Below are 461,373 nucleotides of genomic sequence, written 5' to 3'. Positions count from 1 at the left end.
CCGGCCGAGCGCCGGACCCGGCTCGCCGACGCGGTCGCCACCCTGGTCGCCGAGACCCTCGGCACCGAGGAAGACAGCCCGATCGACCCCCGGCAGGGCTTCTTCGACCTCGGCATGACCTCGTTGATGGCGGTCGACCTCCAGAACCGGTTGCAGCGGGCGCTCGGCGACGCGTACCGGCTGCCGCTGACCCTGGTCTTCCAGTACTCGTCGGTCGCCGCCCTGACCGACCATCTCGCCCGCGAGGTGTTCGGGCTGGACACCCCCGCGCCGGCCCGCAGCCTGCCGGCCGCCCCCGCCCTCACCGCCGACGCGCTCGCCGCCCTCTCCGAGGACGAGGCACTGTCGCTGCTGCGCCGACACCTGACCGATGCCGACACCGACCTCTCCCCGGTCAAGCAGGCACTGCTGGCCCTCGGCCGGGACACCGCCGCCCGTCCTCCGCTCGGGGAGCCGATCGCGGTGGTGGGTGTGGGCTGCCGGTTCCCCGGTGGGGTGGACTCACCGGCGGCGTTCTGGGACGTGTTGACGCAGGGCGTGGAGACGGTCGGCGTGGTGCCGGCGGACCGGTGGGACGTGGACGGATTCTTCGATCCGGACCCGGACGCGCCGGGGAAGTCGTACACGCGTGCCGGTCACTTCCTGGCCGGGGTGGACGGGTTCGACGCCGGGTTCTTCGGGGTGTCGCCGCGTGAGGCGGTGAGTCTGGATCCGCAGCAGCGACTGCTGCTGGAGGTGGCCTGGGAGGCCCTTGAGCACGCCGGCCAGGTCCCCGACCAGCTCGCCGGCACCCGTACCGGGGTGTTCGTCGGCCTGATCAGCAACGAGTACATGCAGCTCCAGCTCAAGCTCGGCGATCCCACGATCATCGACACCTACTACGGCACGGGCGGCATCGGCAGCGCCGTCGCCGGACGGCTGTCGTACCTGCTCGGTCTGCACGGGCCCAGCCTGATGGTCGACACGGCGTGTTCGTCGTCCCTGGTCTCGGTGCACCTGGCGTGCCGGAGCCTGCGGTCCGGCGAGTCGGACCTCGCGCTCGCCGCCGGCGTCAACCTCATGATCATTCCGGAGTCGCACATCTTCCTCTCCCGTGCCCGGGCGCTGTCGCCGGACGGCCGGTGCAAGACGTTCGACGCCTCGGCCGACGGTTACGGCCGGGGCGAGGGTTGCGGTGTCGTGGTGTTGAAGCGGTTGTCGGACGCCCAGCGGGACGGGGACCGGGTTCTCGCCGTGATCCGTGGGTCGGCGGTGAACCACGACGGTCCGAGCAGTGGTCTGACGGTGCCGAACGGTCTGGCGCAGCAGGAGCTGATCCGGGCGGCGCTCGCCGACGCCGGGGTCGCGCCCGCCGACGTCGACTACGTCGAGGCCCACGGCACCGGTACGCCCCTCGGCGACCCGATCGAGGTCGCGGCGCTCGGCGCGGTGCTCGGCGAACGCCGTACGCCCGACCGGCCGCTGCGGCTCGGCTCGGTGAAGGCCAACATCGGGCACCTGGAGGCCGCCGCCGGGGTGGCCGGTCTGATCAAGTCGGTGCTGGCACTGCGGCACGGGCACCTGCCACCTCAGCTCAACGTCACCACCGTCAACCCGCGCATCGCGCTCACCGAGATCCCGGCCGAGATCCCCGTCACTGGCACGCCCTGGCCCCGGGGCGACCGGCCCCGGCTCGCCGGCGTGAGCTCCTTCGGGATGAGCGGGACGAACGCCCACCTCATCGTGGGGGAGTCACCTGAGCCGTTCGACCTGGCCGATTCGGTGGTGGAGTCCCGCCGCTCGGTGCACGTGTTGCCGTTGTCGGCGCGGGACGAGGCCGTGTTGCGGGTGGTGGCGCAGCGGTACGTGGACCTGCTGGACAGCGTCGACGCCCCGGATCTCGGGTTGGTGTGCGCGGCGGCTGCGGTGACGCGGAGTCACCTCCCGCACCGTCTCGCCGTGGTGGCTCCGGATTCGGCTACCGCTGTCACCCGGTTGCGGGGCTGGCTCGCGGGCGAGGAGCACCCCTCCGTGACCCACGGGGTGGCACCCACGGGTCGCCGGCCGAGGGTGGGCTGGTTGTTCACGGGTCAGGGTGCGCAGTCGGTGGGGATGGCGCGTGTCCTGTATGAGTCGGAGCCGGTGTTCCGCGCCGAACTGGACCGGTGCGCGGAGTTGCTCGACGGCGAGCTTGAGCGGCCACTGCTGGAGGTTCTTTTTCCGTCCGACGGTACGGATGTGCTCGGTCAGACGGGTTTTACGCAGCCGGTGTTGTTCGCGGTGGAGTGGGCGTTGGCCCGGCTGTGGCGGCACTGGGGTGTCGAGCCGGACGTGGTGCTGGGTCACAGCGTCGGCGAGTTGGTCGCCGCGTGTGTGGCGGGGGTGTTCTCGCTGGAGGACGGGCTGCGCCTGATGGCGTCACGCGGCCGTTTGATGCAGGCGTTGCCGGCGGGTGGGTCGATGGTGGCGGTGTCGCTGTCGGAGGAGAAGGTCCGTCCGTTCCTGGAGAACACCGGTCTGGTCGTGGCGGCGGTGAACGGTCCGGTGGAGACGGTGATCGCCGGCCCGGTGGAGACGTTGGATGCGATCCGGGAGAAGTTCACGGCCGACGGGGTGAAGACGTCCGTCCTGCATGTGTCGCACGCTTTCCACTCACCGTTGATGGCGCCGATGCTTCCCGCCTTTGAAAAGGTCGCCGGGTCGGTGGTGTTCCAGGTCCCGCAGCGGACGTTGGTGTCGAACGTGACCGGTGCGGTGGCCGGGGAGCATGTCGCGTCTGCGGCCTACTGGGTGGAGCACGTGCTGGCTCCGGTGCGGTTCGCCGACGGGATGCGGGCGGTCGTCGCACTGGGTTGTGACGTGGTGCAGGAGGTCGGTCCGCATCCGGTGTTGTTGGCGGCGGGCCGGCAGTGTGTGGACGACGACAGCGCCATGAGCTGGTTGCCGTCGTTGCGGCGGGGCCGGGACGACTGGCAGCAACTGCTGACCGCCGTCGCGGGCCTGTACGCGCAGGGTGTGAACCTGGACTGGAAGGCGATCACCGACGGGATTCCGTCCCGGGCGGTGGACCTGCCCACGTACCCCTTCCAACGCCGACGCTACTGGGTCGACACGTCCCGCCTGCCCCAGCTGCGGGGCAGCGACGACAGCGACTGGCTCTACCAGGTGGACTGGCGGCCTCAGGACATCACGGCTACGCAGGACGAAAGCGGTCCCGGCCAGTGGTTGGTCTTCGCGGACGCCGGTGGGGTCGCCGGGTCCGTCGTCGCTGCGCTCCGGGCCCGGGGCGACCGATGTCACCTGGTCCACGCCGGTGACCGGTACGCGGCCCTGGGCGACGACGTCTGGCAGGTCGCACCCGGACAGCCGGACCACTTCCGCCAGCTCCTCGGGGACACCGGCGCGATCACCGGCGTCGTCCACCTCTGGAGCCTCGACCACGTGTCCGCCGTACCCGAGGACCTGGCCGTGGCCCACGAGCGGATCTGCGCCAGCCTGCTGCACCTGGTGCAGGCCGTCGCCCCGCTCGACCTGGCGGTGTCCCCACGGATCTGGGTCGTCACCAGTGGCGCCCAGGCCGTGGCCGGGGGGCCCGGCCACGGCGCGCCGTACCAGGCGCCGGCCTGGGGGCTGGGCACCGTGATCGGACTCGAACATCCCACCCTGTGGGGCGGGCTGATCGACCTGGATCCCGACGCCGACGATCCGGCTGCCGCCGTGGTCGCCAGCCTCCGGTCGTCCGCAGGTGAGAACCAGATCGCCTGGCGGGGAGGGCGCAGCCACGTCGCCCGGGTCGTCCGTGCCGGCTCCGCGCCGTCGGACGCCCGCCCGACCGTCAGCGCCGACGGCACCCACCTGGTCACCGGTGGTCTGGGCGCTCTCGGGCTGCTGGTCGCCCGGTGGCTGGTCGACCGGGGCGCGCGGCACGTCGTCCTGGTGGGACGGCGGGGGCCGTCGGAGGCGGCCGAGGAGACGCTCCGCGCTCTCACCGGGCAGGGCGTGCGGGTACGCGTGCTGCGGGGGGACGTCGGCCGGGCGGACGACGTACGGGCGATCCTCACCGAGATCGAGACGTCGATGCCGCCGCTGCGGAGCGTCTTCCACGCGGCCGGCGTCCTCGACGACGGGGTCCTGCACCAGCAGAGCTGGGACCGGTTCGAGCGGGTCCTCGCGCCGAAGGTGACCGGTGCCTGGCACCTGCACCAGCTCACCCGCGAGCTTCCGCTGGACCACTTCGTGCTGTTCTCGTCGATCGCCTCCCTGCTCGGCGCACCGGGCCAGGGCAACTACGCGGCGGCGAACGCGTTCCTGGACGCGCTGGCCCACCACCGGCACGCGCTGGGGCTGCCGGCGCTGAGCGTCAACTGGGGCGCGTGGGGCGACTCCGGCATGGCCGCCGCGCTGACCGACCGTGACCAGCAGCGCTGGACCGCCCGGGGCATCGGCGTCATCCCGCCGGAGCGGGGGATCCGGACGCTGGAACGGATCATGGCGTGGCCGGTGCCGCAGGTCGGGGTCGTACCGGTCGACTGGGTCCGCTACGCCGAGCAGTACCCGCTCGGCGCGACCCGCCCCCTGCTGGCCGAACTGGTCCGGCAGGAGCCCACCGCCGACCGGTCGCCGACAGCGTCGGCCGAAGGACCCCGGCTGCGCGAGCGGTACGCGGCCATGCCGGACGCGAAACGCCGTACGGCGCTCACCGAGCACGTGACCGGTGAGCTGGCCCGGATCCTCATGCTCGACGAGGCGTCCCTCGACCCGCAGAAGGGGTTGTTCGACCTCGGGCTGGACTCGCTGATGGCGTTGGAGTTCAAGAACCGGGTGCAGGCCGCCTTCGACCACGAGATGCCCACCACGCTGCTGTTCAACTACCCGACGGTCGACGCGGTCGTCGGCTACCTCGACACGGTGCTCTTCGGACAGCGGCAACCCGAACCCGAGGGCCCGCCCCCGACAGAGCCGGGCGACGACCTCGAAGCGCTGCTGGACAACCTCGAGCAGATGTCGGACGACGAGATCGACCGGCTGTTCACGAACGGATCGACTGCGGAAGGGCAGGCGTAGATGAGCGAGCTACAGGAGAGGCTGGCCAACCTGCCGCCCAAGCGCCTCGCGCTGCTCGTCCTCGACCTGCAGAAGCGCCTCGACGCCCAGAAGCGGTCCGCGCCCGAGCCGATCGCCGTGGTCGGTGTGGGGTGCCGGTTCCCCGGTGGGGTTGACTCGCCGGCGGCGTACTGGGACGTGTTGACGCAGGGCGTGGATACGGTCGGTGAGGTGCCGGCGGACCGGTGGGACGTGGACGCGTTCTTCGACGCCGACCCGGACGCCCCCGGGAAGATGTACACGCGTGCCGGTCACTTCCTGGCCGGTGTCGACGGGTTCGACGCCGGGTTCTTCGGGGTGTCGCCGCGTGAGGCGGTGAGTCTGGATCCGCAGCAGCGGTTGCTGCTGGAAGTCGCCTGGGCGGCCCTGGAGGACGCCGGGCAGGTGCCGGCCCGGTTGGCGGGCAGCCGTACCGGGGTGTTCGTCGGCATCGGCACCGACGACTACTCGCTGCTGCTGCGCTCCGCCGATCCGGCCGGCATGGACGCGTACACCGGCACCGGTAACGCCTTCAGCGTCGCCGCGGGGCGGCTGTCGTACCTGCTGGGGTTGCAGGGACCGAGCATGGCCGTGGACACGGCGTGCTCGTCGTCGCTGGTGGCGGTGCACCTGGCGTGTCGGAGCCTGCGGTCCGGCGAGTCGGATCTCGCGCTCGCCGCCGGGGTCCACCTGGTCCTGACCCCCGAGGGCACCATCTACCTCTCCCGGACGAAGGCGCTGTCGCCGGACGGCCGGTGCAAGACGTTCGACGCCTCGGCCGACGGTTACGGCCGGGGTGAGGGTTGCGGTGTGGTGGTGTTGAAGCGGTTGTCGGACGCCCAGCGGGATGGGGACCGGGTTCTCGCGGTGATCCGTGGGTCGGCGGTGAACCACGACGGTCCGAGCAGTGGTCTGACGGTGCCGAACGGGTTGGCGCAGCAGGAGTTGATCCGGGCGGCGCTCGCCGATGCCGGAGTCGCGCCGGGTGACGTCGACTACGTCGAGGCACACGGCACCGGCACCTCGCTCGGCGACCCGATCGAGGTCGACGCGTTGGCTGCCGCCCTCGGCAGGGACCGGCCAGCGGATGGTCCGCTGCTGGTGGGTTCGGTCAAGACGAACATCGGGCACCTGGAGGCCGCCGCCGGGATCGCCGGCCTGATCAAGGTGGTGCTGGCGTTGCGGCACGAACAGGTGCCGTCGCACCTGCACCTCCGTACGCCGAACCCGCACATCCCCTGGGACCGGATCCCGATCGAGGTCGCCACCGGCACCCGGACGTGGCCGAGAGGCGGGAAGCCCCGGGTCGCGGGCGTGAGTTCGTTCGGGATGAGCGGGACCAACGCCCATCTCGTCGTGGCCGAGGCACCCGCCGTGCCGGAGACCACCGAAGCACGGACCCCGAACCGTTCGGCGTACGTGCTGCCGTTGTCGGCGCGCGACGACGCCGCGCTGCGGGTGGTGGCGCAGCGGTACGCCGACCTGTTGGACGGTGCCGACGCTCCCGATCTCGCCTCGGTGTGCGCGGCGGCTGCGGTGACGCGCAGTCACTTCCCGCACCGTCTGGCGGTGGTGGCCCCGGACTCGACGACGGCGGTGTCCCGGCTGCGGGGTTGGCTGGCCGGTGCCGAGGACCGGTCGGTGGTGCACGGTGTGGTGCCGGTGGGTCGCCGCCCCCGGGTGGGCTGGTTGTTCACCGGTCAGGGCGCGCAGTTTGTCGGGATGGCGCGTGCCCTGTACGACTCCGAGCCGGTGTTCCGCGCCGAGCTGGACCGGTGCGCGGAGCTGCTGGCGGCTGACCTCGAACGGCCGTTGCTGGACGTCCTCTTCCCGGCCGACGGCACCGACGTGCTCGATCGGACGGGGTTCACGCAGCCGGTGTTGTTCGCCCTGGAGTGGGCGCTCGCCCGCCTGTGGCGGCACTGGGGTGTCGAGCCGGACGTGGTCCTGGGTCACAGCGTCGGCGAGCTGGTGGCCGCGTGTGTGGCCGGCGTGCTGACGCTGGAGGACGGGCTGCGGTTGGTGGCGGCTCGGGGCCGGTTGATGCAGGCGTTGCCGGCGGGTGGGTCGATGGCGGCGGTGCCGTTGCCGGAGAACGAGGTCCGTCCGCTGCTGGACGGTACCGGTCTGGTCGTGGCGGCGGTGAACGGTCCGGTGGAGACGGTGATCGCCGGCCCCGCCGACGTGCTGGACGCGGTCCGGGCGAAGTTCACGGCCGACGGGGTGAAGACCACGGCGTTGCATGTCTCGCACGCGTTCCACTCACCGCTGATGGCGCCGATGATCCCGGCGTTCCGGGCGACGGTCCAGGGGATCAGCCCCCAGGGTCCGCGGTGCACGGTCGTGTCGAACGTGACCGGCGAGGTGGCCGACACCGGGTACGGCTCGGCGGACTACTGGATCGAGCACGTGTCGGCTCCGGTGCGGTTCGCCGACGGGATGCGGGCGGTCCTCGCACAGGGTTGTGACGTCGTGCAGGAGGTCGGTCCGCATCCGGTGTTGTTGGCGGCGGGTCGGCAGTGTGTGGACGACGACGGGTCGGTGCGGTGGTTGCCGTCGTTGCGGCGCGGCCGGGACGACCGGCAGCAACTGCTGACCGCCGTCGCGGGCCTGTACGCGCAGGGCGTCGACCTGGACTGGAAAGCGATCACCGATGGCATCCCCACCCGGACGGTGGAGCTGCCCCTGTATCCCTTCCAACGCCAGCGCTACTGGTCGCCGGCTGCTTCCCGTCGGCCCCGGAACCTGCCCGTCGGGGACGGCGGCCACCCGCTGCTCGGGCGGAACCTCTCGTCGCCCGCGCTCACCGGCACGGTCTACGAGACGGTGCTCAACCCGCTGTCCCACCCGCTGCTCACCGAGCACCGGATCTACGACCAGATCGTGGTGCCCGGTGCCCACCACCTGGTGATGCTGGCCGCCGCCGTCGAAGGCCGGAACGCCGCCCCGGCCCTGACCGACGTCGTCTTCCCGCAGCCGATGCTGCTCGGCGCGGAGGAGGACCGGATCGTCCAGGTCGTCCTCGCCCCTTCCGCCGAGCAGGACGGGCCGATCCAGTTGGTCAGTCGGAGCGCCGACGAGCAGACCTGGACGACCCATGCCACCGGCACCCTGGGCGAGGCGCCGCCGGCCGACGACGAAGCGCACGAGACGCCGACGGCGATCCGGGAGCGGTGCGCACCCGACCCGGACTACGTCGACTGGTTCTACGACACCGGCTGGCGGGACGGCCTCGAACTGGAGTCGGGTTTCCGGTGGCAGAGCCGGATCTGGCGACGCGACGGCGAGGCCCTGTGCCAGATGCGCGCCGTGTGGGACACCGACCGCCACGAGCGGTACGCCCTCCACCCGGGCCTGGTCGACGCCAGCTTCCAGATCGTCGGCGCGACCCTGCCGACCGCCGGCCGCGAGTTCCGCGTGTACGTGCCGCTCGGCGTGGACCGGTTCCGGCTGCACCGCGCCGTCGAGGGGCAGCTCTGGGGCCACGCCCGACTGCGACCCGGCAGCGACCCGAACGACGAGACGCTCACCGCTGACGTCCGGCTGGTCGACGACGAGGGTCGCCTCGTCGCCGAGTCGTACGGCCTGCACCTGAAGCGGGCCGAACGGTCGGCGCTGCTGCGCGCCGGTCAGTCCCGCGACACCGGGATGTTCCACGAGGTGGCCTGGCGGCCCGAGCCGTTGCCGACCCCCACAGCGGACACCCCTGGGCGCTGGCTGGTCTACGCCGACCGGCCCGGTGTCGGTACGGCGCTGGCGGAGCGACTCCGCAGCCGTGGGCAGCAGGTCGTCCTCGCCCAGCCGGGTCCGTCCCCGGCGCCCCTGGACGACGGGACCTGGCAGCTCGACCCGACCGACCCGGCCCGGCTCACGGCGCTGCTCGGCACGGTCACCGCCGATCGGACCGTCCCGTTCCGGGGCGCGGTGCTGCTGTGCGGGGCCGCTACGGGCGGGGACGAGCCGCAGCTGTCCGACCTCACCGCCGACCAGGCGTCGACGCTGCGTACCGCGCTGCACCTCCTGCGAGGGCTGGCGACCATCGAGGGTGGGGGTGCGCCGCCGAAGCTCCACCTGGTCACCCGGGGCGCGTGTGCGACCACCGTCGGCTCGCCCGTGACGGTGGCGCAGACACCGCTCTGGGGTCTGGGCAACGTCGTCGAACTGGAACACCCCGAACTGTGGGGCGGACAGGTCGACCTGGACCCCGCCGCCACCGACGCGGACGCGGCAACCGCCCTGCTCGGCGAACTTCTCGCCCCGTCGACCGGGGACCGGGTCGCCGTACGGGGGCCGGAGCGGCTGGTCGCCCGACTCGTACCGCAGCAGGTCACGCCCGCGCCGGAGGCGGCGGCCGTCCACGCCGACGCGACGTACCTGGTGACGGGTGGTCTCGGCGCGCTCGGCCTGACCGTCGCGCGGTGGCTGGTGGCACGTGGCGCCCGGCACCTGGTCCTCGTCGGCCGACGCGAGCCCACCGGCGAGGTCGTGACCGCGCTCGACGTGCTGCGGGAGTCGGGCGCCGAGGTCACCGTCGCCTCGGCGGACGTCGCCCGACCGGACGACGTGGCGCGACTCGTCGCGGCGGTCCCGGCCGACCGGCCGCTGCGCGGCGTGGTGCACGCGGCCGGTGTCCTGGCCGACGGCGTGCTGCTCCAGCAGCCCTGGGAGGAGTTCGTCCGGGTGCTGGTGCCCAAGGTCGACGGTGGGTGGAACCTGCACCGGGCGACCCGGGACCTGCCGCTCGACTTCTTCGTGCTGTTCTCGTCGGCGGCGTCCCTGCTCGGCACCACCGGTCAGGCCAACTACGCGGCAGCCAACGCCTTCCTCGACGGGCTGGCCCACCACCGCCGGTCACAGGGCCTACCGGCGACCAGCGTCAACTGGGGACCGTGGACCGAGGCCGGCATGGCGGCCCGCGCCGGCCAGGCGGCGGGACGGTGGGCCGCCCAGGGCATCGGCGGGATCACCCCCGAGCAGGGCATCGAGGCGCTGGATGAGATCCTGCGCGCCGACCCGGTCCAGGTGGGTGTCCTGCCGGTGACCTGGTCGACGTACCTGCGTCGGTTCACGCCCGACGGCACACCGGCACTGCTGCGGGAACTGGCCCGCACGTCACGCGGCCCCGAGCCTCGTACGGCCGCGTCGCGGCCGGCGGACCGGCTGCCCGAACGGCTCGCCGCGGCCCCGCCGCAGGACCGCCTCGACCTGCTGCGCGGGCACGTACGTGACCAGGTGGTGGCGGTGCTCGGCCTGCCGGCGACGTACCACCTGGAACCCCGGCAGAAGTTCTTCGAGATCGGCCTCGACTCGTTGATGGCGATCGAACTGAAGAACACGTTGCAGGGTCAGCTCGGGCGGACGCTGCCCTCGACGGTCGTCTTCGAGTACCCGACCGTCGAGGCCCTCACCGAATACCTGGCCCGCGACGTCCTCGCCCTGGAACTGGACGTGACGGAGGAACCGGCGCCGGAGCCGTCCGCCCGGTCCTCGGAGACCGTCGAGCGTCTCAAGGACCTCTCCGAGGACGCCCTGGAAGACCTGTTGGCGAAGAAGCTCGCATCTCTTGCGGAGCGGAGAAGGAAATGACCGAAGACCCGACGCGCGGCGAGCAGTCCGCGCTCCTGCGTGCGTTCGTCGCCATCGAGGAACTGGAAGCCGAGCTGGACGAGGTCCGGCGGGCCCAGCACGAACCGATCGCCATCATCGGCGCGAGCTGCCGCTTTCCCGGCGGCGGTGACGGCCTGGCCGCCTTCTGGCGGGTGCTGCGCGACGGCGTGGACGCGGCCGGCGAGGTGCCCCCGGACCGCTGGAACCTGGCGGACTTCTACCACCCGGACCCGGACCGGCCCGGCCGCATGTACACCCGGGAGGGGCACTTCGTCGACGGGGTCGACCAGTTCGACCCGGCCTTCTTCGGCATCGCCCCGCGGGAGGCCGCCAGCCTCGACCCGCAGCAGCGGATGCTGCTGGAGGTGTCCTGGGAGGCCCTGGAGCACGCCGGTCAGGTGCCGGACCGTCTCGTCGGAACGCCGACCGGGGTCTTCGTCGGCATCATGACCAACGACTACCTCCAGTTGCAGACCGGCGCGGGCGACCCCACCCAGCTCGACCTGTACGCCGGCACTGGCAACGACCTGAGCTTCCCGGCCGGGCGGCTGTCGTACCTGCTCGGGTTGCAGGGGCCGAGCATGGCCGTCACCACCGCGTGCTCGTCGTCGCTGGTGGCGCTGCACCTGGCGACCCGGAGCCTGCGCGCGGGCGAAACCGACCTGGCCCTGGTCGGCGGGGTCAACGCGATGCTCGCGCCGGACGCGTTCGTCACGCTGTCGAAGATGAAGGCCCTCGCCGTGGACGGCCGGTGCAAGACCTTCGACGCCTCCGCCGACGGTTACGGCCGGGGCGAGGGCTGTGGCGTGGTGGTGCTGAAGCGGTTGTCGGACGCCCAGCGCGACGGTGACCGGGTGCTCGCGGTCGTGCGGGGCACCGCCGTGAACCACGACGGCCCGAGCGGCGGCCTGACCGTCCCGAACGGCCTGGCGCAACAGGACCTGATCCGGGCAGCCCTCGCCGACGCCGGCGTCGAGCCGGGCGACGTCGACTACGTGGAGGCGCACGGCACCGGCACCTCGCTGGGCGACCCGATCGAGGTGCGCGCCCTCGCCTCGGTGCTCGGCAAGGGCCGGCCGACTGACCGCCCGCTGCTGGTGGGCTCGGTCAAGACCAACATCGGGCACCTGGAGGCCGCCGCCGGGGTGGCCGGTCTGATCAAGCTGGTGTTGGCGTTGCGGCACGAACAGATGCCGTCGCACCTGCACTTCCGTACGCCGAACCCGCACATCGACTGGGACGGCCTCCCGGTCCGGGTCCCGGTCGCCCCGACCCCCTGGCCCCGAAGCGAGCGCCCCCGCGTCGCCGGCCTCAGCTCCTTCGGCATGAGCGGGACCAACGCCCACGTCGTCGTCGGCGAGGCACCGGAGCCGGCGGCTTCGTCGGAGGTGCCCGGTCGTTCGGCGTACGTGTTGCCGTTGTCGGCGCGGGACGAGGCCGCGTTGCGGGTGGTGGCGCAGCGGTACGTGGATCTGCTGGACGGTGTCGACGCCCCTGACCTCGGGTTGGTGTGTGCGGCGGCTGCGGTGACTCGTAGTCACTTCCCGCACCGTCTGGCGGTGGTGGCTCGGGATTCGGCCACCGCTGTCGTCCGGTTGCGGGGTTGGTTGGCGGGTGAGGAGGACCGGTCGGTCGTCCATGGCGTGGTGCCTGCCGGTCGCCGGCCGAGGGTGGGCTGGTTGTTCACGGGTCAGGGTGCGCAGTCGGTGGGGATGGCGCGTGTCCTGTACGAGTCGGAGCCGGTGTTCCGCGCCGAGTTGGACCGGTGCGCGGAGTTGCTGGCGGGGGAGCTCGAACGGCCGCTGTTGGAGGTGCTCTTCCCGTCCGACGGCACGGATGTGCTGGATCAGACGGGGTTCACGCAGCCGGTGTTGTTCGCGGTGGAGTGGGCGTTGGCCCGGCTGTGGCGGCACTGGGGTGTCGAGCCGGACGTGGTGCTGGGTCACAGCGTCGGTGAGCTTGTCGCGGCGTGTGTGGCGGGGGTGTTCTCGCTGGAGGGCGGGCTGCGTCTGGTGGCGTCACGTGGCCGTTTGATGCAGGGTTTGCCGGCGGGTGGGTCGATGGTGGCGGTGTCGCTGCCGGAGGAGAGGGTCCGTCCGTTCCTGGACGGCACCGGTCTGGTCGTGGCGGCGGTGAACGGTCCGGTGGAGACGGTGATCGCCGGCCCGGTGGAGGCGCTGGATGCGATCCGGGAGAAGTTCACGGCCGACGGGGTGAAGACCACGGCGTTGCACGTCTCGCACGCCTTCCATTCGCCGTTGATGGCGCCGATGATCCCGGCGTTCCAGGAGGTCGCCGGGTCGGTGGGGTTCCGGTCGCCGCAGCGGACGCTGGTGTCGAACGTGACCGGCCGGACCGCCGACGATCGGGTCGCGTCTGCGGCCTACTGGGTGGAGCACGTGTCGGCTCCGGTGCGGTTCGCCGACGGGATGCGGGCGGTCGTCGCACTGGGTTGTGACGTGGTGCAGGAGGTCGGTCCGCATCCGGTGTTGTTGGCGGCGGGCCGGCAGTGTGTGGACGACGACAGCGCCATGAGCTGGTTGCCGTCGTTGCGGCGGGGCCGGGACGACTGGCAGCAACTGCTGACCGCCGTCGCGGGCCTGTACGCGCAGGGTGTGAACCTGGACTGGAAGGCGATCACCGGCGGAATCCCGTCCCGGGCGGTGGACCTGCCCACGTACCCCTTCCAACGCCAACGCTACTGGTCGGCGCCCGCGCCGGGCAGCCAGACCCGCCGTCGGGCGGGCGACCACCCGCTGCTCGGTCAACGGCTGCGGACGCCCTCGCTGCGGGACACGGTCTTCGAGGCGTCCCTGAGCGCGGCGACCTACCCGCTCCTGGCCGAGCACAAGCTGCACGACCAGCTCGTGGTGCCAGGCGCGCATCACGTCGCCATGCTCCTGGCGGCGGGAACCGAAAGCGGCACCCCGGCCCCTGCCCTGCGGGACGTCCTGTTCGCCCAACCGTTGGTGCTGCCGGACCGGGGTGAGCGTCCGGTGCAGACGGTCGTCACGGCGGCGGACGGCACCGCGCGACTGGTGACCTTCGACGACCCGGACTGGACGGAGTACGTCACGGCCCGGCTCGACCCGGACGGCGAACCGGGACCGACGCCACCGGACCTGGACGGGATCGCCGCACGCTGCGACCGGTCCCTCGACGACCTCGACACCTTCTACCGCCGGGTCACCGACGCCGGGCTGGACCTCGGGCCGAGCTTCCGTTGGCTGGACCGGGTCCACGCCGGTGACGGAGTGGCGGTGAGCGACATCCGGCTGCCTGGCCAGCTCGACCCGACCGTGCCCTACCCGGTGCATCCCGGGCTGCTGGACGCCTGCTTCCAACTGCTGGGCCTGACCCGGCCACAACCGGAGGACGGCCTGTCGATCCACGTCCCGTTCCGGGTGGAGCGGCTGCGGGCCGTCCCGTCCACCGATGCGGAGCTGCGGGCGTACGCCTGGAGCAGCGGGTCCACCACCGGGGAGGTCGTCGGGGACGTCGTGGTGGTGGACCGCGCCGGCCGGCTGGTCGTGGAGCTGCGCGGCCTGCGGCTGCGGCACGTCGACCCGGCGGCGCTACGCCGCGCCCCGGCCCGGACCGACGACCTGCGCTACGAGATCACGTGGCCGGTCGCCGGCCCGGCCGAGCCCGCCGAGGCCCCCGCCGGACCGGGTGCCTGGCTGGTCTTCGGCGACGCGGACGGGCTCGGCCGGGAACTGGCGGCCCGGCTGACCGCCGAGGGGCACACCTGCACCCTCGTCCGGCCCGGTACGGCGTTCGCCCAGGACGACGCGCAGTCGTACCGGATCGACCCGGCCCGCCCGGAGGACGTCACCCGGCTGCTCGACGCGGTCGGCGCCGTCGACTGGCGGGGCGTGCTGCACCTGTGGGCGCTGGACACGCCCGCCGACCCCGACGTCGACCTGGCGACCCTCCAGGACGCCCAGTCGACCACGCTGCGCAGCACCCTGCACCTGGTCCGGGCCCTGGCGACCCGCAGCCGGTCGCCCCGGACGTACCTGGTGACCCGGGGCGCGCAGGCGGTCGGCGAGCCGGCCGGACCGCTGGCGCTGGCGCAGGCCCCGCTGTGGGGGCTGGCCGGCGCGGTTGCCCTGGAACACCCCGAGCTGCGCTGCACCAGGATCGACCTCGACCCGACCGGCGATCCGGCCGCCGACCTCGCGTTCCTGACCGCCGAGCTGCGGGCCGACGGCCGGGACGACCAGGTCGTCCGGCGCGGCGACCAGCGGCACGTGGCCCGCCTGGCCCGCTGCGCGGCGGACGACGGCGACCGGCCGCTGGCGTTGCCCAGCGTCGAGTCGTTCCGGCTCGACGTGGCGACCCCCGGGGTGCTGGACCAGCTGGTGTTCCGGCCGGTGGCCCGGCAGGCACCGGCGGCCGGCCAGGTGGAGCTGCGGGTCCGGGCGACCGGCCTGAACTTCCGCGACGTGCTCAACGCGCTCGGCATGTACCCGGGTGAGGCGGGACCGCTCGGCCTGGAGTGCGTCGGCGAGGTGGTGGCGCTCGGCGCGGACGTGCGCGGGCTCGCGGTGGGGGACCGGGTGGTGGCCCTGGCCCCGGCGAGCTTCGGCAGCTTCGTGACCGTCGACGCCGACCTGGTGGCCCCGCTGCCGGCGGTGGTCGGGGACGCCGACGGGGCGACCATCCCGGTGACCTTCCTGACCGCCCTGTACGCGCTGGAGCACATCGCCCGGCTCGGCCCGGGGCAGCGGGTGCTGGTCCACGCGGCGGCCGGCGGGGTGGGCCTGGCCGCAGTGCAGCTCGCCCAGGCGGTCGGCGCCGAGGTATACGCGACGGCGAGCCCCGCCAAGTGGCCGGTGCTGCAACGACTGGGCGTCCGGCACCTGTCGAACTCGCGGACCCTGACGTTCGCCGACGAGATCCGCGCATGGACCGGCGGTGCTGGCGTCGACGTGGTCCTCAACTCGCTGACCGGGGACTTCATCGTCGAGAGCCTGCGCCTGCTGCGCCCCGGCGGGCGGTTCGTCGAGATCGGCAAGCGGGAGATCTGGTCGGCCGACCAGGTGACCCGGCTCCGGGACGACGTCACCTACACCGCGTTCGACCTGGTGGAGCTCTCCCGGGACGAGCCGGCGACGGTGCGTGCCCTGCTGGGCGAGCTGATGCGGCGGTTCGCCGCCGGCACGCTCCAGCCGCTGCCGTGCCGGGTGTTCGGGCTGACCCGGGCGGTCGACGCGTTCCGGTACATGGCGCAGGCCCGGCACGTCGGCAAGATCGTCGTCAGCCACGACGACGCCACCGTGCCGCCGGAGGCCGACGACCTGGTCCGCGCCGACGGGGCGTACCTGATCACGGGTGGTCTGGGCGGGCTTGGCCTGCACGTGGCGCGCTGGCTGGTCGACCGGGGTGCCCGCGCCCTGGTGCTGGTGGGCCGCAGCGGCGTCACCGACGCCAACCGGGCGGACGTGGCGGCGCTGCGCGACGCCGGCGCCCGGGTCGAGGTGGTCCGCGCCGACATCGCCCGCCCGGACGAGGTGACCCGGCTGGTCGACGAGGTCACCGCGACCCTGCCGCCGCTGCGCGGGGTCGTCCACGCGGCCGGCGTGCTGGACGACGGCATCCTGCTCCAGCAGGAGTGGCCGCGCTTCGAGCGGGTGCTCGGGCCGAAGCTCGCCGGGGCGTGGAACCTGCACCACGCCACCCGCGGCCTCGACCTGGACTTCTTCGTGCTGTTCTCGTCGGTCGCCTCGATGCTCGGTTCCGCCGGGCAGGGCAACTACGCGGCCGGAAACGCCTTCCTCGACCTGCTGGCCGCCGAACGGCGGCGGCAGGGGCTGCCGGGGCTGAGCGTCAACTGGGGTCCGTGGCGGGGCGCGGGCATGGCCGCCCGCGTCGACGACGACCGGCAGTGGGCGCTGCGCGGCATGGGACTGATCGACCCGGAGCGGGGGGTCGCCGAGTTGGCGGCGGCGCTCGGCCAGCCCCGCGCGCAGGTGGGTGTCGTCGCCATCGAGTGGGGCGCCTACCTGCGGCAGTACCCGACCGGGCTGCGGCCCCCGCTGCTGGACGACATGGCCGCGACCACGGCGGACGCGGGGGCTCCGGCGGCGGGTGGCGCCGACCACCGGGCGCTGCTGACCCTGCTGGCCGACGCGGCCCCCGACGACCGGCCCGACCTGATCGTGGGGCACGTGCGGGACCTGGCGGCCCGGGTGCTCGGCCTGACCGCCGCGCACACCCTGGACACCCGGCGTCCGCTCAACGAACTCGGCCTGGACTCGCTGATGGCGGTGGAGTTGCGCAACGCGCTCAGCCTCAGCGTCGACCGGTCGCTGCCCGCGACGGTGCTCTTCGACTACCCGACCGTCGAGGCGCTGGCCGGATTCGTCGCCGGGGAACTCCAGCCCGCCGAACCGGCCGAACCGACCGGCCCGCCCCCGACCCGGACGGCGGCGGCGGTCGTCGACACGGATCGGGACGCCTGGCTCGCGGAGATCGAACAGCTCTCCGACGCCGAGGTCGAAGCCCTCCTGGAGCAGGAACTCTCCCAGCCACGGAACAGGAACCACCATGAGTGACAGCGCCGCCCGTACGGACCATCTGACCCCGCTGCAACGGGCGCTGCTCGGCATCCGCGAGCTGCGCGCCCAACTCGCCGAGGTGGAGCGCGCCAGGACCGAGCCGATCGCGGTGATCGGCATGGGCTGCCGGCTGCCCGGCGGCGCGAACGACCCGGAGTCGTTCTGGCGGTTGCTGCGTGACGGCCGGGACGTGATCCGGGAGATGCCCACCGACCGCTGGGACACCGACGCGTACTTCGACCCGGACCCGGAGGCGCCCGGGAAGATGAGCACCCGCTGGGGTGGCTTCCTCGACGGGATCGACGGCTTCGACCCGGGGTTCTTCGGCATCTCGCCGTGGGAGGCGGCGAACATGGACCCCCAGCAGCGGCTGATGCTGGAGGTGGCGCAGGAGGCGTTCGACGACGCCGGCCAGCTGCGTGACCAGTTGCAGGGCAGCCGCACCGGCGTGTTCGTCGGTCTGGCGCACAGCGAGTACGGCTGGCTGAACTTCAACAACCCCGACCTGGCGAACGTCTACACCGCGACCGGCTCGTTCGGCTCGATCGTGGCGAACCGGTTGTCGTACGTCTACGACCTGCGCGGCCCCAGCTACACCATGGACGCGGTCTGCTCGTCGTCGCTGCTGGCCGTGCACCAGGCGTGCGAGAGCCTGCGCAGCGGCGACTGCACGATGGCCCTGGCCGGCGGGGCGGGGCTGTTCCTCAAGCCGGAGGGCTTCGTCTGGTTCACCAAGCTCGGCGTGATGTCACCGGACGGCCGGTGCAAGGCGTTCGACGCCCGGGGCGACGGCATCGTGCTCGGCGAGGGCGTGGCGGCGGTGGTGCTCAAGACGCTGTCCCGGGCGATCGAGGACGGTGACCCGATCTACGCGGTGCTGCGCGGCAGCGCGGTCGTGCAGGACGGCCGCAGCAACGGCCTGACCGCGCCGAGCCGGCTGTCGCAGGAGGCGATGCTGCGCGAGGCGTACGAGCGGGCCGGCGTGGACCCGGCGGCGGTGCAGTACGTCGAGGCGCACGGCACCGGCACCATCCTCGGCGACCCGATCGAGGCGCAGGCGCTCGGCACGGTCCTCGGGTCCCGCCGGGACGCCGACCGGCCGCTGATGATCGGCTCGGTCAAGACCAACATCGGGCACCTCCAGATGGTCGGCGGCCTGGCCGGGCTGATCAAGGTGGTGCTGGCGATGAAGCACCGGCAGCTGCCGGCCAGCCTGCACTACACCGAGGGCAACCCGCACATCCCCTTCGACGACTACCGCCTGCGGGTGCAGGCCGCCCCGGGCCCGTGGCCGTACGACGGGCCGCTGCTGGCCGGGGTCACCTCGCTCAGCTTCGGCGGCACCAACGTGCACGTGATCGTCGAGGAGCCGCCCCCGCCGGCCGCCGCCCCGACGTCCGGGGACGACGACCGGGCCCGGCTGCTGCCGCTGTCGGCCCACGACCCGGCCGCGTTGCGTGACCTGGCCGGCGCGGTGGGGAAGTTCGTCGCCGACCCGACCGTCGACCTCGACGACCTCTGCCACACCGCGAGCCTGCGTCGCACCCCGTACGACGAGCGGCTGGCGGTCAGCTTCACCTCCCGTACCGACCTTCAGGGCAAGCTGGCCGCGTTCTCCGACGGCGCGGTGCGGCCCGGCCTCTCCACCGGCGACAAGTCGCAGCACGTCCGGCGGCGGCTGGTCTTCGTCTTCCCCGGGCAGGGCGGCCAGTGGGTCGGCATGGGTCGGCGGCTGCTGGACACCGAGCCGGTCTTTCGGCAGGCCATCGAGGAGTGCGCCGCCGCGCTGGCGTCGTACGTGTCGTGGTCGCTGCTCGACGAGCTGCGCGCCGACGAGGGGACCTCGCAGCTCGACCAGATCGACGTGGTGCAGCCGATGACCTGGGCGGTCCAGGTGGGCCTGGCCGCGCTCTGGCGGTCCTGGGGGATCGTCCCGGACGCGGTGGTCGGGCACTCGATGGGCGAGGTCGCGGCGGCGCACGTCGCGGGCACGCTCAGCCTCGACGACGCGGCCCGGGTGATCTGCCGGCGTAGTTGGCTGGTTCGGCGGATCCGGGGCCGGGGCACGATGGCCGTGGTGGAGCTGCCGCTGGCCGAGGCGCGGGCCGCCATCGCCGGCCTGGAGGACCAGCTCGCCATCGCGGTCAGCAACAGCCCCACCTCCACCGTCCTCTCCGGCGACACCACCGCCGTCGAGACGGTGCTGAAGACGCTCACCGAGCGGGACGTGTTCTGCCGGCAGGTGAAGGTGGACTTCGCCTCGCACAGCCCGCAGGTGGACGAACTCCGTGCCGACCTGCTCGCCGAGCTGCGCGACGTCCGGCCCCGCGAGTCGACGGTGCCGATCCACTCCACGGTCACCGGCCGGCCCACCGACGGGCGGGAGTTCACCGCCGACTACTGGGCCGACAACCTGCGCGAGCCGGTGCTCTTCTCCACCGTGCTTGGCCAGTTGCTGGAGAGCGCGCCGACGGCGGTCATCGAGATCAGCCCGCACCCGATCCTGCTGCCCTCGGTCGAGCAGTGCGCGCGGCACGCCGACCGGCCGGTGGCGGCGCTGCCCTCGTTGCGCCGGGACGAGGACGAGCGGTCCGTGCTGCTCGGTACCCTCGGCGCGCTCTGGACGCTCGGTCACCGGGTGGACTGGCGTCGCCAGCACCCGACCGACCGGCCGGTGCTGCGCCTGCCGTACTACCCGTGGCAGCGGCAACGCTGCTGGCTGGAGTTCGGGTCGACCGGAGCGACGTCGACCGGCCCGGCGGTGGCCGCCGTACCGTCGTCGACCGAGCGGTACTTCCGGGCCGCCGCGCCCGGTGGTGAGCACTTCTGGGAGCTGCCCGTCGACCGGTCCGCCTGGCCGGACCTCGACGACCGACCGGCCGTGCCCGAGGCCGTCCACCTGGACCTGGCGCTCACCGCGGCGGCCTCCCTGGCCGGTACGGCGGCCTGCGCGCTGACCGACGTGACGTTCGAGGCGGCCCAGGGCCCGGGGAGCGTCGCCCAGGTGGCGGTCACCGGCCCACGCGACGGCACCGCCGGGTGGGAGGTGTTCGGCCGACCCGCCGGGGTGGACGGGCCGTGGACCCGGCACGCCCGGGGCGCCCTGCGCACCGTCACCGCCGCCGGGCGGCCGTACCTGCTGCCGCAGGAGACCCCGGACGCGATCCGGCAGCGGTGCGGCACCGAGGTGCCGGGCGACGCGTACCGGAACAGCCGGATCGCGGCGGGGCTGCCCGACAGCGCGGGCGCGCGTACCGTGCGGCGGCTGTGGCGGCGCGACGGCGAACTGCTGGCGCTGCTCGCCGCCCCGGCGGCCGACGGTGGGTCGCCGCTGGACTGGCGGCTGCTGGACGGCGTGTTCGACCTGCTTCCGGTCGTCGCGCCGGACCCGGCCGCCGCCACCGCCGGGTACCGGCCCATGGCCGTCGAGCGGCTGCGGGCGCACCGGCGGGCGACCGGCGAGCTGTGGGCGCACGTCCAGCTCCGCGAGGTCGGCGACGACACGCTCACCGGCGACGTGCGGCTCCTCGACGCCGAGCTGCGTCCGGTCGCCGAGGTGACCGGACTGCGGTCCACGCTCGGCGTCCGCGCGGCCACCCCGGCGGGCGCGCGCACGGTCGCCCCGGCCGCCGTGCCCCGGCTCCGCGCCGCCGGTTCCGGCGGGCCGGTCGACGACCGCGCCACGGCCGGCGCGGCCGACCACGAGGTTGTCACGGCCCCGCCGACCAGTCGGGCCGTGCTGCTGACCGTCGCCCCCGACCGCCGCAAGACGGTCCTCACCGGCTACCTGCGGGAGCAGATCGCGGCGGTGCTGGGACTCCAGCCGCAGCAGCTCGAGGTGGACCAGCCCCTGCTGGGGCTCGGCCTGAACTCGCTGATGGTCTTCGAGCTGCGCAACCGCCTCCGGGTCATGTACGGCACGCAGATCGCCGCCCAGGACTTCCTCTCCGGGATCACCGTCGACCAGATCGTCGGTCACGTCCTGGCCCAGGTGGACGGCCCGGCTCCCGCCCCCGACGGGTCGCCGGCCCCTCCCGACGGGTCGCCGGATCCGGCCGTCGGGGCGGCGGTGCCGCAGTCGGCGTCGGTGCCCCGGACGGTGGTGGCGCGTCGGTCGACCGGTCTGGCCCGGCCGAACGCCGTGGAGGTCAGCACCGACCCCGCCGACTGGCTGGTCCGGGGCGCCCCGGACCTGGACGCCCGACTCCGGCTGTTCTGCCTGCCGTACGCGGGCGGCAACGCGGCGCTGTTCCGCACCTGGCCCGGCGAGCTGCCCGACGGGGTGCAGGTGTGCCCGATCCAGCTCCCCGGCCGGGAGCAGCGGCACCGGGAACCGGCGTTCACCCAGATGTCCGCGCTGGTGCAGACCCTCGGCGCGGTGCTGCGGCCGTACCTCGACCGGCCGTTCGCGCTGTTCGGGCACAGCATGGGCGGACTGGTCGCGTACGAGCTGACCCGGCACCTGCGCCGTCGGGAGCTGCCCGCCCCCGCCCACCTGTACGTCTCGGCGGCCCGTGCCCCGCACCTGCCCGACCTGGAACCGCCGCTGCACCGGCTGCCGGAGGCCCGGCTGATCGAGAAGCTGCGGGCGATGGACGGCACGCCCGAGGAGATGCTCGGCGACCCGGAGACGATCGCGTTGTACCTGCCGGTGCTGCGCGCCGACTTCGCCCTGGTGGAGACCCGCATCCACCAGACCGAGCCGCCGCTGGACGTTCCGCTGACCGTCTTCGGCGGCGAGCGGGACGACAAGGTCACCGAGGAGCAACTCGCCGCCTGGCGGGACCAGACCACCTCCGGGTTCGCCCTGGAGATGCTCCCCGGCGACCACTTCTTCGTCCAGCGGGAGCGCGCCGGACTGCTGGCCGCGCTCTCCGGACGACTCACGCACGACCTGGCGCGGCTCGACGCGCCGCACGTCGCAGTTCCCACCGACAACCGCGTTTCCTAGAAGGAGGACCGGTGCCGTACATCGTCGCCACCGAGACCAGCCTGCCCACCTACTACTACGATCAGCAGACCCTCGCCACGACGCTGCGGAAGTACTGCCAGGCGATCGGGCTCGACATCGACCTGGACATCATCGACAGTCTCTTCCACAACACCCAGATCGACGGTCGCTACTTCGCGATGCCGCTGGACACCTTCTTCGACCCGCCGCCGTTCAGCACCGTCGCCGCCCGCTGCGTCGAGGAGGCCGCGGACCTCTGCGAGAAGACCGTCCGCAAGCTGCTGGCCACCGCCGGCATCGCCTCGACCGAGATCCACCAGTTCACCTCCATGCTCAGCACGGTGGTGTCGGTGCCCACCGTGGACGCGATCCTGATCAACCGGATCGAGTTCGCGCCCACCATGAAGCGGGTCCCGATCAACGGCCTGGGCTGCATGGCCGGCGTGGCCGGGCTGAGCCGGGTGGCCGACTACCTCAAGGGCCACCCGACCGAGGCGGTCATCCTGCTCACCTGCGAGCTGGGCGGCACCGCGTTCTGGCAGGGCGGGGTGCAGGGCTACCTCCAGGAGGCGCTGGACCGCGACCTGACCGAGAGCTCCTTCTACACCGACCTGGTGTCGCAGATCGTCACGGTCGCCCTGTTCGGCGACGGCGTGGCGGCGACCCTGATGGTCGGCGACGAGCACCCGCTGGCGAAGCCGGGGCTGCCCCGGGTGGTGGACACCCGCTCCGGCTTCCTGCCGGACACCCTGCACGTCGCCGGGGTGGACGTGCTGGACAACGGGTTCCGCAACCGGCTGAGCGTGGACGTGCCCGGCCTGGCGAAGACCGGTCTCCGGCCGGTGCTCGACCCGCTGCTGGCCGACCACGACCTCACCGTCGACCAGATCGGGCACTGGCTGATCCACCCCGGCGGCCCGAAGGTGCTGACCGCGACGGCGGAGGAGTTCGGCCTGACCGCCGAGAACCTCAAGCTCAGCCAGCACGTCCTGCGCACCGTCGGCAACGTGTCCGGGCCGACCGTGCTCTACATGATGGACGAGACCTTCTCGTCGTACGACCTGGAGCCCGGCACCTACGGGCTGGTCGTCGGGATGGGGCCGGGCTTCTCGCAAGAGGCGGTCCTGCTCCAGTGGTGACCGCGAACCCGTCCGCACCGCGCCTGGCTCCCGGGCCGCGCGGCACGTTCCTGCTCGGCAGCCTGCTCGACCTACGGCGTGACCTGATCGGCTTCCTCGGTCAGGTCAGCGCCGAGTACGGCGACATCGTGCGGTTCACCGTCGCCGGGTTCACCGTGCACCTGATCACCCACCCCGACCACCTGCGCCACGTGTTGCAGGTGAACAGCAAGAACTACGACAAGCAGTCGCACGAGTACCGGCCCCTGAAGCTTGCCTTCGGTGCGGGGCTCTTCACCAACGACGGCGACTCGTGGCTGCGGCAGCGGCGGTTGATGCAGCCGGCCTTCCACCGGCAGCGGATCCTCAAGCTCGGCGAGTTCATCGTCGCCGACGTGGTGGAGCGGATCGCCCGGTGGGAGTCGTACGCGGAGCGCGGCGAGTCCCTGGACGTCGCCGCGGAGATGGTCAACCTGTCCATGAACGTGGCTACGAAGTCGCTGTTCAGCACGGGACTGCGCGGGGACGGCGAGGTGACGGCGATCGCCCGCAGCCTGGACACGGTGATCAACTACTGCCTCTACCGGACGATGGTGCCCTTCGCGCCGCCGCCGAAGGTGCCCACCCGGCGCAACCGGGAGTTCACCACGGCCATGGCCGAACTGGACGGCATCATCTACCGGATCATGGGGGAGCGCCGCGCGCAGGACGAGCAGCCGTACGACCTGCTGTCGATGCTGTTGGAGGCGCGGGACGAGGACACCGGCGAGGGCATGTCGGACCGGCAGGTACGCGACGAGATCGCCACCCTGCTGCTCGGCGGCTACGAGACGACCTCCAACCAGCTCAGCTGGGCCTGGTACGAGCTGTCCCGCAACCCGGAGATCGAGGCGAGGCTGCACGAGGAACTCGACCGGGTGCTCGGCGACCGGCTGCCCACCGTGGCGGACGTGCCGCAGCTCGAGTACACCAACCGGGTGCTGGAGGAGACGCTGCGGCTCTACCCGGTGCCCTGGTTGGAGCGGCGGGCGGCCGGCGCGGACACCCTCGGCGGGTACCACGTCAAGGCCGGTTCGCTGATCTACATCAGCCCGTATCTGACCCACCGGCACCCCGACTTCTGGGAGGACCCGGAGCGGTTCGACCCCGACCGGTTCACCCCGGAGCGGTCGGCCGACCGGCCCCGGTTCGCGTACTTCCCGTTCGGCGGTGGCCCCCGGTTGTGCATCGGCAACCGGCTCGCCCAACTGGAGGCGCAGCTCACCCTGGCGACGATCGCTCAGCGGTACCGGCTGCGCATGGTGCCGGGGCACCCGGTCGAACCCAAGATGCAGGTCACCACCAGCCCTCGGTACGGGCTGCGGATGACCCTCGAACCACGCCGCCCGTCGGCCTGACGGCGGCACGAGGAGATGTCCCCTATGCACGACAACCGGTTGAACAGACTCGGCGGCACCTGCGCGATCCTGGTGGGTGTCTCCTACGTCGTGGTCACCACCTTCTTCGTGCTCGACCCGACGCAGCTCATCCACGACGACAAACACCGGCTCTGGACGGAGCTGGCCGAGAACGGCACCCCCCGGATCCTCTACTACTGGGGGTACGCCCTCGGCGCGGTCTTCGCGTTCGGGGCGATCCCGGCCATCGCCGACCTGGTCCGCGACAAGCACGAAGGGTGGGTGCGCTGGACCACCGGTCTGGCGTACCTCTCCTTCGGGGTGACCGCGGTCGAGACGTTCCGCCTGGTCACCGCGACCCCGCTCTGGACGGCCGACTACGCCGGCGGGGACGAGACGGTGCGGACCGCGATCGTCACCACCGACCTGCTGCTGCGGCTGGACCCGGCGACCTGGCTGCGGTTCGGCGCGCTCGGCCCGTTCTTCCTGGTGGTGAACATCCTCGCGCTGCGGCACGGCCTGCTGAGTCGGCCGCTGACCTACGTGGGCATCGCGCTGGGCGTGCTGACCAGCACGGCGGCGCTCGGGGTGGCCTTCGGGATCGGCCCGATGGTGCTGGTCTCGGCGATCCTCGGCGGGGCCCTGGCCGCGCCGATCTGGTTCGTCTGGATCGGGGTGACGCTGCGCCGGGGCGTACCCGGGGCGGGTGCGGTGGAGCCGGCGCGGGCCGGCGGGGGCGTGAAGGAGACGAGCAATGGCTGACCGTCACCCACCGGGGCCGAAGGGCGTTCCGGTGCTCGGCAACCTGCCCGGCCTCGGCCGGGGCATGGTGGAGTTCATGACCGAGACGGCGACGCACGGCGACATCGCGTCGTTCACCATCGGGCCGACCCGCAACTACCTGCTGAGTAGTCCGGAGCACATCCACGACGTGCTGGTGCTGCGCCGGGACAAGTTCACCAAGGACCCGCACGACCTGCGGACGCTGGGCCGCTGGATGGGTCGGGGCCTGCTCACCAGCGAGGGCGCGCACCACCGCCGGCAGCGCAAGCTGGTGCAGCCGGCGTTCCGCCACCGGCGGATGACCGGGTACGGCGAGATCGCGGTGGACAGCTCGCTGCGCCAGATCGAGGGCTGGCGGTCGGGCGAGGTGCACGACATGCACCACGAGATGATGAAGCTGACGCTGAACGTGGTGTCCCGGGCGATGTTCGGCAGCGGGGTCTCCGACGACGAGGCGCTGAAGGTCCAGCGGGCGGTCGCCGGCCTCCAGGACGTCGCCATCAACATCAGCAAGTTCGGCATGCTGGTGTCGCCGTGGCTGCTGCTGCCGCTGCACCAGCTCCTCAAGCGCGGCACCCGGGTGCTCGACCGGGCGGTCATGCGGATCATCGCCGAGCGGCGGGCCAGCGGTGCGGAGGACCAGGGTGACCTGTTGTCGATGTTCCTGACCGCCCAGGACGAGGACGACGGCAGCGGCATGACCGACCAGCAGGTCCGCGACGAGACGGTGACCATCTTCGTCGCGGGTCAGGAGACCACCGCCAACGGGCTGACCTGGGCCTGGTACCTGCTATCCCAGCACCCGGAGGTGGCCGAGAAGCTCGGCGCGGAGCTGGACGAGGTGCTGGGGGACCGGCCCCCGACGGCGGAGGACCTGCCCCGGCTGCGGTACACCGGGATGGTCTTCAAGGAGGCGCTGCGCTTCTGCCCGCCCGCCTGGACGCTGAACAAGCGCACCCCGGTGGAGGACGTCGAGCTGGGTGGTTATCGGATCCGCCGGGGCAGCGGGATCTTCATCATGCCGTACGTGATGCACCACCTGGAGCGGTACTTCCCGGACCCGGAGCGGTTCGACCCGGAGCGGTTCGCCCCCGAGCGGGAGGCGCAGATCCCCCGGTACGCGTTCATGCCGTTCGGCGGCGGGGAGCGGATGTGTGTCGGGGCCGGCTTCGCCGAGATGGAGGCGAAGCTGATCCTGGCCACTCTCGCCCAGCGGTTCCGGTTCACCCTCGAACCGGACCAGAAGGTGGCGCTGAAGCCACTGGTCACCCTCGCGCCGAAGCACGGCATGCGGATGCGGGTGGCCGCCCGGTCGGGCTGACCGCGAACCCCCGGCAAGGGCCGATCCACCACCGGTGGGTCGGCCCTTGTGCTGTCCGCGCCCGTCCTCGACGGGAGGGACGGCGGGCCGTCCCGGCTGTACGCGCTCGTCCGGTCCGTCCCGCTCTGCCGGCGTGGCATCCCGGCCGGAAGGAGGCTGGCCAGCGAAAATCGCTTCGTCAACCGTTGACCGTGCAGGTAACGCGGTGTTAACTGTCAACAGTTTCCAGGAGGTTTCCGGTGTTGAACGTCAGGCCCATCCGGGTGGAGTCGCTCGGCGAGAAGCTCGCCGGCGAGCTGCGTCGCCGCATCATCGTGGGCGACGTCCCGGCCGGCACCCGGCTCGTGGAAGAGGAACTGGCAGAGTCGTTCCGGGTCAGTCGTGGCCCGGTCCGGGACGCCATCAGGATCCTTCGCGCCGAAGGGCTGGTCACCGGGACCGGTCGCAACGTGGTGACGCTCTCGCTCAGCGTGGCGGACATCGACGAGCTGATGGCCCTGCGGGAGTCCTTCGAGCTGCTCGCCCTCGAACGTGCCATGGACACCAACCGGGACGACCTCACCAGCCGGCTGGCCGCCGCCCTGGTCGAGATGGACGCGGCGGCGGACGCCCGGGACGCCACCGCGTTCACCACCGCCGACATCCGCTTCCACAGTTCCTTCTTCGAGGCCGCCGGCCTGACCCGGCTCGACGTCCTCTGGAACCAGTTCCGCCCCACCATCGAGGGCCTGCTGCACGCCTCCGGCAAGCGCATGGACGACCTCGCCCCGTCGGCGAGGGAGCACCACGACCTTTCGGCGCTCATCGCCGCCGGCAAGGTCGCCGACGTCAAGAACGAACTGCACCGACACCTGCGGAAGACCCGCGCGCGGCTCCAGGCCGCGGTTTCCCCACCCCCGTCCCAGAGGAAATCAGACCTATGAAGTCACGGATGTTCCGGATCGCCACCATGGCGGTCGTCGGCACACTCGCGCTCGGCGCGTGCGCCAACCGCGGCGGCACCGAGGAGGCGTCGTCGGAGAACTACCCCGAGAAGAGCCTGACCATGGTGGTCCACGCGGGGGCGGGCGGTGGTTCCGACCTCACCGCCCGTACCCTCGCCAAGGAGTTGGAGGCCGACCTCGGTCAGTCCATCGTCGTGGAGAACCGCACCGGCGGCGGTGGCCGGGTCGGCCTGACCTACCTCAAGGACCGCCCGGCCGACGGCTACTCCATCGGTTTCGTGCCGGTCGAGGTGGCGATGCTCGGCCACCAGGGCGCGGACATCAAGCCCGACCAGTACACCCTCCTCGGCCAGGTGATGAACGCCCCGGCGACGCTGTCGGTGCCGGCGAACAGCCCGTACCAGACGCTTCAGCAGCTCCTGGACGCCGCCAAGGCCAAGCCGGGCACCATCACCGTCGCCAACTCCGGCGCGGGCGCGATCTGGGAGGCCGCCACCCTCGCCCTCGGCGAGGCGGCCGGCGTGACCTTCAAGCCCGTCCCGTACGACGGCGGTGCCCCGGCTGTCGCGGCCGGTGTCTCCGGTGAGGTCCAGGCGGTCATGGCCGGTGTCAGCGAGTCCGCCACCGCCGCCAAGGACGGCCGGATGCGGGTCCTCGCGGTGCTCGCCCCCGAGCGGGTCAGCTCGCTGCCCGACGCGCCGACCGCCAAGGAACTCGGCCACGACATCGTCATCGGTGGTTGGGGCCTGATCGGTGCTCCGGCGGGCCTGCCCGCCGAGGTCAAGGAGAAGCTTGCCGCCGCCGTGCAGAAGGCCGCCTCGACGACCACGTTCAAGGACGTCATGACCAAGGCCGGCAACACCCCGATGGCCACCTCGCCCGACGAGGCGACCACCTTCGCCCAGTCCGAGTACGACCGGTTCGGCGAGATCTACTAGTCATGTCCGCCGACCAACCGGCCCCCGTCGCGGGTGACCGCAGCGCTGCCTCGCCGTTGCGCGAGGCAGCGCTGGGCGGGGTCTTCCTGCTGCTGGGCGTCGTCTTTCTTGTGCTGGCCCGCTCGATCGAGTTGCCGCAGCGGGCCATGGCGGTCAGTCCGCGGATCTGGCCCGAGGCCCTGGCCTTCGGGATCATCGGCCTGTCGGTGATCCAGATCGTCGCCAGTTTCGTCCGTACCCCCCGCGACGAGGAGCAGCCGGAGCCGGCCACCCGGATCGGGGTCCTGCGGGTCGCCGGGTTCGTCCTGGCCACCTTCGCCTTCGGCGTCCTCTGGTACTACGTCCACTTCCTGGTCTCCGCGATGATCTTTATCGCCGGGTTGACCTGGATCGCGGGCGGCCGGGGGATCAAGGACCTCGTCCTCTTCCCGGCCGGCATCACGGTGGTGCTCTACGCCCTCTTCGCACTCCTGTTGAAGGTGCCCGTATGAGCGCAATGGTCGAGGGCTTCGGTGCCCTCTTCACTCTCGAGATCGCGTTCTGCGTCCTGATCGGGGCCGCCATCGGCATGCTGGTCGGCGCGTTCCCCGGGATCAGCGCCACCATGGCGGTCGCCCTGGCCAGCGCCTTCACGCTGACCATGGACCCGGTGCCCGGCCTGGCCGTGCTGCTGACCATTCTCGTCGCGGCGCAGTTCGGCGACCGGGTGCCGGCGATCCTGATCAACACACCCGGCACCCCCGCCTCCATCGCGACCACCTTCGACGGGTACGCGTTGGCCCGGCAGGGTAAGGCGGGCATCGCGCTGACCGCCTCGGCGTACGCGTCGGCGATCGGCGGGTTCATCGGCATCGCGGTGCTGATGTTCGCCGCTGTCCCGCTGAGCAACCTCGCCGTCGAGTTCGGCTCGCCGGAGATGTTCGCCCTGGTCGTCTTCGGTCTGACCATGATGATCGAGGTGTCCGGCGGCAAGATCGTCAAGGGGCTGATCGCCGGCCTGCTCGGCCTGGCCCTGGGCGCCATCGGCCGTGACCCGCTGGACGGCTCGGACCGGTTCACCTTCGGCATCCCGCAGCTGGTCGAGGGCATCCCGTTCATCGCGGTGATCATCGGCCTCTTCGGCATCGCCGAGGTCTTCGGCCAGATGCTCGAACGCGGCCACGCCCGGGACAAGGCCATACAGACCTTCGGCCGCTGGTGGCCCAACCGGGCGGAACTGCGCGGCATGGTCAAGCCGGTCGCGGTGGGCTCGGCTGTCGGCACGGTGGTGGGCGTGCTGCCCGCGGCTGGCGGCGACATCGGCGGCATCGTCGCCTGGAACCAGGCGAAGAAGGTCTCCAAGGAGCCGGAGCGGTTTGGCAAGGGCTCCCTGGAGGGGCTGACCGCCGCCGACTCGTCGTCCAACGCCGGGGTGGGCGGATCGGTGCTCACCACGCTCGCCCTGGGTGTGCCCGGCGACTCGGTGATGGCCGTGATGCTCGGTTCCATGATCATCTGGGGCATCCAGCCCGGCCCGATGCTCTTCTCGCAGCAGCCCGACCTGGTCTACTCGATCGCCGGCATCATGCTCTTCGCGACCGTGCTGACCCTGGGGATCAGCCTGCTGCGCATGCGTGGCGTGGCCAAGCTGCTGGAACTGCCCAACCGCTTCCTCTGGGTGGTCATCCTGACCTTCTGCGTGGTCGGCACGTACGCGGTCAACAACAGCGTCTTCGACGTCGGCCTGATGATCCTCTTCGGGATCGTCGGACTGCTGTTCCGCCGGTTCGGCTTCCCGGCCGGCCCGGTGGTGCTCGGCCTGATTCTCGGTCCGCTGGCCGAGCGGAACTTCCGCCGGTCGATGGAGATCGGCGGCCTGGAGACCATCTACACCAGCCCGATCGCCGTCTTCCTCATCGTCGTCGCGGTGCTGGCCATCGTGGTGCCCCGCGTGCGGGCCCGACTCAAGGCCCGCCGGGGGGAGCCGGCCGAGCACACCCCGGCGGACGAGCAGGTCCACACCGGAGTGAACGGCTGATGCGCCGACACTTCGTCGTGCGGGACGTGCCGGGCCAGTGCCACGGCAGCACGGTCTGCGCGGTGGACGGCCGCTTCGTGGTCGCCTGGTTCGAGGGCGACCACGAGGGGGCCGCCAACTCCCGGATCCGGCTGACCACCGGGACCGGCGACGAGTGGTCCGCCCCGGCCGTGGTCAGCGGCGACCTCGCCCCCTGCTGGAACCCGGTGCTGCACCCACGGGTCGACGGGGACCTGCTGCTCTACTTCAAGGTCGGGGCGACCATCGGTGCCTGGCGGACCTGGCTGGTCCGCTCCGCTGACGGGGGCCGAACCTGGTCGGCCCCGCGTCCGCTGGTCGACGGCGGCGAAGGAGGGCGCGGACCGGTCCGCGTCCCGCCGCTGCGGCTGCCCTCCGGCCGGCTGCTCGCCGGGGCCTCCACCGAGACGTGGGGGGAACGGCCCCGCTGGGACGCCTTCGTCGACATCAGCGACGACGACGGCCTGACCTGGCGGCGCACCCCGGACGTGCCGCTCGACCACGACACGTTCCCCGGCGCCGGCATCATCCAGCCCACCCTCTGGGCGACCCCGGACGGCGATCTGCGCCTGTTGGCCCGCAGCACCTCCGGTCGACTGGTCGCCTCGGCCAGCACCGACGAGGGCGAGACCTGGTCACCGGGGGTGCCCAGCGCGGTGCCGAACAACAACTCCGGGGTCAGCGCGTGCGCCGACGGACGCACGGTCCACCTCGCGCACAACCCGACCACCGGCGACTGGGCCTCCCGGGCCCCGCTGGTCGTCTCGGTCTCCACCGACGACGGGGACACCTGGCAGCCCTGGCTGACCCTTGAGGAGTCCACCGGCGCGGCCGACCGGGAGGGCTACCAGCCCGCCGACTCGGGCGTACTGACCACCGGCGTGAACGAGTTCTCCTACCCCTGTCTGGTCCGCACCCCCGACGGGCTCGCGGTCACCTACACCTGGCAGCGGCGCGGCATCGTCCTCGCCCTGCTCCACCCCTGATCCCCGGAGCCGACCCATGACGGCGTACCCCGCCAGCAACCTGATCAGCGCCCTGCCCACCCTCTTCGACTCGCACGGCGAGGTCGACCTCGGCGCCGCCAAGGCCGCGTACGCGCAACTGGCCGAGACGCCCCTGGACGGGGTGTTCGTCGCCGGCACCACCGGCGAGTTCACCACCCTCACCGACGACGAGCGGCTCGCCGTCTGCGCGGTGGCCGCCGACGCGTTCGGCCCGGACCGGACGTACTGGCACGTCGGCGCGGCCTCGACCCACCAGGCCGTCCGGCTCACCCGGGCCGCCGTCGACCTGGGCGCCCGGCAGGTGGCGGTGCTGACCCCGTACTACTACCCGGCCAGCGAGTCGGCGCTGGTCACGTACTACGAGGACGTGGTCGCGGCGGCGGCCGGGGCGTCCGTCTACGGGTACCTCTTCGCGGCCCGGACCACCGTGCCGGTGCCCCCGGCGCTGCTCGCCCGGCTCGCCGCGACCGGTCTCGCCGGGGTGAAGATCAGCGGCGAGAGCACCGCCGACGTCGGCGGGTACGTCGACGCGCTCGCCGGCACCGGACTGCCGGTCTACTCCGGGGCGGACGCCGAGTTCACCGAGGTCGTCGCCGTGGGCGGAGCCGGAGTGGTCTCCGGGGTCAGTTCCGCCCTGCCGAAGCCCTTCCTGGAGGTCCGTGACGCGCTGCGCGCCGGCGACGCCGACGCGCTCGCCGTGGCCCGCGAGCGCGCCCACCGGGCCGTCGCCGTCACCCGGCAGGGCAACCTCGCCCACCTCAAGGCGGTGCTCGAACTGCGCGGCGTGCCGGCCAGCGGGCTGCGCGCCCCGCTCGACCCGATCTCGCCGGAGGACCGGCGCGTGCTCGAAGCCGACGTCGCCGACCTTCTCTGACCACCGCACCTGTCCGTTCCGAAGCCTCGGGAGCCCGTCATGAGCAGCAGCTACGCCTTCCCCGTCCTGGCCGATGAGGCCACCGCCGAACCCGGCGTCGTCTACACCGTCGCCAGCGGCGACCTGCGGCTGAGCGCCAACCAGACCTGCTGGCCCACCCAGGAGGCGTTCGAGGCCGACCTGGAGCGGGCGGTCACCGCCCTGGGCCGGCGGATCCGCCGCGCCCACCCGGTGGACACCGAGGCGGGACACGGTTTCATCGCCAGCCAGCGTCAGGGCATCGAGGTCTTCAAGACCATCCCGCCGGAGGCCCCGGTGATCGTCGCCGAGGCGGTCTGGCAGTACAGCCACCACGTGCTCGCCGGGCTGCGCACCCACCGGGGGCCGATCCTGGTGGTGGCCAACTGGAACGGTCAGTTCCCCGGCCTGGTCGGCCTGCTCGGGCTGACCGCCAGCCTCACCAAGGCCGGCGTTGCGCACTCCATCCTGTGGAGCAAGGACTTCACCGACGACTGGGCCGTGGCGGGGCTGCGCACCTGGCTGGAGACCGGCACGCTGACCCACGACCAGAGCCACGTCCGCGACCTGCCCGCCCTGCCGGACACCGAGGAGGTGGCGCTCGGCCGGGCCCTGGCCGCCCAGCTCCAGCGGGAGAAGGCGATCATCGGGGTCTTCGACGAGGGCTGCATGGGCATGTACAACGCCATCATCGACGACGAGCTGCTCAACCCGCTCGGCATCTACAAGGAGCGGCTCTCGCAGAGCGCGCTGGTCGCCGAGATGAACCGGGTGCCGGAGGAGGAGGCGCAGGCCGTCCGGGACTGGCTCGACAAGGCGGGGATGACCTTCCACACCGGCACCGACGAGGCCACCGAGCTGACCGACGCCCAGCTGCTCAGCCAGTTCAAGATGTACGTCGCGGCGCTGCGGATCGCCGACGACTTCGGCCTGGACGCGGTGGGCATCCAGTACCAGCAGGGCCTGAAGGACACCGTCCCGGCCAGTGACCTGGCCGAGGGGCTGCTCAACAACGCCGAGCGTCCGCCGGTGCGCAGCCGCGACGGCGCGCGGGAGCTCTACGCCGGCCAGCCGCTGCCGCACTTCAACGAGGTGGACGAGGGCGTCGCGGTGGACTCCCTGGTCACCAACCGGATCTGGACCGCGATGGGCTTCGACCCGGCCACCACCCTGCACGACATCCGGTGGGGCGAGGAGTACGACGGCCGCTTCGTCTGGGTCATGGAGATCTCCGGCTCGGTGCCCGCCTCGCACCACGGCGGGTACGACAAGAGCTACAGCATGCGGCAGCCCCCGATGTTCTTCCCGCTCGGTGGCGGCACGCTCAGTGGTGTCTCCAAGCCGGGGGAGATCGTCTGGTCCCGGGTGTTCATCATGGACGGCGTCCTGCACGTCGACCTCGGTCGCGGCACCGCCGTGGAACTGCCCGAGGAGGAGACCCGCCGCCGGTTGGACGCCACCAACCCGGAGTGGCCGATCATGCACGCCGTCCTGCACGGTGTCGACCGGGACCAGCTCATGGCCCGGCACAAGGCCAACCACCTCAACGTCGCGTACACCCCGGACGCCGACACGGCCGACCGGGCGTTGCAGGCCAAGGCGGCGATGTTCGAGTCCCTCGGAGTGGTCGTCCACCTCTGCGGGGACGTGCGGATCTGATGGGACCGCTCCTGCTCGGCATCGACCTGGGCACCGGCAGCAGCAAGGGTGTCCTCACCGACCCCGGCGGCCGGGTGGTGGCCACCGCCGTCCGCCCCCGGCCCCGGTCGATGTCCATGCCCCGGCCCGGCTGGGCCGAGGTGGACGCCGAGGCGGTCTGGTGGGGCGACGTGGTCGCCATCGCCCGGGAGCTGGTCGAATCGGCCGGCGGGGCGCCGATCGCCGGGGTCTGTGTCAGTGGCGTCGGCCCCTGCCTGGTGCTCTGCGACGCCGACGACGTGCCGGTCCGGCCGGCCATCCTCTACGGCGTCGACATGCGGGCCACCGCCGAGATCGACGAGCTGACCGAGCGGTACGGCGCGGCGGCGGTGCTCGACCGCTGCGCCACGCCGATCACCACCCAGGCGGTCGGCCCGAAGGCGCTCTGGGTGCGCCGCCGGGAGCCGGAGGTGTGGGCACGCGCCACCCGCTGGTACAACTCCAGCTCGTACGTGGTCCGGAAGCTGACCGGCGAGTACGTCCTCGACCACCACACCGCCAGCCAGTCGGTGCCGCTGTACGACATCGAGGCCCGGCAGTGGCACCAGCCCTGGTACGACGACGTCATGGGCGACCTGCCCGCGCCCCGGCTGGCCTGGTCGTCCGAGGTGGTCGGCGCGATCACGGCGGCGGCGGCCGAGGCGACCGGCCTGCCGGTGGGCACCCCGGTCTGCGCCGGCACGGTGGACGCCTGGGCCGAGTCGGTCAGCGTCGGGGTGCGCCGCCCCGGCGACCTGATGCTCATGTACGGCTCGACGATGTTCTTCGTGCAGGTGCTGCGCGACCTGGCCCGGCACCCGCAGCTGTGGAACACCGCCGGGGTGGACGCCGAGGCGTACTGCCTGGCCGCCGGCATGGCCACCTCGGGCAGCCTCACCGGCTGGGTCCAGGAACTGGTGGGCGACGTGCCGTTCGAGACGCTGGTGGCGGAGGCGGCGCGGGTGCCGGCCGGCGCCGACGGGTTGCTGCTGCTGCCGTACTTCGCGGGGGAGCGGACCCCGATCTTCGATCCGCACGCGCGGGGCGTGGTCGCCGGGCTCACCCTGCGGCACGGGCGTGGGCACCTGTTCCGCGCGGTGTACGAGGGCATCGCCTTCGGTATCCGGCAGATCCTGGAACTGCTCGACACCGAGGCGAACCCGGTGCGCCGGCTGGTCGCCGTGGGTGGCGGCACGCAGGGCGGGCTCTGGACCCGGATCGTCAGCGACGTCACCGGCCGGACGCAGGAGGTGCCGAAGGTGACCATCGGGGCCAGCTACGGCGACGCGCTGCTGGCGGGGGTCGGCGTGGGCCTGGTGCCGGCGGGGACGGACTGGACGGTGCCCGGTGTCACGGTCGAGCCGGACCCGACGGTGCGGGACACCTACGACCTGCTGTTCGCGCAGTACACCTCGCTCTACCGGGACACTCGGGACCAGGTGCACACTCTGGCCCGGCTCCAGTCCGACCCCGGCTCCGGGTAGGGCCCGGTGACCTCCCGCACCGGGCCGGACCAGGCCCGGTGCGGGACCCCGCACCCACCACGGCGACCCCGTTTCCGGTCCGCCGCACGACCGCGACCCGCCGCCCGTTCCGTCCGGGGCGGGTGGACCCACGACCGGTGCCCGGCCGCCCGCCGGGCACCGGTTCGTCGTGTCACTCGAAGCGCGTCGGGTCCCCGGCGCCCCGGCGGACGATCTCGGCCGTGCCCTCCGAGAAGTCGATCACCGTGGTCGGCTCGGTGCCGCACTCGCCGGAGTCGACCACCGCGTCGACGGCGTGGTCGAGCGTCTCCTTGATCGTCCAGCCCTGGGTCATCGGCTCGTCCTCGCCGGGCAGCAGCAGGGTGCTGGAGACCAGCGGCTCACCCAGCTCGGTGAGCAGCGCCTGCGCCACGGTGTGCCGGGGGATGCGGACCCCGACGGTCTTGCGTTTCGGGTGCAGCAGTCGGCGTGGCACCTCCCGGGTCGCCGGCAGGATGAACGTGTAGCTGCCCGGGGTCGCGGCCTTGATCGAGCGGAACAGCGCGTTGTTGATCTGCACGAGCTGACCGAGCTGGGCGAAGTCCCGGCAGACCAGGGTGAAGTGGTGGTCGTCGTCGAGGTGGCGGATCTGGCGGATCCGGTCGATGCCGGCCTTGTTGCCGAGCTGGCAGCCGAGCGCGAAGCACGAGTCGGTCGGGTAGGCGATCAGTCCGCCGTCGCGGACGATCCCGACCACCTGCCCGATGCTGCGGGGTTGCGGGTTGTCCGGGTGCACGTCGAAGTACCTCGCCATGCGCCGGAGCATAGAAGCGCACGTCGCCGTCCCGCCAACCAGCCTCGGTGCGAACCGCCGGTCGGACGACGGCGACGCGGTGAGAAAGTCGACGGTGGGCGGTGAAGAAACCGGCGTCCGGCGGGCTCTACCTGATGACCGGCGCGACCGCGCCCGGTCATCGGAGAGCGAGGTGACCGATGGACAGGACGACGGTCGTCCTGGAGGTGGCCACCGGGGCGGTGGGACTGGCCCTGGCCGTCACCAGGCTGGTGACGGAGACGGTGGACTGGTGGTCCGGCCGCCGTCGGGTCGCCGCTGTCGAGGAGACGACAACCCGGTCCGGCACGGTCGGCGATGCTGGACGGATCCTCTCCGGCGCGGAGCGGACCGGTGCCTGGGAGGACGACGGTGCATGAGTACGCCGACTTCGACGACTTCGTCGCCCGGACCCGGTCGGCGACGCTCGCCCGGGCGGTCATGTACTGCGGTCGCCGCCCCGACGCCGAGGACGCGGTGCAGGAGGCCTACCTGGCGGCGTACCTGCACTGGTCGGAGCTGCGCGAGCCACGGGCCTGGGTGGAGACGACGGTGAGGCGGCGTTTCGCCCGGGAGGCCGGACGCTGGTGGTCGCGGTGGCGGCGCACGGAGCTGGAGGTGCCGGTCTCCGCCACGTCCACGCCGGACGAGGAGGCCGCCGCCGTGGCCGTGCTGCGCAGCGTCGGGCTGCTGCCGCCCCGGCAGCGTCAGGTGCTGATCATGATCTGCCTGGAGGGCCTGACCTACCGGCAGGTCGCCGACGAGGTGGGGATCAGCGTCGGTGCGGTCGGCGCCAACCTCGCCAAGGCCCGGGAGCGGCTGGCCGTCCTGCTCGGTCTCGCCGCCGAACCGCACCGGGCCGGCGATCCGCTGGTCGCCGGCGTGCTGACCCGGTCCGGTCCGGAGGGCATGTCGGGGTACGGCGAGGACGCGCTGGCGGCGGCGCTGCGCCGGACCGAACGGTGGCTGGCCCGGGGTTTCGACGCCGACCGGGCTTCGGCGCAGCGGCTGCGGGCGGCCCTGGACCGGCAGCGGGACGAGCACCGGTGACCGCCTCGTTGCGGGCCCTGCTCGCGCTGACCCTGCTGGCCGGCGTCTACCTGCTCACCGGTCTGCTGGTGCTGCTCTGGATCGGGTTCGCGGTCGGCGCGGTCTGGGTGGTCGGCAGCCGGGAGGCCAGCCCGCAGTTCAACACCGTCCCGTTGCTGGTGGCCTCGGCGACCTTCGTCCCGCTGGCGCTGACCGTGCGGGAGCTGGTCCGGGTCAGCCGGCCGGCCGGCCCCCGGCCGGACTCCGTGCTGTTGACGCGGGGCCAGGGAGCGGCGTTGTGGGATCTGGTGGAGACGTTGGCGGAGCGGGTCGGCACGGACCCGCCGCTGGAGATCCGCCTCACCGGCGAGGCAAACGCGGCGGTCACCGACGACGCCTGGCTGCTCGCTCCCACCGGCCGGCGTCGGCTCTACGTCGGGGTGCCGCTCCTGGTCGGCCTGCGCCCGGACGAGCTGCGGGCGGTGCTCGCCCACGAACTCGGCCACTACGCGCGCCGGCACGCGCGGTTCACCGAGCCCGCCCACCGCGCGTACGCCGGCATGGTCATGGGCCGGCAGCGCATCCGCGAGGCGATGGTCGCCAACCACCTGGTGCGTCTCTACGCGGGGCCCCTCCGGCTCACCGTCACCGCCTGCGCGGCGCTGACCTACCGGCTGGTGCGGCCGGTCCGGCGACGACAGGAACTGGAGGCCGACCGGATCGCCGCCGAGGTCGCCGGGGCCGGCGCGCTGGCCGACGGACTGCGCTCCGTGCCGGCGGTCGCCGCCGCGTGGGCCCGGTTCGAGGCGGACCTTGTCGGGCCGGTGCGCCACGCCACCGGTACGGTCCCCGACGAGCCGCACCGGGCGTTCGCCCACCTGTTGGTGGACCCGGAGTTCCCACCCGAACTGGCGGCGCTGCGCCGGGCCGCCGAGCGGCTCCCGGCCGACGGGTTCCACCCCGCCATGCGGCGTCGCCTCGACCGGTTGGCGGGGCTCCCCGACGACCCCCGGTTGCCGCCCGCGCCGGAGGTCGCCGCCACGCTCGCGCCCGGTCCGCTGCGCCGGGCGACCCGGTACGCGGGGCGGAGGCGGCCGTGGCGGGAGTGGCTCGAGACGCTCGCCGCGTACCGCGCCGGTGTGGCCGTGGAGGCGGTGACCGCCGTGCTGCATCCCGACCCGGGGCCCTCGACCGTCGCGGAGGTGCTCCGCCGGGTCGGCTCCGGCCGGGCCGACCGGATCGCCCGAGCCCTCGGCCCGGATCCGCAGGTGGGTCGCCGACGGCTGGTCGAGGGGGTGTCCGCGCTGGTGGGGCTCTGTCTGCTCCGGGCGGGCCGGGTCCGGGTGACGGTCGGTTGGACGGGTTACGGCCGGTTCACCGGTCCGGCCGTCGACCACGACGACATCACGGACTGGGTCACGGCGGCCCTCGACGAACCGGACGGGGTGCCCCGACTGCTGGCGGAGCTGACCGCGCTGGGGGCAGATCCCGACGACCAGGCGGGTGCCGAGCCGGCCGGAGCCGCCCGGACGCTGACCATCACGCCCGCGCTGGACGAGACCACCCGACGCCGACACCAGGACGTCGCCTACGTGTCGCTGGCCGTGCTGCTGCTTCTGGCGCTGCTGGGTTTCGCCCACTGGCTCGGCGACGAGCCGGAGACACCGTACCGGCCCGGGGTCACCCTCACCCGGCCGGCGCTGCCGGATCTGCTGGACCAGGGTCCCCTGCCGGGTCTCGACCCGGTGCCGGGACTCCCGCTCCGGCCCACCCGGATCGTGCCGTCGTGGTCGCCGCCGCCGTTGCCGGACCTGGTGCCCCGGTCCACTGCCGGCGGGTGACCCGGTTGTCCGGGCGGAGCGTTCCGCCCGGGAAGCGCCGCACCCGCCTCGGCGCGGATGCGGCGCACCGTGCGGCGTCAGACCCGGGTGACCCGGATCGCGTCGGCGATGACCAGGCCGCTGGCGGTGGTCCACCGGCTGACCCCGACGCGGTTCGCGTCGCCGGCCGGCAGGGTGAACGTGCCGAGGCTGCGCCACGTGCCGCCGGTCCGCTGGTCGACCACGACCGTCTTGTTGCCGGTCGTCGTCGAGACGATGTACGGCGTGGCGCTGTTGTAGCCGGAGACGCCCGGCCACCAGGCGTCCACCCGGTAGTTCGCGGTCGCCGGGATGTTGACCTTGTACCAGGCGACGTCGCTGGCCAGGACCGGGTTGGCGTACCGGTAGTCGGCGCCGTAGCGCTGGCCGGAGTACGTCGAGACGCCCCAGTTGGCGCTGGCGGTGAACCGACCGGCGGTGGTGTTGTCGACGATGGTGCTCCAGGCGGGGGGAGTGCCACCGCCCATCTTGGCGGCCACGTCGGCGCGCATGACGTTCAGGTCGATGAAGGACGGGTCGATCTTGCCGCTGGTGCTCGTCTCCCGGTGCCCCCGGGCGTAGCTGGAGTCCCGGCCCAGCCGCTTGAGGACGGCGGCGGTCGCGGCCACCGAGGCGTTGTACTGCGCCGCGGTCATCTCCTGGCTCACGCCGTTGTAGTCGATCTCCCAGCCGATCAGCATCGTGTTGCCGTCCCCGGCGGGGATCGGCCCGCTGGCCCGGGCCGTGCCCGCGTGGTTGCAGCGGCCGGCGGAGATGACGTGGAAGACGCCGTGGTAGTCGACCAGCGCCTGGCAGAGCGGGCCGGGCAGGTCGGACCGGCCGTTGATGCAGACGTTCAGCGCGGGGTGCGGGTTGCTGGCGCTGGAGGTGGCGGCGGTGTGGTGCCAGAGCACGCCGATCGGGTTGAAGTCACCCGGCCGCATCCGGTTCAGCCAGTCCCCGTGGACCACCACCTGCACACCGGCGGAGCGCAGCACGTCCACGAGCCAGGGGATGGTGGCCATCAGACCTCCCCGAGCAGGTCGGCCAGGCACTCCACGCGCTTGGCGGTGGGAGCCGGGGCGGCGCTGGCCGAGGCGGGTGCGGCAGCGACGGCGGCGGATGCGGCGACCACGAGGGCCGGGACGCCGAGCAGACGTCGGCGCCGCAGTCGGAGGGATCGTGAGGTGGCCACGGCGCTCCTTAAGGAACGAGGATCCAAGGGGGTTTCACCAGGTCGACGACCAGGTTGATCGGCACGCTATATCCTCACGCCCATCTATGTCGATAGTCTTCGTGTCTGTTTATCGACGTGAAACTCTTCGACGATCACCGGGTGGTCGAGGTGACGGCCGACACGCGGACGTGTGACGGTTCCATGACGAAGCGCCCCGCCGGCCGCGAACCGCGTTTGCGCAGCCCGGAGCAGTGGGGATGGGTACGTTGACGACAGACCCGCCAAGGGGAGGTATCCCATGGAAGTGACCGGCTTCTTCACGGCCCTCGTGATCGGCCTGATCATCGGTGCGCTCGGCCGGCTGGTCGTGCCGGGCCGGCAGTCCATCCCGATCTGGCTCACCCTGCTCATCGGCGTGATCGCCGCCGTCCTCGGCACGCTGGTCGCCGGGGCCCTCAATGTCGACGACACCCCGGGCGTCGACTGGATCGAACTCGGCCTCCAGGTCGCCTTCGCCGCGATCGGCGTGTCCATCGTCGCCGGCACCTACGGCCGACGCCGGCACTGAGCGGACTCGGCCCCGCCCGGTCACTCCGGTGACGGGGCGGGGCCGGTGCTGCCGCGTACCGTCAGCCGGGGTGCCAGCAGGGTGGCGTCCGGCACCGGCTCACCGGTGAGCTTGCGCATCAGCAGCGACACCGCCTCCCGGCCGGTCTCCTCCGCCGGCACCGGCACCGAGGTCAGCGCCGGGCTGGCCCGCTCGGCGAACTGGTCCGGGCAGACCGCCACCACCGAGACGTCCTCCGGCACCCGTCGCCCGAGGGTGGGCAGCGTGGCCAGGACCGGCCCGACCGCCGCCTCGTTCTGCACCACCAGCCCGGAGAGGTCGGGGGAGCGGGTCAGCAGGTCGACCAGCTCGTCCCGGACGGCGGCCACCTCCTCCGGGCAGGGCCGGATCTCGGCCGTGACGCCGAGCCGGATCGCAGCATCGGTGAACCCGGCCCGGGTCCGGTGCGCGAACCCGGTGCCCCGGTCGTAGACCGCCGTCGGCGCGCCGAGCAGGGCGACCCGGCGGTGCCCGAGCGCGGCCAGGTGCTCGACACAGACCTCCCCGGCCCGACGGAAGTCCAGGTCGACGCAGGTCAGGTCGGTCGGGTCGGCGGGAAAGCCGATCAGGACACTCGGCCGGGTCAGCTCCCGCAGCAGCGGAACCCGGCTGTCGTGCATCTCGACGTCCATCAGCACGATTCCGTCGACCATCGCGCTGGCCGCGATCCGTCGCAGCCCGGCCGCCCCCTCGTCGGCGGTGAGCAGCAGCACGTCGTGGTCGTAGCGCCGGGCGGTGGTCACCACCGCGGTGGCGTACTGCATCAGCACCGGCACCTGTGCCCCGGTGCGCAGCGGCAGCACCAGCGCGATGACGTTGGCCCGACGGCTGGCCAACGCCCGCGCCCCGGCGTTCGGGTGGTAGTCGAGCAGGCGGATGCTGGCCAGCACCCGGTCGCGGGTGCCCGCCGAGATGGCCCGCTTGCCGCTGAGCACGTACGACACGGTGCTGACCGCGACCCCGGCGTGCCGGGCCACGTCCGCGATCGTGACCAGGTCGGCCGACTTCACCGCGCGGGTCGGGGAGCCGCCGGCCCGGTCACCGGGTGGCGCCGACATCGAAGGATTCCCGCTCGGGCCGCCACCCGGCCGTCCCGCCGGTCACGGCCAGCACGCCGACCAGCCGGATGTCCCGCGCCGAGCGCCCCACCAGCACGCTGTGCCGGGCGTCCTCCACCACGGGCCGGCCCCGGGACTCGTCCCAGTAGGCCAGGTCGGCGACGCGCAGCCGCAGCGTGACGACCCGCCGTTCGCCCGGGGCGAGGGTGATCCGGGCGGCGTCGCGCAGCTGGCGCAGCGGCTGCTTGACCCGGGAGCGGCGCTGACGGGTGTAGAGCTGCACCACCTCCTCGCCGGGGCGGTCGCCGCTGTTGGTCACCGTCACGCTCACCCCGACCTCCTCGTCGGCGGTCGCCGACCCCGCGCTCAGCTCCAGGTCAGCGTAGTCGAACCGGGTGTAGCCGAGCCCGTGCCCGAACGGGTAGAGCGGATCGCCCCGGTAATAGAGGTAGGTGGCGTCCGACCCGATCACGTCGTAGTCGAGCAGGTCGGGCAGCTCGGCGCCGTCCCGGTACCAGGTCTGCGGCAGCCGGCCGCCCGGCTCGGCGTCGCCGGTCAGCGTCGCGGCCAGCGCCGCGCCGTACTCCTGGCCGCCGTGCGCGGACCAGAGCACCGCCGGCAGGTGCGCGTCGGCCCACCCGATCGCGTACGGGTAGCTGCTGCTCAGCACCAGCACGGTCCGGGGGTTGGCGGCGTGCACCGCCTCCAGCAGCCGCTGCCCTCCGGCGGGCAGGGCCAGGTCCACCCGGTCCTCGGTCTCGCGTCCGTTGACCATCGGGTGGTTGCCCAGCACCACCACGGCCACGTCGGCGGCGGCGGCGCGGGCGGCGGCTTCGGCCGCCCCGTCGGCGACCAGCTCGACCCGGAACGCGGTGGCTCCGGCGGCGTCGACCGCGTCGGCCCGCAGCAGCCCGTCCGGGCCGACGGTGACGTACCGGTCGGTGGCGACGTGGTGCAGCAGCACGGTGCCGTCCGGACCGGGGCGGCACCGGAAGGTCTCCCGGACCACCCACTCACCCGGTCCGGGCCGGTCGTTGACGAGCAGTCCGTCCTCGTCCGCGCGGACGTGCCGCCCGTTGGCGACCGCGCGCAGCGCCGACAGGTCGGCCCCCCAGTCGAAGAGGTCCAGGTGGGTGTCCTCGGCCGCGTCGGTGGCGTCGGCGGTGAGCGCCGCGCCGTTGGGCGTGCCGGCGCAGCGGACGTACCGGTCGCCGACCCGCAACGCGACCCGGTCCACCCCCTCGTGGGTGGTCACGGTGGTGTACCGCTCGGCCAGCGCCCCGTACGCGGTGACCGCGTACGGCAGCGTGCCGCTGTACCAGTCGGTGAAGAGGGTGTCGGCCAGCGGGCCGAGCACCGCCACCCGCAGCCCCGGGTCGGCGGCCAGCGGCAGCAGCCCGTCGTTGCGCAGCAGGACGAGCGACTGCCGGGCGGCCTCCCGGGCCAGCGCCCGGTGCGCGGGGCAGTTGACCACGTCCGGCGACACCTCGGCGTACGGGTCCTCGTCGCGCGGGTCCAGTTCGCCGAGACGGACCCGGACGGTGAGGATCCGCCGTACCGCCGTGTCCACGTCGGCCTCGGTGATCAGCCCGCGCCGCAGCGCCTCGGTGAGCCGCTCGACGGTCGGCGTGCGGTCCTCGCCGTCCTCGGTGAAGTTGTCGATCCCGGCGCGCAGCGCGGCGGCGAAGCCCTGCACGTGGTCGGGAAGGTAGCCCTGCGCGCCGGCGATGTTGGTCACCGCCCCGGCGTCGCCGACCACCATGACCTCGCCCGGCGCGTACCGGCGCAACTCCTCGGCGATCAGTGGGCTCAGGTGCGCCGGCACCCCGTTGACCAGGTTGTACGAGGCCATCACGGCGACCGCCGCGTCGGCGGCGAGCGGGGCCCGGAAGGCGGGCAGTTCGTACTCGTGCAGCACCCGGGGCGGCAGGTTGCTGGAGGTGGTGGCCCGGTCGGTCTCGTTGTTGTAGCCGAGGAAGTGCTTCAGGGTGGGGGCCGTGCGCAGCCGCCACGGGTGGTCCCCGCGCAGTCCCCACGCGTACGCGGTGGCCAGGTGTCCGGTCAGCCAGGGGTCCTCGGCGAAGCCCTCCTCGTTGCGTCCCCAGCGTGGGTCGCGCAGCGGGTTGACCACCGGCGCCCAGACGTTCAGCCCGACCCGCTCCGGGGCGGCCCGGTGCATGGCGCGGACCTCCGCGCCGACGGCCGCGCCGACCGCCCGCAGCAGCTCCGGGTTCCAGCTGCTGCCGAGTCCGACCGCCTGCGGGAAGACGGTGGCTGGCCCGAGCCACGCCACCCCGTGCAGCGCCTCGGTGCCGGTCCGGAACGGCCGCAGGCCCAGCCGGGGCACGGCGGCCTGGTACTGGTGCAACAGCCCGATCTTCTCCGGGAGGGTGAGCTGGCCCAGGAGGTGCTCGACGCGGGCGCTGGGGAAGTCGCCGGATACGGGATCGGTGCTGTTCGTCATGGTCGGTCCGTTACCTTTCCTGGCCTGCCTCGGCCCGCTCCGGTTCGTCGAAGCGCTTCGACGACCGGCCGGCGCGGGGCGTGCGGCATCGGGGTGAGGGGTAGCCGTCAGCCCGGTCGGCGCGAAGCGCTTCGACGGCATGCGCGAGTGACCCGCCCCTGTTGCCCACGTGTTACGGGGCGGCTGTCTGAGGCTTGCACCGGCTCCGTCCTCCGGTCAAGAGGTTCGTGGGATCGCTTCCACGCAGATGCGTCGATGCGCTTCCGTCGGTGCGGGTGGCGGGTCGGTCGCGCCGGTCGACCGGCGTCCGGCCACCCGGTGCCGCACGCGGGTCAGGAGAGGGCGACCGCCGGAGGGGGCAGCCGGCCGGCCTCGACCGCCGCCAGTGCGGCGGTCGCGCCGCCCAGCGCCGCCGCCTCCGCGCCGAGCGTGGAGGCCTCCAGCCGGCAGCCACCGGCGTCCGGGGCGAGCGTCCGTCGGGTCAGCTCGGTCCGGGCCGCCGGCAGCAGCCAGGGCGCCAGCGCCGCGAAGTGCCCGCCCACCAGGACGGCCTCGGGATTGAGCAGGTCGGCCAGGACGGCCGCGCCGTGCCCGAGGTGCCGGCCGAGGTCGGCCAGACCGGCGAGGGTGGACCGGTCCTCGGCGCGGGCCAGGGCCTGGATCCGTTCGATCTCCGGGGCGAAGTCGGTGACCGCGCCGTCGGACTCGACGTCGGGCAGCAGCCGGCGGACCACCGCCGGCAGGCCGACCAGCGCCTCCAGGCAGCCCCGCCGGCCGCACCGGCACGCCGGGCCGGCCGGATCCAGCGGCAGGTGCCCGACCTGGCCGGCGAAGCCCCGCCCGCCGCGCAGCAGCCGCCCGTCCACCAGGACGCCCGCGCCGATGCCGACGCCGCCGGTGAGGTGTACGAGGTTGGCCGTCCCGGCCCGGTCCCCGTGTCGCTGCTCGGCCAGGACGGCCAGGCTGGCCACGTTCTCCACGGCCACCGGGAATCCCGGGTCACGTAGGGCGGCCCGCAGTTCGGCGGCGACCGGCGCGTCCCGCCAGTTCAGGGTGGCGGCCAACGGCACCGTGCCGGTGGTGTCCACCAGCCCCGGCACCCCGAGGGTGAGCCCCAGCACGGCACGGCCCCCGGCGGTGAGGCGTCCGACGGCCCGGCGAGCCAGCTTCGCCACGGCGGCGACGGTCTCGGCGGGGGAGGCGTCCAACGTGCCGAAGGCCCGCCGCCAGGTGAGCAGCCGGTTCCCGCCCAGGTCGACCGCGACCACCACCAACTCGTCGGCGTCGACCTGCATGCCCAGTGCCGCGTACGGCTCGCCGTCGAGGACCAGCATGGTCGCCGGGCGGCCGACCCGGTTCTCGGTGAGCCCCGTTTCGCGCAGCAGCCGGCGTTCGATCAGTTCGGTCACCAGGCTGGAGACGGTCGCCTTGTTCAGCCCGGTGCGGGCCGCGATGTCGGCCCGGGAGCAGGGGGAGTGGGTGCGGACGTAACGCAGCACCACGGCCCGGTTGGTGGCCCGGACGTCGCTCAGGTCGGTCGGCTGCGGCCCGGTCTGGATGGTGATCAACGTTCTCCGCTCCCTGCGCCGACGTGCCCCGACCGGTGCTGTCGTGGGCGGTGATCGCGTCCTCATCATGCCGCACCCGCGCCGTCGACCCCGACCGGCGCGCCCCCGGTGGCCCGGTGGCTGCCCACCCGGACCCGCTCCCTTGTGGGACCGGTGGCGGTCGTTTAGTTTGTTCGGCTAGAAGACTAACTAATCCTAACGGGGTCGGGCCGCTTTGCAACCGTGATCACCAGGATCCGGCCCGGTTTCGCCATGAAGGGAGTGCGCCGTGCAGCCGTCCCTGCCGGACGTGTCCACCGATCGTCGGACCCTGCTCCGCCTCGCCGGGGTCGGTGCCGCCGCGACCGTGGCCGGCGGAACCCTGGCCGGGTGCAGCAAGGAGGCGGGTAGCCAGGGCAGCGCCACCAAGGCTGACGCGATCCGTGCCGTCCTGCCCACCCACAAGCCCGCCGAACTGCTCAAGCCGGACATCCCGGGGGAGGGGCCGATCCCGGACGGCTACCTCACCTATCCGCGTGAGCTGGTGGACGCGGTCACCGAGCAGCCCGGCCGGGGCGGTGCCCCGATCGGCACCATGAGCCCGTGGTGGGGCCCGGCCCCGCCGACGCTCGGCCGCAACTCGTACCTGGCCGCGGTGAACGGCAAGCTCGGCGTGGACGTCAACCCCAGCCTCCAGGACGGCGGCACCTACGCCGACAAGCTCAACGCGATGCTCGGCGCGCGCGACGTGCCGGAGCTGCTCAGCGTGCCGAACTGGGAGGTGGACAAGGTCGCCCGGTTCTCCGACGCGGTCAAGGCGCTCTTCGAGGACCTCACCGACCATCTCAAGGGCGATGCCGCCGCCACCTATCCGTACCTCGCCGCGTTGCCGACCGGCGCGTGGGAGTACTCGGTCTGGGGCGGGCGGCTGCACGCGGTGCCGTTCCCGACCGACGGCCCGTTCGCCTACGCGCTGTTCTACCGCAAGGACCTGGTGGCCGGAGCTGGTCTGGGCGCCCCGACCAGCCCGGAGGAGCTGTACGAGTTCGGCAAGAAGGCCACGAACCCCGGCAAGGGGGTCTGGGCCTTCGGCAGCGTCTTCGACATGGTCCAACAGTTCTTCGGCTGCCAGCAGATCTGGCGGAAGAAGCCCGACGGTGGGCTGGAGCACAAGTTCGAGACCGCCGAGTTCCGGGCCGCGCTGGAGTTCACCGCCCGGCTCTTCGCCGAGGGCATGGTGCACCCGGACACGGTGGCCAGCAAGGGCGCCGACGAGAAGCAGCTCTTCAAGGGCGGCAAGATCCTGATGTACCAGGACGGCCTCGGCGCCTGGCAGGGCATGCAGGGCGAGCAGTCCAAGGTGCTGGCCAGCTTCGACATGCAGCCGCTGCCGGTCTTCGGCGCGAACGGGAAGCCGGCGGTGATCTGGGGGAGCGAGAAGCCGGTCTTCTTCACCTTCGTCAAGAAGGGCCTCGGCGAGGAGCGCACCCGGGAGCTGCTGCGGGTGCTGAACTGGTGCGCGGCGCCGTTCGGCAGCCGCGAGTTCGAGCTGCGTGAGTACGGTGTGGAGGGCAAGCACTTCACCCGCGGTGCCGACGGTAGTCCGGTCCCCACCGAGCTGGGCCGTAAGGAACTCGGCGCGCAGTACACCCACATCGGTGGCCGGGTGCCGGTCAAGGTGCGCAGCGGGGACACCCCGAACTACGTGCGGGACTACCTCGGGTACTACCAGAAGCACATCGGGCTGATGGAGAAGGACCTCTTCGCCGGGATCAAGCTGGAGCTGCCGGCCAACTGGTCGAAAATCATCAACCCGACCGAGGACAAGATCCGGGACATCCTCCGGGGCCGCCGGCCGATCGACGACCTCGACCAGGTGCGCAAGGAGTTCCTCTCCACCGGCGGCGAAGAGGGGCGCGCGTTCTTCGAGAAGGCGCTCGCCGACAACGGCCGATGAGCCGGGCGGGCGCGGCCGGGGCGGTGGACGCCCCGGCCACCGACCGGGAGCCGCCCCCCGCCGGTCGTACGCCGAAGCGGGGTCGCCGACGCGGTGACCGGCCCCGCCCCCGGCGCAACCTGCGGGCCCGGCTGCGCCGGGACTGGCCGCTGCTGGCGATGACCGCGCCGGCCGCGCTCCTGCTGCTGGTCTTCCACTACCTGCCGACCCTCGGCAACGTGATCGCCTTCCAGGACTACAACCCGTTCGTCGGCGACGACCCGCTCGAGGCGTTCCTGTACAGCGAGTGGATCGGCTTCGGCAACTTCGAGGCGCTCTTCCGCGACCCGCTGTTCTGGGACGCCGTCGGCAACACCCTCACCATCACCGCGTTCCAACTGGTCTTCTTCTTCCCACTGCCGATCCTGCTGGCGATCCTGCTCAACAGCCTGGTCTCCGGCCGGGTGCGCGGCTTCGTGCAGAGCGTGGTCTACCTGCCGCACTTCTTCAGCTGGGTACTGGTGATCACGTTCTTCGTGCAGATGCTCGGCGGCGCCGGTCTGCTGGCCCAGGAGATGCGCCAGGCCGGGCTGGAACCATGGAACGTGATGACCAACCCGGACACGTTCATCGTGCTGGTCACCGCCGAGGCGGTCTGGAAGGACATCGGCTGGGGCGCGATCGTCTTCCTGGCCGCCCTGGCCGCCATCGACCCCAACCTGTACGAGGCCGCGGCGGCCGACGGCGCGGGCCGGTGGCGACGGCTCTGGCACATCACCCTGCCCGGCCTGCGCCCGGTGATCGTCCTACTGCTCATCATGCGGCTGGGCGACGCGCTCTCGGTCGGCTTCGAGCAGTTCATCCTCCAGCGCGACGCGGTCGGCCGGGAGGCCGCCGAGGTGCTGGACACCTTCGTCTACTACCAGGCGATCGCCACCCAGCAGTGGGGCCTGGGCGCCGCCGCCGGCCTGTTCAAGGCGGTTGTCGGTCTGCTGCTCATCGTCACCGCCAACCACCTGGCACACCGGATGGGCGAACAGGGGGTGTATTCGAGATCATGACCGCACAACTCAGTGGGGCCGGACCGGTGCCGGTGGCGCCGCCGCCGGACGGCGGGCCCCGGAAGCGGCGTGCCCGGCCGGATCGTTCGGTCTGGGAGGGCCCGCCCTCGCCGGCCGGCCAGCTCGGCAAGGGCGTCGTGCTCACGCTGTTGGTGCTCGCCGTGCTCTTTCCGATGTGGTCGGTGGTGGTGACCAGCCTCGCCTCCCGGGAGACGATCAGCGAGACCGGTGGCATGGTCGTGGTGCCGCGCGAGTTCGACCCGAGCGCGTACGTCACGATCTTCAACGGCGGACAGATCACCCAGGCGGTCTGGATCAGCACCCTGGTCACCGTCCTCGGCACGGCGGTCAGCCTGGTGCTCACCGTGCTCGCCGCGTACGGGCTCTCCCGGCCGGGCTCGGTGGCGCACCGGGGACTGCTCTTCTTCTTCCTGCTGACCTTCCTGATCTTTCCTGGCCTGGTGCCCAGCTACCTGGTGGTCACCGGCCTGGGCCTGAAGGACAGCATCTGGTCGCTGATCCTGCCCAGCGCGATCAGCGTCTTCAACCTGGTGGTGATCCGGGCGTTCTTCATGAACGTCCCCGGCGAGCTGGTGGACAGCGCCCGGATCGACGGGGCGGGGGAGTTCCGCATCCTCTGGACGATCATGTTGCCGCTGTCGAAGGCGGTCGTCGCGGTGGTCGGGCTCTTCTACGCCGTCGGGTACTGGAACGCGTACTTCAACTCGGTGCTCTACATCGACGACAACGACAAGTTCCCGATCCAGCGGGTGTTGCAGACCTACATCCTGGGTGGACAGTCACCGGCCGTCTCCGGGGCGTCGTTCAACATTCCCGGGGTGACCGCGTACCCGCCCACGCTGGCGGTCAAGATGGCGGTGGTGGTGGTCACCGTGCTGCCCGCCGTGATCGTCTATCCGTTCGTGCAACGGCACTTCACCAAGGGTGTGATCACCGGCGCGGTCAAGGGCTGACCGCTCCCGGTGTCGCGTCCGGCGGTCCCGGCCCCCACCGACAGTCTCCTGGCCGCGCGCTCCGGCGCCCCGACCCTCTCCGGCCGGGGCGCCGTTCGCGGGTCAGGCGCCTGCGTCGAACAGCCCGTCGAGCGGTGCCGCCGGCACCTCGACGTCGTCGAGCAGCACCCGGGTCGGTGCGTCGGCCCCGGCCACCGGCGCGAGGGCCACCCCGCGCAGCCGCAGCGGTCCGTCGGTGGTGACCCGCAGGGTGTCGCCGTCGCGGACCGCCGTGACGACCGTGTCGCCGTCGGAGTCGTGCACGACCGTACGACCGTCCACGCCACCCCAGCTCACCAGCGTGACGTCGGTGAACGGGCCGTCGGCGATCCGGTCGGCCGGGGGGCCGACCGGCAACAGCGCGCCGTGCCGGACGAAGAGCGGGGTCCGCTCCAGCGGCACGTCGACGCGCAGGTGCCGCCCGCCGGTGTGCACCTCGCCGGTGTGCGCGTCGACCCACCGGTCGCCGTCGGGAAGGTAGACGGTGCGCCGGCCGGTCGGGTCGTACATCGGGGCGACCAGCAGGTCCCGGCCGAGCCGGTACTCCAGGTCGCGGGTCCACGCGGTCGGGTCGTCCGGAGTGTCCACCAGCAGGGCCCGCATCATCGGCGCCCCGGTGCGGGCCGCCTCGGCCGCGGCGGAGTAGAGGTACGGCAGGAACCGGTAGCGCAACCGCAGCGCCGCCACCGCGTGCCGTTCGGTCTCGGCCGGGAAGTCCCAGGGCAGCCGGCTGGTGGTGCCGTGCAGCCGGACCAGCGGCGAGAACGCCCCGAACTGGGTCCAGCGGACGTACAGGTCGGGCTCGGGGGTGCCGTGGAAGCCGCCGGTGTCGTGGCTCCAGAACGGGATGCCGGAGAGCCCGTGCGAGAGGCCGCCGCGCATCGTGCTGGCCAGGGCCGGCCAGGTGGCGTTGACGTCGCCGCTCCACTGGGCGGCGTGCCGCTGGCCGCCGAGGAAGGACGACCGGGCCCAGACGGTGTCGTGCCCGGCCACCTCCCGGGTCACCTCCGAGACCGCGTCGTTGAACAGCAGCGCGTACACGTTGTGCAGTTCCACGCCGGTCATGCCGTTGGCGGCCACCGCGTCGGCCGGCACCCCCTCGGCGAAGTCCGTCTTGAACACCGCCGCGCCCTGTTCCAGCAGCGGGCGCAGCAGCCCGGTGAACCAGTCGGTCGCCTCCGGGTCGGTGAAGTCGACGATCGCGCTGGCCGCGTGGCTGCCGTGCCAGACGTCGGCCACGTAGGTGCGCCCGTCGGCGTGGGTCAGGAAGTAGCCGGCCTCGGCCGCCTCGGCGTAGAGCGGGCTGTCGGCCGAGACGTACGGGTTGATCCAGAGGCAGACCCGGAACCCCTGCTCGGCGAGGGTGGCCATCATGCCGGCCGGGTCGGGGAACTGTTCGGTGTCCCACTGGAGGTCCGACCAGCGCCCGTCGACCTGCCAGTAGCAGTCCAGGTGCAGCACGTCGCAGGGGATGCCCCGCTCGCGGATGCGGCGGGCCCGCTCCAGCACCCGTTCCTGGCTGTCGGGGTAGAAGCCGGAGGAGATCCAGGACCCGAACGCCCACTTCGGCGGCAGGTACGGCCGGCCGGTGAGCCGGTCGAACCGGTCGAGGACCTCGGTCGGGGTCGGCCCGGCCAGGACGTAGTAGTCGAGCACGTCGTCCGGAACCAGGATCTGCACGCTGCTGTGGGTGGACTGGCAGACGTCGAACTCGACCGGCAGGCCACTGTCGACCAGCACCCCGTAGCCCCGGTTCGACAGGTAGAACGGCACGCACTTGTGCGCCCGGTCCGACTCGCTGCCGAAGGCGTCGAAGTTCCACATCAGGGCACGCTGGCCGCGCTTGTCCAGCGGGGTGAACTTCTCCCCGAAGCCGACGAAGCGCTCGTCGCCGGGGGCCACGAAGCTCTCGTGGTACGCCACCGGCTGCCCGCCGGAGCCGGAGCGGCCGAACGGCAGGGTGCGCCGCCGGCCGGAGATGTCCAGGGTGCCGCCGTCCTGCTGGAGCAGGACCCGCCCGTCCGGGGCGAGGAAGCGCAGGTGCCACGGGTCGAGCCGGATCTCGGCGACGACCGCCCCGGCGTCGAGCCGGACCACCCCGTCGTCGACGGTGACCCGGGCGGGCCGGGGCTCGGCGGTGACCAGCGGCAGGATCCGGGCGGACCGGCTGCGGGCCTGCGGATCCTCGGCGAGCCGCACCCGGACCACGCCGTCGCCGGCGGCCTCCACCCGGACGACCAGGGAGCCGCCGTCGGAGGTGGCGCTCTTGAGGGTCAACCCGTGGTCGTCGGTCTCCACCACCTCGGCCCGGGCGACCACGGCGGGGCCGTCGTCCCCGGCGCGGCGGACCGGCAGGTCGGGCGGGTCGGCCACGAAGGTCTCGAACGGCACCAGTGGCGGGCGGTACGGCATGGACGTCTCCTCGGTCCCCGGATCGGCAACCCCACCAGTTTCTTTGGATACCCAACAAAGTGTCAACGGACATCGGGCGTCGATCGATGGGTGAACCACGTTGACAAGGGATTACGGCAGCCCTAATTTAGCTGGACACCAAACAAAGGCGTGGGAGTGCGGCATGGTGCTGGACGGTCGGCTCTGCTACGGCGGCGACTACAACCCGGAGCAGTGGCCGGCGGAGGTCTGGAAGCAGGACGTCGAGCTGATGCGGCAGGCCCGGGTCACCCTGGTCACCGTCGGCGTCTTCGCCTGGTCCCGCCTCGAACCCGCCCCCGGCCGGTACACCTTCGACTGGCTCGACCAGGTGCTCGACCTGCTGCACGCTGGTGGCATCCGGGTCGCCCTGGCCACCCCCACCGCCTCGCCCCCGCCCTGGTTCTCCCTGGCCCACCCGGACGCGCTGCCGGTCACCGCCGACGGCGTCCGGCTGCACCACGGCAGCCGGGACACCTACTGCGCCGCCGCGCCGGCCTACCGCGCCGCCGCCCGCCGGATCACCGGCCTGCTGGCCGAGCGGTACGCCGACCATCCGGCGCTCGCGCTCTGGCACGTGCACAACGAGTACGGCACCACCTGCCACTGCCACCACGCCGAGGCCGGCTTCCGACGCTGGCTCCGGGACCGCTACCGGGACCTCGACGCGCTCAACGACGCCTGGACCACCAGCTTCTGGAGCCAGCACCACTCCGACTGGGCGCAGGTGAGCACCCCCCGGGCCACCCAGTACCTGCCCAACCCGGGCCAGGTGCTCGACTTCCGGCGCTACTGGTCCGACGAACTGCTCGCCGCGTACGTCGAGCAGCGGAACCTGCTCCGCGCGGCGACCCCGGGGGTGCCGGTCACCACCAACTACGTGCTCGGCGACTGGGTGCCGGTCGACCACGCCCGTTGGGCCGCCGAGGTCGACCTGGTCGCGATCGACCACTACCCGTCCGACGCCGGGCCGGCCGCCGAGGAGCAGATCGCCCTCGCCGCCGACCTGGCCCGGGGCTGGGCCCGGCACGGCGCCCGCCACCACGCCCGCGCCACCGACGGCGACCTGCCCGGCGCGCGCGGCTCCTGGCTGCTGATGGAGAGTGCCCCCAACCTGATCTACACGCCGGGGCGGATGCACACCCGGGAGCCCGGCCGGATGGCCCGGCACAGCCTGGCGTACGTCGCCCGGGGCTCCCGGGGGGCGATGTTCTTCCAGTGGCGCGCGCCGCGCGGCGGCGCGGAACTCTTCCACTCCGCCCTGGTGCCGCACGCCGGACCGGACAGCCGGATCTTCCGGGAGGCCGTCGAGCTGGGCGGCATGCTGGACCGGCTCGCCGAGGTCGACGCCGGGGTCGTCGAGGCCCCGGTGGCCATCGCCTGGGACGCCGCCAGCGGCTGGGCGTTGCAGCAGCGTGCCCTGCCGTCCGACCGGATCCACCACCACACCGAGGTGGCCGTCGCGCACCGGGCGCTCCGGCGGGCCGGATACGCCTGCGACCCGGTGCTCCCCGGCGACCCGCTGACCGGGTACGCGTTGCTCGTCCTGCCCGCCCTCTACCTCGCCGACGACGACACCGCCGCCTGGGTGCGCGACCACGTCCACGGCGGCGGGCACGTGGTGATCGGCTACCTCAGTGGGGTCGCCGACGAGCACGCCCGGATCCGGCTCGGCGGCTACCCGGGGGCGTACCGGGACGTCCTCGGCGTCCGGGTGGAGGAGTTCCACCTGCTCGCCGACGGCGAGGAGGTCCCGCTGACCGGCGGCGGCACCGGCCGGTTCTGGGCGGAGACCGTCCGGGTCGCCGGGGCGGAACCGGTCGACGCGTACGCGGCCGGGGTGCTCGCCGGGCAGCCGGCCGTAACCCGCCACCGGTACGGCGACGGCGTCGCCTGGTACGTCTCCACCCGCCCCGACGAGGGCACGTACCAGCGACTGCTCGACGAGGCGGCCCGCGCCGCCGGTGCGTCACCGACCTGCCCGGACGCGCCGCCCGGCGTCGAGGCGGTGCGGCGCCGCAGCCCGGAGGCGAGCTGGCTGTTCCTGCTCAACCACACCGCTTCGGCGCAGCGGGTGCCGACCGCCGGGATCGACCTGCTCACCGGCGCGGTGGTCGAGGACGCGGTGACCCTGCCCGCCGGGGGCGTCGCGGTGGTCCGGGAGCGGGCCGGTGCCTGACCCGACGACCACCCGGCCCGGTCCCCGGATCCGCTTCCACCACCCCGCCACGAGCTGGATGGACGCGCTGCCGCTGGGCAACGGCCGGCTCGGCGCGATGGTGCACGCCGGTCGCACCCGGGACCGGATCGCCCTCAACGCCGACACCCTCTGGTCCGGCGGACCCCGCACGCACGGCGTGACGGGCGGCCCCGCCACCCTCGCCGAGGTCCGCCGCCTCCTGCTCGACGAGGGCGACCCGGCCGCCGCCGGCGTCGCCTCGAAGCGGTTGCAGGGTCCGAACAGCGAGGCCTACCAGCCCCTCGGCGACCTGCTCGTCGACCTCGTCGCCCCGACCGGCGGTGACTGCCGGCGGGAACTGGACCTCACCCGGGCGGTGGCTACCGCGCGCACCGGCGCGACGGTCCGCACCGCGTTCTGCTCCGCCCCGGACGACGTCCTGGTGGTCCGGCTGCGCGGCGACCATCCGCTCGACGTCACCGTCACCCTGCGCCACCCGCACCGCGAGGGTTGGACCACGCGTCCCGACCCGGTGACCGTCGCCGCCGGGGGCCGGGTCCCCGCCCACGTGCCCCCACCTCATCCCGACCGGTCCGAGCCGGTCGTCTACACCCCCGGCGAGGGCATGTGCTTCGGGTACGCGGTGCGGGTGCTCGCCCGGCCGGGAACGGTCACCGCCGACGGCGACACCCTCCGGGTCACCGGCACCCGGGAGGCGACCCTGCTGGTGGCGGCGGAGACGGCGTACCGGGGCTGGGACCGGGTGCCGCACGACGACCGGCGGCGGTTGCTCGACGCGGTCACCGCGACCCTGGACGCGGCCACCGCCGTCGGCCCGGACCGGCTCGCCGCCCGGCACGAGGCCGACCACCGGGCGCTGTTCGACCGGGTCCACCTCGACCTGCCGGGTGACCCGGCCCTGGACGCCGTGCCCACCGACGAACGTCTCGCCCGGGTCCGGGCCGGGCACGCCGACCCCGGGCTGGCCGCCACGCTCTTCGCCTACGGCCGCTACCTGCTGATCGCCGCGTCGCGACCGGGTAGCCAGCCGGCCACCCTTCAGGGCGTCTGGTGCGAGGACGTGCAGCCGGCGTGGAGCAGCAACCACACCGTCAACATCAACCTCCAGATGACCTACTGGGCGGCGGAGACGACCAACCTGCCGGAGTGCCACCGGCCCCTGTTCGACATGGTGGACGAGTTGGCCGTCTCCGGGGCACGCACCGCCCGCTCGCTCTACGACTGCGCCGGCTGGACCGCCCACCACAACGTCGACCTGTGGCGGACGAGCTGGCCGGTGGGGGAGGGCCGGGACGACCCGATGTGGGCGATGTGGCCGATGGGCGGGGTGTGGCTGACCCTGCACCTGGTCGACCACGCCGAATTCGCCGGGGACGACGAGTTCCTCGCCGGCCGGGTTTGGCCGCTGCTGCGCGGCCTGGCCGCGTTCTTCCTCGACTTCCTCACCCCGGAGGGGACCGGCCGGCTGGTGAGCTGCCCGTCGACCTCGCCGGAGAACACCTACCGGGACCCCGCCGGCCGCGAGGTGTCGGTGGACGTGATGACCACGATGGACGTCTGGCTGCTGCGGGACCTGTTCCGGGCCACCCTCACCGCCGCCGACCGGGTCGCCCGCGCCGGCGGCGACCCGACCGCCCGTGCCGACGGCGACCTGGTCCGGCGCGTCCGTGCCGCCCGGGGCCGGCTGCCCGAGCCGGTGGTCGGCCCGGACGGACGGCTGTGTGAGTGGTCCGCGCCGGTGACCGAGGTCGACCCCGGCCACCGGCACCTGTCCCACCTCTACGGCCTCTGTCCGGGCACCGCCGTGGACCCGGTCGACACCCCGGCGTGGTCGGCGGCGGCCCGCCGCTCCCTGCGGGCCCGGCTGGACGCCGGTGGTGGCAGCACCGGCTGGAGCCGGGCCTGGACCATCGGCCTCTGGGCCCGCCTCGGGGACGGCGTCGCCGCCGCCGAGGGCCTGCGCGAGCTGTTCACCCACTACACGGCCCCGAACCTGCTCAACCTCCAACCACCGACGACCTTCCAGATCGACGGCACCCTCGGGGCCACCGCCGCCATCGCCGAGCTGCTGGTGCAGAGCCACAACGGCCGGCTACGGCTCCTGCCCGCCCTGCCACCGGCCTGGCCGGACGGGACGGTCCGAGGGCTGCGCGCCCGGGGACCGGTGCTGGTCGACCTCGCCTGGCGGGACGGTCGACCCACCTCGGCCACCTTCACCGCCGCCCACGACCGCACCATCCTGCTGGCCCTTCCGCCGGGGGTCCCCGGTCCGTCGAGCGTGCAGGTGCGCGCGCACGTCCCGACCACCCTGACCTTCCCCGGCTGACCGGACCCCGTCGGCCGCCCACACGGTCGGAGGGGCGTCGCCGTCGGATCGCCGACCGAATACTGTGGCGTCACGTCCGGGACGACCAGCATGGACCGCTGACGACGGCGGCGCCGCGCGGGGCCGGTGGTGGTCGCTGGCGCCGGCAGGGCACGATGCCGGGGAAAGGGAGGTGCGGCGTGGGAGATGTCATCGTCGTCGGGGGCGGCATCGTCGGGTTGACGACCGCGGTCCGGTTGCAGGAGCGGGGCGCGCGGGTCACGGTGTTCACCGCCGATCCGCCGGAGCGGTTGGTCTCGACGGTCGCGGCGGCGGTCTGGTATCCGACCCACACCGACGCCGATCCGCGCGTGCTGCGCTGGGCGGCCACCACCTACGAGGAGTTCCGCCGGCAGGCCGCCGACGGGGTGCCCGGCGTGCTGCTGCGCCGGACCCGGATGTTCCAGCGCCAGGCCGCAGACGGCCTGCCCTGGTGGGCGGAGGCGGCCGGGGACGTGCAGGCCGTCGACGCGCCCGCGCCGTACGTGCGCGAGTTGCGCTTCGTGGCCCCGCTGGCCGAGACGGCCACGTACCTCGACTGGCTGGGCGACCGGCTGGTGGCCGGCGGCGGCCAGGTGGTGCGACGCCGGGTGGAGTCGCTCGACGCCCTCTTCGCCGAGGCGCCGGTGGTGGTCAACGCCGCCGGCCTGGCCGCCGGCGCGCTCTGCGGCGACCCGACCGTGCTCCCGGTACGCGGCCAGGTCGTGCTGGTCGCCAACCCCGGCCTGGACGTGTCGGTCCGCGACGAGGACGATCCCGAGGGCATCACCTACGTGCATCCGCGCAGCCGGGACGTGGTGCTCGGCGGCACCTTCGAACCCGGTCGGGCGGACCTCGACCCCGACCCGGCGGCCCGGGCGGGCATTCTCCGCCGGGCGGTCGCGCTGGTGCCCGAACTCGCCGTCGCGCCGGTGCTCGGCGAGCGGATCGGCCTGCGGCCGGCCCGGCAGGGCGGCCCCCGGGTGGAGGCGGAACGCCGCGACGGGGGGCTGCTGGTGCACGCCTACGGACACGCGGGCGCGGGGATGACCCTCTCCTGGGGCAGCGCCGACGAGGTCTGCGACCTGGTCGCCGGCGGGTGAGGGGACCCGGTTCCCGCCGCGTCGTGGCGGGAGCCGGTCCGCAGGCGAGGACCGGGGGCGGCGCCGAGCGCCGGCACCTCGGGTGGGTCAGCTCGGGCCGAGGTGTACGGGCAGGGTCCGGTGTCCGTTGGAGATGAAGGACTCCACCGGCTCGACCTGCCCGGGCGGCACGGCCAGGGTGAGTCCGGGGAACCGGGCGAAGAGCGCCGGCAGCGCCACCCGCGCCTCCAGGCGACCCAGCGGGGCACCGAGGCAGTGGTGCGCGCCGTGACCGAAGGACAGGTGCTCCTTGTCGGTCCGGGTGACGTCGAAGCGGTCGGCGTCCGCGCCGTACCGCTCCGGATCGCGGCCGGCGGCGGCGTACGCGACCAGGATGGCCTCGCCCCGGCGGATGAGCGTGCCGGCGAGTTCGATGTCCTGGACCGCGTACCGCAGCGGCAGGTTGGCCACCGGCGCGTCCTGCCGCAGCGTCTCCTCGATCACATCGTCCCAGGAGGCGCGGCCCGACATCACGTGGGCGCGTTGTTCGGAATGGGTGAGCAGGGCGTGGACGGCGTTTTCGATCAGGTTGACGGTGGTCTCGTGACCCGCGCTGATCATGAGCAGCAGGGTGTCGAGCAGTTCCTGTTCGCTGAGCCGGGTGCCGCCCTCGTCCTCGCGGGCGGCGATCAGCGCGCTGGTCATGTCGTCGCCGGGTGACCGCCGCTTCGCGGCGACGAGGTCACCCAGGACGGCGTAGAGCCGGGCGTACGTGGCGGTGACCTCCTCCGGGCCGGCGGAGGTGTGGAAGACACTGTCGACGATGGACCGCAGTTCCGCCCGCCGTTCTCCGGGCAGGCCGAACAGCTCGCTGATCACCTGGATGGGCAGCGGGTAGGCGAACGTCTCCCGCAGGTCGACCACGTTCCCGTGTCGCCCTGCCTCGGCGACGCGGTCCAGCAGGTTCGTGGTGATCTCCTCGACGCGCGGTCGCAGGGCGGCGGTCCGGCGCGCCGTGAAGGCCCGGGCGACCAGCGTCCGCAGCCGCCGGTGCTCGTCGCCGTAGGCGGTGAACATGTTCCGCACGGCGACCCAGGAGTACAGCGGCCACTCGGGGGAGATCCGCCCGTCGATCCAGGTCGGCCAGTGCCGACGCGGATCCTTGGAGACCCGGGGGTCGGTGAGCAGCCGCCGCAGCAGGTCGGGACTGCTGACCGCCCAAGCCTCGACCCCACCGGGGAGTTCGACGCGGGCCACCGGCCCCCGTCGCCGGAGCCGGGCGCCCTCCCCGTGGATGTCGCGGCCCGTCGGATCCACCACCAGCGGCCTCTGCCCGTCCATCGACACCTCCGTGACGTACCGGATCCAGTACGACACGATCCGTCGTGCTCTGGCAAGGGTGGGGTCGCCACGACGACCGGACGTCGGGGGCGGCGCGCGGTCGCGGCGCTGGCGCGGCGGCGCGCCGGAGCCGTCGTCGGGTCGGACGTCAGCGGTCCGGGCTGTCGGCGGGGGCCATCACCCGCAGCGCGTTGGCGGCCAGGCCGAGTCGGATCGGGGTCTGCCCGCACAGTTCCCCGTCGACCTCGACCCGCGCCGGGCGGTCGGTCTCCAGCCAGAGTTCGTGTACCGCGAGGAACGGCTCGTCGCCGAGCGTGCGGCGGTGCCCGGTGGCCGCGTTGCGGGCCGTGTCGCGCAGCAGGCCGCGCCGGGTCGGCCCACCCACCGGGTAGGCGACCAGCAGCCGGTCGTCGGCGTCGGCGTCGGCGGTGATCGGCCGCCCGGCGTGGAAGCCGCCGTTGGCCACGTACAGCTGGTGGGTGACGAACCCGTGCTCCGCCCCGGCAGACCGGAGGGTGGCCCGCATCGGCCGGTGCCGGGCAAGCAGCGCCAGCGCGGTCAGCGGGTACGCGAGCCGGCCGGTGATCCGCTTCAGCCGGGGTGGGGTCCGGAGCATGATGTCGGCGGAGAGCCCGATCCCGACGTGGTTGGCGAACGGCACGTCCCCGGCCAGGCCGAGGTCGACGTCGATGACCTTGCCGTCGGTGAGGACCGCGACGGCCCCGTCGAGGTCGAGCGGCACGCCGACCGTCCGGGCGAAGTTGTTGGTGGTGCCCAGCGGCAGCAGGCCGAGGGCCATGTCCCGGTGGGCGAGCAGCCGGGCGGCGGCGCTGAGCGTGCCGTCCCCGCCGCCGGCCACGAGCAGGTCCGGTGCCAGGGCGGCGGCGGCCGTGAGGCTCTTCTCCAACTGGCCGGGACGGTCCACCGGGTACGTGCCGAGCAGGTCGAATCCGGCTGCCCGAAGTCGGGACCGCGCGTGGTCGTAGCGGCGACGACCCCGGCGGGAACGGGCGTTGATCACCAGCACGGCGCGACGGTGTCGCCGGATGGCCTCGCCCAGTTCCTGCTTGCTCCGCATGGGGACCGACCCTATCGCCCGCCCGGGGACCCGACGTGGTCGGTGCCGCGCGGTCGTCCGGCGCCGGCACCGGGCCGGCGACTCCGGATGCCGCCGGAATCATGAATCGTCAAGACCGATATCTGCTTCCGGTGTTCCACCGTCGCGGCCACTCGGACATCGACTCAGTGCCACTCCCAATCGTTGCGGTAGGAGGTGGACTGCGCCATGAATTCCTGCATCGTGACTTCCTCTCGCGTTCTGGTGTCATCGACGTTAGTCCACGCGAGGAAGGGTGTCTGCACTAATGGGAACTGTTGACCGGTTCCGGCCACCGGTCGCCGATTCGAGATCCGCCAGGGCGCGACGGATGGTTCCCTCCAGCAGCGTGGGGCGCGGCTGCCGGCAGAGCACGAGGGCGGTGTGCAGGGTCGTCCGGGCGCGTTCCACCTGGCCACGCCCCTGGTAGCAGAGGCTGAGCCCGTGCAGGGCCTGACCTTCCCCGGTGAGGTCGCCGAGCTGTCGGCTAGCCGACAGAACCCGGGAGAACAGCGGTTCGGCTTCGGTGAAACGCTCCTGACGTACCCGGAGCATGCCCTGCCAGAACAGCACCTGCGCTTCCAGCCTTGTCGATCCGCCGAGGCGGCACATGTCCAGTGCCTGACCGAAATAGTGGTCGGCGGTCGAATGGTCCTGCTGGTTCAGATGTATTTGTCCGATGCCCCGGAGTGCGAGCGCGGCGGAACTCCAGTCCCGGGCGTCCACCAATTCCGGCAGTACCTCCTTGTATCGGACGAGTGCCTCGCGTTCGTGGCCCTTGATACGGCTCAGCGACGCGGCAAAGGCATTCACGAGCGCCCGCCCGTGCAGGCTGCCGGTGGTGGCGAAGAGCTCCAGCGACCGGGCGATGTACTCCTCGGCCCGGCCGAACTCACGGCGGTCGGTACTGTGCATGGCGAGGCGGTACAGCATCGTCGCCTCGCCCAGCCGGTCGCCGGCCGCCTGCGCCGCGTCGAGAGCCAGGACGATCAGCTCGTGCCACTCGGTGAAGTAGCGTCGCATCTGGAACAACGGCGAGGTGATGTTGACCAGTTCCCAGCACGCCGCCGCGTGGCCCTCCTGCGCGGCCCGGCGGGCGACCACGGCCAGCGCGGCCCGTTCGCTCTCGAACCAGGTGACCGGCTCCTCGGCGGGCCGGATCCGCTGGGCGTCGTCGACCGCGTACCGCTCGACGGAGACCCGGACCGTCTGGTACGGCCCACCGTGTATCGCCCGGTAGGCACCGTCCGCCATGGACAGCCAGGCGCCGAACACCCGGATGCGGGCCGCCGTCAGCTCGTCGCTGTCGTCCTCGGCGTCGGCGCGCTCGCGGGCGAAGAGGCGGACGAGGTGGTGCAGGCGGAACCGGGAGCCGCTCACCGGGTCGGCCTCGGCGACGTCGACCAGTTGCCCGTCGAACAACTCCTCCAGCAACGACTCGCCCTGGGCGGCGCTGACGTCCAGCAGCGCCGCCGCGATCCAGGAGTCGGTGTAGGCCAGGTCGACGTGACCGGTCAGGCGCAGCAGCCGTTGCGCGGCCGGCGAGAGCCCGGCGTAACTGATCGCCAGGCTCGCCCGGACGTCCAGCTCGTGGTAGCTGAACTGGTCGAGGCGCCCGCTCTCGTCGCGCAGCATCCCGCTCAGCTTCGCCACGCTCCAGTGTGGCTTCGCCGCGAGCCGGGCGCCGAGCACGCGCAGCGCCAACGGGAGGAACCCGCACTGGCGGCAGAGCTCCGCGGCGGCGTCGGGCTCGGCCCGCAGCCGGGCGGGGCCGGCGACGTGCCCCAGCAGTTCCACCGCCTGCCCCGGCTCGAAGATCTCCAGTCGTAGGGCGGGCGCGCCGAAGGTGGAACCGAGGTGGGTGCGACCGTTGATGATGACCGCGCATCGGCGTCCGGCCGGCACGAGCGGGGCGATCTGGTCGTCGGAGGCCGCGTTGTCGAGCACCACCAGCACCCGGCGCTCGGCGAGCAGGTCACGGTAGAGGTCGGCCCGTTCCTCGATGGTCTCCGGCACGGCTGCGCCGTCGACCCCGAGCGCCCGCAGGAAACGACCGAGCACCTCGGCGGGGTCGATCGGGGTGCGGTGGTCCGGTCCGCGCAGGTTGGCGTACATCTGCCCGTCGGGGAAGTCCTCCTGGAGCGTGTGCGCGACGTGTACCGACAGCGCCGTCTTGCCGACCCCGCCGGGGCCGGTCACGGCGACCACCGCCACGCCGGTACGGGTCGGCGCGGTGAGCAACCGGCGGATCCGGTCGATTTCCGTCGTGCGTCCGGTGAAGTCGCTCACGTCCGGCGGCAGCAGTCGGGGCACCCCGCCCCGGAAGGCCACCCCCGACTGGTCGGCGACCCCCACCGGCAGGGCGTCGTCCGGGGCGTCGACCGGCGGCTCGCCCTCCCCCTCGCGCAGGATGGACAGGTGCAGCCGCTGGACGTCCGGCTGCGGGTCGACACCGAACTCGTCGGCGAGCCACCGGCGCCACTCGTCGTAGTAGCTGAGCGCCTCGGCGCTGCGGCCGACCCGGGTCAGGGCCAGCATGAGCTGGCCGACGAGCCGTTCGCGGGCGGGGTTGACCCGTGCGGTGGCGAGGAGCTCGTCCACGATGCGCTGCTGGTTGCCGAGCCCCAGTTCCAGGTCGAAGAGTTCCTCGGTGGCGGTCAGACGCGCGGACTCCAGTCCCTGGCAGAGGGTCGCGCAGAGTTCGTTGGGGACGTCTCCGCCCAACACCGGCCCCCGCCACAGGTCGAGGGCCCGGCGCAGGGTCCGGATGGCGGCGTTGCCGTCCCGCTCGGCGCGGGAGGCCCGGACCAGGGTGAGGAAGTGCTGCGCGTCGATCGCCTCCGGCGCGGACTCGAGCAGGTAGCCGCCGCCCCGCGTGCGCAGGCGCACCGCCGCGTCGGCGGAGCCATTGAGGACGGCGCGCAGTTCACTGACCCGGGTCTGCACGACGGCCCGCGCCTGACGGGGTGGCGAGTCGCCCCAGAGCAGGTCGATCAGCTGGTTGGACGAGACCAGCTCGTTGGCGCGGAGCGCGAAGATGCCGAGGATCAGCCGCTGCTGGCGCCGGGCGAGACGCACGGGGGCGCCGGCGTGCCACACCTCCACCGGTCCCAGTATGCGAACTTCCACCCCTCACCCCCCCGGGTCGCAGTTTCCGCGACGATACTCCTCGCGACGGCGTCCCCGCCCTACGTGTCGGGACTTCCGCCGTAACGAAGTGGCACCACAAGCAATGTTACGGTCGTCGATGGAACCGGACGGGAAGCGTTTGGGAAGGCAGGGCTTGCGACACTGGGGCGGGCCGGCCGTGGCGTGGCTGGTCCAGCGAACTCAGGAGGAACGACCCATGCCCGTCCACAACGGACTCGCTGCCGCCCCGCTCGCTGGCGAATCCCTGCCCACTTTAGAGGTCAGCAAGCTGGACCGGGACATCCTGCGCCAACTGGCCGCCGGACACACCGACGAGGCGACGGCGCTGCGGCTGAACGTCAGCCCGCGCACCGTCCGCCGTCGGGTGGCGCTGATCGGGGAGCAGTTGGGCGTGCAGGGTCGGTTCGGTCTCGGTGTCGCCGCCGCGCAGCTCGGACTTGTGTCGGTCCGCTGGCGCTGACCGCTACCGCGACTCGTCCGGCCACCGGGCCTCGCGGATCCGCCGGTCGGTGAGGGCCCACCCGACGGCGAGGGCCAGGACACCGGCCAGGGTGAGGATCGCGTACGCGGCGGGGAGCCGCTCCAGCAGCTGGCCGGAGGCGAAGAGGCCGAGCGAGGCACCGGCCCCGAGCACCGTCATGAACGCCGTGAACGTCCGACCGCGCTGCTCGTCGGGCACCTGCCGGAAGATCAGGATGTCGACGAGCACCCGCATCGACGGGCCGCCGAGGCCGAGCAGGAACAGCGCGGTCGCCAGCCACCAGGCTCCCAGCGGCAGGGCCAGCGCGCTGATGAACGCCACCGCTGTGCCGCCGAGGACCAGCATCAGCGTCCCCGGCGAGAACGCGCGGTGCAGCGGACGGACCAGCAGGGTGCCGGCGAGCCCGCCGACCGCCAGCCCGGCCGAGGTCAACCCGATCATGGTGGGGGAGGCCCCGGCGCGGTCCAGCATCACCAGCACGATGAGGAAGAGCGGCGCCGTGACCCCGTTCAGCGCGGTGGCGAAGATGGTGCTGTGTCGCAGGGTCGGCACCCGCCAGAGCAGGGCGAGTCCGGCGAGGGCCCGGCGGACCGTCCCGCCCTCCTCGACCGGCGCGGCCGGGGCGTCGTCGCGACGGGGAACGCGGACGAAGAGAGCGCAGATCAACGACACCGTGAACGACACCGCGGTCGCGACGAAGGGCAGCAGGGTGGCGAGGCCGTAGAGCAGACCGCCCAGCGGAGGCCCGCCGAGAGCCGCCGCGTGCGTGCGCACCTCCTCCTGGGTCAGCGCGGCGGTGAGCTGCCGGGGTGGTACGACCGCCCGGACCAGGAGCATCCGCGCCGAGCCGCCGAGCGGTCCGACCGTGCCCACCACGACGGCCACGCCCAGCAGGTGCGGCAGGGTGACGGCATCGAGGAGCACCGCCACCAGGACACTCGCCGAGGCGGTCGCCCGGGCGGTCTCCATCACGATGAGCAGCTTCCGCCGGTCGTAGGTGTCGGCGACGCTGCCGGCCGGGATGCCGACCAGCAGGGCCATGAACAGTTGCACGCCGCCGAACGCGCCCGCCCAGGCGGGGGACCCGGTGATGGCCAGGACCATCAGGGGGTAGACGAGGTCGGTGATCTCCCGGCCGAGGAAGGCGAAGGCCGAGCCGCTCCACAGCAGCTGGAAGTCGCGGTTGCGCCGGAGCGGCTTCTCGGCGACCACCTCCGTGTCGCGCACGGCCGTGCCGCCGGGCTGGGCACTCATCGCGGGCTCTCCTGTCAGGGGTCGGGTCGGTCGGGGACGGGCTCAGGAGCCGGCGGGCGTGTCGTCGTCGGCGAGGATGCGGTACAGGTCGCGTCGGGCCGCGTCCAGCACCCGCCCGGCCCGGGTCAGCTGCTCGTCGTTGCCGGTCGCGGTCACCTGGGTCACCGCCGAGGCCAGCCCGTCGAGGGCACGGCGTACCTCGGTGACCCGGTCGGGCAGCAGCCGGTCGACCGCCTGCCACGGCTCGTTGACGCGGTCCTCGTGCGCCGCGACGAAGGCGTGCCCGGCCTCGGTGAGGTGGCAGCGCCGGTCCGTCCCGGTGCCGGTCACCCCCACCAGGCCCTCCTCCTCCAACTGGGCCAGTGCCGGGTAGACCGAGCCGGGGCTGGGCCGCCACCGGCCGCCGCTGCGCTCGGCGACTGCCTGGATGAGCTGGTAGCCGTTGCGGGGCTGCTCGTGCAGCAGCGCCAGCAGCGCGGCCCGGACGTCGCCTCGGCGCATCCGGCCCGCCCGTCCCCCGCCAGGCGGCGGTGGCGGGGGTGGAGGCGGGGGCGGAAGCGGGGGAGCCGGCTTGGCCGGCAGGGGCGGGAACGGGGGCAGGGCACCCGGGTCCCCGTCCGGCCCGATGTGGACGTGCCGGGGAACCCCGGAGCGGTGCTCGGACATCGGTCGACCTCCGTCGGGTGTGGACACAGTAACGATATATCGCGATAGCTCGTTACGGTAGTCCTTCCGACGGACCGGTCACCTGCCCTCCCAGACCGGATCGCGCTTCTCCACGAACGCCCGGGGGCCCTCCACCGCGTCCCGGCTGGTCGACCGCCGCTGCTCCCACTCGTAGTGGGCGGTGAACGCCTGCTCCAGCGGCATGTCCACCGACCGCATCGCGGCCTGCTTGATCGCCCGGACCGCCAGGGGAGCGCTGCGCAGCAGGTCGGCCACCCAACCCGCGACGCAGTCGTCGAGCTCGTCGGCGGGCACCACGTCGTTGACCAGCCCGAGCTGCCACGCCCGCCGCGCGTCCAGGCGACGACCGGTCAGCAGGTGACCCATCGCCGTCTTCAACGGCAGCTGCCGGGCCAGCCGGAAGACCCCGCCCGCGCCGGCGACCAGGCCGAGCCGGGCCTCCGGCAGCGCGAACACCGCGTCCTCGGAGGCCACGACGACGTCGCAGGCCAGCGCCAGCTCGAAGCCGCCGCCCAGGGCGTAACCGCGCACCCGGGCCACGACCGGCTTGGACAACTCGAACCGTTCGGTCAGTCGGGGCCAGCCGGGCTGCCCCCGACTGCCGAACGTGGTCGGACCGGACCCGGCGCGGTCCCGGTCGGCCCGCTCCTTGAGGTCCTGTCCGGTGGAGAACGCGCGGTCACCGGCGCCGGTCAGCACCGCCACCCACAGCTCGTCGTCGGCCTCGAAGTCGTCCCACACCCGCCCGAGTTCCTCGTGCGTCCGCAGGTCCATGGCGTTGAGCACGTGCGGCCGGTTCAGCGTCACGTACGCGACCCGGCCCCGCTTCTCGTACCGGACCCGGGGCTCGTCGACGTCCTGCGTCACCGTTGCGCGCTCCTTCTCCGTCTCAGGTCAGTCCGTCACCGCCGCCGCCCGGGGGGCCGCGGCGAAACGGGTGACCTTGTGCATGACGTCCTCGCTGTAGAGCCGGCGGGCCTGCTGGACGGCGAACTCGGCCAGGTAGGCCCGGAACCACTCCTGCGGCTCCTCGGCGAGGTTGAGCATCCGCCGGTTCGCCACCACCGCCGGGGCGTCCATCCGGGCGACCTCCGCCGCGACCGCCGCGTCCATCTCCTCGGCCGGGACGACCTCGTCGAAGAACAGCTTCCCGTCCGGCTCGCTCGCCGAGATGCGCCGCCCGGCGAGGATGACCTGCCGGGACAGCCGGCCGTTGGCGACCCGTCCGAGGCGCAGGTTACCCACCCCCGGCACGATGCCCTCCTGGGCCGCCGGCAGGCTGAAGAAGGCGTCCCGTTCGGCCACCACCCGGTCGCAGGCCAGCACGAGCTGCGCGCCACCACCGATGGCGAAGGAGTCCACCGCCGCGATCCACGGCTTCTGCACCACGTCGCCGTCCCAGGCCCGGTCGCGCTCACCGGTCAGCCCGTGGACGATCTTGGCAATGTAGCCCAGCTCCCGACGGAGCAGGAAGTCCACGTAGGAGATCTGCCCGGCCTGGAGACACCGCAGGTTGATGCCGGCGCTGAACACCCGGCGCCCGGCGTACCGGGGATGGGTCATCACCCCACCGCGCAGCACACCCACCCGCACCGACGGAGCCAGCAGGGCCAGGTCGACGGCGGTCTCCATGTCCTCGACCTGCGCGTTGTCCTCGGCGTTGAGACAGTCGTCCCGCTGCATGGTCAGGTGGGCCGCGCCGTCCCGGACCTCCACGCGCACCGAGTCCAGCCGTGCGACGCCGGTGCGCGCGAACTCGGGCAGCAGGGCCAGCGCCCGCGCGGTGGGCCGGCGCATGGCCTCCAGCAGGTGCGGCCCGGCGAGGTCCGACCGGAGCAGGTGACTGACCAGGATGCTCTGGTCGGTATCCAGCCCCTCCTTCTCCGCCGGCGGCAGCCGCAGCTCGGCGGCGACCTGCGCGCGGGTCGGCACGAGACCGGGCACCGCCTCGGCGACCGCCGCGCAGACCTCGTCCAGCCGCAGGTGGCGGGAACGCTCCCCGGTCACCTCGTCGTAGAGCCGGTCCACGTGGCCGCGCAGGAACGCGTCGGCCAGGTCCCGGGCCTGCCGGCGGGCCTCGGTGACGGCCGCCCGCTGCTCCGGCGACCGCTCGGCCGGTCCGGGCAGGGTGGCGAGCAGGTCGTCGACCCGTGCCGCGGCGGCGGTGACCGCGCGGGCGGCGGGCAGGGTCCCGACCGGTTCAGACGAGAGCCGCGACATCGTGCGCCCCCTCCGATCGGGGCCGCCGCAGCAGCCGGTCGCAGGCGGCGAGGTGGCGGCCGAGAGCCTCCTCGAACGGGATGGTCGTCGCGTCGAGCATGAGCTGGCGGCGGACCGCGACGTCGGGGCCGGCGGTGGCGGCGAGCGCGGCGACGGTCTCCGCGACGGCCGTCGCGACGTCGTCGGTGACCTCGTCGACGAGGTCCAGGGTGAGCGCCCGGGCGGCGGGGATCGCCTCGGCGAAGAGCACCGAGCGCCGCAGCCGGGCGTACCCGACCTGGTTCGCCAGCCGGTAGAGGCCCATCCCGGGCCAGGCGCCCCCGTCGGTGACCGGCAGGTGCAGCCGGGCGTCGGTGGTGGCGACCCGCAGGTCGGTGGCGAGCAGGGCCTCGACGGCGGTGCCGCCGCAGTCCCCGCGGACCACGGCGACGGTCGTCGTGCCGACCCGCTCCAGGCGGCGCAGGACCCGCTCCCACCGGTTCACCACGGCCAGCGGCGGCCGGTCGGTGGCGGTCGGCGCGGGGACGCCGGTGAGGTCGAGCAGCGCGACGGCACCGGCGGGCGCGTCCTCGACGGTGTCGATGAAGGCGTCGAGCGCCGCGACGATCGCCGGAGCGAGCGGCTCGCTCCCGTCGATGGAGTGCTGGAGCTGCATGTCTTCTCCCGTGTGGGGTGGCAGGGATGGAAGGTGCGCCGGGCGGTTCACCAGCGGACCAGGCAGGTCTCGATGGTGGAACCGGGCCCCATCGTCATGAGGACGCCGTACTCGCCGGGACGGACGGTGCCCTCCTGGATCAGGCGTTCGTAGGAGAAGAGGAACGACCCGCTCGACAGGTTGCCGTAGTCGCGCAGGACACCGGTGGTGTGCCGCAGGTCGTAACGGGTCAGGCCGAGGTTGACGCCGACGGCGTCGATGACCTTCTTGCCCCCGGAGTGCACGAGCCAGTGCGCGATGTCGGACTGGCGCAGGCCGGCCCGACCGAGCAGCCGGTCCACGGTCAGCCGGGCGTGCGCGCCCACGACGTACGGGATGTCCGGGTCGAGGTAGAAGCTGAACCCGTTCTGCGCGCTGTCCCAGTCGTAGCGCATCGCGTCCACCGCCTCGGGGATGATGCAGCTGGTGAAGTCGACGATGCGCGGGGTGAGCGGCTGGTCGGTGGCCGGGTCGGGCTCGGTCCCGGCGACCACCGCGATGGCCGCCGACCCGTCGCCGAAGAGGCTGTTCACCACCGAGGTACGCATGGTGCCGTCGAAGACGTACGCGGCCGAGCAGGCCTCGATGCAGACCATCAGGGCCAGCTCGCCGGGGTGGGCACGGGCCCAGCCGGCGACCGCGTTGAGGCTGTTCAGCCCCGCGTTGCAGCCCATGCCGACGATGTCGGCGCGGCTGGTGTGCCGGTCGAGCCCGAGTTCCCGGATCAGCAGGGCGCTGAAGCCCGGGGTGAGGAACCCGGTGGAGGTGACGCAGAGCAGGTAGTGGACGTCGGAGAGGTCCGCGCCGATCTGCTTCAGGCACTCCTGCACCGCGCGACTGCCCATCGCGATGCCCTGTGCCTTGTGCTTGGCCAGCAGTTGGCCGGTGGTCTCCATCGCGCGCACACCGTCGGCGTCCGGCTCCGGCAGGGTTAGGAACCGCCGGTCGATGGCGCTGTTCAGGTAGACCGAGCGGATCCTGGCATCCCGGATGTCGAAGATGTCGAGGAGTTCCCGCTGGGAGTAGGCCGTCTCCGGGGTCGCCGTGCCGACGGCCAGGATCCGGGCCATGGCCGTCGACTCGAGCGCCGGAGGCGGCGTGGCGCGGATCAGGCCCGGGTGGGGCAGCAGTGCGGTGGGCATCATCGGTATGTCCAACCCCACATCCGCTTCCGGCTCCTGGTCAGCTGTTTGACCGTTCGCTCAGTCAAGGTCGCTCATCCTTTCCGCGATGATCGGGCCGATTCGGGACATGGCGTCCGTCCGGACGATGTCGAGGTGGCCGCAGTCCAGGTCGTGGAACTCCGCCCCGCCGGTGAGGAACGGCTGCCAGAGCAGGTCGGAGTCCTTGTTGTGCCGGGTCGCGACGAAGCCGAGGACCGGACCGTCGAACCGGACGGGCGAGTTGACGGACATCGCCCGGATGTTCGCCGCCGTCACCGCGACCAGCCGGTCCAGCGTCGCGTCGTCCAACGAGGCCAGCGGGCTCTGCGCGGCCACGAGCTGCTCCCGCCGGGTCCGACCCGCGTCGGTGTTCACCCCGTCCAGGGCGACGTAGTGGGCCTCCTCCTCGGTCGGCTCGTACGGACCCTCGCCACCCGGCCGGGCGTCGAACAGGACGAGCAACGCCACCTGGGCGCCACCGGCCCGGAGCTCCACCGCCACCCGGTGGGCCAGGGTGCCCCCGAACGACCATCCGGCGAGCACGTACGGACCGGCGGGCTGGATCGCGGTGATCCGGTCGCGGTATCCGGCGGCCAGCTCGGCCACGCTAAGGTCGTCGACCGTCCCGCCGGCGAGCCTCGGGTCCTGGAGCGCGTGGATCGGGTGCCCCGGTGGAACGTGCCGGGGCAGGGCCGAGTAGCCCCAGCCGAGCCCGTTCGCGGGCGGCAGCACGAAGACCGGGGTCCGCTCGCCCGAACGGCGGTAGGTCAGCACCGGTTCCAGCCCGGTCGCCTGACCGTGGTCGAGGAGACGGTCGAGCTGCGCGACGGTCGGCGCGGCGAACACCGTCCGGACCCCGACGTCGACACCGAGCACCGCCCGGATCCGGTTCACCAGGCGGGGCGTGAGCAGCGAGTGTCCACCCAGGTCGAAGAAGCTCTCGTCTACCCCCGGGTTCGGCACGCCCAGCACCTCGGCGAACAGGTCGACGAGGATCTGCTGGCGGGGGGTGGCCGGCGGTCGTCCGCCCGTCCGCCGCTGCGGCTCCGGCAGCGCCGCCCGGTCCACCTTGCCGTTGGCGTTGAGCGGCAGTGCGTCCAGCACGACCAACGACGGGGGCACCATGTAGTCGGGCAGCCGGGCGGCCAGGTGCGCCCGGACACCGTCCAGGTCCGGTTCGGTCCCGGGCCGTCGGGCGAGGTAGCCGACCAGGGAGCGGTCGCCGTTGCCGCCGGTGTGGACGGTGACCACCGAGGCGGCCACGTCCGGGTGCGCGTCGAGCGCCGCGACGATCTCGCCCAGCTCGATCCGGAACCCGCGGATCTTCACCTGGTCGTCGGTGCGGCCCAGGTACTCCAGGTGACCGTCGCGCGCCCAGCGGACCAGGTCACCGGTGTGGTACATCCGCGCGCCGGGCTCGCCGTACGGGTCGGCGACGAACCGGCTGGCGGTCAACCCCGGCCGCCCCAGGTAGCCCCGGGTCACGCAGGTGCCACCGACGTACAGGTCGCCTGCCGTGCCCTCCGGCACCGGACGCAGGCGCTCGTCCAGGACGTACGCCCGGGTGTTGGCGACGGGATGCCCGATCGACGGCGGTCCGGGCCGGTCGTCGATCACCGCGTCCGTGCAGCTGACGGTCGTCTCGGTCGGGCCGTATCCGTTGATCACCCGGCGGCCGACAGCGCGCATCCGGTCGGCGAGCTGACGGGACAGGGCCTCGCCCCCGGTGATCAACATGAGGCCCCGCATCGGCTCCGGCACGGTCGCCAGGAGCACCTGCCACAGGCTCGGCGTGGTCTGCATGACGGTGACACCCTGGTCGCGGACCACCTGCGCCAGCGCGGTCGGGTCGTGCACCGTCTCCCGGCGGACCAGCACCACCGTGGCCCCGGCGACCAGCGGGGCGAACAGGTCGAGAACCGACATGTCGAACGCCGCCGTCGTGATCGCGGCGAGCCGGTCCCGTTCGGTCAGGCACAGGAACTCGCCGATGGCGACCTGGTAGTTGACCAGGTTGGCATGGGTCACGACGACCCCCTTGGGGCGTCCCGTCGACCCCGACGTGTAGATCACGTAGGCGGCGTTGGCGGGTGCCACCACCGGGCGGACGGCGTCGGCGGCCTGCGGCAGCAGCCCGGTCGCCACCGCCTCGTCCAGCACGATGCGCGGACACCCGTCGACGTCGGGCAGCGCGTCCGCGGACTCCCGGTCGGTCAGCATCAGCACCGGCCGGGCATCGTCGAGCATGAAGGAGATCCGCTCCGCCGGGTGATCGGTGTCGATCGGCAGGTACGCCCCACCGGCCTTCCACACCGCCAGGATCGCCACGAGCAGACGCTCCGACCGGTCCAGGGGAAGGGCGACGAACCGCTCCGGACCCACCCCGCACCGGCGGAGGATGCCGGCCAGCCGGTCGGCCTGCTCGTCGAGTTCCCGGTAGGTCAGCTCCCGGTCCCCGGCGACCACCGCGACCGCGTCCGGCCGCCGTGCCACCTGCTCGGCGATCATGTCCAGGATCGAACCGTCCGGCAGCGGACGGGCGGTGGCGCTGGCGGTGTCGAGCAGCCGGTTCCGGGTGGCCTCGTCCAACAGGTCGATCCCGCTGATCGGCTGTCGCGGCGTGGCCGCCACCGTCGCCAGGACCCGGACCAACTGCGCGGCGACGGCCTGCGCCGAGTCGGGGTGGAACAGGTCCTGGGCGTACTCGACCAGGCCCTTGATCCCCGCCGGTTCGCCGGCCTCGTCCCGCTGCTCGGCGAGGACGAAGGAGAGGTCGAACTTGGCCACGTCGTGGGCGGAGCGTTGCGGCGTCCCGGCCAGCCCGAGCAGCGGTACGTCCTCGGTACCGCCGCTGGCCACCATGAAGAAGACCTGGAACAGCGGGTGCCGGGACAGGGAACGGGTCGGCTGGAGCTCCTCGATGAGACGTTCGAACGGCAGGTCCTGGTGGTCGAAGGCGGCCAGGTCCAGCGCCCGGATCCGGTGCAGCAGCTCGACGAAGGTCGGATCACCGGAGGTGTCGGTGCGCAGCACCAGCGAGTTGACGAAGAACCCGACCAGGTCGTCCAGTGCCTCGTCCGACCGGCCCGACACCGCGGTGCCCAACGGGACGTCGGTGCCGGCGCCGAGGCGGGTGAGCAGGGTGGCGACGGCCGCCTGGACGACCATGTACACGGTCACCTGCTCCGCCTGGGCCAGGCCCCGCAGTCGCCGGTGGGTCTCCGCGTCGACGGTGAACTCGACCGTGCCGCCCCGATGGGACGACTGGACCGGCCGGGGGAAGTCGGTGGGGAGCGTCAGTTCCTCCGGCAGCCCCCGCAGGGTGCGCCGCCAGAAGTCCAACTGCCGGTTGAGCTCGCTGGCCGGGTCGTCGTCGGTGCCGAGCAGGTCCCGCTGCCAGAGCGTGTAGTCGCCGTACTGCACCGGTAGCGGCTCCCATGTCGGGGCCGTGCCGGCCAGTCGGGCCGCGTACGCCTGGGACAGGTCCCGGCCCAGCGGCCCCATCGACGCGCCGTCGGCCGCGATGTGGTGCAGGACCAGCACCAGCACGTGGTCGTCGTCGGCGACCGTGAACAGCCGTACCGCCAGCGGAAGTTCGGTGGACAGGTCGAACGCGCGCGTGCAGAGCTGGGCCACCCGCGCGTCCACCTCGTCGGCGGCGACCGTCTCGTGCGCGGTGTCGATCCGCGCCTCGGCCGGGGGCAGGACGCGCTGCGCCGGCTCACCGTCGATCTCGACGTAGACCGTCCGCAACACCTCGTGCCGGGTGACCACGTCGGCCACCGCCGCCCACAGCGCGTCCGGGTCGACCCGGACGCTGAAGCGGTTGATCAGCGGAACGTTGTACGTCGCCGACGGGCCGTCCAGCTTGTACATGAACCACAGCCGGCGCTGGGCGTACGACAGCGGGAGCACCGCCTCATCCCCCATGGTCAACGATCCGGTCACCGCTTGCGCCAGACGGTGACGTGTGAGTCGAACCAGTCGTACTCGCGGGGGTTCTGCCGCAGCACACCGGGCTCGTCGACCTCGGCGACCAGCTCGAAGCCGTCCCGCAGCAGGGCGCGGAGGGCCTCCTCGCTCGGCGTGGCGGTCGCGGCCGAGCCCAGCCACTCGCTCGGGGCGCTGTACTCGGCATACCACGACCAGGGACAGGCGACCATCATCAGGCCACCGCTGCGGAGGATGTCCGCCGAGGCGGAGAACTGCTCCAGACAGGCCGCCGGCTGCTGCACCCGGTCCAGGACGTTGGAGAGCACGACCGCGTCGTACGCCTTCTCCGGGGTCCGCAGCGCGTTCGCGTCGCCGACCTCGAAGGTCACCCCGGAACGACGGCCGGGCTCGTCGATCCGGATCACGATCTCGCGGTAGAAGGGGCCCTGCTCGATGACGCAGAACGTGCCGCCGCCGTGCTCGGTCAGTGTCTGGGCGATCTCGATCGAGCGGTGGCTGACGTCGACGCCGACCACCTCGTCGCGTACCCAGCCGCTGAGCGCGTGTGTCACACCGCCCACGCTGCACCCGATGTCGAGCGCGCGCGCCACCGTCGTCCCGGTGCGCTCCGCGCACGAACGCATCAGGTCGGAGAGGCGCTGGCAGTAGCCGTGGGCCGCGGCCAGCGGATGCTGGCCCCGGTTGAACAGGTCCTCCAGGCTGCCGTAGTGCATCAGCAGGTACTTGGAGAGGTCACGGGAGGCGTCGTAGGGAGCACTGGCGTCGTGCTCGAACAGTTCGTCGCCCTTGAGCAGGGCCGGAGGCAGCGTCATGGGAGGGTTCCTTCCGCTTGTGGCTCAGCGGCTGCCCGTCGACCGCGCACGAAGCGTGGGACGGGCGGGCCGGGCCGAGGTCAGGTGGGGTTCGAGAGCGACGACGGTGGGGTTCTCGAAGAGTTGGCGGACGCCGAGTTCGACGCCGAGGGTGGTGCGGATGCGGTTGACCAGGCGGGTGGCGAGGAGGGAGTGTCCGCCGAGGTCGAAGAAGTTGTCGCCGGTGCCGACGTCGGGCAGGCCGAGGACGTCGGCGAAGAGTCGGCAGAGCACGTCCTGCCGGGCGGTGCGGGGGGTGTCCTCGACGGTGGTGTGTCGTTCCGGAGCGGGCAGGGCGTTGCGGTCGAGCTTGCCGTTGGCGGTGATCGGCAGGGCGGTCATGGTCACGTAGGCGCTGGGGACCATGTAGTCGGGCAGTTTCGCGCCGAGGTCGCGGCGGAGCTGGGCCAGGTCGATCGGGTTGCCGTCGTCGGTGGGGACGAGGTAGGCGACGAGGCGTTTGTCGCCGGGTTGGTCTTCGCGGGCGATGACGGCGGCGTGGCGGATGTCGTCGCGCGCGGTGAGGGCGGCCTCGATCTCACCGAGTTCGATGCGGAAGCCGCGGATCTTGACTTGGTCGTCGGTGCGGCCGAGGAAGTGCAGGTTCCCGTGGGTGTCCCAGCGGGCGAGGTCGCCGGTGCGGTACATGCGGGCGCCGGGGGGTCCGTAGGGGTTGGCGACGAAGCGGGTGGCGGTGAGGTCGGGGCGGTTGACGTAGCCGCGGGCGGTGCCGGCTCCGGCGAGGTAGAGCTCTCCGGGGACACCCACGGGGACGGGTTGGAGGTGCTGGTCGAGGACGTGGAGGTGGGTGCCCTGGAGGGGGTGTCCGAGGGGGACGGTGGCGCCGGCTTGTTCTCCGTGTCGCCAGGGGTACTGGGTGACGCAGAGGGTCATTTCGGTGGGGCCGTACGTGGTGCGGACGATGGTGGTGGGGCAGTGGGCCAGGGTGTGGTTGACGGCTTGGGCGGAGATCACGTCGCCGCCGGTGGTGACCTCGGTCAGCCCGGCGAAGGCGTCCACCAGTTCGTCGGCGACGACGCGGAACAGGCCGGCGGTGAGGCTGAGCCGGGTGATCTGGTGCTCGCGGAGCAGGTTCTGCAGGGCTGCGGCGTCCAGGTTGCCGGGTGGGGCGACGACGACTTGTCCGCCGGCGAGGAGGGGTCCCCAGAGTTCCCAGGTGGAGGCGTCGAAGGCGTGGGGGGAGTGGAGGAGGGTGCGGTCGTTGGTGTGCATGGCCCAGCTGGGGTCGCGGACGAGGTCGACGACGCCTTGGTGGGTGATCTGGATGCCCTTCGGCTCGCCGGTGGAGCCGGACGTGTACATCACGTAGCAGAGCTGGTCGGGATGGACGTCCGGAAGGTCGGTGACGTCGACGGACGGGTCCGGCTCGCAGGTCAGCACCTGCCGGCCCGTGGCGCGCTCCCCGGCGACCAGCTCGTGGTCGCGGAACGCGGCATCCACCAGGAGAACCGGTGACGTGCTGTCCGCAGCCACCGCCCGCATCCGTTCCAGCGGGTACGCGGTGTGGATGGGCAGGTAGGCGCCGCCGGCCTTGAGGACGGCGAGGATGCCCACCACGAGGTCGACCGAGCGTTGCATGAGCATCGGTACGGGCGTCTCGGCGACCACCCCTGCGGCCTGGAGCGTGGCCGCGAGTGCCTCGGACCGTCGCCGCAGGTCGGTGTAGGTGAGCGTGGTGTGGCCGTCGGTGACGGCGACCAGGTCGGGGGTGCGGTCGGCCTGCTCGTCGAAGGCCCGCACGACGCTGCACGCCACGGACGGGGTGGCGGTGCTGGCAGCCTCGGCCCGCATCTGCTGCCGCTCGGCGGCGGTGAGGATGTCGAGCCGGCTGATCGGGGTGGCGGGTTGCCGGGCGACTTGGCGCAGGATCGCGTCGAGGCGCTGCCCGAGCAGTTCGACGGTCTCCTGGACGAAGAGGTCCGTGGCGTAGGTGATGGTGATGTCCAGGTCGGCGTCGACCGGTTCGTCCGCCACGGTGATGTCGAGGTCGAACTTGGCGATGGCGAGCCGGGTCGGTTCCGGCGTGCAGTCCAGCCCCGGTAGGGGAGTGGTGGTGGGGGTGCGGTCGGCGCGCGACAGGGCGATCTGGAACAGCGGGTGCCGGGCGAGCGAGCGCGTGGGCTGGAGGTGTTCGACGAGGCGTTGGAAGGGGAGGTCTTGGTGGTCGTAGGCGGTGAGGTCGGTGTCGCGGACCCGGCTGATCAGGTCGGTGAAGGTGGGGTCGCCGGTGGTGTCGGTGCGGAGGACGAGGGTGTTGACGAAGAAGCCGATGAGGTGGTCGAGGGTGTCGTCGGTGCGTCCGGCGACGACGGTGCCGAGGGGGATGTCGGTGCCGGCGCCGAGTCGGGTGAGGAGGGTGGCGATGGCGGCTTGGACGACCATGAAGAGGGTGGCGTCGTGCTGGCGGGCGACGGCGCGCAGTGCGGTGTGGGTGGTGGGGTCGATGGTGAGGTCGACGCGTCCGGCCCGGTAGGTGGCCTGCGGTGGGCGGGGGTGGTCGGCGGGCAGCGCCAGTTCGTCGGGCAGTCCGGCCAACGTGGTGCCCCAGTAGCGCAGTTGGCGGCTGATCTCGCTGTCCGGGTCGTCGTCGGCACCGAGTAGTGCCTGCTGCCAGAGGGTGTAGTCGGCGTACTGGACGGGGAGGGGTTCCCAGTCGGGGGCGTGGCCCGCGAGTCGGGCGGTGTAGGCGGTGGCGAGGTCGCGGGCGAGGGGTGTCATGGAGGCGCCGTCGCCGGCGATGTGGTGCAGGTTCACCAGCAGGAGGTGGTCCTGTTCGCCGGTGGTGATGAGGTGGACGGCGAGCGGTGCCTCGCGGGTGAGGTCGAAGGGGTGTGCCGAGGCGGTGGCGAGGAGCTGTTCGGCCTGCTCGGCGGGAGTCTGGTGGTGGGCGAACGTGGCGATCCCGGGGGCGGGGTCGAGGATCCGCTGGACCGACTCGCCGTCGGTTTCGGTGTAGAGGGTGCGGAGGATTTCGTGTCGGTTGACCAGGTCGTCGACGGCGGCGCGGAGGGCGTCGACGTCCACGGTGCCGTGCAGGCGGGTGGTGACCGGCACGTTGTACGTCGCCGACGGACCCTCCACCCCGTGCAGGAACCACAACCGGCGCTGGGCGAACGAGAGCGGCAGCGGGTCCGGACGACTCTCCACCGCGCTGACCGGGGGACGCGACGAGCCCGTGGTCAGGTGTGGTTCGAGGGTGGCGACGGTGGGGTTTTCGAAGAGGTGGCGGACGCTGAGTTCGACGCCGAGGGTGCCGCGGATGCGGTTGACGAGGCGGGTGGCGAGGAGGGAGTGGCCGCCGAGGTCGAAGAAGTTGTCGGTGGTGCCGATTTCGGGTTGGCCGAGGACGGCGGCGAAGAGTTGGCAGAGCACGGTTTGTCGGGCGTTGCGGGGCGCGGCGTGGGTGCTGGTGGTGGTGTGGGTGGGGGCGGGTAGGACCGCGCGGTCGAGTTTCCCGTTCGCGGTCATGGGGAGGGCGTTCATGGTCACGTAGGCGGTGGGGACCATGTAGTCCGGTAGCTGTGCGCCGAGATCCCGACGGAGGGCGGCCAGGTTCACGGTGGTGTCGTTGTCGGTGGGGACGAGGTAGGCGACGAGGCGTTTGTCGCCGGGTTGGTCTTCGCGGACGATGACGGCGGCGTGGTGGATGTCGTGGCGTGCGGTGAGGGTGGTTTCGATTTCGCCGAGTTCGATGCGGAAGCCGCGGATCTTGACTTGGTCGTCGGTGCGGCCGAGGAAGTGGAGGTGGCCGGTGGTGTCCCATTGGACTAGGTCGCCGGTGCGGTACATGCGGGTGCCGGCCGGGCCGTACGGATCGGCGACGAACCGGGCAGCGGTCAGGGCGGCCCGTTTCACGTACCCCCGGGCCAGACCCGGGCCGGCGACGTAGAGCTCGCCCGGCACGCCCACCGGCACGGGCTGCAACGATCCGTCGAGGACGTAGAGGTCGGTGTTGGCGACCGGGACGCCGATGGTGACGGGTTGCCCGGCGGGTAGGGGTCCGCCGCTGGCGCAGACGGTGACCTCGGTGGGGCCGTAGGAGTTGACCAGGCGGTAGTCGACGGACCAGGTGTCGACCAGCCACTGCGGACACGCCTCGCTCGCGGTGATCACCATCGCCCCGGCGGGGATCGTGCCGGCTGGCAGGGACGCCAGCAGGGACGGGGTGACGGTGACGTGGGTGGTCCGGCGGACCAGGTCGTGGCCGGTACCGGCGGTGAGGAGCTGTTCCGGGGCGAAGGGGACGACGGCGCCGCCGGCGAGCAGGGCCATGAGCATCTCCCAGACCGAGCCGTCGAAGCCGATCGAGGCGATCTGGAGGACGTGACTGCCGGGGCGGACCTCGAAGTCCCGCTGGTAGCGGTGGGCCAGCCGGCTGATGCCCCGGTGCGTGACCGTCACACCCTTCGGCGCACCCGTCGACCCCGACGTGTAGATCACATATGCCGCGTTGTCCAGGTGCAGCGGCGGCTGCGGGTCGGTGTCGGGCAGGGTGGCCACCTCGCGCCACAGGTCCTCGCCCACGACCAGGAGCTTCGCCGCCGTGACCTCGGGCAGGAGGCCGGGGTCGTCGACGAGGACCACCGGCGGTGCCGTGTCCCGCAGCACGTACTCCTTGCGGGCGGTCGGGTACGCCGGGTCCAGCGGTACGTAGCAGCCACCCGCCTTGCTGATCGCCACCAGGACCGTGACCAGGTCCAGTGACCGGCTCATCGACACCGTCACCGGGACGTCCGGTCCGACCCCCTGACCCATCAGGTGGTGGGCGAGCCGGTTGGCCCGCACATCGAGCTCCCGGTACGTGATCTCCACGCCACCATGGACCACCGCGACGGCGTCCGGGTGCTGCCGGACCTGCCGGCCGAAGAGCGCCGGAAGGGTCTCGCACGGCACCCGGGGCGTGGCCCGCTGGAAACCCTCCAGAACCTGGCGGCGTTCCTCGGCGGCCAGGATGTCCGTGGACCCCAGTCGTCGTCCCGGGTCGGCGGCGACCTGCTCCAGCACCGCCACCAGTCGCCGCCCCAGCGCCTCCGCGCCGGCCCGGGTGAAGAGGTCCTTCGCGTACGTGACGGTCAGCTCCAGCTCACTGGTCCCGTCCCGCGAGACGAACCCGAAGAACACGTCGAACTTCGCCGTCTCGAACGGCGCCTTCTCCGCCACCACGTCCAGCCCGTCCATCTCCAGGACGAGCCCCCGGTCCACCGCGAAGGCGATCTGGAACAGCGGGTGCCGGGCGAGCGAGCGCGCGGGCTGGAGGTGTTCGACGAGGCGTTGGAAGGGGAGGTCCTGGTGGTCGTAGGCGCTGAGGTCGGTGTCGCGGACCCGGCTGATCAGGTCGGTGAAGGTGGGGTCGCCGGTGGTGTCGGTGCGCAGGACGAGGGTGTTGACGAAGAAGCCGATGAGGTGGTCGAGGGTGTCGTCGGTGCGTCCGGCGACGACGGTGCCCAGCGGGATGTCGGTGCCGCAACCCAGTCGGGTGAGGAGGGTGGCGATGGCGGCTTGGACGACCATGAAGAGGGTGGCGTCGTGCTGGCGGGCGACGGCGCGCAGCGCGTCGTGGGTGGCCGGGTCGATGGTGAGGTCGACGCGTCCGGCCCGGTAGGACGCCTGCGGTGGGCGGGGGTGGTCGGCGGGCAGCGGCAACTCCTCGGGCAGCCCCGCCAACGCCGTACCCCAGTAGTCGAGCTGACGGCTGATCTTGCTGTCCGGGTCGTCCTCGGAGCCCAGCAGGGCCCGCTGCCACTGGCTGTAGTCGGCGTACTGCACGGGGAGCGGCTCCCACTCGGGAGCGCGGCCGGCGGTACGCGCGGCGTAGGCGGTCGAGAGGTCCTGGCTCAGCGGCCCCATCGACGTCCCGTCCCCGGCGATGTGGTGCAACGAGATCACGAGCAGGTGGTCCCGCTCGGCGACGGTGAACAGCCGCACCCGCAGCGGCAACTCGGCGGCCAGATCGAACGGACGCGCGCACGTCCGGGTCACGGCGGCGTCGGCCTCGTCCGCCGACAGCACCGCGTGGGCGAAGTCCACCCGCGCCTCGGTCACCGGCAGGACCCGCTGGACCGGCTCCCCGTCGACCTCCACGTAGACCGTCCGCAGGATGTCGTGGCGGCCCACCACGTCGGTCACGGCGGCCTCCAACGCCGTGGCGTCGATCCGGTCCCGCACGCGGGTCACCACCGGGATGTTGTACGTCGCCGACGGTCCCTCCAACCGGTCCAGGAACCACAACCGACGCTGCGCGAACGACAACGGGACCATCAGACTGCTCTCTTTCGGGTGTGCGGGGGTGCGGGGAGACGCGACGGGCTGCGGAAGGCTGCGGGGGACGCCGCAGGTCAGGACCGGACGAAGCCGGCGAGGCGGCGCAGGCCCTCGTCGATCTCGGCCGGGCTCAGGTGGCTGAAGGACAACCGGATCTGCCGGCGCGGCCGACCGTCGCCGTGGAAGTGGTGGATCGGGGTCCACAGCACCCCGTGCTCCCGCGCGGACCGTTCCAGGACGTCGTCACCGGCCTCGAAGGGCACGTTCAGCAGCAGGAAGAACCCGCCGTCCGGGGAGTTCCAGGTGACCTCCGGCCGGCTGCCGGCCGGGAAGTGGCCGGCGAGACCGTCCAGGATTTGCCGGAGGTTGCGCTGGTAGACGTCGATCTCCCGCTTGTTGGCGGCGCGCATGCTGAACCCGTTCTCCAGCAGCTTCCCGCCGATCACGGCCTGCCCGATCGGGGAGGTGTTGACCGTCAACATGCTCTTCAGCCGGGCGAGCTGGTCGGCGAGCGACTCCTGGCGTCCGTCCCGGTCGACCCGCTGGTCGGCGACGACGTACCCGACCCGCGCGCCGGGGAAGCCGGACTTGGCGAACGAGCCCACGTACACCACCCGGCGCGAGCGGTCCAGCGCCTTCAACGTCGGCGGGCCCGCCCGGTCCGGGCCGAAGATGCCGTACGGGTTGTCCTCGATCAGGAGGATGCCCTCGTCCTCGGCGGTGCGCAGCAGCTCCTCGCGGGCCGTCCGGCTCATGCTGCTGCCGGTCGGGTTGGCGAAGTCGGTGTTCAGGTACAACGCCCGGGGGGTCAGCCCCTCGGCCCGCGCCGCACGCAGCGTGCCGCCCAGGTCGGTCAGGTCCACGCCCTCGGGGCCGCCGCGCACCGGCCGTACCGGCATGTCCACCAGCTCCGCCGCGCCGGTGAGCCCGACGTAACCGGGCTGGACCGCCAGGACCACGTCCCCGGGCGTGCGGCGCAGGGCCCGCAGCACCAGGTAGAGCCCCTCCTGCGCGCCCACGGTCACCACGATCGACTCGGGGTCGACCTCGATGCCCTCGTCGACGGAGAGACTCCGGGCGACCAGGTCGTGGATGAGGCCCTTGGTCCGGCCGTACTGGAGCAGGTCCTGGCACACCCGTACCTCGTCCCCGTCGTACGCGCGCAGCAGGTGCTCGGTGTACGTGTCGAGGTACCGTCGGATCAGGTCGACGCTGAAGAAGCCCTCGTGCGGCCGGCCGGCGGCGAACGAGACGGCGTCGGGGAACCGCAGCGCGATCTCGTTGAGGAAGTTCATGGTGTCGGCCTGCGGTGAGCTGAGGAACGCGAAGAGCTCGCCGCCGCGCAGATCGACGTCGGCGGCCGTGGGGCTCACCGTCACCGCGCGTCGCCCGCCCGCATCGCCTCGACCAGGCTGCGGGGCCGCATGTCGACCCAGTTCGCCTCGACGTAGGCCAGGCACTCGCTGCGGGGGGAGTCGGTCAGGCACACCGTCCACCCGGCGGGCACCTCCGCGAACGCCGGCCAGACGGAGTACTGGCCCTCGTCGTTCACCAGGACCTTGAACTGGGCGTTCTCGTCGTCGAAGGGGTTCACCGGGAGCGCTCCTCGTGTCGTCCGACCCATGTGCAGCCGCCTCCGCGAGGCGCTGGCACACAAGACTGACGGTCGCCACTCACCGGGCGCTTCCCGCATTCTTCCCGTCACCGCTCCGCCGGGCTCCCAGGCCGGTGGCGACCGGTCAGCGGTCGAACGACGCCCAGATGTGCTTGGTGGTGTCGGTGGCGTACCAGCCGACGTCCAGAGACAGGGCGAGCGCGAGTTGGAGGCCCCGACCGCCCGAGCCGGTCGGCTGGAAGTCGACCAACTCCGGAACCGTGCTCAGGTCGTGGTCGGCCACGTCCAGGTAGAAACACCCCTCCGAGGCCGAAAGAGTGACGATCGTCGGCGGCAGCCCGTGCCGCAGCGCGTTGGTCGCCAGTTCGGTGGCGACCAGCACGACCAGCTCCGGCACCTCGTCGAGACGTGCCCCGTCGACCAGGTCGTCACCGGTCAGCGCCTCGTGCAGCGACGCCCGGAGGGCACGCAGGTCCTGCGGGTGGCACAGCATCCAGCGCCGCAGCTCCACCGCCCGGGGCGGTGGTGGCGACGTCCGCAACGTTCCCATACCCCAGGTCTACCCAGGCCGGGCCGGTCCGAAGCGGATCACGGCCGGTGTGCTGCCCCACCTGCGGCTCCGGTGCCCGGGTGGGCGGACACGGCGGGCGGTGACCCGCCGCCCGCCGTGTCCGCTCAGGCGCCCGCGCCGACCTTGCCGCCGGTCGGATCGGTGGCCGGGTGGGCGCCGTTGGCCGCCGCGCGGGGCGCGACCTGCGGGTACTCGCTGGTCGGGGCGCCGCCAGCGGCGGCGGCCATCACGGCCGCCGCAGCCAGGTCGGCGACCCGCTTCGCCTCGCGCTGCACCCGGGCCCGCACGTCCTTGGCGTGGCGTTCGGCGGATTCGGCCGCCTGCCGCACCTCGTCCAGCCGGCCCAACTCACCGGCGAGCTCCTGACGGGTCTCGGTGAGCCGCTGCTGGAGCTGGACCACCTCGCGTTCCACCCCGCCCGCCTCCTGGCGCGACTGCGCCAGGTGCTGCTGGGCGGCGTCCAGCTCGCTCTGGAGCTGGGCCAGGGCCTGTCGCCGCTCACGGATCTCCTGCTGCACGGCGGTGACCTGCTGCTGGTGGACGGCGGCCTGCTCGTCGGCGTGCTGGCGCAGTTTGGTCGCGTACTGCTGGGCCTCGGTGACGAGCGTGGCGATCTTCTGCTCGGCCGTGGTCCGCTGTCGGGTCAGCTCCTGCTCGGCCGCCGCGCGGTGCTCGGTGAGTTCCTGCTCCGCGGCGGCACGCCGTTCCTCGATCTCCCGCTCCACCCCGGCCTGCCACTGGGCCAGTTCCTGCTGGGTCTGCGCGCGGGCCGCGTGCACCTCCTGCTGGATCTGCGTACGGGCGGCCTCCAGCAGCGCCTCGGCCTCGGCCCGGGTCCGTTCGACCTGCTGTGCGGTCTGCTCGTTGATTCGCTGCGCGTCCTGCTGGGCGCGTTCGTGCGCGGCCTCGCCCTCGGCACGCAACCGCTGCGCCAACTCGCGGATCTCGGCGAGTTCGGCCTGGGCGGCGGCCGCCCTCTCCTCGTGGGCCTTCTCCTGCTCCGCCCGCCGGCTGGACAGCTCCTCCTCGAGGTCGTGCAGCCGCTGGTTCGCCTGTTCCCGGGCCTCGGTGAGGACCCGCTCCGCCTCCGCCTCCAACCCGGACACCCGCGCGGTGGCCGCCTCGGTGATCGCCTCGGCCTGCTTCTCCGCCAAGGCCAGGATCTGGTCGACCATCGGGCCCAGGTCACGGAAGGAGGCACGGTCCACCTGGGCCGGTCGCTGGCGCAGCTCGACCAGCTCCGTCTGCATGTGCTGGAGCTGCGCCGCCAGGGACTGGAGCTGGCCGGAGGCGCGGTCGCGGGCACCCGCCAGTGCCGCGATCTCGGCGTCGACCTGTTCGACGTACCGGTCCACCTGTCGTTTGTCGTAGCCGCGCAGCGCGAGTTCGAAACTCGGCCGCGAGATCATGACATCGCGTAGTGCGAACGGCTCCTCGCCGTGAGACATGCGCCACCCTCCGTACGATCGCGGGCGTCACGCCAACGGATGTCCCACGGCATGACGCGGCGCAAGGCTACCGCCGCCCTGTCCCCGGTCGTCACCGAGCCCCGTCCCGCTGCCCCGGGGCGTCGTGGCGGCGACCGGTCGGGCCGCGCGGCCGGGTCCGTCAGTCGTCCGTCGACGCTCCGATGTGGGCGGCCACGTCGGCGGGCAGCGGGTACGGACGTTCGTCGGGCAGCAACGACCGCGCCCCCGCCCGGTCCCCCTCGACCAGCCTGGCCCGTACGGCATGGGCGGTGGGGGTGACGTCGCGGATGTCCACGATCCAGTCGTCGACGTACCGGTCGACGGCCACACCGGAGAGGCCGACCTGGAGCGAACGGTGGGGCAGCGGACGCAGGTCCAGGTCACGTTCCGGGTCCCACTGCACCCGGACGGGGCTGCGCCGGAGCCGATGGGACCAGGCCGCGCGGTCGGGGTACCGGTCGGGGTCGTGGTGGCTCAGGCACGAGTTGGCCAACGCCCACTCGAACCCGGCCCGGCTGATGTCGATGGCGAGCACGCACTCCTGGTCCGGCTTGGCGCCCCAGCCGCAGCGGTACATCATCCAGCGGAACGACGGCTTGATCCATGTCATCCGCTCGCGTTTGAACGGTGCGACGAAGCGGCCGTGCCGCAGCGCGGGTCCGGCGACCGCCGGGGCGTACGCCTGGTAGACGGTGATCGTCTCCGGGCCGTACCCGGCCCGGATCTCGCGGTACGGGCGGTCCATGGTGCTGATCATGACCGCTCTCCGGACCCGGGGCGACCGGTTTACCCGCCGCCGGCCCCCGGCACCGGTCGTCCTCGCGGTGACCACCGGCCACCGCCGACCCGCCAGCCGGACTACTCCACGTACGCGAGCTGCACCAGGACGGGCCGCCGGTTGCGCCGGACCAGCCGGCCCCGGCCCGGCGGCTGGACGGAGAGGTAGCTCTGCGGCCACAACTGCCCCTCCTGTCGTTCCCCGGAGAGCAGCAGACCCGCGCAGCCCACCTCCCTCATCCGCTGCGGCACCGGCTCGTGGACCGCCCGGCCGGCGCCCCCGCTGTGCCGCGCGACCACCAGGTGGAAGCCGAGGTCCCTCGACTGCGGCAGGAACTCCAGGAACGGCGCGAGCAGCCCGGCGCCCGCCCCGCCGAGCAGGTCGTAGTCGTCGCAGAGTACGACGATCTCCGGCCCCTGCCACCACGAGCGGCTCCGCAGCTGGGCGACGGTCAGGTCGTCCGGCGGCAGCCGTCTGCGGACCTCCCCGGCGACTCCGTGCACCAGGCCCTGGGCGGCGGTCGCCGTCCCCGCGTACGCGCCGAGGTACGGCTCGGGGACCGCGTCGAGCAGGGTGCGGCGCAGGTCGACGACGGCGAAGACCACCTGGTCGTCGGTGAACTGCGCGGTCAGGTCCCGTACCAGCAGCCGCAGCAACGAGGTCTTGCCGCTGGCCGAGTCCCCGAAGACGAGCAGGTGCGGGTCGGTGCCGAGGAGGTCCAGCAGGGTGGGGCGCAGCTCCGCCTCGTCCAGACCCAACCGGATCCGGCCGTCGCCCGGCGCGGCGTCGGTCACCTCGGCGTAGTCCACCCGGGCCGGGAGCATCCGGATCGCCGGGGCGGGCGGTCCGGTCCAGGCCGTCGCCACCTGGGAGACCAGGTCGTCCAGTCCCTTCTGGAGGGTGGCCACGTCGTCGCTGCCGTCGACGCGGGGCAGCGCGACGTGCGCCATCAGGGCGTCCTGGGTCAGGCACCGGCCGGGGGTGTCCGACCGGAGGTTCTCCGCCGCCTTCCGTTTGATCGTCGAGTCCAGCGGGTCGTTCAGCCGGAACTCGATTTTCGATCCGATGACGGCCTGCAACTGCATCCGCAGGTCCGCCCAGCGCCCGGCGGTCAGCACCAGGTGCACCGCGTAACCCAGGCCCCGCGCGCCGATGTCCTGCACGACGTCGGCGAGGTCCTCGAACTCGCTCTTGAGAACCGGGTAGTTGTCGACGACCAGGACGATGTCGGCGGCGGCCAGCTCCGGCAGCCGGCCTTCCCGGTGCATCTGCCGCATGGTGTCGGTCGAGTCGATGCCCCGGGCGGCGAAGAGTTCCTCACGTTCGGCCATCAGCATGCTGACCTCCGTGACCGTGCGGCGGACCCGGTCGGGGTCCAGCCGCCCGGCCACCCCAGCCACGTGCGGCAGATGCGTCAGCGCCGCCAGCGCCCCGCCGCCGAAGTCCACGCAGTAGAAGGCGACGTCCTGCGGGGTGTGGGTCAGCGCCGCGCCGGCGACCAACGTCCGGAGCAGGGTGGACTTGCCGGTCTGCGGCGCCCCGAGCACGCAGACGTGCCCGCCGCCGCCGGAGATGTCCAGCACGAACGGCTCCTGCCGCTGCTCGGTGGGCCGGTCCACCAGGCCGAGCGGGATCCGCAGCCGGCCCCGCTGCTCCACCGGCACCACCAGCCCGTACGCCGGGTCCGCGGTCAGGGGCCCGGTCACCCGGTCCAGCGGCAGCGAGGCGGGCAGCGGGGGCAGCCAGATGCGGTGCGCCTGCGAGCCGTTGTCGCGGAGCCGGCCGACCACCACGTCCAGGGTGGTCGGCGCGGTCGGCGGCGCGGCCGGCTCCACCGGGGCCGGCCCGCCGGGCCGCCGGTCGAGGTTGTAGAGCAGGAAGACCGCCGGGTCCGGCGGCGCGTCGACCACCTCCTCACCGGCCGGCGGACGGTACGGCCCCGAGACGTACGCGGCCTTGAACCGCTCGAAGACCGTGGTGTCCACCTTCAGGTAGCCGGAGCCCGGCAGCGGCGGCAGCCGGTACGCGTCCGGCACCCCGAGCACCGTCCGGCTCTCCTGCTCGTTGAAGGTCCGCAACCCCAGCCGGTACGACAGGAACGACTCCAGCCCGCGCAGCCGTCCCTCCTCGAGGCGTTGCGAGGCGAGCAGTTGGTGGACGCCGATCGACCGACCGATCCGGCCGATGGCGATGAACAACTCGATGAAGTCCGGTTTGGCGGTGAGCAGCTCGCTGAACTCGTCGATGATCACCAGCAGGTTCGGCAGCGGATCCAGCGGCGCTCCGGCGTCCCGCCGCCGGTTGTACTCGGTGATGTTGGCCAACTGGCCCGCGTCGAGCAGGATCTGCTGGCGGCGCTTCATCTCGCCCTGCACGGCATCGCCGAGCCGGTCGACCAGCCCGGCGTCGTCGGAGAGGTTGGAGATCATCGCCGAGGTGTGCGGCAGGTGTTCCAGCCCGGCGAAGGTGGCCCCACCCTTGTAGTCGACCAGCACCAGGCTCAGCCGCTCCGGAGGGTGGGTCGTCGCCAGCGTGAGCACCAACGTCCGCAGCACCTCCGACTTGCCGGATCCGGTGGCCCCGACGCAGAGCCCGTGCGGCCCCATCCCGCCCAGCGCCGACTCCTTGAGGTCCAGGTGCACCGGGTTGCCCGCCGGCCCGACCCCGAAGGGAACCTTGAGGAAGTCCGGCAGCAGCCGGGGCGCCCACTGGGCGTGCACGTCGAAGCTGGCCTCGTCGCCGACGCCGAGCAGCCCCCGCAGGTCGACGGTGGCCTCCAGCGGCGCGTCCTCGACCGACTCGGCCACCAGCCGCAACGGGGAGACCTGCCGGGCCAGCGCCTCGATCTCCGCCAGGCCCACCCGGTCGGCGGTGCCGGTGGCGGCACCCCGTAGCCGGTCCCGGTGGGCCCGCACCTCGTCGGCCCGGCTGTCCGGCAGCGGTCGCAGGTCCTCCACGGTGACCCGGCCGTCGGCACAGCTCACCCGTACGTCCACCCGGGACGGCTCGTACTGCCGGTCGGTCACCAGCACCACCGTGGCGATGCCCAGGTCCGCCGGGGAGAGGTCGGGGTCGAGATGACCGAGCGGGTCGACCGGTCCCGCCGAGACCTGGTCGGTCACCACCACCAGCCGGCTGCCCCGGAACCGGTGGTTCGGGTCCCCGAGCCGACGGGCCCGGTTGACCTCCGCCATCCGGCGACCCAGTTCCTCGCCGAGCAGACCGGCCAGCACGGCCGGGTCGGCGGCCACCAGGCGGCGGGGCGCCGGCCCGTCGAAGGCGCCCGGGTCCAGGCAGTGCGGCAGCCACTTCACCCAGTCGAACTCCGGGCCGGCGGTGCCGCCGAGCAGCCACGCCAGCCGTACGTCGTCGGGGGCGTGCAGGACCGCGAGCTGGGCGACCAGCGCGCGCACCACGTTGCGGGTCTCGCCGGGGCGGCCGACGACGGAGACCACGCCGGTCACCGGCACCGCCACCGGCAGGTCGTCCAGCAGCCGGTCCCGGTCGACCACCAACCGGGCGGCGGCCAGGGTCACCGGATCCAACTCGACCATCGGGTTGTCCTCGTCGGCGAGCAGGTTGACCCGACGCCACAGCCGGTCCTGTCCGTGCCCGACCCGCAGCACCAGGAAGTCCGGATCGGCGAGCCGGCGCTCCCACCGCCGGTGCGGGTCGCGGAGCAGGTCGGGCAGGACCTCCGGCGAGGGGTGCCGGTGCCGGGCGGCGGCCCGCTGGGTGGCCGCGTCCGCCCGGATCTGGTCCCGTACCCGGTCGACGTATTCCAGGTACCGGCGACGCTGGACGGCGAACCGGCGGGCCGACCCGGTGCGCTGGGCGACGAACGCGGCGATCCCGCCGAGGACCGTGGCGGCCAGCATGCCGAACCCGGCGATCATCATGACCGGGTTCTGGTTGGCCATCATCATCAACAGCATGCCCGCGCCGCCCATGATGGGCAGCAGGACCTGCATGATGCCGGCGAAGCCGCCCGACCCCTCGGGCACCGCGGGCGGCGCGACCACGTCGAGCACGGTCAGCTCCGGCTCCGGTGGCGGCACCCGGGCCGGTCGGTGGACCACCCGCTGCGTCATCGCGACCCCTTCCGGCCGGGCCCGACGGACCCGACGGCCAGGTGACCGTAGTGCTCCGAACTCATAGAGTAGTACCGCTGGACACTCTGAGCCGACCGCATCGGGACGGAGGGTGATGGCCAACCGATTCACGCGGGTCACGGTGGTCGCCGACGGGCGTAGCCTCGACGTCAGCCTGCCGGCGGCCCGGCCGCTGGTGGAGGTGCTGCCCCAGCTCTGCGACCTGCTCTCCCTCGCGCCACAGGCGACCGGTCGATGGACCCTGTCCACTCCGGCCTCCGGCGGCCTGGATCCCCGGCGCTCCCTGGACGAGGCGGGCGTCGTCGACGCCCAGACCCTCTACCTCACCCCACCCGAGCAGGCCGCGCTCCCGCCGTTCGTGGACGACGTGGTCGACGAGGTCCAGAGCACGGTCGACGGTGACGGCAGCGAGTGGTCCGGTGCCGCCCGGGCCGCTGGATGCGCGGCCCTGGCCGGTGTCGTGGTGCTGGTCCTCACCTACGTCCTCGCCACCACGACCGCCCCGCAGACCGGCACCACGACCGCCCCGCAGACCGCCGTCGCGCTCGCCGTGGTCGCCGTCGCGGCGGCCCTGATCGGCCGGCTCCTGCGGGACTCCGGCGGGCACCTGCTGGTCGCCGCCGCCGTCCCCGCGTGGGCGCTCGCGCTCACCACCGCCGCCCGGCTGGCCGGGTGGGACACCCCGGCACAGGTCACGGTCGGTGTCGTCGGCGCGGGCGCCGGCACCGCGCTGCTCGCGCTGACCGGCGACCGCTGGTACGGCGTCGCCGCCGGAGGCGTCACCCTGGCCTCGTTCGGCGTGGCCGGCACCGCCCTGCTGACCGCCGGCCTCGACCCGGCGCGCGCGGCGGCGGTCGGCGCGGTCCTGGCCGTCTTCGCGGTGGGGCTGGCACCGCAACTCGCCCTCGACTCGTCCCGCCTCGTCGAACTGCTGCGCATGCAGGAGGAGAGCCGATGGGTCGGTCGGCACCTGGTCGAGGCCGCCGTCCGTCGTGGTGAGGCGGTCCTGCGCGGGACGGTCACCGGCATCGCCGGAGCGGCGGCCGGGACGGCTCTGGTGCTGCTCACCGGGGACGTGCCGTCCGGGGTGCTCCTCGGCGGCGTCCTGGGCCTGGTGTTCGCCCTGCGGTCGAGGATCTTCACCCGCCGGGGCCAGGTGGTGCCGATGCTCGTCGTGCCGGTGGTCGTGGCCACCGTCCTGCTGGTCGACGGCGTCGGGCTCCTCACGTCGGCGGGACCGGGCCGGGTCTGGCTGCTCGTGGCCGGCGGTGCGGCGGCCGTGGCGGTGCTGCTCCGGGCCGGCCGACCCCGCCTCGACGACGTGGCGGCCGCCCGGACGAGACAGCTCCTCGACCTGGTCGAGGTGGTCGCGGTGGTGAGCCTGGTGCCGTTGGTGATCGCGGTCTTCGGCGGATTCGCCTGGGCGGCCGGCTGAGGCGGACCCGCTCAGAGCGGACGCTGTGGTGCGTACCCCGTCGGCCCGGGCGCGGGAACCCGTACGACCGGCACCGCCGTCACCCGGTCGGCCCGGGCCCGCTCGCGACGCTGTTCGGCCAGTAGTTCCCCGATCGTGCTGATCGCCCAGACCGCGACCATCAGCAGCGCGCCGACGACCAGGCTGGCGACCACCGCCGCGTACGGGCGGCGCAGTTGGCGGGGACCCCGGCGCGAGCCGTGCAGCAACGCGGCCGTGGCGGTGGCCGTCCGCAGCGCGTGGGCCTCGACGACGGCCCGGTCCCGGGCGTCAGCCACCTTCGGCGTCCCCGGGGTCGCCGGTTCCGTCCGCCCCGGCCCTGGGCTCGACGGCGTCCGTGGGGTCGGTGGCGTCCGTCGGCTCGGCGGCGTTCGTGGGGTCGGCGGGGGAGATGGCGTGGGCCACCGCGACGATCGCGTCGGCGAGCATGCGTTCCAACTCCGGGTGGGGCGTCGCCGCGCTCAGCACGGCCGTCCACGTCGTGCCCGGCAGGGGCAGGTAGAGCTGGAGGACGGTGGATCGCACCCGGGTCAGCGCTCCCGGCGGCACGGTGAACGCCACGTCCCGGTGGAGCAGGCCGGGGCCGCGTGGGGTCTCCACCTCCTCGACCGTCCCCGTCCGGGACAGGCTCTGCCGGACCAGCGCGAGCCCGGCGGGTTGCGGGGTCGAGTCGAACCAGCCCAGGTGCAACCCCGCGCTGCCGACCGCGCCGGTCGACATCCGACCCAGCTGCACCATGCTGAGTGCGGCACCGGCCCGCTGACAGTCGGCGACCAGTTGTTCGAGGAAGTCGAGCACCGCCCGTCGCTCGGCGGCCCGTAGTCGGCGTCCGTGGAACCGGTCGTCGACGATGCGTTCCGCGTTGCGCTGCCAGGACTCCGGATTGGTGTCCAGCAGGACCCAGTCCGACGGAATCGCGGCCGTCCAGGGAAACGGCGGATGCGGCGCGTGGGAATTGATCTTCAGGTCCGAGGCGGGAAGTGGATCGAGAATGTCGGTCACCCGCACTCCTACGCTTCCTTCGGCCGCAGCGCCGCTGCGGTCTGGGTGTCGAAGTCCGAGACCATCTTGCCGATCGCGGCGGATATCTCACCCCAGGTGCCGATGTTGTTCGTCAACTCCAGCAGGCTGGTCTTCCACTCGCCCCGGAAGTCCGAGATCGCATTCTGGATGTCGCCGTGGTCGTCAGCCAGCCCGCCGCAGTCGACCGCGCCCCGTTGGTCGGACTCCAGCTTGTCGCTCAGGGTGGTGAGATTCCTTCCCAGGCTCACCAGCGTCGCGTATGGATACTGGACGTAGGTCATCACGCCTCCCGTCACCGAAGCCAGGCTAGCAACCAACGTCAATGCGGAGAAGTCGATGACCGAGTACCGACAAAAGCCCCTCCCGGTGTCGGCCGGGCCGCTGCTCCGGGCGGCCGGTCGGGCGGCGTGGCGCGCCCTGGATCCCCGCGTCGCCGCGCGGCTGCGGGCCGAGTGGACCCATTCGGCGACCCTGTCCGCACCGCTCGCGCCGGGTGTCATCGCCGTGGTCGGCCCGGATCGGGGAGCCGGCCGGTCGACCGTGGCCGCCCTGCTCGCTCTGGCCCTGGCCCGTCACCAGAGCTCCCGGGTGCTCGCGGTGGAGACCGGCCACGGCGGGGGCCTGCACCGTCGGTTGGCCACCCGGCCCGGCGGGTCGACCACTGCCGTGTTGACCGCCCTTGGTGTACGGGGTGACGCGGGTGCGCGCCCGGGCGCGGTCGGGCGCCGCTGGCTGCGGGAACAGCTCACCCTCGGCGAGGGGCCGATGCTGCTGGCCGCCGACCCGGCCGGCACGGACCGGCCGCTGACCGACGTCGAGTACGCCCCGGCGACGACTGCCCTGGCCCGGTGGTTCCCGACCCGCGTGGTCGACACCCCGCCGCTGACCTCCGACCCGGTCGTGCCCGCCGTGCTGACCCGGGCCGATCAGGTGGTGATCGTGCTGCCCGACGGTCCCGGGCACGCCCAGAAGTCGGCCCGGTGCCGCTCCTGGATCGCCCCGCTGCTACCCCGCCCGGTCGAGGAGGTGGCGGTCGACGTGCGGGTCCGGCGGGACGGGGCCACCGCCCCCGGTGGTCGCCCGGCCGCTCCCGTCGACGACGGCGCTCTCGTGCTCCCCGACGACCCGGCGTTGCGCGGCGGCGGAGTGCTGCGCTGGCCGCTCCTCGCCGCCGACACCCGTTACATGATCCTTACCCTGGCTTGCCGATTGGTGCAGAAGATTGACTAAGTCAGTGACATTGGCCAATCGATGTGCTGTGTTGGGTCGAGGGAATGTCGCACAGCAGGGGAGGCCTCTGTGGGCACCAAGTTTTCGATCACGGACAACTCCGTCAACCAGCACTCGTCCAACCTCGACACGTCGGTCGCGGCGCTCAACAGCCAGGCAAGATCATTCATCAGCGCCATTGAACCACTGCCGGCGGTGTGGAAGGGTTCGGCGTTCCAGAGCTGGGACCAACTCACCCAGCGGTGGAACGCGGCGATGGCCGACCTGAACAAGGCGCTCAACGACATCAAGAGTCGGGTGGGATCCGCCGGCCAGCTCTACGACACGTACCACTCCGAGCAGACCAGCCAGTTGCAGTCGACCATGGGGTCGGCCAACTGGGACGGCGCGAAGTTCCGCGGCTAGCTGAAGGAGTCAGACATGGCCGACGTGTTCAGCTACGACGAGTCGACCGCCGGATCGGCCCAGGGCGACATCGCCGCCGTCGCCAACGGCGTCCAGGCAAGTCTCGATGATCTCACCAATTTCGTCACCCGGGTCAAGGCCAATTGGGAAGGCGACGAAATGGAGATCTACAACGGCATTCAGACGCAGTGGAACACCTCGGCTGACACCGTCAAGCAGATCCTCGACTCGGTGCGGCAGGCCCTCGGGCAGACCACCACCTCCGTGCAGGAGATGCGCGGCCAGGTGCGCGGCGCCCTTCAGGGCTGACCCGGTACGTCGAAGGCGCAACAGCGCCGGGCGGGCCGTCTCCGGTGACCCGACCCCGCCCGGCACGTGATGGAGCGTGACCAGCAGGCAGACGGACGTACGGGGAAGGTCCGGGCGCGATGGCGGAGTTTCCGGCGCACCTGTTCCGCATCGAGGGAGACCCGTCGGCGATCCGCTCGTCGGCGGGCAAGTGGCACGACTTCGGCACGGCGGCGACCCAGGCCGCCAGCGAGATCACCAGGCTCGACACCAGCCAGTTCGTCGGGCCCGAAGGTGACCAGTTCCGTAAGGGCCTCAACGCCAGCATGCCGGGGAACCTGCGGATCACCGGCGACGCGTTCGGCAAGGTGTCCACCAGTCTACGGACGTTCGCCGACACCCTGAGTGGTCTCCAGGACGAGATGCGCCCGCTCGCCCAGCGGGCACCCGGACTGTGGGCGGCGTTGCAGGCCGCCCGGGGCCGGGCGGAGCGGGCCCGCGACGCCGACGCCCGCCACGAGCGGGAGGCCGCCGCCCGGCCGCCGGAGGACACCGAACCGGACACCTACCAGTCCGACAGCGGTGCGGCCGGAGCGGCCCTGTCCCAGGCCCAGCGGGAGTGGGACGCCTGCGTCGCCGCCGCCAACGGGCTGCGCACCAGGCAGACCAACGCCGTCCGGGACTGCGTCCGGGTCATCAACGAAGCCAAGGACCTGCGCTTTCGGGAAAATCCGAAGTGGTGGAACCTCAAAGGGCAATTCACCAATTTCGTCCGGGACAACCAGGAACTGCTCCAGAAGCTCTCCGGCGCGCTCAAGATCGTGTCCCTGGTCGCCGGTCTGCTCTCGTTCATTCCGATCCTCGCGCCCGTCATGGGACCGATCGCCATCGCGGCCGGTGCCACCGCGCTGCTGATCGACGCGTCGGTCTACGCGGCCACCGGGAAGGGCAGCCTCACCCAGATCCTGATCGACGGGGTGCTCACCGTCGTACCCATCGGCCGCTTGGCGATGCTGGGCAGACCGGTCGCGGCCCTGGCCGGGCGCGGGCTGTCCGCACTCGGCAACGGATTCGGCAGGGCACGCCAGGCGCTGGCGAACATGCCCCGCCCGAGCATTCCCCTGGGGGCACGTCGGTGCGCGGCCGACCCGATCGACATCGCCAGCGGTGAGGTCGTCCTCACCCAGACCGACGTCGAGCTGCCCGGCCTACTGCCGCTCGTCCTCAGCCGCAGCCACCTGTCGTCCTACCGGGTCGGCCGGTGGTTCGGCACCTCCTGGGCGTCCACCCTCGACCAGCGGCTCGAACTCGACGACGCCGGTGCCTGCCTCGTGGCCGAGGACGGCATGCTCCTCACCTATTCGCAGCCCGGTGCCGTCGACGTGCGCACCCTGCCCGAGTCGGGGCCACGGTGGCCGCTCACCCCGACCGCCGACGGGTACCGCGTCGATCAATCCGAGAGTGGCCGGACCCTGCACTTCCGCGAGGTGCCCGGCCACCCGGGACCGGAGGACGGCGAACCGGTCCGGGTGCTGCCACTGGTTGCCGTGACGGACCGGAACGGCCACCGGATCGACCTCGACTGGCGGGACGGCGAGATCGCGGAGATCCGGCACAGCGGCGGGTACCGGATCGCGGTCGACACCCTTGGGGGCCGGGTGGCGGCCCTGAGCCTGCTCGACGCGGACGCCTCCGGCGACGCGCGGGTCCTCGTCCGGTTCGGCTACGACGAGCGGGGCCACCTCGCCGAGGTCGTCAACGAGTCGGGCCGTCCGCTGCGGTTCGGGTACGACGACGAGGGCCGCCTGCTCCGTTGGCAGGACCGGAACGAACAGGAGTACGCGTACGCCTACGACGAGCACGGGCGGTGCGTGACCGCCACCGGGACCGGGGGATACCTGGCCGCCCGGCTGCACTACGACCCGGACGCCCGGACGACCACGGTGGTCGACTCGCTCGGCCACGCCACCGTCTACGAGCTGAACGAACGTGGGCAGAGTCAACGAGTCACCGACCCGCTCGGAAACGCCAGCACCTGCATCTGGGATCGATACGACCGAAAGTCGACAGAGACGGACGCCCTCGGGCGAATCCTCCGTTATCACTACGATGACGACGGAAACCTGGTCGAGGTCGTGCGCCCGGACGGGAGCCGGGCGACCGCGTCGTACAACGGCCTCCGCCAACCGGTGGTTGTCACCGACTTCGACGGTGCGACCTGGCGGCGCGCGTACGACGAACGCGGCAACCTGACCATGGTCACCGACCCGACCGGGGCGGTCACCCACTACCACTACGACGACGCAGGCCACCTCGCCGAGGTGGTGGACGCGCTCGGCAACGCCCTACGGGTGGAGACCGACGCCGCCGGCCTGTTCAGCCGGATCACCGACGCGACCGGTGCGGTGACCAGCTGTCAGCGGGACACGGCCGGGCGGGTCACCGAGATGACCGACCCGGTGGGCGGCACCACCTACCTCGGCTGGACGTCGGACGGACACCTGGCCTGGCGGCGTACCCCGGACGGCGCGCACGAGGAGTGGACGTACGACGCCGAAGGCAACCTGGTCACCCACACCGACCCGACCGGGGCCACCACCGAGTTCGCGATCGGCCCCTTCGACCTGCCGGTGTCCCGCACCGGCCCGGACGGCGGCCGGCTGACCTTCGCCTACGACACCGAACTGCGCCTCACCACGGTCACCAACCCGCAGGGCCTGACCTGGCGGTACGACTACGACCCGGCCGGCCGCCTGGTCGCCGAGACCGACTTCAACGGCCGGAGGCAGACCTACACCCTGGACGCCGCCGGTCAGCTCGTGGCCCGCACCAACGGTGCCGACCAGCAGGTCGAGCTGGTCCGCGACGAGCTGGGCAACATCGTCGAGAGGCGTACCGCCGAGGGCGTCACCATCCTCCGGTACGACCCGGTCGGGCGGCTGTCGCACGCCGCCTCGCCGGACGTCGACCTCCAGTTCGAGCGGGATCCGCTCGGCCGGGTGCTCGCCGAGATCTGCGATGGGCACCGGGTCACCTCGACCTACGACGCCCTCGGCCGACGCACCCACCGGCGTACTCCCTCCGGACTGGAGAGCACCTGGGACTACGACGCCGGCCACCGCCCGGTGGCTCTGCACACCGGCGGGCAGACGATCCGGTTCACGCACGACGCCGCCGGCCGGGAGACCCGGCGCAGCGTCGGTGCGCTCGTCCTCACCCAGACCTGGGACCCGAACCACCGCCTGCTCTCCCAGGCTCTCACCGCGAACCCGACTGCCGGGTCGGATGTCCTGGCCGGCGTGCCGGAACTGGTAGCCCACCGGGCCTACCGGTACCGCGCCGACGGCTACCTGGTCGACATCACCGACCAGGTGACCGGTGAACGTCGGCTGGAACTGGACCGGGCGGGCCGGATCACCGCCGTCCGGGCGGCCAACTGGACCGAGCGTTACGCCTACGACGACGCCGGCAACCTGACCAGCGCGGCCTGGCCCGACGCAGGAGACGACGGGGCCGCACAGGGCGACCGCGAGTACACCGGCACCCTGATCCGCCGGGCCGGGAACATCCGGTACGAGCACGACGACGCCGGGCGGGTCGTGCTGCGGCAACGCAAGGAGCGCTCGACCAAGCCGTCGACCTGGCGGTACACGTGGGACAGCGACGACCGACTGGTCGGGGTGACCACACCGGATGGCACCCGCTGGCGCTACCGCTACGACGCCCTCGGCCGGCGGGTCGCCAAGCAGCGTCTCGACGCCGGCGGGGAAGTGGTCGAGCAGGTCGACTTCGCCTGGGACGGACCGCGCCTGATCGAGCAGACCCACCGGGACGAAACCGGCGACCTCACCAGCACCTGGGAGTACGCCCCGGACTCGTTCACCCCGATCAGCCAGACCGACGGCTCGGCGCTCGACCAGTCCGAGGTGGACCGCCGCTTCTACGCGATCGTCGCCGACCTGACCGGGACGCCCACCGAACTGGTCGACCCCGATGGCCGAGTGGCCTGGCAGCAGCGAACGACCATCTGGGGAATTCCCACCCACGTCAGTGCCGACGGGACCGACTGCCCGCTGCGCTTCCCGGGTCAGCTCCGTGACCCGGAAACCGGCGCGTCATACAACTACCACCGCTACTACGACCCCGAGACGGCGCGATATGCCTGCGCAGATCCGCTAGGTCTCGATGCGGGACCGGACCCGCACGCATATGTTGCCAACCCAACCTTCGAGATCGATCCGCTCGGGTTGGTGCCATGCCCTCTGAATGCGCTGAAGCGTTTAGGGCACAAGATAGCCAGAGGGAATAACTACATCCGCATCGGTCGCGTTACTGATGGCACGCCGGTCAGAGTGTCTATTGGGCCGGCCCCGAAGCATTACAAAAATCTCGGCCCAATTGGAAAGGCGCTTTCGCCTGTTCACCTACATCTGGAGTTGCGCAAGGTCGGAGTCGATTTCAACTGGTTCGGTAAATCGTTCTACAAGAAGTGGTAGACAGTGGCGGAAGCGATAGGTGAGAAGATCGCCCGCGCGGTGGGCGGGTTGGCCGAACATGGTCTTGCGGTCAATGTTGAGGGGAAGGGCGAGGGTCGTGTCTACCGGATTCGGGGAAAGGGTTGTCGTCTGACAGTGGAGGTCGGCAGAAGGGGGTTGTCGCTCGGGTTCACCCTCGACCGCCAGGAGGCTTCACCGGAGTTGACCTACCATGTGGATACCGACCTGTACGACATATCAGATCAGAAGCAGCAATGGTTCGCCGTGGAGATCGAAGACGAGATCGCATCTTTCCTCGGGGCTTTGGAGGGTGGGCAGGTTCGGGTCAGTAGGCGACCTGGCAAAGCGGTGATCGTCTTTCCGCGGGGGGGCGGGTACGCCCGGGTGGAGCGTGGGCGGATTCTGACAAGCGAGAAGCACTACGAGCGGCTGGAGGACGCGGAGAGAGGCGATTCTTTCCTGCCGCTCCTGGCGTGAACGCGCCCGGATGTGAATCGGTCAGAAGGAAGTGTTTCCGGCTGATGCCCGCTTCGATAGCATGACGGCATGTCCCCTCGATCCTCTGGCGATGCTGATACGGGTGTGGATTCCGGAGAGTCGTCGCCTACTGCCAAGTCTCTTGGTTACGTCGCCAGAGGCAAGAGAGCCTTGACCGTCGGTGTGCTGGTTACGCTGGTGCTGACCCTGGCTGTCGTGCTCGGGGCGTCGTGTACCTCACGTCGGTGGAGTCGGACGTCGGGCGGGTGGACGTGTTCACCGCCGTGCCCGAGGCGTCCCGGCCGGCGAAGGCACCCGAGGCGCGCGACGCCCGTAACCTGCTGATCCTCGGCTCCGACTCCCGCGACCCGGAGAACACCGGCGGCTCCCGCAGCGACACGATCATCCTCGCGCACATCCCCAGGGGCGGCGGCAGCGCCCAACTCGTCTCCATCCCCCGGGACACCTGGGTGCACGTTCCCGCCTCGAAGGACGGCCGGCACGGCGAGCGGGACGCGAAGATCAACGCGGCGTTCGCCTGGGGCGGGGTGCCGCTGCTGGTGCAGACCGTGGAGGAGTTCACCGGCGTCCGCGTCGACCACGTCGTGATGGTCGACTTCGCCGGCTTCAAGGAGATCGTCGACGCCCTGGGCGGCGTGGAGATCGACGTGGCGGAGAGCTTCACCTCCACCCACGCCCTCACCCCGGACGGCCGCCGGCACTTCACGACGGGTCGGCAGACCATGGACGGCGCCACCACCCTGGACTACGCCCGCGAGCGGTACGCCTTCCCGGACGGCGACTTCACCCGCATCCGGCACCAGCAGCAGGTGATCCGGGCGATCCTCGACAAGGCCGCCTCCGGGGGGCTGCTGACCAACCCGGTCCGGCTCGACGACTTCCTGCGCGCCACCGCCGACGCCGTCTCGGTCGACGAGACGCTCTCCCTGGTCGACCTGGCCATGGACCTGCGGCACCTGCGGGGCGGGAACCTGACCTTCCTCACCAGCCCCAGCCGGGGCACCGGCCGGATCGGCACGGAGAGCGTCGTCCTCGCCGACGAGGCGAAGGCCCGTGCCCTCTACACCGCCGTCCGCCGGGACCAGGTGGGCAAGATCCTCGCCGCTGCCCGGTAGTGGCTCAGTCTCGCCGGAACAGGGGCAGCGGTCGCCCCCGGTAGCCGTCGAGATGCTGTTCCGGGTCGGCGTCGAGCACCGAGGCGAGGACCGCGCCGAAGACGTCCCGGAAGTCGGTGGTCGCCTTCAGGTCACCGCCGTCCAGGTCGGTCAGGCTGGGCGGTGCGCCGTGGAAGCCGCCGGCCACCCGCGCGCCGGCCACCAGCACCGGTCCGGCCGTGCCGTGGTCGGTGCCGTCGGAGGCGTTGGCGCGTACCCGCCGGCCGAACTCGCTGTAGACGACCACCGCGACCCGCTGGCCGGCCGCGCTGCCGGCCATCCGGGTGACGAAACCGGCCACCGCCGCGTCGAGCTGGCCGAGCAGCACCTCGTGCGCGGCGAGCTCCCCGGCGTGGGTGTCGAAGCCACCGAGACTCACCGAGTACACCCGCGTCGGCACGCCGGCCTCGACACAGCGGGCGACCAGCGCGAGCTGCGCGGCGAGGGCCCCACCACCGCCGGTGCCGGTCGCCGGCACGGTGCCCTCGGCAGCGGCGGTCGGGCTGGCGACCGGATCGGCCGCCTCGCGGACCAGCCGGCCCATCTCCACCAGGTCGGCGTACGCCGCCGCCGCGCGCGCCTGCGCGTCCGGCTCGCCCGGTTGGACGCGGCCCAGTGCCGCGATCATCGTCGGCGCCACCCAGTCCGGCAGTTCCAGTCCCTGATAGCTGACACAGGCGCCGACCCGGGTCCGTCCGACCAGCAGCGGCGGCAGTACCGGCTCGAAACTGACCGCCGCCTCCACCGGCGCGCGGGTGCTGTCCAACCACCGGCCCACCCAGCCGGTGTCGGCCGGGGCGTCGGGCGTACCGCTCTGCCAGATGTCCATCGACCGGAAGTGGCTGCGGTCCGGCCGGGGGTAGCCCACCCCGTGCACGATCGCCAACCGCCCGTCGTCCCAGAGTCCCTTCAGCCCGGTCAGCGCCGGGTGGAGCCCGTGCCGGTCGTCCAGGGCCAGCACCCGCTCCGGCGGGTACGCCAGCTCGGGGCGGGCCGAGTGGTAGGCCGGATCGGCGTACGGGACGACGGTGTTCAAGCCGTCGTTGCCGCCGTACAGGGTGACCAGGACGACGGTGTCCACTCGGCGGGTGGCCGGCCGCTCCCCGCCGGTGCCCAGCAGCCGGACCAGGGAGATCCCGCCGACCCCGGCGGCCAGCGCCCCGCCACCGACCACACCGGAGGCGAGCAGGAACCGTCGTCGGGTCGGCCGGTCCACGTCAGGTCACCGCGTACTCGGGGCTGACCAGGCCGAGGGTGAGCATCAACCGGGAGTTCCCGGCGGCTCGGAGCACCGCGTACGTCCGGTCGGTCCACCGGTCCACGCACAGCAGGTGGGCCACCTCCTCCGGGGTCAACCCTTCGGGGCTGCGCAGCGCGGCGAGCTTGCCGGCGAGGTGCAGCTTCAGCCGGGCGGCGGCGCTGGTCAGCCAGGCGGCACCGGCCGGCCAGCCGCCCACGCTGGGCGGGGCGAACGGACGCTGGCCGAGCCCGCCGAGTCCGTCGAGCAACGCGACCACGGTCTCCGTCGGCATGGTGGCCGGCCGCAGCGCCAACTGGCGCATCGCCCCGACCAGCCACTCGACCGGTTGCTTGACCATCGTGGACCGGGTGGCGGGGAACGCCTCGTCGGCGAGGAGCGCGCGCAGCATCGCCATCGGGTCGGGGTACGCGGCGACCATCGCCGCCAGGGTCGGCTCGGGGACCGGACGGTGGGACGACGCGTACCGGTGCCAGAGCCGGGTGGCGACGAACCGTGGACAGGCCGGCTGCCGCAGCAGCAGATCGGCGAGGCCGTGCGCGGTGAAGGCCCCGGTCTCGCCGAGGATTGTCTTCTCGCCGTCGTCGTGTCGGCGCGGGTCGAGGGTGGTCCGCTCACCGGCCAGGTCGATCCGCCAGCCGGTCAGCGCCCGCCCCGCGTCCCGGACGTCCGCCTCGGTGTACCGGCCGATGCCGACGGTGAACAGTTCCAGCAGTTCCCGGGCGAGATTCTCATTCGGTGCCTCCCTGCTGTTGAACTGCCCGTCCAGCCAGTACACCAGCGCGGGGTCCACGACCATCCGGTGCACCATGTCGACGAAGTCCCGCGCCGCGCGCAGCGCGCCGTGCTGGGCCAGCATCAGTTGCGCGCTCTTCACCTTGACGATCGACGTCGCCCAGTGGCCGTGCCAGAAGAACAGCAGCTTCTCCGTCGCCTGGTGGTCGGCGACGGTCATCCGGTCCAGCCACCAGCGACTGATCAGTGTCGTCTCGCTGCGCCGCTGGTCGTCGGCGCGGATCCGCTGTTCCGGGCTCGGCGTCGGGGTGCGTGCGTACGGGTCCGGGCCGAGGCGGGGCAGCGGTGCCCGGGTGGCGCCGATGTCCGGCCCCGGCGGGCTGGTCAGGGCGGTCAGCGTGGCGGCGTGGCCGGCCCGCCGCGCCGCCGTGAGTTCGGCGGCGGTCGGACCGAAGCCGGCCCGCCGCAGCAGCAGCGCGACATCGTCGGTCATGGCGGCACCGTAGGTGGGATTCCCATAATCGTGGCTGTCCGGGGCGGGGTATTTCCCCCGGGTGACGGTCCGCCTCGGACATTGCCGGTGGGACCGCGCCCCGGCCCTACTGACATAGAGACTAATAGATCAACTTTTCGGTGGTAACCGATGTCGGCATGTCGATTTTCCCGCTTTCCGGGAGCGCATTCCGATCACGACTCGCGGTATTATCCGGCTGCGCCTCGTCGACCGTCCATCACGTCCCGACACCACGTCGCGGGGGTACGAGCTGATGATTCCGCCCGTTCCACTCGACCACCAGGACACGTCACCGCCGGTTTCCGGCGACGTGCCGGTGGCGCGGCCGACGCAGCCGCCAGCGGAGCGCTCGATCGCGCTGGTCCACGAGTGGTTCACCGCCACCGGCGGCGCCGAGCAGGTCTTCCGTCAGCTCGCCGAGGTCTTCCCGGCCGCGGCACGCTTCGCGCTCTGGCGCGATCCGGGTGTCGACGCGCCGGAGCTGCGCGAGTCCTGGCTGGCCCGGACCCCGCTGCGGCTCAGCAAGGCGCTGGCCCTGCCGGTCATGCCGCTGGTCTGGCGCACCCTCACCCGGGAGCGTTTCGACGTGGTCATCACCTCCAGCCACGCCTTCGCGCACACCGCCCGACTCGGTCCACCGGAGCGCACCCGTTACCTCAGCTACGTCCACGCCCCGGCCCGTTACCTCTGGACCCCGGGAGTCGACGACCGGGCCGGCGGCCGGCTGTTGGCCGTGCCCCGCCGGGTGATGCGCGCCCTCGACGTACGGCTGAGCCGGCACGTGCACAGTTACGCCGCCAACTCCCGCGAGGTCCGCGACCGGATCCGCCGGCACTGGCGGCGCGACGCCCGGGTGATCCACCCGCCGGTCGACGTGGAGTTCTTCGCCAGCGCGCGCGGCGTCGAGCGGATTGCGCCCCGCGACTACCTCCTCGGCGTCGGCCGCTGGGTCCGGTACAAGAACTTCGACCTGGTCATCGCCATCGCCGAGGCGGCCCGGCTGCCCCTGGTGATCGCCGGGTCCGGCCCGGAGGAGACCCGGCTGCGCCGGCTGGCGGCCCGCGCCACCGTGCCGGTCACCTTCGAGGTCCAGCCGGACCGGACACGGCTGCGGCAGCTCTACTGGGGAGCTCGGGCGCTGCTGTTCCCGGTGCACGAGGACTTCGGCATGGTTCCGGTGGAGGCACAGGCGTGCCGGACGCCGGTGCTCGGACTGCGCCGGGGCGGTCTGCTGGAGACGGTCGTGGACGGGGAGACCGGCGTCCTCCTCGACTCCACCGACCCCCGCGACTACGCCAACGCCCTCGGTCGCCTCGACGAGCTGGACCGGACCCGGATACCCGCCCAGGCGGCCCGGTTCTCCGGCCGTGAGTTCGCCAGCCGGGTGACCGAGTGGGTCGCGCATGAGTGCGACTGAACCGCCACGGGTGCTGCACGTCAGCCACACCTCCCAACCCGGTGGGGCGGAACTGGCCCTGGCCCGCCTGGTCGGGCGGGACCGGCCCTGGCGGGCGGCGCTGCACGCCCCACCGGGCGGCGGCGCGTTCGACCACCTGCGGGGCACCGACGTCACGGTCGCCGAGGACCTGCCCGCGCTGCCCACCGGAGGCACCCGCAGCCGGGCCCCGCTGCTGGCGGCGCGCTACCTGGCGGCGTTACGGGCCGGGGCCGGTGTCCTGCGCCGCAGCCCACTGTTCCGCGACGCCGACCTCGTGCACGCCAACACGGCCGCCGCCGCGATCATTTGCGCCCTCGCCGACCGTCGCCACCGTCGCCCCCTCGTCGTGCACCTCCGGGGGCCGGTGAACGCCGAGACCCTGGGACCGCTCGGGTTGCCGGCGTTCACCCGGCTCGCCCTGCGGCACGCCGACGGGCTCGTCGCGAACTCCCGGTTCACCCTCGCCAGCGTGATGGGGCGGCCCCGCGTGCCGGCCCACCGGGTGGTGTTGCAGAGCCCGATCGGCATCGGGGAGCGGGTGCTCCGGCCCCGGGTCCGACCGGTGGTCCGGGCGGTGGGCATGGTGGGCCGGCTGCAACCCTGGAAAGGCCAGCACGTCTTCCTCCAGGCGTTCGCCGCCGCGCTGCCCGACTCCGACGTGCAGGCGTACCTCTGCGGGGCCCCGCTGTTCGGTGAGGCGGCGTACGAGGCGGAGCTGCGGGCGCTGGCCACCCGGCTGGGTGTCGCCGACCGGGTGCACTTCCTCGGGCACGTCGACGACGTCTCCGCCGTCCTCGACTCGATCGACATCCTGGTCCACGCCTCGCTCGGCCCCGAGGCGCTGGGGCAGACCGTGTTGCAGGGACTGGCCCGGGCCAAGCCGGTGATCGCCACCGAGGGGGGCGGGCCGGGGGAGTGGATCCGCTCCGGCGTCAACGGCCTGCTGGTCCCACCCGGCCGACCCGAGGCGCTCGCCGGGGCCCTGCGCCGCCTGGTCGCCTCGCACCGGCTCCGGATCGAGCTGGCCGCCGCTGCCGCCGGTACCCCCGGGCTGCTCTCCGACCCGGAGTGCGTCGCCCGGCACGGCGAGTTCTTCGACGCCGTACGGCGGGCACACCGGCCGGGGCCGGCCCGGTGAACGGGCGTCGCCTGCGGGTCGCGTACGTGCTCGCCCATCCGCCCGGCCCCAGCGAGACCTTCGTCCCCGCCGAGGTGCGGGCGGTCCGGGCGACCGGAGCGACCGTCGAGGTCTTCCCGGTCGGGCCGGGCGGCGGCCGGGTCGCCGACCTGCGGCGGGCCGCCGGCCGGCTGCTACGCCGACCCGGTGGTCTCCCGGCCGACCTGCGCGTCCTCGGCGCCCGTTCCCTGCCGCGCGGGGTGCTCGCCTGCGCCGGCGCGGCCGGCCTGGCCGGGCCGGTGGCGCGGTTCCGTCCGGACGTGCTGCACGCGCACTTCGTCAACCTGCCCACCGCGGTCGCCCTGCTGCTCGCCCGTCGGCTGGACCGGCCGGTCACCGCCACCGCCCACGCGGCCGACTTCCTCCGGGAACCGAACCCGGCGGCGCTGCGCCGCCGGCTGTCCCGGCTCGACCACCTCTTCGTCGTCTCCGCCGCCTCGGTGGCGCAGCTGGCCGCCGGGGGAGTGCCGATGGCGACGGTCCCGCACCGGATCGTGCGGGCCGCCCACGACGGCCGGACCGTCGACCCCGACCGGGAGCGCCCACCCCCGGCTCCCGGCCCGGCGCGGCTGGTCACCGTCGCCCGCCTGGTGGCCAAGAAGGGCGTCCCGACCGCCGTCGACGCGGTCGCCCGCCTCGTCGCCGCCGGTCACGACCTCCGCTACGACGTCTACGGCGACGGGCCGCTGCGCGCCGAGGTACGCCGGCAGGTGCGGCGGTACGGCCTGGCCGGGACCGTCCACCTGCACGGCGCGGTGCCGCACGAGGTGGCGATGGCCGCCCTGCTCGACGCGGAGGTCGCGGTGCTGCCCTGCCGGGCGGGGCCGGACGGCGACCTCGACGGCATCCCGGTGTTCCTGATGGAGGCGGCCGGCCGGGGCGTGCCGGTGGTGACCACGGCGCTCTCCGGCATCCCGGAACTCGTCGGCCCGGACGCCGGTTGGCGGGTGCCGCCCGACGACCCGGCCGCGGTGGCCGACGCGGTCCGGGACGTGCTCGCCGATCCGACGGAGGCGCGGCGGCGTAGCCGTGTCCTCCAGGCCCGTCTCCGTGCGGAGTTCGCCCCGGCCACGCAGGCCGACCGGCTGGTCGACACCTGGACCCGGCTCGTCGACCGGCGGGTGGGAGGGGCCGGGTGACACTGACCGTGGTCTGTTCGTACTTCCCGCTGCCGCAGGACCGGGGTGACCCCGTCCGGGTGCTCATGGCGCTGCGGGCGCTGGCGTCGGTCCGCGACCACACCCTGCTAGTGGTGCGCCGCCCGGACACCCGACCGGAGCAGGTCGACCAGCTCCGTCGGATGCTCCCCGGGGTCGAGGTACGGGTCTTCGACGCCACCGCCTTCCGGTGCGACCGGTTCGGCCCGGCCGGCCGCTACCCGGAGTCCCTCGCCGCCGGGCTGCCACCGTGGGTCCGCAGCCGCTGGAGCGCCGACCTGCATGGGGAGCTGCGGCGGCGCACGGGGGTCGGCATCGCGCTCGGCGAGGCGGCCGGGGCCTACGTGCGGGACACCCCGTTGCGCTGGCACTGGGACAAGGCCAACGTGCTCGCCGCCAGCCTCCGGCAGGAGGTCGAGGCGGCGGCGGGCCCGGTCCGCCGGCTCCGCGCCCGCTACCTCACCCGGATCTCCACCCGCTTCGAGGCCACCGTGCTGTCGCGCTGCGCCACCGTCTCGGTGACCAGCGCGGAGGAGGCCGCCCGGCTGCGGCGTCACCACGGTCGGACGGCGGACGTCGTCCTGCCCAGCGCGGTGGCCCTGCCGGTCGGGCACCGGCCCCACCCGCACGAGCGGGAGCTGGTCTGGCTGGGGAGTTTCGCGTACGAGCCGAACCTGGTCGGGCTGCGCCGGTTCCTCTCCGAAGGGTGGCCCCGCCTGGCGGCGGCCGGACACACCCTGGACCTGGTCGGTTCCGGGCTCACCGGGCCGGTCCGGGCCACCCTCGCGCGGCACCCCGGGGTGCGGGTCCTCGGCTACGTCGACGACCTCCGGCCGGTGCTCGCCCGCAGTCGGGCCGCCGTGGTGCCACTGTGGAGCGGGGCGGGCGTCAAGCTGAAGACCCTCACCCTGCTCGCCCACGCCGTACCGGTGTTCGCCACCCCGGTCGGCGCCGAGGGTGTCCCGCCGAGCGCCGCCGTGCGCCTCGCCGGGACGCCCGCCGCGCTGGCCGAGCGGATCCTGGGCACCGCCCCGGCCGATCTCGACGCCATGGCCGCCGAGGCGGTCCGGCTGGTCCGGGACCGGTTTTCCGCCGACCGGTTCGCCACGGACCTGGTCGACTCCCTCACCGCGTGCGGCGCCCTCGACCTGTCCGAGCCTCCTCCGGGTCCTGCCGCCGGCCGTGACCGTTCCGCTGTCGCCGACCGCCGTCCGGGTTCCACCGTTGGTCGTGACCGTTCCGCTCCCGCCGACCGCCACACCCGTCCGGAGCGGTGATGTCGACCCGACGCCTGGTCTCCGCCACCACCGCCAACCTGGTCGTCCCGCTCAGCGGGCTCCTGGTCGGCCCGGTCCTGTCCCGGGAGCTGGGGCCGGAGGGGCGGGGGCTCTACGCCGCGCTGACCCTGCCCGTCGTGGTCTACGGCTGGCTCGGCACGTACGGCCTCCAGGACGCGCTCACCTTCCACCTCCGGCACCGCCGGATCTCCCGCCGGGACGCCGCCCGGGTCGCCCTGCTCGCCACGGTGCCGCTCGGCCTGCTCGGCGTGCTGCTCCTGGCGGTGCTCGGGCTCGTCCTCGCCGGGGAGACGGGTGAGCGCCACCAGTTCCTCGTCCTGGCCCTGCTCGCTCCGCTGCACATCCTGGCGAACCTGCTCGTCGGCGCGCTGACCGGCGCCGCCGACGTCGGCGGCGTCAACCTGGTGAAGGTCGTGCCGGCGGTGATCCGGACGGTCCTGCTCGTGGGCGTCTGCCTCGCGTTCGACCTGAGCGCCTTCGTCGCCGGCCTGCTCTTCCTCGCCTCGATGGCCGGGGGGACGGCGGTCGGGCTGCGCCGGCTGCGTCGTGCGCCGGTCGGCGAGGTGCCGTCCGGGCCGCTGCCCCTGCGGTCACTGACCCGGTACGCGGCGGTCTGCCTGCCCGGGGTGCTGGCGGCTGTCGCCACCGCCCGGCTCGACCAGATGATCGGGCTGCCCCTGCTCGGTGCCCGGGAGCTCGGCTTCTACGCGGTCGCGGTGAGCGTGGCCGAACTGCCGATGGTCGTGGCGACCGCCGCCCGGACCGTCCTCATGGGCCGCGCCGACGGCGACGACGCCGCCGCCGCGCTGCGCGTGGCCCGGCTGGCGCTGCCGCTCACGCTGGCGGCGTGCGTCGTCCTGGCCGCCGTCGCGGGACCGCTGGTCCCCCTGGTCTTCGGGGCGGTGTTCGCGCCGGCGGTGCCGCCCACCGTCGTCCTCTGCGCGGCGACCGTCCTCTACACCGGCGGGCAGATCCTCGGCGCGGTGCTGCTCGCCCACGGTCGGGCGGGACGCTCCTCGGCCGCCCTGGTCGCCGGTGCGCTCACCGGTGTGGTGGCGCTCGTCGTGCTGGCCCCGCTGGGCGCGGTCGGCGCGGCCGTGGCCAGCCTTCTCGGGTACGCGGTGGCGGTGCTGTCGGCGGCCCGGTCGGTCGTCGGCCTGCCCGGGGTGCCGTCGCTGCGCGCGGTCACCGTCCCGTACGCCGACGACCTCCGCTTCCTGCGCGCCCGGTTCCGTGCCCGACGACGGCCCGGCGTCCCGGCGCCGGTCGACACCGGAAGCGGTGCGCGGTGACCACGCTGCGGGACCGGATCACCGGTGGGCTGGGGCGGGCGACGTTCCGGCAGCCGGGGCGACAGACCGAGGCGGGGATCGCGCTGCTGGTCGTTCTGGCCTGGCTGCGGGGGGTGGCGCCGCCGCTCGTCCAACTGCTCGACAGCGGCCGACCCGGCTTCAACACCCGTACCGACCTGATGCCGGTCACCGGTCGGCTCCTCGGCGACGCGCTCACCCTGGCCGTCGTCGGGCTCGCGGCGGTCCTCGCCGGGTACGGCCTGCGGCGTGGCCGTCCCGACCGCTGGTGGGGGCTCCTGGTGGCGCTCGCCCCGTTGGCGGTGGTCGCGTCCGCCGGCTGGGCCAACCACCAGCGGCCCGGCCCGGTGACGCTGGCCCTGCCGCTGGTCGCGGTCGCGGTGTGGGTGTGTCGCCCCGGCCGCCGGGTCCTCGCCACCATCGGCGCGTGCGGGGCGCTCACCGCGCTGGGGTCGATGCTGCTGGCGGCGGCGAGACCGGAACTGGCCCTGCTGACCGGCGCGGCGGCCGGCGCCAAGACCGTCCCCGGTGGCCTGCTGGCCGGCCCGTACGCGCACTCCAACGTCCTCGGCATCGTGCTGGCCCTGAGCCTGCCGTTCGTGTTCGCGTTGCGGACCGCGTCGTCACGCTGGACGGCGCTGGCGGTGATGCTCGTCGCGGTGGCCTGGACCGGTTCCCGCACCAGCCAGGTCGCGGTCCTGGCGGTCCTGGCGACCCGGGCGATGCTGGCCGTGGCCGCGCGACGTGGGTGGCGGCCACGCCGGCCGTGGGTGGCGCTGGTGTCGCTGCCGGTGGCGGCCGGGCTCGCGCTCACCGTGGTCACCCCGCTGGTCACCACCGATCCGGCCGGTTTCACCGAGCGGGGCCGGATCTGGCGCGAACTGCTGGCCCACTGGCGGGATCGACCCCTGCTCGGCCACGGTCCGGAGTTCTTCGACCGGGAGCCCGGCCTGGCCGAGGCGCTCGGCGGCGCGTTCAACCACGGGCACAACCTGCTGGTCCACCTGCTGGTGGTGGGCGGCCTGCTCGTCGTCGCGGCGGTGGTGGCGCTGCTCGGTCTCTGCTGGCGGCGGGCGGTGTCGGTGGCCCGCCGGGGCCGCGTCGTGCCGATGCTCTACCTGGTCGCGTTCGCCTGGGTCTCCTGGTTGGAGGCGTCCCACGTGCCGACCACCCTGGCCGGCCACCTGAGCTGGTTGCCGCTCTGCCTGGTCCTGCGCGGCGAGCCGGACCGGGACTCAGAAGACCAGGGTGTCCCGGAGGTAGTTGACGACCCGGCGTAGCTGGTTGGCGCCGTCCAGCGGAGCGGTCATCCGCAGGACCAGCTGACGGTCGACGTCGCCCTCGCCGCCGCGCCAGTAGGCGACCACCACCAGCACGTACCGGGGCGTGCCGTCGATCAGCAGGCCGCTGCGTTCGGCGTAGACCGCGCTCTGCCCACCGCGTGTCCAGCGCAGACCCCACGCCTCCTCGGCGGTGCGCATCGCCACCTGGCGGGAGCCGGTGCACGGCACCGGGCAGTCCCGCACGATCAGCTCACCGCCGATGGGCGGACCGTCGTCGGTGGAGGCGCCGCACTGGTGGCGGGTGTAACCCTCGGCCCGGCCCGCCGGCGTGCACTGCCACCCGAGCGGCACCTTGACCGGGAAGGCGAGGCCGTCCAGGCCGGTCAGGGTGCGGACCCGGTCGGTGGCGGCGAAGCGTGGCCACTGCGCCGGCCAGTTGCCCGGTGCCGGCGGCTCCAGGCCGGGGTTCAGCGGGGCGGAGGTCGGTACCGCCGCGGACGACGGCCCGGCGCCGGCCCGGGGGGACGGACCGGGATCGTCGTCGCCGGAGCGGGTCACCGTGAAGAGGATGCCGGCACCGACCAGGACGAGCAGGACGACCGCCGCGATCACCAGGGTCGGGCGGGTGGTGGGCGGCGTCTGGCCGGGAACGGTCACGGGTGGCCCGGTCTCGACCGGTTCCCCGGTCGCGGACCCGGTGGCGGGCGGATCGGGCACGGCTGGACCGGTGTCCCGGACGTGCGGGGCGGGCGGTTCCTCGGGGCCCTCCTCCGCCGCCGGGCGGTAGTCCATACCGAGCGCCGAGAACGTCCGGGTGGCCAGGGACAGTTCCCCTTCGGGGTACGCGACCCAGGGGGTGGTGGCCGCGAAGTCGGCGGCGACGAAGCGCTGACCACCGGACTCGGCGTGGCCGAGGGCGCTGGTGGTGGCGGCGAAGGCGTTGCGCCAGCGGGGTTCCGCGGCGATGCCCGGATCGAGCACGGCCACCGCGAGCGGTCCGTGCTCCTCGTCGAGCGCGGACCAGACGCTGCCGATCTGGCAGGAACCCAGCCTCTGGTCGAGCCGGTACGGAACCGATGGTGTCATCGACGACCTCTTCCGCTCTCCCCTCTGCGGATCCTAACCACTGACCGGGGTTCGTGGGTGGCCCTGCGTGACGGGCTCCCGTGGACTCAGGTTCACCCGGACGGACCGGGCCGGGCCACCGACCGGCCCGGCCGGGTCAAGACGAAGTGGCCCGGGGCCGCCACCGGCTGCGGGCGTCCGGACCGGGCCGTCGGCCGACCCTCTGCTCCGGCTGCTGGCGGGCGGCGAGGTGCCGGTCGCCCCACTGGGTCACGGCCAGTACCACCGGGAGCAGTTCCCGGCCCCGGTCGGTGAGGTGGTACTCGTGCCTGGTCGGGCGGTCCTGGTAGGGCACCCGGTCGAGCACGCCGACGCCGATGAGCGTGTTCAGCCGGTCGGTCAGGATGTTGCGGGAGATGCCCAGGCTGCGGAGGAAGCCGTCGAAGCGGGTGGTGCCCTGCAGCGCGTCCCGGACGATGAGCAGCGTCCATCGGTCACCGATGACGTCCAGGGCGCGGGCGAGCGAGCACGCCTGGACCGAACTGAGGCGGTAGTGCATCGGGCCAGTCTAGGCACTACAACGTTGGAAATCGACACTTGTCGAACGTTCGGTGGCTCTCCGGTGTCCGTTTCGGATCGGGCCGTCACGCCGGGCTGTCGCCCGCCCCGTCGGCCCGGTCCGGTGTGGACGCGCCCGTGCCCGGTCGGCGCCGACCCTGTTGGGGTCGACACCGGCCGGGCCGGGGTGGCCGGCGGGGGCGCCGCCGGCCGGTCGGGGTGGTCAGTTCACGAACACCGTGCCGCCCGGTCCGGTGACCGGGGCGTAGGTGACGGTGAAGTAGCCGGTGGGGAAGCAGGTGCCGGGTCCGGAGACCTTGGTGAACGGCTGGTTGACCATGGTGATGGACATGTCGGCGTTGTTCGCCGTGCCGACCAGGCGGTTGCCGTTTGCCTGGTATACGCAGGTGATGGTGCCGAGCAGGGTGCTGAGTACGGCGGTCGTCTGGATCGGTCCGGCCGCGCCGCCGGTGATGGTGAGGACCTTGCCGCTGGTCACCGAGGCGGTGAACGGCAGGTTGTTCACGGTGATGCTCCGGACGCCGATCACCCCGATGACGTTGCTCGTGCAGTTGCTGACGGTCTGCGTGCCGACGTTCTCGGTCGCGGTGCCCGGGGCGGTCGGGTTGCTGGTGACCGTGGCCCCGAACGTGGACTGGGCGCACTTCACGCCGGTGCTGCCGGTCGTGGAGTTGTAGAGGTTGGCCGTGGTGCCGGCCTTCAGGTTCGCGGTCAGCGTCTGACCGACGCCGACCGAGGCCCCGCTCGCGCTGCCGTAGGTGAGCACGTTGCCCGCCGCGGCGGCCGGGCCGGCGGTGGCGAGCACGGCCAGCAGCGCCGAGGTCGCGGCGAGGGTGAGGTACGCGTACCTGCGCATGACTTCTCCCTGGGTGTGGTGGTGGGTGAGGGCGGGGTGGGGTGGAACGGGCGGGGTGGTCCGTGCCTCCTTCCTCGGGCGGCACCCGTCGACCGGCCGGCACGGGGCCGGGGCGGGGCGGTGGGCGGTGGAGGCGCGACGTGACCGTCCACGGGCCGATCCGGGACGGGATCGGCGGGCGGGGGGCGTCGCGTCGGTGTGCGTCGGACGGATCGCAGAAGGCGACGTCTCGACCGGAAGCAATGAATTCTGCCGATGTTATATGCCTCCGACCGTGGCGTCGTCAAGAAACAATTCCGTCGTCATGTGATCGAGGTTTTTGACTTTTTTTGCCATGGTGAAGACGCAGCTCGCGGACGCCTTGACCCCGTACCGTACTCGGCGGTAACTTGTGCCATCCCTGCCGTCGACAGCTCGCCACGACACCATTCGATCAAGGGAGTCGGTCATGTCGTCCGTCGATATCGCGCATGCCTCCGCAACCGTCCCCGAAGAAGGCGCCGTCCGCTGGCGGCGGTTCTTTCCGATGCTTCTCGGCACCGGTGTGCTCAGTGCCGCCATGGTGCTGCTCACCGCTCAGGGCGTTCTGGCGGCGCAGTTCTCCATCTCCGGCCTGCCCTTCACGGTGACCGCCGACCGGCTCGACGGCACCGGCTTCGAGCAGTTCGCCGCGCTGGACCACATGGTCGAGGGCAGCCCCAACGAGGGGGACACCGGGGGGCAGGTCGTGGTGATCGTCTCGGCCATCGACCGGGCTGAGCTGACCAACCTCTGCCAGAGCGTCAACATGGGTGGGATGGTCCTGAAGATCACCGCTGGGAACGCCGGGAAGCCGGTCAAGGCCCGCACGCTCGTCGTCGACTCGGACAGCATCGCCGGTGACGCCGACTTCTCCAACATCGACATCGGACAGGACGCCAGCACCCTCGACAAGGTGCCCGGGGTCAAGGGCGGCATCGGGGTCTTCGCCCAGCAGGCCGACAGGGTCGTCATCGACGATCTCCGGCAGAACAACTGGGCCACCACGGCCGCCGCCTTCACCCTGCCCCATCTGCGGATGAGCTTCGCGTCGGAGGGTTGCTGACGATGGCCGGTGCGGTCCCCGGGCCCGCCGCGACGTCCCGCCGGAGCCGGTCAGGTCGGTTCCGGCGTTGGCGTCGGACCCGTCCGTTCTGGGGTGCGTTCCTGGTGATCCTCGGCGGGGCCGAGATCCTCGCCTCGGTGCGCGCCCCCCTGCCGGTCATCCTGCACATCGGACTCCAGGGGATGGCCGGCTACCTCGTTCCCCTGCTGCTGTTGACCTGTGGCGTGCTCCTGCTCGTCACGCCCGCCCAGCGGGCCTTCTACGCCATCGTCTCGATCATCCTGGCCCTGGCCTCCTGGCTGACCTCGAACCTCGGCGGCTTCCTGATCGGCATGCTGCTCGCCCTGGTCGGCGGCTGTCTCGCGTTGGCCTGGACACCGCGACGCCACCTTCCGGCCGAGACCGCACTGCCCACCGTCACGACCGACACCGTGGTTCCCTCCGGGGCCGAGCCGTCGTCCGACGCGGAGCGCGCCCGCTGAGCACCGTGCGTCCCCGGTCAGGGCCCGATGGTCCGGCCCACCGGCAGCCCGCCTGCCGACAGCCGCCGGGCGGCGTGGCGCAGCCGCTCGGACAGGTCGGGCGTGGCCGGGTCGAACAGCAGGCCGGCCACGTTGCCGGTGTGCGCGACCTGGACGCCGGCCGCTCCGGTCCGTGCCGCGACCCGTTCCAGGAACTCCAACTCCGGCTTGGGAAGCAGGGACTGGTTGCGGCGGGCACTCTCGCTGCTGACCCGGCCCAGCAGCCCGACGTCGGCGGTGGCGACCGCCTGCCGCACCGCGGCCCGGAGTTCCTCGTACGCCGGCACCTCCCGGGCGGACGGCGCGGGCAGGGTCAGGGTGTCCACCGGGCGTCCCGCGCCGGTGGTGCAGGAGAGGACGACGGCGGCGGGCAGGGGGCGGCCGAAGTCCTCCAGCACCCGGGCCTCCCGGGAGGCGAACAGTGCCGCGCTGCCGTCCAGCATCAGCGGGTCGGACGCCCGCTCGGCCCGGACGGCGATCCGGGCCACCGTCTCCGCCGGCAGCCGGACGCCGAAGCTGGCCGCCACCGCGCGTACCGCGGCGATGACGTCGCTGGTGGACGAGCCCATTCCGATCCCGACCGGAACCTGGCCGCGCAGGCCGAGTCGTCCACCGCAGGCACGTTCCCCGGTCAGCCGTGCGCACTCGGCCACCGCCAGGGCGGCGGCGCGCCGGGCCTTGCGCCGGTCGGCGGGACGGACCGTCAGGTGGCCGGCGGGGCTTCCAAGTCGCCGGACGAAGGTGGCGGTGGTGCCCGTACCGGGAACGGGGAGGGTGACGAGTCCCCGGCACGGACGCCCGTCGGCGTCGAGGAAGACGCCCTGGAGGATCTCGCCGTGGTGGCACGGGGCGTGCCCGGCCCCGACCTGCCACCGCTCGGCGACCTGCGGGGAGAGGTCGGCCGGCAGCGGGGCGGGCTCGTGGGCGACGTCGGGCTCGTCGCGGACGACCTGGCCGAGGGTGGGCGGGGTGCGGGTCACGACAGTGAGTCTGACTCCTGCCGGGACGCCGCCGAACGGGCCGTCACCGCGAGCCGGTCGGCGTTCCGTGTCACCGTCCTGACCAGGGGAAAGTCCAACTTGGCGCAATAGGCCGTTTGGCTGGTTGCTTGTCGCACTGATGTCGGTAACGTACGTTTCGTGGCGAAGAAACCATCAGCTCCCCCTATGGTGTTGGTCGACGCGGTCCGCGCGGTCGGCTCCGCCCTCAGTGGCACGTCGCGTCGCCTGGCACCGCCGCCCGCGAGCCTGCTCGACGCCGCGTCCGGCTTCTGGCGTACGCACGCGCTCGGCGCGGTGGCCCGGCTCGGGGTGGCCGACCAGCTCACCGACGGTCCCCGCGACGTGGCGGCACTCGCCGCCGCCACCGACGCCGACGAGGACAGCCTGTTCCGGGTGCTGCGGGCGCTGGCCGCCGACGGCATCTTCCGCCGGACAGGGCCCCGCACCTTCGCGTTGAACACGCTCGCCGAACCGCTGCGCAGCGACCATCCGCGCTCGGTCCGGCACACGCTGATCCAGATCAGCTCCGGCTGGAACCAGCGGATCTGGTCCGACCTGACCGCCACGGTCACCGAGGGCCGCCCGGCCTTCCCCCGGCAGTACGGCGGCTTCCTCTGGGACTACTTCGCCGAGCACCCGGACGAGGGCGAGCACTTCCACCGTTCGATGCGGGAACTGAGCCGGCTCGACATGCCGCAGATCCTGGCCGCGCACGACTTCGGCCGGTACGAACGGATCGCCGACGTCGGCGGCGGATCGGGGCAGCTGCTGGCCGGCATCCTGAGCGGGCATCCACACCTGCGCGGGGTGCTCTACGACCTGCCGGCCGCCACCGCCGACGCGCCGACGGTGCTCGACGCGGCCGGGGTGGCCGACCGGGTGGAGGTGGTCAACGGCAGCTTCTACGACCACGTGCCGCCCGGCTGCGACGCCTACCTGATGCGCAACATCGTGCACGGGCTCACCGACGAGCAGGCCCGCCCCGTCCTCGACCGGCTGCGTCCGGCGTTCGGGCCGCGTACCCGGCTGCTGGTGCTGGACTGCCTGGTGCCCGAGGGATCCGGCGGCAGCCATCCCGGCTTCCTCGACCTCCAGATGATGGTCGGCAGCGGTGGCCGGGAGCGCAGCGCCGCGGAGATGGCGTCGCTGTTCGCCGCGAACGGGTTCCACCTGGTCGACGTGCGCCGCACCCCCGGGCCGACCGCGATCTTCGTCGGCCGTCTCGCCGATCCGTCCCGCTGACCCACCCGCGCCCCTACCGGGCGCGTGGTCGTTTCGCGTCCTCGACCAGCCGGTACGTCACTCTGGGTCCTCAGTCAGTGAGCAGCTCACGCATCCGGGCGGCGAGGGTGACGGCGGCGTCGATCTCGACCTTGCGGATCGACACGCTCTCCACGTGGAAGCCGAACGGCACCCCGAGCCGTCGGCAGAAGCCGGCCAGCTCGCGAGCGTTGGCCAGGCACTGCTCGTACGACTCGGCGAGCGGGTCCTCGGCGTGCCGCAGCGCGTTCTCCAGCCACCACGGAACGGCGACGCCCAGCCACTTCAGGAACGACAGGGTCTTCAACGAGCCGCAGACCGACAGGGTGAACACGATCGGCTGGGGCGCGACGCCCCGCTCCCGGCAGGCGTAGCGGTAGTCCGAGACCAGGCTCTTGGTCGCGTCGACGTCGTAGATCACCTGCGAGACGAAGAACGCGCAGCCGTGCTCCTGCTTGGCCAGCATCCGTAGGTGCTCGTCCCGTCCCCGGCTGTGCCGCTCGGGGATGGCGACCCCGCCCACGGCCAGGTCGGGCCGGACCTCCCGCCGCAGGGCGTGGGCCCGGGGCAGCGGTGTGTGCACCTCCTTGGTGCTGGAGGACGCGCCGACGAAGACGGCCGCCACCCGGTCCGGGTCCGTCGACTCCAGCCAGTCGCGCAGCTCCGGCTCGGGATACTTGCCGACGCAGCGGTAGACGATCGTGGGCCGGTGCCAGTTGCCCAGGTGGGTGGCGTGGAAGACGGCCGGGTCCATCGTCGGCAGGTAGGGGAAGGGGCGCTCGTCCGGGTTGCGGTCGCTCTCGTCGTCGATGTCGTAGAGCAGCAACGCGTCCACGTCCAGCGGCGCCAGCCGGGCCAGCGTGACCCGGGCGATCTCCGCGGCCTGCTCGGGGGTGGCGCTGCGCCGGGGTGGCGTGAGCCCGAACAGCAACAGGGGACGCTGCCGGGCGGTGGCGAGGACGTCGGGCACGGTGCCTCCGGGCGGTGCGGCGGGAGGCTGCGGGTCGAGGCGGTCCGCGCGATCCGACATGCCGCCACAGTAGCCGTGCCACCACCCGGCATCAACGCGCGGCTGGGCCCTCGGGACCGCTGCTGGCCGGCCGCCCCTCGCCGAGGGGCAGCCTGCCGACGGCCGCGGCGGCGGTGGCGCTGCGTCACCTGCCGGAGACTGTGGAGCTGCCCCGGCTGTGCGCCCACGTTGACCGCCCGCGCGCGCCCCGGCGGTCGGAGGGCGCGCTCACGGCACCAAACCGGAGCCGGCTCAGTGCCCCAGTCGGGTTTCGGGGTCGATACTGGCCCTGGAAGCGTGCGGCCACCGTGCCGTACCTGGTGGAAGGGGCGGTGGCGGCTGAGGTGACGGCGGGGAATCATGAGCGGCAACTTGTGGGTCCCGTGTTGGGGCTGGAGATGGCGCAGATCGCGGCCCTGATCGGCCAGGGCGGGCGGTCAGAGCGGCCGACGCTGGTCGGCGTGGAAGGGTTCGGCGGTGCCGGCAAGACCGTCTTCGCTCGGCGGCTTGGTCAGTTGCTGGGCAGTTTCCATCTGGTGCACCTGGACGACTTCCTGATCCGCGGCGTGGTCAGCAACGAGGACAAGACTGACTTCGACCGCGGGGAACTCGCGCGTCGGGTGCTTGAGCCGGCCCGGCGTGGTGAGCTCACGGATTACCAGACTCTGACCGACAGCGACGGTGGGCCGGGTAGGTGGGTGAGGGTGCCTGCGGTCCGGTATCTCATCGTGGAGGGAGTGTCCGCCTACCACCCCGAGCTGCGGCAGTACTACCACCACCGGATCTGGGTCGATGCGCCGATGGAGACCGCTCGGGAGAGGGCCAGGCAGCGGGACATCCGGCGGGGTATCTACGACCGGGATCTGTGGGACGCCTGGGAACGCTCAGAGATCAGCTACAAGGCCAAGTACGTCCCGCACCTGACGTGCGACATCGTTTACGACAACGCTGGCGAGGCCGCCGACATCCGATGCGGAGACGAGTAACAACTCCTTACCCCGGGCGCAAGCCCCTGGATGACCGCAGGGTGCTGTGCGGGATCCTGTTCGTGCTCTACACCGCGATCCCGTGGGAGTACCTGCCCCAAGAGCTGGGCTTGAGCTCAGGAGTGACCTGCTGGCGCAGATTGCGAGACTGGAACGACGCCGGCGTCTGGCAACACCTGCACGAGATCCTGCTCGGCAAGCTCCGCGCCAGCGGTCAGTTGGACATGTCCCAGGCGGTGATCGACGGCTCCCACGTCCGGGCGCTCAAGGGCGGCCCGAAACCGGCCCGAGCCCGGTCGACCGCCGCAAGCCGGGCTCGAAACACCACGTCATCACCGACGCGGGCGGCATCCCCCTCGCCGCGACCCTGACCTCAGGTCACCGCCACGACGTCACCCAGCTCATGCCCCTGGTCGACAAGATCCCGCAGATCAAGGGCATCCGCGGTCGGCCCCGGCAGCGGCCCGAGCGGCTCCACGCCGACCGCGGCTACGACTACGACTGCTACCGCCGCCAGCTGCGGGCCAAGGGCATCACCCCGGTCATCGCCCGACGCGGCGTCGGCCACGGCTCCGGACTCGGCACCCGACGGTGGGTCGTCGAGCAGACCATCGCCCTGCTGCACTGGTTCCGCCGCCTGCGCATCCGCTGGGAGATCCGCGACGACATCCACGAAGCCCTCCTCACCCTCGCCTACGCCATCATCTGCTGGCGCAGACTCCAACGCTCAAAGAGTCAGGAGTTGTAAAGGCCGGTAGCGACCGTGTTTCGCCGCCCAGACCGTCGAGGTGACAAGCGGCTGACTCGCCCAGCTCCTACCGAACCGCGAGCAGGCAAAGGGCTGGCGGGTGGGCGGCGGTGATCCGGCGCGGCCGACGTACCCGACGGGGCGGGGCCGGCGTGCGTCGGGCGGCAAAACCGGTGGGGCGGGGCACCGTCCTCCGGCCACAATGCGAACGTGAATCATCGCGACGTGGTACGGCTGAGCAAGCGGATGTCCCTGGCCCTCCGGCACGAACCCGGACGCTTCGGCCTCACGCCGGACCGGGGCGGATGGGTGCCGGTCGCCGACCTCCTGCGCGGGATGCGGATGACCCGGGCCGAACTCGACGCGGTGGTGGCGGGCAACGACAAGCAGCGCTTCGCCGTCGACCTCGGCCCGGACGGGGTGGAGCGGATCCGGGCCAGTCAGGGGCACTCCATCCCGGTCGACCTCGGACTCGTCCCGCAGGCACCCCCGGAGCACCTCTACCACGGCACGGGGCGGGAGGCGGCGGAGTCCATCCGGGCCACCGGACTGCACCGGGGCGGGCGGCACCACGTGCACCTGTCGTCCGACGTGGAGACCGCCCGCCGGGTCGGTAGCCGTCGGGGCGGACCGGTGGTGGTGCTCACGGTGGATGCCGCGGCGATGGCCCGCGACGGGCACCTCTTCTATTGCAGCGCCAACGGCGTCTGGCTGACCGACGCCGTGCCGGTGGGCTACCTGACCGGCTGAGCGGACATCGGTCGGGACCACCCGGGACCGCCCGCACCCATAGCCAGCGCGGTCTGCGGCCCGGTCGGTCTGCGCCCCGGTCGGGTCGAGGCGGGCTGCCGGGCCCGGACGTGAGCCCGGCCGAGGTGGGCTCCCGGCCCGGGGGAGTCCGTGCGCGGCACCCGCTCAGGCGGAGGCGACCGCCGGGGCTGGGGCGAGCAGCAGGGAGTCCAGCGCATGCCGCTGACGCGGCGTCCGTTCCCGCTCGGCGAGCGGGGCGGGCAGCCGCTCCGGCGCGTCCACCCGGCCCAGGGCGACGACGACGACCGGGGTGAGCGTCGCGTCGAGCCCGAAGGCGTCCCGTACCGCGGCGGCGTCGAAACCGCCCATCTGGTGCAGGGCCAGACCGTGGGCCTGGGCCTGCACGGCCAGGTGCGCGACGGCCTGACCGGTGTCGTAGAGCGCGTATGGCCGGGGCCGACCGGCCTCGTCGACCGTGTGGGCGGCCACCAGCAGCAGTGCGCTCGCCGCGCCGGCCCAGGCCTGGTTACCCGGGTTCAGGGCGGCGTGCAGCCGGGTGAAGTCGTCGCCGCCCCGCCGGGTGACGAGAAACCGCCACGGCTGGCTGTTGTTCGCCGACGGTGCCCAGCGCGCCGCCTCCAGGAGAGGGTGCAGGTCGGAGTCGTCGAGCTGGTGGGACGGGTCGAAACTGCGGGGGCTCCACCGCTCGGCGAGCAGCGGGTGCAGCGGCGCGGACGTGTCGGCCCGCTTGGGGTGGGTCATGGTGCGTTCCTTGCTGTCGACGCCCCCTGACCCGGCCAGGGGCTGGCCGGGTCAGGGGGCGTGGGTCGGGCCGGGGTCAGCCGGCGATGGTGGCGTGCATCTCCCAGACCAGGATCTCGGCGGGCTCGGTGGCGGTGACCCAGTGGCCGCCGCCGGCCGTGAAGCGTACGGCGTCGCCGGTGCCCAACCGGCCGGAGCCCTCCAGCTCCACCGCGCCCCGGGCCACGAACAGGTGCAGGAAGGGCGCGTCGGGCAGCGGCACGCTGCCGCCGGGCTCCAGTCGGGCCGCGTAGAGGGCGGCGTACCGGTTGCGGATCCGGATGGCGGCCTCCCCGTCGTGCCGCTCCATCCCGGACGCGACCGGGACCAGACCGCCGCCGAGCAGTTCGCCGTCGATCTCGAGCTGCTCGTAACCGGGGGTCAGGCCGGTCTCGTCGGGCACCACCCACATCTGGACGAAGTGCACCGGCTCGGTGTGCCGTTCGCCCTGGAGGCGCCACGAGTCGTTCTTCTCCGAGTGCAGGATGCCGCGCCCGGCGGTCATCCGCTGGGCCAGCCCCGGGTAGATCACCCCGGAGTGGCCGGTGGAGTCCTGGTGGACCAGGGAGCCCCGCAGCACCCAGGTGACGATCTCCATGTCCCGGTGCGGGTGGGTGTCGAAGCCGGTGCCCGGCGTGACGATGTCGTCGTTGTTGACCAGGAGCAGCCCGTGGTGGGTGTTCGCCGGGTCGCGGTGGTGGCCGAACGAGAACGAGTGCTTCGAGTCGAGCCAGCCGGTTTCGGTGACGAACCGCTCCTCGGCCCGGCGGATGTCGACGCGGGGGGTCAGCAGGGTGCTCACGGGAGGTCCTCTCCACTGGGAGTCGGTCGGTGGGGAAGCGGGGGGCGCACCGCCGGTGCGGCACGCCGTACGGGTCAGGACTGCTTGATCGCGGAGACCTCGAACTCGAGGACGATCTTCTCGCTGACCAGGACACCGCCGGTCTCCAGGGCGGCGTTCCAGGTCACCCCGTAGTCGCGACGGTTGATGGTCACCGAGCCCTCGAAGCCGACCCGCAGGTTGCCGAACGGGTCGGTGGCCGCGCCCTCGTAGGTGAAGGGAACGGTCACCGGGTGGGTGACGCCCCGGACGGTGAGGTCGCCGGTCAGGTCGAAGGTGTCCGGGCCGGTCTGCCGGAACGCGGTGGAGACGAAGGTGATCTCCGGGTGGGTCTCCATGGCGAGGAAGTCGTTGCTGCGCAGGTGCTCGTCGCGCTGCGCGTTACGGGTGTCGATGCTGGCTGCCTGGATGGTGACGGTCACCTCGGTCGCGCTCGGGTCGTCGCCGTCGAAGGCCACCCGGCCCTCGAAGTCGTTGAACGAACCCCGGACCTTGGTCACCATCGCGTGGCGGGCGACGAAGCCGATCCGGCTGTGGCTCGGGTCGATCGCGTAGACGCCGGTGAGCTGGGCGAGTGCGGCGGTCGGAGCGGTCATGACGTCCTCCTGAGGAGCTTGATGATGTGTCATTTACGTCTGCCTCAACCTACATGACCCGTCATGCATTCCCTTCATGATGTGTCATCGATCACTGGTAGGGTGGAGTCATGACCCGATGGCTCGACGACGACGAACAGCGCGCCTGGCGGGCCTACCTGCAGATGCAGAACCGACTCACCGCCCGCCTGGGACGGCAGTTGCAGCAGGACTCCGGCCTCTCCCTCGCCGACTACGAGGTGCTCGTGGCGCTCACCGACGCCGCCGAGGGGCGGCTGCGTCCCTTCGCGCTCCAGCGGCAGTTGGAGTGGGAGCAGAGCCGCCTCTCCCACCACCTCAGCCGGATGCAGCGGCGGGGCCTGGTCGACCGCGAGGGCTGCCCCGGCGACCGGCGGGGGGCGTTCGTGGTGCTCACCCCCGCCGGGCGGGAGGCCATCGAGGCCGCCGCCCCCGGTCACGTCGCGGCGGTCCGGGAGTTCTTCCTCGACCAGGTCGGCCAGGACGAGGTGGCCACCCTGGAGCGCCTCGCCACCCGGGTGCTGCGCCGGCTGGACGCCGACGAGCAGGGCTGACCCGCCGGGACGGGCCCGGGTGCCCCGGCGGTGTCGCGAGCCGCGCCGGTCGGACCGCTAGCCGGTGATCCGGTGGGTGAGCGCGGTGTGCCGGCGGCCGGTGCCCGCCGTCCGCACGGCGATCGCCAGGGCCCGGCGGGAGCCCGCCAGCACGACCAGCTTCCGCGCCCGGGTGACGGCGGTGTAGAGCAGGTTGCGCTGCAACATCATGTACGACCCCATGGTCACCGGCACCACCACGGCCGGGTACTCGCTGCCCTGCGAGCGGTGCACGGTGATCGCGTACGCGTGCTGCAACTCGTCCAGCTCGTGGAAGTCGTACCCGACGTCCTCGTCCTCGTCGGTACGGACGGTCAGGGTCTGCTCGTCCACGTCGATCGCGGTGACCATCCCGACCGTGCCGTTGAAGACGCCGGCCGCCCCCTTCTCGTAGTTGTTGCGGATCTGGATGACCTTGTCACCGACCCGGAACACCCGCGACCCGTGCCGCCGCTCCGGCGCGCCCTCGCGGTGCGGCGCGAGCGCCTGTTGCAGCAGGGCGTTCAGGTTGCCCGCACCGGCCGGGCCCCGGTGCATCGGGGTGAGCACCTGGATGTCGCGGGAGTGCAGGCCGAACCGACGGGGGATGCGTCGGGCCACGATCTCCACCACCTGCTCGGCGGTGACCTCGGGCTCGTCGCTGGGAAAGAGGAAGAAGTCCGCGTACCCGTCGAAGACCGGGGCCTGGCCCGCGTTGATCCGGTGCGCGTTGACCACCACGCCGGACTCCTGCGCCTGGCGGAAGATCCGGGTCAGCCGGACCCGGGGGACGGTCTCCGCCGCCAGGACGTCCCGCAGCACCTCGCCCGCGCCGACCGAGGGCAACTGGTCGACGTCGCCCACCAGCAGCAGGTGCGCTCCCGGCGGCACCGCCTTGACCAGCTTGTTGGCCAGGATCAGGTCGAGCATCGACGCCTCGTCGACCACCACCAGGTCGGCGTCGAGTGGATTGTCCCGGTCGTGGGCGGCGTCCCCGCCCGGCCGGAGCTGGAGCAGCCGGTGGACCGTGGTGGCCGCCTGCCCGGTCAGCTCGGTCAACCGCTTCGCGGCCCGTCCGGTCGGCGCGGCCAGGACGATCTTCGCCTGCTTCGCGGTGGCCAGTTCGATCACCGACCGGACGGTGAAGGACTTGCCGCAGCCCGGACCGCCGGTGAGCACGGCGACCTTCGAGGTGAGCGCCAGCCGCACCGCCTGCTCCTGCTCCGGGGCCAGCTCCGCGCCGGTCCGGGCCCGCAGCCAGGCCAGCGCCCGGCCCCAGTCCACGCCCGCGAACGCCGGCATCCGGTCGACCGGTTCGCGCAGCAGCCGGAGCAGGCTCGCCGCGAGCGCCGACTCGGCCCGGTGGAACGGGACCAGGTACACCGCCGGGATGGTGCCGCCGTCGCCGCTCGGATTCGGCACCGCCTCCCGGACCACGCCCTCCTCGGCCGCGAGGGCAGTCAGGGCCTCGCCGACCAGGGGCGCGGGCACCCCCAGGATCCCGGCGGCGTCGGCGAGCAGGTTCGGCTCCGGGAGGTAGCAGTGCCCGTTGTCGGCGGCCTCGGAGAGGGTGTACCGGATGCCGGCCTGCACCCGCTGCGGGCTGTCGTGCGGAATGCCGACCGCCTGGGCGATGCTGTCGGCGGTCTTGAAGCCGATGCCCCACACGTCGGCGGCCAGCCGGTACGGCTCGTTGCGCACCACCGAGATCGCGTTGTCGGCGTACTCCTTGTAGATCCGCACGGCGTGCGAGGTGGAGACGCCGACGCCCTGGAGGAAGACCATCACCTCCTTGATGGCCTTCTGCTCCTGCCAGGCGGTGCCGATCGCCGCGGTGCGCTTGCGGCCGAGGCCGTGCACCTCGATCAGCCGGCCCGGTTCGTTCTCGATGACGTCCAGGGTCTGCGCGCCGAACGCGGCGACGATCCGGGCGGCCATCTTCGGCCCGATTCCCTTGATCAGCCCCGAGCCGAGGTAGCGCTCGATGCCCTGCACGGTGGCGGGCAGCACGCTGGTGCAGCTGTGTACCTCGAACTGGCGGCCGTACTTCGGGTGCGAACCCCAGCGGCCGACCATCCGCAGCCGTTCCCCGGGCTGCACGCCGGGCAGGGCTCCGATCACGGTGAGCAGGTCGGTGCCGGAGCGGTCGGTGGCGACCCGGGCGATCGTGTAGCCGGTCTCCTCGTTGACGTAGGTGATCCGCTCCAGCACCGCCTCCAGCGTCGCGCCCCGCACGGGTGCGGCGGTCGGGGTGGGTGGTACGGCGGTCATCGCACACGATGATGGCAGACCCGTCCGACACCCCGGCGGTGGGAGCGCGTGGTTCCCGGCCGGGGATCAGCCGCCCGGGCAGCGCGTGTCGCCGCCGCTGTGCTCCTGACAACCACCGGGCCCGGAGGGAACCGGCGGCGGTGGGACCAGGTCCCGGGCGGCGGCCTCCCCGAACGGCATCCCGAACGCGCCGAGGAGGAGCGCCAGCGCCAGGTAGACCGCGCCCGTGCGCACCAACCGCCCGGCGAACGCGACGACGGCGATCACGACCGGGCCACCGGCGGCCGTCAGGTAGAGCGCCAGCAGCACCCAGCTGCCCCGTCGGCTGGCCCCCGCCGGGTCGGCGCCGCCGCTGCCGTGCTGGTCGGCCCAGCCCTGGATGCCGATGGCGAAGGTCCAACCCAGCAGCACCAGCGCCGCGAGCAGCCAGAGCACGGTCAGTAGCGCCACGGTGCCGGCCCGGCGGTGGGTCGCGGGCGACGGTTCCATACGGCCAGTCCACCCGACGCCAACCGGCGGCGCGTGAGTACGCAAGCTCAGCGCCGCCGGCCGTCAGCGGCGGCTGAGCAGGGAGGTGACCCGCATCCGCTCGCTGTGGATCCACACGTCGGAGTACTCGATGGCGCGGCCGTCGTACAGGTAGGTGATCTGTTCGAGATAGAGCAGGGGGAAGCCCTCCGGCACGCCGAGCGCGTCGGCGACGCGGCCGGTGGCGGCGGTGGCGCTGAACGTCCGTCGGCCAGTGGTGATCTTCAGGCCGTGGTCGTTCTCCAGCAGGCCGAACAGCGAGCGGTCGGCGAGGTCCGCCCGGTCCAGGCCGGGGGCGAGGTCGGTCCGGACGTAGTTGACCAGCCACGCGACCGGACCGGTGGTGGTCGAGCGGAGCCGTTCCAGGTGCAGCACCGACTGGCCGGGATCCAGGTCGAGCAGGGTGGCCAGCGGCGGCGGAGCGGCGATCACCCGCTGGGAGAGCACCTCAGTGGTGTACGAGACGCCCTGCCGGGCGAAGTCCTCGGAGAGGGTGTTCAGCTTCTGCGCGATGGACGGCTCGATGGCGGTGGACGTGACGAAGGTGCCCCGCCCACGTACCTGCACCAGCAGGCCGTCGCGGATCAGGGTCGCGAGGGCCCGACGCAGCGTGCCCCGGGAGATGCCCAGGTCGGCGGCGAGTTCCGGCTCGCTGCGCAGCCGGTAGTGCGGTGGCCAGTCGCCCGACACGATCCGGGTCCGGATCTGCTCCGACACCTGCGCGTGCAAAGGTGCCGGTGCGTCGCGGTCCAGTCGCTCGGTGGTCCCGTCGGGGAGTTCTCGCTCGGACATGGCACCTTTCCTGGGGCCGTCGCCCCCCGACCGTCGCCGGGCACCGGCCGGGCTCGGGTCGAGGGGCGAGGAGACGGTCAGTAGCTCGTCGTGTGCTCGTTCACGTCGTCAGTGACGATAGCCACCCCGGCGCTGGTGCCCAGCAGCACCGCTCCGGCCCGGAGCAGGGAGACCGCCTGCTCGAAGGACTTGATTCCGCCCGATGCCTTGACCTGCACGCCCTCCGGGGCGCGGGCCACCAGGTAGGCGACACTGTCCGGGTTGGCCACCTCGACGGAGCCGCTGCTGGCGTTCTTCAGGAAGGCCGCACCGGCCTCGATGGACAGTGCCACGGCGGCCTCCCGCTCGGCGGGGGTGAGCAGCGGCAGTTCGAGCATCACCTTGACCGGTACGCCGGAGGCCTTGACCACACCGGCGATGTCGTCGCGGAACGCGTCGTGGCGACCGCTCTTGAGCCAGCCGATCTGCACGCCGATGTCGATCTGGGTGGCGCCGGCCCGGACCAGGCTCTCCGCCTCGGCGGCCTTGCCGGCGCTGGTGGTCACGCCGACGGTGGGGAAGTCCAGGGCCGAGGCGACGCCGACGCCGGTGCCGCGCAGCACCTCGGCCACCTCGGCGACCCAGGAGCCGGGCACCATCGCCGCGTTGAAGCCGAACCGGACGGTCTCCTCGGCGTGGGCGACGATCCGGTCCCGGGTGACGCCGACGTCGATCAGCGTGTGCTGGATGTAGGGCGCCAACGTCGCGGGGGTCAGGTCGACGTCGGTCAGGAAGGCAGTGCTCACGTTTCTCTCCAAATCGGGGTACGTCGTGGTGCGGCGGCGCCGCTACATCCGGTCCCGGTAGTAGTCGGGCACGATCACGCCGGGCTCGTCGAACCAGCGCGGCACGTCCACGCCGCAGACCAGCCCGACGTTGCCCCACGGGTTGAACGCGCCCGTGCGGACGATCGCCTTGGCCTGGTGGGCCAGCTCGCCGAGCATCTCGGCGTGCGGTCGGGTGGTCAGCGGCACGCCCGGGAAGCGCTGCCCCAGCCACTGAGCCAGCGGTGTGTTGTGCGTGGTCACGTCCTCGGCGACCACCACGCCCTCGACGACGATCTCGTCGGCGACGAGCCCCAGCACGGTGGTCAGGTCGGGCAGGTCCTCCGCGATCGCCAGGTCGATCCGGTGGGCCGTCCGGGGGACGGGGAACCCGGCGTCGACGACGAGCAGCAGGTCGGTGTGGCCGAGGGTGGCGAGCACCCCGGACAGCTCGGCGTGGAGCAGACCTCGGCGTTTCATACGTTCTCCTTCATGGTGTGTGCGCCGGTGGCCAGGGCCATCACCGTCTCCTCGGTGGCCTCGGCCGCGTCCAGCACACCGACCAGCCGGCCGGCGGCCATCACGGCGATCCGGTCGCTGACGGTGAGCAGCTCGGGCAGGTCCGACGAGGAGACGACGATGGACACACCGGCGTCGGTGAGGCTGCGGAACAGCCGGTAGATCTCCGCCTTGGCGCCGACGTCGACGCCACGGGTGGGTTCGTCGAGCAGCATCAGCCGGGGCTCGATCGACAGCCAGCGGGCCAACAGGGCCTTCTGTTGGTTGCCACCGGAGAGCTGGGTGATGCCCTGGGCGGTGGTGGCGGTCTTCACCCGCAGCTCGCGGGCGCGCTCCTCGGCGTCCCGGCGCAGGGCCCGCCGCCGCAGCACCCCGAACCGCTGCCGCCGGCCGAGGGTCAGCACGGTGACGTTGTCGGCGACGCTCATCGTCGGCAGGATGCCCTGCTGCCGGCGTTCCCCGGGCAGGTAGGCGACCCGGGAGCGGATGGCGTCGCGCGGCGACCGCGCGGCGAACCTCTCCCCGTCGAGCGCCAGCTCGCCACCGTGGACCGGGTCCGCGCCGAAGACGCCGCGCAGCAGCTCGATCCGGCCGCTGTCGGGCAGTCCGGCCACGCCGACCACCTCGCCCGGAGCGACGTCGAGGTCGACGTCGGTGAACCCGGTGCCGGAGACGCCGCGCAGCCGCAGCCGGGGAGTGGCGGTCGCGGCCGGCGGGGGAGTGTCGTGCCGGGCGAACTCGGCGGCGAGTTCCCGCCCGACCATCGCCGCGACCACCTGGTCCGGGGTGACCTGCGCGGTGGGCCAGTGCCCGACGTGCCGGCCGTCCCGCAGCACGTGGATGTGCTGGGACAGGGCGAAGACCTCGGGCATCCGGTGCGAGACGTAGAGGAGTGTGACGCCGTCGGCCTGCAACGAGCGGATCACCCCGAACAACCGTTCGGACTCCGCCGGGGAGAGGATCGAGGTCGGCTCGTCGAGGATGACCACCCGGGCCCGGCGGGCCAGCGAGCGGGCGATGACCACCAGCTGCTGGGACGCCGCGTCGAGGTGGCGTACCGCGCGACGCGGGTCGACCCGCAGGCCGAGCCGGTCCAGCAGGTGGGCCGCCTGCTCCTCCATCCGCCGCCGGTGCGGGAAGGGCCGGGAGCCGGGTTCGGCGCCGAGCAGGATGTTCTCGGCGACGCTGCGGTCCTGGGCGAGGGAGAGCTCCTGCGGCACCAGCGCGACCTGGTGCCGACTGAGCAGGGTGGCCGGGTGGAAGCGGCGGACCTCCTCGCCGGCCACCCGTACGGTGCCGGTGGTGGGCGTGTCCAGCCCGGCCAGGATCTTCATCAGCGTCGACTTGCCGGCGCCGTTCTCCCCCATGACGGCGGTGAGACTGCCGGCGGGGACGCTCAGGGTGACGTCCTGCAACGCGCGGACGGCACCGAAGTGCTTCGACAGGCCGGACACCTCGACGGCGGCCGTGGCGGGAGCGAGGATCGTGGCCGGGCCGGTCATCGGATCAGCCCTCCACCGGCACGGTGGCCACGTTGTCGCGGGTGACCACGAGCGCGCCCGTGTCCACGTCCTTGATCTCGGTGCCGTTCTTCAGGTAGTCGGCGAGCAGCTTGACCGCCTGGTAGCCCTGCTCGGCCGGGCCCTGGCTGATGGTCAGGTCGACCACGCCGCCCTTGAGGTAGTCGACGGTCTGCGGCTGCACGTCGAAGCCCACCGAGTGGATCTTTCCGGCCTTGCCGGACTGCTGGAGCCACTTCGCCCCGGCGGTGAAACTGCAGCAGTCGAGGGAGACCAGGGCGATCGCGTCGCTCTGCGCGGCCATCGTCGACTCGATGGTGTTGTACGCCGCGCTCGGCTCGTTGCCGGTGTTCACCGGGCCGACGACCTGGAGGCCGGAGTCCTTCAGCCCGGTCTGGAAGCCGGTGAAGCGGTCGTTGGACCAGCCGGCGCCGGAGTCGACGGATACGACGACGACCTTGCCCTTCTTGCCCTTCAACACCCCGAGCAGCTCCTTGGCCAGCGACTCGCCGGAGGCGACGAGGTCCTGACCGACGAAGCCCATCTGCTTGGACTCGGGGTTGTTGGTGTTGAACGAGATGATCGGGATGCCAGCGTCGTACGCCTGCGCGATGACCGGCTTGAGCGCGTCGTTGCTGGCCGAGGAGACCGCGAGGCCGTGGATCTGCTTCTGGTTGATCAGCGTCTGCAACTCGGCCACCTGGTCGGCGGCGTTGCCGCCGGTCGGGCCGATCATCTGCGCCTCGACCCCGAGTTCCTTCGCGCCGCGCTCCATGCCCTGCCGGATCGGGACGGCGAAGGCCAGCGACGGGTCGTGGTAGCTGAGCCGGATCTTGAGCGGTTCGCCCTTCTCGACGGCGTCCTTGATGTAGTCGGCGAGCTGGAATCCGCCGTCGCCGCCGGAGGCGGTGCTGGCCGGGGTGACCGCGCCGCAGGCGCTGCCGGCCAGCAGCGCGAGGCCGAGGGTGGCGGCGACCGCGAGCCGGCGCCGGAGGGTGAGCTTCATCGGGGTTGCTCCCTGTGTGTGGGGGATGGGGGTGTGGTGGTGTGGGCTGGTCAGCGTCGCCCGGAGCGACGGCGTAGCCAGGTGTCGGCGGCGACGGCGAGGATGATCACGGCGCCGGTCGCCACGGTCTGCCAGAACGAGGAGATGCCGCGCAGGTTCAGGATGTTCTGGAGGACGCCGATGAAGGCGACACCGATGACGGTGCCGAGCATGGTGCCGGAGCCGCCGAACAGCGCCGCGCCACCGATGATCACGGCGGAGATGGCGGTCAGCTCCATCCCGGTGCCGGTGACGCCCTGCACGTAGGACAGGAAGGAGAGGCCGAGCACGCCGGCCAGGCCGGCGAGCGTGCCGGAGAGGGTGAACGCGGCGACCTTGACCCGGCCGGTGTTGATGCCGCACAGGCGGGCGGCCTCGGCGCTGCCGCCGACCGCGTAGGTGTTGAAGCCGTACCGGGACCGGGACAGCACGACCATGCCGAGGACGGCGACGAGCGTGAAGATGACCAGCTGCATCGGCAGGAGACCGAACAGCTTGCCCTGCCCGAGCAGGTTGAACTCGGCCACGTTCGGCTCGTTGGCCGACAGCGAGATCGGCGAGCCACCGCTGAGCAGCAGCGTGACTCCCCGGTAGACGCTCAGCGTGCCGAGGGTGACGATGAATGAGGGGATGCCGAAGCCCACCGTCATCAGGCCGTTGAGCAGGCCGGCGACCGCACCGGCGGCGATCCCGCCGAGGGCGGCGAGCGGCCAGGCGACGTCGGAGGTCATCAGCAGTCCACAGACGACCGCGCCGAGGCCGTAGATCGAGCCGACCGAGAGGTCGATCTCGGCGTTGATGATGACGAAGGTGACGCCGACGGCCATGATGCCGATCTGGGCGATCTGCTGGCCGACGGTGAGGAAGTTGTCGGTGCCGACGAAACCCGGAGCGATCAGGGTGCCCAGGCTGAAGAGCACGACGAGGGCGAGGAACGTGCTGGCCTCGCGGGCGTGCAGGAAACGCTGGAACGGGGAGCGCGCACGGGGGACGGCGGTCTTCTGTACCGGCGGTGCCGCCGGGGCGGTGGTCATCTGGGCCATCGGTGTCATCTCCTCAGCAGGGCCGCGACGTCGTCCGGGTGGGGCAGAGCGGGGATCACCTCGGCGATGCCGACGGTGTGGGCGCCGGCCGCGGCGGCGAAGCGGACCGCGTCGGTGAGGGCGTCGCCCCGGGCGAGGGCCACGGCAAGCGCGCCGGTGAAGGCGTCGCCGGCCCCGGTGGTGTCGACCACGCGCGGCACGGTGACCGGGTCGACCCGGGTCCGCTGCCCGTCGTGGTCGACCAGGGCACCCTCGGCGCCGAGGGTGAGCACGATCGTGCCGGCGTGGCGGGCGCGGATCAGGTCGACCAGTTCGTCGCCGGTGGCCGGGTCTTCCGGGCCGAGGCCGGTGAGCACCCGGGCCTCGCTGGCGTTCGGCGTCACGACGTCGATCCAGCGCCACGCCTCGTCCGGCAGCCGGACGGCCGGCGCGGGGTTGAGCAGCGTTCGAACGCCGCGCTCGTGGGCGGCGCGCAGCGCCGCGACGGCGACCGGGAGGGGGATCTCCAGGGAGACCACCACCAGGTCGGCGGCGGCGATGCGGTCGGCGAAGCCCTCGACGTCGGCCGGCGTCAGGTCGTCCAGCGCGCCGGGGGCGATGACGATCCGGTTCTCGCCCTGCTCGTCGACGAGGATGACACCGACCATGGTGGCGGCGCCGGTCGTCCGGACCCCGGTGGCGTCGATCCCCTCCTCGGCCCAGAGCTGTCGGGCGGCGGTGCCGAACTGGTCCGCGCCGACGGCGGTCAGCAGGCTGACCTCGGCACCGAGCCGGGCGGCGGCCACCGCCTGGTTCGAGCCCTTGCCGCCGTGTCCGGAGGCGAAACGACCCCCGGAGAGGGTCTCTCCGGCGACCGGCAACCGGGGCACCCGCATGGTGAGCCCGGCGCCGTAGCTGCCGATCACTGCAATCTTCATCCTGGCCTCATGTTCATGGACAACCATGTACAACTCAGGGGACCATAGGGAGCCCGTCTCGGCGGTGTCAATAGCGGCGGGGTGATCGCCGGAAACATTCCGGAAACCGCGCGGTCATCGTCCCGTCACCCGGTGTGCCGGCGGGCGGCGGCGACGCGGCACCCCGCGCGACTGCCGCCACCCCGGTCCGGCAGGCGGGAATCGACGCAGGTCAGACGCGATTGGGGAAGGGGAATCGACGCGGGTCGGACGCGGGCGCGGACGAGGAATCGAGCCGGATCGGCATGGGCGTCGGACGGGAATCGACTCGGGTCAGGCCGGGACGGTGCCCGGTGGACACAGTGGTCGGACAGCTCGGAAAGCCGGATACGGTGGCCGGCAACGGCTGCCACCACTCGTCGACGCACTGTGGACGCCGGTGCCCGCCCGGGCAACCGGGGCCGGTCGCCGGAGCCGGTGGTCGGAGGCGGGCCCCGGACCGGGGTCAGGCCACCCGGACGGTCGCGTCGGCGGGGGCGGGCGGCACGGCGTCCGGGTGCAGGACCGCGGCGATCGCCTCGACGCCGTCCACCAGCCGGGGCCCGGGGCGCACCACGAGGGCGTCGGCGTCCACGGCCCACACCGCCGTGCCGGGGAACCGGGCCGCGACCTGCTCCGCCTGCCCGGTCGCACCGGCCAGGTCGAAGCCGCACGGGGCGACCAGCACGACCTCCGGCGCGGCGTCGGTCAGCGCCGCCCAGGTCGTCGGCGCCGACCGGGCGCCCGGGTGGGCGGCCACCGGCGTGCCCCCGGCGGCGGAGACCAGGTCGGGAATCCAGTGCCCGGCGGCGAAGGGCGGGTCGACCCACTCCACCACCGCGACCCGGGGCCGGCGCCGTCCGCCGACCGCCGCCGCGACCGCCGCGAGCCGGTCGCGCAGCGCGGCCACCAGGGCTTCCGCCCGCTCGGGTACGCCCGCGCGATGCCCCACCGCGAGGATCGTGCCGAGCACCTCGTCCAGGGTGTACGGGTCCAGTGACAGCACGTCGGCGCGGCAGCCCAGATGGTCCAGCGCCTCGGTGAGCTGCCCCGCCGGGAGCGCGCAGACCCGACACAGGTCCTGGGTGAGGAGGAGGTCCGGCTCCAGTCCGGCCAGCGCGTCGGCGTGCAGGGTGTACAGGTCCGCCCCGGCGGCCCGCTGCGACCGGACGTACGCGTCGATCTCGCCCGGGCTCATCCCGCGGGTGTCCCGGCCGCCCACCACCACGAGCTTGCCGGCCCGGTCGGCCGGGGGCACGTCGCACTCGAAGGTCACGCCGACCAGGTCGTCGCCGAGGCCGAGCGCGTAGACGATGTCCGTGGCCGAGGGGAGCAGGGAGACCAGGCGCATGACCGCCATCATGCCGGGTGCGGGGCGTCGCCTCCAGACCCGTCATGTCCTCCGGTTCGGCGCCTCAGCCGTCGACGTGCGCGTTCCCACCGGTCAGGCGGACCGTGAACCCGTCCGGACCCCGGTGCATCGCCACGTGGTTGCAGGACTGGTGGGTGATCCAGAGGCCGAGGCCGCCGTTCGTGCCGTCGCCTGCGGGCAGCAGACCGGCGAACGGGTCCTTCGGGCCCTCGCCGCCGTCGTGCACGCTGACCACGATGCGGTCCGGCCCGCTCCAGAGCCGCAGGGTCACCGGCTCCCGTCCGTGGCGCAGCGCGTTGGTCACCGTCTCGCTCACCGCCACGACCAGGTTCTCGACGTCGTCGGGTGGCAGGTGCCCACGGTCGGCGTCGTACACCGCCGCGCGGGCGCGCGCCGGGGTCGGGCCGACCAGCTCCACCAGCGGCGGGGTGTACTGGATCGGGTCGGGCCGCGCCGGTCGGGGCTCGGTGAGGTAGACCAGCGGATCGGTGTACGTTCCGCTCGTCAGGCGCCGGCCGTCGGGCAGCGCGACCCGGGGGTGGGTCCGCAGTACGTCGGCCAGCACCGGCGCGGGCGTGACCCGGCGGTCGTAGACGCACATGCTCCACAGCGGGAACTCGTCGTAGGCGTGGTTGATCGCCGACTCGTACCGGGCCCACCAGTCCCAGGTGGAGTTGAGGCCGGCGGCGGGCACCTCACCGACGATCCGGATCTGCCCGGCCCCGGCGGCGACGTGATCGGCCAGCATCTGCCGGTACGAGCGGATCGCGGCCGCCGGCCGGGAGTAGATGTCGCCGCCGTCGAGGAACCGCACCGCCGAGTCCGCCGGCAACGCCGACCGGACCAGCTCCGAGCGGCGCTCGTTCAGGGAGACCAGGGTCGGCTCGCCCGCCGCGATCCCGCTCAGCAGGAAGGGCAGCACCACGGCGACCAGGTCCTCGTCGGAGTCGTAGCAGACGGCCTCGTGGAAGTAGCCGAGGTGCCCGGCGGCGGCGCCGGTCCTCACCGGGCCACCTCCACGTCCAGGCCGGGAAGGTCGAGCAGCTCGGCGACCCGGGTCGCGGCGGACCGGGAGGCGCGCAGGACGGCCACCGCGCCGCGCGCGCGGGCGTGGTCCCGTAGGTGGATCAGGTTGCGGTGGTCGATGAAGCGCAGGTCGCTCGCCTCCACCACCAACCGGCCGCCGGCCGGACGCGGGTCGGCGCGGTCCAGCGCGGCGCGGAACAGCTCGTGGTTCGAGGCGTCCAGTTCGCCGACGAGCGCCGCGTGGCCGTCGCCCGGCGTGTCGGCGTAGAGCCGGAAGAGGACGTCGTCGGCGTTGGAGTCCGGGTGCAGGCAGGCCAGTTCCGCGATGGCCTCGTCGCCCAGGAGCCGTCGGTCGTAGGCGCACATCGCCGACATCGGCCGGACGCGCATGTACCGGTCGATGAGGTGTTCGTACCGGGCGAAGGCGTCCCGCTGCGCCGGGGTGCGGACCAGCGCGGTGGCGTCGGCGGCCACCCGCAGTCCGGTGTGGCCGGCGGCCAGGGCGTCCGCTGTCGCGGTGGCGTAGGCGCGCACCTGGTCGTCGGGGTCGACGACGTGGTCGTGGGCGTAGGCCGAGCCCAACGGGACGATCCGGGCGGCCCCCCGGCGCAGGGCGTCCCGGATCAGGGGCTCCTCCCGTAGCCGGTCGGCGACCGGGTCCGGCTCCGCCGTGACATACCAGATGCGCTCCCCGAGGGCGAGGCCCTCCAGGAGGAAGGTCCGGACCCGGTCGTGCAGGGCCGGCCGGTCGTCGTACCGCCAGCACACATGGCGGTACGCAGCCTGCCGTGATCCGTCGCTCACCCCGGACACCCCATGGCGCCAGTCTAGGCCGTTCCGGTGGCGGGTCATCCCGTCGGGCGGATGCTGCCGGCAGCATCTCCGCCGGACCGGGGCCGGGCCCGACCGGACCGCCGATTGACCCATTAATCGACAGATGTCATTGTCTTGACACATTCCCACCCAGGAGGCTCCATGAGAGGCAGAACGCTGACCGCGGCCCTGGTGCTCGCCGTCGCGACCGCGCTGACGGTGCCCATCACGCCGTCGGCCTCCGCGTCCGCGCCGTCGCGGACGGTCACCCCGGCTCCCCTCGCCGCCCCGGACATCGCGGTGGCCAACGTCCAGGCCCACCTGACCCAGTTCCAGGCCATCGCCCAACAGAACGGCGGCCACCGCCGGGCTGGGTCCGCCGGCTACACCGCCTCGGTCGCCTACGTCAAGGGCAGACTCCAGGCTGCCGGCTACACGGTCACCGAGCAGGTCTGCACGAGCTGTGTGTACCGCTCCAACAACCTGATCGCCGAGTGGCCGGCCGGCCCCACCGACCAGGTGGTCATGTTCGGCGCGCACCTCGACGGGGTGTCGTCAGGTCCCGGCATCAACGACAACGCCTCCGGCTCGGCGGTCCTGCTGGAGAACGCGCTGGTCCTGGCCCAGCAGCGACCGACCATGACCAAGCGGGTCCGGTTCGCCTGGTGGACCGACGAGGAGCAGGGCCTCAACGGCTCGGAGTTCTACGTCAGGTCGCTCAGCGCCGCCCAGCGCGGGTACGTCAAGGGCTACTACAACTTCGACATGGTCGGCTCCACCAACGCCGGCTACTTCATCAACCGGATCACCTCCACCACGGCCGCGCCGCTGAAGGCGTACTGGGACTCGCTCGGCCTCCAGCCGGAGGAGAACCGCGAGGGGCAGGGACGCTCCGATGACTACCCCTTCCAGCAGGCCGGCATCCCCACCTCCGGCTACGCCGCCGGAGCGAGCGCCCGCAAGACCAGCACCCAGGCCGCCAAGTGGGGCGGCACGTCCGGCGCGTCGTACGACCCCTGCTACCACCGTTCCTGCGACACCACCAGCAACGTCAGCGCGACGGTGCTGAACCGCAACGCCGACGGGATCGCGTACGCGATCTGGCAGCTCGCGGTGAGCGGTGGCACGTCCGTCCCCGCCTCGTCGACGACGTGACGTTGCGGGCGAGCGGAGGGAGGTGGTCTCCCGCCGTCACCGCAGGAGACCACCTTCCCGCCGTGTCCCCTTGATGTAGCGGTCAGCGCTGCGCGGTCGCCGACGGCGGGGCGCTGCCGCCCTGCGGCACCTCCGCCGTCATCAACCGGACGATCTCCGCGCGGTCGGCCGCCGACGGTAGCCCCCACTCCGGCCGGTAGCCGTGGACCTCGGCCAGTGGGGTGGAGGCGGTGCGGCCGTCGAGCATCTCCACCGCGTCGGTGGCGATCAGCCCCGGATGCTCGACCCCGCACGCCTCCGCCACCTTCATCAGGTCGCGGCGCAGCGTCCGGACGTAGTTCACCGCCCGGACGGACTTGAGCGCGGGATCCAGGCCCCGCGCCAGCCAGCGGTTCTGGGTGGCGACACCGGTCGGGCAGGTGTCGGTGTGGCACTTCTGGGCCTGGATGCAGCCGATCGCCAGCATCGCCTCCCGCCCGACGTTGACCAGGTCGCAGCCGAGCGCGAAGGCCACGATGGCGTTGTCGGGCAGTCCCAGCTTCCCCGCCCCGGCGAAGACGACCTGCTCGTGCAGGCCGCGCTCGGCGAACGTCCGGTAGACCCGGGCGAAGCCCTGCTGGAACGGGAGCGAGACCGAGTCGGTGAAGATCAGGGGCGCGGCCCCGGTCCCGGCCTCTCCGCCGTCGATGGTGACGAAGTCGACGCCCCGTCCGGTGTCCCGCATCAGGTCGGCCAACTCCGTCCAGAAGGTGAGGTCACCGACGGCGGACTTGATCCCCACCGGCAGACCGGTCTCGGCGGCGAGCAACTCGACCCAGTCGAGCAGGCTGTCGCAGTCGGAGAACTCGGCGTGCCGGGACGGGCTGACGCAGTCGCGGCCCTGGGGGATCCCCCGGGTGTCGGCGATCTCCGCCGACACCTTCGCGCCCGGCAGCAGCCCGCCGAGGCTCGGCTTCGCGCCCTGGCTGAGCTTGATCTCCAGCGCCCGCACCGGCGCCCCCGCCACCTGGTCCCGGAGGCGCTCCAGGCTGAACCGTCCGTGCTCGTCCCGGCAGCCGAAGTAGGCGGTGCCGATCTGGAAGACCAACTCCCCACCCCGGCGGTGGTACGGCGACAGACCACCCTCGCCGGTGTTCTGGAGGCAGCCGGCCAGCGCGGCCCCCCGGTTCAGCGCCTCGACGGCGTTGCCGGAGAGCGAGCCGAAGCTCATCCCCGATATGTTGACCACCGAATCGGGCCGGAACGCCTTCGGTCGTCCCCGGGCCGCGCCGAGCACCTTCGCGCACGGCAACCACACGTCGTGCCCGGCCGCCGGGGACGACGGTGGCACGGCCCGGCCGAAGGTCCGGTGCTTGATGATCGGATATCCGGGGGTGTACTCGATGTCGTTGTCGGTGCCGAAACCGAAGTAGTTGTTCTGCATCTTCGCCGACGCGTACACCCAGCGACGCTGGTCGCGGGTGAAGGGCCGTTCCTCGTTGTTGCCCGCCACGATGTACTGGCGCAGTTCCGGCCCGATCGATTCGAGCAGGTACCGGGCGCGGCCCAGCACCGGGAAGTTGCGCAGCAGGGCGTGATGGCGTTGGAGGAGGTCGTGTGCGGCGAGGGCCGCCACCGCTGCGGCAGCGGCGGGTACGGCTCGACGTGCCCAGGTCATGCGGGTCAGTCTTTCCGCGATCGGTCACGCTCAAACGGCACGCGGATTCCGTACGGTCGTCCCGGTGTCGGGGGAAGTCACCGCGTTAAATGTCATACCCCGGTTGCAGCATGTCCCCATGGCTGTTCCCGCTCTGGCACATGGCCACGACCGGCCCCGCTCACTGCCGCTGCGCGAGGTCCGTACCCGGCTGACCCAGCTGGTCGCGATGGCCGAACTGACCGACACGGTCACCCTGGTCACCCGCGACGGTGACCCCCGACCCATCGCCGCGATCGTGCCGGCGCCCGCCGCTCGCAACGCCGCCCAGGCCCGGGCCGACGCCGACCGGGTCGCCGCGGTCACCGCCGGCTGGGCTCGTCGTCTCGACGAGACGCACCGGCAGAGTGCCCGTCGGCACGCGGCCGAGTTGCGGGCCGTCACCGACGCGCTCGCCGAGGCCTGGGCCGAACTCGACCGCCGGGCCGCCCCGGGCGGTGACCCGGCGCTCGCCCGGTTGCGCGCCGCGCACGCCGACCTCCTGCGCGACTGACCGGCCGTTCCACCCGGGGGCACGGCCGGCGGTACATCGTGTCCGGCGTGTCCGGCGAGGGCGGCGAGGCGTTGTGGCGGCTGGGCCGGCAGCAGCGACGCGCGTCCGAAGCGTGCCCTGGGTGGAGTGCGCTGACCGACCCCGGAGTGTGTTGACCGCCTGGAGTGCTGACCGACCTGGAGTGTGGCCGGTCGGTCCGGTCGAAGGTCCGACCCGGTGGGACGGGGTGGGGTGAGGTTGTCCCGATCCCTGTGGAGCTGCCCCGTCTGTGCTATCGCCCGACGGCGGCGCGGCGTGTGAGCACGTGGGCGCATGGGTGTGCATTCCGTTGGTGCTTGGTGCTTGGTGCTTGGTGCCGTGGTGCCGTGGTGCCGTGGTGCCGTGGCGCATGGGCGCGTGGGCGGGGCAGCTCCACAGCGTTCCGCCAGCGAGATCGGTCCGCGGACCGATTTGTCCGCCGGATCGGGCGGTCACCGGCCCACCGGTGACCCGGTCCGCTGCGCCGTTCCGCTGGGCTGCCGGGTTCGGTGCCGGCGTCCCGTCGCGAGTCCACGGCCCTGCCCGTCCCGGGTGTGGTGCCGGACACGGCGACCCGGGCGGGACGGCCGACGCGGGGAAGAAGCCGCCTTCTCGTCCATCGCCCCGACGTGCATTGGGGCGAATCGCCGGGCGACCATGGGTGAAGTATTCATATCGGACTTAATGATCGACAAATCGATTGACGTTCTTGCGCAGCGATCTATTGCTCGGTAAGTTGTCTCGTCGTTGGTGTCCGGGGTTCCGTGCCGCGATTTTTTCCGGTTTGCGGATGCCCCGGGTCCCCGACCCGGTCGGGACGTGTCCCCTGTCACAGAAAGTGGGATCTGTGAAGAGGAAACACTCGGTCCCCGTGCTGCCCGGCGACCCCCATCACAGTCGTGCCCGGTCGCGCCCGGATCTCCTGACCGGCAAGGAATACGGCTGCTCGGCCGGGCCACCCGGGCCGGGATCCCTGACGGGTGGGGAGGCATTCCCGCCCTATTGATCGGTGACCGCTTCTCCGGTCGGTGATCGCGTCTCCGCCGATTCGTTGACAGCCGCCTGTTCGGCCCGTCGAAACTGACCCGGCCGGCGACGGCGGCCGGTACCGCGTGTCGTTAGACGCCCGGTCGGGGTTCCGGTCCCGCCGTCCGACTCTCCCTGTCGACTGCTGAGGTGACGTTCGTGCGCGACGTGGAATGCTGGTTGTCCGCCGGGGCCGATCCGGCCGAATTCCCCTATCCGACGGTTACCACCGAATATCTGCGGGTCGGTAAACACTTCGTCGACCGGGACGTCCTGCTCTGCCTCGACCGCGCCCGGGCGGCGCTACCCCCCGACCCGCGTCCCGGCGCGATCCGGTTACGCCGCTTCCTCGACTGCGCGCTCGACAAGTGGGACGGACGGTACGACTACCACTCCTACCTGGCCCTCCCCGTACTGTCGATGGCGACCGAGGGGACCGGCGAGGTCACCCCGGACCGGGCCCGACGGCACCGCGACCGGCGGTACCTGCACCTGTTGGCGGACCTGCTCCGTTTCGAACTGGACGTCGAGGCGGGCCGCACCGACCTGCTGCCCGGGCAACGCCCCGACCGCGACCGGCTGACCAAGCGGTTGCGGCTGACGGTCCGGGCCGCCCAGCCCGCCCTGGCCCGGCTCAGTCCGCTCACCACCATCACCGCGAACGACCCACTGGCCGCCGCCGCCGAGTTCTGCGCCGGTGTGGAGGCCACCACCGCCGAGCGGCGGGACCTGCGACTGTCCATGCTGCCGGTGTACGTGGTCCACGACGAGTACCTCTTCATCCGGGTGCTCCAGTCGTACGAGACCACCTTCGCCCTGCTCGTCGTGCTGCTGCGGGCCGCGCGGGACGCGCTGGTCCGAGGTGCCGCCGGGCCCGCCGCCGCGCACCTCGCCACGGCGACCGAGGCGCTGGCCGGCTCGGCGCCGCTGTTCTCCCTGCTGGCCACCATGCAGCCCGAGTCGTTCCGGACGTTCCGGGCGTACACCGAGGGGGCCAGCGCCATCCAGTCGCACAGCTACAAACTGGTCGAGTCGCTCTGCCGCACGCCCGACCAGGAACGGCTGGACAGCGCGGCCTACCGCTCCACCCCGGAGGTCCGGCAGCGCGTCCTGGCCGGGCAGCCGACCATCGACCAGGCGTACCGCAGCGCGGCGCAGCGGGGCCTGCTCGACCCTGCTGGACGCGCACAGGTCGCCGACGGGATGCGGGCCTTCGCCGGGGCGCTGCTCACCTGGCGGCGCACGCACCACCGACTGGCGATGCGGATGCTCGGCGAACGGTCGGGAACGGGCTACACCGAGGGGACGCCCTACCTCGCCGCGGTCCGGTCGGTGCCGGTCTTCCGCACGGTGGACGGCGGGCCGGTCGACGCGGCGGTCACCGCACCGGCCGTCCCGCCGTCCAGGTCACCGGTCGGCGAACCGCTCGGCGAAGGCCACCAGGTCACGACGTTCGATGGCGGCGGCCATCAGGTCGGGAAAGGCGTCCGGCGTGCAGGCGAAGGCCGGCACCCCGAGGGCGGCCAGCGCGGCGGCGTTCGCCCGGTCGTAGGCCGGGGCACCCTCGTCGGAGAGCGCCAGCAGGACGACCACCTGGACCCCGGCGGCGGTCATCTCCGCCACCCGGCGCAGCATCTGCTCCCGTACCCCGCCCTCGTAGAGGTCGCTGATCAGGACGAAGATGCTGTCCCGGGGACGGGTGATCAGCTGCTGGCTGTAGCCGATCGCCCGGTTGATGTCGGTGCCGCCGCCCAGTTGCGTGCCGAACAGCACCTCCACCGGGTCGCTGAGCTGGTCGGTGAGGTCCACGACCGCGGTGTCGAAGACCACCAGTGAGGTCCGCAGCGACCGCATCGAGGCGAGCACCGCGGCGAACACTCCGGAGTAGACCACCGAGGCCGCCATCGAGCCGGACTGGTCGACGCAGAGCACCACGTCCCGTTGCACCGCCGTGGTGCGCCGCCCGTAACCCACCAGCCGTTCGGGGATCACCGTGCGGTGCTCCTGCTGGTAGTGCTTGAGGTTCGCCCGGATGGTGCGGTCCCAGTCGATGTCGGCGTGCCGGGGGCGGTTGATCCGGGTGGCCCGGTTCAACGCCCCGGTCACCGCCGCCCTGGTCTGCTGCGCGATCCGCCGTTCCAGCTCCTCGACCACCCGCCGGACCACCTGCCGGGCCGCCTCCTTGGTCTGGTCCGGCATGACCCGGTTCAGGGAGAGCAGCGTGCCGACCAGGTGCACGTCCGGCTCGACCGCGGCGAGCATCTCCGGTTCCAGCAGCAGGCGGGTGAGGTTGAGCCGTTCGATCGCGTCGGCCTGCATCACCTGCACGACGGTCGACGGGAAGTACTGGCGGATGTCGCCGAGCCAACGGGCCACCCGGGGGGCGGAGCCGCCGAGCCCGGCCGAGCGCCGGGACGAGCCGCCGGTGCCGTCGCCGTCGCCGTCGTAGAGGGCGGCCAGCGCCCCGTCCATCGCGGCGTCGCCGCCGGAGAGACGGCCGCAGGCGTCCTCGGCCGGCCCGCCGAGCACCATCCGCCAGCGGCGTAGCCGCTCCCGGTCCGCGTCCCCGCCGGCCCGGGGGGACGTCGCGCCACCCTCCGGGAAGGCGTCGGTGGAGGCGGTCATGAGATCTCCCGTCCGAGCAGGATGCCGAGCGTGGGCAGGACCGCCGTCGCCCGGTCGTGGTCGAGGTCGGCCACCGGGGCCCGGTGCACCGGCCGGCCACGGTGGGCCACCCGGTCGCCGATGGCCCGGCGTTCCCCGGCGGCGAAGCTGCCGAAGGTCCGGCGCAGCAGCGGCAGGACCTCGGTGAACGAGTCGGCGGGAACACCGGCCAGCCACTCGTCCACCAGGGACAGCAACGCGTCGTCGTGCACCAGCAGGAGCCCGCCGCCGCCGAGGAAACCTTCCACCCAGGCGGCCCCGTCGGCGGGGGCGACCCCGGCGGTCAACGGCAGGCCCATCCGTCGGCGCACCTCGGCGCGCTCCAGCCGGCCCGCGTCGTGCAGCAGCCGGACCAGCCGGCCGGCGAGCAGGCCGTGCAGGTCGTCCCGGTCGGCGAGCGAGGCGAGGGTGTCCAGCCACGGCTCCCGTGCCGCCTCGTCGAGGAGGTTGACCGCGGCGTGCACCTCGTCCAGGTGCCCGCGCAGGTCCCGGGCCGCCTGGTCGGCCAGGCCGACGACCGCGGCGGGCAGGCCGGCGCGGACCCGGGCCAGCAGCCCGGTGGTCACCTCGGCCAACCCGCCGAGTTCGCTGCGCCGGACGTCGCCGTAGCGCAGCGTGCGGACCAGCGGCGGGATGGCCGCCATCAGGTGCGCCACGTCGGCGTCCAGAGCGGCCCGGGTGTCCAACGCCCGCAGGACCGGGGGGTAGGCGTCGGCGAGGTCGGCGAGCAGGCAGACCTCGACCAGCGCGGTGACCTCGGCGAGGCTGTCGGCGGCACGGGCGGTGGCGGCCACCGCGGCGGTGGCGGCGGAGACGACGGTGGTGCCGTGCGCGCTCGCCTCGACCAGCCGTACCGAGAACTCCGGCTGCCACCGCAGCCGCCACTGCTCCCGGAACGTGCCGGTGCCCCGCCGCCGCTGGTCCGACTCGCCCCACGGCACGCCGAGCACCCGCAGGCGGTGCAGCAGCCGGCTCCGGGACAGGTCGTTGTCGCGGCGCAGGTCGAGGTCCAGCTCCCGTTCCAGGGCCTCCGGCTTGAGCCGCAGGCTGCGCTGCTGGGTGGCCAGGTCGCGGGCCAGCGGCACCGCCGGCATGTCGTCCGGTACGCCGCCGAGCCGCTCGCCCACCACCAGCCGTCGGCCGATCAGCTCCAGCCGCAGCGGGTCGCCCTCGCAGAGCACCGCCGCGCTGGCGTCGGTGAGCTCGGTGAGCCCGGCCAGCGGCCGGCCGCGCAGCGTGGCGAGCGTCTCGGCCAGCCGGGCCGCCTCGATGACGTGGGCGGACGAGGCGGGCACCCCCTCGTCGCGGAGCACCCCGGCGGCGGCGACCAGCCACCGGGCGACCACCTCGTTCTCGGAGGTGAACAGGTGGTGGTACCAGCCGGGGGAGCGGACCCCCGCCGCGTAGCCCTGCCAGGACGCCAGCCGGCCGTACGTCCAGGGCACCCAGGTGAAGGTGACCTTCGTCTTCCGGCGTCCCCGGAGCAGGGCGGTGTCGGCGCTGGCCGGCACCTTCCGGGTCAGCGCCGGCACGTGCCAGGCGCCGCAGACCACCGCGATGTTGTCGTGGCTGCGCCGGACCTGCCGCAGCACGGTGCGCATGTGCGCCTCGCGGAGCAGGTCGTCGGGGTCGTCCGGCACGCCGTCGCGGATCGCGGCCATCGCCTCGGCGATCGCCGGGAACGCCGGGGCGCCCCGGTGCTCGACCACGTCCTCCCACCAGCGTTCCGGGTCGTCGTACCCGGCCGCGGCGGCGAGTTCCCCGATCGGGTCGACCGGACGGCGGGGCGTCGGGTCGTCGGTGCCGGCCCCGGCCTCCGGTCCGGCCGTCGCCTCCGGCCGGTCCCCGTTCGCGGTCTCCGGCCGGTCTCCGTTCTCCGCCTCCGGCCGGTCCCCGGTCTCCGGCTCCCGGGCGTCGTCCGGCTCGCCGAGGCGGTAGGCGTACGGCAGGTCGAAGAAGCGCACCGGCACGTCGTGCGCGACCGCCCACCGGATCGCCTGCCACTCGGGCGAGAAGACCGCGAACGGCCAGAACCCGGCCCGGCGCGGGTCGTCGGTGGCGTACCCGAGCAGGGCGACCGGCGGCTCCAGCCGCTCGTCGGTCATCCAGCGCAGCAGCTCGTCCGCCTCCGGCGGGCCCTCCACCAGCAGGATGTCGGGGCGTTGCTCGGCCAGGGCCGCCACCACCGCCCGAGCCGACCCCGGACCGTGGTGGCGGATGCCGTAGAGCTGCTCAGGCATCGCGGGCGGCGCGGTAGAAGGGGCGCCATTCCTCGCGCTCGCGGACCACGGTCTCCAGGTACTCCCGCCACACCACCGCGTCGGAGACCGGGTCCTTGATGACCGCGCCGACGATGCCGGCCGCGACGTCACCCGGCCGCAGCACGCCGTCGCCGAAGTGCGCGGCCAGGGCCAGGCCGTTGGTGAGCACCGAGATCGCCTCGGCGGTGGAGAGGGTGCCGGTGGGGGACTTCAGCTTGGTACGGCCGTCCTCGGTGAGGCCGGTCCGGAGCTCCCGGAAGATCGTCACGACCCGGCGGATCTCCTCGACAGCGGCCGGCACCTCCGGCAGGTCGAGCGAGCGGCCGAGCTGCGCCACCCGCCGGGTGACGATGTCGACCTCCTCCTCGGCGGAGGCGGGCACCGGCAGCACCACCGTGTTGAACCGGCGGCGCAGCGCACTGGACAGCTCGTTGACGCCCCGGTCCCGGTCGTTGGCGGTCGCGATGATGTTGAATCCGCGCTGGGCCTGCACCTCGCTGGTCAGTTCCGGCACCGGCAGGGTCTTCTCGGACAGGATGGTGATGAGGGTGTCCTGCACGTCGGACGGGACCCGGGTCAGCTCCTCGACCCGGGCGATCGCGCCGGTCTCCATCGCCCGCATCACCGGGCTCGGCACCAGGGCGGCCGGCGACGGGCCCTCGGAGAGCAGCCGGGCGTAGTTCCAGCCGTACCGGATGGCCTCCTCGGCGGTGCCCGCGGTGCCCTGCACCAGCAGCGTGGAGTCACCGCTGATCGCCGCGGCCAGGTGCTCGGAGACCCAGGTCTTCGCGGTGCCGGGCACGCCGAGCAGCAGCAGCGCCCGGTCGGTGGCCAGCGTCGACACCGCGATCTCCATCAACCGGCGCGGCCCGACGTACTTCGGGGTGATGTTGGCGCCGTCGCCGAGCAGGTAGGTCACCACCGCCTGCGGCGAGAGCCGCCAGCCCGGCGGGCGGGGCCGGTCGTCGGTGGCGGCCAGCTCGGCCAGCTCGTCGGCGTACTGCTGCTCGGCGTGCGGACGCAGCGCGGTCATGAGAACTCCTTGTGCATCTCGGAACGGAAGGCGAGGACGGCGGCCAGTTGCCCGACGGCGCGGACCCGGCTCGGGTCGACACCCTCGCCGGTGAGCTCCTCGGTGAGGCGGTGGAACCGGTCGGTCAGGCCGGGCGTCGCGGAGGTGCCGGCGATCCGGCAGACCTCGGCCAGGTACCAGCTGTTCCGGCCCTCGGTGCGGGCCCAGACCCCGATGGCGTCGGCCACCGCGCCGGAGAGCTCGGGGGACCAGTCCTGGGAGAGCATGCCCAGCAGGCGGTTGGCCCGGCCCGGGTCGGTGCGCAGGGCGTCGGCGACCATGGTGCCGAGCCGCTCGGCGGGCAGCACCTCGTAGAGCTGCCACAGCAGGGTCTCCGGCAGCGCGTTCCGGCTCTGCCGACCGGTGGGACGGGCACCGGCGACCAGGGCGTCGGCCCAGTCGCCGGCCCGCTCCTCGACGGCGGCCCGGGCCCAGCCCCGGCGCAGCGCCGGACCCCAGTCGTCGGCGGCGGTCAGCGCCACCACCTCGGCTGGCGTCCGGGCGAACGCGGCGGTCCAGGTGGCCAGGGGGGTGCCGGCGAGCACCTCCTCCAGCAGCCACGCCGCCGCGCCCGTCCCCCGGGGCGGCTGCGGGTCCACCCCGTCCCGCCGCATGGCCGGGTCGCACTCGCGTGGCGGGTCGACCGTCAACGTCCTGCCGGACGCGTCCAGGCGGACGGCGGCGGTGGCCCGTTCGGTCATCCGGCGGCGCAGCCCGGACTCGGTCAGTTGGCGCAGCAACGCGACGGCAGCCTGCCGGACCTCCTTGCGCCGGTCGTCCAGCACACCCTCCAGGAAGGTGTCGTCGGCGGGGGAGAGCCCGACCTCGAGCGCCTCGACGAAGCGGGCCCGGTCGGGCGCGCTCTCGGCGGCGAAGCCGGCCGCCAGCAGCTCGCGACCGGCGTGCGGGTCACGGGCGCGCAGCCGGGTCAGGTACGCCAGCCGTTCGCCGGTGGTGCCGGTCTCCCAGTCGTCCCCGCCGCCCTGCCCGGCCGGGACGGTCAGGTCGAGGGCCTCGTCGAACAGGTAGCCCCACTCCGAGCGGAGACCGGCCAGCCACCGGCCCCGGCGACCACCGAGCCGGCTCAGCAGGGGGCGCAGCGCCCGGTGCCGTCGCCCGACGTCCAGCAGGGCCGGCAGCGTGTCGGTCGGGACCAGCCCGCCGTGCCGGTCGGCCAGGCGCAGCCACTCGGCGAGCAGTTCCTGCTGGATCTGGCTGCCGCCGGGCGCGCCGCCGTCGGTGAGCAGGGTGCGCAGCCGCACGGCGGTGGCGGCGGGCAGGGGCGGCGTCGACTCGGCGGGCGCGGCGGGCACCCGGCCGTGTCCGGTCGACGGGGTCCTGCCGGCCCGCCGGTAGGTCAGGGCCACCGCGGCGGCCTCCAGCACGCCGGCCGGGCCCTCCCCGCCCGCGTCGAGCGGCCGTCCGGCCACCGCCATGGCACCGTCCCAGGGGCGGCGGGCCGTGCCGACCAGCGCGGCGGAGAGCAGTTCGGTGGGGAGTTCGGCGGCGTGCCCGTCCGGGCCGACCGGCGAGCCCGCCGTGGCGGGCAGGTAGCACCCCTGCGACCAAGCGGCCAGCGGTCGCAGTCCGGCCGGGCCGAGTTCGGCGGCGAGGTCGACGGGTTGGCCACCGGCTCCGGCGAGCAGCCACCACGGCTGGTCGTGCCCGGGGGCCAGGGGCAGCGCCTCGCCGGCCCGGTCGACCAGTCGGCCCTCCCGGGTGGGGACGACCCCGGCGAGCAGCACCGGCACCGACTCCCGCCATGGGTCGGCGGCGAGCCCGGCCGCGTACGCGGCGAGGGCGGCGCGGACGTCGACGGCACCGGTCGGGGCGGCCAGCGACACCGGGGCGCCGTGCCGGGTGGCGACCAGCGCCCGCAACGGCGGGGAGCCCGGGTAGAAGCACAGGTCCGCGTCGACCTCGGTGCCCGGCACCAGGTCCGCGGGGAAGGTCTGGCCGGGCGCGGCGAACGCCAGCACCAGCGCGAACCGCCCGCTGTCCGCTCCGCGCAGCCAGATCCGGCGGGTGGTGATCTTGTCGTCGGCGGAGTCGACCTGCCCGAGGACCTGCCAGCGGTCCCGCACCGGCGGGGTGGCCAGCACGTCGTCCGTGGCGACCGGGTAACCGACCCGGGACCGGACGGTCGCCGCCAGGTCGTCCGGGAGCGTGTCGAGCCGGTCGTGGGCGGTCACCAGCAGGCGGATCAGGCCCAGTTCGCCGAGGAGGCGGTCGGCCCAGTGCGCGCCGATGCCGGCCGTACGGCCCACCCGCCGCAGCGTGCCGGCCACCGTCGGGGCCTGCGCGTCGACCAGCCGCGCAGCGACCGCCTCGAACGGATCCGCCCCGGCCTGTTCCGCCCCGGCGAGCCCCTGGTCCACCTGGTCGTCGAGCCACCGCCGCAGCTCGTCCAGGCCGGCGGTCACCCGGGCGGCGCGCTGCTCGACCCGCTTGGCGGCGGCGGCCGGGTCCGCCGGGGTGGCGGTCCGTGGTTCGTTCGCGCGGGCGGCGCGTTTCGCCCGTCCGTCCTGCCACTCGACGACCCAGTCCGGCGCCTCGGCGTCGCCGGCTCCGGACTCGGCCCAGAGCAGCAGCAGACCCAGGGCGTGTTTGCAGGGGAACTTTCGGCTCGGGCAGGAGCAGCGGTACGCCGGCCCGGACAGGTCGACGCAGACCTGGTACGGGTTCTTCCCGCTGCCCTTGCACAGCCCCCAGAGCACCTCGTCGGTCAGGCCGGACGCCGACCACTTGGCGGCGCCGCCGACACTGCGGGCGGCACGGGCGGCGGCGGGGTCGGGCGCGACGGCGAGGACCTGCGCGGTGGACCAACGTTCAACAGGCACCGGCGCACTGTAGGAGACCCGTACGACACGGACCCCGCCGGCACCCGCCGGCGGAGCGGTCCGTCGCGTACGGCCACCGGCCCGTGACCGGCAGGTGAGGGTCGGTCCGACCCATCCGCCGGTGGCGCGACGAGGCCCGGTCGGGGCCGAGTCGTCCGGGACGCATCCTCTAGTCTCCTTAGGTCAGACCCGAGACCAGGGGAGGCGACCGTGTCGCGCAGTGACGCCGAAACGCGGAGCGGATCCGCGCCGTCCGGAGTGGACACGTCGGTGCCGCACTCCGCCCGGATCTACGACTGGTGGCTCGGCGGCAAGGACAACTTCGCCGTCGACCGGGCCACCGGCGCGGCGATGCTGGAGGCGATCCCGACGCTGCGCATGATGGCCGCCGAGAACCGCCGTTTCGTCCACCGGATGGCCCGCTACCTGGTCACCCAGGCCGGCATCCGGCAGTTCCTGGACGTCGGCACCGGCATCCCCACCCGCCCCAACCTGCACGAGGTCGCCCAGGCCGTCGCCCCGGAGACCCGCGTGGTGTACGTCGACAACGACCCGATCGTGCTGGCGCACGCCCGGGCCCTGATGATCAGCAGCCCGGAGGGGCGCAGCGAGTACATCCACGCCGACCTGCGCCACCCGGAGCGGATCCTCGACGGGGTCGCCCGGGGTGACACGCTCGACCTGACGCGGCCGGTGGCGCTCACCCTGATCGCGATCCTGATGCTGCTGGGCGACGCCGACGACCCGCTCGACCGGGTCCGCGCGCTCACCGACGCGCTGCCCTCGGGCAGCTACCTGGCGATCACCCACCCCACGCCCGACTTCAACCCGGAGGCGGTCGACGCGGCGGTGGCCGCCGCGACCGGCAACGGGATGACCCTGGTGCCGCGCACCAGGGCCGAGGTCGCGCGGTTCTTCGAGGGGTGGGAACTGGTGGAGCCGGGCATCGTGCCGGTGCCGGCGTGGCGGCCCGACGGGGCGGCGCCGACCGACCCCGAGGCGGTCTACTACTGGGCCGGGGTGGCCCGCAAGCCCTGACCGCCCGCACCGGGTCGCCGGTGGGATGTCGGTCACACGAAACTACGTTGCAGTCTCTGCAAGTTTGCTCGTACCGTCATGGCCGTGACCACCACGGGGGAGGGGCGTCGCGACCGCCGGAAACGGCAGACCCGCGCGACGTTGAGCATGACCGCGCTGCGCATGGTCGCCGAGCACGGGCTCGACCACGTCACCGTGGACGAGATCAGCGAGGCGGCCGGCGTCTCGCCGCGCACCTTCTTCAACTACTTCACCTGCAAGGACGAGGCGGTCATCGGAGACGCCGTGGTCGACGAGGACCGACTCGTGGCGCGGCTGGCCGCCGTCCCCGCCGAGGTGCCGGCGGTGGCGACCCTGCGGACCGCCTTCGCCGAACTGGTCGAGGACGTCCAGGCCGACCGGGACCTGTGGTGCCTGCGCATGCGGGTCGTCGAACGGAACCCGGCCCTGCTGTCCCGTCTGGTCACCCTCGGGGTGCGGAACGAACGCACGATCACCGCGGCGGTCGCCGCCCGTCTCGGCCTACCCGCCGACCACGACTACCCGGCGCTGGTCGCCGCCGTCACCGGTGCCGCCCTGCGGACCTGCCTGGGCCAGTGGGCCCGCGGCGACGGCGCGCGTCCCCTCACCGCCCTCGTCGACGAGGCGTTCGCCGCGCTCGCCGACGGCCTTCCGGAACCACCGCACCGCCCGTGACCCATCGCCGCCCCCGGCGTTGTCCGACCCGGGGAGACTCTCCCACAACCAGAGTGAGGAATACTCCATGACCGCTTCCGCCCCGCCAGCCGGCGTCGCCGACGCCGTAGCCGGGCGTATGTCCCGTCGCGAGGTGCTCCAGGCCCTCTCCGGTCTGATGGTCGGCCTCTTCGTGTCGATCCTCGCCTCCACGGTCGTGGCCAACGCGCTGCCCCGGATCATCGCGGATCTCCATGGCAGCCAGACCGTCTACACCTGGATCGTCACCACCGAACTGCTCGCGATGACGGCCACCGTGCCGCTGTGGGGCAAGATGGCCGACCTGTACAGCCGCAAGCTGCTGATCCAGCTCTCGCTGGGGCTGTTCGTGGTGGGCTCGCTGGTCGCCGGCCTCACCCCGAACGTGGAGCTCCTGCTGGTCAGCCGGATCATCCAGGGCATCGGCGCCGGCGGTATGACCGCGCTGGCCACCATCGTGATGGCCGCGATGATCCCGCCCCGGGAGATGGGCCGCTACGCCGGCATCTTCGGCGCGGTCTTCGGCGTGGGCACCATCGCCGGTCCGCTGATCGGTGGCGTGCTGGTGGACACCTCCTGGCTCGGTTGGCGCTGGTGCTTCCTGATCGGCGTGCCGTTCAGCATCCTCTCGATCGTCCTGCTCCAGCGGACGCTGCACCTGCCGGTGGTCCGGCGTCAGGTCCGCATCGACTGGGCCGGCGCGTTCCTGATCACCACCGGTGTCTCCACCCTGCTGGTCTGGTCCTCGCTCGCCGGGCAGAAGTTCGCCTGGGCGTCCGGCTGGACCGCGCTGATGGTCGTCGGCGGCCTCGCGCTGCTCGCGGCGGCGGTCTTCGTGGAGTCCCGCGCGTCGGAGCCGATCATCCCGCTGGACCTCTTCCGCAACCGGACCGTCTCGCTCACGACCGTGGCGAGCATCCTGGTCGGTGTCGCGATGTTCGGCGGCACGGTCTTCCTGTCGCAGTACTTCCAGATCTCGCTGGGCAAGTCGCCCACGGTCGCCGGCCTGATGAGCCTGCCGATGATCTTCGGTCTGCTGGTGTCGTCGACGGTGGCCGGGCAGCTCATCACGAAGTACGGCCGGTGGAAAGGCTTCCTGGTCGGCGGCGGCGTCACGATGACCGTCGGGATGCTGCTGCTCGGCACCATCGACGCGCACACCAACATCCTGTTGCTGTCGGTCTACATGGCGGTGCTCGGCATCGGCGTCGGCATGCTCATGCAGAACCTGGTGCTGGCCGCCCAGAACGACGTACCCGCGCACGAACTGGGTGCCGCCACCTCCGCGCTGACCTTCTTCCGCAGCATGGGCGGGGCGATCGGGGTGAGCGCCCTCGGCGCCGTCCTGGCCAACCGGATCACCACGCTGATGACCGAGAAGCTCGGCCCGCTCGCCGCCGGTGGCGCCAGCGGATCCACGCACGAGGTGCCGGACATGTCCGCGCTGCCGGGTCCGGTCCGCCAGATCGTGCAGGAGGTCTACGGCACCGCCACCGCCGAGCTGTTCCTGATCGGCGCGCCGATCGCGCTGCTCGCCCTGGTCGCCGTGTTGTTCATCAAGGAGAAGCCGCTGCACAACCTCAGCGGCGACGAGCGTCGCGCCAAGGAGGAGGCGGCGGGCATCGCCCCGATGCACTGACCGGCACCCCGCCCCGGAGCGTGGTCAGCGGCCCGGCCGCGCTCCGGGGCCCCGGCCGTCGCGCAGCCGCCGGGACGGCGGGGCGGTGGCCTCCAGCACCGCCCGGTCGGCGGCGGCGGTGCCGGAGGACCAGCCCTCGGCGTCCCGGATGGTCAGCCGGCCCTGGGTGACGCCCGGGAAGAGCGTCTCCGCCCGTTGCCGGACCGCGTCGGAGCGGCTGGCCAGCACCGGCAGCAGGCGGTCGCCACCCTCGGCCCGCGCCGCCTCCTGACTGGTGCGCTCGGTGGCGGCCCGCAGCCGTTCCCCGATGCGCAGCGCGTAGGCGTGCAGGAAGGAGTCGTCGTACTCGCGGGTGCGCCGGCTGCTCGTCGCCCGCCGCTCGGCCCGGCCGCGCAGCATCGCCGAGGTCGCCTGCACCAGCAGTGAGGTGTAGAGCACCTCCACCGCGTCGAGGTCGGCCGGGAAGCCCAGCACGGTGCTGAAGCCGAGGTTGTCGGACCAGACCGCCGCACACCGGTTCGCCGTCGCGACCTCCTGCACCAGCAGCGCCTTCGCCCCCGCGTACGGCGGATCCGTGCCGAGCCGGACGCCGCCCGGCTGGTCGGCCGGACCGGTGTCGAGCAGGACCCGGTCGATGCTGTGCCGGGCCATCAGCTCCTGGGCCTTCGCGGTCAGCGCCTCCGCCTCGGCCGGGTAGCCCGTCGACTCGGCCTTGGCCAGCAGGGCACGGACCCGGTCGAGCATCCGGGACCCGCTGGGCCCCGGCGGGGCCGTGGCGCCGGCCGCGCCGGGCGGCGGCCGGAGCACCGCCACCGGCGGCAGCGCGTCGAGCACCGCCAGCACCTCGACCACCTCCCGCAGCGCGGTCACCCGGTCCAGCCGTTCCCGAGCGGTCCAGTCGGCCAGGTGGCGGGCGTCGTCGTCCCACCACACCCGGGCGTCGAGGGAGGTGAGCTGCGCGTCCCACCACGCGGGTACGGCAGCGTGACCGCGCCGGTCGGCGGCGAGCACGTCGGCCAGCAGACGGGCCGGCCGGGCGCCCGCCCGCCGGGCCACGATGCGGGCCACGTCCACCGGCTGCCAGCCGCGCGGCCACAACCGGCCCACGGCGCGCGTCAAACGGGCGGCGAGGGCCGCGTCCACCACGGCCGGGTCACCCACGACCAGCCGGTCGAGCTGCCGCTCCGCGAGTCGTACGTCGGTGCCGCGCGCCGCCGCGAGCGCGTCGCTGATCAGCGCGTCGACGTCCGGCACCGCAGGCTCCCTCTGACCGGTTCCGGCCACGTCTCGATCGGGGCGGCCGTCCTCGGTCGCCCTCGGACACGCTACCGCCGACCGTCGGTACCTCCGGTGCGCGGGTCGGGGCGACCCCCTGACGCTCGGCGACTCGGCGGCTGTGGCGGCGCGGCGGCTGTGGCGGTCGTCGGGCGGCGCGCCGGGGAGGCGGACCTTCCGCTGGCCTCCTCTGGAGCTGCCCCGGCTGTGCGCCCGGACGGACCGTGCAGTACCTTCACGCTGTCGGCCGGGACGCTATCCGGACCGCACGGTACCTCCGCGCCGTCGGCCGGGACGCTATCCGAACCGTGCGGTACCTCCACGCTGTCGGCCGGGACGCTATCCGGACCGCACGGTACCTCCGCACCGTCGGCCGGGACGTCGTCGGCCGTTGTGGCCCGCCGGGGACGGTGTCGCCGCCCCGGCACCGGCCGGCCGCCCGACGCCGGCCGCCCGACGCCGGCCGCCCGACGCCGGCCGCCCGACGCTGGTCACCCGACGCTGGCGGACGTGCTGCCCCGTCTGTGCGGGCAGCTCCACAGTCTCCGTGGCGGGGCCTGGCCGGCCCCGCCGCCGCGCCCGGCTGCGATGCCCGAACGGCTCCGGTCCGCGAACGGCTCCGGTCCGCGAACGGCGCGCGGACACCACGGCCAGCGGTTCGGGCCTCGCTGCTTCCGTTACGGATTGTATTAAGGCGTGAAAAAAGTGCCCGCCATTCATTGACACACGTCTCTGTTCGGTGTTTCCTTCCTGGTACCGAGGTCGTGGCGTCCGGGCAGCGTCCGACAGCGGACCGGAACACCGGCAGGCACGCAGCCGTCCCCGCGTGCCCGGACCCAGCCGAGGACGGTGGCCCTCCGGGCGCGACCGGGGTCTGCACGCCGCGCGTCGGCGGCCGGCGCCCTGTGCGCCGCCGGCAGGCGTGACCACCCCACGAGCGAGGGAGACGCCATGCCCCGAGCAGCCAGCCCACCCCCGGCACGGTCCGGCCCCGACCCGGCGGGTCGACCCGTCGGCCTCCCCGGCCGTCGCCGGTCACACGTCCGGCGCACCGCCCTGACGGCCGGTGGCCTGACGGTCGCGGTGGTTGCGGCCCTGGTCGGCATCACCGCCGCGCCGTCGGCCCTGGCCGCCGGAGAGTCCGTCACCGTCCACCTGACCACCACGTCGGACTCCGGTGGCCGGACCGTGACCCGTGGTCTCCAGCAGCAGCCCTCGGTGAACTTCGCGGCGAACAGCGCCCCCGCGACCCACACCATCTCCGTCGACGAGAACATCCGTCACCAGCAGTTCGTCGGGGCGGGTGCGTCGATCACCGACACGACGGCGTACCTGTTCCGGGGCGGACCGATCAGCGCCGCCACCCGGGACGCGGTCATGCGGAAGCTGTTCCACCCGGTGGACGGGATCGGCCTGTCGTTCGTCCGCAACCCGATCGGGGCCTCGGACCTGTCCCGGCCCGGCCACGTGTCCCTCGACGACACCTGCTGCGACCTGAACGACTTCGGCGCCAACGGGTACGACACGAACGTGCGACTGCTGACCCAGCAGGCCAAGCAGCTCAACCCGCAGTTGCGGGTCAAGGGCGTGCCGTGGAGCGCGCCGGGCTGGATGAAGGACAACGGCCGGATGGACCAGATGGGCTGGCTGAAGTGGGAGTACTACCCGCTGTACGCCCAGTACCTGGTCAGGTACGTCCAGTCGTACCAGGCGGCGGGTGTCCCGGTGGACTACCTCTCGGTGCAGAACGAGCCGAACTGCTGCCAGGCGGCCAACCCGCCGGCGATGAACTACCCCGGCATGTCGTGGAACCCGTCAGGGCTGGTGGAGTTCACCAAGAACCACCTGTACCCGGCGTTCCGGGCCGCCGGCATCACCACCAAGGTGATGCACTTCGACTGGAACTACGGCGACTACGGCAGCTTCGGCTCCCAGATCGTGGCCGACACCGCCCTGCGCAACGACCCGCTGTCGGCCGGCATCGCCTGGCACGACTACTTCGGCAGCCCGTCGGTGGGCACGCAGGTGCGCCAGCAGTACCCGTCGATGACGCAGTTCAACACCGAGCACTCCGGCGGCACCTGGGTCACCAACCAGCACAACGAGGACATGGGCGACATCATCGAGCACGCGCGCAACTGGTCGAGCGCGGAGGTGAAGTGGAGCCTGGCGCTCAACCAGAACATGGGCCCGCACAACGGCGGCTGCGGCACCTGCACCGGACTGGTCACCGTCCAGGAGGGGGGCAGCCGGGCCGGCCAGGTCGACTACACGATCGAGTACTACACGATGGGCCACCTGACCAAGTTCGTGAAGCCCGGCGCCCACCGCATCGACTCCACCGACAACGGCACCGTGCAGAACGTCGCGTACGTCAACCCCGACGGCTCGAAGGCCCTGATCGCCCACAACGGCGGCACCGGCAGCCAGTCGATCCGGGTGCTCTGGGGCGGACAGTCCTTCACCTACACCCTGCCGGCCCGCACCTCGGCGACGTTCACCTGGTCGGGTGACCAGTCCGGCGGCCCGACGACGCCACCCCCGAGCGGAGGCACCGGCCCGATCACCGGTCTGGCCGGCAAGTGCGTCGACGTGGCCGGCGCGGGCACCGCGAACGGCACGGCGGTGCAGCTCTACGCGTGCAACGGCACCGCCGCCCAGCGGTGGACCCGGGCGACCGACGGAACCCTCCGCGCCCTCGGCAAGTGCCTGGACGTGGCCGGGCCCAGCACGGCCGACGGCGCGCAGACACACCTGTGGGACTGCCACGGCGGCGCCTCGCAGAGGTGGACGTACACCGCCAACCGTGAGCTGGTCAACGCGTACGCCAACAAGTGCCTCGACGTGACCGACCGCAACTCCGCCGACGGCACCCGCCTCCAGATCTGGACCTGCCAGGGCGACACCAACCAGAAGTGGACCGTACCCGCGTAGCGGCGCGGCACCAGCGGGAGTGCCGGCGCTTCCTCGGCGGCGGCGCTCCGGGCGGGCCGGAGCGGAACTCCGGTCCGCACGCCGGGGAGCCGGCACTGCCCGGCCGGCTCCCCGGCCTACCGTCGCCGGACAGGTGCCGGCACACCACCGGTGTCCGGGCGGCCCGGCGCCGCCGGAGCAGGGAGCAGGACAGGTGGACGCGAAGCGAGCGACCTCGCGGGACATCCGACGGCGCAACCGCGCGGTGCTGCTGTCCCGCATCTACTTCGACGGGCCGCTGAGCCAGCAGGAACTCGTCCACGACACGGGGCTCAGCGGGGGCACCGTCAGCAACCTCGTCGGTGAGATGGGCGCGGAGGGCCTGATCGAGGAGGCGGGCTCGGCCGACTCCGACGGTGGTCGTCCGCGCACCCTGCTGCGCGTGCGGCCGACGTACGGCCACCTGGTGGGGGTGGACGTCGGCGAGACCCGGGTGCAGGTCGAACTCTTCGACCTGTCGATGGGACCGCTGGCCAAGGCGGACTTCCCACTCGAACCCCGGGACCGGCGGGGCCGGGACCCCGACCTGGTCGTCCGGCACATCCTCGCCGGACTTGACCAGGTGGTGGAGACCGCTGGGGTGAGTCGACGTTCCCTGTACGGCGTCGGCATCGGCGTGCCGGGGGTGGTCGAGCAGGGCCACGAGGCGGTCGTGCACGCCCAGACGTTCGGGTGGACGGCCGTACCGCTGGAGGCCATGCTGCGGGACGGCGTCGACGCCGCGATCCACATCGACAACGGCGCCAAGACGCTGGGCCAGGCCGAACTGTGGTTCGGCGCCGGCCGCGACGTCCGGCACGCGGTGGTCGCCCTGGTCGGGTCCGGGGTGGGCGCCGCCGTCATGACCAACGGCGTCAGCTATCGCGGGGCCAGCAGCAGCGCCGGCGAGTGGGGCCACACCACGATCGTCTACGGTGGCCGACCCTGCCGGTGCGGGGCGCGGGGCTGCCTGGAGGCCTACGTGGGGGCGGAGGGCGTGCTGGACCGCTGGCGGCAGGCGGGGCGCGGACCCGACTGGTCGGGTGCGGACGAGGAATCGGAGCTCGCGGCCCTGCTCGCGGCGGCCGACACCTCGGAGGTCGCGGCGCGCGTGCTCCACGACACCGCCGGCTACCTGGGGGCCGGCATCGCCAACCTGATCAACCTGTTCAATCCGGAGCGGATCGTGCTCGGCGGCTGGGCGGGACTGGCGCTGGGCGGCCGCTTGCTGCCGGAGATCCGCGCCGCGGCGGCGGCCCACGCGCTGCGTCACCCGTACGCGCAGACCACGATCGACCTGTGCCGGTTGGGTCCGGACGCGGTGTCCGTCGGTGCCGCGACGCTTCCGATCGCCCGCCTGCTGGACAGCGGCGGCACCCGTCCCACCTCCCTCGTCACCAGGTGAGGCCGGGCCGTTTGGGGAGGGCTTCCGGTACCTGCCCGGCGTGCGTCGTGTCCATAATCGGGATCGACACGGGAACCATCGGAAGGATGCAAGTGAAACGTCGACTTGTGCACGTGATGGCGGCCCTGACCGTCGTACTCGCCGGTTCGGCCGTCGTGGCGACGCCGGCTGCGGCGAGTGACCGGTTCGGCTTCGTGTGCAACCTGAAGGAGAACACCTGGCTGCGCACGGCGCCCCACGGCTCCGTGCTGCTCACCCTGACGGCGGGGCGTGGGTTCCGCTGGCACGGGGAGGTCTGGGCCATCGACGACGACACCTGGATCTACGGCCACGGCGCCGAGCACCCGTCGATCGACGGCTGGGTCCCGGCCCGCAACACCACCTGCTGAAAAGCTGTCCCGGACAGGGGTGGCCGCATCGCCTGCGGCCACCCCTGTCCGCTTGTGTGTGTGGGGGGATGAGAAGCGACGAGGGCCGGTTGGTGAGGGCTTCCCATGTCGGTCGACGTGCTACCTGATCACAATGGGAACCGCAACTGCCCACAGTGGAAGGAAACACGAGTGAAGCGTCGGCTTCTGCACGTGATGGCGGCCGTGACCGTCGTCCTCGCCGGTTCGGCCGTGGTGGCCGCGCCGGCCTCGGCGAGTGACGCGCCCGGCACCATCTGCCTCCTGAAGGAGAACACCTGGTTGCGTGACATGCCGCACGGCTCGGTGCTGCGGACCCTGACCGCCGGGCGCGGGTTCCGGTATCACGGATCGGGCTGGATCGGAGACGACGTCTGGATCTACGGCCACGGTGCCGAGTACCCGGACATCGACGGCTGGGTGCCAGCCGGCAACACCACCTGCTGAGGTCGCGCTCCGCGTAACCCGTGGCACTCCTGTCGCCGTCCCGCCCGGCGTGGTCCGGACGGGACGGCGACAGGCTCAGTCGCCGTCCTCCAGGTCGCCCTCGACCTCCAGGTACGCCTGCCGCAGCGCGTCCATCAGCTCCGGATCGGGCTTGGCCCACAGTCCCCGGTCGGCGGCCTCGGTGAGCCGCTCGACGATGCCGCGCAGCGCCCACGGGTTCGACCGGCGCAGGAAGCGCTGGTTCTCCTCGTCCAGCACGTAGCTCTGGGCGAGCTGCTCGTACATCCAGTCGGTGACCACTCCGGCGGTGGCGTCGTAGCCGAAGAGGTAGTCGACGGTCGCGGCCATCTCGAACGCGCCCTTGTAGCCGTGCCGGCGCATCGCCGCCATCCACCGCGGGTTCACCACCCGGGCCCGGAACACCCGCGCGGTCTCCTCGGTCAGCGACCGGGTCCGCACCGCGTCCGGCGTGGTGCTGTCGCCGATGTACGCCCGGGGCGCCTGCCCGGTCAACGCCCGCACCGTGGCGATCATGCCGCCGTGGTACTGGAAGTAGTCGTCGGAGTCGGCGATGTCGTGCTCGCGGGTGTCGGTGTTCTTCGCCGCCACCGCGATCCGCCGGTACGCCGACTCCATGTCCTGCCGGGCCGGGCGACCCTCCAGGCCGCGTCCGTAGGCGAAGCCGCCCCAGACGGTGTACACCTCGGCCAGGTCGGCGTCGTCCCGCCAGTTTCCGCTGTCGATCAGCGGCAGCAGGCCCGCCCCGTACGCCCCGGGCTGGGAGCCGAAGATCCGGGTGGTGGCCCGCCGCTCGTCGCCGTGCTCACCGAGGTCGGCGCGGGCGTGCGCGGCGAGGTAGTTCTCCTCGTCCGGCTCGTCGAGGGCCGCCACGGCCCGGATCGCGTCGTCGAGCAGGAGCACCACGTGCGGGAAGGCGTCCCGGAAGAACCCGCTGATCCGTACCGTCACGTCGATGCGGGGCCGACCCAGGTCGGCGAGGGGCACGACCTCGAAGCCGGTGACCCGCCGGGACATCTCGTCCCAGGTCGGCTGCACGCCGATCAGCGCGAGGACCTCGGCGATGTCGTCGCCGGCGGTGCGCATCGCCGAGGTGCCCCACACCGAGAGCCCGACCGACCGGGGCCACTCGCCGGTGTCCCGGCGGTACCGCTCCGCCAGCGAGGTGGCCATCGCCTGCCCGGTCTCCCAGGCCAGCCGGCTCGGGATCGCCTTCGGGTCGACGGTGTAGAAGTTCCGGCCGGTCGGCAGCACGTTGACCAGCCCGCGCAGCGGGGAGCCGCTCGGCCCGGCCGGGACGTACCCGCCGTCGAGGGCGTGCAGCACCGCGTCCAGCTCGCCGGTGGTGCCGGCGAGGCGGGGCGCGACCTCGGTCGCGGCGAAGGTCAGCACCGCCCGGACGGCCTCGCCCTGCGGCGCGTCGTCGCCGAGCACCTCGGCGCAGACCCCGGCCACGGCCTCCGGAGCCCAGCCGTGCCGTTCCATCGCCTCGGCGAGTCGCCGGGCGAGGGCCTCGACCCGGTCCACCTCGGCGGTCTGCTCGGCGGTCGTCTCGTCCAGCCCGAGCGCGGTCCGCAGCCCAGGCACCGCGCCGACCTGGCCGCCGAAGACCTGCCGGGCGCGCAGGATGGCCAGGATCAGGTTGACCCGTGCCTCCCCGGTCGGCGCCGCCCCGAGCACGTGCAGGCCGTCGCGGATCTGCGCGTCCTTGATCTCGCAGAGCCAGCCGTCGACGTGCAGCAGGAACTCGTCGAACTCGGCGTCGTGCGGGCGCTGGTCCAGCCCGAGGTCGTGGTCGAGGCGGGCAGCCTGGATGAGCGTCCAGATCTGCTGGCGGATCGCCGGCAGCTTCGCCGGGTCCATGGTGGAGATGTTGGCGTACTCGTCGAGCAACTGCTCCAGCCGGGCGATGTCGCCGTAGCTCTCCGCCCGCGCCATCGGCGGGACCAGGTGGTCGACGATGGTGGCGTGCGCCCGGCGCTTGGCCTGCGCGCCCTCACCCGGGTCGTTGACCAGGAACGGGTAGATCAGCGGCAGCTCGCCGAGGACGGCGTCCGGCCCGCACGAGGCGGAGAGGCCGATGTTCTTGCCGGGCAGCCACTCCAGCGAGCCGTGCTTGCCCAGGTGCACCACGGCGTGCGCGCCGAACTCCTCGTCCAGCCACCGGTAGGCGGCCAGGTAGTGGTGCGTCGGCGGGAGGTCCGGGTCGTGGTAGATGGCCACCGGGTTCTCCCCGAACCCGCGCGGCGGCTGGATCATCAGCAGCACGTTCCCGGCGCGCAGACCGGCCAGCACGATGTCCCCGTCGGGGTTGGCCGACCGGTCGACGAACAGCTCACCCGGGGCCGGACCCCAGTGCTCGGTCATCGCCTCCCGCAGGTCCTCCGGCAGCGCGTCGAACCAGCGGCGGTAGGTGGCCGCCGGCACCCGCACCGGGTTGCCGGCCAGCTTCTCCTCGGTGAGCCACTCCGGATCCTGCCCACCGGCGGCGATCAGGGCGTGGATGAAACGGTCGCCGTCGGCGTCGTCGCCGTCCCCGCCGGGTACCAGACCAGGCAGCGCGTCGGGACCGTCGACCGGGCCGACGTCGTACCCCCGGTCGCGCAGCTCCCGCAGCAGGCGGACCGCGCTGGCCGGGGTGTCCAGGCCGACCGCGTTGCCCACCCGCGCGTGCTTGGTCGGGTACGCCGAGAGCACCACCGCGATGCGCCGCTGCGCCGGCGGGACGTGCCGCAGCCGGGCGTGCCGCACGGCGATGCCGGCCACCCGCCGGGCCCGCTCCGGGTCGGCCACGTAGTGCGGCAGCCCGTCGGCGTCGGTCTCCTTGAACGAGAACGGCACGGTGATCAGCCGACCGTCGAACTCCGGCACCGCGACCTGGGTGGCGGCGTCCAGCGGGCTCAGCCCGTCGTCGCTCTCGGCCCACGTCCGCCGGTCGCTGGTCAGCGCGAGCGCCTGGATGATCGGCACGTCCAACGCGGCCAGCGCGCCCACGTCCCAGGCGTCGTCGTCCCCACCGGCGGACACCTCCGCCGGTCGGGTGCCACCGGCGGCGAGCACCGTGACCAGCAGCGCGTCCGCCCGGCCGAGGGTGCGCAACAGCTCGGCGTCGGCGGTACGCAGGCTCGCGCAGTACACCGGCAGCGGCACCCCGCCGGCGTCCTCGATCGCCGCGCAGAGCCCCTCGACGAACGCGGTGTTGCCGCTGAGCTGGTGCGCCCGGTAGTAGAGGACCGCCACGGTCGGCCCGTCGACCTCGCGGGCGTCCCGCTCCAGCACCCCCCAGGTGGGCTGCTCGGCCGGCGGCGCGAAGCCCTGCCCGGTCAGCAGCACCGTGTCGCCGAGGAAGGCGTGCAGTTCGCGGAGATTGTCCGGTCCGCCCTGGGCGAGGTAGGCGTGCGCCTCGGTGGCGATGCCCTGCGGCACCGTGGAGCGGGCCATCAGGTCCGCGTCGGGCAGCGCCTCGCCGCCGAGCGCCACCACCGGAACGTCCCCGGCGAGCAGGGTGTCCAGCCCCTGCTGCCACATCCGGTAACCGCCGAGGATCCGGACGACCACCAGGTCGACGCCGTCGAGCAGCGCGGTCAGCTCGGCCGGGTCGTCGCCGAGCCGGGCCGGGTTGGCCAGCCGGTAGTCCGCCGCGCTGGCCCGCGCGCTCAGCAGGTCGGTGTCCGAGGTGGACAAGAGCAGGATCGAGACGTCGCGGCCAGACATGGCTGACTCCTCCCCGGGTCCGCGCCCGTGGTCGTCGGTCGCGGCCAGCCGAAGTGTCTGGCTCCCGGGCCGGCGGTGACGCCGATCCGGTGACAGTGGCGGGACCGCCCCGGACTCGCACCGGGTTCCTCCGCGCCGACCGCGTGATGCTGATCTCGGCGCGGATCCGCGCCAAGTGCCACGACTCTACGATGACGAGGTGCCTGATGTCTCCTCCCCGTCCCGTCGTCCCGCCGACGACCGGTGCCCGGGAGCGCTCCGCGCCCACCAGGCCGCCGACGGGGCACTGGTCCGCGTCCGGATTCCCGGCGGCCGGATCGCCCCCGCCCAGCTGCGGTGTCTGTCCACGGCGGCGCGCCGGGACGGTGACGGCACGCTGGAGCTGACGTCCCGGGGCAACGTGCAGGTGCGCGGCATCACCGACCCGGACGGCGTCGACCGGATCGCGTCCGCGCTGGCCGGGGTGGGCCTGCTGCCCAGCGCCACCCACGAGCGGGTCCGCAACATCGTCGCCTCGCCGCTGAGCGGCCTGGACGCCGCCGGCCGCGCCGACGTACGCCCGCTGGTGGGGGCGGTGGACGCCGCGCTCTGTGCCGCCGCCGACCTCGCCGGGCTCAGCGGCCGGTTCCTGATCGCCCTCGACGACGGCCGGGGCGACGTCACCGGTCTCGGCGCGGACCTCTGCTGGACGGCCGGCACCGGCGCGCTGCTGGTCGGCGGCCGGGACGTCGGCCTGCGGGTCACCACCGACGTGCCCGCCGCGCTGGTCACCGCTGCCCGGGTGTTTCACCGGCTCTGCGCCGGACGTAGCGGGTTGTGGCGGATCGCCGACCTGCCGGACGCGCCGGCCGCGATCACCGCCGCGCTGGACGGCCCGCACGCCGCGCCGGTGACGCCACCCCACGGCGCGCCGCCGCCGGTCGGCGTCCACCCCGACGGCTTCACCGTCGTCGCGGCTCCGCTCGGCCGGCTCACCGCCGACCAGGCCGACACGCTCGCCACCGTCGCCGCCGACGACCCCGCGCTGGTGGTGACCCCGTGGCGCACCGTGGTCGTCGGGTCGGCCCAGCCCACGGCGGTGTCCACGCTGGCCGCCGCCGGACTCGTCGTCGACCCGGCCTCGCCGTGGGTCGGGGTGACCTCCTGCACCGGCCGTCCGGGCTGCGAGAAGTCCCTGGCCGACGTCCGGGCCGACGCCACCGCCGCCCTCGCCGCCGCCGCTCCCCGCTCCCCGGAGGCGCTGCCGCTGCACTGGGCCGGCTGCGACCGGTGCTGCGGACGGCCGGCGGGGCCGGTGGCCCTGGCGGTGGCCACCGGCTCGGGATACCGTGTCGCGGGCCCGGCGGGGGAACACCACGGGCCGATCGGCGTCCGACTGGCACAGGCACGGGGAGCACAGTGAGCTACGACTACGTCCGCGAGGGCGCCGAGATCTACCGGCGCTCCTTCGCCACCATCCGGGCCGAGGCCGACCTGTCCCGGCTGCCCGCTGACGTCGCCCAGGTCGTCGTCCGGATGATCCACGCCTGCGGCATGGTCGACCTCGTCGACGACGTGGAGGCCCACCCGGACGTGGTCTCCGCCGGCCGGGCCGCCCTGGCGGCCGGCGCGCCGATCCTCTGCGACGCGGCCATGGTCGCCGCCGGGGTCACCCGCGCCCGGCTGCCCGTCGACAACGAGGTGGTCTGCACCCTGCGGGACCCGGCCGTGCCGGACCTGGCCCGACGCCTCGACACCACCCGCAGCGCCGCCGCCATGGAGCTGTGGCGGGACCGGCTCGACGGCGCGGTCGTCGCCATCGGCAACGCCCCGACCGCGCTGTTCCGGCTGCTGGAAATGATCGACGAGGGCGCCGGCCGGCCGGCCGCGATCGTGGGGGTGCCGGTCGGCTTCATCGGCGCCGTCGAGTCCAAACAGGCCCTCGCGGCGCATCCGGCGGGTATCCCGTACCTGGTCGTGCACGGTCGGCGGGGCGGCAGCGCGGTCACCGCCGCGGCTGTCAACGGCATCGCTAACGAGGTGGAGTGAACGTGTCCACAACCGGAAAGCTCTACGGCGTCGGTGTCGGTCCCGGTGACCCCGAGCTGCTCACCGTCAAGGCCGCCCGGCTGATCGCCGAGGCCGACGTGGTCGCCTACTACTCCGCCCGGCACGGCCGCAGCATCGCCCGCTCGATCGCCGAGGGCCTGCTGCGCGAGCACCACGTGGAGGAACCGCTGGTCTACCCGGTGACCACCGAGGACACCGACGAACCGGGCGGCTACGAGGGCGTCATCCGGCAGTTCTACGACGACAGCGCCGAACGGCTCGCCGTCCATCTCGCCGCCGGGCGCACCGTCGTGGTCCTCTGCGCCGGTGACCCGATGTTCTACGGCTCCTACATGTACCTGCACGAGCGCCTCGCCCACCGGTTCCCGGCGGAGGTGGTGCCGGGCGTGACCTCGGTCAGCGCCGCGTCGGCCGTCCTCGGCCGGCCCCTGGTGGAACGGGACGAGGTGCTGACCATCCTGCCGGGCACCCTGCCCGCCGAGGAGCTGTCCCGCCGCCTCGCCGACACCGACGCCGCCGCCGTGCTCAAGCTCGGCCGGACCTTCGACAACGTCCGCGCCGCCCTCGACGACGCCGGCCGCCTGCCGGAGACCTGGTACGTCGAGCGGGCCACCTCGTCCCGGAGCCGGCACGCCCCGCTGGCGGACGTCCCCGCCGACGAGGTGCCGTACTTCTCGCTGGCGATGCTGCCCAGCCCCACCAGCGCGGCGGCCCGCGACGACCTGCCCGCCCCGGCCCCGACCACCGGCCGGGGCGAGGTCACCGTGATCGGCCTCGGCCCGGCCGGACCCCGCTGGCTCACCCCGGAGGTGGCCCGGGCGCTGCGCGAGGCCGAGCACCTCGTCGGCTACGGCCCGTACGTCGACCGGGTGCCGGTCCGTCCCGGGCAGCAGCGGCACACCTCCGGCAACCAGGTGGAGACCGAACGGGCCGCCCACGCCCTCGAACTGGCGCTCGACGGCGCCCGGGTGGTGGTCGTCTCCTCCGGTGACCCGGGGGTGTTCGCGATGGCCAGCGCCGTCTACGAGGTGGCCACCGGCCAGCCCCGGTTCGCCGGGGTGCCGGTGCGGGTCCTGCCCGGACTCACCGCCGCCCAGGCCGCCGCGAGCCGCATCGGCGCGCCGCTCGGGCACGACTTCGCGGTGATGTCCCTCTCCGACCGGCTGAAGCCGTGGCCGGTCATCGAGTCCCGCCTCGCCGCCGCCTCGGCGGCGGACCTGGTGCTCGCCCTCTACAACCCGGCCTCGGCGAGTCGCCGCTGGCAGGTGGGCGCGGCCAAGGACGTCCTGCTGCGCCACCGCGACCCGAAGACCCCGGTGGTCGTCGCGCGGGACGTGGGCCGTCCGGGGGAGCAGATCACCGTGGTGTCGTTGGGCGACCTCGACCCGGAGACGGTCGACATGAAGTGCCTGTTGATCATCGGCTCGTCCACCACCCAGGTCAGCACCCGGGGGGACGACTCGGTGGTGGTCTGGACGCCCCGCACCTACCCGGCCTGACGCGACGACCCGGCCCGGGTGACGCAGCTCAGCGACCACCCGGGCCGCGCCGGCGCTGGGTGGTCGAGGTCGGCCTGGACTCGTCCCCTGGCATGCCCAGTTGCAACGACGCAGCAGGGATCGCGAGCCCGCCGAGCAGTACCACACCCAGGGCCAGGACCTTGATCGGGTGGCGAAGCACCAGCCGCGCCGGGGGCTTCTCGCTGGTGGTGGCCACTTCACCGCGGCGAGCGGAACGGGACAGCACCTTGTCGGGCACAAAGCCCAGGACAGCCGGCACCAGAGTCAGCGCGACCAGGACGGCCACCACCACTGCCGCGACAGCGGCCAGCCCTATCTTGGTCAGCATCGGCATACCGATCACCGCCATTCCGGCGAGCGCGATCACCACGGTCAGACCGGCGAAGGCCACGGCGGAGCCAGCGGTGCCCGCCGCCAGGGAAACCGCGTCGACCCCGGAAAGGCCGCGGGTACGTTCCTCGCGGGATCGGGAGACCACGAACAGGGCGTAGTCGATTCCTACGGCAAGACCCAACATCATCGCCATGGTGCCGGTGGTCGCCGACAGGCCGAACGCATTGCTGACCGCCAGGATCGACATCATGCTCACCGCCACCCCGACCAGTGCGGTCACCAGTGGCAGACCCGCGGCGACCAAGGACCCGAAGGCGACCACCAGGATCACCGCAGCCAGCCCGATGGCGATGATCTCAGCGACACCCCCACCCCCGCCGACACCAGATCTCTCATCACGTGGCTGGTCCCGATGCGGCCCGTGCTGCGGATCAGGACTGGGACGCCGCAGTGAGCTTTGCGATGTCGGGGGCGTAGACGGTCATCCAGTGCGGATGTAGCCGGTAGTAGACCACGTCGTTTTCCCAGTCGAAGAAGTCGTCGCCGTCGCCGTAGAAGTCCTTGAGGTACGCGAGCAGGTCGGGCCAGTCCGCGGCCGGCTCGCCGTCCTGGGGGTTGAGGATCTCCACCTTGCCGTGCGTGAACACGCCTAGGTCCTCACCGCGCATATGCGCGGCGCTGACGGCGGGCCGCGCCGCGAGATGGCGCGCCTTGGCGGCGTTGCGCGCCGTGCCAAAGTGCCACTTCCCGTGCAGGAAGTGCCCGTCCGCACCGCTGATCCGTGGCTCGCCCTTCGCCGTCACGGTGGACAGGGCGAGGGTACGCATGCCGGTGAGGACCTGGGTGAGCTGCTCCGCGGTCAGTGTGCTTTCAGCCTTGATGATCGAGCGGAGGTGCGAGGTGGAGCGGGAGAGGGAGGCGTCAAGGAGGGCCTGAAGCTCTTGGAGGTCTTCTGAAGTTTCGCGCATGGATGTCCTTATCTATCCCATATGTACCCGTGGTGCCCAGTCCGCGCCATCGACGCCGACCGGTGAAGCCATACTCGACCCGAAGTCTGACATCGTGTGTCATATTTCTTCCTCTGTCTTGCGGACATCACCGCCCCGGTAATCATCGGCAGGATGCCCGGCCATGGATCCCCTGACGGGACGCCAGCACAGACGCCGATGGCCGAGCCCCACACCACCCACCAAGATCCACTAGCGGCTACTCAAGCGGCTGGCGAAGACCGCCGGGATCTCGGTCACCATGAGCCCGCACGTGCTGCGGCACACCTGCGCGACCCTCTCCCGCGACGCCGGAGCCCGCCTGGAGGACATCCAGGACCAGCTCGGTCACGCCGATGTCCGCACCACCCGCCGCTACGACCACGGCGGTGCCCGCCTCGACCGGTCCCCGGCCTACACCCTCGCCGGCTACCTCACCGGTTGACGGCCCGGAGGCGGGGGCAAGGCCGCCTTGCCCCCGCCTGGGTCTCAGTCGGGCGTGAGCCAGCGGGAGACCGCGTCGGTGAAGACCACCTCGTACGGAAGCCCTCGTAGGTCGTCCGCGGTCACCTCCAGGCCGCGAGCCTGGGCCAGCTCGGCCAGCCATGACCAGGGGTGTTCCTCTCCGGACTCCTCGTCGTCGGGAAGCACGACGGTCAGGACGTCCTGGGTGAGGCTGTCCCGAGTCTCGTGCAGCGGGATAGCGCCACCACCTGGGGCTCCGGTTGATCGGGCGGTGAGAGTGAGCCCACGTTCCGCGTGCAGGAGCACGCGCCGGCCGTCCTCCAGCTTCACGAACTCACTGACGATGAAGCTGCGGGTGCACACATCCTCGGGGTAGGCCCGTGCGAGATCGCAGGTGGCGCCCAAGCCGACAATGCGGCCGGGTTCGACCCGGGGAAGATTGGTGGGAGCGCGGTAGGCACCCGGGTACGGGCGCCAGCCTGCTTCCTCGCTGCTCACTGTCGCACTCCCGACGTTCCCGTGGCCGCTTCTACTGACACTTGCACAAACCGTGTCATCTGATCACGGGTTACGACGTCGTGGGGAAGTAGCGGCGGTTGGTGATCAGGGGCTACACGGGAGGTCCAGGGGATCCCCGTAGTACATCTCAGAGGGGTCGGCGATACCGGGCAGGTCGACATCAGTGACGGCCCTCCAGCCGACGTCCGTGCTGCTGGAGCAGTTCATTCTCGCCGTGGCTCGGTTGCCTGAACCGCCTCCTGCGGCGTAGTCGCCCGAGCCTGAGGCAACGGTGACCCATCGGCATCCGAAGGGATCGCACCAGAACGCCTGCAAGTAGACGTCCACGTTCGCCTTGCCCGGAGACAGGCACCGTCCGGGTGGCACCACGCCGGGCTCCGCGCTACCCACCGGCGTCGGGCTCCAGTGACGCGTGCCGGGACACCCCGTCGCCCGGATACGGGTTGCCTGCTCGCCGCGTCTGCGGAACCCTCTCCGCATGGTCGATACCCGTGTGCTCGGCGTGGGCGATTGGCGGCTGTGGCGGGAGCTGCGGCTCGCGGCGCTGGCGGAGGCCGGGTACGCCTTCGGCGCTCAACTGGCGGACTGGCAGGGCGACGGCGACCGTCAGGAACGCTGGCGCGGGCGACTGGCCATCCCCGGCTCGTACAACGTTGTGGCCGTGCTCGACGGGCGACCCGCCGGGATGGCCAGCGGGGTGCCGACCGGCCACGACGGGATCGTCGAGCTGATCTCGATGTACGTGGCGCCTGCGGGACGTGGCCGAGGCGTGGGCGACCACCTCGTGCGGGCGGTCGAGCAGTGGGCCCGGCTGGTGGGCGCGCGGACGCTGCGGCTGGCCGTGGTGGAGGGCAACGAGCACGCCTGGGCCCTCTACCAGCGGCACGGCTTCCGTAACACGGGTGAACTCGGTGACCTCATGCCCGACGGCGTGCGCCGTGAGCACGTCATGACCAAGAGCCTTGTGGGTTAGCGGTGGGCCACCGGTCGAAGGACTCCGACCGGAGGTCACCCGGTCGGTAAGCAGCGAACCGCTGTCGGGTCAGACGAGCCGGAGGATCTCTACGAGTTGGGAGAAGGTCGGGGCGACGGCCCGCCAGGAGCATTGCTTCGGGTCGGTCCAGAAGTCGCTGACGACGACCCGGGGATCGGCGGGGTCGGTGCGATAGTCGAGGGCCATCGCGACGTCATCACCGGGGATGCGGTCGACCGCGATGAAGACTGCCTGCTCCGCGTCGAGCCAGGGCAGCTCGACGCCGACGGTGGAGATGCTGCCCCGGGTTTGCCGGAACAGGTGCGAGGGAGGCGGGTCGTCGGCGAGTTCGGTGAGCGTTCTGCTCTCGCGGCGCATCGAATCGACGTTGGCGAGAAAGGCCAGGGGGAGACTCGAACCAGGGCGTGAGATCACGTAGAACGTCGTCACCGGGGCGCGTGGCGCCACTCGTCCCGGCGCACGCGGAACTCGGCCTTGGCCTGGTCCATGGCGTCCTCCAGCGAGTCGTGGAGAGTGTCGGTCATCTCCTCGCCGGTGGCATCGCAGTAGAAGAGGTACACCCGTGGCTCGTCGCCGGCGTACTGCACCAGGCGCAGCGACACCGGCGGAGGGACCTCGACCCTGGGCCCGCCCGGGTGGCCGTAGTAGTGACGGGTGAATCCTGTCGGACGGTGTCGCTCCGTCAACCGTATCTCGGCCACCGTCCTCTCTCCCGACATGATCAGGATGCTAGTCCAGCACTGGCCGAACCCGAGTCGAACTTCGGGTGCCAGCGCCGGGGATCCGCCGTGCCCGGCCTGCCGTGTCTGCCAACGGTGGCCGGGAACACCTGGCCGCTGTACCAGGTGGCGCGGTGACCGACGAGGATGTCGTAGCCGTCGGCCCGGATCCACTCGGCGGGGCAGTCCCCCATCACCCCGCCGGCAGGTGCCGGTCCAGCCAGCGCACCGCGTCGTCGACCGTGGTGACCGTCGCGGGCGGGCGGGCCGGTGCCGGCCGGTCGATCATCAGCACCGGCAGGCCGAGCCGACGGGCGGCGGTCAGCTTCGCCTCGGTGAGCGCACCGCCGCTGTCCTTGGTGACCACTACGTCGATGCGGTGCTCGCGGATCAGATCGGTCTCCCCGTCCACGGTGTAGGGGCCTCGACTGCGCAGCAGCCGTACGTGCGCCGGCACCGGCTCGTCCGGGGCGTCCACCACCCGGGCGAGGAACCACAGGTCCGCCAGGGGAGCGAACGCGGCCAGGCTCTGCCGGCCGGTGGTCAGCAGCACCCGCCGCCCCAGCGCCGGCAACGCGGCCACCGCGCCGGGCAGGTCGGGCACCCGGTGCCAGCGGTCGCCCGGCTGCGCCGTCCAGCCCGGACGCTCCAGGCGCAGGTGTGGCACGCCCGCCGTGGCGGCGGCCTCGATGCCGGAGACCCGCATCCGCGCCGCGTACGGGTGGGTGGCGTCGACCACCGCGTCGATCCGGTGCTCGTCCAGCCAGGCGGCCAGGCCGGCCGCGCCGCCGAAACCACCGATGCGCACCTCACCGACCGGCAGCCGGGGCTCGGCCACCCGTCCGGCCAGCGAGGAGGCGACCGCGACGTCCGGCCGGGCGGTGACCGCCGCCGCGAGGGCGCGGGCCTCGGCCGTCCCGCCGAGGATCAGCAGCCGCCATCTCGGGACGCGGCGCGCTTCACGGCGGTCGGTACCCGTCGGTCCGGGATTGTCGTCGACGGTCATACGGCCCCTTCTTCGGTGGTCGCCAGCAGGGCCGCCAGTTCGGCGGCGGAGCGGGGGCGGGCCCCGGACAGGTGGGGCAACCGGTCGATCAGCCGGTGCACCAGGGGCGCCCAGGCGGGGGTCAGCCGCGCCGCCGCGAGCAGCTCCGGGTCGGCCAGCGCCTCGGTGGTCGGCACCCGGCGCACGCCGCCGCCGGCCACGACCACCACCTCGTCCGCCCACCGGAACGCGAGGTCGACGTCGTGGGTGGAGACCAGGATGGTGGTCCCGGCGGCGTGCAGGTCGTCGAGGGTGCGCAGCAGCGCCTCCACGCCCGCCGGGTCGAGTCCGGCGGTCGGCTCGTCGAGGATCAGCAGCTCCGGTCGGAGCGCCACCGCTCCGGCGATGGCGACCCGCTTGCGTTGGCCGTACGACAGCAGGTGGGTGGGGCGGTCGGCCAGCGCGGTGACCTGCAACGCGGCCAGCGCCTCGTCGCAGCGCTGTCGCACCTGCCTCGGATCGAGGCCGAGGTTCATCGGCCCGAACGAGACGTCTTGGCGGACGTTGGCGGAGAACAACTGGTCGTCCGGGTCCTGGAGCACCAGCTGCACCCGCTGCCGCAGCTCCAGCAGGCCCGACCGGGTGCGTCGCACCGGCGTGCCGGCCACCTCGATCCGCCCGGCGTCCGGGGCGAGCGCGCCGACCGCGAGTCGGAACAGGGTGGTCTTCCCGCCGCCGTTGGGCCCCACCACGGCCAGCCGCTGACCGGGCAGGACGGCCAGGTCGACGCCGGTGAGCACGGGTTGGCGGGGCTGGTAGGCGAAGTCCACGCCGGACATCCGCAGCAGTGGTCCGGTCACCGCCACAGCCCACCGGAAACGGCCGTCAGGGCCACGATCGACGCCAACAGCGCGACGGACGCGACCACGAAGGCCGGGGAGAGCCGCCGGACCTCCACCTGTACCGCCAGTGACCCGGTGTAGCCGCGTACTGCCAGTCCCTCCTCCAGGCGGCGGGCCCGGGTGAAGGCCCGGACGAAGATCGCCCCCGCCTGCCCGGCCAGGGACCGGTGCGCCGTGCGCCAGGTCCGGTAGCCCAGCCGCGCCGCCTGCGCCTCGCGTACCGCGCGCACGCTGTCGACCAGCAGGAACAGCATCCGGTACGTCAGCGCGGCGACCTCGGTCACCGCCGCCGGGACCCCGAGCCGGACCAGCCTCGGCAGGACGTCGGACAGGGGGGTGGTGGCGCTGAACAGCAGCAGGCACAGCAGGGCCGCCGCCGCGCGGCCGGTCGTCGTGGCCGCCGTCCCGACCCCGGCCGGGTTCCAGCCCAGCCGGGTCGGGGAGTGCACGGAGACCAGCAGCGGCACCGCGGAGGTGGCAATGAACAGCGCCGGCACCCGGGCCGCCCGCAGCAGCACCGGCACCGGAACCCGGGCCGGACCGACCAGCAGCAGCGCGGCGGCGGTGCCCGCCAACGCGGCGCCCGGCCACGTCGGCAGGGCCACCGCGCACCCCAGCAGGCCCAGCGCCAGCAGTGCCTTCTCGCCCGGGTGCCGTACCCGCCAGGGACCGGTGTGCGCGGCGACGTCGAGGGCGAACACTAGCCGTTGGCGGCGTCGGCGTCGCGCAGCCGCTGTCGGGTGCGGGCGACCCCGAAGTAGTAGCCGAGGAACCCGGCGCCCACCGCCGCCTGGAGGGCGAACAGGCCCGACTCGATTTCACCGGAGGGCGGCTCGTAGATGGAGGAGAACCACGGTTCGTAGTCCGGGTGGTCGGCGACGATCCTCTCCTCGGCCTGGGCGTCCGCCCCGGTGAACGGCTCCTCGGCCGAACCGCCGAGCCCGAGCACCAGCGGGGCCACCGCCAGCGCGACCACCGCCAGCAGCAGGAGCAGGTTGACCCGTCCGAAGCGCTTCACGCCGCTACCTCCTGGGGCTTGCGCAGCACGCCGAGGCGCCGCAGCTCGTCTCCGCTGACCCGGGTGAGCAGCCGCACCACCAGCACCGACAGCAGCCCCTCGCTGATCGCCAGGGGGATCTGGGTGACGGCGAAGATCCCACCGAACTTGACCACCGCGCCGAGGAAGCCGGACGTCGGGTCGGGGAACGCCAGCGCGAGCTGCACGCTGGTGACGCAGTACGTCGCCAGCCCGCCCAGCGCGGCGGCCAGGAACACCGCCACGTCCAGGCTGCCACCCAGGCGGCGGGCCAGCAGGTAGACGCCGTACGCCACCCACGGGCCGACGATCGCCATCGAGAAGATGTTCGCGCCCAGTGTGCTCAGCCCGCCGTGGGCCAGCAGGACCGCCTGGAACAGCAGCACGATGCCGCCGAGGACGCTCATCACCGGTGGTCGGAACAGCACCGCGCCGAGGCCGGTGCCGGTGGGGTGGGAACAGGACCCGGTCACCGACGGGATCTTCAGGGCCGAGAGCGCGAAGGTGAAGGCACCCGCCGCTCCCAGCAACAACTTGGACTCCGGGTCCTGCCGGACCTGCCGGACGAGAGCCCGGCTGCCGTGGACGACAAAGGGTGCGGACACCGCGAACCATGCCGCTGCCTGCACCGGGGGTAGGTACCCCTCGGCGATGTGCATCGAAGACCTTCCTCTCCAGCACCTCGTGGACGAGATCACACCGTCAAGGCCGGTCTCCTGGCTCCCGGATCGACGCTTCCTCCGGCCTTCCCAGGCCGTCGGCCTAGTGGCGCAAGTCGGAGGTCACTCCCCGGTCACAGTGGCGAGGGCCGCGCCGGTCTTCCACCGGCTTCCCGAGCACCTTGACGGCGAGAGGCTATCGACCGGCGACCGGCGGGGGCAAGAGCGGTGATCCACCTGCGGCTGACAGCCGGGTCCCCGGTGGCCGGCGGCGGTGCCCGAGGCGCAGGTCAAGCAGGGGGCACCGGTTGTGATGATCACCCCTCGGGCCGCTATTGCAACCTCTTGGCAACTACGCAAGGATTGCCCTGCGGTCCGCCTGTGACCGCGCCTTCGTCGTCGACCAAGGAAAGAGGAACCCCGTGCGGTCTGCGCGGATGGTGGCGCTTCTCGCCGCCGGTGTGGTCGCCCTGGCCGCCTGCTCGTCCCCGGCGGACACCCCAGGCGGCGACGGCGGCGACCGGCTCGTGGTGGCGACGGCGGGCGAGCCGGACACGCTCAACCCGGTGCTGAACTACGGCGTCGACGGCGGCTCGCTGATCTTCGACGGCCTGGTCGCCCGCGACGACCGTAACCAGCTCGTGCCGGCCCTGGCCCGTGAGCTGCCGACCGTGTCGGCCGACGGGCGGACGGTCACGGCGAAGCTCCGTGACGGGGTGGTCTTCCACGACGGCACCCCGTTGACCGCGCAGGACGTGGTCTTCACCTACCAGGCGGTGCTGGACCCGAAGGTCGACTCGACGCTCCGGTCCGACCTGGACATGCTCGCCTCCGTCGCCGCACCCGACCCGTCGACCGTGGTCTTCACCCTCGAGTACGCCTACGCGCCGTTCCTCCAGCGCCTCGCGCTGGGCATCGTGCCGGCGAAGGCCCTCGCCGGACAGGACGTCAACAAGGCCGCCTTCAACCGCAAACCGGTGGGCACCGGCCCGTACCGGGTGACCTCCTGGACGCCGGGCGACCGGTTGGTGCTCGCCGCCAACGAGCGGTACTGGGGCGGCAAGCCGGCCAACTCCGGCGTGGTGGTGGCGTTCGTCCCGGACGACAACGTCCGCGCCCAGCGGATGCGGGCCGGCGAGTTTGACGCCGCCGAGCTGGCCCCGAAACTGGCGTCCGGGTTCGATGGGCGGTCCGGCTACCGGGTGCAGCGGGTGCCCACCGCCGACTACCGGGGCGTGATGCTGCCGATGGGCGGGCCGGTCACCGGGGACCCGGCCGTGCGGAAGGCGCTGAACGCGGCGGTGGACCGGTCAGCGATGGTGGCCGGCGTGCTCGGCGGGGCGGGGGAACCGGCGTTCGGGCCGATCCCGCCGACGTCGGAGTTCGTCGAGCCGTCCATCGTCGGCAAGCCGGCCGCCGACCCGGCCGCCGCCACCGCCGTCCTGGACGCGGCCGGTTGGAAGCCGGGCCCGGACGGCGTCCGGGTCAAGGACGGCCGCCAGGCCGCGTTCTCCCTCATGTACCCGGCCACCGACAGCCTGCGCAAGGAACTCGCCCTGGCGGTCACCGCCGACGCGCGGAAGGTCGGCATCAAGATCACTCCCGAGGGGCTGACCTGGGACGCGATCACCCCCCGGATGAAGACCGACGGGCTGGTCATGGGCTTCGGCACGCCGTACGACCCGGACTTCGTCTCGTTCAAGCTGTTCACGTCGACCTTCGCTGGCCAGGGCTTCTTCAACCCCGGCTCGTACCGTTCCGCCGTGGTCGACCAGGCGCTACGGGAGGCCCGGTCCAACGCCGACCCGGCCGCCCGCAAGGCCGCGTACGCGACGTTCCAGAAGCAGCTCGCCACCGACGTGCCCTGGGTCTTCCTCACCTACCTCCAGCACACCTACGTGGTCTCCGACGCCGTCCAGGGCGTCGCCCCGCGGGTCGAGCCGCACGAGCACGACGTGGCCAACAGCCTCTGGTGGAACATCCACACCTGGGCGAAGACACCGTGACCCCGCCGGTTGCGGTGAAGACCCCCGCCGGCCGGCGTCCCCGCCGGCTGGCCGGGGCCGGCGCGGTCGTCCGCCGCCGGTTGCTGGTCGCGGTGCCGATCCTGGCGGCCACCAGCGTCGGCATGTTCGCCCTCGGCGCGGCCTCGCCGATCGACCCCGCGCAGCAGTACGCCGGGGCCGCCGCGTTCACCACCAGCGAGGAGAACCTCGCCCAGATCCGGGCCAACTGGGGCGTCGACGACCCGCTGCCGGTGCAGTACGCCCGCTGGGTGGGCAACCTGCTCCAGGGCGACCTCGGCTGGTCGACCAGCCGGCACGAGCCGGTCGCCTCGGTGCTCGCGGCCCGCGCCGGCTGGACCCTGCTGCTCGTCGGCCTCGCCCTCGCCCTGGTCCTCGTGGCGAGCCTGCTGCTGGGCACCCTCGCCGCCTACCGGCGCGGCGGATGGTTCGACCGGTCCCTGCGCGCCACCGCCTACGCCGTGCAGTCGATGCCGGTGTTCTGGATCGGGCTGGCCGCCATCGCCGTGTTCGCGCTCACCCTCGGCTGGCTGCCCGCCGGTGGCCTCACCGACGTCGCCGCCACCGGCACCGACCCCGCCGACGTGGCCCACCACCTGGTCCTGCCGGTGACGGTGCTGGCCCTGTCCCAGGCCCCGTGGTTCGTGCTGTTCATCCGGGACGCGGTCGCCGACAGCCTCCGCGACGACCACGTGCTGGCCGCCCGGGCCCGGGGACTGTCCGGCCGGACGGTGCTCTTCGGCCACGCGCTGCGCACCGCGCTGCTGCCGTTCCTCACCCTGGTCGGCACCCACCTGCCGGAGATCGTCGGCGGGGCCGTCCTGGTGGAGACGGTGTTCTCCCTGCCCGGCCTGGGCGCGGTCACCGTGCAGGCCGCCCTGGGCAGCGACTTCCCCCTGCTGGCCGCGATCACCCTGACCACCACCGTCGTGGTGCTGACCGCGAACCTGGCCACCGACCTCGCCTACGCCGCCGCCGACCCCCGGGTACGCCTCGATGACTGACCTCGCGTTACGGATCCGCGCCGTCCGAGTCCGGAGACCGGGCCGCACCGGGCACGGCGGTATGCTCGTCGCCGCCGCCGTCCTGACCGTCGCGGTCGTCGCCTGCCTGCTCGCCCCCGTCGTCTGGCCGCTGGACGAGAGCGCGGTGGACCTGTCCCGCACCCGGCTCGCCCCCTCGCCGGCGCACCCGGCCGGCACCGACGACCTGGGTCGGGACGTGCTGCACCGCAGTCTCTACGGGCTGCGCGTCTCGCTGCTCGTCGGCGCGGTCGCCGCGTTGGTCGCCGCCGTCATCGGCGGTCTCGTCGGCGCGGTCGTCGGCAGCCTGGGCGGCTGGGTCGACCGGGTGCTGATGCGCGTCGTCGACACCATCGCCGCGCTGCCGCACCTGCTGCTGGGCATCTTCATCGTGGCGATGCTGCGGCCCAGCCTCGGCGCGGTGATCCTCTCCATCGGGCTGACGCACTGGCTCTCCACCGCCCGCATCGTCCGCTCCGAACTGCTCAGCCTGCGGAACCGGCCGTTCATCGACGCCGCCGTCGCCGGCGGCGCCAGTCGCACCCGGGTGCTCACCCGGCACCTGCTCCCGCACGTGCTGCCCCGCCTGGCGCTGGCGACCACGCTGATGGTGCCGCACGCCGTCTGGCACGAGACCGCCCTGTCCTTCCTCGGACTCGGCCTGCCCCCGCACCTGGCCTCCCTCGGCAACATGATCAACGACGGGCAGCGGTCCCTGCTCACCGGCGCCTGGTGGGCCAGCCTTGTCCCCGGGCTGCTCCTGGTCGTCGTCACCCTGGCCCTGGCCGTCCTGACCGGCCGCTGGCGGGACCGCCTCGACCCCCGCGTACGAGCGGAGCTCCAGCTGTGACCGTCACCCGCGACACCTCCGCCCCCGCCGCGACCGGCGTCTACGCCGGCCGTCCCGCCCTGCTGGAGGTCGACGGGCTGACCGTCCGGTTCCGGCTCCGCGACGCCGTGGTGCACGCCGTCACCGACCTGCGCCTGACCGTTCAGCCGGGCGAGCTGCTCGCGGTGGTGGGGGAGTCCGGGTGTGGCAAGTCGGTGCTCGCCCACGCCCTGCTGGGCCTGCTGCCCGGCAACGCGACGGTCACCGGGCGGGCCCTGCTGCGTCCGCCCGGCGGGGAGCCGGTCGACCTGGTCGGCGCCACCGAACGCCGCCTCGCCCGGACCGTGCGGGGCCGGGCCGTCGGGCTCGTGCCGCAGAGTCCGGCCACCGCGCTCACCCCGGTCCGCACCGGGCGGGATCTGCTCGTGGAGACCCTGCGCGCCCACGGTCACCACCGGCGCGACGCGCCGGCCGCCGCCAAGCGGGTCGCCGCCGACGTCGGCCTGCTCCCCGCCGACCTCGACCGCTACCCGCACGAACTCTCCGGCGGCATGGCCCAGCGCCTGGCCACCGCGCTCGCGCTCGCCCCCGACCCGCCGCTGCTGCTAGCCGACGAACCCACCACCGGCCTCGACCGCCCCCTGGTCGACCACACCCTCGACCTGCTGCGCCGCCGCTGCGACAGTGGCGCGGCGGTGCTGCTCATCACCCACGACCTCGCCGCCGCCCGCCGGGTCGCCGACACCGTGGCGGTCATGTACGCCAGCCGCATCGTCGAGCACCGGCCCACCGAGGCGCTCTTCGCCGCGCCCGCCCATCCCTACACCGCCGGTCTGCTCGACGCCCTGCCCGACCGCGCCTTCCGCCCCGTCCCCGGCCACCCGCCGATGCTCACCGACCTCCCCGCCGGCTGCGCGTTCGCGCCGCGCTGCGGCCGGGCCACCGACGTCTGCGCCACCCCACCCGCCGTCGGCGCGGTGCCCGGCTCCGGCCGGGTCGCCTGCCACCACCCGCTGTCCGCCGGAGCCACCGCATGACCCCCGCCGGCCTCGCCGCCTGCCAGGTCACCGTCTCCTACGGCCGCCAACGCGTCCTCGACCGGGTGGACCTGCACGTCGCCCCCGGGGAGACGGTCGGACTGCGCGGTCCGTCCGGCAGCGGCAAGTCCACCCTGGCCCGGGTCCTCGCCCTGCTGCACGCCCCGGACGTCGGGCATGTCACCCTCGACGGTCGACCCGTCGCCGGGGCCCGGCACCGGTTGCCCGCCGCCGTCCGTACCCGGGTCGCGGTCCTGTTCCAGAGCCCGCGTGCCGCGACGGACCCCCGGCTGAGTCTCACCGACATCATCGCCGAGCCGCTGCGCGCCACCGGCACCCCGCCGGAGCGGGCGCGGGACCGCGCGGTCGAACTGGCCGACCTGGTCGGGCTCACACCGGACCTGCTCACCCGACGCCCGCACGCGGTCAGCGACGGGCAGTTGCAACGGGCCTGCCTCGCCCGCGCCCTGGTGCACCGGCCGGACTACCTGCTCTGCGACGAGGCCACCGCCATGCTCGACGCCTCCACCCAGGCCCACCTGGCAGCCGTCGTCACCGACCACCAGCGCCAGCACGGCACAGGCGTCCTGGTCATCACCCACGACCCGGCCCTGATGACCCGTTGGGCCACCCGCGTGGTCGACCTGCCCGCCCCCGACGGCGTCCCTCCGACGACCGGCCCGGCACGCTGACCCGGTGGGGGACCACCGGCTAATGTGGATCCCACCCCGAGGCGCCGCCGACCTCCGTCGAGGCGTGGTCAGGTCGCCGGGGCTGCGGTCGGGGAGGGATGCTGATGGCGATCCTCCGGGCCCTGGCGGTGCTCGACGTCGCGGCGGCCCTGCTGGCTCTGCTGATGTGGGTGGCGGAACTGGTCGGCTGGCTGGTCCAGCTGCCGTCGCTGCGCCGGCTGGAACGCCACTGGCACGCCATCCCGCACGAGCGGTGGATCACCCTGGCGTCGATTCCCCTGGTCACCGTCTTCGGTGGGATCCTGCTTTCCTACGGGGTCAACCTGCTCAGCGACGCCGACGGTGGACGGAACCTGCCCGGCGTGTTCTCGCTGGTCCTCGGATTCGGCCTCACCGCCTGGTACTACACCCGGCAGGCTGCCGGCGCCTACCAGCGCCCCACCCCGAGGGCCCGCAACCGGGGACTGATCGCCGACGCCGCCGTGACCCTCGCCCGACGTCCGCCGCCGGACCTGCGCTCCCGCGAGGCGCTGCGGGTCGCCCTGCGGCGGGTCAACCGGCTCGGTGCGCGCCTCGCCGCCGCCGACGACGGCGGCTGGCGCGACGCGTGCCGGCGCGAACGGCGGTGGCTGGTCGTCCTGGTGGCCGTGGTGGTCGGGGCCCCGGTCCTCACGCTGGTCCTGTTCGCCTGGCGTCTGGTGGGCGGCTCCCCGACGACCAGGGGGCTGCCCGGGGTCGTCGCCATGCTGGCCGGGATCGCCGTGGCCGTGCTGCTCGCGATGGGCAGCCGCCGCTACCGCCTTCGACGGGAGCGGCGTCTGTTCGGCCGGGAGTTGCAGCAGGGGAGCGCCGACCTGCTGGGCCGCATGTTCGACCCGACCAGAGGCGAGCGGGTGCCGGCACCCGTGCTCGCCGAGGTGGCGACCACGCTGCGCCGGGTCTACGGCACCCCGGCCGTCACCGGGCCCCGGCCGGATCCCCCCGACGGACGGTGACCGGGTGCGCCGGCGGCGCGGGTCAGTCCCGTAGCGCCGGGTCCGCCGCCGCCCGGGCCAGGAGTTCCTGGATCATCAACCCCCGGTGCACGTCGAGCGGGTGCGGACGGCCGGTGCGGACGGCTTCGGCGAACTCCGCGCGGACCACCGGCCAGCACTCGTCGTGGTCCATGCCGGCGGTGTCGTACGCCAGCGTGCCGGCCGCGCCGAAGAGCTCGACGGTGGTCACCACCCTCGGCACCGCGACGCCGCCGGACAGCGACGCCTGGCTCACCGCGCCGGAGCGGTGCGCGCAGGTCAGTTCCGTCCACCGGGACCGGCGACCGGCCGCGCGCACGTCGACGATCGGGCCGAGCGCGGCGTCGAGCAGGTCGAGCAGGTGCGGTCCCAGGTCGAACAGCGCCCCGTGGGTGAGCCGCCAACCGGTGGCGAAGGGCCCGCCGAGGAACCCGCTGTGCAGGTAGCAGGCCCGTGCGCCGTCGGCGTCGAAACCGCCGGCCGCGGCGAGGAACGCGCGCGTGCGGGCGTGGTACCGCTTGGTGAACACCACCTGCGAGACCACCCCGGCTTCGCCGACCGCGTCGGCCAGCCGCCGGGCGGAGTCCAGGTCGAGGGCGACCGGCTTTTCCAGCAGCACCGCCCGGCCGGCGCGGGCCGCCTCGACGGCCAGGGCCGCCTGGATGTCCGGCGGCACCGCGAAGGCCACCGCGTCGCAGCTGCGCAGCAGGTCGGTGAAGGTCGGCGCGGCGGGCACGCCGTGCGCGGCGGCCAGCGCCCCGGCGGCGTCGCCCCGTCGCGACCAGACCGCGCCGAGCACGGTCTCCGGGCCGGCCGCGAGCATGGGCGCGTGCATCCGCGCCGCCCACGCCCCGGCCCCGACGAGCCCGACCCGGACCGGAGCTGTGGTCATCGGCTGTTCCTCGCGTCGGGAGCATCGCTCAGTTGACGGTTCACGGCGTCCGGGGCGTACACGCTGTCGACGACCATGGCGTGCGCGCCGACGATCCCGGCCCGCTCGCCGAGCCGGCTGGTGGTCACCGTGAGGCGCTGCGTGGCCCGGGGCAGGGCCCGCTGGTAGAGCAACTCGCGCACACCGGTGACGAAGTGCGTCTCGGCGAGGTCCCCGGCGATCACCAGCACCCCGGGGTTCAGCAGGCACACCACGGTCGCCAGGACCTCGCCCACCCGCTGGCCGGCGGTGCGGGCCAGCCGCCGGGCGTCCGGGTCACCGGCGGTGACGCGGGCGAGGAACTCCCGGCTGGACGCGGTGGGCGTGCCGGCCGCGCTGAGCTGCTGGGCCAGCGCGCCGCCGCTGGCCACGGCGGCGAGGCAGCCGTACGAGCCGCACATGCACCGGAAGGTGTCGTACCCGTGCAGCCGGATGTGGCCGAGGTCGCCCGCCCCGCCGTCGATACCCCGGTAGACCGCGCCGTTGACCACGACCCCGGCGCCGATCCCGGTCGCCACCTTGACCAGCACCACCGCCGGGCAGTGCGGGTGGACCGCCGACTGTTCGCCGAGCGCCATCAGGTTGGCGTCGTTGTCCACCAGGACCGGCACCGGGTAGCGGCGGCGCTGGTGCTCGACGATCGGGTAGTCGTCCCAGCCGGGCATGATCGGCGGCTGCCGTACCCGGCCGGTGGCGAAGTCCACCGGGCCGGGCACGCCCAGGCCGATGCCGCGCACCTCGTCGGGGCGGCGGCCGGCGATGGTCAGCAGCTTCTCGTGCCGGTCGCCGATCCAGTCCAGGACGGCCGCCGGCCCGTCGGCGATGCGCGGGTTGACCCGTTCCTCGGCCAGTGACCGTCCGGCGAGGTCGAGCACGGCGAGGTGGGCGTAGGTGGCCCCGAGATCGGCGACCAGCACCACGCCGTGCTGGTCGTTGAACTCCAGCCGGATCGACGGCCGGCCGCCGCTGGACTCGTTCACCCCCCTCTCGCGCAGGTAGCCGCCCTGGATGAGCCGGTCGAGCCGCTGGCCCACCGTCGACCGGGAGAGGCCGGTCACCCGTTGCAGCTCCCCCCGGGTGTGGGCCTGCCCGGACCGGACCAGGGCGAGCAGGTCACCGGCGGACGTGCCTGGCATCGACGCGCCTCCTAACCCTTGTCCGCGCCGCTGGTGAGTCCCTCGGTGAGCATCCGCTCGGCCGCGAAGAAGAGCGCCACGATCGGCAGGGTCAGGACCACGGACCCGGCCATCAGGACGGTCTTGGACACCTCGATGCCGCCGGAGAGCTGGGCGAGACCCAGCGACACCGTCCAGCTCTCCCGCTTCTCGGCGAGGAAGAGCAGGGCGAAGAGGAACTCGTTCCAGGCGATCATGAAGATGTACAGGGCGTTGGCCATGATGGCCGGGGCGGCCAGCGGCAGCACCACCCGGCGGATGGTCTGGAACCGGTTCGCGCCGTCCATCGCGGCGGCCTCCTCCAGACTGTCCGGGATCGTGCTGAAGTAGCTGCGCAGCATGTAGATCGAGACGGGGATCGTCTGCGCGATGTACACCAGCACCAGCCCGCCGAGCGAGCCGCGCAGCCCGAGCCGGGTGAAGAGCACGAAGAGCGGGATGGCCAGCAGGATGCTGGGGAAGAGGTACACCGACAGGAACAGCGCGCTGACCTGCCGCCGGCCGACGAAGCGCAGCCGGCTCACCGCGTACGAGCCGGGGATGGCCACCAGCAGCGTCACCGCGACGGTCGCCAGCGACACCAGCGCGGAGTTGCCCAGCAGGGCGAGGAAGCCCTGCCCGCCGTCGGCGACCGACCGCAGCACCGTGCGGTAGGTGTCCACGGTCAGCTCCTGCCCGGACACCCACAGCTTTCCGGGGTCGAGGATGACCCGGTCGATCGGGCGCAGCGAGAGCAGCACCATGTAGTAGAAGGGGAAGACGGTCACCAGCACCAGGCCGACGATGACCACCCGGCGCAGGATGCCGAAGATCCGGGTCTCCAGGGCGTCGCGGTTCACCGTTCCCCCTCCTCGATGCGCGGGGCGAAGAACTTCAGGTACACCGCCAGCAGGACGACCAGGACGGCCGCGATGACCAGGGACTGGGCCGCCGCCGCGCCGATGTCGAAGCGGGCGGTGAGGAACTCGTAGACCCGGACGCTGACCACGTCGGTGCCGGCCCCGCCGCCGGTGAGCAGGTAGACGTCGTCGAACTTGGTGAAGGTCATGATGAAGCGCAGCACGCAGAGCAGCGCGATGACCGGGCCGAGCTGCGGCAGCAGGACGTACCGGAAACGCTGGCTGGGCGTCGCGCCGTCGATCCGCGCCGCCTCCTCCAGCTCCGGCGGCACCGCCTGCAACCGGGCGAGCAGGAAGAGGAAGGCGAACGGGAAGTAGCGCCAGCCCTCGAACACGATCACGGTCAGCAGCGCGGTCGGAACCGGAACGCCGAACAGTTCCGACTCCCGCTGGCTGAGGAAGGCCACCGGCTGGTCCCAGCCGAGGAAGCGGGTGCCCCACTCGTTGACGATGCCGAACTGCGGGCTGAGCATGACCTCCCAGACGAAGGTCACCGCGACGACCGGCGCGACGTAGGGCAGCAGCATCGCGGCCCGGGCCACCGTACGTCCCCGCGACGGCCGGCGCAGGGCGAGCGCCGCGACCAGACCCAGCAGGATGGACAGCCCCGTCGCGCCGATGGTGAACGTCAGCGTGGTGCCCAGCGACCGCCAGAATCCCGGCGACTCCAGCACGGTGGCGAAGTTGCGCAGGCTGTACTCGCCGAAGAGGCCCGCCCGCCGGATGTTGATCAGGCGGATCTCCTGGAACGCCAGCATGACGGTCCAGAGGATGGGCACCACGACGACGACCAGGACCACGACCAGGGTGGGCGTCAGGAACGCCAGGCCGGTGCGGTTCTCCCGCTGTTTGAGGGTCGGACCGGGCCGGCGGCGACGCTCACGCGGCGTCGCCGGCCCGGCGGACTTGAGAGTCGTCATCGCTACTTCAGCGATGTCTTGATCGACTCCACCGCGTCGGCAGCCTGCTTGCAGGCGCCGGCGGCGTCGACCTGGCCGGTGGCGAGGGCGTTGATCGCCTTCGGTACGGGCAGCTCGCCGAGGGTCGCGCCGACCAGCTTGCCCTGCCCCTGGGTGATGCCCCACCGGCGGATGGTGTCCGGGCTGGTCCGCAGCGCCTGCATGACGTCGGCCGGGTAGATCTCGCCGAGCGGCTTCTTGGTGTCCACCCCGGCGGTGAGACCGTTCCACGCCTCGGTGAACTTCTGCGGGTTCTCCTTCGTGCCGGCGCGGGCCGGCATCTTGCCCTCCGGCGCGACGCCCAGCCAGTCGGCGTAGCCCTCGTCCATCATGAACTTCACGAAGTCCTTCGCGGACGGCTGCGCGTCGGCCAGGATCGACCACGAGGTGATCTCGCCGAAGCCGGCCGGCTCGGTGCCGCTGGGGCCCTTGACCGCGGTGACGAACCCGCTGTTCCTGGCGAGGAAGGCCGGGTCGGCCTGGCACTGCGGGCAGTTGGGCCGCGCGTCGTTACGCAGCCCGGCCATCTCGTCGAGGATGAACGACGACCAGACGACCATCGCCGCCTTGCCGGCGAAGTACGTGGCCCGGGTGGAGTCGACGTCCTGCGCCCCCTGCACGGAGTACTTCCGGGCGAGGTCGCCGTAGAGGCCGAAGGTCTCGGTGCAGGGCTTCGAGTCCAACGTCACCGCGCCCTTGTCGTCCACCAGCTCGCAACCGTTGCCGAGCCCCAGGAACTCCACCGACTGGGCGGTGAAGGCGTCGTTGGCGACGGTGGCCAGGGTGATGCCAGCCGTCCCGCCCGCGTTGAGCTTCTGGGCGGCCTGCGCGATGGCCTCGTACGAGTCCGGTGCCGGCAGGCCGGCGGCGGCGAAGAGGTCCTTGCGGTAGACCAGCAGCTGCGCCCAGGCGTCGGACGGGACGGCGAGCTGCTTGCCGTCGTTGCGGGTCAGTTCGAGGGCCCGGCCGGAGAAGGTGTCCGCCCCGAGGTCCTTGACCACGCTGTCGGCGGCGGCGGTGTCCAGGATCTCGTTCGCCGACAGCTGCCACACGGCGGACAGCGGCAGCGCGCCGACCACGTCGGGCAGGTCGCCCGCGGCGGCGGCCGAGGTGATGAGCTGGGTGAACTGGTTCTCGTCGGTGGCCACGATCTTGACCTTGACACCGCTGCGGGCAGTGAACCGGTCGGCGACGGCCTGGGCGGCCTGGACCCGGTCGGTCTGGTTCTCCAGGCTCCACACGGTGAGCGTGCCGTCGTCGGCCGAGTCGTCCGAGGCGCAGGCGGCCAGCGAGGACGTGCCGATCACGACCGCCGCCAGCAGGGCACTGGCGACGGGGGAACGCCGTACGGGTGGTGAGGTTCTTGTTCGCATCGATGCTCCCTTGCACGAGCGAGACGGTCGATGGCATCACAGCAAGACTTCTGACCGAACACAAGACAAAACCCGTCTACACGCGAGACCAAAGTTCCACTATGGTCTCCGCACCACCGGCAAAATGGAGGCGTCAGTGGAAGTCGTCGTGCAGTTCTCCGCGCCGCGACGGGTCGAGGTGATCTCCCGTGAGATCGCGCCGCTGCCAGCCGGACACGTCCGGGTCCGCACCCGCTACTCGGGCATCTCGGCCGGCACCGAGCTGACCGCCTACCGTGGCACCAACCCCTACCTGACCCGGATCTGGGACCCGCAGCGCCGGCTCTTCACCGAGGGCGCCGGGGGCCTGGAGTACCCGGTCGCCGGCTGGGGCTACTCCGAGGTCGGCCAGGTCGTCGAGGTGGCGGCCGACGCGCCTGCCGGGACACCCGGGACCGGCACCTACGTCTGGGGCATCTGGGGCCACCGCAGCGAGGCGGTCCTGCCCGCCGAGCGGCTCGTCGGGCACGAGGTGCCGGCCGGCGTGGACCCGATGGCCGCCTCGTTCGCCCGGGTCGGGGCCATCGCCCTCAACGCCGTCCTCGCCACCGACATCCACCTCGGGGAGACTGTCGCCGTCTTCGGACAGGGCGTGCTCGGCCTGCTCACCACCCGGCTCGCCGTCCTCAACGGCGCCACCGTCGTCGCCGTCGACGCGCTGCCGACCCGCCGCGAGTCGGCCCTGGCCTTCGGCGCGGACGCCGCGCTGGCCCCCGACGGCGCGGCGGAGGAGATCCGGAACCGGACCGGCGGGATCGGCGCCGACGCGGCGATCGACATCAGCGGCTCCTACCGCGCGCTGCACGAGGCGGTCCGATCCGTCACCGTCGGCGGGCGGGTCGTCGCCTCCGGCTTCTACCAGGGCGAGGGCGTCGGGCTGCGCCTCGGCGAGGAGTTCCACCACAACCGGGTACAGCTCGTCTGCTCGCAGATCGGGGGCGTGCCCCCGCACCTCGCGCCCCGGTGGAGCCAGGACCGCCTGCAACAGGTCTTCCTGGCCCAGCTCGCCGCCAAGACCGTCGACGTGGGCCCGCTGGTCAGCCACGTCGTCCCGGCGGAGCGCGCCGCCGAAGCCTACGACCTGCTCGACCAGCGTCCGGCCGAGGCGCTGCAAGTGATGTTGGAGTTCCGCTGATGTCCCACCCCACCACCTTCGCTCCCCGCCCCGAACCGGCGGCGACGAACGGCCCGACCCCGCTCCGCATCGCCTGCCAGGAGCAACTGCTGCCCGGCGACACGCTCGAACGGAAGTGGGAGTTCGCCCTGGCTGCCGGCTACGACGCGATCGAGCTGCGCGGCAAGGCCGGGTTCGCGTTCCGGGACCGGCTGCCGGAGCTGCGTCGGGCCGCCGCCAACGGCGTCGTCATGCCGACCGTCTGCGTTGACATGCCGCACTTCTTCGGCGCGTTCGACCCCGACCTGCGCCGCGACGCCATCGACCAGATGAAGTCCCAGCTGTCCGTGATCGCCGAGATCGGCGGCCGGGGGGCGATGACCCCCGCGTCGTACGGCATGTTCTCCCGACGGCTGCCCCCGTTCGAGCCGCCCCGCAGCGAGGCCGAGGACCGGAAGGTGCTCGTCGAAGGGCTCGCCGAACTCGGCACGCACGCCGCGGCCGAGGGCGTCGACCTGTACCTCGAACCGCTCAACCGGTACGAGGACCACATGGTCAACCGGCTCGACCAGGCGGTCGACCTGGTCAAGGCGACCGGCGTCGACGCGGTCCGGGTGGTCGCCGACACCTACCACATGAACATCGAGGAGGACGACCCCGCCGCCGCGGTACGGGCCGCCGCCGGCTACCTCGGGCACGTGCAGGTCAGCGACTCCAACCGGTTCCAGCCCGGCGCCGGCCACCTCGACTGGCCGGCGGTGCTGGGCGCCCTGGACGCCAGCGGCTACCAGGGATACCTGGCGGTCGAGTGCCGACTGCGGGGGGAGCCCGACGCGGCGGTCGCCTCCGTCCCGCCCTTCCTGCGCAGGCAGCGGTGAACACCACCCTCGACCGGGCCGCGGTGGACGTGCTCCTGGCCAACTGGACGGGCGCCTACACGGTGCCCTCGCGGGCCCTCTATCCGCACCAGTGGAGCTGGGACTCGGCGTTCGTCGCGATCGGACTGCGGCACGTGTCGGCCCGCCGCGCCCAGCGCGAACTGGAGAGCCTCTTCGGTGCCCAGTGGGCCGACGGGCGGGTGCCGCACATCGTCTTCGACCCGGCCGCCGCACCGGAGGGCTACTTCCCCGGGCCGGACTTCTGGCGCTCCACCGACCACCCGGCGAGCCCCGCGGTGGCCACCTCCGGGCTCGTCCAGCCACCCGTGCACGCCCTCGCGGCGTGGCTGACCTTCCGCGCCGACCCGGCGCAGGCCCGATGTCGTGGCTTCCTGCCCCGCCTGTATCCGAGACTGGTGGCCTGGCACCGCTACCTCGCGACCCGGCGGGGGGTAGACGACCTCGTCGCGATCGTCCACCCGTGGGAGTCCGGCATGGACAACAGCCCGGCCTGGGACGACGCGCTGTGCCGGGTGGAGCCGACGCCGACCCACGGGTTCCGCCGCCGCGACCTGCACCACGTGCAGGCCGCCGAACGCCCGACCGACACCGACTACGGCCGCTACGTCCGGCTGGCCGGCGACTACCGGGACTCCGGCTACGCCGACCGCCTCGCCGACGCGCAGTTCGTGCTGCTCGACCCCATGGTCAACGCGCTGTACGCCGCGTCGGAGTCCGCGCTCGCCGACATCGCCGCCGAGATCGGCGCGGACCCACGACCGCACCGCGAGGCGGCGGAGCGCACCGGCACGGCCCTCGTCGCCCGGCTCTTCGCCGACGGGTTCTGCCACGCCTACGACGTGCACGAGCGCCGGCTCGACCGGCAGCGCACCGTCGCCGGCCTCACTCCGCTGGTCGTGGCGGACCTGCCGGTGGCCCCGGCACTGGTGAAGTCCGCGCTGGGCGACCACTTCCGGCTCGGGCGCACCGCCCTGCCGCCCAGTTACGACCTGACCGGCCCGGCCTTCGACCCGGACCGGTACTGGCGCGGCCCCGGCTGGTTCAACACCACCTGGCTGGTCTGGCACGGCCTGACCCAGCACGGTGAACTCGACCACGCCGGCCGGCTGCGCGACGCCACCCTCACCGCCGCCCGGCAGGCCGGCTTCCGCGAGTACCTGCATCCGTTCACCGGCGAGGGACGGGGGGCGACCGACTTCAGTTGGACCGCGGCGGTCGTCCTGGACCTGCTGCGGACCGCGCCGTGACCGTCCGGGAACTGCTCGGCGAGGGCACCCTGCTGCGGACCGACACCTCCGGCGACGTCCCCGACACCGACACCTACGGCCTCTTCCTCGACGACACCCGGCACCTGTCCCACTGGGAACTCACCGTCGACGGCACCCGGCCCCGCCTGCTCGCCGGGAACGGCGACGAACTGGTGCTCGCGCCGTGGACCCGGCGGGGAACCGACCCGCCCTGCACGGTGTTCCGCCGGCAGACCGTCCGGTACGGACGGCTCACCGAACGGGTCCGGATCGTCAACCACCGGGCCGAACCGGTCCGGCTGACCGTGTCCTACCGCTTCGCCGCCGACTTCGCCGACCAGTTCGCGCTGCGGACCGACCGGGACCACCCCGGGCCGGCCGGGGTCCGTGGCGTCCGCCGCACCGGAGACGGGGTACGTCTCACCTACCGACGTGCGGACTTCCACCGCGCGACGACCCTCCGGGCCGGTTCCCCGCCGTCCGAGGTGCACGACGCCGGCCTCTCCTGGACGTCGGAGGTGCCGCCGCGCGGCGAGGTCACCGTGACGGTGGAGGTCCGCGCGGCCACCGGCGTGCCGCCCGCCGCGCCGGCCGTCGTCGCCGAGCCGACCGGGGACGCCCTGCTGGCCGGGGCCGTCGCGCGGGGCGCCGCCGACCTGTCGGCGCTGGTGATCCCGGACGGCGCCGGTGGGCACACCGTCGCCGCCGGATCCCCCTGGTTCCTCACCCTCTTCGGCCGTGACAGCCTGCTCACCGCGACCTTCGCCCGCACCGCCGCGCCGTGGCTCGCCGCCGGCACCCTGCGTGCCCTCGCCGCCGCCCAGGGCCGGACGGTGGACCCGTCCCGGGTCGAGGAACCGGGCAAGATCCTGCACGAACGCCGTCGGGGCGAGTTGAGCCACTTCGGGCACGTCCCCTACGGGCGCTACTACGGCACGGTGGACGCCACCCCACTGTTCCTGATGCTGCTGGCCGAGACCGGCGACGACGCGCTCGCCGCCGAACTGGAGACCCCGGCCCGCGCGGCGGTCACCTGGATGTTCGACCACGGCGGACTGGACCGGCTGGGTTGGCTCGTCTACCGCACGGACGGCGCCGGCCTGGTCCACCAGTGCTGGAAGGACTCCGCCCGGGGCATCTGCTTCCGGTCGGGAGAGCCGGCCCACGGCCGGCTGGCCGTGGCCGAGGTGCAGGCCTACGCGTACGCCGCGCTGCGCGGCACCGCCGGCATCGCCCGCCGGGTCTGGGGCGACCCCGGCTACGCCGACCGCCTGGACGGGGCCGCCACCGACCTGCGGGCCCGCTTCGTCCGGGACTTCTGGCTGGACCGGGACGACTTCGTGGCGCTCGCCCGCACCGAGGACGGCCGACAGGTCGACGCGTTGGCCAGCAACGCCGGCCACGTGCTCTGGACCGGGCTGCTCGACGACGACCGCGCGACCCGGGTCGGTCGCCGGCTGGCCGGGCCGGACTTCTTCAGCGGCTGGGGCATCCGGACCGTCGCCGCCGGCCAGCCCGCCTACCACCCGCTCTCGTACCACACCGGCGGTGTCTGGCCGCACGACACCGCGATCACGGTCGCCGGACTGGCCCGCCACGGTCTGCACGCCGAGGCGGACACGGTCGCCCGGGGCCTGCTCGCCGCCGCCGCGCACCACCGGTACCGGCTGCCGGAGGTGTTCGCCGGGTTCGGTCGCGACGAGCATCCCGTCCCGGTGCCGTACCCGCACGCCTGCTCGGTCCAGGCGTGGGCGGCGGCGGCTCCGCTGCTGCTGCGCCGCGTCCTGCGCGCAGCCACCCCGCCGGGCCGTCGGCCCGTCCCGCACTGACTCCGCGCCCCTCCCGGTCCCGCCGGGACGCCGGGGAGGTCAGCGGCCGGCGACGTCGACCACCACGGCCTTGGGTTCGGTGAAGAAGTCCCGGCTGAACAGACCGCCCTCCCGCCCGACGCCGGAGGCGCCGACCCCGCCGAAGGGCGCCCGCAGGTCCCGGACGAAGAAGCAGTTGACCCAGACGGTGCCGGCGCGCAGCCGCGCGGCGACCCGGTGGGCGCGGGACAGGTCGGTGGTGCACACCGTGGCGCTGAGGCCGAAGGGCGTGTCGTTGGCGAGACCGACGGCCTCCTCCTCGTGGTCGAACGGCGTCACCGTGGCCACCGGCCCGAAGACCTCCCGGGTCTGCACCGGGGCGTCCCGGGGCACGCCGGTGAGCACGGCGGGCCGGACGAGCCAGCCGGAGCCCTCCCCGCCGTACACCCGGCAGCCGTCCGCGCGGGCCCGGGTCAGGTGGTCACTGACCTTGCGGTGGTGTTCGGCCGAGGCGAGCGGTCCGATCTCGGTGGCCGGGTCGCCGGGGTCGCCGGCGGTCATCGCCCGGCCGGCGGCGTGCAGCCGCTCGACGAACTCCCCGTACACCGCGCGTGCCACGAAGATCCGGCTGCCCGAGAGGCACATCTGGCCGGCGTTGCCGAAGGCCCCCTCGGCGGCCGTCCGCACCGCGAGGTCCAGGTCGGCGTCCGCGAAGACCAGCGCGGGGTTCTTCCCGCCCAGTTCGAGGCTGACCGGGACGAGGCCACGGGCGGCGGCGGTGGAGACCGCCCGTCCGGTGGCCGACTCGCCGGTGAAGGTGATCCGGTCGATGCCCGGATGTTCGGTGAGCGCCTGGCCGGCGCCGTCGCTCCCGTAGCCGTGCACGACGTTGAGCACCCCGGGCGGTATCCCGGCCTCCAGGGCCAGCCGGGCGAGGATCGTCGCCGACGCCGGGCTCTGCTCGGCGGGCTTGAGCACCACCGTGTTTCCCCAGGCCAGGGCAGGCACGATCTTCCAGGAGGCGAGCATCAGCGGGAGGTTCCACGGTGCGATGGCGGCGACCACGCCGGCCGGCTCGTGGCGGGTGTAGGCGTGGTGGCCGTGGTCGGAGGGGAGCGCCTCGGCCGGGGTGAGCCGGGCGTGGTCGGCGAAGAACCGGAAGTTCGCCGCCGCCCGGGGAACGTCCCGGGCGAGGGCCTGGCTGACCGGTCGCCCCATGTCGGTGCTGTCGGTGCGCGCGAGTAGGTCGCCGTTGGCGACGATCAGGTCGGCCAGGCGGTGCAGCAGCCGACCGCGCTCGGTGTGCCCCATCCGTGGCCAGGGCCCCTGGTCGGCCGCGACCCGGGCCGCCCGTACGGCCCGGTCGACGTCGGCGTGGCCGCCGAGGGCGACCTCGGTCCAGGGCGCGCGGGTCCACGGGTCCACCGACTCGAACCGGTCACCCCGGAGGGACTCGACCAGTTCCCCGTCGATGACGTGCGCGACGAACGCGGCTGCCACGATGTCTCCTTCCGTCGGCGTACGCGGTGGTGGTCGGTGTTCAGCTCCCGGCCCGGTGGCCGGGAAGCGTGCCGCCCGAGCCGGTGCCGCCCCCGAGCGCCGGCGACCGGCCGGCGCCGGCGGCCACCGGCCGGTCGATCGCCGCGAACAGCGCGGACTCCTCCGCCGGGTCGAGGAAGTGCCCGCCGGGCAGCGTGGTGAGGTCGAACGTCGAGTCGGTGTGCGCCTGCCACCGGGCCGCCGCCTCCCTCGTCACCAGCGGGTCGCGTCGGCCGTGGAAGGCGTGGATCGGCACCGGCAGGGTGGGCCGGGCGGTCCACCGGTAGGTCTCGGCGACCTCCAGGTCGGCGCGGAGGGTGGGCAGCAGCAGCCGCAGGAGGTCCCGGTTGGCCAGCAGGGCCGGCGGGGTGCCGCCGAGTTCGGCGGCCCGGTCGATCAGCGCGTCGTCGGGCAGGCGGTGCAGGAGGTGACCGGCCCGGCGGCCGACGTCCGGCGCCTCGGCGCCGGAGACGACCAGGCGGTCCGGCAGCCGCGCGCCCGCCGCGCGGAGGTGCTGGAGCAGTTCGTAGCCGACCAGCGCGCCGAGGCTGTGCCCGTAGAGCACGTACCGGTCGTCGAGCAGGGGGCGCAGCGCCGTGGCGAGGTCGGTCACGAGCGGACCGATCCGCCGGTACGGGGGCTCGGCGTAGCGGGCCTCCCGGCCCGGTGGCCGGACCAGCGTCACCTCCATCCCGGTGATCCGTCCGGCCCAGTGCGCGTAGCCGGCCGGTCCGCCACCGGCGTGCGGCAGACAGATCAGCCGGACCGGCGCGTCGGGGCGGGCGACGGGGATCTGCCACCAGCGGTCGGCGGTCATGACGCCCGGTCGGCGAGGATGACGCCGCCGGCGATGACCTCGCCCGGGTCGACCTCGACGATCCACGCGCGCACCGCCTCGCGGGGGGCGCCGATGGTGACGGTGACCGCGTCGGCCAGGGCGGCGAGCAGGTCCCGCTTCTGCTGCGCGGTCCGGCCGGCGGCCATGGTGACCTGGATGAACGGCATCGGTGACCTCCGGTCGTCAGGGTTCGATCGCGACGGTGAGGGTGCGTCCGCCGCCGTGCACCACCAGTGAGCCCGCGCGGGCCGGCACCGAGGCGGCGGGTGAGCCGAGCAGCACCCGGCTGCCGGCGGACAGGCCGCCGACCTGCCCGGCCAGCCAGGCGAGCTGCGGCGCGGGCGGGGCCAGATCGGCCAGGTCGCCCTCGGCCAGCGTGGTGCCGTCCAGGGTGAGTCGCAGGGACCCCGTACGGTCGTCGACGGGGTCGTCGGCCAGGACGGCCGCGCCGCCGGAGGAGTTGTCGGCGACCACCTCGGCGGCGCAGAACCGGTAGTCCCGCCAGGCGCTGTCCAGGACGTCGAGGGCCAGCACCAGGTGGCTGACCGCGTCCCCGGCCTGTGCCGGCGACGCTCCCGCCGGGATGTCCGCGCCGAGCACGGCCGCCAGCTCCGGTTCGACCCGGGGTTGGAGGAACTCGGCCAACCGGATTCCGCCGGTGCGCAGCCGGGACGCGGGAACCCGTCCGTAGACGGGTTCGGTCAGCCCCATCTGCCGCTGCTTGGCGGGGCTGAGCAGGCCGAGCTTCCACGCCACGGGTGTGCCGAACAGGTCGGCCTGGATCCGGTAGGCGTCGGCCAGCGGCACCGTACCGAACCGGTTGCCGACCGTGGGTCGGTGGTCGGCGCGGGCGGCGCGGACCGCCTCGCGCAGGGCGGCGGCGTCCCCGGTGGTCACCTCAGGCCCCCTTCCGGGCCAGCATGAGCAGGCTGCCGGGCATCCGGGGGTGGACCGCGCGCACCAGGTCGAAACCGCCGGCGGCGAAGGTCTCCCGCCAGCCGGACTCGTCCATCAGCCGTTGCCGCATCATCGCGTGCACCAGCGTGAACTCGGGGTTGAACAGGTGACCGCCGGCCGGTCGGGCCGGGTCGGGCGAGACCTCGGCGACCAGCAGGTGCGCGCCGTCGGGCAGCCGGCCGGCCAGGTTCCGCAGGTACCCGACCAGTGCCGGACGGCCGTCGGCGAGGATCTCGTGCAGCAGGAAGAACGCGATGACCAGGTCGGTGCGGGCCAGCTCCGGGATGCCGTCGAGGGCCCCGGCGTCGGCGCACCGGACCGTGATCCGGTCGGCGACGCCGGCCGCGTCGATCTCGCGCCGGGCCTCGGCGCAGGCGTCGGCGTTCACGTCGAGGCCGAGTCCGCCGGCATCCGCCGCCCGGCAGACCGACAGCAGGAACCGTGCGTTGCCGCAGCCGAGGTCGACGGCGTGGTCGACGCGGACGCCGGCCAGCAGCTCCCGGGCCGGCGGGACGAGGTCCCGCGCGCCGACGATCGCCGAGCCCACGGCGACCCCGCGCCCGTCCCGAGTGGTGTCGCCGCCGTAGCGGAGCGCCCCGGTGAGGAGGTCCCCCACGGACCGCAGCGGGACACCGTAACCTCCGCAGAGCCAGACCAGGTAGCCGATGTCCGCGCGGACGGCCTCGGCGACCGGGGTCAGCTCGTACCGGCCGTCGCGGCGGTGCAGCATGCCCCGTTCGGTGAGATAGCGCAGCAGTTCGGTGGCGAGCAGTTCCTCGCCGTCGGCGGCGAGGCCGTCCCAGCCGCCGTCGCGGACGAGAACGTCCAACGCGCCCGTGGTCTCCAACGACGACAGGACGGCGCACAACGCGAAACCCTGGAACACGTCGAACGCGGGACGGTCGTGCGAGGTTGACGTGGGTGTCAGGTTGCTCAGGACCATTATCGGCCTCCGGAAAATCGGTTGCGGCCTGTTGGCGCGGTGTGGCTGCCGCTGTTGCGACCAAGGCCTGACGCTATCACCGTCATCAATTGGTCAACAATCTCGTGCCACTGAACGCCGCGTCGACTCCCATTAAACCCGGCCGGTGTCCAGCGCCGGCTCTCCGGGCGCCTGTCGAAGGGCGCGGAAGTGGGGTGACGGCGCAATTCGAAGGACGGTCCTCCAGCGGTGCTCAGCACGGCAAACCCCCGCTGCGCGGTCGATCGCAGCGGGGGGTAACGGGTGGGCCGAGCATGGCCTGTTCCTGCTGGACCCGGGGATGGCGGGGTGGCTTAACGAAAATTCAACACGCCATTCAGTAAAGGTGAATATCAATGTGTTCTGGAATCGTACCAGTGGGTTAGGCGAAAGTCAATGCTGTTTTCGTGCCGAATCTGCGTGTACCAATGGAGGGGGTCAGCCTTAATTGTCGCCTCGCGTGTTTGGGGACTACCTTGTCACTCGAATTGGACGAGCAAGTCGCCGGTCAGCACGACCCGGAGCCGGTCATCCGTGAGTACCTCGAAACGGAATTCGGCGACCGGAGCCTCGGTCGTACGGACGACATCTTCACCCTGGGTTACGTGAACTCCCTGTTCGCCCTCGAACTGGTGACGTTCATCGAACGCACCTTCGCCATCGTCCTCGAAATCGAGGACCTGGACCTGGCCAACTTCCGCAGCATCGCCAGCATGACCGACCTGGTCGACGCCAAGCGGCGAAGCCGCGCCGACGCCCCGGAGTCCCGCCCGTGACCGCCGGTGCCCGGACCGCCCCCGTCCGTGCCGAAGCCGTGCCGGGGCTGGCCGAGTTCGGCCAGCGGTACGGACCGGAGGCGGGGGAGTGGGACCGGGCCGGGCGGCTGCCCACCGACGTCCTCGACGCGGTCCGCCGCGCCGGGTGGCTCGGTGCCGCCGTCCCGGCCGCCCACGGCGGCACCGAACTGGACGCGTTGACCTTCGGCCGGCTCTGCGCCGGGATCGGCGCGGTGTGCAGCTCGGTGCGCAGCCTCGTCACCGTGCAGTCCATGGTGGCCGACGTGGTCGCCCGGCGCGGCGACGCGTCCCAACGCGACACCTGGCTGCCCCGGCTCGCCGACGGCACGGTCCTCGCCGCGCTCGCCGCCACCGAGGACACCTCGGGCAGCGACCTCGCGGCCGTCCGGACCCGGATCGACCACACCCCGGGCGGCCTGCGGATCACCGGCCGGAAGCTCTGGGTGACCTTTGGCGAGCTGGCGCGGGTCTTCCTCGTGCTGGGCGTCTCCGACGCCGGTCCCACCGCCGTGCTCGTGCCCCGGGACACCCCGGGCCTGACCGTCCACCCGGTCCGGGGACAGCTCGGCCTGCGCGCCGCCATGCTGGCCGACGTCGTGCTCGACGGGGTGGTGGTGCCGGCCGGCAACCAGCTGGCCCGGGCCGGGAGCGGGCTGACGCACGTGGTGGCCGCCGCACTGGACCACGGCCGGTTCAGCGTCGCCTGGGGCTGTGTGGGCATGGCCGAGGCGTGCCTGGAACTCAGCGCCCGGCACGCGGTCTCCCGACGTACCGGAACCGGCGTGCTCGCCGACCGGCAACTGGTCCGGCGGCTGGTCACCGACATGGTCGCCGCGGTCACCTCCGCCCGGCTGGTCTGCGAGGACGCCGCGCGGTGGCGGCAGACCCGGCCCCGCCCGGACCGGACCATGCTGGCCAAGTACGTCGCGGCCGGCGCGGCGGCGCGGGTCACCCGGGACGCGGTGCAGGTGCTCGGCGCGCGCGGTTGCGCGCCGGGCCACCCCGCCGAGCGGTTCTTCCGGGACGCCAAGATCATGCAGATCATCGAGGGCTCCGACGAGGTCTGCCAGGACCACGTCTGCGACGCCGAGTTCCGCCGCTGGGCGGCCACCGCGACGGCCGGACGGGGGGCCGGGTGATGCCGCTGTACGTCCGCCGGGTCGCCACGTTCCTGCCCGAACGCGTGTGCCCCGTCGCCGAACTCCCCGAACTCTCCACCGCCGGTGACGCGCAGCGGAACGCCGTGCTCCGGTTGGGCGTCGAGCGGATCCGCGACGCCGGTGACCTCGGCGAGGTGGCGCTCGCCGCCGGCGCCGCCACCGCCGCGCTCGCCGAGACCGGCACCGACCCGGCCGAGGTCGACGTGCTGCTGCTGGTGCAGGGGCGCGCCCCCGAACACCTGCTCGCCAGCGAGGCCACCCGGGTGCAACGGCTGGTCGGGGCCACCCACGCCGTCACCCTCGGCGTCGGCGAGCTGGGCTGCGTCTCCTCCTCGGCCGCCCTGGCCGTCTGCTCCGGACTCTTCGCCGCCAACCCCGGCTGGCGCACCGGGCTGGTCGCCATGGGCGCCCGGACGGCCACCCCGGCCCGGTACCGCCCACCGATGACCGTGCTCGGTGACGGTGGCCTGGCCGCGCTGGTCACGTCGTACCCGAGCGGTGGGTTCCGGCTGGTCGACCAGGTCCTGACCAGCAACGGCGAGTACGCCGACCTGTTCCGCATCCGCTACCGCGACCGCCCGGCGTCCCGCTGGCAGGAGGAGTGCGCCGACCCGCACACCTACTCCTTCCGGCTGGCGCTGGAGAGCCGCCGCCGGCTGGCCGACCTCAACGCCGGGCTGCTGGCCCGCAACGGGCTGCGGGCCGACGAGGTGCGCTACGTGATGCAGAACCTCTCGACCGGCGCGTTCGCCTTCTGGCAGGAGGCCCTGGACGTCGAGCTGCTCCCGGTCTGCGTCCGCAACCTGCGCGAGTACGGCCACCTCGGCTCCGCCGATGTGCTGCTCAACCTGGCCGGGGCGGCGCCGGAGCTGCGCGCCGGGGACCGGGTGCTGGTGATGAACAGCAGCCCGGTGGCCGCCTGGAGCTCCGCCCTGTTCGAGTACCTGCCCGACGACCGGAAGGAAGGAGCATCGCGGTGAGCGGAGCGACCGAGCCCGTCGGAATCAAGTGCGTGGTCTGGGACCTCGACGACACACTCTGGGACGGCGTGCTGCTCGAAGGGGACGTCCCCCGAGCCCGGACGGAGGTGGTCGACACGCTGCGCACGCTCGACGGACGGGGCATCCTGCACGCCGTCGCCAGTCGCGGCGACCATGACCGCGCCGTCGCGCACCTGCGCGAGCTGGGGCTGCTGGACTACTTCGTCCACGTCGAGGTCGGCTGGGACGCGAAGTCCGTCGCGGTGAGCCGGACCGCCGCCGCGCTCAACCTGAACCCGGACTCGTTCGCCTTCGTCGACAACGACCCGTCGGAGCGCGACGAGGTGGCCGACGCCCTGCCCATGGTCCGCTGCTACCCGGACAGCGCGGCCGCCGACCTGCCGGACCGACCGGAGTTCGTGCCGGAGCGACTGACCGGGGAGTCGCGGCGGCGGCGGGTCATGTACCAGGCCGAACAACGCCGTCGCGTCGACGAGGAGCGCGCTGGCGCGCACCGGGCCGAGTTCCTCGCCGGGCTCGACCTGGTGATGACCGTGCGCCGGGCCCGCGAGGAGGACCTGGAACGGGCCCGGGAGTTGACCGTGCGCACCCACCAGCTCAACACCACCGGGCGCACCTACTCGATGGAGCAGTTGCGGGCCCTGTGCGCCGATCCCCGGCACGAGGTCCTGGTGGCCTCGCTGACCGACCGGTACGGCTCGTACGGCACGATCGGGTTGGCGGTCAGCGAGCTGGCCGGCGACGACCACGTCCTCACCCTGCTGCTGATGTCCTGCCGGGTGGTCTCCCGGGGAGCCGGCAGCGCCCTGCTGCACCACGTCGTCGCCCGGGCCCGGGCGGCCGGGCGTCGGCCGTGCGCGGAGTTCGTCCCGTCCAGCGTCAACCGGATCATGCTGGTGAACCTGCGCTTCGCCGGGTTCGCCCCGGCCGGGGAGCGCGACGGCGTCCTGCTGCTCGCCGTCGACCCGGCCGCCACGCCCGCCCCGGCCCCGACCCACGTCCGCATCGTCGACGGTGACCACCCGGCGCGGAAACCGGCCGCCGACCCGACACCACCTGCGGCCCGCCGATGAGCGCCCCGGACCCGACCGACCTGACCAACCGGGTGCGTGCGGCGGTGGCGGCGGTGCTGCGGACGGACACCGGCCAGCTCGCTGCCGACCGCTCGCTGCGTGACCTCGGGATCAACTCCATGCGGGCGATGCGGGTGGCGGCGCGGCTGGAGACCGGCCTCGGCGTCCCGGTGCGACCCTGGCTGCTGCTCGAACACGACCGGATCGACACCCTGGTCGCCGCCCTCGCCGCCGAACTGTCCGGCGACGCCGCCCCGGCCGGTCCGCCCGACGACACCGCCCCGCCGGGACCGCCCGGCCCCGTGCCGTCCGCCCTCGGGCCGTTCGCCGAAGCCGACGCGGCACCGCCGGTCGACGGTGCCGCCGCGCCGTCGTCGGTGTCCCCGCCGGCCCCGGCCCGTCCGCTGTCGCACGCCGAGCAGACTCAGTGGTACCTGGCCTGGTCCCAACCGCACTCCACGCGGTACGTCTTCTCCGGCGGGGTCCGGCTGCGCGGCCACCTCGGGGTCGATGCCCTCCGCGCGGCGTTCCAGAATCTCGTCGAGCGCCACGAGCCCCTGCGGACCAGCTACCGGCTGGACGCCGACGGGGTGCCCCGCGCGGTGCCGGTCGCCCCGTGGCGTTTCCCGCTGCCGGTGACCGACCTGTCCGACAGCAGCGACCCGGACACCGAGGTCGAGGCGGCGGTACGCGACGAACGGGACACCCCGTTCGACCTCACCACCGGCCGGCTGCTGCGGGCCCGGCTGCTGCGCACCGCCGCCGACGAACACGTCCTGCTGCTGGCCGCCCACCACATCGCCTTCGACGGCTGGTCGCTCGGCCTGCTCTTCCGGGCGCTCGGCACCGGCTACCGGGCGGCGACCGGCGCGTCCGCTCCCGCGCCCGCCGTCACCGGGCCCGGCTACCGGGACTACGTCGAGTTCCAGCAGGACACCTGGCGACGGGACCGTCGGGTCCGCCTGGACTGGTGGCGTGACCAGCTCGCCGACGCCCGGACGGTGCTCGACGTGCCCGGCGACCTGCCGGGTGACCCCGGGCCGGACGGCCCGGGAGCGCTCCTGCGGTTCACCGTGGAACCCGGCCTGGCCGCCGGGGTGCGTGAGCTGTGCCGCACCACCGGCGTCACCCTCTTCGTGGCCCTGGCCACCGCCTACGCGACCGTCCTGCACCACCGCACCGGCCAGGACGACCTGCTGCTCGGCACCCCGCTGACCCACCGGCCCCGTCCGGCGTTCCACCACCTGATCGGGATGTTCGTCAACACCGTCGTGCTGCGTGCCCGGTTCGGGGCCGACACCACGTTCCGGGACCTGCTCGCGCAGAGCCGCCGCCGGATGCTCGGCGCGCTGGAACACCAGGACGTCCCGCTCAACGCGGTCATCGAGTCCGCCGGCGCGGTCCGCGACCCCGACCGTAACCCGCTGTTCCAGGTGATGTTCGACCTGCACTCGTTTCCCCCGGACGAGTTGTCGCTGCCCGGCGTCGAGGTCCGGGCCCTCGACGGCGGTCCGGTGGGCCTGCACCGCTTCGAGACGCCCGGCCGGGAGGCCAAGTTCGACCTCACTCTCACCGTGGAGGACGACGGCGAGGCGTTGCTGGCGGCCCTGGAGTACCGCGCCGACCGGTACTCGGCGGCCTGGGCGCGGCGTCTCGCCGACGACCTGACCACCCTGCTCGCCCGGGTGGTGGCCGACCCCGCCCGGCCGGTCCGCGACCTCGCCGCCTCCCGCACCGGGGACTCGGTCGCCCACGGGCCGGCGTGGACCGTGCCGTCGCGCACCGTGCACGAGCTCGTCGAGGCACACGCGCGGACCCGTCCGGACGCGGTCGCGGTCGTCGACCGGGGCCGCCGGACGACCTACGCCCAGCTGGACCGGGCGGCCGGGGAGCTGGCCGGGCGGCTGCGTGCCGCCGGGGTCGGCCCGGAGACCGTCGTGGGGGTGCTCGCCGAGCGCTCCGCCGACCTGGTCGTCGACCTGCTGGCCGTCCTGAAGGCCGGCGGCGCGTACCTGCTCCTCGAACCCCGGCACCCGCAGCGGCGGTGGCGGACCATGCTGCGCGACGGTGACGCCCGGCTGCTGCTGACCCGGGCCCACCTGGCGGCCCGCCTCGCCGACGACACCGACGCCGCCGCCAGGGACGGGACGGACCGGCCCGAGGACGTCACCGGCGGGGCGTCGGACGGCGACCGCCGGCTGCTGCGCCTCGCCCCGGACGGGCCACCGGCCCGGACCGGCCGGACCGGCCCGGACAACACCGCCTACCTGCTGTTCACCTCCGGCTCGACCGGCACCCCGAAGGGCACCGCGGTCAGTCACCGGGCACTGGTCAACGCCCACCTCGGCTGGCACCGCCGGTACCGCCTCGGGCCCGACACGGCGGTCGCCCAGCTCGCCGGCCCGGCCTTCGACGTGTTCAGCGGGGAACTGGTCCGCGCGCTCTGCTCCGGTGCCCGGCTCGTGATCGTGCCCGACGAGGACGTCGTCGACCCGGCGCGCCTGCACGAGCTGCTGCGCGCAGAACGGGTCACCACCGCCGAGTTCGTCCCGTCGGTGCTGCGTCCGCTGCTCGACCTCGGCGCGTCCCTGCCCAACATGCGGCTGGTCGCCCTCGGGGTGGAGCCGTGGACCGCGGCCGACCACCACCTGCTGCTGCGGCTGCTGCCGCCCGGGACCGAGGTGGTCAACACCTACGGCGTCACCGAGGCGACCGTCGACTCCACCATCGGCGCGCTGCCGACCACCGGCCCCGAGCTGACCGGACGCGCGGCGGCGTACCGGTGGCCGGTCGGCCCACCGATGCCCAACACGTCCGTCTACGTGCTCGACCACCGGCTGCGGCCGGTCCCGGTCGGCCAGCCCGGCGAGGTGTGGATCGGCGGGGCCGGGGTCGCCCAGGGCTACCGGGGCCGGCCCGGCCAGACCGCCGACCGGTTCCGACCCGACCCGTACGCCCCCGCGCCGGGCAGCCGGATGTACCGCACCGGGGACCGGGGGCGGATGCTGCCCGACGGCCAACTGGTGCTGCTCGGCCGGGTCGACCGACAGGTCAAGGTACGCGGCATCCGGGTGGACCCGGAGGAGGTCGAGGCGGTGCTCGGCGCCGCCCCCGGGGTGCGTCGGGCGGTCGTCACGGTGGCCGCCGACGGCCCGGGCGCGGGGCTCGTCGCCTACCTGGTCCGGGAACCTGGAACCAGCCCGGACCTGCGGGCCGTCGCGACCCACGCCGCGCGTGCCCTGCCGCAGGCGGTCTGCCCGGTCCGGTACGCGGTCCTGGACCGCCCCCCGCTCACCCCCAACGGCAAGATCGACTTTGCCGCGCTGGCGGGCGTCCCCACCCGGCCGGTCGGCCGGGACCGGCCCGTCGACCGCCCGACGACCGCCACCGAGCGACAGGTCGCCGCCCTCTGCGCCGATCTCCTCGGCGTCGACGAGGTCGGCACCCGCGTCGACTTCTTCGAGCTGGGCGGCCACTCGCTGCTGCTGGCCCGGCTCGTCGGCCTGGTCCGCGACCGGTTCGCCGTCGAGCTGCCGGTCCGGGAGGTGCTGCTCGACCCCACGGTCGCCACGATCGCCGCCCTGGTCGACGCCGGGGAACGGGCCGGCACCGCCCCGGGCCACGCCACCACCCCCACCGCGGCGCCGACCGCCCGACGGGTCCGCGTCCGGGCCGTCGTCGGCGCCGACTCCACCCTGCGAGTACGACGAGGTGGTACCGATGTCCGAAGCTGACCGGCTCACCGAGCTGGACGCCAGCCTGCTCCCGGCGACCGCCGCGCAGGAGCGGCTCTGGCTGGCCGAACGGTTCGCCGACGACCACGCCGTCTACCCGGTGCCGGTCCGGGTCGACCTGCGCGGCCCGCTGCACGTGCCCACCCTGCGCAACGCCCTCGGCCGCTGCGTGGCCCGGCACGAGGCGCTGCGCACCGGGTTCGACACCGTGGACGGCCGGCCGCACCAGGTGATCGTCGACCCACCCGGCCCGCAGGTCCCGGTCCCCGTCACCGACCTGCGCCAGGTGCCGCAGCAGCGCGCCGAACGGGCCCGGGAACTGGCCGACGCCCAGCACCGCCGGCCGTTCGCCCCCACCGAGCTGCCACTCCTGCGGGCCCGGCTGCTGAGACTGGACGACCGGCGCCACGAACTCTGCCTCACCGTCCACCACACCGTCTGCGACGGCTCCTCCGTCGAGCAGCTCGTCGACGAACTGCTCACCGAGTACGCCGCCGCCGTCGCCGGCACACCGACCCCGGTGCCGGAACCCCGGGTCGGGCTGGCCGAGTGGACCGAACGCCGGCTCGCCCTGGCCGGCTCGCCCGCCGCCCGCGCCGACCTGGACCACTGGCGGCGTCGCCTGGCCGGGGTACCGCCCGTCCTGGAGCTGCCCACCGACCGGCCCCGGCCCCGCACCGCGCCCGGTCGGGCGGCGGTGCACCGCTTCACCGTCGGGTCGCCGCTACTGCCCCGACTGCGCGAGCTGAGCCGGGACTGCGGCGTGAGTCTCTTCGGCACCCTGCTCGGCGGCCTGGCGGCGCTGCTGCACCGCTACACCCGGCAGTCGGACCTGTGCGTCGGCGTGCCGGTCACCCTGCGCGACAGCCCGGACCTGCACCGCACGCTCGGGCCACTGCTCAACACCGTCGCCGTACGGCTGACCGCCACCGGGTCCACCACCACCCGGGAACTGCTCACCGCCACCGGCCGTGCGGTCCGCGAGGCGATGGCCCACGGCGCCGTCCCCTTCGAGCACGTGGTCGACGCCCTGGACCTGCCCGGGATACCCGGGGTCACCCCGCTGTTCCAGGTGATGTTCTCCCACGAACGGATCGGCACCCGCCGCTGGCGGTTCGGCGACCTGACCGCCACCGCCGAGATCCTGGCGTACCCGTTCGCCCGTACCGACCTGGTGGTCGCGGTGGAGGAGTCCGACACCCGGCTGGACGGCCGGCTGGAGTACCGCGCGGACATCTTCGACGCCGAGCGGATGGCCCGGCTCGCCGGCCACTACACCACCCTGCTCGCCGCCGCCGTCCGGGAACCGGACCGACCGGTCGCCGCCCTGCCGCTGCTGACCGCCGGGGAACGCGCGCTGATCCTGGACGCCTGGAACGACACGGCCGTGCCGTTCCCCGACACGGCCACCGTGGCCGGACTCTTCGAGGAACAGGTCCGCCGCGCCCCCGACGCCCCGGCGATCCACACCGCCGGTGTGGCGACCAGCTACCGGGAGCTGAACCGGCGGGCCAACCGGATCGCCGCCGCCCTGACCGACCTCGGCGTCGGTCCGGAGGTGGTGGTCGGCGTCTGCCTGCCCCGCTCGGTGGACGCGGTCGCCGCGCTGCTCGGCGTGCTGAAGGCCGGCGGCGGCTACCTGCCGCTGGACCCCGGCCATCCACCCCGGCGGCTGGCCGCGCTCGTCGACGACGTGGCCGCGCCGGTGGTGCTCACCGACCTCGCGCACGCCGACCGGGTCACCGGCAGTGGCGCACGGCTGCTCCGGCTCGACGACCCGGCCGCCGGGCTCGACCGGCACCCGGCCGACGACCCGCCCCGCCGGGGCGGCCCGGAGAGCCTGGCCTACGTCATCCACACCTCCGGCTCCACCGGCACCCCCAACGGGGTGGCCGTCGCCCAGCGTGCCCTCGTCGCCCGGGTCCGCGAGGTGACCTACGGCCACTTCGGTCCCGGTCAGACGGTGCTGCACCTCGCCTCCCTGGCGTTCGACGCCTCCGTCACGGAGGTGTGGGCGCCGCTGCTCAACGGCGGGGCGCTCGCCGTCCCCGCCCCCGACCAACCCTTCCTCGACCAGGTGCGGGAGGGGATCACCCGCAACCCGGTGACCGTCGTGCAACTGGTGTCGCCGCAGTTGCCGCTGGTCCTCGACGCGGCACCGGAACTCCTCGACCGCGTCGAGCGGGTCCTCGTCGGCGGCGACCTCATGTCGCCCCGGCACGCCGCCGCCCTGCTCGCCCGGCACGACCCCGACCGGTTCACCTTCGTCCACCTCTACGGCCCCACCGAGTGCACCCTGATGGCGACGTGCGAGCGGGTCACCCGGGTCGACCCGGACGCGCCCTCGGTGCCGGTCGGCCGTCCGCTGCCCAACACCCGGGTGTACGTGCTCTCCCCGGAACTGGTCCCGGTGCCGGTGGGGGTGCCCGGCGAGGTGGTCATCGCCGGCGCCGGTCTGGCCCGTGGTTACCACGGCCGCCCGGCCGCGACCGCCCGCCGGTTCCGGCCGGACCCGTTCGGCCCGCCCGGCAGCCGGATGTACCGCACCGGCGACCTGGGGCGGTTCCTGCCCGACGGGCAGATCGAGTTCCTCGGCCGGATCGACCGGCAGGTCAAGATCCGGGGGTTCCGGATCGAGACCGGCGAGGTCGAGGCGGCGCTGGCCGGCCACCCGGCGGTCGCCGATGCGGTCGTCACCGTCCGCGACGACCTGCCCGGCGGACGAGGGCTCGCCGGATACCTGGTGCCCGCCGACCCGGCCGCGCCACCGGACCCCGACGCGGTGCGCGAGCACCTGCGCGCGACCCTGCCCGGCCACATGGTGCCGGCCGGCTTCGTGGTGCTGCCCCGGCTGCCGCTGACCGGCAACGGAAAGGTCGACCGGACCGCGCTGCCACCGGTCGCGCTGACCGTCGAACCGGTGGACCGGGCCGCGCGGACCCCGGTGGAACGGCAGCTCGCCCGACTGTGGGCGGAGGCGCTGGAGGTGCCCGACGTGCCCACCGGCGCCGACTTCTTCGACATCGGCGGCAACTCGCTGCGGATCACCCGGCTCTTCGACCTGATCGAGAAGACCTGGCCCGGCCGGCTCCGGCTGGCCGAACTGCTCGAACTGGGCACCGTGCGGCGTCAGGCGCGGGTGCTCGGCAACCGGATCGGCCCGGCCGCCACCCCGGCGGTCGCGGCGTCGGACGTGAGAGGAGACGGCTCGTGACCGGGGAGGACATCGCGATCATCGGAGCCGCCGTGCGGTTTCCCGACGCGCCGGACCTGGCCGGCTTCCGGTCGGTCCTGGCCAAGGGACGCGACTGCGTCCGACCGCTGCCGCGTCCACGGATCACCGCCTGCGGGCTCGACCCCACGGCGGGCTACCCGCAGGCGGCGTACCTGGACCGGATCGACCTGTTCGACCACCGGTTCTTCGGCCTGTCCCGCCGGGAGGCCGAGGCGATGGACCCGCACCACCGGCTCACGCTGCAACTGGCCTGGCACGCCGTCGAGGACGCCGGACACCGGCCGGAGTCGCTGCGGGAGGCGACCACCGCGGTCTTCCTCAGCGCCCCCAGCACGGACTGGGCCCACCTGGTGGCCGAACCGGACACCCTGGACCTGCTCGGCGGCAACCCGGCGGCGGTCGCCGGCCGGATCTCCTACCTGCTCGGACTCACCGGCACGTCGGTGACCGTGCACACCGGCTGCAACGGCTCGCTCGTCGCCGTCCACCAGGCATGCCAGGAGCTGCGCACCGGCGCGGCCCGGTACGCGCTGGCCGGCGGCCTCAGCGTGAAGACCGCCCACCCGACCGACGGGTTCCTGGAGCGCTACCCGGAGATCATGTCGCCGGGCGCCCGCTCCCGGGCCTTCGACCGGAACGCCGACGGCACCGGCGACGGCGAGGGCGGGGCCGTCCTGCTGCTGACCACCCTGTCCCGGGCCCGCGCCGCCGGTGACCACGTGTACGCGGTGATCCGGGGCAGCGCGGTGCGGCACAACGGCACCCGGTCGGCCACGCTGACCGCCCCGAGCGCCCGCGCCCAGGCCGAGACCATCCGCGCCGCGTGGCAGGAGGCCGACCTCGACCCGGCCGGGGCGGGATACCTGGAGGCGCACGGCTCCGGCACCCGCCTCGGCGACGCGGTGGAGATCGAGGGGATCGCCCTGGCCCGGCCGGACGCCACCGCCCCGGTCCCGATCGGCTCGGTCAAGACCAACATCGGGCACGTCGACCACGCCGCCGGCATCGCCGGGCTCGTCAAGGTGATGCTCGGCCTGCACCACCGTGAGCTGTACCCCTCGCTGCACTTCACCGCCCCGCCGCCCGGGGTGGACCACGCCGCCGCCCGGGTCGAGGTGGTCACCACCGCCCGCCCCTGGCCCGCCCCGGCGCACGGCCCCCGCGCCGGTGGGGTCACCTCGGTCAGCCTGGTCGGGGTCAACGCCCACTGCGTGCTCGCCGAAGCCCCACCGGTGGACCCGTCGCCCGCCGACGCCGCCGACGACGCACGCCGTCCGGACGTGCCCCGCCTGGTGACGGTCAGCGCCGCCAGCCCCGCCGCGCTCGCCACGTACTGCCACCGTCTCGGCGCCGCCGTCGCCGAACTCGATGCGCCCCTGCCGGACGTGGCCCGGGTGCTCAACGAGGGGCGGGTCGACCTGGCCTACCGCACCGCGTTCCTGACCACCGACCGGGCCGACCTGGCCGCCCAGCTGACCGAGCGGGCGTCGGTGCTGCGCACCCTGCCACCCGCGCCGGCCCTGGCCGCGCCCACCGTCGTCGGCGTCCACCACGGTCCACCCGAGACGGCCCTGATGTCCCTGGGGGTCCGTCCGGACCGGACGGTCGACGCCGCCGCCGACACCGCCGGCACCGTCGCGCTGGCCCGACTGGTCGAGGAGCTGACCGCCGACGGACCGGTCGTCTTCGTCGACGTCGGCTCCGGCGAGCAGGTGCTCGGCACGGTCCGGGCGCTGACCCGGGGACGCGACGACGTGGTCACCGTGTCGGTGCCGGCCGGCCCGGACGGGGCGCTGCGCGCGGTGGCCGACCTCTACCAGCACGGTGTCACGGTCGACTGGGCCGTGCACCACCGCACCTGCGGCCCGGACGCGTCGTTCCGGCGGCTCAGCCTGCCCGGCTACCCGTTCGACGAGGAGCCCTGCTGGCTGCCCGCCGCCCGGCTGCGCCGTACCGAGTCCGCCCCGCCCGGAGCGGCCCCCGGCGAGGAGTCGACCTCCACCGGGCCGGACGACGTGGCCACGGTCGTCCGGGAGGTCTGGGCGGAGGTGCTGCGCACCGACGTCCCGGCCGACGCGAACTACTTCGGCCTCGGCGGCAACTCCATCACCGCCCTGGAGATCATCGACGGGATCGACCGGCGCACCGGCGTCCGACTCAAGCTGCTCGACCTCTACGAGTGCCCCCGTCCCGAGGATCTCGCCGAGCTGATCGGTCGACGGTCCCGGCCCGTGGTGGAGTCCGGCGACGTGATCACCCCGAGCGGGGAGTTGGTGCTGTCGTACGGGCAGGAACGGCTCTGGTTCCACCACCAGCTCGCCCCGGACAGTCCGCTCTACAACATCCCGACCACGTTCCAACTGCTCGGCCCGGTCGACGTGCCCGCGCTCCGGGCCGCCCTGGACGACTTCGTCGACCGGCACGAGACCCTGCGGTCCCGGATGCCCACCCGGGACGGCCGGCCGTACCTGGTCGTCGACGAGCGGATCCCCGGCCTGCTCCGGGAGGTCGACCTCACCGACCGCCCGGACCCGCACGCCGTCGCGGCGACGCTGGTGGCCGACGAGGCCCTGGTGCCGTTCGACCTGGCCGCCGGACCGCTGTTCCGGGCCCTGCTGGTGCGCGTCGCCCCCGAGGAGCACCTGCTCGTCATGAACGTGCACCACGCCGTCGACGACGGGTGGAGCCCGGCCATCCTGGACACCGAACTCTCCGCCATGTACACCGCCCGCCGACTGGGGCGGGCCGCCCGGCTGGAGCCGCTGCCGATCCGCTACCGCGACTACGCGGCGTGGCAGCGCCGCCGGATGACCGGGACGGTGCTGGCCGCCGAACTCGACTACTGGCGACGGCGGCTGGCCGACCCGCCCGTGCTGGAGCTGCCCACCGACCGCCCCCGACCGGCCAACCGGAGCTTCACCGGCGACCTGATCCGGTTCACCATCCCCGCCGACCTGGCCGACCGGCTGCGAACGGTGGGCCAGCACACCTCCACCACCACCTTCACCGTGGTGCTCAGCGCGATCCAGGCCCTGCTGGCCCGGTACAGCGGACAGCGGGACGTCGTCGTCGGCACCCCCACCGCCGGCCGGTCCCGCCCGGAGACCCGGGGCATCGTCGGCTTCTTCAACAACTCGGTGGCGCTGCGCGGCGACCTCTCCGGTGACCCGACCTTCGTCGAGCTGCTGCACCGCAACCGGCAGGTGGTGGTGGAGGCGCTGGAACACGACGACGTGCCGTTCGAGAAGGTCGTGGAGGCCCTCGCGCCGGCCCGCGACGGGGGCCGCAACCCGCTGTTCGACGTGATGTACGTCCACCAGACCCTGCCCACCCTCGGCACCCGCCTGCCCGACCTGCGGATGCGGATGTACGACGACGTGCCCGGCACCACCGCCACGAACGGCCTCGCCCCGGGGATGGCCAAGTTCGACCTGACCTTCTTCGTCTGGGACCGGGAGGGCTTCACCGACCTGCCCGCCGGCATCGAGTACAGCGCCGAGCTGTTCGACCGCGCCACCGTCGAGCAGATGGCCCGGCACCTGCTGCGGATCCTCGACGAGCTGACCCGGGACCCGCAGGCGTCGGTCCGGGCGGCGCTGGTCGACCGGCTCGGGGCCGACGACCTGCGCGGACCGGCCCTGCCCGAGGTCGCCGACCCGGCGCGGACCCTGCACGGGCTGGTCGCCCGGCGGGCCCGGACGACACCGGACGATCCCGCCGTGGAGTCCGCCGACGGCACGCTTACCTACCGGGAGCTGCGCCAGCGGTACGCCGCGACCGCTGCCGAGCTGCGCCGACGTGGCGTGGGCCGGGGTGACCTGGTCGCCGTCGCGCTGCCCCGCTCGGCCACCCTGGTCACCACGATGCTCGGGGTGCTGGCCGCCGGTGCGGCGTTCCTGCCCCTGGACCCGGACCACCCCGCCGACCGGCTCGCCTTCCAGCTCACCGACTCCGGTGCCGCCGCCCTGGTCGCCGCCGACCCGGTGCCGGTGCCGCCGGCCTGGTCCGGCATCCGGATCCGCCCCGAGGAACTCGTCACGGCACCGCCCGCCGACGGGGACGCGGGCGTCCCGGAGGAACCGGAACACGCCACCGACGTCGCCTACGCGATCTACACCTCCGGCTCGACCGGACGCCCCAAGGCCGTCCTGGTGGCACACGCGGGCGCGGTCGCCTTCGTCCGGGGCACCGTGGAGGCGCTCGGCCTGGACCGGGACACCCGCCTGCTCCAGTTCGCCTCCAGCACCTTCGACGCGGCCGTCTACGAGGTGTTCACCACCCTGGCCGCGGGCGGCACGGTCGTGCTCGCCCCGCCCGGTCGGCTGCTGGTCGGCCGGGACCTGGCCGACTACCTGGTCACCCACCGGATCGGCGCGACCCTGCTGCCCCCGTCGGTGCTGGCGTCCCTGCCCGACGGTCCGCTGCCCGACCTGCGGCTGCTCGTCGCGGGAGCCGAGCCGCTCAGCGCCGACCTGGTGGCCCGGTTCGCCCCGGGACGACGCATGGTCAACGCGTACGGCCCCACCGAGGGATCGGTCTCGGTCACCCTCGCCGAGTGCGTCGCCGACGGCCGCCGGCCCACCATCGGCCGGCCACTGCCCGGCACCCGTCTGCGGGTGCTCGACGACGCCGGCCGTCCGGTGCCCCCGGGAGTCCCCGGCGAGCTCTACGTCTGCGGCGCGAACGTCGCCCACGGCTATCTCGGCCGACCCGCGCTGACCGCGCAGCGGTTCGTCCCCGACCCGACCGGCCACGGCGACCGGATGTACCGCACCGGCGACCGGGTCCGGCTGCTGCCCGACGGCCGCCTCGACTTCCTCGGCCGGGTCGACGACCAGGTCAAGCACCGGGGATACCGGATCGAGCTGGGGGAGATCGAGGCGGCCCTGCGGGAACACCCCGCCGTGCCGGAGGCCGCCGTCGCCCTGCGCCGCGACGAGGCCGGCGAACGACTCGTGGCCTATCTGGTCGACCCGGGCGCGGCCTGGCCGGAGATCCGGGCCTGGCTGGCCGACCGGCTCCCCGGCCACCTGGTGCCCGCCACCGCCGTGCCGATCGCCCGCCTGCCGCTGCTGCCCAGCGGGAAGGTCGACCGGCGGGCCCTGCCGGCACCACCCCGTCCCGCCGCTCCCGCCGCCGCACCCGACGACCTGACGGCGACCCTGGTCGGCCTCTTCGCCGAGGTGCTCGGGGTCGACGACGTCGGAGTCGACGACAACTTCTTCGACCGGGGCGGCCACTCGCTGCTCGCTGCCCACCTGGTCGGGCGGCTGGAGACGGCCACCGGCAGCCGGCTGCCCCTGGCGGTGCTCTTCGAGCGGGCCACCCCGGCCGGGCTCGCCGACGCGCTGCGCCACGCCGACCGGTACGTGCACCGCAGCCTGGTGCCGATCCGGCCCGAGGGGGACCGGCCCCCGCTGTTCCTGGTGCACCCCTCCGGCGGCAACGTGCTCTGCTACCAGCCGCTGACCCGGCACCTCGACGCCGACCAACCGCTGTACGGCTTCCAGGCGCACGGCCTCGGGCCGGGGCACGAGCCCGACCGGACCGTCCCGGAGATGGCCGCCCGCTACCTGGCGCAGCTGCGCGCGCTGGTGCCGCACGGCCCGTACCGGATCGGCGGCTGGTCGTTCGGGGGACTGGTCGCCGTCGAGATGGCGACGCAGCTGACCCGGCAGGGGGAGCGGGTGGACCTGCTCGCGCTCATCGACGTCGACCTCACCGAGGACGCCCCGGCCGCCCCGGACGACGACGCCGAGCTGCTCTTCCTCGGGGTGCGCCCGTTCGCGACGGACGACGAACTGGCCGGTCTCTCCGATCCCGTCCGCCCGCCCGTCGCCGAGTCCCTGCGGATCGCCGCCCGGGTCGGCCTGCTGCCGGCCGGGATGGGCCCGGCCGAGCTGGGCCGTTTCCTGCGGCTGCTGCGGGTCAACGCCGAGGCCGTCCGCCGGTGGCAGCCGCAACCGGTCCGGGGTGACGCGCTGCTGCTGCGGGCCCGGCAGGGCCGGCTGGACTCAGCCGGCGTGGCGGCGCTGACCGCCCTGGTGGACGGCCGGACCAGCGTCGTCGACGTGCCCGGCGACCACCACACCGTGCTCACCGGCCACCCGGAGGCGGTGGCCACCGCGTTGGCCGGACGGTTGTCCGGCCCCGACACCGGAAGGCAGGAACGGTCGTGACCTCACCGACAGCCGTGCGGAGGACCGCGGGGATCGTGGGCGCCGGCACCATGGGAGCCGGCGTCGCCCAGTGTCTCGTCGAGGCGGGCTACCGGGTGGTGGTGTACGACCCGGTGCCCGGCGCCCTCGACGACGGCCGGTCCCGGCTGGCGGCCGGGCTGCGTACCCGCGCGCTCCTGCGGCCCGGCCCGGCCGTCGAGTCGGCGGGGATCGGCGAGCGGATGTGCTGGACCGCGGACCCGGAACCGCTGGCCGACGCGGAGTTCGTCATCGAGTGCGGCCCGGAGCGGGTCCCGGTGAAGCGCGACATCCTGGCCACGCTGGACGCGACCTGCGCGGCCACCACGGTGATCGCGTCCAACACCTCGGCCATCCCGATCACCCGGATCGCCGGCTGGGTCCGGAATCCGGAACGGGTGCTCGGCATGCACTTCATGAACCCGGCGCCCCTGAAGGACACCGTCGAGGTGATCCGGGCCCTGCACACCAGCGACGAGACCATCGACGCGGCCCGCGAACTGCTGGCCGCCATGGGCAAGGACGCCGTGCTGGTGGCCGACGCCGCCGGGTTCGTCTCCAACCGGGTGCTGATGCTCACCGTCAACGAGGCCGCGTTCCTCGTGCACGAGCGCACCGCGCCGGCCCGCGAGGTCGACCAGGTCTTCCGCCGCTGCTTCGGCCACCCGATGGGCCCGCTGGAAACCGCCGACCTGATCGGGCTCGACGTCATCCTGGACTCCCTCGACGTGCTCTACGAGCACTACCGCGACCCGAAGTTCCGGCCCTGCCCCCTGCTGGCGCAGTTGGTCTACGCCGGCCACCACGGGCGCAAGTCCGGCCGGGGCTTCCACACCTACCGGGCCGCCACGGGCCGCCGCCCGGGGTGACCCGCGCACCCGGCGGCGGTCACCGGCGCGCTCGCGGTGACCGCCGCCGGGATCCGTCCACCCACCAGCGAGGGGAGAACGAGGTCATGCAGGAGTTTCTGGTCGTGGTCAACGACGAGGAACAGTATTCGATCTGGGCGGCCGACTCCGCGCCGCCGGCCGGCTGGCAGCCCACCGGCCACCGGGGCACCGAACAGGAGTGCCTCGACCACATCGAGCAGGTGTGGACCGACATCCGTCCGAGGTCGGCCCGCTGAGGCGCGGGCGGGAGGACGTCCGGCACGGCCGGATCACACGGGGAGAGACACCGAGATGTGGAACCGAGAGCTGTACATCAGCGGGGTCGGCAGCTACCTGCCGGCCCCGGTCCGGGCGGCGGACGCGGTCCGGGAGGGCCGCTACGCCGCCGCCGACCACGACGACGACGAACTGGACCTCGTCCTGGTCGAGGCGTCGGCCTCGCCGGCCGAGATGGCGGTCCACGCCGGCCGGCAGGCGCTGGCCGACGCCGGCGACCCCGACGGGATCGCCCTGGTGCTGCACGGTGCCAGCTACTACCAGGGCCAGGACTTCTGGACCCCGGCCACCTACATCCTGCGGGAGCTGATCGGCAGCCGGGTGCCGGCGTACGAGGTGCGGGCCGCCTCCAACAGCGCCATGGCCGCCCTGGAACTGGCGGCGGCGTACCTGCTGGCCGACCCGGACCGGGCGGCGGCCCTGATCACCGTCGCCGACCGGTTCACCCTGCCCGGGTTCGACCGGTGGGCCACCGACGCCGGGGTGGTCTACTCCGACGGCGCCGCCGCCGCGGTGCTGTCCGCCCGGGGCGGGTTCGCCCGGCTGCGTGCCGTCACCTCGCGCACCGATCCCGAGCTGGAGGAACTGGGGCGGGACGTCGAGCGCTTCCACGACGCCCCCGTCCCCGGCGGGCGTCCACTGGACCTGCGCGCGTTCAAGCGCCGGTACCTGAAGCGGGCCGGCTTCGCGGAGCTGTCCCACCGGTTGACCACCGGGCTGCGGGAGAACGTGACCGCCACCCTCACCGCCGCCGGCGGCGACCTCTCCTCGGTGGACCTCTTCGTCCTGCCCAACCTGGGCCGTGACCTCGTGCAGTGGGAGTTCCTCGAGCCGCTCGGCATCCCCGTCGAGCGGACCTCCTGGGACAACGCCCGCCGGATCGGTCACCTCGGCGCGGGCGACCAGTTCGCCAACCTCGCCCACCTGCGCCGGACCGGACGGTTGTCGTCCGGGGACCGGGTTTTGCTGGTCGGCGTCGGTCTCGGCTTCAGCTGGACCAGCGCACTGCTGGAGATCACCACCACCGGACCGGGAGCACCGGTCGGTACGTCCACCGACCGGTCCTGACCATCCCCGTCCCCTCTGCCCCGGCGATCGGAGGCCAAGCAATGAACTTCGTGCGGCTCACTGTGTTCAAGGAGGTCGTACGGCAGGGCTCGCTCACCCGGGCGGCCAAGCACCTCACCTACACCACCTCGGCGGTGTCCCAGCACATCTCCGCCCTCGAACGGGAACTGGGAGCGGTGCTGCTGGAGCGGTTACCCCGGGGCGTCCGCCTCACCGAACCGGGCCGGGCCCTGCTCGACCACGTCGAGCGGATCCTGGACGAGTACCACGCCGCCAAGGGCACCCTGGAGGCGATCGCCGCGGCCAGCGGCGGCCGGCTCCGGCTCGGTTCCTTCCCCACCGCCGACGCGACCCTGGTCGCCCGGGCGGTGGCGCGGTTCCGGCGCAGCTTCCCCGCCGTCGACCTCACCCTGCACCGGGTGGACCTGGCCGAGGCCGCCCACCGGCTGGTCACCGGTGAACTCGACATCTCCCTGGTGTACCTCTTCGACGGGCAGGACCACCGGCAGCTCACCGGCCTGGAATTGGGTCACCTGCTCGACGACCCGCTGCACGTCATCCTCCCGGTGGGCCACCGGCTCGCGGGCGCGGGCCCGATCTCCCTGGCCGACCTGGCCGAGGAGAACTGGATCCAGGGCACCCGGCAGAACCCCGTCGACGAGGTGCTGCCCGAGGTCTGCGCGCAGGCCGGTTTCCTGCCCCGCGTCGTGCTGCGCACCGACGACCAGATGTCGGTGCAGGGGCTGGTCGCGGCCGGGGTCGGCGTCGGGCTGGTCTCCTCGCTGGCGGTGCCGGTGCTCCGCGCGGACCTGGTGGCCCGCCCGGTCGCGGAGCCCGGCCTGACCGGCCGGATCCACACCGCCCAGCCGCTCGGCCTGACCCGGCTGCGCTCGGCGAACATCATGCGGGAACTGCTGGTCGAGGCGGCCCGTTCGACGTTCCGCCCGGACGTCCCGCCCCGGGTGCCGCTGCCCGCCCACCGCTGTTGACCGTCACCCCACCTCACCTTCCTGCCCGGCCGTCCCGCCGCCCGCCTTGCCGCGGCCCGCCCGGTTGGTTGCCGCCCGGGTGGTTGCAGGGGTCCCCTCCTCGGCAGAAAACGGTAGGAGGGGACCCCTGCAACCACCTCAGCCCCCGGCGACCACCTCGCACCACCTCAGCCCCCGGCAACCCACCTCAGCCGGGTGTGCGCTCCGCGTGGCGTCGGACCCGGGCCTGGAGGTCGGCGGGGTAGGCCTCGCGCAGGGAACTCTGCGCGAGGCGACCCGCGCCCACCGGCGGCAGCAGGCAGTCGTGCACCACCCGGGGGCCGGTGCGGGCCCGGCGTTCGGCGTCCGAGTAGCAGGCGAGGATCGGCAGGATCTCGCCGACGCTGACCGCGCTCCGGTCCACCGGATGCTGCCGGGTGCCGAGCGCCCAGAGCAGCTCCCCGGTGTCGGCCGGGTCCACGTCGTCGTCGAGCACGAACAGCTTCGGCACGGTGAAGCCGAACTTGCTCGCCCAGACGATCTCGCCGATCCGGTCGCACAGCTCGGCGGTGCCGGTGTGCGGCAGCCGCTCGCGCCAGTCGGCCGCCACCGTCACCACCAGCCAGTGGTTGGCGGTCTCGAACGGCGACCAGACGCCTGTCACCGGCAGGCCGGCCGCGTGGAGCAGGCCCAGCGCCTCGGCCGAGAAGCAGAGCCCGGCGGCGGTGTGGTACTCGTCCACCGGGCGGCCCTCGGCGACCAGCGGCCACACCGCGTCGTGCCGGTGGGTGACCGCGGTGACCGTGTAGACCGGCTGCCGGCTGGTCTCGGTGACCAGGTAGCCGGGGTACTCGCCGAACGGGCCCTCGTCGGCGTCCCGGTCCGTCGAGACGGTTCCCTCGATCACCAGCTCGGCGTCGGCGGGCACCGCCAGGTCCACGCTGACACAGCGGACGAGGTCCAGCGGCCGACCGTAGTGGGCGCCGAGATAGCCGACCTCGTCGACGTGGTCGGGCAGCGGCATGCTGGACACGAACGGGATGGCCGGGGCGCCGCCCTGGAACAGCGCGAACGGCATCGGCTCGCCCCGTTCGGCCCACATCTGCCAGATCATGGTCAGGTGCTGCCCCGGCACGAACAGACCGGTCATCCGCCGGTCGTCGAGCTGCTGCACCCGGGAGATCGACCAGTTGGTCCAGGACCCGTCCGGCGTGCGGGCGACGATCGTGCCCCAGGTGTTGACGTACGGGCCGCCGTCGCCGAGGTGCAGGGTCGGCACCGGCAGCCGGTCCAGGCCCGCGTCCGCGCCGAGGCGTACCACCTCCTGGCACGGTCCGGCCGTCACCAGCCGTGGCGGCACCGGCTGCCGCTCGCGGACCTGGGCCAGCCGCCGCACCAGGTCGGCGGCGGAGCTGTCCGGCGGCATGCCGAGCGACAGCGCCACCCGGGCGAGCGGCCGGTCCGGATCGCCACTGAGCGCGGCCTGCCCGGCGAGCAGCCGTACCCCCTGGCCGCCCCGGGGCCGGTCGAACAGCAGGGCGGGCGAGCGGGTCTCGTAGCTGTGCCGGGCGAAGGCCGCGACCTCCAGGTCCGGGTCGACCTCCTCGGTCACGACGCGCAGCTCACCCAACCGGTCCAGCGCGGCCAGGTGGCTGCGCAGGTCGGGAAGTTCGGTCACGGGACACCTCCGTTCGGTGCGGGACACCGCCGCGACGGGCCGTCGTCGGCGGACACTCCCTGCGGGGTACGGACGGGCATTCGGCCCACCGACGTGTCGAGACCGGTGAAACCGCCCCGGTAGAAGACCAGCGGTTCACCGTCGCCCGGCCCGATGTCGACCACCCGGCCGAGGTGCAGGACGTGGTCGCCGCCGTCGCTGCGCGCCCAGGGCACGCAGTCGACGTAGCCGAGGCAGCCGGCCAGCCGGGGGGAGGGGCGGTCCCGGCACCACTCGACCAGTGGGCGGCGGAGCTGCCCGGAGAAGTGCAGGGCCAGGTCGCGCTGCCCGGCGGCGAGGATGTTCACGGTGAACGGCGCCGCCGGCAGGTGCCGGTTCGCCCGGCTGGCCCGGTGCACCGAGACCAGCACCAGGGGCGGGTCCAGGGACACGGAGGTGAAGGCGTTCACCGTGATGCCGCCGGCCCCACCGTCGGGCAGGGGGTAGGTGACGACGGTGACGCCGCTGGCGAACGACCCCAGCAGTCGCCGGAGGTCGTGGGGCGTGACGGCCATGCGGGCACACCTCCCGGTGGTCAGCCGGACTGCTCGGCGGCCAGCACGAAGTCGTACTCGGCCACCAGGTCCCGGTCCTCCGGACGGGGTTTGAGGACCAGCTCGTCCTTGACCGCCTCGGCGACGTCGCTGTCCAACCAGGGGTCGTCGGCGAAGTAGAGCTGGGTGGTCAGCGGCCGGTGGTCGGGCGCGGTGACCTTGAAGTGCAGGTGCGCCGGCCGCCACGGATGCTTGCCGAGCAGGGCGAACAACCGCCCGGACGGGCCGGCCGCCGGGACCTGGTACGCGCCGGGCAGGATCGTCCGGATGTCGAACCGCCCGCCCGCGTCCGTCACCACCCGGGCCCGCAGCAGGTACGCCGGCAGCTCCGGCGCGAAGTGCGAGTACCCGCCGGTGGCGTCGGCCTGCCAGGTGTCCAGCACCGCGCCGGGCAACGGCGTGCCGTCCGGCGCGCGGACCACGCCGGTCAGCCGCAGCACCCGGCCGGGCTCGTCGGGACGCTGCGGCAGCGCGCACGGTGACTGTCGCAGCGGGGCGTCCGGTACGTAGAACGGCCCCTCCACGGCGCCCGCGCCCGCCCCGTCGACCGCGTTGAACGTCTCGACCGTCTGTTCGAAGAGGATGTCCAGCAGCAGCGGCCACTCGCCCGCCTCGCCGACATCGATCAGGAAACTCTTGATCGTCTGGTAGTCCGCGTAGCTGATCTCGTGACGGACCAGGGACTTCCGGACGTGTGCGACGAGTTCGCCGGCGAAGGCGGCGACCCGGTCCTCGGGCATCTCGTGTCCTCCTCGGTGTGGGGCCGGCCGGTGGCGGAGCGCCGGCTCAGGCGATCAGGTCGGGGACGGTCCAGCCGTCCAGGTCGTACTCGGCGAGGCAGCGGTCGACCAGGGCCCGGAACTCGTCGAGCCGGCCGGTGGTCTCCGCCTGGCGGACCAGGTCCAGCCGGACGCCCTCGTGGTTGCCGGCGTAGTTGCGTTCGTAGAGTTCGTGCCGGCCGGCGAACTCGGTGCCCACGCAGTCCCAGAGCAGCTTCATCACCTTGACCCGGTCCTGCGCCTGGTAGCCGTTGCTGCCCCGCAGGTAGCGGTCGAGGTAGGGGCGGACCTCCGGGTTGGCGAAGTCCCGGGTGCTGGAGTTGACGTAGATCAGGCCGCTGCCCACGTCCTGCTCGATGATCTCCTTGACCCTCGGGTAGCCGACGGTCATGAACCAGCGGTACGCCATCCCGTACTCCGGGTTCGGCAGGACCGAGCCGCCGGCCCAGGGCAGCGGGTTGCGGGCCATCGCGTCGCTGATGCCGGCGAACAGGTTCCGCCAGGCCAGCACCTCGCCGAAGCGGCTGCGCACGCCCCGGTAGTCGGCCGTGCCGGTGATCTCCAGTGCCTTGGCCAGCAGCCCGGCCAGGAACTCCAGCTTCACGGTCAGCCGGATGCAGCCGTGGAAGGTGAACCGGGGCACGAAGCCGGAGCCCGGGAAGAAGTCGTTCGCCCGCTCGACGTCGTGGTAGACGAAGACGTTCTCCCACGGCACCAGCACCTTGTCGAGGACGAAGATCGTGTCGTTCTCGTCCAGCCGGCTGGAGAGCGGGTAGTCGAACGGGCTGCGCGCCGCCGCCGCGGCGGTGTACGACGGACGGCAGATTAGCTTGACGCCGGGCGCGCCTACCGGGATGGTGCACACCAGCGCGAACTCCTTGCGCCGGATCGGCAGGCCGTGGTGGGCCACGAAGTTGTAGTGGGTTATCGCCGACCCGGTCGCCACCACCTTCGCGCCGCTGACCACCACCCCGGCGTCGGTCTCCCGTTCGACGTGGACGAACGTGTCCGCGACCTCGTCCGGCGGCAGGTTGCGGTCCACCGGCGGGTGGATGATCGCGTGGTTCCAGTACAGGACCCGTTCCTGGGACTCCCGGTACCAGCGCAGCGCGTTGTCCCGGAACGGCTGGTAGAAGTCGGCGTTGGCGCCCAGGGTGCCCAGGAAGCTGGCCTTGTAGTCCGGGCTGCGCCCCATCCAGCCGTAGGTCATCCGGGCCCACTCGGTGATCGCGGCCCGGTCGGCCAGCAGGTCCTCGGCGCTGCGTGGCGCCCGGAAGAAGGCGTGCGTCCGCCCGCCGCCGCCGGTGTCCGTGGGCACGGTGAGCCGGTCGGCGGTGTCCGGGTCGTGCAACGCGTCGTAGAGGCGGGCGGTCATCCGCACCGGGTTGCGGAAGGCCGGATGGGTGGTGACATCGCGGATCCGTTCCCCGTCGAGCCAGACCTCCCGGCCGTCGCGCAGGCTCTCCACGTACTCCGCCCCGGTCAGCGGACGCCGGGGCGGCGTCGGCCCGGTCACGCGACCGGGGCCGGGTCGGACGGCGCGGCCACCCCGGCGGCCCGGCGCAGCGCCCCGGTGCGGATCAGCCCGGCGACCGCCTCGACGTCGAGGTCCAACCGCCGGTCGCCGTCGACGAACGGGGACACCTCGCGGATCGCCGCGTGCACCCGCCGGACGGCGGGGGAGGCGTTCTCCACGCCCCGCAGGTCGATCGCCTGGGCCAGCGCGATCAGGTGGATGGCGGCGACGTTGCGGGTCAGCTCGACGATGGTCCGCGCATCCCGGGCGGCGATGGTGCCCATGCTGACCTTGTCCTGGTTGTGCGCCTCGGTGGAGCGGGAGAAGACGGTCGCCGGGGCGGCCATCTTCAGCGCCTCGGCGGTCACCGCCGAACAGGCGATCTGCATGCCCTTGAAGCCGTGGTTCAGGCCGGCCCGGGCGTCGTCCGGCGCGGTCGGGCTGACCAGGTTCGGGGTCAGCCCGTTGTTGAACTTCTCGTCGACGATCAGCTCCAGTTGGCGGTCCAACAGGTCGGCGATGTTGGCCACCGCCACCTTGAGGCTGTCCATGGCCTGTCCGAGGTGCCCGGCGTAGAAGTTCCCGCCGTGGTGCAGCGCGCCGAGTTCGCCGTCGAAGAGCGGGTTGTCGGTCGCGGAGTTGATCTCCGTCGTCACCCAGGGCCGGACCCAGGTCAGCGTGTCCCGCAGCACGCCGGTGACGTGCGGCGCGCACCGGATCGAGTACTTGTCCTGGATCCGGTGGTCGAGCCGGACGTAGCCGCGCTCGCGCAGCGGTTCCCGGCGCAGCAGGATCTCCTCGTACGACGTGGTCAGCGCGGAGCCGGCGAGCAGCGCCCGGACCAGGCCGGCGCTGTGGCCCTGCCCGGGGTGCGGCTTGCTGTCGTGCACGAACGGGTGGAAGTGCGAGGCGTTGCCGAGCAGCGCCTCGCACGACATCGCGGTCGCCAGGTCGGCCACGAAGGCCAGCTCCTCGGCGTCGGCGGTGGCGAGCGCGGCGAAGGCCGCGGTGAACGAGGTGCCGTTGATCAGGGACAGGCCCTCCTTCGGCTCCAGCCGTACCGGCTCCAGACCCTCCTCGGCGAGCGCGTCGGCGACCGGGCGGACCGTGCCCCGGTGCGCGACGTCCCCCTCACCGATCAGCGCGGCGGCGACGTAGCAGAGCGGCACCAGGTCCCCGCTGGCCCCGAGCGAGCCCCGTTCCGGGATCAGCGGCAGGACGTCGCGTTCGACCAGGCGCAGCAGCAGCTCCACGGTGCCGGGGCGGATCGCCGAGACGCCTCGGGCCAGGGAGTTGGCCCGGATCAGCATCGACGCCCGCGCGACCTCCGGCGTGGCCGTCGGGCCCACCCCGTTGAGGTGGTAGAGGACCAGGTTGCGTTGCAGGTCCCAGGCCTTCTCCGGCGCGATCTGCCGTACGCAGCTGTCGCCGAACCCGGTGGTGACCCCGTAGATCGGGATGCGCTGCGCCAACAACTCGTGCTTGAGGTCGAGGGAGGACTTCATGGCGTCGGCCGCCCCGTCGCTCAGGCGCAGGGCGACCTGCTCGGCCGGCCGGGCGACGGACACCACCTCCTCGATGGTCAGCGAACGGCCGTCGAGCACCAGGTCGGCGCTCGGCATGGATCGGTTCATCGGGTGCTCCTCGCAGGTGGGACCGGACGGGGAATGGGGAATCGCGCTCGGAGTTCGCCGGAAATGGGTGACGCCGGGAGGCGGGAAGTGATCAGGGGATCGGCACCGCTTCCGTAGTCTGCGCACTCCGGCGGTGCCCTGTCTTCCGACCCAGGTCCGGTTTCCGGCCCGGTCCCCGGTCCGGCCCACCCGCCGGTGACCGGACCACGGTCGAGGTCGCCGCGAGGGCGCGGGCTCGTCGGAGGAATTTAGAAACGCTGATACCGTACGGCGATAACTCTTAATTTCCTTCGTTGGATGGATTCCTGTCGTCTGTGTAGGCTCATCGGTGTCCACAGATACGCCGCAGTTGGTCGGAACGGAGGGTCTGGTGGGCGCTGGTCTCGCAGAATCCGCAGCGCCGGTCTCTGGCGCGACAGGCCGGATCCGCATACTCGTCGGCGGCAACCATCCGATATTCCGGTCCGGCCTCGGCCTGATGCTCGGGGAACTGTCCCCGGCGTTCACGATCGTGGGCGAGGCGGCCGAGGCCGGGGCGGTGGCCGACGCCGCCCGGCGGCGGGCGGCGGACGTCGTCGTCTACGACGAGGACAGTCTGGGGTCCGCGTCGGTGCTGGCCTCCGTCGCGCAGCTCGCCCCGCAGCGGTCCGCCCGGGCGGTCGTGCTGCTCGGCCTCGACGCCGGGGACTCCTGTCGGGAGTACCTGCGGGCCGGGGCCCGGGGGTTGCTGTTCCGGGACGGCGGTGCCGACGAGCTGGGATTCGCCGTCCGGTCGGTGGCCGAGGGGGGTGTCTACCTCACACCCCGGCTGGCCGGGGTGATCGTGCGGCCACTGGTCTGCTCGGGGCGCCCCGGCGGGTCGACGGGCCGCCTGGTCGGCCGGGGTGACCCGCTCACCCTCCGGCAGACGGAGATCCTCGACCTGATGCTCACCGGAGTGTCCAACGCGGAGATCGCCGCCGAGCTGTCGCTCAGCGAGAAGACCGTGAAGTTCCACGTGTCGAACATTCTGGGAAAGCTCAACCTGAAGAACCGGACCCAGGTGCTGGCCCACCTGATGGGCGGGCGGATCACCGCCGAGGGGGGTCCGGAGAAGGGGTGACGCGCGTCGGGCGCGATACGGACCGCAGGATCGCCGCACCTGGCGGGTGGCGCCGTTGGGAACGGTCGCATCGGGTCGGACACGGCCGGCGGCAACTGCGGCGGAACAACGGTAATCCAGCCACCGACTTCGATAGCATATCCGTCTCCGTTCCGCACGAATTGGCGTTCGCTCTCGGCGTATGGCCGAGGTTGACCCTCTCCCGCAATGTCGACTACGGTCGGTCGTGATCTGATAAACGTACGGTCGGCCGGTGCTATGTTCGCCCGACTCCGCGGCCCGCGACGACGGGCCGGTTGACCTCCCCGAACGCGAAGGGTTCTGCGCGTGGATCATTCGACGACCTCCGGCGATTCCGCGACCGAGACCGGATCGGCGGGCACGGTCCAGGAGCGACCCGCCACCGGCGCCGTACCGCCGGATCCGACCGTCCCGGGCGGCGACGGCGCGTCCACCCGCCTGCCGGCGGCGTTCCATCGACTCTGGACCGCGGCGGTCGTCAGCGGCCTCGGTGACGGCCTCCGCTACACCGCCCTGCCGCTGCTGGCCGCGAGCGTCTCCCGGGCCCCCGGCGACGTCGCCGCGGTGACCGTCGCGGGCATGCTGCCCTGGCTGCTCTTCGGCCTCTTCGTGGGGGTGCTGGCCGACCGCGTCGACCGGCGCACCCTGATGTGGACCACCGACCTGGTACGCGGCGTCGTGGTCGCGGCCTTCGCGGTGCTGCTCGTGGTCGGCGAGCCGTCCATCCCGCTCATCGTGGCCTTCGCGTTCGCCGTGGGCTGCGCGCAGGTGGTCTTCGACACCGCTGCCGGGGCCTTCCTGCCCGCCGTCGTCAACCCGGCGCAACTCGGCGCGGCCAACGGCCGCCTCATGGCGGCGCAGGTGCTCACCTCCCAGTTCATCGGTCCGCCGATCGCCGGCCTGGTGTTCGCCTTCAGCGTCGCGTGGCTGTTCGCCGTGGACGCGTTCACCTTCGTGCTCGCCGCGGTGCTCGTGCTCACCATCCGGGTGCCCCGCCGGGAGCCGGGAGCGGACGGCGCCGGCGTAGGCCGGGACGTGATCGAGGGGCTGCGGTGGCTCAACCGGCACCGGGTGCTGCGCGACCAGTCGGTCATCTACGGGGCGATGGCCCTGGTCAGCGGCGCGCTGCTCGGCATCTTCGTCCTCTACGTCAACGACCACCTGGGCCTCGGCAGCCTCGGCTACGGCCTGCTGATGGCGTGCTTCGCCCTCGGCAACGTGGCCGTCGCGCCGCTGGTGCCCCGGCTGCGCGCCCGGTGGGGCGACCGGGCCGCGTTGACCACCGCGGTCCTGGTGGTGATCCTCACCCTCACCTCGCTGGCCCTGCTGCCGACGCCGGTCGTCGCCGGCCTGTCCCTGTTCCTCTTCGGTGCCGCCGCGATGACCTGGATGGTGGTCACCGTGACCGTCCGCCAGGAACTCGTCCCCGACGCCCTGCTCGGTCGGGTCACCAGCACCTACCGGATGATCGGGTTCGGGGCCAACCCGCTCGGCGCCCTGGCGGCCGGGGTGACCGCCACCCTGATCGGCATCCGGCCGATGCTGGCCGCCGGCGCGGCGCTGGTGGCGGTGGTCGCCGTGGCGTTCCGGGCCGGCCTGGGCAGCCAGGCGGCGGTCGACGAGCACGTAGGAAAGGACCCGGCCGGAGCCTGACCTGAGACGACGAGGAGCCGCGATGACCGTCCCCTCCCGGGCATCCGCCACCGCCGAACCGGGCTACCGGCCCACCCTGGTCGAGCCGGGGCTGGTCCAGCTGGCCAACAACGAGGTTCCCGACGGGCCGCTTCCCGGGGCGGCACGCGCGCTCGCGGCGGCCACCACGGGCGTGCACCGCTACCCGGACCCGGCCGCCGCCCGGCTGGTCGACCGGCTCGCCGATCATCTCGCGGTCGCCGCCGGGCGGGTCGTCGTCGGCGACGGGTCGGTCAGCCTCTGCCAGCAGGTCCTCCAGGCGCTCTGCGGGCCGGGCGACGAGGTCGTGGCCGGTTCGCCGTCCTTCGAGCTGTACCCGGTGCTGAGCCGGGCCGCCGGCGCGGTGCCGAGGGCGGTCGCGCTGACCGGCGGGCACGTTCTCGACCTCGACGCGATGACCGCCGCCGTCACCCCGGCTACCCGGGTCGTCTTCCTGTGCAACCCGAACAACCCGACGGGCACCACCGTCGACCGGGCCGACCTGGACCGTTTCCTCGACCGGGTGCCCGACCGCGTCCTGGTGGTGCTCGACGAGGCGTACCGCGACTTCGTCGACGACCGCGCCGTGCCCGACGGCGTCGACCTGGCCCGCTCGCACGGGAACGTGGCGGTGCTGCGCACCTTCTCCAAGGGGTACGGGCTGGCCGGGCTCCGCGTCGGCTACGGCGTGTTCCCGGTGCCGGTCGCCGACGCGGTACGCCGCCTCGCGCTGCCGTACGCGGTGAACGCGCTCGCCCAGACCGCCGCCCTCGCCTCGCTCGACGCCGGGGACGAGTTGCGCGACCGGTGCCGGCGGATCGGGCGGGAACGGGACCGGGTGCGGGCGGAACTGGTCCGGGCCGGATTCGCCGTCCCGCCGAGCCAGGCCAACTTCCTGTGGCTGCCCGTCGGCGACCGGGCCGAGGCACTGTCCGCGCACTGCTGGCGGCACGGGGTGCTGGTCCGCGCGTTCCCCGGACTGGGCGTGCGGGTCAGCGTCGGCACGCCGGCCGAGAACGACGCCTTCCTCCGGCTGGTGCGCGCACCCGAGAGCCCTCCCGATCCGGCGGAAGCGGGTTGAGCACGCCCCGGGACGCGTGACGTGCCCAACCCCGGCGCGGAGCCGGGCTGATCAGCCGGTCCGGACGGCCTGGAGGGTGTACGTGAGCGGGAGCCGCTCCGGTCGTTCGGTGAGCCGCCACTCCTCGTCGTCGCCGAGCGTCATCCGACCGGGCAGGGCCTCCCAGGGCGCGCTGTCGTGTTCGACGAACCCGGTGACCTGGAGACCGGCGGCGATCACCGCGCTGATCACCTCGCCAATGCCGTGGTTCCACTCGTGGGTCACGTTGTGGGTGAACGTCGCGTCGGTCGCCACGTAGGTGCCGCCATCGTCCCAGACGGACGGCTCGGGCCTCTCGAAGTACGGGAACTCCAGGGCGAGGACCCCGTCGGTGCGGCGGTCGTCGACGGCCCACAGCATCGGGTGTCCCTCCCGGATGAAGAGCCGCCCGCCCGGCTTGAGTAGACGCCCGACCACCTCGGCCCACCGGTCGACGCTGGGCAGCCAGCAGAGCGCGCCGATCCCGGTGAAGACCAGGTCGTAGCCGCCCGCGTTGAGCACGTCCGCCGCGTCGTAGACGTCGGCCTCGACGAAGTCGACGTCGACGCCCGCGCTGCTGGCGAGCCGGCGGGCCTGGGCGAGCGCCGGTCCGGAGAAGTCGAGCCCGGTCATCCTCGCCCCGAGCCGGGCCAGCGAGACGGTGTCGGTGCCGATGTGGCACTGCAGGTGCACGCCCCGCAGCCCGGCGACGTCGCCGAGGCGGGGCCGGTCGAACCGGACCACCGAGCTCAGGAAGTCGGGGTCGGCGGCGAACCGGTCGACGGCGTAGTCCGGGGAGGCGGCGTGGGCGGCGGCCCGCTCGTCCCAGTTGGCCCGGTTGACGGTGCGGTAGTCGAGCATGGTGCGGACGCTGACACACCCCGGTCCCGCCGCGCCACCGACTTCCCGTCCGCCCCGCCCGCCACCGGTCAGGCCCGACGGGCGGTGAGGCCGTCGAGGGTGACGGTGCCGTCGTCGAGGCGGACGCTCGCGGCGTAGCGGTACTGGGCGCGTACGGCCGGGTCACCGAAGTCGACGGCGCCACCGGTGTCGGCGGTGAACAGGAACTCCCATCCGCCCCCCTGGTCGACGTACGCCGTCGCCCGGTGGCCGTGGAGGACGAACGCATACCGGGCCGCCGGACCGGTCAGGTCCACCGTGCCGTCCAGGTTGTCCAACGGCTCGGCGCCCGCGGTGATCAACGCGCCGTCGACACGCAGGTCCCAGCCCACCCGGCGCAGTCCGTTGTGGTAGCGGAACAGCAGGTAGTTCCCGGCGTCCCGGGCGAGGCCAACGAAGACGGTGTCCTGGGTGCCGGCTTCGGCGAAGGTGCCCGGGTCGAGCACGACCGCCACCCGGTCGGAGCCCGGGGCGACGTCGGAGCGGAACACCAGGTGCGTCATCCGGTCCGTCGTCACCGCGAGCCGGCCGCCGTCGACGACGGGCGGCGCGGCGTACGCGGTCACCGGCAGGACGCTCCACCGTCGCAGATCGGTGTCGAACGACTCCGCCAGTTCCACCGTCGGGTAGTGCTCGGGCGTCGGCAGCGCGGGGAAGAGGCCGCTGTCGGCGATGTGCGACTCCAGCAGCGTCCGCAGTTGTCGGGCCTTCTGCGGGTGACGCGCGGACAGGTCGCTGCCCTCGGCCGGGTCGCGGGCCAGGTGGTAGAGCTCGCTGCGGCCGTCCCGCAGGTACTGCACCAGCTTGAACTGCCCGGACCGGACGGCGGCGTGGGGGTGGGTCCGGCCGATGAAGTGCGGGTAGACCCAGAACAGCGGGCCGCGTTCCACCTCGTGGCCGGCGGTGAGCACCGGGGCGATGCTCCGGCCGTCGAATCGTCCGCCCGGGTCGCCACCGGCGAGGTCCACCACGGTCGGGAGCACGTCGACGGTGCTGGTCGGGGTGGCGTTGCGCTGCCCCGGTGCCACCGTGCCGGGCCAGTACGCGATCAGCGGCACCCGGATGCCGCCTTCGTACAGCTCGCCCTTGCCGCCGCGTAGCGGTTGGTTCGCGTCGCGGTAGGGGCCGCCGTTGTCGGAGGTCACCAGCAGCAGCGTGTCGCGGTCCAGGCCGAGGTCGGCGAGCGTGTCGGCGATCCGCCCCACCTGCTGGTCGATGCTCTCCAGCATGGCCGCCAGCACCGGCCGGTTCGGGGCCTGCCCGGCGCCCGGCTTGGCCCGGTACTTGGCGACGAGGTCGGGTTTGGCGTCCAGGGTGGTGTGCACCGCGTAGTTGGACACGTGGAGGAAGAACGGCTCGTGGCGGTGCCGGGTGATGTAGTCGACGGCTTCGGCCGTCAGCCGGTCGGTGAGGTACTCGCCCGGTTCCCGGGCCGGCAGGTCCGGGATGAAGGAGTACGGGTGGAAGTAGTCGCCGTCGCCGATGTACTTCCGTTCCGAGACGATCACCTCGTCGAAACCGTGGGCGTGGGGGTTGCCCGGACGTTCCTCGTAGGGTCCGCTGTAGGTCTCGGTCAGGTGCCACTTGCCGACCAGGCCGGTGGTGTAGCCGAAGGGACGGAGGACGTCGGGCAGGGTCGGGATGTCCGGCGACAGGTACTTGTCGCTCGCCGCGGGCTCACCGCGCAGGAAGTCCGTGATCCCCGTACGCACCGGGTAGCGGCCGGTCATCAGCGCGGCGCGGGTCGGCGAGCACAGCGGCGCGGCGGCGTAGGCGCTGGTGAAGCGCATGCCTTCCCGAGCCAGCCGATCGAGCTCCGGCGTCTCGTTGAACGTGTTGCCGTAGCTGCCGAGTTCGTCCCAGCCGAGGTCGTCGACGGAGACGAAGACGACGTTCGGCGGCCGGCGGCCCGGCGCCGGCGGACGCGCCGCGAACGCCGGATCCGGGACGAGGCTGGCCAGGGCCGCGCCTGCGGCGCCGCCGAGGAGACCGCGACGCGAAAGTCCGTTCCGGTTCGGTCCGTGCATGGGTTCTTCCTCCTCCGAGGTGATGTCCTCCGCCAGCGGGAGCGGGCAGGGGTTCAGGCGCAGCGGAAGCCGACGTTGGAGGCGGCGGAGTCCGGGGTGTTCCCGGAGCGGGCCGCCACCCGGTAGCGGTAGCAGTAGGAGTCGTGGCAGAGGAACGATCCGCCGCGCATCACGCGCCGCCCGGTGGCGTCCGGATCCGTCGGCCCGCCGGGATCGACGACGTGGGTGCCGGCGCGCCGGGCGTAGGTGTCGGGGGCGAACCAGTCCGCGCACCACTCCCACACGTTTCCGACCATGTTGAACAGGCCGTAGCCGTTGGGGGTGTACTGCTTGACGGGCGCGGTGCCGACGAAGCCGTCCTCCGTGGTGTTGCGTCGGGGGAACTCGCCCTGCCAGATGTTGCAGTTCCACCGACCACGTGGGAGCAACTCGTCGCCCCAGGGGAACCGGGATCCCGCCAGACCGCCCCGGGCGGCGTACTCCCACTCGGCTTCGGTGGGCAGGCGCTTGCCCGCCCAGGCGGCGTACGCGCGGGCGTCGTTCCAGGTCACCTGGACCACGGGGTGGTTCTGGAGGTCCGCGATCGAGGACGCCGGGCCGTAGGGGCGTCGCCAGTCGGCGCCCCGGACCACCAGCCACCAGGGGGTGCCGGTGGCGGCCCCGAGGATGTCGGGACGTTCGGCCCGCACCTGGAGGTGGAAGACCGCGGAGACGCCGAGCGCCTCGGCCTCGGTGACGTAGCCGGTGGCCTTCACGAACGTCGCGAAAGCGGCGTTGGTAACCGTCGTGGCGTCGATGGTGAACGGTCCGACGGTGACCTCGTGCACCGGCCCCTCCCCGTCGCCGGGGTAGCCCTCACCGAAGGCGTCGCCCATGGCGAAGGTCCCGCCGGGGAGGCCGACCTGGCCGCGTGTGGAGCGCGGCCGGTCGGCCTCCCGGACGGCGGGGGCCGGCTGCGGCCGGCGCCCGATCCGGAGCAGCCCACCGGTCGCGGCGACCTGCTGTCGACCGGCGGGCGCGCAGCAACTCGGCGCGGTGGGCCCGGCGCTGCCGTGGTGGTGGCCGGCGGCCATCAGCGGGTGACCACGGTGGGCAGCAGCGCCGGTACCTCGTCGCCGGGCTGGAACGTCAGCTCGGTCGGCTCGTCGTACCGGGTGATCTTCCCGTCGGAGTACGCCGTGCCCTGGAAGGTGACGGTGATCGGGGCCTGGCCCGCGCGCAGCGTGGCCAGCGGAGCGTCGACGTCGTCGAGCCAGCGGACGAGCCGGTTGCCCAGCCGCCGGGTGACGTCCGGGTGGGTCGCGGCCAGGTCGGTGGTCTCGCCGATGTCGCTGCCCAGGTGGTAGAGGTTCCAGTCCCGGGTCTCGTAGCGGTAGCTGAGCTTCCACGGCCCCGACCGGATCACCGTCTCGGGACGTTGGTCGCGCGCGCCGGCGATCAGGTATCCGGGCAGGTGCCAGAAGAGGGGTCGCGCGCCGAGGCCGGCGTTCGCGGTGCGCCAGATCCCGCTGAGGTCCACCCCGTCGGGGCGTAGGCCCCGGGGCAGGTCCGCGCCGGCCAGCGACGCGAACGTCGGCAGGTAGTCGACCGCGTGGATCGGCGTCGGGTCGACCACGCCACCGTCGACCAGGTGCTGGCCCCTGCTCCACACGACGGTGGGGACCCGCAGCCCGCCCTCCCGCAGTTCGCCCTTGTAACCGCTGAGCCAGCCGTTGTCGGCGTTCGCCGTCCCGCCGTTGTCGGAGGTGAGCACCACGATGGTGTTGTCCGCCAGCGGATGTCCCGGGTTGCGGGGGTCCGGAGTGGTCTCGAGGTGGTGCACGAGGCGGGCCAGCCCCTGGTCGAGTCCTTCCAGCAGCGCGGAGTACGGCGCGTTGGCCGGGTGCCCGGGAACGGCCGGCTTGGCGCGGTACTTCGCGAGCAGGTCGGCGCGGGGCTGCTTGTCGCCGATCGGCGTGTGCACCGCGTAGTTGCTGACCCAGGTGAAGAACGGCTCGTGCTTGTGGCGGTCGATGAAGTCGATGGTCGCGTCCGCCACGGCGTCGGTCACGTGCTTGTCGGTGCCGACGAGGGCGTCCAGGATCGCGTCGGTCACGCCGTGGGAGTACGGCTTGATGTTCTCGTCGACGTACTCCCGGGTGTAGTCGGCGGCGAACCTGTCCAGCGCCGGGCCGACGCTGTCGTTGAATCGTCCGTCGACGGCGTGGTACTGGCTGGCGTGTCCGGAGTTCGAGCCGCCCAGGTTCTCCTCGAACCCGAAGTCGGTGGTGATCTGACCGGCGGTCGGGGTGACGTGGAACTTGCCGACGTACCCGGTCGCGTAGCCGGCGTCCCGCAGCGCCTCGCCGACGGTGTAGGCCTCGGCCGGCAGGGCATCGTCGCCGTCGGGGAGCCCCTGCGGCGCGCCGTCCAGGAGCGTGTGGTCCCCGCCCCGGTCGAGGTCGCCGACCAGGTAGAGGTTGTTCGTCGGCCGAGGCGCGTAGAGGCCGGTGAGGAGGGCGGCCCGGGTCGGCACGCAGTTGGGGCCGCCGTAGGCGTTGTCGAACGCGACGCCCTCCCGGGCGAGACGGTCGACGGCGCGGGTCTCGTTGTAGGGGTTGCCGGATCCCTTGTTGGTCCGGCCGGTGCTGACGTCGGCCCATCCCAGGTCGTCGGCGAGCACGAACACGATGTTCGGTCGCGCGGCGCGGGCCGGCCGGTCCGTGGCGTCGGTGGGTGGGGCAGCGGCGCCGGCAGCGGCGAGCGCGGTGCAGCTCAGGGTGGCGGTGGCGGCAGCCGCGCCGAGTCTCAGGGTCAACGGTGGCATCGGGGGACGTCCTCTCGGTCACGCGGACAGGGGCCGGGGAGTGGCGGTGCCGCGACGTCGCGGCGCGCTGGACGGTCGCCGAGGACACGACTGTCACGGGCTGCGCCGCGCGCCGGTGCCAAATTCCCGCCCTTGTCTACCAGGTTACTAGGGAATTGGGGGCGTTGGGTAGAGGATCTTCCTGGCGATCCGTCGGCGGGTGGGCCCTCGCGGTCCGTGCGCGCGGTCGTCGGGCGGTGGCTGGTCGGCGCCGTGGGCGACAGTCGGTGATGCCCGCCGGTGGTGCGGTCGCGTCCTCGCGGTGGCACCTCGGAGGGGGGCGTCACCGAAATGGAGCAGAAACTCGATTCGGGGTCGAGGATCAGTCGAGTTTCGAGCGGGATCCGGGGCAGATTCTCTGGTCTTTCTTCGGTCATCGGCCCGACGTGTCGAATGGGGGCGCGGCGGTTCGACAAGCCTGGTTAGGATCTGCTCCGCGGCGGACTCCGCTGTTCCGGGCCGCACGGACACCGCCGGTGGCTTCGTTCTCCCCGCCCGGGGGCCGGTGGAAAGCGGTGGCGTGACCGGGTCCGACCGGGTTGTCGAATCGATCGTGACGGGAATCAGTAATTCCACAAATAATTGACTAATGTCGATGTGTGGAACTACTGTCGCGCCGGACGGTCGGCGCGCAGCACGGAATGGACGTCGGTCGTCCTGTCCTTCGAGAGGTGGTGAGAACCCGATGACGAAGAAGGTGGCCTACGAGCGGCCGACGCTGGTGAAGGCCGGCCGGTTCGCGGAGAAGACGGCCGGCAGCCTGTTCACCAGCTGCCGCGAGTCCTTCGTGACCCAGAAGCCGGCGTCCATCTGCAACTGACCGCACCGGTGACGGTGCCCCGCCCGTGAGGATCCTCCACGATGGTGAGCTTTCCCCGCATCGACCCTGTCCTGTCCTGGTTCGTCATGGTGCCGGACACCGATGCCGGGGCCGCGCTGGTGGACTCTCTTACCCCCCGGGTTCCAGGGCTCCGGGTCCTGACCCACGCGTCCCGACGGCCCTGGCTGGTCGGACGCTGGACGGACGGCGAGGTGGCGGTCGGTGGACGGGGCGACCGCCGCCTCGCCGTACTGGGCGAGCACCGGCTGACCGGGCCGGAGCTGGGGCGGCTCGTCGACGGCTCGGCGGACCCGGGGCAGTGGTGCGCGGCGGTCGCCGCCGCACCCGGCAGCTTCCACGTGGCCGCCTCCGCCGACGGCGCCACCCACCTGCACGGCACGCTCTCCGGGTACCGCCGGGTCTTCTTCGGCCGGATTGGTGCGGCCACCGTCGCCGGCGACCGGGCCGACGTCGTGGCGGCGCTGCTCGACGCGCCGGTCGACACGGACCGGCTGACCCTGCGACTGCTCGCCCCGTACGCCCCGTGGCCGCTGTTCTGGCAGCCGGTCTGGCGCGACGTCGAGGCGCTCCCGCCCGCCCGGCGGCTGGCCGTCGGTGTCGACGGGACACCCCGTACCGTTGTCCGCTGGCATCCGCCCGAGCCGACGCTGGAACTGGCCGAGGCGGCGGAGGGGCTGCGGCGGGCGCTCACCGACGCGGTCCGGGTCCGCACCGGGGCCGGCGGGGTCGTCGCGACCGACCTCAGCGGGACGGACTCGACCACGCTCTGCGCGTTGGCCACCACCGGCGGGGCCGGGGTCGTCGCGCTGACCTCGGTGAGCGTCGACCCGCTCGACGACGACCTGCCCTGGGCCACCCGGGCGGCGCGCGCCCTCGGCGACCTCGTCCACGAGGTGGTGCCGGCCGAGGGGAACCCCCTGCCGTACACCGGGGCGCTCGACGGCGCGGACCGGTTCGACGAGCCCACCGCCGCGGTCATGTACCGGGCGAGCTTCCTCGCCCTCTCCGACCGTGCCGCCGCCCACGGTGCCCGGGTCCGGCTCACCGGGTTCGGCGGGGACGAACTGCTCACCGCCGACCCCGCGTTGCAGTTGACCCTGCTGCGCACGCACCCCCGGACCGCCTGGCGCCACCTGCGGGTGATGCGGGCGGCGTACCGCTGGCCGAGGCGGGCCGTGCTGCGGGCGGTGCGCGACCGGCGCGGCTACGGCGACTGGCTGGCCGGGCTCGCCCAGGGGATGACCGCCGGCTGGCCCGCGACCGACCGGCCGCCGCTGGGCTGGGACATGCCGATCGGGGTGGCCCCCTGGATCACCCCCGAGGCGCTCACGGTGCTGCGTGGCCTCCTGGCCGGGGCCGCCGCGCGGGCCACCCCGCTCGCCGCCGACGCCGGCACGCACGGCCGCCTCGCCGCGATCCACGCCGGTGCCGCCAACGCCCGGCACATGGCCCAGCTCACCGCCGCCCACGGGGTGCCGATGGCCGCCCCGTACCTCGACGACGCGGTGCTGACGGCCTGCCTGGCGGTCCGGCTCGCCGACGTCACCGACCCGGGGCGGTACAAGCCGCTGCTGCGGGCGGCGACGCGGGGCATCGTGCCGGACCCGCTGCGGGACCGCACCGGCAAGGCGGACACGTCCATCGCCGCCGAGCGGGGCGCGCTGGCGTACCGCGACCGGCTGCTCGACCTCGCCGAGGACTCCCGGCTGGCCGGGCGGGGCCTGGTCGACGCGGCCCGGTTGCGGGCCGCACTGCGCTCGCCGGGGGAGCGGACCTGGTACGAGCTGGACCAGACCCTCGCCTGCGAGACCTGGCTGCGCACCGTGGACATCGTACCGACACGACTGTAGGGGGACCGATGAGCTTCGCCTTGCGCGCCGGCCTGACCTGGGCGGAGACCGAGTACGGCGGCGTGCTGCTGGACACCGTCGACGGGCAGTACTGGACGCTCAACGTGACCGGGGCGCGGGTGCTCGCCGGCCTGCTGGCCGGCGCGGAACCCGACGAGGTCGTGACCCGGCTGACCGCCGAGTTCGACGGCGACGCCGCCGAGGTCGCCGGGGACGTGCCGACCCTGGTCGCCGAACTGGAGGCCGCCGAACTGGTGGTCCGCCGGTGACCACCGAGCGGACCGTGGCGTACCGGCCGGAGGCGCTGGGCCCGCGACGGCGGCTGCTGGTCCGCGTCGTGGTCCTCGCCGCCCGGCTGTTGGCCACCCGGTCCCCGGCGACCATCCGCCGGGTGCTGCACCGGCTCGCCCGGGGTGCCCGCCCGGCCACCCGCGCCGAGGCCGCCGCCGCGCGGCGGGACACCGTGCGGACCAGCGCCTTCTGTGCCGGCCCGCTCGGCTGCCTGCCCCGGTCCATCGCCACCGTGCTGCTGTGCCGGCTGCGCGGCGGGTGGCCCACCTGGCGGGTGGGGGCCCGGGTGCATCCGCCCTTCGGCGCGCACGCCTGGGTCGAGGTGGACGGGGCGGCGGTGGACGAACCCTATCCGGACGGCTTCCACGTCCCGCTGCTGACCGTGGCGGTGGCGGACCGGCCGGTGCCACGGTGACGGCGCTCTACCTGGGGTGGATCTGCCGGGGCGCGGTCCTGGTCGTCTTCGCCGTGGCGGTGTTCGGCAAGGTACGCGACCGGGCGGCCTTCGGCGAGTTCCGCCGGGCCACCGCGGCGCTGTCCGGGGTGCGCGCGGACCGGGCGGGCGTGGTCGCGGTGGTCGTGGTCGCCGCCGAGGCGGCCGTCGTCGGGGGACTCGCGACCGACCCGACCGCGCCGTGGGCCTTCGCGGTCGCGGCGGTGCTGCTCGGCGCGTTCAGCGTCGCCCTCTGGCGTGCCCTGCGCGCCGGGGTGGTGGTGCCGTGCCGGTGCCTGGGCGTGACCTCGACCGCCGGCGGTGGCCTGCCGGTCGTCCGGAACCTCCTGCTGCTCGCCCTGGTGGCGGTCGGACTCTGGGCCACCGGGCCGGGCGGTGGCGGCGACCTGCCGCCGCCGGCCGGGGTGCCGGTCTGCCTGGCCGGCGCGGCGGTCCTGGCCGGCGTGCTGCTGCGGCTGGACCAACTCGCCGACGTGTTCACCGCCCGTCTCTAGGAGGCCGCCGTGTCCGCCCTCGTCGCCACCGTCGTGCTGCTCGCGGTCGTCTGCGCCGGCCACACCTCCCTGCTGGTGGCCGTCGTGCGACGGCTGCGGATCCAGGCCGAACTCCTCGCCGACGTCGAGGAGCGCGGCCTGCCGGCCCGGGCGCTCCCGGCCGGGGCCGCCGTCGGCGCGTTCTCGGTCACCGACACCGACGGACGGGTGTTCTCCGCCGGAGACCCGTCGGGGCCGACGCTGGTGGCGATGCTGAACCCGACCTGTGGTTCGTGTCGTCGGCTGCGACGGGAGTTCGGCACGGTCGCCGCGCGTTGGCCGGGCGGGCGGTCCCGCGTCGTGGTGGTGGTGACCGGACCGTCGGCGACGGCGGCGTACGCCCGGCGGCTGGCCCCGACGGCCCGGATCGTGGTGGACGCCGCCGGGGCGGTGCGCGACGCGTTCTCGGTGACCGCCTTCCCGGCGATCTTCGTTGTCGCGTCCACCGGCGAGTTGAGCTGGACCGGGCGGTGGGCGCACTCGGTGCCGCGTCATCCGACCGACCCCACCCCTGTATATGGACAAGCATTGATGTGATCGGTACCGTCCCCTCAACCTGATCCAGTTCGTCGATGTCGACCGATGGGGGTTCCTGTGTCCTGGAGAAACATCCGAGGTCCGGTGCGGACGGCCATGCTCTCCGCCGTCGTCCTCCTCGCCGCCACCCCGGCCGCCGCGGCAGCCGCCCCGGCCGGTGACGTCACCACGGCGGTGGCCGCCCGGCTGCTCGGCCAGGCGTCCGTCACCGCCGATCCGTACCTGCGCACCGCCGACGCGGACGACACCCGGATCACCGTGACCCGGCGCGACGGCCGGAACTGGGCCTTCGGCACCGCCGTCGTCGTCGCCCCGCACGTGGAGGACGCGTACCCGAAGGGCTCGGTCTTCGTCGCCCACCGGGACCGCTCCGGCTGGCAGGTCGCCTTCGACGGCGAGGCCGGCTTCGCCGAACTCGCCGAGGACGCCCCGTCCACCGTCGTGTCGGCCCGGGAGAAGAAGGTGTTCGCCGCGCCGTCGCCGGGGACGATGCTCGCCAACGGTGACATGCGCACCGGTATGCGCCTGCCGTACGCCGTCGGCCAGACCTGGTCGTACACGGGTGGACCGCACGGATGGGGTGGCAGTGAACTGCCGTACAGCTCCATCGACCTGGCCGGCGGCGACCAGCGGGTGCTCGCCGCGCGCGGCGGCACCGCCTACACCATGTGCCGGGGCTGGATCCGGGTCATCCACGACCGGGGCTACTCCACCGACTACTACCACCTCTGGAACAGCATCAACGTCAACGGGGCGGGCGTTGGCGAGGGCGCGTACCTCGGCGACACCGGCACCGACGTCACCTGCGGCGGCGCCGCGTACGGCCGGCACGTGCACTTCGGTCTGCGGCAGAACAACGCGTACGTGCAGATCCACGACCACAACCTCGGCAAGTGGGTGTTCATGAAAGGTTCCGCCGCCTACCAGGGGTACGCCCTGCACGGGTCGACGCGGGTCAACACCGGCGGCGGGCTGTACAACTACGGCGCGCTCGGCTTCAACCAGGCCGTCGTCGACGCCAACGGCGGCGGCTCGGTGAACAAGCGCACCGGCCCCGGCACCGGATACGCGGTGGCCGGCTCGGTCGGCGACGGCGCGACGGTGACCATCTCCTGCTCGCGCAACGGCACCACGCACACCGGCCGGTACGGCTCCACCGCGCTGTGGAACCGGCTCAGCGACGGCACCTGGGTCAGCGACGCCTTCGTGTGGAGCGGCCTGAACGGTCCGGTCAACGGCTGGTGCTGACCCCACCGGAGGCCCCTGCCGTGACCACGGTGAGCCAGGGAGCCAGGTGAGTCCTGCCCCGCCGCCCGGTTTGCGGTGATCCGGCAGTCGCTGGCGGGTGGAACATGAGCACCCCTACTCATCCACCCGCCAGCGGCGTTGGGCAAGCTCGACGCATGACCGACCCCACGTCACCCCTCGACCGGCCCCGGGGACGGGTGGGCATCACCGCGGTCGGTGCCAGCCTCCCGGACCAGGTCGTGCCCACCGCCGAACTCCAACACCGGATCGCCGAGGCCAGCGGCCTGCCCCTGCCGGCCGGGCTGCTCACCCGGATGACCGGGATCACCTCCCGCCGGATCGCCGCCGACGACGAGTACGCCTCCACCCTCGCCGTCCGCGCCGCCCGGGCGGCGCTCGCCGCCGCCGGACGCGAGCCGGAGGAGGTGGACCTGCTGCTCTTCGCCTCGGCCACCCGGGACATGGTCGAGCCGGCCACCGCCCACATCGTGCAGGCCGAACTGGGCGGCCACGCGCACGCCCTGGACGTCACCAACGCCTGCAACAGCTTTCTCAACGGCATCGACCTGGCCCGTTCCAGCATCCTCGCCGGTCGCGCCCGTCGGGCCCTGGTGGTGACCGGGGAGACCCCGACCCGGGCGATGCGCACCCGGATCACCGACCTCGACGAGGCCCGTCGCGCCTTCGCCGGCTACACCTTCGGGGACGCGGGCGCGGCCGTGCTGGTGGAGCCGGTGGACCGGGGCGGAATCCTCGACGTCGACACCGAGACGTGGTCCGCGCACTGGACGGTGGGCGGCATCCCCGGCGGCGGCTCCCGGCATCCGCGCGGCGACGAGCACACCTACTTCGCCGGCGACGGGCGTACCCTGCGGGACGTCTTCGAGAAGATCGGACCGGACATCCTGCACCGGGTCCGGCACCGCACCGGCCTCGACTGGTCCGACTACGCGCGGGTGCTGGTGCACCAGGTGACCCTGCCGTACCTCGACCGGTTCGTCGAGGTGACCGGCGTGCCGAAGGACAAGCTGGTGGTCACCGTCGCCGAGTTGGGCAACCTGGCCAGCGCCACGCTCGGCGTCCAGCTCGCCCGGGTCGAGGCCGCGCTGCGCCCCGGGGAACGGGTGCTGTTCATCGGCCTCGGCGGCGGGGTCAGCCTGATGACCATGGTCTGGGAGAAGTCGTGACCGCGCTCTGGGTGGTGGTGCCCGCGTACAACGAGGTCACCCGGATCGGTGCCACGCTCGACGCGCTGGCCGTGCAGAGCGACAGGGAGTTCACCCTGCTCGTGGTGGACAACGCCTCCACCGACGGCACCGCCGACGTGGTCCGCCGGTTCGCGGCCTGGTCGCCGGTGCCGACCCTGCTGATCGAGGAGCGGCAGAAAGGCGTCGGCGCGGCCGTGGACACCGGCTTCCGGTACGCCATCGCGCACGGGGCGACCCTGATCGCCCGGACCGACGCCGACTGCCTGCCCCGACCCGGATGGGTGGCCGCCGCCCGCCGCGCGCTCACCGCCGGGGCGGCCATGGCGTGCGGCCGGATCGAGGCCCGCCGCGACGAGCACGGCCCGCTCGGCCGGGCCGGGTTCCGCTGCGTGGTCACCGTCGCGGCCACCTTCGGGCGGCTGCGTCCCGCCCACCGTGGCCCCGGCTACCGGGCCCCGTACCGGATGCACGCGGGCAACAACATGGCCATCACCGCGCGCGCCTACCTCGCCGCCGGCGGGATGCCCCGCCGGCCGTCCCCGACCGACCGGGAGTTCCTCAACCGGGTCCGTCGGGTCACCGACGCGATCGTCCACGAGCGGACGATGGTGGTGGAGAACTCGACCCGGCGGCTGCGCGCGTACGGACTGCTGCGCAGCGCGGCCTGGTACCTGGACCGGGGCAGCGGCCAACTCTCCCCGGACCCGCGCTGACCCCCTCACCCTGCCCCACCGGGAGACATCCGTGCTCGACGAACTGGCCGCCACCCTCCGCCGCCGTCCGGACGCCCCGGCGGTGCTCACCGCCACCGCCTCCGGCCGACCCCGGGTCCGTGCCACCCGGGGCGACCTGGCCGACCTCGCCGACGGTTACGCCGCCGCCCTGCACCACCACGGGCTGGTCGCCGGGGACACCCTCGGGGTGGCGGTGCGCCCCGGTCCCCGGTCGCTGGCGGTCCTGCTCGCCGCGCACCGGCTCGGACTGCGGGTGGCGGTGCTCGACCCCTCCGCCGGTCCCGAGGTGCTCACCGCGCGGCTGGCCCTGGCCCGTCCCGCCCTGGTCGTCGCGGACGCCGCCGCCCAGGCGGTCGCCGGCTGGGCCCGACCGCTGGCCGGCCGCGCCCGGTTGGCGCTGCCCCGGCTGACCGACCTCGGGCCGGTCCGCACCGTCGGTCGCCGGCTGCCCGGCTGCGCCCCGGCGCTGCGGCCCCGCCCGGGACCGGCCCCCACGCCCGTCGACGACGACGGCGACGCGGTGATCATCTTCACCTCCGGCACCACCAGCCGACCCCGGGCGGTGGTCCACCGCCGCTCCGGTCTGGACGCCGGCATGCGGGCCGTCGCCGACCTGGTCCGGCCGCGACCGGACCAGCCGGTGCTCGGCGGCACCTTCTTCGTGCTGATACCCGCCCTGGCCAGCGGCGCCCCGGTCGCGCTGCCGGCCCGGTCACCCCGGCGGCTCGCCGGTCAGCTGGACCGGTTGCGTCCCCAGGCCAGTTACCTCACCCCGCCGCAGGTGCGGGCCCTGCTGGCCGAGGGGCCCCGGCTCAGCGGCCGGTTCTACAGCGGCTCCGCCCCGGTGAGCGCCACCCTGCTCGACCGGGTCCGGCAGGCCGGCGCGGACGAGGCCTGGGGGGTGTACGCGCTGACCGAACTCTTCCCGGCCGCCGCCGTCGAGTCGGCCGAGAAGTCCGCCTTCACCGGTGCCGGCGACCTCGTCGGGTCGCCGCTGCCGGGCGTACGGACCCGGATCGGGACGGACGGTCGACTGCTGCTCGCCGGGCCGGGCCAGGCGCACCGCTACCTCGGTGAGCCGCCGGCCGAGTGGGTGGACACCGGGGACGTGGCCCGCTACGACGGTGAACGCCTCGTCCTGGCCGGCCGGAGCAAGGACATGGTCCTGCGCCGTGCCGTCAACATCTATCCCGGACTGTACGAGCCGGGGCTGCACGTGCCCGGGGTCAACCTGGCGGTGCTGGTCGGCGTGCCGGCCGGCGACGGGGACGAGCGGCTGGTCGCCGTGGTCGAACCCGAACCGGGGGTCGACCCGGACCGGTTGCGCCGCTGCCTCGACCCGGTGCTGACCCGGATGGGGGCGGCCCGCCCCGACGCGCTTGTCGTCGCGACGGTGCCGACCTCCGGCCGGTCCCGGAAACCGGACCGGGCCGCCGCGGCGGCCCTGGCCGCCGCCCGTACCGGGCATGCCGAACCGGCCGGCCGGCGGTACCGTCGTGACTGATCCGAGCGTCTCCGCCGACCGGCGGCACCCGGGGCCGGGCCGGGGGCGACGCCGGGACCGCCGGGTCTACCTGCGCCGCTATCCGGTGCTGTTCACCCTGCTCGCCGCCACCCGCCGCTGGCCGGTGTTGCGGATCGGCCGGACCGTGCTGGTGCACGACTCGGACGCCTACCTCGCGGCGCTGACCCGGATTCCGCTGGACCGGCTCGCCGCCGGCACCGTGGGCGGCACCGCCCGCCGGCTCGGCACCGACGGTCTCCTCTTCGACCAGGAGGGCGCCGGGCACCGGCACGCCCGCCGGACGCTCGCCGACGGGCTCGGCCCGGCCGGGGTCGCCGAACTCCGTCCGGTCTGGACGGGGGTGCTGCGCGAGCGCCTGGCCCCGCTGGGCGACGGCGCGGCGGTGGACCTGGTGCCGGTGGTGGCCGAGCTGGCCGGTGCCACCACGGCGGCGCTGCTCGGGGTGGACGTCGATCCGCTCGCCCTGGCCGACGCCGCCCGCCGCGCGGCCGCCACGGCCGCCGCCGAGCATCTGCCCGGCCCGCGCCGGCCCGGTAGCGCCCGCGCCGCCCGCCGCGCCGTCGCCGACCTGGCCGACCTGCTCGGCCTGCCTCCGCAGCGGGCCGCGCTGGCCGGCATGCTCGCCGTCGCGGCGGTGAACACCACGGTGGCCGGCATCCCCCGGGCGGTGGCCTGGTGTGCCGACGACCGGCTCTGGGATGCCGCGGCCGACGCCGACACCCGGGACGTGCTCGTCGACGAACTGCTGCGGGTCACCGCGCCGACTCCGCTGCTGCCCCGGGTGGCCGCCGGTGCCGGCACGGCGGCCGGATGTCCGGTCCGGTCCGGGGACCGGCTGCTGCTGGTCGCCCGGCACGCCGCCGGGGCGCACCGGTCCGGACCGGACTGTGCCGCGCCCGCGCCCACCCGGACCGCCCGGCTGGTCTTCGGGGCGGGGGCGCACTCCTGCCCCGGCGCCCGGCTGGCCCGGGCGCAGCTCGCCGACGTCCTCGCCGCCCTGGCGCCGTACCGGCCGGTGGTGGTGTCGGCCCGTGCCGACGGGCGGGCCGCGCTGCCCAGCTGGGCGCGCCTGGTGGTCCGGGCTGCCGGGTGAACCTGACCGGCGTACGGGTCGCGGTCACCGGGGCGAGCGGGTTCTGCGGCTCCGTCGTGGCGCGGGCCGCCGAGGCGGCGGGAGCCCGGGTGTGGTGCCTCGGCCGACGCCCGGGACCGGTCGGCCGGCACGTGCCGTGGGACGCCTCCCGGCAGGTCCCCGACCTCGCCGGGGCGGACGTGGTGGTCCACCTCGCGGCGGCGGTCGGCGACCCGGTGCCGGGCCCGGCGGCCGAACGCGCCTACCGGGCGGTCAACGTGGACGGTACGGCCCGGCTGCTCGACGCCGTCGGCGACCGTCCGCTGGTCTGGGTGAGCAGCGCCAGCGTCTACCGGCCCGGGGGAGCGGGGCCGGTCGACGAGGAGCATCCGGTCGACGGTCAGCTCACCGCGTACGGGCGCACCAAGGCCGCCGGGGAACGGCTCGCCCTGGCGGCTGGTGCGGTGGTGCTGCGTCCCCGGGCGGTCTACGGGCCGGGCGACCCGCACCTGCTGCCCCGGCTCCTCGCCGCCCGCCGGGGGCGGTGGCTGCCGGTGCCCGGTCCGGACGTGTGGTTGAGCCTCACCGCGGTGGAGAACCTGGCCGACGCCTGCCTGGCGGCGTCCGCCTGGCCGGGCGGGGCGTACAACGTCGCCGACGACCGGCCGTACTCGCGTGACGCGGTCCTGCGCGGGGTGCTCGCGGCGACCGGCAGTCCGGCGCGCCTGGCCCACCTGCCGGTGGGTCTGGCGAACGCCGCGGCGACCGTGGCGACCACCGTGGCCCGGTTGACCCGCCGGCCGCCGCTGCTGACCCGGTACGCGGTCGACCAGCTCGCCCGGGGGGTGGTCCTCGACATCGGCCGGGCCCGCGCCCGGGGGTACCGGCCGGACCGGACCTTCGACGACTACCTGGGCCACCTCGGCGGGTGACGGCGGCACCGCCGGCGGCGGTGTCCGGCAGAAAAATTCGACTTTTTTTGGGAGCGCTCCGACGGACAGCTCGCTGATGTTACCGACGGGTTCCATCGCAACCGTGCTGACCTGCGCAGATGGCTTTAATCGCCACTAAACATCCGACAGGCCACTGTCGGCACCGAAGCAGCGAAGAGCCGCTAGTCCGGCCAACCGGCACGCTTGCGACGGATGTCAGACGTGTGAATACTTCGACGCACCCCGATCGGCTGAGCCTCACCAGCCGAAAGGTTGCCCGGGGCTGCCTGATCGGCGGCCCACCCTCGTTCCATGGAGGTAAGCACATGCGACTCTCCGGGTCCCCGCTGCGCCACGTCACCGCCACCGCGGTGGCCGGTGTGCTGGTCATCGGCTCCTTGACCGGCGCACCCGCTCAGGCCGCCCCCGAGACAGCCGCTTCCCCCGACCAGGCCGCCAAGCTGGCGGCCACCCTCGGCGACCGCTCCGCCGGGACGTACGCCCAGGCTGACGGCTCGATGGTCGTCACCGTCACCGACGAGGCCGCCGCGAAGAAGGTCCGCGCGGCCGGCGCCACCCCCAAACTGGTGACCCGGGGGGCCGACGACCTGAAGCGGGCCACCACCGAACTCGACCGCTCGGCCCGGATCCCCGGCACCGCGTGGTGGACCGACCCGGCGACCAACCAGGTGGTCGTCTCCGTCGACAGCACGGTCACCGGCGCGAAGCTCAAGCGCGTCGAAGCGGTCGCCGAACGGCTCGGTGGCACGGTCCGCGTCGAGCGCGAGTCCGGGGTGCTGAGCACCCGGGCCGCCGGTGGCGAGGCCATCTACGCCGAGGGCGGCGGACGCTGCTCCCTCGGCTTCAACGTCCGTAGCGGTGACACCCACTACTTCCTCACCGCCGGCCACTGCACCGACATCACCGGCAACTGGTACGCCGACTCCGGGCAGAGCGCCCTGCTCGGCACCGGCGGGACCGGCAGCTTCCCCGGCGACGACTACGGCATCGTGCAGCACACCGCCGCGTCCGCCGCCGACGGCAGCGTCTACCTCTACGACGGCACCACCCGGGACATCACCGGCGCCGCGGACGCCTACGTCGGTCAGTCCGTGGAGCGCTCCGGCAGCACCACCGGCCTGCACAACGGGACGGTCCAGGCGCTCGACGCCACGGTGAACTACGCCGAGGGCACCGTCACCGGCCTGGTCCGCACCACCGTCTGCGCCGAGCCCGGCGACAGCGGCGGCGCGCTGGTCAGCGGCTCCACCGCGCTCGGCCTGACCTCCGGCGGCAGCGGCAACTGCTCCACCGGCGGGACCACCTACTTCCAGCCGGTCACCGAGGCGCTGAGCGTCTACGGCGTCGAGATCATCTGATCGTCCGACCCCCGCAGCGGTGGCCGCCACATCCGTGGCGGCCACCGCTGTCTGCCGTCCGGACGACGACTCCACACTCTGCCGTCCGGACGACGACTCCACACTCTGCCGTCCGGACGACGACTCCACCCGATCCGGCGCGGGGTCGCCACCCGGTCCGGTGACGGCCCGACACACGTCCGCCACGCCCGTGGGTAGACTCCGCGTCGCGGTGGGACGACGGTGCGTCGGTGCCACGGGATGGTGCCGTGGTCGGCGAGGAAATGGGGTGGCCACCAGGTGAGCAGCCTGCCGGCGGTCGCGGCCGAGGTCGCCTCCACCGCCATGACCATGCTCACCGCCGACGGCCGATGCCTCTGGTCCAATCCGGCCGCCCGCCGCCTGGGGGCGTCGGTCCACGACCTGCCGCTGGCCGAGGTCGCCCCGGACGGCTCCCCGGTCGAGCTGCCCTGGCCGCAGCCGGACGGCCCCACCCGTTGGCTGGAGGTGCGCTGCCACCGCGTGGACCACGAGGGGCAGCTCCTGCGCCTGTACGAGTTGCGCGACGTCAGCGTCGAACGCCGGGAGCGCGAGGCGGGCCGCAACTACCGGTGGCGCCTGGCCCACATCGAGCAACTCGCCAAGGTGGGCACCTGGGAGTGGGACATCGCCACCGACTCGGTCATCTGGTCCGACGTGCTGTTGCAGATGTTCGGCTATCCGCCCGGCACCGAACTGGACTACCCGTCGTACCGCGAACTGCTCCACCCCGACGACGTCGGCCTGATCGAACGGACCCTGGAGCGGGCGCTCGGCGCCGGCGGTCCGTTCGCCTACACCCACCGGATGTACCTCGCGGACCGCAGCACCCTGCGGGTCTTCGAGTGCTACGGCGAGGTCTTCACCGACGCCGCCGGCGCCCCGGTCCGGGTGCTCGGCACCGCACACGACATCACCGAGATGCGGCGGGTCCAGGACGAGCTGACCCGCCTGGCCGAACGGGACCCGCTGACCGACCTGCCCAACCGGCGGGCCCTGCTCGCCCGCCTGGACGACCTGCTCGCCCGGGGCGGCGGCCCGCCCGGCGCCCTGCTGCTGATCGACATCGACAACTTCAAGGACATCAACGACGTCCACGGGCACGCCGTCGGCGACGACGTGCTGCGGGTGCTCGCCCGGCTGCTCGTGCGTCACCTGCCCGCCGGCACGGTGCTGGGCCGCCTCGGCGGCGACGAGTTCGCCGTCGTCCTGCCGGACACCGCGGCCGGCGACGCCCTCACCGTCGCCGAGACGCTCTGCGACGTCGCCGCCCGGACACCCGTACCGCTGGCCGGCGCGGGACTGCGGGTCACCCTCAGCATCGGGGCCGCCCCGCTGGAGCCCGGCGACACCCGGGACGCGGTGCTCGCCCACGCCGACCTCGCGTTGTACGAGGCGAAGAACGCCGGACGCAACCGGGCCCGGCTCTACCTGCCCGAGCACTACCGGCACGCGGTGCAACGGGTCAACGTGGTGACCCGGGTCCGCAGCGCGCTCCACGAGCACCGGATGCAGCTCGACGCCCAGCCGATCGTCGACCTGCTCACCGGGGAGGTGGTCAGCCACGAACTGCTCATCCGGCTGCGCGACGGCCGGCAGCCGTCACTGGCCCCCGACGACTTCCTGCCGACCGTGGAGCGGGACGACCTCATCGGCGAACTCGACCGGTGGGTGGTGACCACCGCCACCTCGGCGCTGGCCGACCCGGCCGCCTCGGCGGCCGGCCTGCGCTTCGACGTGAACATCTCCGCCCGGTCGATGGAGTCGCCCGGGTTCGGCGACTGGGTGGTGGCCCGGCTGCGCGCCGTCGGCGTCGACGCCGCCCGGTTGGGCCTGGAGGTGACCGAGACGGCGGCGATCACCAACGTCGCCGCGGTCCGCAACCTCGCCGGCACCCTGCGCGACGCCGGCTGCCGGCTCAGCCTGGACGACTTCGGGGCCGGGTTCGGTTCCTTCGCCTACCTCAAGCACCTGCCGTTCAGCACCGTCAAGATCGCCGGTGACTTCGTCCGGCACGCCGACCGGGGCGGAGCCGACCCGGTGCTCATCGACGCCGTGGTGCGGGCCGCGCACGGCCTGGGCATGCGCACCGTCGCCGAGTCGGTGGAGCACGCCGGGCTGGTGCCCGCGCTGCGCCAACTCGGGGTCGACTCCGGGCAGGGCTTCCACCTCGGCCGTCCGGTGCCACTGGATCTCTTGCTCCAGCGGGTCCGTGACGAAGGGCATGCCTCCACCACCGTTGACGCCGTGATACGACATCCCGACCACTGACCACGCCCTCTGATCGGGAGACCCAGGTGAGCGCACCCACCACCCCGGCGGTACCGGACCGCGTCGAACTCGTCACCACCGACGTCGACGCCGTCCGTCCCTTCTACACCGACCTGCTCGGTTGGACGTACGCCGACACCGCCGGGGGAGCCACCGCGCTCGCCGACGGCGTATCCGTCGCCGAGTTGCGCGACGGCGCGACAGCCCGCTGGTGGCCCGTCTTCGTCGCCGACGACACCGCAGCGGTCCGGGCCACGGCGGCCGGCGCCGGGGGCCGAGTGGACGGCGACGACGTGCACGACCCCCTCGGCGGCTGCTTCCGGGTCCGCGCCGGGGCGACGGCCGTGGCCCCCGGGCCGGGCCGGCCCTGCTGGTACGAGTACATGACCGTCGCCCCCGGCGACGCCGACCGGTTCCACGCCGACACCCTCAGGCTGCGCGCGACCCCGCCACCCGGCGCGCCCGACGACACCTACGTGCTGCTCACCGCCGACGACCGTCCGGTCGCCGGCCGCCTGGCGCTGCCCGCGCCACTGGCCGCCGTGCTGCCCACCGGCTGGATGGTCTACTTCGCGGTGTCCGACCCGGACGACGCCGCCGCCCGGGCGCCCCGGCTGGGCGGGCGACTCCTGGTGCCGCCGCGCGACGTGCCGACTGGGCGGGTCGCCGCGCTCGCCGACCCGAACGGCGCGGTGTTCACCGTCGTCCGCCCGGCACCCCGGGACCACCACTGACCGGGGGCGGGGCCGGTTACGCGGACCGGGTACGGGCCCGCAGGGCATGGATCACGGCGGCCATGTCCGCGCCCGCGTGACCCAGTTCGAGCGTCTCGCCGAACAGGGCGTGGCAGACGTCCAGCAGGGGCGAGGCCGTGCCCCGGGCGCGGGCCGCGTCGGCGATGAGCCGGTTGTTCTTCAGCACGTCCGCGATCGACGCCTGCACCTCGAAGTCGCCGTGGACGAGCTTGTCCGCCTTGACGCGGGAGACCGTGGAGGCCATCGGGCCCGCGCCGAGGATCCGGGCCAGCAGCGCCGGGTCCGCGTCGTGTTCCTCCGCGAAGTGGACGGCCTCGGCCAGCCCGGTGACCATGGTGATCAGGAACAGGTTGACCGCGAACTTCATCACCAAAGCCGAGGGCACCGTGCCGCAGGTGAACACCGCGGCGCAGAGCGGCGCCAGGAGCGGTCGGCAGCGCGCCACCGCCGCCTCGTCGCCGGCGACCATCGCGACCAACTCGCCGGCCTCGGCGGGGCCCCGCGAGCCGGACACCGGCGCTTCGACGTAGCTGCCACCGGCGGCGGTCACGTCGTCGGCCAGGTCCCGCGAGTAGCCGGCGGCGAACGTGCCCATCTGCACCACCGTGCGCTCCCGCACCCGGGCGGCGAACCGCGGGGTTCCGCGCGCCAGGACGGCGTCGACCGCCGGCTCGTCGGCGAGCATCAGCACCACCACACCGGCGCGGTCGAACACCTCGCCCGGCCCGCCGGCCCGTTCCGCGCCGGCGGCCACCACCGGGTCGCACCGGGACGCCGTACGGTTCCAGACCACCAGCGGCACCCCGGCCCGGGCCAGGTTCACCGCCATCGGCTGACCCATCACCCCGAGTCCGACGAAGCCCACCCTGTCCATCGTCGCGGTCACCTCCACGCCTGCGCACGGGCGGTCCCCGGTGCCGCCGCAACGGTTGTAGCCGGGCCGGCGGCACCACGTCTTGAACGATCGTGCGCAGTCCAGGACCGGCGGATTGGACCGTGAACCGGGCCGCCGGCTGCGATGGGATGGCATCGGCGGGAACGGCGCCGACGGGACGCGGGGCTCGGACGGCGACCGGCCCGCCGCACGTCGCGGGGGAGCGCCCCGGGGAGGGGGACGGGATGAGGGTGATCGCGGAGGCCGGCCGGCACCACGTCGAGACCGGCGCCACGTACGTGGAACACCTGCGGGTGCCCCACCTCAGCCTCGGCACGTACGTGATCCCCGTCGGGGCGCCGGACCTTCAGCGACCGCACACCGAGGACGAGATCTACGTCGTGCTGCGGGGACGCGGCCGGCTCCGTACCCCGGACGAGGCGGTCGACGTCGGGCCCGGCAGCGTGGTGTTCGTCCCGGCCGGGGAGGAGCACCGGTTCGTGGACGTCACCGAGGAGCTCACCGTTCTCGTGGTCTTCGGCCCCGCCGAGGGGACGGCGGCGGCCGGGTGATCCCGGCTGACTCCCGGCCGTCCGGGAGCGCGGACGGCGACCTGCTGCGCCGTCATCTCACGCCGGGCCGGGAGCGGCAGCGCCGCGTACCGGGTGTCCGGATCCGCCCCGGGGCCGGCGGCGCGGGCATCGAGCGTCTGGCGGCCGAACTGCGCGGCGAGGCGTTCTCCCCGCACCGCCACGACCGGTACGCCGTCGGCGTCACGCTGGCCGGTGTGCAGACCTTCCGCTACCGCGCCGAACAGCACCACTGCCTGCCCGGCGAGTGGCACGTCCTGCATCCCGACGAACCGCACGACGGCGCGGGCGGCACCGACGAGGGCTTCGGCTACCGGATCGTCTACCTGGACCCGGCCGTCGTCCGGGCGGCCCTCGACGGCGATCCGCTGCCCTTCGTCGCCGATCCGGTGATCCGGCCGGCCGGGGTGCCCCGCGTCCTCGCCGACGCCCTGGCCCACCTCGACGAGCCGCTCGACGAGGTCGGGGCGGTGGAGGTGGGCACCGCGATCGCGGACCTGTTGCGGGCGCATGCGGCTCCCGCCCGGGGCCGCCGCCGGCCGCTCGACCTCGCCGCGATGGCGCGGGTGCGGGTGCTGCTGACCGAGGAACCGACGGTCCGGCACCGGGCCGGGGACCTCGAACTGGTGGCCGGACTGGACCGTTGGTCGGTCGCCCGCCAGTTCCGCGTCGCCTTCGGCACCAGCCCCACCCGGTACCGGACGTCGCGTCAACTCGACCTGGCCCGCGGCCTGATCCGGGCCGGTGTCCCGTTGCCGGACGTCGCCGTCCGGGCCGGCTTCGCCGACCAGGCGCACCTGACCCGCATGTTCCGGCGGTCCTACGGGCTGACCCCCGCCGTCTGGTCCGCCGCCGTCGGCGCGGCGGCCGGGCCGCTGAACGGCGTCGACCGGTGGACCGCCGGGACAGGGGTCAGCGGGTGAGTTGGAGGTGCCGGCTGATCATGGCGTTGGTCTGCGTCGGCACCTCGAGTTGCACGAAGTGCCCGGAGCCGGCGGCCTGTCCGATGTCGGCCCGGGGTGCCAGCTCGGCCAGGCGGGCGTAGTCGGCGAACGGGGCGTTGCTGCCGACGAAGAGCAGCGGCCGGTCCCAGCGGGTCAGCGCCGCGACGTCCTCCTCGGCGCGCAGGTACGCGGCCAGGCCGGCGATGGGTTCGTAGGCGACCTCGGTGGACGGCGCGGCCATCTGCGCGACCACCCACTCGACCAGCCGGGGATCCGAGCCGGGCAGGAAGTAGGACCGGACGATGGACTCCCGGACCGTCCCGGAGGTGTCGTCGCGCAGCGACCGGGCGGTCTGCTCGACCGCTTCCGTGGCGCCGGGGGGACCGGCCACGGCCGAGTCGAGCAGGGCCAGGCCGGTGAAGCGGTCCCGGTCCCCGGCGACGGCGGCGAGGGACCAGACCCCGCCCAGGCTGTGGCCGACCACCACGACGTCGCGCAGGTCGAGCGCGCCGGCGAAGGCGCGTAGCCGGGCCGCGAGGCGGTCCACGCCGTACCCGTCGGGAGGCGGGGGGCTCTCGCCGTGTCCCGGCATGTCGACGGCGACTACCCGCGCGTGCCGGCCGGCGAGGTGCCGGGCGACCGGTTCCATGAACTCGTGGTCGCCGCACCAGCCGTGGACGAGCAGGAAGGTGTCGCGGTCGCCGTGCCCGTACGTCCAGTAGCGCATTCCCGCGGCGGTGTGCTGATCCGACATGGGTCCTCCCGGAGGTCGTCGCCAGCGTCCGACCGCGCTCACCCGGCCGGGCGCGGCCCGTTCCACTGAAGCGCGCCCGCTCCGGTGATCCGCAGCGTACGCTCGTCTTTGTGCCGATACTTCCGTTTTGCGATCTGTAGCGGAAGGGGGGCGGGGGCGTGTCGACAGGCTTCCCGGCGGTCGACCGGATCACCCGCTTCTTCGCCGGCCTGGCGGACTCCGCCCCCGGCCGACTGCCGCCTCCGCCCCACGGGACCATCCGGTTCGACCTCGTCGACGCCGACGGGCGGACCACGGTCTGGTTCGTGCACGTGCGGGCCGGGCAGGTCCGGGTGGACCGTGCCGGCGACCGGGCCGACTGCGTCGTGGCGATCCCGCCCGAGATGTTCGTCCGGCTGCTCGACGGTACGGACCACGTGGTGGCGATGCTGCTGCGGGGGGTCCTGTCGGTCGAGGGCGACCTGTCGCTCTTCCTGACCTTCCGTCGGCTGCTGCCGCCCACGGCCGACAGCGCCAACCCCGAACCGGTGCGCGGATCGCCCGGCTGCACCAGCCGGGGCGGCGTGGGGCTGCCCGGTTCCGTCAACGTCTTCTCCGGCGACGTGTTCATGATCAGTGACCAGCACGGAGACATCGACCCGAACCCCAACAGCCCGCTCGGCCTCTTCTTCTTCGACACCCGGTTCCTGTCGACCTGGCGGGTGACGGTCGACGGGGAACGCCTGTCGACGCTCTCGGTCGACGACATCAGCTCCGCCGAGGCGAGGTTCGCGCTGGTGCCCGGCCAGCCGACGCACTACGTCAACGCGACCACGTCGATCCTGCGGCACCGGTGGGTCGGGCAGGTCTTCCAGGAGGAGATCACGCTCATCAACTTCGCGCCGGAACCGCTGCGGTACGTGGTCCGGCTCGACGTCGGCGCGGACTTCGCCGAGGTGCAGGAGATCCGGGACAGCCTCTGCCGGAACCGCCCGGTCTCCGCCACCGTCGAGGGGCACACGCTGCGGCTGCACTACCGGCGGCAGATGCTGCACCGGGAGACGATCATCTCCACCAGCGAGCCGGCCGACCTGGACGAGCGGGGCCTGACCTACACCGTCACCGTCGCACCGCACGAGACGTGGTCGGTCCGGCTGCGCGTCCTGACGCTCGTCCGGGACCTGCGTCGCCGTGACCTGCGGGAGCGGCTGGACAGCGGGATCAACCGCTCACGCGCCGAGTCGGCCCGGGGGATCGACGCCCTCGTCGCCGACGTGCCCCGGCTGCGGGCCGACCACCAGCCCCTCGGTGACGCCTACGCGCGCAGCGTGCGCGACCTCGCCGCGCTCCACTACCAGGGGCTCAACTACCGGGAGCGGCTACCCGCGACCGGTCTGCCCTGGTCGATGGCCCTCCTCGGCCGGGAGAACCTGATCAACGGCTTCCAGGTGCTGCCCTTCATACCGGACCGGGCGGCCGCCACCCTGCGGATCCTGGCGCTGAGCCAGGGGGCGCGGCACGACCCGTTCCGGGGCGAACAGCCCGGCAAGATCCTCCAGGAGAGCCGGTACGGGGAGTCCGCCGCCTTCAACGACGCCCCGGACGCCGCCGCCTTCACCGCCGCCGACACCACCCCGCTCTTCGTCATCCTGCTCGACGAGTACGAACGCTGGACCGGTGACGCGGACACGGTCCGCGCGTACGAGTTCCAGGTCCGCGCGGCCATCTCCTGGCTGGACCGGTACGCCGATCCGATCGGCCGGGGCTACGTCTGGTCCGTCTGCCGACGCACCTGGACGGGGCAGGCCAACGAGAGTTGGCGCGCCTCGGTCCGGGGCATCTGCTTCCGCGACGGCCGGCTGGCCACGTTCCCGCAGGCGATCTGTGAGCTACAGGGGTACGCCTACGACGCCAAGCGGCGGGCGGCCCGGATGGCCCGGCGGTTCTGGGGCGACCCGGAGTGGGCCGACCGCCTGGAGCGGGAGGCCGCCGACCTGCGGGAACGGTTCGACCGGGACTTCTGGATCCCCGAGCGCGGATACTACGCGCTCGCCCTGGAGGCCGACGGGACGAAGGTCGACGCACTGGCGTCGAACGTCGGACACCTGCTGTTCAGCGGCATCGTCCCGCCGGAGCGTGCCGGACACCTGGCGCGGCACCTGCTCGGCCCCACCCTCTACTCGGGCTGGGGGGTGCGCACCATGGCCACCACCGAGATGGAGTTCAACCCGTTGGGCCACCACACCGGCGCGGTGTGGCCGGCGGACAACTCGCTGATCGCCTGGGGGCTGCGCCGCTACGGGTTCAAGCAGGAGGCCGGACGCATCGCCTGCGACCTGCTGGAGGCGTCCCGGTACTTCGACGGCCGGCTGCCCGCCCTCTTCGCCGGGTACGACCGGGCCCGCACCCGGGTCCCGGTGCCGCACCGGTTCGCCGACAGTCCGTACGCCCCCTCGGCCGGGGCGACGCTGCTGCTGCTCCGGGTGCTGCTCGGCCTCGAACCGTACGAGGACCACCTGGCGGTCGACGCCGCCGTGCCGGAGGAACTCGGTCAGATCGAGCTGCTGGACGTCCGGGGCCGGTGGGGGTACGCCGACGCGCTCGGCCGGGGGCGCCCCTTCTCCGCGCACCGGCTGGCCTGACCACCCGGCGACCGGCACCCGCCGGGCGGCAGGTGCCGGTCCCGCCGGCCGTCGCCACCTCCCACCCCGACCGCTGTTGTCCGGTGTGTACCCATCGGTACCTTGACGACCGAACGTCGTACGTAGACTCGACGACGTGCCGAAAGGTCGGAACCGGGACACCGCCACCCTCTGGCGGCCCGGCGTGGACGGTGTGGAGGTCCTGCACGCCCACTTCCGGGTGCACGAGTACACCCGGCACACCCACGAGACGACCACCGTGGCTCTCGTGGACAGCGGAACCGCCTCCTTCGTCCACCGGGGCGAACACGTCGTCGCCCCGGCCGGGAGCACCTTCGTCATCAACGCGGGCGAGGTGCACACCGGTCGCTCCCTCACCGACCAGGGCTATCGTTACCGGGTCCTCTACCTCGACCAGGCGGCCCTCACGCCGCTGCTGGCCGGCGAGTCGGGCCTGGAGGATCCCCTCGCCGTCGACGAGACGATCGTCCGGGACAGCCGGGTGGCCGGTCTGCTCGACCGGGCCCACCGGGTGCTCACCGCGCCCGGGACGGAGCCGTTGCGGCAGCAGCAGGCGCTCCTGGAGGTCTGCCGAGCGGTACAGGAGCGCTTCCGGGGCCGGGCCCGCGCCGGCCGTGCGGTCGGCCCCGAGGGTGCCGGCCGGGAGGTGAGGAACCACCACCGGGCGGTGGACCTGGTACGCGACTACCTTGAGGCGCACGCCACCGACAAGGTGCTCCTCCAGGATCTCGCCGCCCTGACCGGGGTCAGCGCGTACCGGCTGGTGCGTATCTTCAGCGGCGCGGTGGGCATGCCGCCGCACGCCTACCAGAACCAGGTGCGGATCAGGCACGCGCGACGGCTGCTCGCCGTCGGTGTCCCGGCGGCGAATGTGGCGACCCTGGTCGGCTTCTGCGATCAGCCGCATCTGATAAGAATGTTCAAGAAGTACACCGGCGTGACTCCCGCCCAGTTTGTCGCCGGGGTTCGTTGAGCATGCCGGCGGTGCTCGGCTTTTGTCGTCCGGTCCAGGCGATCATCAGTGGCTTGCGAGGATCTTTCCGGAGAAAGGCGTAACTGGTCCGGATTCACGTCCGACCGGTCTTTGCGGATGGGCACGGAAACGCCGGTAATGCGCTGGGGTGGCGCTTGACGCAACGGCCCCGCGATGCGGGAACGGCAGCGTGTCGCCGCTGCCATCGCCTTCGGGGAGACCGTCGTCGTCGACCACGAAATCGAGGGCGTGCGCAGTTGTCCATGCCCCGCTCGGAGCTTCCCTCCACACGGCGGGAACTGGTCGGAACGGCGTGGCCGCCGGGCCGGCGGGCCGGTGCTCCGGCGTGCGTGCCGAGCCCCGGTGCGGGTCGCCGACCCGGTGCCGACCGCCGTCGGTGAAAGGCGGACGCCACCGGCCACGGCTTCGGCCAACACGGCCAGCCGGTGCGGGGTGCTCCCGTCGGGGCTTGCTGGTGCGAGCGCGGGTGGCCGGCGGGGGCCGGGCTGAGGTGGGCGGTGACTGCGCCTCCAGGATGTCGTCCATATCGGCACCGGACGATACCGCAAAGATTGAGATCAATTCTGCTCGTCCCGGGTGCCGATCGGTTTCACCAATGCGGTCGACGGCGGCTGCCAAGCGTTGATTGCACGCGTCCGAGCAGCCCGGACAGCTATCCGGAGATCGCGTTCACGTCGCTCGTCCCGTTGAACGTTCTTGCTTAATACGAAATCTCGACACCCGGCCATTGCGATGCGGATGTTGCCCGTGAAAGATCCTCCGTGCGTCGATCACCGATCTGGGCACCGCCGATCCGAACTGATCAATTTCCGGCACCCGTTTGCCATCGCCCGTGGTCGCCCAACGTTGGGCGTGGCCTCGGGTAGGTCCGAGGAATGCAGGGGACGCCCCGATGAAGAATGTCGCACTTCTTGACGTTACGTTACGCGACGGTGGATACGTCAATGGTCACACCTGGTCGCGCCAACAGGCCGCCACCGTGGTTTCCGCCTGCGCGACCGCCCACATCCCGTTCTGCGAGGTGGGCTACTACCGGCCCCGGCGCCACGACGTCGACGGCGCGGACCGCCCGACGTCCTGTTGCCCCGACGACCACCTGCGTACGCTCTGCGCGGCGAACCCCACGGTGACCGTCACGGTCATGGCGCACGCCCGAGACGTCCACCCCACCGACTACCGGCGCCTCGCCGCCCTCGGCGTCGGTATGGTCCGGCTGCCGGCGCAGCACGCCATCCTGGCGGACCTGACCCCGCACGTGGAGGCGGCCCGGGCCGCCGGTCTGCGGGTCGCGGTCAACCTCATCCGGGTCAGCGAGCTCTCCGCCCGTGCGGTCGCTGCGGCGGCCCGCCTCGCCGAGCAGTGGCAGGTGGACGCCTTCTACCTGGCCGACTCGAACGGCAGTCTCTTCCCCGAGCAGGTCGACCGGCTCATCCGGGTGGCCGGCGTGGAGACCGCCGTGCCCCTGGGCTTCCACGCGCACGACGGGCTCAGCCTCGCCTTCATCAACTCGCTCTCCGCCGTCGAGGCCGGCTGCCGGTACCTGGACGCGTCCCTGGGCGGCATGGGCAAGGGCGGCGGCAACCTCGCGCTCGAACTGATCGCCGGCTACCTGCGGGCCCGATCCCAGGCGCCGCACGCGATGACGCCGCTCGCGCGCACCGCCGCCGAGGTGCTCAAGCCCTGGCGGGACGGGGTGCTGGCCCGGTGCGAGTCGATTGCGGGTGGCCTGCTCGACCTGAACGTCGACACCATCAAGGACCGCCGCGACCAGAACCAGCGCGAATTGTTCACCCTGGTCGACGCCATCAGCGGGTGATCCGGTCGGGTCTTCGGCGGCAGGTCACCCGCAGCCGGAGCGCCCACGGTCATCCGACCGCGCCGCGGACCCCGGTCAGCGTGGACCGGACCGCGCCCCGTGCCCCCGCACCGCCCGACCCACCGGCGCCGCCGCGCGCCTCGCCCGTCCCACCCACCGGCCCGGCCACTGCCGGAGCCGGCGACCCGTCCGGTCCGCACCGGATCCCGCCCGAGGAGGAGCACCCCATGTCCGAACAGTTCGTCGCCGAACTCGAGGAGCGCATCCACGCCCGGAGGAAGACCACCAGCCCGCTCTACCAGACCATCCTCGCCGGCAAGGCCACCGAGCGGCTGCTCCGGACCTTCGTCGAGCAGCGCTGGCCGATCAAGAGCTGGTGGACCCGGAACCTGACCGGCATCGCCTGCCGGATGGACGACCTGGACATCCGGCGCTCGCTGATCGAGAACGCGTACGAGGAGGAGTTCGGCGCGTTGTCGAACTCCAAGCGGCACGTCGAGACGTTCGAGGACTTCGGCCGCGCCGTCGGGGTCGACCCGGCGAGCCTGCCGAACCTGGAGCTGTTCCCGGAGACGGTCGCCGTGATCGAGCACAACAAGAACGCCTGCAACAACACGAACGTGCACTTCACCGAGGGCACCACGTCGGTGCTGCTGCTGATGGAGGGCCAGCCGCCCATCACCGACAAGGCCGGCAACAGCATGATGGCGGTGATGCGGGACGCCTACGGCCTGCCGGAGTGGGGCTACGAGTTCTTCAAGCACCACGCCTCCAACGACGGCGACCAGGACGGCGTGAGCGAGCTCGAGGACGAGCACACCGAGCCGCTGCGGGCGATCCTCACCCGCTACTGCGACACGCCGGAACTCCAGGACCGGGCCCGCGCCTCCCTGGAGCGGGCGATCGAGCTGCGGCACGCCCACTTCGACGCGATCCTCGAGCGGGCGTACGACCCGAGCGAGCCGGTCTTCCGTTACCGCGCCGACACCGTCTGACCGCGTCCCACTGCCGACAGGGGGCCACCGTGTCCGTCTACCCACACGTCTACTTCGCCGGTCGTTGGGGCAGCCGAGCCGACGCGGTGGTCCCGGTCGGCAGCCTGGCCATGCGCTACGCGGTCTCCGTCTTCGAGGGCATCCGGATCTACACGGCCCTCGACCCGGCCCGGCCGCCCCGACCCCTGCTGCTCGACGAGCACGTCGACCGGCTCGCCGCCTCCCTGCGGCTGATGCGGCTGCCCGACCCGGGTGTCGAGCGGCTGCCCGGAATCGTCGACGAGTTGATCGCCCGTAACCGCATCGACACCGACACCTACGTCCGGGTGTCGGTGACCCCGACGAACCCCGGCGACCTCGGCGCGGACGCCGAACCCGTCCTGGCGGTGACGGCCGCCCCGATGGGCCGCAAACGCTGGCTGGGCAACGGGACCGGCATGTCGTTGACGGTCAGCGACTGGCAGCGGGCCGGCGCCGCCTCGTTCCCGCCGGCGGCCAAGAACATCTCCAGCTACGCCGGGCCGCGTCTGGCCTGGCTGGCCGCCCGGGACGCGGGCTTCGACGGGTGCGTGCTGACCAACCGGGCGGGGCGGCTCAGCGAGGCGCCGACCGCCGCGCTCTTCCTCGTCCGGGACGGGGAACTGCTGACCCCGGCGCTGGACGAGGACGTGCTGCCCAGCATCACCCGGGCCTGGCTGCTGCGCGAGGGCGGGCTCCCGGCCCGGGAGACCACCCTGACCCGGGAGGACGCCCACCAGGCCGACGAGGCGTTCCTCTGCGGCACCGGCATCGAGATCGCCCCGGTGCGTGCCTTCGACGGCCACCCGCTACGACACTGGCCCCAGGCGCCGGTCACCCGGCAACTGATCATGCGGTACTTCCTGCACGCCCGCGGCGGCGCCCACGACGGGCCGGTCGACCTGCCGGCGCTGGTCCGGGAGGTCCGGCCGTGACCGGGGCGCCGAACGGAGCGGCCGACCGGCCGGGGATGATCGACTGGGCGGTGGCGGGCACCCTGCTCGCGGCGTTGCAGGACCGGCCGGGACCGCTGGAGCCCCTCCTGGCGGAGGTGGTCCGGACCGCGCCGCCGTTCCGTAACACCGACTACCCGCTCTCCCCGCTGCCCCTGGTGGCGCGGCACCGCACGGTCACGGCGGCGGTGCCCGCCGTCGAACGGTACGTCGCGCTGCTGGGCCGGATCACCACCCTCTACCGGGAGACGCCCGCGCTGCGGCGCTGGTACGACCTCGGTCCCGCGGCCGAGGCGCTCATCGACGCCGACCGGCCGGCACCGGACGAGGTGACGGTCTGCCGCCTCGACGGATATCTCGAACAGGGCACGGAGCGGCTCCGCCTGTTGGAGAACAACGCCGACGCGCCCGCCGGCACCCTGTTCAGCGCCCGGATCAACCGGCTGGTGGGCGCGGTTCTCGACCGGGCCGGCGCGACCGCGCCCGTCGCCGGGGCGTACACGCTCTCCTCCGAACGGGCCCTGCTCGACGTGCTCGTCGACGCGCTGCGCCGGCGCGGACTCGACACCGGAGCGCCCCGCGTCGCGGTGCTGCAACCCACCGGGCGGTCCAACCTGGAGAGCGTCGAGATGGTGGCCGCCTTCCGCCGTTGCGGGATCGCTGCGGTCCTGGTCGACCCGCGCGAGCTGCGACAGGTCGGCGCGACCGTCTGGTTCGGACCGCACCCCGTCGACGTCTGCTGGAACAAGGTCAACACCGTGGCCTGGCGGACGCTGGTGGAGTCCGACGCCGAGCTGGTCGGCCGCTGGACCCGCGCTCTGGCCACCGCGGACTTCGTCCACGTGAACCCGTTCGGCGCCCGGTACGTGGCCGAGAGCAAGTTCACCCTCGCGCTGCCGTGGGACGCCCGCTTCGCCGACCTGTTCACCGCCGCCGAGCGTGCCCTCGTCGCCGACCTGCTGCCCTGGGCGCGGCGGCTCGAACCGGAGGCCACCGCCCCCGACGGGGTGACCCCGCTCGACGTCGACCTGGTCGAGCATCCCGACCGGTACGTGCTGAAGGAGCCGTACGACATCCGGGGCGACGGTGTCACCGTCGGCCGGGCGACGGGGCGGACGGCCTGGCGGAAGGCGGTGGACCGGGCGGCGGCCCACCGGCTGGTGGCCCAGCGGTACGTCGCGCCGACCGCCTACCCGGTGCTGCGACCGGACGGGGAACCGCCGGTGGTGACGATGCCGGTCAGCTTCGACAGCTTCGTCCTCGGTGGCCGGGTGCACGGGTTCGGCTCCAAGGCCAGCCTCAATCCCCGGCTCAACGTCTTCCAGGGCGGGCAGAAGCTCGCCGTCCACGTCACCGGACACGCCGCCGGGGACGGTCCGGCCCGGGACCGTCGGACCACCGCGGCGGTCGTGCCCGACGGCGTGGCAAGCCTTCCCGAGTGAGGAGTTCACGTGGCGACGATCGACCGGGTCGTCCTCCGTCTCGTGCGGTGCACCCTGACCCGTCCCTTCGAGAACCGCTGGCAGCGGTACCACACCTGGACGAAGTTGGTGGTCGAGGTGGAGGCCGGGGGCACCTCCGGGTTCGCCGAGTGCGCGGCGATGGAGACCCCGTTCTACAACTACGAGACCATCGAGACGGCGTGGTACGTCTCCGAGCGTTACCTGGTGCCCGCCCTGCTGCGCGCGGACACGACCGATCCGGTGCAGGCCCAGCGGGCCTGGGCCGACGTCAACGGCCACGAGGAGGCCAAGGGCGGGGTCGAGGCCGCGCTGTGGGACCTGCGGGCCCGGCTCGCCGGCCGTCCGCTCTGCGTGGAACTCGGCGGCGCGGTCCGGCGGGTGCCGGTCGGCGCCACCGCCGGCATCGAACCGACCGTCGACGAGCTGCTGGCGAACATCGGCCGGATCCGGGACAGCGGCTTCCAGCGGGTACGGGTGAAGATCCGGCCCGGCTGGGACGCGGAACCGCTGCGCGCGATCCAGGAGGCTTTTCCTGGCTTCGCGGTGGTGGCCGACGCCAACGCCGCATACGACGAGGAGCACCTCGACGACCTGTCCGACATCGACACGTTCCAGTTGATGGCCCTGGAGCAGCCGTTTCCCCGCCACCTGCTGGAGACCAGCGCCGCCCTGCAGTCCCGCCTGCTCACCCCGATCTGCCTCGACGAGCAGGTGCACTCCCTGCGGGAGATGACCCAGGCCCACCGGCTCAAGGCGGGCCGTCAGGCCAATATCAAGATCGGCCGGGTGGGTGGGTTGACCGAGGCCGTCCGGATCCACGACTTCTGCCGGGCCGAGGGCATCGACCTCTTCGTCGGCGGCAAGTGGGAACAGGGCCTCGGCCGGTGGTGCGCGCTGGCGCTGGCGACCCTGCCCGGCATGACCCTCCCCAGCGACGTGGGACCGAGCCGGAACTACTACCTCGACGACGGTGTCGAGCCGAAGCTCGACGTCGTCGAACCCGGCTGGGCCGAACCGACCGACCGTCCGGGACTCGGGGCCGACCTCACCGACAGCGTCGAGGTGACCCGGATCCAGGAGATCACGAAGGGAGTGCTGGCATGACCACCGACGACCTGGTCGAGCTGTTCCGAGAGCACGGCACCGGCGCGGTCAGCGACGCGCTCGACCTGCTCGGACGCAACGGCGGGCTCTCCGGACTCAGCCGCCGGTCCGGCACCGGCACGGTGGTCGGTCCCGCCTACACCCTCCGGTTCGAGCCGGTGGCCGCCGGCGTCCGCGCGCCGGCCGGGGAGTTCATCGACGACGTGCCTCCCGGCGCGGTCGTGGTGATCGCCAACGGCGGACGGCTCTACTGCACGGTCTGGGGCGACATCCTCAGCGCGGTGGCGGTGCGTAACGGCGTCGCCGGGACGGTCGTCGACGGCTGCTGCCGGGACGTGGCGGAGACCCGCGCCCTCGGCTATCCGGTGTGGAGCCGGGCCGGTTACATGAAGTCGGGCAAGAACCGGGTCCGGCTCGCCGCCGTCGGGCAGCCCGTGGAGGTCTGCGGGACGGTCGTCGACCAGGGTGACCTGGTCTGCGCCGACGACAGCGGCGCGGTGGTCGTGCCGGCCGCCCTCGCCACCGAGGTCGGCGACCAGGTGCGCCGGATCGTCACGATCGAGGCGGCGATCCGGGCCGACGTCGCCGCGGGCGTGCCGCTGCGCGACAGCCGCCGCCGGCACGGCTACAACCTGGCGCCCCGCGACGGGGTCACCGTCCCGGTGCCGTCGACGGGCCGGTCGTGACCCGACCACGGGCGTTCGTCGCGGGCCTGGTGCACGAGTCCAGCACCTACATGGTGGAGGTCAGCGGCCCGACCGACCTCGCCGACTTCGACGTCCACTCCGGAGCGGAGCTGATCGACGAGTTCACCGGCACCAACACCATCGTCGGGGGCTACCTGGCCGCCTGTGGGCGGCTCGGCGTCGACCCGGTGCCCGGCGTGCACGCCCGGGCCGAGCCCGGCGCGGCGGTCGCGCCACGGGCCGCGGCGCACCTGGGGGACCAACTGGTCGCGGCGTTGCGGACGGCCGCCCCGGTCGACGTGGTCCTGCTCGACCTGCACGGGGCGGGCGCGCTGGAGACGGGGGAGAGCCTCGACCTGGCGGTGGTGCGCGCGGTGCGCGCCGTGGTGGGGCCCCGGGTGCCGCTCGCCGTCACGGTCGACCTGCACGCGAACCTGCCGGCGGAGCTGGTGACCCTGGTCGACGTGCTGGTCGGCTTCCAGGAGTACCCGCACACGGACATGGCGGCCCGCGCCGACCTGGCCGCCTCGCTCGCGGTCGGGCAGCTGACCGGCGCGTCGCGACCGGTGGTGCGGATGCGGACCCTGCCGATGCTGCTGCCCCCCTCGACCACCTGGTCCGGTCCCGGGGCGTGGCTGCGCGACCTGGTCCGGGAGGTCGAGTCGGAGCCGGACGTGCTGGCCTGCACGGTGCTGCACGGTTACCCCTACGCCGACACCCCGCAGGCCCGCGCCGCCGTGGTGACCGTCGGCACCCCGGCCGCCGCCGAGGCGGCCAACCGTACGGTGGCCGGGGCGCTCTGGGCCCACCGGGACCGCTTCCGGATCGACCCGGTCCCGCCCGAGCGGGCGGTGGCGACCGCGCGGGCCGCCGCCGGTCGACCCGTGGTCATCGGCGACGGCACCGACAACCCCGGCTGCGGGGCGGCCGGTGACAGCACCTACCTGCTGACCGCGCTGCTCGACAGCGGCCTGCGGGCCTGCCTGGCCACCCTCCACGACCCCGCCACGGTGCGGGCCTGCGTCACCGCCGGGGTCGGCGCCCGGGTGGAGGTGGCGCTCGGCGGCCGGCACGGCTGGGCGAGCGGACCACCGGTCCGGGCCACCGGCACGGTCCGCGCGATCACCGACGGCCGCGTCGTGCAGCGCAGCATGCGGGCCGGCAAGACCCTCGATTTCGGCACCAGCGTGCGGTTGTCCCTCGGCGACGTCGACGTCATCGTGGCCAGCCAGCGCCGGCAGGTCCTCGACCCGGAGATCCTGCTGCTGCACGGCGTGCTGCCCGACCGGTACGACGTGCTGGCGGTGAAGTCGGTCAACCACTTCCGCGCCGGGTTCGCCACGGTCAGCGACCACCTGCTGGTCGCGGACGCGCCCGGCCCGCTCACCCGGGAGATCGACAGCCTGCCGCGCGGACCGGCGACCGCCGGGCTGTGGCCGATGGACCCGGACGTCACGTTCCCCGACCTGCCCGCAGTGGGCCGACCGGCCCGGTGAAGGGAGAGACGAGATGATGACGCTGCTGGACGCCGTCCGCAGCCGGCGCAGCGTCGGCCGGCTGGTCGACCCGGCCCCGTCCGACGAGGAGATCGTCGCCCTGGTCACCGACGCCGCGTCCGCCCCGGACCACGGACTGCTGCGCCCCTGGCGCTTGATCGTCGTCCGGGACACCGCCCGCGACGTCCTCGGGACGGCGCTGGCCGAGGGCTGCCCGGCCGACGACCCGGTGGGACGTCGACGCGCGGCGGGCAAGCCCCTGCGGGCCCCGCTGCTGCTGTCGATCGTGCTCGTTCCCCGGGACAATCCCAAGGTGCCGGAGTGGGAGCAACTCGCGGCGACCTCGGCGATGGTGGGCAACCTGGGGCTGCTGCTGCACGACGCGGGCTACGGCGCGATCTGGCGTACCGGCAATGTCACCGACTCCCCGCAGGTGCGCGGCCTGCTCGGGCTGGCCCCGGGCGAGCGGCTGCTCGGCTGGCTCTACGTCGGCACGCCCGGTGCCGCGCCGCCCCCGGTGCCCCGGCCGGCCTTCGCCCCGCACGAGCGGCTCTTCGCCCTGCGCCCCGGGGGCACGGTCGTGCCGCTGCCGGCGGTCGCCGCCCGGCCCGGCGGGCGGCCGTAGGCTGCCCGTATGAGTGGATCCGAGGCGTTCTACCGACCCGACGGCGCGGACACCTACCTGCCCACCCTGCACACCGAGGGCCCCTGGGACCCCCGCTACCAGCACGGTGGGCCGCCGGGGGCGCTGCTGGCCCGCGCCGCCGAGGAACACCTCACCGGCACCGGCCTGGTCGTCGCCCGGATCACCATGGAGATCCTCGGGCCGGTGCCGTGCCGGCCCGTCCAGGTGCGGGCCCGGGTCGAACGACCCGGACGGCGCGTCCAGCTCGTCCGCGCCGAGCTGCGCCACGAGGGCCAACTGCTGATGACCGCCACCGCCTGGGCGGTGCGGCCGGCCCCGGCGGCGCTACCGGTCGGTCCGACCACGGCGCGCGGACCCGAGCCGGGCCCGGAGGCGGGCCGGTCGATGGTGCCACCGCCCGGCACGCCGTGGGACTGCGGCTTCCTCGCCGCCACCGAGTGGCGTTTCGTCGACGGCGGCTACGACCGCCCCGGTCCGGGGGCGGCCTGGGTGCGCGCCCGGCACCCGCTCCTGCCGGGCGAGCCGCTCTCACCGCTGCAGCGCACGGTGCTGACCGTCGACTCGGCCAACGGGATGAGCGCGGTGCTGGACATCGAGAAGTGGATGTTCGTCCCGCCCGAGCTGACCGTCCACGTCCTCCGGCCACCGGACGGCGAGTGGCTGCACCTGGCCGCGGTCACCGAGGTGGCCCCGGGCTGCGCGGGGCTGACCACCGGCACGCTCTCCGACCGGCACGGGCCGGTCGCCCGCTCCGCCCAGGCGCTCTTCGTGGCTCGGCAGCCCGAACCTCCGGGACGGTGACCCGACGTACCGGGTCCCGGTCGGCACCGGGACCCGGTCGTTCCGCATCTCGCCGCTCTTCCTCACGTCACGTTCGTCGCCGCACCGGCGGCGGAGGTCAGTCCCAGACCCGGTCCGGCGTGAGCGCGCGGATCCGGCGGGCCAGGCGGGCCGGGGTGGACGCCTCGTAGAGGTCCCGCGCCGACATCGGCACCCCCAGCACGTCGGAGATCATCGTCATCGCGGCGGTGGCGAGCAGCGAATGGCCGCCCAGGGCGGTGAACTCGTCGTCCACCCCGATCCCGGACACCCCGAGCACCCGTTCCCACTCGGCGACGACGCTGCGTTCGAGTCCGTCCCGGGGCGGGGTGTAGGCGCTGCCCAGCTCCGGTCGACCGGCGGGCAACGGCAGCTCCGCCAGGGCCGTACGGTCGATCTTGCCGCCCGGGGTGACCGGGATCCGGGGCACCGCGACGAAGACCGCCGGGACCATGTGCTCGGGGAGCCGCCCGCCGAGGAACTCCCGGAGGCTCTCCACGGTCGCCGGCTGTTCCGGGTCGACCGGCACCAGGTAGGCGGTGAGCCGGGACTGTTCGTCCGTGCCGGCCCGCAGGTCCACCACGCAGTCCCGGACCTGGGGGTGCCCGGCCAGGGCGGTTTCCACCTCACCCAGCTCGATCCGGTAGCCCCGGACCTTGACCTGGTGGTCCAGCCGGCCGAGGAACTCGATCTGCCCGTCGCTGAGGTGACGCACCAGGTCACCGGTGCGGTACATCCGGGCGTCCGGGTCGGCGACGAACGGATCCGGCAGGAACCGCTGCGCGGTCAGCTCCGGTCGTCGCCAGTAGCCCGGCCCCACCCCGACCCCGCCGATGTACAGCTCACCCGGTACCCCCACCGGCACCGGGTCGCCTTCGTCGTCGAGGACGTACATCCGCTGGTGGGGCAGGGGCCGTCCCCAGGGGACGCTGGCCCGACGGGCGTCGGCGCTGGTGACCGGGTGACCGGTCGTGGTGAAGGAGACCTCGGTCATGCCGGCGACGTTGAAGGCCCGGGCCCGGGGCGCCAGCGACCGCAGCGGGCCGATCACCCCGCCGGGGAAGCGGTCCCCGCCGAGCACCACGGTCCGGAGCCCCTCGGGCAGGCCGGCCCCGGAGTCCAGGGCCACGTCGACCGCGCCCCGGAACAGCGCCGGGGTGGAACTCCACATGGTGATCCGGGCGTCGTGCGCCAGGTCGAGCAGGCGCTGCGGGTCGGTCAGGTCGGCCCGGGTGGGCACCACCAGGCAGCCCCCGGCGAGCAGGGTGCTCAGGATGTCGAACGCGGACATGTCGAAGCTCAGCGACGAGCACTGCAACAGTCGGGTGCGGTTGTCCATCCGGCACCGGCTGACCAGGGCCGCCATCGTGTTGAGCACGCCCCGGTGGGTGTTCGCCGCGCCTTTCGGCGTCCCGGTCGACCCGGAGGTGTAGATGACGTAGCAGAAGCTCCCCGGGTCGCCCGCCGGTCCCTCGTCCGGGTCGGGGCGGCCACCGTTGGCCGACGTGACCGCGTCCGGCGCGTCGTCGAGGAGCACCGTCGTGGCGTCGTGCCGGGGCAGCCGGTCGGCGGAGGCGGCGTCGGCCAGGACCACCGGCGCCTGCGCGTCCGCCAGCATGAATCCGAGCCGGGCCACCGGGTAGGCCGGATCCATCGGCACCCAGGCCGCCCCGGCGCGCAGGATCGCCAGCACCCCCACGACCATCTCGACGGACTTCTCCACGCAGAGCGCGACCAGCCGGCCCCGCACGGCGTGGCCGCGCAGCACGGCGGCGAGTCGGGCGGACCGCTCGTCCAGTTCCCGGTACGACAGCGTCCGGCCGGCGCAGACCACCGCCGGCGCTTCGGGGAACGCCCGCGCCCGGTCGAGGATCAGCTCGTGCAGGCAGCGGTCCTCGGGCCTCGGCGCGTGGACGTCGTTCCACGTGTCGAGGACCAGCGTGCGTTCGGCCGGGGTGACCAGCCCCAGCCGGGACACCGGGGTGCCCGGGGTGGCGGCCGCCGCCGCGAGCAGCAGCGGGAACCGGGCGGCGATCCGGTCGGCCGTCGGCGGGTCGAACAGGTCCCGGGCGTACTCCAACCCGCCGGTCAGTCCGCCGTCCGCAGCCGCCTCCAGCACCAGGCGCAGCTCGTACCGGACGCCGAGTCGGGGCAGCGGCAGCGGGGACAGGGGCAGCCCGCCCAGGGCCGGTGGCAGCAGGGGGGCGTCCCGGAGGGTCAGCGCCACCCGCGCGAACGGGTCGTGGCGGACGCTCGCCGCCGTCCCGCCCAGCTCCTCGGCGAGCCGGGCGAACGGCACGGCGGCCCCGGTGGCGACGGTCACCGCCGCCCGGGTGCGGTCGACCACGGCGGCGAAGTCGGGATCACCGGCCAGGTCGGTGCGGACGACCAGTTCACCGCCGCCGGTGGCCGGGGTGGTGGCGGTGACCGCGACGTCGGTCCCGGCGCCGTGCCGGGCCAGCAGGGCGTGCAGACCCGCGAGCAGCACCGTCGCCTCGTCGACCTCCGGGAACCGGTCCCGCAGCCGCCGGCGGGTGTCGGCCGGGACGGTCACCGTGGTCGTGCCGCCCGTGCCGGCCAGCACGGCCGGTCGCGGCCAGTCGGTGGGCAGCGCCGCCGAGGGGGGAACGGCCAGCAGTTCCCGCCAGGCGTCCAGTCCGTCGTCCGCGCCCACCTGCGAGCCGGTCGGCCGTGCGGGGCCGGGACGCGGCGCGCGGTGGACCACCGGGGTCCCGGCGACACCCCCGCCCGCGCCGGTCGGTCCCGTCGCGCCGCTCGGCCCCGCCGGGTCGGTCGCCGCGGGGTAGTAATGGGCGGCCCGGTGCAGCAGCGCGCCGAGGGTCTGTTCGTCGGCCGCGACCCGGTGCGCCACGAGGACCAGCACCGTCCGCCCGGGGAGCAGCAGCACCCGGCAGCGCAGCGGCGCCTCGTACGCGAGCGCGAACCCGGTCGACGCCTCGTCGGTGAGGATCTCCTCGACGGCGGTGTCCCGTTCCCCGTCGGGCAGGTGGGTCAGGTCGGTGACGACCACGGGGACCTGTGGCTCCCCGGCGGGCCGGTGGCGGACCGCCCGGCCCGCCCGGTCGGTGTGCACGGCGAGCAGCGGGTCGTCCGGGACGAGGGCGGCGCACAACGCGGTGCGCAGCGCGGCGACGTCCACCCGGGCCGGTACGCTCGCCGCCAGCGCGACGAGGTTCGCGGGCGTGCCGGGGTGCAGTTGCTCGGCCCGCCAGACCCGCTGCCCGGCCAGGTCCAACGGCACGGCCGGTTCGCCGGTCCCGTCCGGTCCGGCCGGCTCGCGCCGCGACGCCGGTGCGGATGCACCGAAGACCTGGCTCGTCATCGTTCGCTCCCGTTCGGTTGGTTACCCCGGGCCGCCCCGCCGGACGGACACCCGGTCATCACGGCACCGGCCGACCCGCGCCAAGTTCCGCCGGAAGCCGTCCGGCGTCCAGGTCGGCGGCGAGTCGGGCCAGGAGGAGGGTCGGATCGTCCCGGAAGAACATGTGTCCACCGGGCAACCGGCTGAGCTGGAAGTCGGTGGGGCACTCGCGGCGCCAGCGGGCCAGTCCCCGTTCGCTGACCGTCGGGTCGGTGGCGCCGGCGTAGACCCGTACCGGGCAGCGCAGCGGGTCGGCCCGTCGGGGCCGGTAGCCGCTCATCACCACGAGGTCGGCGCGGAACATGGCCAGCGCCATCTCCATCAGCGCCGGGTCCCCGGTGGTACGGGAGTCGAGCGCGCCCAGCTCGACCATGCGGGGCCGCCAGTAGCTGTCCGGCAGGCTGGTCAGGTCGACCGGGTCGGCGTCGGACGGTTCCGGCGCGTCGATCGAGGCGACCAGCAGCGCGGCCGGTGGCCGCCCGGTGGTGTCCCGCAGCAGTCGACCCACCTCCAACGCCAGCAGGGCGCCCATGCTGTGCCCGAAGAGCGCCAGCGGACGCCGGGCCAGTTCGGCCGCGGCCGTGGCGACCTGCCCGGCCAGCTCCGCCATGGAGGTGACGGCCGGCTCGTGGTACCGGCTGCCGTGGCCGGGGGGCTCGACGGCGTACAGCTCCACGTCGGCGGGGAGCCGGGTGGCCCAGGACCGGTAGAGGGTGGCCGAGCCGCCGGCCGGGGGTAGGCAGAGCAGCCGCAGCCGGGCCGAGGGGCGGGGCAGCCAGCGTTGCAGGAGCACCGGTGCCTCAGCCGGCCGTGACGCCGGTCAACGCCCGGGAGACGTGCGCGATGGCCGGTTCCGGGTCGACGTGGTCGGCGTCCAGTCCCTGCACCACCAGGTCCGTCGCGGCCCGGGTGAAGCGGGTGATCTGGTCCATGGTCAGGCCGTTGGAGAGGAGGTACGGGATGGCCCAGATGCTCAGCCCGTACAGCGGCATCAGGGACGAGCCGGTGACGTTGCGGACGAAGTCGTCCTTCCGGTCCGCGGCCTCCTGCCAGCTCATCGTGTAGTGCTTCCAGGAGTAGCCGCTGCCCTCGATGCCGTACAGCTCGCGCTGCCGCTCGATCGGGGCGAGCACGTCGTGGTAGTAGAGCTGGACGTTGAAGAAGGTGGGCTGGGTCCGGTTGACGAAGTCGAGGGTGTTCCGCACGGTCTTCTCGGTTTCGCCGGGGAAGCCGAGCACGATCGACGCGAGGGTGACCATGCCTCGGCTGGTGAGCTGCTCGATGCCGTACTCGTACCGGTCGGTCTTGGCGAACTTGGTCATGTTCTTGAGGATCTGCTGGTCGCCGGACTCGATGCCGAGGAAGACCCCGAGGCAGCCCGCCTCGGCCATCAGGTCGAACGCCTCGTCGTCGGCGTTGGAACAGCGGAAGAAGGAGACCCAGCGCAGGTCGAGCTTACGGTCGATCATCATCCGCAGGATCTTCTTGAACCGGGGCAGCGGCACGTTGAACGTGTCGTCCACGAAGATCATGTTCTGGACGCCGTTCTCGCGCAGGTGGGTCAGCTCGCGCTCGATGGTGGACAGCTCACTGAGCGTCAGAGGGCCGGCCATCGACGGGTAGTTGCAGAACGCGCAGCCGAACGAGCAGCTCCGTGAGGTCCGCATGTAGGTGGTCGGCGTGTAGTAGCTCGGGTCGAAGTAGGACCAGTCGACAGCGTTCTCGTCCAGGTTGTTCGACTCCGGCTTGCGGGCCGTGCGGGACATCCCCGGTCGGCCGGCCGTGGACCGGTAGATCAGGTTCGGTACGGCCGAGAGGTCCCCGCCGTCCCGGAGGGTCGCCAGTACCCCGGCCAGGGTGCTCTCGCCCTGCGGTTCGTTGATGTAGATGTCCGCGCCCACCGCGCGGAGCAGCACGTCCTGCACGATGGGCTGCTGACCGGTGCAGAGGTTGTGGATCCGGGGCCCGCCGACGATGATCGGCACGGTCTCGTCGTGCTCCCGGATGAATCGCACGATCTGCCGGATCGGCTCGTCGTCCACGTAGTACGTGGTGGTGATCGCCACCGCTCGGGGGCCCTCGGCGAGCATGGCGGCGAACTCGTCACGACCCTTGTTGAAGAAGTTGACGACACCGACGTCGAAGCCCCGGCGGTACAGGAAGCTGGCCAGGTAGGCCACGCCGAGGCTGGGCATCTCGAACGCGCTCAGCCGGGAGGGTCGTCCGATCTCCCGCTCCCGGACCACGTTCAGCAGGTCCATGTAGGTCATCCGGCGGTCGCCGAGCAGGACCGAGTTGGTCAGCAGCTCCCGGTACGCGCCGGAGGTGTCGGCGAAGGCCTGTTGGGCACGCGCGAAGTCGGCGAAGTCGATCTCGTTGAATCCGACGATTATGCAGTCCAGCTGTGACATCCAGTCCTCCGGTAGACGCCCCGGCGCACCGCCGGGCGGCGGCGGGGGTGGCTGTGCGTCAGATCAGGTGTGACTGTGGTGCCGTGTCGACGTGCCGGTCGGGTGTCGTGGACGTGCCGGTCCGCGTCGCGCGCCGGTGCGCGACGCGGGGTGCCACCGCCACGAACCTCGCTGGCGGTGGCCTCGACCGATTCAGGGGTGGAGCGTCGCTCCCTTGACGATCTTGTCTACGGTCTTGCGGTCGGCGCGCATCGCGACACCGACCAGACGCAGTTTGTCCGCGGCTACGGCACGTACCGCGGCACGGTTGTCCTCGTCGTTGTTGGTGACGAAGAGTTCCTCCGTGTAAATAGCCATGGGAACCTCTCGCCGCAGTGCCCGCTCGTGGATCTGCCGTAGTTTCTCGGCATCCGCGGCGAACACCAGAACCGGCTGCCGGAACATCGGAAGATAGGTGTTATCCGATCCGTCGACGTACGGTTCCCCGACGACGTTCTCGACGGTCGCGGCGATTCCGCTCACCGTGAACGCGGTGATGTTGAGTCGCTGCCAGCCTTCGAGATCGTCCCGGAGGACAACTGCGATCTTGGTGTCCCAGACGACGGGCGTGCGCTCGTCTTTCTCGTCCAACCCTGTATTCCCCTCGTGTTGCTCGTCGGGCCGGATCCGCGCGGCTGCGCACGCGTGCGGCCGGACCGTGGCGCAAGTCTGGCAGTCCCCGGACGGCAGGTCTTGAAGAATCTTGCCGCCCGGCGGCTCACCCCGCCGTCCGCCGGGTGGCGGCGTACCGGCCGAGCCGATCCACGGCGGTGGTCAGCAGCTCCTCGCTCTTGCAGAAGGCGAACCGGACCAGATGCCGCCCGGCCTCCTTGTCGGCGTAGAGGGCGACACTGGGGATCGCCACCACCCCCGCGTCGTGCGGCAGCGCGCGGCAGAACTCCACCCCGTCGGCGAAGCCGAACGACCGCGAGTCGAGCTGCACGAAGTACGTCCCCTGGGCGGGGTAGGTCCGGGCGCCGGCCGCGGTCAGCCCCTTGACCAGCAGGTCCCGTCGGCGCTGGAGGCTGTCGCGCAGCTCGCCGACCCAGTCGGCGCAGTGCGTCAGCGCGTGGGCGACCCCCGCCTGCAACGGCGTCCCGGTGCCGAAGGTGAGGAACTGTTTGACCGTCCGCACCGCCTCGACCAGGGGTGCGGGACCGCAGGCCCAGCCCACCTTCCACCCCGTCGCACTGAACGTCTTGCCGGCCGAGGAGATGGTCAGGGTCCGCTCCCGCATCCCGGGCAGGCCGGCCAGCGGCACGTGCGTGACCCCGTCGTAGGTGAGGTACTCGTACACCTCGTCGGTGACCGCGACCAGGTCGTGGTCCCGGCAGACCCCGGCGACGTGCGCCAGTTCGGCCCGGTCGAAGACCGTGCCGGTCGGGTTGTGCGGGCTGTTGAGCAGCACCAGCCGGGTACGGGGCCCGACCGCCGCGCGCAGCCGGTCCGGGTCGAAGGTGAACCGGGTCCCGTCGAACTCCAGCGGGACCGGCACGGCGGTGGCCCCGGCCATCGCCAGGCAGGCGGCGTACGAGTCGTAGAGCGGGTCGAAGACGATCACCTCGTCGCCCGGGTCGCAGAGCCCGATCAGCGCCGCCGCGATCGCCTCCGTCGCGCCCGCGGTGACCACCACCTCCCGCTCCGGGTCGTAGGCGACCCCGTGGTCGGCGCGGCGTCGCTCGGCGATCGCCGCCCGCAGCACCGCCAGGCCGTTCGCGGGCGGGTACTGGTTCATGCCCCCGTCGATCGCGGCGCGGGCCGCCGCCAACATGGCCGGCGGGCCGTCGCCGTCCGGGAACCCCTGGCCGAGGTTGGCCGCGCCGGTGCGCTGGGCCAGCAGGGTCATCTCGGTGAAGATCGTCGGGCCGGAGAAGGCCCGGAGCCGGGTGGCTAGCGGAGTTGCCGTCATGTCTACCCCTGACGTCGCCGGACGGTATCCCACGGTGCTGGCAGCAGAATACTTTCGGTGGTATTCCGACACAATCTATTGATCAATCTAAAGGTGTCGGGGTGTGGTCGGTCGCCCGGTGGCATGCCGCGCCACTCAACTGCGCGCCGGCGATTCATCGCCATTCCGACAACTGTCGGCACGGCGACCCGATCACGACTTGCCCGGCGTGGTCCCCTATCTCTACAGTGGCTCGCGACCGGCCGGCGGAGAACGGAACCGCACCGTCACGACGCTGACCGTCCCGACCAACCAGGTCGGTATTCCCCATCGTGCCGACATGTGACGGGACCGGTGCGCGCACGCTGGCCCGGTCGTCGACGCGGACCCCGATCCGGGGTGGCCGGTCCCTGTCGTTTCGCGTCACGCCATTCCGCAACCAAGGAGTCGCCCGATATGGAGGACACCGTCCCGGCAAGGTCCGACCGGGGTGAGGGCCACGGCCGGCTGCCCCTCGCCGTCGCACAGGAACAGCTCTGGTTCGTCGAGCAGATGTCACCCGGCGAGCCGACCTACAACGTCCCGCTGACCTACCGGCTCCGTGGTGACCTCGACACCGTCGCCCTGCGCCGGGCGCTGGCCTGGGTGGTGGCCCGGCACGACGCCCTGCGGGCCACCATGACCCCGGTCGACGGGGTGGCCTACCAGCGGGTCGCGCCACCCGGAGCGGAGGTCGCCCTCGCGGTCGACGACGTCGCCACCGGCGACGCCGCCGACCGCGACCGGCAGGTGGCCCGGATCGCCCGGGAGGAGGCGGCCACCCCGTTCGACCTGACCGCCGGCCCGCTGTACCGGTTCCGGCTCGTCCGCTTCGACGACCGGGAACACCTGCTCTGCGTCACGATCCACCACATCGTTACCGACGGCTGGTCCACCGGGATCGTCAACCGGGAGCTCTCCGCCGCGTACGCGGCCTACCGGGCGGGTCGGGAGCCCGCCGTCGCGCCCGACGGCGACGGCGGCACGTACGTCGAGCACATCGTCCGGCAGCGCAAGGAACTCACCGAGCAGGGCACCGAGGACGGCCTGCGGTACTGGGAGAGTCAGCTCGCCGGAGTGCCCGTGGTGGACCTGCCGGCCGACCGGCCCCGACCGGCGACCCAGACCTTCCACGGCGACCTGGTCGACGTCCGGCTTCCCGCCCCGCTCGTGCGGCGGGCCCGCGCGGTGGCCCAGGAGCGGGGCACCACCCTGTTCACCGTGCTGACCGCCGCCCTGACCATCGTGGTCAACCGCTACACCGGCCAGCCGGACATCCCGCTCGGGATGACCATGACGGGACGGGACACCCCCGAGGTGGAGCAGCTCGTCGGGCTCTTCGCCAACATGGTCGTGCTCCGCGCCGACCTCGCCGGTGACCCCACCTTCGCCGACCTGCTCGACCGGCTGACCGACCGGACGCTCGACGCCCTCGACTACGCCAGCGTCCCCTTCGAACGGGTCGTCGAGCGGGTCCGCCCCACCCGCGACCCCGGTCGCAACCCGCTGTTCCAGATCTCCGTGCAGATGCTCGGGGACGCCAACTCCGGCGCGAACCTGGACCTCGCCGGCCTGACGGTCGAGCCGATCTCCCAGACGACCGGACGGTCCCGCTTCGACCTCACGGTCACCTTCGTCGAGTCCACCGACGGGGTGCGGACCACCATCGAGTACGCCACCGACCTCTTCGACCGCTGGCGGGTGGAGGCGCTCGCCGGGCACCTGGAGACCGTCCTGGCCGGCGTGCTGCCCGACCCGTCCGTGCCGGTCTCCCGGGTGCCGGTGGTCGGTGACGCCGAACGCGCCCGGCTGCTCGCCTGGGGCACGGCGGAACGCGCCGAGCCGTACCCCGACCCGGTCCACGTGCGGATCGCCCGGACCGCCGCCGCGCTGCCGGATCACCCGGCGGTGGTCTTCGAGGGCCGGAGCCTGACCTACGCCGAACTGGACCGCCGCGCCGGCCAGCTCGCCCGCTACCTGCGCGCGAAGGGCGTCACCCACCAGGAGATCGTCCCCCTGGTGATCCGCCGTGACCTGGACACCCTGGTCGCCCTGCTCGGCGTGCTCAAGGCCGGCGCCGCCTTCGCGGTGCTGGACCCCGACCACCCGGCCAGCCGGCTCGACTACGCCATCCGGGACACCGGCGCGCGGCTGGTGCTCACCCGGTCCGACCTCCTCGACCGGCTGCCGGCCGCCGACGGCTGGACGGCCGTCGCACTCGACACCGAATGGCCGGCGATCGAGGCCGTGGAGGGCCCGCTGACCGAGTGGGCCGACCGGGACAGCCTGGCCTACGTGCTCTTCACCTCCGGCTCGACCGGCCGTCCCAAGGGGGTGCAGATCGAGCACCGGGCGCTCAACGCGTTCGCCACCGGCTACCAGCGGATCTTCGACCTGACGCCGGACGACCGGATGCTCCAGTTCAACGCCCTGGCGTTCGACATGTGCCAGGGGGAGACCTTCACCGGCCTCACGGTGGGCGCGACGCTGGTGCTGGTGCCACCGGACGTGGTCGGCAGCCCGGAGCAGGTCGCCGACCTGATGCGCGCCGAGCGGGTCAGCTACATCTGCGTCCCGCCGGCCATGATGGCCCTGATGGAGCCCGCGCCCTACCCGGACCTCCGCAAGATCATGGTTGGTGGGGAGGCGGCCCCGGGCGACCTGGTCAACCGGTGGAACCTGCCCGGCCGGCGGATGCTCAACGTCTACGGGCCGACCGAGGCCACCGTCGGCTGCACCAGCCACGAGTGCGCGCACCGGACCTGGCGGTCCAGCCCACCGATCGGCGTGCCGATGCTCGACCGGCGGGTGTACGTGGTCGACGCCACCGGCGACCTGGCCCCCGTCGGTGTCCCCGGTGAGCTGCTCATCGGCGGTGACGAGGGACTCAGCCGGGGCTACCTCAACCTGCCCGACCTCGACGCCGCGCGTTTCCGGCCGGACCCGTTCCACCCCGGGGCCCGGGTCTACCGCAGCGGCGATCTGGTGCGCTGGACGGCCGACGGGCAGTTGGAGTTCCTCGGCCGCCTCGACCACCAGGTCAAGCTGCGCGGCCTGCGGATCGAGCTCGGCGAGATCGAGGCGGTGCTGGCCGGTCACCCCACGGTCGGCCTGGCGGTCACCGCGCTGCGCCCCGACGCCCGGGGCGAGAACCAGATCGTCGGCTACGTGGTGCCCGCCGACACGACCCCGCCGTCCACCGCCGAGCTGCGCCGGTACGCCGGTGAGCACCTGCCCACGTACATGGTTCCGGCGACCGTCATGGTGCTCGACACGCTGCCCACCACGACCAGCGGGAAGGTCGACCGGGACGCGCTGCCCCAGCCGCCGGTGACGGAGTTCGACGACGCGTCGACGTTCGAGGAACCGGCCACCCCCACCGAGGCCCGGGTCGCCGGGATCCTCGCCGGGGTGCTGTCACTGCCCCGGGTCGGCGCCGACGCGAACCTGTTCCAGCTCGGTGGCAGCTCGCTCCAGGCCACCCGGGTGGTCAGCCGACTCAACCGCGAGTTCGGCGTGACCGTCCGGGTCCGGCTGCTCTACGGCTCGGCGACCGTCCGCACCATCGCCGCCGCCATCGACGACCTGGTCGCCGCGCGGGACGCCGCCGGGACCACCGACCCGGAGGGAGGCACCGCCCGTGCCCACTGAACCGACCACCCTGGTCCCCCTGCAACCCTCGGGTGACCTGCCGCCGCTCTACTGCGTCCACCCGGCCAGCGGATCCGTGTACTGCTACTCCGGGCTGGCCCGCCTGCTGGGTGCCCAGCAGCCGGTCTTCGGCCTGGAGGCGCCGGGCCTGGAGGGGGACCGACCGCCGGTCGGCTCCCTCGCCGAACTGGTCGAGGCACACTTCGCCGCCCTGCCCCCGGCCGCCCCGGGAACGCCGGTGCACCTGCTGGGCTGGTCGCTGGGGGGACTGGTCGCCTTCGAACTGGCCCTCCGGCTCCGCGCCGCCGGCGTCCGGGTCGGCGCGCTGATCATGATGGACAGCCCGGTGCCGAGGGTGTTCCAGCGCCCGCCGGAGGCGGACATCCTGCGGCGGTTCCTGATGGAGACCACCGGGGGCGACGCGGTCTCCGACGAGCAGGTCACCGAGCTGGCGCGGGTCCTGGCGGCCCCGCCGCCGACCGGCGCCGAGCTCGACGACGACGCCCTGGAGATGGCCGTGCTGCGGTCCCGTTACGCGGTCTTCCGGGCCAACACCGAGGCGCTGATCGGCCACCAGATGACCGGACGCTATCCCGGGCCGGTGCAGCTCGTCCGGGCGGACCGCTCCCCGGCGGAGCGGATGCGCTGGATCGACTGGGCCGACCAGGTCACCACCCACGTCGTGCCGGGCGACCACATGTCGATCTGGGTCGGTGAGTCGCTCACCCGACTCGCCACCACCGTCACCGAGGTCCTCGCCAAGGTCGACCCGTCCGGCCCGGACCGGTCGACGCCGGCGGCGGGGTGACGTTCCCCCGGGACCGTCGGATCCGGACCGCCCCCGGAGCGGGCCACCGGTCACGTCGGGCCTGATCGTCCGGGTGGGGCCGCCGGTCACCGTGGACCGGCGGCCCCACCGTCTCGTCCCGTCGAACCTGGAGATGCCACCGTGTCCACCACCGACGCACCCCCGCCCACCCCGGGCATCCAACCGGCCCCCGCGTCGGTGGCCGCCGGTAGCGGTCCGGCGCCGACGGCCGTCACCGCGCCGGCGCCGGACCCCGCCGACACCCCCGACTCGCCAGCGCGGCGGCTACGGCACAACGCCGACTTCCGCCGGTTCTGGTTCGGCGAGGGGGTCTCGCTCTTCGGCAGCCAGATCACCGCGTTGGCGCTGCCCCTGACCGCCGTCCTCACCCTGGGCGCGGGGCCGGAGGAGCTGGGCGTGCTCCGGTTCCTGCAACTCGTCCCGTTCCTGCTGTTCGCCCTTCCCTTCGGGGTGTGGGTGGACCGCAGCCGCCGCCGACCGGTCCTGATCGGGGCCAACCTCGCCCGGCTGGTCCTGATCGGGGCCGTCCCGTTGCTCGCCACCGTCGACCAGCTCCACCTCTGGGCGCTCTTCGCGGTCACCTTCGGCGTCGGCGTCGCCACCGTCCTGTTCGACGTGTGCTGGATGTCCTACGTCCCGGTCCTGGTGCGCGACCCGAAGCAGCTCGTCGTGGCCAACGGCAAGCTCGGCGCGACCTCCTCGGCGGCCGACGCGGCCGGCCCCTCCCTGGGCGGTGCGCTGGTTGGCGCGCTGACCGCCCCGGTCACCCTGGCCCTGGACGCGCTCTCCTACCTCGTCTCGACGATCGCGCTGGCGCTGATCCGGACCCGGGAGCCCGTCCCGCCCGCACCGGCCCGCCGGCGCAGGCTGTCGGCCGAACTCGGCGAGGGGCTGCGCTGGGTGATCGGCGACGGGTACCTGCGGGCCATCGCCCTGGTCGGGGCCGCCTGCAACTTCATCACCGCCGGCGTGCAGTCGCTCTTCCTCGTCTACGTGGTCAGCGACCAGGGCCTGGACCCGGCCCTGCTGGGACTCGTCTTCTCGGTCGGCGCGGTCGGTGGTATCGGCGGCGCGCTCGTCACCAGCCGGCTGCTGGCCCGGTTCCGGCTCGGCCGGGTCTATGTGGGATCGCTGGCGGTCGCCTTCGCCGCCTGCGCGCTGATCCCGGTGGTTGGCGGGACACCGCCGGTCCGGGTGGCGCTCTACACCGCGCTGTACCTCCTCATGTTCGGCGGTGTCACGACCGGCAACATCGTGGTGCTCAGCCTCCGGCAGACGATCACGCCCCGCGCGCTGCTCGGTCGGATGAACGCCGCCATGCGGATGCTCATGGTCGGTTTCGGCGCGATCGGCGCTCCGGTCGGCGGGGTGCTCGGCGGCGCGATCGGTGTCCGTCAGGCGCTCTTCGTGATGTCGGCCGCCGCCATCGTCATGCTGGTGCCGATCCTGCTCTCCCCGGTCGGCCGGCTACGCCAGATGCCCCCGCCGGCGGCCGAGCCCGCCGACGCGTCGTAGCCCGCCGACCCGTCGCAGCCTGTCGACGCCTCGTAGCCCGCGAGGCCCGGCCCACGAGGCGCCCCGACCCGGGCCGGAGTCGGTGGCCTGGGACGGGCCACCGCCGTTTACAGTCGGCCGGGTGCGGAAGCGTCCGGATGTGCGCGCGTGGTCGCCCTCCGTCGGTGGGATCACGGAGGTCCTGCACGCCCGTTTCACCGACCACATCTACCCGATGCACCTGCACGACACGTGGGCGCTGCTGATCGTCGACGACGGGGCCGTCCGGTACGACCTCGACGGCCGGGAACACGACGCGTTCCGGCCGGTCGTGACCCTGCTGCCGCCACACGTGCCACACAACGGCGCTCCGATGACCCCGCACGGGTTCCGCAAACGGGTGCTCTACCTCGACTCGTCGCACCTCGACGACCGGTTGGTCGGTCCGGCCGTGGCGCGGCCCCGGCTGGTCGACCCGCTGCTCTGGCGGCGGATCGACCAGCTACACGACCTGCTCACGGAATCGGGCGACGACCTGGCGGCGGAGAGCCACCTCGCCCTCGTGACGGAGCGGCTGCGGGCGCACCTGGATCGGCGGGAGGCACCGCCACCCGGCGCCCCGCCCGACCCCCGCATCGCACACCGCCTCCGTGACCTGCTCGAGGAGCGGGTCGTCGAGGGGGTCAGCCTGCGCGAGGCGTCGCTGGCCCTGCACGTCAACGCCACCTACCTGGTCCGGGCGTTCTCCCGCGAGTACGGCATCGGGCCGCACCAGTACGTGATCTCCCGTCGGGTCGACCTGGCCCGACGTCTGCTGCGCGACGGCCTCCCCGCCGGGCAGGCGGCAGCCGCGGTGGGCTTCTACGACCAGTCGCACCTGAACCGTCACTTCAAGCGGATCCTTGGTTTCAGCCCTGGCCGGTACGGTCCCGGCTCTCGTCCTCCGACGCGACCCCGGCGCGGTCCGGCACCTGTTCCGCCGCCGGCGGGTCGCGGCGGACGAACTGTCCCCCCACCGCCAGCAGCGCGCCGACCAGCATGATGAGGGCGCCGACCACCTGAAGGGCGTGGAACGACTCGCCGAGGAACGCCACCGAGCAGGTGATGCCGAACAGCGGTGAGGAGAACATCATCACCGTCGCGGTGGTGGGGCTCACCGCGCGCAACCCCCGGTAGTAGAAGAGGTACGCCACGGCGGTCGGGCCGACGGCGAGATAGACGACGTTGACCCAGACGTGCCCGGGAACCGCCGACCAGTCGGCGTCCCCGACCGAGGGGGCCGCGAACACCGCCAGGGCCAGCGCGCCGACCACCGTGCCCGAGGTGGTCGCCCGCAGCGGGTCCATCCGGTTCAGCACCCGCTTGGAGGTGATGCTGTACGCGGCCCAGGCCACCGCGCCGGCGAGGTAGACCAGGTCCCCGGTGAGCCGGCGGCTGTCGATGGCGACCCCGGCGCCGAGGAAGAACACCACCGCGCCGCCGAGGCCGAGCAGAAGGCCGGTCAGCCGGGAGCTGGAGGGGCGTTCCCGGCTGACGACGAGCATCACGGCGGTGGTGATCACCGGGCTGAGGACGGGCACGATGACGCTGCCGTCGATGGACGGGGCGAGGGAGAGGCCCCAGAAGAAGAAGACGTTGTATCCGAAGACGCCCAGCAGTCCGACGGCCCCGGCGCGCAGCGCGTCCCGCCAGGAGAAGGTCCCGGTGCCGCGCCGGCTGATGGCGAGCGTGATCAGCAGCAGGATGACCGCCCCGCCGCCGAAGCGCAGCACCGCCGCGACCTGGTGGGGCAGGTGACCGACGACCACCTTGGAACTGGCGAAGGCGCTGCCGAAGAGGGCCATGGTGGTGAGCAGGTACAGATGCGCGTCGACGGAGACGCCACCCCGGTTGTCGGTCCGGGCGACCGTCGCGCTTCCACCTCCGGTCATCGGTGCCACCCCCGTCCGCTACGGGTGGGGGCCACCTGCCGGGGAAGGGCTGGGCGGGCGGTACGGTCGGCGTGCGGGCCGGAGCCGCTGCCGGGGGCGGCCGCTACGGACCGCCTGGCCGGGCGCGTCATGTCGCTGGTGCTGTCGTGTCGTACGGGTGTGGAGCCGGTTCTCATCCTCAAATACTGACTTTCCCGGACGTACTGGGTCTTGTACGAAATTTCCTTCTCAGTGGACCGGCTCCAGCGGGCCGCCCTGCCGGCTCAGCAGCGCGGTGAAGTGAGCGACGAGCTTTCGCGTCACCCGTGGGTCACGTACCACCACGCCGACTTCGGTGCGCGCTGCGGCGTGTTTCCGGTGCACGGTAGGCGGCACTGCGAGGGCCAGGGCGACTGTCGGGCCGGCCAGGTGGGGCGCGCCGGCCCGCCACGCGTCGACCAGGCGACAGGCTCGTGTTGCTGCGGGTGAAGCCGTACAGGGCGGCGACCCGTGACGAGCTGCCCGGGGCCAGGCGCGCCAGCCGCTGCCGTCCATACAGGAGCTGGGCCTCCGATCCGGACATGCTGCCCTCCATGCCAGCCAGGGCCACGGCTGCCGCTCGGCTTGCCGCTGGGTGGGGTGGCACACGATCCACACAAGACATCGGACCGGAGACGTGGGCGGACGGGACCAACGGCACCGTGTCGGTGCCCGGCTGGTGGAGTCGCTGGCGGTAGGGACCACCCCTGCCGCGAGCGGACGGTACTTCCCGCTCGTCGACCTGGTAGACGGAAAGAGCCAGGCCGAGGCGTGACCAGGCCCTCGCGACGAAAAGGGATCTCCATAGCTACCGCACTTACCGGGGCGTGCGATCCGCCATCAAGATCTTTCCTCCACTTGGAACTCACCACCTTGAGAAATAAACGCCACGTAGTAGGATCTCCGGCGTGCCGGACTTCCGTGGATCGTCCTGGGTGTCGCTGACGGTCTTGACTCTGGTGGCCGCCCTTGCTGGTTGCTCGTCGCCCCGTACCGACGACAAGCAGCCGGACAATCTCGATCAGAGCATTCGCTCATTCGACTTCAAAAACGCCTTGTGGCTGGATTATCCAGTGGACGAGGCGCCCGCTCTGCTCCAGTTGAAGCTGGAGGACGGGAAATTCCTGGGCAGTATCAATTCGCCCTCATCGCACGGTGAAATCCATACGTACGAGCTCTCCGGGTCCCCGGTTTTCGCTGACGTGGACGGCGACGGCGACGAAGACGCCGCGCTTGCGTTGCAGTCGGCCGACCAGGGCGGGCTGTTGTCCTGGTACATCTGGATCTGGCAGGACGGGTCTGCGCAGCAACTGCACTACCCTTTCTATCGGCATTCGAGGTGCGACGCGGGCGAGACGGAGGTCCACCCGGCGGAAGCCGGGTTCCGGGTGTCGACCTTCCTGAAGAGCCGGCAGGCTGCGTGCGCTGAGCCGCCGACCAAGAGTTACCAGTACGTGGTGGGTTTGCGGGACAGCTATCCCGTTCGCGTCCGCCCAATCCCCGGCGCTCCGGACAAGGACTGCTTTGCGGAGGGCATGAAGGAGGCGGCTGTCAGGAGTCCCGTCACCGCCAGGGTTGCCCCGGAGGAAGCAGCCCCGGAAATCGAGGAAGCGAAGGTGTATGACCGCGTCGAGGTGTTCGCGACAGGGCAGAACTTCCTTCTTGCCCGACTGACGACCAGTGGTCAGACCTCCTGCGGCTGGGTCCGGCGCTCGGCGATCACTGATCGTGAAACTCTGGAGGAGTGACTTTTCGTGGCAGGACCTTCCCGGGCGAGGAAGTCGAGGAAAGGAGCTGGCGGTAAGCGGGCACGCCAGCCCGGAGTCGCGGAGAACAATGAGTCGCTCGCCCTGCAGAGAGAGTCCAACAAGACTGCTAGAAGGGCGTTTGTCTACGGCACGGTATTTACTTTGATCGGCCTGTGTTTCACCGTTTATCAACAGGTGAAACCCGCTCCTGTGCCGACCGGGCCGAAGCTCGAGGTGTCGGCCTTCTCGGCGGAGAAGTTGAGCAGGATGCAGGCCGACGTTCTTGACTTGGGACATCCTGCCGGCAAGGACGAAGTGGACTCACCGGTTCTCGATGTCGTGTTGAAGAATACCGGCGACCAGATCGCGGTCGTTTCTGCGGTGGACTTCACTTTTCGCTACTCGGAGAAGGTTGAGCTCTGCGAGAAGGGCGGCGATGTTATCGAGATAGCAGGACACTATGACGTCAGTATCCCTTTCCCGGACCGGCCGACTCCATTCAGTATCCGCCGTGAGGTGCGGCATGAGATTTCGCCAGGGAAGATCGAGCGGCTCACGTTCGCCGTCGGCGTCGGAAAAGTGCCGCTGCATTCGGACATCTGGCTCTACCAGATTGATATGCGGGTCGTGTCCGACGGGGCAGCCAAGGCGCTTCATGCCGGAACCGGACTGATCGTCGCGCCCGTTCCCCACGAAGGCTACTTCCTCAACCAGAAGATCATCTCTGATCGCAGTTGTCCCGCGGACACCCTCAACCGGGTCAGGAAGTTCACCGCGATGTCAGGCGCCAAGTCGACTGTCTTCGAGGAGATGCTCGACGAGCTCACGATATTCGCCGCCAGATACTGACCATGGCCCCGCCGCCGGGCGGGTGATGGCACCCGCGAGGCTCCGGCGAGGTCTGGGGGTTGTGGTCGCCTGCTGTCCCACCGGAACCGTTGCGATGCGCGCCGGCCGGGTTGGGTGGTCGCGTGGTGCGTCCACTGTCGAAGCGCGGGGTGGTGCCGCTCGTGTCCGGTGTCCGCCGCTCCCGGTCGTGCGGACGCCGGCCGCCATCCATTGCGTAGGCTCGATTGACAAAGTTTGGATTCCAAACTTAACCTGCGCGTGACATGGACGTGGCCGGCGTGGGCGGCGCGCGTTCCGGTCGTACCCCACCGAAGCACCCGTCCCGGTAAGGAGCGTCATGACCGGTATTCGCGGCACCCTACGACGAACACGATGGCGGATCGGCGCGGCAGCCGGCGTGGTCACCGCCCTGGCCACCGGCTTCGCCCTGGCGACGACCGGCACGGCCCAGGCCGCCGCCGGCTGCCAGGTGACCTACGCCGTCGGCGGCCAGTGGCAGGGCGGCTTCAGCGCCAACGTCACCGTCAAGAACCTCGGCGACGCCGTCAACGGCTGGCGACTGACCTGGACCTTCCCCTCCGGGCAGCGGGTGACGCAGGCGTGGAACGCCACCGTCACCGCCTCGGGGGCGGACGTCACCGCCACCGACGTCGGCTACAACGCGGTCATCGCCACCAACGCCACCGCCTCCTTCGGCTTCAACGGCTCGTGGTCCGGCACCAACACCGCGCCGACGTCGTTCGCCCTGAACGGCGTGGCCTGCACCGGCGCCACCGCCCCGCCCCCGACCACGCCACCGCCCACCACCCCGCCGCCGGCCACCGACGCGATGACCGCCGTCGCGGCGATGCAGCCCGGCTGGAACCTCGGCAACTCCCTCGACGCGGTCGGCCCGGACGAGACCGCCTGGGGCAACCCGCGGATCACCCCCGAGCTGCTCGACAACGTCCGCGCCCAGGGCTTCAAGAGCATCCGCATCCCGGTCACCTGGAGCGCGCACACCGGCGGCGCGCCGAACCACACCATCGCCGCCGCCTACCTGAACCGGGTGAAGGAGGTCGTCGACTGGGCGCTCGCCGACGGCTTCTACGTGATGATCAACATTCATCACGACTCCTGGCAGTGGATCAACACCATGCCCACCGACCGGGCCGGGGTGCTGACCAAGTACAACGCGATCTGGACCCAGCTGGCGACCACGTTCCGTGGTTCCTCGCCGAAGCTGGTCTTCGAGAGCGTGAACGAGCCGCAGTTCACCGGCAGCTCCGGCGATGCCCAGAACGCCACCCTGCTCAACGAGCTGAACACCTCGTTCCACCGCATCGTCCGGGCCTCCGGTGGCAACAACGCCAACCGGCTGCTGGTGCTGCCCACCCTGCACACCTCGTCCGAGCAGGCCCGCCTCGACGAGCTGCGCAGCACCTTCACCGCGCTGAACGACCCGTTCCTGATCGCCACCGTGCACTTCTACGGCTACTGGCCGTTCAGCGTGAACGTCGCGGGGGGCACCCGGTTCGACGCCACCGTGCAGAAGGACCTGACCGACTCCTTCGACCGGGTGCACGACACCTTCGTCGCCCGGGGCATCCCGGTGATCATCGGTGAGTACGGCCTGCTCGGCTTCGACCGGCACACCGGCACGATCCAGCAGGGCGAGAAGCTCAAGTTCTTCGAGTTCCTCGGCCACTACGCCCGGAGCAAGAAGCTGACCACCATGCTCTGGGACAACGGTCAGCACTTCCACCGGACCGGCTTCACCTGGCAGGACCCGGAGCTGTTCGGGCAGATCAAGTCGAGCTGGACCACCCGCTCCGGCACCGCCTCCGCCGACCAGGTGTTCAGTGCCCGGGCCAGCGCGATCACGAGCAAGACCCTGACGCTGAACCTGAACGGCACCTCGTTCGTCGGGCTCCGGCAGGGCTCCACCGACCTGGTCCGGGGCACCGACTACATGGTCAGCGGCGACCAGCTCACCCTCACCGCCGCCGCGCTCACCCGGCTGCACGGCAACCGGGCGTACGGGGTGAACGCCACCCTGCACGCGCGCTTCTCGGCCGGGGTCCCGTGGCGGATCAACGTGGTCACCTACGACCGCCCGGTGCTCGCCGACGCCACCGGTACGACGGGCGCGTTCGCGCTGCCCGCCCAGTTCCGGGGCGACCAGCTCGCCACGATGGAGGCGAAGTACGCCGACGGTAGCAACGCCGGCCCGCACAACTGGACGTCGTACAAGGAGTTCGACGTCACCTTCGCCCCTGACTACGCGGGGAACCGGATCGTCCTGAAGCCGGAGTTCTTCGCCGAGGTGAACGACGGCGCGCCGGTGACCCTGACCTTCCACTTCTGGAGCGGGGAACGGGTGACCTACCGGGTCGCCAGGTCCGGCGGCACGGTCACCGGCACCGCCGGCTGACGTGGAACACGAGGCGACGGTGGTCCGGTGGTCGGGCGGGGAGCCCAGCCGGACCACCGTCGCCATGCTCAGCCGGTCAGCACCGGTTGATCGTGGAGTTGGACAGGGTCACGTTGCTGATGGTCAGGTTGTCGGCGCAGGGGTTCTCGGTGATCCGGCTGTTGACCAGGGTGAAGTTCCGCAGGGTGATGTCCCGGTTGCCGGGGAACTCGCTGCGTTCGGCGAGTCGGATCTCACCACCGCCGCTGATCGTGCCGCCGTTCGCCGCGACGTTCACGCCGTAGCAGTTCTCGATCAGGATCGCGTTGTTGCCGGTGTTGGCGATGTCCACCCGGTCGATGGTCGCGCCGCCGGACTCGGAGACGCAGAAGACGCCCCGGCCCCCGCCCCGCGCCCGGACCGTGCCGACCCGGATGTTGGTGGGGTAGCTGCTGCCGACCCGACCGTTGCGGTTCGCCATCCGGAAGGCGGCGTACCCGGTGCCGGCGCCGGCGTTCTCCGCGTCCACGGTGGTGATCGTGGCGTTGATGGTCTGGTTGAGCAGCAGACCGGACTCGCCGACGTTGCGGGCGGTGACGGTGCCCACCGTCAGGCCGTCCACGCCGTACGTCTCGACCGCGTGGGAGCTGGCGCCGGAGACGAAAACGTTGTCGATGCGGATGTTCCGGCTCCACTGACTGGTGTCGCCCCGGTTGTCGATCCGGACACCGAGCCCGCCGGAGAGCCGCATGTCGATCTGGCCGAGGACCACGTCGGTGACGTTGCGCATGAAGATCCCGTAGAGCGGGGCCCCGGTGACGGCGAGGTGCTGCACCTCGACCTGGGTGGTGCCGCGCGAGTAGATCGGCGCCTGGTCGCCGGAGCCCGAGCCGGTGACGTTGATGGTGCCGCAGACGTCGATCGCGGTGTAGCTGGGCAGGGAGATCCGCGAGCCGGCGCTGATCGATCCCGAGCCCCGCACGACCACCCGCTGCTTGCTGGTGCGGCCGGCGCTGAGGCTGTTGACCGCGGCCTGGACGGCGGCGCGCATGTCGCTGCCGGTGTAGACGGTGCTGCTGCCGTTGCGGGCGGTCCAGGTGCCGCCGCTGAGCACCGCCTCGGCCTGGAACGAGCCGCTGCCGCATCCGCTGCCGGATCCCAGCGTGACCAGTTGCCACTGCTGGTTCCACCCGCCCAGGTCGTCGAACTGGGAGATCATCCCCCCGTCGGCGGTGGACCACTCCCAGACGTCCAGGGCCTTGTTGGAGTGCCGGTTGACGAACCGCACGTAGCCGCTGTCGGAGTCGGCGAGGCGGAAGTGCTGCCGGTTGTTGCCGCTGGCCGCCGTGTTCTGCACCAACTGGACGCCGTTCTCGGCGTTGGGCAGTTCCAGCACCTTGCCGCTGTGCGCGGACCGGATCTGGTAGTAGCCGCTGCCGACGTCGACGAAGCGCCACTGCTGGACGGCGAGGTCGTTGCGGGCGTACTGGTTGACCGGCGCGCCGTCGGCGGTCGACCACCCGTAGAGGTCCATGGCCTTGCCGCTGTGCCGGTTGACGAAGACGTACGTGGCGCCGGTGTCGACGGTCGCCGCCGACGCCGCGGGGGCGGTGACCGCCGCGTCGACGCCGACGAGGGCCAGCACGGCGGTGGCCGCGAGGGTGAGCCGCCAGCGTCGTGTGTGCCGGGGTGTGGTGGTGGGTGCCATGAAGGCTCCTCGGTGGTGGGGGAGTGGTGGTCGGGAGCGCCCCGGACGCGCCGTCGGGCCCAGCAAGCGCTTTCCCGTACGGACAAAGTTATCTTTCTATATCAATGTGGTCAAGGATCCGGTGGTCCCGCAGCGTGATCGACTGGGAAGGGGCCGATACCCGGGAAAACCGGTTGCTTCCCGCCGGGACGGTGACGAGGGTGTGCTCATGTCACCGGAACTGCTGGCCGTCACCGCCGCGACCGGCGCCCTCGGCCGTCTCGCCGTCGCGCAGCTTCTCCGCCGCGTACCCCCCGAGCGGGTCGTCGTGGTGGTCCGGAACCCCGACCGGGCCGCAGATCTCGGCGTCGAGGTCCGGCACGGTGACTACGACGACCCGGAGAGCCTGGTCAGGGCGTTCACCGGTGTGGCCCAGCTGCTCTTCGTCTCGTCACCGGAACTGGCGCCACCCCGCCGGGTCGCCCAGCACCGGGCCGTGGTCGACGCTGCGGTGCGGGCCCGGGTGGACGGCGTCGTCTACACCAGCTTCCTGCCCATCGAGGGACTGTTCGAGGCGCACCGGAGCACCGAGGAGGCGCTGACGGCCTCGGGGCTGCCCTGCACCCTGCTACGGAACCCGTTCTACACCGAGGCGTTCGTCGACGCCGCGGCCGGCGCGGAGGAACTGGTGCACGCCACCGGCGGGCGGGGCCTGAACACGGCGACCCGCGCCGACCTGGCCGAGGCGGCCGCCGTCGCGTTGGTCGACCCCGGCCACCGGGGACGCACCTACGAGCTGACCGGGCCGCTGTGGACGTATCCGCAGCTGGCCCGGTCGCTCGGTGTCCCGGCGCGGGACGGTGAGGTCGTGGGGCCGATGGGGTGGCTCCACGGACTGGCCCGTGCCGGGATGCTGGAAGCCCGGACCGGGGACCTGCGCGCCCTGCTGGGGCGCGAGCCGGTCGGCATCGAGGCAGTCGTCTCGACGCCGACCGGTCGGGGGACCGACCGAGGTCAGTCGACCAGCGTGACCTGACCGTTGTCCAGGTCGTACCGGGCGCCGACCACCTTCAGCGCGCCCGCGTGGACCCGCTCGGCGATGATCGGACTGGTCGCGGTCAGCGCCTGGACCTGGGCGCGGACGTTGGCGCGGACGGCGTTGTCGACCTCGTCCCCGGGCTGCCCGAGCACCGGCTCCACGATCGGACGCAGGGCCTCGACGATGGTGCCGATGTGACCGGGGGCGGAGCCGCCGGTGCGGATCGCGTTGATGGTGGCGGTGATCGCCCCGCACCGCTCGTGGCCGAGCACGACGATCAACGGGCTGTGGAACTCCTCCACGGCGAACTCGATGCTGCCCAGCAGCAGGTCGTCCACGATGTTGCCGGCCACCCGGTTGTCGAACAGGTCGCCCAGCCCCTGGTCGAACAGCACCTCGGGGGCGACCCGGGAGTCGGCGCAGCCGAGGGTGATGGCAAACGGGTGCTGACCGGAGGCCAGTCGACGCAGGTCGGCCAGGCTCTGGTGCGGGTGTCGGCTGTGCCCGGTGGTGAACCGGTGGTTGCCGTGGCGCAGCCGGCGCCACGCCTCGGCCGGGGTGACGACGGGCGGCTGGTGCGGGGCGGCCGTCGCCGGCTGGGAGGCGGCGAGGCCGAGCGCGACGGCGGTTGCCCCGCCGGTGGCCAGCAGCGACCGACGGGACACGAAATTACGGTTCACAATGATCTCCTGAGGTGAGGCTCTCGCCTGCTTTCTACCACCGGATGAAGATCCACTGTGTCCATTTTCCGACCGGACCCGTTGCGTCACAACGGCGTGCGTTCCGTCCGGCCGTCCGACCTACCCCGACTGGTCGGTGGCAGCCGCACCGGAACGGGGACGGGCCAACTCGGCCGTTCGGGACAGTCCGACGGCCCGCCGGCTCAGCGACTCCACCCGACGGGCCAACCCGTCCAGGTGGGCGTCGTCCCCGGCCCGCGCCGACGTCACCGTGTCGAGCAGGTCGGCGTAGTCGGTGACCAGCGTCGGGTAGTCGCGGACGAAGGCCTTGTGGTCGGCGTTGCCGGCGATGGCGGTCGGCTTCATCCGGGCGTACCGCTGGTCGAGGTCGATGATCTGCTGGGCCAGGACGGCGGTGTCCGCGCTCAACGCGCTGCGGCGGTCGGCGTGCGCGTCCCGCAGGCGCCGGCGGTCGGCGGTGAGCCGGCCGGCGCGCAGACCCGTCGCGTAGACCAGGGCCGAGCCGGCGAGCACGGCCAGCACGGCCGCCGCCGCGACCAGGTAACGGGGCAGCGACGGGCTGATGGACCGGGTGCCGTCGGGCACGGTGCCCGCCTTCACCAGCCGGTCGTAGTTGACCGTGACCACCTTCAACGCCTCCAACGGACGGTCGACGAAACCGTCGATGCCGTTGCTGATGGTCATCTCCGCCACGAAGGCCCGGCCGAAGTTGTCGTCGTCCCGGTCCGGCAGCAGCGCGCACCCGTAGGTGTCGTACTCGTCGTCGTCGCGGCTGAGCACCAGCACCACCGTGCCGTCGGCGGCCCGCTCGACGTCCTGGCAGCCCTCCCGCAGGTCCGCTCCGGGTTCCAGCAGCAGCACGACCAGCCGACGGTTGCCGATGATCCGTTCCGCCGCCGCCTCGTCCAGGTCGACGCCGGGGGCGACGTAGACCGAGGAGCCGCGCACCTCACGGGCGACCGGTCCGTCGGCGATCCCGCCGGTCCACAGTGCCCAGCCGGCCAGCAGCAGGCACGCCAGCACGCCCAGACCGAACGGGCTGCCGAGGAACCGCGCCGCACGGGCGGGAAGCGGATCCCGTGCTTCCGCCGAAGCCCGCTGCGGTGGCTCCGGGGCCGGCCGACCCGGGTCCGTCCGCTCGGGGTCGCGTCGCTCCCGCTTCGGGGTCCGGGCCCGCTCCGGGTCGGTCACGACAGCCTCCCACGCAGGTAGAACGTCGGCCGGTAACCGGCGATGCCCATGGTCCGGGCGGTGTCGTCCAGCTCGGCCTCGGCGGCGGAGAGCAGGGTCCGGACGTGCCTGTCGGGCAGTCCCTCGTCCAGCGCGGCCCGGGCCGCCTGGAGCTTCGTCACGCCCCGGGTCAGCGCCGGGTCGCTGCGCCGGTCGGTCAGCAGGGACATCTCCATGGCCAGCGCGGTCAGCCCGGCCAGTCGCGCTGTCATACCCGGTCCGCGCACCGACCCGGTCCGGCCGACGCCGCGCCACAGCGAGCGCGCCGACAGGGCGAGGAACCCCACGACGCAGCCGGCGAAGATCCAGGGCAGCGCCGGCAGCGCCACCCGCAGCGGGTCCACCGGCTGGTACGGCAACGGCCGGTCGAACAACCCCGTGTACCGGACGTCGGTCACCCGGGCCAGGTAGGCGTTGAGCACGTTGTCTTGCGGGTACTCGTAGCGGCTGAGCCGGTCGCCGAACTGGCCGTAGAAACTCGCCCCGGTCACCTCGGCGAACTCCTCGCCGTGTGGGCCGTGGTACTCGATCCAGGCGCCGTAGAGCACCACGACCGGCCGGTCCGGGAAGACCCGGGCCAGCGCGGGACCGTACCGGGGGAGGGGCTCGCCCCGCGGTTGCCGGGGCAGCGCGACGTACAACGCGTCGCCGTCCGGGAACGCGCTGGCCGCCGTCCTGGCCGGCACGGCGGTCAGCGTCGCGCCGTCGGCGACGTGTCGCCCGGTGGCGCGCAGGTCGGCGGTGACCGTGGCGAGTTCGGTCGCGTCCGGGTCACGCCACCGCAGCCCGTCGCGCTCCGGCGGGCTCGGTTCCTTCCCGAGCGCGGCGATCAGCGCCACCATCTGGTTCGTCACGTCCCCGGTGGCGAACTGGGCCCGCCAGCCGGGCAGCGTGTCGGCGTTGGCCTGGTAGATGCCGCCGCTGACCTGGAGACCCAGCACCCGGACGGTGACGTCCTCCACGTCCCGGACCCGCTCCCGTTCGGCCTCGTCGAGGCCGGGCGGGGCGACGAGGATGCGGACGTCCCGCCCGCCGATCGCCTCGCGGACCCGTTGCTCGTCCCAGGACGCCACCGACCCGGGGAGCCGCACCACCGGCGCGGCGGCGACCATGGCGTCCATCTCGGCGACCGACGGCACCGTCGAGTCGGTCAGTTCTCCGGCCGACCCCTCCGGCACGACGGCCGACGCGGGGGAGCGGCCGTAGCTGACGTCGACGCTCTGCCGCTGGGCGAGCAGGAAGACCAGCAGCACCAGCACGGCCAGCCCGAGGGCCACCCAGCGCGCCGCGTCGAGGCGGCGGCGCAGCGTCCGCTCAGCCATCGTGACCCGCCCGCCACAACCGGTCGGCCTGTTCGGCGTACCGGGTCGCCAGTCGGGCCGCGTCCGCCCCGCCGTGCCCGGCGGCGATCAGCTCGGCCCGGCCCATCAGCTGCTCGGCCTCGGCCACCCGGCACGGCGCCGCGTCCCGGCTGACCGTCGCGCTGTCGATCGCCGCCCGCGCCGCCGACCAGGCGACCCGTCGGTCCCGTTCCCGTGCGTGCCAGCGGGGCACCAGCGTGGCCGCGGCACCCGCCGCGACCAGCAGCACGCCACCGGTCAGCCAGATCAGCCACATGACCAGTCGACTCCCGGATCAGCTCGCAGGGGGAAGGGGCACCCCCGACGAGTGTGGCTGATCGAGGCAAACAGATCCGCGGTGGACGCAACGTCCCGGACCGGTCACGGTGCGGGGCGGGTGGCACCGTCCCTGACCAGGGTGAACACCTCCTCGTGCGCGTCCAGGCTCCGCTCGGCCCCGAACAGTTTCCGCGCCTCGCGGGCCTTGCTCTCCCGCCAGTCCGCCGGGGCGTCGGCCATCTCCCGGATCGCCCGTTCCAGCGCCTCCGGGTCACGCGGCGGCACCACCCGGCCGAACTGGGTCGCCAGCACCGGGTAGCGCCCACCGGGCAGGTCGGTGGTCACCGACGGCACGCCGCACATCATCGCCTCGGCCTGCACGATGCCGAACGACTCGGCGACCGAGGGCAGCGCGAACACGTCGATCGAGGCGTAGAAGTCGTCGATCTCCTGCCCGCGTAGCTCGCCGAGCACCTGGATCCGGCTGTCCGCGCCGATCTCGGCCCGGATGGCGGCCAGGTCGTCCCCGCCCATCACGGTCTTGTAGTTCCCGCCGATCAGCAGGCGGGCCCGTGGGTCGGCGATCCGCCGGAAGGCCCGGACGAGGTAGACGATCCCCTTGTCCTCCACGATCCGGCCGAGGAACCCGACGTGCAGGCCGTCGCCGTGGCGGTAGCGCGGTTGGCCGCCCCGCCGGTCCAGACAGGGGGACGGGATCGGCCGGTAGATCTTCTCCCGCATCAGCGGCCAGAACTTCGAGTGATGGGCCTGGTCGTCGCTGTACGCGAGGACCGCGGTGGACCGGCGCAGGGCCGACCGGGAGGTGACGTCGGAGGCGGCCACCGCCACCCGGTTCAGCCGGCCGGGCGGCAGGTACAGGTCGATGTGGAGCATGCTGACGACCGGGGTCCGCCCGGCCAGCCGGGCCACCACCGAGCCCTCCGCCATCGGCAGGTTCAGGTAGAGCAGCGAGGAGCGGCGGGCCAGCCGACCCGCCAGCAGCGGGTACGCCGGACTGATCTGGGCCCGGGTGATCTGCCCCAGCACCGGGGCCCGGTGCACGTCGACACCGTTGAGCCGCTCCCGGCGGGGCGTGGCCGGGTCGTGCTGACTGGTCACCACCGCCACCCGCCAGCCGCGTGCGGCCATCCCCTCGGCGACGGTCTGCGCGGTGTGGGTCACACCGCTCATGTACGGCGTGTAGTAGGTCAGCGCGACCGTGAGGTCGTACTGCGGTTCCCTGGTCGACATGGCATTCCTCTCTCGGGGTGCGTCGTGCCGGGTCAGGCTTCGTGCCGGGGTCGGAGGGAGACGACGACGTGCTGCCCGTGGTGGTCCGACAGGCCGTCCGGGGCCACCATCCGGTACCGGTGCACCGCGACGTCGGGGCTGGCGAACACCCAGTCGAGCCGCCACAGTGGCAGGCCGTAGCGGGCCCACGAGACGGGGTATGCCGAGTCCAGCGCCCCGGTGGCGTCGACCAGCCGGTCCGGCAGCGCGTGGAGCAGCCCCATCGCCGGTGACGTGTTCAGGTCGCCGGCCAGCAGGACCGGGTGCGGATTGCCGTCGACGTCGGCGGCGATCGCCCGGTATCCGGCCCGGCGCAGGTCGTGCCGGGCGAGTCCGTCGTCGGCGGTGTCCGGGTGCCGGGCCGGCAGCCCGACCGGCGGGACGTGCAGGTGCGCGTTGTAGACCGAGAGCACCCGGCCGCCGACGAGCAGGTCGGTGCGGAGCGTCTTGACCGTGTGGTACGCCGGCAACGACGAGTCGGCGGGCGGCAGGTCGGACCAGCGTCGCGCCAACCAGGGCCGCAGGTCGAGCGGGTGGTCGCCGACGATCGGGTACCGGGAGATCGTCACCAGCTCGCCGGAGACCGCCACGTGGTAGCCGGGGAACTCCCGGCGGATCCGGGCCAGGTCGTCCAGCCGGATCGGGTCGTAGTCCACCGTGTCGATGTAGAGGTACTCCTGGAGCAGGTAGACGTCGGCGGCCCGGGTGTGCAGGTACCGGTAGAACCGGTCCGGGTCGGTGACGCGTTCGCCGTCCGGGCCGGTCGCCAGCAGCTGGTCCCAGTACCAGGTGTTCCAGGAGAAGATCCGCAGCGCGTCCGGCGGGGCCGGTGGCGGTCGGTGCCACAGGGCGGCGGCGTTGACCCCCGCGGCCGGCCAGCCGAGCGCCAGCGCCCCGAGGGCGAGCGCCGCGCCCGCCGTCCGGGCCCGCGCGGTGCCCGCCGCCGTGTCCCGCCGGGCCAGCGGCACGAGCGCGAGGAGCAGCACCGGTACGACGGCGAAGAGCAGCGGTGGCAGCAGGTCCGGCAGGTTCCACCACCAGGCCCGACCGGAGAGCACCCGGTGGGCGGCCACGAGGAGCAGCCACGACCCGGCCGCCGTCCACACCGCCCGCCGGCCCCACCGGCGCGTTCCCGGCGCGGCCACGTCGACGGCGGTCACCCCTGGCTCCGCGCGGCCAGCAGCAGCACCCCGGAGAGCACCGCCCAGAGCGCCGAGTTGGTGACCAGCGCGGGATCGCGCACCAGGGTACGGACCGGGTTCCCGCCCGCGTCCCGGACGAGCACCAGTTGCAGGTAGCGGAACAGCCCGAAGATGGCCAGCGGGGTGAGCAGCACCGTGGCGGTGGGACCGTACCCGCCCAGCGGCGCCTCGTCGCGCAGGTAGAGCAGGTAGCTGCCGGCGGTGAGCGCGGCGGAGAGCTGCATGAGCTGGTCGGTCAGGGCGACGGTGTAGCCGCGCAGGGCCGGCCGGTGACCGCCTCCGGTGGCGCGTAGCTCCTGCCGGCGCTTGCCGAGGGTGAGCAGCAGACACAGGGTGAACACCGCGGTGAGCAGCCACCCCGGGACGGTCGTGCCGGTGGCCAGGTGGCCCTGGATCAGCCGGAGCGCGAAGCCGCTGGCCACCAGGAAGACGTCCAGCAGCGGCACGTGCTTCAGACCGAGCGAGTAGCCGAGGTTGAGCAGCAGGTAGGCGACGACCGGCCAGGCGACGGCCACGGTGACCAGGGTGAGCACCGCGACCAGCAGGATCGCCACCCCGGCGGCGAAGAGGACCGCCGCGCGTGGGGTGAGCAGGCCGGCGGCGATCGGCCGGTGCCAGCGTGCCGGGTTGTCCGCGTCGCGCCGCCGGTCGACCAGGTCGTTGAGGACGTAGACCAGTACGGAGCCGAGGGTGAACGCGGTGACCGCCCAGACCAGGCCGCCCATGCCCGAGCGGGTCCACGCCTGGGGGTCGAGCAGGGGCACCGAGACGACCAGGACGTTCTTCGGCCACTGACCGGGACGGGCCAGGTGGACCAGGCTGCCGGCCAGGCCGGCGGGGCGCCGGGACGCGTCGCCGGTGGCCGGGTGCGGCCGGGCGTCGGTGGGGTGCGGTCCGGCGGCGTGGACCGCCGGACCGGTGCGGATGGCCGGGTTCATCAGAAGAACGCCTTCGCCAGGCGCAGGGCCCCCTGCGACCAGGGTTCCCGGCTGGTCCGTCCGGTCTGCGGGGCATCGCCGCCGCTCCGGTGCGCCCGCCACCACTCGAAGGTGCGCACCAGCGCGTCGGCGTTGGAGTGGCGGGGGGTGAAGCCCAGCAGCCGCCGGGCCTTCTCGGTGCTGACGTACGAGTCGGCGAGCAGTTTGTGGAGCAGCCGGTCGTAGACCGGGGAGAGCCGGGCGCGACCGAGCAGTCGCAGGGCGAACAGGGCGGGTCGGGCGGGGACGGAGACGACGCGTCGTCCGTGCCCGGCGGCGTCGAGGACGGCCTGGAAGTCCTCGCGGAGCGTGCCGAAGTGTTCGGCGGCGACGTTGAAGGTGTCGTCGGCGACGGTGGCCTCGGCGCGCAGGACGGTCAGCAGGCAGGTGACGAGGTCCTCCACGTCGCACATCTGGATGCGGACGTCGCCCCGGCCGAGGATGGGGAAGTGCCGCCCCTCGTGGGCCCACTCGAACAGCATCGCGAAGAGGCCCATCCGGCCGGGGCCGAGGAACGTCTTCGGCCGCAGCACCGGCACGCAGAGCCCGCGTCGCCGGAACTCCTCGGCGACCTGTTCGGCGGCGGTCTTGGCACGTCCGTAGGTGTCGACCGGTCGCCGGGGGTGCTCCTCGGGGGTGGGCACCTGGGTGGGCAGCCCGTAGACGGCGGTGGTGGAGACGTGCACCACCCGGGGCACGCCGGCGGCGTGGGCGGCGGTGAGGACGGTACGGGTGCCGTCGACGATGACGGAGTGGATCTCGTCGGGGGCGTAGCTGGGCAGGGCGGCGGCGCAGTGCACGACGGCCGCCGCGCCGGCGCACGCCCGCGTCATCGCCACCCGGTCGCGGACGTCGGCGACGGTGGCGGTGACGGTCGGGTCGGCGGGGGGCCGCAGGTCGACCGCGTGCACCCCGACGCCCTGCTCCCGTAGCCGCCGGACGACGACGCCGCCGAGCATGCCGCTCGCGCCGGTGACCACGACGGTGTCGTCCTCGCCTACCATGTCGCGCTCACCTTCTCCTTGACGAAGCCGGTGAGCAGCCGGCGTAGCCCGAGGGCGAGGGTGGCGTCCAGGGCGGTGAGGAAGTGTTCCAGGTCGGCGGGTTCGATCATGAGGGTGGGAGCCACCATGAGGGGGTTCTCCACGTTGGGGCTGTAGTACGTCATGATCTTGTGCTCGCGGTACAGGTGCGCGATGACCGACAGGGTGACCAGTTTCGTGCCGAAGTTCGGGTCACGGCTGAACCCGGGCATCAGCTTCCCGGCCAGGTCGAGGAGTTTCGGGCCGCTGTTGAGGAACACCCCGTGCAGGGAGCCCACCCCGGCGACCCGGTCCACCGCGTCGGGGTGCGCGGCGCGGATGCGTTCGAGGCCGGCGGTGAGGATCTCCTCGATGCGACGGGCACGGCCGGGGAAGTCCTCCTCGACCACCACGTTGACCGCCTCGATGGCGGTGGCGGTCTCCTCGCCGAAGCCGTAGTAGGTGGTGCTGTGCAGGATCACGTCGGCCAGCCGGTCGTACGCCCTGCGGAACAGGCGTTCCCGGGCGGTGTAGCCGGAGATCGACGCCTTCCCCCCGCCGAGGGACTTCGAGTAGACCAGAACGTCGGGCAGCAGCCCGTCGTAGCGCATGAAGTGGAACAGGCTGCCGGTCTTGCCCCACCCGGTGTACACCTCGTCGAAGATCAGCACGATGTCCTCGTCGTCGCAGAGTCGCCGTAGCTCCCGCAACGCCGACTCCGACCAGCACCGCAGACTCGACGCGGAGTACGGCTCCACCATCAGCGCGTACACGTCGCATCCGCCGTCCGGCCGCCGGGCCGCGTCCACCGCCGCCCGCACCGCCGCCACGTCGCCGTACGGGTACACCACGATGTTCGGCAGGCCGGGGAACCGGAAATGGTTCTCCGACGACCCGGTAAGGCTGCCCGCGCCCAGGGTCTTGCCGTGGAAACTGATGTCGGCGCGCAGGATCGTCTGCCGCCGCCCCTCGTGGTACTTGTACGCCATCTTGATGGCGCCCTCGTTCGCCTCCGCCCCCGAATTCGGGAAATAGGAGATGTTCAGATCCCCCGGCAGCAGTTCGGCCACGTTGTGACTCAACGCCGCCAGGTACGGCGAGAAGAACGCCTTGTGCACCTCCATCCGTCGCTCGGACGCGAACCGGGCCCGCGCGGCGAGGATCCGCGGATGGTTGTGCCCGTGGTTGAGCACCCCCACCCCACCCGAGAGATCCAGCACCCGGCTCCCGTCCCGCATGTGGACCCACGCCCCCTCGGCCCGTTCCACCAACTCCCGGCCGAAACCGAACGTCGTCATCAACGACACCTGCGACCTGCTCACGTACCGCCGGTACAGGTCGTGCACCTCCCGGACACCGAGCTGCTCGCACTCGTCAATCCCGATCAACCTCGACAAGGCCACTGCCCTCCCTCACCACTGCCGCGTCCACTGCGGACGACCTTCGAAGAACGACCTCCACCACGCCCAGCGCCACCCCACCGACCACCACCTCACCCACCGTCGTCACCAGGCGACTCGCCACCGCCACCGCCACCGCCGACGGCACCGGCAGCAGGAGCGCCAACGCCCCCACCAGCACCGCCTCCCGCACCCCCAACCCGTCCGGCACCACGACGGCCAGCACACCGAGCACCGTGGCCAGGCCGAACGCCCCCACGCACAGCGGCAGCGCGGAACCGGCGTCGGCGCCCATCGCCACCGCCAGCAACCACAGGTGCACGCCACTGACCAGCCAGGAGAGGGTCTGCCAGCCGATCGCCGCGCGGACCGCCCGGCCGGAGAGGGCCGGCACCGGGCCGGGCCGACGCAGCAGCCGCAGCGCCCACCCGACCAGCCGGCCGAGCAGCCCCGGCCAGCAGAGCGCCAGCAGCACCGGCAGCGCGGCGAGGGCCAGCCAGGCCACCCGGTCGCCGAGCACCCGAACCCCGGCGAGCAGTCCGACGGTCAGCCCGGTCAGGTGCACCAGCACCGTGGTCACCGTCCCGGAGATGAGCATCCGGGGCACGGTGACGCCGTTGGCGGCCCCCACCTTCACCGCGGCGACCAGGCCGGGGAGCTTGCCCGGCACGTACTTGGCGAGGAACCCGACCAGGTAGACGCGCAGCAGCCGGACCGTCGCCACCGGCGGGCCCAACTCCCGCAGGACCGCCCGCCAGGCCAGCATCCCGATCAGCGGACCGACGGCGGCGGCCAGCAGCGCACCGGCCAGCAGCAGGCCGACCTGGCCGCCGTCGCGCCGGGCGAGCAGGACCGCGACGACCGACCAGTCCTGCCCGGCCAGCGCCCGGGTCACCGCCACCGCCACCACCACCGCGAACAGCACCCCGAGCCACCGCCACACCAGCCGTCGCCACGACCGGCTCGTCCCGCTGGCGACGGGGGCCCCGCCCGCCGGGGCGGGCGTGGGATCGAGGTCCGCCGTCATGGCCGCACCCGCGCCGGCCGCGGTCCGGGCACGGGCTCCCGCAGCAGCGCGTACCCGGCGCGCGGTACGCCCGCCACCAGCCCCGCCACCAGGGTGAGCTGCGCCAGCACGTGGATCCCGGCGGCGGTCAGCGCGAACCGCCCACCGTGCAGCCGGTACGCGAACCGGAGGAACCGGTGGTTGGCGGCGGCCACCACCACGGCGCACACCGGCCCGGTCCACGCCAGCGACGGCACCGCCACGCCGAGCGGTCCGGCCGCCAGCGCCAGCGCCGAGGCGACCAGGGTCACCCGGGCGGACCGGTCCAGGTGCCGGAACCGTTCCGGCGACATCATCGCCACCCGGGCGCCCGCCGCGCCGGCCCGCTGCCGCCGCCAGGTCCGTGCCATCAGCGACGGCTTGGCCATCGCCCGGACGAACTGCTCCCGCAGCATCGGCCACAGCCGGTCCACGTCGTCGTGCCGGGTGAGCACGGTGTCGGTCGCCACGATGCGGTACCGCGCGGGCAGCCGGGTGCCGAACTCGTCGTCCTCCCCGTCGCGCAGCCGCTCGTCGAAGCCGCCGGCCTCCTCGAACACGGCGGCCGGGATGAGCGTGGCGGCGAAGAGCGCCCCGGTCTCCCGCCCGACGGTCTCCCGTCGCCAGAAGTGTTCGAAGGCGACGCGGTAGCGCTCGACGGGTCCGTCGTCGTAGAGGGGGTGGGGGGCGTAGATGCCTTGGACCATGCCGGTGTGGGGGGTGGTGTGGAGGGTGTGGAGGGCGTTGGTGATGGCGTCGGGGTGCAGGGCGGTGTCGGAGTCGACGAAGAAGAGTAGGGGTGCGGTGGTGTGTCGGGCTCCGGTGTTGCGGGCGGCGGCGGGTCCGGTGTTGGTGGGTTGGGTGATGAGGGTGCAGGGGAAGTCGTGGGTGATGGTGGGGGAGTCGTCGGTGGAGTGGTCGTCGACGACGATGACTTCGGTGGGTTGGTGGGTCTGGGCGTAGATGGATTCGAGGCAGGCGCGCAGGGTGCGGGCCTTGTTGTAGTTCGGCACGACCACCGCCACCGCGTCGTTCATCGCGCGTACCCCCGGGCCAGCGTGTACGCCACCCGCAGCGTCCCCACGCCGGTGCCGAGGACGGCCAGGGCGTAGAGCAGCGTGTGCAGCCCGGTCGCGTACGCGGCGAAGCCGGCACCCCGCAACCGGTAGGTGAAGCGGAGGAACTCGTGGCTGGTCGCGGTGGACGCCACGAGCAGCGCCAGCCAGACCGGCGCCAGCCAGGGCAGGAACGGCACGAACGGCAGCGTCGCCAGGCTCAGCCCGGACAGCGCCAGCCCGGTCGGCGAGAACGCGTTGACCCGCATGCCGGTGCCGGCGTTGCGCCGCCGCCAGGCGTGCAGCATGACCATCGGCGTGTGCGTGGCGAAGCCGAACTGCTCCCGCAGCATCGGCCACAGCCGGTCCACGTCGTCGTGCCGGGTGAGCACGGTGTCGGTGACGACCAGCCGGAACCGGGCGGGCATCCGGGTGCCGAACTCCGCGTCCTCGCCGGTGCGCAGCCGTTCGTCGAATCCACCGACCTCGTCGAAGACCGCGCGGGGGATCAGCGCGGCGGCGAAGAGCGTCGCCGCCCTCGGGCGTCCGACGCTGCGTCGTCGCCAGAAGTGTTCGAAGGCGACGCGGTAGCGCTCGACGGGTCCGTCGTCGTAGAGGGGGTGGGGGGCGTAGATGCCTTGGACCATGCCGGTGTGGGGGTGGTGTGGAGGGTGTGGAGGGCGTTGGTGATGGCGTCGGGGTGCAGGGCGGTGTCGGAGTCGACGAAGAAGAGTAGGGGTGCGGTGGTGTGTCGGGCTCCGGTGTTGCGGGCGGCGGCGGGTCCGGTGTTGGTGGGTTGGGTGATGAGGGTGCAGGGGAAGTCGTGGGTGATGGTGGGGGAGTCGTCGGTGGAGTGGTCGTCGACGACGATGACTTCGGTGGGTTGGTGGGTCTGGGCGTAGATGGATTCGAGGCAGGCGCGCAGGGTGCGGGCCTTGTTGTAGTTCGGCACGACCACTGCCACCGCGTCTCCGGCCGGCATCAGCGTCTCCCCACGCCGTCGGCCACCGGGCGTGGCCGTGCTGCCGGTGGGCCATCCTCGGCCGGACCGATGCGACGCAGTCGGGTCGCCGCGCCGACCAGCAGCGCCGCGCCGAGCAGCGTGTAGAGCAGCTCGACCGGCCGGACCCAGGCCCGCTCGGTCAGCGGCACCAGGCCGAGGACGTGCACGACCCACCAGGGCAGGGGCAGGGCGAAGACCAGCCACAGCCCGCCGATCGCCCGCCGCCCGCCGCCACCGGGCCGACGCGCGACGAGCAGCACCAGCAGCGGCACGCACCAGACCCAGTGCGTGTACCAGGTGACCGGCGAGACCAGCAGGCCGGTCACCACGCACACCAGGAGTCCGGTGAGCTCCTCGTGCCGGCGGCTCGCCCACACCGCCACGGCCAGGCCGGCCACGCCCACCAGGGCGCTCAACGGCAGCCACACCGGGTGCGCGGACTCCGGCAGGAGGTGCAGCACGGCGCCCCGCACCGAGCTGCCGAACGCCTCCTCGCCCGGCGGACGGGTCCGCGAGCCGTCCAGCCCGGCCCCGCCCCAGAAGGTCAGGGAGGCGCCCGGCAGCAGCAGGAAGCCGACCCCGATGGTGCCGAGGAAGGTCACCAGGGCGGTCACGCCGGCCCTCGTCCGGCCGGTCAGCAGCAGGTACCCGACCACGACGAGCGGGGTCAGCTTGATCCCGGCGGCGACGCCGACCAGGACACCCCGATGCCGGTGCGGCCGCAGCAGGTCGACCAGGACCAGCACCATCAGGAGGAGGTTCACGTTGCCCAGCAGCAGGGTGCCGGCCACCGGTGACAGCGGCAGGACGACCGCGGTGCCGGCCGCCAGCAGCCCGGGCCCGTGCCGGTGCGGGGCGACATGGTCGACCACCAGCCACACCACGGCGGGCACGGCGAGCGCCGACAGCACCGTCCAGGCCCAGAACCCGACCGCCGGACCGACGGGCGGCAGCGGGGTGAACACCAGCGCCGCGAACGGCGGATAGGCGAAGCCGTACCCGGCGAGGGACACCTCGTACGGCGACCCGCCGTCGAGGACGGCCCCGGCCGCCGCCCGGTAGACCGCGAGGTCACCGCCGGGGACCCAGGCGCTCCCGGTACGCGCCGCGACCCACTGCACGGCCCCGACCGCGCCGACCGTCGCGGCGACGGTCAACAGCAGCACCCCGGTCGTGCCACCGCCGGGCGTCCGGCCGCCGGGACCCGGAACCTCCGGCGGGGGCAGCCTCATCGGGGTACTCCCACCGTGGGGTCGGCCCGCCAGGTGAGCCGGTGCCACAGCCGCTGCCCGGTGCCGACGGCCGCGCCGGCCGCCGAGGTGAGCTGGTAGAGCAGGTGGACCAGGGCGAACCGCAGCCCGAACCGGACGCCCCGGTCGGCGACGACCCGCCGGTGGGTGCCGGCCTCCAGCGCCGTGGCCACGGCGAGCAGGAGCAGCGGCACCGCGAGCCCCGCCGGCCCGGCGACCAGCGGCAGCGGCAAGGCGAGCGCGGCGGCCAGGACGAGGCCGCTGGCCAGCACCCGTGCGGTCGCGCCACCGAGCGCCTCGCCGGGTCGCACCTCGGCGGCGCTGGCCCGCGCGCGGAGGAACACCTTCGGCAGCAGCACCCGCAGCGTGGTGTCGTGGTCGTGTACGCCGGCGATGGCCGCCGTGCCGCGCACCTCGTACCGCTGCCGGAGTCGGTGCCCGTACTCCGGGGCCTCGGTGTGCCGCAGGTCGGGGTTGAACGGGCCGACCTCGCGGAACACCTCGGCGCGCATCGCGCACAGGGCGGTGTGCAGCCCCTCCATCGGGCCCTCGTGGGCCAGCCACCAGTGGTACATCTGCAGTGCCCGGTACTCCGCGACCAGGTTGCGGGTGAGCAGGGACTCCGGTCGCAGCACCCCGCAGATCGCGCCCAGTCCGGGCGAGGAGAGCAGGTGCGCGACGGCGGCGGCGACGCTGTCGGGTTCCAGCGCGACGTCGGCGTCGAGGAAGAACAGGATCTCGCCCCGGGCGTGTGCGGCCCCCCGGTTCCGGGCCGCCCCGGGCCCGCTGTTGGTGTCCAGCCGCAGCACCGTGGCCCCGGCCGCCTCGGCGATCACGGCGGATCCGTCGTCGCTGGCGTCGTCGACCACGACGATCTCGATGGCGGGGTACGTCTGCCGCCGCACCGACCGTACGCAGATCGCGACCGTGCGGGCCCGGTTGTAGCAGGGAATGACGACGGAGACCAACGGATCCACTGTGCCTTCCTTCCTCACGTCCGGCCCGTCCGGCCCGACCGGTGTGGTCCCCGTGCCGGGGCAGGTTCGGGCGACGTTCCGTGCAGCCGGAGTCCGTGCGGGGTGGAATTCGTCGACAGGGGCGCGTCGGTGGATTTTCCGAACGGTTCCCCGGTCAGGAAATGGCGAGACCGTGGGTGGGTCTACCAAATGATGACCGCCTATATGTTGCGGTGCTTGTCGGTGGGTGGTCAAGGGGTTGACGTGTTGTCGGTTACATCTGTTCGGGGGTTGGTCAATCGTTTGTACGGAATGCCGAATGTTTTCGGCCGGGAACGGCTGCTATTTGGTAAACCTCGATTAGGTCGGCCTTGCCCCGTTGGGATCGGGGTTAGCCCGGACGGGTGCTTTGGTCCATCGTGGACCGGTGTGTGGGTGGATCTGGCGCGGCCGGCTCGGCGATGGCCCGGGGGTGGCGCGGATCGGCGAGTGGGGATGGCGGCGGCGCGGTGTTTTCCTGCAATTCGGTTTCTAGATCGCGGCGCTTTTCTTCACAATCCTTCGGTGGCTCCTGTCGGACCCGACCGGAAGCGCCCAGGATTCGATCAACGGCGCGCGACGGCGCCGCAGTCGGCGCACCGTTCCCGATCGGACCAGTCGATCCGGTCGAGAAGCGCCGGGGTGACCGGCTCCTGGCCGAATGCCTGCCGCAGGGCCATCCGGAACGTCCACAGCGACTCGGCGAAGGGGTGGTACACGGCGTGGTACTCCGGGCTGGCGAGAGCGGCGCCCGTCCGGATCGCGTCCCGGATCGCGATGAGCCGCAGGAACGCGGCCTCACCGGCCGCCACCACCGGCACGGTCGCCGAGACGAGCAGCTGCTCGCGGGCGACGTACAGCGCCGCGTCGTGGACCGCCCGGTTGGCCGCGTCGTACCGGCGCGGTGGGGACAGGTCGTCGCCGGCGACCCGGCGGAGGGCGCCGTGTGTGGCGTCCAGGGCGAGCATGAAGGCGACACCGCTGGCCAGCCCCGGCGGCAGCGGGGCCGACGTCGGCAGGGCGGTCTCGGCCCCGGGGCGGTCGGCGGTCGGGCGGTCGGACGCCGGCGCGCGTGCCGGTGGACCGGCGGGAGCCGGATCGGGCGGTGCCGCCGGGGACGCGTGCCGCATGAGCGCGGCCAGCGCGCCGCCGGTCGCCAGGGCCTGGTCACACCGCCGGGCCAACGCGAGGTTCCCCGGTGCCCGGCCGGTCTCCACCTTGCTGAGGTATCCCCGGCTGTAGTTGACCCGTCTCGCCAGGTCGGCCAGGGAGAGGTTCGCGGCCTGCCGGTGGCGTCGCAGGCACTCGCCGAGACTTTCGGGGTGCTCCGTCCCGTCGCGGGGCGGGTCGGTCACCGCCACGGCAGTCGGCCCCCGTCCGGGGTGGGACGGACGACGGCCGTCCACCGGGCGGCTGCGGGACGTCGCATGGCACGACCGTACCAACGACACCGGTGTCCGGCATCGGGCGCGCGACGCGCAAGGGTGCCCGGACGTCCATCGGACGCCGGGCACCCGGACCCCGCTGTCAGGGGCAGCGGGGCGTGGAGACCTGGTTGTCGACCAGCGAGGAGTGGATGAAGCCGGTCGTCGGGCTGTTCACCTTGAACCAGCGGTTGGAGCTGTAGTCCGAGTAGGGCGGGTTCACCCAGTCGCCGTCCTTGTAGCAGACCATGGTGACGGTGGTGCCGTTGCCGTAGTAGCCGTTGGAGCCACAGTTCAGGCTGGTGCAGCTGCGGATGTTCGCGCCGCCGGAGTTCGAGGCGATGGTGGGGCTGGCGGCGAACGCGGGCGTCGCCGTCAGCAGGAGGGCGCCGGCGGCTCCGGCTGCCAGGACGAGGCGGGCGAGGCGACGGGTGGTGCGGTTCTCGGACACGGACTTCTCCTTGCCGTCGTTGGGGGAATCCGACGCGGGCTTCCACTCGCGTCGCCGGAGTCCGCTGGTCAGGCGTGCGATCCGGTACTTCCCAGCATTGGCCGGCGCAGATGCTTCAGGAAGGTGTTTCCTGTTGCGTGCCGGACAGGAGACAGTGGCCGTGCCGGGCGGCGGGCGCGGACCACGGTGGACGGTCTACCCACGACAGTGGTCACGTAAAGTTACCCCCCGGCTTCCGCTGGCCACGACTGGTCCTTTTCGGCAGACTGTTTCGGATCCGCATGATCGATGGCTGTCAGTGGCCGTCGTCGACGTCGAGACGGGGTGGAACACGTGGAATCTCTCCGCCGCACCGCAGCCGCGCGCCGGCCGGCCTCCGCCGGACGGTACGCCTGATGCCGGAGACCCGCGTTCCCCGACAACTGGTGCTGTTCCGGCTGCTCGTCGTCGGCACCTCGGTCTCGGCGTTCGGCAGCTACCTGAACATGGTGGCGCTCAACCTCTTCGTCTACCAGGCGACCGGCAGCGCCCTGCAGACCGGCGCCTTCATGGCCCTGCGGCTGGGCGCCGGCTTCCTCGCCGGCCTGGCCGGAGGCACCATCGCGGCCCGACTCCCACGCCGTCCGGTGATGGTGGCCTGCGACCTGACCCAGGCCGCCGCGCTCGTCGCGCTGGCGGTCGCCCCCACCTCGATCCGCCTCGGCCTGCTCCCGGTCGTCGCGGTGGCCGGCGGACTGCTCGGCACCACCTCCTCGGTGCTGCTGCGCAGCAGCGTCCCGGACCTGGTGTCCGGCCCGGACCGGGTGACCGCCAACGGGTTGCTGGTCACCGGTCGGGCCGTCGCGATGACCCTCGGCTTCGCCGCCGGCGGCCTGCTGGTCGGCTGGCTGGGCTACCGGGCGGCATTCCTGGTCGACGCGGGGACCTTCCTCTTCTCCGGCCTCCTGCTGGCCGCGCTGCCGTTGCGGTTCCCGAACCCCCGGGCCCGGTCGGCCGAACCCGCCGCCGACCGTCCGGACGCCCGGCGGCAACGCCGGCTGGCGCTCGCCGCGCTGGTGGCCGCGCCCGCCGTCCTGGTCATCGTGGTGGTCCGCGCCGCCGACGCGCTCGGCTCCGCCTCCCACAACGTCGGCCTGCCGATCTACGCGACCCAGGTGCGTCCCGAGGACCCGGCCGCCTTCGTCGGCAACTTCTTCGCCGTCTGGGCGGTGGGACTGCTCACCGCCCACCAGTTGGTCAAGCGACTGAACCGGCGTGGGCCGGGCTTCGACGACCCGCGCCGCAGCGAGCTGGCCTTCATCGTCGGCACCTGCGTGATGTCGGCGGCGTTCGTCGTGGCCTTCATGGACCTGCCCGGCTACTGGGTCTTCGCGGTGGCCCTGGTGGCCGGGGCCGCCGACGGCTTCACCGAGATCAGCTACACCACCCGGCTCCAGGCCGAACCCGACCCGCAGCGCGGCCACTTCTTCGGGGCCACCGCGATGGCCGAGAATGGAGGGCTGGGCGTGGGCATGCTGCTCGCCGCCGGCCTGCTCGAAGTGTGGCGACCGCTGCCGGTGGCGGCGGTCATGCACGGCGCGGTGGTCGCCCTGGCCCTCGCCGTCGCCCTGGCCGGCGTGCTGCGCCACCGTTCCACCGCCACGCACAGCGGCACCGCGCCCCCGGCACCCGGCCCGGCGGGTGCGGTCGCCGCGACGACCCCGGCCGAGGAGAGTGGACGTTGACCGTGGACGAGCTGATCCGGGCACTCACCGAGCGCGCCGAGATCGTCGACGCCGCCGTGCTGGACCGGACCACCGGCGACGGGCAGGAGCGGCGGATCGCCTACGTGGTGCCGGCCGCCACGGTGCCGCCGATCCGGGCGCGACGGACCGCCGAGGTGGTCACGCTGGCCCGGCGCGAGGCGTCCGGGCCCCCGGTCACCGTGGCCGTGGTCTCCGGCATCCCCCGGGCCGCCGACGGCACTCCGGACCGGGCCGCGCTGGCGGCGCTGCCGGTCGCCGGCACCGTGGGGGCCCCGGTCCGACCGGCACCCGCGCCGCCGGCGCGGCGGCGGCACCTGGCCGACCTGATCGACCTCCCGGCCCGCTGGGCGGCGACGGCCGCCACCGCGTCCCCCACCGCCGCGCCGGACACCCCGCCGCCGGACGGACCGGCGGCCGTCGCGGCGGGTCCCGCGACGATCGTCGGGCCGGACGACCCGGAGACGCTGCCGGAGGCCCTGGTCCGTGTCGCCGAGCAGTGGCCCAACCGGGGCCTGCGGGTCGTCGAGGAGGACGGCACCCGGCTGCTGCCGTACCCCGACCTGCTCGCCGCCGCCCGGCGGACGCTGACCGGCCTGCGCGCCGCCGGCCTGCGCGCCGGAGATCCGGTGATCCTGCACATGCCGTCCCTGCTCGACCACTGCGTCGCGCTCTGGGCCTGCCTGATCGGCGGCCTGCACGCCGTGGCGGTCGCCCAGGCCCCCGGCTACACCGACCCCAACGCCACCCTGGACAAGCTGGAGCACGCCTGGCGTGGCCTGGACCGCCCCCCGGTGCTCTCCGGCGACGGCACCGTGGCCGCGCTCACCCGGTACGCCGACCGCCACGGCCTCGACGGGATGCGGGTGCTCGACGTCGCCGACTGTCGTGACCACCCACCCGCCGCCGACCTGCACCGGCCGGATCCGCAGGACGTGGCGATGCTCCAGCTCTCCTCCGGCAGCACCAGCCGGTCGAAGGTGATCCCGATGACCCACCGGGGCATCGTCGACTACGCCCGGGGCGCCCGGCAGGTCGGCCGGATGCGGGCCGGGGACGAGGTGCTCAACTGGCTGCCGCTGGACCACGTGGCCGGGATCGTCATGATGCACATCGGCCCGGTCGTGCTCGGCTGCGGCACCACCCACGTCGCCACCGCCCTGGTGCTCGCCGACCCGCTGCTCTGGCTCGACCTGCTGGAACGTCACCGGATCCAGCACAGTTGGTCGCCGAACTTCGGCTACAAGCTCGTCTCCGAGGCGCTGCGGCGGCGACCGGACCGCAGCTGGGACCTGCGGCACGTCCGGAGCCTGATCAACGCCGGTGAGCAGTGCACCGTGCCGGTGGTCCGGCAGTTCCTGGCGGACGTGCGCGGCTTCGGCATCGAGCCCGCCACCCTGCTGCTGGCCTGGGGAATGGCCGAGACCTGCACGGCGATCAGCTACCAGCCGGCCGACGCCTCGGCGGTGCAGCACCTGGAACTCGCCGCCGACGGCACCCGGGTGACCCTGCGCGACGCCCCGGGGCCCGGTGTCACCGGCTTCCTCAGCATGGGCGCCGCGGCCCCCGGCGCGCGGTTCCGGATCACCGCCCCGGACGGCACCACCGCCCTGCCGGACCGGCACATCGGCCGACTCCAGGTGCGGTCGGTGCGGGTCACGCCCGGCTACCTCGGCAACGACGAGGCCAACCGGGCCGCCTTCCCCGACGGGGACTGGTTCGACACCGGGGACCTCGCCCTGCTCACCGACGGCCGGCTCACCATCACCGGGCGCGGCAAAGAGGTCATCATCGTCAACGGGGTCCACTACTTCTGCCACGACATCGAGGACGTGGTGGGCGACGTCGACGGTGTCGCGGCGAGTTTCGTCGCCGCGGTCGGCGCGCCGGACGTCGACGGCGCCGAGCAGATCGTGGTGCTCTTCGTCGCCGAGCAGGAACCGGACCCCGCCCTGTTCACCCGGATCCGCCGCCGCCTGGCCGACCGGCTCCAGGTCGCCACGGTCCGCCTGGTCGCGGTCGACCGCGACCGGTTCGAGAAGACCACCAGTGGCAAGATCCAGCGCAGCGCCATGCGTACCCGCCTGCTCGACGGTGGGTACGCCGCCGCCGAACGCCGCGCCGACCTGCTGGAGGCGGGCCCGGACACCATCACCGACTGTCTCTACCGACCGGCCTGGACACCCCGGGCGATGGGCGGCGACCCACCGCCCGGACCGGTGCTCGTGGTCACCGACCGGCTCGGACTCGCCACGGCCCTGCGCGACGCGCTGCCCGACGTCGTGCTCGTCGACGGCCTGACCGCCGCCGGGGACGGCGCGCCGGCGGGCACGTCGGAGGGGGACGGCAGCCCGACCCTGCGCGCCGCGCTCGCCGCGCCGGGCCGGACGCCCGCGCTGGTCGTCTTCGCCCCCAGCTACCTGCCGACCCCCGACCCGGCCGACGCGGCGGCCGTCGACGCCGCCGTCGAGACGTGCGGCACCCACCTCCTGCACCTGCTGCGGACGCTGGCCGGGGCCGATTGGACCGGCACTCTGCTGACCGTCAGCCGGGGTCTGTACCGCATCCGGGGCGACGAACCCGGCTGCTACCCGGCCGCGCTCACCGCCAGCCTCGGCGAGACCTTCGGTGTCGAGCACCCCGACGTCCGCACCTGGCACCTCGACCTGCCCGGCCCGGACGTGGCCACCGACGCCGCCGTGCTCGCGGCGGCGACCGCCTGGCGGCACCGCGAGCACCTGGTGGCCTGGCGGGACGGGCCGCTCGTGCGCACCCTGCACCGGGTCGAGGCCCCTGACGCCGCCACCGGCGACGGGCCGGTGGTCCCACCGGGCACCCGCTGGCTCGTCACCGGCGGCCTGGGCGGCGTGTCCCGGGCCGTGCTGGGCCGGCTCGCCACCGACCTCGACCTGCGCCTGCTCGTGGTCGGCCGGACACCGGCCGCGCAGGTCTCCGCCGCCGTGGCGGACCTCGACGGCGGCACCGGACGGGTGCGGTACGCCGCCGCCGACGTCACCGACGGCGCTGCCCTGCGGGCCGCGCTCGACGCGGCCGAGCGGGAGTGGCAGGCGCCGCTGGACGGGGTGCTGCACCTCGCCGGCGACTACCGGCAGGCCACCCTGACCGACATCGATCCCCGGCGGTGGCGGGCCGCCACGGCGGCCAAGGTGGACGGTTCGGTGCAGGTGGCCCGTCTGCTGCGGCACCGGCCGGGCACCCGCCTGGTGGCGTTCTCGTCCCTGCTGGCGCTGGTGCCGGTGGTCGGCACCGGTGGCTACGCGGCCGGCAACGCCTTCCTGGAGGCGCTCTGCGCGCACCTGGGCACGGAGCGGCCCGTGCAGTGCGTGAGCTGGGGGATGTGGCGCGGCATCGGGATGAGCGCCACCCGGGGCGGCGTCGAGCAGGCCACCCGCCGCCACCTGCGGACCCTCTCCGGCACCGAGGGGCTCGCGCTGACCCGGGTGGCGCTGCGCCTGCCCCCGGGGCACCTCCTCGCCGGCGTCGACCCGGACGCGGCGCGTGTCCGGCACCTGGTGCGGCCCGTCCGGCCGCTGGAGGCGGTCACCGCGTCCGGGCCGGACCCGGTCGACGCCTTCGGCACCCCCGCGCTGGTGGCACCGGAGGACACCGCCGAGGAACCGGCGGAGGGGACGTCGGTGCCCCCACCCACTGCGCCGGACGGTCCGCCTGCCGCGCCGGCACCGGACGGCCCGCCTGCTGCGTCGGCACCGGCCGACCCGACGCCCCCACCGGTCGCCCGCACCGCGCCGTCGGCTCCGTCGGTGGTCCCGACGTCATCGTCCGGGCCCCGTCCGACCACGACGTCCGACGCGCCGGCCCGGGACCCGCTGACCGTGACGCGCACCGTCCGGGAGGTGCTGCGCGCAGCCCTGCCCGCCGGGATCGAGGAGCGCACCGCGTTCCACGACGCCGGCCTCGGCTCGGTGCACCTGCTACGCCTGCACACCCTGCTGCAACAGGCCCTGGACGCACGCTTCCCGCAGACCGCCCTGTTCACCCACGGCACGCCCGCCACGCTGGTGGCGTACCTGGTGGACCTGCTGGCCGGCGCGGCGACCCGGACCGGCGACACCGGCGGCGTACGGGCCCCGGGCGACGGACGTATCGCGATCGTCGGCATGGCGTTGCGGCTGCCCGGCGCGGACACCGCCGCCCGGTACTGGCGCAACCTGCTCGCCGGGCAGGTCGACGTGCGCCGTTTCGACCGGGCCGAGCTGCTCGCCGCCGGCTGGCCGGCCGCCCTGGTCGACGACGAGGCGTTCGTGCCGGTCAGCGGCGCGCTGGAGGACATCGAGAGCTTCGACGCCGAGGCGTTCGGCATCGCGCCGCGCGAGGCGACGCTGACCGACCCCCAGCAGCGGCTCTTCCTGGAGGTATGCCAGGAGGCGCTGGAGGACGCCGGGTACGCCGGCACCCGGCGCCGGGTCGGGGTGTTCGCCGGCTCCGGCATGCACCTCTACTCGCTCCGCTCCTACCTGCTGGAACAGCTCGCCGGCACCGACCCGGTCGACCACCTCACCGCGTTGCAGGTCACCATCGGCAACCAGCCCGATTTCCTGGCCACCCGGGTGGCGTACCGGCTGGGGCTGACCGGTCCGGCGTTGAGCGTGCAGACCGCCTGCTCCACCTCGCTGGTCGCGGTGCACCTGGCCGTACGGTCGCTGCTGGCCGGGGAGTCGGACCTGGCGCTGGCCGGCGCCGCCGCGGTGCACGTGCCCCGGGTGGCCGGTTACCGGCACGCGGAGGGGTCGATCCTCTCCCGCGCCGGCGTCTGCCGTGCCTTCGACGCCGACGCCGACGGTACGGTCGGGGGGAACGGGGTCGCGGCCGTCCTGCTGAAGCGCCTCGACGACGCGCTCGCCGACGGCGACACCGTCCACGCGGTGATCCTCGGCTCGGCGGTCAACAACGACGGGGCCGCCAAGAGCGGCTACACCGCGCCCACGGCCGACGGCCACGCCGGGGTGATCCGGGACGCCCTGGCCGTGGCGGGGGTACCCGCCGCGTCGATCGGCTACCTGGAGACCCACGGCACCGGCACCCGGGTCGGCGACCCGATCGAGATGGCGGCCCTGCGGACGGTCTTCGCCGACCGCACCGCCCCGCTGCCGCTGGGCGCGGTGAAGGCCAACATCGGCCACCTGGACACCGCCGCCGGCATGGCCGGGCTGATCAAGGCCGCGCTGGCGGTCCGGCACGGCCGGATCCCGCCCGTGGCCAACCTGCGCCGGCCCAACCCGGAACTGCGCCTGGCCGACGGCCCGTTCGACCTGCCCACGTCGGTCCAGGCGTGGCCGGTGCCCGGTCCCCGCCGGGCCGGGGTCTCGTCGCTGGGCGTCGGCGGCACCAACGCCCACGTGGTGGTGGAGGAACCCCCGGCTCCCGCCCCCGCGCCCCCGTCCGCCGCCGACCCGGGCCCGCCAACCGTCGTGCCGCTGACCGCGCAGACGCCCGCCGCGCTGACCGCGCTGGCCGAGCGGATGGCCGACCGGCTCGCCACCGACCCACCGCGTCCCGAGGACGTGCTGGTCACGCTCGGCGCGGGCCGGCAGCGGCGACGTCACCGGCTGGTGGCCTGGGCCACCGGCCCGGCCGAGGCGGCCTCGGTGCTCAGGGGCCGGCCGGACGCGGCGGGCGAGCGGGCCGGTTCGGTCACCGGCGCGGTCCCCGACACCGGGCCCGGGCCGGTCGTGCTCGCCTGCACCGGACAGGGGGTCAACCTGCGCGCGGCGGCGGTGGGCCTGCTGGCGTACGAGCCGGCCCGGGAGGTCCTGGAGACCTGTGCCGTCCGGTACCGGCAGGACTGGGGAGTCGACCTGCTGGCGGCGCTGCGCGGCGCGGCCCACGAGTGGAGCACCGCCACCGTGCAGCCGGCCCTGTTCGCCCTCCAGGTCGCGCAGGCCCGGCTGCTGGAGTCGGTCGGCGTCCGCCCGGACGTCGTCATCGGACAGAGCGCGGGGGAGTACGCCGCGCTCTGCCTGGCCGGCGCGCTCTCCGTGGAGGACGGCCTGCACCTGGCCGCCGTACGGGGCGAGTTGATGCAGCGCGGCACGCCACCGGGCGCGGCCCTCGCCGTCCTGGCCGACGAGGCCGAACTGGAGCCGCTGCTGCGCCGGGCACCCGAGGTCGAGCTGACCGTGTCCAACGGGCCACGCCGGCACGTGGTGGCCGGACCCCCGTCGGCGGTGCGTCACCTCGGGCGGCAGCTCGACGCCGCCGGCCTCCGGCACCGGCCGCTGCCGACCGACCGGGCGTTCCACTCCGCGCTGCTGGAACCGGTCCTCGACGACCTCACCGCGCACGCCGCCACGCTCGACTGGCGACCGTTGCGGATCCCGCTGGTCACCGGGCTCGGCGGTGCGCGCCTGGCCCCCGGTACGCGGCCGGACGCCACGCACGTGCGTCGCCAGACCCGGGAACGGTCGGACTTCGGCGCGGGCGTCGCCGGGCTGGTCGCCGACGGCTGCGCCACCTTCGTGGAGCTGGGCCCGGAGGCGCTGCTCACCATGCTCGGCCGGCAGTGGCCGCAGACCCGGTGGATCCCGGTCCAGCGGGGACGGGCCGACCGGGCCGCCGAGGTGCTCACCGCCCTCTCCGAGTTGTTCTGCCGGGGCGTCGAGGTCGACTGGGCGGCCCTGGCGCCGGCCGGCCGCCGGGTCCCCCTGCCCACGTATCCGTTCCAGCGGACCCGGCACTGGGCCGCCGTGCCCCGTCCGGTGCCGTCCGTCCCGTCCGACCCCCCGGTCGCAGGAGGTCCCGACATGTCCCCGGCCGCCACTCCGGCCCCCGCCGCCTCGCTCGTCCTGCGCCGGGTGCGGGAGCTGACCGCCCACCAGCTCGGCACCGACATCGACCGGGTGCCGGAGGAGACGCCCTTCTTCGACCTCGGCGCCGACTCGCTGTTGATGATCAACCTGTTGCGGGAACTGGAGACGACCTTCGGGATCCGGGTCCCGATGCGGGAACTGTTCGAGGAACTCGACAGCCCGAGCCGGCTGACGGCGGCGATCGTCGAGCGGGCCGCACCGGAGCGGCTCGCCGCGCTGGGCGCGCCCGCCGCCGATGCCCCGTCCCGCCCCGCCGACGCGCCGTCCGCCACGGTGGACGCGACGCCCGTCCCGGTGTCCGGCGTCGCTCCGGCGGCGACCGCTCCGTCCGGATACGCCGCCGTCGCCCCGTCCCGCCCCGACACCCCCGCCGCCGACGCCGGGCCCGACGTGGTCCGGACCGGTCCGGTGCTGCCCACGCCGGTGGTAGCGACCGTGCCCGCTCCGGCGCCGCCCGTGCCCGGCACGCCGCTCCCCGGTGCGTCGGCGGTGGCCGTCCCGCCGACCGGGCCGGTCCCGTCGTCGGCGGCTGTCCCGACGGCGGGTGACCCCGTCGCCGGTGAGCTGCTCCGGGGGCAACTCGCGCTGATGGGGCAGTTCACCGACCTGATGGCCCGCCAGCTCTCCGCGCTGGGCGCCGTCCCGCCGCCCGCCGCCGTCCCGCCCGCCGTGCCGTCGTCCGCCACCGTTCCGGCGTCCGCCATCACCGCGCCGCCCGCCGCCGCAGCCGCGACACCCGCCCCGGCCGGGGCTGTGCCGGCGTCCGCGCCGGTCGTGCCCGGCGCCGGGTCGGCGGTCGACGGCACCGTCGCACCGGCGGCGTCGGCGCGGACCGACCCGGCGACCGTCCCGGCCCAGGTCGGCCCCCGGCCCACCCGGGTCGGCGCGGGGCTGGGCGGTGGTCGTCTCGACCCCCGCCAGCAGGAGCACTTCGCCGACCTGGTCCGCCGCTACACCGCGCGGACCGCGACCTCCAAGGCGCTCGCCCAGCGGCACCGGCGGCGGCTGGCCGACAGCCGGGCCGTGGTCGGCTTCCGTCGCGCCACCAAGGAGCTGCTCTACCCGCTGGCCGCCAGGCGGGCCCGGGGCGCCCACCTGGAGGACGTCGACGGCAACACCTACGTCGACATCACCATGGGCTTCGGGGCCCTGCTCTTCGGCCACGAGCCGGACTTCCTCACCCGGGCGTTCGCCGAACACCTCGACGGCGGGCTGCGGCTCGGGCCCCGGGGCGCGGAGACCGGTGAGGCGGCCGAGCTGCTCTGCGACCTGACCGGGATGGACCGGGCCGCCTTCGCCACCACCGGCACCGAGGCCAACTCGGCGGCCTTCCGGCTGGCCCGCGCGTACACCGGTCGTCCGCTGATCGTCATGTTCACCGGGTCGTACCACGGCCACATCGACCCGGTGCTGGGCCGTGGGGTGCGCGACGGCGACACCTGGCGCACCGTGCCGGTCTCCGCCGGCATCCCGGAGTCGGCGATGAGCGACGTCATGGTCCTGCCGTACGACGACCCGGAGAGCCTGGTGGCGATCGAGAAGTCCGCCCACCGGATCGCCGCCGTGGTGGTCGAACCGGTGCAGAGCCGGTACCCGGACCGCCAGCCGGCGGAGTTCCTCCACGCGCTGCGGGCCGCCTGCGACCGGCACGGGATGGTCCTGCTCTTCGACGAGATGCTCACCGGCTTCCGCCCGCACCCGCAGGGCGCGCAGGGCGTCTTCGGTGTCCGCGCCGACCTCGCCACGTACGGCAAGGTGATCGGCGGCGGCTACCCGGTCGGCGCGGTGGCCGGTCGCGCCGACATCATGGACTGGGTCGACGGCGGCTTCTGGACCTACGGCGACGACAGCTACCCGCCGCAGGACACCACCTTCTTCGGCGGCACGTACATCCAGCATCCGCTCTCCATGGTGGCGGCCCGGGCGGTGCTGACCGAGCTGCGCGACCGGGGGCCGGCGCTCCAGGACGGGCTGAACCGGCGCACCGAGCGGCTCGCTGCGGCGGTCAACGCGTTCTGCGCCGAGGAGCACTTCCCGCTGCGGGTGCACCGCTTCGGGTCGCTGTTCCGCTTCGCCTCCGAGGTCAACCTGGACCTGCTCTTCCATCACCTGGTGCTGGCCGGGGTGCACGTCTGGGAGTGGCGCAACTTCTTCCTCTCCGATGCGCACACCGACGCCGACGTCGACTGGATCGTCGACGCCGTGCGGGACAGCCTGCTCGCCCTGCGGGCCGGGGGGTTCCTGCCCGGTCCGGCATCCGCTCCCGGCGCGCCGCCCGTCCTCGGCCCGGCCGCCGTCAACGGAGCGGCCTCCGCCTCGGGGCCGATCTCCGTCAACGGGCGACCGGCCGTCGTGCCGTCCCGGGTGGCCGTGCCGCCTCCGGTCCGGGAGCGGGTGCCGGCGGTGGCGCCCGCCCCGGCGGTCGTGCCGGGCCGGGCCGACACGCCCGCCCGGCCGGCGACCCCGGGGGGCGAGGGCCGGGCCGACGCCGCGCCGGACACCGGCGGCACGCGGGCGGCGGGCCGGGTCGACGTCAGCCTCTACTTCTTCGGCGACTACCCGCAGGAGAGCGTCGAGGACCGCTACGACGCGGTGCTCGACGCGGCGGCCTTCGCCGACACCCACGGGCTGTACGCGGTGTGGCTGCCCGAACGCCACTTCGACTCGTTCGGCGGCATCTTCCCCAACCCGTCCGTGCTGGCCGCCGCCGTCGCCGCGCGCACCAGCCGGGTCCGTATCCACGCCGGTTGCGCCGTACTGCCGCTGCACGACCCGATCCGGGTCGCCGAGGAGTGGTCGGTGGTGGACAACCTCTCCCGGGGCCGGGTGGGGATCGGCTGCGCCAGCGGCTGGCACGCCCGGGACTTCGTCCTCGCCCCGCAGACGTACGGCCGGCACCGGGAAGCGATGTACGAGTCCCTCGACCAGATCCGCCGGCTCTGGCGGGGGGAGGCGGTCACCCGTACCGCCGGCAACGGCGAACCCGTCGAGGTGCGGCTCTTCCCGCCGCCCGTCCAGTCGATGCCACCCCTGTTCACCGCCGTGGTGGGCAACCCGGACAGCTACCGCCGGGCGGCGGCGGCCGGGCTCGGTGTGATCACCAACCTGATGTCCCAGGACGTCACGCAACTGGCCGGCAACATCGCCCTGTACCGGCAGACCCGGGCCGAACACGGCCTGGACCCGGACGGCGGGCGGATCGTCCTGCTGCTGCACACCTACCTCGGCGAGGACGGCGACCGGGCGCGCGAGGAGGCGTTCGGCCCGTTCTGCGACTACCTCCGGTCGTCGCTGGCCCTCTTCGGTCAGGTGACCAACAGTCTCGGGGTCACCATCGACCTGGACTCGACCGCCCCGGAGGACGTCGACTACCTCCTCCGCCGGGCCTACGACCGGTACACCTCCGACCGGGCGCTGATCGGCAGCCCGGAGGAGGCCCGACCGCTGGTGGAACGTCTCACCGCGCTGGGCGTGGACGAGATCGGCTGCTTCGTCGACTTCGGTCTCTCCCCGAGCCGGATGCTGGCCGGCCTGCCCGGCATCGACCGGCTGCACACGCTTCTCGCCGGTCCGGCCGGACCGACCCCGGCGTCCGGGGCGTCCGGCGGGACGGCGGCACCCGGCGGGACGGCGGCACCCGGCGGGACGGCGGCACCCGGCGGGACGGCGGGCCAGCACGACGCCGGGGCTCCGGCGGAGGACGCCAGCCCGCTGACCGAGGCGCAACGCGAGATCTGGTTCGCCGAGCGGGTCCTGCCCGGCCGTCCCACCTACACCGAGTCCCAGGTGGTCCGCCTGGACGGGCCGCTCGACGTGACCGCCCTGCGCGACGCGCTGACGCTCGTCGTACGACGGCACCCGGCGCTGCGGTCCACCGTCCGGGAGGTCGACGGCGAGCCGTGGCAGGTGCCGCGACCACCCGCCCCGGTCGAGTTGCCGGTGCACGACGCGCCCGGTCGGGACGTCGCCACCCTCGCCGCGCAGATCGCCGAGGAGGAGACCCGACACCGGTTCGACCTGGACACCGGTCCGCTGTTCGCGCCCCGTCTGGTTCGGGTGCACGAGCGGCTGCACCTGCTCGTGCTCCGCATGCACCACCTGGTCATCGACACCCTCTCGGCCCAGGTCCTCGCCCGGGAGGTGGCCGCCGGCTACCGGGCGGCGCTGGCCGGCCGACCCGCCGAGCTGCCGGCCCCGCCGCCCTGGCCGGTCCCGGCCGACGAACCGGCCCCGGAGGTGGTCGACGCCCAGTTGGCGTACTGGCGGGAACGGCTCGGGTCCCGCCGGGCCGGGCCGGGGCTGCCGACCGACCGGCCCCGTCCGGCGGTCCCCAGTGGGGTCGGCGCGGTCGCCGGGGTCGAGTTCGACGCGGACCTCACCCGGGCGGTGCGCGACGCCGCCCGACGGCTCCGCGCCACCCCGTTCATGGTGCTGCTGGCCGGGTTCGCGGCGGTCGTCGCCGACGGCCGCCAGCCGGACGTGCTGCTCGGCACCCCGGTCGCGCACCGTCCCGCCGCCGCGCAGGAGGCCGTCGGGCTCTTCGTCACCACGCTGCCGCTGCGGCTGTCGGTGACCCCCGACGCGAGCTTCGCCGACGTCGTCCGGGCGGCCCGTGCCGCGCTGCTCGACGCGCACGACCACCGGGACGTGCCGGTGGGTCGCGTCGCGCGGGCCCTGGGCGTCGAACCCGAGGCCGGGCGACACCCGCTGTTCGACGTCGTCATCGAGTACGACAACCAGCCGGCCTTCGCGTTCGACCTGCCCGACGTCCGGGCCACCCTGCTGGACGCGGCCGTCCGCCGGGCGCCGTTCGACCTCACCCTCTTCGTCACCGACCTCGGGGACACGCTGCGCTGCCAGCTCAACTACGCCACCGACCTGTTCGACCCCGGCACCGCGCGGCGCGTCCTCGACCGGCTGGTGGCGGTGCTGCGGGCCGGCACGGCGCGTCCGGACGAACCGGTCGTCCCGCCCGAGGCGAGCCCGACGGGGGAGGACGGCGGACCGCCGCCACCCGACGCCGACGTCCCGCTGCCCGCCCTGCTGCGTCCCGACCGGACCACCGTCGTCGGTCCGGACGGGCGGCTGACCGGGCCGCAGCTGCGCCACCGGGCGGCGGCGGTGACCGAGGCGTTGCGCGCGGCGGGCGTCGGCCCCGGCGACCTCGTCGGCATCCACCTGCCCCGCAGCGCCGACGCGGTCGCCGCGATGCTCGGCGTGCTGCACGCCGGAGCGGCCTACGTTCCGCTGGCACCCGAGCAGCCCACCGCCCGGCTGGCCGACGTCGTCGACCAGGGCGCGCTGCGGGTGGTGGTGTCCCGGTCCACGCTGCCGCCACTGCCCGGCGCGGCGGTGACCCTGCACCTGGACCGGCTCGCCGCCGCCGACCCCGCCGCCGACCCCGCCGCCGAACCTGGCGGCGACGGCCCGGCGGTCGAGCTGGACGACCCGGCGTACGTGCTGTTCACCTCCGGCTCCACCGGTCGCCCCAAGGGCTGCGTGATCCCGCACCGGGCGATCAGCAACACCGTCGCCTGGTACACCCGAGACCTGGGCATCACCGCCGACGACCGGTTGAGCTGGTTCTGTAGTCCCGGCTTCGACGCCTCCTGCATCGAGGTGTGGCCGGCGCTGCGTGCCGGCGCGACGCTGCACGTGGTCCCCGACGAGGTCCGGCTCGACCCGGTGCGTCTGCGCGACTGGCTGGTCGCCACCGGCGTCACCGTGGCGTTCCTCCCCACCCCGGTCGGGGAACTGCTGCTCGACCTGGACTGGTCCGGCGGGCCCCGACCGGCGCTGCGGCACCTCGTCGTCGGCGGCGACCGGCTGCGCCGCGGTGCCACGCCGGGTCTGCCGTTCACGCTCACCAACGTGTACGGCCCCACCGAGGCGACCGTCGTCTCCACCTGGGTCCACCTCGACGGCACCACCACCGGCGACGAGCCGCCGCCGATCGGTCGACCGGTGCCCGGCACCTTCGTCCGGGTGCTCGACGACGAGGGCCGGCCGACCCCGGTCGGCGTGCCCGGGGAGGCGTACCTCGGTGGCCGGCAGTTGGGCCGGGGCTACCTGGGCCTGCCGGAGGAGACCGCCGCCCGCTTCCTCCACCACCCCGAGTACGGTCCGGTCTTCCGCACCGGCGACGTGCTCCGGTGGCGTCCCGACGGGCAGTTGGAGTTCCTGCACCGGGCCGACGCGCAGGTGCAGATCCGGGGCTTCCGGGTGGAGCCCGGGGAGGCCGAGCACCATCTGCGCCGCCTCGACGGGGTGCGGGACGCGGCGGTGCGCGGCTGGACCGACCCCGACGGCGGGCACTACCTGGCCGGGTACGTGGTGCCCGACCGTCCCGGCGTGGACCCGGCGGACCTGGCCCGTCAGCTCGCCGCCCGCCTGCCGGACTACCTCGTGCCCACCGCGTGGACGATCCTGCCCGAGCTGCCCGCCACCGAGAGCGGCAAGATCGACCGGGCGGCGTTGCCGGAGCCGGACCGGACGTCGGCGGAGTGGGCCGGCGACGGCACCCCGCCCGCCGACGACCTGGAACGCCGGCTGCACGACCTCTGGTGCGCCGAACTGGGCCTGCCCGCGCTCGGTGTGGAGACCACCTTCTTCGCGCTGGGCGGCACCTCGCTGACCGCGATGCGGCTGCTCAACCGGGTCCGTGCGGAGACCGGCGCGACCATCGGGGTGCTGGACTTCCTGCGCGAACCGACGGTGCGGGCGATGGCGCGGTGGCTGCGCGAGACGGGGACGGAACCGGCCGACGCCGGAGCGCCGGCCCGGGTCAGGGGGACACTGTGACCGCCCCCGAGTCGACCGACCTGGACGATCTGCTGCGCGAGCTGCGTCGCCGGGACGTGCGGCTCACCGTACGCGGGGAGCAGCTCGACTACGACGCGCCCGCCGACGCGCTCGACGCGGAGCTGCTCGCGGCCATGCGTCGGCTGAAGCCGGCGTTGCTGGGCCGACTCGGCCGGGCCGACGGCCCGCCGGTGCCGGCCGGACCGGAGTCCACCGCCGCGCCCGTCCGCACCGGCTCCGCCGTCGACGCCGATCCCGACCCCGGGGACGACGGCGACGACTGGCGGGTGCTGGCGACCGCGCCGGCCAGCTTCGGCCAGACCCGGCAGTACCACATCACCAGGCAGATGGCCTTTCCGCAGGTGCTGACCGTGGCCTTCCGGCTGACGCTGCACGGCCCGCTCGACCGGGCGGCGCTACGCCGGGCCCTGACCGGGCTGACCGTCCGGCAGGCGGCCCTGCGGACCCGGCTGGCGGCCCGGGAGGACGGGGTGTGCCAGCAGGTGCTCGCCCCCCGGCCGGTGCCGCTGCCGGTGCGGACGGTCCCGGTGGACGACCTGGACCGGGCGGTCGAGGAATGGGCCTCGATCCCGTTCGCCCTGGACCGTGAACCGGCGTTCCGGGCGGCGCTGTTCCAGACCGAGGGCCCGACCGGGCCGGACGACCGCCGGCACGAACTGACCCTCGCCATCCACCACGGCTACGTCGACGGATGGTCGGTCCAACCGCTCCTGGACGACCTGGCGGCGTTCTACGAGGCGGAGGTCACCGGCCGTCCCGCCGACCTGCCGCCGTTGCCGGCCGAGTTCGTCGACTTCTGCCGGTGGGAGGTCGAGTACCTGGCCCGGCCGGAGACCCGACGGATGCTCCGGGAGTGGGTCGACGACCTGCCCCCCGGGACCGTCCCGATGCGGCTGCCCACCGACCGGCCGCGCGTTCCCCTCACCACCGACCCCGGCGGGGTGCTCCACCACACCTTCCCGGCCGACCTGGTCGCGGCGGTGTCGGCGTACGCCGTGAGCCGGAACGCCACCCCGTACGCGGTGTTCATGGCGGCCTACACCTGGCTGCTGCACGGGCTGAGCGGCTCGCCGACCGTCAACCTGGCCACCTCGGTGGCCAACCGCACCGATCCCCGGTTCGACCGGGTGGTGGGTGTCCTCGCCCAGGCGGCCCTGCTGATCGTCCCGGTCGCCGGCGTGGCGTCCTTCGACGAGCTGGTCCACCGGACCACGCGGGTGACCTGGCAGGCCCTGGCCCGCCAGTCGGTGCCGTCGTCGGTGCAGATCGCGACGCTCGGCGAGGCGTTCGCCGACTTCCCGTGCCGGGTCTACTTCGACCTGCTCGACATGGCCGACCCGGTGCTGCGTCTGACCGGCCTGGAACCGGCCCTGGCCCGGGACGTCGTGCTGGCCGGCGCCCGGGGCGACCTGACCTGGCAGCTCCGTCCCCTGCCGACAGGTGAGATGGCGTTGCTCATCGAGTACGCGGCGAACCTGTTCGACGCCGACACGGTCGCCGGCTGGCTGGACCGGTACCAGCGGCTGCTGTCCCGGTTGCTGGCCGCGCCGGACGCCCCGCTGCCCCGTGCCGGTGACGCCGGGACGACGTGACCGGCCGGGTGGTCCGCCGACGTCGGCGGACCACCCGGCCCGGGTGCCGTGCGTCGGAACCTACGCGATCTCGACGAAGTCGAGTTCCGCCCAGCGGCTGCGGTGGGTCAGCCGGAGGGTGTTGTTGCCGGCGTTGAGCGTGACGTCGGCCCGGACCTGCCGCCAGGTCTCCCAACCCGTGTTCGGGTAGGTGACCGCCTGGGCCGCCCCGCCGTTGACGGTCAGGGTGTGCTGGGCGTCGCCGTAGCCGGCGGCGTACGCGATGTGCGCGGTGTAGTTTCCGGCGCGCGGGGCGAACACGGTCACCTCGACCCAGCTGTCGGCGTGGTCGATGTACGCCACGGCCTGCCCCTGGGAGGCGGTGGTGGTGGCGCGGACCGCGCAGTTGTTGAGCCGGCCCCGCTCGGTCTCGTAGCGCACCCGGCTGCCCCGCACGACGGGGTACCCGCCGGACCAGCCGAGGTCCGCCACGTACATCCCCCGGGCGCTGTTGTTGTTGATCCAGCCGTGGAAGACGATGCGGTCGCCGCCGGCCTCCCGGACGACGTCCGCGCCGCCGGGGCCCCGGACGGCGTTGTCCAGCGAGGCCGTGGTCATCAGCGAGCGGTACGCCTTGGTGTACGGACCGGTCAGTGAGGTCGAGGTCGCGTAGCTGGTCTGGTAGGCGTCGCCGCCGTACCCGCCGAGGGAGTAGAACAGCACGTACTGGCTGCCGACCTTGGTCAGCACGGGCGCCTCGATGACCCCGGCCTCCTCCGGGCGACCGCTGCGCAGCAGCTCCACCCGGGAACCCTGCAACGTCACCCCGTCGGCGGCGACCTGCTGGAGCCAGAGGCTGGTCGGCTGGCCGATCGCGTTGCCGTCGTCCTTGTAGAGCATGTACCGCAGGCCGGTGCTGTCGACGAAGCTGGACGCGTCGATGTTGCCGCCCTCGCCGCCGTTGCAGATCAGCGGCCCGGTGCCGACCGGGGCGAACGGGCCCAGCGGAGAGGTGGCGGTCGCGGCACCGATGCACTGCCGGCCCACGCTGCGGCTGAGCGCGGTGTAGTAGAGCACGTACCGGCCGTCGGCGCGGCGGAACACCTCGGGCGCCCAGGTGCGTCCGCCGCTGGCCCAGGCGCCGAGGGTGGGCAGGGCGTTCCCCCGCCGCGTCCAGGGGCCGGTCAGCGAGGTGGCGGTGGCCACCGGCACGTTGCCGTTGCCGTTGTTGGTCGAGTAGGCGTGGTAGGTGTCGCCGACCTTGAGGATGTCGGGGTCGGGGAAGTCACTGCCGATGACCAGCGCCGGTGCCGTGGTCGCGGCGGCGGCCGGCTGTGCACTGAGGACGAGGGGGCTGGCCGCGAGGGCGGCGACCAGGCAGGCGAGAAGTCGGCGCATGACCGAATACAACCACGTACATCGATGTAAAGAAAGGGTTTCGGCGCTACCGGGCGGTGTGCGGGTCGCGCGATGGGCGGGCGGTCGGCTCGACGGGCGCCGCCGGTGGCGTGGTCGACACCAGGCTCGGCGACTGCTCCGGTCCACCGGCGAGCGAAACCAGCGACGTCAGCAGCGACAGGACCGCACCGCCGAGAGCCACCCCGCCGGCCATCGGCCAGTCAGCGGTCAGGACGTCGAACCAACCGTCGAGGGCCCAGAGGCCGAGCAGGGCCTGCGCGGCCGACTTGACCGCCCGTTCGGCGGCCTGCTTCCAGAAGGTCGTGGTGAACACGGTGTCTCCAGGTGCGACACGGCCCGGAACCGGCGCGGCCCGGGCGGAGGGGACAGGGCGGGTGAGCCGTCGGCGCGCGGCGCTCACCTGCGGACAGCCTCCCCGGACCGCCGTCCCGCCGGCGTCACCGACCGTCCGGCCCGCGAAGACGGGACCGCGCCGCCCGGACGCGCTCGTCGACGCCCGGGCTACCAGCGGTTGCGGGCCTCCTCCGCCCAGCCGACCAGACCGTCGAGGTCGATCCGCTCGCCGTCGTCGGTGGCCGCCCAGCCGGTGAAGTGCCCGAAGCACTGGTGGGTCTCGTTGGCGACGACGCCGAGGCTGGTGCGGGAGACCCGCTCGTGGAAGGGGTGGAACGTCACGTCGACCCGGGGTCCGGTGATCCGCCACGGCCGGGTCCAGTCGGCGCGGTCGTACCGCCAGCGCAGCTCGTCACCGATCTTGTGCAACCGGCCGTCGACGACGAGCGCGTTCTCGGTGCTCCCGGTGCCGTCGGTCCAGGCCCCGCCGAGCTGGATCGCGCGACCAGGGCCGGCGCCCGCGGCCCAGTTCCAGGTGATCGAGTACGGCCACTTGCCCCGCCCGTGGTCCAGCACCGCGAACGACTCCGCCGACGGGACGTCGTGCCAGGTGGTGCCCACCCGGAACCGGCCCTGCACCGGCCGACCGACGTCCTTGACCGTGTACTGGAAGCGGTGCCGTCCCCAGGGCACCACCACGCCGAGCGACTCGTGCCCCGGCGGCAGCGGCATGGTCAGGTCGATCTCGACCTGACCGGCGCTGGCCCGCAGGAGCGTCGCCTCGGGCGTCTGGTCGATCGTCACGGTCACCGCGCCGGCCCGGACCGACACCCGGCCCGCGCCGCTGCGCTCGGGCAGGACGACCCCGCGGGCCAGCGGCACCACCGCCTCCGTGGCGACCTCGGTGCCGGTGGCCCGGTCGAGCAGGTAGACGCTGTGCACCCCGGCGTAGTCCAGGGAGGACGCGACGACCCCGAGGATGTGCGTGGGGGTGACCACACCCCAGTACTCCCACCGCTTGCGCCGGCCCCAGCCCCGCAGGTTGGCCCGGTGCAGCGGCCGGCGGGTCCAGCCGACCGCGTCGGGGTCGAGGCGCCCGTCCGGCAGGCACAGCTCGACCGGCTCGGTGATCTCGCGCTCGTGCGTCACGGCGGCAGGATACCGGCCGGTTGGTCGTCGACGGAGGGTCGGCGGAACCGGCGACGGGCGGGTGCCCTGGGGTTCTCCGCACCCCACCCGGTGTGGTCGTCGCCGACGGAGTCGGTGGCCGGCCCCGTGGTCGACCCGCCGATCCGTTCGTAACGTGTGGAGCATGATTCGCACCGCGCACGCCCTGCCCACCACCGGCACCGCCGCCCGGTCGGCCGCCCCGCCCGAGGACGGCCTGGTCGGTTTCGTCACCGACCTGGTCGAACGGCTCGGTGGACCCGGGGCCGGTCTGGCCGTGGCGCTGGAGAACCTCTTCCCGCCGATCCCCAGCGAGGTGATCCTCCCGCTGGCCGGCTTCGTGGCGGCCCAGGGTCGGATGAGCCTGCTCGGCGCGATCTTCTGGACCACCCTCGGCTCGTTGCTCGGCGCGCTGGCGCTGTACCGGATCGGTGCCGTGCTCGGCCGGGACCGGATCCGGGCGATCGCGGCACGGCTGCCGCTGGTCAAGCTCAGCGACGTGGACCGCACCGAGGCGTGGTTCCTGCGGCACGGGGTGAAGGCCGTCTTCTTCGGCCGGATGATTCCGATCTTCCGTAGCCTGATCTCCGTACCGGCCGGGGTGGAGCGGATGCCCCTGGGAACCTTCGCCCTCTACACCACCCTGGGCAGCCTGATCTGGAACAGCGCCTTCGTGCTGGCCGGTTACCTGCTCGGCGACAACTGGCACCTGGTCGAGGGGTACGCCGGGGTGCTGCAGAAACTGGTCATCGTCGGTTGCGCGGTGGCCGTCTGCTGGTTCGTGGGCTCCCGCCTCGTCCGGGCCCGCCGGGGCGGGGCGTCAGCCGCTGGTCCGGTGCCGCCGGTCGGGCCCGCGCCGTCCGCCGCCGATCCGGTCGCCGTGCCGTCGCGTGTCGCCCCCGAGCCGGTCGGACCCGCGCCCCTGCGTGTCGCCCCCGATCCGGACGGGCGGGGCACGATCTACCGCAGCGCCCGCCCGGAGGAGTGGCCGACCGGCGGGCACGCCGACGGGCGGCCCTGAACCGGTGGCGGAGGACCGGCCGGAGTCGCCGCGCCCGGGAAGGATTCCCCTCGGGGTCGCCCTCGGGATTCTCACCGCCGGCGTCGGGGGGCTCTTCCTCGCGGTCGCGGCCGTCGCCGGGGCCACCGCCGGGGTCGTGCCCCCGGCCCGCCGCCCGGTACGCGCCGCGATCCGGCGGTACGCCTCGGCGCTCGTGCGGTACGAGCGCCGTCGCCTCGCCCGGTTCCACGACGCCGACCTCTCGCCCGGCGCGACGGGCGGGCGGAGGGAGGTGGGCTACCTGGCCGTACGCCTGCTGCCCGGGGTGCTCGGCCTGCTGGCGTACGGGCTGCTCGCCGTCGGTGTGGTGCTGGCGACGATCGTGCTGCTGGCCACGCTCCGGGGTGACCTCGGCGTGGCCGACGCGCTGGTACAGGTGGTCGTCGGTGCGGCGTTGTTCCTGGTGAACGTCCAGGCCGTGGTGAGTGTCGGCGCGTTGGACGTGCGGCTCGCCCGGCGTCTGCTCGGCCCGAGCCGGCGGGAACTGCTCGAGGACCGCGTCCGGGAACTGGTGGTGAGCCGGGCGGGCGTGATCGCCGCGGTGGACGCTGAGCGGCAGCGCATCGAGCGGGACCTGCACGACGGGCTCCAGCAGCGGCTCGTCGCCCTCGGGATGCTGCTCGGCCGGGCCCGCCGAAGCCGGGACGCCGCCCGAACGGCCGAACTGCTCGCCCAGGCCCATTCCGACGTTCAGCAGGCCGTCGTGGAGCTGCGTGAGGTGGCCTGGCGGGTGTACCCGTCGGCGCTCGACGACGCCGACCTCGGACAGGCGTTGGAGTTGGTCGCCCAGCGCTCCGACGTGCCGGTCCGCATCCGCTGCGACCTGCCGGCACGGCCCGCCCGGCAGGTCGAGACGGTGCTGTACTTCGTGGCCTGCGAGGCGCTGACGAACGCGGCGAAGCACGCCGCCGCTACCCTGATCACCGTCGAGATCGGTGCTGGGGAGGGGGCGGTCCGGATGGCGGTGCGTGACGACGGCGTCGGCGGGGCCGACCCTGCCGGGCGGGGGCTGTCCGGCCTGGCCCGCCGGGTCGGGGCCCTCGACGGGCGGCTGTGCGTCGACAGCCCTGCCGGCGGGCCCACCACCGTCTCCGTGGAGCTGCCGTGCGGATAGTGCTCGCCGAGGACTCCACCCTGCTGCGGGAGGGGCTGGCCCGGCTGCTGGCCGAGGAGGGGCACGACGTCGCGGCCACCGTCGCCTCCGCCGAGGAGCTGACCGGGGCCGTCGACCGGCACCGGCCCGACGTCGTGGTCACCGACGTGCGGATGCCACCCACCCACACCGACGACGGGCTGCGGGCCGCCCTGGAGGTCCGGCGGCGCTGGCCGTCGACCGCCATCCTGGTGCTCTCCCAGTACGTCGAGAAGCGGTACGCCACCCGCCTGCTCGCCGACCGCCCGGAGGGTGTCGGCTACGTCCTCAAGGACCGGGTCGCTCAGGTGGACGACTTCCTCGACGCACTCGACCGGGTGGCGGCGGGCGCGACGGCGCTCGATCCCGAGGTGGTCCGGCAGGTCCTGGCCGGCGCGGACCCGGCCGATCCGCTCACCCGGCTGACCCCGCGCGAGCGGGACGTGCTGCACCACATGGCACAGGGCCACACCAACGCGACCATCGCGGAGCGGCTGCACGTGTCGCAGAGCGCGGTGGAGAAGCACATCAACACGATCTTCGACAAGCTCGACCTGCCACGGGCGGCCGGCTACAGCCGCCGGGTGCTGGCGGTGCTCCGCTACCTCGGGGTCTGAGTCCGCCGGGCAGGTCAGTCCCGCGCGGGCAGGGTGAACCGCCAGCGCCGCGCCCGCAGGACGGGGACGAACCGGTCGACCGCCTCGACGGTCTGGTGGCGGTCGCCACCGCCGTCGTGCAGCAGCACCACGGCGCCGGGCGTGACCCCGTCGACCAGCCGTCGGACGAGTTCGTCGGTGCCGGGCGGCTCCCAGTCGCCGACGGCCAGCCGCCAGCCGAGCGGGCGCATGCCCAGGGCGGCGGCCACGGCGGGCGTCCCTCCCCAGGCGCCGTAGGGGGCGCGGAAGTACCGGATCCGGGCACCCGGCACGGCCCGTCGGATGGCGTCGTTGGTCGCCCGCAGGTCCGCCGCGATCCGCTCGGCCGGCCAGCGGGCCATGTCGTCGTGGCGCATGCCGTGGTTGCCCAGGGCGTGCCCGTCGGCGACGATCCGGCGGACCACGTCGGGGTGGTCGTCGACGTGCTCGCCCCAGAGGCAGAACACGGCGGCGACCCGGTGCCGGCGCAGGACGCCCAGCAGCCGCAGGGTGTCGGCGGGGTTCGGTCCGTCGTCGAAGGTGAGGCTGACCGTGCGGCCACCGCCCCGGGCGGAGTCGACGACGGCGGTGCTGACGGGGCGGGCCGGGGCGGGGAAAGGCGCGCCGGCCGGGCCGGGCACGGGGGAGGGTGGCATCGGGGCTCCTGTCCGTACCGGGGCCGTCGCCGAGGGCGCGGCCGGGCTCAGTGTTCGAGGTAGGTGGCGTGGTCGAAGTCGGCATGGACGCCGTCGTTGCCCAGGTCCTGGACCCAGAGGCCGAGGAACGCCCCGGTGAATCCCCACGCCGCCGGTTCCCCGTCGACGACCAGGGCGGCGTGTTCGTCGGAGAGGACGGTGGCGTCCAGCTCCACCGGCAGGTCCCGCCAGCCGGCACCGAGGTTGTACCCGAACCGGACGACCGGGCCGTCGAACACCGCCCGCAATCCGACCCGACCGGCGTCGCCCACCTCGACGGTGAGGTCGGGGTACGTCCTCCGTCGTCCGCTGTCCGCGCTGAGCAGCTCCAGCACCAACCGCCCGTGGTCGTCCCGGGTCAGGTAGAGGTAGTGCCAGTTCAGGGTGTTGTAGTAGGCGGTGATCCCGGCGAGGTGCCGGTGGTCGATCGGGTCGAACTCGACCACGGTCTCCAGCGAGCAGCGGGTCGCCCCGACCCGCCGGGCGACCAGGCTCGGCGTCTGCCGGCCGACGGGTGACTGCCCCCCGCGCACCCGCAGGTGGGACGGGCGTACCCGCAGGTCGAGCCAGTCCGGGCCGGCCGGCCGGCGCAGTGTCGACCAGTCCGGACCGAGCCGGTCGTCGTCGAAGTGGTCGGTGGCCGGTGCCGGCGGCCACGGGTGCGGGGGCAGGTCGGGCGCGGTGACCTCGTCCGCCGGCACGCCGCCGGGCACGCGGGGCCAACCGCCCGGCGTCCACTCGACCCGCTGGATCGCGGTCTCCCGCCCCAGCACGCAGTTGCCCAGGGGCGTGTAGGGGCGTCCGACCAGGTGCGCCAGGTACCAGTCACCGGCCGGGGTGCGGACCAGGCTGCCGTGACCGGCCTTCTGCAACCGCAGGTCCGGGCGACCGACCGAGGTCAGCATCGGCCCGGCCGGGTCCACCTCGTACGGCCCGAACAGCTCGCGTGACCGCGCCACGGTGACCTGGTGCTCCCAACTGGTGCCCCCTCGGCGGTGACCAGCCAGTACCAGCCGTCGTGGCGGTAGAGGCGGGGTGCCTCGGTGAGCCCGACGGAGGTGCCCGTGAAGATCGTCCGGGGACGGCCGACCAGGCGGCGTCGCCGACGGTCGTAGCGTTGGATCTCGATGCCGGCGAAGCGGTTCCGGCCAGGCCGCCAGTCGGCGCTCATGCTCAGCAGCCAACTGTCGCCGTCGTCGTCGTGGAACAGCGAGGCGTCGAAACCCCGCCCGTGCAGCGTCACCGGATCCGACCAGGGACCGGCGATGTCGGGCGCGGTGACCAGGTAGTTCTGCGGATCCCAGTAGCCGCTGGCGAAGCTGGCCACGTCGCTGTACACCAGCAGGAACTCGCCGTCGTGGTAGGACAGGTCCGGTGCCCACACCCCGTTGGAGTCCCCGCAGCCGCGCAGGTCGAGCAGGCGGCGCTCGGTGATGATCCCGCCCAGCGGTCGCCAGTGCACCAGGTCACGGGAGTGGTGCACCCGCACCCCCGGATACCACTCGAAGGTCGAGGTGGCCAGGTAGTAGTCGTCGTCCACCCGCAGGATCGACGGGTCCGGGTGGAATCCCGTCAGGACGGGATTGCGGATCGCCCGTGCGGCGGTCGCCACGTCAGCGGTCTCGGTCGACATGTCGGCTCCTCGGGTGCGACTTTCGGCAAACTTCCGGAAGTCCGTTCCGGGAACTCTGGAAGTTACGACCACGGTAGCGGCTCTTGTCGCGATAGGACAGACCCCTTGACCCGGTGTGCAACCACGTCGTAGCGTGCCCGCCATCACCTGGTAATACCGGCACCGCTTGCGAAACTTCCGGAACACCCTGGCCGCATCACGCCGGCCAGATCGGCATCCGAGCACCTCGTGAGTCCCCGAAGGGATGAACCATGGCAGCGCACCTCTCCCGCAGAACGCTGTTCGGCCTCGTCGGCGCCGGTGCCGGCGCCTACCTGCTCGGCGCCTGCGGCGGCGGGGACTCCGGCGACCCGGACGACCCGCAGACGATCAACTGGTGGCACATCCAGAACACCGAGCCGATGCTGCCGGTCTGGGCGGCGATGGCGAAGGAATACCAGTCCGCGCACGACGGCGTCACCGTCAAGATCCAACCTCTGGAGAACGAGGCGTTCAAGGCCAAGCTGACCACCGCCACCCAGGCCGGAAGCCCGCCCGACCTCTTCCAGTCCTGGGGCGGCGGCGTGCTCAAGCAGCAGGTGGACGCGGGCCTGGTGAAGGACCTCACCGACGACGTCAAGCCCTGGGTCGGCTCGTTGCTGCCCCTGGCGTTGGAGCCGTACACCATCGACGGGCGGATCTACGGCGTACCGTTCGACCTCGGCATGGTCGGTTTCTGGTACAACAAGGACCACTTCGCCAAGGCCGGGATCACCGCCGCGCCGACCACCTGGGCCCAGCTCCTGGACGCGGTCACCAAACTCAAGGCGGCCGGCATCGTCCCGGTGGCGCTGGCCGGCAAGGACAAGTGGCCCGCCCACTTCTACTGGGCCTACCTGGTGATGCGGATCGGTGGGCTCGGCGCGTTGCAGCAGGCCGCCAAGGACAAGAACTTCGACACCCCCGACTTCGTCGCGGCCGGCCAGCGGTTCAAGGAACTGGTCGACCTCCAGCCCTTCCAGAAGGGGTTCCTCGGCGCCGAGTTCGGCTCCCCGGACGGACAGGCCGCCACGATGGGCAACGGCGGCGCGGCCATGGAGCTGATGGGTCAGTGGGCGCCGTCGGTGCAGGCGTCCTCCTCCACCAGCAAGAAGGGCATCGGCGACAAACTCGGCTTCTTCCCGTTCCCGGCCGTCGACGGCGGCAAGGGCGCCGCCACCGAGGTGTTCGGCGGCGGTAACGGCTTCGCCGTCGGCAAGGACGCCCCCGCCTCCACCGTCGACTTCCTCAAGACGCTGCTCAGCGTGGACAGCCAGCGCACATCCGCGGCGACCGGCGCGGTGCTGCCGACCGTCACCGAGGCCACCTCGGCGATCACCGACGTGAACAACAAGGCCGTGGCGCAGACCCTGGCCAGCGCGACCGGGTTCCAGCTCTACCTGGACCAGGCGTACCCGCCGGCCGTCGGCCAGCAGGTCAACGACAGCGTGGCCGCGTTGGTCGCCGGCGACAAGAGCGCCGAGCAGATCGTCAAGGACATCACCGCGGTGGCGAAGAGCCAGTAGGCCATGGCCGACCACCGACCCGTACCCGTCCGTGACAGCAACCGAGTGGAGCAGGCATGACCAGGCCGCCGACGACGTCGGGTGTGCGGGACAGCGTGGTCGCCACGGCAGTGGCGCCGCACCCGGTGGCCGCGCGACCGCGTGGCCGCCGGGTGCGACCGGGCCGACTGGGTACCCTCGCGGTCTTCCTGGCTCCGGCGGTGGTGCTGTTCCTCCTGCTGGTGATCGCCCCGATCGTGGTGGCGAGCTACGCCAGCCTGTACAAGTGGAACGGCTTCGGCCTGCCGGAGAACTTCGTCGGGCTGGACAACTACACCCGCGCCTTCGGGGACGCCACGTTCCGCGGGGATCTGTGGCGCGGACTCGTGCTGATCGTCCTGTCGCTGCTGATCCAGTTGCCGGTCGCCCTCGGCCTGGCCATGCTGCTCAACCAGCCGCTGCGGGGACGCAGTGTCTACCGGCTGGTCTTCTTCGCCCCGTACGTGCTCTCCGAGGTCACCACCGCCGTCCTGTTCACCCTGGTGTTCTCCCCGAACCGGGGGCTGGGTGACACGCTGACCAGTCTGCTCGGCGCGGACGCCGGCACGATCTTCGCCGACCCGGACACCGTGCTGATCGCCGTCTTCCTGGTGGTCTCCTGGAAGTACTTCGGCTTCTACATGATCCTCTACCTGGCGGGCCGGCAGAGCATCCCGAAGGAGATCCACGAGGCGGCCACCGTCGACGGGGCCGGCGCCTGGCAGGCGTTCCGGCACGTCACCCTCCCGTTGCTCGGCCCGACCATCCGGATCAGCGTCTTCCTGTCGGTCATCGGCACGATCCAGCTGTTCGACATGGTGTGGGTGCTCACCGGCGGCGGTCCGATCCACGCCTCGGAGACCATGGCCGTGACGATGTACCAGTACGGCTTCCGGCGCTTCGAGGTCGGCTACGCCAGCGCGATCAGCATCGTCATGTTCCTGCTGAGCATGCTCTTCGCCCTGTTCTACCAGCGGATCGTCATGCGCCGCGACACCGAGGGCGCGCTCACCACCCAGGGAGGCCAGCGATGACCACCACGACGGACCCCGGGGTCCGGGCCCGCCGCATCGTGCTGCATCTCGTCTCCGTCGCCGTCGGCGCGCTCATCGTCGTGCCGGTCCTGTTCGGCGTGCTCGGCGGCTTCAAGGACAACGGCCAGCTCTCCACCAACCCGCTCGGCTGGCCCGATCCGTGGGTGCCCGGGAACTACACCGGCATCCTCACCTCCGAGGTGTTCTGGCGTCAGCTCGGCAACAGCGTCCTCATCGCGGTGACCAGCACGGTGATCGTGGTCGGGTCGGCGGCGATGGCGGCGTTCGTCCTGGCCCGTTACGCCTTCCGGGGCCGGGAGCTGCTGGCGACCCTCTTCGCCATGGGGCTGATGTTCCCGTTCGCGGTGGCGATCCTGCCGCTGTTCGTCCTGCTGCGCGGAATGGGCCTGCTGGACAACCCGCTCGGGGTGATCCTGCCGCAGGCCGCGTTCGGGCTGCCGGTCACCATCATCATCCTGCGGCAGTTCTTCCGTACCATCCCCGGCGAGGTCGAGGAGGCCGCCGTCATCGACGGGTGCGGCCCGTTCGGGTTCTTCTGGCGGATCCTGCTGCCGATGGCCCGTCCCGCCCTGGCCACCGTCTCGGTGCTGGCCATCGTGTCGAGCTGGAACAACTTCATGCTGCCGCTGGTGGTCTTCACCGACCAGGGCTGGTGGACCCTCCCGGTGGGGGTGCAGGCCTTCCAGGGGCAGTACGCCGACGACACCGCCCGGGTGCTCGCCTACGTGGTGCTGTCCATGGTGCCGGCGCTGGGCTTCTACGCTGTGGCCGAACGCCAGCTCATCGGCGGTCTGGCCGGCAGCGTGAAGGGCTGAGCCGCCGTCCACCGCCAGCGGGGGAGCGTCGGCGGCTCCGGTAGCCTTCACCGACCACAGGCACGAGCCACGACGAAAGGGCGGACCGTGGGCGCCGAGAACGACCGGAACGTCACCATCGCGATGATCGCGCGCCTGGCCGGCGTTTCCGTGCCGACGGTCTCCCGGGTCATCAACGGCCGCTCCGACGTCGCCCCGCAGACCCGGGAGCGGGTCGAGGACCTGCTCACCCGGCACGGCTACCGCCGTCGTCCGCCGAGTCGGCGGCCCCGGTCCGGCCTGGTCGACCTGGTCTTCAACGACCTGGACAGCCCGTGGGCGGTGGAGATCATCCGTGGGGTGGAGGACGTCGCGCACGGCAGCGGCATCGGCACCGTCGTGTCGGCGATCCACCGGCGCACCTCGTCGGCCAAGCAGTGGCTCGACAACATGCGGACCCGCTCCACCGAGGGGGTCATCTTCGTGACCTCGATGGTGGCGCCCCCGTTGCAGGCCGAGCTGCGCCGCCTCAACATCCCCGTGGTCATCGTCGACCCGGCCGGGGTGGCCCCGCAGGAGGCGCCGACCGTCGGGGCCACCAACTGGGCCGGCAGCCTGCGGGCCAACCAGTACCTGCTCGGCCTCGGCCACCGGCGGATCGGGTTCATCGCCGGGCCGCCGCAGCTGATGTGCAGCCGGGCCCGGCTCGACGGCTACCGCGCCGCCCTCGAGGCCGCCGGCATCGCCTTCGACGACACGCTCGTCCGTCCCGGCAACTTCTACCACGAGGCCGGGTACGCCGCCGGCACCCAGCTGTTGGCGTTGTCGGACCCGCCGACGGCCATCTTCGCCTCCAGCGACCAGATGGCGCTCGGCGTCTACGAGGCGGTGCGCAAGCGCGGCCTGCGGGTGCCCGACGACGTCAGCGTGGTCGGCTTCGACGACCTGCCCGAGGTCCGCTGGTGCTCCCCGCCGCTGACCACGATCCGTCAGCCGCTGGCCGAGATGGGCATGCTCGCGGCGCGGACCGTGTTGCGGCTGGCCCGGGGCGAGAAGATCGAGAGCCCTCGGGTGGAGCTCGCCACCGAACTCGTCGTCCGCGACAGCGCCGCCCCGCCGGCCGACCGGTAGGGTCCGCCTCACCGGTCCCGGACCGCTCCGGTCGACGGCGACGCCGTACGGCCGACGTCCGCCCCCGTGCCGGGCGTCGACGCGGACCCGACGGTGACCGGCTGATTTTCGCCATCGTGTAGGAAACCTTCCCCTTGACCGTTGACTCCGTCGAATCCTGACATAAAAATCTCCTTCAATATAGAAAGCGATCGATGTCGATCGCGGACGTGGAGGGAGGCAACCGTGGTAGCTCTGAGAGGCGAGGTGTCCTGGTTCTGTTGCGGCAACGCCTGGGGGCCGTGCGGCTCGACCGGGTTCGGGGCCTGCGGCACGTGCAGCTCCGGCAACTACCAGCACGCGTGGCCGAACGCCTCGGACGCGTGCCTGGCCATCACCCGGCCGCACGCCTGCGGGATCACCGGGATGAGCCGCCGCACCTGCGGCTACCGGCACTACACCACCAACCTCTGCAACAACGCGCGGATCGGCACCACCATCGCCGACTGCGGCCCGCAGACCGACCTGTGGTGCGGCGAGCGCACCTGCTGCGGCTCCGCCTGCGGCAGTAACCGGATCATCGACCTGACGCCCGCGGCGTACAGCGTGATCGCCAGTCTCTCCACCGGGCTGCGGCCCTGTTCGGTCGACTCGGTCTAGAGGGAGGCCCAGGATGAACCAGACAGTCGACCGCCGGCGGCTGCTCGCCACCGCCGCGCTCGGTGGCGTCGTCGGCGCCACCGGACTCGGCTCGCTCGCCCCCGAGGCCGCCTTCGCCACCGAAGCCGTCGGCGTCGAGCCGGGCGCGCCCGACCCGAACTTCGCCGAGGGTCTGATCAGCTCGATCTCCGGCCACATGCTCCTGGTGACCGGCTCGGACACGGTGCTGCACTCGATCCGGATCACCGACGGCACGAGCATCTGGAAGCTGCACCCGACCACCTTCGACCGGATCGCCGTCGGCGACGGCCTCTACGCCCGGGGCGTCCGACTGCCCGACGGCACCCTCGCCGCGGACTCCGTCTGGGTCAACATCGTCAACCTGCACGGGCACATCGCCGCGGTCGGCCGCAACGTGGTGCACCTGGACCACAAGGGCCGACGGATCGTCGCGCACGTCGTGCCCGGCCGCTCCGCCGCGGTCTACAACGGCACCCCGGCGGTCAGCGACCTGTCGCTGCTGCGGGTCGGCCGCCACGTCCAGATCCTCGGGGCCTGGCACCCGAAGACCAACGAGATCGACATCGCCACCGTCTACGCCGCCGCCTGACGCGCCGCGCCCCGGGCGACCGCACCGCCCGGGGCGTCACCCGCCGGATCACCTGAGGGAGAACCCATGATCGACATGATCGCGGCGCTGCAACCGCTGCTCGTCGGTGCGGTACTGCTCTGGTCCGCCCGCCTCAAGCTGTTCAGCCGGCACGCCACCGCGACCGCCCACCGGTCCGGGCTCGTCGTGCTGCTCGGCGAGCGCCGGGCCCTGCCCGCGTACCGGGTGCTCGGTGCCGTCGAGCTGACCCTCGGCGCGGCGCTGCTGCTGCCGCCCACGCTACGGATGGAGGCGGTGGCCGTGACCACGCTGGCCGCCGGTTTCCTCGCCTACCTCGGCTACACCCGGCGCGTCGCGCCGACCGCCTCGTGCGGCTGTCTCAGCGCCCAGCCGACCCCCGTCTCCGGGCGCAGCCTCCTCCGGGCCGGACTGCTGGTGGCCGCCGGCGCGCTGGCCGCCACGACCACCACCGGCTGGTTCGCCGCCCTCGCCGACCGGCCGGTGGCCGGTGGCCTCGTGCTGCTCGCCGAGGCGGCGGCGGTGGTCGGGCTCTCGCCCGAACTGGACGCGACCTGGTTGCTGCCGCTGCGCCGGCTTCGCGCCCGGCTGACCCACCCGCTGCGCGGCGGCTCCGGTGTGCCGCTGCTCGCCACCGTGCAGCAACTCCAGCTCAGCGACGCCTACCGGCGGGTGGCCGCCCTGCTGCGCTCCGACGTCCGCGAGCACTGGGACGCCGACGGCTGGCGCTTCGCCGCGTACGCCGCGCGCTACCAGGGCCGGACGGCGACCGCCGTGTTCGCCGTACCGCTGGCCGACCCGGAACCGGAGGCGGTGCGCGTCGCGGTGGTCGACGACACCACCGGGCAGACCCTGCTCAGCCTGGCCGGCACCACCCCACCCACCGACGGCCGGCTTACCGTCGTCCCCGCCTGAGCCGGACCGTGCGCCCAGGTCACCGACTCCCGGGCGAGCACGTGGCGGCTCCGGGGACGGCGCGGCCGGTCACCGGTCGCGTTCGGCCGCGACGAGTTCCCGGGTGGCCGGGGCGACCTCGGCGGCGAACCGCTCGATCGTGGCCGGGTCGTCGGCCGCCAGGACGAAGGCGCTCACCCCGTACTCGACGGTCAGGCCGGCCAGGTCCTCGGCCCACTGCTCGGCCGGGCCGTCGAGGAACGCCGTGCCGGTCGCCGCGAAGCGGCCGGTGACGTTGAGCAGCCGCCGGATCTCCGTGGGCGCACGCCCGGCCGCGTGGGCGCCTTCGTCGATGTGCGTGTTCAGCCCGGCCAGGTCCTCGGCGCCGCCGGGCAGGTAGCCGAGGGACGGCAGCGCGCCGTCGGCGAGCCGGCCGACCAGCCGCAGCATCCTCGGCTTGTAGGCGCCCACCCAGATGTCGACGTCGTGGGCGGGAGCCGGGCCGCGCTTGGCGCCGACCACCCGGTAGTGGTCGCCCTCGACCCGCACCGGGCCGCCGCGCTCCGTCGCCCAGACCTCCCGGATGATCCGGATGCCCTCCGCCAGCGCCGCCACCGACTCGCCCGGGGACAGCCGTCGGCCGCTCATCGCCTCGATGGCGTCCCAGAACCCGCCGGCGCCGATACCCAGCTCGATCCGACCACCGCTGAGCCGGTCCAGGCTGGCCACGCTGCGCGCCAGCACCGCCGGTGCGCGCAGGGGGAGGTTGAGGACGTTGCCGGCGAGGCGGACGCGTTCGGTGCGCGCGGCCACGTACGACAGCAACGTCCACGTGTCGTGGAAGGTCGGCAGGTAGGGGTGGTCCTGGAAGGTCACCAGGTCCAGTCCCGCCCGGTCGGCCACCACGGCCAGCTCGACCGCCCGGTGCACCGGCTCGGCGGCGGGCGTGACGAACACCCCGAAGAGCAGGTCGTGCCCGTAGTCGGTCAACGCGGTCCTCCCTCCGGGCGCCGACCACCGGCACCCGCTGGCCCCATGATGGCCCGACCCCGTCCCCGGGTGGGCCGAAACCGTGCCACCGGCCACCGGCCCCGTCCCGGGGCACCGGTAACGGCTTGCGGGTTACCCCGCCGTACTGCGGCACCACCGCGGACGGTCAGCCGGCGTGTCGGGTGGACGGCAGCGGCAGCCAGGCCAGGACGTCCCGGATCCACTCGTCCCAGTAGCCCCAGTCATGGTCGCCCGGTCCGAACCGGACGGTAACCGGCACGTCCCGCTTCCGGGCCGCCTCGACGAACCGCACGCTGTCGTCGTACAGGAAGTCCTCGGTGCCGCAGGCGACGTAGAGCCGGGGCAGCCGGGCCCGCCGGTCCGCCGCCGCATCGAGCAGGTGCAGCACGTCGTCGGGGGAGCCGGCCACCGGCCGGTCGCCGAAGACGGTGTGCCAGAGCCGCGCGTCGATCGGATGGTCGTCGGTGCCTGGGGAGCGCTCGGCGATGTCGAGCGCCCCGGACAGGCTGGCCGCCGCCGCGAACCGGTCCGGGTGCCGCAGCGCCCACTTGAACGCGCCGTACCCGCCCATGGACAGCCCGGCGACGAAGGTGTCGGCGGGCCGGTCGGACAACCGGAAGAACGACCGGCAGACCTCGGGCAGCTCCTCGCTGAGGAAGGTCCAGTACCGGTGGCCGTTCTCCTCGTCGGTGTAGAAGCTGCGGTCGACCCGGGGCATGACCACCGCCAGGCCCAGCGGGGCGACGTACCGTTCGATCGAGGTGCGCCGCAGCCAGATGGTGTGGTCGTCGCTGAGCCCGTGCAGCAGGTACAGCACCGGAGGGTCACCGGCCGGGGCGGCGCCGGCCAGGCCGATCTGGGACGTCGTCGGTTGGGGCAGGATCACCGTCATCGAGGTGCCCATGCCGAGCGTCTCGGAGTGGAAGTCGCAGCTGACGAGGGCCATGACCGGAAACGATAGTGCCCGCTGGCCGCACCGCCGACGCCGGACGTCGCGCCGCCGCAGCCGGCGGCGCCTGCCCCGCCGGCCCCCGGGCGGGGTCAGCCGGCGAACGGATGAGCGGCGAAACCGGGCACCGGGGGACGGGCCCGGAACAGCGCCCCCGCCGGGGAGCGGTCGCCCGGTGGCGAGCCCTGACGGGACGTGGTGACGTAGAGGTCGGCGTGGTCCGGGCCGCCGAAGGCGCAGGCGGTCGGTCGGCGGACCGGCAGGTCCACCACGACCGACAGCTCGCCGTCCGGGGTGTAGCGGTGCACCGCCCCGCCGTCCCAGAGCGCCACCCAGATCCCGCCGGCCACGTCGACGCAGATCCCGTCGGGGACGCCCTGCTCCGGTGGCACCGCCACGACCGGCCGCCGGCCGGTCAGCTCCCCGGAGGCGCGGTCGACGTCGAACGCGTCCACCCGCCCCAGCGCCGAGTCGACGTAGTAGGCGGTGCCGCCGTCGGGGGTCCAGGCGAGTCCGTTGGAGACGGTGACCCCGGTCAGCACGGTGGTCACCGTGCCGTCCGGGTCGAGCCGGTACAGCGCGGCCCGACCGGGCGCGGCGTCGTACGCCATCGACCCGCAGTGGAACCGGCCCCACGGGTCGCAGGCCCCGTCGTTCATCCGGACCGTCGGATCCGACCAGACCTCCGGCAGCAGCGTCACCGTGTCGTCGGTGAGCAGCGCGAAGCCCCGTTCGACGGCGGCGACCAGACCGCCGCCGGTCCGGGGCCGGATGGCGGCGACCACCCCGGCGACGTGCCGGCGGGTGACCGCGCCGGTCACCGGGTCGAGGGCCAGAACGTCGCCGGCCAGCAGGTCCACCCAGCGCAGCCGGCCGTCGTCCGGACACCACACCGGCCCCTCGCCGTGGTCGGCGACCACCGGGGTGACCTGCGCGGCGGCCAGCCGCCCGGGCGCCCTCACAGGTAGTCCCCCGGCCAGTGGAACGCCCCCGGCGCGCCGGTGGTCGCGGCGAGCCGGGCGGCGTCGGCGTGCACCGGCCGGACCATGCCGGTCTCGTCGACCTCGGGCACCGGGTCGCTCAGCAGCCACGGCAGCGCCGCCCCGACCACCGGGTCGGCGGGCAGCCGGGCCACACACCGCTCCGCCCGGTCGGCGTGCGCGGTCGCCGCGACCGCGCCGAACAGCGCCCGCAGCGCCTCCGCCCCGCCGGCCACCTCCACCACCCGGACCAGCCCGGCGGACCGTTCCCGCACCAGGTACCCGACCGGCTCGCCGTGTTTCCAGGCGACCAGCAGCTCGGCGGGTGGGGCGTACCAGGCCGGCACCCGGTGCCGCCAGTCGTGGTCGCTCCGGACGGTGCTCAGCGGGCGGTGCGCGTTGAACGCCCGGTGCGGCGGCGCGAGGTCCGGCCAGTCCGTCCAGGAGCCCGGCCGCACCGTCCAGCCCTCGGGTGGCGCCGTCGGCGGGGCCGGACGGCCGCTGGTGTAGCCGAGGCGAAAGGTCCGGAAGCCGCTACCGCGGTAGACGGCCGGCGTGCCGGTGAACAGCAGCGCCCAGGCGCAGCCGTCGACGGTCATCGCCGTGACGGCCAGGTCCAGCAGCCGTCGCACGTGCCCCTGCCCCCGTTCCGCCGGGCGGGTGGCCACGTTGGCCACCCCGCCCACCAGGTCGACGGTCCCGTCGGCGGCGCGCAGCCGTCGGGGCAGGTAGTGCACGGCGGCCACCACCCGGGCGTCACGTACCGCGACGAAGGTCCGTCCGAACCGTCCCGGATCGGTGGCCCACACCGCGCCGACGTCCGTGGCGGGGAACGCCTCCGCCCAGGTCGACCGCAGCGACGGCAGGTCCTCCGGGGTGGCCGTGCGGTACCCGACCCCGCTCACGCCGGAACGAGGCGGTTGCGCTGCCGGCCGAGCCCCTCGACCTCCACCTCCATCACGTCCCCCGCGCCCAGGTACGGGTACCGGCCGGACAGCGCCACCCCCTGCGGGGTGCCGGTGTTCAGCACGTCTCCCGGTTCGAGGACGGTGAACTGGGACAGGTGCCAGATCAGGAACGCCACGTCGAAGATCATGTCGGCGGTGCGGGAGTCCTGCCGGGGCTCGCCGTTGACCCAGGACCGCAGCCGCAGCGCCTGCGGGTCGCCCACCTCGTCCGGGGTGACCAGCCACGGGCCGAGCGGGTTGAACGTCTCGCACGACTTGCCCTTGGCCCACTGCCCACCCGGGTCGGCGAACTGGTACTCCCGTTCCGACACGTCGTTGCTGACCGCGTACCCGGCGACGTGGGTCAGCGCCTCGGCCGGCGAGTCCAGGTAGCGCACCCGGGAACCGATCACCACCGCCAGCTCGACCTCCCAGTCCGTCCGCGTCGACCCGCGCGGGATCCGCACCTCGTCGTACGGCCCGACCACGGTGTTCGGCGACTTGTGGAACAGGATCGGCGCGGCCGGTGGCGCGACGCCGCTCTCCGCGGCGTGCGCGGCGTAGTTCTGCCCGATGCAGAGCACCGTCCCGGGGCGGGCGATCGGCGCGCCGATTCGCTGACCCGTCACCTCGACGCGGGGCAGCGGCCCGGCCGCCCGCACCCGGGCGACCGGGTCGGCGGCGAGGAACGCCGCGTCGATGTCGGCGGTGATCCCGCTCAGGTCGAAGTGGCCGGTGTCGTCGACGAGCACCGGACGTTCGGCGCCGACCGGCCCGATCCGCATGAACCGCATGATGGTGTTCCTCCTCGTGTTTCAGCCCATCCGGGCGAGCAGGTCGGGCGTCACCGCGTGGGCCAGGGGCCGGCCGGTGGCGTACCGGACGATCTCGTCCACCACGATCTCGCCCTGCCGGCGGCGTCCCTGCACCGTGCCGGCCGCCTGGTGCGGGGTGAGCAGCACGTTCGGCAGCGAGCGCAGCGGGTGCCCGACCGGCAGCGGCTCGTCGTCGAAGACGTCCAACGCCGCGTCGATCCGGCCGGCGGCCAGCTCGTCGACCAGCGCCGCCTCGTCCACCAGCCACGAGCGGGCGGTGTTGACCAGCCCCGCGCCGTCGGGCAGCAGGGCCAGCTCCCGGGCCCCGATCAGGTGCCGGGTCTCCGGCAGGGTCGGCGCGTGCAGCGCCACGATCCGGCTGCCGGCCAGCAGCTCGTCCAGCCCGACCAGCCGGGCGCCGAGCGCGGCGGCGTCCGCCGGGGTCAGGGTCGGGTCGGCCACCGTGACCTCCGCGCCCAGCAGGCGCACCAGCTGCACGTACGCCCGCCCGGTCCGGGACGCCCCGATGACCCCGACCGGGCAGCCGAGCAGCTCGTGCCGGGGCGGGGCCGCCTCGGCGACGTGCCACTCGACGCCGTCGTGCAGTGCGTGGTCGAAGCGGGGCAGCCGGTGCAGCAGCGCCAGGGTGAACGCCAGCGCCACCTCGGCCACCGGGCGGGCCATGCCCTGCCCGGCCTGGGTGACCGCGACGCCCCGGGCGAAGACCTCGTCGGTGACGAACGGTTTGACCGACGCGCCGGTGTGCGCGACCAGCCGCAGCGCCGGGGCGCGGTCCAGCAGGGCCGCGTCGAGCCGGGGCACGCCCCAGGCGGTCACCAGCACCTCGGCACGGGCCAGCACCGGGGCCAGCCCGGGACGGGTGAGCGCGGCGTGCCCGTCGAGCAGCGTGCACTCGGCGGCGGCGGCCAGCCGCTCGCCGACCCGGTCCGGGAAGAACTGGGCGCGCAGCGCCGGTGGCACGCTCACCACGGCGACCGGACGGCGGGTGGGGCCGCCCGGCCGGTCAGCGGAGCCAGTCATCGCGGTGCGCGGCGACGAACTCGTCGTCGGTTAGCCACGGGTGGGCGGCGGCGACCCGGGTCAGCTCCTCGGCCTGGCCGGGGGAGAGGCCCTCGGCCGGGTCGAGGCACCACACCCCGTCGAGCAGGCCCTGCCGGCGCAGCACCTCGTGCACCCCGGCGATGCAGCCGTGGAAGTCGTGCGCGGCGTCGAAGACGGCCGCGTTGGCGTCGGTGACGGCCGCCGCCCGGTCGGTGAGCAGCGCCAGCGCCGCCAGGTCCCCGGCGCGGGCCGCCCGGACCTGCCCGAACAGCTCCACCGCCGCCCGGGTCCAGACCGCCCACTGGCCGAGCAGCCCGCCGACGAACCGCCGGCCGGCGAATTCGCCGAGCAGGTCACCGACGATGTGGTCGTCGTTGCCGGTGTAGAGGGCCACCTCGGCGCCCCGGTCGGCGGCGGCGATGCCGCGCACCGCCTCCAGGGTCCGGTACCGGTCGAACGGGGCGAGCTTGACCGCCACCACCGACGGCAGGTCGGCGAAGGCCCGCCAGAACGCGCTCGACAGCCGGGGTCCGCCGATCGCCGGCTGGAGGTAGAAGCCGACCACCGGCAGCACCTCGCCGACCGCCTTCGCCCGGGCCAGCAGGGCGGCCTCGTCCGCGCCGGGCACCACCGGGGAGAGCAGGACGGCGTGGTAGCCCAGCCCGGCGGCGAGTTCCGCCTCGGCGACCGCCTGCGCGGTGTCCCCGCATGCCCCGGCGACCTTGACCACCGGGCGTCCGGCCTCGCCGTCGACCATCTCAGCGGCGAGGGCGAGCACCGGCTCCAGCAGTCCGGCCTGGCGGATGGCGAACTGGGTGGTGTGCACCCCGACGGCCACCCCACCCGCCCCGGCAGCGAGGTAGTAGCGGGTCAGCGCCCGCTGTCGGCGTTCGTCGAGCCGCCGGTCGGCGGTCAGGGCCAGCGGGTGGGCGGGGATCACCGTGCCGTCCCGCAGCAGCTCCAGGGACATGTCAGAACCTCCCGTCGCGGACGGCGAACTTCGTCGGTTTGCCGGAGGTGGGCAGTCCGGCGGCGAGCCAGTCGGCCTGCCAGTCGACCAGGGTGCCCAGCGGCACGTCCGGGTAGCCGAACAGCGCGTGGCAGCGGGTGGCGTCGTTGAGCAGCGCGGTGGGCGCCTCGGTGCCGGTGAGCGTGACCGGCCGGCCGAGCCGTTCGCCCATCCGGGCGGCGATCCGCCGTACCGGCGCGGTCTCCGGCCCGGTCAGGTTGAGGGTGAACACCTCCGGCGTGGCGTGCCGCAGCGACCGCAGCGCCACCTCGTTGGCGTAGCCCTGCCAGACCACGTTGACGTGCCCGGTGGTCACGTCGACCGGCTCGCCGGCCAGCACCGCGTGCCCGATGTCGGCGAGCACGCCGTAGCGGAGGTCGACGGCGTAGTTGAGCCGGAGCACCGCGACCGGGGTGCCCCGGGTGGCGGCGGCGTGCGCGAAGACCTGCTCCCGGCCGAGGCAGCTCATCGCGTAGTCGCCGACCGGGCCGGTCGGGTCGGTCTCCGCGCAGCCACCGGAGCCCACCGGCACCATCGGGTAGACGTTGCCGGTGGAGAAGGCGGCGATCCGCGCGGCCGGGTAGCGGCGGGCCACGGCGGCCGGCAGCACCGCGTTGACCACCCAGGCCAGGTAGGGCGCGGCCGAGGTGCCGAACTTCGCGCCGACCATGAAGACCACGTCGGTGGCGTCCGGCAGCCCGCCCAGGTCGGCGTCGCCGAGCAGGTCGAACGGCACCGGCTCGACGCGGTCGGCGGCCAACGCCCCGGCGGCGGCCCGGTCCGTCCACCGGGACACCGCGTACACCCGGTCGCCGGTGCGGCCGGCGGCGTCCAGTCCCCGGCGCGCCAGCCGGCACAGCGACGGCCCCATCTTGCCCCCGGCGCCGAGCACCACCAGGTCACCGCGGCCCTCGGCCAGGTCGGCGACCAGCGCCGCCGACGGGCGGGCCAGCCGCTGCTCCAACTCGCTCTCGTTCGTGAACACTCGTCTCAACCCTTGATTCCGGACATCGTGACGCCCTCGGTGAAGTAGCGCTGGCCGACCAGGTACGCGGCGAAGATGGGCACGAAGGCGACCACCGAGCCGGCCAGCATGACGTTGAGCGGCACCTGCTCCTGCTGGAGGGAGGCGATGCCGACGGTGAGCGTGCGCATGTCCCCGCTCTGCCCGATGATCAGCGGCCAGAGCAGGTCGTTCCAGTGCCACAGGAAGACGAACACGCCGAGGGTGGCCAGGATCGGCTTGCACAGCGGCAGCACGATCCGGACGAAGGTCCGCCACTCCGAGGCACCGTCGATCTTCGCGGCCTCGAACAGCTCGTCCGGCAGTCCCTGGATGAACTGCCGCATCAGGAACACCGCCTGCGCGTTGGCCAGGGTCGGCAGGATCAGTCCCCAGTAGGTGTCCACCCCGCCGGCCTTCGCGATCAGGATGAACGTGGGGATCAGCGTGACGTGGTAGGGCACCATCACCATGGCCAGGAACGACCAGAACATGGTCTCCCGGCCGGGGAAGCGCTTCTTGGCGAAGGCGTACCCGGCCATCGCGGCGAGCAGCAGCACCGCGACCACGCTGACCACCGAGTAGATGGTGGTGTTCAGCAGCCACCGCAGGATGCTCCGGGAGGCCAGCACCTCCTGGTACGCGCCGACGTCGACCGGCCAGGGCAGCAGGCTGGCCGGGAACTCGATCGCGGCGGCGGGCTTCAGGCTCAGCACCACCATCGCGTAGAACGGGAAGAGGGTGACCACGCTGGCCACGGCGAGCAACGCGTACCGCGCCACCCGGCCGGCGGGACCCGGCTCCAACGCCCGGTAGGCGCGCCGTCGCCGGGCGGGCGGGGTGGGCGTCGGGGTGGTCGGCGCGGGGGTGGTGGTCGTGGCGGTCACTTGTCCCTCCCGAGGGCGAGCCGTTGGATCAGCGCGACGACCAGGGTCATCACGAACAGGGCCACCCCGATCGCACTGGCGTAGCCGAGGTCGAAGTACTTGAAGCCCTGGTCGTACAGGGCCATGACGAGGGTGTAGCTGCCCCGGGCCGGGCCACCGCCGGTCATCGCGTAGACCAGGTCGAAGACCTGGAACGAGGCGGTGGTCTCGATCACCAGCAGGAAGAACAGCACCGGCCTGAGCTGCGGCAGCACGATCCAGCGGAACCGCTGCCAGGGACCGGCGCCGTCGGTCAGCGCCGCCTCCTCCTGCTCGCGCGGCAGGTCCTGAAGGCGGGCCAGCACGATCAGCATGCCGTAGCCGAAGTGCGACCAGACCCCCACCAGCGCCAGCGCGGGCAGCACCAGCGTGCTGGAGGCGAGCCACGACTCGTCGGGCAGGCCCAGCCAGCCCAGGATCCGCGACCACGGTCCCTCGGCGGAGAACACCCAGGCGAAGATCGTGGCGACCAGCACCAGACTCGTCACCACCGGCAGGAAGAACACCGACCGGAAGAACCCCACGCCCCGGAAGCCCCGGCGGACCAGCAGCGCGAGCCCGACCGAGGTGACCACGGTCAGCGGCACGTAGAGCAGGGTGTAGACGACGGTGACCCGCAGCGACTGCCAGAACACCGGGTCGTCGACCAGCCGGCGGGCGTTCTCCAGGCCGGTCCACTCGGCCTCGCCGCCGATGGCGTACTCCATGAAGCCGAGCACCAGCCCGGCGATGGCCGGGCCGAAGCGGAAGGCCAGGAAGAGCAGGAACGCGGGCAGGACGAAGAGCAGACCCCAGCGGGCCTCGCGCCGCGCGACCACCCGCCGGGACCGCCGGGCCACCACCTGTGCCGGTACGGCCATCTCGTCCTCCTTGTCTCGGGTGCGGCACCGACCGAACCGGCCGGTGTCGTGGGGCCCGTCGCCGGTGACCGCCCGGCGACGGGCCACGGTCGACGGGTCAGAGCAGCGCGTCGGCGGCCTTGGCCGCGTCGGCGAGCGCCTGCTCGGGGGTCTTCTTGCCGATCAGCGCGGCCTGGATCTCCGGGGCCAGCACGCCCATCACCTCGCGGCTGGACTCGTGCAGCGTGCCGACGGTCGTGCTGGTCAGGGTCTGCTCCATCGCGCTGCGCACCGGGTCGTCGGCGTAGAGCGGACCGGCCGACTTCTTCGCCGAGAAGTAGTTGCCCTGCTTGTCGTACGCGGTGGCCACCGAGGGACCGGTGACGAACTCGACCCACTCGCCGGCGGCCTTCTTGGCCTTGCTGGCCTTGAGGATCGACAGGCTGCCGACGGTGCCGTACCCGACGCTCTTCGTCTCGGCCAGCGGCGGGAAGATCTTGATGTTCTCCTTGCCCCAGAACTGCTCGACGTCGGCCGGGACGTGCTGCCAGGTGCAGGCGACCTTGTTCTTGGCGACGTTGGTCTGCTCGAAGGCCGGGATGCTGGTGATCAGGTCCTTCTGGACGTATCCGCCGTCGACGAGCTGCTTGAGGAAGGTCAGCGCCTTGACGCCCTCCGGACCGTCGAAGGCCACCGATTTCCCGTCGGCGCTGAACACGTCCCCGCCGGCCTGCCAGAGCAGCGGGTAGAACGACTGGTTCAGGGTGGCGCTCGGGTCGGCGTAGTAGTTGGTGACGTCGAAGCCCTTGGCCTTGAGGGTGGGTGCGAGGGCGAGCAGGTCGGCCCAGGTCTTCGGGTACGTGGTGACCCCGGCAGCGGTGAACACCTTCGCGTTGCACATCAGCGGGTTGCTGCTGGTCAGGATCGGCGCGCCGAGCATCTTGCCGTCGAGGGTGACGGCGGCGCGGACGTTGTCGAGGTAGTCGGCCTTCGCGTCGTCGGACAGGTGGCCGTCGACCGGCTCGATGACGTTGTGGAACTTGCCGAGCTGGTCGGGGATCAGGTACACCACGTCCGGCCCCTTGCCGCCGGCGATCGCCGTGGTCAGCGACTCCTCCCGCTTGGCCCAGGGGAAGATCTCCACCTTGACGTCGACGTTCGGATGGTCGGCCTTGAACGCGGTGACCTGCTGGTCCCAGAAGCCCCGGTGGGTGGCCTCGTCGGGGATCACCGGGTAGATCCACATGGTGACGGACTGCTTCTCGTCGCCTCCGGCGCCGTCCCCGCCGCCGCACGCGGCGACCAGCCCGGTCAGCAGCGCGGCGACCGCGACCGGCGCGAACCTGCGTACTCGCATCTGTCTCGTCCTCTCTGGGTGTCAGTGCGCGGGCACGGTCACGACCGTGCCGGTGTGCCGGGCCGTCTCGGCGGCGAAGACCGCGAGGTGACTGGCGAGCGACTCGTCCAGTCCGGACCGGATGTGGTGGCTGTCGCCGGTGGCCACGGCGCGGACGAAGGCGTCCATCACGCCGCTGTCGCCCCCGCCGTGGTCGTCGGCGGCGGTGGCGCCGCCGACCGTGCCGGCGTCGATCTGCTCGATCCGGTCGGTGCGGAAGTCGTGCACCCGGACCCGTTCGCCGTCGCCGGTGAGCGTGCCGTGGGTGCCGAAGAGCCGGGTCTGCCGGTGGGTCTGTTCGGTGAAGGCGGTGACGGTGAAGGTGGCGGTCAGGCCGCCGGTCAGCTCCATTGCCACCACCTGGTGGTCCACGACGTCGTTGTCGCAGGAGTAGACGCAGCGCCCGTACGGGCCGGTGCGCAGCGCGTCGAGCAGGGCCGGCTCGTCGGTGCCGTCGGTGACCACGCTGACCGGCCAGATCGGCCCGCGTTCGCGCAGCGTCGGCAGGTAGAGCTTCGGTGCCGAGTACGGGCAGGTCGGCTCCACCGGGCAGGTCAGGCAGCGGTCGGTGGCCCCGGCCGGCCGCTGGTCGGGTCGGAAGTGCCGCAGGCCGCCGAAGCTGGACACCCGCTCGATCCGCCGGCCGGTGACGTAGCTCAGCCAGTCCAGGTCGTGGCTGGACTTGGCCAGCAGCATCGGGGTGGCCCGGTCCTCCCGTCGCCACGGTCCGCGCACGTACGAGTGGGCGAAGTGCCACCAGCCGACCGGCTCCAGGTGCTGCACGCTGACGACCTCGCCGAGCACGCCGCTGTCCACCACCCGTTTCACCAGGTCGGTGTAGGGGGTGTAGCGCAGCACGTGGCAGACCGCGAAGAGCACCCCGGTGGCGCGGACCGCGTCGACGATCCGCCGGCACTCGTCGGCGGTCGGGGCGAGGGGCTTCTCCACCAGGAGGTGGTGGCCGGCGGCGGCGAACGCGACCGCCGGCTCCACGTGTGCCCGGTCCTGGGTGGCGACGATCACGGCGTCGGCGGCCACCCCGGCCGCCCGCAGGTCCCGCCAGTCGGTGAATCCGACGGCGTCCGGGTGCGCGGCGGTGACCAGCGACCGCTGGTGCGCGCGCGGGTCGGCGACCGCGACCAGCCGCGCCCGGTCCGGGTGGGCGGCCACCCAGCGGGCGTACGTCTGGCCCCGGTTGCCGGCGCCCACCAGCGCCACGGTCACCGGCCGGTCCTGCTGCGGCACGTCGCTCCTCCTCGCTCCGGGTCGGCTGGTCAGACGGTCAGGTTGCCGGCGTCGCGGATCTGCGGTCCGGCGGCGGGCAGCGTCCGGTCGACGTCTTCCTCGACGCAGCCGGTGTGGTGCAGGTAGGAACCCTCACCGAAGCCGGCGTCGGTCAGCCGCAGCCGCCCGCCGCTGAACTGCGTGCCGACCGCCGAGTACCGGTTCCGCCCGGACTCGACCACCACGTGCGCGGTGTCCGCGTCGGCGGCCACGCTGAGGTATCCGCCCAGCTCCCAGCGCACCGTACCGCCGGCCGCACCCCGGCTGAGCAGCGCCTTCGCCGCGTTGGTGCCGCGCAGCACCGCCCCGCCGCCGACGGTGAGTCGCTGGTCGGCGGCGCCGGCCAGCCTGATCCCGGTGTCGGTCAGCGTGCCGCCGGAGATCCGCGTCTCGGCGGCCTTGACCACGATCGGGGCGGCCCCGGCCGCGCCGGTCAGGGTCACGTCGGTCAGGTGCAGCGCCCCGGTGCCGTCGAAGGTGTGCCCGTCCAGCCCGGTGATCGTGGTCCGCACCAGGTGCACGGGCACGGTGACGTTCGGCTGCACCACCGCGGTGGCCCGGGCGGCGAGCCGGAACGCGCAGCCCTCGATGATGTTGGGCCGCCCGGACCGGTTGGACGCCTGCGACACGATCAGCGTGTCGTCGGCGGAACAGCCCCGCATCTGGATCCCGTCGGCGTTGACCCAGATCATCCCGGAACCGGCCAGCCCGTCCTTGCGGATCACCTGGACGTCCTCCAGGGTCAGGTCGGTGACCTTCACCCGGGCCACGAACCAGGAGCAGACGTGCTTGCGGACGGTGATCCGCTTGGCCGCCGAGCCCCAGGCCGCGCCGGAGTTGGCGAAGGTCATCAGCCCGGAGTTGCCGGTGTAGACCAGGTCGTGCTCGTACTGCCCGTGGGTGACGAACGGGCCCTGGTCGTCGCCGTCGCCGTGGCAGTTCGTGACGTAGCAGTACGCCGAGGCGGTCCAGTCGTTGAGGTGCCGGGCGTTGGAGGTGCGGCAGTCCTCGACGTGCCCGTAGAGGCAGTAGATCTGCTGGGTGAGGTAGCCGGCGCCGCCCCAGGTGACCGAGGTGGGGTTGGTCAGGGTGCAGCGGGCGGTGTGGAAGTACGTGGACCAGCGCCGCATGATCACCGGCCAGAAGGAGCCGGTGGCGTCGATGTCGGTGGCGTCGCAGTGCACCGCGTACTCGTAGGCCAGCGGGTGCGAGCCGGTGTACTGGTCGGCGCCGTTGCCGGTGAAGACCAGGTTGCGCACGTGCACCCGGCTGACCGGTTCGACCCGGGTCCAGGTCAGGGTCCGACCGGCGGCCAGCTCCCAGCCGTTCTTGTAGTTGATCCGGATGTGCGTGCCGTCGACGATCTGGGTGACCTGGACGAGTTTCTGGAGTTCCTTCTCCCAGCGGCCGGCGAGCTGGTTGACCTCGACGGCGTACCACTGCCCGACCGCGAAGGCCGACGAGTCGCCGACCTGGAAGGAGTCCCAGCCCTCCCGGACCACCTCGGTCAGCTTGTGGGTGTGCACCTGGTCGGTGACGGTGCCCCGGAAGAAGAGCACCGCGGCGAACGGGTCGTCCTGTCCGGCGTTCTCGATGCCCTTGGTGGACATGGTGTGCCCGCCGAAGTCGAGCGTCAGGTCGCTGCGGGTGAACCGGTGCCGCTTGACGAAGTGCAGGTCGGAGTGGGCCTCGATGCGGTGCACGGTCGGGTCGTTCACCATGGCGTCGAGAGCGGCGTCGGCCGGGGTCCGCGCGTCGAAGATCCCGAAGTGCCGGAACTCGACGACCCCGTCGTGCACCTGGAGCCACCGGCCGGCGCCGGGCCGGTCGCCGTACGGGCTGAGCACGGTGCCGCCGTTGCCGGCCGTGGTGCTGCTGGCGGACCAGCGGACCAGCCGGGCCCCGCCGTCCCCGGCGGCGTGGTGGCCGTCGACGTGCACGAGCTGGCCGTCGTCGATCCGCGTCGGGTCCAGGCCGAGCAGGGCGGCGACGGTGGGGACGTGGAACACCGCGTCGCGGCCCGGGCTCAGCGGGGCGGCCCCGGTGCCCGACTCGGTGGGGGCGGCGGAGGCCGCCGGGGTGGGGGAGAAGGCCAGCGTGGTGCCGGCGAGGGCGAGACCACCGAGGCCGGAGGCGCGCAGCAGGGTCCGGCGGGTGGTCGGTTCGGAGCGTTCCATGGGGGTGTCTTCTCCTACGGGCGGGGGAGCCGGGGCGGTCAGCGGACGAGGTTGTCGCCGGTGGCGACGCGCGGGGAGTCGGCGGGCAGCTCCCGGTCGACCCCCTCCTCGACACAACTGGTGTGCAGCAGCGTCGACGGCGCGCCGAAGCCCGCCGGGGTGAGGACCAGGCGTCCGCCGGTGAACCGGGAGCCGACCGCCCGGTACCGGTTGACGCCGGTGTCGAGACGGACGTGCGCGGTGTGCGCGTCCGCCGCGGTGCTGTGGTAGTCGCCCAGTTCGACGCGGACCTGCCCGGGGCCGGCGGCCCGGCCGAGCAGCGCGCCCCGGGAGTTGGTGCCGGTGACCACGGCACCGCCGTCGAGCACCAGGCGCTGGTCGCGGAGGGCGGTGAGTTCGATGCCGGTGTCGGTCAGCGTGCCGCCGGTCACCACGACCTCGGCCGCGCCGACGCTCAGCGGGGCGGCGGTCGGGCTGCCGGTCAGCGTGCAGTCGGTGAGGTGCACCGGCCCGGAGCCGCGCAGGATCGCGCCGTCGAGTCCCCGGAAGGTGGTCCGGACGAAGTGCACCGGGTTGCTCACCGGGGTCTGCACGACCACCGTGCCGGCGGGTTGGTCGAAGTCGCAGTCGGCGATGATGTTGGGCCGGCGGGAGCGGGTCGACCGTTGGGCGATGCTCAGGGTCCGGGCCGAACAGCCCCGCATCTGGACGCCGTCGGCGTTGACCTGGAGGGTGCCGGCCGGGTCGAAGGTCGACCGGGCGATCACCCGGACGTCCTCCAGGGTCAGGTCGGTGATCTTCGTGCCGGCGACGAACCAGGAGCAGACGTGCCGGCGGACGGTGATCCGCTTGGCGCTGATGCCCCACTGCCCACCGCTGTTGGCGATGTCCATCAGTCCGGAGCAGCCGGTGAAGACGAGGTCGTGCTCGTACTGGCCGTGGGTGGTGAAGGGGTTGCCGCCGGCGTCGTCGCCGTCGCCGTGGCAGTTCTCCACCACGCAGTACGCCGAGGCGGTCAGGTCGTTCAGGTGCCGGGCGTTGGAGCTGCGACAGTCCACGACGTGCCCGTAGAGGCAGTAGATCTGCTGGGTGAGGTAGCCCGCGCCGCCGTACATGACGGTCGGGGGGTTCTTCAGCGTGCAGTTCGCGGTGGTGAAGTGGGTGCACCAGCGCCGCATGATCACCGGCCACCAGGTGCCGGTGGCGTCGATGCCGGAGACGTCGCAGCGCACCGCGTACTCGTAGGCGACCGGGTGGGATCCGCTGTACTCCCGGTCGTCCGGTCCGGAGCCGGGGTACTCGCCGGTGAACGCGACGTGGCCGAGGAAGACCATGTTGCGGATGTGCGCGCGCCGGACCGGCTCGACCCGCCGCCAGGTGATCGTCCATCCCGGGGCCAGCTCCCAGCCGTTGAGGTAGTTCACCCGGACGTGCCGGCCGTCGACGATCTGGGTGACCTGCACCATCTTCTGGAGTTCGCGCTCGTCGGCGCCGGTGAGCGCGTTGCTGGTGACGGTCCACCACTGCCCGACCGCGAACCGGCCGGAGTCCGGCACCTCGAAGACGTCGGAGAGTTCCGGCACCGTCTCGGTGAGGGTGTGGGTGACGACCGTGTCGGTGACCCGGCCCCGGAAGTAGAGCACCGCGCCGAACGGGTTGTCGTGCGTGTTGCGCTCGATGCCGTCGGTGTGCACGGTGTGCCCGCCGAAGTCCAGCTCGATGTCGCTGCGGCCGAAGGTGTGCCGCTTGACGAAGCGCAGGTCGGTGTGGGCCTCGACGCGGTGGATCGCCGGGTCGGTGACCATGGCGTCCAGCGCGGCGTCGGCGGGCGTGTCCCGGCCGAGGACGCCGAACATCCGGAAGTCGCCGACGCCGTCGTGCACGGCCAGCCAGCGGCCGGCGTGCCGACGGTACGGGTCGTGCACGGTGCCGCCGTTGCCGGCGGCGGTGCTCGTCGGCGACCAGCGCAGCAGGGTGCCGCCCCCGTCGCCGGGGGTGTGGTAGCCGGCGACCCGGACCAGGGTCCGGGCGGTCAGGTCGGCGGGGGTGAGCCGGCGCAGGTCGGCGATGGTGTCGACCTGGAGCACGGGTGGGCGGGCGAGGACGGACGAACCGGGTTGACCCATGGAGAGCCTCAACCTTCGCGGTCCAGCGGACGACGGCGTCGCCGTCCGACGGTGCGGGGCGCCCGTCCGGCACGGGGGAGCGCCGGAGGGCGGAGGGGGAAGGTCGGGCAAACGCGCGAGGCGCGCAGGCGGCGGAGCTGCTGACCGTACGGCCCGGCGCCGGGGCTGCGGCGCGGCGGGCGTCAGCATGTTCGCCCGAGAGTGGTCGTGACCTGGGTCCCGACCCGTCACGACCCGCAGGTCGTGACGTTGGCGGTGACGTTAAACAGCTGGTGAACCAGGTGTCAAGAGGTGAGTTGCGGACCGGCGTAGCCCAGGCGGGCGGAGATCTCCTCGGCGGCTTGCCGGACCTGCCGCCCCAGTTCCTGGTAGCGCCAGCTGGGCAGACCGAGCTTGAGTCCGGTGACGCTGATCGCCCCGGAGCAGGCCCCGGTGTGGTCGCGCAGCGCGCTGCCGATGCAGAACACGCCCTCGGCGTCCTCCTCGTCGTCGAGCGCGTAGCCGGCCTGCCGGACGTCGTCGAGGTGGGCGAGGAGGGAGTCCAGGTCGACGATGGTGTGGTCGGTCCGCCGGGGCAGGCCGACCCGGTCGATCAGCTCGCGGACCTGCGGCGCGGACATCTCGGCCAGCAGCGCCTTCCCGAGCCCGGTGCAGTGCGGCAGTTCCCGGGTGCCCATCCGCAGCTCGATCTGGATCCGCTCGCCGTTGCTGACCTGGTCGATGACGACCGCGTGTTCCCCCTCGGGCACGGCGAGTCGGGAGCTGAGTCCGGTCTGCCGGGTCAGGGCGGCGAGCACCGGGCGGGCGATGTCGCGGAGCGAGAGCTGCTCCTGCGCGCGGACCCCGAGCCGGGCCAGCGCCATGCCGAGCCGGTAGCGCCGGTTCATCCCCTCGCCGTCGTCCGCGGCCAGCCCGTGCTGGCAGAGGGTGTGCAGGGTGGCGAAGGCGGCGCTCTTGGACAGTCCGCAGGCCCGGGCCACGTCGGTGACGCTCAACCCGTGCCCGGGCGTGGCGGCGGCGAGCGCCTCCAGCACCTCGGCCGCCCGGCTGACACTGCGCACCAGGTAGCGGGAGCCGTCCGTTTCTTCGGTGACGGTCATGGTCCTCTCTTCGGTCAGCGGATCGGAGGGTGTTCGGCCAGTACGGCAGCCAGTGTTCGTCAAGGCCGAACAGCGTAACAAATCTGTTCGGGAATCTTGGCCCGCGCAGTTGACCATGCGGAATTGCCGTGCCTAGTATGCCGAACAGCGTTTGGTAATGCCGAACGGTGTTCTGAAAACTCGACAAGTTCCTCTCGCGGCGGACAACACCGCGGTGTCGTGGCCGGGCTGGGCCACGACGCCGCACCGATGAGGAGACAGGTGTGAATCCACGATCGGCCCCGTCCGGCACCTCGCTCGCCGAGCGGGCCCGCCGGGTCATTCCCGGGGGCGTCAACAGCGGTCAGCGCAGCATCCCCGGCCTCACCGACCTGGTGATCACCCGGGCCGCCGGCGCGCGTTTCTGGGACGCGGACGGGCGTGCCTACACCGACTACCACGCGGCCTTCGGCCCACCCCTGCTCGGACACAACGACCCCGACGTCAACGCGGCGGTGGCGGAGGCCGGACAGCGGCTCGACCTGTGCGGCGTGGCCGTCACCGAGGGCGAGGTGCGACTCGCCGAGGCCCTGGCCGAACTGGTCCCCAGCATCGAACGGGTCCTGCTGACCAGCACCGGCAGCGAGGCCACCTTCCACGCGCTGCGGGTGGCCCGGGCCGCCACCGGCCGTCGCCTGGTGGTCAAGTTCCAGGGCTGCTACCACGGCTGGCACGACTCGGTCAGCCTCAACGTCATCTCGGCGCCGGACCGGGTGGGCCGGCCCGACCCGATCTCCACGGGCATCCTGCCCGAGGTGCTCGACGCCACCCTGGTGCTGCGGTTCAACGACGTGGCCGAGGTCCGGGCAGCCTTCGCCGCGCACGGCGCGGACATCGCCGCCGTGATCGTCGAACCGGTGCCGCACAACGTCGGCTGTCTCCTGCCCGACCAGGAGTTCCTCGTCGCGCTCCGCGAGGAGTGCACCCGCGCCGGCAGCGTGCTGGTCTTCGACGAGGTGATCACCGGCTTCCGGCACGACCTGGGCGGCTGGCAGAAGATCAGCGGCGTCACCCCGGACCTGACCACCCTCGGCAAGGCCATCGCCAACGGCTACCCGGTCGGCGCGCTCGGCGGTCGGGCCGACCTGATGGACCTGTTCAGCACCCGCCCCGGCGCCCCCGCCTTCTTCGCCGGCACCTACAACGGTCACCCCGCCGTGGTGGCCGCCGCGCTGGCCACCCTCGACAAGCTGCGCGCCGAGCCGGTCCACGCGCACGTCTTCCGGCTCGGCGAGCGGATCCGCGCCGGGCTGACCGAGGTCTTCGCCGACCTCGACGTCCCGGCGGTGGTCACCGGGCACGGCTCGGTCTTCGTCAGCTACTTCATGGCCGGCCCGGTTCCGCGTACCTACGACGACCTGCTGCGCAACGATGCGGGCATGTTCATCGGCTACCGGCGGCGGATGCCCGAGCACGGCATCTTCGAGTTGCCGCTCAACCTGAAGCGCAACCACGTCTCCTACGCCCACACCGACGCCGACGTCGACCACCTGGTCGAGGCCACCCGGGCGGCGGTCCGCGACACCGTCGCGGCGGGCGGGGTGACGGAACTGGCGGGCACGGCCACCATGGGTGGCGCACTGGCGGGCACAGGTGGCGCGGTCCCGACCCGGGGGGTGTCCTGATGCTCACCGTCGACACCACGCGGCCGGTCGGTCCGGCCGGCCGGATCAGCCGGGTGGAGACCCTCACCCTCGGCACCGCCTGGCGGGACTTCTCCTACGTGCGGGTGCACACCGACGCCGGGTTGACGGGGGTCGGCGAGATCACCCACCCGTACCGGGGCCGGGAGACGTGCCAGCTCACCGAGGCGATGGCCGGCCGGCACCTGATCGGCGCCGACCCGTTCGACGTCGAGGAGATCTGGCTGCGGATGTACCAGGGCGACTTCCTGCGCGGCGGGGACGTCGGCGGGATCGTCGTCTCCGGCGTCGACCAGGCGCTCTACGACCTGATGGGCAAGGCGCTCGGGGTGCCGGCGTACCGGCTCACCGGCGGCGCCTGCCGCAGCCGGGTCCGGGTCTACGCCAACGGCTGGTACACCGGCGACCGGGAACCGGCGGCGTTCGCCGAACGGGCCGTCGCCACCGTCGCCAAGGGGTACACCGCGCTCAAGTTCGACCCGTTCGGGGCCGGGCTGGGCGAACTGTCCCGCGCCGAGCTGCGCCGGTCGATCGACATCGTGGCCGCCGTCCGGGAGGCGGTCGGCCCCGACGTGGACCTCTTCGTCGAGGGGCACGCCCGGTTCGCCATGCCCACCGCCGCCCGGCTGGTGCGTGAGCTGGCCCCGTTCGACCTCGGGTGGTTCGAGGAGCCGCTGCCCTGGACGCACATCGAGCGCTACGCCGAGCTGCGCGCCCGCGCCACCATGCCGATCTCCGGCGGCGAGCACTTCCACAACCGCTACGAGTACGCCCGGCTCTTCGCCACGAACGCGGTCGACATCATCCAGCCGGACCTGTCGATGGCGGGCGGGTTCACCGAGGTCCGCAAGCTCGCCGCCATCGCCGACCAGCACGCCATGCTGGTCGCCCCGCACAACTCCAACTCACCGCTGTGCACCACCGCGTCGGTGCACGCCGTGCTCGGCATGCCCAACTTCATGATCCTGGAGACCTTCGACGGGTTGCTGGAGGACTACGTCTTCGAGGCCGTCCGGGGTGCCCTGCCGGTGGCCGACGGGCACGTCGACCTGCCCACCGCCCCCGGCCTCGGCATCGAACTCGTCGACGAGGTCTTCGCCGCGCACCCGCCGAGCCACGGCTTCTGGAACATGTTCGCCGAGGGCTGGGAGAAACGGGACCGGCGATGATCGTCGACGTGCACTCGCACCTGTTCGACTGCCCGGAGCACGTCGGCGACCCGTTCGCCGCCGAGGCGTCCCGGGCACACGGCGGCGAGGTCGACCTGACGGTGCGGTGGTCGGAGTACGCGGCCACCGCACCCGCCGACACCCGCACCATCGTGGTCGGTGGCAAGGCCCGCCGGTCCGGCCTCTGGGTCGACGACGCGGCGGTGGCGGCGTACGTGGCCGCCCGGCCGGACCGGCTGATCGGCTACCTCGCCCTGGACCCCACCCAGCCCGGCTGGCGCGACGAACTGGAACACGGGCACCGGGACCTCGGCCTGCGCGGCATCAAGCTGATGCCGATGTACGCCGGTTTCGACCCCGCCGACCCGGCCTACGACGACCTGTACGCCTACGCCGAACGGCACGGCCTGCCGCTGCTGGTGCACACCGGCACCACCTTCGTCTCCGCCGCGCCCCTGCGCTACGCGCTGCCGGTGCACCTGGACGAGGTGGCCATCCGCCACCCCGAGCTGCGGATGGTCCTGGCCCACCTCGGCCATCCGTACGAGGGGGAGTGCATCGCGGTGATCCGCAAGCACCGGCACGTCTACGCCGACGTCTCCGCCCTGCACTACCGGCCGTTCCAGCTCTGGCACAGTCTCCGGCTGGTGCAGGACTACGGGGTGTGGCCCAAGCTGTTGTTCGGCAGCGACTACCCGTTTACCACCGTGGACGCCTCGATTGACGGACTGCGCCGGGTGGGGCGGGTGCCCGGCATCCCGGGTCTGGACCCGCTCGACGTCGACCAGATCGAGCAGCTCATCCACCGTCCGTCGCTCGACCTGCTGGGGCTCGCATGACCGCCGTACCGCCCTCGTTCGACCTCACCGGCCGGCTCGCCGTCGTCACCGGGGCGGCCCGGGGGCTCGGCGCCGCGTTCGCCGCCGGCCTGGCCGCCGCCGGCGCCGACCTGATCCTGGTCGACCGGCCCGGGGTGGACCTCGGGCCGGTCGCCGAGCAGGTCACCGGCTTCGGCCGGGCCGCCCACCGGCACCCGTTCGACCTGGCCGACACCGAGGCGATCGGCGGCTGGGTGGACGACCTGCGCGCCACCCACGGCCCGCTGCACATCCTGGTCAACAACGCCGGGGTCGCCCGGCTGGAGCACTTCAACGAGATCACCGTGGCCGGCTGGCGGGAGCTGATGCGGGTCAACGTGGACGCCGTCTTCTTCTGCGCCCAACGGGTCGCCGAGCACATGATCGCCGACGGTGTGTCCGGCCGGATCGTCAACATCTCCTCGAAGAACGGGCTGGTCGCCGAGGCCGGGCTGGCCCACTACAACGCCTCCAAGGGCGCGGTGGAACTGCTCACCCGCTCGCTCGCCGCCGAGCTGGGCCGGTACGGGATCACCGCGAACACCATCGCCCCTGGCATGATCGCCACGCCGATCGACGGGGAGTTCCCGTTCGACCGGGCCGCGTTCGAGGCAGCCTGGGAGCAGCGCATCCCGCTCCGCGGCGGGTACGGGACCCCCGCCGACTGTGTGGGTGCGCTGCTCCTGCTCGCCTCGGACGCCGGCCGGTACGTCACCGGTACCCACCTGGTGGTGGACGGCGGAGTGCTGGCCGACCAGATGCCCCGGCTGCGCTTCATGCCGCCCTACCGCAGCACGCTGCCCCCGGCCGACGGCGACCGGACCTGACGACGACCACGCGCGGCGGACGGCCCCGGCTCACGGCTGCGCGCGCAGCCACACCCGCAACGGTCCGACCGGGCGGAACCCGACGTCGCGGGCGGGCCGGAGGTCGTCGTCGGGTTCCCAGCCGACCAGCGGCCCGGCGCCGAACCGGGCGCACACCCCGCGCCACACCGCCGCCGGGTCGCTGCCGAACACGTTCGACACGCCGACCGCCCCGCCCCCCGCGCTGACCACCGCGCCGCCGGTCACCGTGCCCGCCGGGCCGTACGCGGCCAGCACCGTCACCGCCGGGTCGGCCAGCAACGCCGGATGGCGCAGCGCCGTCCCGCCGTGCGCCTCGGCCCAGGCGGCCAGCGCCGGCGCGGTGGTCACCGGGGTCAGCGGGGGACCGTCCGGCACACCACCGGCCGGCCGGTGGATCCACTGCCCCTCGACGAGGACCCGGAACCCGTACGGCGTCAGGTCGAGGGCGGCGAAGCTGTCCTTGACCGACGCCTCCGGACCGGCGTCGACGCGGCGGAGCAGTGCGGCGGCGGACGCCTGGGGCCGGAGGGTCACCGCGTCCGGGTACCACGGCGGGGACCGGCGCGGCACCGACCAGGCGTCGGCGTCCCATGTCCCGGTCGTGCCGTGGGCACGGCAGACCACGTCGCACCACGCCGCGTTGTTCCGCGCCGCGGTGACCGCCTCGGCGTGCGCCACCGGGCACCTCCTGTCGTCCCCGGCAATCTCCGGCACGCCGGCACGACCCGCAAGGGATTTCCCGGCCGTCCGGGGGCGGGGAACGCCGGTTGGTCCGGGGCGGTGCGCCCGCGGGTTCCCCGTGGTCGGGGTCGACGTCCGGGCGCGGTCGGGGCGGACGCCGGCCGCCGGGCGGGGCTAGGGTCGACCGGTGACCCGCTTCCTTCTCGTGCCGGGGCGGGGCGTGCCGCGTCCGGGGCACTGGCAGCAACGGTGGGCCGCCGGGCGGCCCGACCACCGGTGGGCGCACCCGCCGTCCGGGCCGCCGTACCGGCTGGACGAGCGGGTGGCCGCGTTGCACGCGGCGGTCACCGCCGACGACGAGCCGGCGGTCCTGATCGCGCACAGCGCCGGCTGCCTCACCACGGTCGTGTGGGCCGCCCGGCACATCGGGCCGGTTCGGGCGGCGCTGCTGGTCGCTCCGCCGTACGTCGGTCCGGACTGGCTGTCCGAGATGGACGGCACCGTCGTGGCGGCGCTGGAAGGACGGCTTCCGTTCCGGTCGGTGCTGGTGGCCAGCCGCACCGATCCCCACGCGTCGTGGGAGCAGTCCCGCCGGTACGCCGAACGGTGGGGTGCGGAGCTGGTCGACGTGGGCGACGCCGGGCACGTGGACACCGGCGGCGGCTACGGTCCCTGGCCCGAGGGTGAACGCCTGGTCGTCCGGCTCGCCACGGCACCGGAGGCCGGCTCCGACCCCGACCCCGACCCCGGTCGCCCGGCCGACCGGGCGTGACCGTCCGTCACCCCGTCCGCCGTCGACCGGCGGCCCCCGCCGCACACCGCCGCCCTCCCCGTCGACCAGGAACCGCCCGCCGGGTCCGGGGCGCCCGTGGCGTCAACCGGCGACCAGTCGGGCGAGGAGCAGCCCCGCCCACGCCGCGCCGAGCCCGACGGTCACGTTGAGCAGCACGATGCCCAGCGCGGCGCCGCGCCGGCGGTCCCGACCCAGGCGCAGCGTCTCGTACGAGAGGGTCGACCAGGTGGTCAGCGCGCCACAGAAGCCGGTGGCCAGCACGGCGGTCACCGCCGGGTCGACCGGCATCGCGAGGACCACGCCGAGCAGCAGCGAACCGGCCACGTTCACCGCGAGCGTCCCCCACGGCAGCGCCGACCCGAACCGGGCTCGCAGCGCCCAGTCGGCCAGGTAGCGCAGCGGGGCGCCGACGGCCGCGCCGAGCGCGATCAGCAGCACGGTCACCGCGCCGACCCGCCCGCCCGCGTCCGGTCCAGCAGCCAGCCGGTGGCCGCGTCGCCGAGCCAGACCGCGCCGAGCGCGGCGAGCACCGTCGCGCCGAGGTAGGCGAGCGCGGTCCCCGGCACGCCGGCCCGGAGGGCCTGCTGCACGTCGAGCACGTACGTGGAGAAGGTGGTGAACCCGCCCAGCACCCCGACCCCGAGGAACGGACGCAGCAGCGGCCGGTCCGTCCAGACCCGGGTGAGCAGCACCATCAGCACGCCGATCAGCAGGCAGCCGACCACGTTCACGGCGAACGTCGACCAGGGGAACGCGGTGGGTCGGTAGGGGAACGCGGCGAGCGTCCCGGCCCGGGCCAGCGCGCCGACCACACCCCCCGCGGCGACCACCGCGAGCATCGTCGCCAGCGGTGTCGGCCGGGCGGCGGGGAAGCCCGGGCCGCCATCGGGTCCGGGGCGGGGACTGTCGGACACCGCTCCTCCACCGGTACGTCGATCGGGGCACCGCGTCGCCACGTCGGGCGGAGCCGGCGGGGCGACGACGCCGGACGCCAGCCTAGCGGGACGTGGCGCGTCGCCCCACCGTCCGCCGACCGCACCCGCAATGTCGGTTTCAGCCCGGTTGGTCGGGGGCAATTCCGGTCCCGACAGCGTCGTCCACCGGAGGGGGGAGACATGATGGGGGAGAGCACGGTACCGACCACGGACCGGTCGGCTCCGCCGGTCCGTACGGGTGGGAGCCGCCGGGACGGCCCGCCCTTCCGAAAGCCGCGCTGGCCCCGGGCGTACGCCTTCGCCCTGGTCACCGGCGCGCTCTTCGTCTTCTCCTGGATCGGCCAGTTCCTCTTCCAGATGACCGTGGCCGGCAACGAGGCCCGGCAGCACGGGGAGTCGTTCGCCTGGGGGGATTTCCTGCCCCAGTTCCTGGCCAGCACGTTCGAGAACTGGCAGAGCGAGTTCCTCCAGTTGATCTGGCAGGCGGCCGGGTTGGCCCTCTTCTACTACTGGGGCTCCTCCCAGTCGCGGGAGTCCGACGAGCGGATCGAGGCCAAGCTGGACGCGCTGCTGCGCGAGCGCGGCCTCGACCCGGACCGCCCTTGACCTCAACCCCGCTTCACGTCGGAGGCTGGTCGGCGTCGACGACGGAACGGGGGAGCGCCATGCGGGTGGTCGAGGTGTCCAGGTTCGGTGGGCCGGAGGTGCTCACCCTGATCGAGGTGCCCGACCCGGCGCCCGGACCGGGCGAGGTCGTGGTCGACGTGGCCGTGGCGGACGTGCTCTGGGTGGAGACCATGATCCGCAGCGGTCACGGCGGTCGCTACTTCCCCGTCCAGCCGCCGTACCGGGCGGGCGTCGGGGTAGCGGGCACCGTGGCGGCGGTCGGGCCGGGCGCCGACCCCGCCTGGGCCGGCCGGCGGGTGGTCGCCCGCACCGGCGAACGCGGCGGGTACGCCGAGCGCGTCGCGGTCCCGACCGACGGGCTCGTCCCGGTGCCGGAGCCGGTGGGCCTGCGGGAGGCGGCGGCGCTGCTGCACGACGGCACCACCGCGTTCGGGGTGCTGGACCTGATCCCACCCCGCCCCGGCGACCGGGTGCTCGTCACCGCCGCCGGTGGCGGCCTCGGCGCGCTGCTCGTGCAGTGCGCCCACGCCGCCGGGGCGCGGGTGGTCGCCGCCGCCCGGGGCGCGGCGAAGCTCGACCGGATCCGGGGGCTCGGTGCCGACCACGTCGTCGACTACTCCGCGCCGGACTGGACCGACCGGGTGCGGACGGTCACCGGTGGCCTCGACGTGGTGTTCGACGGGGCCGGCGGCGCGTACGGCCGGGCCGCCTTCGACCTGCTGGAACCGGGCGGTCGCTACTCCGCCCACGGCACCCCCGCCGGGGCGTTCGCGGTGCCCGACCCGCAGCGGGCGGCGGCCCGGGGCGTCACGGTGATCGGCATCGACGACATTCGCTTCCCGCCGGAGGTGGCCCGGGAACACCTGGTGCGGGCCCTCGACGCGGCCGCCGCCGGGCGGCTCACCCCGCTGGTCGGGCAGACCTTCCCGCTGGCGCGTGCCGCCGACGCGCACCGGGCGATCGAGGCTCGGACCACGACCGGCAAGACGCTGCTGACGATCTGAGCCGGTCGGCAACGTCGGCGCGTCGCGCCCGGCCGTCGGCCTGACCGCCGGACCACGGGGCACGATGGCCTGATGCGGGACATCGTGCTCTTCCACTCGGTGTACGGCCTCCGCCCGGCGGTCCTGGCCGCCGCCGACCGGCTCCGCGCCGCCGGGCACCGGGTCGTCACCCCCGACCTGTACGGGGTGCCCGCCGTCGCGTCCATCGAGGAGGGCTTCGCGCTGTTCGGCCGGATCGGCACCGAGACCGTCCTGGCGCGGGCCCGGGCCGCCGTGGCGGACCTGCCGGCCGACACGGTGCTGGCCGGGTTCTCCATGGGCGCCGGGGTGGCGGGCGCCCTGCTGGCCGACCGGCCCGCCAGCGCCGGGCTGCTGCTTCTGCACGGCACCGGCGGCGCGCCCGAGGCGGTCCGCGCCGGTCTGCCCGTGCACCTGCACATCGCCGACCCCGACCCGTACGACCCGCCCGCCGAGGTGGACGCCTGGCGGCGGGCGATGGACGCGGCCGGCGCCGGGGTCGAGGTGTACCGCTACCCGGGCACCGACCATTTCTTCACCGACCCCGACATGCCTGGGTACTCGCCGGTCGACGCCGACCGGCTCTGGGACCGGGTGCACGCCTTCCTGGGCTAGGTCCATCCCCGCGCCCTTTGCTCTGTACCCCTGCCCGCGCCAGGCACTCTGCGTGAGCGGTGGTTCCTCGCGCCGAAGCTCGTCGACGACCCGCGACCCCTGCTCGACGGCGGTGTCGCGTATCCGGGTGTCGAGCGAAGGGAAACTCCGGGGACGGTGCCATCCGTCGGACGGTCACCCATCGTGAGAACCCGTCCCCACCACCTCTCTGTGCCTTCCGGCGCCATCGATGGCCCACCGTGTCGTGGGTCGACGCGCGGTCCTTTCGGCCGCGAGATGGCCGCTGAGCAGGCGAATCTCGAGTCTTGCCAGGTGCGGTGATCAGGTGTACAACTATGCGAGCTAGGTACACACCTAGCTTTACATTGGTACGCAACTATGGGAGGCCTGGCGTGGACCGCCTCAGGATCGGTGTGGTCGGAATCGGTGTCCAGGGCCAGCTGCACGCCCGCGCGTTGCGCGAGATGCGGCAGGTCGAGTTGGTCGCCGTCGCCGATCCGGCACCCCGCAACCGCGACTGGGCCGTGGACACCCTCGGGGTCCGGGCCGTCCCGGACATCACGGACCTGCTCGACGAGGTCGACGCGGTGAGCATCTGCACCCCCGACCACCTGCACGAGGACGCGACGCTCGCCGCGCTCGCCGCCGGCCGGCGGGTGCTGCTGGAGAAGCCGATGGCCCTCTCCACCGCCAGTTGCGACCGGATCCTCGCCGGCCGGCCCGACCCCGACGCCCTGACGATCGGCCACATCCTGCGCTTCGACCCCCGCGTGACCCGGCTGCGCGAGATCGTGCGCTCCGGCGAACTCGGCGAGATCTGGCACGTCAAGGTCTGGCGCTGCACCTCCCAGGCGGTCGGCGCGGGCATCTGGGACCGCACCTCGGTGGCCTGGTTCCTCGGCATCCACGACGCCGACCTGCTGCGGTTCGTCACCGGACGCGAGGTCGAGGTCACCGGCGCGGTCGGCCGCAAGGTCCTCTCGCCCAGCCACGACGTCGTGCACGCCACCGTCCGCTTCGACGACGGGGCGATCGGCACCATGGAGAACACCTGGACGCTGCCGCACTCCCGCCCCTCCCGGGCCGACGCGGGGCTGCGGATCGTCGGCGAGCACGGCCTGCTGGAGATGGACCTCTCCCACAACGACCTGCTCTACGCCCAGCGTCAGGGCACGGCCAGCTACCTGGACACGTACTTCTGGCCCAGCCGCGGCCCCGGCGGCGCGTACAACCTGCGCACCCAGCTGGAGGCGTTCGCGGACGCCGCGCTGACCGGCGGACCCACCCCGGTCAGCGGCGAGGAGGGCCGGGCCGCCGTCGCGATCGTCGAGGGCATCGAGGCGGCCCTGGCCGCCGACCCGGCGTCGACACCACCAACCGCCGGCTGAGGACCGGACATGCTGCGCTACGCCATCCGCCGGCTCGCCATCTCGGTGCTGGTCCTCTTCGGCGCCGCGACCGTGGTGTTCTTCGCCATGCGGGCGGTCGACGGGGACCCGGCCACCGCCGTGCTCGGCCCCGACGCCGACCCGGCGGCCGTCGACGCGCTGCGCCGGGAGTACGGCCTGGACGCCGCGCTGCCCGTGCAGTACGTCCGGTTCCTCCAACGGGCCGCCGCGTTCGACTTCGGCGAGTCCTTCCGGCTCGGCGGCAGCGCGGTGGACCTGGTGCTCAGCCACCTGAGCGCCACGGCCGCGCTGTCGCTCACCGCCTTCGCCATCGCCCTGGTGGTCGGCTTCGCCCTGGGGGTGCTGGCCGCGACCCGCCCCGGCGGGCTCGTCGACCGGACGGTCTCCGTGCTGTCCATGCTCACCCAGTCGCTGCCCTCGTTCTGGGTCGGCATCATGCTGATCCTGGTCTTCTCCCGGTTCCTGCACCTGCTGCCCAGTTCCGGGGCGTCCTCACCGGCGGCCATGGTGATGCCCGCCGTCACCCTGGCCCTGCCGCTGCTCAGCGTGGTGCTGCGGCTGGTCCGCAGCGGACTGCTCGACGTGCTGCACGAGGACTACGTGGTCACCGCCCGGGCCAAGGGACTGTCCGAGTGGCGGGTCGTCGGCTCCCACGCGATGCGGACCATGCTGCTGCCGGTGGTCACCGTCGCCGGCCTGGAGTTCGGCAGCCTGCTCGGCGGCGCGGTGATCGTGGAGACCGTCTTCGCCTGGCCCGGCGTGGGCCGGCTGATGACCGACGCCATCGCCGCCCGGGACTACTCCATCGTCCAGGCCTGCGTGATCACGGTCGCGGCCATCTTCATCGTCATCAACCTGGTGGTCGATCTGCTGTACGTCCGGCTGGACCCCCGGGTCCGCGAGAGCGTCTGAGGAGATGGTCGACATGACCGGCGCCGTCCCCGGCACCCCGCTGACCGACGTGGCGCCCGCACCGGCGGAGACCCCGACCGGCACGCCACCCCCGGCCGGCACCCCCGCCCGACGCCGTCGTCGCCGGCTGCGGCTCTGGACACCCCTGGGAGTCATCGCGGCGTACCTCGTCGCCGGGGTGTTCGGGCCGATGGTCGCGCGGTACGACCCGATCGCCACCTCGGTCACCGACCGGCTGCTCCCGCCGGGCAGCCGGCTCGCCGACGGCAGCCTGGCCCTGCTCGGCACCGACCAGGTCGGCCGGGACCTGCTCGCCCAGATCATGCAGGGCGCGCGGGTGTCCATGCTGGTCGGCGCGGCCACCCTGCTGCTCGCCGGCACCGTCGGCTCCGCGCTCGGCGTGCTCTGCGGCTACCTGGGCGGCCTGGTCGACGCGGTGGTGATGCGGCTGGCCGACATCCAGCTCGCCTTCCCCTCCATCCTGCTCGCCGTCTTCGTCGCCGGCGTGCTCGGCTCCAGCGTCACCAACGTGGTGCTCACCCTCTCCATCACTACCTGGCCGGTCTTCGCCCGGGTCGCCCGGGCGCAGACCCTCGCCACCCGGTCCCGGGACTTCGCCAACGCCGCCCGCACCCTGGGCGCCGGGCCGTGGCACGTCGTGCGGCACTGCGTGCTGCCGGCGGTGCTCAGCCCGGTGCTCGTCGTGGCCACCGTCCAACTGGGCTTCGTCATCGTCGCCGAGGCGTCGCTGAGCTTCCTGTCGCTCGGCATCCCGCCCGGCACCCCGAGCTGGGGCACCACCATCGCCAACGGCCGCGACCACCTGGCCAGCGCCTGGTGGATCGCCACCCTGCCCGGGCTGGTCCTCGCGCTCTTCGTGGTCTGCGCGGGCGTGCTCGGTGACGAACTGCGGGACCGCTCCGACCCGAACCTCTCCACCCGGTAACTCCCCCGCCAGCGGAACGGATGACACATGAGAAACCCGAAGGCCCGCCTCGGCGCGCTGGCCATGGCCGCCGTCCTCACCCTCACCGCCTGCTCCTTCGACAGCGACACCGGCGGCGACACCGCCGGCCGGACCACCCTGCGGGTGGCCAACCCGACCCCGGTGGTCTCGCTCAACCCGTACGCCGCGAACTCCGCCGACCAGCCCACCCTCACCGTCGTGCAGGAGGTCTTCGAGACCCTGGTGTCCCGGCGGGACGGTGAGATCGTGCCGAACCTCGCCGAGAAGTGGACCAACCCCGACCCGCTGACCTGGCAGTTCACCCTGCGCAGCGGCGTCACCTTCGCCGACGGCACCCCGCTGACCAGCGCCGACGCCAAGGCGTCCGTGCAGGCCCTGATCGACGGTAAGGGACCGCTGGCCGGACTCTGGGCCGCCGTCGCCGCGGTCGAGACCCCGGACGAGCGCACCCTGACCATCCGCACCAGCGAGGCGCTCGGCACCGTGCTGAGCAACCTCACCCTGGTCTGGATCGCCCCGGCGGCCAAGCTCGGCGACCAGAGCTTCTTCACCGCCCCGTACGGCACCGGCCCGTTCAAGGTCGCCTCGTTCACCGCCGGGCAGAGCGTCGAGCTGGTGCGCAACGACGCGTACCGGGGTGAGCGTCCGAAGCTGGAGAAGATCTCCTACCGGTACATCCCGGAGATCTCCGGCCGGGTCACCGCGCTGGAGAACGACGAGATCGACGTCACCTGGGGGCTGCCGCCGGACCAGCTCACCGGGCTGCGTGACGACGACCGGCTCACCGTCACCTCGTTCCCCACGTACGCCAACTACTACATCTGGTTCAACAGCTCCCGGAAGCCGTTCACCGACCCCCGGGTCCGGCAGGCCATGTGGCACGCCCTGAACCTCGACACCATCACGAAGTCCCTCTTCGACCAGGCCGGCACCCCCGCCGCCGGGCCGCTGCCTGAGGCGGTGTTCGGCGCGGCGAAGCAGAGCCCGTACGGCTACGACCCGGCCCGCGCGAAGCAGCTGCTCACCGAGGCCGGCTTCCCGAACGGCTTCACCACCACCATGATGTGGAGCACCGGCTGCTGCACCAACGGCAACTCCTTTGCCGACGCGATGATCAGCGACTGGGCCAAGGTCGGCATCGTGGTCAAGCCCCAGGAACTGGAGCGGGCCACCTGGCTCGACCGGCTGCTCAAGCTCGACTGGGACAGCACCATGACCACCGGCAGCACGATCACCGGGGACGCCGACTTCACCCTGGCGCGGCTCTACCTCTCCACCGCCAAGCGCAACGGCTACGCCAACCCGGAGTTGGACAAGATCCTGCTCCAGGCCCGTAGCGAGATCGACCAGAACCGGCGCGCCGAGCTGTACGCCCAGGCCGGAAAGATCATCTGGGCCGACGCGGTGGGCATCTTCCCGCTCGACCTCAGCGGCAACGTCGTGCTGCGCAAGGGCGTGCAGGGCTTCACCCCGACCCCCAACGACCTGCCCGACTTCGCCGGCGTCTCGCTCGGCTGACCCGGCACCGGACCCGGAGGACCTGCGATGGTGGCATCACCGCCCACCCGGCAACCGCTGTTGAGCGTCGACGACCTCGTCGTCTCCTTCGACGGCCCGCTCGGCACCCACCCGGTGCTCAACGGCGTCTCGTTCCACGTGGACGCCGGGGAGACCCTGGCCATCCTGGGCGAGTCCGGGTCCGGCAAGTCGGTAACCGTCCGCGCGGTGATGGCGCTGCTGCCCCGGCACAGCGCCACCATCGCCCGCGGCACCATCCGCTACGACGGCGAGGAACTGACCGCCCTGCCGGTACGGCGCACCCGCCAGCTGTGCAGCACCGAGTTCGCCATGGTGTTCCAGGACTCGCTCAGCGCGCTCAACCCGGTGGTACGGGTCGGCGACCAGATCGCCGAGCTCTACCGGGTACGGCGGGGCGTGTCCCGCCGCCAGGCGTGGGCGCGGGCGGTGGCCGGCCTGGAACAGGTCGGCATCCCGCACGCCGCCCAGCGCGCCCGCGACTACCCGCACCAGTTCTCCGGCGGGATGCGCCAGCGGGTGGTGATCGCCATGGCGCTCGCCCTCGGCCCCCGCCTGCTGATCGCCGACGAGCCGACCACCGCCCTGGACGTGACCGTGCAGGCGCAGATCATGGACCTGCTGCGCGAGCTGCGTCGGGCCAACGGGATGGCGATGATCCTCATCACCCACGACCTCGGCGTGGTGGCCGACGTGGCCGACCGGGTCGCGGTCATGTACGCCGGCTCCGTCGTCGAGACGGGGCCGCTGCGCACCGTCTACGACACCCCCGCCCACCCCTACACCCGGGGACTGATGAACTCGATCCCCACCCCGGAACACGCCGGTGCCCGGCTGACCCCGATCGACGGCATGCCCCCGGCCCCGCACCGGATGCCCGCCGGGTGCGCCTTCCACCCCCGCTGCCCGCTGGCCCGGCCCCGGTGCCGCACCGATCGGCCGGCGCTGCGGGAGATCGCCCCCGGCCAGCTTTCCGCCTGCCACTACGCCGAGGAGGTGGTGACCGGTGTCCACACCCGAGACGCGGCTTGAGGTCCGGCAGCTCCGGGTCGTCTACCCCGGCGGCCGGCGCGGGCTGCTCCACCGGGCCCCGCAGATCGGTGCCGTCGAGAATCTCGACCTCACCGTGACCACCGGCCGCACCCTGGGGCTGGTCGGGGAGTCCGGCTGCGGTAAGTCCAGCCTGGCCCGTACGATCGTCGGCCTGCGCCGTCCCAGCGGCGGCGAGATCTGGTACGGCGGCGAGCGCATCGACACCGCCGACACCACCCGGCGTCGCCGCCTCACCCGCGACATCCAGATGGTCTACCAGGACCCGTACTCCTCGCTGAACCCCCGCAAGACGGTCGGTTTCATCGTCAGCGAGGGCTGGCGGGCCCACCGGGGGCTGCTGCCCCGGGAGCGGTGGGCCGCCCGCACGGCCGACCTGCTCGCCCGGGTGGGACTCGCCGCCGAGCTGGCCGACCGCTACCCGCACCAGCTCTCCGGCGGCCAGCGGCAACGGGTCGGCATCGCCCGGGCCCTGGCCCTGTCGCCCCGGATCGTGGTCTGCGACGAGCCGGTCAGCGCGCTGGACGTCTCGGTCCAGGCACAGACGCTCAACCTCCTCGCCGACCTGCGCGACGACCTTGGCCTGGGTTACCTGTTCATCGCGCACGACCTGTCGGTGGTGCGGCACGTCAGCGACGACGTCGCGGTGATGTACTTGGGCCGGATCGTGGAGACCGGACCGGCCGCCACCGTCTACGACGAACCGGCCCACCCGTACACCCGGGCGCTGATCTCGGCGGCCCCGGTGCCGCGCCCCTGGGCCGGCCCGCCGACCGAACGCATCGTGCTGCGCGGCGAGGTGCCCTCGCCCGCCGCCCCGCCCTCGGGCTGCCGGTTCCGCACCCGGTGCCCGCTCGCCCAGCCGTACTGCGCCGAGGCCGTGCCCGAGTTGCGGACCGTCGCCGGCCGGCAGGTCGCCTGCCACTTCGCCGAGGCGAGCCTGGCCGGCCGGACGGACGTCGAGCCGGAGCCGTCGCGGTGAGCGGCGCACCCGTGCGGATCGGCGTCGACCTGGGGCAGGGCGGCTGTCGCGCGGTCGCCCACCACGACGGGCGCACCGGTCATGCCCGTACCCCCGGATTCTGGTCGGGGCAGCCGGCCGCGCGGATCGCCGACGCGGTCGGCGCGGCCCTGGCCGACCTCGGGCCGGCGCCCGACGGGCCAGTCGCGGTCGGTGTCGGCATGACCGGCCTCAACGGCCGGACGCCGTCGACCGACGACCTCCGGAGCCGGCTGCGGGACCGGGGACTGCGCGGCACGCTGCACGTCGCCGACGACAGCGTCACCGCCTACCTCGGCGCGCTCGGGCCGGTGCCCGGCGCGGTGGTCGCGGCCGGCACCGGCGTGGTGGTGCTGGCCGCCGCGCCCGACGGGCGGACCGCCCGGGTCGACGGCTGGGGAGCCGCCCTGGGGGACCGGGGCTCCGGCCACTGGATCGGGCGGGCCGCGCTCCGGCGGGCCCTGCGGCAGCGGGACCGGGACCGGGCGGGACCCCTGCTCGACGCCGCCGTGGCCACCTTCGGTCCGCTGGAGACCCTGCCGGCCCGCTGGCGGGAGCAGCCACCCACGCCCGAGCAGCTCGCCGGGTTCGCCGGCGCCGTGGCGGAGCTGGCCCGCGCTGGCGACCCGGACGCCCGGTCGGTCTGGCGGCGGGCCGGCGTGCTGCTGGCCGACTCGGCGGTGGCCGCGCTGCGCCGGACCGGCCTGGCCGGCGCGGACGTGCCGGTGGCCGGGACCGGCGGCGTGTTCGCCGCCGCCGACCTGCTGCTGCCGACCTTCACCCGGGCGCTGCGCGTCGGAGCGCCGTACGCCCGTCCGGTCACCGCCACGGCCGACCCGCTCGCGGGCGCCCTGGCGCTCTGCGCCCGCCCCACCGGGGGGACGCTGTTCACCGGACTGGTCGTCCACTGTGATATCGAGGAAAGGGCAGGAAAGCGATGAACGTGGCCGAGGCCATCCGGGGACGGTTGGTCGTCTCGTGCCAGGCGCAGGACCCCCGGAGCCCGTTCCTGGACACCGCGCACATGATGGCGATGGCGACCGCGGCGGTGCTCGGCGGCGCGGCCGGGCTGCGCGGTCAGGGGGTGGCGCACGTGCGGGCCATGGTCACCCTCGGGGTGCCGGTCGTCGGGTTGGTCAAGCGGAACGTCCCGGGCAGCCCGGTCTACATCACGCCCAGCCGGGCGGACGTGGACGCGCTGACCGGCGCCGGTGCGCAGATCGTGGCCGCGGACGCCACCGACCGGCCCCGGCCCGGCGGGGAGCGGCTGGCCGACCTGATCGCCGCCACCCACGCCGGCGGGGCGCTGTTCATGGCCGACGTGGACAGTGTGGACTCCGCCCTCGCCGCGGTCGACGCGGGAGCCGACCTCGTCGGGACCACCCTCGCCGGCTACACCGGCGCGACGGTGCCGGACGGGCCGGACGTCGACCTGGTCGCCGCGATCAGCCGATGGTGCCCGGTTCCGGTCGTCGCCGAGGGGCGGTACCGTACCCCTGCCCAGGTCGCGGCCGCCTTCGACGGGGGTGCGTGGACCGTCGTCGTCGGCACCGCCATCTCCGACCCGGTGCACACCACCCGCCGGTTCGCGTCCGCATGCCCGCATGTCCCCGTGGAGTCACGATGACCACCAAACTGAGCCAGATCCGGACCGTGCTGCGCAGCCGGGTGGCGGACATGGAGGCCCACACCGCCCTGCCCCGCGAGCGGGACCTCGCCGAGGAACTGGGGGTCAGCCGGACCACGCTGCGGCAGGCGCTGCGGGAACTCACCACCGACGGCCTGATCTACACGATCCGGGGTCAGGGCACCTTCGTCTCCGACACCCGCATCGCCAAGGGCACCAGCCTGAGCGGCTTCACCGAGGACATGCGGGCCCGGGGCCTGACCCCGAGCAGCAAGATGCTCGACGCCGACGCGGTGGTCGCCCGGGACACCCTCGCCGCAGAGCTCGGCCTGCCGGAGGGCTCGCTGCTCTACCGGGTGGAGCGGCTGCGGATGGCCGACGGCGCGCCGATGTGCCTGGAGGAGGTGCACCTGCCGGCGGACCTCTTCCCCGGCCTGCTGGTGGAGAACCTCGACGGCCCGCTCTACGAGACCATGCGGGACCGCTACCAGGTGCAGGTCGTCGTCGCCCAGCAGATGATCGCCGCAGTGGTGCCCACCCCGCGTCAGTGCGAGCTGCTGGAGATCCCGCCGGTCGCCGCGCTGCTGGAGGTGCGGCGGATCGGGTTCGACGGGCGGGGCCGGGCGGTCGAGCTGGCCGTGTCGTACTACCGCGGCGACCGCTACCGCTTCGCGTTGACCGCGCGGCGCGGGGAGGACGGCTGATGACCGCCACGACCGTCCCGGCGCCCCGCCGGGCGCGCACGGCCACCGGGGAGAGCACCGACGTGCTCGTCGTCGGCGGAGGCGTGGGCGGCGTCGCCGCCGCGCTGGCCGCCTGCGAGGGCGGCGCCCGGGTTGTGGTGGTCGAGCCGTACCGGTGGATCGGCGGCCAACTCACCTCCCAGGCGGTGCCGCCGGACGAGCACCGGTGGATCGAGACCACCGGCTCGACGGCGAGCTACCGGCGGTTCCGGCGCGGCGTGCGCGGCTACTACCGCGACTGGTACGCCCTTGACCAGGCCGCCGGCGGCGACCTGCTCAACCCCGGCAACGGCTGGGTCAGCCCGCTCTGCCACGAGCCGCGCACGGCGCTGGCCGTGCTCCAGGCCATGATCGCCCCGTGGTGCGCGGCCGGCCGGCTGGTCGTGCACACCGAGGCCCGGCTGCTCGCCGCGCACACCGACGGCGACACCGTACGCGGGGTGAGCGTCCGACTGGCCGACGGCACGGTACGGGAGATCACCGCCCGGCTGGTGCTGGAGGCGAGCGAGACCGGCGAGCTGCTGCCGCTGGCCGGCATCGAGTACCGCACCGGCACCGAGTCGCGGGACCAGACCGGCGAACCGAGCGCGCCCGAGCGGGCCGACCCGCTCAACATGCAGGCCGCCACGGTCTGCTTCGCGCTCGAACACGTCGACGGGGACCACACCGTGGACCGCCCCGACGGCTACGAGCGGTGGCGGACGCTGACCCCGCCCGGCTGGCCGGACCGGCTGTTCAGCTGGACCTACCCGGACCCGCGCACCGGTCGACCGGTCACCGGCCGGTTCACGCCCAACCCGGAACGCGCGGCGGCGTCCATGGAGGAGGCGCTGCGGGCCCCGGAGCTGTGGACGTACCGGCGGATCCTCGACCGGCGGGCGTTCCGGCCGGGGCTGCTGCCCAGCGACGTGACCATCGTGAACTGGCCGATGACCGACTACCTGGACGGTCCGCTGTTCGACGTGCCGGACGCCGAGTGGCACCTGCGGCGGGCCCGGGAGTTCAGCTACGCCTTCCTGTACTGGTTGCAGACCGAGGCGCCCCGCCCGGACGGCGGCTGCGGCTACCCGGGCCTGCGGCTGCGCCCCGACGTGACCGGCACGCCGGACGGGCTGGCGCAGGCGCCGTACATCCGGGAGGCCCGCCGACTGCGGGCGGTCACCACCCCCACCGAGCAGGACCTGTCGGTGGCGGTACGGGGCGCGGCCGGCGCGGTGCGCTACCCGGACACCGTCGGCACCGGCCACTACCGGATCGACCTGCACCCGAGCACCGGCGGGGACGGCTACCTCGACGTCGCGGCGCACCCGTTCGAGATCCCGCTGGGGGCGCTGCTGCCGCAACGGGTGACCAACGTGGTGGCGGCGGGCAAGGCGCTGGGCACCACGCACATCACCAACGGCTGCTACCGGGTGCACCCGGCCGAGTGGTCGATCGGCGAGGCGGCCGGGGCGCTCGCCGCGTTCTGCCTGACCACCGGGAGCACCCCGCACGCGGTCCGGGAGCGGCCCGGACTGTTGGCGGACTTCCAGGACGCGCTCGCCGCACGGGGCGTCGACCTGCGCTGGCCGGAGGGGACCGCCCTGCCACCGGAGTGAGCGAGCCACACGCCCCGGCACCGGCCGCCCCGCCGCCTCCCGGCACGGCCGCGAACCGGTGACACGCGTCCCTCAGGCGCTGGCGGCCAGCGGTGGGGCGGCGGCCGGCGTCGCCGCCGGCCGGGTCCGGGCCCGGCCGGTCGTCCCCGGGGCCACGGCCGCCGCAACCGGTTCCGGCACCGCCGGGGGCACCGTCGCGCCCACCAGCCGGACCGGTCGGGGCGACTCGTCGTGGCGGGCGGTGGCCAGCCGGCGTCGGAACTCGGTCCGCACGGCGCGTGGCAGCCGCTCGTACGCCACCCGGGCCAGCGCCCGGTCCGCGACCTCGTACCCGTTACGGGCGGAGCGCCACACCAGCAGGCCCCGCTCCGCCGCGACCCGCAGCGCCGGCCGCATCGGCTCCGGGTCCAGGTCGAGCAGCCGGCCGAGCCGCTCGGCGGTGAACCCCGCACCGAGCACCGCGCCGGCCATCACCGCCGCCCGCCCGACGCCGTCGAGCCGGTCGAGGCGGGCGGAAACGCTGCGGCGGACCGCCTCCGGCACCGGTGGCTCGCCCGCCGCGTGGCCGTCGTCGCCCGCCTGCGCGGCGTACGCCCGGGCGCGGCCGGGAAGCCCCGCGACCAGGGGCAGCAGCCGGGTCACCGGTGCCGTCTCGCCGAGCAGGTGGCGCAGCAGCCGTCCGGTGTCGACCGTGCCCAGGGGCGGCACGGTCAGCCGGTGCCGCCGGTCGGCCGGACCGAGGGGGAGCAGGTCACCCCACTCCGGACGGTGGGTGACCACGACGACCAGCGGCACCGCCCGCGCCGTCGCCGCGGCGAAGAGCTCGTGCAGGAAACGCCCTACCTCCGGGGCCGCCCGGTCCACGTCGTCCACCGCCACCACCAGTGGCGTCCGCCCGGCGAGCGCGAGCAGCACCTCCCGCCACCGCTCCGCCGCGCCGACGTCCACGTCGGCGCCGAGCAACGTCCCGAGCGCGGTGACGGTGGCGGAGAGCCGTCCGGCCGGGACCGCCGGGACGCAGGCGGCCAGCAGCCGGTGCCGTACCGTGGCCGGGTCGTCGGCGACCCGGATCCCGGCGTGGTCGCGCAGCAGCGCGGCCAGCGGGGCGGTCGGGACGTCCGGGTACGGCGGGCACTGCGCGCCGCACCAGCGCACCGGCACCCCGTCGACCTGCCGCACCGTCCGGGCCAGTTCCGCCAGCAGCCGACTGCGGCCGACGCCGTCCGGGCCGACCACCGAGACCCAGCGGGCCGCCCCGTCCCGTACCGCCCGGACCACCTGGTCCCGCAGTGCGGCCAGTTCCCGCCGCCGGCCGATGAACGGGGTCTCGCCGCCGGTCGGCCGGGCCGGGGCGACCCCGTCGGCCCGCCAGACGGGGACCGGGGCCGGCTTGCCGGCCATCGACGCCGGTGGCAGGTCGCGGTACGCGACCAGGTCGGCGGTGGCCCGCCGGGTGGCCGCGCAGACGATCACCGTGCCCCGGGGGGCGTGCTCCTGGAGCCGGGCGGCCAGGGTGACCACCGCGCCGCTGACCGCGCCGTGCCCGGCGTCGCGCGCGGCGGCCAGGTCCACCACGGCCTCGCCGGTGGCGACGCCGACCCGCAGCCGCACCACCGTCCCGCCGGCCAGCGGGCGCCCGTCCAGGACCTGCTGGATCTCCAGACCCGCGCGCACCGCGCGGTACGCGTCGAACCCGTCGGACTCGACGCCGCCGAACAGCGCCATGACGGCGTCGCCGACGTACTTCTCCACCACACCGTTCCACCGGCGCAGGACCGCCGCGACGGCGCCGAAGTACTCCTGTTGCAGGGCCCGGACGTCCTCCGGGTCGAGCCGGTCGACCAGCGCGGTCGACCCGACGATGTCGACGAAGAGGACGCTGACCGTGCGCCGCTCCTCCGGCACCGGCCAGAGCCGCGCCCCGCCCGTCGTCGCTGCTGGCTGGGTGACTGTGCTGACGTGCATCGCGTTCACCTTTCCCCCGTGGTGCCGGACGACATGTCCGAGATTCGCACCACCGGCCCGACGGCGGATCTGCCGAACGACGTATGTCGGCCCCATGCAACTTTCCGTCGCCATCTCGACGCGAGGAGTACCACAGGGCCGATTTACCCTTATGAACGCCCTGGCCGATCCCATTAGGCTGCTTTCCATGGCCAGCGATGTGCACGCCGCCCCGCTGGTCGGCCGTGCCGACACGGTGGCGATGGTGCGCGCCGCCCTGCTCGACCGGGTCCCGCAGGACCAGACCGCAGCGGTCTTCGTCAACGGGGAGAGCGGGGTGGGCAAGAGCCGGCTGCTCGGTGAGGTGGCCGCGGGACTGCGTGACGCGGGAGCGGTCGTGCTCACCGGAAGCTGCCTCGACATCGGCGACGCCTCACCGCTGCACCCGCTGCTCCAGGCGCTGCGCCGGTTCGAGGCCGAGGCCTCCCACGCCCGCACCTGCTCGGCCGTCCGCAGCCTGCTCAACATGTTCGCCGACGAGACCCCCGGCCGGGAGGGAGCTGGCACCCTGCTGGAGCGGGTCTCCCGTGGGCTGCACCTGATCGCCCAGGGCCGCCCGCTGGTGCTCGTGCTGGACGACCTCCAGTGGGTCGACCGCAGCACCCGGCAGCTCCTGCTCTACCTGCTGGCCGGGCTCGGCGACATGCAGCTGTCGGTCCTCGCCGCGATCCGGTCCGAGGCGTTGCAGGGCGCCCACCCGCTGCGTCGGGTCCTCACCGAACTGCGGCGGCTGCGGTCGGTGCGGGTGCTCGACCTGGCCCCGCTGGACCGCGCCGCGACCCGGCAGCTCGCCACCGCGATCGTCGGCCGGCCGCTCGCGCCCGAGGCGACCGAGCAGGTGTGGCGACGCAGCGGCGGCAACCCGTTCGTGGTGGAGGAGCTGGCCCGCGACCTGCGCGACGGGCGGGACGGACTCTCCGACACGCTCCGGGAGATCTTCCTCGACCGGGTGGAGGCCCTGCCCCCGCACGCCCACGAGGTGGTCCAGGCGGTCGCCGTCGGGGTGGAACCGGTGGAACACGACCTGCTCGCCCGGGTCGTCCGGCTCCCCGAGGAACGACTGATCGAGGCGGCGCACGCGGCGATCGCGCACCGGCTGCTGGTCTGCGTCGACAACGCGTACCACCTCCGGCACCGGCTGGTCGCCGAGGTGCTGGACCACGAACTGCTCCCGGCCGAGCGGGCCGCCCTGCACCGGCGCTACGCCGACGCGCTCGGCGCCGAGCCGGCGCAACTGCACCACGCCCGGTCGGCCCACCACTGGCGGCTGGCCGGCGAGCCGGTGCGGGCGTTGCGGGCGGCGATGGCCGCGGCGGAGGAGGCCGAACGGCTGCACGGCTACGCCGAGGCGCACCGGCACTGGTCGTTGGTCCTCGACGCGGCCACCGACACCGGCCTCGGCGCGCCGGAGCGGGTGACCCTGCTGGAGAAGGCGGCGGAGGCCGCCCACCACTGCGGCGAGCACGCGCGGGCCCTGGCCCTGCTGGAGGAGCAGGCCGCTCTCGCCGGCACGGCCACCTGCGCCCTGCACATCCGGCGGGCCCGATATCTCGCCCACGCGGGACGGTCCGCGCTGGCCGAGGCGGAGTACCAGCGCGCCCTGGACGCGCCGGACTGCACGCCCGGCCAACGGGCGACCGCCGCCGCGCACCTGGCCGAGCTGCTGCTGCACCTCGGCCGGTACGCCGAGGCTGGCCGCCGGGCCCGGGAGGCACTGGCCCGCTCGGCGTCGGTCGAGGGCTCCACCTCGGAGGTGGTGCTGGCCAGCGCCGCCCTCGGCTTCAGCGAGGCGTACCTGGAGGACCCGGACGCCGGCCTGCCGGTGATGCGGGAGGCGCTGGCCACCGCCGAGCGTTCCGGCCGGCCCGAGGACGTCGCCCTCGCCTACCTGCACCTCGCGGAGCTGCTCACCGGTCCGCTCAACGTCATCGAGGAGGGCGTCGTGGTGGCCCGCCGGGGCGCCGAACGCGTCACCGAGCTGGGGCTGGGCCGGACGTTCGAGACCCGGCTGCTGGCCGTCGCCGCCAACGGGCTGTTCCGGGTGGGGCAGTGGGCCGAGGCGGAGAAGGTCATCGCCGACGCGCTGCGACACCGCCCCTCCGGCGCCGACGCCGCGGAGCTGCTGCTCGCCCGCTGCCGGCTCTCGGTCGCGTACGGCGACGTCGAGGCCGCCGACCGGGACCTGGAGGCGGTGGCCACCCTGCTCGCCGGGGGCGGGGCCCGGCACGTCCTGCCGCTGCTCACCCTGCGGGCCGGACTGGCCATGTGGCAGGGCCGGCACGACGAGGCCCGGCAGGCCGTCGCCCGTGGCCTGACCGAGACCCGCTCCGACGACCTGGTCCTGCTCGCCACCCTCGCCTGGCACGGGCTACGCGCGGAGGCCGAGGCGTACGCCAGCCGTACCGGTCGGGTCGACCTGACGGCGGTGCGCCGGCTGCGGCAGGTCACCAACCGGGTCCGGCGCACCAGCGTCCAGGCGGCCCGGCCGGTCCGCGACGTGGTCGACGCCTTCCTCGCCCTCTGCACCGCCGAGGTCGGTCGGCTCGACGGTCCCGGCGACCCGGTCCTCTGGGCGCGGGCGGCCGAGGTCTGGGACCGACGCCGGCACCCCTACCCGGCGGCCTACTCCCGGCTGCGGCAGGCCGAGGCGCTGCTGGCCCGGCGCGGCCGGGACGCCACCGCGGCCACTCTGCTCCGGGAGGCGTACGAGGTGGCGCAGGGACTGGGGGCGCGGCCGTTGAGCGAGGAGATCGCCGCGTTGGCGACCCGTGCCCGGGTGCCCGTGCCGGAACCGACGGCCGAGCGGGACGGCGACCGCGCCGGGACGGGCGGGGGAGTCCACGACGAACTGTCCGCGCTCACCCCGCGCGAGCGCGAGGTCCTGGCGCTGGTGGCCGAGGGGTTGACCAACCGGGAGATCGGCCAGCGGTTGTTCATCAGCGAACGGACCATCGGCGTGCACGTCTCGCACATCTTCGACAAGCTCCAGGTCCGCACCCGGGTGCAGGCCAGCGCGATCCACCTGCGGCACCGTCCGCGCTGAGGGTCCGTCGGCGCGTCCGGGCGGCGCCGGAATACGTCGTTCTACTGATTCCCACCCCACCCCGGGCTGCCACGCTGTGCACCGCGGCGACACGGGGCGCCGCGACCACAGGGGAGGAAGAGATGACCGAACCGGTCTGGGGACCCGTCCACCAGGACATCGCCGACCTGCTCACCGACCATCCCGCCGACGTGCCGGCGGTGGTCGACCACCTGACCAAGCTCCAGGACGTCCTCGTCCGGCTACCCCCGTTGCACCAGAGCTGCCCCCTGGCGGACTTCAACGGGCTCTACCTGACGATCACCGCGAAGGTGTTGGAGCGGCTCTACGACGGGCGCTTCGCCGACCCGGCGTTCCTGTCCCGCCTGGACGTGGAGTTCGCCGCCCGCTACTTCGACGCGTTGCGGCTGTGGACCGAGGCGAGCCCGTACACACCCCAGGCCTGGGCGTGCATCTTCGAGCGGATGCAGGGGCCGGACGTCCGACCCCTGCCGGCCGCGGCGGCGGGGGTGAACGCGCACATCAACTTCGACCTTCCGTTCGCCCTGGTGACCACCTTCGACCACCTCGAGTCCGAGCCGGCCGACGACGGTGACCAGCACCGGGACTACCTCCAGATCAACGAGATCTTCGCCGAGTCGATCCCGACGCTGCGCCGGGGCTACCTGGACCGGTGGCAGCTGATCATCGACACGCTCAACGGTGACCTGGACGACTGGTACCAGGGCGAACTGGTGCAGTACACCCGGGACGTCGCCTGGCGCAACGCCCAGCGGATCTGGCGGGTGCGGCACGACGCCCACGCCCGGGAGCGGGAGCGCGACCGGCTCGACGGCACTGCCTCCCGGCTCGGCCGGCTGCTGCTCTCGCCGCTGGGCGCGCTGCTCCAGTAACCACCCGCCAACGCCTCCAACCCATCCTCCTAGGATGCTATACGGGGTGTGTGCCTCCAAGAGATCAACACCTGCGGCCCGTGCTGGGATCCACCTCGGTGCGGGCCGCAAGGTGTTGATCGACTCCGCAGCCACGGCTTCCCTTGGCCCACTCGTCGACCGCCGATATTCGCGTGGATCGGAACGACAGGTGCGCACTGGCACTGTGCACGCTCTACGTTGTACGGTCGTACGTCCGCCGGACGTGGGGTTGGCAGCGCGGACCAAAATCCAACAGCTGTCATCTTGGAGGGGCTGGATGACGGTGGGCGCCACCGGTGGCTTCGAGTTGGTCAAGCCGCTCCGCTCGGGTGGGATGACGAGGTGTTCTTCGCCGTGTCCCCGACAGCGGATCGCGCTGCCCTCAAGGTGATCAAGGCGCACCTCGTCGAGGCGCCGAACGTGCGGGAACGCTTCGCCGCAGAGGTGGACAACCTCAAACTGTGTGGCGGGGAACGTCCAATATGGTGGCGCTTCTGATGTATGAGATCCAGTGGGGATAGGTGTTTAAGGTATGGGTGCATTGTGAATCTTCACGAGAGGGTTGGAAGCGATCAGCGGACGGCCGTCCTCGATCTCCTGTCACAGGCGCTTGCCGGCGGCTACCTGACTCTCGGCGAGTTCGATCAACGCACCGTCGCAGCGCATTCGGCTGTTACGGTGGGAGATCTTGTTAACCAGCTCAAGGATCTGCCCCGGCAGTTTCACTGGATGCCGCATGCGGCTCCAGCGCTTCGTCATGAACATCCAGGCAGGGATGTGCTGGCCTCCACCGCTGTCGTCCTGGGTGCGGCGTCGCTTCCCATGTCTCTTTGTCTTGGACTGGGAGGGGTCCTTGGCATTGCGGCGGTCATTCTCGGCCGTTTTTCACTACGCAAGAACGAGCATCACTCCAGAAGCGTTCTGGCGATTGTCTTTGGTCTCGTTGGGCTTGCGCTTTCGCTGGTCTATATTGCCGTACTTGTCTTTGTCCCCGCTGCTTCGCCGTCTTCCTAAACTGGCGGGCCGCTGATTGGCTCGGATTGCTGATGCTTCCTGTGGAAGAGGCCGAGTTTCGGAAGATGCTCTTTGGTTGATTGTCAAGTGATGCGGCATTGGCGCTTGGGGTGATTGGCGGCGCGATCGATAGAATTCCTTGAGAATTATCTCGTATCGGTGGTGGTCGTCGGCGGTACATGGAGGGCGAAGCTCGGCGGGACGCTGTTCGGCCAACCGGGGCCAACCCGGAGGCGAGATCAGCTCCTGGCCTGCTGGAAGGGCGGGAGCGTGTCCGGTTGAGCTTGTCGGACGCGCTCCCGCCCTGTCGTGCGGTTCAGTGTGGGGTCTTGGTCGCTCGAACGAAGGTGGACCAAACGGCGGGAGAGAAGGCCAGGGCAGGTCCGGCCGGGTCCTTGCTGTCCCTTACGCCGACGAGGCCAAACAAGTTCGTGGCGACCTCGACGCAGGCTCCGTTGTTGTCACCGCTGTAGCTGCTCTTGCGCCAACGGGCACTGACCAGACGGTCAGCCATGGTGGACCTCCTCGATGACCTTAATGATTAACCGCCTTGATTGTCCCTCATCCAAGGCGAGGGATTCCAGACTTGACCAGGCGGTTTCGTAGGCGGCGAGCTCTTCTGGCCGGTCGAGGTATAGGGCCCCGGTGAGGGACTCGCTGTACACGACGGACGGGTCCGTCGTGCGGCGGTTGCCGGGCGGAAAGTCGAGCATCATGAAGGTGCCGGTCAGCGCGCCGTACTGGGCACCCATCGCCAAGGGCAGGACACGAACCGATACGTTGGGCAGCTCGGTCACGGTGAGGAGATGACGTAGCTGCTCGATCAACACCGCTGGTCCGCCGATACAACGGAGCAGGACTGACTCCAACAGGATCGAATCGTACCGGGGGGCCTTGGGCCTCACGCGGTGTAGAAGAGACTGTCGACGGCGGCGTACTTCGAGTACGTCTTCCAGTTCGTCGACGGGCATGTTGGGCCGGTTGACGTACACGCCTCGGGTGTAGTCAGGGGTTTGGAACAGCCCGTTGACCAAGGACTCGTCGTAGCCGCGTAGGTGAGAGGCGGTCTGTTCGAGGCCGACGTACAGCTCGAACCAGTCGGGGACGGCGTTGCCGTAGGAGTGCCACCAGCCCTTGGCCTTGGTCTCGGCGGCGAGGTTGGTGAGGGCGTCGGAGAGATCGCGGGTGGCCCCGTAGAGCTCGCACATGAAGCGGACGTCGAGGGGGCGGACTGGGCCGAGGCCGGACTCGATACGCCACATCTTCTGCCGACTACAGTGCAGCGCTTCGGCTGCGCCGTCGAGGGTCATCTGGGCTTGGGCGCGTAGCTCCTTGAGGGCTCGTCCGAGCTGTCGTCTAGGGACGGTCGATCCAATGTCGTCGGCCATCCGCCACCCCTTTCCGTGTTGCTTTTTGTTACATTGCGCCGCCATCGGTGAAACGTGACCTGTCGTCTCGGGAAAGATTTGTGCGGTCGCCGTCCACGCAATAGCGGTTACGGATCGGACCCTACCGGAAGCGTTCGGTAATTGCCATTAAGGTGCATTTCCCATGCGTGCGATTTGCATATATCGAATGCGGTCGCTGTTTGTTCCGCTCGCCGCGCGGATGTGCCGCCGGGCGGGTGGCGGTGAGCCTGGTGGCGAGTCGGCAGTGGGGCAACAGCCTGCCGGCGAGAGGGCGATCGCGCCCTCGGGGCGCATGTGTCCGGGGTGTGACCAGGGCGGGAGTGCGGTCGGTGGTCGCCCCGGCGTGGGTGGGGCGCTCGATCGAGTGACTACCGAGATGAACAAGATTCCAACTAAGTTCATCAATTGACTGGCAGTTAAGGACGTCGATATCCTGGCGCGGCAGATCATGATCTGCGTTCTCCACGGTCTCCCACACCCAGCGTCAGCACGGAAGGGATCACCATGAAGGATGTCGGCGTAGCCCGGCGACGGCGTTTGGTCGGTTCGGTCGCGACAGCCGGTATGGCCGCCCTGTTCCTCTCGGCGACCGCGTCCCCGGTGGCGGCGGCCGAGGGTCGGATTCTCGGCACCGGTAACCCGAAGGCCATCCCGAACAGCTACATCGTGGTGCTCAAGGAGAGCAAGGCGACTGACACGCAGGCCATGGCACGTCAGTTGGCTGCGGAGTTCGACGTGCGGGTGGAGTACACCTACTCGCATGCCGTGCGCGGGTTCGCCGGCACGATGAGCCCGGCCGATGCCCGCCGGCTCGCGGCCCAGCCGGAGGTGGCGTACGTCGAGCAGAACGCCGAGGTGCGGACCACCGCGACCCAGCCAAACCCGCCGTCGTGGGGGCTCGACCGGATCGACCAGCCGAACCTGCCGCTGAACAGCAGCTACACGTACCCGAACACGGCGGGCAACGTGCGAGCGTACGTGATCGACACCGGTATCCGGACCACGCACACGGACTTCGGTGGCCGGGCATCCTGGGGCACCAACACCACCGGCGACGGCAACAACTCCGACTGCAACGGCCACGGTACGCACGTGGCGGGCACCATCGGCGGTACGGCGTACGGTGTGGCCAAGGAAGTGTCGCTGATCGCGGTCAAGGTCCTCGGCTGCACGGGTTCGGGCAGCTGGGCGGGGGTGACCGCCGGGGTCGACTGGGTGACCGCCCACCACACCACCGGGGTGCCGGCGGTGGCGAACATGAGTCTCGGCGGCGTCGGTAGCAACGCCACGCTGGAGAACGCGGTCCGGAACTCGATCGCCGACGGTGTCGTCTACGCGCTCGCCTCGGGCAACAACAACAGCGACGCCTGCAACTTCACCCCGGCCCGGGTGCCCGAGGCGATCACGGTCAACGCCAGCACCTCCACCGACGCGCGCGCGTCGTTCTCCAACTGGGGCACCTGCACCGACATCTTCGCCCCGGGCGAGGGCATCACCTCGGCCTGGCACACCGGCGACACCGCCACCAACACCATCAGCGGCACCTCGATGGCCGCCCCGCACGTGGCCGGCGCTGCCGCCCTGGTGCTCGGTGCCAACCCGGGCCTGACCCCGGCCCAGGTCGCCGACACCCTCTACGCCAACGCCACCCCGAACAAGATCACCAACCCAGGTACCGGCTCGCCGAACCGGCTGCTCCACGTCCCCTCCGGCACCGTCACCCCCGGCACGGCCACCCTCTACCGGCACGTGAACGGCCCCGACCACGTCAGCAGCACCAGCCTCTCGGTCGGCGGCTACACGCGCGAGGGTCCCCTCGGGAAGGTGCACAACACAGCCGTCGCGGGCACGAAGCCGATCTACCAGTGCGTCGTCCGTGGCTGGGACTACATGACCTCCGGTGACGCGAACTGCGAGGGCCAGGGCTACGCCGGTCTCATCGGTCACGTGTACGACTCGCCGCCGGCCCAGCCGCACCAGGCGTTCTACCGGTGCCTGGTGAGGAGCAACGCCGACCACTTCGACTCGACCGACGCCAACTGTGAGGGCCAGATCGTCGAGGGTCTGACGGGTTACCTGCTTCTCTGACCCTGATCGGTCCGATCCGTCCGACGGGGCTGCGGTGCTCGCGCACCGCGGCCCCGTCCCGTGCGACGGCGGCAAGTCGCAGGCGATGGCGTCCGACCCTTCTCGCCCTCGGTGCCGAGGCTCAGTCGCCGAGTTGCCGGCGGAAGCGTTCCTCGTCGGCCTTCTCGTGCCTCTTGACCACCTCCGCCGCGTTGATCTGCGGGTCGCTCCTGTCGAAGACCGCCTTCTTGCCGTCAGGGCTGACGAGCCGCGGTACGGTGGCGCTGACCGCGACCCCGAGGGTGCGGGAGTCCTCCAGGACTTCGAGCTTGGTGTGCTGTCCCTTCGGCCCCGGAAACTGGACGATGTAGGCCCACCTCACGTCCGAGTTCCGGACGCTGTGGACCCGTGAGTCGAGCAGCTTGCCGGTGGTCTTGACCCAGTTGCGGTGCGAGAAGCGGAAGAACATGGGCTCGTTCCCGTCGGATCCGTGGGCCTGCTGTCGGCGCCAACGTGCCAGGCATCGTCAAGGTGCCGGTCGATGCGTGCAGCTGCTCATCGAGCTGCGCCGCCTCACCGTTGCCGTGCCGCCCGGCACTGTCATCCACCTCGTCGCCACCGACCCTGCCGCGCTGCTGGACCTGCCCGCCTGGTGCCACCTCACCGGTCACCCCTACCTCGGCCCGGTCGACGGCGCCGAACGCCCGACCTACGCGATGCGGACCACGGCAGGCAGCGTGCCCACCGACCCGGTGTGGCCGTGGACCCCGTACCACGAACCGTTTTCCGGGCTGGCTGCGACCGGCACGTGATCGGTCCGATCTGGTTGTGCTGGCGATGGTGGTCGATGATGTCGCTATGCGCGCGCGACGCTGGGTGATCGTCGGGATGGGTGGGGCGGTCGCCGCCGGGCTGGTGGTGGCGGCGGTGCTGTTCGGATTGCAGGGGGTGGAGGTGGCCGGTTGGCTGGCCGGGGTCGCCAGCCTGGTGGTCGCGGTCACCGCGGTCCTGCTGGCCCCGTCGGGAGGGTCGACGCCCACACCGCCGGCGTCGGCGTCGGCTGAGGTGCGGTCACCGGCCGGGTCGAGGTCGGTCGTCGTGCGGGGTGACGCCACCGGGATCGTGTCGACCGGCGACGACACGACGAACATCCAGCACCGGTGAGCTGGTGGTCCCGACGCGGACGGTGGACGCCCGCGCGCGCCGAACCGGCGACGCCGGAGCCGGTGGACGATCCGGCCGCGTCGGGCGGGTCGCGGGCGGCCACGGCCGGCAGCATCTCCGGTATCGCGTCCACCGGTGACCACACGACCAACACCCAGCATGTCACCGTGGTGTCGGCGGAGGCGCTGGTCGCGCCGGAGGCGGTGCCGGCCCCGGCCGGGCTGGTGAACCTGCCGGCGCGACTGCGGTTCTTCGTGGGCCGTGCGGACGCGCTCGACTGGCTGGACCGGGCCGCCGAGGATCCTGCTGCGGTGGTCGTGCAGGCGGTCCACGGGCCCGCCGGGGTCGGCAAGAGCACCCTGGTGGCCCGGTGGGCGGCGGACCGCCGCGAGGACCACCGTCCGGTCTGGTGGATCACCGCCGACAGCCCCGCCGCCCTCGACGCCGGCCTGGTCGCGCTGGCCGTCGCGCTCCAGGCGGGCCTCGGCGTGGTCCTGCCGTCGCGGGCGCTGCGGGAGTGGGCGGTACGGTGGCTGGCCTGCCACGACGGGTGGCTGCTGATCCTCGACGACGTCACCGATCCCGGCCACCTCACCGACCTGCTGGCCCGGCTGCCCCGGGGTCGGATCGTGCTGACCAGCCGCCACGCCAACGGCTGGCCGGACGTCGTTAGCCCGCTCCGCCTGGACGTCCTCGAACCACACCAGGCGGTCGAACTGCTCACCGGGATCGTCACCCGGGGCGGCGGCGTCGTCGATCCGGCCGACGCCGCCGAGATCTGCGCCGAGTTGGGCTGCCTGCCGTCGGCGGTGGCCCAGGCCGGTGCCCACCTGGCCGGAAGCGGCATCACGGCCGGGGACTACCGTCGGCTCCTGGCCCAGCATCCCGCGCGTCGCGACGGCGGGGAACCGGCCGCCCCGCGTGGCCGCGACCTGTCGCCGGAGCCGGGGGAGAGGCGACCCGAGCACACCGCACCGGTGGTCAAGACCGGTGAGCCGTCCCTGCGCCGGGGTGAGGCACCGCCGCCGCCGGAGGACGTGCCGCGTACGGGGGAATCCGCCGCGCCGGCCGCCTCGGCGACGTCCACCGCGTCACCCGCCGTCCGCCAGCCGGAAGGGCTCCGGCGCGGCCTGACCCGCCGCAACGCCATCATTGGCGCCGGCGCTCTGGGTGCCGGCGCCCTGACGTGGAAACTCGCCGGTGCACCGGGCCTCGCCGGCCGCCCGAAACGGCCGACCCCGAAGCGGCGGTGGAAAGCCTCGCTGGGGCTGGAGCAGCTCGTGACCCTCTTCGTCAGGGACGGGTTGGCCTATGTCACGGGCACCTCCAAGGTGTCCGACGTGCTGTCCAGCGCCGCGATCGTCGCGTTGGACCCGGCCACCGGTGCCCAGCGGTGGACCTTCCCCACCGGGGACAACGCCGACTCGGTCATCGTGGACGGCGGGGCGGTGTACGCGAAGGTCGACGACGGCACGACCACCTACGTCCATGCGCTCGACGCGGTCAGCGGTCGGCGGCGCTGGTCCTACCAGGTCGTCGACGACACTGTCGACTTCATCGGGGTCAGCGGCGGGACCGTCCGCCTGGTGGTCAGCGGCGAGAATCAGCGCCTGCTCTCGCTGGACGTGAAGGGGGAGCTGACCCGGACGGCTCCGCTGCCACCGGACCAGAATGTCGACTTCCTGTCGGACGGCGTGCTGTACTCCAGCAGTTTCGGGGATGAGGATGACGACGTCCCTCCCTTGGCTGTCGCCACCGACGTGACGACGGGACGCCAGAGGTGGCAGATCGAGGGCGCGGGCAAGTACATCGGGGCGCTGCGGTCGGACGGCGACGTCACCTTCGGGTACTCGGCGGTCGAGAGCCGCCACACCACCCTGCTCGCCTGGGACGCGAACACCGGACGGCAGCGCTGGAGCCTTCCGCTCCTCGTCGACGTCGATCCGCTGCACCTCGGCGGTGGTCTCCTGTACCTGTTCACCGCGGACGGTCGCGGCCCGGCCGGCTACCTCTACGTCGTCGATGTCAGGACGGGAACCGTGAAGTGGCGGGCACGGGCCAGCCGGGCCGAACTCTTCTCCGCCCTCTCGGTGGTGTTCGCCGACCAGACCGTCTTCTTCGCCGGCGACGCGGTCTACGCCTTCGACGTCGCGACGGGCGCCCGGCGCTGGCGTACCGAATCCCTGGACGTCCGGTACGCCTCGACCCTGCTCCTGAAGTCCGGGAAGCTGTTCGTCACGGTCGCCCCCCACGCGAAGGGCCATCCGACGAAGCTCTACGCCCTCGACGCCGCGACGGGCGGGGTCGTCTGGGAGCATCCGATCACCGCCGAGTACAGCGCGCCGAATCCAGCCGTCGCGGGCCCGCTCGTTCTCGTCCCCAACGAGGACGGCATCTGGGCCTTCGAAGCCTGACCACCACCTCCGCGCCCAACGGGTGCGTGCCAGCTCGTCTCAGTTGGTGGGCGAGAATCGGGGGAAGTCGGCCAGGGTGTCGAGCGCCCACAGTTGCACATCGGAGCGCGGAGGGTCCGTCGCGCCTGGGGCTGCGGGATCGTGGCGCTGAGCGATGAGTGCACGTTTGCCCTCCTGATCGAGCGCGACCTCCCATCGCAGGACGCTACCGGGGGTGTCCGGAACGATCTTCCACCCGGTCATCGGCCTCAGTTCGGTCTTGTCCCAGGTGCGCAGGTCCCAGCGGGTGAGGAAGTTGTTGTAGGTGGTCCAGTGGTGGTAGCCCACGAGGGCGATGTTCCCGTCGCCGCTGAGGGCGACGGTGTTGGCCGAGTGGTAGCCGGCGTTCCGGATCAACGAATATGCCGCCGGGCTGGCCGGGTTCGACAGGTCGTAGACCAGCACACCCCCGTCGCCGTTGCCGGACTGGTGGCTCACCAGAGCGCGTTTCGCGTCGGCGCTCATGGCCACCTCGTAATAGTCGACGGAGTATGCGCCGGAACCCAGGAGCTGCTTCTTCCTCACCTGGCTCGGGTTCGTGAGGTCCCAGAGATGTACGCCGTCGCTGCCGCCGGAGATGGCGTGGTGGCCGTCGTGGTCGAGGGCCAGGGAGGTGACCCCCTCGGCGGCCAGTTCTCGGGGCATCGGCCGGGCCGGGTGAGCGAGATCCCACAGCGTCAGCTTCCCGCTCAGGTGAAAGGTCGCAGCGTACCTGCCGTCTCCACTCATGGCCACCTTGACTGCCGTGCCGCCGCGATCGGGTATGAGTTCGGAGGCCCGAGGCTGGAGCGGATCGGTCAGGTCCCAGAGTGACACCGACCCGTGGGGAGGGTCCGCGTCCTCCTGCACGGAACTCGTGACGGCGCGCTTGCCGTCACTGCTCATCGCCACACTGTGCGCCGTGCCGGCGGGCTCGGACAGGATGGTGACCCGAAAGTCCTTCGGCGGCTGGACGGTCGCCGTTCTCGGGGATTCGCCCGGGGTTTCGTCAGCGGAACAGGCGGTGCCCGTCGCGAGCAGGACTGCCGCCAGGCAGATGATTCTGGTCAGCGGGGTGAGCGTCATGTCTGGTCACTCCGGGCAGGGGGAGGACGGTGCCACCCTGGCCCAGCCACGTCCCGAGGTTTGGTGCATCTGCTGGTAGGCAGAGCAGTCGAGCAGGCCGTTCCGCGTCACCAGGGCGGTCACCTGAAACGGCCTGCCCTGATTGTCGACGTCCATCGAGCCGACGTTGCCGTCGGCGATGAACTCCACTCTGAAGGTGTATTCGCAGTACTTTTCCCTGGTCACGGCGGAAAGGCGGAAGGTGACCTGCTCGTCGCGCTTCAGGGTGTATTTGCGGCTGGCGAAGTAGTTGCCGGTCAGCTGCGGAAGCGGGTCGTCGTCGACCACCGTGGACTCCTGCGCGAAGACGGGGTCACGGTCGAGATCGTAACCGATCTGAACGGTCTCCGCGGTTCCTTGTGGCGCGTTGTCGAAGAGTGCGGCCGTCAGTGGCTCACGGCAGCGAGGGCGGATGGCGATGTCGGTGATGCGGACCTCCTTCCCGCGATTGCCCTCGAGTTCCAACTCCACCGTGGAGACTCCGGACTCGACTCCCCCGTACGAACGCATGATTTCCTGGGTGCTCTTCTCGTACGCCGCGAAATCAGCGTTGATGTCGCTGAGGGTCTGTGCGCTCACCGGGCCGGGAAACACCCAGGTGTTGTCGTTCTCCCGAGGGACGGGGGTGACCTTGTTGACTTTGATCGGATCGCCGACGGGAGCGGTCGGGCCACTGCCGGCGGTGGCCGACGATGTGGGCGTGGGCTTGTCCTCTCCACCCAGACCGAGCCACTTGACGCCGGCACTGGTTCCCACTCCGCCGACCACGGCGACGACAATCGAGATCACGCCAGCTACGAGTGCGCGCGACAGCCACTTCTCGCGCGGGGTCTGCTCTCCGTCCTGTCTCTCCGGCTGTTGTCGAGGGGCGGGATCTTCGGCGGGCAATTGCGTCACATCCTCAGGAAGCGGGACCGAACGCGGCAATTGATCCTACCCAGCGTTGTCCAATTCCGGGTCGACCAAGGGAGTGCCGGAGACCTCGGGGCGCGCTGCAATCGGTCCTGTGCGCGGTGGCGGCGATGCTGCGGACCGAGGTCGACCGGCTGACCCGTCAGTCGACCGGCTGACCCGTCACCGGCCGCCGACCCGCGCGGCCGGTAGCACCGACGGGGTACCACTCCCGTAATCGAAATGGCGATCTACCAGCGGGTACGTGACGCGGCCGACGCATCCGCGATCCACGGGCTTAACGAAGGCTTCCTAGCGTCCGGGGTGATCATCCACCCCCACACCCGGAGGCTTGACTTGAGCCAGACCCGCAGGGACTTCCTTCGCCGCGTCGGCATCGCCGGGGGCGCCGGCGTCATGCTGCACAGCATGGGCGCGCTCGGCCTGACCAGCGCCCATGCCGCGGAGACACCACCGTTCACACCGTTGAAGATGAGCGACCTCGGCCGGCACGGCCGGAAGACGGTCATCGTGATGGGCGGCGGCATCGCCGGCCTCACCGCCGCCTACGAGCTGCTCAAGGGCGGCTACGACGTCACCGTCCTGGAAGGCCGCGGCCGGCCCGGTGGCCGGAACTGGACCGTGCGGGGCGGGGACACCTACACCGACCTGAAGGGCCGGACCCAGAAGGCGACCTTCTCCAAGGGCCAGTACATGAACGCGGGCCCCGGGCGCATCCCCCAGATGCACGTGACCCTCGACTATTGCAAGGAACTCGGCGTCCCGATCGAGGTCTTCACCAACCAGAACGCCGACGCCTTCCTCTACCGGGAGAACGTGCCGGGTGCGCTCAACGGTGTCCCGGTCCGCCAGCGGGCCGCCAAGGCGGACGCCTACGGTTACACCGCCGAGCTGCTCGCCAAGGCGACCGACCAGGGATCGCTCGACCAGTACCTTACCGCTGAGGACAAGGAGCGGCTGCTCTCCTACCTGCGCAGCTTCGGGGCCATCGGGAACCGGGTCGTCGGTGACCCCGCGGCCAGCTTCAAGTACAACGGCGGCGGGCGTCGCGGCTACGACCCGCAGCCGGGCGCCGGCCTGGAGGCGGGTACCCCCATCCCGCAGTACGCGATGTCCGACCTCCTCGCCTCGACGCTGGGCAACTACTTCTCGTTCGAGATGGGCTTCGACCAGGCGATGATGATGTACCAGCCGGTCGGCGGGATGGACCGGATCGCCTACGCCCTCGCCAAGGCGGTCGGTGGCGGTCGACTGCGCTACAACGCCCAGATCGTCGAGTACCACAACACGGTCGACGGCGTCGAGGTCGTCTACACGACCCCGGGCGGCACGAAGAAGATCGTCGGCGACTTCGCGATCAACACTATGCCCCCGCACATCGCTGCGAAGATCAAGTCCAACCTGCCCGCGGCGATCGTCTCCGCGCTCGGGTCGGTGAGCGTCACCAACGCCGGCAAGATCGGCATCGAGTACGACCGCCGGTGGTGGGAGGAGGACTTCCGCATCTACGGCGGCATCACGAACGCCAACACCAACCTCGCCAACATGTGGCACCCGTCGTACGGCTACCACGGCGACCGGGGCACCATGATCGGCTACTACAACACCGGCGCGAACGCGAACTTCTACGGCAACCTCACCCCGCCGCAGCGGCTGGCCGAGGCGGTCACCCAGGGAAAGAAGATCTTCGGCGACGTGTACGGCAAGGGCATCACCGCGTCCTTCTCCCAGGACTGGGCCTCCACGCCGTTCTCCGAAGGGGCGTGGGTCGGCTGGCCCGGCGCGGTCGGCGGGCAGACCGGCACCGGGTACCGCAGCCTCCTGGAGCCGACCGGCAACGTGTACTTCGCCGGCGACCACCTCAGCCACGCCATCGCCTGGCAGCACGGCGCGATGGTCTCCGCCCGCGTCGCCGTCGAGTCCCTCCACGCCCGCGTCACGGCCGCATGAGCACGCCCGTCACCTCCGACAGCCCCACCAGGAAGGCATTCACCATGCACCGACTCGGCATCCTCGTCCCCGCCGCCGTTGTCATCCTCGCCGTCCCGGCCGTCGCCGTCGCCGGCGGGTTGTTCCCACCGCGGCCCGGCACCACGGTCAGCGTGCTTCCCGCCGGGCAGGACAACCCGATGATCGCCGACGGGGTGGCCATCGGTAAGGGCGCGGCGCTCTACAAGACCAGCGGCCTCGGCCCGGCAGCCCTCAACACGGCCGCGCCGGCCGGGTCGGAGGCGCGCTACATCGACACCGAGGTGTTCCCCGGCGGTGTGCTGCCGCCCGGCGTGACCATCACCGAGGCGCAGGGCATCAACGTGCTGCGCCGCATCGGGGAGAACCTGTCCCGGGCGGGCCTGTCCTACGAGGACGTCATCAGCATGCGGGTGTTCCTCCAGAACCCCGCCGGCCAGGAGCGGATGGACTTCAACGGCTGGAACCGGGCCTACCGCCAGTTCTTCGCCAACACCAGCCTGTCGACCGGTAAGCCGGTGCTCGTACCGCTCGGGTCGGCTGCGCCGGCCACGCCGATGGTGGTCAACCCCGCCCGGCCGTCGCGGTTCGCGCTCGAGATCGAGAACCTGCCGGTCAACGGCTGGCTGGTCGAGGTCGAGGTGGACGCCGTCTACCCGGCGAAGGGCGAGTGATTCCACCCGTCACGTAGGCGCCGCCGACCCGTCGCCGCCCAGGGGCCTTCCGCGTCCCCTGGTGACGGGTCGGCGGTGCTCCGACGGCGGGTGAGCCGGTCCTCCACGTTGTCGGTCCGATCTGGTTGTGCTGATGATGGTGGTCGATGATGTCGCTGTGCGGGTCAGGACAAGCCGGTCTCGTCCCAACTCCGTACGGGCACCCGCCCGGCCATCTGAAGTACGAGCATGGTGGAGAGGACGGTGGCGGCCATGCCGAGGGTCCAGACCGCCGCGAGGCCGATCCTGGGCGCGATGTCGACGTCGCCACGGAGGAAGACATACCCGACGGTCCAGCCCAGGGCGAAGACGCTCGTCGCGACGAAGGTGAGCAGCAGCGGCAGCGTGGAACCCAGAAGATGCGGGTTGGAGGGTTGCCGTCGACGAAGCCACTCTTCCCAGCCAAGGCCACCCGGGACGCGGCCGCTGAGCTCGGCCGTGATGTACTCGGCAACCCGTAGCGTGCCGAAGTGCTGGGCCACCAGGCGCCCGCACAGCAGGTACGACGTGAACGGCATGATCAGCAGAAGAGCTGTCATGCCAGGCCGCGAGATGGCGAAGCCAAAGATCGCCGCGGAGACGGTGAGCTGCAAGGAGAGCATCTGCTGCTGAGCCTTGACCCGCTCCTGGATCTCCAGCCGCAGCGCTGAGAACTCGGCGAGTGGACCTTCGTGTCCGTCGTCTTCTGCCGCCGTCGGCTGACCATCGGCCAGCGCGGGTTCCGATCGTCGCATGTCGATGAGAGTATGGCGCAACGGCAAACGTGATCGCCGGCAGGTCAGGGAAGGCAGAGCCCGGCAGGCAGGTCTCGGGCTCCCGATCTGACGCTGGCCGATGACGAACACGGAGACGGCCCGCGTCCACCAGGGACGGTGGGCGCGGGCCGGGACGGGGGAGTGGGGCCTACTGGGACGGCTGGGGCAGTTCGCAGTCGACCTTCGGGTTGGCGCCCACGTAGTTGAGCGGCCCGGCCACGACGGTGACCAGGATCGTGCCGGCCTCGGCGCAGTTGGTCTCCTCGCCCTCGAAGTAGCCGCGCTGTCCTGCGGCGATCGCGCCGATGACGAGCCAGATCACCACGAGAACTCCGAATATCGACGGGCCACGCCGCATGGCTGCCTCCCTCGTAATGGTGGGTCGAGTGAGGCGGGTTGTACCCAGACGCGGTGAACAGCCAAACCGCGTGCGGCGCGGACCAGTGCGGTTCCCGCGCCAGCCGCCCCGCGCCGACACCGGCCGTCGCCGGGGACGACGCGCGACGGCGATCCGACACGACGGCGGTGGCCGGTGGCGGAGCGGGGCGGCGGTGGGTCAGGCGGTGGGGGCGGGGAATGCCTTGTCGGCCTCGGCGGGAGCGTCGGCGAGGATGCGGGCCTGCTGCGGCCAGCTCGCCAGGCCCGGGGCGGCACGCAGGCCCGCGCCCCGGATCACCTCGCGCAGCCCCGCCTCGTCGCGCTCGGCCAACTGCCGGTAGGTGCGGATGCCGGCGGCCTGGAGGGCGGCGGCGATCTTCGGCCCGATGCCCTGGATCCGACGGAAGTCGTCGTCCGGACCGTCCTCCGCGTCGCGCGGCGTGACCGCCGTGTCGTGCTGCCCGGCCGTGGTGTCCGCCTCGGCCGGTACGCTGCCGGCCGTCGGCTGGACCGGCTGGATCTGGTCGTCCGCCGGGGCGGCCGGTCCCGCCGTGGGCTCGACCCGGTCGGCCGCCACCGGTTCGCCTGCCACCGGTCCGGCCGCCACTGGTTCGGCCACCTCGGCCGCCATCGGCTCGGTCTTGGCCGGCTCGGTCGTGGTCGGTTCGGTCTTGACCGGCTCGGTCGCGGTCGGCTCGGTCTTGACCGGCTCGACCTCGGCCGGTTCGGTCGTGGCGGGCTCGTCCGCCGTCGGCTCGACCTCGACCGGGTCGGCCGCATCCGGCTTGCCCGTGGCTGCCTCGGCGTGCGTGGCCTCCGCTACCGGCGCGGGAAGGGGCCGGGTCCCCGGGGCCGGCTCGGTCCGGGCGGTCACCGGCTCGGGCTCCCCGTCGACCGCTCCGGGCTGCGGGGTCACCGGGTCGGTCTGCGCGTCGACAGGTTCGAGCTGCGCCTCCACCGGCTCGACCCGCGCGCCCGCCGGCCCGCTCGACGAGGCGGTCGGCTCGGTCCGGGGCGCCATCGGCTCGGCCTGGGCGTCCACCGGCTCCAGTTGGGCGTCCACCGGCTCGCTGTACGCCACCGGGGCCGGGGTGGGACGGGCCGGGTCGGGGTCCGTGCTGAGGGGGAGGTCCGGCGTGTGGTCGGACCGGTCGGGCGTCGCGGGTGCGTCGACCGTCTCCGGCCGTGCGGCGGAGTCCACCGGCGCGGCGGTGGTGTCCGCCGTGGCGGCAGCGGCGCCGGCCGTGGACCGGTCGGCCGAGGAGCCCGGGGCTGGCGTCGAGGTGGTGGTGGCCGCCGGGCGGCCCGGTCGAATGGAGACCGGGTCCACCCCGGACGGCGGGCGGCCGGTGGTCTGTCGGCCGCGCAGCGCCCAACCGGCGGCGGCGCCGCCCACCACCGCCAGGATGAGTAACAATGAGTGTCCGAACGTCCACGCCACGGCGTACCTCCCAATGCGTACGGCGAAAGTGCGAGAAAAGTCCGCCGCAGCTTCGCATACGCGTGTTACCGGCCTCAGCCTGGCCGGGAGGATCCCGTGCCGCCGGTCGGGTCGGGCGGTTCGGGTGGGAGGTCGACGGGGGAGCGCCGGAACGGTGCGTGGCACACGATGGCGCACCGTGACGGCGGTGCCGGCACCCTGCTCGTCGGCAGGAGAGACAGGTGCCGGCACCGCCGTGGGGAGGGGACTCAGTCCTCCGCGCCCCGGTAGGCGTAGAGGTCGTCGACGAACTTGCGGCGCAGTTTCGGTACCCGGCTGGTCACTCCGAAGTAGCCGCGGGCGCCCAGCAGCGCGAGTCGGCCGACGACCGGGCGGTAGAGCGGGTCGTCGCCGTTGGTGCCGTTGTTCTTCAGCGAGTCGGCCACCCGGGCGAAGCCGTACGGCAGCATCTGCGCCTCGTAGTCGCCGACCGCCTCCAGCAGTGGCTTGTCACCGGCCGCCGCCGCGGTGAGCTGTCGGCAGAGCAGGGTGGCGTCGCGCAGCGCGGTGTTCGCCCCGACCCCGCGTCCCGGGGTCATGGTGTGGATGGCGTCGCCGAGCAGGGTGACGGTGCTGGGCTTCCACGGCGGGACCGGTTCCGACGTGGCCACCTTGATCGGCAGGCAGCTGCCCGGGTCGCTGCGGGCGAGCAGTTCGCGCAGGTTCGGGTGCCAGCCTCGGGTCAGTTGCAGGGCGAGGTGGACGAGGTCGTCGCCGCGTCGGCGCATCACGTCCGGCGGGAACCGACGGGCGGTGCTCCAGATGATGATGTTGATGTAGTCGCGGGTGTTGTCGTAGAGCAGGCCCGGCCAGCGGTCCAGCAGGTGGGCGTCGGCGCCGCCGATGCCGGACTTGAGTCCGCCGCCGCTGTCCCACTTGAACTCCATCACGTGCAGGATGCCCATTATCCCGCGGGTGCCGAAGATGAGGGAGATGCCCTCCAGGACGCGCGGTGGCAGCAGGCTGCGGGTGTGTTCGGTGAGGGGGATCTTCACCGCGATGTTGATGCTGCCGGCGTCCCGGGTGACCGCGTGCGGCAGGTACTGCCGGCGGACGGCGGAGTGGGTGCCGTCGGCGGCGACCAGGAGGTCACCCACGGCGGAGCTGCCGTCGGCGAAGTACGCGGTGACCGTGCCGTCGTCGTGCTGCTCGTACCGGGTGAAGGTCTTGTCGAAGTGGACGACGTCCTCCATGCCGGTGAGCAGGACCTGCCGCAGCGTCATCCGGGAGACCGAGCGGTCGGTGTTGACCGGGTCGGTGTCCGGCCGCAGCTCGAAGGAGGCGGTCTGGCGCAGCCGCTGGGTGATGACGTTGAAGTAGCGCGGGGAGCGGGCGCAGGTGGCGACGAAGGTGTCGAACAGGTCCGGCGGCAGGCACTCGCGCAGGGCCCGGCTGCCGGTCGGACCGATGCCGACCCGGTAGCCGAGCAGGCCGTCGGTGCGGGTGCGGTGACGTTCGTAGACGGCGACGCTGATCCCGGCCCGGCGCAGGCCGTGGGCCAGGCACATCCCGCCGGTGCCGGCGCCGATCACCAGGACGTGTGGGCGGCTGGAGGACATGGCAGCTCCTTGCGGCACGGATCAGCGGGTCAGTCGAGGGCGCCGACGGACGGTGCGGGGGCGGCGTCCCAGCGGTAGAAGCACCCGGCGATCGCGTCCCGGGGGGAGCGCCAGGTCGGCAGGTACGGGGAGGTGTGTTCGGCGAGCCGTTCGTTGACCCGCAGGTAGAGCGGGTTGGTGCGGGCTGCGCCGACCGAGCCGGGGTCCACGTCGGTCTCCATCAGGTGGATGAGGACGTCGTGCAGGCAGTACAGGGAGCGGTGCCGGACGCCGGTCAGGGCGGGCAGTCCACCGGCGTCGGACTCGGCGAAGATCTCCGCCACCTGCTCCTCCGCCCCCGGGACGATCCTGCTGACGATCAGTAGCCGACTCATCGGTTCCCCTTTCGCGACCGGCGTCCCGCGAGTCTGCGGGGAGGCCTGGTGGGCCCACCCTGCCGGCCGGGCTGTCACCGTGCCGTCACCCGGATGTCGACGGCGGTGACGGTCCGGGCGCGGGGCGGGTGGGGCGTCGGGCGCCGGGTGGCGCCGGGCGGCGGCGGATCGGGGCGAGGGTGTCGTCGAGCAGGGCGCACATGGCCGCCGAGGGTTCCAGGTCCAGTTCCCGCAGGATCAGGTCGCGGTAGACGTAGAAGGCGTGCAGCGCCTCGAAGGCGTTGCCCTCGGCGAGGTGGATCTGCACCACCAGCCGGTGTGGGGTCTCGCGCAGGGGTTCGGCGGCCATCGCCTCCAGGGCCGCCTGGAGGGCCTCGCCGTGCCGGCCGGCCGCCAGGTGGGTGCGGGCGAGGTGTTCCAGCATGTGCAGGCGGAGTTGGCGCAGGCGTTCGCGTTCCAGCAGCACCCAGTCGTCGTACCAGCCGGGAAGCAGGTCGTGGCGGCCGGCGGCGAGGGCCGCGGCGGCGGCGCGCGGGTCGCCGTCGTCGCCGACCCGGGCGGCGGTGCGGACCAGTTCGTCCACGTCGAGGTGGACGGCCGGGGCGAGCCGTACGGTGTCGCCGCTGGTCAGCATCGGACAGCAGGGGTCCTGGCGCAGCCGCCACAGGGCGGTGCGCAGCGAGGACAGGGCGCGGTCCTCGGGCGCGTCGGGCCAGAGCAGACCGGCGAGGTGGCTACGGGTGGCGCCGGGACGCAGCCCGATCAGCGCGATGATCCGTTGCAGTCCACGGGGGACGACCACCGGCTGGTCGTCGTGCAGCAGACGGAAGCCGCCGAGCAGCAGCAGACGTACCCGGGGAGCGGTCGTCGGCGTGCTGGTGTCAGAGCCCACGGCCGTACCCCCTGCAGCGGAACTCTCGTCCCGTCGTTCACGGTGCCCGCCGGCCGCCCGCGACGACGGTGTCCGGTCGCGTACGCCGGGGCGAGAGCCGCCGCCGGGCTGGTAGCGACGAAGATTATCAATAGCGGTTACGCTCGGTCAACCTCCTGGTCGTCATTCCGACCCCCTGGGCGCGTTCCCGAAAGCGTCTCTGACCTGGGATTATGTGATACCCACTCCTGGTTCGCCGGCAGGTACGGGAAGCATCCTGCTCGTCCATCGTCAACCCAGCGTCACAAAGGAGGGGTGCCAGTGGACGGTCTGTGGTGACGCTCCGATGACGGTGTGCTCGGCATCGTGTCGGCAGCCGCCCGGTTGTCGTGCGGCCCGGCGTCCGCCACCGGGAGGGGTGTCCATGGACCGCTCGTTGATCGTCGCGAAGGTGCTGCCGACCGCGGAGTCGCGGGTCGCCGAGATCTTCGCCGAGTCGGACGCGACGGAACTGCCGCGCCTGGCCGGGGTCCGCCACCGGTCGCTGTACCGCCTGCACGACCTCTACGTGCACCTGCTGGAGACCGAGCAGGCGGGAGAGGGAGCGGTGGAGACCGCCCGTCGGCACCCCGAGTTCACCCGGATCAGCGACCGGTTGCGGCCGTACGTCTCACCGTACCTGCCGACCTGGCAGTCACCCCGCGACGCGATGGCGCGCTGCTTCTACCGCTGGGACGCCAACGGGAACGGGTGGCGGCCGTGACCGTGACCGGTCGAGCCGCGTCGGGGTGACCCGCGAGCGCCCCGGCCCGCGTGCCCGACGGCACGACCGCACCCGATACCGGCCCGGCGCGAACGTCGCCGTGGCTGCGGCCCACAGCTGAGAGGATCACCATGACCGTCACCCGAGGACCGGCCGGAGCGGCCCTGGCCACCGAGATCACCGACATCCTGGTCGCGCACTGCGGGCTCGATCCCGACACCGCGGCCCGCACCCCCGACGCCTCGCTGGCCGAACTCGGCATGGACTCGCTGGCCCTGCTGGAGTTGCAGGCCGTGGTCGCCGACCGGTACGGCGCGCGGATCCCCACCGAGACGGGCCACCTGAGCATCCCCGCCGTCGCCGACCTGGTCGCCGAGCAGGGCGAGCCGCCCGACTCCCCGGAGCCGGTCGACCCGCCCGGCCACACCGAGAACAGCATCGTGATCGACGCGCCCCGGCGGCTGGTCTGGGACCTCACCAACGACGTGGCGAACTGGACCGACCTGTTCACCGAGTACGCCTCGGTGGACGTGCTCCACCGGGACGGGAACACGGTGCGGTTCCGGCTGACCATGCATCCCGACCCGGACGGCACGGTGTGGAGCTGGGTCAGCGAACGCACCGCCGACCCGGACACCTGGCAGGTGCACGCGCACCGGGTGGAGACCGGACCGTTCGAGTACATGCGCCTGCACTGGCGTTACGACACCACGCCGGACGGGGGCACCCGGATGACCTGGGTCCAGGACTTCCACCTGCGGCCCGACGCGCCCGTCGACGACCGGGGCATGGAGGACCGGCTCAACGCCGGCACCCGCGAGCAGATGGCGATCATCCGCGACAAGGTCGAGCTGATCGCCCGGCAGCGGGGACTGGAGGGGGACGACGATGAGTGAGACCGCCGACCGGGTCGTCGCGGCCCACTCCGTCCCCGCCGACCGGCGGCGCGGCGCGGAGCTGCGGGTGCTGCTCGGACCGAAGACCGTCGGCTCCACCTCCGGGTTCATGGGGGTGGCGGCGTTGCTGCCGGGCGAGCGCATCGCCGAGCACTACCACCCCTACAGCGAGGAGTTCCTCTACGTCACCCGGGGCGCGATCACCGTCGACCTCGACGACCGGCCGGTGCCGCTCGCCGCCGGGGAGGCCCTGTTCGTGCCGGTCAACGTCCGGCACCGGTTGCGCAACACCGGCGACGAACCGGCCGAGGTGGTGTTCCACCTCGGACCGCTGGCGCCCCGACCCGAGTTGGGGCACGTCGACACCGAGGTCGTGGAGGCGACGCCATGACCGGGCGCCGCACGGTGGTGACCGGTGTCGGGGTGGTCGCCCCGGGCGGCGCCACCCGGGACCGGTTCTGGAAGACGATCACCGAGGGGCGCACCGCCACCCGAAGGATCACCTTCTTCGATCCGTCCCCGTTCCGGTCCCGGATCGCCGCGGAGTGCGACTTCGACCCGGACGCCGCCGGGATCACCCTCGACGAACGCCGCCGCGCCGACCGGTACGTCCAGTTCGCGCTGGCCTGTTCCGCCGAGGCGCTCGCCGACAGTGGACTGGAGCTGACCGACGCGCTCCGGGACGGCGCCGGGGTCGTGCTCGGCTCCGCCGTGGGCGGCACCACCGCCCTGGAACAGGAGTACGTGCGGGTCAGCGACCACGGCGCGCACTGGCTGGTCGACCCGGGTCGCGCCGGGCCGTACCTCTACCAGGCGCTGGTGCCGAGCAGCCTGGCCGCCGACGTGGCGTGCCGGCACGGGCTGCACGGCCCGGCCCAGGTGGTCTCCACCGGCTGCACCTCCGGCATCGACGCGATCGGCTACGCCCACCAGCTCATCGCCGACGGTGAGGCCGACGTGGTGCTCGCCGGGGCCTCCGACTCGCCGATCTCCCCGGTCACCGTGGCCTCGTTCGACGCGATCCAGGCGACCAGCCCGGACAACGACGACCCGGCGCACGCCTCCCGGCCCTTCGACAACGACCGGCGCGGGTTCGTCCTCGCCGAGGGGGCGGCCGTGCTGGTGCTGGAGGAGGCCGGGCACGCCCGGCGGCGCGGCGCGCACGTCTACTGCGAGGTGGTCGGGTACGCCAGTCGCAGCAACGGCTACCACATGACCGGCCTGCGCCCGGACGGGGTGGAGATGGCGCTGGCCATCACCGACGCCCTGCGGCAGGCCCGGCTGGACCCGGCCGACGTGTCGTACGTCAGCGCGCACGGCTCCGGCACCCGGCAGAACGACCGGCACGAGACCGCCGCGTTCAAGCGGGCGCTCGGCGAGGCCGCGTACCGGGTGCCGGTCAGCTCGATCAAGTCGATGGTGGGGCACTCGCTCGGCGCGATCGGCTCGATCGAGATGGCCGCCTGCGCCCTGGCCATCGAGTACGGTGTGGTGCCCCCGACGGCGAACTGGAGCACCCGGGACCCGGAGTGCGACCTGGACTACGTGCCGAACGTGGCCCGGGAACTGCCGGTCGACGTGGCGCTCTCGGTGGGCAGCGGCTTCGGCGGCTTCCAGTCCGCGTTGGTGTTCCGTCGGCTCTCCGGGTCGGTGCGGGAGTGAGCCCCCGGGCGGTGGTCACCGGCATCGGGGTGGTCGCCCCGAGCGGCATCGGCGTGGACGCGCACTGGCGCGCGGTGACCGCCGGCACCCGGGTGACCGGGCCGATCACCCTCTTCGACCCGGACGGCCGGTACCCGACCCGGATCGCCGGTGAGGTGTCCGGCTTCGACGCCGCCCGGTACGCCGACAACCGTCGGCTGGTGCAGACCGACCGCTGGACGCACCTCGGGTTCGCCGCCACCGCGCTCGCCCTCGCCGACGCCGGGTTGCCGGCGCGGGCCCCCGACCCGTACGGCTACGCGGTCACCCTGGCCAGTTCCTCCGGGGGCAACCTGTTCGGCCAGCGGGAACTGCAACGGCTCTGGGGCGGGCCGTCCCGCACGGTCGGGGCGTACCAGTCGATCGCCTGGTTCTACGCGGCCAGCGTCGGGCAGCTCTCCATCCACCACCAGTTCAAGGGACCGAGCGGGGTGCTGGTCACCGAGTCCGCCGGCGGGCTGGACAGCCTGGCGCACGCGGTGCGCACCGTGCGCCGGGGCACCCCGGTGGTGATCGCCGGGGCCACCGAGTGTCCGCTGAGCCCGTACGCGCTGGCCTGTCAGCTCCGCTCCGGACTGCTCAGCCCGGTCGGCGACCCGGAGCGCGCCTACCTCCCGTTCGACGTCGACGCCAGCGGGTACGTGCCGGCCGAGGGCGGCGCGGTCTTCGTGGTCGAGGAGCACGGGCACGCCCTGGCCCGGGGCGCGCGGATCTACGGCGAGGTGACCGGCTGGGGCGCCACCCACGACGCGGCGCACACCACGGCGGAGAGCGCCGGCGACCCCGTCCAGTACGCCCGGGCCGTCCGCCTGGCTCTCGGTCGGGCCGGTGTGCATCCGGACGAGGTGGACGTGGTGCTGCCGGACGCCCTCGGCACGCCCCGCCACGACCGCACCGAGGCAGCGGCGCTGCGGGCGGTGTTCGGCACCCGGCCACCCCCGGTCACCACGCAGAAGCCCCTCACCGGGCGGGCCCACCAGGGCGGGTCGGCGTTGGACGTGGCGACCGCGCTGCTCGCCCTGCATCACGACCAACTGCCCGCCTCCGCCGGGCCGGCGCGCCCGGCCGACGGCTGCGAGCTGGACTTCCTGCGCCGGCCACGGCGGCCGGAGGCCGGGGTCGCGGTGGTGTGCGCCCGCGGCTTCGACGGTTTCAACAGCGCACTGGTGCTGCGCGGGGCGCAGCCACCTGGGGAAGGGAGCGGGGGACCATGATCGAACGACGGGCACGTGTGCTGTTCCTGGTGCGGGTGGCGGTGGACCGGACCGCCGATTTCCTCCGGGCGTACGAGTTGGTGCGCCACCAGGTCAACGGGGTGCCGGGGCATCTGGTCGACCAGGTCTGCCGGTCGGCCGTCGACCCGGAGCAGTGGTTGGTGACCAGCGAGTGGGCGACCCTGGCCGACTTCGAGGCGTGGGAGCGCAGTGCCGGGCACCGTGAGTTGCTGCGGCCGATGCGGGAGTGTTTCACCGAGGCGAGGTCGCTGCGGTTCCTGGTGCACGCCCAGACCCCCGCGCCGGAGGCGGTCTGCGCGCTGCCGGCGGAGGTGGACGTCGCCCACTGGTGAGGTGGACACGCCGGGCCCGGCGGTCGGGAGGACGTCATCGTCCCGGCCGCCGGGCCCGTCCGCGTGCCCGAACCGGTCGACGGTGCCCCGGGCGAAAGCGTCGGTGGCCGGCACCCGTCCGGCGTTGACCATCGACCGACAAGACAACGAGGGATGCCCATCCGTCGTACGATCGTTGCCGCCTGCCTGATCGGACGGTCACAAGGGACGGCCGCCCCAGGGGTGCTCAGCTGGACGATCCTGCCGTGCCGGCCGGCTTCCGGCAATCGGGCCCGGCGCTCTAATTGATCTAGCCATTCGCATCTGGTCACGCCTCGGACGACTGTCGTAGGGTTCCCGGCAACAACCAATCAGACGCACTGGATGGGCGTATACGCCCTATTTTGTGCTGCGCGCTGGACGGCGGTGACGATGATGCGTTCGGCGGAAGATCCTGCGGCACCGGATGCGGGCTGGGTGGACGACGTCCTGCTCGCCGGCCCCGCCACGGACGTCTGCCTGCGACTGCCCGAACCGGTCGAGCGGGGCGCCCTGCGCCGGTTGGTCGCCGACGCGCAGGCCCGACTCGCCGAGACCGGACTGCGCCCCGGGGGCGCCGTCGCGCTGCGCCTGCCCCCCTCACTGTCCTACGTGGTCCACCTGCTGGCGGTCTGGCGCAGCGGCGGCCAGGCCGTCCTGCTCGACCACCGGCTCACCGACCACGAGGTCGACCGCGCGCTGGAACGCCTCCACCCGCAGGTGGTCGTCGCGCCGGTGCGGGCCGGCGGCGGCGCGCTGCGGGTCTTCGTCGACGTCACCGCCGGGCTGAGCGCCTACTCGGACCGCTCGGCCGGCAGCCCGCACGCGGTCGTCCAGCTCAGCTCCGGCTCCACCGGACCGTCCAAGGTCATCGGACGCACCGCCGAGGACTTGGTGGCCGAGGTGCGCCGCTACACCGAGATCGACGGCGTCGCCCGGCCCGGTGAGCGGATCATCCTGCTGCCGTCCATGGTGCACGTTCTCGGGCTCGTCGGCGGTCTGCTCTACGGGCTGCACGCCCGGGTCGAGCTGGTGCCGCCGGAGCGGCTCAGCGGCGACGCCGTGCTCGCCGCCATCGCCGCGCAGGACTCACCGGCCACCGTCCTGGGGGTGCCGTTCCACATCGGTCTGCTCGCCTCCACCCGGCCGCCGGCCCCGCTGCCGCAGTTCAAGCGGATGACCACCGGCGGCGAGCTGGTGCCGGCCGCCGTCGCGCAGGCCTTCGCCGACCGGCACGGCGTGCCGCTGGGCAACATGTACGGGATGACCGAGGTCGGGGTCATCGGCACCGACCTGTACGGCCGGCACCGCCCGTCGATCACGCCGGCCCCCGGCATCGAGGTGCGCGAGGTCGACGGTGAGCTGCTGGTCAGCTGCCCGGCCTCGCCGTACGTCGGGCTGTCCGACCCGACCCGGTGGGCCGACGGCTGGCTGCGCACCCGCGACGCCGGCACCGTCGACCCGGTCACCGGGCTGGTCACCGTGCGGGGACGGCTCGACTCGCAGGTCAGCGTCGGTGGCCTGAAGGTCGATCTCACCGAGGTCGAGGCGACCGTCGCCGCCCTGCCCGGGGTGGCCGCCGCCGTCGTCGTGTACGACAACGGCATCACCGCCTACGTCCAACCGGACGGCCCCCTCACCGAGGACGCCCTGGACAAGCAGCTCGCCGAGCGGCTCGCCGGCTACAAGCGCCCGCGCACCCTGCACCTGCTGGATCAACTGCCCCGGACCACCACCGGCAAGCTGGTCCGGGCCACCGAGGCGCTGCGGGCGGCCACCCCATGACCGGGGCCCCCGGCGTCGACCACGACGACCTCGCGGGGTGCCCCGCCGACCGCCACGGCCAGCACCAGCTCCGGCCCGGCCGGCGGGTGACCCACCCACAGGCCACCAGCGCCGGGCACCGGACGCAGCAGCGGCCCCGCCCCGTCCGGCCGGGGCATCGGGCGGGTCAGCCCGCCCTCGCGCAGGCCGACGCCGAGGGCCTTGCCCACCGCCTCCTTGGCCGTCCAGAGCAGCAGGAAACCGTCCGACCGGTCGGCGTCCGGTCGACCGCGCAGCCACGCCACCGCCGCCGGCTCGAACCACCGCCGCGCCAGCGCCATCGCCGGCACCGGGCGACGGCGCTCGACGTCCACCCCGACCGGGGCGTCCCGGCAGGCGGCCACGGCCACCACCCCGTCGACGTGACTGACGCTCACCGGCAGCTCCACGCCGCCGCCCCGGACCCGGGGACGCCCCCGCGCCCGTCGCTCCACCGAGATCTCCGACCCGTCGCGGCCGAGCAGCGCCACCCCCGCACGCACCAGCAGCCGCCGCGTCACCTCCGGCTGACCGTCGAAGGCACGGCTGATCCACACGTACACGGTGTCCCGACCGGGCACCGGTGACTGGTTCACGGAAAAGAGGTTAACCCCATGTCCGACGAGGTCCGCACCTTCGTCATCGAGCAGTTGACGGACATGAACTACGACGTCGAGGACATCGACGACGACACCACGCTGGGCCCCGCCGGCGTCGACCTGGAGTCCCTGGCCCTGGCCGACCTGGCCGTGCGGGTCGAGGACCGGTACGGCCTGAAATTCGCCGACGACGAGAACGAGAAACTGGCCCTGATGACGGTCGGCGAGTTCACCCGCATGGTGGCCGACCGGGTCTCCGCCAAGGCCACAGGCGACGCCGCCTGATGGCCGCCCGCCCCGGACCCGAACGGGCGGAACTGGTCGAGATGCTCGCCGAGCTGACCAACCGGCCGGCGTCCGAGGTGCCCGAGCGGCTCGGCTCGATGGAGCTGGCCTGGCTGGTGCACCTCGTCGAGCAGCGCTACGACACCCGCCTCGACCTCACCGACGACCAGCTCGCCGGGATCCGCACCGTCGACGACGCCCGGGAGGTCTTCCGCGCCTGGCTGACCGCCTCCGCAGATGGCTGACCGGCGTGCTGTCGTCCACATCACCGGTGTCCACGCGACCAGCGCCCTCGGCCGGGGAGCCGAGGCGCAGCTCGCCGGCGTGCTCGCCGGGGAACCCGCGTTCGGGCCGGTGTCCCGCTTCGACACCACCGCCCGGCGGGTGGACCGGGCGGCGACCCTGACCGACGTCGGCCCGCTCGCCGACGAACTGGCCGACGCGGTCGACGCCGCCTGCACCGACGCCGGTCTCACCACCACCGACCGGGCCGCCGCCGCCCTGCTGCTGGCCGTCCACGGTGGACCCGACGCCGGTCCGCTCGCCGCCGGACTGGCCCGGCGCACCGGGACCGGCGGACCGTGCCGGGTCTACACCACCGCCTGCGTGTCGGCCAGTACGGCGGTCGCCGACGCCGCCGCGCTGATCCGGCGCGGCGACGCCGACCGGGTCGTGGTCGCCGCCGGCTACCTCGTCGAACCCGACCAGTACGCGCTCTTCGACGCCGGCCGGGCGCTCGCCACCGACGGGACGGTCCGGCCGTTCAGCACCGGCCGCACCGGGCTGCTGCTCGGCGACGGGGTGGCGGCGGTGGTGCTGGAGTCCGCCACCCTCGCCCGACGACCCCTCGCCGACCTGCTCGGCTGGGGCCGGGCCGGGGATGCGTTCCACGCCTGCCGGCCCGACCCGCAGGGGCGGGGCCTGGCCCGCGCGGTGGACGCGGCGCTGCGCCGCGCCGACCTGCCCGCCGAGGCGGTCGGGTACGTCAACGCCAACGCCACCGGCACCGGCTTCAGCGACGCCTCCGAGGCGAACGCGCTGCGGCTGGCGCTGGGCCCGGCGGCCGACCGGGTGCCGGTCAGCTCCACCAAGGCGCTGCACGGGCACGCCCTGGAAGCGTCCGGCCTGCTCGAACTGGTGGTCACCGTGCTCGCCGTACGACACGGGAAACTGCCGGTCAACGCCGGCTTCCTCGGCCCGGACGAGGCGTGCCCCCTGGACGTGGTCCTGGACGCGCCCCGCCCGGCGGCGACCCCGTACGCGCTCAGCCTGAACGCGGCCTTCGGCGGCGCGAACACCGCCCTGCTGGTCGGTGCGCCATGAGCGCGGCCACCACCGGTACGAGCGCGGCCACCACCGGCATGAGCGCGACGACCACCGGTACGGCCACGGCGACCGCCGGCCCGGCCGGCGGCGGACCGGGCGGGCGGCGGACCGGGGCGGGGCCCGGCCGGCTGCGGGTGCTCGCCGAGGCGCGCTGGCCCGAGCCGGGCGACAGCGCGCCGCCGACCGTGCCCGGCTTCGTGCACTCCACGTTCCCGCCGCTGGTCGTCGCGGTCGCCGACCGCTGCCTGACCCGACGGCACGGCGACGCGCCGGCCCCGCCACCGGTCGGCGCGCGGACCGCGGTGCTGCTGGTCAGCGCCAGCGGCGACCGGGCAAGCGCCGCGCACGTGCACGACACCGTGGCCGCCGGCGGCCGGCCGGGTCCGCTGTTCTTCTTCCAGTCCGTGCCGAACAGCGTCGCCGGGCACGTGGCGGCGCGCTGGGGACTCGGCGGGCCGGTGGTCTGCCTGAGCCCCACCGCAGATCCCCGCGCCGACGGGACCGCCGAGGCGGACCTGCTGCTGCACGACGGCGACGCGGACGAGGCGTTGCTGGTCCTCATCGAACAGACGGCGGACGGCGACCACGCGGTCGCGGTGCTGCTGGGGCAAGGAGAAACCGAATGCGTTCCAGGGGACTTCGCGGACGGCTCGCCGCCGACGAGCTGATCGGTGCCGGCAACGTGCTGGCCCGGGTGCTGGCCCACGGCGCCGACCCGGACGGGCCGGGCCTCACCTTCGACACGCCGGTCGACGGCCACCCGGGCGAACACCCACTGACGCTGGGCCAGCTCGACCGGATGGTCGACGCCCGCGCGGCCTGGCTGCGCGCCCACGGCGTCGGCCCCCGCGACCCGATCGCGGTCTGGGCCGGCACCGCCGCCGACATGGTGCTCAGCTACCTCGCGCTGACCCGCATCGGCGCGATCCCGGCGCTGATGAACGGCAAACTGCGCCCGGAGATCGCCGCGGAGTACATCCGCCGACTGCGGGCCGCCGGGGTGCTCGCCGACGCCGAACACACCGCCCTGCTCGCCGGGCACGACCTGGGCACGCCGCTGCTCGGCGAGCCCGCCGAGGCCGGCGCCGGCGACCCGGACGCCGTCGGCACGCCGTACCGGCACCACCCGGACGACCCGGTCGTCATCACCCACACCTCCGGCACCACCGGCATCCCCAAGGCCGTGCTGCACTCGCACGCCAGCCTCTTCGCCGCCACCCGGCACCTGCTCACCATGCCGCAGGCGCAGGGCACCAGCCGGATCCTCAACGCGCTGCCCGCCCCGCACACCGCCACCGTGCTGATGGTCAACCAGGCCCTCGGCAACCGCGCGGAGATGTTCCTGCTCTCCGACCAGAACGGCGAACGGGTGCTCGACGCCGTCCAGCGCTGGCGGCCCGACGGCGTGTTCGGCTTCTCGGTCACCTGGGCGGAGCTGGCCCGCTTCGACCTGTCCGGGTACGACCTGGACTCGGTGCGGCTCTGGTTCAACACCGGCGACTGCTCGCACGAGCCGCACGTGCGCAAACTGGTCGCGGTGGGCTCCCGGGACACCGTCACCCGCGAGGGCGTGCGCCGGATCCCCGGCTCGGTCTTCATCGACGGGCTCGGCTCCAGCGAGATGGGACACTCGATGTTCCACATCACCCACCACAGCGACACCGACCGGTACGGCCGCTGCGTCGGCCGCCCCTACCAGTTCGCCAAGGTCGCGGTGCTGGACACCGAGGGCAACCCGCTCCCGCCCGGCCAGGTCGGCTGGCTCGGCATCGACTCGCCGTCGCTGTTCCGGGGCTACTGGAACGACTCGGTGACCACCTACCGGTCCCGGCTGCGTGGCTGGTACCTCACCGGCGACCTGGTGTACGCCGACGACGAGGGCCGCTACTACCACCTGGACCGGGCGGTCGACTCGGTCGACGCCGGCGACGGCCGGCGGTTCTTCACCGCGCTCAGCGAGGAACGGATCCTCGCCGCCTGCCCCGACGTGGTCGACTGCACCGCGGTCATCGTCCGCGAGCCGGCCGGTGTGGTCACCGACGTGCTGCTGGAACTGGCCGCCGGGGCGGACCCGGCCCTCGACCGCACCGAGGCGGTGCGCGCCGCGCTCGGCCCGGAGGTCGGGCCCACCCTGCGCCGGGTGGTGCCGGTGGGCGCCGAGGACATCCCGGTCACCGTCACCGGCAAGGTCCGCAAGGTGGTGCTGCGCGAGCGGTACCTGACGGAGACGCCGTCATGACCGTGCTGATCACCGGGATGGGGCTGTTCACCCCCGCCGGGCGGGGCGTCGCCGAGACCTTCGACGCGCTGACCACCGGGCGCTCCGGGCTGGGCCGGCCCCCGGCGGGACACCCCGCCGAGGCGTCGGTGGAGGTCGGCGGGTTCCTGCCGGAGGTCGACCCGCGTACGGTCGCCTCCGGCCCGGAGACCCGGGTGCTGGACCGGACCGTGGTGCTGGCGCTGCTCACCGCCGCCGAGGCGCTCGCCGACGCCGGCATCGAGGTCGGCCGGGACGTCGACCCGGGCCGGATCGGGGTGATCGTCGGCGGGGTCGGCGGCCTGGCCACCCTGGAGACGCAGGCCGTCGCGCGGGCCGCACGGGGCCGGGCGGCGGTGAGCCCGTACCTGCTCACCGGCATCCTGCCGAACATGCCGGCGGCCCGGATCGCCATCGCCCACGGCATCCGCGGCTACGCCTCGTCGGTCGGCACCGCCTGCGCGTCCGGCGCGCAGGCCGTCGCCGACGGGGTCCGGCTGATCCGCTCCGGCGAGGCCGACGTGGTGCTCGCCGGGGCAAGCGAGGCGCCGCTCTTCCCGACCTTCGCCGACACCTTCGGCAACGCCCGTGCCCTGGCCCGGGGCTGGGCCGACCCGACCGAGGCGAGCCGCCCCTTCGACCGGCGGCGCAACGGGTTCGTCCTCGCCGAGGGGGCCGCGCTGCTGGTGCTGGAACGCGCCGACCACGCCGCCGCCCGGGGAGTGACCGGCTACGCCACGCTCGCCGGGTACGGCGTCACCACCGACGCCCACCATCCGACCGCGCCCCGCCCCGACGGCGCCGGCGCGGCGGAGAGCATGCGCCGCGCCCTGGCCAGCGGCGGCGTCGACGCGACGGCCGTCGGCTACGTCAACGCCCACGGCACCGGCACGAAGCTCGGCGACGTCGCCGAGACCACCGCGCTGACCACGGTCTTCGGCACCGGCGCGGTGCCGGTCAGCTCCACCAAGGGGCTCACCGGGCACCTGCTCGGCGCCTCCGGGGCGCTGGAGGCGGCGGTGACCGCCCTGGCGCTCGGGCGGGGGCTGCTGCCACCGACGTACCACCTGGACGACCCGGACCCGGACTGCCCGGCGGACCACGTCCGCGCCGAGGCCCGGGTGGCCGCGCCGGAGTACGCGCTGTCCAACTCCTTCGGCTTCGGCGGGCAGAACGTCAGCCTGCTGGTCGGCCGGGCGGGGCCGGGGAGGTGATCGACGCAGCACCCGGGCGAGGAGCCCGGTCCGAACCTCACGGGGGATCTGTGGAGAGGTTGAGCAATGGAGATCCGTGGAATTGACCACATCGAGATGTTCGTGGGGGATGCCCGACAGGCGGCTTTCTACTTCGGCACGGCGGTCGGCTTCCACCTCTGCGGCCAGGGCGGTCCGGAGACCGGGCTGACCGGCCAGCGGTCGCTGCTGCTGCGCCAGGCCGACGTCCGGATGGTGCTCACCTCCGGGCTGACCGCCGAGCACCCCGCCGCCACGTACGTGCAGCGGCACGGTGACGGCATCGCCGTGGTGGCGCTGGAGGTCGACGACGCCGCCGGGTCGTACGCCGAGCTGCTGGCCCGGGGCGCGACCGGGGTGAGCGCGCCGCGCACCTTCACCGGCGCGGACGCCACGGTGGTCGTCGCCGAGGTCGGCGGCTTCGGCGACGTGCGGCACCGGCTGGTGCAGCGCGACGGCGACCGGAGCGAGTTCCTGCCCGGCGCGGTCGAGATGCTGCCCGTCCCGGCCGGCGTGGACGGCGGGCCGCTCACCGACATCGACCACCTGGCGATCTGCGTGCCGCCCGGCCAACTCGACGACACCATCCGGCGCTACCGGGACGTCTTCGGCTTCGCCGAGATCTTCGAGGAGTACATCGAGGTGGCCGGCCAGGGCATGCACTCCCGCGTGGTGCAGAGCCCGTCGGGACAGGTCACCCTGGTGATCATCGAGCCGGACGTGACCCGCCGCCCGGGGCAGATCGACACCTTCCTCACCCAGCACGCCGGGGCCGGGGTGCAGCACCTCGGGCTGCGCACCGACGACATCATCGCCGCCGTCGAGGAGCTGTCCGCCCGGGGCGTCCGCTTCGCCGGCACCCCGGGCAGCTACTACGACGCCCTGGAGGAGCGGGTGGGCCGGCTCCAGGCCCCGATCGACCGGCTGCGGGACCTGGGGGTGCTGGTCGACCGGGACCACGCCGGCCAGCTGATGCAGATCTTTACCGAGTCGATGCACGTCCGCCGGACGCTCTTCCTGGAGCTGATCGAGCGCCGGGGGGCGCTCACCTTCGGCAGCGGCAACATCAAGGCGCTCTACGAGGCAAAGGAACGGGAGCTGGCCGCCACCGCGGCGGCTCCCCAGGAGGTGGGGGCATGACCACGACCACGACCGACATCACCCCGGCGTTGACCGCCGAGGAGGAGGCACTGCTCCCCTCGGACGACGACGTCGCCTTCTACGCCGAACACGGCTGGTACCTGTCGAAGAAGCTCTTCACCGACGCCGAGGTCGACGAACTCGTCGCCGCGTCCGACCGCTACTACGCCGGCGAGCGGGACCGGCGGCTGCCGGTGCGCCCGCCGAAGCTCGCCTACTGGGAGCCGGACCGGGGCGACGTGCAGCGGCACAACGACTACGTCCACCACGAACACGACGCGCTCAGCCGGATCCTGCGCAAGCCGCTGCTCGGCGCGGTCGCCGCCCGGCTCGCCCGGGCCGACGAGATCCGGGTGTTCCAGTCCACGCTGATCTACAAGCCGCCGATCTCCGGCGAGCCGAGCAACATCGTGCCCTGGCACTTCGACAAGCACTACTGGGCGTCCTCGTCGTCGGAGAACATGCTCACCGCGTTCATCCCGTTCCACGACTGCGGTGAGGAGATGGGCACCATCACCATGGTCGACGGCTCGCACCGCTGGCGGGAGATCGGCGCCGACGACACCGTGGTGCGCCACTTCGCCGACCGCGACCGCAGTCAGCTCGAGGTGATGCTGGCCGAGAACGCGGCCCACAACGGCGCGGAGATCCGCAAGATCCCGATGGTGATCCCCAAGGGGCACGTGAGCTTCCACCACTGCCGCACCTACCACGGCAGCGGCGCGAACGTCAGCGGACGCCCGCGTCGGGCCGTCTCGCTGCACCTGCAGGACGGCGACAACGGCTGGCGGGAGTATCCGCTCTCCGACGGCACGCTCGCCGCGTACAACCACGACGTGCTGGTCCGCCGCACCGCCGACGGGCGACCGGACTACGCCGACCCCGAATTCTGTCCGGTCATCTGGCGCGCTGGCGCCCGGCAAGGAGGCTGACAATGTCACGGTACGACTGGGGCAAGACCCACCCGGGGATCGAACGGCTGGAGCAGGCGGTCACCGCCCGCCGGGACGTGGTGGTCCAGCACCCGCTCTACGCCAACCTGGACACCCATGCCGCGCTGGTGACCTTCATGGAGCACCACGTCTTCGCCGTCTGGGACTTCATGTCCCTGCTGAAGTCGCTCCAGCGGCAGCTCACCTGCGTCACGGTCCCGTGGATCCCCACCGGGCCGACCGGCAGCCGCCGCCTGATCAACGACATCGTGATGGTGGAGGAGAGCGACGAACTCGGCGACGGCTACATCAGCCACTTCGAGCTGTACGTGCAGGGCATGGCCGAGGCCGGCGCGGACACCACCGCCGTCGACAACCTGGTCGACCTGCTGCGCGCCGGACGCGGCGTGACCGAGGCGCTGGTCGAGGCGGGCGTGCCCGCCCCGTCGGCGGCCTTCGCCGGCACCACCTGGAACATCATCGAGAACACCCCGGTGCACTGCCAGGCGGCGGCCTTCGCGTTCGGCCGGGAGGACCTGATCCCGGAGATGTTCACCCAGGTCGTCGCGGTCAACGAGCGCAGCCAGAAGCTCAACAAGTTCGTCGACTACCTGGAGCGGCACATCGAGGTCGACGGGGAGCAGCACACCCCGATGGCCATGCAGATGCTCGCCGACCTGTGCGGCGACGACGACGCCAAGTGGCAGGAGTGCGCCGACACGGTCAACACCGCGCTCGCCGCCCGGGCCCGGCTCTGGGACGACATCCTCGCCGCCGTCAAGGAGGGGCGCGGATAGTGGCCGAGCCCGAGGCGGTCCGGCTCTACCGGACCGTACGGCTGATCCGACGCTTCGAGGAGCGGGCGATCGACCTCGTCCGCTCCGGCGCGATCGTCGGCGGCATCCATCCGTACCTCGGGCAGGAGGGCGTCGCGGCCGGTGTCTGCGGCGCCCTCCGGGCGGACGACATCGTCGCCGGCACCCACCGCGGGCACGGGCACGTCCTCGCCAAGGGCGCCGACCCGGCCCGGATGCTCGCCGAGCTGTGTGGCCGGGAGAACGGCCTCAACCGGGGCCGGGGCGGCTCGATGCACGCCGCCGACTTCGGCGTCGGCGTCTACGGGGCCAACGCCATCGTCGGCGCGTCCGGGGCGATCGTCACCGGCGCGGTCTGGGCGCTGCGCCGACGCGGCGGCGACCAGGTCGGGGTGAGCTTCTTCGGCGACGGCGCGGTCAACGAGGGCATGCTGCTGGAGGCGTTCAACCTGGCCGCCCTCTGGCGGGTGCCGGTGCTGTTCGTCTGCGAGAACAACGGCTACGCCACCACCATGCCGGTCGACGGCGCGGTGGCCGGCACCATCACCGGCCGCGCCGAGGCGTTCGGCATCCGGGCGTCCGTGGTGGACGGCCAGGACCCGGAGGCGGTCCGCGACGTCACCGCCGCCGCCGTGGCCCGGGCCCGCGCCGGCGGAGGCCCGGAGCTGGTCGAGGCCCGCACCTACCGGTTCGACGCCCACCACACCTTCGAACACGCGGTACGCCTCGACTACCGCGACGCGGACGAGGTGGCCCGGGGCCGCTCCCGTGACCCGGTCGCCATCCAGGGCGACCGGCTCGCCGCCGACGTGCGGGACCGGGTCGACGCCGAAGTCGAGGCGCTGCTGGCCGGGGCGGTGGAGTTCGCCCTCGCCGGCCCGGAACCCGACCCGGCCGGGGCCCTCGATCACCTGTACGCGAGCGGGCTGGTCGCCCGGGCGGGGAGCCACTGATGCCACGGCTGTCGTACCTCAAGGCGCTCAACCGGGCGCTCGGCGACGAACTGGCCCGCGACGAGGGTGTGTTCCTGCTCGGCGAGGACATCCGGGTCGGCGCGTCGAACGTCACCGCCGGACTGCTCAAACGGTTCGGCCCGGACCGGGTGCTCGACACCCCGCTGTCGGAGCAGGCGTTCACCAGCTTCGCCACCGGGGCGGCCCTGGCCGGGATGCGGCCGGTGATCGAGTTCCAGATCCCGTCCCTGCTGTTCCTCGTCTTCGAGCAGATCGTCAACCACGCGCACAAGTTTCCGCTGATGACCGGCGGGCAGTGCGCCGCCCCGGTCACCTACCTGGTGCCCGGCTCCGGGTCCCGGACCGGCTGGGCCGGGCAGCACTCCGACCACCCGTACAGCCTCTTTGCGCACGTCGGGATCACCACCGTCGTCCCGGCCACCCCGGCCGACGCGTACGGGCTGCTGGTCTCGGCGATCCGGTACGACGACCCGGTGGTGGTCTTCGCCCCGGCCGGGGCGCTCGGCGTCCGCGACGACGTGGACTTCGCCGCCCTCGCCCCGGTGCCGCTCGGCGTCGGCACGGTACGCCGTCCCGGCACCGACGTCACCGTGGTCGCCGTCGGTCACCTGCTGCACGACGCGCTCGCCGTCGCCGAGGACCTCGCCGGCCAGGTGTCGGTGGAGGTCTTCGACCCGCGCACCCTCTACCCGTTCGACTGGGACGGGTTGGCCGCGTCCGTGGCCCGGACCGGCCGGCTGGTCGTCGTGGACGACTCGAACCGCTCCTGCGGCATCGCCGGGGAGATCATCGCGACCATGGCCGAACGCGTCCCGATGGTCGCGCCCCCGGCCCGGGTCACCCGCCCGGACGGTGCGGTGCTGCCGTTCGCGCAGGCCCTGGACCGGGCCGTGCAGCCCAGCCGGGAACAGCTCACCGCCGCCATCCACCACGTCACGAAGGACAGCTGAATGATCGACGCGACGTACGACTGGCCCGCCGCCGGGCAGGCGTGGTTCGACCTGCCGGAGTCCGTCCGCGCCGGCATGGTGGCCGCCGGCGCCGAGCACTGGGCGGAGATCTTCCACGGCCGGGCCACGTACAACAAGCAGTGGCGGATGGCCCGGCCGCCGGTCCTGACCGCGGAGAGCTACCGGATGATGGTCGCGGTCGTCGACCGGCTGGCCCAGCTGCTCCTGGACGCCGCCCAGCGGCGGGCCCGGACCGCCGGTGAGCTGGCCGGGCTGCTCGGTGTCGACCCGGTCGACACCCGGATGCTCCCCACCGACGAGCCGCTCGGCGCGCACCTGCTCGCCGCCGTCCGGCCCGACGTGCTGCTCAGCGACGGGGTGCCGCGGGTCGTCGAGTTCAACATCGACAGCAGCATCGGCGGGGTCCTGGACGCCGACACGGTCCTTGACCGGTTCACCCGGGTCTACCGGGAGCGGGGCCTGCTCGACGCGGTCCCGATGGGGCCGGCCCCGTCAGCGATGGACACCCGGTTCGCGGCGATCCGCGCCACGCTCGGGTTGCCCGAGGGGGCGGTGGTGCCGCTGCTGTTGGACTTCGAGGCCGACTACCCGGGTCTGGACGATCCGGACCTGATGCGTCGCGTGCTCGCCCCGGTCACCGAGCGGGCCGCGCGGTTCGGCCTGGTGATGCCGATCGAGGCGGTCACCTCGGTCAGCGTCGCCGACGACGGCGGCCCGCTGGTCGCCGGCCGACCGGTCGACGGGGTGTTCCGGCTCTTCGTGCTCAACCGGGTCACCCGTGGCCCCGGCCTGGACGCGTTGGAGACCCTGGTGCTCTCCGGTCGGCTGCCGGCCTTCACCTCCGGCGCGGCCTGGCTGCTCGGCAACAAGCAGCTGCTCGCCTGGCTCTGGTCCGACCTGGACCGTCTGGACGCGAACGACCAGGCGATCGTCCGTCGGCACCTGCCCCGCACCGAACTGCTCACCGCCGACGGGTACGACACGGCCGTGGCCGGCCAGCACGACCTGGTCTCCAAGCCCGCCGACGGGTCGGCCGGCGTGGACGTGGTCATCGGCCGGGAGTCCGACGCGGACACCTGGCGCGAGGCGCTGCGTCGGGGCATCGACCGGGGCGGCTACATCCTCCAGGAGTACGCCCACGCCGACGTGGTCCCGATGGACTTCGTGCACATCGAGACCGGGGAGACGGTGACCGAGGAGGTGCCCTACAGCATCGCGCCGTACCTGTTCGGGCGGGAACTGGCGAACGCCTGCGTCCGGTCCGGCTTCCCGGGATGCGAGGGCGTGCTCAACCTCTCCCGGGGCGTCCTGCTCTCCGGCATCATGCTCACCAGCTGACCCGCCCGCCGCGGCGGCGGTCGCCGTACCGGTGGCGGGTGACGGCCGGCCGGGGACGTCGGTCACGTCCTCCGTGCCGGCGTCCCCTCGCGGGTGAGGTGGGCGTGCAACCGGCGGACGGTCTCGGCGGTGGCGATCGCGTCGCTGCGCCCACTGCCGTGCCGCCCGTCGCTGCTGTAGATCGACGGATCGGCGGTGAGCGGATGGTCGGTCAGCGCCACGTGCAGCGTGCCGAGCCGGTCGGCGAGCCGGGCGGTGTGCGCCGAGAGGAGGCGCATCCGCTCGCGCAGCCCCGGACGGACCTTGTCCGGCACGGCCGGGCTGTTCGACACGTCGAACATGCCGACGGTGATCACGTCCGCCCCGGCCCGCTGCAACGCGGTCACCATGACGTCCAGCTCGGCGTCGACCGCCTCCGCGTCGTACGCCGGACGGAACGCGTCGTTGCCGCCGCAGACCACCAGCGCCAGGTCGGGGCCGAAGTCCAGGGCCGGGCGCAGCTGCTCGGCGTGCACCTCGTGGGCCCGCAGTCCGCGCTGCCCGAGGTTCAGGTAGACCAGCTCGGGACGGACCGCCCGCAGCTCGGCGGCGATCCGGTCGGCCCACTGGAGGGGGCTGTAGCCGTCGACCGGCTCGCAGAGTCCCTCGGCCACGCTGTCACCGAGCACCACGAACCGTCGCCACGGGTGCCCGGCGAGGAGCGTGGCACTTTCGCCGTCGCGCAGGCAGTACGGATCGGTGGATTCGGTCAGTGTCGTCGGCATGCCCGGCACCGTAGTGGACCCCGGCCGTGTGGACCAGCGTCCGGACGGCCGACCCCGGTCCGCCGTCGCCGCTGGCGCCGGAGACCCTCCCGGCCGGGACCGTCCACCGCTGCCCGGGGGCAGCGGGTGGAACGGCCACTCTCTGGCGTCAGCACAGCCGGTGACGTTCCGGGGTGTCGGCTAGAGCACGCGGGTGACCTGTTCGGTGGCGATGCGCTCGTCGAGCCGGGCGCGGTCGAGGTTGGCGCAGACCACCACCGACGCGCCGACCGCGAGCGGGGCCAGCAGCCACGTCACCGGCTCCTCGTGCGTGGCCGCGTCGACCAGGATCCGGTCGCCCCGCCGCAGGCCGCACGCCTCGGCGACGCCCCGGGCCACGTCCCCCCACTGCCGGTAGCTGGTGCCGTCGACGCTGGCCGCGTCCGACCGGCGGACGGCCGCGTACGGCGGGAGGCTGGCCGGGTACCGGCATACCTCGGTGAGGAAGTCGCGGTACCCGGTGGGCGGCTCCGCCGGTGGTGCGCCGGCGGGCCCGAGGCCGAGGACGAAACGGTGGGTGGCCTCGGGCGGGTTGTCCAACCAGTTGCCGACCCGGTGCCGGGCGACGAAGCTGGCGTCCAGCGGTTCGTTTGCGCCCGGCCCCACCTGGGGCAACCCGGCGGTGGCCCAGCCCCGGAACGACACCGACACCCCCGCCGCCCACGCGCCCAGCAGCACGGCGGCGGTCTGCCAGTGCGGAGGGAGCAGTACGGCGGCCCGGCTCCCCGGGCCCAGCCCGCACCCGTCGCGCAGCAGTCCCGCCGTTCGGGCGGCCCAGCCACCCAGTTCCACCGCCGTCAGCGCCGTCCGCTCGCCGGTCGCGTCGTCGTAGAAGGTGAGCAGCGGATCGTCCGTCCCGGTGACCGCCCCGGCGGCCAACAGATCGGGCAGGTCGGCAGCGGTGGACGTGGTCATCGGACCCTCCGGGGCAGGCGGCGCGGGACTATCACCCTACCCGCCACCGGCGGTGCCCTCCGGGCGCGCGCGGTGCGGGCGTGGCGGCGGGCCAGTCCGCGCTACCGGCGCGGGGATCACCGCACGGTGTCGGGCACGCCTCGACCGGCGGCGTACCGGTCGCGCAGGGCGCGTTTGTCCACCTTGTTGGACCGGTTCACCGGCAGCCGGTCGACGAACTCCACCCCCTGCGGCGCCCACAGGTCGGAGAGCTCCCGGGTGACCAGGTCGACCAGGTCCGTCCCGGTGACGGTCGCTCCCGGGGTCCGCACCACGTACGCGTACGGCGCCTCGGCGCCGTCGCCGGCCGGCACCCCGACCACCGCCGCCGCGGCGACCTGCGGGTGCCCGGCGAGCACGTCCTCGATCGGGCGGCTGTAGATCGGCCAGGCGCGCCGTTGGGTGAGGATCCGGTCGGACCACCGGTCGACGAGGTAGAGGTACCCGTCGGCGTCGAGGTACCCGATGTCGCGGGTGCGCACCCAGCCGTCGACCAGCGTGTCGGCGGTCAGCTCCGGCTGGCCGAAGTACCCGACGAAGCTGAGCTTCGTGCGTACCCACACCTCGCCCCTGGCCCCGGGGGGACGCACCTGTCCGTCGCTGTCGCGGATCTCCACGGCGACGTCCCCGTACGGCCGGCCGCAGGAGCGCAGCCGTTCCGGGTGCGCCGGGTCCTCGGTCAACTGCGGCAGCGCCGTGACGATCACGGCCTCGCTGAGCCCGTACACGATGCGCATCACCGGACCGAACCGGGCGATGGCCTGGCGCAGCCGCGCGGGCGCGGCCGGACCACCGCCCACGTTGAACATGAACATGGCGGAGAAGTCCGCGTCCGCCAGCGCCGGGTGGTCGAGCACCTCGTAGAGCATCGGTGGGGTGAGGAAGGTAGAGTTGATCTTCTCGGTGTGCACGGTGGCGATGAACCGGGCCGGATCCCACCCCTCGGCGGGGAAGAGCACCCCGCCGGTGAAGAGGTTGACCAGCGTGGTGACCTGTCCACTGGCGATCCACATGGGGGAGTGCGACAGGTGCCGCAGCAGCGGTGCGCCGCTGCCCCGGATCGCCTCGGCGATGGCGAGGACCTGCCGGTAGAAGCTCTCCCGGTGGTGCACCAGCTTCGGTACGCCGGTGCTGCCGCTGGTCTGGAGGAACGACTCCGGCTCCGGCACCGACGCCGGCAGCGCGGCGACGTCGGCCGGGTCACCCGGCGCGGTCAGGTCGGGTCCGGCCCCGGTGCCCAGGCAGAGCACCGGTACGCCGGGCAGCGCCGCGGCGATCTCCGCGGCCCGCGCCCCGTCGCGGGCGTCGTGGACGAAGACGTCGGGTCGGGAACGCCGGGCGAACTCCTCGATCTCCCGGCGGGAGGTGACCGGGGCGATCCACATCGACCGGCAGCCGAGCAGGTGCAGCGCGAGCTGGAGCAGCGGCGCCTCGGCCACGTTGCCGGCCATCACCAGCACGGCCGCGCCCGGCCGCACCCCGTGCCGGTGCAGGTTGCCGGCGAGGGAGCGGACCGCGTCGGCGACGTCCCGGTAGGAGAGCCGTCGTCCGTCGGCGACCAGTGCCTCCCGGTCGCCGAACCCGACGAAGAGGGCCAGGGCGTCGTGTACGTAGCTCGTCCGGTGCGTGGACCCGTCGGCCATGCGGCAGCTCCCATCCGTGCGGGGTGGTCGCCGGACGCGAGGTCCACAGGGAACCTGGTGCGGACGCGTCCGGGGAGGGGTGTCGGCCGGTGACGGGACCCCGGCGCCACCGCCGACCACCCGCACCGCCGCTCGTCGAGCCTAGGTGGACGGTGTCGGCACGGACCAGAGCCGATCGTCGGAGGGCGTCGTCCGGGCAGTAGTTGATCATGTCGTTCCGGTTGATTGACCCCTGTCAGCAGCGCCGTTAGGTTTCTGGACCATCGTCCGGGCGCCGCCGACCAGCGGCCGGCCCCCGGGCTGCCGATAATGGAGGTTCAATGTCGACCCCGAAAAGATGGCACGTCGTGGCTGCCGCCACGGCGCTGCTGGTCACGGGCACACCCGCCGTCGTGGCCAGTGCCGGCCCGTCGGCCGAGGTCAACCGCAACGACCGATCGCGCGACGTGTGGGCGGGCACCTGGGCCGCCGCGGTCACCCGGGGCAACTCGGTCGGGCTGACCAACACCGGGCTGAACAACCAGAGTGTCCGGATGGTCGTGCACACCACCGTCGGTGGTGACCGGCTGCGCATCCGGCTCAGCAACATCTTCGGTGAGCAGGCCGTCAAGCTCGGTCGGGCCACCGTCGCCAAGCCGAACACCAGCACCCCGAACGACCTGTCCGACGTCGACACCGGGACGCTGCGGGAGCTGACCTTCGGCGGCTCCGCCACCGCCACCATGAACCGCGGCGGGGAACTGCTCAGCGACCCGGTCGACCTGCCCGTCGGCGAGCAGCAGGACCTGGTGGTGACCCTGCACTTCCCGACCTCGACCGGGCCGGTCACCTTCCACGGCCAGTCGCGGCAGACCACGTACATCGGGGCCACCGACCTGACCGGCGCGGCCGGCGGGGCGGGCTTCACCATCCGCCCGGACTGCTGCTGGTTCTTCCTCTCCGGCGTGGACGTCGAGCGGCGCAAGAGCCCGGGCGCGGTGGTGGTCCTCGGCGACTCGATCGGCGACGGCAACGCGAGCACGGTCAACGCCAACAAGCGCTGGCCGGACTTCCTCGCCGACCGGCTGATCGACACCCGCTCCGAGGTCCGCACGCCGGGCGTGCTCAACGCCAGCCTCGCCGGCAACCGGCTCAACCACGAGGGCACCGAGCCCGGCGCGGGTGGCTTCCCCGGCTACCACGAGCTGGGACCGAACGCGGTGGCCCGACTCAACGAGGACGTCTTCGCCCAGACCGGCGTGCGGACCGTCGTCACCCACCTGGGCATCAACGACATCTGGATGTCGGGCGACTCCGCCGAGAGCATCATCGCCAGCCTGCGGCAGATCAACCAGCAGGTGAAGCAGCGTGGGCTGACCAGCCTGGTCGCGACGCTGACCCCGTACGAGGGGCACGGCGCCGTGGGCGTCTGGACGCCGGAGAAGGAGGCGACCCGGCAGGCGGTCAACGCGTACCTGCGCGGCAGCACCGAGTTCGACGGGGTGCTCGACTTCGACCAGGTGCTCCGTGACCCGGCACAGCCGAGCCGGCTGCTGCCCGCGTACGACTCGGGGGACCACATCCACCCGAACGACCTGGGCAACAAGGCCATGGCCGACGCCGTCAACCTGCGGCTGCTCGACCTGTAACAGCGCGTCGGAAGCGGCGGGGAGATCCCCCGCCGCTTCCTGCCGTCATTCCTGGGGAGGAAGCACCGCACGTGGACGTCCACCAGATCCTGACCGGCCTCTACAGCGAAGAGGGCCGCCAGGACCCGTACCCGTACTACGCCGCCCTGCACGAGTTGGGGCCGGTGGCCCCGGTGCCCGACCGGGGCGAGCACCGCTCGGTGACCGCCGTCGCGGTCGGCTACGACGCCGTCGCCCGGATCCTGCGCGACCCCGAGTTTTTCAAGCAGCCGCCACCGAACTGGCGGGACCACGAGGTGCTGCGGACGCTCCAGACCTCGATGATGTTCGTCAACCCGCCGGACCACACCCGGATGCGGCAGGTCTTCGCGAAGGCGTTCACCCCGCGTCGCCTCGGCGCGCTGGAACCGGTGGTGGCGCGGGTCGTCGACACGCTGCTGGACCGGATGGCCGAGGCCGGGGCGGGCGGCACGGAGGTGGACTTCGTCGCCGAGTTCGCCCACCCGGTGCCCGCCCTGGTGATGGCGGAGTTCATCGGCATCCCGGCGCGGGACCTGGCGTGGTACCGGGACCGGGTGGAGTCCATCGACGCGTTCCTCGACGTGGCCGGGAAGACCCCGGAACGGCTGGCCGCCGCGAACAGCGCCGCCGCCGAGCTGCGCGAGTTCTACCGTGACCTGATCGCCCACCGGCGGGGCACCCCGGCCGAGGACCTGATCAGCGGGCTGGTCGGGGCGGTCGACGCCGGCGACGTCGGGCTCACCGAGGACGAGCTGATCAGCAACCTGGTCGTCCTCTTCAACGCCAGCTTTGTCACCACGGTCTACATGCTCAGCAACGGGCTGCCGATCCTGCTGGACCACCCCGACACGGTCGCCGCGCTGCCCGGTGACGACACCCTGGCGGCCGGCTGCGTCGACGAGATCCTGCGGATGCAGAACCCGGTGCACTTCCTGGCCCGCGCCGCGCCGCGCGACCTCGACCTGGACGGCGTCCCGGTCGCCCGGGACGAGAACGTCCTGCTGCTGCTCGCCGGGGCGAACCGGGACCCGGCGCGTTTCCCCGACCCGGACCGCTTCGACCCGCGCCGGACCGGGCCGGCGTCGCTCGCCTTCGGCCTCGGCCTGCACTTCTGTCTCGGTGCCGCGGTGTCCCGGCTGGAGGGGCGGCTCGCGCTGCCCCGGCTGCTCGCCCGGTTCCCCCGGATGGCCGTCACCGAGGAGCCCACCTACAGCGGCAGCCTCTTCCTGCGCGGCATCGACAAGCTGCTCGTCACCACCGGCGGTTAGGAGACCGACATGCCACTGGACCCGCAGGTCCTGGCGTACCGCGCCCGCCGGGCGGCGGCCGGTACGCCCCAGCTCTACACCCAGACCCTCGCCGAGGCCCGCGCCGCCGACCTGGCCGCGATCCGGGCCGGCGGCGGCGACGCCGAGCCGGTGCACGAGGTACGCGACCGGACCGTCCCCGGCCCGGCCGGGGACCTGCCGATCCGGATCTACCGTCCGGCCGGCGACGGGCCGCTGCCCACCCTGGTCTACTTCTTCGGCGGCGGCTGGACCCTCGGCAGCATCGACACCGCCGACGGCATCTGCCGTCGACTGGCCAACGCGGTGCCCTGTCAGGTGATCACCGTCGGCTACCGGCTCGCCCCGGAGAACAGGTTCCCGGCGGCGGTGCTGGACTGCCACGCCGCCACCGCCTGGATCGCCGCGCACGCCGACGAGCTGGGCGTCGACCCGGCCCGGCTGGCCGTCGGCGGGGACAGCGCCGGTGGGAACCTCGCCGCGGCGGTCACCCTGCTGGCCCGCCGGGACGGCGTGCCGGCGCTCGCCGGGCAGCTGCTGGTCTACCCGAACACCCTGTACCGGGGCGAGACCGACTCGATGTGTGAGTCGGAGGACCCGTACCTGTTCAACCGGACCTCGGTCGACTGGTACTGGGGGCACTACCTGGCCGACCCGGCGGACGGGCGGAACCCGCTCGCCTCGCCGCTGCTCGCCGAGGACCTCGGCGGCCTGCCTCCGGCGCTGGTGATCACCGCCGAGTACGACCCGCTGCGCGACGAGGGGGAGCGGTACGCCGAACGGCTCCGCGAGGCCGGCGTGCCGACCGAGTTGGCCCGCTACGCCGGCATGATCCACGGGTTCTTCGCCATGTCCGGCGTCCTCGACGGGGGGCGGCATGCCCTCGACCGGGCGGCCGGCTGGCTGCGGGCCCGCCTGCACGCTCCGGCGGCCGGAGCGGGCTCCGGCCCGGACCGGGGGCCGGCGGGCGCGAGGCGGGCCGATGGCTGAGTCCGTCGTGACCCCCGCCGGCGCGTCGGTCGGACCCGGGACCACCACCGGGGAGCAGCCGGTCTGCCTGGCCGACTTCGCGGCGGCGGCCCGCGCCGTGCTGCCCGCCGACGTGTGGGACTTCGTCTCCGGGGGTAGCGGCGCGGAGACCACCCTCGCCGCCAACCGGGCGGCCCTGGACCGGGTCGCCGTGCTGCCCCGGGTGCTGCGCGGGTCCGGTGCCCCTCGACTGGACGCCGTCCTCGCCGGTCGGCCGGCGGCGCTGCCGGTGGCGGTCGCGCCGATGGCGTACCAGAAGCTGGTGCACCCGGACGGGGAGCTGGCCCTCGCGGCGGCGGCCCGGGGGGCCGGTGTGCCCTACGTGGCCAGCACCCTGGGCAGCTGCCCGATCGAGGAGGTCGCCGCGACCGGCGCGGACGTCTGGTTCCAGCTGTACTGGCTGCGGGACCGGGGTCTGGTCGTCGACCTGCTGGCCCGGGCCGAGGAGGCCGGCTGCACGGCGCTGATGGTGACCGTCGACGTGCCGGTGCTCGGCCGCCGCCTGCGCGACCTGCGCAACGCGTTCCGCCTGCCCGCCGAGGTGGTGGCCGCGAACCTGCCCGGCGGCCGGAACGACCTCGCCCACCAGGGCACCCCCGGGGTGTCGGCGGTGGCAGCGCACACCGACGCGGTGTTCGCTCCCGCCCTGACCTGGTCGGACCTGGAGTGGCTGCGGTCGGAGACCCGGCTGCCGTTGCTGGTGAAGGGCATCCTCGACCCCCGTGACGCCGCCCTCGCCACCTCCGTCGGCGCGGACGCGGTGGTGGTCTCCAACCACGGTGGCCGGCAGCTCGACGGGGCGCCGGCCGCCGTCACCATGCTGCCCGAGGTCCTCGCGGCCGTCGACGGTCGCGGTGAGGTGCTGCTGGACAGCGGGGTGCGCGGCGGGACCGACGTGCTGCGCGCCCTGGCGCTCGGCGCGAGCGGCGTGCTGGTCGGCCGGCCGATGCTCTGGGCGTTGGCGGCGGGCGGGCGCTCCGGCGCGGAACGTGCCCTGTCGTTGCTGGCCGAGGAGCTGCGCGACGCGCTGGTCCTGGCCGGCTGCGCCGACCCGGCCGAGGCCCGGGAGCTGCGCGCGTTGACCGGGGGGCACCGATGAGCGCGCCGGTGGAGATCGACGTCGCCGCGCTGCACCCGGCGGTCGACGATCCCGCGCTGAACTCGATGAACTTCCTCAACGAGGTGGCCCAGCGGTACCCGGACGCGGTCAGCCTGGCCGCCGGACGGCCGTACGAGGAGTTCTTCGACGCCGACGACCTGCCCCGCCACCTGGACCGGTTCCGCCGGTACCTGACCGACGAGCTCGGCCAGGACGAGGCGGGTGTCCGGCGCACCCTGTTCCAGTACGGCCGCACCAAGGGCATCCTGCACGAGCTGATCGCCCGCAACCTGGCCGTGGACGAGGGCGTCACGGTCGACCCGGAGGCGGTGGTGGTGACCGTCGGCTGCCAGGAGGCGATGTTCCTGGTGCTGCGGGCGCTGCGCGCCGATCCCCGGGACGTCCTGCTCGCGGTCGCGCCCACCTACGTCGGGCTCACCGGGGCGGCCCGGCTGCTGGACTTCCCGGTCCGGCCGGTCCGGGGCGGGCCGGACGGCATCGACCTGGCCGACCTGCGGAGCCGACTGGACCAGGCCCGGGCCGCCGGGGAGCGTCCCCGGGCCTGCTACGTGATGCCGGACTTCGCCAACCCGTCCGGGGTGAGCATCAGCCTCGCCGACCGCCGCCGGCTGCTCGACCTGGCCGAGGCGGAGGACCTGCTGCTGATCGAGGACAACCCGTACGGCCTCTTCCCGGCCGACGGCACGGCCCGGCTGCCCACCCTGAAGGCGCTCGACGAGCGGGGCCGGGTGGTCTACCTCGGCTCGTTCGCCAAGACCGTGCTGCCCGGCGCGCGGGTCGGTTACGTCGTGGCCGACCAGCGGGTCCGGGGCGCGGACGGGACCGTCGGGCTGCTCGCCGACCAGCTCGCCAAGATCAAGAGCATGGTCACCGTGAACACCTCGCCCATCGCCCAGGCCGTGGTCGGCGGCCGGCTGCTGGCGCACGGGTGCAGCCTGGCCCGGGCCAACGGGCGGGAACGGGCGGTCTACGCCGGTAACCTGCGGCACCTCGTCGCCGGCCTGGCCCGGCGCTTCCCGCCGCCGTCCCCGGTGCGGTGGACCGTCCCGGCCGGCGGCTTCTTCGCGGTGGTGACCGTCCCGTTCCCGGTCGACGACGCGTTGCTGGCCCGGTCCGCGCAGGAGTACGGCGTGCTCTGGACGCCGATGGCCCACTTCTACGACGACACCGCTCCGGTCGAGGCCCTGCGGCTGTCGGTCAGCGCGGTCACCGGTGCGCAGATCGACCTCGGTCTGGACCGGTTGGCCGCCCTGCTCGCCGACGAACTCGACCGGCGTGCGGTCACCTGACGCGTCCGCCGCGACACGCACCGCCTCGCCACGACACGCTCCGGTGTGGACGGCGATAATGGAACGATGGTCGCCTGGGAGTACGCACTACTGGTCCGCCGCTACCAAGGGCAGGGGCGCAGTTTCGAGGTCACGTTCACCTGGTACGGCCCGGACGGTTCACGCCGGGACGTCACCCCGTACGGCGACACCGCCATCGCCCACCTGAACCGGGTCGGCCGGGAGGGGTGGGAACTGGTCTCCGCGGCCGAGGACGTCAACAACGTCCAGGGCAGCACCGAGGTGCACCGCTACCACCTCAAGCGGCCGATGCCGATCTGACCCCGGTCGGGGTGGCGCCGGGCCCCGGCGCCACCCCGACCGGCCGGTCGTCAGCCCAGGTCGACGGTGGGGTAGAGCGGGAAACCGGCGACCAGGTCGCTGGCCTGCTTGGCGATCCGCTCGGAGACCGTCGGGTCGAGGACGTACTTCGCCTTCGACGGCGTGCCGTCGGCGTTCGCCCCCGGGCGGGTCTGGCTGAGCACGGTGTGGATCAGGTCGGCGGTCTCGTCCATCTGGTCGGTGCCGAGGCCCCGCGTGGTCAGCGCCGGGGTGCCGATCCGGATGCCGGAGGTGTACCACGCCCCGTTCGGGTCCTGCGGGACGGCGTTGCGGTTGGTCACGATGCCGGAGTCCAGCAGGGCCTGCTCGGCCTGCCGGCCGGTCAGCCCGTAGCCGGTCACGTCGATGAGCACCAGGTGGTTGTCGGTGCCCCCGGTGACCAGGGTGGCCCCGCGCCGCAGCAGCCCCTCGGCGAGGGCGTGGGCGTTGGCGACAATGCGCTGCGCGTAGTCGGCGAAGTCGGGGCGGCGGGCCTCGGCCAGGGCGACCGCCTTGGCGGCCATCACGTGCGGCAGCGGGCCGCCGAGCACCATCGGGCAGCCCCGGTCCACCTGGTCGGCCAGCTCCGGGCCGCAGAGCACCATGCCGCCACGCGGTCCGCGCAGCGACTTGTGGGTGGTGGTGGTGACGATGTGCGCGTGCGGCACCGGGTCGAAGTCGCCGGTGAAGACCTTGCCGGCGACCAGCCCGGCGAAGTGCGCCATGTCCACCATGAAGGTGGCGCCCACCTCGTCGGCGATCTCCCGCAGGATCCGGAAGTTGACCTTCCGGGGGTACGCGGAGTAACCGCCGACCAGGATCAGCGGCTTGAACTCCCGGGCCGCCTCGGCGACCTTGTCGTAGTCGACCAGCCCGGTGGTCGGGTCGGTGCCGTAGCTGCGCTGGTCGAACATCTTGCCGGAGATGTTCGGCCGGAAGCCGTGGGTGAGGTGACCGCCGGCGTCCAGTGACATGCCGAGCATCCGCTGGTTGCCCAGCTCACGGCGGAGCGCGAACCAGTCGGCCTCGGTCAGGTCGTTGACGTGCCGGGCCTGCGCCCGCTTCAGCGCCGGGGCCTCGACCCGGTCGGCCAGGATCGCCCAGAAGGCGACCAGGTTGGCGTCGATGCCCGAGTGCGGCTGCACGTACGCGTGCGCGGCCCCGAACAGCTCTCGGGCGTGCTCGGCGGCGAGCGCCTCGACGGTGTCGACGTTCTGGCAGCCGGCGTAGAACCGGCGGCCCACGGTGCCCTCGGCGTACTTGTCGCTGAACCAGTTGCCCATCGCCAGGAGGGTGGCCGGGGAGGCGTAGTTCTCGCTGGCGATGAGCTTCAGCGACTCCCGCTGGTCGGCCAGCTCGGCGCCGATGGCGTCGGCGACCCGGGGCTCGACGGCGCGGATCGCCTCAAGGGCGCTGCGGAAAGCGGTGGACTCGGCGTTCGGCGACGACGGCATGCGACCTCCAGTACGGTGCGGAAGGCCCAGGCGCTCGGCGTGCGTCCTCATGACGGGGCCGCTTCCCGATGGTGCTCCATCCCCACGCGCCAGTCACGGCCCACCGGCGATCCTACCGGGTCGGGCGGCCGGCCTCCGGCGAGGCTCCGCCCGGGCTGGAGCGGGGCGCGAGCGCGCCGCCGCCGGGGCCGTGCGCGGGGACGCTGGCCCGGCGGCGGTGTCCGTAAGATCGTCGTCATGGTGGGGGAGGGCGGCGGCAGCCTGGTCGCGATCAGTGATCTGCACGTCGGATACGCGGACAACCGCCGGATCGTCGACGAGCTGCGGCCGGAGTCGCCGGAGGACTGGCTTCTCGTCGCCGGGGACGTCGGCGAGACGGTGTCGCACATCGAGTGGGCGCTCGGCCAGTTGCGCGAGCGGTTCGCCAGGGTGGTCTGGGTGCCCGGCAACCACGAGCTCTGGACGCCGGCCACCGATCCGGTGACGTTGCGGGGCGAGGAGCGCTACCGGCACGTGGTCGACCTGTGCCGCCGGCTCGACGTGGTCACCCCGGAGGACCCGTACGAGATCTGGCGCGGTCCGGAGGGGCCGGTGCGGATCGTGCCGCTCTTCCTCGGGTACGACTACACCTTCCTCCCCGACGGCATGGACCGGGAGGAGGCGCTGGCCGAGGCGCACCGTACCGGGATCGTCTGCACCGACGAGTACCTGCTCCACCCCGACCCGCACCCGAGCCGGCAGGCGTGGTGCGCGGCGCGGCTGGCGCAGACCCGGGCCCGCCTCGACGCGCTCGACGAGATGCCGACCGTGCTGGTCAACCACTATCCGTTGGTGCGGGAGCCGACCCGGATCCTGCGGTTCCCGATCTTCGCCCAGTGGTGCGGCACGACCGCCACCGCCGACTGGCACCTGCGCTACCGGGCCGCCGTGGTCGTCTACGGTCACCTGCACATCCCCCGCACCAGCGTGTACGACGGGGTGCGGTTCGAGGAGGTCTCGGTGGGCTATCCGCGCGAGTGGAAGCGCCGGCCGAACCCACCACGGCTGCGGCGGATCCTGCCGACGCCGCCCGGTGAGCTACCGGAGTGGCCGGCGATTCAGCCGCTCCGGTAGCCGGGCCGTCCGGGGTCGGGCTCAGGCGGTCACCGCGTCGAGCGCCTTCTTCAGCGCCTTCGGCGCGGTCGGGGTGCGCGGCGCGTCCGGGCGCAGCGCGAGCATCCGCTCACCGATCTCCTGCAACTGCTTGCGGCCGAGCGCCTCCCGCACCTTGGGGAACCACTCCTGCTCCTCCTCGACGTGGTGCGTCACGTTCTCGATCAGCACCGTCGTCTTGGCCACGAAGCGTTCGTCGTCGGCGTCCATGCTGGCCAGCTCGACGCAGAGCACGTCGGCGACGTGGTGTTCCTCGTACGACTCGAGGATGTCGTCCTCCAGGTCGGGCAGGAGCCGGCGGATCTCCGGGTACATCACCTCGTTCTCGAGGTAGGTGTGTACGGTCAGCGCCTCCAGGATCTGGTTCACCAGCTCCTGCCGCCGCTTCGGCGGACCGTCCTGGGCGTCCTGGAACTCCCGGAACAGGCGGCGCATCTCCTTGTGGTCCTCTTTGAGCAGCACGATCGCGTCGGTGGACACCGTTGACCTCCTCGGGTGGGCTGGTGATCGCCCTGCTACCCCCGGTCGGGCCGGGCAAAACAGACCTCACCCGGACGGGTGAGGGGCCCGGCGCGCGCGCCGGGCCCCTCACCGTGGTGGGCGTGCCGTGGTTACCGGACGGCCTCGTGGGCGTCGACCATGCCCGCGCCGTAGAAGCCGTTGCGGGCCCCGCCGGAGCAGGTGGCGTCGTAGGCGTCACCCAGCAGCGGCACCGGGTTGTACACCCCGGCCGGGCAGGACACCGGGTCGGCGGTGCGCTCCAGGAACGCCGCCAGCTGACCCGGGTTCATTCCCGGGTGGGCCGAGGCGGCCAGGGCGGCCACGCCGGTCGCGTGCGGGCCCGACATCGAGGTGCCCTGCTTGTAACCCCAGCCGTTGGTCCGGGTCACCACGTTGAACGTGGTGGACAGGATCGCGTCGGAGGTGGTGGAGCGGGCGCCCTGGGTGCGGAAGCGGGTGTCGCCGCCGGGCGCGGTCACGTCGACCACACCCTGCCCGTACGAGCTGTAGTAGCTCTTCGCCCCGGTCGGGCCGACCGCCGAGACGGTCACCACGCCCGGCGCCTCGCCCGGCAGGACGAGGCAGGCGCTGTTGACCTCCCGCACCTCGGGCGTGCCGTTGTTCGGGCTGCCCGTGTCGACGTTCTTGTGCGCCAGGTCGTAGTTGGAGTTGCCGGCGGACGCCACGTGCAGCACGCCCTTGCCCTGCGAGTACCGGATGGCCCGCTGCACGGCCTGCCACACCGGACGCTGCCGGGCGTCGTTGCGGCAGTTCAGCTCCCACGGGTCGATGTAGTAGCTGTTGTTGGTCAGCTGCATGCCGTGCTCGGCGGCCCAGAGGAAGCCGCAGACCGCCGCCTCGGGGAAGATGTAGCCGTCGTCGTTGACGACCTTGACGGCCGCCACCTTGACGCCCGGGGCGACGCCGGTGACGCCCACCCCGTTGATCGCGGCGGCGATGGTCCCGGCCACGTGCGTGCCGTGGTCGGAGGTGGTCGGGTTCCAGGACGCCTCGGTGGTGTCCGGGACGCCGCCGATGCAGCTCGCGCTCTTGTCCTTGGCGATCTGGCTGGCCAGGTCCGGGTGGCTGCTGGAGATGCCGCTGTCCAGCACCCCGACCACGACGTTCGGGCTGCCGGTGGTGACCGCGTGTGCCTGCGGCAGGTTGATCATCGGCATGTCCCACTGCTGGCCGAAGAGCGGCTCGCCGGTCGGGTCGGCGCTGGTCGAGGTGAGATCGGTCAGCTCCACCGTCTCGCCCTCGTCCAGCGCGGTGCCCAGTCCGGCGGTGGAGGCAACCGAGTCGACCCCGGCGCCGGCGACCTGCCGGGCGAAGTCGGGGTTGGTCGAGCGGACCACCAGCACGCCGATCTGGTCGTACGTGGCGACCACGGTGCCCTGCGCGGCCTTCGCGCGGGCCACCGCCCGGTCCGTCGACGCGCCCTGCGGCGCGAGCACCAGGAACGTCGTCTCCGGACCGGCTGCGGACGCCGGAGCCAGCCCACCGGTGACGGCGAGGCCGACACCGAGCGCCACGGTCGAGGCCGCGGCAAGTGTCTTGCGACGGATGAACTTCACACACACTCCCAGGGGGCTGTTCCCGCCGGTCGCGGATCCGTTCGGGGCACGCGTCCGGCGGGGGCGGGCGAGGTGCCCGCCCTCGGTTGACCAGCGTAGGGAGCGGGTGTGGCGTTACACACATCCGTTCGGTCAGACGCGACCTGTCAGACGGTGGCCAACACCTGGGGTATCTCGTCGAGCAGTTCGCGGGCCAGGAAGCCGATCCGACCGTAGCGGGGAACCAGCCGCTGTCCGCTGACCGCGTGCGCGAACGCCGCCCAGCAGGCGGCCTGCTCGGGGTCGGCGCCCCGGGACAGCAGTCCGGCCAGCAGCCCCGCCCGGACGTCGCCACTGCCGGAGGTGCCCAGACCCGCGTCGCCGCTCTCCTCCCGCCACCGCCGGCCGTCCGGGCTGGCCACGTGCCCGTACAGCGACACCACCGCCCGGTAGCGTTCGGCCAGCTCGGTGGCCTCGGCGTCGAGGTCGTCGCCGGGGTCGCGGCCCAGCAGGTGACGAGCCTCGGTGAGGTTCGGGGTGAGCACCGCGGTCCGGTCCGTCCTGGTGAGCAGGTCCGGTTCGTGGCTGAGCGCGCCCAGGGCGTACGCGTCGAGCACCAGGGCCGTCCGGGGCCCCGCCGTGTCGAGCACCCGGTGCAGCACGGCCCGGGTCTCGTCGATGTCGTGCAGCCCGGGCCCGACGGTGACCACGTCGGCCTCGGCGACCAGCTCGTCCAGCCGCTCGGCGCGGCCTCCGGCGACCGCGCCGTCGCGGGTCTCCGGCAGCCCCACCACCAGTGCCTCCGGCACCTGGATGCTCAGTGCCGCCGCGGTGGACTCGGCGGCGGCCAGTTGCAGCACCCCGGCTCCGGCCCGCAGGGCCGCCACCCCGGCCAGCAGCACCGCCCCGGGGGTTACCCGGGAGCCACCGACCACCAGGACCGTGCCCCGGGTCTCCTTGCCGCCGGTCGGCACGGGCAGCGCCCAGTTCCGCAGCAGCGCCGGCGTGATCACCTTCGGCTCAGACCGGTTCGGCATCGACGCCCTCCTCCCGGGTCGGTTCGGTGCCCTGCTCCCGCAGGTGCGTGACGTCGTTGAAGACGGTCAGCCCGAGCCCGCCGTCCGGGCCGCGCCGCCACCCGGTGACCGAGCAGTTGCCCAGCCGGTGCCGCCGGGTCAGCTCGACCAGCTCCGGCTCGGAGATCGGCTCCAGCAGGTAGCGGAGCAGGAAGACCAGCGCCTCGTGGCCGAAGAGGACCACCCGCCGGTCGGCGTGGTCGCGGCGCAGGTCGCCGAGGAGGGCGCGCAGCCGCAGCGCCACGTCGGCCCAGGACTCGCCGCCGGGCGGACGGTAGTAGAACTTGCCCAGCCGGGCCCGGCGCTCCGCCTCCTCGGGGAACCGGCTGGCCACCCCGTGCGAGGTGAGCAGGTCGAGCACGCCCAGCTCCCGGTCGCGCAGGCGCTCGTCCCGGTGCACCGGCACGTCGAGTCCGGCCAGGGCCAGCTCGGCGGTCTGCGCGGCCCGCCGGTACGGCGAGACCACGACGACGTCGGGGCGCTCGCCGTCGGGCCGGGCGGCCAGCCAGCGTCCGGTGGCCTCGGCCTGCTCCCGCCCGGTGGCCGACAGCGGCACGTCCGCGTCCCGTTCGGTGATGTCGACCAGGTCGGCTCCGGACGCCTCGGCCCGGCTCGCCGCGACGTTCCCGGTGCTCTCCCCGTGCCTGATGATCCACAGCCGTTCCAGCTCCGCCATGCGCCCATCCCTACCCGGCGGTCCGGTTCCGGTAACCGGGCGGTGTCCGTGGCCGGCGCGGGGCGGCTCAGGTGGCGGTCGGCGGGACGCGTGAACGGTGGGCCGGCGGGTAAGCGCGGGCCGACCGTTAACGGCGAACCAGGGGAGGTGCACCGTGGCGACCATGGTCAGGGAACCGATGAGCCCGGTCAAGGACAAGAACTACGACCTGATCCACGCGCTCCAGCTCTCGCTCGAACACATCTGGCGGATGGAGAACTACATCGCCGACGCCGAGGAGCGGGGCGACAAGGAGCTCGCCTCCTGGTTCCGCAAGATCCAGGAGAACAACCGCAAGGCGGGCGAACAGGGCAAACAGCTGCTCATGCAGCGGATTCAGCAGGAAAAGGGGTAACACCCGGGCGGGCGGCGCGGGTCGGGCGATCCCCGGCCCGCGCCGCCGCGGCGAGCACGCCGCCGGTGAACTTCCCGGCCACGCGCGGCTTCACGCAGCTCACGCGTCGGTGGGGTGGAACCGGAGATCGACTCTGGCCTTCGCTTGATCAGTCAACTAACGTGAACGAACTTCCCGGCGGGAGGTAGCAGTTGGCAGCAGGAGTCGAGGGGGCACGTTGCCGCACGGTCATTCGTTCCACGAATCGGCCCCTGATCAGGTACGGACAACCGCAGAGACCCAGCCCCTGCCGGACTGGTCCGGTCCCCTGCCGTTGTCGACCGCCGTCGGCGCCGGGCCGGGCCAGGCCGAGGTCCCGCCGAACCTGATCCCGGCCGACTGCGCCCGGATCACCCCGAACATGCTGCCGCTGGTCGACCTGAGCCAGCGGGAGATCGACGCGGTCGTCGCCACGGTCCCCGGCGGGGCGCCGAACGTCCAGGACATCTATCCCCTGGCCCCGATGCAGCAAGGGATCCTGTTCCACCACCTGATGGCCCGCGACGGTGACCCGTACCTGGTCACCAGCCTGATCGGCTTCGCCGACCGGGACCGGCTCGACCGCTACCGGGCCGCGCTGGAGGCCGTGATCGCCCGGCACGACATCCTGCGCACCGGGATCGTCTGGCAGGGCGTCAACGAGCCGGTTCAGGTGGTGTGGCGGCGGGTGCCCCTGCTGGTGGAGGAGGTCACGCTCGACCCGGCGGGCGGCGACCCGGGCCGGCAGCTGCGCGAACACTTCGATCGGCGGTACGGCCGCCTGCCCCTGGACCATGCCCCCCTGCTGCTGCTGGTCGCCCGCGACCCGCGCGACGGCAGGTGGCTGGCCCTGGAGCTGATCCACCACATCATCGACGACACCTCGCTCAAGCAGCTCAACGCCGAGATCCAGGCCCACCTGGCCGGTCAGGCCGACCGGTTGCCGCCACCGCTGCCGTTCCGCGACTTCGTCGCCCGGATCCGGCGCGGCGTCGACCGGGCGGCGCAGGAGGCGTTCTTCCGCGGGATGCTCGCCGACGTCGACGCACCGACCGCGCCCTTCGGCCTGCTCGACATCCACGGCGACGGCCGCGCCATGCGCGATGCCCGGGTACGCGTCGACGCCGGCCTGTCGCGGCGGCTGCGCGACCGGGCGCAGGCCCTCCAGGTCAGCGTGACCAGCCTCTTCCACGCCGCCTGGGCGCAGGTGCTGGCCCGGACCAGCGGCCGCCGGGACGTGGTGTTCGGCACCGTGCTGTCCGGCCGGACGCCGGGCGGCGTCGGCAGCGACCGGATGCTCGGGCCGTTCATCAACACCCTCCCGGTGCGGGTCACCCTCGGCGAAACCGGCGCCGCGGACGCCGTGCGGCGCACCCACGAGACGCTGACCGAGCTGATCCGGCACGAGAACACGCCGCTGGCGCTGGCCCAGTCGTGCAGCGGGGTGGCGCCGCCCGCGCCGCTGTTCACCGCCCTGCTGAACTACCGGCACGCCGCGGTGCCGGCCGAGCCCGAGACCACGGCGACGGTCGGCGCGGACGACCTGACCTACCTGGCCGCCGACGCGCGCGGCAACTACCCCCTCGCCCTGGACGTCGACGACCTGGGCGACGACTTCGTCCTGACGGTCGCCGCCACGGCCGAGATTCCGGCCGACCGCGTCTGCGCGATGGTCGAGCGGGCGCTGGAGACCCTGGCCGAGGCGCTGGAGCGGGCACCGGGCGCGGCGGCGGGCCGGCTCGACGTCCTGCCGCCCGCCGAGCGGCGCCGGCTGCTGGCGGACGGCAACGATTCGACTGTGGCGTACCCGCCGGGGCGGTGCGTGCACCACCTCGTCGAGGCCCAGGCGGCGCGGGAGCCGTACGCGGTGGCGCTCGTCCTCGACAACGAAGAGCTGACGTACGGCGAGTTGAACGCGCGGGCCAACCGGCTGGCGCACCACCTGCGCGACCGTGGCGTCGGCCCCGACCGGGTGGTCGCGATCTGCGTCGAGCGCTCGCTGGACACGGTGGTGGCCCTGCTCGCGGTCCTCAAGGCCGGCGGCGCGTACCTGCCGTTGGACCCGGCCTACCCGGTCGACCGGCTCGCCCACATGCTGGCCGACAGCGCGCCCGTCGCGGCGCTGACCCACGGCCCGGCCCGCGACCGGCTACGCGCCGCGCTGGCCGGGACCGACACCCCCGTCGTCGACCTCGACCTCGACGCGGCGGCCTGGGCGGACCTGCCGGCGACCGGCCCGGTCGTCGCCGACCTGGCCCCGCACCACCTGGCGTACGTGATCTACACGTCCGGCACCTCCGGCGCCGCCAACGGGGTACTGGTGGAGCACCGGCAGTTGGTGGCGGTCGCCGCCGCCTGGGAGCGCCTGTTCGACCTGCGCCCCGGCCTGACGCACCTGCAGATGGCCAGCTTCTCCTTCGACGTGTTCACCGCCGACGTGGTGCGCGCGCTGGGCTTCGGCGGGCGGCTCGTGCTCTGCCCGCGCCCGCTGCTGCTGGACAGCCCGGGCCTGCACGCGCTGCTGCGCCAGCACGACGTGGACTTCGCCGACTTCGTGCCGGCGGTGCTCAACCCGCTGATGGCGTACCTGGACGCCGTCGGCGGAACCCTCGCCGGCCTGGAGACGGTGGTCTGCGGCTCCGACGCGTGGACGGCGGCGAACGCCGTCCAGCTGCGGACGCTGTGCGGCCCGCGGGTGCGGATCGTCAACGCGTACGGCGTGACCGAGGCCGCCATCGACAGCACCTGCCACCTGCTCCCCGCCGATGCGGCCGACGTGGTGCGCCTGCCGATCGGCCGGCCGCTGCCCAACGTGCGGGTCTACCTGCTCGATGCGGCCGGCGAGCCGGTGCCGGTCGGGGTGGTCGGCGAGATCTGGATCGGCGGCGCGGGCGTGGCGCGCGGCTACCTGAACCGGCCCGAACTGACCGCACAGCGCTTCACCGCCAGCCCGTTCGTGCCGGGTGACCGGCTCTACCGGACCGGCGACCTGGGCCGCCGGCTGCCGGACGGGCAGGTCGAGTTCCTCGGCCGGGACGACTTCCAGGTGAAGATCCGCGGCTTCCGGGTGGAACTCGGCGAGATCGAGGCCCGGCTGGCCGCCTGCCCGGGCGTCCGCGAGGCCGTCGTCGTCGCCCGGCCCGACACCAGCGGCCACCAGCGGCTCATCGCCTACCACCTGGCCGCCGCCGGGCAGCCGCCGACCGCCGCCGCGCTGCGCGACCGGCTCGCCGCCGAGCTGCCCGAGTACATGGTGCCCGCGGCGTTCGTCCACCTCGCCGCGTGGCCGCTGACGCCCAACGGCAAGCTCGACCGGGCGGCCCTGCCGGCGCCGGACGGGGAGGCGTTCGGCCAGCGCGGCTACGCCGAACCGGTGGGCCTGTTGGAGACGATGGTCGCCGGAATCTGGGCGGAGGTGCTGGGCGTCGAGCGGGTCGGCCGCCACGACGACTTCTTCGCCCTGGGCGGCCACTCGCTGCTCGCCATGCGCCTGGTGTCGAAAATCCGGCAGGCGCTGGGCTGGGAGATGTCGCCGGCGGCGGTCTTCGCGGCGCCGGTGCTGTCCACGTTCGTCGCTCGGCTGACGCCGGACGGCCGGGACGTGCTGCCGCCGATCCGCCCGGTCGACCGCGCCGGGGCGCTGGAGCTGTCGTTCGCGCAGCAGCGGTTGTGGTTCCTGGAACGCCTGGGCAGGGTCAGCTTGGCCTACCACCTGCCACTGACCCTCCAACTGGACGGCTGGCTCGACCGCGACGCCCTCACCTCCGCCCTGGACGCCCTCGTCGCCCGCCACGAAGCCCTCCGTACCCGCTTCGTCACCAACGGCGCCGACGCCCACCAACACATCGACCCACCCGATGTCGGCCTCACCCTCCACACCGACGACCTCACCGGCCACACCGACGCCGGCAGCCGTCTGGCCCAGATCCAGGACGAAGAAGCCGCCACCCCGTTCGACCTCACCACCGGCCCCCTCATCAGCGGCCGACTCGTCGCCCTCGCCCCCGACCGACACATCCTCCTGCTCACGATGCACCACATCGCCGCCGACGGCTGGTCGATGGGCGTCCTCACCCGCGACCTCAGCACCCTCTACACCGCATTCCACCAACGCCAGCCCAACCCACTGCCACCCCTGGCCGTCCACTACGCCGACTACGCCACCTGGCAACGCCAATGGCTCACCGACACCACCCTCACCCGCCAGAAAACCTACTGGCGCCACACCCTCACCGACGCCCCCATACTCCTGGAACTACCCACCGACCGGCCCCGACCCGCCGAACAGGACCACCACGGCGCCCTCCTGCCCGTCGACCTCGACACCGACCTCACCGCCGCCCTGCACACCCTCACCCACCACAGCGGCGGCACCCTGTTCATGACCCTCCTCACCGGCTGGGCCATCGTCCTGTCCCGCCTCGCCGCGCAGCACGACCTCGTCATCGGCACCCCCACCGCCAACCGACGCCGCACCGAACTCGAAGACCTCATCGGCTTCTTCGTCAACACCCTCGCCCTCCGCATCAACCTCGACGGCGACCCCACCGTCACCCAACTACTCCACCGCGTCCGCGACCTGTCACTGACCGCCCTCGAACACCAGGACCTGCCCTTCGAACAGGTCGTCGAAATCGTCAACCCCACCCGCGACCTCGCCCACGCGCCCCTGTTCCAGGTCATGTTCGCCTGGCAGAACAACGAGGAAACCGACCTCGACCTGCCGGGCATCGACGTCACCACCCTGCCCACCCCCCACCCCAGCGCCATGTTCGACCTCAACCTCTCCCTCACCGAACACGACGGCCGGATCACCGGCACCCTCGAATACGCCACCGCCCTGTTCGACCCCACCACCGCCCACCAACACACCCGCTACCTCCACCACGTCCTCACCCAGATGGCGGAGCATCCCGACCGGCCCATCAGCGAACTGTCCCTGATGGACGCGCGGCAGCGGCAGCGGCTGGTGCGCCACCGCTCCACGTCGCCGGTGACGCAGGGCGTCCGGGCGCGCTTCGAGGAGCGGGCGGCGGCCAACCCCGAGGCGATCGCGGTGACGTTCGAGGGACGGTCGCTGCGCTACGGCGACCTGAACACCCGCGCCAACCAACTCGCACACCACCTACGCGACCTCGGCGTCGGCCCCGACTCGCTGGTCGCGATCTGCCTGCGCCGGTCGCCGGACCTGATCGTCGCGCTGCTGGCCATCCTCAAGGCGGGCGGCGCGTACCTGCCCCTCGATCCGGGTTACCCCGCCCCGCGGCTCGCGTACATGCTGGACGACAGCGCCCCGGTCCTCCTGCTCACCGGCGCCGACACCGCGACCGTCACCGAGGTCGCCGGCGCGCCGCCTGCCGTCAACCTCGCCACGGACAGCGAACGCTGGGCCGGACAGCCCACCGACGACCCCAGCCCGGTCGCCGGGCCCGACCACCTCGCGTACGTCCTCTACACCTCCGGCTCCACGGGCCGGCCGAAGGGCGTGGCCCAGACCTGGCGTTGCCTCGACAACCTGATCGACTGGCAGCTCCGGTACGCCGCGCCCGGCAGCCCGGCGCCGGAGCGGGTGCTGCAGTTCGCCTCGATCAGCTTCGACATGTCCGCAACCGAGATCTGGAGCACCCTGTGCCAGGGCGGCACGCTGGTGCTGATCGACGAGGAACGCGCCAGGGACGTTGGCGGGCTGCGCCGCCTCATCGCCGAACAGGGCGTACGGCGCGCGTTCCTGCCGACGGCGGTGCTGCACCAGACGGCGGGCCTGACCACGGACGAACCCCCGCCCGCGTCCGGCTGCGAGATCGTCACCTCCGGCGAGGCGCTGCGGATCGACGACGGCGTCCGCGCCCTGCTCGTGGGCCTCGGCGGCGGATACCTCTACAACCACTACGGCCCGACCGAGACGCACGTGGTCAGCCAGTACGCACTGGCCACCGCCGACGCGGCCAGCTGGCCGGCGCTGCCGCCGATCGGCCGGCCGATCGCCAACGCGCGGTTCTACGTGCTCGACGACCGGCTCGACCCGGTGCCGGACGGGGTGCTGGGCGAGCTGTGGATCGGCGGCAGCGGTCTGGCTCGGGGCTACCTGCACCGGCCCGCGCTGACGGCGGAACGGTTCCGCCCCGACCCGTACGCGGGGCCGGGCGAGCGGATGTACCGCAGCGGCGACCTGGTCCGCCGCCGGGCCGACGGCGTGATCGACTTTGTCGGCCGCGCCGACGACCAGGTCAAGGTACGCGGCTTCCGGGTCGAGCCGGGCGAGATCGAGAGCGCCCTGCGGGACGTCCCCGGCGTACGCGAGGCGGCCGTCATGTTGCGCGAGGACTCGCCCGGCGACCCGCACCTGGTCGGCTACCTGGCCGGCGACGCCACCGCCGAGGCGGCCCGCGACCACCTGCGGCTGCGGCTGCCCCAGCACATGGTGCCGACCCGCTGGACGGTGCTGGACCGGCTGCCGCTGACCGCCAACGGCAAGCTCGACCGCCGCGCCCTGCCGGCGCCGGACCAGGCGGACGACGCCGCCTACGTCGCGCCGCGCGACGGGCGGGAGGCCGAGCTGGCCGCCATCTGGGCGGAGGTGCTGCGCCGTGACCGCGTCGGGGCATACGACAACTTCTTCGACCTCGGCGGGCACTCGCTGCTGGCCTCGCGGCTCGTTCACGCCGTCAACCAGCGCATGTCGGCGCAGCTGTCGCTGCGTACCTTGTTCCGCAAGCCGGTCCTGGCCGACCTGGCGGCCGAGCTGGCGCGGCACGACGCCCCGGCCGCCGTGGCCTTCGCGCCGCTCACCCCCGATCCCGCCGCCCGCCACGAGCCGTTCCCGCTCACCGACATCTAGGTAGGTTCGTCGGATCCTGCAGATCCATCTCAGGCTGAGGGTGAGGGGTCGGCGAGTAGCTGCTATGCGTTGCCGGCCAAGCGGATCGGTCACTCCTACGCGACCGCGAGCCATGGTCGCGGCGGTGGTCAGCCGCCGACGGTGAGGTGCACGGTGACCACCTCGCCCGGCGCGATCCCCTCCGCGTGGCGCACCGCGTCCCGCAGCGGCACGAGGTACCGGCCGTCCTTCGGGAACAGCGAGGTCGTCCACCGGGTGGCGCCGACCCGCGCGGCCACCGGGATCATCCCCCAGCCGTAGGTCACCGCCGCCGAGGCGGCCTTCAATGCGGCGCTCTCCTCTGCCGGCACGCCGACGAAGTGGTAGGGTGCCGGGCCGCGCCAGTACCGCACCTCGCCGCTGAACTCCAGCTCCATCCGGCCAGGATAGGGACCGGGTGCGACACGGCTCAGGCCCACGGGCTGTGGGTGCCGTCGAACTCCTCGAAGACCAGCCAGGTGCGGGTGGACTTCACCCCCGGGATGCTCTGCACCTGCCCCAGCACCACGTCCCGCAGCGCCGCGTTGTCCGGCGCGCGAACCAGCGCCAGCACGTCGTGGTCACCCCCGAGCAGCGCGGCGTGCGCGATGTAGCGCACCCGGGCCAGCTGCGCCGACACCTCGCGCCAGGTGTTCTGCTCGATCGTCAACGCGACGTACGCGGAGGTGCCCAGCCCGGCCTGCTCCGGGGCGACCTGCGCGGCGAATCCGGTGATCACCCCGTCCCGCAGCAACCGCTCGATCCTGGCGTAGGCGTTGGTGCGCGACACGTGTACCCGTTCGGCGAGCGTCCGGATCGACATCCGGCCGTCGCCGACCAGTTCAGCGACGATCTGCCGGTCCACCTCGTCGAGCGGGTGGGCCGTTCGTCCCGCCCCGGCGGACAACTCGACGCCCGGTTGGTCATTCTGGCTCACTGATTCGCCTCCTGACGGCCAAACGTCCCGGCTTTTGCATTGATCTTGAGTCAACCATCCGCACCGTCGAGCATAGGGCCACCACACGTCCAGGAGGTTCCGCCGTGACGACCACATCTCGGGCGGTCCGCCGGGCACCGTCGCCCTCCCGTCGCGCGGCCACCCCGCCCGACCCGGCGCGCGAGCTGCTGCCCAGCGCGGAGCCGGTCCGCATGCTCGACCCCAGCGGCACGCCGCTGCCCACCACCCTCACCGAACCCGACCTCGACCAGTTGCGGGAAATGCACCGGCGCATGGTCGTCGGCCGCCGCTTCGACGCCCAGTCCACCGCCCTGACCAAGCAGGGCAAGCTCGCCGTCTACCCCTCCTCGCGAGGGCAGGAGGCCTGCCAGGTCGGCGCGGTGCTCGCCCTGCGGGAGGACGACTGGGTCTTCCCGACCTACCGCGAGTCGACGGCGCTGGTCTCCCGGGGCATCGACCCGGTCGAGGTGCTCACCCTGCTGCGCGGCGACTGGCACTGCGGCTACGACCCGGCCGCCCGGCACACCGCGCCGCAGTGCACCCCGCTGGCCACCCAGTGCGTGCACGCCGCCGGTCTCGCCTACGGCGAGGCGCACCAGGGGCGGGACACCGTCGCGCTGGCCTTCATCGGCGACGGCGCGACCAGCGAGGGCGACTTCCACGAGGGGGTCAACTTCGCCGCCGTCTTCAAGGCCCCGGTGGTCTTCTTCGTCCAGAACAACAAGTACGCGATCAGCGTCCCGCTGTCCCGGCAGACCGCCGCGCCGTCCCTGGCCTACAAGGGCGTCGGATACGGCGTCCCCGCCGAGCAGGTCGACGGCAACGACCCGGTCGCCGTGCTCGCCGTGCTGACCCGCGCGGTCGCGCACGCCCGCGCCGGCAAGGGCCCCTACCTCGTCGAGGCGCACACCTACCGGATGGAGCCGCACACCAACGCCGACGACGCCACCCGCTACCGCGACGGCGCCGAGGTCGAGGTGTGGCGCGACCGGGACCCGATCGTGCGCCTGGAGGCGTACCTGCGCGCCCGGGGGGTCCTCGACGACGCGGCGGTCGCGGCGGTCACCGCCGAGGCCGAGGCGTACGCCGCCGACCTGCGGACGCGCATGCACGACAAGCCCGCCGTCGACCCGCTCAGCCTCTTCGACCACGTCTACGCCGAGCCCACCCCACAGTTGCGGGAGCAGCGCGAACAGGTTCGTGCCGAGCTGGCCGCCGACGCCGACCGGGAGGGGGAGAACTGATGGCCGCCACCACGATGGCGAAGGCGCTCAACGCCGCGCTCGCCGACGCGATGGCCGACGACGACCGGGTGCTCGTCTTCGGCGAGGACGTCGGCCAGCTCGGCGGCGTCTTCCGAATCACCGACGGGCTGCTGGCCCGCTTCGGCGACAAGCGCTGCTTCGACACCCCGCTGGCCGAGGCCGGCATCGTCGGCTTCGCGGTCGGCCTGGCCATGTCCGGGCTGCGACCGGTGGTGGAGATGCAGTTCGACGCGTTCGCGTACCCGGCGTTCGAGCAGATCGCCTCGCACGTGGCGAAGATCCGCAACCGCACCCGGGGCGCGCTCAGCGTCCCCATGGTCATCCGGGTGCCGTACGCGGGCGGCATCGGCGGGGTGGAGCACCACTGTGACTCCAGCGAGGCGTACTACGCGCACACCCCCGGGCTGAAGGTGGTCACCCCGGCCACCGTGGACGACGCGTACGCGCTGCTGCGCGCGGCGATCGACGACCCCGACCCCGTGGTCTTCCTGGAGCCGAAGAAGCTCTACTTCTCCAGCGCCGAGGCGGCGCTGCCGGCGACCGCCCCGCCGATCGGCCGGGCCGTCGTCCGGCGGGCGGGCCGCGACGCCACCCTGATCGCGTACGGGCCGGCGCTGCCGGTCGCCCTGGAGGCCGCCGAGGCCGCCCGCGAGGAGGGCTGGGACCTTGAAGTGGTCGACTGCCGCAGCATCGTCCCGTTCGACGACGAGACGGTCACCGCATCGGTACGCCGCACCGGCCGGTGCGTGGTGATCCAGGAGGCACAGGGCTTCGCCGGGGTCGGCGCGGAGATCGCCGCCCGGGTGCAGGAGCGCTGCTTCCACGCCCTGCACGCCCCGGTGCTGCGGGTCACCGGCCTGGACATCCCCTACCCGGCCCCGATGCTGGAGCACACCCACCTGCCGTCGGTGGACCGCATCCTCGACACCGTCGCCCGGTTGCAGTGGGACGACCAGCCCGACAGCCGCTGGCTGCCCCGCCTGGAAGGCAGCGCGGCATGACCACGGTGGACGGAACCCGGGTGTTCCTCCTGCCCGACCTGGGGGAGGGACTCACCGAGGCGGAGATCGTGCAGTGGCGGGTCGCCGTCGGCGACGAGGTGACGGTGGACCAGACCGTGGTCGAGGTGGAGACCGCCAAGGCGGTCGTGGACGTGCCCTGCCCGTACGCCGGTCGGGTGGTCGCCCTGCACGGCGCGGCGGGGGAGGTCCGACCGGTCGGCCAGCCGCTGATCACCGTGGCGCCGCTGGACGCGGGCCCGGCCGAGCCGGCCGGCCACGCCACCTACCGGGAGGAGGAACGCGCCGGGTCGGGCAACGTGCTGATCGGGTACGGCACCGGGCACGGCCCCGGCCGGCGGCGTCGCCGCCCCCGGCCGACGGTGGCCCCGGAGCCGGTTACCACCCGACCGACGGTGGCTTCGGAGGCGTCGTCCGCCCGGACGACCCCCGCCGTGGCGGTCGCGAACGGCACCGGTGGCTCCGACCGGGGCGGGCTCGGAACGGGTACCGGCTCTCCGGTCATCTCGCCGATCGTCCGGCGGCTGGCCCGGGACCACGGCATCGACGCCACCACCCTGCGCGGCACCGGCCCCGGAGGTGTGGTCCGGCGGGCCGACGTGGAGGCCGCGCTCGCCGCGGCGGCCACCCCGCCGGTAATTGCGACGGCGGGGTCCCACCCGGCCCCGGTTCCCGCCGCCGAGGACCTGGTCATCCCGCTGACCGGGGTCCGCAAGGTCATCGCCGACAAGCTCTCCCGCAGCCGGCGGGAGATCCCCGAGGTCACCATCTGGGTCGACGTCGACGCCACCGGCCTGCTGGAGACCCGGGCGGCGATCAACGCCGCCAACCCGGACCGGCCGGTCAGCATCCTGGCCCTGATGGCCCGGATCTGCCTGTCCGGGCTGCGCCGGTTCCCGCAGCTCAACGCCCGGGTGGACGGCGAGGCGCAACGGATCGTCCAGTCGGCCGGGGTGCACCTGGGGATCGCCGCGCAGACCGACCGGGGGCTCGTCGTCCCGGTGCTGCGGGACGCCCAGCGACTCACCACCGCCCAACTCGCCGCCGCGCTGACCGAGACCACCGCGGCGGCCCGCGCCGGCACCCTCCCGCCGGCCCGGCTCACCGGAGGCACCTTCACCCTGAACAACTACGGGGTGTTCGGCGTCGACGGCTCCACCCCGATCATCAACCATCCGGAGGCGGCGCTGCTCGGGATCGGCCGGATCGTGGACAAGCCCTGGGTGGTCGACGGGCAGCTCGCGGTCCGCAAGGTCACCCAGCTCAGCCTGACCTTCGACCACCGGGTCTGCGACGGGGGCGTGGCCGGTGGCTTCCTGCGGCACGTCGCCGACTGCGTCGAACGGCCCGCCGTGCTGATCGCCAACGTCTGACCGCGTCCACCCGCTCACCATCCGCCCGGTCGGTCCGGCTCACCTCCGGGGCCGGCCGGGCGTGCTCGTCCACCCGGCTGTGGCCGCCCGGGTCGGTCCGGGACGTTCCCGACCGGCCGCCGGGACCGGTGCCGCCCGAACCGCCCGTCGACGACCGCCACGGGAAGGACGGGACACCGGCACGCAGCGGGCTCCCCCCGGACCGACCGGGCCGTTCCCCCACATCCGGTCAATTCTCGCCAATGATGGCGGGTAATTGCGCGGACGATTCTGCGGAAATTGCGCCGAGCGTCGAGCGGCAGTGGTGACAATGTGCCGGAGGGAAACGGGAACGGGGGGAGAACCATGGAGTGGAGGCGGCGGATCAGACTGTCCGCGGTGACCATGACGGCGACCGCGTTGGCACTCGGCGGGTGCACGGCGGAGCGGGCGTCGGAGAAGAAGGAGGCGGCGGCCCGGGTGCCGTTGGACCTGGCCGTGACGCCCGCCGACCGGACCCGGGACGTACCGATCAGCGCCGAGGTCGGCATCGCGGTCCGTGGGGGCAAGGTCAAGGAGGTCCGGATCCGGGACGACAAGGGGACGCAGGTCCGCGCCGAGCCCCGTGAGGACGGTTCGGCCTGGGTGCCGGCCGCGCCGCTGGCGCACCGCCGGACGTACACCGCCGAGGTGACCGCGAGCAATGACGCGGGCGAGACCGCCACGCGCAGCACGACCTTCACCACCGCCGCGAAATCGAACGCCCCGGCAATTACCAGCACGCTCTACTTCGCCGGAAACCGGACGTACGGAACCGCGATGCCGGTAACCGTGGCGTTCGACCCGCCTATTCCGAAAGAGGCCAGAGACGAGGTCCAGCGCCGGTTGTTCGTCCGGACCGACCCGCCGCAGCCGGGCACCTGGTCGTGGCTGGAGGACGGCAGCCAGGTCTACTACCGGGCACCGGACTTCTGGCGGCCGGGCACCAGCATCAGCGTCCGTTCCGCTCTGGAGGGCCTGCCGATCGGTCGGGACCGCGTCGGGGACGCCGACCGGCGGGCCACCTCGCAGATCGGCCGCCAGGTGGCGCTGGAGATCGACAACGCCACCAAGCAGATGTCGGTGTTCCAGGACGGTCGGCTCCTGCGCCGGATCCCGGTGAGTCTCGGCAAGCCGAGCACGCCCAGTTCCAGCGGCCGGATGGTGATCATGGAGAAGCACGAGCGGACCACCTTCGACACCCGGGGTGAACCGAACGGCGGCTACGTGGTCGACGTGGACGACGCCCAGCGCTACACCTGGGGCGGTGAGTTCATCCACTCCGCCCCGTGGTCGGAGGGGGACCAGGGCAACACCAACGTCTCGCACGGCTGCGCCAACGTGTCCGCCAGCGCCGCCGACTGGTTGATGGGCATCACCCAGGTCGGGGACCTGATCACGGTGAAGGGCACCGAGGTGCCGTTGCAGCCGGGCAACGGCTGGACCGCCTGGAACGTCAGCTGGGAGGAGTTCGTGAAGGGCAGCGCCCTGCCGGTGCCGGGAAACCTGCGGCCCGCGCCGACCGGTAGTCCGGCGGCGCCGGCCGCCGGGGCGACGCCCGGTCCCGCCTCCACCGGCAGCGGCGGCTGACCCCGTCCGGCACCGGTCCGTCAGCCGGTGCCGTGACCTCCGGCGGGCCCGGCGTACGGTGTCGGGCCCGGCCGGGCGTCGTGGCAGGTCCGACCGGGTGGCGGACCTGCGACAACGCCCTGGTGCGGCATCATGATCTCATCGGGTGGCACCCGGGGGGAGTCAGTCATGCGTGTCCGTGCCGTCGGCGCCGTCGACCTCATCTGGGACGAGCAACCGCCCTACGACGACCGCGCGGGTGGCCGGCTGGCCCGGGTCGTCGTGACCAAGGAGTTCCAGGGGGATCTCCAAGCCTCCAGCGTCGCCCACCTGCTCAAGGCCGAGTCGGCCCGGCCGGGCTCGGGCGGCTACGTCGGCCTGGAACGGGTGGTGGGCACGCTGCACGGCCGGCCGGGCAGCTTCGTCCTCCAGCACTGCGGGGTGATGGACCGGGGCACGGGCTCGCTGACCATCCAGGTGGTCCCGGACACCGGCACGGGGGAGCTGGCCGGGCTGACCGGCACCATGGAGATCCTGCTGGTCGACGGCGAGCACGGGTTCACCTTCGACTACACCGTCGGGAGCTGACGGCGTGGCGGCGCCGGCACCGGCGGGTGGAGCAGGTCCTCCTCCGGGAGGGTGAGGGGTTTTCCCGGACCCGACCCGGGGCGTACCCGGGGATCGGCCCGCGGCAGGAGGAAAGTGTCGGTCCGACCGCCTAGATTCGAGGTCATGAGGCAGCGCAGCGACCGGCTCGAGGTCGAGGTCAGCATCGGTGACCGGGTGGTCGACGTGCGGGTGGCCGGCGAGATAGACATCGCCACGGTGGCCCAGTTCCGGTCGGTGCTCTGGGCCCAGCCGCCCCGGCCGCTGCTGCGACTCGACCTCTCCGCCGTGCCGGTCTTCTCGGCTGCCGCGATCCGCACTCTGGTCGCCGCCCACCTGGGCGTCCGGGCCCGGGGCGGGGAGCTGGTGCTGGTCGACCCGCACCCGATGATCCTGCGGGTGCTCCACGGCACCGGCCTGCACCGGGTCATCCCGGTGGAGGACGCGCCGCGACTCACCTTGCCCGCCGGACGGCCCCCGGCGGAGGCCCTGCGCACGTCCCGGCCGGACCAGCACGCCGACGTGCCGGCGTCCACCCCGCCCGGCGACGCGGTGCCCTTCGCCGCCGGTCCGGTGCGGCGGTCGTGGGCGGCCACCGACGCGTCCCGCTCCCGGGTGCCGGCCGACCGGCGCTCGTCGCCGGTGGGCCGGACGCGCCCGGTCCCGCCCTACCGGCCTCTCGCAGCGGTCTGACCGGCGTCCCGCCGCGCGGCGGGACCGCCGGCGCACCGGCGACCCCGACACGCGCGGGTCAGCGGACGCCGAGCAGGTCCACCACGAAGACCAGCGTCTCGCCCGGCTTGATGACACCCCCGGCGCCCCGGTTGCCGTAGCCCAGGTGCGGCGGGATGGTGAGCCGGCGTCGGCCGCCGACCCGCATCCCCGCCACGCCCTGGTCCCAGCCGGCGATGACCTGGCCGGCGCCGAGCCCGAACTGGAAGGTCTCGCCCCGGTTCCAGGAGGCGTCGAACTCCCGTCCGGTGGAGTGGGCCACCCCGACGTAGTGCACGGTGACCACCTGCCCCCGCTCCGCCTCGGGGCCATCGCCGACCGTGATGTCCTCGACGACCAGATCGGCGGGCGGGGCACCCTCGATCGGACCCACCTCGGGCTTGTTCATCCTGGCTCTCCTGCCTCGCGGGATCACTGTCCCGGTCGATCCTGCCGGATCGTCAACCGCCGATGTCCGGCAGGACGGCCGAGCCCCCGGCTCCCCGGGTGGGCGGGCCGGGCCGCCGGCTCCCCGGGTGGGCGGGCCGGGCCGCCGGCGCGGACACGACACGGCGGACGTCACCGGGTGGTGACGTCCGCCGTGGTGCCGGTGGTGGTCAGCGCAGCCAGGGGAACCGCTGGACGAGGGGGAGCTTCGCCCAGGCCCGGCCGAGGCCGAGGGTGTCACCGGCGGCGACCAGCGCGAGACCGGCCAGCAGGGCCGCGTTGATCAGGTGCTCGTCCACGAGGGGGTTGTTCTCGGGAGGCAGGACCACCGTCCACATCATCACGTAGAGCAGGCCACCGGCGACGGCCGCGATCCGCATGCCGATGCCGAGCAGCAGGGCCAGGCCGATGCCGAGCAGGCCCGCCATGAACAGCCAGTCGGCCCAGACCGCGCCGGCGATGTCGTGGTAGAGGCCCTGGAACGGTCCCTCGGCGCCGAAGGCCAGGAAGCCCCTGGTCGGGCTGCCCCCGTCGATCCAGGCGTTCTTCGCCTCGGTGGCGAAGCCGAGGCCGAAGGTCTTGTCGAGGAAGGCCCAGAGGAAGGTCCACCCCAGCGCGATCCGGATGCCGGCGAAGACGTACCGGGCGGCCCGGGTCCGGGCAGCCCCCGCCGCCGGGATTCCGTTCCGTCGGGTCGCCGCCGGGGTGGTGGTGCGGGTGGTGGTCCGCTCGATCGTGGCGGTCATGGTGTCCACGTCCTTCCTCGTGCCTCGCACCGCTTCCCGGTGACGAATCCATTCCATCCCTTCCCGGTCGCCGGGAGCAGGGCCGTCCGGTCCCGGGTCCGGCGGGACCTTCGCCCCCTTCCCGGGGGTCCTTCGCGGGCCGGAGGTCCCGGGGGCTTCCGGTGCGTTCGCCTCTGCCCCGCCCGACGGTGGCGGCCGTAGCGTCCGGTGTGCACGGACGACAGGGAGGTCGGCATGAGAACGTGGCAGGTGGGCGACGTGATGACCGTGGACGTCGCGACGGTCGACGGAGAGACCCCGTACCGGGAGGTCGTCGACCTGCTGGTCCGGCGGGGGATCAGCGCGGTCCCGGTGGTGGACGGCTTCCGCCGGGTGCGCGGCGTGGTCTCCGAGGCGGACCTGCTGCACAAGGTCGAGCGGGCCGGTCGTCCGGACGAGCGTCGGATCTTCGAGGGGCGGCGTCGCCGCGACGCGCGGGTCAAGGCCGACGCGATGGTGGCCGAGGAGCTGATGACCGCGCCGGCGGTCACCACGTACCCCGGGGCGTCCCTGCCGGCGGCGGCCCGGCTGATGGACCGGGAACAGGTCAAGCGACTGCCCGTGCTGGACGACCTGGGCCGGCTGGTCGGCATCGTCACCCGCGCGGACCTGTTGCGGGTGCACCTGCGTCGGGACTCGGAGATCCGCGAGGACGTGGTGCAGGAGGTGCTGCGCCGGGTGCTCGCCGTCCGGGACGGGCTGGTCACCGTCCGGGTGCGGCACGGCGAGGTAACCCTGGACGGCCGGGTCGACCGACGCAGCTCCGCCGAGCTGGCGGTCCGCCTCGCCGGGCAGGTCAGCGGGGTGACCCGGGTGATCGGCACCCTCGGCTACGACGAGGACGACATCGTCACCCCGCACTTGGCGCCCGGAGTCACCCCGGTGGCGTGACTGCCGGTCGCTCAACCTGGGTGCGCGGTCGCTCAACCGGGGTGCGTGAGCCGCCGGTCGAGTTGCGCCGCGAGCACCGTGGGCGCCTCGGCCAGCGACGGGCCGTACCAGGTCAGGTGCCGGCCGGAGAGAAGCGCGCAGGGCACGCCGGGAAAGGCGTCCGGGCCGTCCTCGGCGGTGAACCGGTACGGCTCGTCCGGCAGCACCACCAGCTCCGGCCCGTGGTCGCGCAGCTCGTCGAGGCCGGGGCGGGGGTAGCGGTCCGGATGGTCGGCGTAGAGGTTGCGCACGCCGAGGCGGTGCAGCACGTCCCCGGCGAAGGTGTCACCGCCGAGCACCACCCACGGCCGGCGCCAGACCGGCACGACCGCGCGTCGGGGCCCGGCCGGGGTCGGCGGGGTCGTCCAGGCGCGCCGGGCGGCGGCCAGCCACTCCGGTTCGCCGGACGCGCCGAGCTCACCGAGCAGGTCGCCCAGCTCGGTGAGGGCCTGCGGCACGGTGCGGGGATAGGTGACGCGCACCGGTACGCCGGCGGCGGCCAGGGCGTCGGCGTCCTCGCGGCGGTTCTCCTCGACGTTGAGCAGCACGACGTCCGGGCGGAGCGCGACGACCCGGTCGAGGTCCGGGTACTTGCTGCCGCCGACCCGGGTGACGGTCAGGTCGGCGGGGTGGGTGCACCAGTCGGTCGCGCCGACCAGCACGCCGGGAAGGGTGACCGCCACCGCCTCGGTGAGCGACGGCACCAGGGACACCACGCGCACGTCCGCACCTCCCCGTCCCGACCGGTCCGTCCATCTTGCGCGCGATCGCGATCTGGTGGAACCGGGACCTGTCGTCGACGTCGATGATGCCCGATCCGGTCGTCGGCCGTTGCCTGGCCTCTACAACGTTGTAATACTCCCGGTGTCATCCGGAGGAGGCTGCATGCGACACGACGACGGCACCATGCCCACGAGCCCGCCGTACGATGCGGAGGAAGCCGGCGAGACGCAGGTGGAGGCGCTCGGCGACCTGTACCGCGACGGGATCACCGCCTGCCGGGGCGCCTTCCCGGTCGAGTGGGTCGACCAGGTCCGCGAGGACGTCGACGCCGCGTTCGCCGAGGCCCGGTCCCGTCCCGACGGCGCCGTCGGCCGTGGCCCCCAGCGCTGGTACGTGGAGATCCATCCCGAGCAGCTGCGCGGCTTCGTCGACCTGGTCACCCATCCCTGGGTGGTGGGGGTGTGCCGGGCGGTGCTCGGACCGCGTTACGAGATCGTCGAGTTGGGCTTCGACACCCCGTTCCCCGGTGCTGCGCACCAGCCCTGGCACCGGGACTTTCCGATGCCCGACGAGACCCGGCAGCAGCGGCGTCTCACGTCGCTCGCCTTCAACCTCACCACCGTCGACACGGTGGAGGAGATGGGCCCCTTCGAGATCGCCCCGGGCACCCAGTGGGACGACCACGCCGACCTCGACCACGGCATGTTCCCGCCGCGGGCACGCTACCCCCGTTACGAGCGACGCGCGGTTCGCAAGTATCCGCAGCGCGGCGACATCTCGGCCCGGTCGGCGCTGACCATCCACCGCGGCACCCCGAACGTCTCCGCCGTCGCGCGACCGGTGCTGGTGCTCGGCGTCGACGCCCCCGGCGCCGGTAACGCCGCCCGGCACGACATGGCGGTCACCCGGGACTACTGGGAGCGCCTGCCGGCGCTGGTTCGTGAGCACCTGCCCTGCCCGGTGGTGGAGACCCTGACCCCGATCCGGCAGAAGCACACCATCGAGGGGTTGGTGATGGGGGTCTGAGCCCGTCCCCGACCCGGCGGCGGCGCGCCGGAGGCGTCCACCGTTCGGCGCGCTGCACCGTCGGGTGGGCCGCCCGGCGGGTGGCCCCCGACTCCGTCCTACACTCTGGCCCGGCACCGAGGGATGGAACGTGGGACAGATGACGAGCACCGGACCCGACGACGGCTCCCGGCTGCGTCCGCTCGCCGCCGGACGTGGCCCCCTCCTGGAGCGCGGTGGCCATGTCGTGCACACCACCCGCCGCCTCGGTGAGCTGGTGTCGGGACGTCCGCCGGGGATCACCGGCCACCAGTGGAGCACAGCCGGCCGGGCCACCCTCGACGTCGTGGTGTGTGACGGCGGCACCGGACGACCGGTGTTCGCCGTGGAGTTCACCACCCCGGCGGCGGAGGCGCAACGCGAGATCCGGATGCGCGACGCGGTCTACGCGGCGGTCGGCCTGGCGGTGCTCCGGATCCAGTCCGCCACCCTGCGGCCCGGTCCGCACGCGCGCCGGGTGGCGGAGTACCTGATAGACGCCCGTGGCTACGCCGCCGGCATGCCGGAACCGGGCGATCCGGAGGCCGAGCAGCCGGTGGGGTTCCGGGACATCGTCGGCCGACTGCCCGACGGGCGCAGCGGCCACGTCAACGACCTGGGCGCGATCGCCCGTGCCGCCGCGGTCGAGGCGTACGTCGCCCGGCAGCTCGTCGACCCCATCGTGCGTGGCCTGCACGTGCGCTGGACGAACGGCCCTGTCGAGGGCTGGGCCTGGGCCGAGGTGCGTCCCGGCCGGTGCCTGGTCGAGCGGGTCCTGCTCTGGGAACACCGCTTCTCCTGCGGGGTCGACGCCGCGCGGCTGGCCGGGGACCTGGCCGTCACCGCGATCGGTGAGCACCTGCGTCGGATCGACGCCCGGGAACCGGACCTGGTGCCTCGACGTGACCTCGGACGGGACTTCGACCGGCTGCGGTCCCGTCGTGGCGAGATGGCGCACCGGTTCGACTTCGACCATCTCACCTTCGACTGACTCCGCGCGGGGTCCCCACCGGCCGGGCCGCGCCCGAACCGGTGGACGCCGGGAAGGGCGGGCCGCGGCCCCGGTCCGTCGGGCGGGCGAACGTGAAAGGACATCGTCGGCAGTCGACGCGTTCCGGGTCCACGAATACCGCTCGCCCACGGTCCGGTGGGAAGGGGGCCCGCCGGCGGTTCCGTCGCCTCCGGCTGTCACGTGGCCGGCACGCTCGGTGCTCCGGCCGGCGGACGTCCGGTGCCCGGCGCGAACGCCCGGCCACGGTTCTGCGTGACCGTGTCGACCACGACCCCCGGAGGGCCGGACGTCGGCCGGCCGGACCGGTCGACGCGGTACCGGGACGGTGGTGACCGCGTGCCATCGGCCCTGGCCAGCGGAGGCCGTGCGGCGCGGAAAGCGGGCGACGGACCCCGGCGGACCGGTGGAAAGGGTGGCCCGGCCGACGCCGGTGATTTCCCAGCGTGACGTCCGGGCTCCGGATGGTTATGCGGGCCGGTTGATCAGCGGTTCTTGTACGCCTCGACGACCGACACGGGGATGCGGCCACGCTCGGAAATCTCGTAGCCGTTCTTCGTGGCCCATTCGCGGATCGCGCGGTTCTGCTCACGATCCATTCCGGACGTCGCCGGACGCCCCGGACGGCGGGCTCCCCGGTTGCTCTCCACGACGCCCCGGCCGATGCGACGGCCAGCGGCGATGTAGGGGTCCAGAGCCTTACGCAGGACCCCCGCGTTTTCGTCCGACACATCGATGGTGTACATGACGCCGTCGAGCCCGAACTCGACCGTCCGGTCGGCCTTTCCGCCGTCGAGGTCGTCCGTGAGAACTGTGATTACTTTCCTGGCCATCGTCCATTACTCCTTGCGCGTGGCGGGGTGTGGCTAAGAGTTTGACGTATCGCACGGCAAATCCGCAACAATGCGCGGCCTTCGGCATTCCATGGTGCGCACCAGGCGGGTGAAAACCCGCCCCGGCATGGAAATTGCCAGTCGGCGGGTCTGGCCGCCGGCCGTCCCCGAACCTCACCGGGTGGCGTCCGGGAACCCACACCGTGATGGCGAATACCGTTCAGGCGCCGAGCAGTCCCGCATGGCCCGCGAGCGCGGCTGCCTCCGTCCGGTTGGCCATCCGGAGTTTACGCAACAGCGAAGCGGTCATCCGCTTCGCAGGCCGTTCCGAGACGTGCAGCTCATCGCCGACCTCGACGGCGCTGAGCCCGACGGCGACGAGTTGCGGCAGCCGCGGCTCCGCGGCGTCCAGGTCGGCCGTCCTGGGCAGGGGGGTGTGCAGCAGGGCACCCGGAAACGCTCGTCCCGCCTGCCCCGGGCCGTGGCGTGGGTCACACGCCGGAACAAGGTGACCGTGCGTTGACTTGAGTCAGGCACGCTCAAGTCAACGCAATGGCAGGTGTTCGATGGCAACTCTTCCCGTACTGCCCCTGACCGACACCGTCCTGCTGCCCGGCATGGTCATCCCGGTGACCCTCGACCCGACGACCCAGGCCGCGGTCGACGCGGCCCGCGCCACCGGCGACCAGAAGCTGCTCGCCGTACCCCGTATCGACGGCGAGTACGGCCCGGTCGGCGCGGTCGCCACCATCGAGAAGGTCGGCCGGCTGCCCAGCGGCGAACCGGCCGCCGTCGTCCGTGGCCTGACCCGGGCCCGGATCGGCTCCGGCGTCCCCGGACCCGGCGCCGCCCTCTGGGTCGAGGCCACCGAACTGCCCGAACCCGCGCCCGCCGGCCGGGCCCGGGAACTCGCCCGCGAGTACCGGGCGCTGATGACCTCGGTGCTCCAGCAACGCGGCGCCTGGCAGGTCATCGACGCGATCGAGCGGATGACCGACCTGTCGGAACTCGCCGACTCCGCCGGCTACGTCTCCTGGCTCACCCTCGGCCAGAAGACCCAGCTGCTCGCCGCCCCGGACGTCACGGCCCGGCTCGAACTCCTGGTGAACTGGGTCCGGGACCACCTCGCCGAGCAGGAGGTCAGCGAGCGGATCAACAACGACGTCCGCGAGGGGCTGGAGAAGTCCCAGCGGGAGTTCCTGCTCCGCCAGCAGCTTGCCGCGATCCGCAAGGAACTCGGCGAGGACGAGCCGGACGGCTCCGCCGACTACCGGGCCCGGGTCGAGGCCGCCGACCTGCCGGAGAAGGTCCGCGAGGCGGCACTGCGCGAGGTCGGCCGGCTGGAACGGGCCAGTGACGCCTCGCCGGAGGCCGGCTGGATCCGTACCTGGCTGGACACCGTCCTGGAGATGCCCTGGACCACCCGTACCGAGGACGACACCGACCTGGCCGCGGCCCGCGCCGTGCTCGACGCCGACCACGCCGGCCTGGCCGACGTCAAGGACCGCATCCTGGAGTACCTCGCGGTGCGCAACCGGCGCGCCGAGCGGAACCTCGGCGTGGTCGGCGGACGCGGCTCCGGCGCGGTGCTCGCCCTCGCCGGCCCGCCCGGCGTCGGCAAGACCAGCCTCGGCGAGTCGGTGGCCCGCGCCCTCGGCCGGAAGTTCGTCCGGGTCTCCCTCGGCGGCGTCCGCGACGAGGCCGAGATCCGTGGACACCGGCGCACCTACGTCGGCGCGCTGCCCGGCCGGATCGTCCGGGCGCTGCGCGAGGCGGGCTCGATGAACCCGGTCGTGCTCCTCGACGAGGTCGACAAGCTCGCCGCCGGGTACGCCGGCGACCCCGCCGCCGCCCTGCTGGAGGTGCTCGACCCGGCACAGAACCACACCTTCCGCGACCACTACCTCGAGGTCGACCTCGACCTGTCCGACGTGCTCTTCCTCGCCACCGCGAACGTGGTGGAGAGCATCCCCGGCCCGCTGCTGGACCGGATGGAGCTGGTCACCCTCGACGGCTACACCGAGGAGGAGAAGGTGGCCATCGCCCGGGACCACCTGCTGCCCCGGCAGCGGGACCGGGCCGGGCTGACCGCCGAGGAGGTGACGATCACCGACGCCGCGCTGGCCCGGATCGCCGCCGAGCACACCCGCGAGGCGGGCGTACGGCAGCTCGACCGGGCCCTGGCGAGGATCCTGCGCAAGGTCGCCGTGACGCTGGCGACCGAGCCGGGACCGCTCCACGTCGACGTCGACGACCTGGCCCGCTACCTGGGCCGCCCGAGGTTCACGCCTGAGTCGGCGGAACGTACCGCTGTCCCGGGCGTGGCCACCGGCCTGGCCGTCACCGGCGCCGGGGGTGACGTCCTCTTCGTCGAGGCGACCGGCATGGACGGCGAGCCGGGGCTGACCCTGACCGGGCAGCTCGGCGACGTGATGAAGGAGTCCGCGCACATCGCGCTGTCGTACCTGCGCTCACACGGTCGCCAGCTCGGCCTGGACCCGAACGCCCTCGCCGGGCGGCGGATCCACCTGCACGTACCGGCCGGGGCGGTGCCCAAGGACGGTCCGAGCGCGGGCATCACCATGGTCACCGCGCTCGCCTCGCTGGCCAGCGGTCGACCGGTCCGGCCCGAGGTCGGGATGACCGGCGAGGTGACCCTCTCCGGCCGGGTGCTGCCCATCGGCGGGGTGAAGCAGAAACTGCTCGCCGCGCACCGGGCCGGCCTGACCGAGGTGGTCGTCCCGGCCCGCAACGCGCCGGACCTCGACGACCTGCCGACCGAGGTCCGCGAGGCGCTCACCATCCACACCCTCGCCGACGTGGCGGACGTGCTCGCCGTGGCGCTGCGTCCCGCCGACGCCGACACCCGCACCGGTCCCGCGCTCGCCGCGGCCTGACCGGGTTGGTTGGTAGCAGGGGTCCCTTGCAGTGCCCAGGGCACTGCAAGGGACCCCTGCTCGGCAGAAAGCGGTAACAGGGGACCCCTGCTACCACCCTGCAACCACGCGAGGCGTGGGTCAGCGCTGGTCGCGGTCGCGGCGTACGGTCGCCTTGCGGCCCTTGATGGTGCTCTCGCGCAGCCCGGCGATCACCTCGTCGGCCACCGCCTGGGGCACCTCCACCAGGGAGAACCGGTCGGCGATCTCGATCGAGCCGATGTCCCGGCCGCTGAGCCGGGTCTCCCCGGTGATCGCCCCGACCAGGTCCTGGGGACGGACCCCGGCCCGCCGGCCCAGCCCGATGAAGACCTGGGTCGTCCCGCCCGCGCGGGGCCGGGACGGACGGCGCTCGCCCCGGGCCTCGTATCCCGGCCGGGTCTCGCGGGGAGCGCGGACGGGCGCCTGCGGGATCTCCTCCTCGTCGTCGGCGCCCGGCCCGGCGGCCTCGTGCGCGAGTTTCACCGCCGCGAGCGCGACCTCGATCATGTCGAACTCGTCGGACAGCGACTCGACGATCACCCGGAACGGCTCCAGGTCGTCCTCCAGCAGGCTCTCCCGCAGCGCCGCCTGGGTCAGCTCCAGCCGTCGGGTACGCAGGTCGGCCACCGTGGGAATCTTGTCGATGACGATCCGCTGGCCGGTCACCCGTTCGATGGTCTTGAGCATCCGGTGCTCGCGGGGCTCGGCGAGGGTGATCGCCACGCCCTCGCGTCCCGCCCGGCCGACCCGGCCGATCCGGTGCACGTACGACTCGGGGGCCGACGGGACGTCGTAGTTGACCACGTGGGTGAGCTGCTCGACGTCGAGCCCCCGGGCGGCGACGTCGGTGGCCACCAGCAGGTCGGCGGTGCCGGCCCGCAGCCGCCCCATCACCCGGTCTCGCTGCTCCTGGCTCATCCCGCCGTGCAGCGCCTCGGCCCGGTAGCCCCGGCCGTTCATCGTCTCGGTGAGCCGGTCGACCTCCTCCCGGCTGCGGCAGAAGACGATGGCCGCGGTGGGGGACTCCACGTCCAGGACGCGGCCCAGCGCGGCCGGCTTGTGCGCCCGCGCCACGATGAACGCGCGCTGCCGCACCCGGGGCGTCTCCCCGGCGACGGCCGGTTCCCGGGCGATGAGGATGCGCACCGGGTCGGTCAGGTGCTGCCGGGCCATCCCGTCGATGCGCGCCGGCATGGTGGCCGAGAAGAGCACCGTCTGCCGCTGCGCGGGCGCGTGCTCCAGGATCGCCTCGATGTCCTCGGCGAACCCCATGTCGAGCATCTCGTCGGCCTCGTCGAGCACCACCGTGGCGAGGCCCCCGAGACGGAGCGTGCCCCGGGCGATGTGGTCCAGCGCCCGGCCGGGCGTGGCTACCACCACGTCCACTCCGGCGTCCAGCGCCCGCAGCTGCCGTCCGATGGGCTGCCCGCCGTAGATCGGCAGCACCCGGACCCCCAGCTCCCGCCCGTACCGGTGCAGCGCCTCGGAGACCTGCACGGCCAGCTCCCGGGTCGGGGTCAGCACCAGCGCCACCGGGTCACCCGACGCCCGATCGGCCGGCAGCCGGTGCAGCAGGGGCAGCGCGAAGGCGGCGGTCTTGCCGGTGCCGGTCGCCGCCTGCCCCAGCAGGTCACGACCGGCCAGCAGGGGAGGGATCGCCTCCCGCTGGATCGGGGTGGGCTCCTCGTAGCCGAGGGACGACAACGCGCCCAGCAACTCGGGCCGCAGCCCGAGGTCGGAGAAGGGGCTCGCCGGATCGGGGTCGCCCGGACCGGTGGAAACGGACGCTGGTTCGGGCCGTACAGGTGCGGAACTCATGCGCCAAGCCTTCCATTACCCCCGGGGGCGCGTTGCGGCGACCGGGCCACATCGGGTCCGCCGAATTCCGGCGGCACCCGACGCGGTCCCGTACGACGTCCCATCGGACGTCGTACGGGACCGTCGAGCGGGAACGCCCGGGCCGGCCGTCGGGCGGGAGCCCTCACGGCCGGCCCGGGGTGCGCCGTCGCCGGCGTGGGCTGCCGGCTACGTCGGTTCGGTGACCGGCGACGCGGACCGCGACCGGCCTGACTCAGGGGCGCGGCTGGGGGAGCGTCCGCTCCTCGAAGGTCGGGTTCGCCCCGCTGGTGCTCCGGGCGGCGGAGAGTCCGCCCAGTTCGTTCTGGAGCCGGTAGTACCGGGTCGCGCCGTTGACGTTGCGTGTGACGTAGGCCACTACCGTGCCGTTGCTCGATTGGTGGGTGAAGGCCGTCGGGTCCACCGGGTACGTCTCGGTCGGGGGCTCTTCGGCCGGCCGGGCCACGATCCAGTTCGCCCACTCCCCGGAGCCCTGGGCGGTCTCCCGGGAGTGGTGGATCAGGCCGTCCGCCGCGCGGGTGAAGACCGAGACCAGGCCGCTGTTCGGGCTGAGCACCGCGCTCGGCGAGCCCTCCGGCGTGATCGCGCCGGCGCCGATTGGGGTCCAGGTGCCGGGCCAGGTCCCGTCGATGTTCTGCGTCTTGGTCTGGATGGTGCCGCCGCTGTGCCGACCGAAGACCATCAGCCGGGTCCCGGGTAGCAGGACGACGGAGGGCGTGCCGGTGACGCCGCCACCGCCGAGGTCGGTCCAGCCGGCGGTCAGGGCGCCGTCCTGATAGGTGGTGGTCCTGACGTTGCCGGCGCTGTCGGCCACCACGATGATCGCGGCCCGGTCGGCGACCGGGGTGACGACCGGCGTGCCGGTGAGCCCACTGCCGCCGAGGTTGCGCCACGGCAGCAGGTCACCACCGACGCCGTCCTGGTGCCTGAACCACAGCGCGCCGTCGGCGTCGAGTGCGAAGACGGCCACCGTGTTGTCGGAGAGACGCACGGCGGCCGGTTCGGACTTCATCGCCCCGCCCAGGCCCAGCCAGCTGTTCCAGGCCGGGGAGCCGGTGGCGGCCTGGGTCCTGGAGCGGACGTTGCTCGTGGACTGGTGGGCGAAGATGGACACCCGCTGGTTGTCCACAGTGAGCGCCGGCTTGCCGGTGTACGCCTCGAACTCCGAGACCGAGGTCCACTGCAACGACAGGAAGTTGTCCGGATCCATCCGCCCGTGCCGGAGCTGGCCGATGTTGTCGCTGTAGACGAACTCGAGGGTGCCCATGGCGGCGCCCGCGGCGGCAGGGGCCTGCATGACCGCGATCGGCGCGTGCGACTGGATGGGGGTGGCCGGCCGGGGCGGGCTGAACGTCTCGGTCAGCTTGCAGGTGTTGGTGGTGGCGAAGACGTTCGGGTAGCCACCCCAGCCGCTGCCGATGTGATGGGCCATGACCAGCCACGTGTTGGTGTCCTCGCGGTACCGGTACTGGAAGAGGTCGCCGTCGGCCTGGATGCCGTAGAGGGTGTCCCCGCCGACGGAGAACAGGCCTTTGGTGAAGCCGTTCCAGCCGGTGCCGACCAGCTTGTCCCGACTGAGCCACCGCTGGCTGACCGGGTCGAACCGGTAGCGGTGCAGCTTGCCCTCGGGGGTGCGGGCGTAGAGGACGCCGGTGGTGCCGGCGACGACGAGGTCGTACTTGTCCCAGCCCGTGTCGAGCACCCGGCCAGAGATCACCCAGTTCTTCGCGGTTTCGTCGTAGCGGTACCAGCGCAGCTTGCCGCTCGCGTCGATCAGGTAGAAATCACCGATCTCGTCGACGGTGATCTTGTTCCGCATGGAACTGGTGGCATGCTCGGTGAAGCTCGGGCTGATCAGCCAATTGATCTTCCCGTCGACGGTTTCCCAGGCGCTGCCGGTCCAACGGAACCGGGTCAGGCCGTTGGCGTTGATGCCGTAGACCCGGCCGTCCGGTCCGCCGAGGAACCGGCCGTAGCCGTTCCAGCCGCTGGAGCCGATCGTCGTGGCGCTGCCCCAGGAGTAACTGGTGGTGCCCGGGTTGTTCAACGAGCGGCGCTGGAGGATTCCCGTGCTCTGCGAATTGAAGACGCTGGCGGCACCGGTGCAGGTGAACGTGTCGGCGGCTTGGGCGGGCGTCGGCTGAATGGGCGCGACCACGCTTCCGGCGATCATCAAGAAAGCCGCGCAGAATCGCAAAATGGCTCGTCTGGATATTGCTCTACGTGAACGTATACCAGCGTCTCCGGGCATGCTGAACTCCTTCCCCGTGTAGGCCTCTCCGGCCAGCGTCCACCCTCTGCCGAATGTGGTCGGTGGGGATCAGGTGATCGCTTGCCGGGTCCGACCGGCGGCCGATGTGGTCGGCGGGCGTCATCATGCACCATCCCGCCGGTTCCCGCTACCGCGTACCAACCGTCACTGTCTGTCAATTGTGGACACGCCGTGTGCCGAGGACGGCTGCTCGTGTGCTCCCCGGGCGGACGAGTTCGGCAACTCTCCGTGGTGTCGGCGGATGTCGCGCCGGCGCGGCCGGTGCTGTGAGATGGGGCATTGACAGATTGCTACCGCGCTGTCACTGTACAGCGGCGCATTGAAGAGCAGCAGCACACGGGGGTGTGGCGCAATGGCGATCATCGAATCTGCGCATCATCGCAGCTCGACGTTCCGACGTCGGTCGCATTGGCCGTGGTCTGTCATTTTCGGCCCAGCACGGAGGGACGACGCTCGTCCTCTGCCATGACCGTCCGCCGCCACCTGCCGAACCGGCTGGCGGCTCGACGCTCGCTCGGCTGACCGGCACCGGCATCACCTGCCGCCGGTCCGCGTCCTGACCTGCCATACGCCCGCGCCCGCAGCCCCGGGTGCCGGCCGTTCCCTCCGTGCCGTCAGCACGACCTGGCCCCGCCG

At 73.3% G+C, this 461,373-nt stretch carries 361 protein-coding genes, 5 pseudogenes and 3 riboswitches (1 of these 369 cut by a window edge); of the genes and pseudogenes, 201 read left to right on the top strand and 165 right to left on the bottom strand.

Translation table 11 applies throughout. The annotated features are described in order from the left end of the window. The 16 genes from GA0070618_RS34405 to GA0070618_RS29090 form a co-directional block, all read left to right on the top strand. Window positions 1-5,043 carry the 3' portion of a type I polyketide synthase gene (locus tag GA0070618_RS34405; RefSeq protein WP_088984496.1) on the top strand. 1,953 nt of this gene lie to the left of the window's left edge, so the window shows 5,043 of its 6,996 coding nt (coding positions 1,954-6,996); the start codon falls outside the window, past its left edge; its stop codon occupies window positions 5,041-5,043. After that, window positions 5,044-10,647 (top strand): type I polyketide synthase, encoded by a 5,604-nt coding sequence (locus tag GA0070618_RS29160; protein ID WP_088984495.1) that lies wholly within the window; start codon window positions 5,044-5,046, stop codon window positions 10,645-10,647. It begins immediately after the preceding gene. Then, window positions 10,644-17,228, top strand: a complete 6,585-nt coding sequence (locus GA0070618_RS29155) for a type I polyketide synthase (protein ID WP_088984494.1) — start codon at window positions 10,644-10,646, stop codon at window positions 17,226-17,228. The genes GA0070618_RS29160 and GA0070618_RS29155 overlap by 4 nt, the downstream gene beginning before the upstream one ends. Then, complete coding sequence (locus GA0070618_RS29150; protein ID WP_088984493.1) at window positions 17,221-22,182, top strand: type I polyketide synthase; 4,962 nt, start codon at window positions 17,221-17,223, stop codon at window positions 22,180-22,182. The genes GA0070618_RS29155 and GA0070618_RS29150 overlap by 8 nt, the downstream gene beginning before the upstream one ends. 11 nt (window positions 22,183-22,193) lie before the next feature. Next, complete coding sequence (locus GA0070618_RS29145; RefSeq protein ID WP_088984492.1) at window positions 22,194-23,321, top strand: type III polyketide synthase; 1,128 nt, start codon at window positions 22,194-22,196, stop codon at window positions 23,319-23,321. Beyond that, on the top strand, window positions 23,318-24,697 hold the full coding sequence (locus GA0070618_RS29140; RefSeq protein WP_157749036.1) for a cytochrome P450: 1,380 nt from the start codon (window positions 23,318-23,320) through the stop codon (window positions 24,695-24,697). Before GA0070618_RS29145 ends, GA0070618_RS29140 begins: the two co-directional genes overlap by 4 nt. 24 nt (window positions 24,698-24,721) lie before the next feature. Continuing rightward, window positions 24,722-25,459 (top strand): DUF4386 family protein, encoded by a 738-nt coding sequence (locus GA0070618_RS29135; protein ID WP_157749035.1) that lies wholly within the window; start codon window positions 24,722-24,724, stop codon window positions 25,457-25,459. Further along, window positions 25,452-26,801, top strand: coding sequence for a cytochrome P450 (locus GA0070618_RS29130; protein ID WP_088984489.1), 1,350 nt, complete (start codon window positions 25,452-25,454; stop codon window positions 26,799-26,801). The genes GA0070618_RS29135 and GA0070618_RS29130 overlap by 8 nt, the downstream gene beginning before the upstream one ends. A 239-nt stretch (window positions 26,802-27,040) precedes the next feature. Further along, complete coding sequence (locus GA0070618_RS29125) at window positions 27,041-27,724, top strand: GntR family transcriptional regulator (protein WP_088984488.1); 684 nt, start codon at window positions 27,041-27,043, stop codon at window positions 27,722-27,724. Beyond that, entirely contained in the window at window positions 27,721-28,683 is a 963-nt protein-coding gene (locus GA0070618_RS29120; protein ID WP_088984487.1) for a tripartite tricarboxylate transporter substrate binding protein, read from the top strand. The genes GA0070618_RS29125 and GA0070618_RS29120 overlap by 4 nt, the downstream gene beginning before the upstream one ends. A gap of 2 nt (window positions 28,684-28,685) precedes the next feature. Continuing rightward, a complete protein-coding gene (locus GA0070618_RS29115; protein ID WP_088984486.1) occupies window positions 28,686-29,174 on the top strand; it encodes a tripartite tricarboxylate transporter TctB family protein in 489 nt (162 codons plus the stop codon). Then, window positions 29,171-30,700 carry a tripartite tricarboxylate transporter permease gene (locus GA0070618_RS29110; RefSeq protein ID WP_088984485.1) on the top strand — a complete coding sequence of 510 codons (1,530 nt, stop codon included), beginning with the start codon at window positions 29,171-29,173 and terminating at the stop codon, window positions 30,698-30,700. Before GA0070618_RS29115 ends, GA0070618_RS29110 begins: the two co-directional genes overlap by 4 nt. Next, complete coding sequence (locus GA0070618_RS29105; protein WP_088984484.1) at window positions 30,700-31,704, top strand: sialidase family protein; 1,005 nt, start codon at window positions 30,700-30,702, stop codon at window positions 31,702-31,704. The genes GA0070618_RS29110 and GA0070618_RS29105 overlap by 1 nt, the downstream gene beginning before the upstream one ends. A 16-nt stretch (window positions 31,705-31,720) precedes the next feature. Further along, window positions 31,721-32,599, top strand: a complete 879-nt coding sequence (locus GA0070618_RS29100) for a dihydrodipicolinate synthase family protein (RefSeq protein ID WP_088984483.1) — start codon at window positions 31,721-31,723, stop codon at window positions 32,597-32,599. Between the two features lie 39 nt (window positions 32,600-32,638). Then, on the top strand, window positions 32,639-34,276 hold the full coding sequence (locus tag GA0070618_RS29095) for a fucose isomerase (protein WP_088984482.1): 1,638 nt from the start codon (window positions 32,639-32,641) through the stop codon (window positions 34,274-34,276). Further along, window positions 34,276-35,778: an FGGY-family carbohydrate kinase gene (locus GA0070618_RS29090; RefSeq protein ID WP_088984481.1), complete on the top strand. Its 1,503-nt coding sequence runs from the start codon at window positions 34,276-34,278 to the stop codon at window positions 35,776-35,778. The genes GA0070618_RS29095 and GA0070618_RS29090 overlap by 1 nt, the downstream gene beginning before the upstream one ends. Before the next feature lie 172 nt (window positions 35,779-35,950). On the opposite strand, the gene GA0070618_RS29085 is transcribed toward GA0070618_RS29090, so the two are convergent. Beyond that, complete coding sequence (locus GA0070618_RS29085; protein WP_088984480.1) at window positions 35,951-36,571, bottom strand: L-threonylcarbamoyladenylate synthase; 621 nt, start codon at window positions 36,569-36,571, stop codon at window positions 35,951-35,953. A 179-nt stretch (window positions 36,572-36,750) separates the two neighbouring features. On the opposite strand from GA0070618_RS29085, the gene GA0070618_RS33750 reads away from it, so the two are divergent. Genes GA0070618_RS33750 through GA0070618_RS29075 form a run of 3 tightly spaced genes read left to right on the top strand, consistent with a single transcriptional unit; the run spans window position 36,751 to window position 39,459 of the window. Continuing rightward, the gene (locus tag GA0070618_RS33750; protein ID WP_143740519.1) at window positions 36,751-36,969 is read left to right on the top strand and encodes a hypothetical protein; all 219 of its coding nucleotides are present in this window, start codon (window positions 36,751-36,753) and stop codon (window positions 36,967-36,969) included. Further along, window positions 36,962-37,639 carry an RNA polymerase sigma factor gene (locus tag GA0070618_RS29080; RefSeq protein ID WP_157749034.1) on the top strand — a complete coding sequence of 226 codons (678 nt, stop codon included), beginning with the start codon at window positions 36,962-36,964 and terminating at the stop codon, window positions 37,637-37,639. The genes GA0070618_RS33750 and GA0070618_RS29080 overlap by 8 nt, the downstream gene beginning before the upstream one ends. Further along, window positions 37,636-39,459: a M48 family metallopeptidase gene (locus tag GA0070618_RS29075; RefSeq protein ID WP_157749033.1), complete on the top strand. Its 1,824-nt coding sequence runs from the start codon at window positions 37,636-37,638 to the stop codon at window positions 39,457-39,459. The genes GA0070618_RS29080 and GA0070618_RS29075 overlap by 4 nt, the downstream gene beginning before the upstream one ends. 77 nt (window positions 39,460-39,536) lie before the next feature. Here the strand turns inward: GA0070618_RS29075 and GA0070618_RS29070 are convergent, their stop codons facing one another. Beyond that, a complete protein-coding gene (locus tag GA0070618_RS29070) occupies window positions 39,537-40,502 on the bottom strand; it encodes a golvesin C-terminal-like domain-containing protein (RefSeq protein ID WP_088984477.1) in 966 nt (321 codons plus the stop codon). Then, a complete protein-coding gene (locus tag GA0070618_RS34140; RefSeq protein WP_170107941.1) occupies window positions 40,502-40,672 on the bottom strand; it encodes a hypothetical protein in 171 nt (56 codons plus the stop codon). The genes GA0070618_RS29070 and GA0070618_RS34140 overlap by 1 nt, the downstream gene beginning before the upstream one ends. A gap of 280 nt (window positions 40,673-40,952) precedes the next feature. On the opposite strand from GA0070618_RS34140, the gene GA0070618_RS29065 reads away from it, so the two are divergent. Next, window positions 40,953-41,222 (top strand): GlsB/YeaQ/YmgE family stress response membrane protein, encoded by a 270-nt coding sequence (locus GA0070618_RS29065; protein ID WP_088984476.1) that lies wholly within the window; start codon window positions 40,953-40,955, stop codon window positions 41,220-41,222. A gap of 20 nt (window positions 41,223-41,242) precedes the next feature. Here the strand turns inward: GA0070618_RS29065 and GA0070618_RS29060 are convergent, their stop codons facing one another. From GA0070618_RS29060 to GA0070618_RS29050, 3 genes are all read right to left on the bottom strand, one after another. Further along, a complete protein-coding gene (locus GA0070618_RS29060; RefSeq protein WP_414467617.1) occupies window positions 41,243-42,256 on the bottom strand; it encodes a LacI family DNA-binding transcriptional regulator in 1,014 nt (337 codons plus the stop codon). Window positions 42,257-42,299: 43 nt separating this feature from the next. Further along, complete coding sequence (locus tag GA0070618_RS29055) at window positions 42,300-44,783, bottom strand: beta-glucosidase (RefSeq protein ID WP_088984474.1); 2,484 nt, start codon at window positions 44,781-44,783, stop codon at window positions 42,300-42,302. 332 nt (window positions 44,784-45,115) lie between these two features. After that, window positions 45,116-46,351, bottom strand: a complete 1,236-nt coding sequence (locus tag GA0070618_RS29050) for an ROK family transcriptional regulator (protein WP_088984473.1) — start codon at window positions 46,349-46,351, stop codon at window positions 45,116-45,118. A gap of 268 nt (window positions 46,352-46,619) precedes the next feature. Between GA0070618_RS29050 and GA0070618_RS29045 the strand changes: the two genes are divergently transcribed. The 3 genes from GA0070618_RS29045 to GA0070618_RS29035 are packed head-to-tail and all read left to right on the top strand — an operon-like array spanning window position 46,620 to window position 50,301. Beyond that, window positions 46,620-48,287, top strand: coding sequence for an extracellular solute-binding protein (locus GA0070618_RS29045; protein ID WP_088984472.1), 1,668 nt, complete (start codon window positions 46,620-46,622; stop codon window positions 48,285-48,287). Next, window positions 48,284-49,327: an ABC transporter permease gene (locus GA0070618_RS29040; protein ID WP_088984471.1), complete on the top strand. Its 1,044-nt coding sequence runs from the start codon at window positions 48,284-48,286 to the stop codon at window positions 49,325-49,327. Before GA0070618_RS29045 ends, GA0070618_RS29040 begins: the two co-directional genes overlap by 4 nt. Continuing rightward, window positions 49,324-50,301 (top strand): carbohydrate ABC transporter permease, encoded by a 978-nt coding sequence (locus GA0070618_RS29035; protein WP_088984470.1) that lies wholly within the window; start codon window positions 49,324-49,326, stop codon window positions 50,299-50,301. The genes GA0070618_RS29040 and GA0070618_RS29035 overlap by 4 nt, the downstream gene beginning before the upstream one ends. Window positions 50,302-50,403: 102 nt before the next feature. Here the strand turns inward: GA0070618_RS29035 and GA0070618_RS29030 are convergent, their stop codons facing one another. After that, window positions 50,404-52,752, bottom strand: a complete 2,349-nt coding sequence (locus GA0070618_RS29030; RefSeq protein WP_088984469.1) for a TIM-barrel domain-containing protein — start codon at window positions 52,750-52,752, stop codon at window positions 50,404-50,406. A gap of 163 nt (window positions 52,753-52,915) precedes the next feature. Between GA0070618_RS29030 and GA0070618_RS29025 the strand changes: the two genes are divergently transcribed. The 3 genes from GA0070618_RS29025 to GA0070618_RS29015 all read left to right on the top strand — a co-directional run bounded on the left by GA0070618_RS29025 (window position 52,916) and on the right by GA0070618_RS29015 (window position 58,417). Continuing rightward, complete coding sequence (locus GA0070618_RS29025) at window positions 52,916-54,949, top strand: beta-galactosidase (RefSeq protein ID WP_088984468.1); 2,034 nt, start codon at window positions 52,916-52,918, stop codon at window positions 54,947-54,949. Next, window positions 54,942-57,296, top strand: coding sequence for a glycoside hydrolase family 95 protein (locus GA0070618_RS29020; RefSeq protein WP_088984467.1), 2,355 nt, complete (start codon window positions 54,942-54,944; stop codon window positions 57,294-57,296). The genes GA0070618_RS29025 and GA0070618_RS29020 overlap by 8 nt, the downstream gene beginning before the upstream one ends. A gap of 179 nt (window positions 57,297-57,475) precedes the next feature. Next, window positions 57,476-58,417, top strand: coding sequence for an FAD-dependent oxidoreductase (locus tag GA0070618_RS29015; RefSeq protein WP_231931496.1), 942 nt, complete (start codon window positions 57,476-57,478; stop codon window positions 58,415-58,417). Window positions 58,418-58,504: 87 nt separating this feature from the next. On the opposite strand, the gene GA0070618_RS29010 is transcribed toward GA0070618_RS29015, so the two are convergent. From GA0070618_RS29010 to GA0070618_RS29000, 3 genes are all read right to left on the bottom strand, one after another. Beyond that, complete coding sequence (locus GA0070618_RS29010; protein ID WP_170107940.1) at window positions 58,505-59,737, bottom strand: cytochrome P450 family protein; 1,233 nt, start codon at window positions 59,735-59,737, stop codon at window positions 58,505-58,507. A 148-nt stretch (window positions 59,738-59,885) separates the two neighbouring features. Beyond that, entirely contained in the window at window positions 59,886-60,815 is a 930-nt protein-coding gene (locus tag GA0070618_RS29005; RefSeq protein WP_088984465.1) for a diacylglycerol/lipid kinase family protein, read from the bottom strand. A gap of 255 nt (window positions 60,816-61,070) precedes the next feature. Continuing rightward, entirely contained in the window at window positions 61,071-63,938 is a 2,868-nt protein-coding gene (locus GA0070618_RS29000; protein ID WP_170107939.1) for an AfsR/SARP family transcriptional regulator, read from the bottom strand. A 241-nt stretch (window positions 63,939-64,179) separates the two neighbouring features. Here GA0070618_RS29000 and GA0070618_RS28995 point away from each other — a divergent pair, with 241 nt between their 5' ends. Further along, the gene (locus tag GA0070618_RS28995) at window positions 64,180-64,443 is read left to right on the top strand and encodes a helix-turn-helix domain-containing protein (RefSeq protein ID WP_088984463.1); all 264 of its coding nucleotides are present in this window, start codon (window positions 64,180-64,182) and stop codon (window positions 64,441-64,443) included. A gap of 3 nt (window positions 64,444-64,446) precedes the next feature. On the opposite strand, the gene GA0070618_RS28990 is transcribed toward GA0070618_RS28995, so the two are convergent. The 15 genes from GA0070618_RS28990 to eccCa all read right to left on the bottom strand — a co-directional run bounded on the left by GA0070618_RS28990 (window position 64,447) and on the right by eccCa (window position 90,093). Beyond that, entirely contained in the window at window positions 64,447-65,718 is a 1,272-nt protein-coding gene (locus GA0070618_RS28990) for an MFS transporter (RefSeq protein WP_088984462.1), read from the bottom strand. A gap of 42 nt (window positions 65,719-65,760) precedes the next feature. Then, a complete protein-coding gene (locus tag GA0070618_RS28985) occupies window positions 65,761-66,384 on the bottom strand; it encodes a PadR family transcriptional regulator (protein ID WP_157749032.1) in 624 nt (207 codons plus the stop codon). Between the two features lie 78 nt (window positions 66,385-66,462). After that, window positions 66,463-67,272: an enoyl-CoA-hydratase DpgD gene (gene dpgD, locus GA0070618_RS28980; protein ID WP_088984460.1), complete on the bottom strand. Its 810-nt coding sequence runs from the start codon at window positions 67,270-67,272 to the stop codon at window positions 66,463-66,465. Window positions 67,273-67,299: 27 nt separating this feature from the next. Next, window positions 67,300-68,625, bottom strand: coding sequence for a (3,5-dihydroxyphenyl)acetyl-CoA 1,2-dioxygenase DpgC (gene dpgC, locus GA0070618_RS28975; protein ID WP_088984459.1), 1,326 nt, complete (start codon window positions 68,623-68,625; stop codon window positions 67,300-67,302). Then, window positions 68,606-69,280 carry an enoyl-CoA-hydratase DpgB gene (dpgB, locus tag GA0070618_RS28970; protein ID WP_088984458.1) on the bottom strand — a complete coding sequence of 225 codons (675 nt, stop codon included), beginning with the start codon at window positions 69,278-69,280 and terminating at the stop codon, window positions 68,606-68,608. The genes dpgC and dpgB overlap by 20 nt, the downstream gene beginning before the upstream one ends. Window positions 69,281-69,327: 47 nt before the next feature. Beyond that, a complete protein-coding gene (gene dpgA / locus GA0070618_RS28965; RefSeq protein ID WP_088984457.1) occupies window positions 69,328-70,464 on the bottom strand; it encodes a 3,5-dihydroxyphenylacetyl-CoA synthase DpgA in 1,137 nt (378 codons plus the stop codon). A gap of 57 nt (window positions 70,465-70,521) precedes the next feature. Continuing rightward, window positions 70,522-74,430 carry a non-ribosomal peptide synthetase gene (locus GA0070618_RS28960; RefSeq protein WP_088984456.1) on the bottom strand — a complete coding sequence of 1,303 codons (3,909 nt, stop codon included), beginning with the start codon at window positions 74,428-74,430 and terminating at the stop codon, window positions 70,522-70,524. Further along, on the bottom strand, window positions 74,427-75,248 hold the full coding sequence (locus GA0070618_RS28955; protein ID WP_088984455.1) for a methyltransferase domain-containing protein: 822 nt from the start codon (window positions 75,246-75,248) through the stop codon (window positions 74,427-74,429). Before GA0070618_RS28955 ends, GA0070618_RS28960 begins: the two co-directional genes overlap by 4 nt. A 24-nt stretch (window positions 75,249-75,272) precedes the next feature. Continuing rightward, window positions 75,273-81,566 (bottom strand): non-ribosomal peptide synthetase, encoded by a 6,294-nt coding sequence (locus GA0070618_RS28950; RefSeq protein WP_088984454.1) that lies wholly within the window; start codon window positions 81,564-81,566, stop codon window positions 75,273-75,275. A gap of 77 nt (window positions 81,567-81,643) precedes the next feature. Next, window positions 81,644-82,948, bottom strand: coding sequence for an aminotransferase-like domain-containing protein (locus GA0070618_RS28945; protein ID WP_231931495.1), 1,305 nt, complete (start codon window positions 82,946-82,948; stop codon window positions 81,644-81,646). Then, window positions 82,945-83,163, bottom strand: a complete 219-nt coding sequence (locus GA0070618_RS28940; protein WP_377655420.1) for an MbtH family protein — start codon at window positions 83,161-83,163, stop codon at window positions 82,945-82,947. Before GA0070618_RS28940 ends, GA0070618_RS28945 begins: the two co-directional genes overlap by 4 nt. Window positions 83,164-83,308: 145 nt before the next feature. Beyond that, a complete protein-coding gene (locus tag GA0070618_RS28935) occupies window positions 83,309-83,734 on the bottom strand; it encodes an ATP-binding protein (RefSeq protein ID WP_088984452.1) in 426 nt (141 codons plus the stop codon). A gap of 125 nt (window positions 83,735-83,859) precedes the next feature. Then, window positions 83,860-85,203: a coiled-coil domain-containing protein gene (locus GA0070618_RS28930; protein WP_143740211.1), complete on the bottom strand. Its 1,344-nt coding sequence runs from the start codon at window positions 85,201-85,203 to the stop codon at window positions 83,860-83,862. 160 nt (window positions 85,204-85,363) lie between these two features. Next, complete coding sequence (locus GA0070618_RS28925; RefSeq protein ID WP_088985917.1) at window positions 85,364-85,969, bottom strand: DUF4291 domain-containing protein; 606 nt, start codon at window positions 85,967-85,969, stop codon at window positions 85,364-85,366. A gap of 113 nt (window positions 85,970-86,082) precedes the next feature. Continuing rightward, on the bottom strand, window positions 86,083-90,093 hold the full coding sequence (gene eccCa / locus GA0070618_RS28920) for a type VII secretion protein EccCa (protein ID WP_088984451.1): 4,011 nt from the start codon (window positions 90,091-90,093) through the stop codon (window positions 86,083-86,085). Between the two features lie 115 nt (window positions 90,094-90,208). Between eccCa and eccD the strand changes: the two genes are divergently transcribed. Continuing rightward, window positions 90,209-91,549: a type VII secretion integral membrane protein EccD gene (gene eccD / locus GA0070618_RS28915; RefSeq protein WP_088984450.1), complete on the top strand. Its 1,341-nt coding sequence runs from the start codon at window positions 90,209-90,211 to the stop codon at window positions 91,547-91,549. 11 nt (window positions 91,550-91,560) lie between these two features. Here eccD and GA0070618_RS28910 read toward each other — a convergent pair whose 3' ends face one another. The 3 genes from GA0070618_RS28910 to GA0070618_RS28900 are packed head-to-tail and all read right to left on the bottom strand — an operon-like array spanning window position 91,561 to window position 92,892. Then, window positions 91,561-91,866: a hypothetical protein gene (locus GA0070618_RS28910; RefSeq protein ID WP_088984449.1), complete on the bottom strand. Its 306-nt coding sequence runs from the start codon at window positions 91,864-91,866 to the stop codon at window positions 91,561-91,563. Beyond that, window positions 91,859-92,590 (bottom strand): hypothetical protein, encoded by a 732-nt coding sequence (locus GA0070618_RS28905; protein ID WP_143740212.1) that lies wholly within the window; start codon window positions 92,588-92,590, stop codon window positions 91,859-91,861. Before GA0070618_RS28905 ends, GA0070618_RS28910 begins: the two co-directional genes overlap by 8 nt. An 8-nt stretch (window positions 92,591-92,598) precedes the next feature. Next, complete coding sequence (locus tag GA0070618_RS28900) at window positions 92,599-92,892, bottom strand: hypothetical protein (protein WP_088984447.1); 294 nt, start codon at window positions 92,890-92,892, stop codon at window positions 92,599-92,601. Window positions 92,893-92,947: 55 nt separating this feature from the next. Here GA0070618_RS28900 and GA0070618_RS28895 point away from each other — a divergent pair, with 55 nt between their 5' ends. From GA0070618_RS28895 to GA0070618_RS28870, 6 genes are all read left to right on the top strand, one after another. Continuing rightward, window positions 92,948-93,841, top strand: a complete 894-nt coding sequence (locus GA0070618_RS28895; RefSeq protein ID WP_088984446.1) for a hypothetical protein — start codon at window positions 92,948-92,950, stop codon at window positions 93,839-93,841. A 69-nt stretch (window positions 93,842-93,910) separates the two neighbouring features. Next, window positions 93,911-94,246 carry a WXG100 family type VII secretion target gene (locus GA0070618_RS28890; protein WP_157749031.1) on the top strand — a complete coding sequence of 112 codons (336 nt, stop codon included), beginning with the start codon at window positions 93,911-93,913 and terminating at the stop codon, window positions 94,244-94,246. A gap of 15 nt (window positions 94,247-94,261) precedes the next feature. Then, complete coding sequence (locus tag GA0070618_RS28885; RefSeq protein WP_088984444.1) at window positions 94,262-94,555, top strand: WXG100 family type VII secretion target; 294 nt, start codon at window positions 94,262-94,264, stop codon at window positions 94,553-94,555. A 119-nt stretch (window positions 94,556-94,674) separates the two neighbouring features. Then, a complete protein-coding gene (locus tag GA0070618_RS28880; protein ID WP_088984443.1) occupies window positions 94,675-99,030 on the top strand; it encodes a DUF6531 domain-containing protein in 4,356 nt (1,451 codons plus the stop codon). 3 nt (window positions 99,031-99,033) lie between these two features. Next, on the top strand, window positions 99,034-99,507 hold the full coding sequence (locus GA0070618_RS28875) for a hypothetical protein (protein WP_143740213.1): 474 nt from the start codon (window positions 99,034-99,036) through the stop codon (window positions 99,505-99,507). A gap of 245 nt (window positions 99,508-99,752) precedes the next feature. After that, on the top strand, window positions 99,753-100,643 hold the full coding sequence (locus GA0070618_RS28870; RefSeq protein ID WP_331253117.1) for an LCP family protein: 891 nt from the start codon (window positions 99,753-99,755) through the stop codon (window positions 100,641-100,643). Window positions 100,644-100,647: 4 nt separating this feature from the next. On the opposite strand, the gene GA0070618_RS28865 is transcribed toward GA0070618_RS28870, so the two are convergent. Further along, window positions 100,648-101,898 carry a DUF1501 domain-containing protein gene (locus GA0070618_RS28865; protein WP_088984440.1) on the bottom strand — a complete coding sequence of 417 codons (1,251 nt, stop codon included), beginning with the start codon at window positions 101,896-101,898 and terminating at the stop codon, window positions 100,648-100,650. Between the two features lies 1 nt (window position 101,899). Then, complete coding sequence (locus GA0070618_RS28860) at window positions 101,900-103,168, bottom strand: DUF1800 domain-containing protein (protein ID WP_088984439.1); 1,269 nt, start codon at window positions 103,166-103,168, stop codon at window positions 101,900-101,902. Between the two features lie 274 nt (window positions 103,169-103,442). Between GA0070618_RS28860 and GA0070618_RS28855 the strand changes: the two genes are divergently transcribed. From GA0070618_RS28855 to GA0070618_RS28830, 6 genes are read left to right on the top strand one after another with little or no spacing between them, the layout of a single operon-like run. After that, the gene (locus tag GA0070618_RS28855) at window positions 103,443-104,606 is read left to right on the top strand and encodes a glycosyltransferase (RefSeq protein WP_088984438.1); all 1,164 of its coding nucleotides are present in this window, start codon (window positions 103,443-103,445) and stop codon (window positions 104,604-104,606) included. After that, the gene (locus GA0070618_RS28850) at window positions 104,593-105,765 is read left to right on the top strand and encodes a glycosyltransferase family 4 protein (protein ID WP_088984437.1); all 1,173 of its coding nucleotides are present in this window, start codon (window positions 104,593-104,595) and stop codon (window positions 105,763-105,765) included. The genes GA0070618_RS28855 and GA0070618_RS28850 overlap by 14 nt, the downstream gene beginning before the upstream one ends. Next, a complete protein-coding gene (locus tag GA0070618_RS28845; protein WP_170107794.1) occupies window positions 105,762-106,943 on the top strand; it encodes a glycosyltransferase family 4 protein in 1,182 nt (393 codons plus the stop codon). The genes GA0070618_RS28850 and GA0070618_RS28845 overlap by 4 nt, the downstream gene beginning before the upstream one ends. Continuing rightward, window positions 106,940-108,238 carry a glycosyltransferase family 4 protein gene (locus GA0070618_RS28840; protein WP_088984435.1) on the top strand — a complete coding sequence of 433 codons (1,299 nt, stop codon included), beginning with the start codon at window positions 106,940-106,942 and terminating at the stop codon, window positions 108,236-108,238. The genes GA0070618_RS28845 and GA0070618_RS28840 overlap by 4 nt, the downstream gene beginning before the upstream one ends. Then, on the top strand, window positions 108,238-109,551 hold the full coding sequence (locus GA0070618_RS28835; protein ID WP_088984434.1) for an oligosaccharide flippase family protein: 1,314 nt from the start codon (window positions 108,238-108,240) through the stop codon (window positions 109,549-109,551). The genes GA0070618_RS28840 and GA0070618_RS28835 overlap by 1 nt, the downstream gene beginning before the upstream one ends. Continuing rightward, a complete protein-coding gene (locus GA0070618_RS28830) occupies window positions 109,548-110,849 on the top strand; it encodes an O-antigen ligase family protein (protein WP_088984433.1) in 1,302 nt (433 codons plus the stop codon). Before GA0070618_RS28835 ends, GA0070618_RS28830 begins: the two co-directional genes overlap by 4 nt. Here GA0070618_RS28830 and GA0070618_RS28825 read toward each other — a convergent pair. From GA0070618_RS28825 to GA0070618_RS28815, 3 genes are all read right to left on the bottom strand, one after another. Then, complete coding sequence (locus GA0070618_RS28825; protein ID WP_088984432.1) at window positions 110,805-111,938, bottom strand: hypothetical protein; 1,134 nt, start codon at window positions 111,936-111,938, stop codon at window positions 110,805-110,807. The two genes, GA0070618_RS28830 and GA0070618_RS28825, sit on opposite strands and share 45 nt — an antisense overlap. A 136-nt stretch (window positions 111,939-112,074) precedes the next feature. Next, window positions 112,075-112,476: a winged helix-turn-helix transcriptional regulator gene (locus tag GA0070618_RS28820; protein ID WP_088984431.1), complete on the bottom strand. Its 402-nt coding sequence runs from the start codon at window positions 112,474-112,476 to the stop codon at window positions 112,075-112,077. Window positions 112,477-112,698: 222 nt separating this feature from the next. Further along, entirely contained in the window at window positions 112,699-113,352 is a 654-nt protein-coding gene (locus GA0070618_RS28815; RefSeq protein ID WP_088984430.1) for a Tat pathway signal sequence domain protein, read from the bottom strand. Between the two features lie 448 nt (window positions 113,353-113,800). Between GA0070618_RS28815 and GA0070618_RS28810 the strand changes: the two genes are divergently transcribed. Together GA0070618_RS28810 and GA0070618_RS28805 are read left to right on the top strand one after the other, a co-directional pair. Continuing rightward, window positions 113,801-114,436, top strand: coding sequence for a DUF6230 family protein (locus GA0070618_RS28810; RefSeq protein WP_088984429.1), 636 nt, complete (start codon window positions 113,801-113,803; stop codon window positions 114,434-114,436). A gap of 2 nt (window positions 114,437-114,438) precedes the next feature. After that, window positions 114,439-114,918, top strand: a complete 480-nt coding sequence (locus GA0070618_RS28805) for a DUF6114 domain-containing protein (RefSeq protein ID WP_197701679.1) — start codon at window positions 114,439-114,441, stop codon at window positions 114,916-114,918. A gap of 17 nt (window positions 114,919-114,935) precedes the next feature. On the opposite strand, the gene GA0070618_RS28800 is transcribed toward GA0070618_RS28805, so the two are convergent. Further along, window positions 114,936-115,937, bottom strand: a complete 1,002-nt coding sequence (locus tag GA0070618_RS28800) for a GHMP family kinase ATP-binding protein (RefSeq protein ID WP_197701678.1) — start codon at window positions 115,935-115,937, stop codon at window positions 114,936-114,938. Between the two features lie 186 nt (window positions 115,938-116,123). Here GA0070618_RS28800 and GA0070618_RS28795 point away from each other — a divergent pair, with 186 nt between their 5' ends. Beyond that, window positions 116,124-117,200, top strand: a complete 1,077-nt coding sequence (locus tag GA0070618_RS28795) for a methyltransferase (protein ID WP_088984428.1) — start codon at window positions 116,124-116,126, stop codon at window positions 117,198-117,200. Window positions 117,201-117,270: 70 nt separating this feature from the next. Here the strand turns inward: GA0070618_RS28795 and GA0070618_RS28790 are convergent, their stop codons facing one another. Continuing rightward, complete coding sequence (locus tag GA0070618_RS28790; RefSeq protein ID WP_143740215.1) at window positions 117,271-118,248, bottom strand: methylenetetrahydrofolate reductase; 978 nt, start codon at window positions 118,246-118,248, stop codon at window positions 117,271-117,273. 287 nt (window positions 118,249-118,535) lie between these two features. On the opposite strand from GA0070618_RS28790, the gene GA0070618_RS28785 reads away from it, so the two are divergent. From GA0070618_RS28785 to GA0070618_RS28775, 3 genes are all read left to right on the top strand, one after another. Further along, entirely contained in the window at window positions 118,536-119,213 is a 678-nt protein-coding gene (locus tag GA0070618_RS28785) for a uridine kinase family protein (protein WP_088984427.1), read from the top strand. Next, window positions 119,198-119,961, top strand: a protein-coding gene (locus GA0070618_RS28780; RefSeq protein WP_414467538.1) for an IS5 family transposase whose coding sequence is annotated in 2 segments (ribosomal slippage) — window positions 119,198-119,489 and window positions 119,489-119,961 — 765 coding nt in all. Because the reading frame shifts where the segments join, the coding sequence is not laid out codon by codon here. Before GA0070618_RS28785 ends, GA0070618_RS28780 begins: the two co-directional genes overlap by 16 nt. A 210-nt stretch (window positions 119,962-120,171) precedes the next feature. Further along, window positions 120,172-120,711 carry an RNA 2'-phosphotransferase gene (locus GA0070618_RS28775; RefSeq protein WP_088984425.1) on the top strand — a complete coding sequence of 180 codons (540 nt, stop codon included), beginning with the start codon at window positions 120,172-120,174 and terminating at the stop codon, window positions 120,709-120,711. Window positions 120,712-120,876: 165 nt separating this feature from the next. Here the strand turns inward: GA0070618_RS28775 and GA0070618_RS28770 are convergent, their stop codons facing one another. The 3 genes from GA0070618_RS28770 to GA0070618_RS28760 all read right to left on the bottom strand — a co-directional run bounded on the left by GA0070618_RS28770 (window position 120,877) and on the right by GA0070618_RS28760 (window position 122,949). Beyond that, window positions 120,877-121,473: a nitroreductase family protein gene (locus GA0070618_RS28770; protein ID WP_088984424.1), complete on the bottom strand. Its 597-nt coding sequence runs from the start codon at window positions 121,471-121,473 to the stop codon at window positions 120,877-120,879. Window positions 121,474-121,549: 76 nt separating this feature from the next. Continuing rightward, a complete protein-coding gene (locus tag GA0070618_RS28765) occupies window positions 121,550-122,314 on the bottom strand; it encodes a pirin family protein (protein ID WP_088984423.1) in 765 nt (254 codons plus the stop codon). Window positions 122,315-122,388: 74 nt separating this feature from the next. Further along, the gene (locus tag GA0070618_RS28760) at window positions 122,389-122,949 is read right to left on the bottom strand and encodes a YceI family protein (protein ID WP_088984422.1); all 561 of its coding nucleotides are present in this window, start codon (window positions 122,947-122,949) and stop codon (window positions 122,389-122,391) included. Window positions 122,950-123,059: 110 nt separating this feature from the next. Between GA0070618_RS28760 and GA0070618_RS28755 the strand changes: the two genes are divergently transcribed. Next, window positions 123,060-123,521 (top strand): MarR family winged helix-turn-helix transcriptional regulator, encoded by a 462-nt coding sequence (locus GA0070618_RS28755; protein ID WP_088984421.1) that lies wholly within the window; start codon window positions 123,060-123,062, stop codon window positions 123,519-123,521. Window positions 123,522-123,578: 57 nt separating this feature from the next. Here the strand turns inward: GA0070618_RS28755 and recD2 are convergent, their stop codons facing one another. The 12 genes and pseudogenes from recD2 to GA0070618_RS28695 all read right to left on the bottom strand — a co-directional run bounded on the left by recD2 (window position 123,579) and on the right by GA0070618_RS28695 (window position 136,197). Further along, window positions 123,579-125,810 (bottom strand): SF1B family DNA helicase RecD2, encoded by a 2,232-nt coding sequence (recD2, locus tag GA0070618_RS28750; protein ID WP_088984420.1) that lies wholly within the window; start codon window positions 125,808-125,810, stop codon window positions 123,579-123,581. Window positions 125,811-125,876: 66 nt separating this feature from the next. Continuing rightward, a complete protein-coding gene (locus GA0070618_RS28745) occupies window positions 125,877-126,299 on the bottom strand; it encodes a DUF6234 family protein (RefSeq protein WP_088984419.1) in 423 nt (140 codons plus the stop codon). A gap of 63 nt (window positions 126,300-126,362) precedes the next feature. Beyond that, the gene (locus GA0070618_RS28740) at window positions 126,363-127,130 is read right to left on the bottom strand and encodes a GntR family transcriptional regulator (protein WP_088984418.1); all 768 of its coding nucleotides are present in this window, start codon (window positions 127,128-127,130) and stop codon (window positions 126,363-126,365) included. Window positions 127,131-127,207: 77 nt separating this feature from the next. Further along, window positions 127,208-127,915 carry a deoxyribose-phosphate aldolase gene (gene deoC / locus GA0070618_RS28735; RefSeq protein WP_088984417.1) on the bottom strand — a complete coding sequence of 236 codons (708 nt, stop codon included), beginning with the start codon at window positions 127,913-127,915 and terminating at the stop codon, window positions 127,208-127,210. Between the two features lie 42 nt (window positions 127,916-127,957). Continuing rightward, window positions 127,958-128,413: a D-ribose pyranase gene (gene rbsD / locus GA0070618_RS28730; protein WP_088984416.1), complete on the bottom strand. Its 456-nt coding sequence runs from the start codon at window positions 128,411-128,413 to the stop codon at window positions 127,958-127,960. Beyond that, on the bottom strand, window positions 128,410-129,954 hold the full coding sequence (locus GA0070618_RS28725; protein WP_088984415.1) for a sugar ABC transporter ATP-binding protein: 1,545 nt from the start codon (window positions 129,952-129,954) through the stop codon (window positions 128,410-128,412). The genes rbsD and GA0070618_RS28725 overlap by 4 nt, the downstream gene beginning before the upstream one ends. A gap of 4 nt (window positions 129,955-129,958) precedes the next feature. Then, window positions 129,959-130,978 carry a substrate-binding domain-containing protein gene (locus GA0070618_RS28720; RefSeq protein ID WP_088984414.1) on the bottom strand — a complete coding sequence of 340 codons (1,020 nt, stop codon included), beginning with the start codon at window positions 130,976-130,978 and terminating at the stop codon, window positions 129,959-129,961. Window positions 130,979-131,082: 104 nt separating this feature from the next. Next, window positions 131,083-132,060, bottom strand: a pseudogene (locus GA0070618_RS28715) (ABC transporter permease); the annotation flags it as partial. Between the two features lie 5 nt (window positions 132,061-132,065). Next, the gene (locus GA0070618_RS28710; RefSeq protein ID WP_088984413.1) at window positions 132,066-132,977 is read right to left on the bottom strand and encodes a ribokinase; all 912 of its coding nucleotides are present in this window, start codon (window positions 132,975-132,977) and stop codon (window positions 132,066-132,068) included. A gap of 484 nt (window positions 132,978-133,461) precedes the next feature. After that, window positions 133,462-134,346 (bottom strand): ABC transporter substrate-binding protein, encoded by an 885-nt coding sequence (locus tag GA0070618_RS28705; RefSeq protein ID WP_170107796.1) that lies wholly within the window; start codon window positions 134,344-134,346, stop codon window positions 133,462-133,464. Window positions 134,347-134,410: 64 nt separating this feature from the next. Beyond that, window positions 134,411-135,373: a sensor histidine kinase gene (locus GA0070618_RS28700; protein WP_088984411.1), complete on the bottom strand. Its 963-nt coding sequence runs from the start codon at window positions 135,371-135,373 to the stop codon at window positions 134,411-134,413. After that, window positions 135,370-136,197: an MEDS domain-containing protein gene (locus tag GA0070618_RS28695; protein ID WP_231931494.1), complete on the bottom strand. Its 828-nt coding sequence runs from the start codon at window positions 136,195-136,197 to the stop codon at window positions 135,370-135,372. Before GA0070618_RS28695 ends, GA0070618_RS28700 begins: the two co-directional genes overlap by 4 nt. A 171-nt stretch (window positions 136,198-136,368) precedes the next feature. Between GA0070618_RS28695 and GA0070618_RS28690 the strand changes: the two are divergent. Further along, a pseudogene (locus GA0070618_RS28690) lies at window positions 136,369-137,334 on the top strand (M28 family metallopeptidase); the annotation flags it as partial. Window positions 137,335-137,443: 109 nt separating this feature from the next. Here GA0070618_RS28690 and GA0070618_RS28685 read toward each other — a convergent pair. Then, complete coding sequence (locus GA0070618_RS28685) at window positions 137,444-139,018, bottom strand: FMN-binding glutamate synthase family protein (RefSeq protein ID WP_088984408.1); 1,575 nt, start codon at window positions 139,016-139,018, stop codon at window positions 137,444-137,446. Window positions 139,019-139,136: 118 nt separating this feature from the next. On the opposite strand from GA0070618_RS28685, the gene GA0070618_RS28680 reads away from it, so the two are divergent. Both GA0070618_RS28680 and GA0070618_RS35405 read left to right on the top strand, forming a co-directional pair. Beyond that, window positions 139,137-139,550 carry a hypothetical protein gene (locus GA0070618_RS28680; protein WP_088984407.1) on the top strand — a complete coding sequence of 138 codons (414 nt, stop codon included), beginning with the start codon at window positions 139,137-139,139 and terminating at the stop codon, window positions 139,548-139,550. Between the two features lie 1,464 nt (window positions 139,551-141,014). Continuing rightward, window positions 141,015-141,647: pseudogene (locus tag GA0070618_RS35405) on the top strand (tryptophan 2,3-dioxygenase family protein); the annotation flags it as partial. A gap of 354 nt (window positions 141,648-142,001) precedes the next feature. On the opposite strand, the gene GA0070618_RS28670 reads toward GA0070618_RS35405, so the two are convergent. From GA0070618_RS28670 to GA0070618_RS28655, 4 genes are read right to left on the bottom strand one after another with little or no spacing between them, the layout of a single operon-like run. Next, window positions 142,002-143,219: a vWA domain-containing protein gene (locus GA0070618_RS28670; RefSeq protein ID WP_088984406.1), complete on the bottom strand. Its 1,218-nt coding sequence runs from the start codon at window positions 143,217-143,219 to the stop codon at window positions 142,002-142,004. Continuing rightward, window positions 143,216-145,498 carry a DUF5682 family protein gene (locus tag GA0070618_RS28665; RefSeq protein WP_088984405.1) on the bottom strand — a complete coding sequence of 761 codons (2,283 nt, stop codon included), beginning with the start codon at window positions 145,496-145,498 and terminating at the stop codon, window positions 143,216-143,218. The genes GA0070618_RS28670 and GA0070618_RS28665 overlap by 4 nt, the downstream gene beginning before the upstream one ends. Next, window positions 145,491-146,552 carry an ATP-binding protein gene (locus GA0070618_RS28660; RefSeq protein ID WP_088984404.1) on the bottom strand — a complete coding sequence of 354 codons (1,062 nt, stop codon included), beginning with the start codon at window positions 146,550-146,552 and terminating at the stop codon, window positions 145,491-145,493. Before GA0070618_RS28660 ends, GA0070618_RS28665 begins: the two co-directional genes overlap by 8 nt. Further along, window positions 146,549-149,431, bottom strand: coding sequence for a DUF5691 domain-containing protein (locus GA0070618_RS28655; protein ID WP_088984403.1), 2,883 nt, complete (start codon window positions 149,429-149,431; stop codon window positions 146,549-146,551). Before GA0070618_RS28655 ends, GA0070618_RS28660 begins: the two co-directional genes overlap by 4 nt. A gap of 210 nt (window positions 149,432-149,641) precedes the next feature. Between GA0070618_RS28655 and GA0070618_RS28650 the strand changes: the two genes are divergently transcribed. From GA0070618_RS28650 to GA0070618_RS28640, 3 genes are all read left to right on the top strand, one after another. Beyond that, window positions 149,642-150,469, top strand: coding sequence for an SAM-dependent methyltransferase (locus GA0070618_RS28650; RefSeq protein ID WP_088984402.1), 828 nt, complete (start codon window positions 149,642-149,644; stop codon window positions 150,467-150,469). An 84-nt stretch (window positions 150,470-150,553) separates the two neighbouring features. Further along, window positions 150,554-151,165 (top strand): acyl-CoA-like ligand-binding transcription factor, encoded by a 612-nt coding sequence (locus tag GA0070618_RS28645; RefSeq protein ID WP_231931493.1) that lies wholly within the window; start codon window positions 150,554-150,556, stop codon window positions 151,163-151,165. 67 nt (window positions 151,166-151,232) lie between these two features. Continuing rightward, entirely contained in the window at window positions 151,233-152,822 is a 1,590-nt protein-coding gene (locus GA0070618_RS28640; protein ID WP_088984400.1) for an MDR family MFS transporter, read from the top strand. A gap of 24 nt (window positions 152,823-152,846) precedes the next feature. On the opposite strand, the gene GA0070618_RS28635 is transcribed toward GA0070618_RS28640, so the two are convergent. Beyond that, the gene (locus tag GA0070618_RS28635) at window positions 152,847-154,076 is read right to left on the bottom strand and encodes a DUF2786 domain-containing protein (RefSeq protein ID WP_088984399.1); all 1,230 of its coding nucleotides are present in this window, start codon (window positions 154,074-154,076) and stop codon (window positions 152,847-152,849) included. A 972-nt stretch (window positions 154,077-155,048) separates the two neighbouring features. Here GA0070618_RS28635 and GA0070618_RS28630 point away from each other — a divergent pair. The 4 genes from GA0070618_RS28630 to GA0070618_RS28615 all read left to right on the top strand — a co-directional run bounded on the left by GA0070618_RS28630 (window position 155,049) and on the right by GA0070618_RS28615 (window position 159,308). Continuing rightward, complete coding sequence (locus GA0070618_RS28630; protein WP_088984398.1) at window positions 155,049-157,031, top strand: ricin-type beta-trefoil lectin domain protein; 1,983 nt, start codon at window positions 155,049-155,051, stop codon at window positions 157,029-157,031. 193 nt (window positions 157,032-157,224) lie between these two features. Next, window positions 157,225-158,454 carry an ROK family transcriptional regulator gene (locus tag GA0070618_RS28625; RefSeq protein ID WP_088984397.1) on the top strand — a complete coding sequence of 410 codons (1,230 nt, stop codon included), beginning with the start codon at window positions 157,225-157,227 and terminating at the stop codon, window positions 158,452-158,454. A gap of 92 nt (window positions 158,455-158,546) precedes the next feature. Then, on the top strand, window positions 158,547-158,843 hold the full coding sequence (locus tag GA0070618_RS28620) for a hypothetical protein (protein WP_143740216.1): 297 nt from the start codon (window positions 158,547-158,549) through the stop codon (window positions 158,841-158,843). A gap of 171 nt (window positions 158,844-159,014) precedes the next feature. Next, window positions 159,015-159,308, top strand: coding sequence for a hypothetical protein (locus tag GA0070618_RS28615; protein ID WP_088984395.1), 294 nt, complete (start codon window positions 159,015-159,017; stop codon window positions 159,306-159,308). 75 nt (window positions 159,309-159,383) lie between these two features. On the opposite strand, the gene cobN is transcribed toward GA0070618_RS28615, so the two are convergent. Next, the gene (gene cobN, locus GA0070618_RS28610) at window positions 159,384-163,040 is read right to left on the bottom strand and encodes a cobaltochelatase subunit CobN (RefSeq protein WP_088984394.1); all 3,657 of its coding nucleotides are present in this window, start codon (window positions 163,038-163,040) and stop codon (window positions 159,384-159,386) included. A 52-nt stretch (window positions 163,041-163,092) separates the two neighbouring features. Beyond that, window positions 163,093-163,170: riboswitch (cobalamin riboswitch) on the bottom strand. Between the two features lie 69 nt (window positions 163,171-163,239). Here cobN and GA0070618_RS28605 point away from each other — a divergent pair. From GA0070618_RS28605 to GA0070618_RS28595, 3 genes are read left to right on the top strand one after another with little or no spacing between them, the layout of a single operon-like run. After that, a complete protein-coding gene (locus GA0070618_RS28605; RefSeq protein WP_088985913.1) occupies window positions 163,240-164,442 on the top strand; it encodes a precorrin-3B synthase in 1,203 nt (400 codons plus the stop codon). After that, complete coding sequence (locus tag GA0070618_RS28600) at window positions 164,439-165,068, top strand: precorrin-8X methylmutase (RefSeq protein ID WP_088984393.1); 630 nt, start codon at window positions 164,439-164,441, stop codon at window positions 165,066-165,068. Before GA0070618_RS28605 ends, GA0070618_RS28600 begins: the two co-directional genes overlap by 4 nt. 2 nt (window positions 165,069-165,070) lie before the next feature. Further along, the gene (locus tag GA0070618_RS28595; RefSeq protein WP_088985912.1) at window positions 165,071-166,588 is read left to right on the top strand and encodes a precorrin-2 C(20)-methyltransferase; all 1,518 of its coding nucleotides are present in this window, start codon (window positions 165,071-165,073) and stop codon (window positions 166,586-166,588) included. A gap of 28 nt (window positions 166,589-166,616) precedes the next feature. On the opposite strand, the gene GA0070618_RS28590 is transcribed toward GA0070618_RS28595, so the two are convergent. Together GA0070618_RS28590 and GA0070618_RS28585 are read right to left on the bottom strand one after the other, a co-directional pair. Next, complete coding sequence (locus GA0070618_RS28590) at window positions 166,617-167,393, bottom strand: MMPL family transporter (protein WP_269148513.1); 777 nt, start codon at window positions 167,391-167,393, stop codon at window positions 166,617-166,619. Then, on the bottom strand, window positions 167,374-167,910 hold the full coding sequence (locus GA0070618_RS28585; protein ID WP_088984392.1) for a pyridoxamine 5'-phosphate oxidase family protein: 537 nt from the start codon (window positions 167,908-167,910) through the stop codon (window positions 167,374-167,376). Before GA0070618_RS28585 ends, GA0070618_RS28590 begins: the two co-directional genes overlap by 20 nt. 250 nt (window positions 167,911-168,160) lie before the next feature. Here GA0070618_RS28585 and GA0070618_RS28580 point away from each other — a divergent pair, with 250 nt between their 5' ends. After that, window positions 168,161-168,373, top strand: a complete 213-nt coding sequence (locus tag GA0070618_RS28580) for a tyrosine-type recombinase/integrase (RefSeq protein ID WP_269148512.1) — start codon at window positions 168,161-168,163, stop codon at window positions 168,371-168,373. 44 nt (window positions 168,374-168,417) lie between these two features. Here GA0070618_RS28580 and GA0070618_RS28575 read toward each other — a convergent pair whose 3' ends face one another. Further along, window positions 168,418-168,756 carry a hypothetical protein gene (locus GA0070618_RS28575; RefSeq protein ID WP_088984390.1) on the bottom strand — a complete coding sequence of 113 codons (339 nt, stop codon included), beginning with the start codon at window positions 168,754-168,756 and terminating at the stop codon, window positions 168,418-168,420. Between the two features lie 634 nt (window positions 168,757-169,390). Between GA0070618_RS28575 and GA0070618_RS28570 the strand changes: the two genes are divergently transcribed. Beyond that, window positions 169,391-169,885 (top strand): GNAT family N-acetyltransferase, encoded by a 495-nt coding sequence (locus tag GA0070618_RS28570; protein ID WP_088984389.1) that lies wholly within the window; start codon window positions 169,391-169,393, stop codon window positions 169,883-169,885. Between the two features lie 69 nt (window positions 169,886-169,954). Here the strand turns inward: GA0070618_RS28570 and GA0070618_RS28565 are convergent, their stop codons facing one another. The 7 genes from GA0070618_RS28565 to GA0070618_RS28540 form a co-directional block, all read right to left on the bottom strand. Further along, window positions 169,955-170,263 carry a hypothetical protein gene (locus tag GA0070618_RS28565; RefSeq protein WP_143740281.1) on the bottom strand — a complete coding sequence of 103 codons (309 nt, stop codon included), beginning with the start codon at window positions 170,261-170,263 and terminating at the stop codon, window positions 169,955-169,957. A gap of 68 nt (window positions 170,264-170,331) precedes the next feature. Next, the gene (locus GA0070618_RS33745; protein WP_143740280.1) at window positions 170,332-170,625 is read right to left on the bottom strand and encodes a hypothetical protein; all 294 of its coding nucleotides are present in this window, start codon (window positions 170,623-170,625) and stop codon (window positions 170,332-170,334) included. A gap of 193 nt (window positions 170,626-170,818) precedes the next feature. Beyond that, complete coding sequence (locus tag GA0070618_RS28560) at window positions 170,819-171,631, bottom strand: cobalt-precorrin-6A reductase (protein WP_088984387.1); 813 nt, start codon at window positions 171,629-171,631, stop codon at window positions 170,819-170,821. Continuing rightward, complete coding sequence (locus GA0070618_RS28555) at window positions 171,628-172,449, bottom strand: energy-coupling factor ABC transporter ATP-binding protein (RefSeq protein WP_088985911.1); 822 nt, start codon at window positions 172,447-172,449, stop codon at window positions 171,628-171,630. Before GA0070618_RS28555 ends, GA0070618_RS28560 begins: the two co-directional genes overlap by 4 nt. Window positions 172,450-172,466: 17 nt before the next feature. After that, window positions 172,467-173,213 (bottom strand): cobalt ECF transporter T component CbiQ, encoded by a 747-nt coding sequence (cbiQ, locus tag GA0070618_RS28550; RefSeq protein ID WP_088984386.1) that lies wholly within the window; start codon window positions 173,211-173,213, stop codon window positions 172,467-172,469. Further along, a complete protein-coding gene (locus GA0070618_RS28545; RefSeq protein WP_088984385.1) occupies window positions 173,213-173,530 on the bottom strand; it encodes an energy-coupling factor ABC transporter substrate-binding protein in 318 nt (105 codons plus the stop codon). Before GA0070618_RS28545 ends, cbiQ begins: the two co-directional genes overlap by 1 nt. Beyond that, the gene (locus GA0070618_RS28540) at window positions 173,527-174,207 is read right to left on the bottom strand and encodes an energy-coupling factor ABC transporter permease (RefSeq protein ID WP_088984384.1); all 681 of its coding nucleotides are present in this window, start codon (window positions 174,205-174,207) and stop codon (window positions 173,527-173,529) included. Before GA0070618_RS28540 ends, GA0070618_RS28545 begins: the two co-directional genes overlap by 4 nt. A 30-nt stretch (window positions 174,208-174,237) precedes the next feature. Beyond that, a riboswitch (cobalamin riboswitch) is annotated at window positions 174,238-174,407 on the bottom strand. 222 nt (window positions 174,408-174,629) lie between these two features. Between GA0070618_RS28540 and GA0070618_RS28535 the strand changes: the two genes are divergently transcribed. From GA0070618_RS28535 to GA0070618_RS28510, 6 genes are all read left to right on the top strand, one after another. After that, window positions 174,630-176,213, top strand: coding sequence for an ABC transporter substrate-binding protein (locus tag GA0070618_RS28535; protein WP_231931492.1), 1,584 nt, complete (start codon window positions 174,630-174,632; stop codon window positions 176,211-176,213). Beyond that, entirely contained in the window at window positions 176,210-177,235 is a 1,026-nt protein-coding gene (locus tag GA0070618_RS28530; protein WP_231931491.1) for an ABC transporter permease, read from the top strand. The genes GA0070618_RS28535 and GA0070618_RS28530 overlap by 4 nt, the downstream gene beginning before the upstream one ends. After that, window positions 177,228-178,103 carry an ABC transporter permease gene (locus tag GA0070618_RS28525; RefSeq protein WP_088984382.1) on the top strand — a complete coding sequence of 292 codons (876 nt, stop codon included), beginning with the start codon at window positions 177,228-177,230 and terminating at the stop codon, window positions 178,101-178,103. Before GA0070618_RS28530 ends, GA0070618_RS28525 begins: the two co-directional genes overlap by 8 nt. After that, the gene (locus tag GA0070618_RS28520) at window positions 178,100-179,119 is read left to right on the top strand and encodes an ABC transporter ATP-binding protein (protein WP_088984381.1); all 1,020 of its coding nucleotides are present in this window, start codon (window positions 178,100-178,102) and stop codon (window positions 179,117-179,119) included. Before GA0070618_RS28525 ends, GA0070618_RS28520 begins: the two co-directional genes overlap by 4 nt. Further along, the gene (locus GA0070618_RS28515) at window positions 179,116-179,811 is read left to right on the top strand and encodes an ABC transporter ATP-binding protein (protein WP_088984380.1); all 696 of its coding nucleotides are present in this window, start codon (window positions 179,116-179,118) and stop codon (window positions 179,809-179,811) included. The genes GA0070618_RS28520 and GA0070618_RS28515 overlap by 4 nt, the downstream gene beginning before the upstream one ends. 104 nt (window positions 179,812-179,915) lie before the next feature. Further along, window positions 179,916-180,806, top strand: a complete 891-nt coding sequence (locus GA0070618_RS28510) for a hypothetical protein (protein ID WP_143740279.1) — start codon at window positions 179,916-179,918, stop codon at window positions 180,804-180,806. Window positions 180,807-180,828: 22 nt separating this feature from the next. On the opposite strand, the gene GA0070618_RS28505 is transcribed toward GA0070618_RS28510, so the two are convergent. Genes GA0070618_RS28505 through GA0070618_RS28485 form a run of 5 tightly spaced genes read right to left on the bottom strand, consistent with a single transcriptional unit; the run spans window position 180,829 to window position 186,161 of the window. Then, window positions 180,829-181,716, bottom strand: coding sequence for a Gfo/Idh/MocA family protein (locus tag GA0070618_RS28505; protein ID WP_088984378.1), 888 nt, complete (start codon window positions 181,714-181,716; stop codon window positions 180,829-180,831). Then, complete coding sequence (locus GA0070618_RS28500) at window positions 181,713-182,891, bottom strand: ROK family transcriptional regulator (protein WP_088984377.1); 1,179 nt, start codon at window positions 182,889-182,891, stop codon at window positions 181,713-181,715. Before GA0070618_RS28500 ends, GA0070618_RS28505 begins: the two co-directional genes overlap by 4 nt. Window positions 182,892-182,902: 11 nt before the next feature. Next, window positions 182,903-183,769, bottom strand: a complete 867-nt coding sequence (locus GA0070618_RS28495; protein ID WP_197701677.1) for a carbohydrate ABC transporter permease — start codon at window positions 183,767-183,769, stop codon at window positions 182,903-182,905. After that, the gene (locus GA0070618_RS28490; protein ID WP_088984376.1) at window positions 183,766-184,749 is read right to left on the bottom strand and encodes a carbohydrate ABC transporter permease; all 984 of its coding nucleotides are present in this window, start codon (window positions 184,747-184,749) and stop codon (window positions 183,766-183,768) included. Before GA0070618_RS28490 ends, GA0070618_RS28495 begins: the two co-directional genes overlap by 4 nt. Window positions 184,750-184,751: 2 nt before the next feature. Continuing rightward, window positions 184,752-186,161, bottom strand: a complete 1,410-nt coding sequence (locus tag GA0070618_RS28485; RefSeq protein ID WP_088984375.1) for an ABC transporter substrate-binding protein — start codon at window positions 186,159-186,161, stop codon at window positions 184,752-184,754. Between the two features lie 136 nt (window positions 186,162-186,297). Between GA0070618_RS28485 and GA0070618_RS28480 the strand changes: the two genes are divergently transcribed. Genes GA0070618_RS28480 through GA0070618_RS28465 form a run of 4 tightly spaced genes read left to right on the top strand, consistent with a single transcriptional unit; the run spans window position 186,298 to window position 191,289 of the window. After that, window positions 186,298-187,335 carry a zinc-dependent alcohol dehydrogenase gene (locus GA0070618_RS28480; protein ID WP_088984374.1) on the top strand — a complete coding sequence of 346 codons (1,038 nt, stop codon included), beginning with the start codon at window positions 186,298-186,300 and terminating at the stop codon, window positions 187,333-187,335. Then, window positions 187,335-188,192 (top strand): sugar phosphate isomerase/epimerase family protein, encoded by an 858-nt coding sequence (locus tag GA0070618_RS28475; protein ID WP_088984373.1) that lies wholly within the window; start codon window positions 187,335-187,337, stop codon window positions 188,190-188,192. The genes GA0070618_RS28480 and GA0070618_RS28475 overlap by 1 nt, the downstream gene beginning before the upstream one ends. Then, window positions 188,189-189,460 (top strand): MGH1-like glycoside hydrolase domain-containing protein, encoded by a 1,272-nt coding sequence (locus GA0070618_RS28470; RefSeq protein WP_088984372.1) that lies wholly within the window; start codon window positions 188,189-188,191, stop codon window positions 189,458-189,460. Before GA0070618_RS28475 ends, GA0070618_RS28470 begins: the two co-directional genes overlap by 4 nt. Then, window positions 189,457-191,289, top strand: coding sequence for an amylo-alpha-1,6-glucosidase (locus tag GA0070618_RS28465; protein ID WP_197701676.1), 1,833 nt, complete (start codon window positions 189,457-189,459; stop codon window positions 191,287-191,289). The genes GA0070618_RS28470 and GA0070618_RS28465 overlap by 4 nt, the downstream gene beginning before the upstream one ends. A 39-nt stretch (window positions 191,290-191,328) precedes the next feature. Here the strand turns inward: GA0070618_RS28465 and GA0070618_RS28460 are convergent, their stop codons facing one another. Genes GA0070618_RS28460 through GA0070618_RS28440 form a run of 5 tightly spaced genes read right to left on the bottom strand, consistent with a single transcriptional unit; the run spans window position 191,329 to window position 195,545 of the window. After that, entirely contained in the window at window positions 191,329-192,768 is a 1,440-nt protein-coding gene (locus GA0070618_RS28460; protein WP_088984371.1) for an aldehyde dehydrogenase, read from the bottom strand. 40 nt (window positions 192,769-192,808) lie between these two features. Continuing rightward, window positions 192,809-193,624: a thioesterase II family protein gene (locus GA0070618_RS28455; RefSeq protein ID WP_088984370.1), complete on the bottom strand. Its 816-nt coding sequence runs from the start codon at window positions 193,622-193,624 to the stop codon at window positions 192,809-192,811. Beyond that, complete coding sequence (locus GA0070618_RS28450) at window positions 193,621-193,812, bottom strand: tautomerase family protein (protein WP_088984369.1); 192 nt, start codon at window positions 193,810-193,812, stop codon at window positions 193,621-193,623. The genes GA0070618_RS28455 and GA0070618_RS28450 overlap by 4 nt, the downstream gene beginning before the upstream one ends. 16 nt (window positions 193,813-193,828) lie before the next feature. Continuing rightward, complete coding sequence (locus GA0070618_RS28445; RefSeq protein ID WP_088984368.1) at window positions 193,829-194,542, bottom strand: 2-keto-4-pentenoate hydratase; 714 nt, start codon at window positions 194,540-194,542, stop codon at window positions 193,829-193,831. A 1-nt stretch (window position 194,543) separates the two neighbouring features. Then, window positions 194,544-195,545, bottom strand: a complete 1,002-nt coding sequence (locus tag GA0070618_RS28440) for a class I SAM-dependent methyltransferase (protein WP_088984367.1) — start codon at window positions 195,543-195,545, stop codon at window positions 194,544-194,546. A gap of 506 nt (window positions 195,546-196,051) precedes the next feature. On the opposite strand from GA0070618_RS28440, the gene GA0070618_RS28435 reads away from it, so the two are divergent. From GA0070618_RS28435 to GA0070618_RS28385, 11 genes are all read left to right on the top strand, one after another. Next, window positions 196,052-196,339 (top strand): acyl carrier protein, encoded by a 288-nt coding sequence (locus GA0070618_RS28435; protein ID WP_197701675.1) that lies wholly within the window; start codon window positions 196,052-196,054, stop codon window positions 196,337-196,339. Next, the gene (locus tag GA0070618_RS28430) at window positions 196,336-197,499 is read left to right on the top strand and encodes an acyl-CoA dehydrogenase family protein (protein ID WP_197701674.1); all 1,164 of its coding nucleotides are present in this window, start codon (window positions 196,336-196,338) and stop codon (window positions 197,497-197,499) included. Before GA0070618_RS28435 ends, GA0070618_RS28430 begins: the two co-directional genes overlap by 4 nt. Next, window positions 197,499-198,500, top strand: a complete 1,002-nt coding sequence (locus GA0070618_RS28425; protein WP_088984365.1) for a 3-oxoacyl-ACP synthase — start codon at window positions 197,499-197,501, stop codon at window positions 198,498-198,500. The genes GA0070618_RS28430 and GA0070618_RS28425 overlap by 1 nt, the downstream gene beginning before the upstream one ends. Continuing rightward, window positions 198,497-199,594 (top strand): HAD-IIIC family phosphatase, encoded by a 1,098-nt coding sequence (locus GA0070618_RS28420; RefSeq protein ID WP_197701673.1) that lies wholly within the window; start codon window positions 198,497-198,499, stop codon window positions 199,592-199,594. Before GA0070618_RS28425 ends, GA0070618_RS28420 begins: the two co-directional genes overlap by 4 nt. Continuing rightward, a complete protein-coding gene (locus GA0070618_RS28415; RefSeq protein WP_088984364.1) occupies window positions 199,591-203,328 on the top strand; it encodes a non-ribosomal peptide synthetase in 3,738 nt (1,245 codons plus the stop codon). Before GA0070618_RS28420 ends, GA0070618_RS28415 begins: the two co-directional genes overlap by 4 nt. Then, window positions 203,315-206,542: a non-ribosomal peptide synthetase gene (locus GA0070618_RS28410; RefSeq protein WP_088984363.1), complete on the top strand. Its 3,228-nt coding sequence runs from the start codon at window positions 203,315-203,317 to the stop codon at window positions 206,540-206,542. Before GA0070618_RS28415 ends, GA0070618_RS28410 begins: the two co-directional genes overlap by 14 nt. Then, a complete protein-coding gene (locus GA0070618_RS28405; RefSeq protein ID WP_088984362.1) occupies window positions 206,539-212,742 on the top strand; it encodes a non-ribosomal peptide synthetase in 6,204 nt (2,067 codons plus the stop codon). Before GA0070618_RS28410 ends, GA0070618_RS28405 begins: the two co-directional genes overlap by 4 nt. Further along, window positions 212,739-213,629, top strand: a complete 891-nt coding sequence (locus GA0070618_RS28400) for a 3-hydroxyacyl-CoA dehydrogenase family protein (protein ID WP_197701672.1) — start codon at window positions 212,739-212,741, stop codon at window positions 213,627-213,629. Before GA0070618_RS28405 ends, GA0070618_RS28400 begins: the two co-directional genes overlap by 4 nt. A gap of 86 nt (window positions 213,630-213,715) precedes the next feature. Further along, the gene (locus tag GA0070618_RS28395) at window positions 213,716-213,886 is read left to right on the top strand and encodes an MbtH family protein (protein ID WP_088984361.1); all 171 of its coding nucleotides are present in this window, start codon (window positions 213,716-213,718) and stop codon (window positions 213,884-213,886) included. Window positions 213,887-213,941: 55 nt separating this feature from the next. Beyond that, complete coding sequence (locus GA0070618_RS28390) at window positions 213,942-214,994, top strand: ketoacyl-ACP synthase III family protein (protein ID WP_088984360.1); 1,053 nt, start codon at window positions 213,942-213,944, stop codon at window positions 214,992-214,994. Window positions 214,995-215,035: 41 nt separating this feature from the next. After that, entirely contained in the window at window positions 215,036-215,983 is a 948-nt protein-coding gene (locus tag GA0070618_RS28385; protein WP_088984359.1) for a LysR family transcriptional regulator, read from the top strand. Between the two features lie 187 nt (window positions 215,984-216,170). On the opposite strand, the gene GA0070618_RS28380 is transcribed toward GA0070618_RS28385, so the two are convergent. From GA0070618_RS28380 to GA0070618_RS28360, 5 genes are read right to left on the bottom strand one after another with little or no spacing between them, the layout of a single operon-like run. Beyond that, window positions 216,171-217,640, bottom strand: a complete 1,470-nt coding sequence (locus GA0070618_RS28380) for a UbiD family decarboxylase (RefSeq protein WP_088984358.1) — start codon at window positions 217,638-217,640, stop codon at window positions 216,171-216,173. Next, window positions 217,637-218,194, bottom strand: a complete 558-nt coding sequence (locus tag GA0070618_RS28375; RefSeq protein ID WP_088984357.1) for a flavin reductase family protein — start codon at window positions 218,192-218,194, stop codon at window positions 217,637-217,639. Before GA0070618_RS28375 ends, GA0070618_RS28380 begins: the two co-directional genes overlap by 4 nt. Before the next feature lie 20 nt (window positions 218,195-218,214). After that, window positions 218,215-218,973: a dioxygenase family protein gene (locus tag GA0070618_RS28370; protein ID WP_088984356.1), complete on the bottom strand. Its 759-nt coding sequence runs from the start codon at window positions 218,971-218,973 to the stop codon at window positions 218,215-218,217. A gap of 46 nt (window positions 218,974-219,019) precedes the next feature. Then, window positions 219,020-220,528, bottom strand: coding sequence for a 4-hydroxyphenylacetate 3-hydroxylase family protein (locus tag GA0070618_RS28365; RefSeq protein ID WP_157749030.1), 1,509 nt, complete (start codon window positions 220,526-220,528; stop codon window positions 219,020-219,022). Next, on the bottom strand, window positions 220,525-222,162 hold the full coding sequence (locus GA0070618_RS28360; protein ID WP_088984355.1) for an HAL/PAL/TAL family ammonia-lyase: 1,638 nt from the start codon (window positions 222,160-222,162) through the stop codon (window positions 220,525-220,527). The genes GA0070618_RS28365 and GA0070618_RS28360 overlap by 4 nt, the downstream gene beginning before the upstream one ends. A gap of 370 nt (window positions 222,163-222,532) precedes the next feature. On the opposite strand from GA0070618_RS28360, the gene GA0070618_RS28355 reads away from it, so the two are divergent. The 3 genes from GA0070618_RS28355 (at window position 222,533) to hisC (ending at window position 226,037) form a co-directional block, all read left to right on the top strand. Further along, a complete protein-coding gene (locus tag GA0070618_RS28355) occupies window positions 222,533-223,264 on the top strand; it encodes a response regulator transcription factor (protein ID WP_143740278.1) in 732 nt (243 codons plus the stop codon). A 327-nt stretch (window positions 223,265-223,591) separates the two neighbouring features. Continuing rightward, window positions 223,592-224,938: an MFS transporter gene (locus GA0070618_RS28350; RefSeq protein WP_157749029.1), complete on the top strand. Its 1,347-nt coding sequence runs from the start codon at window positions 223,592-223,594 to the stop codon at window positions 224,936-224,938. Window positions 224,939-224,960: 22 nt separating this feature from the next. Next, window positions 224,961-226,037 (top strand): histidinol-phosphate transaminase, encoded by a 1,077-nt coding sequence (hisC, locus tag GA0070618_RS28345; protein WP_088984352.1) that lies wholly within the window; start codon window positions 224,961-224,963, stop codon window positions 226,035-226,037. Between the two features lie 51 nt (window positions 226,038-226,088). Here hisC and GA0070618_RS28340 read toward each other — a convergent pair whose 3' ends face one another. The 4 genes from GA0070618_RS28340 to GA0070618_RS28325 all read right to left on the bottom strand — a co-directional run bounded on the left by GA0070618_RS28340 (window position 226,089) and on the right by GA0070618_RS28325 (window position 231,788). After that, on the bottom strand, window positions 226,089-226,916 hold the full coding sequence (locus GA0070618_RS28340; RefSeq protein ID WP_088984351.1) for a class I SAM-dependent methyltransferase: 828 nt from the start codon (window positions 226,914-226,916) through the stop codon (window positions 226,089-226,091). Between the two features lie 68 nt (window positions 226,917-226,984). Next, a complete protein-coding gene (locus GA0070618_RS28335) occupies window positions 226,985-228,982 on the bottom strand; it encodes a sulfatase (RefSeq protein WP_088984350.1) in 1,998 nt (665 codons plus the stop codon). A 53-nt stretch (window positions 228,983-229,035) separates the two neighbouring features. After that, window positions 229,036-230,055: a formylglycine-generating enzyme family protein gene (locus tag GA0070618_RS28330; RefSeq protein ID WP_088984349.1), complete on the bottom strand. Its 1,020-nt coding sequence runs from the start codon at window positions 230,053-230,055 to the stop codon at window positions 229,036-229,038. Further along, window positions 230,055-231,788, bottom strand: coding sequence for a sulfatase-like hydrolase/transferase (locus GA0070618_RS28325; protein WP_088984348.1), 1,734 nt, complete (start codon window positions 231,786-231,788; stop codon window positions 230,055-230,057). The genes GA0070618_RS28330 and GA0070618_RS28325 overlap by 1 nt, the downstream gene beginning before the upstream one ends. Before the next feature lie 724 nt (window positions 231,789-232,512). Here GA0070618_RS28325 and GA0070618_RS33740 point away from each other — a divergent pair. The 15 genes from GA0070618_RS33740 to GA0070618_RS28255 all read left to right on the top strand — a co-directional run bounded on the left by GA0070618_RS33740 (window position 232,513) and on the right by GA0070618_RS28255 (window position 247,454). Beyond that, window positions 232,513-232,647, top strand: coding sequence for a keywimysin-related RiPP (locus GA0070618_RS33740; protein ID WP_157749028.1), 135 nt, complete (start codon window positions 232,513-232,515; stop codon window positions 232,645-232,647). 41 nt (window positions 232,648-232,688) lie between these two features. Beyond that, window positions 232,689-234,518: an asparagine synthase-related protein gene (locus GA0070618_RS28320; protein ID WP_088984347.1), complete on the top strand. Its 1,830-nt coding sequence runs from the start codon at window positions 232,689-232,691 to the stop codon at window positions 234,516-234,518. Between the two features lie 8 nt (window positions 234,519-234,526). Next, on the top strand, window positions 234,527-234,787 hold the full coding sequence (locus GA0070618_RS28315) for a lasso peptide biosynthesis PqqD family chaperone (protein ID WP_088984346.1): 261 nt from the start codon (window positions 234,527-234,529) through the stop codon (window positions 234,785-234,787). Next, window positions 234,784-235,224 (top strand): lasso peptide biosynthesis B2 protein, encoded by a 441-nt coding sequence (locus GA0070618_RS28310; RefSeq protein ID WP_088984345.1) that lies wholly within the window; start codon window positions 234,784-234,786, stop codon window positions 235,222-235,224. The genes GA0070618_RS28315 and GA0070618_RS28310 overlap by 4 nt, the downstream gene beginning before the upstream one ends. Further along, window positions 235,221-235,757, top strand: a complete 537-nt coding sequence (locus GA0070618_RS28305; protein WP_088984344.1) for a MauE/DoxX family redox-associated membrane protein — start codon at window positions 235,221-235,223, stop codon at window positions 235,755-235,757. The genes GA0070618_RS28310 and GA0070618_RS28305 overlap by 4 nt, the downstream gene beginning before the upstream one ends. 9 nt (window positions 235,758-235,766) lie before the next feature. Next, a complete protein-coding gene (locus GA0070618_RS28300; RefSeq protein ID WP_088984343.1) occupies window positions 235,767-236,333 on the top strand; it encodes a TlpA family protein disulfide reductase in 567 nt (188 codons plus the stop codon). Between the two features lie 84 nt (window positions 236,334-236,417). Then, on the top strand, window positions 236,418-237,581 hold the full coding sequence (locus GA0070618_RS28295; protein ID WP_231931490.1) for a peptidase M23: 1,164 nt from the start codon (window positions 236,418-236,420) through the stop codon (window positions 237,579-237,581). A 155-nt stretch (window positions 237,582-237,736) separates the two neighbouring features. Beyond that, window positions 237,737-238,768 (top strand): 3-oxoacyl-ACP synthase III family protein, encoded by a 1,032-nt coding sequence (locus GA0070618_RS28290; protein WP_088984341.1) that lies wholly within the window; start codon window positions 237,737-237,739, stop codon window positions 238,766-238,768. Continuing rightward, on the top strand, window positions 238,765-239,502 hold the full coding sequence (locus GA0070618_RS28285; RefSeq protein ID WP_088984340.1) for a glycosyltransferase family A protein: 738 nt from the start codon (window positions 238,765-238,767) through the stop codon (window positions 239,500-239,502). Before GA0070618_RS28290 ends, GA0070618_RS28285 begins: the two co-directional genes overlap by 4 nt. A 31-nt stretch (window positions 239,503-239,533) precedes the next feature. Continuing rightward, window positions 239,534-241,027, top strand: a complete 1,494-nt coding sequence (locus tag GA0070618_RS28280) for a class I adenylate-forming enzyme family protein (protein WP_088984339.1) — start codon at window positions 239,534-239,536, stop codon at window positions 241,025-241,027. After that, a complete protein-coding gene (locus GA0070618_RS28275; protein ID WP_088985903.1) occupies window positions 241,020-242,141 on the top strand; it encodes a cytochrome P450 family protein in 1,122 nt (373 codons plus the stop codon). The genes GA0070618_RS28280 and GA0070618_RS28275 overlap by 8 nt, the downstream gene beginning before the upstream one ends. Continuing rightward, window positions 242,138-243,052 (top strand): NAD-dependent epimerase/dehydratase family protein, encoded by a 915-nt coding sequence (locus GA0070618_RS28270; protein WP_231931489.1) that lies wholly within the window; start codon window positions 242,138-242,140, stop codon window positions 243,050-243,052. The genes GA0070618_RS28275 and GA0070618_RS28270 overlap by 4 nt, the downstream gene beginning before the upstream one ends. A 326-nt stretch (window positions 243,053-243,378) precedes the next feature. Then, window positions 243,379-244,431 (top strand): S1 family peptidase, encoded by a 1,053-nt coding sequence (locus tag GA0070618_RS28265; RefSeq protein WP_088984338.1) that lies wholly within the window; start codon window positions 243,379-243,381, stop codon window positions 244,429-244,431. Window positions 244,432-244,710: 279 nt separating this feature from the next. After that, window positions 244,711-246,720: a putative bifunctional diguanylate cyclase/phosphodiesterase gene (locus GA0070618_RS28260; RefSeq protein ID WP_170107833.1), complete on the top strand. Its 2,010-nt coding sequence runs from the start codon at window positions 244,711-244,713 to the stop codon at window positions 246,718-246,720. Between the two features lie 26 nt (window positions 246,721-246,746). Then, a complete protein-coding gene (locus GA0070618_RS28255) occupies window positions 246,747-247,454 on the top strand; it encodes a VOC family protein (protein WP_088984336.1) in 708 nt (235 codons plus the stop codon). Between the two features lie 16 nt (window positions 247,455-247,470). On the opposite strand, the gene GA0070618_RS28250 is transcribed toward GA0070618_RS28255, so the two are convergent. Continuing rightward, a complete protein-coding gene (locus GA0070618_RS28250; protein WP_088985901.1) occupies window positions 247,471-248,349 on the bottom strand; it encodes an NAD(P)-dependent oxidoreductase in 879 nt (292 codons plus the stop codon). Window positions 248,350-248,594: 245 nt separating this feature from the next. On the opposite strand from GA0070618_RS28250, the gene GA0070618_RS28245 reads away from it, so the two are divergent. Together GA0070618_RS28245 and GA0070618_RS28240 are read left to right on the top strand one after the other, a co-directional pair. Continuing rightward, window positions 248,595-248,921: a cupin domain-containing protein gene (locus tag GA0070618_RS28245; protein WP_088984335.1), complete on the top strand. Its 327-nt coding sequence runs from the start codon at window positions 248,595-248,597 to the stop codon at window positions 248,919-248,921. Continuing rightward, complete coding sequence (locus GA0070618_RS28240; protein ID WP_197701671.1) at window positions 248,918-249,862, top strand: AraC family transcriptional regulator; 945 nt, start codon at window positions 248,918-248,920, stop codon at window positions 249,860-249,862. Before GA0070618_RS28245 ends, GA0070618_RS28240 begins: the two co-directional genes overlap by 4 nt. On the opposite strand, the gene GA0070618_RS28235 is transcribed toward GA0070618_RS28240, so the two are convergent. Further along, complete coding sequence (locus GA0070618_RS28235) at window positions 249,852-250,637, bottom strand: alpha/beta fold hydrolase (RefSeq protein WP_088984334.1); 786 nt, start codon at window positions 250,635-250,637, stop codon at window positions 249,852-249,854. The two genes, GA0070618_RS28240 and GA0070618_RS28235, sit on opposite strands and share 11 nt — an antisense overlap. 158 nt (window positions 250,638-250,795) lie before the next feature. Here GA0070618_RS28235 and GA0070618_RS28230 point away from each other — a divergent pair, with 158 nt between their 5' ends. The 11 genes from GA0070618_RS28230 to GA0070618_RS28180 all read left to right on the top strand — a co-directional run bounded on the left by GA0070618_RS28230 (window position 250,796) and on the right by GA0070618_RS28180 (window position 264,251). After that, window positions 250,796-253,258: a glycogen debranching N-terminal domain-containing protein gene (locus GA0070618_RS28230; RefSeq protein ID WP_088984333.1), complete on the top strand. Its 2,463-nt coding sequence runs from the start codon at window positions 250,796-250,798 to the stop codon at window positions 253,256-253,258. A gap of 136 nt (window positions 253,259-253,394) precedes the next feature. Then, window positions 253,395-254,252 carry a helix-turn-helix transcriptional regulator gene (locus GA0070618_RS28225; RefSeq protein WP_088984332.1) on the top strand — a complete coding sequence of 286 codons (858 nt, stop codon included), beginning with the start codon at window positions 253,395-253,397 and terminating at the stop codon, window positions 254,250-254,252. A 913-nt stretch (window positions 254,253-255,165) separates the two neighbouring features. Further along, window positions 255,166-256,089 (top strand): beta/alpha barrel domain-containing protein, encoded by a 924-nt coding sequence (locus GA0070618_RS28220; protein WP_088984331.1) that lies wholly within the window; start codon window positions 255,166-255,168, stop codon window positions 256,087-256,089. A 227-nt stretch (window positions 256,090-256,316) separates the two neighbouring features. Then, on the top strand, window positions 256,317-257,084 hold the full coding sequence (locus GA0070618_RS28215) for a TenA family transcriptional regulator (RefSeq protein ID WP_088985899.1): 768 nt from the start codon (window positions 256,317-256,319) through the stop codon (window positions 257,082-257,084). Between the two features lie 29 nt (window positions 257,085-257,113). Beyond that, entirely contained in the window at window positions 257,114-258,037 is a 924-nt protein-coding gene (locus tag GA0070618_RS28210; protein WP_088984330.1) for an aminotransferase class IV, read from the top strand. Then, window positions 258,034-259,497 carry a hypothetical protein gene (locus tag GA0070618_RS35265; protein ID WP_088984329.1) on the top strand — a complete coding sequence of 488 codons (1,464 nt, stop codon included), beginning with the start codon at window positions 258,034-258,036 and terminating at the stop codon, window positions 259,495-259,497. Before GA0070618_RS28210 ends, GA0070618_RS35265 begins: the two co-directional genes overlap by 4 nt. 9 nt (window positions 259,498-259,506) lie before the next feature. Beyond that, the gene (menC, locus tag GA0070618_RS28200) at window positions 259,507-260,622 is read left to right on the top strand and encodes an o-succinylbenzoate synthase (RefSeq protein ID WP_088984328.1); all 1,116 of its coding nucleotides are present in this window, start codon (window positions 259,507-259,509) and stop codon (window positions 260,620-260,622) included. Beyond that, window positions 260,619-261,308 carry an RraA family protein gene (locus GA0070618_RS28195; RefSeq protein ID WP_088984327.1) on the top strand — a complete coding sequence of 230 codons (690 nt, stop codon included), beginning with the start codon at window positions 260,619-260,621 and terminating at the stop codon, window positions 261,306-261,308. The genes menC and GA0070618_RS28195 overlap by 4 nt, the downstream gene beginning before the upstream one ends. Next, a complete protein-coding gene (locus GA0070618_RS28190; RefSeq protein ID WP_088984326.1) occupies window positions 261,305-262,804 on the top strand; it encodes a M81 family metallopeptidase in 1,500 nt (499 codons plus the stop codon). The genes GA0070618_RS28195 and GA0070618_RS28190 overlap by 4 nt, the downstream gene beginning before the upstream one ends. 13 nt (window positions 262,805-262,817) lie before the next feature. After that, complete coding sequence (locus tag GA0070618_RS28185; RefSeq protein ID WP_197701670.1) at window positions 262,818-263,429, top strand: nitroreductase family protein; 612 nt, start codon at window positions 262,818-262,820, stop codon at window positions 263,427-263,429. 9 nt (window positions 263,430-263,438) lie between these two features. Beyond that, window positions 263,439-264,251 (top strand): thioesterase family protein, encoded by an 813-nt coding sequence (locus tag GA0070618_RS28180; protein WP_088984325.1) that lies wholly within the window; start codon window positions 263,439-263,441, stop codon window positions 264,249-264,251. Between the two features lie 97 nt (window positions 264,252-264,348). On the opposite strand, the gene GA0070618_RS28175 is transcribed toward GA0070618_RS28180, so the two are convergent. The 5 genes from GA0070618_RS28175 to GA0070618_RS28155 all read right to left on the bottom strand — a co-directional run bounded on the left by GA0070618_RS28175 (window position 264,349) and on the right by GA0070618_RS28155 (window position 272,010). Further along, window positions 264,349-267,612: a non-ribosomal peptide synthetase gene (locus GA0070618_RS28175; protein ID WP_088984324.1), complete on the bottom strand. Its 3,264-nt coding sequence runs from the start codon at window positions 267,610-267,612 to the stop codon at window positions 264,349-264,351. 58 nt (window positions 267,613-267,670) lie between these two features. Continuing rightward, window positions 267,671-268,444, bottom strand: coding sequence for a thioesterase II family protein (locus GA0070618_RS28170; RefSeq protein WP_088984323.1), 774 nt, complete (start codon window positions 268,442-268,444; stop codon window positions 267,671-267,673). 7 nt (window positions 268,445-268,451) lie between these two features. Then, window positions 268,452-270,062 (bottom strand): PhpK family radical SAM P-methyltransferase, encoded by a 1,611-nt coding sequence (locus tag GA0070618_RS28165; protein ID WP_088984322.1) that lies wholly within the window; start codon window positions 270,060-270,062, stop codon window positions 268,452-268,454. A 192-nt stretch (window positions 270,063-270,254) separates the two neighbouring features. Next, entirely contained in the window at window positions 270,255-270,692 is a 438-nt protein-coding gene (locus GA0070618_RS28160) for a DUF2000 family protein (RefSeq protein ID WP_088984321.1), read from the bottom strand. A 127-nt stretch (window positions 270,693-270,819) separates the two neighbouring features. Continuing rightward, complete coding sequence (locus GA0070618_RS28155) at window positions 270,820-272,010, bottom strand: pyridoxal phosphate-dependent aminotransferase (protein ID WP_088984320.1); 1,191 nt, start codon at window positions 272,008-272,010, stop codon at window positions 270,820-270,822. Between the two features lie 435 nt (window positions 272,011-272,445). Between GA0070618_RS28155 and GA0070618_RS28150 the strand changes: the two genes are divergently transcribed. From GA0070618_RS28150 to GA0070618_RS35000, 4 genes are all read left to right on the top strand, one after another. Next, window positions 272,446-275,679, top strand: coding sequence for a non-ribosomal peptide synthetase (locus GA0070618_RS28150; protein WP_088984319.1), 3,234 nt, complete (start codon window positions 272,446-272,448; stop codon window positions 275,677-275,679). Beyond that, window positions 275,669-276,487, top strand: a complete 819-nt coding sequence (locus GA0070618_RS28145) for a thioesterase domain-containing protein (protein WP_088984318.1) — start codon at window positions 275,669-275,671, stop codon at window positions 276,485-276,487. Before GA0070618_RS28150 ends, GA0070618_RS28145 begins: the two co-directional genes overlap by 11 nt. Before the next feature lie 141 nt (window positions 276,488-276,628). Further along, complete coding sequence (locus GA0070618_RS28140) at window positions 276,629-278,023, top strand: MFS transporter (RefSeq protein WP_197701669.1); 1,395 nt, start codon at window positions 276,629-276,631, stop codon at window positions 278,021-278,023. A gap of 121 nt (window positions 278,024-278,144) precedes the next feature. After that, entirely contained in the window at window positions 278,145-279,044 is a 900-nt protein-coding gene (locus GA0070618_RS35000) for a helix-turn-helix transcriptional regulator (RefSeq protein ID WP_088984317.1), read from the top strand. A gap of 31 nt (window positions 279,045-279,075) precedes the next feature. Here GA0070618_RS35000 and GA0070618_RS28130 read toward each other — a convergent pair. Further along, window positions 279,076-279,933 (bottom strand): annotated as a pseudogene (locus GA0070618_RS28130) (DMT family transporter); the annotation flags it as partial. Between the two features lie 926 nt (window positions 279,934-280,859). On the opposite strand from GA0070618_RS28130, the gene GA0070618_RS28125 reads away from it, so the two are divergent. From GA0070618_RS28125 to GA0070618_RS28115, 3 genes are all read left to right on the top strand, one after another. Continuing rightward, window positions 280,860-281,699, top strand: a complete 840-nt coding sequence (locus GA0070618_RS28125) for a hypothetical protein (RefSeq protein WP_143740275.1) — start codon at window positions 280,860-280,862, stop codon at window positions 281,697-281,699. Window positions 281,700-281,705: 6 nt separating this feature from the next. Then, a complete protein-coding gene (locus tag GA0070618_RS28120; protein ID WP_143740274.1) occupies window positions 281,706-282,548 on the top strand; it encodes a hypothetical protein in 843 nt (280 codons plus the stop codon). A 337-nt stretch (window positions 282,549-282,885) separates the two neighbouring features. Then, a complete protein-coding gene (locus tag GA0070618_RS28115) occupies window positions 282,886-284,961 on the top strand; it encodes a cellulase family glycosylhydrolase (protein ID WP_088984313.1) in 2,076 nt (691 codons plus the stop codon). A 76-nt stretch (window positions 284,962-285,037) separates the two neighbouring features. Here GA0070618_RS28115 and GA0070618_RS28110 read toward each other — a convergent pair whose 3' ends face one another. Next, window positions 285,038-286,648, bottom strand: a complete 1,611-nt coding sequence (locus GA0070618_RS28110; protein WP_088984312.1) for an RICIN domain-containing protein — start codon at window positions 286,646-286,648, stop codon at window positions 285,038-285,040. Between the two features lie 208 nt (window positions 286,649-286,856). Between GA0070618_RS28110 and GA0070618_RS28105 the strand changes: the two genes are divergently transcribed. Next, on the top strand, window positions 286,857-287,663 hold the full coding sequence (locus GA0070618_RS28105; RefSeq protein WP_088984311.1) for an NAD(P)H-binding protein: 807 nt from the start codon (window positions 286,857-286,859) through the stop codon (window positions 287,661-287,663). Here the strand turns inward: GA0070618_RS28105 and GA0070618_RS28100 are convergent. From GA0070618_RS28100 to GA0070618_RS28020, 16 genes are all read right to left on the bottom strand, one after another. Further along, complete coding sequence (locus tag GA0070618_RS28100) at window positions 287,642-288,346, bottom strand: carbonic anhydrase (protein WP_088984310.1); 705 nt, start codon at window positions 288,344-288,346, stop codon at window positions 287,642-287,644. The genes GA0070618_RS28105 and GA0070618_RS28100 overlap by 22 nt on opposite strands. A 120-nt stretch (window positions 288,347-288,466) precedes the next feature. Beyond that, a complete protein-coding gene (locus GA0070618_RS28095) occupies window positions 288,467-289,558 on the bottom strand; it encodes a hypothetical protein (RefSeq protein ID WP_197701668.1) in 1,092 nt (363 codons plus the stop codon). Beyond that, window positions 289,555-290,919, bottom strand: coding sequence for a hypothetical protein (locus GA0070618_RS28090; RefSeq protein WP_170107832.1), 1,365 nt, complete (start codon window positions 290,917-290,919; stop codon window positions 289,555-289,557). Before GA0070618_RS28090 ends, GA0070618_RS28095 begins: the two co-directional genes overlap by 4 nt. Beyond that, a complete protein-coding gene (locus GA0070618_RS28085) occupies window positions 290,912-291,214 on the bottom strand; it encodes a DUF6403 family protein (protein ID WP_088984309.1) in 303 nt (100 codons plus the stop codon). The genes GA0070618_RS28090 and GA0070618_RS28085 overlap by 8 nt, the downstream gene beginning before the upstream one ends. Window positions 291,215-291,318: 104 nt before the next feature. Next, window positions 291,319-292,467 carry a glycosyltransferase family 4 protein gene (locus GA0070618_RS28080; RefSeq protein ID WP_088984308.1) on the bottom strand — a complete coding sequence of 383 codons (1,149 nt, stop codon included), beginning with the start codon at window positions 292,465-292,467 and terminating at the stop codon, window positions 291,319-291,321. A gap of 32 nt (window positions 292,468-292,499) precedes the next feature. Further along, entirely contained in the window at window positions 292,500-293,666 is a 1,167-nt protein-coding gene (locus GA0070618_RS28075) for an endonuclease/exonuclease/phosphatase family protein (protein WP_088984307.1), read from the bottom strand. Next, entirely contained in the window at window positions 293,663-294,646 is a 984-nt protein-coding gene (locus tag GA0070618_RS28070; protein WP_088984306.1) for a UbiA prenyltransferase family protein, read from the bottom strand. The genes GA0070618_RS28075 and GA0070618_RS28070 overlap by 4 nt, the downstream gene beginning before the upstream one ends. Beyond that, window positions 294,646-295,689: an NAD-dependent epimerase/dehydratase family protein gene (locus tag GA0070618_RS28065; RefSeq protein ID WP_088984305.1), complete on the bottom strand. Its 1,044-nt coding sequence runs from the start codon at window positions 295,687-295,689 to the stop codon at window positions 294,646-294,648. The genes GA0070618_RS28070 and GA0070618_RS28065 overlap by 1 nt, the downstream gene beginning before the upstream one ends. Continuing rightward, complete coding sequence (locus tag GA0070618_RS28060) at window positions 295,683-297,005, bottom strand: aspartate aminotransferase family protein (protein WP_197701836.1); 1,323 nt, start codon at window positions 297,003-297,005, stop codon at window positions 295,683-295,685. The genes GA0070618_RS28065 and GA0070618_RS28060 overlap by 7 nt, the downstream gene beginning before the upstream one ends. A gap of 76 nt (window positions 297,006-297,081) precedes the next feature. Beyond that, on the bottom strand, window positions 297,082-298,134 hold the full coding sequence (locus tag GA0070618_RS28055; protein WP_088984304.1) for a lysylphosphatidylglycerol synthase domain-containing protein: 1,053 nt from the start codon (window positions 298,132-298,134) through the stop codon (window positions 297,082-297,084). Further along, on the bottom strand, window positions 298,131-299,189 hold the full coding sequence (locus GA0070618_RS28050; RefSeq protein WP_088984303.1) for a glycosyltransferase family 2 protein: 1,059 nt from the start codon (window positions 299,187-299,189) through the stop codon (window positions 298,131-298,133). The genes GA0070618_RS28055 and GA0070618_RS28050 overlap by 4 nt, the downstream gene beginning before the upstream one ends. A 526-nt stretch (window positions 299,190-299,715) precedes the next feature. After that, entirely contained in the window at window positions 299,716-300,189 is a 474-nt protein-coding gene (locus GA0070618_RS28040) for a glycosyltransferase family 2 protein (protein WP_088984301.1), read from the bottom strand. Beyond that, window positions 300,189-301,442 carry a glycosyltransferase 87 family protein gene (locus tag GA0070618_RS28035; RefSeq protein ID WP_088984300.1) on the bottom strand — a complete coding sequence of 418 codons (1,254 nt, stop codon included), beginning with the start codon at window positions 301,440-301,442 and terminating at the stop codon, window positions 300,189-300,191. The genes GA0070618_RS28040 and GA0070618_RS28035 overlap by 1 nt, the downstream gene beginning before the upstream one ends. Further along, window positions 301,439-302,437, bottom strand: coding sequence for a glycosyltransferase family 2 protein (locus GA0070618_RS34135; RefSeq protein ID WP_143740273.1), 999 nt, complete (start codon window positions 302,435-302,437; stop codon window positions 301,439-301,441). Before GA0070618_RS34135 ends, GA0070618_RS28035 begins: the two co-directional genes overlap by 4 nt. 584 nt (window positions 302,438-303,021) lie before the next feature. Next, on the bottom strand, window positions 303,022-303,810 hold the full coding sequence (locus GA0070618_RS34400) for a helix-turn-helix domain-containing protein (protein WP_197701667.1): 789 nt from the start codon (window positions 303,808-303,810) through the stop codon (window positions 303,022-303,024). A gap of 172 nt (window positions 303,811-303,982) precedes the next feature. Beyond that, window positions 303,983-304,330, bottom strand: coding sequence for a hypothetical protein (locus tag GA0070618_RS28020; protein ID WP_088984298.1), 348 nt, complete (start codon window positions 304,328-304,330; stop codon window positions 303,983-303,985). A 395-nt stretch (window positions 304,331-304,725) separates the two neighbouring features. Between GA0070618_RS28020 and GA0070618_RS28015 the strand changes: the two genes are divergently transcribed. The 3 genes from GA0070618_RS28015 to GA0070618_RS28005 are packed head-to-tail and all read left to right on the top strand — an operon-like array spanning window position 304,726 to window position 321,334. Then, window positions 304,726-306,054 carry an MFS transporter gene (locus tag GA0070618_RS28015; RefSeq protein WP_157749027.1) on the top strand — a complete coding sequence of 443 codons (1,329 nt, stop codon included), beginning with the start codon at window positions 304,726-304,728 and terminating at the stop codon, window positions 306,052-306,054. A 2-nt stretch (window positions 306,055-306,056) separates the two neighbouring features. Next, window positions 306,057-319,721, top strand: a complete 13,665-nt coding sequence (locus GA0070618_RS28010) for a non-ribosomal peptide synthetase/type I polyketide synthase (protein WP_231931961.1) — start codon at window positions 306,057-306,059, stop codon at window positions 319,719-319,721. Then, window positions 319,718-321,334 (top strand): condensation domain-containing protein, encoded by a 1,617-nt coding sequence (locus GA0070618_RS28005; RefSeq protein WP_088984295.1) that lies wholly within the window; start codon window positions 319,718-319,720, stop codon window positions 321,332-321,334. The genes GA0070618_RS28010 and GA0070618_RS28005 overlap by 4 nt, the downstream gene beginning before the upstream one ends. Before the next feature lie 60 nt (window positions 321,335-321,394). Here GA0070618_RS28005 and GA0070618_RS28000 read toward each other — a convergent pair whose 3' ends face one another. The 3 genes from GA0070618_RS28000 to GA0070618_RS27990 form a co-directional block, all read right to left on the bottom strand. Further along, the gene (locus GA0070618_RS28000) at window positions 321,395-322,711 is read right to left on the bottom strand and encodes a family 43 glycosylhydrolase (protein ID WP_088984294.1); all 1,317 of its coding nucleotides are present in this window, start codon (window positions 322,709-322,711) and stop codon (window positions 321,395-321,397) included. A gap of 46 nt (window positions 322,712-322,757) precedes the next feature. Beyond that, entirely contained in the window at window positions 322,758-323,045 is a 288-nt protein-coding gene (locus GA0070618_RS27995; protein ID WP_088984293.1) for a holin, read from the bottom strand. 188 nt (window positions 323,046-323,233) lie between these two features. After that, window positions 323,234-324,214 carry a DUF2804 domain-containing protein gene (locus GA0070618_RS27990; protein WP_088984292.1) on the bottom strand — a complete coding sequence of 327 codons (981 nt, stop codon included), beginning with the start codon at window positions 324,212-324,214 and terminating at the stop codon, window positions 323,234-323,236. A gap of 163 nt (window positions 324,215-324,377) precedes the next feature. Here GA0070618_RS27990 and GA0070618_RS27985 point away from each other — a divergent pair, with 163 nt between their 5' ends. Genes GA0070618_RS27985 through GA0070618_RS27975 form a run of 3 tightly spaced genes read left to right on the top strand, consistent with a single transcriptional unit; the run spans window position 324,378 to window position 327,041 of the window. After that, a complete protein-coding gene (locus GA0070618_RS27985; RefSeq protein ID WP_088984291.1) occupies window positions 324,378-325,253 on the top strand; it encodes a DedA family protein in 876 nt (291 codons plus the stop codon). Between the two features lie 4 nt (window positions 325,254-325,257). Then, a complete protein-coding gene (locus tag GA0070618_RS27980; RefSeq protein ID WP_088984290.1) occupies window positions 325,258-326,406 on the top strand; it encodes a sensor histidine kinase in 1,149 nt (382 codons plus the stop codon). Continuing rightward, window positions 326,397-327,041 carry a response regulator gene (locus tag GA0070618_RS27975; RefSeq protein WP_088984289.1) on the top strand — a complete coding sequence of 215 codons (645 nt, stop codon included), beginning with the start codon at window positions 326,397-326,399 and terminating at the stop codon, window positions 327,039-327,041. Before GA0070618_RS27980 ends, GA0070618_RS27975 begins: the two co-directional genes overlap by 10 nt. Before the next feature lie 14 nt (window positions 327,042-327,055). Here GA0070618_RS27975 and GA0070618_RS27970 read toward each other — a convergent pair whose 3' ends face one another. From GA0070618_RS27970 to GA0070618_RS34990, 3 genes and pseudogenes are all read right to left on the bottom strand, one after another. Then, window positions 327,056-327,715, bottom strand: coding sequence for a polysaccharide deacetylase family protein (locus GA0070618_RS27970; RefSeq protein ID WP_088984288.1), 660 nt, complete (start codon window positions 327,713-327,715; stop codon window positions 327,056-327,058). 47 nt (window positions 327,716-327,762) lie between these two features. After that, window positions 327,763-328,455: a beta-xylosidase family glycoside hydrolase gene (locus tag GA0070618_RS34995; RefSeq protein WP_231931960.1), complete on the bottom strand. Its 693-nt coding sequence runs from the start codon at window positions 328,453-328,455 to the stop codon at window positions 327,763-327,765. A 75-nt stretch (window positions 328,456-328,530) separates the two neighbouring features. Further along, a pseudogene (locus tag GA0070618_RS34990) lies at window positions 328,531-329,387 on the bottom strand (family 43 glycosylhydrolase); the annotation flags it as partial. A 251-nt stretch (window positions 329,388-329,638) separates the two neighbouring features. Here GA0070618_RS34990 and GA0070618_RS27960 point away from each other — a divergent pair. From GA0070618_RS27960 to GA0070618_RS27930, 7 genes are all read left to right on the top strand, one after another. Beyond that, window positions 329,639-330,931 (top strand): extracellular solute-binding protein, encoded by a 1,293-nt coding sequence (locus tag GA0070618_RS27960; RefSeq protein WP_088984287.1) that lies wholly within the window; start codon window positions 329,639-329,641, stop codon window positions 330,929-330,931. A gap of 56 nt (window positions 330,932-330,987) precedes the next feature. Further along, on the top strand, window positions 330,988-331,983 hold the full coding sequence (locus tag GA0070618_RS27955; RefSeq protein ID WP_088984286.1) for a carbohydrate ABC transporter permease: 996 nt from the start codon (window positions 330,988-330,990) through the stop codon (window positions 331,981-331,983). After that, on the top strand, window positions 331,980-332,819 hold the full coding sequence (locus GA0070618_RS27950) for a carbohydrate ABC transporter permease (RefSeq protein WP_088984285.1): 840 nt from the start codon (window positions 331,980-331,982) through the stop codon (window positions 332,817-332,819). The genes GA0070618_RS27955 and GA0070618_RS27950 overlap by 4 nt, the downstream gene beginning before the upstream one ends. Window positions 332,820-332,942: 123 nt before the next feature. Beyond that, window positions 332,943-333,929, top strand: coding sequence for a LacI family DNA-binding transcriptional regulator (locus GA0070618_RS27945; protein WP_414467616.1), 987 nt, complete (start codon window positions 332,943-332,945; stop codon window positions 333,927-333,929). Between the two features lie 225 nt (window positions 333,930-334,154). Continuing rightward, the gene (locus GA0070618_RS27940; protein WP_088984283.1) at window positions 334,155-334,568 is read left to right on the top strand and encodes an RlpA-like double-psi beta-barrel domain-containing protein; all 414 of its coding nucleotides are present in this window, start codon (window positions 334,155-334,157) and stop codon (window positions 334,566-334,568) included. A gap of 13 nt (window positions 334,569-334,581) precedes the next feature. After that, complete coding sequence (locus GA0070618_RS27935; RefSeq protein WP_088984282.1) at window positions 334,582-335,178, top strand: cell wall protein; 597 nt, start codon at window positions 334,582-334,584, stop codon at window positions 335,176-335,178. Between the two features lie 66 nt (window positions 335,179-335,244). Then, window positions 335,245-336,111, top strand: coding sequence for a MauE/DoxX family redox-associated membrane protein (locus GA0070618_RS27930; RefSeq protein WP_197701666.1), 867 nt, complete (start codon window positions 335,245-335,247; stop codon window positions 336,109-336,111). 69 nt (window positions 336,112-336,180) lie between these two features. Here the strand turns inward: GA0070618_RS27930 and GA0070618_RS27925 are convergent, their stop codons facing one another. The 15 genes from GA0070618_RS27925 to GA0070618_RS27855 all read right to left on the bottom strand — a co-directional run bounded on the left by GA0070618_RS27925 (window position 336,181) and on the right by GA0070618_RS27855 (window position 353,714). Then, entirely contained in the window at window positions 336,181-337,080 is a 900-nt protein-coding gene (locus GA0070618_RS27925) for an LLM class flavin-dependent oxidoreductase (protein ID WP_088984281.1), read from the bottom strand. Window positions 337,081-337,246: 166 nt separating this feature from the next. Further along, entirely contained in the window at window positions 337,247-338,047 is an 801-nt protein-coding gene (locus GA0070618_RS27920; protein WP_088984280.1) for an alpha/beta hydrolase, read from the bottom strand. 95 nt (window positions 338,048-338,142) lie between these two features. Further along, window positions 338,143-339,012 carry an SMP-30/gluconolactonase/LRE family protein gene (locus tag GA0070618_RS27915; RefSeq protein ID WP_197701665.1) on the bottom strand — a complete coding sequence of 290 codons (870 nt, stop codon included), beginning with the start codon at window positions 339,010-339,012 and terminating at the stop codon, window positions 338,143-338,145. Next, window positions 339,009-339,935 carry a GNAT family N-acetyltransferase gene (locus GA0070618_RS27910; RefSeq protein WP_088984279.1) on the bottom strand — a complete coding sequence of 309 codons (927 nt, stop codon included), beginning with the start codon at window positions 339,933-339,935 and terminating at the stop codon, window positions 339,009-339,011. Before GA0070618_RS27910 ends, GA0070618_RS27915 begins: the two co-directional genes overlap by 4 nt. After that, window positions 339,932-340,771 (bottom strand): fumarylacetoacetate hydrolase family protein, encoded by an 840-nt coding sequence (locus GA0070618_RS27905; protein ID WP_088984278.1) that lies wholly within the window; start codon window positions 340,769-340,771, stop codon window positions 339,932-339,934. The genes GA0070618_RS27910 and GA0070618_RS27905 overlap by 4 nt, the downstream gene beginning before the upstream one ends. Before the next feature lie 21 nt (window positions 340,772-340,792). Further along, on the bottom strand, window positions 340,793-341,779 hold the full coding sequence (locus GA0070618_RS27900) for a hydroxyacid dehydrogenase (RefSeq protein WP_197701664.1): 987 nt from the start codon (window positions 341,777-341,779) through the stop codon (window positions 340,793-340,795). 37 nt (window positions 341,780-341,816) lie between these two features. Beyond that, the gene (locus GA0070618_RS27895; protein WP_088984276.1) at window positions 341,817-342,824 is read right to left on the bottom strand and encodes a dihydrodipicolinate synthase family protein; all 1,008 of its coding nucleotides are present in this window, start codon (window positions 342,822-342,824) and stop codon (window positions 341,817-341,819) included. Window position 342,825: 1 nt separating this feature from the next. Next, window positions 342,826-343,848 carry an NAD-dependent epimerase/dehydratase family protein gene (locus GA0070618_RS27890; protein WP_088984275.1) on the bottom strand — a complete coding sequence of 341 codons (1,023 nt, stop codon included), beginning with the start codon at window positions 343,846-343,848 and terminating at the stop codon, window positions 342,826-342,828. Window positions 343,849-343,853: 5 nt separating this feature from the next. Continuing rightward, window positions 343,854-344,753, bottom strand: coding sequence for a carbohydrate ABC transporter permease (locus GA0070618_RS27885; protein ID WP_088984274.1), 900 nt, complete (start codon window positions 344,751-344,753; stop codon window positions 343,854-343,856). After that, window positions 344,750-345,652, bottom strand: coding sequence for a carbohydrate ABC transporter permease (locus GA0070618_RS27880; protein ID WP_088985892.1), 903 nt, complete (start codon window positions 345,650-345,652; stop codon window positions 344,750-344,752). Before GA0070618_RS27880 ends, GA0070618_RS27885 begins: the two co-directional genes overlap by 4 nt. Window positions 345,653-345,749: 97 nt before the next feature. Next, on the bottom strand, window positions 345,750-346,988 hold the full coding sequence (locus tag GA0070618_RS27875; RefSeq protein WP_088984273.1) for an ABC transporter substrate-binding protein: 1,239 nt from the start codon (window positions 346,986-346,988) through the stop codon (window positions 345,750-345,752). 21 nt (window positions 346,989-347,009) lie between these two features. Further along, a complete protein-coding gene (locus GA0070618_RS27870; protein WP_231931488.1) occupies window positions 347,010-348,272 on the bottom strand; it encodes a Gfo/Idh/MocA family protein in 1,263 nt (420 codons plus the stop codon). A 29-nt stretch (window positions 348,273-348,301) separates the two neighbouring features. Then, complete coding sequence (locus GA0070618_RS27865) at window positions 348,302-350,488, bottom strand: peptidase C14 (RefSeq protein WP_157749026.1); 2,187 nt, start codon at window positions 350,486-350,488, stop codon at window positions 348,302-348,304. Window positions 350,489-350,526: 38 nt separating this feature from the next. Further along, a complete protein-coding gene (locus GA0070618_RS27860; RefSeq protein ID WP_197701663.1) occupies window positions 350,527-352,614 on the bottom strand; it encodes a hypothetical protein in 2,088 nt (695 codons plus the stop codon). A 284-nt stretch (window positions 352,615-352,898) separates the two neighbouring features. After that, window positions 352,899-353,714, bottom strand: coding sequence for an IclR family transcriptional regulator (locus tag GA0070618_RS27855; RefSeq protein WP_088984272.1), 816 nt, complete (start codon window positions 353,712-353,714; stop codon window positions 352,899-352,901). Between the two features lie 263 nt (window positions 353,715-353,977). Between GA0070618_RS27855 and GA0070618_RS27850 the strand changes: the two genes are divergently transcribed. The 4 genes from GA0070618_RS27850 to GA0070618_RS27835 are packed head-to-tail and all read left to right on the top strand — an operon-like array spanning window position 353,978 to window position 358,249. Beyond that, window positions 353,978-355,378 carry an aspartate aminotransferase family protein gene (locus GA0070618_RS27850; protein WP_088984271.1) on the top strand — a complete coding sequence of 467 codons (1,401 nt, stop codon included), beginning with the start codon at window positions 353,978-353,980 and terminating at the stop codon, window positions 355,376-355,378. Next, a complete protein-coding gene (locus tag GA0070618_RS27845) occupies window positions 355,378-356,565 on the top strand; it encodes a mandelate racemase/muconate lactonizing enzyme family protein (protein ID WP_088984270.1) in 1,188 nt (395 codons plus the stop codon). The genes GA0070618_RS27850 and GA0070618_RS27845 overlap by 1 nt, the downstream gene beginning before the upstream one ends. Next, window positions 356,562-357,404 carry an amidohydrolase family protein gene (locus GA0070618_RS27840; protein WP_088984269.1) on the top strand — a complete coding sequence of 281 codons (843 nt, stop codon included), beginning with the start codon at window positions 356,562-356,564 and terminating at the stop codon, window positions 357,402-357,404. Before GA0070618_RS27845 ends, GA0070618_RS27840 begins: the two co-directional genes overlap by 4 nt. Next, window positions 357,401-358,249 carry an SDR family NAD(P)-dependent oxidoreductase gene (locus tag GA0070618_RS27835; RefSeq protein WP_088984268.1) on the top strand — a complete coding sequence of 283 codons (849 nt, stop codon included), beginning with the start codon at window positions 357,401-357,403 and terminating at the stop codon, window positions 358,247-358,249. The genes GA0070618_RS27840 and GA0070618_RS27835 overlap by 4 nt, the downstream gene beginning before the upstream one ends. Window positions 358,250-358,279: 30 nt before the next feature. Here GA0070618_RS27835 and GA0070618_RS27830 read toward each other — a convergent pair whose 3' ends face one another. Beyond that, a complete protein-coding gene (locus tag GA0070618_RS27830; RefSeq protein ID WP_088984267.1) occupies window positions 358,280-358,948 on the bottom strand; it encodes a hypothetical protein in 669 nt (222 codons plus the stop codon). Window positions 358,949-359,138: 190 nt separating this feature from the next. Here GA0070618_RS27830 and GA0070618_RS27825 point away from each other — a divergent pair, with 190 nt between their 5' ends. Further along, entirely contained in the window at window positions 359,139-359,723 is a 585-nt protein-coding gene (locus GA0070618_RS27825; protein WP_088984266.1) for an RBBP9/YdeN family alpha/beta hydrolase, read from the top strand. Window positions 359,724-359,825: 102 nt separating this feature from the next. Here GA0070618_RS27825 and crcB read toward each other — a convergent pair whose 3' ends face one another. Then, complete coding sequence (crcB, locus tag GA0070618_RS27820) at window positions 359,826-360,188, bottom strand: fluoride efflux transporter CrcB (RefSeq protein ID WP_088984265.1); 363 nt, start codon at window positions 360,186-360,188, stop codon at window positions 359,826-359,828. Continuing rightward, complete coding sequence (locus tag GA0070618_RS27815) at window positions 360,185-360,658, bottom strand: fluoride efflux transporter FluC (RefSeq protein ID WP_231931487.1); 474 nt, start codon at window positions 360,656-360,658, stop codon at window positions 360,185-360,187. The genes crcB and GA0070618_RS27815 overlap by 4 nt, the downstream gene beginning before the upstream one ends. Before the next feature lie 201 nt (window positions 360,659-360,859). Here GA0070618_RS27815 and GA0070618_RS27810 point away from each other — a divergent pair, with 201 nt between their 5' ends. From GA0070618_RS27810 to GA0070618_RS27750, 13 genes are all read left to right on the top strand, one after another. Then, window positions 360,860-361,285, top strand: a complete 426-nt coding sequence (locus GA0070618_RS27810) for a DUF6766 family protein (RefSeq protein WP_088984263.1) — start codon at window positions 360,860-360,862, stop codon at window positions 361,283-361,285. 59 nt (window positions 361,286-361,344) lie between these two features. Further along, complete coding sequence (locus GA0070618_RS27805) at window positions 361,345-362,310, top strand: zinc-binding dehydrogenase (protein ID WP_088984262.1); 966 nt, start codon at window positions 361,345-361,347, stop codon at window positions 362,308-362,310. Window positions 362,311-362,382: 72 nt separating this feature from the next. Further along, window positions 362,383-362,943 carry a dienelactone hydrolase family protein gene (locus tag GA0070618_RS27800; RefSeq protein ID WP_088984261.1) on the top strand — a complete coding sequence of 187 codons (561 nt, stop codon included), beginning with the start codon at window positions 362,383-362,385 and terminating at the stop codon, window positions 362,941-362,943. 392 nt (window positions 362,944-363,335) lie between these two features. Beyond that, complete coding sequence (locus GA0070618_RS27795; protein WP_170107831.1) at window positions 363,336-364,331, top strand: Gfo/Idh/MocA family protein; 996 nt, start codon at window positions 363,336-363,338, stop codon at window positions 364,329-364,331. Between the two features lie 9 nt (window positions 364,332-364,340). Continuing rightward, entirely contained in the window at window positions 364,341-365,264 is a 924-nt protein-coding gene (locus tag GA0070618_RS27790) for an ABC transporter permease (protein WP_088984259.1), read from the top strand. Between the two features lie 13 nt (window positions 365,265-365,277). Beyond that, entirely contained in the window at window positions 365,278-366,210 is a 933-nt protein-coding gene (locus GA0070618_RS27785; protein WP_088985888.1) for an ABC transporter permease, read from the top strand. A gap of 27 nt (window positions 366,211-366,237) precedes the next feature. After that, window positions 366,238-367,749, top strand: a complete 1,512-nt coding sequence (locus tag GA0070618_RS27780) for an ABC transporter substrate-binding protein (protein WP_088984258.1) — start codon at window positions 366,238-366,240, stop codon at window positions 367,747-367,749. Between the two features lie 27 nt (window positions 367,750-367,776). Beyond that, a complete protein-coding gene (locus GA0070618_RS27775; RefSeq protein ID WP_088984257.1) occupies window positions 367,777-368,799 on the top strand; it encodes an ABC transporter ATP-binding protein in 1,023 nt (340 codons plus the stop codon). Continuing rightward, on the top strand, window positions 368,774-369,799 hold the full coding sequence (locus GA0070618_RS27770) for an ABC transporter ATP-binding protein (RefSeq protein ID WP_088984256.1): 1,026 nt from the start codon (window positions 368,774-368,776) through the stop codon (window positions 369,797-369,799). Before GA0070618_RS27775 ends, GA0070618_RS27770 begins: the two co-directional genes overlap by 26 nt. Further along, window positions 369,796-370,758 carry an N-acetylglucosamine kinase gene (locus GA0070618_RS27765; RefSeq protein WP_157749025.1) on the top strand — a complete coding sequence of 321 codons (963 nt, stop codon included), beginning with the start codon at window positions 369,796-369,798 and terminating at the stop codon, window positions 370,756-370,758. Before GA0070618_RS27770 ends, GA0070618_RS27765 begins: the two co-directional genes overlap by 4 nt. Then, on the top strand, window positions 370,755-371,444 hold the full coding sequence (locus GA0070618_RS27760) for an N-acetylmannosamine-6-phosphate 2-epimerase (protein ID WP_088984254.1): 690 nt from the start codon (window positions 370,755-370,757) through the stop codon (window positions 371,442-371,444). The genes GA0070618_RS27765 and GA0070618_RS27760 overlap by 4 nt, the downstream gene beginning before the upstream one ends. Continuing rightward, window positions 371,441-372,148, top strand: a complete 708-nt coding sequence (locus GA0070618_RS27755) for a GntR family transcriptional regulator (RefSeq protein ID WP_170107830.1) — start codon at window positions 371,441-371,443, stop codon at window positions 372,146-372,148. The genes GA0070618_RS27760 and GA0070618_RS27755 overlap by 4 nt, the downstream gene beginning before the upstream one ends. Continuing rightward, window positions 372,148-373,785 (top strand): FAD-dependent oxidoreductase, encoded by a 1,638-nt coding sequence (locus tag GA0070618_RS27750; RefSeq protein ID WP_088984252.1) that lies wholly within the window; start codon window positions 372,148-372,150, stop codon window positions 373,783-373,785. Before GA0070618_RS27755 ends, GA0070618_RS27750 begins: the two co-directional genes overlap by 1 nt. A gap of 72 nt (window positions 373,786-373,857) precedes the next feature. On the opposite strand, the gene GA0070618_RS27745 is transcribed toward GA0070618_RS27750, so the two are convergent. Next, complete coding sequence (locus GA0070618_RS27745) at window positions 373,858-375,750, bottom strand: adenylate/guanylate cyclase domain-containing protein (protein WP_094977948.1); 1,893 nt, start codon at window positions 375,748-375,750, stop codon at window positions 373,858-373,860. 187 nt (window positions 375,751-375,937) lie between these two features. On the opposite strand from GA0070618_RS27745, the gene GA0070618_RS27740 reads away from it, so the two are divergent. From GA0070618_RS27740 to GA0070618_RS27725, 4 genes are all read left to right on the top strand, one after another. Further along, a complete protein-coding gene (locus GA0070618_RS27740) occupies window positions 375,938-378,832 on the top strand; it encodes a helix-turn-helix transcriptional regulator (protein WP_088984251.1) in 2,895 nt (964 codons plus the stop codon). Window positions 378,833-378,954: 122 nt separating this feature from the next. Then, window positions 378,955-379,725 carry a DUF5995 family protein gene (locus GA0070618_RS27735; RefSeq protein ID WP_088984250.1) on the top strand — a complete coding sequence of 257 codons (771 nt, stop codon included), beginning with the start codon at window positions 378,955-378,957 and terminating at the stop codon, window positions 379,723-379,725. Between the two features lie 363 nt (window positions 379,726-380,088). Further along, complete coding sequence (locus GA0070618_RS34395; RefSeq protein ID WP_197701662.1) at window positions 380,089-380,244, top strand: hypothetical protein; 156 nt, start codon at window positions 380,089-380,091, stop codon at window positions 380,242-380,244. Window positions 380,245-380,289: 45 nt separating this feature from the next. Next, window positions 380,290-380,760, top strand: coding sequence for a DUF1707 SHOCT-like domain-containing protein (locus GA0070618_RS27725; protein WP_170107829.1), 471 nt, complete (start codon window positions 380,290-380,292; stop codon window positions 380,758-380,760). Window positions 380,761-381,076: 316 nt separating this feature from the next. On the opposite strand, the gene GA0070618_RS27720 is transcribed toward GA0070618_RS27725, so the two are convergent. Beyond that, on the bottom strand, window positions 381,077-381,274 hold the full coding sequence (locus tag GA0070618_RS27720) for a DUF397 domain-containing protein (protein ID WP_088984248.1): 198 nt from the start codon (window positions 381,272-381,274) through the stop codon (window positions 381,077-381,079). Beyond that, complete coding sequence (locus GA0070618_RS27715) at window positions 381,267-382,148, bottom strand: helix-turn-helix domain-containing protein (protein WP_088984247.1); 882 nt, start codon at window positions 382,146-382,148, stop codon at window positions 381,267-381,269. Before GA0070618_RS27715 ends, GA0070618_RS27720 begins: the two co-directional genes overlap by 8 nt. 585 nt (window positions 382,149-382,733) lie before the next feature. Here GA0070618_RS27715 and GA0070618_RS27710 point away from each other — a divergent pair. Beyond that, on the top strand, window positions 382,734-384,257 hold the full coding sequence (locus GA0070618_RS27710; protein ID WP_231931486.1) for a S8 family peptidase: 1,524 nt from the start codon (window positions 382,734-382,736) through the stop codon (window positions 384,255-384,257). Window positions 384,258-384,378: 121 nt separating this feature from the next. On the opposite strand, the gene GA0070618_RS27705 is transcribed toward GA0070618_RS27710, so the two are convergent. Next, window positions 384,379-384,705: a hypothetical protein gene (locus tag GA0070618_RS27705; protein WP_088984245.1), complete on the bottom strand. Its 327-nt coding sequence runs from the start codon at window positions 384,703-384,705 to the stop codon at window positions 384,379-384,381. Window positions 384,706-384,781: 76 nt separating this feature from the next. Between GA0070618_RS27705 and GA0070618_RS27700 the strand changes: the two genes are divergently transcribed. The 3 genes from GA0070618_RS27700 to GA0070618_RS27690 are packed head-to-tail and all read left to right on the top strand — an operon-like array spanning window position 384,782 to window position 387,814. Continuing rightward, a complete protein-coding gene (locus GA0070618_RS27700) occupies window positions 384,782-385,048 on the top strand; it encodes a sulfurtransferase TusA family protein (protein ID WP_088984244.1) in 267 nt (88 codons plus the stop codon). Window positions 385,049-385,094: 46 nt separating this feature from the next. After that, window positions 385,095-385,400 carry a hypothetical protein gene (locus tag GA0070618_RS27695; RefSeq protein ID WP_088984243.1) on the top strand — a complete coding sequence of 102 codons (306 nt, stop codon included), beginning with the start codon at window positions 385,095-385,097 and terminating at the stop codon, window positions 385,398-385,400. Next, on the top strand, window positions 385,397-387,814 hold the full coding sequence (locus tag GA0070618_RS27690) for an outer membrane protein assembly factor BamB family protein (RefSeq protein ID WP_088984242.1): 2,418 nt from the start codon (window positions 385,397-385,399) through the stop codon (window positions 387,812-387,814). The genes GA0070618_RS27695 and GA0070618_RS27690 overlap by 4 nt, the downstream gene beginning before the upstream one ends. Window positions 387,815-387,853: 39 nt before the next feature. Here GA0070618_RS27690 and GA0070618_RS27685 read toward each other — a convergent pair whose 3' ends face one another. Then, complete coding sequence (locus GA0070618_RS27685) at window positions 387,854-388,918, bottom strand: WD40 repeat domain-containing protein (RefSeq protein WP_088984241.1); 1,065 nt, start codon at window positions 388,916-388,918, stop codon at window positions 387,854-387,856. A gap of 6 nt (window positions 388,919-388,924) precedes the next feature. After that, window positions 388,925-389,854, bottom strand: coding sequence for a hypothetical protein (locus GA0070618_RS27680; protein ID WP_143740271.1), 930 nt, complete (start codon window positions 389,852-389,854; stop codon window positions 388,925-388,927). A 351-nt stretch (window positions 389,855-390,205) separates the two neighbouring features. Between GA0070618_RS27680 and GA0070618_RS27675 the strand changes: the two genes are divergently transcribed. Together GA0070618_RS27675 and GA0070618_RS27670 are read left to right on the top strand one after the other, a co-directional pair. After that, complete coding sequence (locus GA0070618_RS27675; protein ID WP_231931485.1) at window positions 390,206-391,819, top strand: flavin monoamine oxidase family protein; 1,614 nt, start codon at window positions 390,206-390,208, stop codon at window positions 391,817-391,819. Next, on the top strand, window positions 391,816-392,511 hold the full coding sequence (locus GA0070618_RS27670) for a Rid family hydrolase (protein ID WP_197701661.1): 696 nt from the start codon (window positions 391,816-391,818) through the stop codon (window positions 392,509-392,511). The genes GA0070618_RS27675 and GA0070618_RS27670 overlap by 4 nt, the downstream gene beginning before the upstream one ends. Window positions 392,512-392,675: 164 nt before the next feature. Here GA0070618_RS27670 and GA0070618_RS27665 read toward each other — a convergent pair whose 3' ends face one another. The 6 genes from GA0070618_RS27665 to GA0070618_RS27640 form a co-directional block, all read right to left on the bottom strand. Next, window positions 392,676-393,284, bottom strand: coding sequence for a hypothetical protein (locus tag GA0070618_RS27665; RefSeq protein ID WP_088984238.1), 609 nt, complete (start codon window positions 393,282-393,284; stop codon window positions 392,676-392,678). 169 nt (window positions 393,285-393,453) lie between these two features. Further along, complete coding sequence (locus GA0070618_RS27660; protein ID WP_088984237.1) at window positions 393,454-393,663, bottom strand: hypothetical protein; 210 nt, start codon at window positions 393,661-393,663, stop codon at window positions 393,454-393,456. 198 nt (window positions 393,664-393,861) lie between these two features. Further along, window positions 393,862-395,079, bottom strand: a complete 1,218-nt coding sequence (locus GA0070618_RS34985) for a hypothetical protein (protein WP_231931484.1) — start codon at window positions 395,077-395,079, stop codon at window positions 393,862-393,864. A 293-nt stretch (window positions 395,080-395,372) separates the two neighbouring features. Continuing rightward, window positions 395,373-396,722 carry an FAD-dependent oxidoreductase gene (locus GA0070618_RS27650; RefSeq protein ID WP_088984236.1) on the bottom strand — a complete coding sequence of 450 codons (1,350 nt, stop codon included), beginning with the start codon at window positions 396,720-396,722 and terminating at the stop codon, window positions 395,373-395,375. A 29-nt stretch (window positions 396,723-396,751) separates the two neighbouring features. Further along, window positions 396,752-397,096 carry a TcmI family type II polyketide cyclase gene (locus tag GA0070618_RS27645; RefSeq protein WP_088984235.1) on the bottom strand — a complete coding sequence of 115 codons (345 nt, stop codon included), beginning with the start codon at window positions 397,094-397,096 and terminating at the stop codon, window positions 396,752-396,754. Between the two features lie 85 nt (window positions 397,097-397,181). Continuing rightward, window positions 397,182-397,988 carry an AfsR/SARP family transcriptional regulator gene (locus GA0070618_RS27640; RefSeq protein WP_088984234.1) on the bottom strand — a complete coding sequence of 269 codons (807 nt, stop codon included), beginning with the start codon at window positions 397,986-397,988 and terminating at the stop codon, window positions 397,182-397,184. A gap of 403 nt (window positions 397,989-398,391) precedes the next feature. Here GA0070618_RS27640 and GA0070618_RS27635 point away from each other — a divergent pair, with 403 nt between their 5' ends. The 7 genes from GA0070618_RS27635 to GA0070618_RS27605 all read left to right on the top strand — a co-directional run bounded on the left by GA0070618_RS27635 (window position 398,392) and on the right by GA0070618_RS27605 (window position 404,697). Beyond that, window positions 398,392-398,730 carry a TcmI family type II polyketide cyclase gene (locus GA0070618_RS27635; protein WP_088984233.1) on the top strand — a complete coding sequence of 113 codons (339 nt, stop codon included), beginning with the start codon at window positions 398,392-398,394 and terminating at the stop codon, window positions 398,728-398,730. Window positions 398,731-398,861: 131 nt separating this feature from the next. Continuing rightward, window positions 398,862-399,626, top strand: a complete 765-nt coding sequence (locus GA0070618_RS27630) for an SRPBCC family protein (protein ID WP_088984232.1) — start codon at window positions 398,862-398,864, stop codon at window positions 399,624-399,626. Next, window positions 399,619-400,017 (top strand): cupin domain-containing protein, encoded by a 399-nt coding sequence (locus tag GA0070618_RS27625; RefSeq protein WP_088984231.1) that lies wholly within the window; start codon window positions 399,619-399,621, stop codon window positions 400,015-400,017. The genes GA0070618_RS27630 and GA0070618_RS27625 overlap by 8 nt, the downstream gene beginning before the upstream one ends. Beyond that, complete coding sequence (locus tag GA0070618_RS27620; protein ID WP_088984230.1) at window positions 400,014-401,288, top strand: beta-ketoacyl-[acyl-carrier-protein] synthase family protein; 1,275 nt, start codon at window positions 400,014-400,016, stop codon at window positions 401,286-401,288. The genes GA0070618_RS27625 and GA0070618_RS27620 overlap by 4 nt, the downstream gene beginning before the upstream one ends. Further along, window positions 401,285-402,541 carry a beta-ketoacyl synthase N-terminal-like domain-containing protein gene (locus tag GA0070618_RS27615; RefSeq protein WP_088984229.1) on the top strand — a complete coding sequence of 419 codons (1,257 nt, stop codon included), beginning with the start codon at window positions 401,285-401,287 and terminating at the stop codon, window positions 402,539-402,541. The genes GA0070618_RS27620 and GA0070618_RS27615 overlap by 4 nt, the downstream gene beginning before the upstream one ends. Further along, entirely contained in the window at window positions 402,538-402,894 is a 357-nt protein-coding gene (locus GA0070618_RS27610; protein ID WP_088984228.1) for an antibiotic biosynthesis monooxygenase family protein, read from the top strand. The genes GA0070618_RS27615 and GA0070618_RS27610 overlap by 4 nt, the downstream gene beginning before the upstream one ends. 411 nt (window positions 402,895-403,305) lie before the next feature. Further along, the gene (locus tag GA0070618_RS27605) at window positions 403,306-404,697 is read left to right on the top strand and encodes a class I adenylate-forming enzyme family protein (protein ID WP_088984227.1); all 1,392 of its coding nucleotides are present in this window, start codon (window positions 403,306-403,308) and stop codon (window positions 404,695-404,697) included. Here GA0070618_RS27605 and GA0070618_RS27600 read toward each other — a convergent pair. Then, a complete protein-coding gene (locus GA0070618_RS27600) occupies window positions 404,628-405,311 on the bottom strand; it encodes a 4'-phosphopantetheinyl transferase family protein (protein WP_088984226.1) in 684 nt (227 codons plus the stop codon). The genes GA0070618_RS27605 and GA0070618_RS27600 overlap by 70 nt on opposite strands. An 18-nt stretch (window positions 405,312-405,329) precedes the next feature. Here GA0070618_RS27600 and GA0070618_RS27595 point away from each other — a divergent pair, with 18 nt between their 5' ends. The 12 genes from GA0070618_RS27595 to GA0070618_RS27540 all read left to right on the top strand — a co-directional run bounded on the left by GA0070618_RS27595 (window position 405,330) and on the right by GA0070618_RS27540 (window position 416,584). Next, the gene (locus tag GA0070618_RS27595) at window positions 405,330-405,599 is read left to right on the top strand and encodes an acyl carrier protein (protein ID WP_088984225.1); all 270 of its coding nucleotides are present in this window, start codon (window positions 405,330-405,332) and stop codon (window positions 405,597-405,599) included. Continuing rightward, window positions 405,599-405,844, top strand: a complete 246-nt coding sequence (locus tag GA0070618_RS27590) for a hypothetical protein (protein WP_088984224.1) — start codon at window positions 405,599-405,601, stop codon at window positions 405,842-405,844. The genes GA0070618_RS27595 and GA0070618_RS27590 overlap by 1 nt, the downstream gene beginning before the upstream one ends. Further along, complete coding sequence (locus GA0070618_RS27585) at window positions 405,837-406,922, top strand: beta-ketoacyl-[acyl-carrier-protein] synthase family protein (RefSeq protein WP_088984223.1); 1,086 nt, start codon at window positions 405,837-405,839, stop codon at window positions 406,920-406,922. The genes GA0070618_RS27590 and GA0070618_RS27585 overlap by 8 nt, the downstream gene beginning before the upstream one ends. Before the next feature lie 131 nt (window positions 406,923-407,053). After that, window positions 407,054-407,593 carry a beta-ketoacyl synthase chain length factor gene (locus tag GA0070618_RS27580; RefSeq protein ID WP_088985886.1) on the top strand — a complete coding sequence of 180 codons (540 nt, stop codon included), beginning with the start codon at window positions 407,054-407,056 and terminating at the stop codon, window positions 407,591-407,593. After that, on the top strand, window positions 407,548-409,164 hold the full coding sequence (locus tag GA0070618_RS27575; RefSeq protein ID WP_088984222.1) for a class I adenylate-forming enzyme family protein: 1,617 nt from the start codon (window positions 407,548-407,550) through the stop codon (window positions 409,162-409,164). Before GA0070618_RS27580 ends, GA0070618_RS27575 begins: the two co-directional genes overlap by 46 nt. Then, window positions 409,161-410,396, top strand: a complete 1,236-nt coding sequence (locus GA0070618_RS27570; RefSeq protein WP_088984221.1) for a beta-ketoacyl-[acyl-carrier-protein] synthase family protein — start codon at window positions 409,161-409,163, stop codon at window positions 410,394-410,396. Before GA0070618_RS27575 ends, GA0070618_RS27570 begins: the two co-directional genes overlap by 4 nt. Before the next feature lie 66 nt (window positions 410,397-410,462). Continuing rightward, window positions 410,463-411,554, top strand: coding sequence for a 4-hydroxyphenylpyruvate dioxygenase (gene hppD / locus GA0070618_RS27565; protein WP_088984220.1), 1,092 nt, complete (start codon window positions 410,463-410,465; stop codon window positions 411,552-411,554). Next, a complete protein-coding gene (locus tag GA0070618_RS27560; protein WP_088984219.1) occupies window positions 411,551-412,486 on the top strand; it encodes a phytanoyl-CoA dioxygenase family protein in 936 nt (311 codons plus the stop codon). The genes hppD and GA0070618_RS27560 overlap by 4 nt, the downstream gene beginning before the upstream one ends. Window positions 412,487-412,488: 2 nt before the next feature. Then, a complete protein-coding gene (locus GA0070618_RS27555; RefSeq protein ID WP_088984218.1) occupies window positions 412,489-413,283 on the top strand; it encodes a DUF3050 domain-containing protein in 795 nt (264 codons plus the stop codon). Further along, on the top strand, window positions 413,283-414,254 hold the full coding sequence (locus GA0070618_RS27550; RefSeq protein WP_088984217.1) for a thiamine pyrophosphate-dependent dehydrogenase E1 component subunit alpha: 972 nt from the start codon (window positions 413,283-413,285) through the stop codon (window positions 414,252-414,254). Before GA0070618_RS27555 ends, GA0070618_RS27550 begins: the two co-directional genes overlap by 1 nt. Continuing rightward, window positions 414,254-415,225, top strand: a complete 972-nt coding sequence (locus GA0070618_RS27545) for an alpha-ketoacid dehydrogenase subunit beta (protein WP_088984216.1) — start codon at window positions 414,254-414,256, stop codon at window positions 415,223-415,225. The genes GA0070618_RS27550 and GA0070618_RS27545 overlap by 1 nt, the downstream gene beginning before the upstream one ends. Further along, window positions 415,226-416,584 (top strand): hypothetical protein, encoded by a 1,359-nt coding sequence (locus tag GA0070618_RS27540; RefSeq protein ID WP_088984215.1) that lies wholly within the window; start codon window positions 415,226-415,228, stop codon window positions 416,582-416,584. A gap of 62 nt (window positions 416,585-416,646) precedes the next feature. Here GA0070618_RS27540 and GA0070618_RS27535 read toward each other — a convergent pair whose 3' ends face one another. The 3 genes from GA0070618_RS27535 to GA0070618_RS27525 form a co-directional block, all read right to left on the bottom strand. Further along, window positions 416,647-417,348: an SGNH/GDSL hydrolase family protein gene (locus tag GA0070618_RS27535; protein ID WP_088984214.1), complete on the bottom strand. Its 702-nt coding sequence runs from the start codon at window positions 417,346-417,348 to the stop codon at window positions 416,647-416,649. A 180-nt stretch (window positions 417,349-417,528) separates the two neighbouring features. Further along, complete coding sequence (locus GA0070618_RS27530; RefSeq protein ID WP_143740270.1) at window positions 417,529-418,302, bottom strand: TIGR03089 family protein; 774 nt, start codon at window positions 418,300-418,302, stop codon at window positions 417,529-417,531. A 116-nt stretch (window positions 418,303-418,418) separates the two neighbouring features. Beyond that, window positions 418,419-419,984 carry a class I adenylate-forming enzyme family protein gene (locus tag GA0070618_RS27525; RefSeq protein WP_088984213.1) on the bottom strand — a complete coding sequence of 522 codons (1,566 nt, stop codon included), beginning with the start codon at window positions 419,982-419,984 and terminating at the stop codon, window positions 418,419-418,421. A 347-nt stretch (window positions 419,985-420,331) separates the two neighbouring features. Between GA0070618_RS27525 and GA0070618_RS27520 the strand changes: the two genes are divergently transcribed. The 6 genes from GA0070618_RS27520 to GA0070618_RS27495 all read left to right on the top strand — a co-directional run bounded on the left by GA0070618_RS27520 (window position 420,332) and on the right by GA0070618_RS27495 (window position 426,678). Then, window positions 420,332-421,612, top strand: a complete 1,281-nt coding sequence (locus tag GA0070618_RS27520) for an SGNH/GDSL hydrolase family protein (RefSeq protein ID WP_172900341.1) — start codon at window positions 420,332-420,334, stop codon at window positions 421,610-421,612. Between the two features lie 71 nt (window positions 421,613-421,683). Next, a complete protein-coding gene (locus GA0070618_RS27515; protein WP_088984211.1) occupies window positions 421,684-422,901 on the top strand; it encodes a cytochrome P450 in 1,218 nt (405 codons plus the stop codon). A gap of 9 nt (window positions 422,902-422,910) precedes the next feature. Then, window positions 422,911-423,909, top strand: a complete 999-nt coding sequence (locus GA0070618_RS27510; protein WP_088984210.1) for an alpha/beta hydrolase — start codon at window positions 422,911-422,913, stop codon at window positions 423,907-423,909. Beyond that, window positions 423,902-425,047: an alpha-hydroxy acid oxidase gene (locus GA0070618_RS27505; protein ID WP_088985884.1), complete on the top strand. Its 1,146-nt coding sequence runs from the start codon at window positions 423,902-423,904 to the stop codon at window positions 425,045-425,047. Before GA0070618_RS27510 ends, GA0070618_RS27505 begins: the two co-directional genes overlap by 8 nt. Next, window positions 424,990-426,357, top strand: coding sequence for an aminotransferase-like domain-containing protein (locus tag GA0070618_RS27500; protein ID WP_414467615.1), 1,368 nt, complete (start codon window positions 424,990-424,992; stop codon window positions 426,355-426,357). Before GA0070618_RS27505 ends, GA0070618_RS27500 begins: the two co-directional genes overlap by 58 nt. Window positions 426,358-426,423: 66 nt before the next feature. Further along, window positions 426,424-426,678 (top strand): hypothetical protein, encoded by a 255-nt coding sequence (locus GA0070618_RS27495; RefSeq protein ID WP_088984208.1) that lies wholly within the window; start codon window positions 426,424-426,426, stop codon window positions 426,676-426,678. A 50-nt stretch (window positions 426,679-426,728) separates the two neighbouring features. On the opposite strand, the gene GA0070618_RS27490 is transcribed toward GA0070618_RS27495, so the two are convergent. Continuing rightward, window positions 426,729-428,171, bottom strand: a complete 1,443-nt coding sequence (locus GA0070618_RS27490) for a glycine hydroxymethyltransferase (RefSeq protein ID WP_088984207.1) — start codon at window positions 428,169-428,171, stop codon at window positions 426,729-426,731. Window positions 428,172-428,188: 17 nt separating this feature from the next. Further along, a riboswitch (ZMP/ZTP riboswitch) is annotated at window positions 428,189-428,278 on the bottom strand. Between the two features lie 130 nt (window positions 428,279-428,408). On the opposite strand from GA0070618_RS27490, the gene GA0070618_RS27485 reads away from it, so the two are divergent. Further along, on the top strand, window positions 428,409-429,284 hold the full coding sequence (locus GA0070618_RS27485) for a metallophosphoesterase family protein (protein ID WP_088984206.1): 876 nt from the start codon (window positions 428,409-428,411) through the stop codon (window positions 429,282-429,284). A gap of 21 nt (window positions 429,285-429,305) precedes the next feature. Here the strand turns inward: GA0070618_RS27485 and GA0070618_RS27480 are convergent, their stop codons facing one another. The 4 genes from GA0070618_RS27480 to GA0070618_RS27465 form a co-directional block, all read right to left on the bottom strand. Beyond that, a complete protein-coding gene (locus GA0070618_RS27480) occupies window positions 429,306-429,803 on the bottom strand; it encodes a hemerythrin domain-containing protein (RefSeq protein ID WP_088984205.1) in 498 nt (165 codons plus the stop codon). Between the two features lie 131 nt (window positions 429,804-429,934). After that, window positions 429,935-431,401: a S8 family peptidase gene (locus GA0070618_RS27475; RefSeq protein WP_088985883.1), complete on the bottom strand. Its 1,467-nt coding sequence runs from the start codon at window positions 431,399-431,401 to the stop codon at window positions 429,935-429,937. A gap of 146 nt (window positions 431,402-431,547) precedes the next feature. Then, window positions 431,548-432,417, bottom strand: coding sequence for an NAD(P)H-hydrate dehydratase (locus GA0070618_RS27470; RefSeq protein ID WP_088984204.1), 870 nt, complete (start codon window positions 432,415-432,417; stop codon window positions 431,548-431,550). Beyond that, window positions 432,401-433,132, bottom strand: a complete 732-nt coding sequence (locus tag GA0070618_RS27465) for a histidine phosphatase family protein (protein WP_088984203.1) — start codon at window positions 433,130-433,132, stop codon at window positions 432,401-432,403. The genes GA0070618_RS27470 and GA0070618_RS27465 overlap by 17 nt, the downstream gene beginning before the upstream one ends. Before the next feature lie 163 nt (window positions 433,133-433,295). Between GA0070618_RS27465 and GA0070618_RS27460 the strand changes: the two genes are divergently transcribed. Further along, window positions 433,296-433,526 carry a hypothetical protein gene (locus tag GA0070618_RS27460; protein WP_088985882.1) on the top strand — a complete coding sequence of 77 codons (231 nt, stop codon included), beginning with the start codon at window positions 433,296-433,298 and terminating at the stop codon, window positions 433,524-433,526. A 313-nt stretch (window positions 433,527-433,839) separates the two neighbouring features. Further along, window positions 433,840-440,382: a non-ribosomal peptide synthetase gene (locus tag GA0070618_RS27455; protein ID WP_088984202.1), complete on the top strand. Its 6,543-nt coding sequence runs from the start codon at window positions 433,840-433,842 to the stop codon at window positions 440,380-440,382. A gap of 128 nt (window positions 440,383-440,510) precedes the next feature. Here GA0070618_RS27455 and GA0070618_RS27450 read toward each other — a convergent pair whose 3' ends face one another. Together GA0070618_RS27450 and GA0070618_RS27445 are read right to left on the bottom strand one after the other, a co-directional pair. Beyond that, window positions 440,511-440,798, bottom strand: coding sequence for a DUF1905 domain-containing protein (locus GA0070618_RS27450; protein WP_088984201.1), 288 nt, complete (start codon window positions 440,796-440,798; stop codon window positions 440,511-440,513). 32 nt (window positions 440,799-440,830) lie between these two features. Further along, entirely contained in the window at window positions 440,831-441,307 is a 477-nt protein-coding gene (locus GA0070618_RS27445) for an Lrp/AsnC family transcriptional regulator (protein ID WP_414467614.1), read from the bottom strand. Window positions 441,308-441,441: 134 nt separating this feature from the next. Between GA0070618_RS27445 and pdhA the strand changes: the two genes are divergently transcribed. The 6 genes from pdhA (at window position 441,442) to GA0070618_RS27415 (ending at window position 447,901) form a co-directional block, all read left to right on the top strand. Then, complete coding sequence (gene pdhA, locus GA0070618_RS27440; protein ID WP_088984199.1) at window positions 441,442-442,602, top strand: pyruvate dehydrogenase (acetyl-transferring) E1 component subunit alpha; 1,161 nt, start codon at window positions 441,442-441,444, stop codon at window positions 442,600-442,602. Beyond that, entirely contained in the window at window positions 442,602-443,624 is a 1,023-nt protein-coding gene (locus GA0070618_RS27435; RefSeq protein ID WP_088984198.1) for an alpha-ketoacid dehydrogenase subunit beta, read from the top strand. Before pdhA ends, GA0070618_RS27435 begins: the two co-directional genes overlap by 1 nt. Continuing rightward, window positions 443,621-445,015 (top strand): dihydrolipoamide acetyltransferase family protein, encoded by a 1,395-nt coding sequence (locus GA0070618_RS27430; RefSeq protein ID WP_088984197.1) that lies wholly within the window; start codon window positions 443,621-443,623, stop codon window positions 445,013-445,015. Before GA0070618_RS27435 ends, GA0070618_RS27430 begins: the two co-directional genes overlap by 4 nt. A 345-nt stretch (window positions 445,016-445,360) precedes the next feature. Next, window positions 445,361-446,623 carry a L,D-transpeptidase gene (locus GA0070618_RS27425; RefSeq protein WP_088984196.1) on the top strand — a complete coding sequence of 421 codons (1,263 nt, stop codon included), beginning with the start codon at window positions 445,361-445,363 and terminating at the stop codon, window positions 446,621-446,623. 168 nt (window positions 446,624-446,791) lie between these two features. Continuing rightward, window positions 446,792-447,190 carry a DUF3224 domain-containing protein gene (locus GA0070618_RS27420; protein ID WP_088984195.1) on the top strand — a complete coding sequence of 133 codons (399 nt, stop codon included), beginning with the start codon at window positions 446,792-446,794 and terminating at the stop codon, window positions 447,188-447,190. 144 nt (window positions 447,191-447,334) lie between these two features. Next, window positions 447,335-447,901, top strand: a complete 567-nt coding sequence (locus GA0070618_RS27415; protein ID WP_088984194.1) for an anti-sigma factor antagonist — start codon at window positions 447,335-447,337, stop codon at window positions 447,899-447,901. 58 nt (window positions 447,902-447,959) lie between these two features. On the opposite strand, the gene GA0070618_RS27410 is transcribed toward GA0070618_RS27415, so the two are convergent. Further along, a complete protein-coding gene (locus tag GA0070618_RS27410) occupies window positions 447,960-448,328 on the bottom strand; it encodes an FKBP-type peptidyl-prolyl cis-trans isomerase (protein ID WP_088984193.1) in 369 nt (122 codons plus the stop codon). A 208-nt stretch (window positions 448,329-448,536) separates the two neighbouring features. Next, on the bottom strand, window positions 448,537-449,112 hold the full coding sequence (locus tag GA0070618_RS27405; protein WP_088985881.1) for a DoxX family membrane protein: 576 nt from the start codon (window positions 449,110-449,112) through the stop codon (window positions 448,537-448,539). A 234-nt stretch (window positions 449,113-449,346) separates the two neighbouring features. On the opposite strand from GA0070618_RS27405, the gene GA0070618_RS27400 reads away from it, so the two are divergent. Further along, window positions 449,347-450,042, top strand: coding sequence for a CBS domain-containing protein (locus GA0070618_RS27400; RefSeq protein WP_088984192.1), 696 nt, complete (start codon window positions 449,347-449,349; stop codon window positions 450,040-450,042). 32 nt (window positions 450,043-450,074) lie between these two features. Here the strand turns inward: GA0070618_RS27400 and GA0070618_RS27395 are convergent, their stop codons facing one another. Continuing rightward, a complete protein-coding gene (locus GA0070618_RS27395) occupies window positions 450,075-450,803 on the bottom strand; it encodes a helical backbone metal receptor (protein ID WP_088984191.1) in 729 nt (242 codons plus the stop codon). A 163-nt stretch (window positions 450,804-450,966) separates the two neighbouring features. Here GA0070618_RS27395 and GA0070618_RS27390 point away from each other — a divergent pair, with 163 nt between their 5' ends. Next, a complete protein-coding gene (locus GA0070618_RS27390; protein ID WP_231931483.1) occupies window positions 450,967-451,830 on the top strand; it encodes a phytanoyl-CoA dioxygenase family protein in 864 nt (287 codons plus the stop codon). Between the two features lie 139 nt (window positions 451,831-451,969). Further along, complete coding sequence (locus GA0070618_RS27385) at window positions 451,970-452,839, top strand: hypothetical protein (protein ID WP_088984190.1); 870 nt, start codon at window positions 451,970-451,972, stop codon at window positions 452,837-452,839. Window positions 452,840-453,342: 503 nt separating this feature from the next. Here GA0070618_RS27385 and GA0070618_RS27380 read toward each other — a convergent pair. Together GA0070618_RS27380 and GA0070618_RS34980 are read right to left on the bottom strand one after the other, a co-directional pair. Next, the gene (locus GA0070618_RS27380; protein ID WP_088984189.1) at window positions 453,343-453,690 is read right to left on the bottom strand and encodes a histone-like nucleoid-structuring protein Lsr2; all 348 of its coding nucleotides are present in this window, start codon (window positions 453,688-453,690) and stop codon (window positions 453,343-453,345) included. Between the two features lie 220 nt (window positions 453,691-453,910). Continuing rightward, entirely contained in the window at window positions 453,911-454,081 is a 171-nt protein-coding gene (locus tag GA0070618_RS34980; RefSeq protein WP_269148510.1) for a LuxR C-terminal-related transcriptional regulator, read from the bottom strand. Window positions 454,082-454,256: 175 nt separating this feature from the next. Here GA0070618_RS34980 and lon point away from each other — a divergent pair, with 175 nt between their 5' ends. After that, on the top strand, window positions 454,257-456,587 hold the full coding sequence (lon, locus tag GA0070618_RS27365; protein WP_088984187.1) for an endopeptidase La: 2,331 nt from the start codon (window positions 454,257-454,259) through the stop codon (window positions 456,585-456,587). A 120-nt stretch (window positions 456,588-456,707) separates the two neighbouring features. Here the strand turns inward: lon and GA0070618_RS27360 are convergent, their stop codons facing one another. Next, window positions 456,708-458,426, bottom strand: coding sequence for a DEAD/DEAH box helicase (locus tag GA0070618_RS27360; protein ID WP_088984186.1), 1,719 nt, complete (start codon window positions 458,424-458,426; stop codon window positions 456,708-456,710). A gap of 253 nt (window positions 458,427-458,679) precedes the next feature. After that, entirely contained in the window at window positions 458,680-460,638 is a 1,959-nt protein-coding gene (locus GA0070618_RS27355; protein WP_088984185.1) for a tachylectin-related carbohydrate-binding protein, read from the bottom strand. Window positions 460,639-461,373: the final 735 nt, after the last annotated feature.

The organism is Micromonospora echinospora (assembly GCF_900091495.1).
Lineage (GTDB): Bacteria > Actinomycetota > Actinomycetes > Mycobacteriales > Micromonosporaceae > Micromonospora > Micromonospora echinospora.
The sequence above is the reverse complement of the archived record's forward strand: the minus strand, read 5'-3'. Positions and strand labels throughout refer to the sequence as shown.

Bases quoted from the DNA above. Each gene is read 5' to 3' on its own strand.
- GA0070618_RS27845 (WP_088984270.1), top strand. From the start codon at position 355,378: ATGCTCACCGTCGACACCACGCGGCCGGTCGGTCCGGCCGGCCGGATC.
- GA0070618_RS28390 (WP_088984360.1), top strand. From the start codon at position 213,942: ATGTGGAACCGAGAGCTGTACATCAGCGGGGTCGGCAGCTACCTGCCG.
- GA0070618_RS28805 (WP_197701679.1), top strand. From the start codon at position 114,439: ATGGCCGGTGCGGTCCCCGGGCCCGCCGCGACGTCCCGCCGGAGCCGG.
- GA0070618_RS27485 (WP_088984206.1), top strand. From the start codon at position 428,409: ATGGTGGGGGAGGGCGGCGGCAGCCTGGTCGCGATCAGTGATCTGCAC.
- GA0070618_RS28375 (WP_088984357.1), bottom strand. From the start codon at position 218,194: ATGGCCGTCACGCCCCACGACCTCCGGCGACTGCTGGGGTCGTTCGCC.
- GA0070618_RS28955 (WP_088984455.1), bottom strand. From the start codon at position 75,248: ATGACGCTGCCTCCGGCCCTGCTCAAGGGCGACGAACTGTTCGAGCAC.
- GA0070618_RS28050 (WP_088984303.1), bottom strand. From the start codon at position 299,189: ATGAACGACGCGGTGGCGGTGGTCGTGCCGAACTACAACAAGGCCCGC.
- GA0070618_RS28320 (WP_088984347.1), top strand. From the start codon at position 232,689: ATGGTGAGCTTTCCCCGCATCGACCCTGTCCTGTCCTGGTTCGTCATG.
- GA0070618_RS27415 (WP_088984194.1), top strand. From the start codon at position 447,335: ATGAGGCAGCGCAGCGACCGGCTCGAGGTCGAGGTCAGCATCGGTGAC.
- GA0070618_RS27470 (WP_088984204.1), bottom strand. From the start codon at position 432,417: ATGCCGAACCGGTCTGAGCCGAAGGTGATCACGCCGGCGCTGCTGCGG.
- GA0070618_RS27645 (WP_088984235.1), bottom strand. From the start codon at position 397,096: ATGAGTCGGCTACTGATCGTCAGCAGGATCGTCCCGGGGGCGGAGGAG.
- GA0070618_RS28935 (WP_088984452.1), bottom strand. From the start codon at position 83,734: ATGGGAACGTTGCGGACGTCGCCACCACCGCCCCGGGCGGTGGAGCTG.
- GA0070618_RS27420 (WP_088984195.1), top strand. From the start codon at position 446,792: ATGCGTGTCCGTGCCGTCGGCGCCGTCGACCTCATCTGGGACGAGCAA.
- GA0070618_RS27610 (WP_088984228.1), top strand. From the start codon at position 402,538: ATGATCGAACGACGGGCACGTGTGCTGTTCCTGGTGCGGGTGGCGGTG.
- GA0070618_RS27570 (WP_088984221.1), top strand. From the start codon at position 409,161: ATGACCGTGCTGATCACCGGGATGGGGCTGTTCACCCCCGCCGGGCGG.
- GA0070618_RS29030 (WP_088984469.1), bottom strand. From the start codon at position 52,752: ATGCCGTACCGCCCGCCACTGGTGCCGTTCGAGACCTTCGTGGCCGAC.
- GA0070618_RS28815 (WP_088984430.1), bottom strand. From the start codon at position 113,352: ATGCGCAGGTACGCGTACCTCACCCTCGCCGCGACCTCGGCGCTGCTG.
- GA0070618_RS29085 (WP_088984480.1), bottom strand. From the start codon at position 36,571: ATGGCGAGGTACTTCGACGTGCACCCGGACAACCCGCAACCCCGCAGC.
- GA0070618_RS29040 (WP_088984471.1), top strand. From the start codon at position 48,284: ATGAGCCGGGCGGGCGCGGCCGGGGCGGTGGACGCCCCGGCCACCGAC.
- GA0070618_RS27945 (WP_414467616.1), top strand. From the start codon at position 332,943: ATGATCGCGCGCCTGGCCGGCGTTTCCGTGCCGACGGTCTCCCGGGTC.
- GA0070618_RS28165 (WP_088984322.1), bottom strand. From the start codon at position 270,062: ATGTCACAGCTGGACTGCATAATCGTCGGATTCAACGAGATCGACTTC.
- GA0070618_RS29025 (WP_088984468.1), top strand. From the start codon at position 52,916: ATGGTGCTGGACGGTCGGCTCTGCTACGGCGGCGACTACAACCCGGAG.
- dpgC (WP_088984459.1), bottom strand. From the start codon at position 68,625: ATGTCGCGGCTCTCGTCTGAACCGGTCGGGACCCTGCCCGCCGCCCGC.
- GA0070618_RS29095 (WP_088984482.1), top strand. From the start codon at position 32,639: ATGAGCAGCAGCTACGCCTTCCCCGTCCTGGCCGATGAGGCCACCGCC.
- GA0070618_RS27715 (WP_088984247.1), bottom strand. From the start codon at position 382,148: ATGGCCGACGACATTGGATCGACCGTCCCTAGACGACAGCTCGGACGA.
- GA0070618_RS27880 (WP_088985892.1), bottom strand. From the start codon at position 345,652: ATGGCCGTACCGGCACAGGTGGTGGCCCGGCGGTCCCGGCGGGTGGTC.
- rbsD (WP_088984416.1), bottom strand. From the start codon at position 128,413: ATGAAACGCCGAGGTCTGCTCCACGCCGAGCTGTCCGGGGTGCTCGCC.
- GA0070618_RS33740 (WP_157749028.1), top strand. From the start codon at position 232,513: ATGACGAAGAAGGTGGCCTACGAGCGGCCGACGCTGGTGAAGGCCGGC.
- GA0070618_RS27875 (WP_088984273.1), bottom strand. From the start codon at position 346,988: ATGCGAGTACGCAGGTTCGCGCCGGTCGCGGTCGCCGCGCTGCTGACC.
- GA0070618_RS28895 (WP_088984446.1), top strand. From the start codon at position 92,948: ATGACCGAGTACCGACAAAAGCCCCTCCCGGTGTCGGCCGGGCCGCTG.
- GA0070618_RS29110 (WP_088984485.1), top strand. From the start codon at position 29,171: ATGAGCGCAATGGTCGAGGGCTTCGGTGCCCTCTTCACTCTCGAGATC.
- GA0070618_RS28900 (WP_088984447.1), bottom strand. From the start codon at position 92,892: ATGACCTACGTCCAGTATCCATACGCGACGCTGGTGAGCCTGGGAAGG.
- GA0070618_RS28860 (WP_088984439.1), bottom strand. From the start codon at position 103,168: ATGACCGACGATGTCGCGCTGCTGCTGCGGCGGGCCGGCTTCGGTCCG.
- GA0070618_RS27670 (WP_197701661.1), top strand. From the start codon at position 391,816: ATGAGCACGCCCGTCACCTCCGACAGCCCCACCAGGAAGGCATTCACC.
- lon (WP_088984187.1), top strand. From the start codon at position 454,257: ATGGCAACTCTTCCCGTACTGCCCCTGACCGACACCGTCCTGCTGCCC.
- GA0070618_RS28385 (WP_088984359.1), top strand. From the start codon at position 215,036: ATGAACTTCGTGCGGCTCACTGTGTTCAAGGAGGTCGTACGGCAGGGC.
- GA0070618_RS29055 (WP_088984474.1), bottom strand. From the start codon at position 44,783: ATGACGAACAGCACCGATCCCGTATCCGGCGACTTCCCCAGCGCCCGC.
- GA0070618_RS27895 (WP_088984276.1), bottom strand. From the start codon at position 342,824: ATGTCCCTGGAGCTGCTGCGGGACGGCACGGTGATCCCCGCCCACCCG.
- GA0070618_RS28640 (WP_088984400.1), top strand. From the start codon at position 151,233: ATGACCGCTTCCGCCCCGCCAGCCGGCGTCGCCGACGCCGTAGCCGGG.
- GA0070618_RS27735 (WP_088984250.1), top strand. From the start codon at position 378,955: ATGACCGAACCGGTCTGGGGACCCGTCCACCAGGACATCGCCGACCTG.
- GA0070618_RS28755 (WP_088984421.1), top strand. From the start codon at position 123,060: ATGACCCGATGGCTCGACGACGACGAACAGCGCGCCTGGCGGGCCTAC.
- GA0070618_RS27540 (WP_088984215.1), top strand. From the start codon at position 415,226: ATGATCGACGCGACGTACGACTGGCCCGCCGCCGGGCAGGCGTGGTTC.
- GA0070618_RS27720 (WP_088984248.1), bottom strand. From the start codon at position 381,274: ATGGCTGACCGTCTGGTCAGTGCCCGTTGGCGCAAGAGCAGCTACAGC.
- GA0070618_RS28925 (WP_088985917.1), bottom strand. From the start codon at position 85,969: ATGGACCGCCCGTACCGCGAGATCCGGGCCGGGTACGGCCCGGAGACG.
- GA0070618_RS28810 (WP_088984429.1), top strand. From the start codon at position 113,801: ATGTCGTCCGTCGATATCGCGCATGCCTCCGCAACCGTCCCCGAAGAA.
- GA0070618_RS28215 (WP_088985899.1), top strand. From the start codon at position 256,317: ATGTCCGAACAGTTCGTCGCCGAACTCGAGGAGCGCATCCACGCCCGG.
- GA0070618_RS27390 (WP_231931483.1), top strand. From the start codon at position 450,967: ATGCGACACGACGACGGCACCATGCCCACGAGCCCGCCGTACGATGCG.
- GA0070618_RS27630 (WP_088984232.1), top strand. From the start codon at position 398,862: ATGACCGTCACCCGAGGACCGGCCGGAGCGGCCCTGGCCACCGAGATC.
- GA0070618_RS28195 (WP_088984327.1), top strand. From the start codon at position 260,619: ATGACCACCGACGACCTGGTCGAGCTGTTCCGAGAGCACGGCACCGGC.
- dpgA (WP_088984457.1), bottom strand. From the start codon at position 70,464: ATGATGCCCACCGCACTGCTGCCCCACCCGGGCCTGATCCGCGCCACG.
- GA0070618_RS27755 (WP_170107830.1), top strand. From the start codon at position 371,441: ATGACCACCAAACTGAGCCAGATCCGGACCGTGCTGCGCAGCCGGGTG.
- GA0070618_RS27840 (WP_088984269.1), top strand. From the start codon at position 356,562: ATGATCGTCGACGTGCACTCGCACCTGTTCGACTGCCCGGAGCACGTC.
- GA0070618_RS28555 (WP_088985911.1), bottom strand. From the start codon at position 172,449: ATGTCCGGCGTGGACTTCGCCTACCAGCCCCGCCAACCCGTGCTCACC.
- GA0070618_RS28450 (WP_088984369.1), bottom strand. From the start codon at position 193,812: ATGCCGTTCATCCAGGTCACCATGGCCGCCGGCCGGACCGCGCAGCAG.
- GA0070618_RS28850 (WP_088984437.1), top strand. From the start codon at position 104,593: ATGAGTGCGACTGAACCGCCACGGGTGCTGCACGTCAGCCACACCTCC.
- GA0070618_RS28105 (WP_088984311.1), top strand. From the start codon at position 286,857: ATGTCACCGGAACTGCTGGCCGTCACCGCCGCGACCGGCGCCCTCGGC.
- GA0070618_RS28685 (WP_088984408.1), bottom strand. From the start codon at position 139,018: ATGACCTGGGCACGTCGAGCCGTACCCGCCGCTGCCGCAGCGGTGGCG.
- GA0070618_RS27775 (WP_088984257.1), top strand. From the start codon at position 367,777: ATGGTGGCATCACCGCCCACCCGGCAACCGCTGTTGAGCGTCGACGAC.
- GA0070618_RS27930 (WP_197701666.1), top strand. From the start codon at position 335,245: ATGATCGACATGATCGCGGCGCTGCAACCGCTGCTCGTCGGTGCGGTA.
- GA0070618_RS28035 (WP_088984300.1), bottom strand. From the start codon at position 301,442: ATGAGGCTGCCCCCGCCGGAGGTTCCGGGTCCCGGCGGCCGGACGCCC.
- GA0070618_RS28475 (WP_088984373.1), top strand. From the start codon at position 187,335: ATGTCCCACCCCACCACCTTCGCTCCCCGCCCCGAACCGGCGGCGACG.
- GA0070618_RS27450 (WP_088984201.1), bottom strand. From the start codon at position 440,798: ATGGAGCTGGAGTTCAGCGGCGAGGTGCGGTACTGGCGCGGCCCGGCA.
- GA0070618_RS29135 (WP_157749035.1), top strand. From the start codon at position 24,722: ATGCACGACAACCGGTTGAACAGACTCGGCGGCACCTGCGCGATCCTG.
- GA0070618_RS29065 (WP_088984476.1), top strand. From the start codon at position 40,953: ATGGAAGTGACCGGCTTCTTCACGGCCCTCGTGATCGGCCTGATCATC.
- GA0070618_RS27545 (WP_088984216.1), top strand. From the start codon at position 414,254: ATGCCACGGCTGTCGTACCTCAAGGCGCTCAACCGGGCGCTCGGCGAC.
- GA0070618_RS28150 (WP_088984319.1), top strand. From the start codon at position 272,446: ATGGAGGACACCGTCCCGGCAAGGTCCGACCGGGGTGAGGGCCACGGC.
- GA0070618_RS27800 (WP_088984261.1), top strand. From the start codon at position 362,383: ATGCGGGACATCGTGCTCTTCCACTCGGTGTACGGCCTCCGCCCGGCG.
- GA0070618_RS27935 (WP_088984282.1), top strand. From the start codon at position 334,582: ATGAACCAGACAGTCGACCGCCGGCGGCTGCTCGCCACCGCCGCGCTC.
- GA0070618_RS28235 (WP_088984334.1), bottom strand. From the start codon at position 250,637: ATGTCGGATCAGCACACCGCCGCGGGAATGCGCTACTGGACGTACGGG.
- GA0070618_RS27400 (WP_088984192.1), top strand. From the start codon at position 449,347: ATGAGAACGTGGCAGGTGGGCGACGTGATGACCGTGGACGTCGCGACG.
- GA0070618_RS28245 (WP_088984335.1), top strand. From the start codon at position 248,595: ATGAGGGTGATCGCGGAGGCCGGCCGGCACCACGTCGAGACCGGCGCC.
- GA0070618_RS28065 (WP_088984305.1), bottom strand. From the start codon at position 295,689: ATGGTAGGCGAGGACGACACCGTCGTGGTCACCGGCGCGAGCGGCATG.
- GA0070618_RS27355 (WP_088984185.1), bottom strand. From the start codon at position 460,638: ATGATCGCCGGAAGCGTGGTCGCGCCCATTCAGCCGACGCCCGCCCAA.
- GA0070618_RS28665 (WP_088984405.1), bottom strand. From the start codon at position 145,498: ATGCCTGAGCAGCTCTACGGCATCCGCCACCACGGTCCGGGGTCGGCT.
- GA0070618_RS28060 (WP_197701836.1), bottom strand. From the start codon at position 297,005: ATGACGACGTTCGGTTTCGGCCGGGAGTTGGTGGAACGGGCCGAGGGG.
- GA0070618_RS28330 (WP_088984349.1), bottom strand. From the start codon at position 230,055: ATGGCCGCCGGCCACCACCACGGCAGCGCCGGGCCCACCGCGCCGAGT.
- GA0070618_RS28790 (WP_143740215.1), bottom strand. From the start codon at position 118,248: ATGTCGGATCGCGCGGACCGCCTCGACCCGCAGCCTCCCGCCGCACCG.
- GA0070618_RS27785 (WP_088985888.1), top strand. From the start codon at position 365,278: ATGACCGGCGCCGTCCCCGGCACCCCGCTGACCGACGTGGCGCCCGCA.
- GA0070618_RS27950 (WP_088984285.1), top strand. From the start codon at position 331,980: ATGACCACCACGACGGACCCCGGGGTCCGGGCCCGCCGCATCGTGCTG.
- GA0070618_RS27595 (WP_088984225.1), top strand. From the start codon at position 405,330: ATGTCCGACGAGGTCCGCACCTTCGTCATCGAGCAGTTGACGGACATG.
- GA0070618_RS27525 (WP_088984213.1), bottom strand. From the start codon at position 419,984: ATGGCCGACGGGTCCACGCACCGGACGAGCTACGTACACGACGCCCTG.
- GA0070618_RS27460 (WP_088985882.1), top strand. From the start codon at position 433,296: ATGGTCAGGGAACCGATGAGCCCGGTCAAGGACAAGAACTACGACCTG.
- GA0070618_RS28410 (WP_088984363.1), top strand. From the start codon at position 203,315: ATGTCCGAAGCTGACCGGCTCACCGAGCTGGACGCCAGCCTGCTCCCG.
- GA0070618_RS27865 (WP_157749026.1), bottom strand. From the start codon at position 350,488: ATGGAACGCTCCGAACCGACCACCCGCCGGACCCTGCTGCGCGCCTCC.
- GA0070618_RS28440 (WP_088984367.1), bottom strand. From the start codon at position 195,545: ATGGTCCTGAGCAACCTGACACCCACGTCAACCTCGCACGACCGTCCC.
- GA0070618_RS28505 (WP_088984378.1), bottom strand. From the start codon at position 181,716: ATGACCACAGCTCCGGTCCGGGTCGGGCTCGTCGGGGCCGGGGCGTGG.
- GA0070618_RS28080 (WP_088984308.1), bottom strand. From the start codon at position 292,467: ATGTCGACCAGGGAACCGCAGTACGACCTCACGGTCGCGCTGACCTAC.
- GA0070618_RS27685 (WP_088984241.1), bottom strand. From the start codon at position 388,918: ATGACGCTCACCCCGCTGACCAGAATCATCTGCCTGGCGGCAGTCCTG.
- GA0070618_RS27985 (WP_088984291.1), top strand. From the start codon at position 324,378: ATGATTCGCACCGCGCACGCCCTGCCCACCACCGGCACCGCCGCCCGG.
- GA0070618_RS28680 (WP_088984407.1), top strand. From the start codon at position 139,137: ATGGCTGTTCCCGCTCTGGCACATGGCCACGACCGGCCCCGCTCACTG.
- dpgB (WP_088984458.1), bottom strand. From the start codon at position 69,280: ATGCAGCTCCAGCACTCCATCGACGGGAGCGAGCCGCTCGCTCCGGCG.
- GA0070618_RS28250 (WP_088985901.1), bottom strand. From the start codon at position 248,349: ATGGACAGGGTGGGCTTCGTCGGACTCGGGGTGATGGGTCAGCCGATG.
- GA0070618_RS29005 (WP_088984465.1), bottom strand. From the start codon at position 60,815: ATGCGGAGCAAGCAGGAACTGGGCGAGGCCATCCGGCGACACCGTCGC.
- GA0070618_RS28515 (WP_088984380.1), top strand. From the start codon at position 179,116: ATGACCCCCGCCGGCCTCGCCGCCTGCCAGGTCACCGTCTCCTACGGC.
- GA0070618_RS28740 (WP_088984418.1), bottom strand. From the start codon at position 127,130: ATGTCCGAGCGAGAACTCCCCGACGGGACCACCGAGCGACTGGACCGC.
- GA0070618_RS28415 (WP_088984364.1), top strand. From the start codon at position 199,591: ATGAGCGCCCCGGACCCGACCGACCTGACCAACCGGGTGCGTGCGGCG.
- GA0070618_RS28155 (WP_088984320.1), bottom strand. From the start codon at position 272,010: ATGACGGCAACTCCGCTAGCCACCCGGCTCCGGGCCTTCTCCGGCCCG.
- GA0070618_RS28315 (WP_088984346.1), top strand. From the start codon at position 234,527: ATGAGCTTCGCCTTGCGCGCCGGCCTGACCTGGGCGGAGACCGAGTAC.
- GA0070618_RS27530 (WP_143740270.1), bottom strand. From the start codon at position 418,302: ATGACCACGTCCACCGCTGCCGACCTGCCCGATCTGTTGGCCGCCGGG.
- GA0070618_RS33745 (WP_143740280.1), bottom strand. From the start codon at position 170,625: ATGTCGGGAGAGAGGACGGTGGCCGAGATACGGTTGACGGAGCGACAC.
- cobN (WP_088984394.1), bottom strand. From the start codon at position 163,040: ATGTCTGGCCGCGACGTCTCGATCCTGCTCTTGTCCACCTCGGACACC.
- GA0070618_RS28995 (WP_088984463.1), top strand. From the start codon at position 64,180: ATGCCCGTCCACAACGGACTCGCTGCCGCCCCGCTCGCTGGCGAATCC.
- GA0070618_RS29105 (WP_088984484.1), top strand. From the start codon at position 30,700: ATGCGCCGACACTTCGTCGTGCGGGACGTGCCGGGCCAGTGCCACGGC.
- GA0070618_RS27635 (WP_088984233.1), top strand. From the start codon at position 398,392: ATGGACCGCTCGTTGATCGTCGCGAAGGTGCTGCCGACCGCGGAGTCG.
- GA0070618_RS28835 (WP_088984434.1), top strand. From the start codon at position 108,238: ATGTCGACCCGACGCCTGGTCTCCGCCACCACCGCCAACCTGGTCGTC.
- GA0070618_RS27665 (WP_088984238.1), bottom strand. From the start codon at position 393,284: ATGCGACGATCGGAACCCGCGCTGGCCGATGGTCAGCCGACGGCGGCA.
- GA0070618_RS29160 (WP_088984495.1), top strand. From the start codon at position 5,044: ATGAGCGAGCTACAGGAGAGGCTGGCCAACCTGCCGCCCAAGCGCCTC.
- GA0070618_RS27625 (WP_088984231.1), top strand. From the start codon at position 399,619: ATGAGTGAGACCGCCGACCGGGTCGTCGCGGCCCACTCCGTCCCCGCC.
- GA0070618_RS27740 (WP_088984251.1), top strand. From the start codon at position 375,938: ATGGCCAGCGATGTGCACGCCGCCCCGCTGGTCGGCCGTGCCGACACG.
- GA0070618_RS29100 (WP_088984483.1), top strand. From the start codon at position 31,721: ATGACGGCGTACCCCGCCAGCAACCTGATCAGCGCCCTGCCCACCCTC.
- GA0070618_RS28085 (WP_088984309.1), bottom strand. From the start codon at position 291,214: ATGTGGCTGATCTGGCTGACCGGTGGCGTGCTGCTGGTCGCGGCGGGT.
- GA0070618_RS27535 (WP_088984214.1), bottom strand. From the start codon at position 417,348: ATGCCGACGACACTGACCGAATCCACCGATCCGTACTGCCTGCGCGAC.
- GA0070618_RS27380 (WP_088984189.1), bottom strand. From the start codon at position 453,690: ATGGCCAGGAAAGTAATCACAGTTCTCACGGACGACCTCGACGGCGGA.
- GA0070618_RS28525 (WP_088984382.1), top strand. From the start codon at position 177,228: ATGACTGACCTCGCGTTACGGATCCGCGCCGTCCGAGTCCGGAGACCG.
- GA0070618_RS27425 (WP_088984196.1), top strand. From the start codon at position 445,361: ATGGAGTGGAGGCGGCGGATCAGACTGTCCGCGGTGACCATGACGGCG.
- GA0070618_RS27835 (WP_088984268.1), top strand. From the start codon at position 357,401: ATGACCGCCGTACCGCCCTCGTTCGACCTCACCGGCCGGCTCGCCGTC.
- GA0070618_RS28185 (WP_197701670.1), top strand. From the start codon at position 262,818: ATGATGACGCTGCTGGACGCCGTCCGCAGCCGGCGCAGCGTCGGCCGG.
- GA0070618_RS27620 (WP_088984230.1), top strand. From the start codon at position 400,014: ATGACCGGGCGCCGCACGGTGGTGACCGGTGTCGGGGTGGTCGCCCCG.
- GA0070618_RS27810 (WP_088984263.1), top strand. From the start codon at position 360,860: ATGATGGGGGAGAGCACGGTACCGACCACGGACCGGTCGGCTCCGCCG.
- GA0070618_RS28090 (WP_170107832.1), bottom strand. From the start codon at position 290,919: ATGGCTGAGCGGACGCTGCGCCGCCGCCTCGACGCGGCGCGCTGGGTG.
- GA0070618_RS27465 (WP_088984203.1), bottom strand. From the start codon at position 433,132: ATGGCGGAGCTGGAACGGCTGTGGATCATCAGGCACGGGGAGAGCACC.
- GA0070618_RS28885 (WP_088984444.1), top strand. From the start codon at position 94,262: ATGGCCGACGTGTTCAGCTACGACGAGTCGACCGCCGGATCGGCCCAG.
- GA0070618_RS27405 (WP_088985881.1), bottom strand. From the start codon at position 449,112: ATGACCGCCACGATCGAGCGGACCACCACCCGCACCACCACCCCGGCG.
- GA0070618_RS28770 (WP_088984424.1), bottom strand. From the start codon at position 121,473: ATGACCCACCCCAAGCGGGCCGACACGTCCGCGCCGCTGCACCCGCTG.
- GA0070618_RS27490 (WP_088984207.1), bottom strand. From the start codon at position 428,171: ATGCCGTCGTCGCCGAACGCCGAGTCCACCGCTTTCCGCAGCGCCCTT.
- GA0070618_RS28795 (WP_088984428.1), top strand. From the start codon at position 116,124: ATGGTGTTGGTCGACGCGGTCCGCGCGGTCGGCTCCGCCCTCAGTGGC.
- GA0070618_RS28115 (WP_088984313.1), top strand. From the start codon at position 282,886: ATGACCGGTATTCGCGGCACCCTACGACGAACACGATGGCGGATCGGC.
- GA0070618_RS28760 (WP_088984422.1), bottom strand. From the start codon at position 122,949: ATGACCGCTCCGACCGCCGCACTCGCCCAGCTCACCGGCGTCTACGCG.
- GA0070618_RS27605 (WP_088984227.1), top strand. From the start codon at position 403,306: ATGATGCGTTCGGCGGAAGATCCTGCGGCACCGGATGCGGGCTGGGTG.
- GA0070618_RS27435 (WP_088984198.1), top strand. From the start codon at position 442,602: ATGGCCGCCACCACGATGGCGAAGGCGCTCAACGCCGCGCTCGCCGAC.
- GA0070618_RS27960 (WP_088984287.1), top strand. From the start codon at position 329,639: ATGGCAGCGCACCTCTCCCGCAGAACGCTGTTCGGCCTCGTCGGCGCC.
- GA0070618_RS28745 (WP_088984419.1), bottom strand. From the start codon at position 126,299: ATGGAACCGTCGCCCGCGACCCACCGCCGGGCCGGCACCGTGGCGCTA.
- GA0070618_RS27410 (WP_088984193.1), bottom strand. From the start codon at position 448,328: ATGAACAAGCCCGAGGTGGGTCCGATCGAGGGTGCCCCGCCCGCCGAT.
- GA0070618_RS27505 (WP_088985884.1), top strand. From the start codon at position 423,902: ATGGCTGAGTCCGTCGTGACCCCCGCCGGCGCGTCGGTCGGACCCGGG.
- GA0070618_RS28565 (WP_143740281.1), bottom strand. From the start codon at position 170,263: ATGCGCCGCGAGAGCAGAACGCTCACCGAACTCGCCGACGACCCGCCT.
- hppD (WP_088984220.1), top strand. From the start codon at position 410,463: ATGGAGATCCGTGGAATTGACCACATCGAGATGTTCGTGGGGGATGCC.
- GA0070618_RS27855 (WP_088984272.1), bottom strand. From the start codon at position 353,714: ATGACCGTCACCGAAGAAACGGACGGCTCCCGCTACCTGGTGCGCAGT.
- GA0070618_RS28265 (WP_088984338.1), top strand. From the start codon at position 243,379: ATGCGACTCTCCGGGTCCCCGCTGCGCCACGTCACCGCCACCGCGGTG.
- GA0070618_RS27750 (WP_088984252.1), top strand. From the start codon at position 372,148: ATGACCGCCACGACCGTCCCGGCGCCCCGCCGGGCGCGCACGGCCACC.
- GA0070618_RS28180 (WP_088984325.1), top strand. From the start codon at position 263,439: ATGAGTGGATCCGAGGCGTTCTACCGACCCGACGGCGCGGACACCTAC.
- GA0070618_RS28825 (WP_088984432.1), bottom strand. From the start codon at position 111,938: ATGACACCATCGGTTCCGTACCGGCTCGACCAGAGGCTGGGTTCCTGC.
- GA0070618_RS28110 (WP_088984312.1), bottom strand. From the start codon at position 286,648: ATGGCACCCACCACCACACCCCGGCACACACGACGCTGGCGGCTCACC.
- GA0070618_RS28175 (WP_088984324.1), bottom strand. From the start codon at position 267,612: ATGACGAGCCAGGTCTTCGGTGCATCCGCACCGGCGTCGCGGCGCGAG.
- GA0070618_RS28370 (WP_088984356.1), bottom strand. From the start codon at position 218,973: ATGCCCGAGGACCGGGTCGCCGCCTTCGCCGGCGAACTCGTCGCACAC.
- GA0070618_RS28930 (WP_143740211.1), bottom strand. From the start codon at position 85,203: ATGTCTCACGGCGAGGAGCCGTTCGCACTACGCGATGTCATGATCTCG.
- GA0070618_RS28070 (WP_088984306.1), bottom strand. From the start codon at position 294,646: ATGAACCCGGCCATCCGCACCGGTCCGGCGGTCCACGCCGCCGGACCG.
- GA0070618_RS28500 (WP_088984377.1), bottom strand. From the start codon at position 182,891: ATGCCAGGCACGTCCGCCGGTGACCTGCTCGCCCTGGTCCGGTCCGGG.
- GA0070618_RS28055 (WP_088984304.1), bottom strand. From the start codon at position 298,134: ATGACGGCGGACCTCGATCCCACGCCCGCCCCGGCGGGCGGGGCCCCC.
- GA0070618_RS27510 (WP_088984210.1), top strand. From the start codon at position 422,911: ATGCCACTGGACCCGCAGGTCCTGGCGTACCGCGCCCGCCGGGCGGCG.
- GA0070618_RS28485 (WP_088984375.1), bottom strand. From the start codon at position 186,161: ATGCGAACAAGAACCTCACCACCCGTACGGCGTTCCCCCGTCGCCAGT.
- GA0070618_RS28540 (WP_088984384.1), bottom strand. From the start codon at position 174,207: ATGCACATCGCCGAGGGGTACCTACCCCCGGTGCAGGCAGCGGCATGG.
- eccD (WP_088984450.1), top strand. From the start codon at position 90,209: ATGGCCAACCGATTCACGCGGGTCACGGTGGTCGCCGACGGGCGTAGC.
- GA0070618_RS27760 (WP_088984254.1), top strand. From the start codon at position 370,755: ATGAACGTGGCCGAGGCCATCCGGGGACGGTTGGTCGTCTCGTGCCAG.
- GA0070618_RS28490 (WP_088984376.1), bottom strand. From the start codon at position 184,749: ATGACGACTCTCAAGTCCGCCGGGCCGGCGACGCCGCGTGAGCGTCGC.
- GA0070618_RS27790 (WP_088984259.1), top strand. From the start codon at position 364,341: ATGCTGCGCTACGCCATCCGCCGGCTCGCCATCTCGGTGCTGGTCCTC.
- GA0070618_RS27495 (WP_088984208.1), top strand. From the start codon at position 426,424: ATGGTCGCCTGGGAGTACGCACTACTGGTCCGCCGCTACCAAGGGCAG.
- GA0070618_RS27430 (WP_088984197.1), top strand. From the start codon at position 443,621: ATGACCACGGTGGACGGAACCCGGGTGTTCCTCCTGCCCGACCTGGGG.
- GA0070618_RS27860 (WP_197701663.1), bottom strand. From the start codon at position 352,614: ATGGGTCAACCCGGTTCGTCCGTCCTCGCCCGCCCACCCGTGCTCCAG.
- GA0070618_RS27705 (WP_088984245.1), bottom strand. From the start codon at position 384,705: ATGTTCTTCCGCTTCTCGCACCGCAACTGGGTCAAGACCACCGGCAAG.
- GA0070618_RS29070 (WP_088984477.1), bottom strand. From the start codon at position 40,502: ATGGCCACCATCCCCTGGCTCGTGGACGTGCTGCGCTCCGCCGGTGTG.
- GA0070618_RS27920 (WP_088984280.1), bottom strand. From the start codon at position 338,047: ATGGCCCTCGTCAGCTGCGACTTCCACTCCGAGACGCTCGGCATGGGC.
- GA0070618_RS27805 (WP_088984262.1), top strand. From the start codon at position 361,345: ATGCGGGTGGTCGAGGTGTCCAGGTTCGGTGGGCCGGAGGTGCTCACC.
- GA0070618_RS28510 (WP_143740279.1), top strand. From the start codon at position 179,916: ATGGCGATCCTCCGGGCCCTGGCGGTGCTCGACGTCGCGGCGGCCCTG.
- GA0070618_RS27560 (WP_088984219.1), top strand. From the start codon at position 411,551: ATGACCACGACCACGACCGACATCACCCCGGCGTTGACCGCCGAGGAG.
- GA0070618_RS28705 (WP_170107796.1), bottom strand. From the start codon at position 134,346: ATGCGCCTGGTCTCCCTGCTCCCCTCGGCCACGGACATCGTCTACGCG.
- GA0070618_RS29150 (WP_088984493.1), top strand. From the start codon at position 17,221: ATGAGTGACAGCGCCGCCCGTACGGACCATCTGACCCCGCTGCAACGG.
- GA0070618_RS28015 (WP_157749027.1), top strand. From the start codon at position 304,726: ATGCCGGAGACCCGCGTTCCCCGACAACTGGTGCTGTTCCGGCTGCTC.
- GA0070618_RS27360 (WP_088984186.1), bottom strand. From the start codon at position 458,426: ATGAGTTCCGCACCTGTACGGCCCGAACCAGCGTCCGTTTCCACCGGT.
- GA0070618_RS28425 (WP_088984365.1), top strand. From the start codon at position 197,499: ATGCCGCTGTACGTCCGCCGGGTCGCCACGTTCCTGCCCGAACGCGTG.
- GA0070618_RS28455 (WP_088984370.1), bottom strand. From the start codon at position 193,624: ATGACCGCCGACCGCTGGTGGCAGATCCCCGTCGCCCGCCCCGACGCG.
- GA0070618_RS29115 (WP_088984486.1), top strand. From the start codon at position 28,686: ATGTCCGCCGACCAACCGGCCCCCGTCGCGGGTGACCGCAGCGCTGCC.
- GA0070618_RS27745 (WP_094977948.1), bottom strand. From the start codon at position 375,750: ATGCACGTCAGCACAGTCACCCAGCCAGCAGCGACGACGGGCGGGGCG.
- GA0070618_RS29010 (WP_170107940.1), bottom strand. From the start codon at position 59,737: ATGGACGGGCAGAGGCCGCTGGTGGTGGATCCGACGGGCCGCGACATC.
- GA0070618_RS29155 (WP_088984494.1), top strand. From the start codon at position 10,644: ATGACCGAAGACCCGACGCGCGGCGAGCAGTCCGCGCTCCTGCGTGCG.
- recD2 (WP_088984420.1), bottom strand. From the start codon at position 125,810: ATGACCGCCGTACCACCCACCCCGACCGCCGCACCCGTGCGGGGCGCG.
- GA0070618_RS28710 (WP_088984413.1), bottom strand. From the start codon at position 132,977: ATGAAGATTGCAGTGATCGGCAGCTACGGCGCCGGGCTCACCATGCGG.
- GA0070618_RS27955 (WP_088984286.1), top strand. From the start codon at position 330,988: ATGACCAGGCCGCCGACGACGTCGGGTGTGCGGGACAGCGTGGTCGCC.
- GA0070618_RS27650 (WP_088984236.1), bottom strand. From the start codon at position 396,722: ATGTCCTCCAGCCGCCCACACGTCCTGGTGATCGGCGCCGGCACCGGC.
- GA0070618_RS28950 (WP_088984454.1), bottom strand. From the start codon at position 81,566: ATGGTCCCGTTGTCGTTCGCGCAGCGTCGGTTGTGGTTCCTGGACCGG.
- GA0070618_RS28720 (WP_088984414.1), bottom strand. From the start codon at position 130,978: ATGAAGCTCACCCTCCGGCGCCGGCTCGCGGTCGCCGCCACCCTCGGC.
- GA0070618_RS27660 (WP_088984237.1), bottom strand. From the start codon at position 393,663: ATGCGGCGTGGCCCGTCGATATTCGGAGTTCTCGTGGTGATCTGGCTC.
- GA0070618_RS27695 (WP_088984243.1), top strand. From the start codon at position 385,095: ATGCGCGCGCGACGCTGGGTGATCGTCGGGATGGGTGGGGCGGTCGCC.
- GA0070618_RS29130 (WP_088984489.1), top strand. From the start codon at position 25,452: ATGGCTGACCGTCACCCACCGGGGCCGAAGGGCGTTCCGGTGCTCGGC.
- GA0070618_RS27905 (WP_088984278.1), bottom strand. From the start codon at position 340,771: ATGCGGTTCATGCGGATCGGGCCGGTCGGCGCCGAACGTCCGGTGCTC.
- GA0070618_RS28630 (WP_088984398.1), top strand. From the start codon at position 155,049: ATGCCCCGAGCAGCCAGCCCACCCCCGGCACGGTCCGGCCCCGACCCG.
- GA0070618_RS28660 (WP_088984404.1), bottom strand. From the start codon at position 146,552: ATGACCGCGCTGCGTCCGCACGCCGAGCAGCAGTACGCCGACGAGCTG.
- GA0070618_RS28340 (WP_088984351.1), bottom strand. From the start codon at position 226,916: ATGCTCGACTACCGCACCGTCAACCGGGCCAACTGGGACGAGCGGGCC.
- GA0070618_RS27585 (WP_088984223.1), top strand. From the start codon at position 405,837: ATGGCTGACCGGCGTGCTGTCGTCCACATCACCGGTGTCCACGCGACC.
- GA0070618_RS27575 (WP_088984222.1), top strand. From the start codon at position 407,548: ATGCGTTCCAGGGGACTTCGCGGACGGCTCGCCGCCGACGAGCTGATC.
- GA0070618_RS28360 (WP_088984355.1), bottom strand. From the start codon at position 222,162: ATGAACCGATCCATGCCGAGCGCCGACCTGGTGCTCGACGGCCGTTCG.
- GA0070618_RS27780 (WP_088984258.1), top strand. From the start codon at position 366,238: ATGAGAAACCCGAAGGCCCGCCTCGGCGCGCTGGCCATGGCCGCCGTC.
- GA0070618_RS27710 (WP_231931486.1), top strand. From the start codon at position 382,734: ATGGCCGCCCTGTTCCTCTCGGCGACCGCGTCCCCGGTGGCGGCGGCC.
- GA0070618_RS28220 (WP_088984331.1), top strand. From the start codon at position 255,166: ATGAAGAATGTCGCACTTCTTGACGTTACGTTACGCGACGGTGGATAC.
- GA0070618_RS28040 (WP_088984301.1), bottom strand. From the start codon at position 300,189: ATGCCGGCCGGAGACGCGGTGGCAGTGGTCGTGCCGAACTACAACAAG.
- GA0070618_RS27970 (WP_088984288.1), bottom strand. From the start codon at position 327,715: ATGCCACCCTCCCCCGTGCCCGGCCCGGCCGGCGCGCCTTTCCCCGCC.
- GA0070618_RS28985 (WP_157749032.1), bottom strand. From the start codon at position 66,384: ATGTCCGAGCACCGCTCCGGGGTTCCCCGGCACGTCCACATCGGGCCG.
- GA0070618_RS33750 (WP_143740519.1), top strand. From the start codon at position 36,751: ATGGACAGGACGACGGTCGTCCTGGAGGTGGCCACCGGGGCGGTGGGA.
- GA0070618_RS27590 (WP_088984224.1), top strand. From the start codon at position 405,599: ATGGCCGCCCGCCCCGGACCCGAACGGGCGGAACTGGTCGAGATGCTC.
- GA0070618_RS28000 (WP_088984294.1), bottom strand. From the start codon at position 322,711: ATGCGCCGACTTCTCGCCTGCCTGGTCGCCGCCCTCGCGGCCAGCCCC.
- GA0070618_RS28585 (WP_088984392.1), bottom strand. From the start codon at position 167,910: ATGCGCGAAACTTCAGAAGACCTCCAAGAGCTTCAGGCCCTCCTTGAC.
- hisC (WP_088984352.1), top strand. From the start codon at position 224,961: ATGACCGTCCCCTCCCGGGCATCCGCCACCGCCGAACCGGGCTACCGG.
- GA0070618_RS28725 (WP_088984415.1), bottom strand. From the start codon at position 129,954: ATGACCGGCCCGGCCACGATCCTCGCTCCCGCCACGGCCGCCGTCGAG.
- GA0070618_RS28290 (WP_088984341.1), top strand. From the start codon at position 237,737: ATGACCGACCCCACGTCACCCCTCGACCGGCCCCGGGGACGGGTGGGC.
- GA0070618_RS28560 (WP_088984387.1), bottom strand. From the start codon at position 171,631: ATGACCGTCGACGACAATCCCGGACCGACGGGTACCGACCGCCGTGAA.
- GA0070618_RS28670 (WP_088984406.1), bottom strand. From the start codon at position 143,219: ATGACCGCCTCCACCGACGCCTTCCCGGAGGGTGGCGCGACGTCCCCC.
- GA0070618_RS29090 (WP_088984481.1), top strand. From the start codon at position 34,276: ATGGGACCGCTCCTGCTCGGCATCGACCTGGGCACCGGCAGCAGCAAG.
- GA0070618_RS28855 (WP_088984438.1), top strand. From the start codon at position 103,443: ATGATTCCGCCCGTTCCACTCGACCACCAGGACACGTCACCGCCGGTT.
- GA0070618_RS28880 (WP_088984443.1), top strand. From the start codon at position 94,675: ATGGCGGAGTTTCCGGCGCACCTGTTCCGCATCGAGGGAGACCCGTCG.
- GA0070618_RS28820 (WP_088984431.1), bottom strand. From the start codon at position 112,476: ATGCACTACCGCCTCAGTTCGGTCCAGGCGTGCTCGCTCGCCCGCGCC.
- GA0070618_RS27385 (WP_088984190.1), top strand. From the start codon at position 451,970: ATGACGAGCACCGGACCCGACGACGGCTCCCGGCTGCGTCCGCTCGCC.
- GA0070618_RS28335 (WP_088984350.1), bottom strand. From the start codon at position 228,982: ATGCACGGACCGAACCGGAACGGACTTTCGCGTCGCGGTCTCCTCGGC.
- GA0070618_RS27555 (WP_088984218.1), top strand. From the start codon at position 412,489: ATGTCACGGTACGACTGGGGCAAGACCCACCCGGGGATCGAACGGCTG.
- GA0070618_RS28325 (WP_088984348.1), bottom strand. From the start codon at position 231,788: ATGCCACCGTTGACCCTGAGACTCGGCGCGGCTGCCGCCACCGCCACC.
- GA0070618_RS28570 (WP_088984389.1), top strand. From the start codon at position 169,391: ATGGTCGATACCCGTGTGCTCGGCGTGGGCGATTGGCGGCTGTGGCGG.
- GA0070618_RS29120 (WP_088984487.1), top strand. From the start codon at position 27,721: ATGAAGTCACGGATGTTCCGGATCGCCACCATGGCGGTCGTCGGCACA.
- GA0070618_RS29035 (WP_088984470.1), top strand. From the start codon at position 49,324: ATGACCGCACAACTCAGTGGGGCCGGACCGGTGCCGGTGGCGCCGCCG.
- eccCa (WP_088984451.1), bottom strand. From the start codon at position 90,093: ATGACGCAGCGGGTGGTCCACCGACCGGCCCGGGTGCCGCCACCGGAG.
- GA0070618_RS28990 (WP_088984462.1), bottom strand. From the start codon at position 65,718: ATGAGTGCCCAGCCCGGCGGCACGGCCGTGCGCGACACGGAGGTGGTC.
- GA0070618_RS28395 (WP_088984361.1), top strand. From the start codon at position 213,716: ATGCAGGAGTTTCTGGTCGTGGTCAACGACGAGGAACAGTATTCGATC.